Annotated in this window: 390 protein-coding genes and 15 pseudogenes (1 of these 405 only partly in view); 199 read left to right on the top strand and 206 right to left on the bottom strand. The window is 55.2% G+C overall.

Translation table 11 applies throughout. The features are described from left to right. On the bottom strand, window positions 1-805 hold the 5' portion of the coding sequence (locus tag ACN2TU_RS16065) for a hypothetical protein (RefSeq protein WP_435156753.1). It extends 656 nt beyond the left edge of the window; the window shows 805 of its 1461 coding nt (coding positions 1-805); it begins with the start codon at window positions 803-805; its stop codon lies beyond the left edge, outside the window. 124 nt (window positions 806-929) lie between these two features. After that, window positions 930-1634, bottom strand: coding sequence for a glycosyltransferase family 2 protein (locus tag ACN2TU_RS16060; RefSeq protein WP_435156752.1), 705 nt, complete (start codon window positions 1632-1634; stop codon window positions 930-932). 92 nt (window positions 1635-1726) lie between these two features. Between ACN2TU_RS16060 and ACN2TU_RS16055 the strand changes: the two genes are divergently transcribed. Both ACN2TU_RS16055 and ACN2TU_RS16050 read left to right on the top strand, forming a co-directional pair. Next, entirely contained in the window at window positions 1727-3040 is a 1314-nt protein-coding gene (locus ACN2TU_RS16055) for a sulfatase-like hydrolase/transferase (RefSeq protein WP_435156751.1), read from the top strand. Window positions 3041-3043: 3 nt separating this feature from the next. After that, window positions 3044-4561: a flippase gene (locus tag ACN2TU_RS16050; protein ID WP_435156750.1), complete on the top strand. Its 1518-nt coding sequence runs from the start codon at window positions 3044-3046 to the stop codon at window positions 4559-4561. A 221-nt stretch (window positions 4562-4782) separates the two neighbouring features. On the opposite strand, the gene ACN2TU_RS16045 is transcribed toward ACN2TU_RS16050, so the two are convergent. From ACN2TU_RS16045 to ACN2TU_RS16020, 6 genes are all read right to left on the bottom strand, one after another. After that, the gene (locus ACN2TU_RS16045; RefSeq protein WP_435156749.1) at window positions 4783-5166 is read right to left on the bottom strand and encodes a hypothetical protein; all 384 of its coding nucleotides are present in this window, start codon (window positions 5164-5166) and stop codon (window positions 4783-4785) included. A gap of 146 nt (window positions 5167-5312) precedes the next feature. Beyond that, the gene (locus ACN2TU_RS16040; RefSeq protein ID WP_435156748.1) at window positions 5313-5450 is read right to left on the bottom strand and encodes a ribbon-helix-helix protein, CopG family; all 138 of its coding nucleotides are present in this window, start codon (window positions 5448-5450) and stop codon (window positions 5313-5315) included. A 155-nt stretch (window positions 5451-5605) separates the two neighbouring features. Further along, the gene (locus ACN2TU_RS16035; RefSeq protein ID WP_435156746.1) at window positions 5606-6829 is read right to left on the bottom strand and encodes a glycosyltransferase family 2 protein; all 1224 of its coding nucleotides are present in this window, start codon (window positions 6827-6829) and stop codon (window positions 5606-5608) included. Between the two features lie 422 nt (window positions 6830-7251). Continuing rightward, window positions 7252-8904, bottom strand: coding sequence for a sodium/phosphate symporter (locus tag ACN2TU_RS16030; protein ID WP_435156745.1), 1653 nt, complete (start codon window positions 8902-8904; stop codon window positions 7252-7254). Next, a complete protein-coding gene (locus tag ACN2TU_RS16025) occupies window positions 8897-11911 on the bottom strand; it encodes an FtsX-like permease family protein (RefSeq protein ID WP_435156744.1) in 3015 nt (1004 codons plus the stop codon). The genes ACN2TU_RS16030 and ACN2TU_RS16025 overlap by 8 nt, the downstream gene beginning before the upstream one ends. A 4-nt stretch (window positions 11912-11915) precedes the next feature. Next, window positions 11916-12992: a DUF1616 domain-containing protein gene (locus ACN2TU_RS16020; protein WP_435156742.1), complete on the bottom strand. Its 1077-nt coding sequence runs from the start codon at window positions 12990-12992 to the stop codon at window positions 11916-11918. Window positions 12993-13119: 127 nt separating this feature from the next. Here ACN2TU_RS16020 and ACN2TU_RS16015 point away from each other — a divergent pair, with 127 nt between their 5' ends. Together ACN2TU_RS16015 and ACN2TU_RS16010 are read left to right on the top strand one after the other, a co-directional pair. Then, window positions 13120-13656, top strand: a complete 537-nt coding sequence (locus ACN2TU_RS16015) for an OB-like fold-containing membrane protein (protein WP_435156741.1) — start codon at window positions 13120-13122, stop codon at window positions 13654-13656. Further along, window positions 13656-14147, top strand: coding sequence for a metal-dependent hydrolase (locus ACN2TU_RS16010; RefSeq protein WP_435157054.1), 492 nt, complete (start codon window positions 13656-13658; stop codon window positions 14145-14147). The genes ACN2TU_RS16015 and ACN2TU_RS16010 overlap by 1 nt, the downstream gene beginning before the upstream one ends. Before the next feature lie 567 nt (window positions 14148-14714). Here the strand turns inward: ACN2TU_RS16010 and ACN2TU_RS16005 are convergent. The 4 genes from ACN2TU_RS16005 to ACN2TU_RS15990 all read right to left on the bottom strand — a co-directional run bounded on the left by ACN2TU_RS16005 (window position 14715) and on the right by ACN2TU_RS15990 (window position 20107). Continuing rightward, entirely contained in the window at window positions 14715-15590 is an 876-nt protein-coding gene (locus ACN2TU_RS16005) for a DUF502 domain-containing protein (protein WP_435156740.1), read from the bottom strand. A 2279-nt stretch (window positions 15591-17869) separates the two neighbouring features. After that, window positions 17870-18088 carry a hypothetical protein gene (locus tag ACN2TU_RS16000; RefSeq protein WP_435156738.1) on the bottom strand — a complete coding sequence of 73 codons (219 nt, stop codon included), beginning with the start codon at window positions 18086-18088 and terminating at the stop codon, window positions 17870-17872. 193 nt (window positions 18089-18281) lie between these two features. After that, the gene (locus ACN2TU_RS15995; protein ID WP_435156736.1) at window positions 18282-18503 is read right to left on the bottom strand and encodes a hypothetical protein; all 222 of its coding nucleotides are present in this window, start codon (window positions 18501-18503) and stop codon (window positions 18282-18284) included. 83 nt (window positions 18504-18586) lie between these two features. After that, window positions 18587-20107, bottom strand: coding sequence for an aldehyde dehydrogenase family protein (locus ACN2TU_RS15990; RefSeq protein ID WP_435156734.1), 1521 nt, complete (start codon window positions 20105-20107; stop codon window positions 18587-18589). Window positions 20108-21059: 952 nt separating this feature from the next. Between ACN2TU_RS15990 and radA the strand changes: the two genes are divergently transcribed. Continuing rightward, window positions 21060-22088, top strand: coding sequence for a DNA repair and recombination protein RadA (gene radA, locus ACN2TU_RS15985; RefSeq protein ID WP_435156732.1), 1029 nt, complete (start codon window positions 21060-21062; stop codon window positions 22086-22088). Window positions 22089-22168: 80 nt separating this feature from the next. Here radA and ACN2TU_RS15980 read toward each other — a convergent pair whose 3' ends face one another. Continuing rightward, window positions 22169-22396: a hypothetical protein gene (locus ACN2TU_RS15980; protein WP_435156731.1), complete on the bottom strand. Its 228-nt coding sequence runs from the start codon at window positions 22394-22396 to the stop codon at window positions 22169-22171. After that, window positions 22393-23076: a class I SAM-dependent methyltransferase gene (locus ACN2TU_RS15975; protein ID WP_435156729.1), complete on the bottom strand. Its 684-nt coding sequence runs from the start codon at window positions 23074-23076 to the stop codon at window positions 22393-22395. Before ACN2TU_RS15975 ends, ACN2TU_RS15980 begins: the two co-directional genes overlap by 4 nt. 198 nt (window positions 23077-23274) lie before the next feature. Between ACN2TU_RS15975 and ACN2TU_RS15970 the strand changes: the two genes are divergently transcribed. Next, window positions 23275-23916 carry a helix-turn-helix domain-containing protein gene (locus ACN2TU_RS15970; RefSeq protein WP_435156727.1) on the top strand — a complete coding sequence of 214 codons (642 nt, stop codon included), beginning with the start codon at window positions 23275-23277 and terminating at the stop codon, window positions 23914-23916. A gap of 84 nt (window positions 23917-24000) precedes the next feature. Further along, window positions 24001-25266 carry an ArgE/DapE family deacylase gene (locus tag ACN2TU_RS15965; protein WP_435156725.1) on the top strand — a complete coding sequence of 422 codons (1266 nt, stop codon included), beginning with the start codon at window positions 24001-24003 and terminating at the stop codon, window positions 25264-25266. A 155-nt stretch (window positions 25267-25421) separates the two neighbouring features. On the opposite strand, the gene ACN2TU_RS15960 is transcribed toward ACN2TU_RS15965, so the two are convergent. The 5 genes from ACN2TU_RS15960 to ACN2TU_RS15940 all read right to left on the bottom strand — a co-directional run bounded on the left by ACN2TU_RS15960 (window position 25422) and on the right by ACN2TU_RS15940 (window position 30652). Beyond that, the gene (locus tag ACN2TU_RS15960; protein WP_435156724.1) at window positions 25422-26255 is read right to left on the bottom strand and encodes an ABC transporter permease; all 834 of its coding nucleotides are present in this window, start codon (window positions 26253-26255) and stop codon (window positions 25422-25424) included. Further along, the gene (locus tag ACN2TU_RS15955) at window positions 26252-27172 is read right to left on the bottom strand and encodes an ABC transporter permease (protein ID WP_435156722.1); all 921 of its coding nucleotides are present in this window, start codon (window positions 27170-27172) and stop codon (window positions 26252-26254) included. Before ACN2TU_RS15955 ends, ACN2TU_RS15960 begins: the two co-directional genes overlap by 4 nt. Beyond that, complete coding sequence (locus tag ACN2TU_RS15950) at window positions 27172-28263, bottom strand: ABC transporter ATP-binding protein (RefSeq protein WP_435156720.1); 1092 nt, start codon at window positions 28261-28263, stop codon at window positions 27172-27174. The genes ACN2TU_RS15955 and ACN2TU_RS15950 overlap by 1 nt, the downstream gene beginning before the upstream one ends. Window positions 28264-28268: 5 nt before the next feature. After that, entirely contained in the window at window positions 28269-29387 is a 1119-nt protein-coding gene (locus ACN2TU_RS15945; RefSeq protein WP_435156719.1) for an ABC transporter substrate-binding protein, read from the bottom strand. A gap of 125 nt (window positions 29388-29512) precedes the next feature. Continuing rightward, window positions 29513-30652, bottom strand: a complete 1140-nt coding sequence (locus ACN2TU_RS15940; protein WP_435157053.1) for a pyridoxal phosphate-dependent aminotransferase — start codon at window positions 30650-30652, stop codon at window positions 29513-29515. A gap of 218 nt (window positions 30653-30870) precedes the next feature. Here ACN2TU_RS15940 and ACN2TU_RS15935 point away from each other — a divergent pair, with 218 nt between their 5' ends. Both ACN2TU_RS15935 and ACN2TU_RS15930 read left to right on the top strand, forming a co-directional pair. Beyond that, a complete protein-coding gene (locus ACN2TU_RS15935) occupies window positions 30871-31464 on the top strand; it encodes a peroxidase-related enzyme (protein WP_435156717.1) in 594 nt (197 codons plus the stop codon). A 229-nt stretch (window positions 31465-31693) separates the two neighbouring features. Further along, window positions 31694-32539: a DUF3891 family protein gene (locus ACN2TU_RS15930; protein ID WP_435156716.1), complete on the top strand. Its 846-nt coding sequence runs from the start codon at window positions 31694-31696 to the stop codon at window positions 32537-32539. A gap of 24 nt (window positions 32540-32563) precedes the next feature. On the opposite strand, the gene ACN2TU_RS15925 is transcribed toward ACN2TU_RS15930, so the two are convergent. Further along, the gene (locus ACN2TU_RS15925) at window positions 32564-33829 is read right to left on the bottom strand and encodes a C69 family dipeptidase (protein ID WP_435156714.1); all 1266 of its coding nucleotides are present in this window, start codon (window positions 33827-33829) and stop codon (window positions 32564-32566) included. A 458-nt stretch (window positions 33830-34287) separates the two neighbouring features. Further along, window positions 34288-35259, bottom strand: a complete 972-nt coding sequence (locus ACN2TU_RS15920; protein WP_435156713.1) for a sulfurtransferase — start codon at window positions 35257-35259, stop codon at window positions 34288-34290. Between the two features lie 274 nt (window positions 35260-35533). On the opposite strand from ACN2TU_RS15920, the gene ACN2TU_RS15915 reads away from it, so the two are divergent. Then, window positions 35534-35989 carry a pyridoxamine 5'-phosphate oxidase family protein gene (locus ACN2TU_RS15915; protein ID WP_435156711.1) on the top strand — a complete coding sequence of 152 codons (456 nt, stop codon included), beginning with the start codon at window positions 35534-35536 and terminating at the stop codon, window positions 35987-35989. A gap of 73 nt (window positions 35990-36062) precedes the next feature. Here the strand turns inward: ACN2TU_RS15915 and ACN2TU_RS15910 are convergent, their stop codons facing one another. Beyond that, window positions 36063-37001 (bottom strand): DMT family transporter, encoded by a 939-nt coding sequence (locus ACN2TU_RS15910; RefSeq protein WP_435156709.1) that lies wholly within the window; start codon window positions 36999-37001, stop codon window positions 36063-36065. A 332-nt stretch (window positions 37002-37333) separates the two neighbouring features. On the opposite strand from ACN2TU_RS15910, the gene ACN2TU_RS15905 reads away from it, so the two are divergent. Beyond that, the gene (locus tag ACN2TU_RS15905; protein WP_435156708.1) at window positions 37334-38059 is read left to right on the top strand and encodes a fumarylacetoacetate hydrolase family protein; all 726 of its coding nucleotides are present in this window, start codon (window positions 37334-37336) and stop codon (window positions 38057-38059) included. 29 nt (window positions 38060-38088) lie between these two features. Here ACN2TU_RS15905 and ACN2TU_RS15900 read toward each other — a convergent pair whose 3' ends face one another. Continuing rightward, window positions 38089-38511, bottom strand: coding sequence for a GtrA family protein (locus ACN2TU_RS15900; RefSeq protein WP_435156706.1), 423 nt, complete (start codon window positions 38509-38511; stop codon window positions 38089-38091). A 133-nt stretch (window positions 38512-38644) separates the two neighbouring features. Between ACN2TU_RS15900 and ACN2TU_RS15895 the strand changes: the two genes are divergently transcribed. Further along, window positions 38645-38884, top strand: coding sequence for a hypothetical protein (locus tag ACN2TU_RS15895; RefSeq protein ID WP_435157058.1), 240 nt, complete (start codon window positions 38645-38647; stop codon window positions 38882-38884). A gap of 13 nt (window positions 38885-38897) precedes the next feature. Here ACN2TU_RS15895 and ACN2TU_RS15890 read toward each other — a convergent pair whose 3' ends face one another. Beyond that, the gene (locus ACN2TU_RS15890) at window positions 38898-40220 is read right to left on the bottom strand and encodes an aminotransferase family protein (protein ID WP_435156704.1); all 1323 of its coding nucleotides are present in this window, start codon (window positions 40218-40220) and stop codon (window positions 38898-38900) included. 377 nt (window positions 40221-40597) lie between these two features. On the opposite strand from ACN2TU_RS15890, the pseudogene ACN2TU_RS15885 reads away from it, so the two are divergent. Both ACN2TU_RS15885 and ACN2TU_RS15880 read left to right on the top strand, forming a co-directional pair. After that, window positions 40598-40948: pseudogene (locus tag ACN2TU_RS15885) on the top strand (bifunctional metallophosphatase/5'-nucleotidase); the annotation flags it as partial. A gap of 42 nt (window positions 40949-40990) precedes the next feature. Further along, window positions 40991-41719 (top strand): 5'-nucleotidase C-terminal domain-containing protein, encoded by a 729-nt coding sequence (locus tag ACN2TU_RS15880; RefSeq protein ID WP_435157052.1) that lies wholly within the window; start codon window positions 40991-40993, stop codon window positions 41717-41719. A gap of 101 nt (window positions 41720-41820) precedes the next feature. On the opposite strand, the gene ACN2TU_RS15875 is transcribed toward ACN2TU_RS15880, so the two are convergent. The 4 genes from ACN2TU_RS15875 to ACN2TU_RS15860 form a co-directional block, all read right to left on the bottom strand. Next, the gene (locus tag ACN2TU_RS15875; protein WP_435156702.1) at window positions 41821-42954 is read right to left on the bottom strand and encodes an acyltransferase; all 1134 of its coding nucleotides are present in this window, start codon (window positions 42952-42954) and stop codon (window positions 41821-41823) included. A gap of 278 nt (window positions 42955-43232) precedes the next feature. Beyond that, window positions 43233-43985, bottom strand: a complete 753-nt coding sequence (locus ACN2TU_RS15870) for a DUF7260 family protein (RefSeq protein ID WP_435156700.1) — start codon at window positions 43983-43985, stop codon at window positions 43233-43235. Window positions 43986-44198: 213 nt separating this feature from the next. Further along, the gene (locus tag ACN2TU_RS15865; protein WP_435156698.1) at window positions 44199-45917 is read right to left on the bottom strand and encodes a SulP family inorganic anion transporter; all 1719 of its coding nucleotides are present in this window, start codon (window positions 45915-45917) and stop codon (window positions 44199-44201) included. A gap of 160 nt (window positions 45918-46077) precedes the next feature. Then, window positions 46078-46536 carry an ester cyclase gene (locus ACN2TU_RS15860; RefSeq protein WP_435156696.1) on the bottom strand — a complete coding sequence of 153 codons (459 nt, stop codon included), beginning with the start codon at window positions 46534-46536 and terminating at the stop codon, window positions 46078-46080. 943 nt (window positions 46537-47479) lie between these two features. On the opposite strand from ACN2TU_RS15860, the gene ACN2TU_RS15855 reads away from it, so the two are divergent. From ACN2TU_RS15855 to ACN2TU_RS15825, 7 genes are all read left to right on the top strand, one after another. Further along, on the top strand, window positions 47480-48250 hold the full coding sequence (locus ACN2TU_RS15855; RefSeq protein WP_435156694.1) for an IclR family transcriptional regulator: 771 nt from the start codon (window positions 47480-47482) through the stop codon (window positions 48248-48250). A gap of 91 nt (window positions 48251-48341) precedes the next feature. Beyond that, complete coding sequence (locus ACN2TU_RS15850; protein ID WP_435156693.1) at window positions 48342-49343, top strand: Bug family tripartite tricarboxylate transporter substrate binding protein; 1002 nt, start codon at window positions 48342-48344, stop codon at window positions 49341-49343. Between the two features lie 24 nt (window positions 49344-49367). Then, a complete protein-coding gene (tcuA, locus tag ACN2TU_RS15845) occupies window positions 49368-50771 on the top strand; it encodes an FAD-dependent tricarballylate dehydrogenase TcuA (protein ID WP_435156691.1) in 1404 nt (467 codons plus the stop codon). After that, entirely contained in the window at window positions 50768-51295 is a 528-nt protein-coding gene (locus tag ACN2TU_RS15840; RefSeq protein ID WP_435156690.1) for a tripartite tricarboxylate transporter TctB family protein, read from the top strand. Before tcuA ends, ACN2TU_RS15840 begins: the two co-directional genes overlap by 4 nt. After that, window positions 51295-52803, top strand: a complete 1509-nt coding sequence (locus ACN2TU_RS15835; RefSeq protein ID WP_435156688.1) for a tripartite tricarboxylate transporter permease — start codon at window positions 51295-51297, stop codon at window positions 52801-52803. Before ACN2TU_RS15840 ends, ACN2TU_RS15835 begins: the two co-directional genes overlap by 1 nt. Window positions 52804-52838: 35 nt before the next feature. Then, window positions 52839-53963 carry a PrpF domain-containing protein gene (locus ACN2TU_RS15830; protein ID WP_435156687.1) on the top strand — a complete coding sequence of 375 codons (1125 nt, stop codon included), beginning with the start codon at window positions 52839-52841 and terminating at the stop codon, window positions 53961-53963. Between the two features lie 127 nt (window positions 53964-54090). Further along, window positions 54091-55374 carry a TIGR00341 family protein gene (locus ACN2TU_RS15825; protein WP_435156685.1) on the top strand — a complete coding sequence of 428 codons (1284 nt, stop codon included), beginning with the start codon at window positions 54091-54093 and terminating at the stop codon, window positions 55372-55374. A 450-nt stretch (window positions 55375-55824) separates the two neighbouring features. Here the strand turns inward: ACN2TU_RS15825 and ACN2TU_RS15820 are convergent, their stop codons facing one another. Continuing rightward, the gene (locus ACN2TU_RS15820) at window positions 55825-56601 is read right to left on the bottom strand and encodes a hypothetical protein (RefSeq protein WP_435156684.1); all 777 of its coding nucleotides are present in this window, start codon (window positions 56599-56601) and stop codon (window positions 55825-55827) included. Window positions 56602-57219: 618 nt separating this feature from the next. On the opposite strand from ACN2TU_RS15820, the gene ACN2TU_RS15815 reads away from it, so the two are divergent. Together ACN2TU_RS15815 and ACN2TU_RS15810 are read left to right on the top strand one after the other, a co-directional pair. Then, on the top strand, window positions 57220-57336 hold the full coding sequence (locus tag ACN2TU_RS15815) for a zinc ribbon domain-containing protein (protein ID WP_435156682.1): 117 nt from the start codon (window positions 57220-57222) through the stop codon (window positions 57334-57336). A gap of 244 nt (window positions 57337-57580) precedes the next feature. Continuing rightward, entirely contained in the window at window positions 57581-58009 is a 429-nt protein-coding gene (locus tag ACN2TU_RS15810) for an OsmC family protein (protein WP_435156681.1), read from the top strand. A gap of 98 nt (window positions 58010-58107) precedes the next feature. On the opposite strand, the gene ACN2TU_RS15805 is transcribed toward ACN2TU_RS15810, so the two are convergent. Next, the gene (locus ACN2TU_RS15805) at window positions 58108-58875 is read right to left on the bottom strand and encodes a S1 family peptidase (protein ID WP_435156680.1); all 768 of its coding nucleotides are present in this window, start codon (window positions 58873-58875) and stop codon (window positions 58108-58110) included. A 729-nt stretch (window positions 58876-59604) separates the two neighbouring features. Here ACN2TU_RS15805 and tbsP point away from each other — a divergent pair. After that, on the top strand, window positions 59605-60411 hold the full coding sequence (gene tbsP / locus ACN2TU_RS15800) for a transcriptional regulator TbsP (RefSeq protein WP_435156678.1): 807 nt from the start codon (window positions 59605-59607) through the stop codon (window positions 60409-60411). Between the two features lie 56 nt (window positions 60412-60467). On the opposite strand, the gene ACN2TU_RS15795 is transcribed toward tbsP, so the two are convergent. The 7 genes from ACN2TU_RS15795 to ACN2TU_RS15765 form a co-directional block, all read right to left on the bottom strand. Then, entirely contained in the window at window positions 60468-62546 is a 2079-nt protein-coding gene (locus ACN2TU_RS15795) for a dipeptide ABC transporter ATP-binding protein (RefSeq protein ID WP_435156676.1), read from the bottom strand. Next, window positions 62546-63463 carry an ABC transporter permease gene (locus tag ACN2TU_RS15790; protein ID WP_435156675.1) on the bottom strand — a complete coding sequence of 306 codons (918 nt, stop codon included), beginning with the start codon at window positions 63461-63463 and terminating at the stop codon, window positions 62546-62548. Before ACN2TU_RS15790 ends, ACN2TU_RS15795 begins: the two co-directional genes overlap by 1 nt. Beyond that, window positions 63460-64455: an ABC transporter permease gene (locus ACN2TU_RS15785; RefSeq protein ID WP_435156673.1), complete on the bottom strand. Its 996-nt coding sequence runs from the start codon at window positions 64453-64455 to the stop codon at window positions 63460-63462. The genes ACN2TU_RS15790 and ACN2TU_RS15785 overlap by 4 nt, the downstream gene beginning before the upstream one ends. Continuing rightward, window positions 64452-65309 carry an HpcH/HpaI aldolase/citrate lyase family protein gene (locus ACN2TU_RS15780; RefSeq protein ID WP_435156671.1) on the bottom strand — a complete coding sequence of 286 codons (858 nt, stop codon included), beginning with the start codon at window positions 65307-65309 and terminating at the stop codon, window positions 64452-64454. Before ACN2TU_RS15780 ends, ACN2TU_RS15785 begins: the two co-directional genes overlap by 4 nt. Continuing rightward, window positions 65302-66522: a CaiB/BaiF CoA transferase family protein gene (locus ACN2TU_RS15775; RefSeq protein ID WP_435156669.1), complete on the bottom strand. Its 1221-nt coding sequence runs from the start codon at window positions 66520-66522 to the stop codon at window positions 65302-65304. The genes ACN2TU_RS15780 and ACN2TU_RS15775 overlap by 8 nt, the downstream gene beginning before the upstream one ends. A 21-nt stretch (window positions 66523-66543) precedes the next feature. Then, on the bottom strand, window positions 66544-68484 hold the full coding sequence (locus ACN2TU_RS15770; protein ID WP_435156667.1) for an ABC transporter substrate-binding protein: 1941 nt from the start codon (window positions 68482-68484) through the stop codon (window positions 66544-66546). A 159-nt stretch (window positions 68485-68643) separates the two neighbouring features. Next, window positions 68644-69294 carry a helix-turn-helix domain-containing protein gene (locus ACN2TU_RS15765; protein ID WP_435156665.1) on the bottom strand — a complete coding sequence of 217 codons (651 nt, stop codon included), beginning with the start codon at window positions 69292-69294 and terminating at the stop codon, window positions 68644-68646. 320 nt (window positions 69295-69614) lie between these two features. Here ACN2TU_RS15765 and ACN2TU_RS15760 point away from each other — a divergent pair, with 320 nt between their 5' ends. Further along, window positions 69615-71120 carry a right-handed parallel beta-helix repeat-containing protein gene (locus tag ACN2TU_RS15760; protein ID WP_435156664.1) on the top strand — a complete coding sequence of 502 codons (1506 nt, stop codon included), beginning with the start codon at window positions 69615-69617 and terminating at the stop codon, window positions 71118-71120. Between the two features lie 104 nt (window positions 71121-71224). Here ACN2TU_RS15760 and ACN2TU_RS15755 read toward each other — a convergent pair whose 3' ends face one another. From ACN2TU_RS15755 to ACN2TU_RS15745, 3 genes are all read right to left on the bottom strand, one after another. Further along, on the bottom strand, window positions 71225-72763 hold the full coding sequence (locus tag ACN2TU_RS15755) for a SagB family peptide dehydrogenase (RefSeq protein ID WP_435156663.1): 1539 nt from the start codon (window positions 72761-72763) through the stop codon (window positions 71225-71227). Window positions 72764-73503: 740 nt separating this feature from the next. Continuing rightward, the gene (locus ACN2TU_RS15750) at window positions 73504-74274 is read right to left on the bottom strand and encodes an SDR family NAD(P)-dependent oxidoreductase (protein WP_435157051.1); all 771 of its coding nucleotides are present in this window, start codon (window positions 74272-74274) and stop codon (window positions 73504-73506) included. 122 nt (window positions 74275-74396) lie between these two features. Further along, the gene (locus ACN2TU_RS15745) at window positions 74397-74843 is read right to left on the bottom strand and encodes a universal stress protein (RefSeq protein WP_435156661.1); all 447 of its coding nucleotides are present in this window, start codon (window positions 74841-74843) and stop codon (window positions 74397-74399) included. Between the two features lie 169 nt (window positions 74844-75012). Here ACN2TU_RS15745 and ACN2TU_RS15740 point away from each other — a divergent pair, with 169 nt between their 5' ends. Beyond that, window positions 75013-76410 (top strand): GntP family permease, encoded by a 1398-nt coding sequence (locus tag ACN2TU_RS15740; protein ID WP_435156660.1) that lies wholly within the window; start codon window positions 75013-75015, stop codon window positions 76408-76410. A 250-nt stretch (window positions 76411-76660) separates the two neighbouring features. Then, window positions 76661-77272, top strand: coding sequence for a hypothetical protein (locus tag ACN2TU_RS15735; protein ID WP_435156658.1), 612 nt, complete (start codon window positions 76661-76663; stop codon window positions 77270-77272). 230 nt (window positions 77273-77502) lie between these two features. Here the strand turns inward: ACN2TU_RS15735 and ACN2TU_RS15730 are convergent, their stop codons facing one another. Then, on the bottom strand, window positions 77503-77637 hold the full coding sequence (locus ACN2TU_RS15730; protein ID WP_435156656.1) for a hypothetical protein: 135 nt from the start codon (window positions 77635-77637) through the stop codon (window positions 77503-77505). Window positions 77638-77760: 123 nt separating this feature from the next. Further along, window positions 77761-78348, bottom strand: coding sequence for a DUF8170 family protein (locus ACN2TU_RS15725; RefSeq protein WP_435156654.1), 588 nt, complete (start codon window positions 78346-78348; stop codon window positions 77761-77763). Between the two features lie 140 nt (window positions 78349-78488). Here ACN2TU_RS15725 and ACN2TU_RS15720 point away from each other — a divergent pair, with 140 nt between their 5' ends. Then, on the top strand, window positions 78489-78911 hold the full coding sequence (locus tag ACN2TU_RS15720; protein WP_435156652.1) for an ArsR family transcriptional regulator: 423 nt from the start codon (window positions 78489-78491) through the stop codon (window positions 78909-78911). 82 nt (window positions 78912-78993) lie between these two features. On the opposite strand, the gene ACN2TU_RS15715 is transcribed toward ACN2TU_RS15720, so the two are convergent. Together ACN2TU_RS15715 and ACN2TU_RS15710 are read right to left on the bottom strand one after the other, a co-directional pair. Next, complete coding sequence (locus tag ACN2TU_RS15715; RefSeq protein ID WP_435156650.1) at window positions 78994-80493, bottom strand: cobyric acid synthase; 1500 nt, start codon at window positions 80491-80493, stop codon at window positions 78994-78996. Continuing rightward, window positions 80493-81194 carry a cob(I)yrinic acid a,c-diamide adenosyltransferase gene (locus ACN2TU_RS15710; protein ID WP_435156648.1) on the bottom strand — a complete coding sequence of 234 codons (702 nt, stop codon included), beginning with the start codon at window positions 81192-81194 and terminating at the stop codon, window positions 80493-80495. Before ACN2TU_RS15710 ends, ACN2TU_RS15715 begins: the two co-directional genes overlap by 1 nt. Window positions 81195-81557: 363 nt before the next feature. Between ACN2TU_RS15710 and ACN2TU_RS15705 the strand changes: the two genes are divergently transcribed. Continuing rightward, window positions 81558-81704: a hypothetical protein gene (locus ACN2TU_RS15705; protein WP_435156647.1), complete on the top strand. Its 147-nt coding sequence runs from the start codon at window positions 81558-81560 to the stop codon at window positions 81702-81704. On the opposite strand, the gene ACN2TU_RS15700 is transcribed toward ACN2TU_RS15705, so the two are convergent. From ACN2TU_RS15700 to ACN2TU_RS15660, 9 genes are all read right to left on the bottom strand, one after another. Beyond that, window positions 81705-82841, bottom strand: coding sequence for a CobW family GTP-binding protein (locus tag ACN2TU_RS15700; protein ID WP_435156646.1), 1137 nt, complete (start codon window positions 82839-82841; stop codon window positions 81705-81707). It lies immediately after the preceding gene. A 223-nt stretch (window positions 82842-83064) separates the two neighbouring features. Next, window positions 83065-85164: a collagen binding domain-containing protein gene (locus tag ACN2TU_RS15695; RefSeq protein WP_435156645.1), complete on the bottom strand. Its 2100-nt coding sequence runs from the start codon at window positions 85162-85164 to the stop codon at window positions 83065-83067. A 128-nt stretch (window positions 85165-85292) separates the two neighbouring features. After that, window positions 85293-86474: an AGE family epimerase/isomerase gene (locus tag ACN2TU_RS15690; RefSeq protein ID WP_435156643.1), complete on the bottom strand. Its 1182-nt coding sequence runs from the start codon at window positions 86472-86474 to the stop codon at window positions 85293-85295. Between the two features lie 74 nt (window positions 86475-86548). Next, window positions 86549-87859, bottom strand: a complete 1311-nt coding sequence (locus ACN2TU_RS15685; protein ID WP_435156642.1) for a glucoamylase — start codon at window positions 87857-87859, stop codon at window positions 86549-86551. Window positions 87860-87898: 39 nt separating this feature from the next. Then, complete coding sequence (locus ACN2TU_RS15680) at window positions 87899-89050, bottom strand: ABC transporter ATP-binding protein (RefSeq protein WP_435156641.1); 1152 nt, start codon at window positions 89048-89050, stop codon at window positions 87899-87901. Window positions 89051-89161: 111 nt separating this feature from the next. Beyond that, on the bottom strand, window positions 89162-90313 hold the full coding sequence (locus ACN2TU_RS15675; protein ID WP_435156640.1) for an ABC transporter ATP-binding protein: 1152 nt from the start codon (window positions 90311-90313) through the stop codon (window positions 89162-89164). A gap of 3 nt (window positions 90314-90316) precedes the next feature. Continuing rightward, window positions 90317-91216 (bottom strand): carbohydrate ABC transporter permease, encoded by a 900-nt coding sequence (locus ACN2TU_RS15670; protein ID WP_435156639.1) that lies wholly within the window; start codon window positions 91214-91216, stop codon window positions 90317-90319. A gap of 2 nt (window positions 91217-91218) precedes the next feature. After that, on the bottom strand, window positions 91219-92124 hold the full coding sequence (locus ACN2TU_RS15665) for a carbohydrate ABC transporter permease (RefSeq protein WP_435156638.1): 906 nt from the start codon (window positions 92122-92124) through the stop codon (window positions 91219-91221). 42 nt (window positions 92125-92166) lie between these two features. After that, entirely contained in the window at window positions 92167-93504 is a 1338-nt protein-coding gene (locus tag ACN2TU_RS15660) for an ABC transporter substrate-binding protein (RefSeq protein ID WP_435156637.1), read from the bottom strand. Window positions 93505-93664: 160 nt separating this feature from the next. On the opposite strand from ACN2TU_RS15660, the gene ACN2TU_RS15655 reads away from it, so the two are divergent. Together ACN2TU_RS15655 and ACN2TU_RS15650 are read left to right on the top strand one after the other, a co-directional pair. Then, window positions 93665-94765, top strand: coding sequence for a TrmB family transcriptional regulator (locus tag ACN2TU_RS15655; protein WP_435157050.1), 1101 nt, complete (start codon window positions 93665-93667; stop codon window positions 94763-94765). After that, entirely contained in the window at window positions 94765-96639 is a 1875-nt protein-coding gene (locus tag ACN2TU_RS15650) for an MGH1-like glycoside hydrolase domain-containing protein (protein ID WP_435156636.1), read from the top strand. The genes ACN2TU_RS15655 and ACN2TU_RS15650 overlap by 1 nt, the downstream gene beginning before the upstream one ends. Window positions 96640-96835: 196 nt before the next feature. Here the strand turns inward: ACN2TU_RS15650 and ACN2TU_RS15645 are convergent, their stop codons facing one another. Then, window positions 96836-98911, bottom strand: a complete 2076-nt coding sequence (locus ACN2TU_RS15645; RefSeq protein WP_435156635.1) for a prolyl oligopeptidase family serine peptidase — start codon at window positions 98909-98911, stop codon at window positions 96836-96838. A 99-nt stretch (window positions 98912-99010) separates the two neighbouring features. After that, complete coding sequence (locus tag ACN2TU_RS15640; RefSeq protein ID WP_435156634.1) at window positions 99011-100237, bottom strand: CaiB/BaiF CoA transferase family protein; 1227 nt, start codon at window positions 100235-100237, stop codon at window positions 99011-99013. A 193-nt stretch (window positions 100238-100430) separates the two neighbouring features. On the opposite strand from ACN2TU_RS15640, the gene ACN2TU_RS15635 reads away from it, so the two are divergent. The 4 genes from ACN2TU_RS15635 (at window position 100431) to ACN2TU_RS15620 (ending at window position 104897) form a co-directional block, all read left to right on the top strand. Then, entirely contained in the window at window positions 100431-101222 is a 792-nt protein-coding gene (locus ACN2TU_RS15635; RefSeq protein ID WP_435157049.1) for an SDR family oxidoreductase, read from the top strand. A gap of 157 nt (window positions 101223-101379) precedes the next feature. Beyond that, window positions 101380-102396, top strand: a complete 1017-nt coding sequence (locus ACN2TU_RS15630) for a TAXI family TRAP transporter solute-binding subunit (RefSeq protein ID WP_435156632.1) — start codon at window positions 101380-101382, stop codon at window positions 102394-102396. Window positions 102397-102405: 9 nt separating this feature from the next. After that, window positions 102406-102906, top strand: coding sequence for a DUF1850 domain-containing protein (locus tag ACN2TU_RS15625; RefSeq protein ID WP_435156630.1), 501 nt, complete (start codon window positions 102406-102408; stop codon window positions 102904-102906). Next, window positions 102903-104897: a TRAP transporter permease gene (locus tag ACN2TU_RS15620; protein ID WP_435156628.1), complete on the top strand. Its 1995-nt coding sequence runs from the start codon at window positions 102903-102905 to the stop codon at window positions 104895-104897. Before ACN2TU_RS15625 ends, ACN2TU_RS15620 begins: the two co-directional genes overlap by 4 nt. Before the next feature lie 150 nt (window positions 104898-105047). On the opposite strand, the gene ACN2TU_RS15615 is transcribed toward ACN2TU_RS15620, so the two are convergent. From ACN2TU_RS15615 to lhgO, 3 genes are all read right to left on the bottom strand, one after another. After that, on the bottom strand, window positions 105048-105410 hold the full coding sequence (locus tag ACN2TU_RS15615) for a hypothetical protein (protein WP_435156626.1): 363 nt from the start codon (window positions 105408-105410) through the stop codon (window positions 105048-105050). A 263-nt stretch (window positions 105411-105673) separates the two neighbouring features. Beyond that, window positions 105674-106735 (bottom strand): zinc-dependent alcohol dehydrogenase family protein, encoded by a 1062-nt coding sequence (locus ACN2TU_RS15610; RefSeq protein ID WP_435156625.1) that lies wholly within the window; start codon window positions 106733-106735, stop codon window positions 105674-105676. Between the two features lie 136 nt (window positions 106736-106871). Then, a complete protein-coding gene (gene lhgO / locus ACN2TU_RS15605) occupies window positions 106872-108074 on the bottom strand; it encodes an L-2-hydroxyglutarate oxidase (protein WP_435156624.1) in 1203 nt (400 codons plus the stop codon). A 242-nt stretch (window positions 108075-108316) separates the two neighbouring features. On the opposite strand from lhgO, the gene ACN2TU_RS15600 reads away from it, so the two are divergent. Beyond that, on the top strand, window positions 108317-108643 hold the full coding sequence (locus ACN2TU_RS15600; RefSeq protein ID WP_435156622.1) for a hypothetical protein: 327 nt from the start codon (window positions 108317-108319) through the stop codon (window positions 108641-108643). Window positions 108644-108766: 123 nt separating this feature from the next. On the opposite strand, the gene ACN2TU_RS15595 is transcribed toward ACN2TU_RS15600, so the two are convergent. Continuing rightward, window positions 108767-109591: an alpha/beta fold hydrolase gene (locus ACN2TU_RS15595; protein WP_435156620.1), complete on the bottom strand. Its 825-nt coding sequence runs from the start codon at window positions 109589-109591 to the stop codon at window positions 108767-108769. A gap of 103 nt (window positions 109592-109694) precedes the next feature. Next, window positions 109695-110327 carry a MaoC family dehydratase gene (locus ACN2TU_RS15590; protein WP_435156619.1) on the bottom strand — a complete coding sequence of 211 codons (633 nt, stop codon included), beginning with the start codon at window positions 110325-110327 and terminating at the stop codon, window positions 109695-109697. A 209-nt stretch (window positions 110328-110536) separates the two neighbouring features. Between ACN2TU_RS15590 and ACN2TU_RS15585 the strand changes: the two genes are divergently transcribed. From ACN2TU_RS15585 to ACN2TU_RS15570, 4 genes are read left to right on the top strand one after another with little or no spacing between them, the layout of a single operon-like run. Further along, window positions 110537-110857, top strand: a complete 321-nt coding sequence (locus tag ACN2TU_RS15585) for an AbrB/MazE/SpoVT family DNA-binding domain-containing protein (RefSeq protein ID WP_435156618.1) — start codon at window positions 110537-110539, stop codon at window positions 110855-110857. Further along, window positions 110850-111317 (top strand): hypothetical protein, encoded by a 468-nt coding sequence (locus ACN2TU_RS15580; RefSeq protein ID WP_435156616.1) that lies wholly within the window; start codon window positions 110850-110852, stop codon window positions 111315-111317. Before ACN2TU_RS15585 ends, ACN2TU_RS15580 begins: the two co-directional genes overlap by 8 nt. A gap of 44 nt (window positions 111318-111361) precedes the next feature. Further along, window positions 111362-111916: a poly(R)-hydroxyalkanoic acid synthase subunit PhaE gene (locus tag ACN2TU_RS15575; RefSeq protein ID WP_435156614.1), complete on the top strand. Its 555-nt coding sequence runs from the start codon at window positions 111362-111364 to the stop codon at window positions 111914-111916. After that, window positions 111913-113184, top strand: a complete 1272-nt coding sequence (locus tag ACN2TU_RS15570) for a PHA/PHB synthase family protein (RefSeq protein ID WP_435156613.1) — start codon at window positions 111913-111915, stop codon at window positions 113182-113184. Before ACN2TU_RS15575 ends, ACN2TU_RS15570 begins: the two co-directional genes overlap by 4 nt. Window positions 113185-113230: 46 nt before the next feature. Here the strand turns inward: ACN2TU_RS15570 and ACN2TU_RS15565 are convergent, their stop codons facing one another. From ACN2TU_RS15565 to ACN2TU_RS15550, 4 genes are all read right to left on the bottom strand, one after another. After that, the gene (locus tag ACN2TU_RS15565) at window positions 113231-113653 is read right to left on the bottom strand and encodes a universal stress protein (RefSeq protein ID WP_435156612.1); all 423 of its coding nucleotides are present in this window, start codon (window positions 113651-113653) and stop codon (window positions 113231-113233) included. 158 nt (window positions 113654-113811) lie between these two features. Beyond that, on the bottom strand, window positions 113812-114561 hold the full coding sequence (locus ACN2TU_RS15560) for a beta-ketoacyl-ACP reductase (RefSeq protein WP_435156611.1): 750 nt from the start codon (window positions 114559-114561) through the stop codon (window positions 113812-113814). Window positions 114562-115011: 450 nt separating this feature from the next. Next, the gene (locus ACN2TU_RS15555; protein WP_435156610.1) at window positions 115012-115590 is read right to left on the bottom strand and encodes a GNAT family N-acetyltransferase; all 579 of its coding nucleotides are present in this window, start codon (window positions 115588-115590) and stop codon (window positions 115012-115014) included. Window positions 115591-115704: 114 nt separating this feature from the next. After that, window positions 115705-116082 (bottom strand): hypothetical protein, encoded by a 378-nt coding sequence (locus tag ACN2TU_RS15550; RefSeq protein ID WP_435156609.1) that lies wholly within the window; start codon window positions 116080-116082, stop codon window positions 115705-115707. Between the two features lie 126 nt (window positions 116083-116208). Between ACN2TU_RS15550 and ACN2TU_RS15545 the strand changes: the two genes are divergently transcribed. The 5 genes from ACN2TU_RS15545 to ACN2TU_RS15525 all read left to right on the top strand — a co-directional run bounded on the left by ACN2TU_RS15545 (window position 116209) and on the right by ACN2TU_RS15525 (window position 123226). Further along, window positions 116209-117651, top strand: coding sequence for a DUF58 domain-containing protein (locus ACN2TU_RS15545; RefSeq protein ID WP_435156607.1), 1443 nt, complete (start codon window positions 116209-116211; stop codon window positions 117649-117651). Window positions 117652-117654: 3 nt separating this feature from the next. Then, the gene (locus ACN2TU_RS15540; RefSeq protein WP_435156606.1) at window positions 117655-118128 is read left to right on the top strand and encodes a DUF8163 family membrane protein; all 474 of its coding nucleotides are present in this window, start codon (window positions 117655-117657) and stop codon (window positions 118126-118128) included. Beyond that, the gene (locus tag ACN2TU_RS15535; RefSeq protein WP_435156605.1) at window positions 118121-119131 is read left to right on the top strand and encodes a DUF7982 domain-containing protein; all 1011 of its coding nucleotides are present in this window, start codon (window positions 118121-118123) and stop codon (window positions 119129-119131) included. Before ACN2TU_RS15540 ends, ACN2TU_RS15535 begins: the two co-directional genes overlap by 8 nt. 235 nt (window positions 119132-119366) lie before the next feature. Beyond that, entirely contained in the window at window positions 119367-122522 is a 3156-nt protein-coding gene (locus ACN2TU_RS15530) for an ABC transporter permease (protein WP_435156603.1), read from the top strand. A 38-nt stretch (window positions 122523-122560) separates the two neighbouring features. Further along, complete coding sequence (locus tag ACN2TU_RS15525) at window positions 122561-123226, top strand: ABC transporter ATP-binding protein (protein ID WP_435157048.1); 666 nt, start codon at window positions 122561-122563, stop codon at window positions 123224-123226. Between the two features lie 45 nt (window positions 123227-123271). Here ACN2TU_RS15525 and ACN2TU_RS15520 read toward each other — a convergent pair whose 3' ends face one another. After that, window positions 123272-124480 (bottom strand): RNA-guided endonuclease InsQ/TnpB family protein, encoded by a 1209-nt coding sequence (locus ACN2TU_RS15520; protein WP_435156601.1) that lies wholly within the window; start codon window positions 124478-124480, stop codon window positions 123272-123274. Between the two features lie 157 nt (window positions 124481-124637). On the opposite strand from ACN2TU_RS15520, the gene ACN2TU_RS15515 reads away from it, so the two are divergent. Next, window positions 124638-126455, top strand: coding sequence for a cation:proton antiporter (locus tag ACN2TU_RS15515; protein ID WP_435156600.1), 1818 nt, complete (start codon window positions 124638-124640; stop codon window positions 126453-126455). Here ACN2TU_RS15515 and ACN2TU_RS15510 read toward each other — a convergent pair whose 3' ends face one another. From ACN2TU_RS15510 to ACN2TU_RS15485, 6 genes are all read right to left on the bottom strand, one after another. Then, on the bottom strand, window positions 126456-127637 hold the full coding sequence (locus ACN2TU_RS15510) for an AI-2E family transporter (RefSeq protein ID WP_435156598.1): 1182 nt from the start codon (window positions 127635-127637) through the stop codon (window positions 126456-126458). It abuts the gene before it with no gap. A gap of 232 nt (window positions 127638-127869) precedes the next feature. Continuing rightward, window positions 127870-128901: an AAA family ATPase gene (locus ACN2TU_RS15505; protein ID WP_435156597.1), complete on the bottom strand. Its 1032-nt coding sequence runs from the start codon at window positions 128899-128901 to the stop codon at window positions 127870-127872. Between the two features lie 206 nt (window positions 128902-129107). After that, window positions 129108-129497 (bottom strand): DUF7521 family protein, encoded by a 390-nt coding sequence (locus tag ACN2TU_RS15500; RefSeq protein WP_435156595.1) that lies wholly within the window; start codon window positions 129495-129497, stop codon window positions 129108-129110. Continuing rightward, a complete protein-coding gene (locus ACN2TU_RS15495; RefSeq protein ID WP_435156594.1) occupies window positions 129490-130263 on the bottom strand; it encodes a DUF7344 domain-containing protein in 774 nt (257 codons plus the stop codon). Before ACN2TU_RS15495 ends, ACN2TU_RS15500 begins: the two co-directional genes overlap by 8 nt. Before the next feature lie 343 nt (window positions 130264-130606). Next, entirely contained in the window at window positions 130607-131665 is a 1059-nt protein-coding gene (locus ACN2TU_RS15490) for a DUF4350 domain-containing protein (RefSeq protein ID WP_435156593.1), read from the bottom strand. A 1-nt stretch (window position 131666) separates the two neighbouring features. After that, window positions 131667-131942, bottom strand: coding sequence for a DUF8044 family membrane protein (locus tag ACN2TU_RS15485; RefSeq protein ID WP_435156592.1), 276 nt, complete (start codon window positions 131940-131942; stop codon window positions 131667-131669). A 162-nt stretch (window positions 131943-132104) separates the two neighbouring features. On the opposite strand from ACN2TU_RS15485, the gene ACN2TU_RS15480 reads away from it, so the two are divergent. Both ACN2TU_RS15480 and ACN2TU_RS15475 read left to right on the top strand, forming a co-directional pair. Next, a complete protein-coding gene (locus tag ACN2TU_RS15480; RefSeq protein WP_435156591.1) occupies window positions 132105-132968 on the top strand; it encodes an alpha/beta fold hydrolase in 864 nt (287 codons plus the stop codon). Window positions 132969-133093: 125 nt separating this feature from the next. Beyond that, complete coding sequence (locus tag ACN2TU_RS15475) at window positions 133094-133642, top strand: metal-dependent hydrolase (RefSeq protein WP_435156590.1); 549 nt, start codon at window positions 133094-133096, stop codon at window positions 133640-133642. Window positions 133643-134304: 662 nt separating this feature from the next. Here ACN2TU_RS15475 and ACN2TU_RS15470 read toward each other — a convergent pair. After that, window positions 134305-135564 (bottom strand): Cdc6/Cdc18 family protein, encoded by a 1260-nt coding sequence (locus ACN2TU_RS15470; RefSeq protein WP_435156589.1) that lies wholly within the window; start codon window positions 135562-135564, stop codon window positions 134305-134307. 471 nt (window positions 135565-136035) lie between these two features. Here ACN2TU_RS15470 and ACN2TU_RS15465 point away from each other — a divergent pair, with 471 nt between their 5' ends. Both ACN2TU_RS15465 and ACN2TU_RS15460 read left to right on the top strand, forming a co-directional pair. Beyond that, entirely contained in the window at window positions 136036-136158 is a 123-nt protein-coding gene (locus ACN2TU_RS15465; RefSeq protein WP_435156588.1) for a hypothetical protein, read from the top strand. Window positions 136159-136690: 532 nt separating this feature from the next. After that, window positions 136691-137479, top strand: a complete 789-nt coding sequence (locus ACN2TU_RS15460) for an SDR family NAD(P)-dependent oxidoreductase (protein ID WP_435156586.1) — start codon at window positions 136691-136693, stop codon at window positions 137477-137479. A 572-nt stretch (window positions 137480-138051) separates the two neighbouring features. Here the strand turns inward: ACN2TU_RS15460 and ACN2TU_RS15455 are convergent. Continuing rightward, window positions 138052-139098, bottom strand: a complete 1047-nt coding sequence (locus ACN2TU_RS15455; protein WP_435156585.1) for a serine hydrolase domain-containing protein — start codon at window positions 139096-139098, stop codon at window positions 138052-138054. 94 nt (window positions 139099-139192) lie between these two features. Here ACN2TU_RS15455 and ACN2TU_RS15450 point away from each other — a divergent pair, with 94 nt between their 5' ends. Beyond that, window positions 139193-139879, top strand: coding sequence for an HAD family hydrolase (locus ACN2TU_RS15450; protein ID WP_435156583.1), 687 nt, complete (start codon window positions 139193-139195; stop codon window positions 139877-139879). 64 nt (window positions 139880-139943) lie between these two features. Here the strand turns inward: ACN2TU_RS15450 and ACN2TU_RS15445 are convergent, their stop codons facing one another. From ACN2TU_RS15445 to ACN2TU_RS15435, 3 genes are all read right to left on the bottom strand, one after another. Continuing rightward, a complete protein-coding gene (locus ACN2TU_RS15445) occupies window positions 139944-141116 on the bottom strand; it encodes an anhydro-N-acetylmuramic acid kinase (RefSeq protein ID WP_435156582.1) in 1173 nt (390 codons plus the stop codon). A gap of 176 nt (window positions 141117-141292) precedes the next feature. Further along, window positions 141293-141943, bottom strand: a complete 651-nt coding sequence (locus ACN2TU_RS15440; RefSeq protein WP_435156581.1) for an SDR family oxidoreductase — start codon at window positions 141941-141943, stop codon at window positions 141293-141295. Then, window positions 141940-142260, bottom strand: a complete 321-nt coding sequence (locus ACN2TU_RS15435; protein WP_435156580.1) for a hypothetical protein — start codon at window positions 142258-142260, stop codon at window positions 141940-141942. Before ACN2TU_RS15435 ends, ACN2TU_RS15440 begins: the two co-directional genes overlap by 4 nt. A 359-nt stretch (window positions 142261-142619) precedes the next feature. On the opposite strand from ACN2TU_RS15435, the pseudogene ACN2TU_RS15430 reads away from it, so the two are divergent. Continuing rightward, window positions 142620-143348: pseudogene (locus tag ACN2TU_RS15430) on the top strand (RNA-guided endonuclease InsQ/TnpB family protein); the annotation flags it as partial. Between the two features lie 378 nt (window positions 143349-143726). On the opposite strand, the gene ACN2TU_RS15425 reads toward ACN2TU_RS15430, so the two are convergent. From ACN2TU_RS15425 to ACN2TU_RS15415, 3 genes and pseudogenes are all read right to left on the bottom strand, one after another. Beyond that, window positions 143727-144176 carry a MarR family winged helix-turn-helix transcriptional regulator gene (locus ACN2TU_RS15425; RefSeq protein ID WP_435156579.1) on the bottom strand — a complete coding sequence of 150 codons (450 nt, stop codon included), beginning with the start codon at window positions 144174-144176 and terminating at the stop codon, window positions 143727-143729. Window positions 144177-145273: 1097 nt separating this feature from the next. Further along, on the bottom strand, window positions 145274-146194 hold the full coding sequence (locus tag ACN2TU_RS15420) for a bifunctional 5,10-methylenetetrahydrofolate dehydrogenase/5,10-methenyltetrahydrofolate cyclohydrolase (RefSeq protein ID WP_435156578.1): 921 nt from the start codon (window positions 146192-146194) through the stop codon (window positions 145274-145276). A 355-nt stretch (window positions 146195-146549) separates the two neighbouring features. Continuing rightward, window positions 146550-147033: pseudogene (locus ACN2TU_RS15415) on the bottom strand (serine O-acetyltransferase); the annotation flags it as partial. A 319-nt stretch (window positions 147034-147352) separates the two neighbouring features. Between ACN2TU_RS15415 and ACN2TU_RS15410 the strand changes: the two are divergent. Further along, window positions 147353-147553, top strand: coding sequence for a hypothetical protein (locus ACN2TU_RS15410; RefSeq protein ID WP_435156577.1), 201 nt, complete (start codon window positions 147353-147355; stop codon window positions 147551-147553). 264 nt (window positions 147554-147817) lie between these two features. Here the strand turns inward: ACN2TU_RS15410 and ACN2TU_RS15405 are convergent, their stop codons facing one another. Then, window positions 147818-148711, bottom strand: a complete 894-nt coding sequence (locus tag ACN2TU_RS15405; protein WP_435156576.1) for a bifunctional methylenetetrahydrofolate dehydrogenase/methenyltetrahydrofolate cyclohydrolase — start codon at window positions 148709-148711, stop codon at window positions 147818-147820. Window positions 148712-149051: 340 nt separating this feature from the next. Between ACN2TU_RS15405 and ACN2TU_RS15400 the strand changes: the two genes are divergently transcribed. The 3 genes from ACN2TU_RS15400 (at window position 149052) to ACN2TU_RS15390 (ending at window position 151819) form a co-directional block, all read left to right on the top strand. Then, a complete protein-coding gene (locus ACN2TU_RS15400; RefSeq protein ID WP_435156575.1) occupies window positions 149052-150560 on the top strand; it encodes an anthranilate synthase component I family protein in 1509 nt (502 codons plus the stop codon). Next, entirely contained in the window at window positions 150557-151177 is a 621-nt protein-coding gene (locus ACN2TU_RS15395) for an anthranilate synthase component II (protein ID WP_435156574.1), read from the top strand. Before ACN2TU_RS15400 ends, ACN2TU_RS15395 begins: the two co-directional genes overlap by 4 nt. Window positions 151178-151441: 264 nt before the next feature. Next, window positions 151442-151819 carry a Rid family detoxifying hydrolase gene (locus tag ACN2TU_RS15390; protein WP_435156572.1) on the top strand — a complete coding sequence of 126 codons (378 nt, stop codon included), beginning with the start codon at window positions 151442-151444 and terminating at the stop codon, window positions 151817-151819. A gap of 30 nt (window positions 151820-151849) precedes the next feature. Here ACN2TU_RS15390 and ACN2TU_RS15385 read toward each other — a convergent pair whose 3' ends face one another. Continuing rightward, on the bottom strand, window positions 151850-152122 hold the full coding sequence (locus ACN2TU_RS15385) for a DUF8113 family protein (RefSeq protein WP_435156571.1): 273 nt from the start codon (window positions 152120-152122) through the stop codon (window positions 151850-151852). 229 nt (window positions 152123-152351) lie between these two features. Between ACN2TU_RS15385 and ACN2TU_RS15380 the strand changes: the two genes are divergently transcribed. From ACN2TU_RS15380 to ACN2TU_RS15370, 3 genes are all read left to right on the top strand, one after another. Further along, on the top strand, window positions 152352-153875 hold the full coding sequence (locus ACN2TU_RS15380; protein ID WP_435156570.1) for an NADH-ubiquinone oxidoreductase-F iron-sulfur binding region domain-containing protein: 1524 nt from the start codon (window positions 152352-152354) through the stop codon (window positions 153873-153875). Further along, the gene (gene fdhF / locus ACN2TU_RS15375) at window positions 153872-157162 is read left to right on the top strand and encodes a formate dehydrogenase subunit alpha (protein ID WP_435156569.1); all 3291 of its coding nucleotides are present in this window, start codon (window positions 153872-153874) and stop codon (window positions 157160-157162) included. The genes ACN2TU_RS15380 and fdhF overlap by 4 nt, the downstream gene beginning before the upstream one ends. A gap of 858 nt (window positions 157163-158020) precedes the next feature. Then, entirely contained in the window at window positions 158021-158269 is a 249-nt protein-coding gene (locus tag ACN2TU_RS15370; RefSeq protein WP_435157047.1) for a Rieske 2Fe-2S domain-containing protein, read from the top strand. Window positions 158270-158414: 145 nt separating this feature from the next. Here ACN2TU_RS15370 and ACN2TU_RS15365 read toward each other — a convergent pair whose 3' ends face one another. Beyond that, window positions 158415-158828: a GlcG/HbpS family heme-binding protein gene (locus tag ACN2TU_RS15365; protein WP_435156567.1), complete on the bottom strand. Its 414-nt coding sequence runs from the start codon at window positions 158826-158828 to the stop codon at window positions 158415-158417. A 150-nt stretch (window positions 158829-158978) separates the two neighbouring features. On the opposite strand from ACN2TU_RS15365, the gene ACN2TU_RS15360 reads away from it, so the two are divergent. After that, window positions 158979-159257 carry a GTP cyclohydrolase I gene (locus ACN2TU_RS15360; RefSeq protein ID WP_435157046.1) on the top strand — a complete coding sequence of 93 codons (279 nt, stop codon included), beginning with the start codon at window positions 158979-158981 and terminating at the stop codon, window positions 159255-159257. A 103-nt stretch (window positions 159258-159360) separates the two neighbouring features. Here the strand turns inward: ACN2TU_RS15360 and ACN2TU_RS15355 are convergent, their stop codons facing one another. Continuing rightward, complete coding sequence (locus ACN2TU_RS15355) at window positions 159361-160221, bottom strand: DMT family transporter (RefSeq protein WP_435157045.1); 861 nt, start codon at window positions 160219-160221, stop codon at window positions 159361-159363. A 155-nt stretch (window positions 160222-160376) separates the two neighbouring features. Then, entirely contained in the window at window positions 160377-162104 is a 1728-nt protein-coding gene (locus tag ACN2TU_RS15350) for a formate--tetrahydrofolate ligase (protein WP_435156565.1), read from the bottom strand. A 316-nt stretch (window positions 162105-162420) separates the two neighbouring features. Between ACN2TU_RS15350 and folP the strand changes: the two genes are divergently transcribed. Together folP and ACN2TU_RS15340 are read left to right on the top strand one after the other, a co-directional pair. Further along, window positions 162421-164814 carry a dihydropteroate synthase gene (gene folP, locus ACN2TU_RS15345; protein ID WP_435156563.1) on the top strand — a complete coding sequence of 798 codons (2394 nt, stop codon included), beginning with the start codon at window positions 162421-162423 and terminating at the stop codon, window positions 164812-164814. 228 nt (window positions 164815-165042) lie between these two features. Beyond that, window positions 165043-166422 (top strand): aminomethyltransferase family protein, encoded by a 1380-nt coding sequence (locus ACN2TU_RS15340; protein ID WP_435156562.1) that lies wholly within the window; start codon window positions 165043-165045, stop codon window positions 166420-166422. A gap of 240 nt (window positions 166423-166662) precedes the next feature. Here the strand turns inward: ACN2TU_RS15340 and glyA are convergent, their stop codons facing one another. Next, the gene (gene glyA / locus ACN2TU_RS15335) at window positions 166663-167910 is read right to left on the bottom strand and encodes a serine hydroxymethyltransferase (protein WP_435156561.1); all 1248 of its coding nucleotides are present in this window, start codon (window positions 167908-167910) and stop codon (window positions 166663-166665) included. Window positions 167911-168082: 172 nt separating this feature from the next. Continuing rightward, window positions 168083-168943, bottom strand: a complete 861-nt coding sequence (locus ACN2TU_RS15330) for a methylenetetrahydrofolate reductase (protein ID WP_435156560.1) — start codon at window positions 168941-168943, stop codon at window positions 168083-168085. A 295-nt stretch (window positions 168944-169238) separates the two neighbouring features. Here ACN2TU_RS15330 and ACN2TU_RS15325 point away from each other — a divergent pair, with 295 nt between their 5' ends. The 4 genes from ACN2TU_RS15325 to ACN2TU_RS15310 all read left to right on the top strand — a co-directional run bounded on the left by ACN2TU_RS15325 (window position 169239) and on the right by ACN2TU_RS15310 (window position 176454). Further along, the gene (locus tag ACN2TU_RS15325; protein ID WP_435156558.1) at window positions 169239-171812 is read left to right on the top strand and encodes a GcvT family protein; all 2574 of its coding nucleotides are present in this window, start codon (window positions 169239-169241) and stop codon (window positions 171810-171812) included. Window positions 171813-172043: 231 nt separating this feature from the next. Beyond that, the gene (locus ACN2TU_RS15320; RefSeq protein WP_435156557.1) at window positions 172044-174596 is read left to right on the top strand and encodes a GcvT family protein; all 2553 of its coding nucleotides are present in this window, start codon (window positions 172044-172046) and stop codon (window positions 174594-174596) included. A gap of 60 nt (window positions 174597-174656) precedes the next feature. Next, on the top strand, window positions 174657-175904 hold the full coding sequence (ilvA, locus tag ACN2TU_RS15315) for a threonine ammonia-lyase (RefSeq protein ID WP_435156556.1): 1248 nt from the start codon (window positions 174657-174659) through the stop codon (window positions 175902-175904). 106 nt (window positions 175905-176010) lie between these two features. Beyond that, window positions 176011-176454, top strand: coding sequence for a universal stress protein (locus ACN2TU_RS15310; RefSeq protein WP_435156554.1), 444 nt, complete (start codon window positions 176011-176013; stop codon window positions 176452-176454). Window positions 176455-176524: 70 nt separating this feature from the next. On the opposite strand, the gene ACN2TU_RS15305 is transcribed toward ACN2TU_RS15310, so the two are convergent. Continuing rightward, entirely contained in the window at window positions 176525-176686 is a 162-nt protein-coding gene (locus ACN2TU_RS15305; RefSeq protein ID WP_435156552.1) for a hypothetical protein, read from the bottom strand. A gap of 599 nt (window positions 176687-177285) precedes the next feature. On the opposite strand from ACN2TU_RS15305, the gene ACN2TU_RS15300 reads away from it, so the two are divergent. Then, window positions 177286-179034, top strand: coding sequence for a BCCT family transporter (locus tag ACN2TU_RS15300; RefSeq protein ID WP_435156550.1), 1749 nt, complete (start codon window positions 177286-177288; stop codon window positions 179032-179034). Window positions 179035-179127: 93 nt separating this feature from the next. Here ACN2TU_RS15300 and ACN2TU_RS15295 read toward each other — a convergent pair whose 3' ends face one another. Further along, a complete protein-coding gene (locus tag ACN2TU_RS15295; protein ID WP_435156549.1) occupies window positions 179128-179787 on the bottom strand; it encodes a helix-turn-helix domain-containing protein in 660 nt (219 codons plus the stop codon). Between the two features lie 990 nt (window positions 179788-180777). On the opposite strand from ACN2TU_RS15295, the gene ACN2TU_RS15290 reads away from it, so the two are divergent. Beyond that, window positions 180778-181971 (top strand): DUF8073 domain-containing protein, encoded by a 1194-nt coding sequence (locus tag ACN2TU_RS15290; RefSeq protein WP_435156548.1) that lies wholly within the window; start codon window positions 180778-180780, stop codon window positions 181969-181971. Window positions 181972-182028: 57 nt separating this feature from the next. Here the strand turns inward: ACN2TU_RS15290 and ACN2TU_RS15285 are convergent, their stop codons facing one another. From ACN2TU_RS15285 to ACN2TU_RS15260, 6 genes are all read right to left on the bottom strand, one after another. Further along, window positions 182029-182475 carry a methylated-DNA--[protein]-cysteine S-methyltransferase gene (locus ACN2TU_RS15285; protein ID WP_435156546.1) on the bottom strand — a complete coding sequence of 149 codons (447 nt, stop codon included), beginning with the start codon at window positions 182473-182475 and terminating at the stop codon, window positions 182029-182031. 255 nt (window positions 182476-182730) lie between these two features. Next, window positions 182731-185376, bottom strand: a complete 2646-nt coding sequence (leuS, locus tag ACN2TU_RS15280) for a leucine--tRNA ligase (RefSeq protein WP_435157044.1) — start codon at window positions 185374-185376, stop codon at window positions 182731-182733. 131 nt (window positions 185377-185507) lie between these two features. Continuing rightward, window positions 185508-185975 (bottom strand): DUF7970 domain-containing protein, encoded by a 468-nt coding sequence (locus ACN2TU_RS15275; protein WP_435156545.1) that lies wholly within the window; start codon window positions 185973-185975, stop codon window positions 185508-185510. Continuing rightward, complete coding sequence (locus tag ACN2TU_RS15270) at window positions 185972-186841, bottom strand: ParA family protein (protein ID WP_435156543.1); 870 nt, start codon at window positions 186839-186841, stop codon at window positions 185972-185974. Before ACN2TU_RS15270 ends, ACN2TU_RS15275 begins: the two co-directional genes overlap by 4 nt. Window positions 186842-187443: 602 nt before the next feature. Then, window positions 187444-187854, bottom strand: a complete 411-nt coding sequence (locus ACN2TU_RS15265) for a MoaD/ThiS family protein (protein WP_435156541.1) — start codon at window positions 187852-187854, stop codon at window positions 187444-187446. Window positions 187855-187994: 140 nt separating this feature from the next. Beyond that, window positions 187995-189119, bottom strand: a complete 1125-nt coding sequence (locus ACN2TU_RS15260) for an MBL fold metallo-hydrolase (protein WP_435156539.1) — start codon at window positions 189117-189119, stop codon at window positions 187995-187997. 421 nt (window positions 189120-189540) lie between these two features. On the opposite strand from ACN2TU_RS15260, the gene ACN2TU_RS15255 reads away from it, so the two are divergent. The 4 genes from ACN2TU_RS15255 to ACN2TU_RS15240 all read left to right on the top strand — a co-directional run bounded on the left by ACN2TU_RS15255 (window position 189541) and on the right by ACN2TU_RS15240 (window position 195762). Continuing rightward, complete coding sequence (locus ACN2TU_RS15255) at window positions 189541-193251, top strand: glycoside hydrolase family 97 N-terminal domain-containing protein (protein WP_435156538.1); 3711 nt, start codon at window positions 189541-189543, stop codon at window positions 193249-193251. 197 nt (window positions 193252-193448) lie between these two features. Further along, entirely contained in the window at window positions 193449-194468 is a 1020-nt protein-coding gene (locus ACN2TU_RS15250; protein WP_435157042.1) for a thiamine pyrophosphate-dependent dehydrogenase E1 component subunit alpha, read from the top strand. Then, window positions 194468-195502 (top strand): alpha-ketoacid dehydrogenase subunit beta, encoded by a 1035-nt coding sequence (locus ACN2TU_RS15245; protein WP_435156536.1) that lies wholly within the window; start codon window positions 194468-194470, stop codon window positions 195500-195502. Before ACN2TU_RS15250 ends, ACN2TU_RS15245 begins: the two co-directional genes overlap by 1 nt. Next, window positions 195499-195762, top strand: a complete 264-nt coding sequence (locus tag ACN2TU_RS15240; protein WP_435156535.1) for a lipoyl domain-containing protein — start codon at window positions 195499-195501, stop codon at window positions 195760-195762. The genes ACN2TU_RS15245 and ACN2TU_RS15240 overlap by 4 nt, the downstream gene beginning before the upstream one ends. A gap of 4 nt (window positions 195763-195766) precedes the next feature. On the opposite strand, the gene ACN2TU_RS15235 is transcribed toward ACN2TU_RS15240, so the two are convergent. After that, complete coding sequence (locus ACN2TU_RS15235; RefSeq protein ID WP_435156533.1) at window positions 195767-196441, bottom strand: ABC transporter permease; 675 nt, start codon at window positions 196439-196441, stop codon at window positions 195767-195769. Between the two features lies 1 nt (window position 196442). Continuing rightward, window positions 196443-197090: pseudogene (locus tag ACN2TU_RS15230) on the bottom strand (ATP-binding cassette domain-containing protein); the annotation flags it as partial. Window positions 197091-197095: 5 nt separating this feature from the next. Here ACN2TU_RS15230 and ACN2TU_RS15225 point away from each other — a divergent pair. Beyond that, a complete protein-coding gene (locus ACN2TU_RS15225) occupies window positions 197096-197419 on the top strand; it encodes a hypothetical protein (protein ID WP_435156532.1) in 324 nt (107 codons plus the stop codon). Between the two features lie 423 nt (window positions 197420-197842). Then, window positions 197843-199807: a 3-hydroxyacyl-CoA dehydrogenase/enoyl-CoA hydratase family protein gene (locus ACN2TU_RS15220; RefSeq protein WP_435156530.1), complete on the top strand. Its 1965-nt coding sequence runs from the start codon at window positions 197843-197845 to the stop codon at window positions 199805-199807. A 38-nt stretch (window positions 199808-199845) separates the two neighbouring features. Here ACN2TU_RS15220 and ACN2TU_RS15215 read toward each other — a convergent pair. The 5 genes and pseudogenes from ACN2TU_RS15215 to ACN2TU_RS15195 all read right to left on the bottom strand — a co-directional run bounded on the left by ACN2TU_RS15215 (window position 199846) and on the right by ACN2TU_RS15195 (window position 205537). Then, a pseudogene (locus ACN2TU_RS15215) lies at window positions 199846-201038 on the bottom strand (acyl-CoA dehydrogenase family protein). 168 nt (window positions 201039-201206) lie between these two features. Further along, the gene (locus ACN2TU_RS15210) at window positions 201207-201350 is read right to left on the bottom strand and encodes a YHS domain-containing protein (RefSeq protein WP_435156529.1); all 144 of its coding nucleotides are present in this window, start codon (window positions 201348-201350) and stop codon (window positions 201207-201209) included. A 241-nt stretch (window positions 201351-201591) separates the two neighbouring features. After that, window positions 201592-202746: a PrnB family protein gene (locus ACN2TU_RS15205; RefSeq protein ID WP_435156527.1), complete on the bottom strand. Its 1155-nt coding sequence runs from the start codon at window positions 202744-202746 to the stop codon at window positions 201592-201594. A gap of 205 nt (window positions 202747-202951) precedes the next feature. Next, complete coding sequence (locus ACN2TU_RS15200; RefSeq protein ID WP_435156526.1) at window positions 202952-204670, bottom strand: choice-of-anchor I family protein; 1719 nt, start codon at window positions 204668-204670, stop codon at window positions 202952-202954. A 249-nt stretch (window positions 204671-204919) separates the two neighbouring features. Beyond that, on the bottom strand, window positions 204920-205537 hold the full coding sequence (locus ACN2TU_RS15195; protein ID WP_435156524.1) for a class I SAM-dependent methyltransferase: 618 nt from the start codon (window positions 205535-205537) through the stop codon (window positions 204920-204922). A 131-nt stretch (window positions 205538-205668) separates the two neighbouring features. Here ACN2TU_RS15195 and kynU point away from each other — a divergent pair, with 131 nt between their 5' ends. Both kynU and ACN2TU_RS15185 read left to right on the top strand, forming a co-directional pair. After that, a complete protein-coding gene (gene kynU / locus ACN2TU_RS15190) occupies window positions 205669-206955 on the top strand; it encodes a kynureninase (RefSeq protein ID WP_435156523.1) in 1287 nt (428 codons plus the stop codon). 83 nt (window positions 206956-207038) lie between these two features. After that, window positions 207039-208019: a BtrH N-terminal domain-containing protein gene (locus ACN2TU_RS15185; protein ID WP_435156522.1), complete on the top strand. Its 981-nt coding sequence runs from the start codon at window positions 207039-207041 to the stop codon at window positions 208017-208019. A gap of 88 nt (window positions 208020-208107) precedes the next feature. On the opposite strand, the gene trpB is transcribed toward ACN2TU_RS15185, so the two are convergent. The 6 genes from trpB to ACN2TU_RS15155 form a co-directional block, all read right to left on the bottom strand. Beyond that, window positions 208108-209280: a tryptophan synthase subunit beta gene (gene trpB / locus ACN2TU_RS15180; RefSeq protein ID WP_435156521.1), complete on the bottom strand. Its 1173-nt coding sequence runs from the start codon at window positions 209278-209280 to the stop codon at window positions 208108-208110. A 147-nt stretch (window positions 209281-209427) separates the two neighbouring features. After that, on the bottom strand, window positions 209428-210201 hold the full coding sequence (locus ACN2TU_RS15175; protein WP_435156520.1) for an enoyl-CoA hydratase/isomerase family protein: 774 nt from the start codon (window positions 210199-210201) through the stop codon (window positions 209428-209430). A gap of 55 nt (window positions 210202-210256) precedes the next feature. Beyond that, a complete protein-coding gene (locus ACN2TU_RS15170) occupies window positions 210257-211024 on the bottom strand; it encodes an SDR family NAD(P)-dependent oxidoreductase (RefSeq protein WP_435156519.1) in 768 nt (255 codons plus the stop codon). Between the two features lie 68 nt (window positions 211025-211092). Beyond that, window positions 211093-211548, bottom strand: coding sequence for a MaoC/PaaZ C-terminal domain-containing protein (locus ACN2TU_RS15165; RefSeq protein ID WP_435156518.1), 456 nt, complete (start codon window positions 211546-211548; stop codon window positions 211093-211095). Between the two features lie 56 nt (window positions 211549-211604). Next, window positions 211605-212753: an acyl-CoA dehydrogenase family protein gene (locus ACN2TU_RS15160; RefSeq protein WP_435156516.1), complete on the bottom strand. Its 1149-nt coding sequence runs from the start codon at window positions 212751-212753 to the stop codon at window positions 211605-211607. Continuing rightward, complete coding sequence (locus tag ACN2TU_RS15155) at window positions 212743-213162, bottom strand: RidA family protein (protein ID WP_435156514.1); 420 nt, start codon at window positions 213160-213162, stop codon at window positions 212743-212745. The genes ACN2TU_RS15160 and ACN2TU_RS15155 overlap by 11 nt, the downstream gene beginning before the upstream one ends. A gap of 159 nt (window positions 213163-213321) precedes the next feature. Here ACN2TU_RS15155 and ACN2TU_RS15150 point away from each other — a divergent pair, with 159 nt between their 5' ends. Further along, window positions 213322-214728, top strand: a complete 1407-nt coding sequence (locus tag ACN2TU_RS15150) for an FAD-binding oxidoreductase (protein WP_435156512.1) — start codon at window positions 213322-213324, stop codon at window positions 214726-214728. Between the two features lie 19 nt (window positions 214729-214747). Here the strand turns inward: ACN2TU_RS15150 and ACN2TU_RS15145 are convergent, their stop codons facing one another. The 6 genes from ACN2TU_RS15145 to ACN2TU_RS15120 form a co-directional block, all read right to left on the bottom strand. Then, entirely contained in the window at window positions 214748-215740 is a 993-nt protein-coding gene (locus ACN2TU_RS15145; RefSeq protein WP_435156510.1) for a bile acid:sodium symporter family protein, read from the bottom strand. A 248-nt stretch (window positions 215741-215988) separates the two neighbouring features. After that, window positions 215989-218145, bottom strand: a complete 2157-nt coding sequence (locus tag ACN2TU_RS15140; RefSeq protein WP_435156509.1) for an oxidoreductase — start codon at window positions 218143-218145, stop codon at window positions 215989-215991. Then, window positions 218142-219014 carry an LLM class flavin-dependent oxidoreductase gene (locus tag ACN2TU_RS15135; RefSeq protein ID WP_435156507.1) on the bottom strand — a complete coding sequence of 291 codons (873 nt, stop codon included), beginning with the start codon at window positions 219012-219014 and terminating at the stop codon, window positions 218142-218144. The genes ACN2TU_RS15140 and ACN2TU_RS15135 overlap by 4 nt, the downstream gene beginning before the upstream one ends. Before the next feature lie 156 nt (window positions 219015-219170). Further along, window positions 219171-220826, bottom strand: a complete 1656-nt coding sequence (locus ACN2TU_RS15130; protein WP_435156505.1) for an acyl-CoA synthetase — start codon at window positions 220824-220826, stop codon at window positions 219171-219173. Window positions 220827-221214: 388 nt separating this feature from the next. Next, window positions 221215-221586 carry a DUF7344 domain-containing protein gene (locus ACN2TU_RS15125; RefSeq protein ID WP_435156503.1) on the bottom strand — a complete coding sequence of 124 codons (372 nt, stop codon included), beginning with the start codon at window positions 221584-221586 and terminating at the stop codon, window positions 221215-221217. Between the two features lie 256 nt (window positions 221587-221842). Next, window positions 221843-222100, bottom strand: coding sequence for a hypothetical protein (locus ACN2TU_RS15120; protein WP_435156502.1), 258 nt, complete (start codon window positions 222098-222100; stop codon window positions 221843-221845). A gap of 12 nt (window positions 222101-222112) precedes the next feature. Between ACN2TU_RS15120 and ACN2TU_RS15115 the strand changes: the two genes are divergently transcribed. From ACN2TU_RS15115 to ACN2TU_RS15075, 9 genes and pseudogenes are all read left to right on the top strand, one after another. Further along, complete coding sequence (locus tag ACN2TU_RS15115) at window positions 222113-222334, top strand: alpha/beta fold hydrolase (RefSeq protein WP_435156501.1); 222 nt, start codon at window positions 222113-222115, stop codon at window positions 222332-222334. A 151-nt stretch (window positions 222335-222485) separates the two neighbouring features. Next, window positions 222486-223403, top strand: coding sequence for a glycosyltransferase (locus ACN2TU_RS15110; RefSeq protein ID WP_435156499.1), 918 nt, complete (start codon window positions 222486-222488; stop codon window positions 223401-223403). Between the two features lie 355 nt (window positions 223404-223758). Next, the gene (locus ACN2TU_RS15105; RefSeq protein WP_435156498.1) at window positions 223759-224034 is read left to right on the top strand and encodes a GNAT family N-acetyltransferase; all 276 of its coding nucleotides are present in this window, start codon (window positions 223759-223761) and stop codon (window positions 224032-224034) included. Window positions 224035-224176: 142 nt separating this feature from the next. Then, complete coding sequence (locus tag ACN2TU_RS15100; RefSeq protein WP_435156497.1) at window positions 224177-224986, top strand: helix-turn-helix transcriptional regulator; 810 nt, start codon at window positions 224177-224179, stop codon at window positions 224984-224986. A 38-nt stretch (window positions 224987-225024) separates the two neighbouring features. Further along, on the top strand, window positions 225025-225831 hold the full coding sequence (locus ACN2TU_RS15095; RefSeq protein WP_435156495.1) for a helix-turn-helix transcriptional regulator: 807 nt from the start codon (window positions 225025-225027) through the stop codon (window positions 225829-225831). A 230-nt stretch (window positions 225832-226061) separates the two neighbouring features. After that, on the top strand, window positions 226062-226454 hold the full coding sequence (locus tag ACN2TU_RS15090; RefSeq protein ID WP_435156494.1) for a hypothetical protein: 393 nt from the start codon (window positions 226062-226064) through the stop codon (window positions 226452-226454). Next, window positions 226385-227533, top strand: a complete 1149-nt coding sequence (locus ACN2TU_RS15085) for a methyltransferase (protein ID WP_435156493.1) — start codon at window positions 226385-226387, stop codon at window positions 227531-227533. Before ACN2TU_RS15090 ends, ACN2TU_RS15085 begins: the two co-directional genes overlap by 70 nt. A gap of 4 nt (window positions 227534-227537) precedes the next feature. Next, a complete protein-coding gene (locus ACN2TU_RS15080) occupies window positions 227538-228770 on the top strand; it encodes a serine hydrolase domain-containing protein (RefSeq protein ID WP_435156492.1) in 1233 nt (410 codons plus the stop codon). A 155-nt stretch (window positions 228771-228925) separates the two neighbouring features. Then, window positions 228926-229945: pseudogene (locus ACN2TU_RS15075) on the top strand (transposase); the annotation flags it as partial. Between the two features lie 207 nt (window positions 229946-230152). Here the strand turns inward: ACN2TU_RS15075 and ACN2TU_RS15070 are convergent. Then, window positions 230153-230761 (bottom strand): hypothetical protein, encoded by a 609-nt coding sequence (locus tag ACN2TU_RS15070; protein ID WP_435156491.1) that lies wholly within the window; start codon window positions 230759-230761, stop codon window positions 230153-230155. Window positions 230762-230827: 66 nt separating this feature from the next. Between ACN2TU_RS15070 and ACN2TU_RS15065 the strand changes: the two are divergent. From ACN2TU_RS15065 to ACN2TU_RS15025, 9 genes and pseudogenes are all read left to right on the top strand, one after another. Next, window positions 230828-231842, top strand: a pseudogene (locus ACN2TU_RS15065) (transposase); the annotation flags it as partial. A 551-nt stretch (window positions 231843-232393) separates the two neighbouring features. Next, complete coding sequence (locus ACN2TU_RS15060; protein WP_435156490.1) at window positions 232394-233488, top strand: metal ABC transporter substrate-binding protein; 1095 nt, start codon at window positions 232394-232396, stop codon at window positions 233486-233488. Continuing rightward, window positions 233485-234273, top strand: a complete 789-nt coding sequence (locus ACN2TU_RS15055) for a metal ABC transporter ATP-binding protein (protein ID WP_435156489.1) — start codon at window positions 233485-233487, stop codon at window positions 234271-234273. Before ACN2TU_RS15060 ends, ACN2TU_RS15055 begins: the two co-directional genes overlap by 4 nt. After that, entirely contained in the window at window positions 234270-235280 is a 1011-nt protein-coding gene (locus tag ACN2TU_RS15050; RefSeq protein WP_435156487.1) for a metal ABC transporter permease, read from the top strand. The genes ACN2TU_RS15055 and ACN2TU_RS15050 overlap by 4 nt, the downstream gene beginning before the upstream one ends. Before the next feature lie 65 nt (window positions 235281-235345). Continuing rightward, window positions 235346-236065: a metal-dependent transcriptional regulator gene (locus tag ACN2TU_RS15045; RefSeq protein ID WP_435156486.1), complete on the top strand. Its 720-nt coding sequence runs from the start codon at window positions 235346-235348 to the stop codon at window positions 236063-236065. 3 nt (window positions 236066-236068) lie between these two features. Next, window positions 236069-236233 carry a hypothetical protein gene (locus tag ACN2TU_RS15040; RefSeq protein ID WP_435156485.1) on the top strand — a complete coding sequence of 55 codons (165 nt, stop codon included), beginning with the start codon at window positions 236069-236071 and terminating at the stop codon, window positions 236231-236233. Between the two features lie 243 nt (window positions 236234-236476). Next, window positions 236477-236890 (top strand): phosphatidylglycerophosphatase A family protein, encoded by a 414-nt coding sequence (locus ACN2TU_RS15035; RefSeq protein ID WP_435156484.1) that lies wholly within the window; start codon window positions 236477-236479, stop codon window positions 236888-236890. After that, a complete protein-coding gene (locus ACN2TU_RS15030) occupies window positions 236835-237032 on the top strand; it encodes a phosphatidylglycerophosphatase A family protein (RefSeq protein ID WP_435156481.1) in 198 nt (65 codons plus the stop codon). Before ACN2TU_RS15035 ends, ACN2TU_RS15030 begins: the two co-directional genes overlap by 56 nt. A gap of 113 nt (window positions 237033-237145) precedes the next feature. Further along, window positions 237146-238210 (top strand): annotated as a pseudogene (locus tag ACN2TU_RS15025) (transposase); the annotation flags it as partial. Between the two features lie 223 nt (window positions 238211-238433). Here ACN2TU_RS15025 and ACN2TU_RS15020 read toward each other — a convergent pair. Next, a complete protein-coding gene (locus ACN2TU_RS15020) occupies window positions 238434-238805 on the bottom strand; it encodes a DUF6141 family protein (RefSeq protein WP_435156480.1) in 372 nt (123 codons plus the stop codon). 365 nt (window positions 238806-239170) lie between these two features. After that, window positions 239171-239503: a DUF7344 domain-containing protein gene (locus ACN2TU_RS15015; RefSeq protein ID WP_435156479.1), complete on the bottom strand. Its 333-nt coding sequence runs from the start codon at window positions 239501-239503 to the stop codon at window positions 239171-239173. Window positions 239504-239875: 372 nt separating this feature from the next. Here ACN2TU_RS15015 and ACN2TU_RS15010 point away from each other — a divergent pair, with 372 nt between their 5' ends. From ACN2TU_RS15010 to ACN2TU_RS14985, 6 genes and pseudogenes are all read left to right on the top strand, one after another. Beyond that, complete coding sequence (locus ACN2TU_RS15010; protein ID WP_435156478.1) at window positions 239876-240526, top strand: helix-turn-helix domain-containing protein; 651 nt, start codon at window positions 239876-239878, stop codon at window positions 240524-240526. Window positions 240527-240771: 245 nt separating this feature from the next. Next, a complete protein-coding gene (locus ACN2TU_RS15005) occupies window positions 240772-241131 on the top strand; it encodes a DUF7344 domain-containing protein (protein ID WP_435156477.1) in 360 nt (119 codons plus the stop codon). Between the two features lie 229 nt (window positions 241132-241360). Then, on the top strand, window positions 241361-241681 hold the full coding sequence (locus ACN2TU_RS15000; protein ID WP_435156476.1) for a HalOD1 output domain-containing protein: 321 nt from the start codon (window positions 241361-241363) through the stop codon (window positions 241679-241681). Between the two features lie 177 nt (window positions 241682-241858). Continuing rightward, window positions 241859-242524, top strand: a complete 666-nt coding sequence (locus ACN2TU_RS14995; protein WP_435156473.1) for a hypothetical protein — start codon at window positions 241859-241861, stop codon at window positions 242522-242524. A gap of 301 nt (window positions 242525-242825) precedes the next feature. Beyond that, window positions 242826-243026: a hypothetical protein gene (locus tag ACN2TU_RS14990; RefSeq protein WP_435156472.1), complete on the top strand. Its 201-nt coding sequence runs from the start codon at window positions 242826-242828 to the stop codon at window positions 243024-243026. 120 nt (window positions 243027-243146) lie between these two features. After that, window positions 243147-244810, top strand: a pseudogene (locus tag ACN2TU_RS14985) (transposase). Between the two features lie 778 nt (window positions 244811-245588). On the opposite strand, the gene ACN2TU_RS14980 reads toward ACN2TU_RS14985, so the two are convergent. After that, window positions 245589-247118 (bottom strand): 2-isopropylmalate synthase, encoded by a 1530-nt coding sequence (locus ACN2TU_RS14980; RefSeq protein ID WP_435156471.1) that lies wholly within the window; start codon window positions 247116-247118, stop codon window positions 245589-245591. A gap of 301 nt (window positions 247119-247419) precedes the next feature. On the opposite strand from ACN2TU_RS14980, the gene ACN2TU_RS14975 reads away from it, so the two are divergent. Then, complete coding sequence (locus ACN2TU_RS14975) at window positions 247420-248697, top strand: RNA-guided endonuclease InsQ/TnpB family protein (RefSeq protein WP_435156469.1); 1278 nt, start codon at window positions 247420-247422, stop codon at window positions 248695-248697. Between the two features lie 247 nt (window positions 248698-248944). On the opposite strand, the gene ACN2TU_RS14970 is transcribed toward ACN2TU_RS14975, so the two are convergent. After that, complete coding sequence (locus ACN2TU_RS14970) at window positions 248945-249718, bottom strand: TrmB family transcriptional regulator (protein WP_435156468.1); 774 nt, start codon at window positions 249716-249718, stop codon at window positions 248945-248947. Next, window positions 249711-253472, bottom strand: coding sequence for an MMPL family transporter (locus ACN2TU_RS14965; protein ID WP_435156467.1), 3762 nt, complete (start codon window positions 253470-253472; stop codon window positions 249711-249713). Before ACN2TU_RS14965 ends, ACN2TU_RS14970 begins: the two co-directional genes overlap by 8 nt. A 440-nt stretch (window positions 253473-253912) precedes the next feature. Between ACN2TU_RS14965 and ACN2TU_RS14960 the strand changes: the two genes are divergently transcribed. Further along, window positions 253913-254506: a LolA family protein gene (locus tag ACN2TU_RS14960; protein ID WP_435156465.1), complete on the top strand. Its 594-nt coding sequence runs from the start codon at window positions 253913-253915 to the stop codon at window positions 254504-254506. A 413-nt stretch (window positions 254507-254919) separates the two neighbouring features. Next, a complete protein-coding gene (locus ACN2TU_RS14955; RefSeq protein ID WP_435156464.1) occupies window positions 254920-255873 on the top strand; it encodes a hypothetical protein in 954 nt (317 codons plus the stop codon). Between the two features lie 15 nt (window positions 255874-255888). On the opposite strand, the gene mct is transcribed toward ACN2TU_RS14955, so the two are convergent. Then, on the bottom strand, window positions 255889-257049 hold the full coding sequence (mct, locus tag ACN2TU_RS14950; RefSeq protein ID WP_435156463.1) for a succinyl-CoA:mesaconate CoA-transferase: 1161 nt from the start codon (window positions 257047-257049) through the stop codon (window positions 255889-255891). 152 nt (window positions 257050-257201) lie between these two features. On the opposite strand from mct, the gene glmS reads away from it, so the two are divergent. The 9 genes from glmS (at window position 257202) to ACN2TU_RS14905 (ending at window position 265249) form a co-directional block, all read left to right on the top strand. Next, complete coding sequence (gene glmS, locus ACN2TU_RS14945; protein ID WP_435156461.1) at window positions 257202-257642, top strand: methylaspartate mutase subunit S; 441 nt, start codon at window positions 257202-257204, stop codon at window positions 257640-257642. Between the two features lie 16 nt (window positions 257643-257658). Beyond that, entirely contained in the window at window positions 257659-259107 is a 1449-nt protein-coding gene (locus ACN2TU_RS14940; protein WP_435156460.1) for a methylaspartate mutase subunit E, read from the top strand. Window positions 259108-259112: 5 nt separating this feature from the next. Further along, window positions 259113-260372, top strand: a complete 1260-nt coding sequence (locus ACN2TU_RS14935; protein WP_435157041.1) for a methylaspartate ammonia-lyase — start codon at window positions 259113-259115, stop codon at window positions 260370-260372. A gap of 26 nt (window positions 260373-260398) precedes the next feature. Beyond that, window positions 260399-261472, top strand: a complete 1074-nt coding sequence (gene mch, locus ACN2TU_RS14930; RefSeq protein ID WP_435156458.1) for a 2-methylfumaryl-CoA hydratase — start codon at window positions 260399-260401, stop codon at window positions 261470-261472. Between the two features lie 2 nt (window positions 261473-261474). Next, the gene (gene citE / locus ACN2TU_RS14925) at window positions 261475-262494 is read left to right on the top strand and encodes an L-malyl-CoA/beta-methylmalyl-CoA lyase (protein WP_435156457.1); all 1020 of its coding nucleotides are present in this window, start codon (window positions 261475-261477) and stop codon (window positions 262492-262494) included. An 81-nt stretch (window positions 262495-262575) separates the two neighbouring features. Beyond that, the gene (locus ACN2TU_RS14920) at window positions 262576-262725 is read left to right on the top strand and encodes a DUF7837 family putative zinc-binding protein (RefSeq protein ID WP_435156455.1); all 150 of its coding nucleotides are present in this window, start codon (window positions 262576-262578) and stop codon (window positions 262723-262725) included. A gap of 63 nt (window positions 262726-262788) precedes the next feature. Further along, complete coding sequence (locus tag ACN2TU_RS14915; RefSeq protein WP_435156453.1) at window positions 262789-263343, top strand: NAD(P)/FAD-dependent oxidoreductase; 555 nt, start codon at window positions 262789-262791, stop codon at window positions 263341-263343. A gap of 342 nt (window positions 263344-263685) precedes the next feature. After that, window positions 263686-264912, top strand: coding sequence for an RNA-guided endonuclease InsQ/TnpB family protein (locus tag ACN2TU_RS14910; protein WP_435157040.1), 1227 nt, complete (start codon window positions 263686-263688; stop codon window positions 264910-264912). A 142-nt stretch (window positions 264913-265054) separates the two neighbouring features. Continuing rightward, entirely contained in the window at window positions 265055-265249 is a 195-nt protein-coding gene (locus ACN2TU_RS14905) for a hypothetical protein (RefSeq protein WP_435156451.1), read from the top strand. Window positions 265250-265260: 11 nt separating this feature from the next. Here ACN2TU_RS14905 and ACN2TU_RS14900 read toward each other — a convergent pair whose 3' ends face one another. Together ACN2TU_RS14900 and ACN2TU_RS14895 are read right to left on the bottom strand one after the other, a co-directional pair. Continuing rightward, the gene (locus ACN2TU_RS14900; RefSeq protein ID WP_435156449.1) at window positions 265261-266043 is read right to left on the bottom strand and encodes an ATP-grasp domain-containing protein; all 783 of its coding nucleotides are present in this window, start codon (window positions 266041-266043) and stop codon (window positions 265261-265263) included. Window positions 266044-266339: 296 nt separating this feature from the next. Continuing rightward, complete coding sequence (locus ACN2TU_RS14895) at window positions 266340-266846, bottom strand: hypothetical protein (protein ID WP_435156447.1); 507 nt, start codon at window positions 266844-266846, stop codon at window positions 266340-266342. A 190-nt stretch (window positions 266847-267036) separates the two neighbouring features. On the opposite strand from ACN2TU_RS14895, the gene ACN2TU_RS14890 reads away from it, so the two are divergent. Together ACN2TU_RS14890 and ACN2TU_RS14885 are read left to right on the top strand one after the other, a co-directional pair. Beyond that, the gene (locus tag ACN2TU_RS14890; protein WP_435156445.1) at window positions 267037-267168 is read left to right on the top strand and encodes a hypothetical protein; all 132 of its coding nucleotides are present in this window, start codon (window positions 267037-267039) and stop codon (window positions 267166-267168) included. Window positions 267169-267593: 425 nt separating this feature from the next. Continuing rightward, complete coding sequence (locus tag ACN2TU_RS14885) at window positions 267594-268058, top strand: cupredoxin domain-containing protein (RefSeq protein ID WP_435156443.1); 465 nt, start codon at window positions 267594-267596, stop codon at window positions 268056-268058. Window positions 268059-268493: 435 nt separating this feature from the next. Here ACN2TU_RS14885 and ACN2TU_RS14880 read toward each other — a convergent pair whose 3' ends face one another. Then, window positions 268494-269108, bottom strand: coding sequence for a TMEM175 family protein (locus ACN2TU_RS14880; RefSeq protein WP_435156441.1), 615 nt, complete (start codon window positions 269106-269108; stop codon window positions 268494-268496). A gap of 267 nt (window positions 269109-269375) precedes the next feature. On the opposite strand from ACN2TU_RS14880, the gene ACN2TU_RS14875 reads away from it, so the two are divergent. Beyond that, window positions 269376-269549, top strand: coding sequence for a DUF5786 family protein (locus tag ACN2TU_RS14875; RefSeq protein WP_435156440.1), 174 nt, complete (start codon window positions 269376-269378; stop codon window positions 269547-269549). Between the two features lie 591 nt (window positions 269550-270140). On the opposite strand, the gene ACN2TU_RS14870 is transcribed toward ACN2TU_RS14875, so the two are convergent. Beyond that, complete coding sequence (locus ACN2TU_RS14870; RefSeq protein WP_435156438.1) at window positions 270141-271181, bottom strand: DUF7972 family membrane protein; 1041 nt, start codon at window positions 271179-271181, stop codon at window positions 270141-270143. A 214-nt stretch (window positions 271182-271395) separates the two neighbouring features. On the opposite strand from ACN2TU_RS14870, the gene ACN2TU_RS14865 reads away from it, so the two are divergent. After that, a complete protein-coding gene (locus ACN2TU_RS14865; protein ID WP_435156436.1) occupies window positions 271396-271788 on the top strand; it encodes a hypothetical protein in 393 nt (130 codons plus the stop codon). Window positions 271789-272398: 610 nt separating this feature from the next. On the opposite strand, the gene ACN2TU_RS14860 is transcribed toward ACN2TU_RS14865, so the two are convergent. Next, window positions 272399-273445 (bottom strand): hypothetical protein, encoded by a 1047-nt coding sequence (locus tag ACN2TU_RS14860; protein ID WP_435156435.1) that lies wholly within the window; start codon window positions 273443-273445, stop codon window positions 272399-272401. 702 nt (window positions 273446-274147) lie between these two features. Between ACN2TU_RS14860 and ACN2TU_RS14855 the strand changes: the two genes are divergently transcribed. The 6 genes from ACN2TU_RS14855 (at window position 274148) to ACN2TU_RS14830 (ending at window position 281332) form a co-directional block, all read left to right on the top strand. Next, complete coding sequence (locus tag ACN2TU_RS14855; protein WP_435156433.1) at window positions 274148-275119, top strand: mannonate dehydratase; 972 nt, start codon at window positions 274148-274150, stop codon at window positions 275117-275119. Window positions 275120-275471: 352 nt separating this feature from the next. Beyond that, complete coding sequence (locus ACN2TU_RS14850; protein WP_435156431.1) at window positions 275472-276347, top strand: sugar phosphate isomerase/epimerase family protein; 876 nt, start codon at window positions 275472-275474, stop codon at window positions 276345-276347. 420 nt (window positions 276348-276767) lie between these two features. Continuing rightward, window positions 276768-277754: a Gfo/Idh/MocA family protein gene (locus tag ACN2TU_RS14845; protein WP_435156429.1), complete on the top strand. Its 987-nt coding sequence runs from the start codon at window positions 276768-276770 to the stop codon at window positions 277752-277754. 88 nt (window positions 277755-277842) lie between these two features. Further along, window positions 277843-279111 (top strand): CapA family protein, encoded by a 1269-nt coding sequence (locus ACN2TU_RS14840; RefSeq protein ID WP_435156427.1) that lies wholly within the window; start codon window positions 277843-277845, stop codon window positions 279109-279111. Window positions 279112-279154: 43 nt separating this feature from the next. Next, on the top strand, window positions 279155-280045 hold the full coding sequence (locus ACN2TU_RS14835; protein ID WP_435156425.1) for a Gfo/Idh/MocA family protein: 891 nt from the start codon (window positions 279155-279157) through the stop codon (window positions 280043-280045). 552 nt (window positions 280046-280597) lie between these two features. Beyond that, complete coding sequence (locus tag ACN2TU_RS14830; protein WP_435156423.1) at window positions 280598-281332, top strand: fumarylacetoacetate hydrolase family protein; 735 nt, start codon at window positions 280598-280600, stop codon at window positions 281330-281332. Here the strand turns inward: ACN2TU_RS14830 and ACN2TU_RS14825 are convergent. Further along, entirely contained in the window at window positions 281329-282867 is a 1539-nt protein-coding gene (locus ACN2TU_RS14825) for a sulfatase (RefSeq protein WP_435156421.1), read from the bottom strand. The two genes, ACN2TU_RS14830 and ACN2TU_RS14825, sit on opposite strands and share 4 nt — an antisense overlap. 314 nt (window positions 282868-283181) lie before the next feature. Between ACN2TU_RS14825 and ACN2TU_RS14820 the strand changes: the two genes are divergently transcribed. Beyond that, complete coding sequence (locus tag ACN2TU_RS14820) at window positions 283182-283787, top strand: hypothetical protein (RefSeq protein WP_435156419.1); 606 nt, start codon at window positions 283182-283184, stop codon at window positions 283785-283787. 2 nt (window positions 283788-283789) lie between these two features. Next, window positions 283790-284644 (top strand): metallophosphoesterase family protein, encoded by an 855-nt coding sequence (locus ACN2TU_RS14815; protein WP_435156417.1) that lies wholly within the window; start codon window positions 283790-283792, stop codon window positions 284642-284644. A gap of 6 nt (window positions 284645-284650) precedes the next feature. Here the strand turns inward: ACN2TU_RS14815 and ACN2TU_RS14810 are convergent, their stop codons facing one another. Together ACN2TU_RS14810 and ACN2TU_RS14805 are read right to left on the bottom strand one after the other, a co-directional pair. Further along, entirely contained in the window at window positions 284651-285754 is a 1104-nt protein-coding gene (locus tag ACN2TU_RS14810; RefSeq protein WP_435156416.1) for an ABC transporter ATP-binding protein, read from the bottom strand. Further along, window positions 285751-286842 carry an ABC transporter ATP-binding protein gene (locus tag ACN2TU_RS14805; protein WP_435156415.1) on the bottom strand — a complete coding sequence of 364 codons (1092 nt, stop codon included), beginning with the start codon at window positions 286840-286842 and terminating at the stop codon, window positions 285751-285753. The genes ACN2TU_RS14810 and ACN2TU_RS14805 overlap by 4 nt, the downstream gene beginning before the upstream one ends. 565 nt (window positions 286843-287407) lie before the next feature. Between ACN2TU_RS14805 and ACN2TU_RS14800 the strand changes: the two genes are divergently transcribed. Then, window positions 287408-287785 carry a hypothetical protein gene (locus ACN2TU_RS14800; RefSeq protein WP_435156414.1) on the top strand — a complete coding sequence of 126 codons (378 nt, stop codon included), beginning with the start codon at window positions 287408-287410 and terminating at the stop codon, window positions 287783-287785. A gap of 328 nt (window positions 287786-288113) precedes the next feature. Here the strand turns inward: ACN2TU_RS14800 and ACN2TU_RS14795 are convergent, their stop codons facing one another. From ACN2TU_RS14795 to ACN2TU_RS14780, 4 genes are all read right to left on the bottom strand, one after another. Continuing rightward, window positions 288114-289946, bottom strand: coding sequence for an ABC transporter substrate-binding protein (locus ACN2TU_RS14795; protein WP_435156413.1), 1833 nt, complete (start codon window positions 289944-289946; stop codon window positions 288114-288116). 131 nt (window positions 289947-290077) lie between these two features. After that, entirely contained in the window at window positions 290078-291118 is a 1041-nt protein-coding gene (locus ACN2TU_RS14790) for an ABC transporter permease (protein WP_435156412.1), read from the bottom strand. Between the two features lie 2 nt (window positions 291119-291120). Beyond that, window positions 291121-292140 (bottom strand): ABC transporter permease, encoded by a 1020-nt coding sequence (locus ACN2TU_RS14785; RefSeq protein ID WP_435156411.1) that lies wholly within the window; start codon window positions 292138-292140, stop codon window positions 291121-291123. Window positions 292141-292357: 217 nt separating this feature from the next. After that, window positions 292358-293254 (bottom strand): amidohydrolase family protein, encoded by an 897-nt coding sequence (locus tag ACN2TU_RS14780; protein ID WP_435156410.1) that lies wholly within the window; start codon window positions 293252-293254, stop codon window positions 292358-292360. Window positions 293255-293347: 93 nt separating this feature from the next. Between ACN2TU_RS14780 and ACN2TU_RS14775 the strand changes: the two genes are divergently transcribed. Continuing rightward, complete coding sequence (locus ACN2TU_RS14775; RefSeq protein ID WP_435156408.1) at window positions 293348-294400, top strand: Gfo/Idh/MocA family protein; 1053 nt, start codon at window positions 293348-293350, stop codon at window positions 294398-294400. A 2-nt stretch (window positions 294401-294402) separates the two neighbouring features. Here the strand turns inward: ACN2TU_RS14775 and ACN2TU_RS14770 are convergent, their stop codons facing one another. The 6 genes from ACN2TU_RS14770 to ACN2TU_RS14745 form a co-directional block, all read right to left on the bottom strand. Next, a complete protein-coding gene (locus ACN2TU_RS14770) occupies window positions 294403-295362 on the bottom strand; it encodes a Gfo/Idh/MocA family protein (RefSeq protein ID WP_435156406.1) in 960 nt (319 codons plus the stop codon). Window positions 295363-295425: 63 nt separating this feature from the next. Next, window positions 295426-296748, bottom strand: a complete 1323-nt coding sequence (locus ACN2TU_RS14765; protein ID WP_435156404.1) for a right-handed parallel beta-helix repeat-containing protein — start codon at window positions 296746-296748, stop codon at window positions 295426-295428. A gap of 228 nt (window positions 296749-296976) precedes the next feature. Then, window positions 296977-300891 carry a heparinase II/III domain-containing protein gene (locus ACN2TU_RS14760; protein WP_435156403.1) on the bottom strand — a complete coding sequence of 1305 codons (3915 nt, stop codon included), beginning with the start codon at window positions 300889-300891 and terminating at the stop codon, window positions 296977-296979. 79 nt (window positions 300892-300970) lie between these two features. Next, entirely contained in the window at window positions 300971-301723 is a 753-nt protein-coding gene (locus ACN2TU_RS14755; protein WP_435156401.1) for a sugar phosphate isomerase/epimerase family protein, read from the bottom strand. A 43-nt stretch (window positions 301724-301766) separates the two neighbouring features. Next, entirely contained in the window at window positions 301767-303752 is a 1986-nt protein-coding gene (locus ACN2TU_RS14750) for an alpha/beta hydrolase family protein (protein ID WP_435156400.1), read from the bottom strand. Between the two features lie 30 nt (window positions 303753-303782). Beyond that, window positions 303783-304622, bottom strand: coding sequence for a GNAT family N-acetyltransferase (locus tag ACN2TU_RS14745; RefSeq protein ID WP_435156399.1), 840 nt, complete (start codon window positions 304620-304622; stop codon window positions 303783-303785). 263 nt (window positions 304623-304885) lie between these two features. On the opposite strand from ACN2TU_RS14745, the gene ACN2TU_RS14740 reads away from it, so the two are divergent. Next, complete coding sequence (locus tag ACN2TU_RS14740) at window positions 304886-306334, top strand: enolase C-terminal domain-like protein (protein WP_435156398.1); 1449 nt, start codon at window positions 304886-304888, stop codon at window positions 306332-306334. A 115-nt stretch (window positions 306335-306449) separates the two neighbouring features. Next, window positions 306450-307427: a GNAT family N-acetyltransferase gene (locus ACN2TU_RS14735; protein WP_435156397.1), complete on the top strand. Its 978-nt coding sequence runs from the start codon at window positions 306450-306452 to the stop codon at window positions 307425-307427. A gap of 1 nt (window position 307428) precedes the next feature. On the opposite strand, the gene ACN2TU_RS14730 is transcribed toward ACN2TU_RS14735, so the two are convergent. Continuing rightward, entirely contained in the window at window positions 307429-308658 is a 1230-nt protein-coding gene (locus tag ACN2TU_RS14730) for a DegT/DnrJ/EryC1/StrS family aminotransferase (protein WP_435156396.1), read from the bottom strand. 109 nt (window positions 308659-308767) lie between these two features. On the opposite strand from ACN2TU_RS14730, the gene ACN2TU_RS14725 reads away from it, so the two are divergent. Together ACN2TU_RS14725 and ACN2TU_RS14720 are read left to right on the top strand one after the other, a co-directional pair. Then, window positions 308768-309745 (top strand): Gfo/Idh/MocA family protein, encoded by a 978-nt coding sequence (locus ACN2TU_RS14725; RefSeq protein ID WP_435156395.1) that lies wholly within the window; start codon window positions 308768-308770, stop codon window positions 309743-309745. Window positions 309746-309788: 43 nt separating this feature from the next. Further along, window positions 309789-310802, top strand: coding sequence for a Gfo/Idh/MocA family protein (locus tag ACN2TU_RS14720; protein WP_435156393.1), 1014 nt, complete (start codon window positions 309789-309791; stop codon window positions 310800-310802). Here ACN2TU_RS14720 and ACN2TU_RS14715 read toward each other — a convergent pair. Both ACN2TU_RS14715 and ACN2TU_RS14710 read right to left on the bottom strand, forming a co-directional pair. Then, window positions 310799-311860 (bottom strand): Gfo/Idh/MocA family protein, encoded by a 1062-nt coding sequence (locus tag ACN2TU_RS14715; RefSeq protein WP_435156391.1) that lies wholly within the window; start codon window positions 311858-311860, stop codon window positions 310799-310801. The genes ACN2TU_RS14720 and ACN2TU_RS14715 overlap by 4 nt on opposite strands. After that, window positions 311857-312834 (bottom strand): LLM class flavin-dependent oxidoreductase, encoded by a 978-nt coding sequence (locus tag ACN2TU_RS14710; protein WP_435156389.1) that lies wholly within the window; start codon window positions 312832-312834, stop codon window positions 311857-311859. Before ACN2TU_RS14710 ends, ACN2TU_RS14715 begins: the two co-directional genes overlap by 4 nt. Before the next feature lie 218 nt (window positions 312835-313052). Between ACN2TU_RS14710 and ACN2TU_RS14705 the strand changes: the two genes are divergently transcribed. Continuing rightward, window positions 313053-313820: an IclR family transcriptional regulator gene (locus tag ACN2TU_RS14705; RefSeq protein ID WP_435156387.1), complete on the top strand. Its 768-nt coding sequence runs from the start codon at window positions 313053-313055 to the stop codon at window positions 313818-313820. 526 nt (window positions 313821-314346) lie between these two features. On the opposite strand, the gene ACN2TU_RS14700 is transcribed toward ACN2TU_RS14705, so the two are convergent. Continuing rightward, on the bottom strand, window positions 314347-315333 hold the full coding sequence (locus ACN2TU_RS14700; RefSeq protein WP_435156385.1) for a Gfo/Idh/MocA family protein: 987 nt from the start codon (window positions 315331-315333) through the stop codon (window positions 314347-314349). Beyond that, window positions 315330-316325 (bottom strand): Gfo/Idh/MocA family protein, encoded by a 996-nt coding sequence (locus ACN2TU_RS14695; RefSeq protein WP_435156383.1) that lies wholly within the window; start codon window positions 316323-316325, stop codon window positions 315330-315332. The genes ACN2TU_RS14700 and ACN2TU_RS14695 overlap by 4 nt, the downstream gene beginning before the upstream one ends. Before the next feature lie 121 nt (window positions 316326-316446). Between ACN2TU_RS14695 and ACN2TU_RS14690 the strand changes: the two genes are divergently transcribed. The 4 genes from ACN2TU_RS14690 (at window position 316447) to ACN2TU_RS14675 (ending at window position 320678) form a co-directional block, all read left to right on the top strand. Next, window positions 316447-317790: a neutral/alkaline non-lysosomal ceramidase N-terminal domain-containing protein gene (locus ACN2TU_RS14690; protein ID WP_435156381.1), complete on the top strand. Its 1344-nt coding sequence runs from the start codon at window positions 316447-316449 to the stop codon at window positions 317788-317790. Between the two features lie 13 nt (window positions 317791-317803). Further along, window positions 317804-319822: a hypothetical protein gene (locus ACN2TU_RS14685; protein WP_435156380.1), complete on the top strand. Its 2019-nt coding sequence runs from the start codon at window positions 317804-317806 to the stop codon at window positions 319820-319822. Window positions 319823-319883: 61 nt separating this feature from the next. Next, window positions 319884-320111 carry a hypothetical protein gene (locus ACN2TU_RS14680; RefSeq protein ID WP_435156378.1) on the top strand — a complete coding sequence of 76 codons (228 nt, stop codon included), beginning with the start codon at window positions 319884-319886 and terminating at the stop codon, window positions 320109-320111. A gap of 174 nt (window positions 320112-320285) precedes the next feature. After that, window positions 320286-320678 (top strand): DUF6788 family protein, encoded by a 393-nt coding sequence (locus ACN2TU_RS14675; protein WP_435156376.1) that lies wholly within the window; start codon window positions 320286-320288, stop codon window positions 320676-320678. 818 nt (window positions 320679-321496) lie between these two features. On the opposite strand, the gene ACN2TU_RS14670 is transcribed toward ACN2TU_RS14675, so the two are convergent. Then, window positions 321497-322261 carry an IclR family transcriptional regulator gene (locus tag ACN2TU_RS14670; RefSeq protein ID WP_435156375.1) on the bottom strand — a complete coding sequence of 255 codons (765 nt, stop codon included), beginning with the start codon at window positions 322259-322261 and terminating at the stop codon, window positions 321497-321499. Between the two features lie 251 nt (window positions 322262-322512). Here ACN2TU_RS14670 and ACN2TU_RS14665 point away from each other — a divergent pair, with 251 nt between their 5' ends. From ACN2TU_RS14665 to ACN2TU_RS14630, 8 genes are all read left to right on the top strand, one after another. Then, the gene (locus ACN2TU_RS14665) at window positions 322513-323688 is read left to right on the top strand and encodes a mandelate racemase family protein (RefSeq protein WP_435156374.1); all 1176 of its coding nucleotides are present in this window, start codon (window positions 322513-322515) and stop codon (window positions 323686-323688) included. A 212-nt stretch (window positions 323689-323900) separates the two neighbouring features. After that, the gene (locus tag ACN2TU_RS14660; RefSeq protein WP_435156373.1) at window positions 323901-324410 is read left to right on the top strand and encodes an LUD domain-containing protein; all 510 of its coding nucleotides are present in this window, start codon (window positions 323901-323903) and stop codon (window positions 324408-324410) included. Continuing rightward, window positions 324411-326615, top strand: a complete 2205-nt coding sequence (locus tag ACN2TU_RS14655) for an LUD domain-containing protein (protein ID WP_435156372.1) — start codon at window positions 324411-324413, stop codon at window positions 326613-326615. A 176-nt stretch (window positions 326616-326791) separates the two neighbouring features. Continuing rightward, entirely contained in the window at window positions 326792-327973 is a 1182-nt protein-coding gene (locus ACN2TU_RS14650) for a UxaA family hydrolase (RefSeq protein ID WP_435156370.1), read from the top strand. After that, on the top strand, window positions 327970-328275 hold the full coding sequence (locus tag ACN2TU_RS14645; protein ID WP_435156369.1) for a UxaA family hydrolase: 306 nt from the start codon (window positions 327970-327972) through the stop codon (window positions 328273-328275). Before ACN2TU_RS14650 ends, ACN2TU_RS14645 begins: the two co-directional genes overlap by 4 nt. Further along, window positions 328272-329366, top strand: a complete 1095-nt coding sequence (locus ACN2TU_RS14640) for a UxaA family hydrolase (protein ID WP_435156368.1) — start codon at window positions 328272-328274, stop codon at window positions 329364-329366. Before ACN2TU_RS14645 ends, ACN2TU_RS14640 begins: the two co-directional genes overlap by 4 nt. 95 nt (window positions 329367-329461) lie before the next feature. Then, window positions 329462-330697: an MFS transporter gene (locus tag ACN2TU_RS14635; RefSeq protein WP_435156366.1), complete on the top strand. Its 1236-nt coding sequence runs from the start codon at window positions 329462-329464 to the stop codon at window positions 330695-330697. 102 nt (window positions 330698-330799) lie between these two features. Continuing rightward, window positions 330800-332332 (top strand): Nramp family divalent metal transporter, encoded by a 1533-nt coding sequence (locus ACN2TU_RS14630; protein ID WP_435156364.1) that lies wholly within the window; start codon window positions 330800-330802, stop codon window positions 332330-332332. A 27-nt stretch (window positions 332333-332359) separates the two neighbouring features. On the opposite strand, the gene ACN2TU_RS14625 is transcribed toward ACN2TU_RS14630, so the two are convergent. Then, window positions 332360-332842, bottom strand: coding sequence for a hypothetical protein (locus ACN2TU_RS14625; protein ID WP_435156363.1), 483 nt, complete (start codon window positions 332840-332842; stop codon window positions 332360-332362). Between the two features lie 113 nt (window positions 332843-332955). Further along, window positions 332956-333735, bottom strand: a complete 780-nt coding sequence (locus ACN2TU_RS14620; protein ID WP_435156361.1) for an HpcH/HpaI aldolase family protein — start codon at window positions 333733-333735, stop codon at window positions 332956-332958. Window positions 333736-334190: 455 nt separating this feature from the next. Here ACN2TU_RS14620 and ACN2TU_RS14615 point away from each other — a divergent pair, with 455 nt between their 5' ends. Beyond that, window positions 334191-335207 carry an aldo/keto reductase gene (locus ACN2TU_RS14615; RefSeq protein WP_435156360.1) on the top strand — a complete coding sequence of 339 codons (1017 nt, stop codon included), beginning with the start codon at window positions 334191-334193 and terminating at the stop codon, window positions 335205-335207. A 164-nt stretch (window positions 335208-335371) separates the two neighbouring features. Here the strand turns inward: ACN2TU_RS14615 and ACN2TU_RS14610 are convergent, their stop codons facing one another. Together ACN2TU_RS14610 and ACN2TU_RS14605 are read right to left on the bottom strand one after the other, a co-directional pair. Further along, the gene (locus tag ACN2TU_RS14610; RefSeq protein WP_435156358.1) at window positions 335372-336103 is read right to left on the bottom strand and encodes a fumarylacetoacetate hydrolase family protein; all 732 of its coding nucleotides are present in this window, start codon (window positions 336101-336103) and stop codon (window positions 335372-335374) included. Between the two features lie 110 nt (window positions 336104-336213). Then, entirely contained in the window at window positions 336214-337308 is a 1095-nt protein-coding gene (locus tag ACN2TU_RS14605) for a Gfo/Idh/MocA family protein (protein WP_435156357.1), read from the bottom strand. A 249-nt stretch (window positions 337309-337557) separates the two neighbouring features. Here ACN2TU_RS14605 and ACN2TU_RS14600 point away from each other — a divergent pair, with 249 nt between their 5' ends. Together ACN2TU_RS14600 and dgoD are read left to right on the top strand one after the other, a co-directional pair. Further along, window positions 337558-338529, top strand: a complete 972-nt coding sequence (locus ACN2TU_RS14600) for a D-2-hydroxyacid dehydrogenase (protein WP_435156356.1) — start codon at window positions 337558-337560, stop codon at window positions 338527-338529. A 98-nt stretch (window positions 338530-338627) separates the two neighbouring features. Then, window positions 338628-339806, top strand: a complete 1179-nt coding sequence (gene dgoD / locus ACN2TU_RS14595) for a galactonate dehydratase (protein ID WP_435156354.1) — start codon at window positions 338628-338630, stop codon at window positions 339804-339806. Window positions 339807-339919: 113 nt separating this feature from the next. Here dgoD and ACN2TU_RS14590 read toward each other — a convergent pair whose 3' ends face one another. Both ACN2TU_RS14590 and ACN2TU_RS14585 read right to left on the bottom strand, forming a co-directional pair. Further along, window positions 339920-340693, bottom strand: coding sequence for an HpcH/HpaI aldolase family protein (locus ACN2TU_RS14590; RefSeq protein ID WP_435156353.1), 774 nt, complete (start codon window positions 340691-340693; stop codon window positions 339920-339922). Between the two features lie 133 nt (window positions 340694-340826). Further along, window positions 340827-341708, bottom strand: coding sequence for a fumarylacetoacetate hydrolase family protein (locus ACN2TU_RS14585; RefSeq protein WP_435156352.1), 882 nt, complete (start codon window positions 341706-341708; stop codon window positions 340827-340829). 237 nt (window positions 341709-341945) lie between these two features. On the opposite strand from ACN2TU_RS14585, the gene xacF reads away from it, so the two are divergent. Next, window positions 341946-343394: a 2,5-dioxovalerate dehydrogenase gene (xacF, locus tag ACN2TU_RS14580; protein WP_435156351.1), complete on the top strand. Its 1449-nt coding sequence runs from the start codon at window positions 341946-341948 to the stop codon at window positions 343392-343394. Window positions 343395-344189: 795 nt separating this feature from the next. Here xacF and ACN2TU_RS14575 read toward each other — a convergent pair. Together ACN2TU_RS14575 and ACN2TU_RS14570 are read right to left on the bottom strand one after the other, a co-directional pair. Beyond that, the gene (locus tag ACN2TU_RS14575; protein ID WP_435156349.1) at window positions 344190-345005 is read right to left on the bottom strand and encodes an IclR family transcriptional regulator; all 816 of its coding nucleotides are present in this window, start codon (window positions 345003-345005) and stop codon (window positions 344190-344192) included. Window positions 345006-345352: 347 nt separating this feature from the next. Further along, window positions 345353-346603: a Zn-dependent hydrolase gene (locus ACN2TU_RS14570; protein WP_435156348.1), complete on the bottom strand. Its 1251-nt coding sequence runs from the start codon at window positions 346601-346603 to the stop codon at window positions 345353-345355. Between the two features lie 190 nt (window positions 346604-346793). Here ACN2TU_RS14570 and ACN2TU_RS14565 point away from each other — a divergent pair, with 190 nt between their 5' ends. After that, complete coding sequence (locus tag ACN2TU_RS14565) at window positions 346794-348317, top strand: sodium:solute symporter family protein (RefSeq protein ID WP_435156346.1); 1524 nt, start codon at window positions 346794-346796, stop codon at window positions 348315-348317. A 40-nt stretch (window positions 348318-348357) separates the two neighbouring features. Continuing rightward, a complete protein-coding gene (locus ACN2TU_RS14560) occupies window positions 348358-349641 on the top strand; it encodes an amidohydrolase (RefSeq protein WP_435156344.1) in 1284 nt (427 codons plus the stop codon). Between the two features lie 47 nt (window positions 349642-349688). Here the strand turns inward: ACN2TU_RS14560 and ACN2TU_RS14555 are convergent. Then, window positions 349689-350375, bottom strand: a pseudogene (locus tag ACN2TU_RS14555) (RNA-guided endonuclease InsQ/TnpB family protein); the annotation flags it as partial. A 191-nt stretch (window positions 350376-350566) separates the two neighbouring features. Here ACN2TU_RS14555 and ACN2TU_RS14550 point away from each other — a divergent pair. Beyond that, window positions 350567-351772: an RNA-guided endonuclease InsQ/TnpB family protein gene (locus ACN2TU_RS14550; protein ID WP_435156342.1), complete on the top strand. Its 1206-nt coding sequence runs from the start codon at window positions 350567-350569 to the stop codon at window positions 351770-351772. Between the two features lie 72 nt (window positions 351773-351844). Here the strand turns inward: ACN2TU_RS14550 and ACN2TU_RS14545 are convergent, their stop codons facing one another. Then, entirely contained in the window at window positions 351845-352612 is a 768-nt protein-coding gene (locus tag ACN2TU_RS14545) for an IclR family transcriptional regulator (protein WP_435156340.1), read from the bottom strand. Window positions 352613-353450: 838 nt separating this feature from the next. Next, window positions 353451-355088, bottom strand: a complete 1638-nt coding sequence (locus ACN2TU_RS14540; RefSeq protein ID WP_435156339.1) for a BCCT family transporter — start codon at window positions 355086-355088, stop codon at window positions 353451-353453. 427 nt (window positions 355089-355515) lie between these two features. Here ACN2TU_RS14540 and ACN2TU_RS14535 point away from each other — a divergent pair, with 427 nt between their 5' ends. Further along, on the top strand, window positions 355516-356169 hold the full coding sequence (locus tag ACN2TU_RS14535) for a DUF8102 family protein (RefSeq protein ID WP_435156338.1): 654 nt from the start codon (window positions 355516-355518) through the stop codon (window positions 356167-356169). Window positions 356170-356276: 107 nt separating this feature from the next. Here ACN2TU_RS14535 and ACN2TU_RS14530 read toward each other — a convergent pair whose 3' ends face one another. After that, window positions 356277-356660 carry a Rid family detoxifying hydrolase gene (locus tag ACN2TU_RS14530; RefSeq protein ID WP_435156336.1) on the bottom strand — a complete coding sequence of 128 codons (384 nt, stop codon included), beginning with the start codon at window positions 356658-356660 and terminating at the stop codon, window positions 356277-356279. An 18-nt stretch (window positions 356661-356678) separates the two neighbouring features. Then, window positions 356679-358058, bottom strand: a complete 1380-nt coding sequence (locus ACN2TU_RS14525) for an aspartate aminotransferase family protein (RefSeq protein WP_435156334.1) — start codon at window positions 358056-358058, stop codon at window positions 356679-356681. A gap of 155 nt (window positions 358059-358213) precedes the next feature. Between ACN2TU_RS14525 and ACN2TU_RS14520 the strand changes: the two genes are divergently transcribed. The 3 genes from ACN2TU_RS14520 (at window position 358214) to gdhB (ending at window position 362440) form a co-directional block, all read left to right on the top strand. Beyond that, on the top strand, window positions 358214-359875 hold the full coding sequence (locus tag ACN2TU_RS14520; protein ID WP_435156333.1) for an aldehyde ferredoxin oxidoreductase family protein: 1662 nt from the start codon (window positions 358214-358216) through the stop codon (window positions 359873-359875). Between the two features lie 91 nt (window positions 359876-359966). After that, window positions 359967-361145: a M24 family metallopeptidase gene (locus ACN2TU_RS14515; RefSeq protein WP_435156331.1), complete on the top strand. Its 1179-nt coding sequence runs from the start codon at window positions 359967-359969 to the stop codon at window positions 361143-361145. Between the two features lie 2 nt (window positions 361146-361147). Beyond that, a complete protein-coding gene (gene gdhB, locus ACN2TU_RS14510) occupies window positions 361148-362440 on the top strand; it encodes a glutamate dehydrogenase GdhB (protein ID WP_435156329.1) in 1293 nt (430 codons plus the stop codon). A 56-nt stretch (window positions 362441-362496) separates the two neighbouring features. Here gdhB and ACN2TU_RS14505 read toward each other — a convergent pair whose 3' ends face one another. Continuing rightward, window positions 362497-365544 carry an FAD-binding and (Fe-S)-binding domain-containing protein gene (locus ACN2TU_RS14505; protein ID WP_435156327.1) on the bottom strand — a complete coding sequence of 1016 codons (3048 nt, stop codon included), beginning with the start codon at window positions 365542-365544 and terminating at the stop codon, window positions 362497-362499. Window positions 365545-365550: 6 nt separating this feature from the next. Beyond that, a complete protein-coding gene (locus tag ACN2TU_RS14500; protein WP_435156325.1) occupies window positions 365551-366522 on the bottom strand; it encodes a D-2-hydroxyacid dehydrogenase in 972 nt (323 codons plus the stop codon). Between the two features lie 136 nt (window positions 366523-366658). Here ACN2TU_RS14500 and ACN2TU_RS14495 point away from each other — a divergent pair, with 136 nt between their 5' ends. After that, on the top strand, window positions 366659-367936 hold the full coding sequence (locus tag ACN2TU_RS14495; protein WP_435156324.1) for an amidohydrolase: 1278 nt from the start codon (window positions 366659-366661) through the stop codon (window positions 367934-367936). Then, entirely contained in the window at window positions 367933-369177 is a 1245-nt protein-coding gene (gene ilvA / locus ACN2TU_RS14490; protein WP_435156322.1) for a threonine ammonia-lyase, read from the top strand. The genes ACN2TU_RS14495 and ilvA (ACN2TU_RS14490) overlap by 4 nt, the downstream gene beginning before the upstream one ends. A gap of 144 nt (window positions 369178-369321) precedes the next feature. Here the strand turns inward: ilvA (ACN2TU_RS14490) and ACN2TU_RS14485 are convergent, their stop codons facing one another. Then, on the bottom strand, window positions 369322-370665 hold the full coding sequence (locus ACN2TU_RS14485; RefSeq protein WP_435156321.1) for an aminotransferase class III-fold pyridoxal phosphate-dependent enzyme: 1344 nt from the start codon (window positions 370663-370665) through the stop codon (window positions 369322-369324). A 144-nt stretch (window positions 370666-370809) separates the two neighbouring features. Between ACN2TU_RS14485 and ACN2TU_RS14480 the strand changes: the two genes are divergently transcribed. After that, entirely contained in the window at window positions 370810-371007 is a 198-nt protein-coding gene (locus tag ACN2TU_RS14480) for a hypothetical protein (RefSeq protein WP_435156320.1), read from the top strand. 360 nt (window positions 371008-371367) lie between these two features. Here ACN2TU_RS14480 and ACN2TU_RS14475 read toward each other — a convergent pair whose 3' ends face one another. From ACN2TU_RS14475 to ACN2TU_RS14465, 3 genes are all read right to left on the bottom strand, one after another. After that, on the bottom strand, window positions 371368-372867 hold the full coding sequence (locus tag ACN2TU_RS14475; RefSeq protein WP_435156318.1) for a tripartite tricarboxylate transporter permease: 1500 nt from the start codon (window positions 372865-372867) through the stop codon (window positions 371368-371370). After that, window positions 372864-373349, bottom strand: coding sequence for a tripartite tricarboxylate transporter TctB family protein (locus ACN2TU_RS14470; protein WP_435156316.1), 486 nt, complete (start codon window positions 373347-373349; stop codon window positions 372864-372866). Before ACN2TU_RS14470 ends, ACN2TU_RS14475 begins: the two co-directional genes overlap by 4 nt. 325 nt (window positions 373350-373674) lie before the next feature. Beyond that, a complete protein-coding gene (locus ACN2TU_RS14465; RefSeq protein WP_435156314.1) occupies window positions 373675-374712 on the bottom strand; it encodes a tripartite tricarboxylate transporter substrate binding protein in 1038 nt (345 codons plus the stop codon). Window positions 374713-374950: 238 nt separating this feature from the next. Between ACN2TU_RS14465 and ACN2TU_RS14460 the strand changes: the two genes are divergently transcribed. After that, window positions 374951-375391: a universal stress protein gene (locus tag ACN2TU_RS14460; protein ID WP_435156312.1), complete on the top strand. Its 441-nt coding sequence runs from the start codon at window positions 374951-374953 to the stop codon at window positions 375389-375391. Here the strand turns inward: ACN2TU_RS14460 and ACN2TU_RS14455 are convergent. Beyond that, the gene (locus ACN2TU_RS14455) at window positions 375381-376025 is read right to left on the bottom strand and encodes an MBL fold metallo-hydrolase (RefSeq protein WP_435156310.1); all 645 of its coding nucleotides are present in this window, start codon (window positions 376023-376025) and stop codon (window positions 375381-375383) included. The genes ACN2TU_RS14460 and ACN2TU_RS14455 overlap by 11 nt on opposite strands. A 176-nt stretch (window positions 376026-376201) precedes the next feature. Here ACN2TU_RS14455 and ACN2TU_RS14450 point away from each other — a divergent pair, with 176 nt between their 5' ends. Then, entirely contained in the window at window positions 376202-376972 is a 771-nt protein-coding gene (locus ACN2TU_RS14450) for an IclR family transcriptional regulator (protein WP_435156308.1), read from the top strand. A 353-nt stretch (window positions 376973-377325) separates the two neighbouring features. After that, a complete protein-coding gene (locus ACN2TU_RS14445) occupies window positions 377326-378243 on the top strand; it encodes an NAD-dependent epimerase/dehydratase family protein (protein ID WP_435156307.1) in 918 nt (305 codons plus the stop codon). Window positions 378244-378412: 169 nt separating this feature from the next. Here ACN2TU_RS14445 and ACN2TU_RS14440 read toward each other — a convergent pair whose 3' ends face one another. Then, window positions 378413-379450, bottom strand: coding sequence for a zinc-dependent alcohol dehydrogenase (locus tag ACN2TU_RS14440; protein ID WP_435156306.1), 1038 nt, complete (start codon window positions 379448-379450; stop codon window positions 378413-378415). A 215-nt stretch (window positions 379451-379665) separates the two neighbouring features. Here ACN2TU_RS14440 and ACN2TU_RS14435 point away from each other — a divergent pair, with 215 nt between their 5' ends. Next, a complete protein-coding gene (locus ACN2TU_RS14435; RefSeq protein ID WP_435156305.1) occupies window positions 379666-380355 on the top strand; it encodes a 4-carboxy-4-hydroxy-2-oxoadipate aldolase/oxaloacetate decarboxylase in 690 nt (229 codons plus the stop codon). Window positions 380356-380571: 216 nt separating this feature from the next. On the opposite strand, the gene ACN2TU_RS14430 is transcribed toward ACN2TU_RS14435, so the two are convergent. Further along, window positions 380572-381105, bottom strand: coding sequence for an amino acid-binding protein (locus tag ACN2TU_RS14430; RefSeq protein ID WP_435156304.1), 534 nt, complete (start codon window positions 381103-381105; stop codon window positions 380572-380574). Window positions 381106-381359: 254 nt separating this feature from the next. Here ACN2TU_RS14430 and ACN2TU_RS14425 point away from each other — a divergent pair, with 254 nt between their 5' ends. After that, entirely contained in the window at window positions 381360-382094 is a 735-nt protein-coding gene (locus ACN2TU_RS14425) for a type I 3-dehydroquinate dehydratase (RefSeq protein ID WP_435156302.1), read from the top strand. A 75-nt stretch (window positions 382095-382169) separates the two neighbouring features. On the opposite strand, the gene ACN2TU_RS14420 is transcribed toward ACN2TU_RS14425, so the two are convergent. Continuing rightward, entirely contained in the window at window positions 382170-382916 is a 747-nt protein-coding gene (locus ACN2TU_RS14420) for a type I 3-dehydroquinate dehydratase (RefSeq protein WP_435156300.1), read from the bottom strand. Window positions 382917-383766: 850 nt separating this feature from the next. Between ACN2TU_RS14420 and ACN2TU_RS14415 the strand changes: the two genes are divergently transcribed. The 5 genes from ACN2TU_RS14415 to ACN2TU_RS14395 all read left to right on the top strand — a co-directional run bounded on the left by ACN2TU_RS14415 (window position 383767) and on the right by ACN2TU_RS14395 (window position 388275). Further along, window positions 383767-383889, top strand: coding sequence for a hypothetical protein (locus tag ACN2TU_RS14415; protein WP_435156299.1), 123 nt, complete (start codon window positions 383767-383769; stop codon window positions 383887-383889). Window positions 383890-384232: 343 nt separating this feature from the next. Beyond that, window positions 384233-385000: a ParA family protein gene (locus tag ACN2TU_RS14410; RefSeq protein ID WP_435157039.1), complete on the top strand. Its 768-nt coding sequence runs from the start codon at window positions 384233-384235 to the stop codon at window positions 384998-385000. Beyond that, window positions 384987-385460, top strand: a complete 474-nt coding sequence (locus tag ACN2TU_RS14405) for a DUF8160 family protein (protein ID WP_435156297.1) — start codon at window positions 384987-384989, stop codon at window positions 385458-385460. The genes ACN2TU_RS14410 and ACN2TU_RS14405 overlap by 14 nt, the downstream gene beginning before the upstream one ends. Window positions 385461-386009: 549 nt before the next feature. Beyond that, a complete protein-coding gene (gene cysE, locus ACN2TU_RS14400; RefSeq protein ID WP_435157038.1) occupies window positions 386010-386576 on the top strand; it encodes a serine O-acetyltransferase in 567 nt (188 codons plus the stop codon). Window positions 386577-386985: 409 nt separating this feature from the next. Then, the gene (locus ACN2TU_RS14395; protein WP_435156295.1) at window positions 386986-388275 is read left to right on the top strand and encodes a S8 family peptidase; all 1290 of its coding nucleotides are present in this window, start codon (window positions 386986-386988) and stop codon (window positions 388273-388275) included. A 224-nt stretch (window positions 388276-388499) separates the two neighbouring features. On the opposite strand, the gene ACN2TU_RS14390 is transcribed toward ACN2TU_RS14395, so the two are convergent. The 5 genes from ACN2TU_RS14390 to ACN2TU_RS14370 form a co-directional block, all read right to left on the bottom strand. Next, window positions 388500-388859, bottom strand: a complete 360-nt coding sequence (locus tag ACN2TU_RS14390; RefSeq protein WP_435156293.1) for a group I truncated hemoglobin — start codon at window positions 388857-388859, stop codon at window positions 388500-388502. A 233-nt stretch (window positions 388860-389092) separates the two neighbouring features. After that, window positions 389093-389734 carry a helix-turn-helix domain-containing protein gene (locus tag ACN2TU_RS14385; protein WP_435156291.1) on the bottom strand — a complete coding sequence of 214 codons (642 nt, stop codon included), beginning with the start codon at window positions 389732-389734 and terminating at the stop codon, window positions 389093-389095. A gap of 40 nt (window positions 389735-389774) precedes the next feature. Beyond that, window positions 389775-390971 (bottom strand): RNA-guided endonuclease InsQ/TnpB family protein, encoded by a 1197-nt coding sequence (locus ACN2TU_RS14380; protein WP_435156289.1) that lies wholly within the window; start codon window positions 390969-390971, stop codon window positions 389775-389777. A 3-nt stretch (window positions 390972-390974) separates the two neighbouring features. After that, window positions 390975-391127: a DUF2080 family transposase-associated protein gene (locus ACN2TU_RS14375; protein WP_435156288.1), complete on the bottom strand. Its 153-nt coding sequence runs from the start codon at window positions 391125-391127 to the stop codon at window positions 390975-390977. Between the two features lie 188 nt (window positions 391128-391315). Beyond that, a complete protein-coding gene (locus ACN2TU_RS14370) occupies window positions 391316-392701 on the bottom strand; it encodes a phosphohexomutase domain-containing protein (RefSeq protein ID WP_435156287.1) in 1386 nt (461 codons plus the stop codon). A gap of 75 nt (window positions 392702-392776) precedes the next feature. Here ACN2TU_RS14370 and ACN2TU_RS14365 point away from each other — a divergent pair, with 75 nt between their 5' ends. From ACN2TU_RS14365 to glpR, 3 genes are all read left to right on the top strand, one after another. Continuing rightward, window positions 392777-393745, top strand: a complete 969-nt coding sequence (locus ACN2TU_RS14365; RefSeq protein ID WP_435156286.1) for an ROK family protein — start codon at window positions 392777-392779, stop codon at window positions 393743-393745. Window positions 393746-394209: 464 nt separating this feature from the next. Then, window positions 394210-394374 (top strand): hypothetical protein, encoded by a 165-nt coding sequence (locus tag ACN2TU_RS14360; RefSeq protein ID WP_435156285.1) that lies wholly within the window; start codon window positions 394210-394212, stop codon window positions 394372-394374. A 1002-nt stretch (window positions 394375-395376) separates the two neighbouring features. Beyond that, window positions 395377-396144, top strand: a complete 768-nt coding sequence (gene glpR, locus ACN2TU_RS14355; RefSeq protein WP_435156283.1) for an HTH-type transcriptional regulator GlpR — start codon at window positions 395377-395379, stop codon at window positions 396142-396144. Window positions 396145-396326: 182 nt separating this feature from the next. Here the strand turns inward: glpR and ACN2TU_RS14350 are convergent, their stop codons facing one another. From ACN2TU_RS14350 to pfkB, 6 genes are all read right to left on the bottom strand, one after another. After that, window positions 396327-396782, bottom strand: a complete 456-nt coding sequence (locus ACN2TU_RS14350) for a PTS fructose transporter subunit IIB (RefSeq protein ID WP_435156281.1) — start codon at window positions 396780-396782, stop codon at window positions 396327-396329. Next, window positions 396779-398482 carry a phosphoenolpyruvate--protein phosphotransferase gene (gene ptsP, locus ACN2TU_RS14345; RefSeq protein WP_435156279.1) on the bottom strand — a complete coding sequence of 568 codons (1704 nt, stop codon included), beginning with the start codon at window positions 398480-398482 and terminating at the stop codon, window positions 396779-396781. The genes ACN2TU_RS14350 and ptsP overlap by 4 nt, the downstream gene beginning before the upstream one ends. Next, window positions 398479-398760, bottom strand: coding sequence for an HPr family phosphocarrier protein (locus ACN2TU_RS14340; RefSeq protein ID WP_435156278.1), 282 nt, complete (start codon window positions 398758-398760; stop codon window positions 398479-398481). Before ACN2TU_RS14340 ends, ptsP begins: the two co-directional genes overlap by 4 nt. Beyond that, window positions 398757-399233: a PTS sugar transporter subunit IIA gene (locus ACN2TU_RS14335; RefSeq protein ID WP_435156277.1), complete on the bottom strand. Its 477-nt coding sequence runs from the start codon at window positions 399231-399233 to the stop codon at window positions 398757-398759. Before ACN2TU_RS14335 ends, ACN2TU_RS14340 begins: the two co-directional genes overlap by 4 nt. Before the next feature lie 27 nt (window positions 399234-399260). Then, entirely contained in the window at window positions 399261-400418 is a 1158-nt protein-coding gene (locus tag ACN2TU_RS14330; RefSeq protein ID WP_435156275.1) for a PTS fructose transporter subunit IIC, read from the bottom strand. Between the two features lie 155 nt (window positions 400419-400573). Further along, window positions 400574-401482: a 1-phosphofructokinase gene (gene pfkB, locus ACN2TU_RS14325; RefSeq protein ID WP_435157036.1), complete on the bottom strand. Its 909-nt coding sequence runs from the start codon at window positions 401480-401482 to the stop codon at window positions 400574-400576. Window positions 401483-401735: 253 nt separating this feature from the next. On the opposite strand from pfkB, the pseudogene ACN2TU_RS14320 reads away from it, so the two are divergent. The 7 genes and pseudogenes from ACN2TU_RS14320 to ACN2TU_RS14290 form a co-directional block, all read left to right on the top strand. Next, a pseudogene (locus ACN2TU_RS14320) lies at window positions 401736-401906 on the top strand (RNA-guided endonuclease TnpB family protein); the annotation flags it as partial. Window positions 401907-402085: 179 nt separating this feature from the next. Further along, window positions 402086-404563 carry a PAS domain S-box protein gene (locus tag ACN2TU_RS14315; RefSeq protein ID WP_435156274.1) on the top strand — a complete coding sequence of 826 codons (2478 nt, stop codon included), beginning with the start codon at window positions 402086-402088 and terminating at the stop codon, window positions 404561-404563. 46 nt (window positions 404564-404609) lie between these two features. Further along, entirely contained in the window at window positions 404610-404954 is a 345-nt protein-coding gene (locus tag ACN2TU_RS14310) for a DUF7344 domain-containing protein (RefSeq protein ID WP_435156272.1), read from the top strand. 268 nt (window positions 404955-405222) lie between these two features. Beyond that, window positions 405223-405711 (top strand): helix-turn-helix domain-containing protein, encoded by a 489-nt coding sequence (locus ACN2TU_RS14305; RefSeq protein ID WP_435156270.1) that lies wholly within the window; start codon window positions 405223-405225, stop codon window positions 405709-405711. Continuing rightward, on the top strand, window positions 405708-407579 hold the full coding sequence (locus tag ACN2TU_RS14300; protein ID WP_435156269.1) for a PAS domain S-box protein: 1872 nt from the start codon (window positions 405708-405710) through the stop codon (window positions 407577-407579). The genes ACN2TU_RS14305 and ACN2TU_RS14300 overlap by 4 nt, the downstream gene beginning before the upstream one ends. A 3-nt stretch (window positions 407580-407582) precedes the next feature. Next, a complete protein-coding gene (locus ACN2TU_RS14295) occupies window positions 407583-408794 on the top strand; it encodes a bacterio-opsin activator domain-containing protein (protein WP_435156267.1) in 1212 nt (403 codons plus the stop codon). A gap of 236 nt (window positions 408795-409030) precedes the next feature. Next, a pseudogene (locus ACN2TU_RS14290) lies at window positions 409031-409285 on the top strand (HalOD1 output domain-containing protein); the annotation flags it as partial. A gap of 3 nt (window positions 409286-409288) precedes the next feature. Here ACN2TU_RS14290 and ACN2TU_RS14285 read toward each other — a convergent pair. Then, entirely contained in the window at window positions 409289-409657 is a 369-nt protein-coding gene (locus tag ACN2TU_RS14285) for a DUF7344 domain-containing protein (protein WP_435156265.1), read from the bottom strand. Between the two features lie 471 nt (window positions 409658-410128). Between ACN2TU_RS14285 and ACN2TU_RS14280 the strand changes: the two genes are divergently transcribed. The 3 genes and pseudogenes from ACN2TU_RS14280 to ACN2TU_RS14270 form a co-directional block, all read left to right on the top strand. Then, a complete protein-coding gene (locus ACN2TU_RS14280; protein ID WP_435156264.1) occupies window positions 410129-410944 on the top strand; it encodes an NAD(P)-dependent alcohol dehydrogenase in 816 nt (271 codons plus the stop codon). Continuing rightward, window positions 410877-411149, top strand: coding sequence for a zinc-binding dehydrogenase (locus ACN2TU_RS14275; protein ID WP_435156262.1), 273 nt, complete (start codon window positions 410877-410879; stop codon window positions 411147-411149). Before ACN2TU_RS14280 ends, ACN2TU_RS14275 begins: the two co-directional genes overlap by 68 nt. Before the next feature lie 116 nt (window positions 411150-411265). Further along, window positions 411266-411419: pseudogene (locus ACN2TU_RS14270) on the top strand (RNA-guided endonuclease TnpB family protein); the annotation flags it as partial. Window positions 411420-411906: 487 nt separating this feature from the next. On the opposite strand, the gene ACN2TU_RS14265 reads toward ACN2TU_RS14270, so the two are convergent. From ACN2TU_RS14265 to ACN2TU_RS14235, 7 genes are all read right to left on the bottom strand, one after another. Continuing rightward, the gene (locus tag ACN2TU_RS14265; RefSeq protein WP_435156260.1) at window positions 411907-412509 is read right to left on the bottom strand and encodes a hypothetical protein; all 603 of its coding nucleotides are present in this window, start codon (window positions 412507-412509) and stop codon (window positions 411907-411909) included. Between the two features lie 2043 nt (window positions 412510-414552). After that, on the bottom strand, window positions 414553-415857 hold the full coding sequence (locus tag ACN2TU_RS14260; RefSeq protein WP_435156259.1) for an ABC transporter ATP-binding protein: 1305 nt from the start codon (window positions 415855-415857) through the stop codon (window positions 414553-414555). A gap of 1 nt (window position 415858) precedes the next feature. After that, on the bottom strand, window positions 415859-416983 hold the full coding sequence (locus tag ACN2TU_RS14255; protein WP_435156257.1) for an ABC transporter ATP-binding protein: 1125 nt from the start codon (window positions 416981-416983) through the stop codon (window positions 415859-415861). A 16-nt stretch (window positions 416984-416999) separates the two neighbouring features. Continuing rightward, window positions 417000-417989, bottom strand: coding sequence for an ABC transporter permease (locus ACN2TU_RS14250; RefSeq protein ID WP_435156255.1), 990 nt, complete (start codon window positions 417987-417989; stop codon window positions 417000-417002). Window positions 417990-417991: 2 nt separating this feature from the next. Then, window positions 417992-418990 carry an ABC transporter permease gene (locus ACN2TU_RS14245; RefSeq protein WP_435156253.1) on the bottom strand — a complete coding sequence of 333 codons (999 nt, stop codon included), beginning with the start codon at window positions 418988-418990 and terminating at the stop codon, window positions 417992-417994. A gap of 38 nt (window positions 418991-419028) precedes the next feature. Continuing rightward, entirely contained in the window at window positions 419029-420651 is a 1623-nt protein-coding gene (locus tag ACN2TU_RS14240; RefSeq protein ID WP_435156252.1) for an ABC transporter substrate-binding protein, read from the bottom strand. A gap of 547 nt (window positions 420652-421198) precedes the next feature. Further along, window positions 421199-422410, bottom strand: coding sequence for an inorganic phosphate transporter (locus tag ACN2TU_RS14235; RefSeq protein ID WP_435156250.1), 1212 nt, complete (start codon window positions 422408-422410; stop codon window positions 421199-421201). Between the two features lie 675 nt (window positions 422411-423085). Between ACN2TU_RS14235 and ACN2TU_RS14230 the strand changes: the two genes are divergently transcribed. Both ACN2TU_RS14230 and ACN2TU_RS14225 read left to right on the top strand, forming a co-directional pair. Beyond that, entirely contained in the window at window positions 423086-424852 is a 1767-nt protein-coding gene (locus ACN2TU_RS14230) for a hypothetical protein (protein WP_435156249.1), read from the top strand. 256 nt (window positions 424853-425108) lie between these two features. Beyond that, window positions 425109-426083, top strand: a complete 975-nt coding sequence (locus ACN2TU_RS14225; RefSeq protein ID WP_435156247.1) for a CPBP family intramembrane glutamic endopeptidase — start codon at window positions 425109-425111, stop codon at window positions 426081-426083. A gap of 256 nt (window positions 426084-426339) precedes the next feature. Here the strand turns inward: ACN2TU_RS14225 and ACN2TU_RS14220 are convergent, their stop codons facing one another. Next, window positions 426340-427686 (bottom strand): RNA-guided endonuclease TnpB family protein, encoded by a 1347-nt coding sequence (locus ACN2TU_RS14220; protein ID WP_435156245.1) that lies wholly within the window; start codon window positions 427684-427686, stop codon window positions 426340-426342. A gap of 791 nt (window positions 427687-428477) precedes the next feature. On the opposite strand from ACN2TU_RS14220, the gene ACN2TU_RS14215 reads away from it, so the two are divergent. Further along, window positions 428478-428726, top strand: a complete 249-nt coding sequence (locus ACN2TU_RS14215) for a hypothetical protein (protein ID WP_435156244.1) — start codon at window positions 428478-428480, stop codon at window positions 428724-428726. Between the two features lie 66 nt (window positions 428727-428792). Here ACN2TU_RS14215 and ACN2TU_RS14210 read toward each other — a convergent pair whose 3' ends face one another. From ACN2TU_RS14210 to ACN2TU_RS14200, 3 genes are all read right to left on the bottom strand, one after another. Next, window positions 428793-429161 (bottom strand): HalOD1 output domain-containing protein, encoded by a 369-nt coding sequence (locus ACN2TU_RS14210; protein ID WP_435156243.1) that lies wholly within the window; start codon window positions 429159-429161, stop codon window positions 428793-428795. A 474-nt stretch (window positions 429162-429635) separates the two neighbouring features. Continuing rightward, window positions 429636-431054: an amidohydrolase gene (locus tag ACN2TU_RS14205; protein WP_435156242.1), complete on the bottom strand. Its 1419-nt coding sequence runs from the start codon at window positions 431052-431054 to the stop codon at window positions 429636-429638. A gap of 100 nt (window positions 431055-431154) precedes the next feature. Then, on the bottom strand, window positions 431155-432546 hold the full coding sequence (locus ACN2TU_RS14200) for a sodium:solute symporter family protein (protein WP_435156241.1): 1392 nt from the start codon (window positions 432544-432546) through the stop codon (window positions 431155-431157). A gap of 142 nt (window positions 432547-432688) precedes the next feature. On the opposite strand from ACN2TU_RS14200, the gene ACN2TU_RS14195 reads away from it, so the two are divergent. Further along, the gene (locus tag ACN2TU_RS14195; RefSeq protein WP_435156239.1) at window positions 432689-433735 is read left to right on the top strand and encodes an NrpR regulatory domain-containing protein; all 1047 of its coding nucleotides are present in this window, start codon (window positions 432689-432691) and stop codon (window positions 433733-433735) included. Between the two features lie 3 nt (window positions 433736-433738). On the opposite strand, the gene ACN2TU_RS14190 is transcribed toward ACN2TU_RS14195, so the two are convergent. After that, complete coding sequence (locus ACN2TU_RS14190; protein ID WP_435156237.1) at window positions 433739-434749, bottom strand: agmatinase family protein; 1011 nt, start codon at window positions 434747-434749, stop codon at window positions 433739-433741. A gap of 145 nt (window positions 434750-434894) precedes the next feature. After that, the gene (locus ACN2TU_RS14185; RefSeq protein ID WP_435156235.1) at window positions 434895-435425 is read right to left on the bottom strand and encodes a DUF1801 domain-containing protein; all 531 of its coding nucleotides are present in this window, start codon (window positions 435423-435425) and stop codon (window positions 434895-434897) included. 162 nt (window positions 435426-435587) lie between these two features. Between ACN2TU_RS14185 and ACN2TU_RS14180 the strand changes: the two genes are divergently transcribed. Next, window positions 435588-435992 (top strand): FxLYD domain-containing protein, encoded by a 405-nt coding sequence (locus ACN2TU_RS14180; RefSeq protein WP_435156234.1) that lies wholly within the window; start codon window positions 435588-435590, stop codon window positions 435990-435992. Window positions 435993-436101: 109 nt separating this feature from the next. On the opposite strand, the gene ACN2TU_RS14175 is transcribed toward ACN2TU_RS14180, so the two are convergent. Both ACN2TU_RS14175 and ACN2TU_RS14170 read right to left on the bottom strand, forming a co-directional pair. Further along, window positions 436102-436413 carry a DUF5789 family protein gene (locus ACN2TU_RS14175; RefSeq protein WP_435156232.1) on the bottom strand — a complete coding sequence of 104 codons (312 nt, stop codon included), beginning with the start codon at window positions 436411-436413 and terminating at the stop codon, window positions 436102-436104. A 102-nt stretch (window positions 436414-436515) separates the two neighbouring features. Beyond that, window positions 436516-437052 carry a hypothetical protein gene (locus ACN2TU_RS14170; RefSeq protein WP_435156231.1) on the bottom strand — a complete coding sequence of 179 codons (537 nt, stop codon included), beginning with the start codon at window positions 437050-437052 and terminating at the stop codon, window positions 436516-436518. Window positions 437053-437443: 391 nt separating this feature from the next. Here ACN2TU_RS14170 and ACN2TU_RS14165 point away from each other — a divergent pair, with 391 nt between their 5' ends. The 3 genes from ACN2TU_RS14165 to ACN2TU_RS14155 all read left to right on the top strand — a co-directional run bounded on the left by ACN2TU_RS14165 (window position 437444) and on the right by ACN2TU_RS14155 (window position 439413). Continuing rightward, window positions 437444-438865 (top strand): lamin tail domain-containing protein, encoded by a 1422-nt coding sequence (locus ACN2TU_RS14165; RefSeq protein WP_435156230.1) that lies wholly within the window; start codon window positions 437444-437446, stop codon window positions 438863-438865. After that, window positions 438862-439161, top strand: coding sequence for a DUF3006 domain-containing protein (locus tag ACN2TU_RS14160; RefSeq protein ID WP_435156229.1), 300 nt, complete (start codon window positions 438862-438864; stop codon window positions 439159-439161). Before ACN2TU_RS14165 ends, ACN2TU_RS14160 begins: the two co-directional genes overlap by 4 nt. Window positions 439162-439245: 84 nt before the next feature. Further along, window positions 439246-439413, top strand: coding sequence for a DUF1931 domain-containing protein (locus ACN2TU_RS14155; protein ID WP_435156228.1), 168 nt, complete (start codon window positions 439246-439248; stop codon window positions 439411-439413). A gap of 404 nt (window positions 439414-439817) precedes the next feature. Here the strand turns inward: ACN2TU_RS14155 and serS are convergent, their stop codons facing one another. Further along, window positions 439818-441095, bottom strand: a complete 1278-nt coding sequence (gene serS / locus ACN2TU_RS14150; RefSeq protein WP_435156226.1) for a serine--tRNA ligase — start codon at window positions 441093-441095, stop codon at window positions 439818-439820. Window positions 441096-441724: 629 nt separating this feature from the next. After that, window positions 441725-442444 carry a helix-turn-helix domain-containing protein gene (locus tag ACN2TU_RS14145; protein WP_435156224.1) on the bottom strand — a complete coding sequence of 240 codons (720 nt, stop codon included), beginning with the start codon at window positions 442442-442444 and terminating at the stop codon, window positions 441725-441727. Window positions 442445-442539: 95 nt separating this feature from the next. Here ACN2TU_RS14145 and ACN2TU_RS14140 point away from each other — a divergent pair, with 95 nt between their 5' ends. The 6 genes from ACN2TU_RS14140 to ACN2TU_RS14115 all read left to right on the top strand — a co-directional run bounded on the left by ACN2TU_RS14140 (window position 442540) and on the right by ACN2TU_RS14115 (window position 449860). Continuing rightward, window positions 442540-444258, top strand: a complete 1719-nt coding sequence (locus ACN2TU_RS14140) for an ABC transporter substrate-binding protein (RefSeq protein ID WP_435156222.1) — start codon at window positions 442540-442542, stop codon at window positions 444256-444258. A gap of 54 nt (window positions 444259-444312) precedes the next feature. Beyond that, window positions 444313-445266, top strand: coding sequence for an ABC transporter permease (locus ACN2TU_RS14135; protein ID WP_435157034.1), 954 nt, complete (start codon window positions 444313-444315; stop codon window positions 445264-445266). Next, window positions 445266-446177, top strand: coding sequence for an ABC transporter permease (locus ACN2TU_RS14130; protein WP_435156221.1), 912 nt, complete (start codon window positions 445266-445268; stop codon window positions 446175-446177). Before ACN2TU_RS14135 ends, ACN2TU_RS14130 begins: the two co-directional genes overlap by 1 nt. A 1-nt stretch (window position 446178) precedes the next feature. Continuing rightward, entirely contained in the window at window positions 446179-447351 is a 1173-nt protein-coding gene (locus tag ACN2TU_RS14125) for an ABC transporter ATP-binding protein (protein ID WP_435156220.1), read from the top strand. Further along, window positions 447348-448493 carry an ABC transporter ATP-binding protein gene (locus ACN2TU_RS14120; RefSeq protein ID WP_435156218.1) on the top strand — a complete coding sequence of 382 codons (1146 nt, stop codon included), beginning with the start codon at window positions 447348-447350 and terminating at the stop codon, window positions 448491-448493. Before ACN2TU_RS14125 ends, ACN2TU_RS14120 begins: the two co-directional genes overlap by 4 nt. 77 nt (window positions 448494-448570) lie before the next feature. Further along, window positions 448571-449860: an OFA family MFS transporter gene (locus tag ACN2TU_RS14115; protein ID WP_435156217.1), complete on the top strand. Its 1290-nt coding sequence runs from the start codon at window positions 448571-448573 to the stop codon at window positions 449858-449860. Between the two features lie 286 nt (window positions 449861-450146). Here ACN2TU_RS14115 and ACN2TU_RS14110 read toward each other — a convergent pair whose 3' ends face one another. From ACN2TU_RS14110 to ACN2TU_RS14090, 5 genes are all read right to left on the bottom strand, one after another. Next, the gene (locus ACN2TU_RS14110; RefSeq protein WP_435157032.1) at window positions 450147-450401 is read right to left on the bottom strand and encodes an aminotransferase class III-fold pyridoxal phosphate-dependent enzyme; all 255 of its coding nucleotides are present in this window, start codon (window positions 450399-450401) and stop codon (window positions 450147-450149) included. A gap of 420 nt (window positions 450402-450821) precedes the next feature. After that, complete coding sequence (locus tag ACN2TU_RS14105) at window positions 450822-451640, bottom strand: HpcH/HpaI aldolase family protein (protein WP_435156215.1); 819 nt, start codon at window positions 451638-451640, stop codon at window positions 450822-450824. 985 nt (window positions 451641-452625) lie between these two features. Continuing rightward, a complete protein-coding gene (locus ACN2TU_RS14100; protein WP_435156213.1) occupies window positions 452626-452826 on the bottom strand; it encodes a hypothetical protein in 201 nt (66 codons plus the stop codon). 51 nt (window positions 452827-452877) lie between these two features. After that, window positions 452878-453237: a DUF7344 domain-containing protein gene (locus ACN2TU_RS14095; RefSeq protein WP_435156212.1), complete on the bottom strand. Its 360-nt coding sequence runs from the start codon at window positions 453235-453237 to the stop codon at window positions 452878-452880. Window positions 453238-453464: 227 nt separating this feature from the next. Continuing rightward, on the bottom strand, window positions 453465-453683 hold the full coding sequence (locus ACN2TU_RS14090; protein WP_435156210.1) for a hypothetical protein: 219 nt from the start codon (window positions 453681-453683) through the stop codon (window positions 453465-453467). 351 nt (window positions 453684-454034) lie between these two features. On the opposite strand from ACN2TU_RS14090, the gene ACN2TU_RS14085 reads away from it, so the two are divergent. Further along, window positions 454035-455435 carry an APC family permease gene (locus ACN2TU_RS14085; RefSeq protein ID WP_435156209.1) on the top strand — a complete coding sequence of 467 codons (1401 nt, stop codon included), beginning with the start codon at window positions 454035-454037 and terminating at the stop codon, window positions 455433-455435. A gap of 356 nt (window positions 455436-455791) precedes the next feature. On the opposite strand, the gene ACN2TU_RS14080 is transcribed toward ACN2TU_RS14085, so the two are convergent. After that, complete coding sequence (locus ACN2TU_RS14080; protein WP_435156208.1) at window positions 455792-455950, bottom strand: ribbon-helix-helix protein, CopG family; 159 nt, start codon at window positions 455948-455950, stop codon at window positions 455792-455794. Window positions 455951-456144: 194 nt separating this feature from the next. On the opposite strand from ACN2TU_RS14080, the gene ACN2TU_RS14075 reads away from it, so the two are divergent. Both ACN2TU_RS14075 and ACN2TU_RS14070 read left to right on the top strand, forming a co-directional pair. Next, window positions 456145-456426: a hypothetical protein gene (locus tag ACN2TU_RS14075; protein WP_435156206.1), complete on the top strand. Its 282-nt coding sequence runs from the start codon at window positions 456145-456147 to the stop codon at window positions 456424-456426. A gap of 359 nt (window positions 456427-456785) precedes the next feature. Beyond that, window positions 456786-457229, top strand: a complete 444-nt coding sequence (locus ACN2TU_RS14070; RefSeq protein WP_435156204.1) for a hypothetical protein — start codon at window positions 456786-456788, stop codon at window positions 457227-457229. Between the two features lie 29 nt (window positions 457230-457258). Here ACN2TU_RS14070 and ACN2TU_RS14065 read toward each other — a convergent pair whose 3' ends face one another. Further along, window positions 457259-457441, bottom strand: a complete 183-nt coding sequence (locus ACN2TU_RS14065) for a hypothetical protein (protein WP_435157031.1) — start codon at window positions 457439-457441, stop codon at window positions 457259-457261. A gap of 32 nt (window positions 457442-457473) precedes the next feature. Further along, window positions 457474-458610 (bottom strand): annotated as a pseudogene (locus tag ACN2TU_RS14060) (glutamine synthetase family protein); the annotation flags it as partial. Between the two features lie 123 nt (window positions 458611-458733). On the opposite strand from ACN2TU_RS14060, the gene ACN2TU_RS14055 reads away from it, so the two are divergent. Beyond that, window positions 458734-459834 carry an amidohydrolase family protein gene (locus tag ACN2TU_RS14055; protein WP_435156203.1) on the top strand — a complete coding sequence of 367 codons (1101 nt, stop codon included), beginning with the start codon at window positions 458734-458736 and terminating at the stop codon, window positions 459832-459834. Between the two features lie 12 nt (window positions 459835-459846). Here the strand turns inward: ACN2TU_RS14055 and ACN2TU_RS14050 are convergent. Further along, window positions 459847-461045: pseudogene (locus tag ACN2TU_RS14050) on the bottom strand (RNA-guided endonuclease InsQ/TnpB family protein). Between the two features lie 3 nt (window positions 461046-461048). Further along, window positions 461049-461201, bottom strand: a complete 153-nt coding sequence (locus ACN2TU_RS14045) for a DUF2080 family transposase-associated protein (RefSeq protein WP_435156202.1) — start codon at window positions 461199-461201, stop codon at window positions 461049-461051. Window positions 461202-461373 lie beyond the last annotated feature (172 nt).

Raw genomic sequence — 461373 nt, 5'->3', positions numbered from 1 at the left:
TTAAGGCAAGCAGTCCGCCATATCCACCAAGTGGAATCATAAAAACGAGAGGAATAAGACTGTAATAAGAAGGTGAAATTGCGGTTGGCAAAGGAGAACTCTGACCGGATGTGGGTAGAGATAATTTTAGTTCGAGTAATCTAACAGTGCTTGTTCGGATATAGAAGACATAGCTACCGAGCGGAATTTCGAATATTTGCATAGCTATTAATCCGCCTACTACTATCGGAAGGAGAAGAGAAACATACAATCTATTTTTGATCATCAATGAGATAAATAGTAGAACTACAACAAGACCTAAAACAAGACCAAAGTTCGGAGGATACCAAAAAAACAGTATACAGAGAAACAAGCAGAGTACAATAAGTTCGTGTATTGGTCTTGATGATTTTTCACGATTTTCAAATGCTCGGTAGAGAAGAAATGTAGATAGAATTATAATTCCGTTAGCAACAGAAGTGACGTTCATCGTATAATTTACTGGAATATTTGGAGCAATACTCCCCAACCCAGCGAGGAGAAATGCTAGTTTTCCTTGAGTGACTATCTTCCTGAAAAGGATAAAATAAGAGCCCCAAATGAATAAATAACCTGGGAAAAAGATATAAAAGATGTTTGCTTGAAGACCAGAAATAATAGATAACTCTGAGAGAAAAATAGGGAGAATGGGAAGATTCTCGCGTGTCTTTATCTTACCCCAGTTTCTAAGTACAAGATCAACCCGGTTTAATTGGCTAAACTGTGCACTAATCCGACCGTTTTCTATAATTTTTTTTATAATATAATCATCAGCATAAAAGAACACATCGCGATAGTAGTCGGTAGGAGAGAAAATCGATATTGAAATAATCGGAATGACAGCTAATAAAATCGACAGAGATGTGACAAGTCTCCAATCATATAAAACCGACCTATCTAACCGACTCGTCTTATTTATCATGGTAGGTTAATTTCTTATATAATCCAAACAATCCACTTCGCTGTGTAAACCGGAATACTCGGTTACGGATCGATACACCGAGAATTTCTTTATAACGATTTGGATATTCCTCCCGCAATAGTTTTTCATTCTTGTGGATATATTCGGCGCGCGGGCGCGTTGGGTGTTGGACGACAATTCGTTCTGAATAGAGGCAGGAACCGTCTCCATCTCGTTCCATTCTCCATCCAAATTCCGTGTCTTCTCTCCACCGGAAATACTCACTTCTGAATCCACCAACAGCGAGTGCTTCTGAACGGTCAACTGCAAGATTCGAGGTTAGATAGCCTCTCTTGCCAGAATAGTTGAGCGAACCGGTCACCTTCCCTTCAGCACAAATAATACTATCATCTTCCATTATATCGTAAATATTATTAATCCAATCATTTTTAGGAATACAATCATCGTCAGTGAAAGCGACGATGTCTGCGTTAGCAACATTGAGTCCAATATTTCGCGCTTCACACGCATCAATTGTATCATCATTCACGACGATAATTTCAAACTGACCTTCGAACTTCTGTTTTGACAATTCAATAACAACAGAATGATGTTCGCTATCTGGAATCGTAGGAATAACCACAGAGAGATCCGGGTTCTCTGACCTTTGATACATTTCAACCGATAAAATTGTCGAATGGAACGATTCAATCATTGCATGGGAGTATACAATGGACAGTCAAATACGTACTGATTGATGCATTGAACCGACAAATACAAATTAATCTATCGGCAAGATATTAACGGATGAACAGCGTTGCCATTGTCGTATTAGATACTCTTAGGTATGACTTATTTGAAGATAATTTTGAATGGTTAGATGGAAAGTGGTACTCAAACGCATACTCAACATCTCATTGGACTGTCCCTGCTCATGCATCACTTTATACTGGTAAGTACCCCAGTGAGGTTGGTGTTCACGGAACCTCTGTGTGGCTAACCTGTGAAGAAGAAACCATTGCAGAGACGTTCAGATCAGCGGGATATTCGACATCATTGATTTCAGCAAATCCACATATCTATATGTGGCCAGGTTGGGATCGTGGTTTTGATGCATCCTTCGGACCCTCCCAACTACGTCCAGGAAGTGAGAATCTTGTTGATTGGCAGCAATATTTTGCAAAGAATGATACTGAAGGGCCGAGAAGATATCTTGATGCTGTTAAGTATTGTGTTAATTCGGAAAAAAATACATTTAAATCCATAATATCAGGAATTAAAGCCACTTTTAGTGCCAGAAAAAAAGGTGCAAAAAATATACGGGAACGGGTTCGACAAACCAATTATGATGGCGATCAATTTCTGTGCATCAACCTAATGGATGCTCATACCCCCTACAATCCACCTAAATCATATACTGACTGTGATGTTCCTGTTGATGTGGTTGCTGCAGATGCATTTTCAGACAGTGTAAACAACGCGGACGAGATACGACAAGCATATTTTGACTCATGCTCTTATCTTTCAACCATATACAAAGATATCTTCAATGAACTCAGTAAGCAATTTGACTATATAGTAACCCTCTCTGATCACGGCGAAATGCTTGGTGAGTATGGAATGTGGAACCATAGTTACGGACTATATCCTGAGCTCACTCACATTCCACTTGTTATCTCTGGAGATGAAATTGAGAACGAGAAAATAAGTGATGCTGTCAATATACTCGATGTTCACCAAACAGTTTGTGACCTCAGTGGAGCTGAAGTGAAATCAAGGGGCCGAAATATTTTAGAATCCTTTGATAGAAAAGAACTTCTCACTGAATACAAGGGTCTCCTTTCTTGGCATCGGGAGCAGTTCGCGAGAGCAGGTATTTCGGAAGAAACCTTTGAAGAACACAACCCATCACTTGACGGAATTGTAACAGAGAGTGGAGAATACGGCTATGAAACACACAGAGAGGGAATCAAAACGACTGAGAAACTGAGTATAGAAGACGCTAAAGAGAAAATTAAGACTCTTAAAACACAACTTGACCAGAAAGACGTTCAAGATGTCCAAGAATCTGAAGTATCTGACAATGTGAAAAAACAACTGAAAGATCTCGGTTACGCATAAACCATGCCCGACGCTGAAGATATAGAAACACTACTGTCTAGTGCAACTCTCGTTCTCTTTGGTACTATTCTGAGCTCGGTCTCTGGACTAATTGAAAGAGTTATCATCGGACGTGCTCTCGGTCCGTCTGATTACGGCGTAGTGAGCGTGTGTATTGCTATTGTAACACTCGCCTCCACTGGATCGATGTTTGGACTAACACAAGGAATCCCTAGGTATATGTCTCGGTTCGAAATGATTTCAAAAAAAAGAGGCGTCTGGGCTAGCGGCTTGGCATTTGCGGGGGCACTTTCAGTCGCTACTACTGGGAGCCTATTGCTATTTGCAGAAAAGATATCAGCACGTCTTCTTGGGAGTTCAGAGTTCACACCTATTCTCAAAATCTTTGTATTATCCATTCCTCTTCTAACCCTACTCAAGATCACTGTTAGCGCAATACGTGGGGAAGAAAATACTATATTTAGAACGTATTCTCAGGACTTACTCTATCCACTCTCACGAATTGGACTTTTAGGAAGTTTACTTTTTGTTGGTATAGGAATAATATCTCCTGCCTTTGCTTATTTCGGAGGTGCAATGATGGCAAGTATTGCCGCAATCTACTTATTGAATCGACTCATGTCCCTCAAGGGATCAGTTGAATGGCATTTTCGAGAACTCGTTATTTTTTCTGCTCCACTCACTGTTTCGATGATGATGTCAATCTTACTAACACGTACAGATACCATCATGATCGGCTACTTCCGTTCATCCACTGAGGTGGGACTCTATAGTGCAGCGTATCCTATTGCAGCAGGTCTCCAACTAGTACTATCGTCATTTGGTTTTCTCTATCTTCCATTAGCTTCACGTCTCGATGCGAAAGGTAAACGAGACGAGACCGAAGCAATCTATGAACTAACAACAAAATGGATTTTTATAATCACTTTTCCTGCTTTCGCTGTCTTTGTGCTGTTCTCGGACGATATTCTTCAATTATTTTGGGGCTCGGGTTATTCAGGTGCAGCACTATCATTATCAATTCTTTCTATAGGTTTCTTTAGTAGTGCGGCTGCTGGCAGGAATAGGGAGACGATCTCAGCCTTCGGATATACAAAATATATAATGTATGCAAATACGCTAGCATTTGTCGTCAATATGTTATTGAATTTATATCTAATTCCGGAGTTTGGGTATTTAGGAGCATCTATATCATCCGCGCTCTCATTTCTACTGCTAAATTTGTTTGTCTACGTCGTCTTGAGTACCAAGTTTGGAGTATCACCTTTCTCAAAATATTCCATAAGGACGTTTATTTCCCTTCCAGTACTAGTCCTTCCTCCAGTAGCCATTTTATCAAGAATTATCCAATTGCCAAGTTTGTTTGTGATACTGGTTTTACCTATATTGGGGATTGTATCCCTAATAACTGTAGCAATTGTAGGTGGTCTTCAACCTGAAGACAAAATTCCGATTTTGCTCATTGAAGAAAATGTCCCATTCACAATCCCGTATGTGAGGGACTGTATACCCAAAGAATAATTGATTAGTGTCCAGCGCAGTCGCCAACTGAACAAGCCGTGAAATTCGATTGGGATAACATCACTGCACGAGTCGCACCCATCTATCGAAACGCACTCTGAAGCTAGCCCTCTTCATAGAACTTTATTCGCCTCATTGGAGTAGCAAAACAAGTCTTTGCCGTTGAGTCACCCACTATTAGACGGTACACTTCCGAGTCGGTTACTGCATCACCGTTTCGCTCATTCCGACCGACTACCGACCTCCCGAAGTGAGATTAGCACGTACACCAATCCTAGCAAACGCGTCAGCGGAACGACCCACGGCTTCCACTCACACTCGGCAGCGTTCTCGTACGCGATGTTCGTACTAAACGCGAGATACTGTCTCGGCATCAAGAGTGCGGGGAGACCCAACAGACCGAGCCATCGTCTAAACGTCGACGAACGCCCTCGAAGGCCAAGCACGACGAACGTGACGCCCTCCACACGAACAGCCGACAGAGCCCACGACTTCAGCGTGCAGTCCCCCATGTTCTCGAACGCGACCGATTCTGACCGTTCGACGAGCTTGTCCGGGGCGAAAATCTCGATCAACCCGAACGCCACGAGAAGTCGTTCAAGCATAAGTAGTTCTTCGACAGCCAATCGGATAATTATACTCTGCCTCAATGTGACAGCGGAGCAACCGACGTGGAGACTAGAGACGTCTCGCGAATGCACAGCCCGGGATCTATAGATTGGAACTACGTGGTCGAAACCTGCGACGGACTCTAGTCGTCCTTATCTTTCAGCCACTCGTCAAGGAGGGTGCGTATCGCCGCGTCGCGATTGTCACGATGATCAGCAAACGCGATGTCGTCGATCTGTTCGAGTTCCTCGTCGGTAAGTTCGATCGTGACCGTCGGCATATCTAGGCCTGCAGAGTTCATGTAGAAGACAACTGTAGGGAAGACAGAAATATGTACGTCAGACAGTTGACTGACCAGCTCAATTCTTGAAAACGACGGTCATGGCACCACAGAACCGCGAGAAAAATAGAATAAATAACGAACGGACGGTTGTACTACTCCGCAATCGTACTCATAAAGAACGACGAGAACACCGTCTGTATACCGAGGACGATCGCCGTGAACGCTACAATATCGTCCATCAACAACGGCAACTCAACGAAGCCACTACTCACCCACTGTATCACGAGGTACGTAGCGTATGTCGCACCACCAGCGAACACCAGTAACCCAAGCGTCGCTGCGTGCTCAAGCTGCAGTCGCTTCAATAACCATCCCATCACGGGCTGCTGTGACTGCTTGATTGGATTTCCGGCAACGGTTGCGAACACACCGAGACTTCCGATTTGAAAGCCACCGATCGCCAGCAAACTACCGGCAATCATCGAGTGCAGGCCGACACTGACCCCACCAACTGCAATCCCAAAGTAGGCGAGTGTCATCACAATTAATCCAAGACCGGACAATACCATCGCTGGTAAAGAAAACAGATACCCCGGAGCATTGACGAGCATGAACTTCACGTGTCGCCAGCCATCCTCGAAACTGTCGAGGGTTGCCTCACCTTCGCGTTCGTGGTACGTGATGGGCACTTCCTCAATGGTCATATCCTGTGCCCCGGCCTCCATAATCATCTCACTCGCGAACTCCATGCCATTGGTCTTCAAATCCAACTCATCAAGTGCATCACGGTCAATTACACGAAATCCACTGTGGGCGTCACTCACCCCAGCCCCGTAGAAGACGTTCAGGAACTTCGTCAGCATCGGATTGCCGATGTACTGGTGCAGCTTTGGCATCGATCCGGGCCTGATGTCACCCTCTAGTCGACTGCCCATCACCATGTCTGCCTCACCATCGTTAACCTTGTCCAACAACCGAGGCAGGTCTTCGAAGTCGTATGTCGTGTCCGCATCACCGATCGCGATGTAATCGCCTCGAGCGTGTGCAAACGCATAGCGATAGGCGTATCCATACCCCGGTTCGTCGGGTGTGACGACGATCGCACCCATTTCACGAGCAATCTCTGGGGTACGGTCACTCGAACTGTCGCTGATGATGATCTCGGTCGTCACGCCGATTTTGCTGATCCCGCGCTTGACCATCTCGATACACTCGCCGATGCCACCTTCCTCATTGAGCGTCGGCATAATAACGCTCAGCGTGGGAGTGACGTCGCTGTCTGCTCCAAGAAGTAAGCCATCACCATCGCCGCTATCGTGTTCTGTATACTGTTCGTCCGTTTTTATGCCATCGTCGTGAATTTCTCGTGTCTCCATTAGCGTCCCCCTGTAGTCTCAATCATCTGCTAGTGCTGGTTTTTGTTCTCGACGCGTCGTTTCACTCGGTGTGATGGGAGAATCACCACATCCGACGCAGGCGAACGACCCATCGACCGTCTTGGTGACGGGCGCGTTGCACTCGATACACTTGATTGCTGCTGCACGTGCTGGTTTTGGATAACGTGACATTTTTGAAATCACTCTGCATTAGTTTGCAAGTAGCTCATTTGATCTCCCTGAATCGTTTTCCGCTACAAGATCAGCTTGGATATATTTCCGTCCGAATATCCCTAACGCTGATACTAACTCAATTATTGTTATTTGACCGATAAGGTATAAGCTTTCTGTTCGACATAATTAAGATCATTATATTTAATAATAGAATACGTGAATAGATGGTTAGCGAAATGTCGTTTCGGTTATTCTTGGCAGAGTCCCGATACAGGGGCCTCTGGCCGAGAAATCACGATCGGATCGGCGCCACCAGTTGTATAAATAACATGATGTGACGCAATCCAGCCGTTGTATCGTTCATTGTCAATTTGTGCTGGTGCGGCAGGGAACAGTTGCGCCCCGGTTGTCGTCCACGATTCCTGCGAGAGAGTCAAACACTGCGGCGGTCGTTCATTGCCGTAGAGCCACTGATACACCGGACGATATGTTACATTCGTCCGTGTCGGGTAGTAGTACGATGCGAGTCGTGAGATATGGCCATCGCTGATCCAGCGTTCTGAAGCGTGCGTTGTCGCGAATGTAGTCGCCTCAAACTCGTCCGGTGTTGTCAACGGCTGAGCGGGGGTCGCGTGCAATCCAAGGAACGCCAATGGAGTACTCACGATGGCACTGAGAACCAAGAGAGGAACAAGAACGGATTGAAAGTTCCCACTGAACCGAATCCCGCTCACAGATCGATACCCGAGTGATACAGCTGCAAGAGCAGCAAGTACTACGGCAGCCAGATGCACAAATATCTGCCCTCTTACAACAATACCTTGATACTCGAATGTCAGGCCACCAGTGAGAGCAAATCCGATTAGCACGAGGGGGCCGAACAACAATGCCACCACGACCTCACCATCCGTGTCGAGATTCGTGATGAAAGGCGTCCCCCAAGATGCAAATATACCGATAACCGTAACAGGTGCCGTCAATAGCAACACCAATGAGGGAGTTGCGGCTGTCCCGGGAAACACAGGTACAAAAAAATTCGCGGCGAAAATCGTACACCCGACAAATAAGAGTCCAAAGGGGAGACCACGTTGCAGTCTCGGGCTCGCCGTGGGAACCCATACACTGAGCATCACAAGCACGAGCAACCACGCAACGAACAATCCAGGTGCCGACGTCACCCGTCCCATTTCTCCCATCTCCAGAATCGAATAATACCCGCCGAGATAGACCCAAAACACAGCAACGAGAAGCACACCGAAGCGAAGTGCACGTGTCTGGAATCGGCGCATGGAGAGCGCGAGCAACGCCGTAACCACCAATGCACCTTCGATCGTGGCAAGAACGTGCGTCAACGGGAGCAAGAAAACGAACACGAACGACAGAAGCATCCAGGAAGAGCGGCCTGTCCGTAGCGCACGATAAAACACCACCGCCAGAAGTGCCACAAAGACGATGCCGGCCCCTTCACTCGTGACGGCAGCAGACCGACCAAGATAGATTCCCTCCACGGCCAGGACCAGCCCAGCAACAGCAGCAGCGAGTCGTGCTTGTGAAACATGCCAGCCACGCTGGGTTCCGATACGACGCACCAGCGACACAGCCACTAGACACGGCACTGCTCCGATGACCGCGATTAATGGCTGTGCAATTCGAAGTGGTGATACTCCGGTTAGTTGGCTCACAATAGTAAGCAACACCGAGAAACTGTATTTGTCCGGCTGGAAATAAGATGCAAAACTCGGAAGATGACCATGCTGCAATGCGTATCTGGCAGGTGCGGCGAACTGAAACCCATCGAGATTGAACGGGAGGTAGCTCCAATACAGTGGAATCGTTCGCATCGCGACCGCGACAAGGAAGACGGCGAGACCGACCAACGCAAACGAGCGCCGATCACTCATCAGAACCACCGTCAGGCATCATCGTATGACTTCTATTCGAGACGGCATCATTTCTAACTAACGTCGTCGGCTGCCGAACAATCAAAGAGCCAGCGACGAAGACCGCACTCAAGAGTATGATAGTGAGACCACCGACGAGACTGCCGAGCACCACAGTTGGCGACAGAGTCGGCGTGATGCGAACGCCGTACACGACCAGATAATCCAACACGGAGAGCAGTGACATCCCGACGAACCCAAGAATCAACGCACTTCCAACCGCGACGAGACCGACGGTAAGTGCATCTGCAACGATCAACCGAAGTACACGCATCGGTGATGCGCCCGTGGCACGATACACTCCAACCGCCTGTCGTCGGGCGTGCACAGCCTGTGCGAACACCGCCGTCGTACTCCCCACAGTCATCGTTCCCGCGAGCGTGACGAGGACGGCCAACAACACCTGCAAGTTTCCGAACGCGGTGTTCAGTGCTCGTGCGATGCCAGTTTTACCACCACTATTTCCGCTGTTGGCGTACGCAGCGACGAGTCGGTCATTACCACTGACCGAATACGATGTCGTTGCCAATCGACGACCATCCGACATCAGAGTGACGGAGTACGAGCCGGGAGCTTGCCTCCCGATATTATACATCGTAGTCGTCGTCTCTCCAGCGGCGACCGAGACTGTCCGCCCCTCGTTCCCGACGCTACCGGAAAGTCGAACATGCCGGGAGAGCGTTTGATTCCAGGGATTGTATAGTCGAACGTGCGCCGCAGTTTGAGACAAGAGACTCGGATTGGTCGGACGGATTTGAACACCCCCCATCAGCGTTCGCCGCGCCGACTGCGTGACTCGAACCATCTTCGAGAGACTTCGATTTCTTGCTGCAACGTGAACAGTGTGCGAACCCGTCGAGTCGAGTGGAAGTCGCACTGTCCCATTTTGCCCGGTTCGAACAGTGGTATTGGTAACGCGAACGGTCGCATTCGCAATTGGGTCACCATCCATCGTCGAGACGATGATGCGAGGCTCGCTGTTCGGTGGTGCTTCTATCGGAAGCCCTCGAACCTGTATTGCATTCTCCGGCATGACCACGATCTCTTGTGTGTGCTCGCCGACTCGAAGCGTCGCATTCCCTGGCTGTGATACCTGAAGACGGACGGTCTCCGATCGTTGTGCATTCGGATCGAGCGTCATGGAAACAGTCTTCGAAGCGTTTCCGAACTGCACCGAAACGTCTCGAGTTCTTGTCTCAGATCCGAAATTTCGGAGGAATACCTCGACTGAGACATTCGAGTTGGCAGTGACGCGACTCGGTTCGGCAACGTCGATAATCTCGATACCGTTCGCTGATGTGGTTCGGTCGAACTGTTTTGGCGTGCGAATGATGTGTACAGAGTTGTTGGACTTTCCCGTAAGATGTCGACCAACGGGAAGTGAAACGAGAAGCTGGTCATCATACAACCCTGGTGCACTGTACGTGCCAACAACACGGACTCTAGCGATTCTAGATTTCGTGCTCCCACCCAGCGTGATTTGGTCGCTGATCTCGATATCGGTCGTTCGAGCGAGATCCACGCCGACGACAGCTTCACTCGAGTCGTTCGGCCGACGACCACGCTCGATGGTCGCATTTGTAACCGCTGCGAAGGTAGAGTAGTTCGCACCGCGGGCAACGACGGGTCGTCCATCGCGAACCGTAAAGAGGAGGATTTCTGCACTTGCGGGAGTCCCCTGTGCACGAAGCGCGTCGGCGTATTGCGCAGGGACGTTACTCGCGACGGGATGTTTCGCCCCTGGCTCCGTGATGGTCGTTCCCTCTGCAGTCATGAGCGGTGTCATGACGCCCCCGATCGACGTAACGAGGAGAACGACCGTGACGAACACCGTAAGCGTTGCAGTGCTCGGACCGAGCGCACGCCAATCAAGCAATCGCAAGCTGAGAAGGCGACGAAGGACGCCCACTTTTTCAGTCTGTGATGGCCGCTTCCGCGCGAACGACCCACTGAGTCGAGACGGTGGCGCGCTGACGGTCGGCCATGCGGCAACCACACCAGCACCGAGGCCGACAAGAACCGTTCCACCGTAGACGGGAAGGAGCACACGCAATACGAGATGCGAGACATGGACAGTAAGCGACGTCGGGAGGCCAGCAAAGACAGCAACGTTGACTGCGAGATGTGGTAAAATCACACCGATCGTGTACCCGACGCCGATACCGACACTGGTCAAGATACCAGCTCGCAATGCGAACAACTGCAAGACTGTGAGCGGACGACAGCCGGTCGAGCGCAGCACACGAATCGCCTGCAGACGATCGCGGACGGTCATCTTCGTGACGCTATAGACCGTCACACCAACCAAAGTCGCCCCACCGATAGCAGTCACTGCCAAAACCGTCAGCAGTTGTCGTGTCCCCGTGAGGAAAAACGCCAGTGCCGATCGCAGTGTGACACCTCGATCGGGTATCCCGGTTGCTGATTGCTCGCTCGGGGGCGTGATGACGAACGCTCCAGATGTCCCCAATCGCGTCACCAGGTCAGGCTGTGCGACGAACCACTCCGAGGGAACGAGCTGGTGATTCGACGGGCGTGGCGTAACATCGACGGTCAGTTGCGTGTTCTGACCACTGAGGCGGATCGATCCCGATTTCGACCTCGTCCCGCTGGTTACGCCGGATTCAGGCGGGCGTGGAATCGACCCCTCAGGTCGCGTTTTGAACACCTGGCCTCCTTGGTTCGATACGCCTGCGACATATCGCGTGTCGCCATTCGGCAAGGTGACCTCAGCTATCGGGACAACGAGTGATGTTTCGCCCGCATTTTGCCGTGCCGTTGTGACTGACTCGTAATAGACAGCAGTACCATCGGTATTGTATTCTTCTGCAATAGTCGTTGTTTGGGTACTGACAGCAGTCACGACGAGCGTTGTGCCCGTCAAAAACCCGACCGTCACGGCGATGACCACCACGGCCAACTTATCGCGGCGAGACCATCGCGTCAATAGCGCACGACGGTACCCCACTTGGTCACCTCGTCGGCGCCGCAGTCACCTGCGCTGGCGACGATCCATTCGCAGTGACGTTCACCCAGAGATGGAGTTCGCGATACGCGTTGTCCGCCGTCGGATTCCGTGGCACGTCGCCTTTGTACAGGAGATATATGAGACGCAGCCGAGTGCCGGTCATCGTTGCTGTAATGTTGTGCGTCGTCCGCCACGTCTCGTTTTGCCCAAGTGTCGTCTGGAATCGTTGTAATTGCTGTTCGTCGTTGACGACCGTCGAGTTATTCCGCGTTGTAACGTTTTGGAGTAATACGACCGCCGAGTAGTTCGTCCGCTCGTGTTCGTGGTTCTCGATTCCGACGATGACTGGTTTGCGTTCTCCCTGGGTGAAATTCGTCGGATAACCATCTGCTACCAACTCGCCGTCGTCGTTCTCGGTCAGCAGATAGAACTCCGAGAACGATTCGCCCTGGTTGGGAACTAACACAGCATACCCAACGCTCGCCGAAGCGAGCACCACACTCACCACGAGGACGACGTTCAACGCGGCATCCGCCCGCGTGTCGGGTTCGAACAGTTCGGAACGCGCATCGCCACTCCACTGCTTGTACGGAACTGAAAACCGCTCATCTTCGGGGAGGTTCCACCGACGAACGGCTGCAATCACCGTCATGAGCAGCGTAAACCCGCTGATGCTCAGGAGGACGGGAACGAGTCGGATTCCCCATGGCGTGAAGTTCAGAACGAGTCCGATAAGCGGGACGATGGCGATGCTCGTCCCGAACGAGAGTGCAACCCGTTCCAAGCCGTCGATTCCTTCGTTGAATCGCGAGAAGCGACCATCGGTTTCCGATGCGTCTCCTTGCCGGTCACTCTCCTCGAAGCCACCGGCTTCCGGGAACAGCGCTGCAATGAACGCATAGCCCGGTGGAAACAAGACGAACGGAAGGCCGAGAACGGCACGAATCGGCGTGTCGTTGAGTCCCGGCACAAGCACGACAACACACGTCGCGATGACGAAACAGATGATAAAAACGAGATCCGCGGGCAGACGCCGAACTGGGTCGGGGAGGAGTAACCACGGATCGACATCACGAGACATTCACTTCTTTCTGGGAAGTTCCCCAATAAAAGTCTCCCGGAGTATAATTATAACTGATTGACCAAATATTCTATCGCTACAAGCAGAAACTGGCAAGGTGTCTGCCCTTCGATACCAATACTAGGGAATGTCCAGATCGATTTGGCGTCGCGTTGGTGTCCTCTTCGTCCTCGGAGTCCTCCTCTTCGGACTCGCCGTCTGGTACGGAACACTCACTCCAGCCCCCGGACTAGGTGTCTATCCGAGCGAAGAACACCTTGCTACAGACTATGATCGCTATCTTGGGACGAAAGTCACAGTCGGGGGCACGGTCGTCGATACCGAACCGATGACGATCAGCGCTGAATACGGTGCCAACGAGCAGATTCGGTTGATCATCACCGACCTCACAGTCGAAGCAAACAAAGGCGACAATTTGCGTGTGTATGGACGAGCTGCTCCAGGCCACACGATTCAGGCTATCAACGCCTTTGCAGTTCCCCCATTCGGACACGTGTATACGTATTCGATATCATTCCTCGCTGGTCTGTGGATGCTTTGGCGTATCATTCGATACTGGCATTTCGATCTGACCGATTGGACGCTCAGACGCCGCACAACACCCCTCCAGCCGAATGTAGTCGACCGCATCCAATCACATATTCACCAATGGAGGAACGACTAATGCCGGATCTCCTCGCTCATGCCTTCATCGCATACTCGATTGCACTCCTCCTGTCCTGGCGCTACGATTGGATTTCACCCGCCTATGCGACAGTTGCGATGGCAGGCGCATTTATCCCCGATTTGACGAAAATCAAGCTCGTAATCAGCAGTGGAACTGTCGAACAGCTATTAGGGATTCCGTTTGATTGGAACGCACTCCATACCGTTGGTGGTGCTACCATCGCAATTCTCATCGGTGTGACGGTCGTCGCACCGCGCGAACAAAGACGAACCTTTGCCCTCTTGAGCGTCGGTGCGCTCTCACACCTGTTCGCCGATGGCCTCCTCCAAAACCCATCCGGGCACTCGTATGCGATGTTGTGGCCGCTCACACAGTATCACCCCCCGACACCGGGGCTGTACCTGAGCACCCAAGCCGAACCAATGATTGTTGCCGCTATTGCGGCGGTCGTGATTCACAATCTCACGAAAGGTCGATTACAGAGGTGACTTTCGTAGCATATCGAGCAATGGATTCGACTAGCGAACTGGTTTCGTGGTTCTCTGAAGAGAAAACCCACTCATTGCAGAGTTTCACTGCATACTCAGCCTTCAGTTAGAAGATGATAGAAGCGTATTGCTTGTTGGCAGGCAATCGTGTCATTCGCTTTCTTCCTCCGCCGTGAACGAGTGCAAGTGTCGTCAATATTCGAATTAGGTTTCGAAACCGTCGGTGATTACTGGACTCCCTCCCTGCTGGATACCTTGTCCACCTCCATAGAGTGTAACGCCAGTCACAAACGTCACATTTTCATCGGGAGAGACGGTGATATGACGGCACAGGTGCAGTACCAAGAAAGTAGAATCCGAACAGTGCACCACTCATCATAGATACGGAATTTGGATTGTATCCCCCGCAGATAATTGGTTAATTACTACCGCCGCCACAAAGCATTTATCATGAGATACCATGTCGTTCAGTGTAGCGAGGATGCCTCTGACAAGACAATAATTCGGCTATTGGATCTGGCGCCATCACCTAGATCCGTCCTCGCTCAACCCCGTTTCTAAAATCACTTAATCTGTCGAGTGCCCGGTCGGTGACGAGTAATTGTCTCTCGTGCTATCGGAATGCTCGACGAGATCAGTCGGTGTCTCAAGGTGTTCTGGAGACATTGCCGCTTCATAAGACGCCACGCGGTTGGTTTCATCCATTTGCATTGCTGGAGACGGTTTAGTTGCGTCTACCGGGACATTCTGGCTAAGTTGTTGCAGTCGGTCTGCCGAGAGAGCGTGTGTCCGTTTTTCCCCGAATGCGACACCACTGGTGACGATCGATCGAATTCCTTCTTCAACGGTCATATCGACATCGACGACACGGTCTTTTCCGACATGGATAACGAACCCACCCATGACAGGATTCGGAGCCATCGGTAAAAACAACGAAACCATCTCGGTATGGCCCGTTGCCTGTTTGACTGTATTGGCCGTCTCCGCAGTCTTGAATGCGACGGCGTACGATCCATCCGCCGGATATTCTACGAGCTTGACTTCTTTGAAACTCTCTGAATCCGAATCAAGAAGCAGTTCGCTCATCTCATTGAAGCTTGTGTAGACTGAGCCAAGACCAGGAATCGACGACATGAAATGATTGAATTGTGTGCCAAAGCGACCATTTCCGGAGCGGTATTCGGCGACGAAACCCAGCACAAAGAGGGTTCCACCGAGCAGTCCGATCGTGATGACCTTCACGAGCAACTCATTTGTTCCTGGTGAGACTCCGGGAACGCTTTTCACGATAAACACGACTGGGTTCAGAGTATTCGAGATGAAGTTGAGCACAAATCCAATAATCACAAATGTGACAATAAGAGGAATCGCAATAGCGACGCCACTGATGAGTGATCGGCGGATGATCTTCTTAGCACTTTGGTGTGCTACCTTTTCATTCATGGAATATCCCCTCTAGAATCTGGAAGGAATGTCATACTCTTGTAACAACAAGGAGCCTTGAAAGTGTTTAGGCCAAAACAGTTGAATCGAAGAGGCTACAATCAGTCATGCTTTGCCTGAATGTTCAGTAGGAAGTGTTTGACATCCTCCCTGCCCTAAAGGACGGGACTATCTCCAATAATCTCCGTAACCGTCCGTGTGTGTTCGATGAATGCAGTGCCTCTCTCGAGAGGTCGGTTGACTCCTCAGTGTGCCCGATGACGAGTGGACCATTTTCGTTCGAAGGCGATTGATGAATTTAGGGCAATTTATAGCATTGTCATGCACCATACACAGAACCTTGCTCATGCAGCCAGTTTATTTAAATTACCCCCAGCACAAGATAAAATGTCGAAGGTGTTCACGAAGGTCAACCAATCACTGGCGATCACCTTCGACAGACCATTCCCTGCTACAAGCGTTGTGTCGTCTTGCTCAAGGGAATGTACAATCCTTCTGAAAATCAGTCGATATCCATCATGTGGCTGATGAAAGTGCGATTCATACACAAAGCATTTACCAAGGTACGAGCATGGATCAGTTACATGAATGACAACATCGGATATCATGGCCCAATTGAAAAAATCGTTCTAAAGACGGTCACATTCTCGTTAGTGCCAATTGTTGTCGTGCTGATTACCACCCTTCTCATGTTCGAAGGACAGTTTTCTGATGCACGGTCGTGGATTAGCGGGGACTGGCGTGAGCCACTCAAGTAGACTGGACTCGATAATAGCAGAATTGGCACAAGAAGTGAAGTGCTTAATACTATGAGTCGAATCCGTTGACATCCTCCCCTCCCTCAAGGGCGAGGATTTCTCGCCTACAATTCCATAACCGGCGGAAAATTGTGTTTCGAGTTATCACGCCCCAGCTCCGACAAAGCTCGTAATAGTGTGTCCACTATTACAAACATCCCATCCACTCCCCTTCCTAATTCCGAGATCCACCACTTGCCACTACCAAAATTACCATGGTGGTTCGTCCCATGTTGAAAATTGTCGGGTAATGTAGAAAGGAGATCATCGCTCGACAAAAACGTGGTTACGGAAGAACCTACTAACTCTCCACGTTTTGTCACTCATTCATGCGATGAGGCTAATCACAGAGCCCCTCAGCACATGTCACTGGATGTCATAGGCTATTTTGTCGGGGACACTACCACGCATTGGACAATCAAAAATCAAAAACCCGACAACGCAGGTAACTCTCAAGTGTCACAGATACTCATGCTCACTCACCTGCGTTTACTGATGGTGGCAGACACAAGACCGAAGCTATCAGCTACGTCCCAATTAATTCAGGACAGAGGGCGACGCATTCACGGAAAATTTTCAAAACACACCGTGTTTCCAGTGTAAACGTCAGCTGGTATTCCATCAGATTCGAGCAAGCGTACGGAACTTTGCCCGTCTTCCTCGCGGAGATGCAAACGGACAACGGTTCAGATACAGCAGGCCCTCCCCCCTACCAGAATCTGACCGGGTCGAGAGCCCAAGTGAGCATCGAAGATGAACCCAACGACTTTGAAATGCGACACACGGAAGAAGAGATTGACTACATTGTGCTCCGTGGACTTGGCTCGCTCTGTGTCATCTCCCCGCGACTGAAGTGGGCTTGCGCCTCGAATCCGTTTGAACTGCCGGAAAACACACTCCAAGGCACTCGTCTCATACACTGTTGCAGCCATTTTCGATGTGAATTTTGTCTTGTTTTTTCTGAATACTGTTGATAGTCAGTTCGATTTCCAGTGGACAATACCTTTGAATGTCCACATTCAACACCCGGTAATCATTCGGCATCTATTCGCAAACGTTCCACCAGCACCTTCGGGGGACAGAAAGATGTTCACGCATTTTCTAAAAATTTTAATGGACATTCCGCGATTGACAATGTTACTTGCAATAAATAAACATTCCCATTAAATATATTACCGTATTGACTCAAAATCACTTAATATATTAGAATCCAAAGCAGTGGTCAGAATGAATAGTGCGAAGGAATTCTGTCCACGGTGTCAGGAAGAACAAGCGATCATTAAAACAGTGAGTTGGCAACCGAACATGTGCCAGGAATGTAGCACTTCATTAGATCCGACCTAAATCATCCGGTCTTGTTGAGAGTGACTTCATATAACCATCCGTTGAGTTGTGTCATTATAGACTATATTGAAATGATAGAATCCTGTATCCACACTTGCTTCGACGTTGGAATAGATAGCTGCCCCACCAAGTGTTGGATCAAGACATTCTGAGTGCCCCTCCGTTCGCCAAGTGGAATCGAATACGAACCTTTCCGAGTCCAACGAGGATGGCCTCTTGACGCGCCATCGAGAGAGTCGTTCGCGCCGTCGGCAGGATGGTAGTCTGCGTCGAGGCGGCCGTGGAGATGAGTACTGAGAGGATGAGAATCTTATCGAACGGCGAGCCGAGAACCTGCGTACTCAGCGAACTCAGCACGTCTTCCTAATTGGCGACGAGAAACGGCACACCACCATAGGCTTGTGCAGCGATAGCGACGATGACGTAGATGGCGAGTAATATGACTGTGCTGACCAGCGCGGCCACTCCTGGCCTTCGGTCGCTGTTCTCATTCTTCTCATTAACCCCAGTAGATGAAGATGGCGAGGATTAGTCCGGAGTTCAGGGCGCTCTAATCCTGAATGGCGAACGGATTGAGCCACGACAACGACGGCGTGATAGATCCAGTGCTACTGAACCCGGTGTATACCTCCAAGAGCGCGACGGCAGCGAAGACAGCGAGCGTAACGATTTCCATGCCCAGCAAGAGGAACTGCGTCCACGCCGAGAGCTCGATTCCAACCACGCAAATGGTGGTGAGGACTGCAATCCAGATGACTCCGACGAACGTCACCGCGTAGACCGAGTTGCGCCGCGCTCTGCCACCCCAGGAGCAAGAAAGTGTAGAACCCTGTGATTTTCATCCATTCTGTGTAGTCAGAGATCTGTCTCGTCCAACGACAGGCCGACCGCCTTCGTGTGGGTGTATTCGTCGAGCGTCTCTTTCGCACATTCCCGGCCGAATCCGGAGTACTTGTACCCGCCGAAGGGGGCGCCCGCGCCGCCGCCGAAGTACTCGTTTATCCAGACGCTTCCGGCTTGGATGTCGGCGGCCGCTCGATGTGCGAGCGACATGTCACCGGTCGCAACGCCCGAGGCAAGCCCGTAATCAACGTCGTTCGCCAGTTCGATTGCTTCCTCGTAGTCCGAAAACGTGATGATACACTGCACCGGCCCGAAAATTTCGTCCTGTGCGATTCGCATAGTGTTATCCACGCCGTCGAATATCGTCGGCTCGAAGAACCAACCGTCGGCGAGTTCGTTGTCCAACGGTGGTTCACCGCCAGCAATCACTCGCGCGCCTTCTTCCGTGCCGAGGGAGACGTATTTCGAGACCTTTTCGTGTTGCGCTTGGAACGAAAGCGGCCCCATCTCGGTTCCTTCAACGAGCGGGTCGCCGGGTTGGTACGCCGCGGCTGCGTCCTCGAATGCTGCGACGAACTCGTCGTGAACCGATTCGTGGACAAGAATCCGCGAGCACGCGTCACATGTCTGACCAGTGTTGTAGTAGATGCCCATCGCGGTCGTCTCCGCGGCAGCCTCAATGTCGGCATCCGGGAAGACGATGAACGGCGACTTCCCACCCAACTCCAACGTGACCGGCGTGACATTATCTGCTGCGGCTTTCATCACCAACTGTCCGACGGGAACCGACCCGGTGAAGGACAGTTTATCCACATCGGCATGGGTTGTGAGCGGCGCACCGGCTTCCTCTCCATAGCCATTGACGACGTTGAACACGCCGTCAGGCAGAATTCCTGCTGAGAGCTGTGCAATGCGAGTAATCGACAGCGGTGCCTCCTCGGACGGTTTGCATACGACCGTGTTGCCAGCCGCGAGTGCCGCACCGACTTTCCACCCCGTCAACAGGAGCGGAAAGTTCCACGGAAGAATCAGTCCGGCAACCCCGTACGGTTCGATACGTGTGTAGGTGTGCGCATGGTCGCCGGTCGGCAGGTTTGCGCCTTCGTGTGCCTGCGCTACCGAGACGTAGTACTCGAAGAACGAAATCGCGTCTTCGGTTTCTTCTCGCGCGTTCGCGAGCGGTTTTCCGGTATCGAGACTTTCGAGCAAGGCGAGTTCGTCGAGGTGGTCACGCAACGTCGCCATCCACTCGTGAATTATCGCCGCGCGGTCCTGCGGCGTGGTGGTTCGCCATTCCCGTTCGAAGGCTGCACGTGCGGCCGTCACTGCTCTGTCGATGTCGGACTCTTCACATCGAGCGACGGACGTTATCGGTTCTTTGACCGCGGGGTCGAACGTTTCGAAACGTTCGCCGCTCCGTGCCGAAACGGATTGGCCATCTATCCACGCATCGATGGCCAGTCCGTCCATGGCTTGTTCGATTGCCTGCGCGTGATTCTGTTCAAGTGTCCCCGTAAATGTCGTGTCTGCCATTCGTATCCCCCGTTCCGTCGTCGCTCGGTCGCCTCCCTTTTCAGTGAGATGGCATTCGACGAACCGGTCAGCGGGTGTTTCCGACACGATTCGACATATTTCCGATTGTCGAACTGCCATCGCGTGTTTCGTTTGGTTTGTTAATGTGGTGTGTGTACGCTCTGCATGTGGAAGAACTTTCTTTCTAACTCGTTTTCCGACTGTCTCGTTCCGATCGGCCTGTCATCATCACTGTTCATCAGAAATCAGTCTCCCAGCTTCGCCTCTCCAATCGTTAGAATTACGCACGAACTACGTCAGTATCATTGCGTCCGCGATGTCGACTGCGATTCGTCGTTGCGATTCTCTCACCGATAGAAGTCTTATTGCCGGAATCGGTCTAGAAAGTACGATGAGCATTAGTAACAAAGAACATGAAAATCCCCACGAAATGCTGTTCCGCGAGCCAATGAGAACGGTTCTTCACAACCAATTCACACACCAACGAGGAAATCGACTACGCCGTCGAAACCGGTATTACAGGCATTTTGAACGTTTTGCGACACCTCGATATTTTGGAAGGGGTGCCAGTCGATACGGGGCCACAAACGGTTGCTCGCATTCACCTCGGTCGAATCATTGCATCCAAATCCGGTCTCTTTCACTCAGACCCCAACATAACCGGAGAGTCACTTGCGAACATCGCGGTACCGTATGAATCGCACGAATAGCACCGGCTGCTTCGGAAGTAGATTTTGACGCGTTGTGAAACTCCAAATTCGATAGTCCCCAGGTAGAATAACCACGGCGTCGTACCATTCGGCGTAGCGGTCGACCACAATTTCGGTCGACCGAAGAAACATGCATAGTGCAGCCGATTCACAACAGTCGTGTTCGATCCGTTCCGCTCGATAGTTCACTTTCACTGGCCTGTTAACGCGGGTTTATGCGAATGCATGTTCATTGGTCACGTATGGCAGCCGAGCTTGACCAGTTACCGGGAGTTGGGTCGGCAACGGCAGACAAACTCTTCGAAGCCGGATTCACTTCCTATCAAGCGCTCGCCGTTGCGAGTCCCGGCGAGCTCACCAACACCGCTGACATCGGGGAGCGTACCGCCGCTGGCATCATTCAAGCGGCACGCGAGGCCGCCAACATTGGCGACTTTGAAACCGGAATCGCGGTGCGACGACAGCGAGACCGGATCGGAAAGCTTCGCTTGTTGATCGACGACGCTGATGAACTGCTTGGTGGCGGTATCGAAACGCGGTCAGTCACGGAATTCTACGGCGCTTTCGCTTCCGGCAAATCACAGATTACGCATCAACTGTGCGTCAACGTGCAACTTCCGAAGAGTGAGGGTGGATTCCACGCCCGTGCGATCTTCATCGACACCGAAGATACGTTCCGGCCGGATCGTATCGACGACATCGTCCGGGGATTACCAGACGACGTCATCGTGGCCACGATGATCGACCGCGATATCGAGGGAGACGCCGACGACGAAGCAGCGCTTAACGAGCTGGTCGAACACGTTCTCGATCGAATTCACGTTGCGAAAGGGTTTAATTCAGCACACCAGATTCTCCTCGCCGAAAAGGCACGGGAAATCGCCGGCGAATACGCCGACACCGAGTGGCCTGTTCGATTGGTCTGCGTGGACTCGCTGACCGCGCACTTCCGGGCCGAATATATCGGTCGCGGAAAGCTCGCTGAACGACAACAGATGCTGAACAAACATCTCCACGACCTGCTGCGGTTCGCGAACCTACACAATGCGGCAATCGTCGTGACAAATCAGGTCTCGTCCAACCCCGACTCGTTCTTCGGCGATCCGACGCAACCCATCGGCGGGCACATCCTCGGACACTCCAGCACAGTTCGTCTCTACCTCCGCAAATCGAAAGGGAACAAGCGGATCGTCCGACTCGTCGATGCGCCAAACCTGCCGGACGGCGAGACTGTGATTCGTATCGTAGAATCGGGGTTGAAGCCGGAGTGACACAGTTCGAATCGGTGAGACGGGGTCTATCGGTGGAGCACGACGAACGTCTCGGGGTGTGAACCCAGAGCGGTTGACTGTCATCGATTACCGCGCTTCAACCCCGCTCCGGCAATGACGATTCCCACGAACAGGGTAATCACGCCGATAACCGTCCACTGCACCGACCGTCCAGTGATCGGTTCGCAGTCCGCGACGCACAGAATGGGATCGATCTGGACGATTGCGAGGCCTTGAACCAACCATACCATCCCGAGAAGCGCCACGATGGCGCCGAGAATTGTCACCACAGTCGCGTTCGTGTTCATGGTTCAGACATAGTATGGCTCACTGGCGTGGCAGTTCCGCGCACGAAGGGTCTGGACGGGCTAACACCGAGACTCAGTGTTTCGATCTCGTCGAGAGCAAAGGAACCTGCTGCGATCCAGTCGTCCGTTCGACGGTTCAGATGGCAGCCGTTGTCGACCCGTTTCCAGAGTGGGGTCACTGCGTCCTGGACGTAGCCACGCAGACCGTCCGACCGAACGTGTTCGAGAAAGCGGAATTCACCATCCGGTTTCACGACCCGATGGACTTCGGTGAGGGCTCGAAAAGGATCTTGTACCGTACAGAACACCGCGGAGGCGATGACCACGTCAAACGTATCGTCCGCATATGGCAGGGATTCAGCCCGTCCTGATCGCAGGTGGATGTCCAGATCGTACGTGCTGGCTGTTCGCTTCGCCTGTTTTCGTCTGTTGGAATCCGGTTCGATTGCATGCAGATGGAGTGCTGACGCACGCTGCGCTGCTGTTTGGAAGTACGGAACCATCGCACCGCTTCCCGCACCGAGATCCAGTATCACCCCTTCGAGGTCACGTGCGAGATACCGCCGATGGTCAGCAAGGTCAAGGCGCTTTGCGAGCGCGGCGACGATCGGCTGACCGAGGGTTGGTGGTTTCGATTCCGTTCGGCTCGTGTTGCCTCTTTCAGCGATTCTGTTCGGCATGAGTTGACAGTATGGACGGCACACCGATGCATGCGAATAGCGCCTCACATCTGAGGCAGGTTTAAATGTGTACACAGCAAACTCATGCTTTAATAGGCCACCGCCCACGGCAGACGTATCCCAATCAACTCATTTCGAGACGAAACGGCCGAATACAGCCGTCCTGGGCACTATGAGCATAGAGAACGGATTGCTAGTATGAGATATATTACGTTCGTCATTCCGCAGATAGACGATGAACGCTGTTCTAACGGCGAGTGCGCGACCGATTCGGCAGTGAATGGAGAAGCGATTCACTACATCAACCTCTTGGATGACGGAACCGGCGTCGGACTGTATCAACTCCGTGGTGACTTTGAACAGGGCACGAAAGCACTCGAGGCGAACCCGGAGGTGCTATCGATCGAGCGGTCTGCGGCATCGGACGGGCTGGTCTACCTCCATTTTCGAGCAAATGCCCTCATGACCGACCTCCTCAGTATATTCCGACGGTATGAGATCGTCGTGGACTGGCCGATGGAATACACCGATCAGGGTGGGCTTCGAATAACCATGCTTGGAGAGGACAAGAAGATCCGAGAGGCAATCGCGGAAATCCCTGACGGAATTCCGATTACGCTCGAAGGGATCGGCGAGTATCACCCAGATATGCGCCAACTCGCGTCGCTACTGACGGATCGCCAGCAAGAACTGTTGGAACTAGCGATCAATGAGGGCTATTACGAGATGCCGCGGCGTGCGACCCTCAACGACCTTGCAGATCGGGCGAATATCTCCGCGGGGACGGTTGGTGAGCACTTGCGGAAAATCGAAACGAAGGTCATAATGGAACTCGTTTGATATCGACTTTGTTCAACGAGAGGTCAGATAGCCATGTGCGACACACAGTAACAAATATCAAAGTGGATTTCGATGGTTTGTCCGATGTTGGATTTCACCCAAAAATACGGCGACGAGTTCCGAGATTTCACAGAGCAGTTACTGACGTTCGAAACGACGAGTGGGAGGGAAAAAGAAGCACAAGAGTGGCTCTCGGGTCGTCTCCGCGACCTTGGGTTCGAAGTGTACAGTTGGACGGCAGACGCAGACCAGTTAGCCGAGAGTCCGACGTTTCCGAATGCAGAAGCGATCGATGTGGACGAGCGGCCGAGCGTTGCCGGTGTACTCGAATTCGGTGACCCCGCAGCAGGTCCGACGATTATCCTCAATGGCCACATCGACGTCGTCCCCGTCGAGGAATCATCGTGGGAAACTGATCCATTCAAACCCACCTGGGATGGTGATTCGCTGACGGCCCGTGGAGCGGTGGACATGAAAAGCAACCTTGCAGCGTGTATTTTCGCCGCGAAATACGTCCACGACGTCGAAAATGATCTCGATGGACGCGTCGTCGTCGAAAGCGTTGTCGGCGAGGAAGAAGGTGGAATCGGCGCCGTCGCGGCGGCACTTTCAAATCCGTATCGGTTCGAGCGAGACGCCGCAATTATCACAGAACCGACGGAGTTGGACGTCGTGACAGCCGTCGAGGGAAGCGTAATGATGAACCTCGAAATCGAAGGTCGCTCCGCTCACGCGGCCACTCGCTGGGAAGGCGAGTCGGTTCTCCCCCACTTCGAGCGGATTCGAGCGGCGTTCCGCGAACTCGAAGCGAACCGCAACGACCGCGTCACTCACCCATTGTACGAGTCGTTCCCGATCTCGTGGCCGGTGAACTTCGGGGTCGTTGATGCAGGGACGTGGGCATCGAGTGTTCCCGCGCACCTATCGAGCGAGATTCGAATCGGCGTCGCACCCGGTGAGACGAACGAAGAAGTCGAGACGGAATTCCGAGACGAACTCGACACAGTCGTGGCCGAGAGCGATTGGCTCTCGACACATCCGCCGACATTCGAGCGCCGGGCGATTCAGTTCGAACCCGCGGAAATCGACGCGGATGAACCGGTCGTGACCGCATTACAAACGGCGATGCGAAACCGGGGATTGAACGACACGGATCCGCGCGGGGCGACGTACGGGGCCGATTCGCGCCACTACATCGCGGCCGGAATCCCGACCGTTCTTTTCGGAGCGGGCTCTATCAAACAAGCTCACTTCCCGAACGAAACCGTCGAATGGTCGGAGGTCTTGACAGCGACGGAAGTGCTCGCGGACGCTACCGTAGAATTTCTATCCACGAACGCGACCGCGTGAACTGCCTCGCGGTTCGGCCGTGAGACCACGACGTCATGCGGATTCACAGCGACATCGTGTACTTCTCCCGATTTCGTTGTTGCGGAAAGGTCGTCCGAAACGTGTGTTTAGGCATTCAGTACCTGGACAGAAACATCATGTAAGCGGTGAGCCGTTCACCGCCGAGCGAGAAGGTCCACCCGTGTGAGTGAGACGGCAACGAGAACGAGCGAGACGGCGAGCAGGAGGAAGACGACGCTAATGACGTTTACTTCGGGCGTCACGTTGTACCGGATTTGATTCCAGATGTAGATCGGGAGCGTCGTGGTGGCCGAATCCTTGACGAAGTAGGTGTAGACGAACTCGTTGAACGAGAGCGTAAACGCCAGCAAGCCGCCCGCGATGATACCCGGGAGGACGCTCGGCAGGGTTACCTGCCGAAACGTTTGGAGTTCGTTCGCGCCAAGGTCTTTCGACGCTTCCTCGAGCTGTCGGTCGAAGGTCAAAAACGTCGGGAGGATGACAAGCGTCGCGAACGGGATCGTTCGGATGACGTGTGCGATGACGATCGACCAGTATCCCTGTTGGAAGTTGATTGCACCGAAAAAGAGCACCATCGCGATTCCGGTGACGACGAGTGGAACGACGATTGGAAGCGTCGCAAGCAACTGGAGGACATCCTTTCCGGGGAAGGCAAATCGGTCGACAGCATACGCGATCAGCGTCGCGAGGACGACGCTAATGAGCGATGCGACGATACTTATCTTCAGCGTCGTCACGATGGCACTAATCGCGGCTTGGTTGTTCAAGAACGTAGCGTACCATTGAAGTGTGAGTTCCTTCGGCGGGAACGCCAGAACACCACCTTTTGCGAAGGACATGAACACGAGCACGCCAATGGGAAGCCAGAGGAACAAAAAGACGAGAATCATCGCAAGGCGTCCCAGATGCGAGCCGTATCGGTGCACGACTCGTTCGACGGGCCGAAGGACGCGATTCAACTGATTCATTGGGTATCATCCCCCTGTGCGAGGAGATTACCGCCAGCACGTGCACCGAGGATGAGCAGGGCGACGACTAGAATCGTGACGATCAATCCGATCGCTGCACCGAACGGCCAGTTGAACGCGGATTTGAACTGTTCTTCGATCACCATTCCTATCATCACGTTGCTGGTGCCGCCGAGCAGTCGCGGGGTGATGAACGAGCCGAAAGTCGGAATGAAGACGAGGAGAATTCCGGTAATAACCCCGTTTGCAGTCGTCGGAAGCGTCACCGTGAAGAACGCCTTGAGCGGTCCTGCTCCGAGATCTTTCGCTGCATCGATGAGCGCGGGATCCATGTTCGTCAACGATGCGTAAAACGGTAAGACGGCGAGGGGTAGCCAGACGTATGCGAATCCGATCAGCACTGCCTCCTGACTATACAGTAACCCGATTGGTTTATCGACCACGTTCGTCAACAGGAGAACGGAGTCGAGCACGCCACCGCTTTGAAGGATGTTGATCCACGCGTACATTCGAATGATGTAACTCGTCCAGAACGGGAGAATCACGAGCAAGAGTAGAAGCGTCGTATGACGCGTAAAGCGGACGATACTGTACGCGAGAGTGTATCCAATGACGGTCACGATCGCCGTCACTTCCAACGAAATAAGCAGGCTTCGCCACACGACCGTCAAGTAAACGTCCGATGTCAGGAACTGTGTATAGTTCTGAAGGGTGAATGGACCGTCGATCTGGCCCTGCCGAAACGAAATAATGAGCATCGACAGAAGCGGCAGTGCGAAAAACAGAGTGAGGATGGTGAGCGGCGGACCCACGATAAGCGCTTTGTGGAGACGGGGGCGCTCTCGAAGATATTGGAGGAAGCTCTGTATCGAACTCTCTCCCTCTGATGATTCTTCCGAATGGGTCGCATTTGCCATCACGCAACCTCCTGTGATGGTGTTTGCTCGGCCGGGAAGACGTGCATGTCATCGGCATTCCAACCGACGACAACATCGTCACCAACAGCGAATTTTTGCCCACGGACGTTCGCGGTCAGCCGTCCCCAGGGAGTTTCGATGACGTAGATGACGTCGCTCCCTTGGTAACTTCGCTCTCGAACCGTCCCGTTCGTTTCGAGGAGGTGACCCTCGGTACCGCCATCCGATACCGTCACTTTGTGCGGCCGAACACAGACACGTACTTCGTCACCGGACGAAACGAACGACGCGCCGTTGCGAGCGAACGAGATTGGCTCTGACTGGACTTCGACCGTCATTTCGGTTTCCGTCGTCTCCGTCACCGTAGCCGACACCTGGTTGACATCGCCGATAAAATCCGCGACGAACGCCGATTCCGGCGTTTCGTATAGCTCTTCGGCTGAGCCTATCTGTTCGACTTCGCCATCGTTCAGCACGATGAGTCGATCCGAAACGGACAGGGCGACTTCCTGGTCGTGGGTCACGTAGAGGAAGGTCGTTCCCGTCTCGGACTGAATCCGCTGGAGTTCCGTCTGCATGTGTTGACGGAGTTTCCTATCGAGCGACGAGAGAGGCTCATCGAACAGCACCAACTCCGGTTCATTGACGAGTGCACGGGCGAGGGCGACACGCTGTTGTTCGCCACCGCTCAGTTCGTCGGGAGAACGGGAACCGTATCCGTCCAGGTGAACCATCTGGAGCATCTTTTCGGTTCGCTCTGCACGTTCGGATTTCTTCACCCCTGCCTGCTTGAGACCGTAGCCGATGTTTTCCGCGACGGTCAGATGCGGGAACAGGGCGAGATTCTGAAACACCATGTTGATGTCCCGTTCGAACGGTGGCACGCCGACGAGTTCGGTCTCGCTGAGTCGAATCGACCCATCGGTCGGCGTTTCGAATCCGGCAATCATCCGCAGTATCGTCGATTTTCCGGAGCCACTCGGGCCGAGAATCGAGACGAACTCTCCGTCCGAAACGTCGAACGAGACGTCCTGAACCGCGGTGACGTCGCCGAACGTTTTGGTCAGATTTTCGACTGTGAGTAGTGACATTGTAATCAGGCCGATTTCACTGCCGTCCAAATTTCGCTATATTTGTCCCGCACTTTCTGGCTTAACTGCTTCTGGAACACAAGCTTCCAGCTATCCGGCCAGTTCGTGAACTCGCGCTGCTCTTTGGACAGTTGGTTGTCGATGTTCACGGCGGGCATATACCCCATCTCGGTAAACAGCTTCGCCGCGTGCTTTTTCTGGGATGCCCAGTTGATGAACTGGAGGCTTGCCATCGGATCCGGTGCTCCCTTTGGAATCACGAACAAGTCACTGGTGAACAGCGCACCCTCTTTCGGGGCAGTGTAGTTCACCGGCGCGTTTTCGTGGAATTTTGCGGAGTAGGTACGCCCCATCGTCAGTGGACCGGCAACGACCTCTTCGTTGACGAACATGCTCATCCCCTGCTGATAGTCCCCCCAGTAGGTTTTCAAAAGCGGCTTTTGCTGCTTGAGAACCTCCTCTATCTCCTTGAAATCGTCGGGGTTGATCGGGTTTTGACCCGTGTAGAGTGCGGCGATTTGGCAGGAGACGGTGCTGTTGTCCCACATCGTGATTTTGCCCTTGTTCGCATCATCCCACAGGACGTCCCATGACGACGGGGCCTTGTTGAAGTGATTCGTGTTGTAGGTCAGCGGATAGAGAACGATACTTTCGGGAACGCCGTACGTTTTCCCGCCTTTTTGGTACGTCCCGACGTCTTTCACACGCTTGGTGATGTTTTTCCACGACGGCATCTTCTCGACCGGTAGTGGATAGAGGAAATCGTTCTCGATGGAACGTTCGACCCAGTTCGCCGTCGCCGAAATATTGTCTATTTCGGAGTTCCCACCCTGTAATTTCGAGTACCATTGTTCCGGACTCGAGAAACCACTGTTCGTGACGTTGACGTCGAACTCCTTGCTAAAGGCTTTTTTCGCGTAGGTGGCCCAGTCGTCGTACCAGTTCCACATGACGAGTTTGTCCTCCAAATCCTGTGGTGGCCAGGATTCGATATCCATGGGTGCTTTGCCCGAGCCACCGTTGTTCCCACCGAGACACCCCGAAAGCGTCGAGAGACTCCCTGCGGCTCCGACACCGGCCGCTTTTATGAACGTTCGTCTTCCAATCTTGGGATTGTCTATCATATACACACGGTGTGAGAGTACTCACTTATATTGTCCGGTAAGGGTAAAAATTCCGACCGGTTGTTCATCGCACTGGGGAGAAGATTTCACCACGAAACCATACAGTATTTGACTAGTTTCGCCGGTTACCACCAGCGGTGGTCTGCGAGTTGGTTCACCGCTTGCGTCAACGTCTCCTCGTTTCGGGAGAAGGTAAACCGAATCCAATCCGCCGACCCTTCCGTGTAGAAGCTACTTCCCGGGACAGTCGCGACACCTGCGCGTTGGATGAGTTTTTTCGCGAATTCGACATCATCCTCGTCGGTATCGTACCGGGCCATCATATAATACGCGCCGTCGGGTTTTACAGGATTCAATCCGACATCACAGAGGCCGTCGTAAAGGAGTTCTCGTCGCTCACGATACGAGTCACTGAGTTCGGAATAATACTCCTCCGGAAGCGAGTATGCTTCGACACCCGCAACTTGAAGCGGCGTCGGGGCACAGATGCTCGTATAGTCGTGAATCTTTCGGAGTTCTCGGGACAACGGCTCCGGTGCGAGTGCAACCCCAACTCGCCAACCAGTGACGCTGTACGTCTTCGAGAGCCCGGTACAGACGATCGTCCGGTCGGCGAGGTCACCGACTTCGACTGGGCTTACATACTCATCCTCGAAGACGATGTGTTCGTATATTTCGTCGGTGACGACGATCAAGTTCTCGTCCGCCGCAACGTCGGCGATGGTTTCCAACTCTGACCGACTGAATACCTTCCCAGTCGGATTTTGCGGCGTGTTTAAGATCAGGACGGACGCATCCCGTGCAGCGTCCTGTAGTTCGTCCGCATCGAGCGTCAAGTCCTCCGTAATATCGAGCGGAACACCTTCCGCACCCGCGAAATTGATCGCGGGAATGTAACTCTCGTACGTCGGTTCGAAATACAGGACTTTGTCTCCGTCCCCGCAGAAAGCCAACAATGCGGACATTACCGCCTCGCTGGTTCCACACGTAATCGTCACTTCCGTCTCCGAATCATACTCGACGCCCTTCCAGTCGTGATATTTCCTACTGACTTGTTGGCGCAGCTCCGGTAGTCCCCACGTAATCGTGTACTGGCTGTTCGACGTGATCGCCTGCTGTGCTGCTTCTTTTACCGCCTTCGGTGTCTCATCCTCGTCCGGAATCCCCTGCGAGAGATTGATCGCACCCGCTGCGAGTGCTTCCCTCGTCATCTCACGAATCACCGATTCGCTGACGCTCTTTGTGCGACTCCCTTCGAACTGCATATCCTGCCTGCCTATATCTGCCATGGGTGTGTTTTTCGGGGCAGGTATATTAATCTATTATCTGAAATTAATAATTGGGCCAGCATCACGTATTTGTAGCGTTGCAGTGCAGGCACATTCGTGGAAATGCTGCACAGTTACATCTGAGATTGCTCCGGTCAATCGCCCCCAGCCATTCGCATCCCACTGTTAAGTATTATCACAACGAATACGGCGTCATGTCCGACGAGACCCTCAACACGGACGCACAGCGCCGATTCCCGGTTCCTGACTACGATGAGATCCCTGCTGACCTCCGTGGGCGGATTGACGAAGAGACGGAGCGAGCAGGATTCACGCCAAACGTCTTCGCAGCGCTCGCGTACAAACCCTCGCACTTCCGTGCGTTCATGGCATTTCACGATGCGCTCGTTGACGATACGTCGCTCGACCGGGAAGAAGTCGAGATGATCATCGTTGCTGTCTCTGGGGTGAATCACTGTTACTACTGCAACGTCGCCCATGGTGCACTCGTACGAATCTACGCGAAACAACCCACGCTGGCCGACCAGTTGGTGGCGAACTATCGACAGGCCGATGTGAGTGACAAACGGATGGCGATGCTCGATGTCGCGGTGAAACTCACCGAGCACCCGACGGAGGTGTCCGAAGCCGACTTGCAACGACTGCGTGATGCTGGCTACAGCGACGACGAGATCTGGGACATCGGGGCCGTGACCGCCTTCTTCAACTTCTCGAACCGAATGGCACTGTTTGCTGACTGGCGACCCAACGACGAGTTTCATACGATGGGTCGAGAGCCACGAGAATAGCGTTCGCCCACCTGCAGACGCTGAATTGAGCATCGAGAGGGCGTCGATACGATGAGACGAACGTTTTAATCTAGCTAGCAAAGTTAGGGGCTATCGTGCCGGTACTAACGACCACCATCCGATAGCCATCGTTCTTGTACGCCATTCTACCGGCGGCGGTCTTGAAATCGGCGTAGTCGGGACATTGGTTGGCACACGTTTTTACCCATTTCCGACCTACTACTGTGCCATGCTTATCGCCGAAGGTGACGACCAGTACCGGTTCATTACGCAACCCGATCACGCGGCGTTGGCCGGACAGTTCGCCGAACACTGGGGAAACAACACGTTCGAGCGCCCGACGCCGTTTGCGGCGATGACCCTCGTGGCGGCCAATCACGACAACGGATGGTGGGAATACGATCGAACGCCGCACCTCTTGGACGGCGACATCGTGGATTTCGTGAGCGTCCCCGCAGCCGAGTGGATCGCATTCTACGACGACGGCATCAGCACCGTCGCCGAGATGAATCGGTATGCAGGTCTCGTAGCGTCGATGCATGGGTCGGGGCTCCGCCGCCGACGCTACGGCCTCTCCGCGTCGTGGCCCGACACACCGCCTGCATTCGAGGAATTCGTAGACCGCGAGGAGCGGCGACAGAGGCAACTCGCAAGCGAATTGCACGAATCGAACGGTTCCGAGGAGGAACGACTGTCGGACGAAGATATGTCGGTACTTACCGCCCTCCACGAGCAGGGAAAACCGCCAGCGGGCACGGAAAGCCGACTCTGGTGTAATTTCGAACTCCTGCAAGCATGGGACACTCTCTCGCTCATCTTCGGAACCAGCGAAGATCCGGGCGAGACGACCATCGAGTCCGTCCCGGCGAAACCCGGTGAAGAAGTATCGGTGACGGTGCAGCCCGTCGGTGACCGCGAGTTCGAACTGAACCCGTACCCGTTTACCGAGTCGCCGCTGACCGTCTCCGTTCCCGCCAGAATCGTCCCAAAAGGAGACTACGAGACGGAGGACGATCTCTGCCGTGCGTATTACCGTGGTGAGTATGAAGTCGTTGAGTTCACCGTCTCCAAATAGTTCCGGTACTGCACGTCTTCCTTCTCAGAGCATCTGGAGCAGTTGCTCGATCTCATCACGAACTTCTGAGACGCAGGCTTCAGTGAATGATGCTAGTACTTCACTTCCCGCGTCACGTTGCCCATTGTTATAGAATTCACGAGCTTTCTCCTCCCTCTCGATAGCTCGATGGCGGAACTTCGATTCTAACTCGTCAAACCGACTGCGGACGATTTCGCGGTTCGCCTCGAAGTCCCGGCCATACTCGTCACCCTTCATCGCCATCAGTAGCCGTTTGAACTCCCACCAGTACGACCCTTCTTTGGCCGCATCTTCGCTGACCGTGGTTGGATGAACTACCTGGCGGGTTGCCGTTCCAGCGTTCGAAACTACTGACGGGACGGTTCCACTCTTGACGTAAAATGGGACGTACACACCGATGCAGGGAGGCCCAGGTGTCCACCACAGTTTCGCAAATCCATCATCGTTTGGTGGCAACTCGAAAACGGCCGAGGTGACGCTATCACCCCACGTGAATTCTGCCGGGGATGCGTGCATACAGATCGTCAGGAAATCCGGCAGTGTCGCGTTGAATTTCGGCCCATCGAGAAATGTCTCTTCATAATGATCCCTGAGAATTCGTTGCATTGATTCGATATTGAACTCACCGTCGTCGGTAAGAGTATCCAGCAACTGCTGCGAACGTTTATACCGGATACGAGAGACTTGCAGAGCAGTCTCATGGTCGGTGTATGCGTCGGCGAAATCGAACGGTTCACGTCCGTCTGGCCACCAATCCTGTGAGATTGCGTTCGCGATCAGATCGTCCGAGCCTTTCGTCCAAGAATGTCGAATCGACAGTTCGTTCGATATCGAGTCCGCTCCAGTCGAAATCCGTTTTGCTGCCCATCGCTTGCCAGCCGTTTCGAGAATCCATGCCTCATTCGGGTCAGCGATGAGATACGAGTTGTCGTATGCGCCGTCCGCAAGACCCTCACCCGCGACTGCCGAACCGAACTGCCCGTATTCTTCGAGGAGATTGCTGATGACGTCGACTGCTCCCTCGGCCGTCATCGCCCGCTCCAGGCCAAGACGTACATACTCCATCCCCAAAATCCCCTTTTCCGGAGGGTCACCGCGATCCGCAGCGTCGAGTGCCGCCTTCCAGGGCTTCGTAAAGACGGCTTCGTTTCCGATGACGACGCGATGCTCGTTGATCCCCAATTCATAGCCCCAGCACCAGTATGGAGCACTTCCAAGTGTCGCATACGTATCTGCTGGCTGTGAGAGGGTGCAGTTTGCGAGCTGCAACGTCGCATCCGACGGCGGACTCTTCGAATCTCCGTAGACAACCGGCTGACACTCGAACGCAGGCCGATCACTATTTTTTCCAAAAATCAGGTTTCCTGACCGTGTTACGTCGGATAATGCGACTGCGTTATCACAGCTCAGTGGTCTCTTTGCGGATTGAGTCATCGATGCATCGTGAACTACTGGAAACACAGTATAAATCGTTGTGCCATGAGCGCGTTTCACACAGTTTGGTGATTCGGCTAATAATCGATGGAAATTACTGCTAGTGGGATTCGAAAGACAGGAAAGGGGTTTCGATTGTCATCCTCCCCGCCCGCAAGGGCGAGGCGTTCTCGCCTACAATTCCGTAATACTCGACAGGGTGGCAGACGGCGTTATTGAACCAAAGAATTGAGCTGACCGGAACGTTGCAGACGCTACTGGCCGCGGTATGACCGTGGCAAAGTATCGACGTGCTATTTTTTCGTGTTGGCCGACGCCGGCTTTTCGACGTCCACCGCAACGGGTTGGCGGACGAGGTTACCCCACTCCGTCCATGACCCGTCGTAGTTCGTGACATCCCACCCAAGCAGTTCGTGAAGGGCAAACCACGTAATCGAGGAACGCTCGCCGATACGGCAGTACGATATCACCTCGGAAGTACCCTGAATACCCCGCTCAGCATACACCGAGCGCAACTCGTCGCCGTCCTTGAACCGTCCCTCGTCGTCGAGATTTTCTTTCCACGAGACGTTCGTCGCACCGGGAATGTGTCCCGCCCGGCGGGCTGTTTCCTTGCTGCCCTCGGGAGCAATCTTCTCACCGCGGTACTCGGCTTCCGAACGCACGTCGATCAACGGAATCTCGGGGTCGGCGCCGATATCGGCGCGACCCTCGGTAGAGGACTCGCCCTCGATCGCTGCAACCTCCTCAACGCGATCGAGGTATGCGCGAAGTTCCTCGTGGGGGCCTGCCGACTCATACTCTCGTTGGCTGAACGAAGGCTCTTCATCGGTCGTCGGATACTCGTTGTCGAACCAGTAGGGACGACCACCATCGAGCAACCGGACATCGTCGTGGCCGTAGTATTTGAACTGCCAATAGGTGTACGCAGCCCACTGGTTGGCCTCGTCACCGTAGAGGACAACCGTCGTATCTGCCGTGATTCCTGCATTCCCCATGATTTCCTCGAACTCCGCTCGCTTCAGGATATCGCGTTCGATGGAATCCTGAAGGTGAGACCCCCAGCGAAACCCGACGGCACCCGGGATGTGTGCTTCGGCGTAGGACTCCTCGTACTCGATATCTGCCTCGACGAGTCGGTAGTCAGAATCATCCGACTGGAACAGATCGAGATGTTCGTGAAGCCAGTCTGGCGAAACGAGAACGTCGGTGCCGTTCTCGTACTTCTCATCGATTGCGGGGTCGGAGAGCTCGGCGTCGGTCATGGACTGTACGTTTTATCCATCGATGACCTAACGATTGGGGCTGCACATGTCGGGTTTTCGTAACAGTGACGTCCCTCACTCCGTCCGAAGAGCGACCGGATTGCTACAGAAGAATGTACTGAAGACAGCACGGACAAACCCTCACGATACTTCTAGAGCGCTGACTACTGGGACTTCTCATGTCCGAACCTGAGAAAAATCTCTCGCTCACGCAGTGACGGAACACACCGTGTCAGGAGATGACCTCAAGTAAAATCATCCCGTTCTAGGCTCCATGACCACGTACAGTGGAGCATGGACAGAATTGACAGTTTCCAAGTATCTCGACCGGACAACTGTTCCGCTCCGAATTGCCTGTCACACTCCTGCAGACCGGCTCTGGATCGTCTCGCTTTGGTATCTGTTTCGAGACGGAAAATTCCATTGTGCAACAGCGGCACACGCGGATATCGTCCGGTTCTTGGAGCACGATTCGAATGTCGGGTTTGAAGTGTCCACCAACAAACCCCCATACAAGGGGATTCGTGGAAGTGGAGTCGCGTCTATCGAATCAGACCCAGAGAAAACTGTTCTTCGAGAACTCCTCGATCGATACGTCGGAGACACCGGATCGGAGTTCGCCGAGCGGTTACTGTCCGATGAGCGAGACGAGGTAACCCTCCAGATCGACCCAGAGCGTGTGTTCAGTTGGGATTTCACTGAACGAATGCAGGAGGTTGAAGATAAATGACCACGGAGAAACACTCCTAATCCACGACCGCCTAACGAGTGCAAGTGGGTTCATCCCATTTCAACTTCTGTTCTCAGTCACGGAGTTGTCCGCTAGTATTCTCTTCGTACTCTGTTGCGCCGTTCACAATGTTGGCAATTGCTTGACGCTTGAGGAGAATGAAGCCAGCAAACACGATCATGAATCCGGCGATTGTGAGAGTTGTGATAGATTCGCCTAACACGACGACGCCGACTATCGTCGCGACGATTGGAACCAGGTAGGAAACCAGTGATGTTTCGAATGCACCGCGAACATCGAGAAGGGTGAAATAAATCAAGAAGGCGATTGCGGTGGCGAAGATTCCAAGATATGCGACTGCAGCACCGCTTTTGACAGTGGTTGGGAACGAAAACGTCTCGCCTAAACTAAGGCTAACAGCATGCAGAAACAGTCCGCCAGTGAACATCGACCATCCGGAGAGTGCGGCCTTATCGAGCGTCGGCCCCACCCGTTGAATGAGAACGCCTCCAAGTGCGACGCCTGTAATTTGAATAAGAATCAACAATCGACCAGTAACATTACTCCCAAGCAAGTTGGCTGGATCCGGACGGATGATTAGGCTGACACCGACGAATCCTAGGACAATACCGATTGTCCCAACCGCGGAGACCCGCTCCTCCGGCAGTAACCGCAATGCCCATAGCGATGTCATGATCGGAAGAAGACTCTGCAAGATGGCGGCGACTCCGCTTGACACGGTTTGTTGGCCGATAAAGAGGAATGCGTTTGCGCCAACGAGGAATAATCCTCCAGCGAGGATGGCACTGGCGTTCGTTATATCAGTTGGACGCCACGCCGAATCACTGAAGAGTGCGTATCCGAGGAGAAGAACTGCTGCGACGTCATAGCGGTAGGCAGCAAAGAGCACTGGCTCAAGTGATTCGAGACCGAGGGAGATCGCGAGAAATGAGAATCCCCATAAGGTAGCAAGTAGCCCGAACAGCCCAACGATCGTGAAACGGCGGTTCACAAGTAGTAGAATGATCCACGATCAGTCATCAGACTCGATCCTCTCACCGGATCGCTCCACTGGTTTCTTTTTCCGGTCATCGTAGTGCTAATGAGTACTGCAGTTACAACTGTAGGCGTTACGAACCGGGTTCTTGTTGCCACATTGTTTGCAAGGTTCGAAGTGGTCGTCTTGTCCGCCATCGCCACCTACGGACAGTATGAACCCAAATAGAAATTCAGAGATTGCAGGTCAGGGAACAACTGCGGTTTTTGGAATTTCGTGACCACCTCAAGACGGAGTTATCGAACCGTATCATCGGATTTTTGCGCTAGACCGCGACAGTTACGCGTATGCGACTTGCACGACTACTCACCCCAAACGGCCCCGTCGTCGGCAGTTACGACGATGGGACGCTCTACGCTGATGACGGCGTCTATGAAGTCGGTATCGATGGACGACTGCTTCCCCCCTGCGAACCGAGTGCTCTCTACTGCGTCGGTCGCAACTACGCGACGACGCTCGAACAAATGGAATACGAGCAGCCGGAGGAGCCCGACTTCTTCATCAAACCCGCCACGAGCCTCATCGCTGACGGCCAATCGATCCCGTACCCAACGTGGACTGATGATCTCACCTATGCTGGTGAACTGGTTGCTGTCATCGACGAGCGCTGTCGAAATCTCACGCCTGAAGCGGTACCGGACGTGGTTCGTGGATACACCATCATGAACGATGTCGACGCCCTCGACCAGGCTGGCCGTACTGCGCGAAAAGCGTTCGATGGTTCCGCGCCGCTCGGCCCATGGATCGAGACGAACGTTGACCCGACCGAGCTCGACATGGAAACGTACGTTGGCAGCGAGAAACGGCAAGATTCGAATACCGAGCTGATGCTGTTTGACCCGTACGAAATAATCGCACACCTCTCCCGGCGGTTCACCCTCCGACCTGGCGACTGTATTGCGTTCGGTAGTCCTGAGAATCCGGGGGGCATCGAACCGGGTGAGACTGTCGAAATCACGTACGAAGGAATCGGCACATTGACAAACACCGTTACGGATTCGTCGTTTCCTTGACATCCTCCCCGACCGAAAGGGCGAGGATGTCACCCCCACGTCCAGCGCGAGTCGAGGACGTACCGATAGAGTCCACTGATCGCTATCGCAACCGCATTCCCGAGCAGATACAACATATCACCCCAGTTGACGAGGGCGAAAAGGATGCCGAGTTGGATCGGTATTGCAGTTCCACGAACCACGTTTGTTTTGAAGAGCCCGGTGAAAAACTCGCGACGACCATCGTTTCGAGACCCACGAAACGTCCAAGCGTTGTTGAGAACATACTGAAACGAGATCGTGATCTCGATGGCGACGAATGCACCGAACAGATAGTTCAGCCCGGCCTTATCGACAAACGTCCATAGCAGCACTAGTTGTACTCCTGCGGCAATGGTTCCGACGGCGACGAATCGTCGTAACCGTGGTGCGATGGGGCCGTCGCAGAGGCCGCGAAAGTACGCCTGGAACATCTACCCAAAACAAAAGCGGTTCGAATCACGTATTCCTATCGATTTTCGCGTATTTCCGAAGTCGTCGGTGAAAACCCTCAATCATATTGAAGTATTCCGAACAAACGAATTCGTACTGTACCGATGCGAATTCATGGAGATCAGTGGCAATGTTCTGGTGATTGGTTCCTCCACCCGAATCGAGGAAGGAATCGAAGACGGTGCAAATCCCCTTCTCGATGGGCGTGAACTGGACACGCCCGACGCTGGAAACTTTCTTCGACCGACTATCTTCGGGATGTCGATCCAGAAAGATCTTCATGCACAAGGTGAGGACATGATCCACTTTTTCACGGACAAAGCGGTGTATCTCGAGCGCTGGCCGGAGGCGTAAAATCAGTTGGAGGTTAAGAGTTGTCGAAGACGGTCGTTATCGAATCATCGAGAACTGCCAACGCACGCTCGATCGCTTCTTGGTTCGCGATTAACGGTGGTGAGATGATAATCTGGAATCCCGGACGACCACCACCGAAAAGAACACCTCGGTCACTCGATTCTCGAATCACACTCGCTACCGGATTCTCGTCGTCGTCCACTCGTGGGTCGTGGAATGATTCGCCGGTCGTCGGGTCTGCAAACTCGACCCCCCAAAGGAACCCGCGGCCGCGAATATCACTGACAACATCGTGATTCGCTTTCAGCTCCTGTAATCCTGTTCGAAAGGTCGCTTCCTGCTCGGCTACGTTCTCGATTACGCCATCCGAATAGACATCAAGTGCGGCAGAACCAGCAGCACAGCCGATGGGATGGCCGCCAAAGGTTTGTCCGATATCGAAACCGTTCGACTGAACGAACGAGGCTATTTCGGGCGTCACGATGACTCCAGCCAGTGGGGCATATGCACTCGTGATTCCTTTTGCAAACGTGATCATATCGGGGTTGACGTCCTCAGTCTGTATCCCGAACCAGTCCCCACAGCGACCAAATCCAGTAATGACCTCATCTGCAATCAGTAGAATATCGTACTCATCGCAAAGATCTCGAACATGGTCGAAATATCCGGGAGGAGCGGGGAAGGCACCACTCGTTCCGGCAACCGGTTCCATTAGAATCGCCGCGATCGAATCCGGTCCTTCATTCCGAATCACGAACTCGAGATGCTCGCCAGCCCGTCGCGCTAATTCCTCCGGGTCGTCAGTATCGAACGCCTTCGGGATCGGTGGCAGGAATTTTGCCGCCCCGGACGTCGCTGCATGGCGTTCGATCGTCGAACGTGTCTCCGGGTCACCAGTGAGAGCACCGGCCCCATACGTGCCGCCGTGATAGGACCGCCATCGGGTGAGCACCGTTGGAGCATCTTGGCGTTCACGAGCGAGTTGAACTGCGATTTCGTTGGCCTCACTACCGGAGACGGAAAAGAACGTGTGCGAAAGGTTATCCGGTGCGACTTTGGCAAGCTTATTCGCGAGCCTTTCACGAGCTGGCGTGCGCTTTGCGGATGACACATATGGAATCTTGCGCGCCTGCTCGTCCATTGCTTCGATCACTGCTTCGTTACTGTGTCCAAGGTTCGTACAATACAGCTGTGAGCAGAAGTCGAAATATTCGGTTCCATCCACGTCCCAAACCGAGATACCCTCACCCTCGGCGATATTGATCGGATTTGTATCCGGATCGTACCAGTGATGAATCGAAGCGGCTTCCTCTCTAACGGGCTCTTGCCGTGACATACCCAATGATTTTTCTCCAATATAATAAAATCTCGTTTGAATATTTTTCAAAAATCCCGTGAAAATGAGCGAGAATGTGTTCTCTTGGCTGATGTTCATATATTTTCCCAATAGAACTGAGAAGAATATTCGCCCCAGACTATGCAAACCACTGAGAGTAGTCGGTTGCTATATCCGAACCTCGACCAAACTCGAACGTTCAAGACCCTATGGTCACGACAAAGAATTAACATACCGACGCTCCTCCACTACTCCGACGTCGAGAACGATTCGACCGCCCCGAGCGGGTCGCAAGGCTCGCGACCGCTCTCCAGACGCCCACCAACGCCGTCGTCGGATCCGGCGACGTCCTCGCGCCTGGTGCCCTCGCGAACGAACATCAGGGACGCCACGCACTCCCGCTTTTCGAAGCCGCCAAACCAGCCGCAGAGACGTTCGGAAACCACGATTTCGACTTCGGCACCGACGCCCTCCGAGCCATCATCGAGGAGTCGCCTCATCCTTGGGTGTCAGCGAACGTCACGCTCCCCGATGTCAACGTCCCACAGTCGGTCGTCATCGAATGCAACGACGGGTACATCGGTATCACCGGCGTCACTGCACCGGACGCTATCGGGGACTGGCTGGACGGCGTTCGTTCCACTACCCCCGTGGACGCGGCGCGACGGGTGATCGACCACCTTCAACGGGACTGTGAATACGTAATCCTCCTCGCGCATGTCGGCGACGAGACGGCGACCACCCTCGCCCGAGAGACAGCGGCCGATGTAGTGTGTGCCGGACATTCCGAGCGCATCGACCACGTGAACGGCACCTGCATCGTCCGTCCAGGAGCCAACGGCCGGATTGTCAACGCCGTCGACCTCGACAGCCGAGAAGCGACCCCCCGCCACGTCCCCGATTGGGCGCCCGATACGGCGGTCGGCGACCAGGTTCGCAACCTCCGACGAGGCACCGGCCTCGACGACGTCGTTACTCGCGTGGAAACGCCTGTCCCACGGAGTCCGCAGGCCCGCTACAACGGCACCTCCCCGGTCGCCGGATTCGTTGTTGCTGCGACCCGCTGGGCGGTCGATGCCGACGTCGGTGTCGTCGACTCTGGCGGCATCCGTGACGGCCCACCGCTGGCTGGCGACGTCACCGTCGCCGAAATTCGCGGCCTCTACCCCTTCGAGGCCCCTATCACAGCCCTTGAACTCGACGGCACCCAACTCTGGGCGCTGGTGGACTCCGCCATCCGACCCGACGAATACCCCGACAACCCCGTTTGGGCATACTTCGACGGCTTGACTGTCGACTGGGAGACGGACGGTCTGCAAGAAGTCACGACGCAAGACGGCCCGCTCGTCGCCGACGAACAGTACACAGTTGCCACCTCGACCTACGTCCCCGGCAGCGGAACATTCGATGGCGTTGCCGAAGCTTCGCCCGACGACGACGACGGCCCGCTCCACCCGGACGCCCTCATCGCGTATGCTCGCGAGGAAGGCATCGAGTGACGGTTCCACCGGTGTGATCTATCAGAAACCTCGGCTGCCTTAGTCAAAAACGGAGTACAGTCCGATGTCGGATGGCAAGCCCATTCCGCAGCAGTACGGCGTCAATTTTCATCTGGCCTTCTCCTTCGTACCGAAATCCGGCCAAGTGACCGAAGACGGTTCAGCCACGGAGTATGACTTCCGCCGAGTTCTATGACGTGCATTTTCGCCATGAGGAGATAGATCGCCAGCGAAAGAACGTATACGAGTGGTGTCAGGGCCAGTTGCCATAGAAGCGTCGACGTAAGGTCAACCCCGATCTCAGGACGCCAAACCCTGTTCATCGTCCGGAAGAGACGAATCAATGGAACGTGAAGAAGATAAATCCCGAGTGCGTGTCGCCCCACTTTCGGGAGAATCGTATTTTTCCCCCACTGCGGGTTCGAGAGCACGTATGCGAAGAGAGCAAGAACGAAGAATATCGTCGAAACGGTGTACTCCGTCATGTATATTTCTTGGCGGAGAACCTGGTCACGAATGATGTAGCCGATCGCGTATTGTTCTACGAGTTGGACTCCTGCGAGAACACAGACTGCGCCAAAATAGATGTGACGACGGTTCTCCTTTGGTGTCCAGTCGATCGAGCTGATTTGGTAGCCGAGAGCGACGTAGAAGAAGCCAAAGAAGAGGGCATCCCGCATTCGAAACGGTACGTCGACGATCATTTGATAATTCGTTCCGATGAGGCCAACGATGTGAAAAATCGCAGCGACGGGCAACAGATAGCGGGTTTTTTCGAACTTGACGAAGCAAGCGACGAAAACGAGGGAGAAGATCAATGCCGTCAGAAACCATAGTGGAACAGCAAGTGCACTTCCAAAGTATAGGAGATCAATCGCGGAGATGTTACCGAGGCCGCGATTGATGAGAGCATTCACTACAGGAACGCCTTGGAGTAAGGCGAGCGCGATTACTGCCGTCACGGAGAGGAGTCTCCCGAACACATAGATCGAACCTAGTTTTCGGACGGAACCAATCACGGTAGATTTGACGGTATCGACATTCACTGTTTCCGCGAGGAAGTATCCGGACGTAGCAAAAAAGAACGGAACGTCGAACTGACCGATAGTATCTAACGCGAAGTAGACGTAATTCCCGTACGTTCCGAAGCCTCGAAACGGTTGAACGTGTGCAATAACAATGAAAAATATAGCGACTGCTCGCAGGGTATCTATGCTGTGAATTCTATCACTCATCGTATCTCAAAGATCCATTGAAAAGTCAACCCTCCCTATTTAAAACGCCTACGATTATGGCGAGAAATCCGAAATTGTTCTCGTTTGTTCAATGATTCGTTAATATCGCTCTGTTTTTCGACGAGCTACAGAGATGAAATGTATCTTTGAAAATATTTTCCAACACCTATTCGTTTCCTAATATCTTTCCCGATTGTATCTAGATATGAGTCAGATTGCATAGTTCTCTAAGATGGTTTTCTCAGCTTAGACATCTTAGACGATATTGAACACGTGGTTCAAATTTGACCGCTCCAGTGGCGAACTTCGATCGTATCTCGCACCTCCTTCGTTCTTGCAATTGCCGCTAGACCGGGATAATCGGCCTCTAAATCCGCATAGAGGTATGATAGAAACAGGTCACTGTTCGATCGCTGACGCTGGCGTAGATACGACTGCTGATCGTCTGCCAGCTGGTCGAGTTGCTCTTGGATTTCGCTCAGTCGGTCACTTCGGTTTGCGAAAGAGTGGTTGGCTCGCTCGATAGCGGCTAACTCTTCGCCAATATCGGCGAGTGACCCTTCTAACTCCGCAAGTTGTTGCCGTTCAGCCGTAATGAGTTGGTTCGATCGTGTTCGAGTTTCGATTGCGTTCTCGGTCTCACTCAGCAGTTGGTTCCATAACAGTGACGAACAAGTGGATGGCCCACCAGCAATGCCAGCCGCGACATTGTGTCCGAACTCGTCCGCGATACTCTCGAGTGCCGTTTCCTCGCTGTATTCCGCTTCCCAATGTTCGACTGCCAATACCGTCTCCCGGTAGGCAGTTTGAACTGGTTTCTGTGATGCGGAGGGCGATGTTTGAGAGGAGAGCAGCTTCGAACGTGTTCCGCCATCCGCTCGATACGGCTGTGGTGGATTCTCGCCGAGGCGGTCGTGGAAGTCCTCGAAAGCGTTGATCTCGGCCTGAACTTGTGATTCCTCTCTGTCAAGGATTCGCTGAGCGCGAGGCAGTGGCGTGCGATCGATTATCCGATTTCCTTTCTGTGCCATTGTTCCTCACTAACTCACTAGGGTAGGCATATATAGACATTATTGCCCAAAACTGTACGTTAAAAATCCCATTCAGATTCTCGAAATTATGAGTCTGGAATCAGAGACTATCACAGACCCCAACAAATTCTGATAAATAGATCGAAACTGCACTAGCGTTTTCAGGGTGTCCGTCGTGACTATGATGGCTCGAATCCGACGCAACGATGACCCTCAGGCCGTTCCGGCGCCATCGTGATACTCGTCGATGATCGACGCCACCGTCTCCTCTTCGTGAATCCCACCGAGCGTCTCGGCCAAGGACGCGGCCTCAAACATTTCGAGAACCTGCTGGTTTACCCCTGCCAAATGAATGTCGATTCCACGCGGCGTGAGGGTACGATGCAGGTCTTCGAACATCTCTACCGACGCGAGGTCTACCATCGGTGAGGAAGACAGGTCGAAGACGATGAGATCAAGCGGAGTCTCGCGCGTCTCGATCCGATCCAGGAGGTCATCTTGAATACCATTCGTGTTTGCATAAAACATCCCGGCATCCACACGGTAAACGAGCACCTCGGGTTCCTCGACCGCTTCCGGGTGTCGTTCTCGGTTGACGAAGTGGTTGGTTCCGGGAATCCTGGCAAGCACCTCCTTCTTGGGGTTGCTCGCCCGAGAAATAGCTATCGCGAGCGAGAGGAAGACACCGATGAACACGCCCCAGAGCATCCCCAGGGCGAGCACACCGAGTAACGCCGCCAATGCGATGATGAATTCGTTCTGACTGATGGAACGGAGTCGTTGCATCCCATCAACATCGATAATGCCAAGGACAGCGACGGTGACGACCGCTCCTAAGGTCGCATCCGGGAGCGACGTGAACAACCCGGTCAGAAACAGGAGGACGACGACGAGAACGCCGACGATCACCGCACTGACAATCTGCGATTTCCCATCCATCGAGTCGTTGAGCGCCGACCGAGACATGCTCCCACCGACGACGAATCCACCGAACAGACCGGCACCGACGTTCGCAGCCCCATCCGCGAGGAGCTCTTGGTCGGGATCTGCCCGGTAGTTGTTTCGACGTGCGAACGTTTGAACAGCCCCGATTCCTTGCACGTACGAGAGGATAAAGAGGGCCAAGGCCACCGGAACGAGCGATTCGATGACGCCGATCGATGGGAGGAGTGGAACCGTGACCGGGGGGAGACCACTCTGAATTTGGCCGACGATCGTAACACCTCGTGCTTGGAGGTTCAGTATCGACGACACGACGATGGCGAGCAGGACGACAAGGAGCGCGGTCGGTGCGCGCGGTAAGAATCGCTTTCCGAGCAATAACAGGACGATGGAAACGAGTCCGACCGCAACCGTTGTGGACTGTGCCTCGTTCAGGTGAGCGATGATAAACCCGACGCGCTGGAAGAAGGTGCCCGAAGAGCCCGAGATGCCGAAAATTTTCCCGAGCTGCGTGGAAATGATGTAGAGACCGGCACCGGACGCGAAGCCGGTGAGCACGGATCCGGAAATGAAGTTCACAAGGTCGCCGAGTCGGAATATCCAGGCGAACACGCAGATGATTCCAACCATGATCGTCGTAGTGGTGACGAGAGATATGTACCCCATCGCACTCCCGGCTGCGATGGGCCCAACCTCTGTGAGGAGTAAGACAGCAAGCGGTGAGGTTGGGCCGACGATTACCTGCCGAGACGAGGCAAAAAACACGTACGTAAGGGCACCCATCAGGGCGGCGTACAGCCCCGTCTGAGGAGGTAATCCAGCGAGCGAGGCGTACGCCAACCCACCGGGAATAACTGCTGCCGAGACCGTGAGTCCTGACACGATATCGCTTCGGAGCCATGACCGGTCGTACTCCGGCAACCACTCCGTCACCGGGAGATCCGACTGGATACCCTCTGTAATCCGTTGTGAAAGACTGTTGCTAGCCATGAATTCCCCTTCCCCTCCCAAATACTGGAACCGGTCAGAATACGTCGTGTGAGTAGAAAAACATTATCTAATCATATAATTGGCAGACTAGTGTTTGGCAAATCAGAGATAGCTCCGCTAGTGACCGTTCAAAAGGGATAATAAATGCCAGAGAACATTCTTACGGCTGGTCGTCCATTTCCATCTTATCGACGAGCTCATCCGGAAGCGCACCGATCTGCATGAGCATGCCAAGGATATTGACTTCCTGCCACGTCTCGGCGAGTTTTCCGTCCTCGAAACGGTTAATATCGATTCCCGTGACGGTTACCTCTTCATGCGTTGGCTCGATACCCATCATCTCTCCGACGTGTTCGCCCGTCTGTGACCAGCGTCCGATCACATAATCGTCGGTGGAAATGAGTTGCTCGGTGATGAGCGGCCCGTCTATGATACCTGCACCCATTTCAGCCATTTCCCGGTAAACTTCACGGCCACGCATGGGCTCCGGCATGGATGCGTCATGCAAGACATAGTCTTCGGCGACCAGTTCGTCGATCGCATCGAAGTTGTGGTTTTCCCAGACCTCTTCGTTGAGACGCTGGGAGGTTTGTTCGTTTTCTTTGGTCGTCGTGCTCATGATAGTTTTCTCCTCGTGTCCGCACCATCCTGACGCTGTCTCGGCGCTTAGTAATGCAGTCAATGCAACAATACTACCGACTCATACTGCTATCCAAATGTGCGTTATTCCGCCAGAGACGCATTGTCATTACTTCCGGAACGCCGTTGTGATGTCTTCGAGAGAAGTCGGCGCGTACTGCCCACGTGATGTAGACGAGGGGGTGAAAGTAGTGCGACGCTTCTCGTTCCACGCCGAATACGTATTGTGGAACAAGTAGTCGTTGACCCTTCCATACCTTGGCTCGTGTTTCGCAACCGATTTTCGATATTGGGATTTCAATCGTTTTACCAGGGTGATAGCCCAGCAAAGCTCAGCACTAGTTCTCAATCGCTAGCGCGCAACCGACACCTATTCGAGAACAGTTACCCATCGGTGCACACCGCTGTTCTCGCCTCATCTGTAGCCGTGTGGAGGCCAGAACGTCAACGGAGAGAAAGTAAACGTAGACGATAGAGGAGAACGGTTCGAGGCACTGGTCTGTGCTATCTATGCTAATCGACTTCTCTAGATCGAATGAGATCCGCGCGCAATATATTTCTAAATTTCTATTTTTAAATTAACTAATATAGTATCATTATTATCTGCGCGAGTTTTGTTTCTCTATTTTCAGATAGAAATAATCTCGCAATCATCGTTCGAAATTTGTGATCAAGTTCCGGTAGAACCTCCTTCAGCATTAAACAAATTTATCCATATATACATATATTGGCCCACATAGTTATCAAGTGTGGAATGAAACCCCTATTTTCTTCACGAATTAAACCAACCACTCTCACATATCGTGAATCAGATTTAGACCCAAATTGAATCCTAATCCGCGATTTTCCGGTTTATAGACCATCTCGCAACCATATCCACGAATTCACAAAACGTAAATACTGGGCATTGATATCGTTTCTCTATGGTGGCTGGTTCCTCCCCGAGTCGTTCGTTAAAAACAATCGAGACTGCGATAGATATCGTTGACGCGATTCAACAACGTGGCGGTGCGAACGCACAGGAACTCGCTCAGGAATTCGATCTCGCCCAGAGCACGATTCACGGCTACGTAAAGACGCTCGAAAATCGCGGATATCTTACACACGAGAACGGGGAGTACCACGTTGGGCTTGAGTTTCTGAACAAAGGGGGGCACGCCCGCAAACGCAAGCGTGAATACGACTTCATAATTCGCAAACTGGACGATTTAGCCGAACAAACGGGTGAACGCGTTCAATTCATCGTCGAAGAGAACGGTCGTGGCTACTATATTCACACATCTATCGGTGAAAATGCAGTTCAGGTCGACGCACACATCGGTAAGAAAATCCACCTGCACGCTAGTTCAGCAGGGAAAGCAATTCTTGCTTACCTTCCGGAAAAACGCGTCCATCAAATCCTTGATCGGTGGGGATTGCCTGTCTATACCCAACAGACGATCACCAATCGCGGAGAGCTAGAGAACGAACTCCAATCGATTCGGGATGCTGGCTATGCGAAGAGCGAACAGGAGTCGATTACGGGACTTCGGGCAGTCGGTGCGCCTATACGGCCCTCCGAAGACGAACCGATTGGAGCGATCAGTTTCTCCGGTCCCGCGCATCGTCTTACAGGTGAGTGGTTCGAAGAAGAGATACCCAATATCGTTCTCGGAGTCGCAAACGAAATCGAACTCGATCTAAAGTATCAATAGCTCCTTTACGATATTCGAATCGCAATCTCGAAGACATCTCTGTGAGGGGAAATAAGGTTTAAATATTTGTTTCAATTGGCGGTGGGTGTTGATGACTGGTAACAAGACCCGCCTCTCACGGCGAACGTTTCTGGCCGGTGCGGTAGCAAGCAGCACCCTCCTCGCTGGGTGTTCGGGAAGCAGTGGCAATTCGAAGTTCCCGAGTAAGGACATGAACTACATCGTCCCATTCAGTCAAGGGGGTGGCACTGACACGTATGCTCGAAAAATCGTTCCCGAAATCGGCAACGCACTTGATGTCGGTATCGCGATAGAGAACGTTCCGGGAGCGGCCTCGCTGAAGGGGACTGGTGAGATACTGAAATCGAAACCCGACGGCTACACTTTCGGTGGCTTCAATCCACCATCGACGCCGATTTCGTACCTCGTCCACGACCCAAGTTGGGACATTACCAACCTCGTTCCTGTTGCGACGTATGCTCGAACTCCGTACGCCATTTTTGCACGACCGGGTCTCGAGATCGAGGGAGTACAGGACTTAACAGAACGATATAAGAAGGGAGACCTTTCCAAGTTTGCTGGCCTCGCTCGTGGGGGGATTGTTCATACTGCAGCAAACGTGATGAAAAAAGAGTATGATCTGAACTACGAGAAGTATATCGGATATGATGGTGGGGGACCAGCTATCAAAGCCGCCATCTCCGGTGAAGTACCTGTCGTGGCAACGACGGATACTGCTGCGATGAGTGCTGTCGAATCCGGCGATTTAGAACCTGTCGCGATACTTTCTAGCGAAGGGAGCAACGTCTTCAAGGACGCCCCGTCACCGTCGGACGACGGATTGCCAAGTATCGATTATATCGGTCAGCTAACCCGGTGTATGTTCCTGCCGAAGGGGACTGATACCAAAAAGCGAGATACGATAGAAGACGCCGTAAAATCAGCCCTGCAGAGCGATTCGGTACAAAAGTGGTCGAAAAAGACTGGAAATGTCGTCGAGTTTGGCGACCACGAAATGGCGAAAAAAGCACTCACGGAATCTATTGAAACGATTCCTAAGAAAGTAAATCTCGATGAGATTTCTGGCAAATAATATTGGACAATGAAAGGAGAATATATGGATATACAGGAGTACGATGTCGTCGTTGTTGGGAGTGGAACTGCCGGATTGGTTGCTGGACTTCGTGCAGCGGAGCTCGGTCGTTCGGTTGCTGTATTAGAAAAAGCACCGAAGAAGCGACAAGGCGGTCATACTCGGTTTAGTGAATCTTTCCGCGTTCCATCAGTTGGAACCGACCTCGAACAATATGGCTACGAATTCGCCGTCGATGATTACACGGCGGCGGATTTCCGCCGTGACATCATGAACCAAACGAATGGGAAAGCCGACGAGGAGATGACTGACGTCCTCGTTGAGAAGGCCGGTGAAACTGTAGAGTGGATGACCGCCTCCGGTGTTGATTGGCGAATGGAACCACTTGCGGTAGGTTACACCGCTGCTCGAACGTGGTTCGATGGTGAGGAATACGTTGAAACACTTACCGAGGCTGCCGAGAGTGCTGGTGCGGATTTCTGGTTCGAGACGGAAGCAGCAGCGCTTCGTCGCGCACCGACTGGGGAAATCGACGGGATCGATGCACGAACCCCTGATGGACGGGTTACATTCGACAGCAACGCGGTCATTCTGGCGGCGGGTGACTACGGATCGAGCGACGAGAAACGCGTCCGCTATTATGGTCGTGGGTACGATGAAATGAACGTTCGAGGGAGTCGGTATAACACGGGAGAGGCGCTGACGATGGCAGAATCAGCGGGTGCAAATCTCGTCGGCCAGTGGGGTGGAGCCCACATGGCACTGATCGACGCAGAATCCCCAGACGTGGAGGGCGGGGCGAATCGTGTCGACGGCTATCAGTACGGCGTCATCCTGAACGACCACGGCGAACGATTCGTTGACGAAGGTGAAGACGCCAGAGCGCACACGTACGCGAAGTTCGGTCGCCTCATTTTCGAACAGCCGAATCACGTTGCATACATCGTTCTCGATTCAAAAACTCACGACTTAGTGCGGGCGACCGGTCCGTCTGACCCGGTTCGCGCCGATACCTTCGAAGGGGTTCTCGAAACCATCGACTGTGGCGACCCGGTAACTGGCGCCGAAACGATTCGTGAGTTCAACGATTCATGTGATCCCGGTGATTTCGAGCCGACGACGCTCGATGGCAACAGCACGGATGGGCTTGCATTGAACAAATCGAACTGGGCCATTCCGCTCGATGAGCCACCATACTATGCATATGCAGTGACCGGTGGTATCACCTTCAGCTTCGGCGGTGTGAAAATCGAGACCGACGGAGCGGTGATCGATACCCGTGACAAATCCATCCCAGGCCTCTATGCTGCAGGGAATAGCACCGGCGGATTATTCTACGACAACTATCCCGGCGGTACAGCACAGACGAACGCAGCAGTCTACGGAAAGATCGCCGCGGAATCAGCAGATGAGTACCTACAGTCATGAGCAACGAAGAAAACACAGGACTGTTCGAACGGAATCCGGCAACGCCAATCGCGGAGTTCATTCGATCAGTTGATGGCGAACCCGTGTTTTTCTGGTTACTCATCGGTACCGCCGGATACATGTTCGTCACTGCTGGAGAGTTTTCCGCTTCGGCGCGACTCTTTCCCCGTCTAGCGGCAGGGACGATGCTCGTTGCCGGAGCACTGAAACTGGCAGTGACTCATCTCGATATTGGTCTAGAACGGAGTGAACGGGTCGTTCTCTCTGGTGGCCAATCCGAATCGGAATCCGACGACAAGAGATCTGTAGAATCGATGGTCGTCCTCGGCCTCTTGATCCTGGGATACGTTCTCGGAGGATTCCTCGTCGGACTATTCTGGTTGACGCCGCCGTTCGTCTTCCTGTATCTGCTGTATAACAACCAACCCCTCTGGAAGACGATTATCCTGACAGCAATCATGACCGGTGTCGCCTACGGATTCATGACGATCATGAATCTGGATCTCATGACCGGAGGATTCTGATGGCTGATATCGGAATTCTCGCCGATGCAGCGAGGGTGGTCTTTGCGTGGCCGAATATCGTGCTCATACTGCTGGGCGTACTCATCGGCATTATTGGTGGGGCTCTGCCAGGCGTCGGTGGGGCACTTACCGTTGCCATCGCGATGCCGTTTACGCTGCAGATGCGGAGTACGAGTGCCATCATCTTCCTCATGGCGATATACAACGGAGTGATGTATGGAGGAAGCATTTCATCCATTCTGTTCAACGTCCCCGGAGATTCTTCGGCGGCGGCAACAACGCTCGAAGGATATCCGATGACGAAGCAAGGGCGCGCAATCGACGCGTTAACGATTTCAGCTCTTTCGTCGGGACTCGGCGACCTCTTCGGCGCGATCGTGATCATCCTGCTGATGCCGGTAATGGTCACGTTGGTGTTGCTGTTCGGGACACCGGAGTACTTCCTCGTCGCAATATTTGGGCTGTCGCTCATTATCGTGGTCTCGGACGGGTCGTTCCTCAAGGACATGATGGCCGGTGGGTTTGGCGCACTCATCGCCACTATCGGTGTCGCACCGATGTCAGTGACAGAGCGGTACACTTTCGGTCTGCTCGGACTCTACGACGGCGTCGATTTCGTTGCCGCACTCATCGGCATTTTTGCCATCTCCGAAATGCTTCGTCTCAGTCTGCGGGATGGAAGTATTTCTCGTGAGGGTGATGTCGATGTCAGCGGAAGTGTGAAATCGGGCGTGAAAACTGTACTTTCGCGACCGATCACGCTGCTCAAATCGTCCGGTATCGGGCTGTTGGTCGGTGCGATTCCCGGATCCGGTGGTTCAGTGTCGACGTTCATCGCGTACGGTGAGGCAAAGCGCTCGAGCAACGACCCAGACAAGTTCGGAACCGGTGCCGAAGACGGTGTTATCGCGACGGAGTCCGCTAACAACGCGACAGTCAGTGGGGCATTGATTCCAACATTGACGTTCGGAATTCCGGGGAGTACGACGACCGCCGTCCTCATCGGTGCACTCATGCTTCATGGACTACGTCCTGGGCCTGCACTGTTCGACGAACAGATCGGGCTCACCTATTCGATCTTTGCGACGCTCGTCATCTGCAGTCTCGTGATTATCGTCTTCGGACTTCTCGTGGTTCGGTGGGCAGGTTACATCACGACGATAAACACCGACCTTATCATTCCGATTATCGTCTGTCTCTCGCTTTTGGGTACGTACTCCCTTCATTCGAACTACATCGATGTTTTCGTCGTCCTCGTGATGGGCGTTGTCGGCTATCTCATGGATTCCTATGACTACTCGCTGGTGGCGTTTCTCCTGGGGCTCATTCTGGGGCCGATCGCCGAGGAAAATCTGTACCGATCACTCCAATTGAGTGGCGGGGATTTTGACATTTTCCTGGCAACCCCGCTCCGGATCGTGCTCGTTGCGATGATATTGCTTGTGATCGTTGGACCATATGTACGGCCTCTCTTCGATCAATTGCATCAACAGACGACTAACCAGTGAATCCGCAGTAAAACATATTTAGAACGACATAAACAATGGATCAAGAGACAATTCGCTGTGCGTTGGTACGAGGCGGTACGAGCAAAGGCATCCTTATCTCGAGTGGTGAGCTCCCATCGGAACATCACGACGAGGCGATTCTCTCGTTATTCGGGAGTTACGAACCACGACAAGTCGATGGTCTCGGTGGTGCTACTTCGACGACATCGAAACTGATGATCGTCTCCCCGAGCTCGCGGCCTGCCGTGGACATCGACTATACCTTCGGACAGGTTGGCGTCACGGAACCGCTCATCGACTATGGAGGGAACTGTGGCAACATGACGACCGCAATCGGACCGTTTGCGTACGATGAAGATCTCATCGATGTCGTTCCCAATGATGATGACCGTGTGTCGCTTTCACTCTACAACACGAACACAGAGACGGTACTCGAACAATCGTTCCCGGTCGACGATACACGAGCAGTACCGACTGGTTCATTCTCTATCGAGGGAGTTCCCGGGACTGGTGCCCGAGTAGACACTACCTTTCTCGATCCGGGCGGATCGAAAACGGGCTCTCTTTTTCCATTAGGGGCCCCCACAGTGACGGTCGAAACACCAGTCGAACATATCGAAGCAACGGTTCTTGACGTAACGACACCGGTTGTGTTCGTACGAGCGTCCGATCTCGGCTTGAGTGGAACCGAGAACCCGGATCGAGTGGACACAGATCAGCAGCTGCTCGAACGAATCGAACGGATTCGAGCACACGTCTGTGCAGAGCTTGGGTTCGTCGATGACCCTGCTGATGCAGCACGGGAATCCCCTGGATTTCCAAAACTGGCGTTCGTCTCCGAACCACAATCGTACGACACGGAAGGTGGAAGGGTCGCCGAAAATCAGATCGATATCACAGCACGGATCATGAGCATGCAATACCTTCATCCGATCTATGCAGTTACCGGCGCTGCATGTACGGCAGCGGCAACCCTGCTATCGGGGACGATTCCCAATAAAGTCGCTCGGTCAGCAGGAACCGAGGTGGTGCTTGGCCATCCACGAGGAACGATGTCCGTCTCAGCTACTGTCGAAGAGGGGACTGTTCAGTCAGTGACGATTTCGCGAACACAACGTCGACTCATGGAAGGGAAGGCGTTTTACACCCTCGAAAACTGACTTCCTTACCCATAGCAAACTCACAACCATCGACTTGTTTCACTTTTTCGAGAGAAATCCAAACCGAAGGATGGCCCTGGATATAACCAGAGATAATGATATATAACTAACCGCACGTAACATACGTATGCGTCTTGTCCAGGTGCTTATTCCGAGGGGTGACCGGGCAGATGTGCTTGAAACACTCGATGAGGAGGGAATCGATTATGCCGTCTGGGAAGAGACAGGTCGTGGTGATTTCGAAGCGCTGGTCTCCTTTCCAGTCCCCGAATCCGGTGTCGAGCCGGTGCTCGATAACCTCTATGCCGCAGGCATCAAGGAGAACTCCTACACGATCGTCATGCCGACGGAGACGGTGGTCTCCGAGCGTATCCAGTCGCTCAAAGACCGGTATCAAGGACACCGCATTTCGCGTGATGAACTCCGTGCACGTGCCGAGGATCTCGCTCCTGTATCGTCGACGTTTTTCATTTTCCTCGTAGTGAGCACCCTCATCGCGACGACTGGTCTGCTTCTCGATTCGGCGGCAACCATTATTGGGGCAATGGTCATCGCGCCGCTCATGGGACCGGCTATCTCAGCCAGCGTCGGGGCTGTTCTCGCCGATTCCGATATGACATCGCGGGGTGTGCGACTGCAGGTAACTGGCCTACTTGCCGCAGTCGCGACGGCTGCCCTCCTCGGATGGCTCTTGAAAGAGACCGTCTTCTTACCGCCGGTTGACATTCGAACGATTCCGCAAGTTCTCGAACGAACCTCACCGAACTTCCTCTCACTCTTTCTGGCGCTCGGGTCGGGCGTCGCGGGTGCCGTGAGCATCATCCGGGGTGCCGGGTCGTCACTCGTTGGGGTTGCAATCGCAGTGGCACTCATCCCACCTGCCGCCACCGCAGGACTCGGCATCGCGTGGGGACATCCCGGTGTCATTCTCACTGCTGGCGTCCTCGTACTGGTGAACCTGCTCGCGATCAACCTCTCGGCGCTCATCTTATTGTGGCTCGCGGGGTACCGACCCGAGAAAGGGACGCATGCAATGAAAGCACGACGGGCGGTTCGTATCCGAATTGCGACTGTCGTTATCGGCCTCGTCATGCTGTCGGTCGTCCTCGGTGCTGTCACCTGGGCGTCGTTCGAAGTTGGAACCGTGGAGACAGGCGCAAACACGGAGGTCGAGGCGATGTTCACCAACGGACAGTTCGGCGATCTGGAGTTTGTGCAAGCTACCGTCGACTATGATATCGATGACGTCATTCTCGGAAATCCAGCCGACGTGACTGTTGTCGTGACGCACGGTCCGAACGAACAAATTCCACCTGACCTCGCACAGCGTATCGATAGGCGTCTAACGAAAACTACCAGTGAAGACATTGTCGTCCATGTCGAGTTCATACGAGGACAGCATTCGGCTTGACATGGGTTGCTCATTCGAGTACGGCGATTTGGATCAGGGGGTGAGGTTCGCTCAGTGGACGGTCACCTCGACATCTCACATTATGAAGATTGCAGGCGCTAAAACCTCGCCCTTTCGGGCGGGGATACAGCACCGTCTTTTGGTTGCAAACACTGAAATCAGAAGGTTTGCGTTCCCACACTGTGTTTCTGTGATTGTCGATTCGATAGTACCCTATCGGGTTTGACAGTCCGACAACTGGCAGTTGACTGGGTGGTTGCCGCATCAAAAAGTAAGCCCACGGATACCAAACCGACAGAAAATAACCAAGTACCTCCAAGTCCTTTACGGGATAGGAGTAACGGGGGCGTGGCACTTCCATCGGCGGGTCGGGTCGTAAACGTACGTTCCCAAACCAGCGCAATCGGGCGTGGGAAGCCCCGTCGTTTACGACGGGGAGGATGTCACCACTCACTCTCGTCGTCTTGAAACAATCTGACTCAATCGCGACATCGTCTTCATAACTTGACTCCCGCGATGAACTTCATCTCCCTCACCACTCCATTCCGTCGTCTCCTGGAGCTCCGAGACCACTGACTCCCCACCGAAGTTCGGCCGGACGAGCAAAATTACTGTGGCCACGCCAAGCGTGAATCCCAGTATCGCCGCGATGAACGCCAACACCAGCAGTGACCTGCTCACCTGCCATGTATCGAGCTGGATGAGTGTCGCGAACAGTCCTGACACCAGTAATACGATGCCGATCCCTTTCAGCGAGAAATCAAGGTTCGACCCACGCGAAGAGATGTACAGTGAATAGATCAGGATGGCGCCAGCGAAAAACTCGAAGCCGAATAGCGTAAGGAGGATTTCGGATGCTTCCATCACCGGTACAACCGAGGAGAGCAATTCCTGAATACTGTCCCACAACCCGCCCAAAATCAAGAGTACTACTCGCAGCTCGGCGGCGAACACCGCGTCGATAAACTGAAAGAGAAGATCGATCAGCGACATCTCCAACTGGATGAGGAGTTCCGACAGTTCATCGAAGAACGGATTGGCGGTGAACTCCGCGAGAAACGAGAGGGCGAAAACGGGAACGACCATGATGACCGCGACACGTGCTGCAGTGTGGAACACCTTCGTTCGGTTCCGTTTTACCAGTCGGTACACGAACCAGACCGTAAACAACAACGGGAGAATCGTTGCTGGGTGGTCAGCAACGATTTGGAAAGTGGAATTTAACATGGCTCTCGGATATCCTGGAACGGGTGATTGTGATTCAAAGGAGATAGCACTTTTTTCAAAGTTTGAATACGTGTGTCCAGTTGAAACCCTATTCGACATGGCCATCGAGTATGGTAGTGTACGGTCGAGATTGCCCCTGTGACGGTAGTTGATGATTTTATGAAGATTGCAGGCGCTAAAACCTCGCCCTTTCGGGCGGGGATACAGCGCCGTCTTTGGTTGCAAACACTGAAATCGGAAGGTTTGCGTTCCCACACTGTGTTTCTGTGACTGTCGATTCGATAGTACCCTATCGGGTTTGACAGTCCGACAACTGGCAGTTGACTGGGTGTTTGCCGCATCAAAAAGTAAGCCCACGGATACCAAACCGACAGAAAATAACCAAGTACCTCCAAGTCCTTTACGGGATCGGAGTACCGGGGGCGTGGCACTTCCATCGGCGGGTCGGGTTGTAAACGTACGTTCCCAAACCAGCGCAATCGGGCGTGGGAAACCCCGTCGTTTACGACGGGGAGGATGTCACCCCACGCTGAATTGGAGCGTCAGGCCGTCGTTTTTGAAGTACTTGCGTTAGAAACCAACGTCTGTTACCCATCAAGTGGCCAAAGCCTACGATAGATGGCAGACGATACTACGTCACTCGAAAACGACTACGAAACCAACTGCCCGATGTGTAAACAGCCAGTTCACCCCCGTCACAACATCTGTCCGCATTGTGAACATCTCCTTGAATAGCGGCACGAAATAATCCCACCGAGGATCGGTCGGAGGAGGCGACAGCATGAGCGACGAGACGGTGAAGCTGCTCCGCGTTATCTTGAATACAGGCGCTAAAACCCCGCCCTTTAGGGCGGGGAGGAGTCACCACGAATCGGACTGAGTCATTTTCACTTGTCAAAAGGCCTGTGATTTCCCTGCACAATAATAGCGTCCGATGGCCGGTATTTCCATACGGCACGCGTCCGTATCCCAGCACGGAATGACCACACGACAAGCCGAAACGACATGGAACGGTGGAAAGGACGGGAGCGGGGATTTTGAGACCGAGAGCGGGCAAATAGAGGGAGCGTTCCGGTTCCCGACGCGCTTCGAAGACGAACCCGGTACGAATCCCGAAGAGCTCATCGGGGCGGCTCACTCGGGCTGTTTCTCGATGCAACTGACGGCGTTCCTCGAAGAGGAGGGACACACGCCCGAGCGCCTTCACACATCGGCAGACGTGCACCTCGAACGAGCCGACGGTGGCGGGTTCGAGATTCCGCGCATCGACTTGACGTTGGAGGCGTCAGTTCCAGACATCGAACAGGGGACGTTCGACGAACTCGCCCAGCGCGCCAAGGACAATTGTCCGGTCTCGAAAGCGCTTGCCGGGCCGGAAATCACGCTCGACGCGACGCTCGAGAGCTAAGTTCGATCGTCATTATCTTGAATACAGGCGCTAAAACCCCGTCGTTTACGGCGGGGATACAGCGCCTGAATACAGTTAAAATGTGGCCATTTTCCGGGTCACCGCCACTCACGCAACCATTTCGCAATCGTTTCCGCAGGCGTTGCCGTCGCGACCGGTACCTCCTTTGGATAGGCGGTGTACACGGTTTCCGGGCGATCGACGCGCCCCGGAGGGTGGGTTTCCGGCGAGGTTCCGTTGATACAACCGGCCACGTTACCATCCATCGTCAGCAGCGGCGACCCGCTGTTTCCATCCCCGGTCGGAATTTCGGCTCGAATCCAGTTCGAACGCGCATCGTACGTGTTGTACCGACCAAGCGAAATCACCCAGTTGCCGACCGACTTCGGATGTCCGACTGCGAGCACCGGTTCCCCGGTCGCGATGGGGGCATCCGTCCGCATCGAGAGGGACGGTGGCGGGTCGATATCGATTTCGAGCAGCGCGATATCGGGAAAGAGATCCCGATGAAATCCGACCCGGGTCGCGATTCCCGTGCGTTCATCGAACGTCTCTATATCCACTGTCGATGTCTCCCGGACGATATGCGAGTTGGTGAGAATGTAGCCGTCGTCGATACTCCAACCGGTACCACCGCCACTGGCAGTCGTTATTCGGACGACCGACCGCTGAACCGTCTTTCCGAGAGATGTAGCCCGATTTCGTGTTGTTTGGGAGAACTCGGCAGGTTGTCCGACAGCGGTCACGTCAGCGTCAGTCGTGGCCGGTACATCCCGGTGTCCGCATGCAATGGCTGATGCGAGCGACGGGATAACAGCACAGCCCGCCGAGCGAAGAAACTGCCGTCGCGTCGGTCGGTGACTCATTCACACCCACCCAATTCGTCGTGCAATTCGGTGTCTCACAGGTATGTTCGCTCGGACACACGGCGTTTCAGTACGACACGAACAGGTTCTCATCTGCTGTAACTAGCGGTTGTCACCTCAAACTCTTGTGGCCGACAGCAGTCCGAACCGAAGTCGTGGGAGAAGTCAGTGACTACGGTCAAGCGTCTGAGATGATTTGCCACGTCCTACTCACTCACCACATTCGCGGTTCGGTTCGTACCGATGCTACGGCGTCCCTACCTTGTTTCATTGCCCCAGCGTACGAATGCCGACGGTGCCCGTCTTCGAATCACACCGAGTGTGCTGGTCTGTCAGTGGCGACATTTCGAAATTTCCGAGTTTCCCCACTCGAAAGCGTAGAACGTGTGGGTTTTCGGATCGATACTCCGTGCCTATATATGGCGCATACCGTGCGTAGGTTCACCAATAATAATCTGGTTGTCAGTATGGTCGGCCTGTTGTTTTCGTTCATGCCGAGCTGTTCCCGGTTCATCGGCCGAAATGGCTTGGTAACCGGACTATCGGGATGGTAACCACACGAATCCAGTCATGCAAATTACTGTCGTCGAGCGATATCAAAAGATGCCAACACAGTAACTTTCTCAGCTGGTGTTCTCCAAGTTAAGATGTTCCATCTACTATTTTCACACACTCACTACGATTATTAATGCATGTAGAACAAAGGAACCGTTTCTCGTCTACGTTTGTATGTCGGCAAACGCAAACGCTATCGACGAAGAGTTCAGCGAGACTATCAACCCACTATTCGAAGATGCAGATTCTGTACTCTTCGTGAATCCAGCACCGGACGTGTTTCGAACGGTAATGATGTCCGCGGCAGGGTTTGAAGAAGAACTCCCCAGCCTCCGCGTGCTCGCAACACCTGACGTGTTGAAATCGGCCGTCGATGACTTCATCCTCGCGAGTCAAATCGCGGAGTTAGTTGACCAAGGACAATTGGAACTCCGCACGACGACCGAGGTTACACGAAGCTCCCTGCTCATCAGCGATGACCAGATTATTACGGTGATAACTCTGGATGATGAATTGACGGGACTTCGCTCGACGGATGATGATCTAGTCACCAACGCGCGGACGACGTTCGACAGCGACTGGGAGAGTGGCGAGGAGTTCAGCTTGCGGACGCCACCGCTCTCACGGGTACAGGAGACGCTCGTCGATGAACTCGGCGAGGACGTCGAGGACGATTTCATGATGATCTTCGAATCGGTCGATCGGATTCCGGGGGAGGACAACGAACTCGACGAAGTTTCGATTGCCCTGTTGGTCGGCGCACACAACGAAGTGCTCCTCTACGATATCAGCAAGTGGGGTGAGGATACTGGCGTTGCAAGCAAAGCCACCTTTTCGCGAACGAAAACGCGCCTCGAAGACCGCGGGTTGATCGAGACGGAAAAAGTTCCCATCGATGTGGGCCGTCCCCGACTTCGGTTGGTCTTGGTGCCGGACGACCTGGAAGATATCGACAGTCTCGCCGAGCAGGTAACTGCTTAGGCACAAGCGAACGTTCGACACGTCAAATTCGTATTGTTTGGAGAACAGAAGACGAATCAGTCGCTACTTGATTCTCCGTGCTCAGCCGATTGGTACTCGTTTGTGATACCGTCGGTATCCCCCTTCGGGAAGTAGCAGGCCGCTTTGTGTTCATTTTCAGCCGCTTCAGCAAGCCCCGGTTCGGCCCGTCGGCACTCCTCGTTCGCTTTCGGACATCGTGGCGCGAAGGTACAGCCCGACGGAAGGTTCACCGGATCCGGTGGTTCACCTTCGAGATGAATCCTATCGCGGTCGACCGAGGGATCTTTTTCCGGTGTCGCGGACAGAAGCGAATAGGTGTAGGGGTGTTTCGGTTGGCTGGCAATGTCATCGACATCGCCGGTTTCGATGACGCGACCGAGGTACATGATCGCCAGACGGTTCGAGACCTGCAACAGACTCGCGAGGTCGTGTGAGATGTAGATGATGCCGAGATTTTCCGTGTCGGCAAGTCCACGGAGGAGATTGAGCAGATTCACTTTCAACGACACGTCGAGCATCGACGCGGGTTCGTCACAGATGAGGAAGTCCGGATCGAGGACGAGTGCTCGTGCGATGGCGACACGCTGTCGTTGGCCGCCCGACAGTTCGTGCGGATACTGGTCGAGGAATTTCTTGGGGGGAGTGAGTCCCACCTTTTCGAGCGTTTCGATGATGGCGACCTCACGCTCGTCGGTTCGGTAGTCGTGAATCGTCAATGGTTCACCGACGAGTTGCCGGACGGTCTGTCGAGGGTTAAGCGAGTCGAACGGGTCTTGGAAGATGATCTGTACCTTCCGCCGAAATTCCTTCATATTCCCGTCCTGGTAATACTCGTGTGACTCCCCATCGAAGATGATTTCACCGCCCGTCGGTTCTTCGAGCAGCGCTATCGTCTCGCCGAGCGTCGATTTCCCACACCCGCTTTCACCGGCGATGCCGAGCACCTCCGAACGCCGAACCGACAGGGAAACGCCATCGACGGCGCGCACGTAGTTCGGATCCTCACCCCGGAACTTACTCACGAAGGACTGACTCTGTGAGTACCACCGCTCGATGTCGTGTGTCTCGAGAATCGTTTCCCCGACTTCGGTTTCGGTGGCGTCCTCGTCGCTGATTCCCCACGTTTCCGGCACCGTCGCATCTCGCCGCATTTTGGCGGCTTCCTGGACACGATGACACGCCGAGCGATGGTTCCGGTTGGGGAGGTCGACGAACGCTGGATGAGATTCGTCACACTCGTCCGTCGCGAACGGACAGCGATCTTTGAACACACACGCCGACGGTTCTCGGTTGAGGTTCGGTGGTGACCCAGGGATGGAGACTGGGTCATCGGTCTCATCGATTTCCGGAAACGAGTTCTTCAGTCCCATCGTGTAGGGGTTCGTCGGATTGATGAGCACGTTATCGACGCTTCCCTGTTCCATCACCTTGCCACCGTACAGGATCGACAAGTCGTCGCACGTTTCCGCGATAACCCCGATTTCGTGCGTGATAAGTAACAACGAGCTATCGATTCGATCCTGAATCTCGAGGATTTTGTCGATGATCTTGTCCTGAACGATGACGTCGAGACCGGTCGTCGGCTCGTCGGCGATGATGAGATCCGGTTCGAGAGCAAGCGCCATCGCGATGGTTACCCGTTGTCGCATCCCACCAGAGAACTCGTGTGGATAGTCGTCGATGCGATTTGGGTCGAGGCCAACCAGGTCGAAGAGTTCTCTAACCCGGTCACGCGCCTTTGATTTCGAGACGTTCCGGTGTTTCAGTATCGCCTGCTGGATTTGGGCACCGGTCGTCATCACTGGATCGAGGGCGTCCATCGCACTCTGGGGGATGTACGCGATTTCCTCCCACAGGACATCGCGTCGTTCACGCGGTGAGAGCGTCGTCAAGTCGCGTCCTTTGAACCGAATCTCGCCAGCTTCCACCTGACCGTTGTCGGGGAGGAGGCCAAGGATCGCCTCCGCTGCGGTCGATTTCCCTGACCCGGATTCACCGGCGAGGCCGTAGTTAACGCCCTCGTCGATGCTGAACGAAACGTCGTTGACTGCGTGAACGGTGTCGTTTTCCGTGCTGTACGTGACTTTGAGGTCTTGAACGTCGAGTAATGTCATTATTCGATTTCAATTTCGGGATTGATGACTTCCTCATACGCGCGACCGATGAGGAACACCGAGGTCGTTATCGCCGCGATACCCAACGCAGGTGGGAACACCCACCACCACGCGATACGGATGTTACCTGAGTCGAACACCATCCGAAGCATTCGTCCCCAGCTCGTCATCGTGGGGTCGCCGAAGCCAAGGAACGCAAGACTCGCTTGGGCAGCGATCGACCATGCGACACCGTACGCCGTGTAGAGGAATCCGATCGGCAGGACGTTCGGCGCGACGTGGAAGAACATCGTCCGTAGGTTGCTGGCACCGCTTGCCCGCGCCGACTTCACGAAGGTTCGCTGTCGAACGGAGAGCACCTCCGAGCGGACGACGCGAGCGGGCATCTTCCACAGGAAGCCCGCGATGATGAGCGTGATAAGCCAGATGTTCGGCGTGACGAACGTCAAGAGCAGCAGGGCCATCGGCATAAACGGGAGCGAGAACGTCAGGTCAGTCAACCGCATCAACACTTCGTCAACCCCGCCACCGTAGTAGCCACTGACGAGGCCGACAAGAAATCCGATAGCTCCGGTTCCCAAGCCGCCGAACAGGCCGACGATCAACGTCGGGCGAGCGCCAGCGAGGAATTGGCTGAGGATGTCCTTCCCGTACGCTGTCGTTCCAAGCGGTGCCTTCGCGTTCGGCGATGAAAGCCGCATGATGCTCCCGTCCTCCGTTTTCATATCGTGTTCGATGGGGTCATGTGGGGCGAGCATCGGCCCGAAGACACCCAATAAGATGAACGTGGCGACGATGAGAACCCCGGCGAGCGCGAGGTTATCCCGTCGGATGAAGTCGAACTGTTCCTTCAGAACCGTTCGCCATGTGTCGATGCGCTCGAAGATGACGGCACCGTTCGTCGTATCGGTGCTCATGCGGCACCACCTCCACTCGTGGAGACCGTCGGGTCGAAGTACGCGTACAGGACATCCGCGAGCAGATTTGCGATGATGACCGCAAGCGCCATGATGAACACGGCTGCTTGCACGAGCGGGTAATCCTGCTGTTGAATCGCGAGGACGAGCGCACGACCGATACCCGGCCATGCGAAGACGACTTCCAGGAGGATGAGACCCTGGAAGATCATCCCGAGTCGGAGTGCGAAGTACGTCAAGATGGGGAGCATCGAGTTCCGTCCGGCCCGAGCCAGTTGCTCGAACTCGGAGAGACCTTTCGCTCGGTGGAGTTTGAGGAACTCGGAACCCTTCTTTTCGACCACGCCGTTGCGAGCGAGCAACATGAAATCACCGCTGTAGAACAACACGGCGACCGAGAACGGGAGGATATAGTGGTGCAGGAAATCGGCCGACAGATACGTATCGAGATACCCCGACGGTGACGCGGTTACTTCTCGCATCCCGAACGCAGGAACGAGGCCGAGGGTGTACGAGAAGAGTATCACGAAGAGGATAGCCGTAATGAACACCGGCGTCGAGCGGAGGAACGTCGTCACGATGATACTGACCTTCTCCAGTTTCCCGCCGCGATTCCAGCCGACGTACATGCCGAGCAGGGAGCTCAGGATCGCCGTCGTAACGAGTGCCGGAATGAGGAGTATGAGCGTGTTGACCAGCTTTGGCTCGAGCACCTCCCAGACGGGGCGACTCCGCAGGATGGAGTAGCCGAACTGGAACGTCAGGATACTTTTGAGGTAGCTTATGTACTGCTGCCACAGCGGCTTGTTCAATCCATACATCCCCATGATCTCGTCAACCTGTTCCTGGCTGAGATTCCCGGCAGTGATGAGCGCCTCGAAGGGGCTTCCGGGCAGCATGCGCAGGACGATGAAGATGATCGAAACCGCGATGAGCGTGAGCGCTGCGGCGATGGCGAATCGTTTTATCAGGAACTTCCGAAAGTCGCTCATTCTGCCACCTCCTCGTGTCGGCTGAGAACGGTTCTGTACTGGTCGACTATCGCAGTGTCAAGGAAGACGCCGTCGACAACGAGCGAATCACGGTCAGCAGTGTCGAACGTGTCGACGAAGTGTGTCGCTTCCTCGACTTCCGCTGGGGTTGGCGTGTACATTTCGTTGATTATCTCAAGCTGGGACGGATGGATCGCTTTCTGTCCGATATAGCCGATCGCTCGACACTCCTTCGCCTGTTCACGAAGCCCTGTCGTGTCGGTGAAATCCTGATACACGGTCGCAATCGGATCGAGACCGCCGACGGCTGCCGCACTGACGATGAGTTCACTGAGAAAATCGTGTATCCGGGTCGGTTTCCCGGTCGCTCCGATTGCACGTGTATAATCACCGAAACCGTACGATAAGCCGGTAACGTGGGGCAATGAACCGCCATGGGCGGCGATTTCGTCGACCGCGAACAGGCCTTTCGGCGTCTCGATAGTAACGATGAGTTCCGGTATCGCACCGTTGGCAGCCTCGGCGACCTGTGTTGCTCGGTCGAGCTGTGCGGGTTCCTCGACCATCGGCAGGATTACGGTGTCGATGTCAGCGGCGACCGCCGCACGGAGGTCAGACTCCCAGTGTGGTGTCTGTAGCCCGTTGATTCGGACACAGGCTTCCGTCCGACCGAAGGAACGTCCTTGAAGAACGGATTCGATATTCTCCCGGGCGTCAGCGACGGCATCGTCCGGAATCGCGTCTTCGAGGTCGAAGATCACTGCGTCGGCAGTATCGAGTCCTACTGCCTTCTCCATCATTTCGAGGTCATCCGCCGGCGTGTAGAGGAACGACCGTCGAAGATGTTCAGTCATCCTGTTCACCCCCGATACTCGTGACGCCTCGTGTGGCGAGTCGGTGAACCTCTTCAGGCGTTCTGTCGGTGAGTTCCGTGATTACTTCGAGTGCGTGTGAGCCAATCTCCGGGCCGGGATGATCGACCGAACCCGGTGTTGCCGACAGTTTCGGGAAGACACCCCGCATCGCCATATCCTCGTCCCTGTCGTCGTCTTCGACGTAGATGATGGCATCGCGGTCGTCGAAATGCTCGTCGTCGAAGATATCGGCCATGTTGTTGACCGGGCCGATTGCGGCTTCGTGCTCTTCGAAGATGTCGATGACTTCCGCACGTGTGTGGTCGCTCATCCAGTCGCCGATAATCGAATCGAGCTCTTCGACGTGTTCGAGGCGGCCTTCCATCGTTTGGAACCGTTCATCGGTGGCCACCTCTTCACCACCAACGATTCGCAAGATTCGCTCAGCGATGCTCGGCGAACTTCCCGAAATCGCCACCCATCGTCCGTCCTTCGTCTGGTACGTGTTTCGTGGGGCGGTACGGCTGCTCCGGTTGCCTGACCGCTTGTGGTCGACACCCTTCTGTTCGTGCTCGATGACCTGGTCGCCGAGAACCCCGAACATCGTTTCGAGGATGGCGGAGTCGATGTACTGACCGGAACCGCCGTGAACGTCTCGCCAGTAGATGGCCATCAAGACCGCATACGCCGAATGAAGTGCACAGACCGAGTCCGCCATCGCGGTCGGCGGGAGCGTCGGTGGGCCGGTTTCCTGGCCGGTCGAATAAGCATAGCCGCTCATCGCTTCCACTAGCGTGCCGAATCCGGGACGATTTCGATACGGCCCCGTCTGGCCGAATCCAGTGACGCGAACCATCACGAGGTCATCGTTGACATCCGAGAGCGTCTCCCATCCGACGTTCCAGCGTTCGAGCGTCCCTGGACGGAAGTTCTCGATGAGGACGTCTGCATCGCCGATGAGGTCGGTAAAGATGTCCTGTCCGTCGTCGGTGTGGAGGTCGAGTGGGACACTCTTCTTGTTTCGGTTCACCCACTTCCACGACAGTTCTTCGTCGGAGTCGCCGAATTCACGGAGTGCGTCCCCGTATTCCGGGTGTTCGACTTTGATAACCTCGGCACCGAAATCACCGAGTATCATCGCAGTCAGCGGCCCGGCATAGAGACTCGCCGCGTCGACGACCGTTATGCCTTCCAAGGGCTTATCTGGTATCATTTTTGAAAGAATTTATGCAGGTTACGAGAAGTCGGCCTGTCCGAGTTCCTCACGGCGTTTGTGTGTGTTTTCGTTTTGAACACGTTCGACGAACGCCTTCCACGCCTTTCCGTTCGGGAACTGGAGGTTGTCGTTCGAATCCCACGTGTAGCCAGCCTTCTTCAGGATGGTTCGTGCTCCGTCCACGTCGTGCCCGTAGTCCTTCGTATCATCGGTGTTCCACGGCGTGAGCGGTGAAATCGGGTTCTCGCCGGTTGGAATCGTCGCCCGGCCCTGCAAGACGTCCTTGACGAAGCCTTTCTTATCGACTGCCTTCGCGAACGCGACGCGGAACTCCTTGTCACGGATGAGCGGACAGGAGAACATCAGCTTCGCATCGAGCGGTGCGAAGTTCTCACTCACGACCTTCTCGATACCACCCGTGCCAGCGGCGCGGTCCGCTTGGCTGTTCGACAGTGTGCCACCGATGGCGTGGATTTTGCCTTGTTGAAGTGCGCCGAGCATCGAGTCAACGTTACCGACGTTGACCCAGATAACGCCCTCGAGACCCGGTCCAGTCGCGGCTTGGTCACCGAGGTGCTTCTTCCGCCAACCGTCCTTGAACATCCAATGATCATCGTTTTTCTCGACTTCGAAACGAGAGCCTTGGTCCCAGTTCTTGAACGTGAACGGACCCGTTCCGATGGGTTGTTGTGGGTTGTGTTGTGCCGGATTATCGACAGACTCCCACTTGTGTTTCGGGATGATGACACTTCTGACGACACGCTGAGTCATGAAGGCGGCGTCCGGATATTTGAGGTTAAACCGTACTTTGTGCGTGCCGAGAACCTCGGTGCTCTTGATCGGCTCATAGAAGGACACCTGACTCGTCGATGAATGTTTTTTGTACAGATCGACGGTGAACTTGACGTCCTCCGCCGTGAACGGTTTGCCGTCATGCCATTTGACGCCCTTTCGAAGGTCGAGTTCGACCGTCGTGTCGTCGGTGTACTTCGCGTTCGTCGCGAGAGCAGGGACGACGTCGAGGTTCGGGGTCGCATCGAACAATCCATCGTAGATGAATTTGAGGCGTTTTTCTTCAGCGCCCCCGGCCGCCCACGGGAGATTGAGCGAGTTCATCGAGGTAGTGACGCCCTTGACGTACGTCTTCTCACCCGTCTGGGGTTGCAGATTGACCTCGGACCATTGGAAGGAGTCGCCGGTCGGTCCGTTGCCAGGAGTCTTCACGTACCCGTTCCACTTCTTCCGGTTGACGGCGGTGATGACATCGGGGAAGATACCGATGATAGCGCCGACGTCTTCGGCGAAAATACGCTGTGCTTCGGAAACGAGCTGTTGGCGTTTTTTGTTGTCTCCGGTTACCTCCCGCTGTTTACTGAGGAGTTCGTTCAGTTTCGGATGGAAGTAGTTGTCGTAGTTGGACGGGTTGTCCTTGTGCCGACGCATTAGGAGTGGGTTCGGGTCGAGTCCACGCTGAGGGTCCGGCCCATGCGTACTCATTGAAATGACCGCTTGGAGTCCGGGGGTATTCCAGCTCTGTGCGTAGAGTTGGTTTAGCGGCCGGTCGTTGAGTTTGGCCGAGACCCCGATACCCTTAGCGGCCCGCTTGAACATGAGTGCGTGTTCTCGCATCCATGGGTCGTCCTCGCTGGAGTACTCGACGGGAATCGGGTCGAGTGCGGCACCAGCCATTGCAGTGTACTGAAGTGGTGGTTTCTCGGCGTCGATATTCGACCAGTCGTGCCAGTACTTCGTCTCGACCGTTTTCGGCACCCCTTCCGGCACCTTCGCTTTCTTGTCTTTCGCTTTGCTGTCACCGTTGGAGTCCGAACTGCTATTGCTGCAGCCAGCAAGGGCGGTCAACCCGGCGGTGCCAGCGATAGCCGTTGCCAAGTAGTTGCGACGGCTGATTTCTCGTTCATCGATACGCTCTCGTGTGTCCTCATGGTCTTGTGATACCATGCTACACAATATCATTAGAGATCATTATATTCAAGATACTCCCGAAGTGGGTCGATGATTATCGTCATTTAAGTAGGAGGGAGGTGTTAAGGATGATAATATGCTTCAAATGGTATTTTTTGGACTATCGACTGAGAATTTCACAACGCAAATGATACGTCACTCACGAGGTCCGTATATTAGTTCCAAGAGGTTGCGTTCCGCAGTTCGCAATCGTTCGCTGAGTGTCGACTGAGAGATATCCAATCCGTCAGCGAGTTCCTGTGCCGAGATCTCTCGGGGAACCTCGAAATATCCCATATTGTACGCCGTTTCGAGAACGGAGAGTTGCTCGTCGGCGAGTTTCGTGATGAGTACTTCTGTCAGTCGGCCACTGTCAAGTGGTTCGCCTGGATTATCGATTTCGTTCATGCTTTTGAGGTCGAACCCACCGAGTGCATCCTGCAGGTCATCGGCGAGCGAGCGGAAGTGTTCCCACGTCCGGACAGTGACGACCACGTCGAATGTTCCATCTTGGAGGACGATTCGATTCGGAATCGCCTCTCGACGGAGAATCAGCCCGAGGATAAACGGATACGACTCGTTTGCGAGAATCGTGAGCCGCTTGACCGTGTCACCATTCGGTCCAGTTGGGACATCACGCGTGTAATAGAGTGAAACACCGGAGATGTTCTTAATAAGGTCGTCCGAATCAAAGGTCGTAGTCGATGAAACGGTAAGCGACTCGATCCAGGTGCCATCTTCGACGTAGAAAGCGTTATCGAGCTCGATGCTTCGAACGTCACTCAGGTGAGCATCGAGCTTCTCCATCACACCCGTCGGGGTCGTTTTGAATTCGACACGAAGAATGGTTTTTCGCCTCCTGTCGCTTTCTATCGTCCCGGTATAAATGCTTCACGACAGGCACCACCGAGATGTACACAGCACTGCTAACACACGATGGTCGTGCTGCGTCGGCTACGGTGGAGTGCCTCCATCGATGAAGCACCAGCGAGAGGGAGTGTCGTTCTCAGTGCGGGAACGCGATTGGTCAATGATGGAATTTTGTACGACTAACATTTCACTGACTTTAGTTGAAATAGAATAGAAGGCCATAAATACTAAAATCGTCCGCTGAGGAGTTTTTTCTGATGGCTCCAAGTCAACAAATCGAAACCGAAACGAGTCGTCGTTCATATCTCAAGCTTGCCGGCATCGCTGTAGGCTCGACAGCGATGGTCGGCAAGAGCGCCGCCGCCCCGTCCGACCTCGAAGATCAGTACGAGACGGTTATCGACGTTACTGACGAAGGTGCAGATCCCAACGGCAACGAAACGATCACACCGATCATCGAGGAATTAGCGGGAAGCGATACGCTACTGAAGTTCCCGAGCGGCGAGTATTACATCGACAAACGGATTCGCGTCACCGGCTGTAACAACTTCGGAATGGTCGGAGATGACGCGACGCTCGTTCCCGCACCGTTCGACGAGTTCGACGATAGCGGTGATTGGAACTACAAGCTGTTCAGGCTCGGCGTCGGAGACGACCCCGTTACGAACCCCCGCGTAGAGAATTTCACGGTCGATATGAGCCGCGAGAACACCGGAGTGCGGGTTATCGATGCGGCCGCAGACGACGGGTTGATCGTTCGCGACATCGAGATTGTCGGCCGTCACGACACCGGCGCGTGGGGGCCTGGCCGATTCGTGATTACCTCGTCCGATGGCAGCGGGCTCGTCGAGCGGTTCTCGGCACCTGATGGCGCAGTCGCCACGGAGAACGCACCGGGAGATAAACTAAAATGGGGGCCGACCGGGATCCTCTGTAACACGAACGAAGGAACGATGACGTTCCGAGACTGTGTTCTCGGCTCGTTCCCTGACCACGGACTGTACGCCTCGAGCGGCTCAGGGTCGGTGCAGGTCGAAGGCGGTCGTTTCGAAAACAGCCTCGGTGCGAACGTCCGCATCGGTGGTACCGATAGTTATGTCAAGGACGCAACCATCGTCGTTGACCAACAGGACGGGTTCGGCCGTTCGCAGCAGGGGCTCCGGTTCGAAAACGGCGACAACGTCGTCGCATCGAACATCGACATCCAGTCGAACGTGTCCGACAGTCCCCCCGTTTGGGTTGACGACAGTTCAAACCAAAGCCGCCTCACTAACAGCACTGTCACGGTGCGAAACGAGGGCCCGACCCCTGCCGTGAATGTTCGAAGGGGTGCAGGCACGACCGTCATCCAAGGATGTGAGATTACGCACGAAACAGACGGTGGTTCGGCGGTGAAAATCCAAGAAGACGGCGGGCGAGTGGAACTCCGGGACACCACCATCACGGGGCAGGCAGCGACGAATGGCACGTATAGCGCGATTCACAACAGCCGAGATAACAGTCTCTTCGTCGACCTCACCGTCGATCATGGTGGTGACGCTGGACGCCACGCATTGACCAACACCGCCGCGGATTGCACGATTCGGGGCGGGACGTACATCTCCGAGAGCCATGCCGTCGTTGAAAGTGGTACCGGCACGCTAATCGAGGATATCACCGCGCGTTCACGACGTGGAAAACCGGGTCTGCAAATTCTCGAATCCGCGGAGAACCTCACGCTAAGGAACAACGATATCGAGGGCGGCATCGAGGATGAGCGGTAAGTCGGCGACCGATTTCTATCGTTTCGACCGTCTTTTTTCATCTCTTCGGTAGCGAGGAAGCCCCGCCGTTTACCGCGGGGAGGATGTCACTATAGACAGCCGCACTACCGAGCCGATTTGCCGAGCGCGAACAGCGTCATCGGCGTTTGATTCGCCGCTCGCGGCGAGAAGTACTCGGTCACGAGGTCATCGTAGAAAGTAAACCCGCGACCACCGAGCGCACGGTGTGCGTAGGTCGCAAGATACAGCCGCCCCAATCCGATTCCACCCTCCAGTTGAGCCACCCGATACCCACGATTTCCGACCGCCTCGACGATGGCATCGATATCCGCCATCAGATACACGTTCGCTGCGGCGTCGCCAACCACCGGTTGGTCGAGCGCGAGGTGACCCGCGGTTCGACGGTCGGTCTCACCCAGCCGTTCGAGAACGTTCGCGTTCGGATGGTACTGATAGGCCCCACTCGGAATGCCGTCAACAGCGTGGACGAGACAGTAACAATCGACCAGTCCATCGATAGTCTCGGCAGCGAAACAGTCAGTGGGCATTCCACGAAGCGCCCGGTCGAGAATCGTCGCGAACTGCTGCGAACTAATCGAATCGTGGCTGTACTCTCGGAGCGACCCGCGACGTTCGATAGTAGACCACACGGGGCGACCCGACGCCGTCTCTCGATCGACCGGATCGAGCGAGACCATCTCAGCGTCACTCGAATCGTGGCGACCGAAGGCACGTTCGGACGAGACATGAAACCGCTCGCGCCACGCCTTCGCTTCCTCGCCGTCCGCCAGCCTACTCTGTCGCCACGCGTCGGGCACCAGCGAGTACTCGACGGGATTCTGTGACAGCGGTGCCTCCTCAGGGTCGATAGTCTCGACGGGGAGGGGGTCTGGAGTCGGGTCACCGCTTCCGACAGGAACGAGTTCGAGCGGGGCTTCCTCTGCGGGGTCGATGCCGAGCAGTCGAGCGACAGGGTCGTCCGCGAATCCGGTGACAACCATCGCCTGGTGGTCGTTCCCGTGGGCGACTGCCAACAGGTTGGCGAGAACGGTGCCTGAGTCCCAGAACGCGTGCCGGTAGGTTCGCTCACGGTATTTCCACGCGTTGCGCCACCACTCGGAAGTGGCGACGAACGTCACCGGGGCATCCGACACCGCCTGTTGGTTGCCCGTCGCGCGGGCGAGCACACCACGATAATCGCCGTCTCGGAGTACGTCGAACGACCCAGTATCGGGGTCGAAGTGAAAGACGCCGGGGTCGAGTCCGTCGATGTCACCCGTGACGGCGTAGAGGTCGATGTGGTAGAGTTTACCCGTGCATGAGGCCGCGCGAAACCGCATCCGTCGGCCCTGAATCTCCAGTTCCTTCGTGATTCCCGTCGCGTAGTGACACAGGGTATGAATGGCCTGAGCATCGAGCGAGGATGGGTCATTTCCAGCACGCGGGGCGGCGTTCGAAGTAGCGATCGCCGCCAACGCTGGTTCGTCGGGCGAGCGTGTCGCCTCCGGTAGCGAACGCCGCGGAAGGTTCTCGTAGACCTTGTACGGGCGGGGCTTGTTCGCTTGGTTCAGCGAAAAGGAATCGCTGCGGATGCGCTCCGGGGAGTGGTTCGTCCGCTCGTGATATTCGCGTGCATCGACCATTGACAACTCGTACGGGAGTTATGAAGATTGCAGGCGCTAAAACCTCGCCCTTTCGGGCGGGGATACAGCACCGTCTTTTGGTTTCAAACACTGAAATCGGAAGGTTTGAGTGCCCACACTGTGTTTCTGTGATTGTCGATTCGATAGTACCCTATCGGGTTTGACAGTCCGACAACTGGCAGTTGACTGGGTGTTTGCCGCATCAAAAAGTAAGCCCACGGATACCAAACCGACAGAAAATAGCCAAGTAACTCCAAGTCCTTTGCGGGATAGGAGTACCGGGGGCGTGGCACTCCCTTCAACACGTCGGGTTGTAAACGTAAGTTCCCAAACCAGCGTAATCGGGCGTGGGAAGCCCCGTCGTTTACGACGGGGAAGATGTCACTCACAAACAGTTTGTGTCGATTTCGGCCGAACATCCGTCCGAATCGATGATTCGTAGTTGCCCTGTTGTACCGTTCAATGGTATAATTGGCGTATGAGATACTCACCAAAAAGAGTGACAGATCGAGAAAAGGCACCGGAGACGGTTCAATTCCACCTATAAGTTTAGACAACAGTAAATCTGACCTACTTACCTATGAAGAGTGAATTGGCTAGAATCCAGCTGTCTTACTGCTCCATGTACTGCCCACAGGAAGTAAATCAGCTTGACCAAGCGAATTCGAGAAGCTGACTTCGCTGCCGTCGCCCGTTCTACTCCGACTTGGCGAATATTCTAAATCGGGAATCGGGTGCGATTAGGATTTGCTACCCCAACCGAACGAGAGCCAACCCCCGTCCGGATGGAGGATTTCGCCGGTCATGAAATGCTCCCTCTCCGCGAGGAACGCCGCGCAGTTCGCGACTTCCTCAGGGGTTCCGAACCGGCCGAGCGGGGTTCGGTCAATGACATCCTGTTCGTCAAAGCCGATCTGATCCTGTGCATCGTCGACCATGTCAGTCCGAATGTAGCCTGGTGAGATGGCGTTGACCTGGATGTCGTGTTCGGCCCATTCGACGGCCAAACAGCGGGTGAGGTTGTTGACCCCACCCTTCGACGTGTTATAGGGAGTTCGTCCGGTCTGGCCCTGTTCGCCCATCATACTGGAGACATTGATGATGCTCCCGCCGGTGCCCTGTTCGATCATCCGCTGCCCGGCTAATTGTGCGCCGCTGAACGCGCCCGTAAGGTTGACGTCTATGACTTGTTGCCAGTCGGAAAGCGACATGTCCTCCGCCGGGCCACGGATGTTGATACCCGCGTTGTTCACCCATACGTCGAGGGAACCGTACCGTTCGACGGTTTGGTCGACAAGCTCGCCGAGCGAGTCAGGATCCGTAACGTCGGCTTCGATGGGGATGACGGATTCGTTCCCGGTTTCGTCCGTGATTTCGTTCGCGGCCGTCGCCGCTCGATCCTCTGAGCGTGAGTTGATGACGACGTTCGCGCCGCGTGATGCGAACTCCCGTGCGATTGCGAAACCGATACCGCTACTCGAACCCGTTACTACGGCGGTCTGGTCGTGCAATGTACTGGTCACGGTTAGTGGCTACCGCGAGATGGTTTTATTTTTCCGGTTTTAGTTGCTATTTCTACAACAATATAGGAAAAATATGCGAGAATGTTGTAATAATCAGGAAATATAGGGCGTCATTCGGTAAGGACGGTGACGGGGTGATCGAAGTCGAGGATGACTTTCTGCGTGGCATCGCCGAAGAGGGCTTTTCCGGTTGGCGATCGCTGGCGTCCGGTGATGAAGACGTGGTCACAGTCGTACTCTTCAGCGGCATCGAGGATTTTCTCCGCCTTGTTGCCGAGGTATCCAGTCACTTGGTACGCGACGTCAAGTTCCGAGAGCACCTCGTCACCGATGTCGCGGGCGAACTGGGTCGCACCCTCCTCCGCCTCGCCTGCCGTGTAGTTCGCCGAACTACTCATGAGCGATTCCATCGCGTCCCGGCGAGCACCGTACTCCTGTTCGGTGGTGATGTGAGTCAATACCAGGTCAGCGTCCAACCCGTCGGCGATGATACCCGCTTCGTATAACAGTTCCTTTGCCGTTTCGGTCGGCTCGACGACGGCGAGTGCACGTTCCATGTGTAATGTGGGAAAACGTAAAATAATAAAACCAGCGTTCGTTTTTCGAAGCAAGAAGATAATACAATGTTTTCCATATATGGGATTCATTTGTGAATGTTCATTATTAAATTTCGCAATGTAATGGAAAATGTTTTCAATAGGTGTCAATGACATGGAGCCGCAAGCCATGGCAATTGAATTCGCACAGAGTCCGTTGTTGACTTTCGTAATCGGGCTCATCTTGGTCGTCCTCCTGTTAGTCGTCTGGGATCTCCCAGCGTTCGTCGGGCTAGCTATCTCCGCGTTCGGTGTCGGACTGCTCAACGCGATGTTTGTCGCTGACTTCACGTTCGGCGATGCGGCGACGAAAACGGCAGCGGCGTTCGGGGACGGGATGACGGGTATCGGTATCCCGATTCTGATGGCATCGGTTATCGGGAAGTCGATGCTCGAAAGCGGCTCCGCACAGCGTATCGTCCGGGCGTTTCAATCGGTCGTCGGAAAAGGGAACTCCGACATCGCTCTGTGGGGAAGCAGTACCATCCTCGCGATACCGGTGTTCTTCGACAGCGTGTTTTATCTCCTGGCACCGCTTGCACGTTCGATGCGTGCTCGCGTGGGCAAGAACTACGCGCTATACCTCATCGCCGTCGGTGCAGGTGCATCGGTAGCCCACGTGTTCATCCCACCGACACCGGGCCCGTTGGCGGTCTCCGATCAACTCGGAATCGCCAACCTCGGTCTGACCATTCTCATCGGTATCGTCGTCGCCATCCCCTCGGCAATTATGGGTGGGCTCGTGTACGGTCGCTGGATAAACAAGCGAATCACCATTCCACTTCGGGACGCGATGGGAACGACGACGGAAGAACTCGAAGAACGTGCAAACCGGGATAACAAGAACCTTCCCGGCGTTCTCGAATCTTCCATGCCGATTTTCCTCGCTATCGGGCTGGTCGCTTCGTACACGATAGTCGATACGTTCAAGGATCCGTATCCGATCCTCGCGGATTTGCAACCGGTGGTCGCTTTCATCGGGGACAAAAACGTCGCGCTGACAATCGCCGCCATCGCGGCGGCGTACACGTACCTCCGCTGGTCCGACCTCTCGCGGTCGCTCTGGGAAGAGGAACTCACCGAGGCACTGAAGAGTGGTGGAAACATCGCCGCCATCACCGCGATGGGTGGCGCGTTCGGGGCACTCCTGGCCGCGTCCGGAATCGGATCGTACATCGCGGATCATCTCCAGGGAATCGGTATCGGCCTGCTCGTGACTGCGTGGCTCATCGCCGCTATCGTTCGCGTCGCACAGGGTTCGGCGACGGCTGCGATGCTTACCGCTGCGGGGATCATGGCACCGCTGACCGGACAGTTATCGGTCAGCCCGGTATACATGGTGATGGCAATCGGAGCGGGCGGAAACATCTGTTCGTGGTACAATGACTCCGGTTTCTGGCTCGTCAAAGAGATCGGGGGGCTCACGCAAGCGGAGACGTTGAAGACGTGGACGATGCTGACGACGATCATCTCCATTACGGGCCTGGCAACGGTGCTCATACTCTCGTCACTGGTTCCGTTGACGTAGGTGATCCGTCAACTAGTGGAGTCCAATTTTTGTCCTCTCAACCGTCTTAAACACATTATTCTTGAGCGTTTCCCAAAGGCAATGTGAGAGACGTTTGGAAGCGAGCGACTGTCACCGTTGAACTAGATTTTATTTTCTTGGAAGGCAGCGACCCGCATCACCCCACTTCCGCCTATGAGGTTGTGTAGAAGTGTAAAAGAGATATTTCACTGTACACGAAGCTTATTGTCTAATAGATGTATTTCCTCACATGAAACGCCGAACCACACTACTCGGCCTCTTCTCTCTCTTCTCAGTCTCTGCTGGCTGTCTTGGAAACGCATCATCAGGTAACTCACCATTCCCAAAACGAGTTTCCGTACAACAGACCGATTCGGTTCCAGAACGGTATCCGGTTGAGTTAACTATCGACGTCGTTCAGGCGGAACTCACCAAAACACAAACTGCTCATCTGAAAGCGACAGCGAAAAACACAGGTGAAGCGACGAGGGAGTTCGAGCCAGCCTACTACAAAGGTGCAAGCTCACGAGCAGGTGATTCGGGCATCCTCCTGTATTCTCTGCGTGCCCCAGATAGTCCGCCAGCCGATTACGCGCCTGACTGCATCGGGTCAGACGGCAAATCAAAGGGACGGCTACTATGGTCACAGGAATACCCCGGGACAGAAACTCTCGAACTGGGCGAATCATCTAACGAGGAACTGATTGTTGTTGATGATCCCACCGTTCGCGGGTGTATTCCGACCGGGGAGTACAGATTTGAGACCCCGTACAACATCAGCGACGAAAACGGGTATGATGAGACGTTCACGTGGGGATTCACGCTCCGAGTTGATGACGTAAGTACAGAGCAAACGCAATGATGAGAGTAAGAAAAGAGAAAATTGGCGGCGGATACTCCACTACTTTCCAACATAGATCGACTGCTTCGGCGTAGATCGGCTTCAAGTTAAATAGAGAGCTTCTATCGTTCAGTCACGAATTGCGCATAGATTGATTCGGGGATCCCGGGGTAGAGTCACTTCCGCTTATAATTTAGGAGGAAGAAACTGGTTTAATGCTGATGAGAGTGTACATCCAACAGCGCACCGACTTATTCACCACGCAGTTCCCTGACGATGCCGACGACGAGATAGATGGGGACGAGATACGTGAGACCGGCGGCGATGAAGCTAGGAACGAGAAGCATCGGCTCGCCGGTGCCTGTGCTCGTTTGCAGGAAGATCATCGCAACGAATCACAGCGTCATCGCGCGAAAGAACTCCGTTTTGTGCATGGAGGGTGAGTGGACGTGGAGGCGACGCCTTCATATCCGTTTTGATACATCAGCCGTACATAGTGCGCTCCGCTCTCACTGCTCGCTGAGTTCCTCGCAGAGCGCGTCGGTCGCGTCGAGTAAATTGGCAGTAAGTTCGGCGTCGTCCGCGTCTGTCCTCCCGTCCCAAAAACCGACACGACCGAGTCGATTGAGCAGCTGAACGAAATGCGCGAACATGCCATCGAACGGTTCTTCGGTCGGGTCATCCAAATCGACGTACTCGCGCTTGAGTACGTGCATTTTTTCGCGGTATTCCTCGTGGTCGAGATAGCCCGCCTCCCATTCGTGGCCGCCGTCCGCGTGTTCGTAGACGCCGACGATGTAGTCCGCCCGATTGGCCAGCACTTTGAATTTCGTCGTCCAGAACTCCCAGGCTTCGGGCATATCGTCCATGAGGAACGCGTAGCCGTCCCGGTTGAGCCGATTTTTCACGGCAGTCAGTCGCTCCCGTTCGCGATTCCCGTAGCTGCCGAGGACGAAAAAGGTTCGATTACTCAGGAGGAATCGTTCGAGGTCGTTATCGAGTGCGCGAGTGATCCGTCGGTACTGGTCGCGAGAGAGCGTATCTTTTGCCGAGTAGCGTTTCGTCTCGTCGACGATGCTTCCCAGTTCAGGCCACATATCGGGCATTGTATCCACTACGATGGTCGCCTAATTGTATCCTCGGAAGTGTGCATTGTTCGTCTCTCACTCATCAAATCGATGATGTTGGTGGTGACCAACATCGTTATTACGAGAGCCACCGTACTAGCACATGAATCATGTCACACGGTGCTGGCGTCCAACCGAACGACAACTCGAATCATTTCGACGTGTTCGAGGTGTTCGACGTTATCACGCAACAGACGCGCAAAGACCTCATCACGGATATCGTCGGGCACCCAAAGGGAATGCCGAGCATGAAGGAACTCCAGTACATGAGCCCGGATATCGACCGCACGACGATTCTCGGGCATCTCCGAACGCTAGAGGACGCTAACGTCGTCGGCAGTGTAGCGTTTCCGGAAGGCCAGCGACCCGACGAAGGGCCTTACAAATTCTACTACATCACGGAGCAGGCGCGCGAACTGTTCGACAAAAACGGAATTTTCGACCCCGCAGTTCGACAACCGCTCTACGCGCAGGTCGAGAAACCCGAGGACGTACAATACGCCGAAGAACTCGCTCGGCCGCAGATACAGTAACACGTTCGTCTACAGTTACGCCAGAGATACGACAACATATAAGTAAATTATTATAAGATGACTTCGATGTACGGCGAGTTCCCTAGTCACTCAGTTCGTAATATTCGTCGAGTGATGAATGGCTGAGATACTCGTCTACGAGCCTCTTCGCTTTCTCGTATGGTGAGGGCGAATCCGTCGTTGCCGCTGGCGGTTGTTTCCCCGCATGTGAAAAGATGGTGCGACGAAAGGCCTGCCTCGCGATTTCGTTTTCGAACAGTCCGTGAAGATAGGTTCCGAGCACTCGGTCGGTGGCAACGCTTCCCTTACCGAGCGGTTTCTCGACCGGTTCTGTGGGTTGCGTCGAACCCATGTGAATTTCGTAGCCCGTTACGGTTCCAGTCGCCCCAGCGAGCGGGCCGACACCGTCGAGGTTGCGGACGGTTCGTTCGACCCGTTTTTCGGGTGAAAACGCCGTCGTCACCGGGAGAAGGCCAAAGCCATCGACGACATCGACAGCGTGAGTACTCTCGATTCCGGCGTTCTCGATTCGCTCGCCGAGCATCTGGAATCCTCCACAGAGACCAATCACGGGGCCGGTGAACGAATCGAGCGCTGAATCGAACCCTGCCGCCCGGAGTTCGAGGAGATCATCGACGGTATTTTTCGTCCCCGGGAGCACGACCGCGTCGGCTTGTTGAAGATCCGTATCGAGCGGAACATACACGACCCGGATGCTGGGTTCACGGGCCAAGGATTCGAGATCCGTCGCGTTCGAGATTCGTGGAAGTCGGGGGACGGCGACCGTTACCGACTCGTCCTCGGACACACCATCGTTACTGCCGATGACGGCACGGTCGCCCACGGCCGGCAGCGAAACGCTGTCCTCGGCTGGCAGTCCCGGGTCGGCGTGAGGAAGAACCCCAACGACGGGAACACCCGTCCGGGTCTCGATTTCGTCGATGCCTGCCTCGAGTATCGAAGCGTCGCCGCGGAACTTCGTCAGAGCGCTTCCGATCACTCGCTCCCGGATATCGTCGGGGAGCAGTTCGAGGGTGCCATAGAGGGCGGCAAACGCGCCACCGCGCTCGATATCGGCGAGGACGAGCACGTCCGCGTCAGCGAACCGGATGGTTTCGAGGTTGGCGAGGTCACGGTCGTGGAGGTTTATCTCCGCGATGGAGCCTGCCCCTTCCGCGATGATGACGTCGTGTTCGCTGGCGAGACGCTCGTACGCCCTCGCGGCCGCCTTCCGGGCACGTGCCCAGTGCTCGTCGTAGTAATCGCCCGCACTGAAGTGACCGACCGCCTTGCCGTCGATGATCAGCTGGGACTCGCCATCCCCCCGGGGTTTGAGTAAAACGGGGTTCATCGCCGTCGTCGGCGGGAGTCGAGCTGCTCGTGCCTGGATGTATTGCGAGACGCCGATCTCACCCCACTCACCGTCAGGGCGTACCGCGACCTGAGCGTTGTTGGACATGTTCTGTGCCTTGAACGGTGCGACATCGACGCCTCGATCCGCAAGTGCGCGACAGAATCCGGAGACGATAGTGCTCTTCCCGACGTGACTCGCTGTCCCCGCGACGAGCAGCGTTCGGGCCATTAGAACTCGGTTCCTTTTCGACCGCGTTGTCCTGCGTCGATCGGATGTTTCTCCTTTCTAACATTAGTAACGAGGTCGGCATGGTCGAGGAGGTACTCCGGTCTACTGTGGCTTCCGGTCATGACAAGTTCGAGGTGATCGGGTTTCTCCTCGACCAGGGCTACGACCTCCTCGGGGTCGATCAGTTCGTGATCGACCGCGTAGAGAATTTCGTCCAAGATGAGGAGATGCATGCCGTCCTCCGGGGGGCCATCCAACGAGAGCGCCTCGGTCAGGTCGGCATCTGCGGCAGCCTCGATGAGTTCTTCGGCTCGGTCGTATCCGGCCCGAGCCTCGGTTCGGTGTGAGTCTTCCGCGGAGCCGTCCCGCATCCCATGCCAGCCGTAGTGGCCGAGATTTTCGTAGGAAAACCCGGGCATCGCCTCGATGGCGTTGTACTCACCGCGAACCGCCTCGACGCTGTCAGCGCCGCCCTTCATGAACTGGAGCATATGCACCCGATAGCCGTGACCGGCCGCACGGAAACCCATACCCATAGCTGCCGTCGTTTTTCCCTTGCCGTTGCCCCACCACACCTGAACAAGCCCGAACTCCTCGGGGGCGTTCGGCTCAATTGGATGAGCACCCGGCTTCACGCCGCCGCCGGGAGTGTGTTTGCGAACCTGGTCCGGGTCGGTCGGAACGTCATCTGTTTCGTGCATGGTCAGTGATTGCGTGATTCGATGGAGTCTGCCACAGTCTCGGCGGGCGTGGTCAAATAGCCCTCGTCCGATTCACCAGCCAGAAACTCATCGGAACCACACCATGAAGAACAAGTATAGTTGCGTTAGATAAAAATCCATAGTGTTGGTGGAGACCGGCATTTGCAGTCTCACGCAGGGATTGACGGCAGGACGCCTTCTAACGCTCGTTACGCCAACGATGACCGGTTCGGCGTCCGGCTAGTCGTACTCGTTTCCCGTGACCACTTCGACCGGAACCGAAGTGACGTTCGGAGTTTCTGCGGCACAGAGCTGTAACAAGCTCACAAAGGATTATTGCCGTTCACCGCATTTCTGTGAACCATGTGTCAGTATTGTACCGCTCGTGAGGAGGGCTGGACGCAACTCCTCGTGTACGACGACGTGTACCAACGTGCGGTCGGTTCCCGCGGCGACGACGAGTACGGGTTCCACGAATCCTGGGACGACCTCCGCGACCAACTCGCCTAATTACCGTCGTGGAAACGGGCCATGCTCCGGGTTCCACGACGTTTCCTCCTCGTCCGGTTGGACGAGACAGCGGTCGAGTGTGGCCGAGACACGAGATTCGTCGATATCGGTGCCGATGAGAACGAGTCGCGTCCGCCGCTCGTCCGGGTTCCATTCGCCGAGCGACCCGCAACGAACCGACGGTCCGGCCTGATTCAGTCCCATCGCGTGGTCGTCCCAGCCAGCGATCCAACAGACGCCTTTCGTCCGGACGATAGTTCCGTCCCACTCGTCCAGCCACGCGTTCAACCGGTTCGGATGGAACGGGCGTTCTCGCTCGTAGACCATGGTTTCGATGCGGTCGGCGACCGATTCCGTCGAATTGTGTGCGTGTTCACCGTGGCCGTGATCGTCGTGCTTGTCGTGTTTATCTTCAGCACCACCACCGCCAGCCAACGCACGCTTCCATCCCGAAGAACGCCGTGCGTCGTCGAAATCGAAGCGTCCGGTTTCGAGGATCGTGTCCGCCGGAACGTCAGCATACGTCGTCCGAATCAGTTCGGCAGTCGGCTGGAGTTCCCTGACGAGGGCTGCGACCTCGTCGAGCGATTCGTCGGGGATGGCGTCACACTTGTTCAGCAAGAGAAGGTCACAAAACTCGACGGTTTCGACCAGCACGTCGGTCAACGGGCGCTGTTCGGCGGGTCGTCCGTCGCGTAACTGGCCGGTTTCCGTATCGAACGCGTTTGCAAAGCCGACGCTATCGACGACCGAAACCATCGTGTCCAATCGATAGTCGTCGCTCGGGTCGGGACGCTCGTCGTCCATCCCCAGGAGGGTTCGAGCGAGTGGAATCGGTTCGCTCACCCCCGACGCTTCGATCAGAAGACAGTCGAACGAACGACTGTCGTTCAATTGAACGAGCGTCGAACGGAGGTCGTCCTGAAGCTGACAGCAGAGACAGCCGTTCGAAAGGTCGACGATGTCGTCGTCCGCACCGCGTATCAATTCGGTATCGACGTTCACATCGCCCACGTCGTTGACGACGACCGCGACACGTCGGTCTCCGGGGTCGTCGAGAACGCGATTTATCAGCGTCGTTTTCCCGGCTCCGAGACAGCCCGTTACCACCGTAATCGGAATTCGTTCGTCCCCCATAGCTACGCCATCGGCCTGCGTCGTGATAGCAGTTGTCGGAAACGCAGTCCCGTTGCCTATGGAACGAACCGCGACTCGGTCACACGATGGTCGCTCGGCCAAACGCATCGAGCGCGTAGACGCGATACTCCGAGGGTACGAGAAATTCGATTGCGGCGAGTGGCACACCCATGGTACAGATTTCACGCGACACTTTTGAATGGGGCGGATACCCCAGTTCGACCTACTCCGTCGCCTGTTCGTCACCGACCAGCGATGAGACCGCCTCGATAACCGTCGTCGCGGTCTCGCGGGTCGCCCGGTTCGCGGCGAAGGCGGTCTCTTCGTATCGCTCGGTCACGTTTCGAATCGCGGCGAGTGCATCGTCCGAAAGGTTCGCGTCCCGGCACGCGTTATAGAACTCCCAGTGGGTGGCCGTCGGTGTCGCTATGTTCGCATCGAAGCGGTCGCGAGTCGCCGCGTACGCCATCTCGACCGCGGTTTCGAACTCACCAGCTTCGAGCGCCGACCGGGACGTTTCGAGGAGCGTCCGGGTCGCTGACGACGAAGAAACGGGTTCCGACCGGGTTGTCTCCGTTACTGCGTCGTTCGTCTCCGTCACGCCATCGTCGCCGACACGGAGGTTCGCGAGGAATCCCGACCGCCAGAGGAAGAATCCACCGAGCGTAATGAGACCGGCCAGACCGAAACTCGCAAGCCATCCCAGCGTGGTTTTGTCGAGCGGGCCGTCGTCGCCGACCGACAGTGCGAGCGCTGTCGAATCGCGTGCCGAGTCGACGTTCTTTCCCGTCCCATCGAACGCCGCCACGAACGTCGTGTTTCCGTTGTCGCTGAGCGTCGCCGGAAGGACGAGCGAGACGCGATACGTTCCGTTCGCGTCCGTCGTCGTGGATGCAATCTGCGACCCGTTAGCCCGAATCACCACGCGCTGGTTCGGAATCGGCGTTCCGTCCACGGTGCGCAACTGCCCAGAGAGATCAACGCTCCGAGGGCCATCGGACGACCCCGAAAGCGTGAGCGTCGTCGCGGACGACGAGACGGTGATGGGTGCGCTCGCGTTCACCGCGGTGAGTGCCCGATTTTCGAACGGAAACGCGACACGAACGACGCGGCCACCGGCAGGGACGCCCGCGGGGAGCGACGTATTGAACGAGAACGTTCCGTTGGTTGCCGTTCGTGTCGTTCCGACACGTGTCTGTCCGACGAAGATGGCGACCGGTACGTCGGCCGCCGTGACGTTCCCAGCACGAACCGCTCCCGAAACAGAGACCGTGTCGTTATATCGGGTATTGCCGGAGTGATTCGAAATCGTAACAGCGGATGAGACCTGACTCACGTTCGCATAGACGGTCGTGTTCGAACCGAGAAATACCGATTCGTTCACCGATCGGTACTCGACCCGGAACGACTGATTGCCGAGCGCGGCCACGGCAGGTCGGCCAACGAGCGAGAACGTGCCGTTCTCGCTCGTCCGCACCCGTTTCGAGCGATTTCCACCCAAGACGAGGTGGACGCTCCGATTCGCGACGCCGGTGCCGTTTTCGACCGTCAACCGACCGGTGACGCGGACGGGGTCGCGAAACGACACGTTCGTGCTTTGTATCGTCGCCGTTAGGTTCGTCGCAACGAACTCCGCGTCCCGTATCGTCGCCTGCTGTTCCGAGACGTTCCGTGTGACGTTTCGAACCGTCTCGATTTCGTTGTCCGTGCTGACGTTGGTGTTCTCTGAAAGCTGTTCGTAGTTCGACGTGAGGTTCCCGCTCGTCCGATTGATCTCGTTTTCGAGTCGTTCGAGTCGTCGTGCGAGTCGTCGCGCTTTCTTGTCGTTACCGTTCCGTTTCGCTCGCTGGTAGCGGTCGTGGAGGTCACGGTATCGCTGGACGCGCGAGACGAACGTCTCCTGATTTCGCTGTGCATTCTGGAGCGTTTTCGCCGTGCGGTCGTCTTGGGTTCCCGCGGTCTCCCCCGAGACTTCGACGTATTTGCTCAGCAGGTCGTTGTAGTCGTCCCCCAACATCGAGCGCGCTTTTTGATACTCGCCCTGTTCGAGTTGCACCATACTGCCACCGAGTCGTGACGAGAGTCGCCCAGCCAACCATCGTTCGAGTCCGGAGAGATCGCCCTCTGACTCGACGCTGTCCGGATTCTCGTGGTGTATCGTGGAGTTGTTTCGTGCAAACGGTGTCGTTTGCACGTCGTGCGTTCTGGATGAGAGACTCGGCTGTTCGTCAGCAGACGACAGCGCCACGACCTGTGCGGGCAGTATCGTCGCGACGAGGAGGATGGCGAGGAGACCAACGGCGGGCGGTGCGAACCGTGACACACATGTCACGTCTCAGTCGACTGTAAAAATAGCTTCTTTCTTGCATTCCCGGTACTTGTCAGTTATAGAAACGATGAAACAAGGTTCGCGTTTCACGCTCGATGAACGGGACGGAGGCCGTGCCAGCGCTACCGAACGACGCTCAATGCGACGTACGCGTTCGTGAGCGGGTGGTAGCCGGGTTCCACTTCGACGCCTCGATTCGGCCCATCGCGGTCGTGTGTGCGAGTTAGTCGTTCGTACCAGTTCCCGTCGTTCGGGTTGATGAAGTGCCGCGCCGCATACTCCCAGAGTCGGTCGTACCAGTCGAGATACTGCTCGTCCGTTTGCCCGAGTAGGGCCGCGGCCCCGATTGCCTCCGCGACTGCCCAACTGTACTTGTCCGCGACAACCGGGCGTCCATCTTCGTCAACGGTGTAGTAAAAGCCGCCGTGGTCGTCGTCCCACCCGTCTTCGATGGCGACGTCGAAGAGGTCTCGTGCGGTCGATAGCAGCCACGGTTCGGAACGGTATCTCGCCAGAATCGAGAGGAGTTTCGCCCATTCCAGGTGGTGCCCCGGCTGATACCCCCACGGACGGAACTGGTGTCGCGGGTCGTCCTCGTTGTACCCCATGTCGTGGTTCCAGTTCGCGTCGTAATGTTCCCATATTTTCCCCCCGGTCTCGGCTGCGAGCGTCTTGGCGAGTCCCTCGGCGATCGAGTACGCACGATCCAAATATCGCTCCTCGTCGGTGGCTTCGTAGGCCGCAAGGAACGCCTCACAGGTGTGCATGTTCGCGTTCTGGCCGCGATACGGGGTGACAGTGTCCCATCGGCCATCCGCACGGTCGGCGCACAGTCCGTGCTCCGGTTCCCAGAATCGCTGGTCGATAACGTCAGCCGCGCGTTCAAGTTCGTCGCTCGCCCCCGGAATTCCCGCTTCGAGTGCCCGCGCACTGGCGAGAATGACGAACGCATGCCCGTAGCAGAACCGAGTCGCGTCCGCGGTGTCCCGACCTTCGAGTAGCCAATCGTATCCCTCGTTTTCATCGTCCCAGTGGTGATTCGAGAGGAACGAAAGCCCGTGTTCCGCCGCCGTTCGACACCACACTGGCCCGTCGATGAGAGTGCCGACACTGAAGTTGTGAACCGCTCTCGCAGTCGCGACGAGGTGTTTCGACTGCCCGTCGTACACGAACCCGTCTCGCTCATCGAGTTGGGCGATGTAACCGCCGTATCGGATGTCGATACAGTCGGGATAGTAGAAATTCAACACGCGATGCATCTGCTGTCGGAGAACCCATGGGTCGCGATAGTTCGGTGTCGTCATCGTGGTCTGTTTTGTGCTGGTAGTCGGTCAAACGATACGCAGTCCTCGTGAGTGGTCATTCGGTGTCCTCCCGGTTACGCGCCCGCCGAATCACGAACGAGCAGCGCGGTCAGATACTCCGCGTGACACCATGCCAGCGGCATCGCGAACCGAACGACATCGCGGTCTTTCGTCTGTGCTTCCAAATCGCGGTACGCCGCCTTCATGTGGCCGAGTTCCTCGGCGACGAAGTCGAACGAGACGTCCCGCAACACCTCCTCGTCGAACTCCTTCTCGAAATCGACGCCGGTGTTCCACTCCTCCTCCATGAACGCCTCGAACCGTCGTTTGGTCGTCAGATGTTCGGGAATGTGGCCCCGTTCGTTTGCGTACTGAGCAATCGTCGCCAGAATCTCGTTTCCGTGGTCGTATTCGCCGTTTGCGAACCGATATTGCGCGTGCCACGCCGTGTACTGCATCCACGGTCCGTTTCCGCCGTGCTGGTGAACCTCGAAATCGCCGTAGAATCCCAAAAATCGCTGGACACCGCCGATTTCCGGGTCTTCGAGGGCGGTCGCACTCCGTCCGGCAGCCTCGTGAAGGTGGTCGCCGAACAGGTCGCCCAACTCGAAGTAGTACGGCGCGAAAAGCGTCACGTCCGGTCGCGTATCTATGTCGCCGGTCGGCGAGTATCGCCGTGGAACCTGCGCCGGACTCGTGAACGCGCGTCGGACACCACCTTCGAGATGTGTCCGGAACGATTCGACGGACGCTTCGATATCGTCCGTCCCCTCCGGGAGCAACGAGAGTGCCCGTCCAACCTGCCGGAGAGCGGCGACGAACACGCAGTTGACCCAGAGCGTGTAGCCCGACTCGATGCGTCCCTCGTGGATGCTCGTCGTACTCTCCACGAGGTGTGCGTTGGGGTCAAAGAGGTCGTCACGGACGTGCGTCACGGCGCGCTCCGTCGCGTCGATGATATCTTCTCGGAACTCGGCATCAGCGTCGCCGAGCGAATCGGTCTGGTCGAGTGCGAACACCGCGTGGGCGAGTACGCGAAGCCCGTGGCCGACGTTGTCCTCTTGGCGATAGATGCCGCTGTCGGTCCCATCGAGCGCGTATCGCTGTCGCCATCGACCGACCTCGTCCTGTGCGGCGAGGAGGAATCGGGCGGAATCGACGATGTGCTGTCGGCACTCGTTCGGTCGAATGTCCGCTTCGGTCGCGCCGAGCCACGCCTTCGTAATCGACGCGATGTCACGCGGATAGGCGTAGGGATAGCGGTCGTCGGGGTCGCTCGCGAGCGGTACCGCACCGTCACAGTCGGCGGGGTACACGAGGCTGTCGAGGACGTCGAGGTGGAACGTCGGGTCGTCGAGGGCGGTCATCGTCGAATCGTCGTTCATAGCTACGTTGTTTGAACTCATATAATGAGTAAAAAGTGGTCATTCTGAGACTGGTGGTCGTGTCTGTGCGGTCGGGTCGTCGGGACTTCCGTGCGTTTTCAGGGCCGTTCCGGTATCCGAATCGAAGAGGAAGACGTCCCGTGGTGAGACGGTCACGCCGACCGTCTCACCGGGGTTCGGATACGTGTCCGGCGGAACGCGCGCCATGAGGTCGCGGTCCCCCACCGAGAGGTGGACGAAGTTATCGTTGCCTTGGTACTCCGAGACGGTGACCGTCGCCGCGAACGTTCCGTCTTCGGGGTCGTCGGACAGTCGAACGTCCTCCGGGCGAAGACCGAGCGTCACCCGTTCGTCCGATATCAGTTCGGCCGCTTCGCGCGGGACGGACGCCAGTACCGTCCCATCGTACCGGAACTGCAGTTCGGTGGCGGTCACGTCCGTCGTCGTCTCGAACGTGTTCATCGACGGACTGCCGAGGAAGGTCGCGACGAACTCGTTTGCCGGGTGGTCGTACGCCACTTCGGGCGGGGCGACCTGTTGGAGTTCGCCGTCGTTCATCACGGCGATTCGGTCGGCCATGGTCATCGCTTCGGTTTGATCGTGCGTAACGTACACGGCCGTCACGCCGAGGTCCTTCTGGAGTTGCTGCAGTTCGGTCCGCATTCGCGCCCGGAGTTTGGCGTCGAGGTTGCTGAGCGGTTCGTCCAGCAAGAACACGTCGGGGTCGCGAACGATTGCTCGACCGAGCGCGACCCGTTGTTTCTGCCCACCGCTCATCTCGTCGGGCTTGTCGTCCAGCAATTCGGTAATGTCGAGCAGTTCCGCAATGTCGTCCACTTTCGCGTCTCGCTCCTGCTTGGACAAGTCCGTCGAGTGTTTCAGCCCGTAGGCCATGTTCTGGCGCGCGTTCATCTGCGTGTAGAGCGCGTAGCTCTGGAACACCATCGCGATCGACCGCTCGCTCGGTGCGAGCGATTGCACCTCGCGGTCGCCGATGGTGATGGTTCCGTCGGTCACCGTTTCGAGACCGGCCAACATCCGTAACGTCGTGGATTTGCCGCAGCCCGAGGGACCGACGAGGACGAGGAACTCGCCGTCTCGAATGTCGATGTTGAGCGAATCGACTGCGGTTTCGCGGCCCTGTGCGTCGTCGTAGATTTTCGAAAGATCGTTCAGTTCGAGTGTCGCCACGTCAGTCACCTCCAGCGTCGTCGGTCAGACGACCGAGAGACGCGTGTTTTTCGTTCAGAACGCCGTTCGCGGACGTTCGAGCGAACGCCGACGGGTCGTGGACTCGGCGTGTCATCGAATCGCCTCCCCACGGGCGTCGAAGGCGTGCAGTTCCGTTTCGTCGAACGCGACTTCGACCGTCTCCCCAGCGGAGACCGTTTGAGGAAGCGCGCGAACGCGGGCGATGAACGTCTCACCGTCGCGCGTGAGTTCCAGTTCGTATGCGTTACCGAGCGGTTCGATGACCGTCACGTCGCAAGTGATGGGGTCGGTCAATGCCGAGTCGCTCGGTCTCGAGACGTTCGCGACGTCCGCGGTCGTGGTTTCGTGTAAGTGAACGTCCTCGGGGCGAACGCCGAGTGTCGCCGTTTCGGATGGGAGCAGGGAATCGGCGGGCGACGAGCCACCACCCAGCAGTTGCTGAACGTGTTCGTCCGTCGATGCGTCGAAGAAGTTCATCGGCGGGTTGCCGATGAAACCAGCGACGAACTCGTTCGTCGGCTCCTTGTAAATCTCCTCGGGCGTACCGACCTGCTGGAGTTCGCCGTCGTTCATTACGGCGATGCGGTCGGCGACGCTCATCGCCTCCTCCTGGTCGTGCGTGACGTAGACGGTCGTCGTCCCGAGTTCCTGCTGGAGTTCGCGAATCTCGAAGCGCGTCTTCACGCGAAGCTGCGCGTCGAGGTTGGAAAGTGGTTCGTCCATCAGGAACGCCCGCGGTTCGCGGATGATGGTTCGACCAACAGCCACGCGTTGGCGCTGACCGCCGGACAGCTGGCCGGGTTTCTTGTCGAGCAAGTCCTGAATTTCGAGCAGTCGTGCGGTTCGCTCGACTTTCGATTCGACTTCCTCGTCCGAGAGGTCCATCTTCCTGAGCGGGAATTCGAGGTTTTCGCCGACCGTCTTGTGTGGATAGAGCGCGTAGCTCTGGAACACCATCGAGAGGCCGCGCTTCTGGGGTAGCATCCGAGTCACCTCGTCGTCGCCGATACCGATTCGGCCACCCGTCGGCGTCTCCAATCCGGCAATCATCCGCAACGTCGTGGATTTGCCACAGCCGGACGGCCCGAGCAGGACGAGGAACTCGCCCGGTTCGATGTCGAGCGACAGTCCGTCCACGGCCAGCACGTCGCCGTAGGATTTTTGCAGGTTGGTCAGCGAGATACCCGCCTTTTCGGTCTCGATGGCCGTGTCATCCGTCGTATCGAGTGTGTTTGACGACACGGATTATCCCTCCACCGAGCCGAAGGTGAGTCCTTCAACCATGTATTTCTCCAGATAGACGAACATGATGATGATGGGAATGCTCGTCAGCAGGGAGGCGGCCATGATCTGGCCCCATACCTGATGCAGGCCCGACGACAGCGCGTCGAGACCGATGGGGAGCGTGAAGTTCGCCTGACTCTGCAGGAAGATGCTCGCGAAGAGGTACTCGTTCCACGCGATCATGAACGTGTAGATGAACACCGCGACGATGGCGGGTGCGGACAGTGGCAACGTGATGCGGAAGATGACTTCCAGTCGCGAGTAGCCGTCCATCATCGCCGCCTCTTCGATTTCCGGCGGCACGCTCCGGAAGTAGTTGCCGAGCATGTACAGCGACACCGGAAGCGTCTGGACGAGGTACGTGATGACGAGACTGCCCAAGCTATCGACCAATCCCAGCCAGACGACGATTTGGAACAGCGGCACCACGAGCAGAATGCCCGAGAACATGTACACGAGCAACACCCCGCGTGAGAACAGCCCCCGGCCGGGATATTTCAGTCGGGCGAAGCTGTACGCGCCGAACGTGGCGACGATGACGGACAGCCCGCCGGTGACGGTCGCGATAATGAAGCTGTTTTTGAAGTACGTGACGAACGGGAACGTCTCCGGGCTGAAGACGGCCCGATAGTGTTTCAACGTCAGTTCCTGCGGGATGAACGACGGCGGGAGCGAGTAAATCGCGCTCTCCGGCATGAAACTCGTGACGACCATCCAGTAGAACGGGACGAGCGACACGACCAGCGTGAGCCCGACGGCCGCGTAGAACACGACGCGCTCCCACAGGCTGGTTTCGATACGACTCTGCCCGAAGGCACTCTTGAAGCCTTCAGTGACCGTGGTGAGGATTGTGTGTACCATTGTTACCACTCCAGAATCCAGCTCACGTACACGAGAACGAATCCCATGAGCGCGACGAACAGCACCATCGAAATGGCGGCTGCCTGCCCCTGTTTGTAGTTGGCGAACGCCGTCTGGTACGCGTACAGCGACAGCGTGTTCACCTTCCGCGTCAGGAGCCAGATGTCCGCGAACTTATTGAAGTTCCAGATCCACCTGAGCAAGAAGACGGTCGCGAGGACGTACTTCAACTCGGCCAAGGTGATATCCTTGAACTGCGCGATGCGTCCCGCGCCGTCGATTTTCGCGGCCTCGTACATATCGCTCGGAATCGCTTGCAGTCGAGCGATGATCATGAGGAACGCGAAGGGGAAGTACCGCCACGCGTCGAACGCGATGACCGCCCACAAGGCACTCCCCGTATCGTTGAGCAAGTCGAGGTTGCCGCTGTAGAGACCGAGAACGTCACTCAGGAGGAATGGAACCACGCCGTACAGCGGGTCGAGCAGCAACTGCCAGACGTATGCGACCGCGATGAGCGGTGCGACGTACGGCAGGAGCATGAGCCCGCGAACGAGGCGTCTACCCCGGAACTTCCGGTTGAACAGAATCGCGACGCCCAGCCCACCGAGCGTCGCCAGCAGGTCGCTGAAGAGCGTGAAGATGACGGTCGTCTTCAGTGCCGCCCAGAATTCGCCGCTCGACAGCAACGTCTCATAGTGCTGCAGGCCGACCCAGATAGGTGATTCCGTGGGTGACAACGGCACTTCGGTGAAGCTCAGGTAGACGTTGTACAGGACGGGATAGACGATAACGCCCGCGACCAGCAAGAGGGCTGGCGCGATGAGCAGGTAGCCGAGGATGGCTTCCTTCTGCTCGATGGTGTAATCACCGTCCAGCGCCCGCCCCGCTTTATTTGTCAAGCTCATAGACAGGATGTATGTATCACGGTTAGTATGGTGTCGAGTCGGTTACTCCTCGACGGCTTTCCGCATCTTCTCGGCTTGTTCCGTTGCAACCGTTTTCGCGTCTTCGCCGTCGGTCACGCGCGAAATCGCTTCCGCGACGAGGAGTTTGTTCGTGATGTTGCCGAGTTCCGGGAACGCTTTGCCGTCGAAGTAGCCGAACCGTTCGATGTTCTCGAAGGCAGCCGAAACGTCTTCGACGGTCGAATCCCACGCTTTCAGCGTCTCGTTCTGTTTGTACTTGTCACTGCTTGCCGTGTCCTTGAGAACCGGATTCATCCCACCCGGCGCCATGTGGAGCCATTTGACGTACTGCTCGTCTTTCAGCAGGTACTCGCTGAGTTTCTTGCCGGATTTCAGTGCGTCATCGGACGCCGACTGGAAGAGGTTGAGGCCGAGGATCTGTCCGAACGAACTCTTGCGTTTGTTTTCGACGTATGGAGCGAAGTTGGTGTCTTTCACCATGTCGGTGCTCTTCTCCACGATGTCACCCATGATGAACGTCGAATACTGGATGAGGTGGGACTGTTCGTTGAGATACGTGTTGTTCGCCGTCTTCCAGGTATCCTTGCCCGGTGGCGTGTACTGCGCGAGTTTGCCGTAGAAGTCGAGCGCCTCGACCATCGCCTTGCTGTCGAAGACGATCTTTCCGTTCTTGTCGAAGACGCGCGCACCGTTCGAGCGAGCGAACGGCGTGAAACACTGGCGGGCGAACGCCGTCTTTTTCGTGCCGATGACGATACCGTACTGGTTGCTATCGGGTTTGTGGAGGGTCTTCGCCGCGTTCAACAGTGCATCCCACGTCGTCGGCTTCTTCAGGCCGTTTTCCTGCCAGACGCTCTGTCGGTACCACATTCCTTCGACCCATCCGTACATGGGGACCGCGTAGTGGCCACCGTTGGGTGCTTTCATCAAGTTGAGCGCACCGCTGTAGAAGTTCTCCTTGCCGATGCTGTTGATGACCTCATCGGCCGCCTTCGTGGAGAGCAGGTCGTTGCTCCCGAGTTTCTGCATCGGCGAGAGACCGAACTCGGCGACGGTCGGGAGCGTTCCCGATGCGCGTGCCGATGAGATTCGGGTTGGGAGTTCGTCCTCCTTGACCGCGTTCATGGTGACTTTGCTCTCGCTATTGGACTCGAACGATGTGAGGAGGTCTTTGATGACCTTTTTGCGCTCGTTTTCGACGTTGCTCGTCCAGAATCGGAGTTCGGTCGGGCCGTCATCACCGCCGCCACCACTGATGCCGCCGAGACATCCAGCGAGTGACGCTGCGCCTGCCGTACCGCCCAGCGATTTCAGAATCGTCCGCCGCGTTTTGCCGTCGTGAAGGTGATCGCCTGCCATTGGGTAACTGACCTACTAAACCATGCAGAATAACAATATATAAATCTTACCCAGTCATTTGATACAGGTGTGAATATGAATTCCGAGGTGGAAAATGCAGCGAGTAGACAGGACAGCACTGTTATAGAGATACGTTGGTAAGATGGAACAAGAGACAGAGATGGACACTGACGAACTCCGAAACGGCCTTCGAGAGGCGGGTCTGTCATCCTATCAAATCGACGCGTACGTCGCGCTGCTGGACCTCGGGAGCGCGTCCGCGACGAACCTCGCCGAACAGGCGGATGTGCCCCGGTCACGGATTTACGACGTGCTTCGCGATTTGGAAGAAGAAGGGTACGTGGAGACGTACAAACAGGACTCGCTTCGAGTGCGGGCGAGTGAACCGTCAGCAGTGTTTCAGGAACTCCAATCGCGTGCAGAGACCCTCTCAGACACGGCAACTGAAATCAGAAATCGATGGCAGCAACCTGGCGTCGGGAGCCATCGTATCAGCGTCCTCAAACGAGTCGAAACCGTCGTCGAACGCGCGAAGGAAGCGATACGCGACACGACGAATCAGGTTCACATCTCGGTCACCCCCGAGCAGTACTACGAACTCGCGCCAGCCCTCCAAGCAGCCTACGAAAACGACGTGTTCGTGTCCGTTTCGTTCAACACGACGCACGAACACCCGACCGACCTCCCAACGGACGAGGAACTGAGCGGCGTCGTCACCGAAGCACGGCATCGCTATCTACCGGCACCCTTTTTGATCCTCGCCGACCGTGAAATGGCCTGTTTCGCCCCACACAGACAGCCCGTCCAGTACGGGGCGGTGTTCGAAGACGAGACGCTCGCATACGTCTTTCACTGGTATTTCCAGGCAGCATTGTGGGAATCGTGGCCCATCATCTTCACGAGTCACGACGACTCGCTTCCGGCTGAGTATGTGAACATTCGGCAGTGCATCCGCGACATCGCACCACTGCTTTCCGACGGGGCAACCATCCTCGCCACCGCTCGGGGTCGGGAAATCGGCCGAAAACAGACGCGGACGCTCTCCGGCGAAATCATGGACATCCTCTACGCGAACAGCGACCATACAGAACGGAACCAGACACCGTCGTTGTCCTCACTCGCAGGACAAGCAACCGTCGTCTTACGGACGGACGAGGGTGAGTTCGGAATCGGTGGCTGGGGTGCTGTCCTCGAAGATTTGGAAGCGGACCGAATCATCATCGAGTCGATTCGCTATCCGGACGACGGAGGTGCGGAGTAATGCTTCCCGAAGAGTGTGCACTCGCTATCGACGCTGGGCGCCAGATAATTGTCGATTCGCACGGCGACGTCTCACGGTCGGTTCCCGAAACCGGCATCGACGAATCCGACCATCGGTATTTCTCCGAACTCTCGTTCGACGTTGCGGCCGGTCACGACTGGGTCGTCCTCGGCCGCGAACACCGCGATAATGGCATCTCGACGATACTCGCAAGCCCGTCTCTCGGCACTGGACGAGGCGAGCAACGACGATGGACGTTCATCAAACGACTGGCAATTACGGAGACTGGTGTTAGGGCAATCGCTCGACTCACGAACAACACTCGGACCACGCGAAAAGTTCCCGTCTCGGTTACGCTGTCACCCGATTTTAAACACATCTTCGAGGTCGGAGCGTTCTTTTCGCCGCGTGACAGTCTTGACCGGTCACTGAGGGTTGAGGCCCAATCAGCCGGTTGCACGTTCGTCGGCACGCTCGCGGATGGGACGGAACGTCGCGTCACGGTTACGGGGGATTCCGACCTCGAACCGACCATCACCGAGGACACCGTCACCCTCTCCACCGAGGTGACCGTACCTCCCGCGTCTACTCAGGCCGTCGCCGTCGATATCGAACTTCCTGCCGGCCCTCGAACTACTTCGAACATCGATGTCGACATCGAGGAGCCACAGTACGCGACCCTTGTCGAGCGGGCACGACGAACCCTCGACTCGTTGATGCTCCCGTGCGGTGTTCCCGCAGCAGGAGCGCCGCGATTTCTCGCACCGTTTGGCCGCGATTCTTTCATCGTCAGCTATCAACTCCTATCGTTTGATTCGACCGTGGCGGAGCGAACGCTGCGCTTTTTAGCGGCCGAGCAGGGAGAACGGTTCGACAGTTCGACGCTCGAAGCCCCCGGTCGAATCATGCATGAAAAGCGCCATGGCGACCTTCCTGCCATCGGGAAGAGCGTTCGGTCACCCTACTATGGCACGGTCGATGCGACGCCGTTGTTTGCCGCGCTTTTCGCCGACACTGTACAACGGACAGGTAACGAGACGCTCCGGAGAGAGCTCTATCCACACGCAAAAGCGGCCATCGAGTGGACGCTCGATGAACTGGACGACGATGGCTACCTCTTCTATGATTCACACGACCATCCGCTCGGCCTCGCACACCTCGGTTGGAAGGATAGTGCGGAAGCGCTCGCCCACCCAGATGGGACACCGGCACAGGGTTCGATTGCGCTCGCCGAGGTGCAGGGCTATGTCTATCGTGCGGTCCGACGATTCGAACCACTCGCAACCGATGCCGGCGACAAGGCACTTGCTGATGACTGTCGACTTGCCGCCGAAACGCTCGCCGCCTCGTTCGAGGACGACTTCTGGCTTCCCGAGCAAGGATGTTACGCACTCGGACTCGACGACCGCGACGTCATTCGAAGTGTCGCCTCGAATCAGGGACACGCTATCTGGGCCGGCTTGGGGAGCGACGAACGAGTTGCTCGCGTCGCAGACCGACTGACCAACGACGATATGTTGACTTCGGCGGGGCTCCGAACCTTCGCGTCGTCACACGACGCTTACGACCCGCTCTCGTATCATCGCGGCAGTGTCTGGTCGCACGATACGAGTCTCGCCGCGTTGGGATTCGCGGAACGCGGTCATCGAGACACCGCGGAACTGCTCGCTTCGAGAGGGCTGTCGGCACTCGACAATGTCGTTCGGGCGGATTCCCCGGAACGACTCGGTTTTCCCGAACTCATGGTCGGATTCGACGACGAAGACGTCTCCCCCGGTGCCGTCCGCCATCCGGACGCGTGTATTCCGGCGGCGTGGAGTGCTGGCAGTGTGTTCGGATTCGTGCATGCGAGAACTCGCGGTGAGTCCGAATAGGTGGAGATCGCATCACGAACGCAAACACGAATCGAACGAAAGATGTCGGACAAGATTTCCACCACCTGCGATCTGAATCAGTAACCGATTGCCCGCTGGCCTACTGATTGCTGGCTGAACCATTCTGTTGGGAATGCACCAACACGTATCGCTCGTGGTTTTGCAGAGTCGAAAGGTTGCAACAGGGCTGGCCGTATCACTCACCCATTCCGAGATGGTCGTAGAGGAACGTCCATTCGTCGATCTGTTCTCCGAGTAGCATCGAGGTGGTCTTGCCGCTCCCGTGGCCCGTGTCGATCTTCGTTTGCAGGAGGAACGGCCCCCCACCGGCCTCGTGTTGCATGCGGGCGGCCATCTTCCGGGCGTGAGCGGGATGGACGCGCGTGTCCTCGGCGGCGGTCGTAAAGAGAACTGCCGGGTGGTCCACGCCACGTTCGATGTTGTGATACGGCGAGTACTCGCGGATGTACTCGAATGCGTCGGAGTCGTCGGGATGGCCGTACTCGGTCGTCCACGACTCCCCGAGCAGGAATCGGTGGAACCGAAGCATATCGAGCAGCGGCACCGAACACCGCGCCGCAGTCCAGAGGTCGGGACGTTGGGTGACGACGGCACCCACCGACAGGCCGCCGTTGGAACGACCGACGACCGCCAATCGGTCCGGATTGGTATAGTCGGCCGCACAGAGGAATTCCCCGGCCGCGATGAAATCGTCGAAGGTGTGCTGTTTGTCTGCCAGCATGCCGTCTTCGTGCCACGCTTCGCCGTACTCCTGTCCGCCGCGGGCGCACACCTGTGCGTACACCCCGCCATCGGCGAGAAACGGGATTCGAAACCGGTCGAAACTGGGGGGGCGGTTGGAGCGGAATCCGCCGTATCCCGACAACACGGCCGGATTGTCCCCGTCCCGCTCGATATCCGCCCGATGGCAGACGAAGACGGGTACCTCGGCACCGTCGGTGGACTCGACGAATGCCTGTTCGACGACCAGCCCCTCGGGCGTCTCGACATCGACCGTTGCGAGTTCGCGGTGGTCTCCCGTGGCTGGGTCCGCCCGAACCAGCGTCGGCGGGTGGTGGAACGATTCGACCTGATAGAACACCGCTTCGGCATCGCCGTCGCTCCGCAGGTGTGACACCGACGCGTAGTCGGGCAGTGGAAGGTCACGAACGTGGTCGCCGTCGTGGTCGTGGACGGCGAGTCGCGCGTGCGCATCCGTCAGATACTGCGCAACGATGTGGTCGGGCGTCGTGGCGAACGACTGCAGGAGTGCGTCGCGTTCGGGAAGCACCGTTTCACATTCCTCGACCTCCAGGTCACCGCTCCGAAACTGTGACAGTGGACAGGCGAGGAGGCGTTTCCGCGGCGCATCGTGGTCGGTCAGGACGAAGGCAGTTTCGTCGTGGAAGGTCACGAACGTCTCGGCGTCGCTGTCCGTAACAACTGGCTGGAGCGCGTCGTCGATAACGACGTACCAGTCGGTACCGGAAACGTCGTGATAGCCGACTGCGACGGTGCCCGACTCGGGGTCGGTTTCGACCGTCGGCCAGACGTGGTGGTCGTCGTGTTCGAGCACCGTCCGTTCGTCCCCGTCGATCCGCCAGTGGCGCAGTTCCTTTTCCATCTGTGCACCCGAATCTGCGCTGCCAGTGGCGACGTAGTACAATCCCGCGCTGTCGGCGTCCCATGCGACCATTCCCGGACTCACCGCGTCGTAGCTGATGACGCCGAGGTACACTCGTCCGCAGTCCTCCAGCACGGCGACCTCCTCCGCGTCTGGCACGGTCACGACGTGAATATCGACCTGTTCATCACCGCCCTCGGTGACGCCGTACGCGACGTGCTCGCCGTCGTAGGAGGGAAGAAACCAGTTCAGCGACCGAGGTGGCGTGTCCTCGTCAGTGTTTGCATGCCACTCGTTTGGGTCAACGAGAACAGTACCATCAGCGTCAGGAGATTTCCGGACGCTGAGTTTCGAGTGGTCGTCGTCAGATTTTCTGACCATCTGGAAATACCGCCCGTTTTCGGTTTTGATAGGGCCGTAATCCGGAACCCCGGTGAGTTCCCGCATCGTGGGTCGTAGCTTCTCGCGCGTTGGTGTGTCCAAGTGAGCGTCCGCGTACTGATTCTGTGCATCCACCCATTCCCGTACCGCCTCGTCATCGGCCTCCAACCAGCGATACGGGTCCGAAATCTCGGTTCCGTGGACCGTCTCGGAAACGACCTCGCGACGTGTCGTCGGGGGAGCGGGAGCCTCTGCAGGAGGTTCCATGTTGAAACCTTTGCGAAGCATGTCAAAAAGTCATATGGTCAGTACCGTAGTTCGGAACCCAGGATATCGAAAAATGGACGGAGTCGATCCCGATGCCGGTTAGATGATATCGCCGTCTTCCAGTCGGTCGATATCGGCCGCCGTGTATCCGTACTCTGCGAGGACTTCCTCGGTGTGTTCGCCGAGGAGCGGTGGATGGGAGCGGACGCTCGCGGGTGTTTTCGATAGATTCATTGGACTGCCCGCCATCTCGACGTCGCCTGCCGTCGGGTGTGAAACCGATTGGTGCATTCCCCGCGCCGCAACTTGCGGATTGTCGAATACGTCCTCCATGTCCTTGACCGCGGTCGCCGGGACACCATGGTCGTCCATCAGGTCGAGGATTTCCGTCGTCGTGTACTCCGCGAATTCCGCTTCGAGGAGCGCATCGAGTTCCTCGCGGTTCTCGACGCGCGAGGCATTGTCGTGGAAGCGGTCGTCATCGACGAGGTCGTCGCGACCGATTGCGGTACAGAACTTCGGCCAGAGGTTCGGCGAGGGAACCGCGATAACGACGTAGCCGTCTGCAGTCGGAAACGCTTGATACGGGGCAATCGTCGGGTGTTTACTCCCCATCCTGCCGGGTGGGGTACCCGTCGCGAAGTAGTTCGACGCCATGTAGCTCATCCACGCGACCTGTCCGTCGAGCAGTGAGACATCGATTTTCTGTCCCGTACCGTCCCCGAGTTCGCGTTCGAGCAGGGCGGCCAGGATGGCCTGCGTGGCGTACATCCCCGCGCCAATATCGGCGATCGCCACACCCACGCGGACGGGTGCACCGTCCTTCTCGCCGGTAATACTCATCAGACCACCTTCCGCCTGCATGATGAGGTCGTAGGCGGGACGGTCTCTGTCCGGGCCCCATTCGCCGTACCCCGAGAGGGCACAGTACACGAGACCTGGATTCTCCTTTCGGAGCGTTTGGTAGTCGAGTCCCCACTCTTCCATCTTGCCGACGCGGAAGTTCGAAACGACGATATCGGCTTCGCTCGCGAGGTCACGAAAGAGTTCACGTCCGTCTTCGCTCGCGAGATTGAGCGTCATCGAGCGTTTGTTCCGATTCACGCTGAGGTAGTACGCGCTCTCTTCCGACTCGCCGTAGGTCGGTGGATGCCACCCGCGGGTCTGGTCGCCGCCGTCCGGCCGTTCGACCTTGATAACATCCGCACCGAGGTCACCCAACTGCATCGTACAGAATGGGCCGACGAGGACACGGGAGGCATCGAGAACGGTCACGCCGTCGAGCGGACCGGTGTCCGTTTCCGGTTGTCGTGCTTCTCCAACCATGAGTCGTTATTCGAACGTCGCGCTGCCGGTGGGTTCCTGTCCGAGATCCGCTTCCAGTGTGACGAAATCTAGCATGGTCGTAGTAACCGGTTTGGAAAATCCGGGTTAAACTGTTCCGATACGAATTTTCCCGGCAAGTATAACCGCCACTCATTCTCAATCGATAAGTAGGTGGGCTAATGTCTATCACATGATGGACTTAGCAATCGAAGGCAACACCGCGCTCGTGACCGCATCCAGTAGCGGACTCGGCAAGGCATCCGCAAAAGCGCTCGCCCGTGAGGGGGCGAACGTGGTGCTGAACGGCCGAACCCAAGAATCACTCGATGTGGCCGTCGAAGAAGTTCGTGCAGTCGCCACGAACGAGGTAATCGGCGTCCAAGCCGACCTCACGGATGCCGACGACATCGAGCGAGTCGTCCAAACGACCGTTTCCGAGTTCGGTGGACTCGACCACCTCGTCACCTCTGCCGGTGGCCCACCTTCCGGTCCGTTTCTCGAGACGACCGACGAGGAGTGGTATCAGGCGTTCGACCTGCTGGTGATGAGCGTCGTCCGGCTCGTTCGCGAGGCCGCAGACCACCTCGCCGCCGGTGACGGGGGTACCATCGTCACCATCACATCACGAAGTGTCAAGGAAGCGATTCCGTCGCTCGTTCTTTCGAACTCGGTGCGGATGAGCGTCATCGGTCTCGAAAAGACGCTCTCGACCGAACTCGCACCGGACGTGCGCGTCAATGCGGTACTCCCCGGCCCCCACGAGACTAGACGAATTCGTGACCTCATCGAACAGGGCGTTGACCGCGGCGAGTACGACTCCTACGAAGCAGGCCTCAAGGCCCGTGGCGAATCAAATCCACTCACTCGCATCGGGAAGCCGATGGAACTCGGCGACACGGTCGCGTTCCTCTCGTCGCCGCTCTCAGGATACATCAATGGAACGGCACTCCCCATCGATGGTGGCCTCGGCGACTCGAATCTCTGAGGAGAGGGCGAAAATCGCCTTTTCGATTCAGCAAAATACGGAATGAGAGAACTATTGGCAAATTTTACATTTGTCCACTATTCATAATCAATAACTCATATAACTTGATAGATCCCACATTCGGTGCATTTATTGTTATCTATTATTGTTTTTGAGTATGGCTAGTGACAAACCCACCCACGGTATCGACAGACGCAATTTTCTTAAATCGAGCGCAGGCATAACAGCGGCAGCGATGATTGCGGGCTGTTCGGGCGGACCTGCGAAATCCGGCGGTTCCAACGGTTCCAATGGCGGTGGTGGCGGTGGAACGCAGTTCGTAACCATTGGCACCGGTGGAACGGGCGGCGTCTACTATCCCCTTGGTGGCGGAATGGCGGATATCATGAACAAGAACCTGAAAAACGTCGAGGCGACGGCCGAATCGACGGGTGCCTCCGTCGAAAACTGCCGCCTCGTCGCGAACGGGGAGATGACCATGGCGCTCGCGCTCGGGAACGCCGTCCTGCTCGCGGTCAACGGGGAAGGCGACTTCGACAAGGCCCTCGACCTGAAGGCCGCTTTCGGTGCGTATCAGAACAGCACCCAAGTCGTCACGACGAAGGGATCCGGTATCCAGACCATCCCGGACATGAAAGGGAAGAAAATCTCCGTCGGTGCTCCCGGTTCCGGAACCGAAGTTATCGCCAAGGAACTCCTGAACTACTTCGACATCAGCTACAAAGACATCGACGCTCAGCGTCTCTCGTTCAGCGAGACGGCGACGGCGATTCAGGACGGACAGGTGGATGCCGGTTTCTGGTCGGTTGCCTACCCAGCCTCCTCGATTCAGAACCTTGCCAGCCAGAAAAACATCGCGTTCGTCAAGTTCCCCAAGAAGGATCTGAACCAAATCACGTCGAAGTTCGACTACTACTCAAAGGGGACGATTCCCGCAGGCACCTACAAGGGCGTCGACGAGGACGTGCAGGTTCCCGGCGTCACAAACACGATGGTCGTCAAAAGTAGCATGAGCGACGACTTCGCGTACAAACTCACGAAAAGCGTCTTCGAGCACCTCGACAGTCTGGCCGATGTTCATCAGGCCGCAAACCAGTTCGAGGGTACGGCGCGCGCCGCCCCAATCGACCTCCATCCAGGGTCGAAGAAATATTTCGACGAAGCCGGACTCTAAACCGAATTCATGCGAATCCGTCCTGCAATCACTCTCGTCGCCTGCGTGCTAGTCGTGGGTGCCGGTGCAGGTGCAACGACGGATGTGACCGTCCTTCGCATTCACAATCCCGAAACTGGCGAGACCGTCGGGGTCGAACGCGTCGACCCCGGCCAGAAGTTCGCTATTCATTACATCCACTCGTTTGATAAGACACCCATTCACGAAGTGTACGTCATCCGCGACGGCAAAATCGTCCAGATCCGGGAGGAGTTCCAGTATTTCGCAATTGGGTTGGAGTACACTGAACGCGAGCAGGAACGTGTCGGGAACTTCACCGTCCTTCACATGGAACGAAGTTTCGACTCGTTTTCCCTCCGTGTCGCGACGTACACGAACCAATCGCTCGTCATCGGTGACGAACGAACACCGCTGACCGACTACGCAGAGCGATGGGACACCCTCACGTTCTCCGCGGAGCGCATGTCGTATCTCGAATATGCATATTTCAAAGCAACCACACAAGTATGAGCAAAGCAACTGAAACAAGTCCAGACGAATCCGCCGAATCGGAAACGAAGAAATCACGCGAATTAACCGGCATTGCCCGTTATTTCGCACTCGCCGTGGCAGTCATCGCTGGCGTTTATCACGTGTACACCGCCGGGTTCGGGACACCCGGCGCGTTTATCAACCGTCCGCTCCACCTCGCGTTCGTCGCCACCCTCGCGTTCTTGTTGTTCCCCGGGCGCGCGAAGGACACGGAGGGTGTGCCGTGGTACGACTGGTTACTGATGGTCGTTTCCATCCCGAGTATTCTGTACATCTCGTACGCCATTCGGTTCGGGACGCTCGCAGATCGTTCGGGAAGTCCACTGACGCGCGACCTCGTTTTCGGGGCGATTACCATCCTTATCGTCCTCGAGATCACCCGTCGTGCGACGGGCCGAGCGTTGCCGATAATCGCGTCGTCGTTCCTGCTCTATGCCTACTACGGGCGGAGCATGCCACAACCGATCATCCACCGCGGCTACACCATCGAGCGCATCATCTCACACACCTATCTCACGACCGAGGGTATCTTCGGTATCCCGCTCGGCGTGAGCGCGACCTTCGTCGTGGTGTTCATCATCCTCGGGGCGTTTCTCGAAGTGACCGGCATCGGCGACTGGTTCATCGACCTCGCCTACGGCGCGACGGGTCGAACGACCGGCGGTCCCGCGAAAACGTCGGTCATGGCGAGCGGTTTCTTGGCCAGCCTGAACGGCAGTGCCGTCGCCAACACTGCGACCACGGGTGCGTTCACCATTCCGCTGATGAAACGTACCGGGTTCAAATCGAGATACTCGGCCGCAGTCGAATCCGCCGCATCGAGCGGCGGCCAAATCATGCCGCCAGTGATGGGTGCGGGTGCGTTCATCATGTCCTCGTGGACGGGAATCTCCTACGTGACCATCATCGCCGCGGCGACGATTCCGGCGTTGCTCTACTTCCTCTCGATCGGCGCGGCCGTCCATTTCCGCGCGAAAAAAGAAGGGCTCGAAGGCATGGCTTCGGAAGACCTCCCCGACCCATGGCACCTACTCAAAACCGGGTTTCACTTCCTGATTCCCCTCGTCTTCCTCGTGATAATGCTCGTTCAAGGGAACTCCGCGATGAAAGCCGCGTTCTACGCCATCCTGCTGACCATTGTGGTCGCGATTCCACGTGCCCGGGCCGAGGAGTTCGGCCGCGCACTCACGAACGGTGACGGCGCGACGATTCGCCGCCTCGGTCATAACGCCCTCGAAATGGCCGTTGCAGCCTTGGAGCGCGGAATGCGGATGACCATCACCGTCGCTGCGGCTTGTGCGACTGCCGGTCTGGTCGTCGGCATGGTAACCCTCACCGGCCTCGGGCTGAAATTCAGCACGCTCATCACCAGCCTTTCCGGCGGATCGCTCATCATCGCACTGTTTTTGACGATGCTCACGTCGATCATTCTCGGGATGGGACTGCCGACGACGGCGGCCTATGTCGTTCTCGCCGCACTCGGCGCACCTGCACTCGTCGATATGGGTGTCGAACTGATCGCCGCGCACCTGTTCATCTTCTACTTCGGCATCATCTCGGCGATTACACCCCCGATCATGCTGGCCGTGTTTACCGCCAGCGGGATTGCCGAATCCGACCCGTGGAAGACCGGGTTTACCGCGCTTAACCTCGCCGCCGCAGGTTTCCTCGTGCCGTATATGTTCGTCTACGGGCCACAACTCCTGCTCATCGGCTCGACGACGCAAATCGCTATCGGCGCGATAACGGCCATCGTCGGCGTGCTCGCGCTGTCCGCCGGAACACAAGGGTTCCTGTATATGCCCGCGAGTTACCTCGAACGAGCCGCACTCGTCATCGGTGCGGCGGTGTTAATCGCACCCGGTCTGTTGACCGACGTCGTCGGGTTCGCCATTATCGCGGCGGTGTTCCTGAAACAGTACGCGGTCAACGAGCCCCCGGAAACGACGACTCCGGCGGGCGCGGACTGACCGATTCTCTGCTTTTCACGAACTGTGGCAGGTGCTGTTTGGCCGCGTCGAAAAATGGGATACAACTTCCTGTTGACCGACGGGTGAAAATAGAATCGAAGTCGCATGCGGCTTCGGTTCGTCCAGTTTGCGTTTCGGTTCGGAACCGATTCAGACCCCCGGAATACCGAGCGCCCCTGCAGCGACGATGTCCAACAGCGCGAGGAGGTACAGTACGATTGCGGCCGCGAACCATGCGACCAGCCCAATGACGATCGCCGTCCCCCATCCACCGGGATACCGCCAGTTGACGACGCCAACCCACGCGACGAGCGCTAGTATCGCCCCAAGGAGGGGTATCCAGCCGACGAAGAAGCTGATGATTCCCCACACTATCGAACCGATGAGGGCTGTGACGATGGCGTGTGAGTAGCCACTCGGACGGTCGGTTGCCACCCTCGCACCGACGTAGATGCCGAATCCACCGACCAGCAAACTGACGATGAGGATGATGAGCGTGTCCACGAGAGCCATATTACGGGCACCCCCGATTCGGGTCTACTCTGTTCGAGCTGACGCGGGTTTCGTATCGTTGCACTATTTTTCCCCCGACGTACAGAACGTTCTCGGAGATGGTGTGTCTGTCGGCTGTTCTGTTCATATTAATGATAGTAAAAACAATATCCCTTCCGGAAAGCGGTTCGCGTCGGTTGGCGTTCCTCGACGACGGTTTGCGAACATTTCGCCGAACACCACGTGGTGAACAGAAACGCAAATTCCCGCTCACAGACGAGGGATTAGGCGAACTCGTCGATGACGGGGATGCCCATCGTCTCGAAATCGTTCATCGACGCGAGTCGGTCGGAAACGTCGTCGAGCGCCACCGTCTCCGAAACAACGGCGCTCGGGTCGAGTTTTCCGGTATCGACCATCCGGAAGATTTCGTCATACCGGGTCGGAGGCATACCGAGCGAGCCGATAAACTCTATTTCTTGCATTACCATCAAATCCGTCGGGAGTGCCACCATCCCTTCCTCGTCCTGCGTGCTCAAACCGACTTGAACGTGCTGCCCGCGGGTGCCGAGACTCATCACCGAGTTACGACAGGTCGTCTCGATTCCGAGTGCATCGACGGAAACATCGGCACCACCGGCGGCAATCGCTTTGACCGTCCCGGGAACGTCGTTTTCACTCGCGTTGATCGTCTCGACTGCGCCGAGTTCCGTCGCTTTCTGGAGTTTCTCGTCGACGAGATCGACGGCGATGACGTTTGCGCCGAGGGCATCCGCGATATGAATCGCCGAGAGACCGACGCCGCCACAGCCGTGGACGGCGACCCAATCGCCTGCTTCGATGTCCGCACGGTGAGCGAGCGCGTGAAACGAAGTCATGAACCGACATCCTAAGCCAGCCATATCGACCGATGAAACGCCATCAGGCAGTCGAACGGCATTGTGATCGGCAGTTGGGACGTGGAGTTGCTCGGCGAATGCACCCTGAACCGGTTCGGCGAACCCCAGCGGCAACACGTTTTCACAGGTGTTCCCGTGACCGGTTCGACACTGATGACAGATACCATCGCCGATGTTGAACGGAACCGCAACACGATCGCCTTCCTTGATATTCTCGACTTCGTCTCCAACTTCGATGACCTTTCCCGCGGGTTCGTGGCCGAGTATCTGTCCTGTTGGTGGTTTGAGACCAAGCCACTCCCAGTCCCCCTGCCAACCGTGCCAGTCGCTTCGACAGATTCCACATGCTTCTACCTCGATTACCGCCCCTTCAGCCGCAGGGTCGGGTGCATCGACATCTCTGATTGCGAGCGGTTCTTGATACTCTTCTAGGACAGCGGCGCGCATGGACTGTATTGCAACGAGGGATGATATCAAATACCTTAGGGTATAATAAATGATATTTCATTGCATAGTCATTGTGAGGTCAGTTTCAGTCGACTGGGGTCGCTTCGAAAACGGGCACCAACTCCATCTCGTCGGGTTAGTACTTCGTTTCGAGCGTCTCTGCGATGTGCTCCCCGAACGGGAGTGACGACGTCAATCCGGGGGACACCGCATTCAGAATGTGGACTGCGTCGTCGGTGTCGATGAACAGCGGGTCTTTCACGAGTTCGCCGTCGTCGCTCACGAGTTGTGCGCGGATTCCCGCATAGCTACTGTGGAGATCCGACTCGCGCACGTCGGGAACCAGTTTCTGGGAAGCCTCGACGAATTTTTCCTTCCGATAGGATTTATTGAGTTCCTCCCACGCGACCGATAGCATCGTCGACGAGGCAAGCAGTTTCCAGAACCCTTCGTATGTCAGTGTCTCTTGTAAATCGTTCAGGTCGAACTGCGTGTTTTCGTACGCTTCGCGGCCGAAGGCGAGGACGGCATTCGGGCCGACAATGACCTTTCCATCTGCACGACGAGTGTAATGTACGCCAAGAAACGGCAGGTCGGGATCCGGAGTCGGATAGATCATCGACTGACAGAGGTCAGCCTTCTCGGGCGTGAGTTCGTAGTATTCACCGCGAAATGGGACGACCTGATACTCTTCACCGACGCCGAGTTCGTGGGCCAGTGTATCAGCGTGTAGGCCAGCGGCGTTCACGAGATAGTCGGCCTCGAAGGTTCCGTTGCTCGTCGTCAGTCGATAGCCAAAGTCCGTGTGCCGAACGGCGGTGACGGCGTGGCCGAGGTAGAGCGACACACCCGCATTTTGTACGTCGCGTGCCAACGTGTAGACGTACTGCTGTGAATCCACCGAGGCGGCCTCGGGTGCATGGAGGGCGGCCTGTCCTACAGCGTGGGGTTCGTGCTCTCGGATAGCGGCCTGCGAGTCGAGTATTTCCCATTCGACCCCGTTTGCCGTCGCCTGGTCTGCGAGTTCGTAGAGGCGTGCCTCCTCGCGGTCGTTCGTCGCGACGACGAGCACGCCGAGTTCGTCACAGGGAATGTCGTGCTCGACGCAGTACGCCTTCATTCGTCGGGTACCTTCGGTCGCAAATCGGGCCTTTTGTGACCCGGGCGGGTAGTTGAATCCCGGGTGGAGAACACCCGAGTTACGGCCGCTCTGGTGTTCGGCGAGATGATGTTCTTTTTCCAGGACGGCCACGCTGCGGTCGGTTCGGTCGGCGAGATGCTTCGCGACCGACAATCCAACGCAACCACCACCGACGATGACGATGTCGTGGTGTGTCATAGATACGTAGTACCACTCTGTAGCAAGGGTTTGTGCGTGTCGCTTCGGCGGCGGATGAACTGCCCGTTGACAGCGGAAAATTCACTGGCGGGGCAACGACTTCGACCGTGAGTTGCTGCCGAATCGAAAGGACTGCTCGAAATCCATTCCAACTTCTATCCGGACTACACCGGTGGAACGAGAGAAGATAACAACGAGTATACGCCAATAAAGTTTATTTAAGTGAAATAGTTCCACCCAGTATGAAAACGAGGGAGTTGCGAGACCGGATCAGCGGTTGGACTCTTCTATTGGTCGGAGCGGGGCTAACCGTCTTTTCAGTGAGTACGTGGGGAACGGACACACCATTACTGACCGCAATTTTCGTACTCCTCCTCATCTGCGGTGCGTTTTTAATCAGTGGACGACAGAAGGTGTACTTCTATTTTCTTGCGGTTGTGGGAGTTCTGTCTCTTGTTCAAGGGTTCGGATTCTATCTCAATCGTGGCGTTACGGCACTGACTGCCGTGTTCGTACTGCTCGGGGTCCTCGGCGTGGTCTACGGCGTACAGGCGTATCGCGTGCTATAATGCCGAATAGAGGGGTCGGTGCCAAGAACAAATAGACGGGAAGCGACAACAACAACCGATTTGGTCACCTCACGCCCTGTCTCCTCCGAATAGCTGTTCGGGGTCTATCGTAATCGGGCGACTTCACCGGGGTCGGTCGGAAATGAAGGCTTCGACCGCGGCATTGAACGCCTCTGGATTGTCCATGTTTACTAAGTGGCCTGCATCCGGGATTTCGATACGGGAACACTGTCGAATATTTTCCGCGATTTGGTCGTTTTGTCTGCGGACTTCTCGATTCTCGTGGTCGCTCGTAATCACCAGCGCGGGACACGAAATGGAAGCATCGTCCCGCAACCCACAGTTGTACATCGCATCGAATATCTTCACGAACTCGTTGGCACTGATTCGGTCGGCGTCTTCGAGGACGTACTCGCGAGTAGCACGGTCGAGCGATATCCAGTGATTACCCTCGAACAGCCGGAAGAGCGGAAGCGAGAGTTCGAAATACCGCTGTGGCCCCAATCCGGACAACGTGAAGTGGCGCGGTATCCGTGGAAACAACAGTTCCTTTTGCAGGTTCGTGAGCGGAAATGGGGGGAACGACTGTAGCGTATTTGCCAGCACGACCCCCGACACGTCGTCCGGATAGCGGTCTGCATATCTCTGTGCGACCATCCCACCGAGTGACAGGCCACAGAGAACGGGCTGTTCGACGGAGAGGTTCGTCAGCAGTCGCCGGAGGTCGTCAGCAAACAGGCCCATCGAATAGGCCGATTTCGGTGACCCTCCAGTTCGTCCGTGACCCCGAATATCGTACGTGATGACGCGATGGCTGCGTTCGAATCGTTCGACTTGCTCCGCCCACATCCGTTCGCTCAACCACCCACCATGGATGAACACCAGTGGCGGTCCCGACCCGCGTTCGGTATAGTTGATGGTCACATCGCCAGTTTGCAACGTCGTCATCGTTATCCCCTGCTAGCCTTTCGTCGTCCGTTAGAACGACCACAGTCAGTCACGTCACCGACAGCAACACTACCGGAGCGACGCCTGACGAAGAACAGTGCGCTCACTCCGATTCCATCGTATCCGCCGGAGGGCTATCGATGAGGACGGTCGATTCGCCTTCGACCACCGATTGGTCGTCTTCATCGTACACGACCGTCGAGAGCGTGTATCGGTCGTCGCCGAGAACGTCGATTACCTCGACGACTGCGGTCAGTGTCTGCCCGGGTTCGACTGGCTTCTTAAATGAGATATCCTGGGAAAGATAGATCGTGAGCCCCGGAAGTCGCGCCAGTGCCGCGCTGATGAGGCCCGAGACGAGCGTTCCGTGGACGATTCGGCCGCCGAACCGAGTTTGCGTCGCGAACTCGTCGTTCAAATGAAGCGGGTTCGTATCCCCACTCGCTCGCGCGAACGCGCCGACATCCGCGTCAGTGAGGGTTTTGGTAAACTCGACGGTGTCACCGAGACTGATATCATCAGGGCTTTCGACGGATCGTTCGAAAGACCACGTTTCTGTGGGTTGTTGGACTTGCTTGGGGGCCCCCTCGTCACCCTCCGTTCCGGTCGGGAAGCCAAACGCAGCGAGTGAGGCCCGGTTTGCCTCGACGAAACTGTTTAGCACGTGCTCGGAGGCCTCCAGCCATGATTTGGTAATCGTTCGACCGGGATTGGCCGCGGATTCGTTATTGCTCATAATTGAGTGGTATCCGAACTAGAGAATACGTGGGAGACCATATTAATAGTAATTTCGGCGTTTGCGACCTGCTGATTGAGGGATTGGGTGAAACGCATCGACGAATCAGCTGCCGTAAGGGTGTTTCGAACCGCTCAGTGGGAATGAGAACCATTGAATGTATTTCGACGGTAGATATTTACAGTATTACCTCGTACACTTGTTCGACGATGACGAAACAGGACGACCGAACCATGTGGCCACCCGCACTGTTTGCAGACCAAATGCAACAGGCGAGTGAGAACGCGGCGGAGCAACAGTTGGAGATGTGGAAGCAGATGGTCTCCGGAAGTAGTGGTTCGAAAGTCGATGAGTTTTCGAAGGTCGAGTCCATCGGGAGAGAAACCGCGATTTTCAAATCCCGAGTCCAGAGTGGCGGCCGAATCAGCATTCCAGATACCGAGCGGGAGGTGCTCGGCATCGACGAAGGAGATATCGTGCAGACAATCGTCATCCCGATGAAAAATCAATCAGAGAGCAACGATGAATAACAATCCATTCGCGCCGATGTTCGAGATGCAACGTCATTCGATGAAGCAGGGACAGAAGATGGTCGAACAGTCCATCGAAATACAGAGTGAAATGACCGATTCTTTCGTCAAAGCGGTGGAAAGCCAAAAATCGACCCAGACGAAGGGCTTGGACGCATGGAAATCAGCCACCGAGGCGTCCCTCGACGCGGTCGATGAGATGACGCCGTCGGATTCGTCGACGGTGACGAACATGCACGACGCGATAGACGACCAGTTCGATGCACTAACCCACGTTCACGACCAAGTGTGGAAGTCGATCGAACGCAACGTCGAGAACGGCATCGACGTGTCCGAGGACGTGACCGAAAGCTACCGTTCGTTTGTCGATGAATCCGTCGGAATGGCACTCGAAGCGAACGAGCAGTTCGAAGAACAATCCGAAGCCGCGGTCGATGCGACCGAGTTCGAGACCGAGTAGTTTACGACGAACTTTTTTGTCATTCCACCACGACAATACCATCCATGACGGACACAAATCCATCGGAGAACGCCGCACAGAACTGGAACGAGTATATGGGAGAGATGAACGACGCGTTCATCAACTCGCTCGAACGGAACGTCGAAGCACAGACGGCCTTCGTCGATTCGTGGATGTCGGCGTTCGACACCTCCGAAACGGACGAAACGGCTGCGGACGGCATGGAAGGATACGTCGGTGTGTACAACGCCTGGATGGACGCCGCACAAAAACAGTTCGAGCGAATAAACGACGCACTCGAAGGTGAAGACGTCCCCGTCGAAGAGTTTCGAGATATTTGGCTGAAGGCGGCAAACGATGCGTTCAAAGAAGTCACGACCACGTCGGAGTTCGCCTCGATGACCGCCGACTCCGTCGAAAACTCGATGACCTACAAACAAACCGTCGATGAAGCGACCGAACAGACACTCAGCGCCTTCGGTCTCCCGACGGAGAACGACATACAGGAGGTCGGCAAGCGGTTGCTCGAAGTGGAGCGCCGACAGCACGATATCGAACGGAAGCTAGACCAAATCCTCGACACAATTGAGGGCGAATGAATCCGTTTACGCTCATCGCCGACATGCAGCGCCAACAGTGGGAAAACGCAGCGGAGATGATGGAAAAAAGTGCTGCACTTCCCGAACAAACCGACCGGATGGCGAACGTCGAAGTCGGCCAAACCCCGTGTGAAGAGGTGTACTCCGAAAACAAACTCAGCCTCAATCATTACGAACCGACGACGGACGAACAGCACGACGTGCCCATCCTCATCGTCTACGCGCTAATTAACCGGCCGTATATTTTAGATCTACAACCGGATCGCAGCGTGGTCAAAACGCTGCTCGACCAGGGTTTCGACGTCTATATGATCGACTGGGGCGAGCCATCGCGGCTCGACACCCACCTCACGCTCTACGATTACGTCGAGCGATATATCGACAACTGCGTCGATGTCGTCCGCGAGCGTTCCGGCGAGGAATCGATCAACGTTCTCGGCTACTGCATGGGCGGGACGATGAGCGCGATGTACGCGTCCCTCCATCCGAAAAAAGTGAAAAACCTCGGACTGATGGCCGCTGGGCTGTCGTTCGACGGGGACGGCGGTGTCCTCGAACTGTGGGGAGACGATGAGTACTATTCACCCAGCGCGCTGACGGAAACGGTCGGCAACGTCCCATCCGAATTTCTCGATGTCGGGTTCGCACTCATGGATCCCGTCGACAACTTCGTCACGAAGTACGTCCGGTTGTTCGACAACATCGAGGACGACGAAATGGTCGAGAACTTCGCTCGAATGGAAAAATGGATCGGCGACGGAATCGACGTTGCCGGGGAGACGTACCGACAGTTCATCGAGGATCTCTACCAAGATGACAAGTTGATGAACAACGAACTGTATTTGAACGGCGAGCATATCGAATTGAGCGATATCGATATGCCAGTCCTTCAAATCGTCGGGGAGTACGACCATCTGATTCCGCCGGAGGCAAGCAAACCGTTCAACGATGTCATCGGCAGTAACGACACCGACGTATTCGAGTTCCCGACGGGACACATCGGCCTGTCCGTCTCATCTAGCTCGCACGCGAAACTCTGGCCCCGCGTCTGTGATTGGTACGTCGAACGGTCGGAAACCGACGGAAATCTCGAAGACGTTGCAGGGATCGGCTCGGCGTATGCGGCACAACTGCGAGCGGCCGGTATTGATAGCCTGTCCACACTCGCTGCTGCGGATGCAAACCGTCTTGCTGAAGAAACCGAGCGTTCGGAAACGGTCGTTCAGGAATGGATCGACCAGGCGGCGCAGTTGGCATCATCCCACTGAACCGCTTGCGAGTCGGGGGTCGATTGAAATCATCCGCACCGGCGATTTACACCGAGAGAACCGGGATATCCGAGAATCGAAGTACCCGTCCCGTTGTGCTTCCGAAGTGTGGCTTCCCATTGCCGGTGAGACCGTGTTTTCCCATCACGATGAGGTCGATATTGTTCGCTTCAGCGTAGCTGACGATTTCCTTGTGAGGAGTTCCTCTAATGCATTCAGTCGTCGTTTCGATCCCCCGCGTACCGGCTTTCGAAACGACCTGTTCGAGCAACTCCTCACCGTTCGTTTGAATTTGCTCAATAAACAGTTCCTCACTACTCATTGCAGGTGTCTCTCCGTAGATATCTTCATCCACGACGTACATCGTGTGAAACGCCGCTCCGTATTGTTCAGCCAGGTTGAGCGCGTGGTTTACGCCTCGGGTTGCTCCCTTGCTCCCATCTGTCGGCACGAGAATGCGTTCGTACATCGATATCTACAGTATCACCCCACACTCACTTCAAATATTGGTTGAATTTGAAATGGCTAGAGGAGAGGGCAGCCGCTGGAGTGATCGTGGCATATCCAAACAAGTCGTCACCGGCACGCCCACCTCAGCGCCCGAAAATAGCGTATTTTATTTCACACTTACCATTCCATTCCGCCGTTGATGCCGAGGATTTGTCCGGTCATGTACGACGACTCCTCGCTCGCCAGGAACTGAACGACACCGGAGATATCGTCGACTTCGGCGAATCTGTCGAGTGGAATACGACTGCGGATTTTGCCTTGGACTTCTTCATCGACATCCGCAAGCATATCGGTTTGTGTGAATCCCGGTGCCACACAGTTGACCGTCGATCCCGAATTCGCCAGTTCGAGGGCAAGCGTTCGCGTAAAGCCGAACAGCCCACTTTTCGTGGTTGCGTAGTTTGCCTGTCCGTAGTTTCCTTGTTGTCCGACGACGCTGGAGATGTTGATGAGACGTCCTTCCGGTGCATCCTTGAGGTCGTCGTAGAAGGCTTTCGTACAGTTGAACACTCCCCCAAGATTCACGTCCATGACGCGATCCCAGTCCTCACGCGTCATGTTCTTGAACGTGCGGTCGACGGTGACGCCGGCGTTGTTCACGAGAACATCGGCGGGGCCAAATGCCTCGTGAACGGTCTCCGACATTTCATCGACTTCGATCCCGTCGGTTACGTCTGCCTGCACCGTGATTGCACTGTTCCCCTCGGATTCGATCGTTTCGGCAACGTCGAGCGCTTCCCCTTCGGAGGATCGATAGTTAACAACGACGTTCGCGCCGTGGCGGCCGAGATTTTTTGCGATTTCCGCACCGATTCCTCGTGAAGCACCAGTGACGACGCACGTCTTTCCAGTTAGATTTCTTGTCATTTTTCGATAATTTTAATTATGCAACTGTTTTGCACGTCCGACGATGCGTTCACTCCCCCTTCTGTCATCGTGGGTCGTATCGCCGGTTAACTTGGATACCACACAATGATATAAAGAAATACCTCATTAGTGATTCTATATTCGTATATTAAATATCATATGAAATTGCAGAAATATACCTGTGGAAATCTTACAATTTCGGTTCGAATTATTTCCGAGCGCATTCCGATTTCCCCGATCTATCGCCCTCTCCAGCCGTCATTTCCGAGATCACAGTCGACTATCTACTGCTTCAATCCCAATTGATTCTGACATTTGACTCCAGATCTGATTTGGGCTGGGAGCAGTGTCCTGAAATTAAGCACCCTGTCACGAAGGACGATGAGCTGGCAGAAACCGATCGTATGCAAACGCGTCCGGCCATCGGCAGATAGCTGGTGACGTACTGTTTCAATCGAAGGATTCTAGGTCAAGTGATTTCCGGTACCAAATGTGGCCTGCTGTCTCGTCATCGTCCATCGAAACCACGTCGTAGCCCCTCGCGTCGTAGAATCGCTGTGACCGCTCCAATTCGGTCATCGTCGACAGCACAACGTGCGAAAAGCCGTTCTTGACCGCGCGGCGCTCCAACTCGTCCATCAGCGCGGTGCCGACCCCACACGACTGGGCGGCAGGGAGCACCGCGACGCTGCGAATGTGGGCGGTCGATTCGTCCCGTTCGAGTACCTGCCGAATGGCAGCACGGGGGTCGTTTGAAACGGTAACCGGTTGGAAACCGCCGATGGCGACGATATCGTTCGTGCGCGAGAACTCGCTGTCGTTGAGCGATTCCGCGGAGTCCACGGTCACGACGAGAAACTCCCCGTCCCGGTCGAGGAAGGTGGAGTCGAGACGTCGAAGATAGCGATTGTATTCGGGTGAGTACTCCATCGCGGAGTCACGAAGCGAGCGGTCGTGCACCGACCAGACTGCGTTTTTGTCACCCGGTCGATAGCGTCGAATCGTCCACGCCGAAATCGCGTCCGTCATCAGTCGTCGTTCACCGTCGGAACGATGAATCGAGTGAAAATAAAGCTACAGTTTTGAGCGGGGTTTCGTCCGAGTCGCGGTTCAATTCGGGTGTGAACGTTCACGCACCGACGGTCAGTCCTTCCTGAGTTCGTCAAGGGCGAGAAGGACGTAAATGAAGCCAACGGCACGGCAGAGTGGATACACCCACGACTGCCACTCACAGGAATCCTCGTACCCGATCGCGGTCATGGAATCGATAAATCGTCTCGGGTAAAGCACGATGAACAGCCCGATTACGCCGAGCGTTTTCTTGAATGCCGAGTAGGCGCGACCGGCACGCCACGCGAGAACGAGGTAGCCGACACCTTCAAGCCGCGCGAACGGAACAACCCACGATTTCCGCTTGCATTCGTCCGGGTTTTTGAGTGCGACTCGCTCAGCGGATTCGATGAACCGTTCGGGTACGAGAAGATCGACGATGCCGATGGCCCCGAGAACATGCCTGAACATCGTCGTAACTACGCCTGACTGGAAGAAAAAGATTCTCGTCACGTACTGCCGACGCCCCCGACGTAATGAATTACCATTGCATCCAAACAAATACATTAAATTGGGAGGGGGCAGGTTATTTGGTACATGGAGGTGACGCACCGATACTGGGCTGGAGTCGCCCTCGCCAGTTTACTTGCGGGCGGCGCGTGGCTGCTCGACCGGCCACTCCTGCTCGCTGGGGGTGCCGGAATCGGTGCGTTCCTGCTCGTTCAGCAGTATCGATTTTTGCGCGCGGTGTTGGAAACGACCGACGACCTCACCCTCACACAAACGGTCTCACACGACCGCGTGGCCACCGACGAATCGGTGCGCGTCGTCGTCCGGGCCACTCTTTCCGACCCTGCGCCGGTCGAAATGACCATCGAGGCACAACCGCCGGTGTCGGCGACCGTCGGCGACGGCGACCACCGAGTCGAGTGTTCGAGGGGTTCCCGTGCGGCAACTGCAACGTTTTCGCTTCGCTGGTCGGTAGCGGGGCGCTTCGAACTCGGCAATCCACAGGTGACGCTCATCGGCCCTGTCGGATTCTTTCGTTCGACGGTTCCACACGGCCCGAACGCGACCGTCACGGTCGTACCGCGTCGGCCGAGAAAACTCCACGTCGGCGCGGGCGGCGACCGACTCCCAATGGCGTTCGGGGAACACAAAACCGGCTATCGCGGAGTCGGTCTCGACCTTGCCGACATTCGTGAGTACGTTCCGGGAGACACGGCGCGCCAGATTGACTGGAAAGCCACGGCGCGAACCGGAAGCCCGCACGTTCGCGAGTTCGACGCCGAAACCGACCTGTCTACGATTCTCGTTCTCGACCATCGATCGTCGCTCGCCACGGGTCGGCCGGGCGAGCAGAAACTCGATTACATCCGACAGGTTGCGCTGGCGTACACCGACCACGCCCGGTCGAACACGGAACCGCTCGCGCTGTACTGCGTCGGCGACAAAGGGGTAACGACACATCTTCAGTCGGATGCGAACATGCGCCACTACACCCGAGTCGAGACGCGACTTCACGACCTCGCCCCGACCTCGTCGCCGGAAGCCACCCCACGGCCGCGACATCGGCGAACACCCAGCGAGGCCCGTGAATCGATGGCCCGACTTCGCGCGGACGGGTCGTCGTTCGGAACGACGCTCCGTCCTTATTTCAGGGACGCAGCGGGGTACAGACAGCACATCGAAGACGACCAGCTGTACAACACCGTTCGAACGTACCTTTCCGGTGTCCGTGGGTCGGCCGTCACCGCCCTTCTCACCGACGATACGCATCGGACGGAAGTTCGGGAAGCGGTGCGAGTGGCGAAACGGCAGTCCGATCACGTCCTCGTGTTTCTCGCACCGTCCGTGTTGTTCGAACGAGGCGGCTTGCGGAACGTGGAGTCGGCGTACGAGCGTTATGTAGATTTCGAAGAGTTCCGTCGGACGTTGATGCGAATCGACGGCGTCTCCGCGTTCGAGGTCGGGCCAGCAGACCGCATCGAAGCGATTCTAGCCGGGACGCGCCAAACGAAACGAGCGAGGGAGCGATAGACGATGACGGAAACCGAACAAGCATGGCTCGGACAAACGTGGCTCGACGGAGCCGGTGCGCTCCTTGTCGCGTTCATCTGTACCATCGCGACGGGGGGTCCCGGATTCGTCGCTGGGGGCGTCCTCTTCGCCGCGTGGTACGCGCTTCCGACGCTGTACACCGCCGCGTTCGGACAGATACTGGTCGTAGCTCTGTTCGCCGACGGGGTCGGCGCGGTGTATCTCATTCCGTTAGAGCTCGGACTTCTCGCCGTGCTCGTCGGGCCCCTGCTCAGGGCAGACCGACCGCGCTGGCGGGTTCTCGTGACGAGCCTCGTCGCCGTCGGATTCGGCGTCGGCGTGCTCGGCAGTCACCGCTGGAGCGGAGAGTACTGGCTGACGATCGGCGTCGCCCTGACCGCCGTCGCTGTCGTCGCATACGGCATGCATCGCTACGAGCGCGTCGCGCTCGGACTCGTCAAGGATACACATGAGTAACAGCCCCCCTACATCGACCGTGGAAGAGGATTCCGACCAGCAGGCGGAGACGATTTCGGCAGAGGAACTCGCCGCGCAGGTCGAACTGCTCACCGAAGAAAATCAGCGACTGCGGGACGAATATCGCCGCGCCCGGCAAGCAAGTCATCGGCGAACCGCTCTCGGAATGGCTGGACTCGGAACGCTCGCTGGGCTCGGTGGGATACTGTTCCCGTCGTCACAGTCCGTCCTGTTCGCGCTCGCAGGAACGGGCTTGTTCATCGCCGTGCTCACATACTTCCTCACACCCGAGCAATTCGTTTCCGCAGCAGTCGGCGAGCGAACCTATGCCGCGCACGCAAAAACGGGTGCGGAACTCATCGACTCGCTCGGTCTCTCGGAGCACCGACTATACCTCCCGACTGAAAAACGGCCAGAGGAGTCCGATGGTAACGGTGGCATCGATGGCGGCATTCGGTTGTTCGTCCCCCATCACCGCGAGTATGGACTCCCTGATTCGAACCAGTTGAAATCAATGTTCGTCGTGACGGCCGACGAGCGCCAGCGCGGAATCACCCTTCCGCCAACGGGCGCCGGACTGTTCGATGAGTTCGAATCGATGGTCGATGATCCAGCATCGGAACTCCCCGAGCTGGCCGCCCAACTCGCTGACGCCCTCGTCGAGGGGTTCGAACTCGTCGAAAATGCGACCCCAGAAGTTGATATCGATGGAGAGCAGGTCACCATTGGTATCAGTGGAAGTCGATATGGTGGAGTCAAGCGGTTCGACCATCCGGTCGCATCGTTTATCGCAGTCGGACTCGCCAGAGAGATGCAACAACCGGTAACACTCGAAACGACGACGACCGATGATGACCGCACTGATTACGTGATCCGCTGTTCGGTGGGTGACAATCAAGCAGACGGTCAAATGGACAATCAGGCGATCGAACAGGCGGATAACCGGGTTGATGGACGCCGGCGCGGGATGTTCATACCTTGGTCAGACGACGGTCGGTCATGATTTTGCTTTGCTGACGCTATTTTCGGTGATAACCTTCACCTTGATTTCGAGGTAGATTTCCCTTGCTCAAGGAACAATGCAGGCTGAAGACTGATCGAAGTAGTGGAGTGAACATACTTCGGATTGTCATTCAGTAGCACTCGATTACTCATGTTCAACTCGCACTTCTCGATTCGCAGGTGGCCTATAATCTTGTCGATCGCAATTGCACGACCAGTGACCGGTAACGTCTCGAATGGGGTATCAATGGGGGCTCTGTACGCAGTGGTCACGACGTGATCGTCTGACAGTCGTCATTATCGCGGTAGCGACTGCGTTTCTCGTTGGGACGACGCTCCTCTTGGTCGCCGCGAGCACGCAGACGGCCTCGATTTCGGCGGGCTACTCCCACTCGATGGAGGCGACGTACCACGAATCTTACTCGGACGCGAAAGCGGCGGCAGGAAGTGACGACATCGTGTTTCCCGTCGCAACTGCGAGACGGAACGGAACGACCCAGTACGTGGTCGGGGTGCCGAGCGATGCGCCGACAGTTCTCGAAAACCTCTCCGTCTCGTGGCGAACAGCACGGATTCCGCCACCGACAGGGAACGCCACGCTCAAAGGGCCGGTTTCGGGACGCACCCAGCAGAAATTCGTCGGGACGGAATCGACCCGGACGGTAGCAGTCGCGCCGTACCCCGAAAACGATTCCATCTTCCCCCAAACATGGTACGTCGGCGACCCGACCACGGTTCGTTCGTTGGGTGTGTCCGGTGGATACGTCATCGACACGACGCCGGATGAGAGTGCTGACGAGGCAGTAGGAACGGCGAGTCCCGCTCTCTATCGATACTTCGTGGCCGGGATGGAGGAAGTGCTCCATCTTCTCGGGCTTGCCGCTATCGGCGGGAGCGTCCTCGTTCTCGTCGTCGTGTACAACGTCACCCGGATGAGCGTCCGCGACCGGTTGCAGGCCATCGAGGTGATCCGCTCGACCGGGGGAACGCCGCGGCAACTCCTCGCCATCTTCGGCGTTCGCGCCGGACTGCTCACGGCAACGGGTATCGCGCTTGGCTACGCGCTCGGCGTCATCGTCACCAGAGCCGTCGTCAACGCGGCCATCGCCGCTGGACTCCATATCTCGCTCGACCCGACCGTGACACCGCGTGTGCTTCGCATCATCCTTCCCAGTTTCGCCGCCCTGCTCCTCGTCGGCGTCGTCGCCGGCGTCCTCGCCGTCCGACCGGCGACGACCACGCCGCCTTCGCGGATCCGACAGGAGTACAGTCCCGTGTCGAACCAGACTGGAATCACGAACCCACCAGAAACGGCGAATCGGGGATGGATTTCGAATCTGACGACCGCTGTCGCGAACACGCGTGTGCGCGAGTTCGTGGATACGACGCTACTGCGGTGGCGGGCGTTCGTCCCCGCGACGACGATACTCACCATTTTCGTCCTCATCGTCGTTCTCGTGGGGTCGCTCGTCGGGACGCTCGCGCCGCTCGCGACAACCTCGGGGGGAACCGTCACCGAACCAGGTGCATCGTACCCCATGGCGAGCAGAATCGACGCCGGATACGCCGACCTGCTTCGAAATCAGGGAGTCACCGCTAGCCCGGAAATCATCGTAGTGCAGGTTCGTGACGGCCAACCGTATCTCGCCCGTGGGGCCAACTACAGCGCATTTGCGGCGGTGTCAAACGCGAGACTCACCGCGGGACGAGCGCCCCAAACAAAACACGAGGCGGTCATCGGGCGTGACCTCGCTCGAACGCTCGATATCACCGTCGGCGACCGTCTCACGCTCGGCGGTGCGACCTCGCCCGCGATTACACAGGTAACCATCGTCGGGACGTTTGCGGCGGACGGCGTGGGAGACGACCAACTCGTCGTCCCACTCGCCACCGCACACGACCTCTCGACGAGATCGGGCGTTGTCCACTTCATCCGCACCGACGACGCAAGCGCGCAACTCGACCGAGCCGCAGGGTCGAAAGCGAACGGAATCGTCGTCAGCGGCGTCTCCGCATCCGGTTCCGCAGTTCGCGGACAGCCGTTGTCGGTTCGGATTTCGGTGCGGAATCTCGGGAAGGCAGAGCGAACCCGTCGGCTGACAGCCAGCGTCGGGAAGACATCGAAATCGCGGAGCGTTACGCTTGCCCCGGGTGAACGGCGCGACGTGACGGTAAACCTCACGACGACCGAACTCGGAAACCAGACGCTCCGTGTCGGGTCGTATTCCCAGTCGATAACGGTGTACCGTCGCCCGCCGCTTTCGGTTCCGACGCTTCCCTCGACTGCACCGCCGAACGCAACGATGGCGGTTCCGGTTCGGACGACGGACGGTGAAAACGTCTCTGCCGCCACGGTTCGACTCGGCGAGCAGACCGCCAGAACGAACCAAGATGGGATTGCGATGGTTCGACTGCCGAATCGGGAGGGCATCTACAACCTAACCGTACAGAAGGGAGAACGAACGAACACCAGCCAGATACGGGTGTCGTCCGAGGCGGTTCGACGGCCGATTTCGACTGTCGATGTCTCCCCGAACAATGCGAGCGTGTTCACACGGCCGACGGCGACGGTCACTCTGTTCAACCAGTGGAATCGCCGAATTACGCGAGAGGTGTCGTTCGTGACGCCGACGAAAACGGAGACCAGAACGGTAACGCTCGCCCCGTATGAGACGGTGCAAACGACGACCGAACTCGGAACGGAGTCGGCAGGCCAAACCTCGCCGGGAGAGTATTCGGTTCGAATCGTCACAAACGGAAAGACACTGGCGAAAGACACGTACACCGTCCATGGCGACGACCGACTGTTCTCCACACTGGCCCAAAACACGCAGTACGAACGTGGGACGGGACTCGGGCAGGCCGTTCAAGGAGTCTTCGGCAACTTCAACCTCCTCCTGTTGGTGATGGTCGTTCTGGCGGGACTGACGGCAATCGGTGGGACAACGGCGACGTTCGCCCAATCGGTGCACGCTCGTCGTCGCGCACTCGGGGTGTATCGAGCGACCGGAGCGACGCGATGGCAACTGCTTCGTACCCTCGTCGCCGACGCCGTTCGGATTTCGGTTCCCGCAATCGTGGTCGCGCTGGTCGCCGTGCTCGCAACCATCCGTCTGCTGTCGTGGGTCGGACTGTTCACCGTCTTCGGGTTCCGACTTTCGACGCGAGTACCGCCGCGGATACTTTTCATCGCGGTTGGGAGCGCGCTCGTCCTCATGTGTTGCAGCGTGTTCATCGCCGCACTCCCGTATCTCACCGCCAGCCCGACGACGGTACAACGCGGCGGGTCGGAAAGGCCGACGACGACCGACCGCCCCGAAATCGACCACCAAGAGGACACCGTTCGGTGGCGACGCTCGAGAGGGAACCCCTCCAAATCCGGAGACGATTAGGAAGGTAACTTAGTGTGTGGCAGAACAAAGGGCCGACAATGGCTGAGAGCGTGCTGGAAGCGGAGTCGATTCGTGTCGTTCGCGGCGAGCAGGAAATCATCTCGGACGCGTCGCTGTCGGTTCCGGCGAATACCCAACTCCTCGTTCAAGGACCGAGCGGTGCCGGTAAGACGACGCTGTTCAACATGCTCGGCCTCCTCGACGTTCCGACGTCCGGAACGGTTCGCATCAAGGGTGAGGACACGGCAGCGCTTCCCGAGCGGAAACGGGCACGACTCCGCCGTGAGACCATCGGGTTCATATTTCAGGATTTTCAACTCATCGGCGACCTAACGGCGTGGGAGAACGCCGCACTCCCGCAAGACCACACCGGAGAACGTGACGAAGATTGGCTCCGGACGCTGTTCGAGGAACTCGAAATCGCCGACCGGGCCGACCAGTATCCCGCGACACTCAGCGGTGGGGAGAAACAACGCGTCGCCATCGCTCGGGCGCTGGCGAATCGCCCGGCCATTGTCCTCGCCGACGAACCGACTGGGCAACTCGACCCAGAGACAACGACGCAGGTGCTCGATCTCCTCTTCCGATTGCAGGAAACCGCTGACACCGCGCTGGTCGTCATCAGCCACGATATGCAGCTCAGGCCGCGATTCGACTCCGTCGTTCGACTCGAAGGCGGGACGATGCACGAAACAGATTCGTAAACTGCCTCGGGGTCAAGCCCCGAGGCTTTCGCGTGGACTCCCGTTCTATGCCGTCGAGGCAGGGGGGACGTACTCCCCGCTCACGTTCAACGTCCCGCGATTCAAGCGCACGTCTACAGGTGCGCCTCCGTCGGCTGCATTTTGCCGCCGCCGGAGATACCGAAAGCCGATATTCTTCGCCGCGTTGTAATCCGCGTGGTTCTGATACCCGCACTTCAAGCACTCGAAGTTCTCGCCGTCGCGGTTGTCCTCGTGGGTACACCCACACGTCGAACAGCGTTGGGACGTGTGGTTCGGCGGGACTTGCACGACTTCGACACCGTGTTCTGCCGCTTTGTATTCGACGTATTGAAACAACCGTCGGAACGCCCAGACGTGTTGCCACGTCGCCTGCGGGATGTTCTCGCGGATATGCGTTAAGTCCTCAAAGACGATGTGCGAACAGCCGTATTCGACGGCTTCCTCAATGAGTTCGTTCGCTACGCCATGCAGGTATATCTCGAAGCGCCCGTACTCCTTGCGACCGACGCCTTCGATGGCTTCGTGTGCCGCTCTTGTTCCGGTTTGTTGGAGCGAGCCACGGCGCTTCTCATACTCCCGACGCCAGTGGTTGAACTCATCGGCAGACCGGAACGTGCCGGTGGACGTGACTGCAATGTTGTTGACGCCCAAATCGACACCGAGGACTGTTCTGTGCTCGGTTTTGAGTTCGGGGTCGTCGGCTTCGACCTTTCGCATCGAGGCATGAAGGAACCACTCGCCATCCCGACGCTGTAAGTTCGCCATGCGGAACTCGTAGTCCTCGTCATCGAGGTACGTCCGTGGGTGGCACTCAGGGTCATCAGGAAGGATGTAGTCGCACTCAATGCGCCCGTTGACGGTCGAGAGCGACACGTAGTCGCGGTGGAACGTCGCGCTTCGTTTATCGTAAACCGCACTATCGGCGGAGAAGTAGGGTTGTGACGTTCGTTCACCGCGCTTCAGCCTCGATACACCGCTCTTGATGGCTTCGACCGCCCGACGAATCCCCTTCTGAACGAGGTTCGCGGTAAGGTCGGTTTCGTCCCGTAGTTTATCGTACAAGGCACGTTCTGCTTTGGCCTTTGAGGTAACATGGTATCCGTCGTCACCGTGCCAACACCATTCACTCGCGGTGTTCGCGCAGTGTTTGAATTGTTCGACGGTCTCTCGGAGGGGCGAATCGCCCTCTTGAGACACGTCGAGCTTGATTACGGCGGTACGACGGTAGTCCACGACGTTTCACATATGGTGGCTCGGTTACTTATAGTTATGGGAGTGGGCCTGCCCGATGTGTGTGGTTTGTGTCGTGTATTGACGCGCTTCCTCCCCGAGGTCAAGCCTCGGGGCATCCGCGCTGTGTTTTCTGTGAAGCATTCGGAGTCGGAACGAGGTGGAAAACGCCGTTCGCCTGCTTTGGCGAACGAAGCGAACAACGACGGTTGTTAATATCGTTCAGCGCGTACATGTTCCGATGGTTGCTGGAGGGATTCAGCTGGGCGGGGGAACTGAAGCACAGTTGCTCACGCTCCTCGCTGTGTTCGCCATCGCTGGCATCGTCGGCGCGTTCACGACGAAAGCCGTTCGAATCCCCTACACCGTCGGACTCATGCTCGCGGGACTGCTGGTGTCCATTCTCCATCTCCCGCTGACAGCGCCACTGACGGACGAGTTCATCCTACTTATAATTCTTCCGACGTTGATATTTCAAAGTGCGTTGAACATCGACACGGAGCAACTGCGTGGGAACATCGTTCCAATCCTCGTCCTGGCCGTGATCGGGCTCATCCTTTCGGTCGTGGTCGTCGGTATTCTCGGGGCATCGGTATTCGGATTTCCCATCGTCATCTCTCTCCTCCTCGGCGCGATTATGATGCCGACCGACCCGGTATCGGTCGTCGCCCTCTTCGAGGAACTCGGTGCACCGGAACGGCTTTGCACTCTCATCGAAGGGGAGAGCATCCTGAACGATGGTGTCTCCATCGTGCTGTACGCCGTCCTATTATCCGTTCTACAGGAAGCGCAGGCTGAAGGGGTCGCCGCCACTTCGTTCGTCACGACGAATCTCCTCGTCCGAGAGGTTGGCATCGGTATCGTCGTCGCAATCGTCGGTGGGGCACTCATCGGCGGGGTTGCTGGATACATCGCGTATCGTCTTTTCATCCTCATCAACGACCCGATGAGCGGAATCGTGTTCACCGTCGTCCTCGCCTATGGGGTGTACGTTCTCGCGGAACACGTCGAGGTCAGCGGCGTTATCGCAACACTCGGTGCAGGACTCGTCGTCGGAACCCACGGGGGCAACGACAAGATAAGTGCACGTACACGTTTGACACTCGGAACGGTGTGGGCGAGTGCGGCATTCATCGCGAACACCATCATCTTCGTCACAATCGGCGCCGCTATCCCGCTTGACCTCCTTGCGGACAACGTCACGAGGATTCTGGTCGCCGCGATTCTCGTCTTTTTCGCACGGGCCGTCGTCGTCTATCCCCTCGTTCGGTTGATGAACCGATGGCTACGCAATTCGATTTCTCGGTCGTCTCAGCACGTTATGGTCTGGAGCGGTATCCACGCCTCAGTCCCCATCGCACTCGTTCTCGGCCTTCCACGAAATTTTCCGGCAGGACTGCGGGAGGAGTTCGCCGCAATCGTCTTCGGAGTCGCAGCGATTACGCTCATCGTCAATGGACTCACGATGGGTGGCCTCATCGACCGCCTCGGTATCGTCACGAAGTCCGCGGCAGAACAGCGCTACGAACTGCTGATGGGTCGCCTTCACGGCGTCGACGCCGCGCTCGCGGGTGCCGACAATCTTCACGAACGGGACGACATCCCGAACGAGTTCTACGAGGAGAGCGTCGCGTGGTATTCTGCCCAGAAACGCGACCTGAACAGCAGCATTTCGAACCTGCTCGACGCGCATCCACACCTCCGTGAGAAAGAGAAACTCGCCGCAGAGCGCGAAATCATTCGACGCGAGATACTCGGCATCAAGACGGCGATGGAACGGGGAATCGTCAGCACCGACGTCGGCAATCGTCTCCTCGAAGAAGCGGAGCGACGACTCGAACGCGTCGTCGAGGGGCAACGTACATTCGATGCCGATTCCGAGACTGTTTGGAGGCCGACGGACAGTGAGTCCGATGACGACGGACGACGGGGAATCCCATCTGGAGACGAAAAGCCGGGGAGCGACTCGAAATCGTGATTACCGGCCGCCATCCGTTGCTTCGCCGCCCCTCCTCGCGTCATCGAGATCGTCCGTTTCGCGGGTCGTCGTCGATCCGATATCGAGACCGGTCGCCGGTTCCTCACCGCGAAGTTGTGGCAGGACGACCTGCAGGAACTGGACGACGATAACCATCAGCAACGGGCCGAGGAAGATACCGTACCATCCGAACAGTATCGGGCCGAGCAGGTAGGCGAACATGACGAGCGAGAGGTGGAACATCTTTCCCGATAGATACGGTCGGATGTAGGTTCGGACGATGTTATCGAACGCCAGCGTCATGAACAAGAAGAACACGAGAGGATACCAGAGGAACGTCGGATTGAGCTGAATCGCTCCCAACGCGAGAAACGCCGCGATAGCGAGGTAGATGACGGATCGACCGACCAGCGGCACGAGGGTAAAGATACCCGTGATGACCGCCAATAGTATCGTCACTGGAATGAGAAGGTTTCCTGGCGCGAAGAAATTGAACACGTTGTAGATGATGGCGGTCAGTATCATGATGACGAAGATGGTCAGCGTGTAGCCGAAATAGATGGAGTTAAGTCCTTCATCGACTGCCGCAAGGTAGTCGATAGATAGCGCATCATTCCCGAGAATCTGCTCTTTGCCCCACCGAGCGAGGCGCTCGTCGCTAACCAGGAGGAAAAAGCCCAACAACAGCGACAGGAACATCATGAACATGCTGGATGCGATGGCTCCAACAAAGGTTTGTGCACCCGTGAGCGCCGATTGCACCGAGGGTTCTTTGAGCGTCTTGGTTGCCGTGTCGAGCAGCTGATTTGGATCGTTCGGAATCGTCCCGACGTTGATCGGTAATTGCTGCAGGAGTTGTGTTGCTGCGTTCGAGGTCGCAAAAGCGGCAAACTGGCTGATCGCGATCGAGAGGAATACTCCCAGGAAAAGAACAATTGGCACGACAATAAGAAGCAGAGAGATTGCGGCCGAGAGATTTTCTCTCCTAATTCGGGTACTAAGACGTCGGTTTATCGGACGTGCGACGTAGTAGATGAATAGCCCGAGCACGACCCACGGAAGGAACGTGAATGCGACGGTGGCAATAATTCCGAACACTATTAGACCCGCGATCCACCATTTCAGTTCCGGCCGGGCGATACGAATTCGCGTCGTTTCCTGCCTCTCCCCACCCATGGACATATGATACCATAGGTCATCGAGAGGATTAGCTTTGCCGGCGGAGTCGAGGGTGATTTGGGGAAATTAGACGGTTCGCTGGCGACTCAATATCGCGATTGACCGAACGTGTCGGCAACCAAAGTTCGTCTGCGTCCGACGATTGAAAGACGGGGGTTGAGACTGGTGGGACGTGAAATCGTGGCGTGCCGACGATTCGTGAATCGAGGAGATACCGCCGCTTCTGGTGAGCGGACTAATCGGAGTTGCGTGGCGCTGATGGCTCGTCGGACTCGGGGTTCGATGAATCGTCCGACGGGTCGGATCCCTCCGGCTCGGACGACACCTGTCCACTCGGCGGTGTAACGGCGTCGAGAATTTCGTCAATGATTTCGACGGTCGAACGGTCGCTCAACTCGGCATCGGTGTTCAACACAATGCGGTGTCGGAGGATGGATTTTGCCAACGCTTTGCAGTCGTCGGGGATGACATACTCCCGGCCGTGAATCGCCGCTCGCGCCTTCGTCGTGTGCAAGAGCGCGAGCGTCGCGCGTGGCGACCCGCCGTGCGCGAGTTCCGGATGGTCTCGTGTCGCACCGACGAGCGATTGGATGTACTCCTTGACAGGGTCGGCCACGTGAACCGCCGTGACGTGCTCCCGTGCGGCCACGATATCCTCGATACTGAGCACCTGTGAGAGGTCGGATGGGCCGAGTTCGGGGGTCGTATTGAAGCGGTCGATGAGTTGTCGTTCGTCTTCGGCCGTCGGAAGGTCAACCGTAAGCTTGGTCTGGAAACGGTCGCGCTGTGCTTCGGGAAGTTCGTACGTTCCCTCCATCTCGATGGGGTTCTGCGTCGCGATGACCATGAATGGCGAGGGCAGGGAGAGCGTCTGTCCCTCGATGGTGACGGTCGTCTCTTCCATCGCTTCGAGGAGCGCACTCTGGGTTTTCGGCGTGGCACGGTTGATCTCGTCGGCGACGACGAGATTGGCGAAAACCGGCCCGCGTTGCAGTTCGAACTCCCCCGTCCCTTCGCGATACACGTGTGTTCCAGTGATGTCCGCGGGGAGGAGGTCGGGAGTCATCTGGATTCGAGAGACATCGAGGCCGGTGGTGTGGGCGAAAGCGTTCGCAATCGTCGTTTTCGCGACGCCGGGAACGCCCTCCAAGAGGACGTGCCCACGCGTGAGAAGTGAGACGGTGATTCCCTTGATAACGTCGTCGTTGCCGATGAGAAGCGCATTCATTTCATCGGCCAGCGTAGAGTAGAGTTCCTCCGGATCCATCGTTAGCGGGGTTTCTAAGGAGAGTTGATAAATCAACGGGTTCACTGTGGAACCTGACGGCATCGGTATCATGAACGAACCGACTAAATTGTTCTACGATCCTTTTACAAGGAATCGATTGATTATTTTGGTAAACAATAGCCAAAATAGCAGATTCGGAGATGAGTTGTAGCTATATTTTTACTATCCACGTGTACCGGGAACGCTCAACGATTGTACCGCTGTTCATCGAACTCGGAGATGTTCGTTTCGAACGGCGTCGAGTAGCCACCCGTCGGCGACGAGTTAGAATCGTGACGCGTGATGGCATAGAACAGCAATCCAAGGCCTCCCGCCAGCAAGAGCCCTTCCCCGGATTGGAGGAGCAGACGTTCGGTGGTGTTCAAGTGGTAGTTGCTGCGGAGAAAGAGTCGGTATACCGGGGCCACAAGCCCACCGAGGACGATGAATCCGAATCCGATGGTCGAATATCGGTATGACGCACTTCTCGGGTTTTGATAATAGGCGAGGAAACTCAGCGTCATCAGGATACTACTCATGATGAACAACAGCATGTTGGCGAGGATGAACAGCCACAGTTCTGGCGGTCTAGCCATGATACGGAGTTCTCCACGATGTCGGCCAGTCGAACGGCTCGCTCGTACTCGCTTGTCTGTACGAAGTTAGTAGCCCTCCTAAGAAACCATCTACTTTCTTGAGGAGACGGCTATCCGGCCCGTGGAAAATGGCGAGAATCCGTTCAAAAACGGGGTCGCCCGTGTAGGCGACGTGATCCACTTCGGTATCGTATTCAACGATACCAGCGTCGCCGAGTTTTGGGAGATGCGTGTGCAGCAACGAAATCTTAATCTCGTCGAACGTCGATTGCGGCGGTTGCAGGTTTCCGCGCTCCCACTGGATGATTTCCCGTGCGAGGGTCGTTCGCGATACTGGTTCTTGCCTGTCCCTGAGGATAGCGAGAAGGAGCCGACGACGGTTGTTCGCCAACCCAGCAAGTACGGCGTCTACCTCTTCGTTCCCCAGATCGAGTATTCGACGGAATCGCGGATCGGAGAGCGCGACGTGATCCGTCGTGGTTATGAGTTCCTCGTCCGGTTCCCAAGTAATGAAGCCGCAATCTTCTAACACTGGCAAGTGGGTGTGGCGGAGGTCGAGACGGATACGCTGCGTATCGTCGGGCGGGGCGTACACCACCGGGATGTTCCGATCCCTCGTTGTGAGAGTCGTCGCAAGCTCCCGCAAGGACAGCTTCGAGTTCCGGTCAATGAGGATCGCAAGAACCGACCGCCGCCGGCTGTTTTGCAGTGCGGTAAAGATCGGGGACTCAGTCTTCACTTCATCCGGGTGCTCTTGTGTCTCCATCGTACACCCCCTACCCGCTCAACTGGATATGGACTCATGGGCTAAACTATGAGGCGTTTTCCAAACTACAGTGGTCTGTTCGCCGATAGGTTTCCGCCACCAATGCTATGAGAGGGATGAAATCCGATGGAAGCTGGGGAGGGACAGATTTTGGAGATAAATGACGTCAAAATTATAGCACGATTAACTACATACATGATTGAATATGTGATACAGCGAAGGACGAGTGAATACGGACAAGCAAAAATCGTCCCGAAACGGGGAGAAATATACCGTTTCGGGACGATTTCCTCTACGGCCACCCCTACTGACTCGTGCTGCTATCCGAGATCGATCGATATCCCTACTTCCCTCGTTTCTCGTTCAGTGACGAGACGACGCGGTTGATTCGTTCCGGTTCCCAGTCCGGATGGCGTTTTTCCAGATACGACGCCATCGCCTCCCCGGACATCGACGGCGGTTCCGACGGCGAGTGAGAACCGACGGATGCCCGCAGTCGGGTGAGGACATCCGGGCGCTGTGACCAGACGAAGACGAGCGAGATGGCGCCGAGACCAATGAGGAACTGTAAGACGGCGGATTCGCGAAGCACGAGCACCGCGAGTGCGAGCGGCGGCAGTCGGGTCGTGTGCGAGTAATCGAGGAGAACCGTCCTCTTGCCGTCGAATATCCCTCGGACGAATGCCCGATTGCCGGGTCGTTCGAGCATCGTATTGATAACGATACTCGAATCGCCGACGACGACGACACGCCCGTTACCGACCCGCTCGACGGTTGCGACCGCCGACGACCCGATGGACTCGTTCTCGTCCAGTCGCTGATTTCGGTTCGTGTCGAGGTAGGCGTACTCGGACGTAGCGACGAGAACGGTCGCGTTCCCCGGAGTTACGGCAGTTCCGTGATTGAATGTCAGTCCAGAGACGTTCGTCACGAGTGACTGGTTCGAAACGTTGCGGGCGACCGGCATCGCCGGAGACCGATACTGATACCGGGTGTCGCGAAGTGGCCGTCCGTCCAGTCGAGCGTCAATACCGAGTGCGGCAAGCATCGGATCGGTTCGCGATCCGTAGTCGTCGGCGACGAGGAGCGTTCCCCCTCGTTCGACGAACCGCCGGAGTCGGTCGTGCTCCGCCGCCGTGTAGTTGCGTTCTGGAGAGAGAATTACGGCGACGGTTTCGTTCGGCGTCACTCGTGAGTAGGCGCTCGTGTTGTGGCCGATTTCCGGTTCAGCACCGGCCTCTTCCGCGACTGTCCGAAGTTCGCTCGTTCCGTCCCATGCGGCGTTGTACGCGCCGAACGTCGCACTCGATGTCGAGGCGGCGACGAGAACTGCCCCGAGAACGATAGCCGTGAAAACGGCGAAGAGAATGGTCGGGGTCGAATACGAATCGAGCCGTTTCACCTCAGAGCACCCCCGGCGGAAGGATCGCCAGAATCCGGCGAATTACGATGATTCCGAACACGAGCAATCCGAGTCCGATAAGCCATTTCAATCGCCGACGCCACTGCGGCGTGACGTTGAACGGCGCCGTCAGTTCGACGATGACGAGAAAGCCGATGAGCGAAAGGACGAAAAACAGTTCCACTGAGAGCGCATCGAGCACCGTCAGGACGACGAGGGAGATGAGCATCCACGCTGCTTGGCCGTGGATGAACCGTTGACGGCGTTGGGTAGGCATCTAAAAACAACCACTGACGACTGGCTTACCAAAGTATCGGTCTGGTGTTGGATCGCGTACCGATACGCGAAACGAAGGAAGAACCGAACCACTCGATTCCATCGTATTTCCGTCTTATTCCGGAAGATACCTTCAACTCTTTGGGAACCAATATACTACCCCATGCCGACCGTTCAAACGAACGATATCGAGACGTACTACGAACGAAGCGGTGTCGGCCCACCGGTCGTGTTCATCCACGGCGCCATCCTCGACCACAACCAGTGGAAACCGCAAGTAGACAGTCTTAGCGGAGAGTACACCACCATCACATACGACGTTCGAGGGCATGGCCGAACTGGCGGGTCGGCGAGAGAGACGTATTCTATCGACCTATTCGCAGACGACCTCGATGCGCTCATCACGGCGCTCAACCTCGACAATCCCGTTCTCTGTGGCCTCTCCACGGGGGGCTGTATCGCACAGGTGTATGCAGCACATCATTCAGATCGGTTGGCTGGCCTCGTGCTCGCCGATACGTTTTCCCCAGAACTGTTCAATCGGCGCGAATGGCTCCAGCGGTCGGTGCTGTTGAAAGCCACGATTCCACCAACTCGGCTCATCGGTTACCAGCGTGTCGAGAAAGCGATGGTGTGGCTCCAAGAGCGAGTCCAAGGAACAGACGTCAGCGGCGACTACGAAAACATCGAGCGCCTTCGGGCGTCAGGGCCGAAACTGACGACGGACGAGTTCGCTAAGGTTATTCGCGCCGTCGCCGCCTTCGACGAGATGGAACTCAATTTCTCGTCCATCACCGTCCCGACGCTCGTACTGTACGGCGAACACGAACCGGCGTTCATCCGCCGTCACGCCCCGAAATTGGAGGCCGAAATACCGACCGCCTCCGTACGAGACGTTCCGGGTGCCGGGCACGCATCCAACCTCGATAATCCCGAGTTCTTTACGATGGCGGTACGGGAGTTCCTCGCTCAGCACGTCCAGCGCGACGCACCCAGTAGTGTCGACGGAATTGAAGACGGTGATTGACATCCTCCCCGTGTTCAAGGGCGAGGCTTTCTCGCCTACAATTCAGTAAGTACAGCAAGGTTCGTGGCGAATGCGTGATGCCGAAAACGAAGTATCTAACAGAATGGGGGCGAGATACCACATCAATGTGGCCCTGGGGACATCTCGCCGTCGGATATCTGCTGTATTCGCTATCGTGTCGACTGTCCACCCATCGTGCTCCGACGGCACTCGGGACGCTGTTCGTCGCGGTTGGAACCCAGTTTCCCGACCTCATCGATAAGCCGTTCGCGTGGACGTTCGCCATCCTCCCCACCGGTCGGTCGCTGATGCACTCCGTCCTGACGGCAAGCCTGATTCTCGGTGGTGGCTGGCTACTCACACGAAAATATGCGAAGCGGATTCCATGGCAGGCGTTCGCCATCGGCTATGTAAGCCATCTCGCGATGGATTCGGTGAAGTCGCTGTTGAACGGCGAGGTTTCGAAGCTGAGCTTTCTGCTGTGGCCTGTACTCCCATCGCCGTCGTACGAGACCCAACAAAGTTTCCTCGCACACTTCGCGGAACTCGATTTGTCCGCGTTCGTCATCTTTCAGTTCATCCTGACCGGGGTTGCGTTCATCGTCTGGGTAGCCGATGGAGCACCGGGGTTCCGGGCGTTTCGGAAGCGAAAGTGGCTTTCTACAAGCAACTAGCGCCCATTTTTGGTGGGACGAAGCTGTCAAATACAATCTTACGGAATTGTAGGCGAGAAAGCCTCGCCCTTGCGGGCGGGGATGAATCGCCGTCTTTGGTCACTTTCACTGTCCGGTAAAATCTTAGGTTCCCTCCCGTCGTCTCTATGTCTATCCGACGCGGCCTGTCCGCGCCCATACCGGGACAATCGGACAAATTCGGACCTCTCAGCCGAGACTCGAAGTACCCTTTCGGGAGAGGTTGGGTACCGACGCTAAATAACCAAGTACCTCTGAATCCCGTCCGGAATACGGACGAGATAGGAGTAACGGCTACTTGGCATAGCCAGCACCTCGTCGGTGTGTAAACCTTAAACTCCCAACGCAGCCGCCTTTGGTGTGGCTCTGGCGGTGGGAATCCTCACCCTTGAGGGCGGGGAGGATGTCAAATGAATCCCGTTACTAATAAATTTACACTCTTGACAGGGGGTGTCTGCTGTGTGTCCGACGCACATAATCATACAGATACAAATGCCGATTTTACTCGGTACTGGGGGTGGAACATCGTGGATAGTTTCCGGATTTTTGGGAGAAGGATAGTTCCTACAGTTCGTGAAGACTCGTCAGTTTTACTGCAAACTCCAACGAAGCAGATAGTAGAATTCGACGCTCACACTGCTCTTTCACTCTAAATTGTCGAACCGGCTATCTCTGAGGACGGATTTGAGCACGACGCTGGTGTCCTGAACCAACCGGTGTTCGAGATAGCTCCCTTGGCCACGACCGCCGCCCGTCCGGGTCGATTCGACGACGCCGAGAAACGCCTGTTCTTTCAGGAGTTCGTACACGCGATGTTCACTGAGGACATTCGCGTCGAGTTGGTCACAGACCGTTGAATACTGTTTGTAAATTCGACTCGTAGAGAACTCGTTCTCTCGATTCTCCCTGGTGAGCACGGCAAGCGAGTAGAGAATGAACTTCACTTGTGTCGTGGAACCGCGGAGAAGTTCTTCGAAACGATCGACTTCGGCCCACTCTTGGGCGTCCCGAACGTGTCCGTCGGTGATTTCCCCGTCGGCCCGTCGTTCAGCCAGTTCACCGGCGTGGCGAAGGATTTCGATAGCCTTGCGGGCGTCACCATGTTCCTGTGCTGCGAACGCGGCAGTGAGCGGAATCACGTCATCGGTGAGCACGTCGTCTTTGAACGCGTCACGACGATGCTCCATGATTTCGCGGAGTTGGTTCGCATCATATGGCTGAAACACGAACTCCTCCTCGCGAAGGCTGCTTTTGACACGTTCGTTTAAGCTATCTCGATACTCGATTTTGTTGCTGATGGCGACGATACCGAGATGGCACTCGGCTTTTCCGGATTCCCGCGCACGCGAGAGTTGCATGAGGACATCGTCGGTTTCGAGGCGGTCGACTTCGTCGAGGATGACGAGCACCGAATCGTAGCTCACGTCGAGAATTTCCCAGAGGTAATCGTAGTATTCTCCGCTTCCGATACCGGTTCGTGGAATCGAAAGCCCGGTCGACTCTTCGTCGTTCAACGTTCGTGTGATGCTTCGGGCGACACGGGTGTGGGTATCGTGCTGGGCGCAATCGACGTACACGGTGCCGACCGTGACGCCTTGTGCGTCGGCGGCTTGCCGCGCTCGCTCGGTAACGTGACGAGTGACGAGTGATTTGCCCGTTCCCGTTTTCCCGTAAATCATGACGTTGTTCGGCGGCTCGGAACGAACGATCGGTCGGAGTTCGGCGGCGACGGATTCGATTTCCGTATCTCGGCCGACGATACGCGCGCTCTCTGGAACGTGTCCTACCTTGAGGAGTTCCTTCCGTTCGAAAATTTGCGTAGAAGAGTCCTCGTTCTCGACACTAAATAGCGGATCTTCGGAAGGATCCTCGAAATCAGTTATCCGAGTCGGTTCATCTGACATACAACACTCAGTGTTCGCCGCATATAAATAATTACTCCCGGCAGGCCAAGAGTGTAACTCCTCGAAATATCGCATACAGGAGGTCTGAATGACGGGTGCGACGATAACACCAGCGTAACCATGGACAGAGTGTAAGTCGCTACGGACGTCGTATCCCGTTTTGCTCTAGTCATCTTATTTTGTGTCACTTTATCATCTTATCATCTCCAGGGACACACCCCTCGTCCAGAGTGTATAGCGACATGAACGTCGTTGTCTTGGAGAGTTTCGTCGGGGACACCCCTCGTCACGAGTGTAACTCATAGTAGCCTCGTAACGCTTGCTAAAAGAATTTTGGCGGGCACACACCCCTCGTCCAGAGTGAAACAAGGAAAGGGAATTGCTTGTGTGTCGATATCGGTGGGCCGGAAGAATCAGAGGACGCAGTGTGGTGATAGATGAAGCAGGCAATGGAGTGATGGATTCAGTAGAATGACGGATGCAGTGATGAAATCAGACGTGAAAACCGAGGTCAAGATCGAAGCAGTGAAAAATCAAAAACGCGAGAAACGCCACCGTTCGAAATGGGACGAGTCGTTTGTCGAGTTCGACTGAAGATTTGGCGTTGTTTATACAGTGTTGATTATAGCTGTATAGAGTTCAAACACCGCGAAGTTAACAGAGTTACTGCATGCTAAGTGACTGCACCCATACATTTAAATAACTCCATCTCGAATAGTCCATTAAATATAATCCGTCAAAGAATATGACGGATTCACAAATCCGTCATTATTTCCTAACGAAGCGAGGGAAGCCGTTATTCGACCGTTTCCTGGCTCAACTCCCGTTTAAGGTCGCGATAGACATTCACTCCGCGATACCTCTATTCCGACCTCCCTTTCGACTCAACCCCAACCCACCTTTCTCCCAATACACTCTGGACGAGGGGTGTGTCTCCCCACACAACTTCAATCTCCATACCGCGCAACGGATACTGTTTCCGACCGAATAATTTCCACATCTCGCATTCGTTTCACTCTTGATGGGGGGTGTCCCACGCGAGAATTCCTCTTTTGCTGGGCTCCGCCAATTCCGATGGAATACTTGTCACTAGGATAATATTCACGAACGTCGTTTTCTCTGTACAATGGGAACATCCGAGGATCGGCAAGTCGTCGTCATCACCGGCGCGAACGAGGGAATCGGCTATCACATGCTAACCGCGCTACTCACAAACGGCTACCGAGTCGTCGGTTTCGATATCAACGGAGCACACATCCGGTCACTTCAGGAAACGCACCCTGAGCGGGTACAGTTCCATCGATGTGACGTGGCAGTCGATGAGGATATCCGAACGGCAATCGACGACGTTCTCGACCGATGGGGCCAGATAGATATCCTCGTCAATAATGCCGCGATATTCAATTTCGCTCCCTTCGAGGAGCAGACCCTTGCCGATACAAGGCGGGAGTTCGAGGTAAATTACTTCGGCTACGCTCGGACGATTCGAACCGTCTTACCGCATATGAAGGCTCGGAACAAGGGTATTATTCACAACGTGAGTTCCGGCGTTGGACTCGTCGGCCATCCGGGACTCACCGGATATGCCGCCACCAAGGGCGCGGTCGAGGCACTCACCCGCTCGCTACGGCTGGAACTGCAACACGAGAACGTTTCGTGCACGATAATGCATCCCGCGCTATCGAACACCCGGTCGGCTGCCAAACTTGGATATCCCGAGTCCGTACTCAGCGATCCCGCGGACGTTGGCCGTAAACTGGCCGAAAAAATCGAATCGACCGATCCTGTCATCACTGCTGATTGGAAGACAAAGATGGGATTGTATATCGCCCAACGGTTTCCATACATCGTCAGGAAAGGTACCGCCCGGTTCGTGGAGGCAAAGAGGACGACTTCCGGACGATCCAACAGGTGATAACCCCGTCACCCAATCTGCCCCGCTCCACCTATCGTTTCGTTTTTCTTCCCCTGATGATCACGGTCGCTGATACACTCACGATGCTTGTTGAGCGCCCCAACGACTGTTGGCCGTTACAATCCGTTTTTACGTGCTATTCTTCTTCGGTACATTGGTTGGTGGTTCTGCTCGAAATTTTCGACTAGTATATTCATTCAGTATTTTTCACTGTTTTTGCCCAGTATTCTTTCCCAGCATTCTTGCCCAGTATCCTTAACCAGTATCTCTGCCCGGTATTCTCTCTCAACATTTCTGCTCAGTATTCTTTCCCAGTATTTTCGACAATGCCAACTCGTCAGTAATACTGATTAGAAACACTGCTCAATAACACTGCCCAAAAACACTGCGCAGAATTGCTGTCTAAACCCGCTGTCCAATACTTTTTGAAAGTACTACTGGCAGACATGGCTCGCAGGCGTCGCTTGGTGTAATTCTGAGTTGCAGGGGGAGTCGACCCATCGGTTTCGCTTTCCGACCAATAGTGCGACCGCTGCTGCTTTCGTCTCGATTTTTGCGAGTTCTGCGCCACCTCACTTGAAGCGTTCGGCGGCGACCATCGCGTGAAACCGCTCGCGGAACCGGATGAGACCGGTGTCTTTTCCGTCGTAAACCTGGTTCGTGAGCAACACCGCGAACCGGTCTCGGTCGTGGTCAAGCCACAGCGAGGTGCCGGTGTAACCTGTGTGACCCAGTCCGGTACGCGACCAGTTCGGCGCGGGATAGGTCTCATCGGCGAGTCGCCATCCGAGGCTGTGACGACTCTCCAGTTCCGGAAGCCAATCGTCTCGTAAACGATTGGTCGTCGCTTGCGAGAGGAGCGTCCCGTCGGCGGCGAGGTACGCCTGCGCGAACGCCGCGAGGTCATCGATTGTCGTAAAGAGGCCGGCGTTTCCGCTTTCACCATCCATTGCCCATCCCAACGGGTCATGTACCTCGCCCCGGAGGATTCGGTCGCGGTACTGGTGGTCGTAGGTCGCGGCCAGGTTCGACCCGTCCGGATGCGGCCCGAGACAGGAGTTGGCCATTCCGACGGGGCCGAAAACGTGTCGCTTCGCAAGCTCCGCGAGCGAACACCCTGTTGCCTGTCGAAGCGCCTCCGCCAGGTAGACGAAGTTGAGACAGCTGTATTCGTTTCGGCTTCCGGGTTCGGTTTCGAGTATCGACCGGCTCCGGAGTCCGTCCAACACGTCCGTCGGCGACTGCCACGATTCGGAAAACGAATAGGGCTGAAAACCGGAACTATGGGTCAGCAGTTCGAGCAGTCGAATCCCGCCGCGTCGGTGCCCATCGAGTGTCGGAAGGTGTCGCCGAAGGTCGTCCGAGAGCGTGACGATTCCGGATTCGACGAGCGAGAGCGCAGTTGTCGCCGTCACGACCGGTTTCGTCAGCGAAGCGACGTCGAACACGGTTTCGCGGGTCATCCCCTCGCCACGTTCGGGGTCGCGCTCGCCGACGACTGCAACGCGGTCGAGGCCCGATTTGGTGCCGATAGCCGCCACGGCTCCGGGATACACACCTTCGTTCCGCCCGCGTTCGAGCACTGCTTCGAGCGGATTTTCTCCTGTCGAATGTGTCATTCTGCTGGACGAGGGTTGCAAATCGCCTTAACTGCTCTGTCCGGTCGAGGTCGCGGAAAATCTATTTGTGGTCTCCGTCGGAACTGACAATCGAATGAGCTACGATTCCTTATTGTTCGACGTCGATGGCGTTCTTCTCGGATTCCATCCGAACCATCCGACCATCTACCGGCAAGCCGTCGTAGCGACGTTCGACGCGTTCGACGTGTCGCCCTCAACCGCCGACGTGGACGCCTTCATCGCCGGAGCAAAGATCGACGACATGCGACACGTGTGCGACAGACTCGGGGTCGATTTCGACGAATTCTGGCCGAAACGTGAAGCGAACGCCTCCAGGCTCCAGTGCGGAATGATGAATCGCGGCGAACGGGTACCCTACGACGATTGTGCGGTGCTTTCCGATCTCGCCGCACATCACCGGGTGGGCGTTGTCAGCAGCAATCAGCACGAAACCGTCGAGTACATGCTCGAACAGTTCGAGTTCGCCCATCTCTTCGAAACGGTGTACGGCCGCGATCCGACGGTCGAAGGGTTCGGACGAACGAAACCGGACACGTACTACATCGAGCAAGCACTGGCTGACCTCGGCGTAACGGGCGGCTTGTACGTCGGCGATAGTGCGTGCGACGTTCGTGCGGCCCACGACGCAGGCCTCGATTCGGTGTTCGTTCGACGGTCACACCGCGAGGGATACGACCTTCCGGAGGAACCGACCTACGAGGTGACATCGCTCACTGACCTTCCCAACATTCCGGGCGTCGCCTCGGAGTTTTCCGCGTAGTCCGTGCAAAGCAACGTCGCCAGTGCGATGTACCGGGTTCAGTTCGTCGTGGTACAGCGGTCGTTCAGCTCGGCGGACAGCGTTTTCCCATGACGACAGGACGGGTCGCACCGGTCGCGCTGGGGACGTTGTTCGGGACGCCGTCTAGCGCTGCCGCGGCGAGCAAGGCAAACGCGACGGCTTCCTTCGCGTCCGCACCGATGCCGTACTCGTCGATGGTTTTGACCGGGGCATTCAGTTCCGCGTCGAGCATCCCAACGAGAGTCGGATTGAACGCACCGCCGCCGGAGACCACGACTTCGTCCGGTGTTTGCGGCAGAAATCTATGATACGCCTCCGCGATGGAACGGGCCGTCAGCGCAGTTGCCGTTGCGACGATATCCTCGTCCGGAAGGTCTCGTTCGCGGCAGGTAGCGATGAACTCCCGTGCGTACGTGCGACCGAACTGCTCTCTGCCGGTGGATTTCGGCGGTTCGGCACGGAAGTAATCCTCGTCCAGTGCATCGCTGAGAATCGCGTCGCTGACCGTTCCGATGCGGGCGATTTCACCGTCTCTGTCGTACGTTTGATCGCCGTTAGTCAATTGTTCGACGACTCCGTCAATTACCATGTTTCCGGGTCCCGTATCAAAGGCCGTGACGTTTTCCGGGTTCGACCCGGGAGGCAACGCGGTGCAGTTTGCGATACCACCGATGTTCTGCGCGACGCGGAACGACTCGTCGTCGGCGAACAGGACGAGGTCGGCGAACGGGACGAGAGGTGCGCCGTGCCCACCAACCGCGATGTCGGCGGTTCGGAAATCGGCAATCGTCGTGACGCCGGTTCGTTCGGCAATGAGGCTTCCGTCCCCGATTTGGAGCGTCGAACGGAGTCGGTCGTCGCCCACGGGCATCGATTTCGGGTTCGGTTCGTGTCGAACCGTCTGGCCGTGTGACCCGATTGCATCTACGTCCTCGAGGTCGAGGTTCGCGGCCGCAGCGGCCGCTGCGGCCGCATCCGCAAAGACCGTTCCGAGGGCGACATTCAGCGAGCACACCTCGGCGACGGTTCCTTCGTCGGTGCACGCAGTTTCGATTCGATTGCGGAGTGCCGAGTCGTACGAACATGTGACGAACGACTCGACGGATACATCGTAGTCCCGTCCGGTATTCCCGTCGCCTCGAATCCGACAGCAGGCCGCATCGACGCCGTCGAGCGACGTTCCGGACATGAGGCCGATGACGATGCGTTCGCTCACGGCGTCACCCCGTCCACAGTTCTTTCCTCACGGAGTCGTCGGCGAACCTCGGCGGTCATCCCTCCGCTGTTTCTCACAGCGCACCTTAAAATTCCGCTCCAAAAGCTGCCGGTTTATTCTCTTTCGCGGTTGCGCGTCGGTGGGTCGTCGATATCGTACATCATTGTCTCCAACTGCTAGTCGAGACCGGCGGTGAGGCCGCCATCGACGACGAGTTCGGTGCCGGTGACGAACGACGCGTCCGCGGAGGTGAGATAGAACGTGGCGGCGGCAACGTCCTCGGGGCGTCCGAATCGACCGACGGGATACTGGTTCAGCCACACCTCCCGAACCGATCCATCGGTGGTTAAGTTCTCGCTCGACGCGTCGGTGATGATGCTTCCCGGACAGATGGCGTTCGAACGCGATTCCGGAGCGACGCGTACGTTCCGTAGGTGTCGATTCGAACCGGTTGTTCCAAATACTGGAGCAAAATCCCCTCCTCTTCGAGTCGGGTGGCGACGCGGACGGCGTCCTCGAACGTCCATCTCTGATTGAGGTCGAGTCGAAACTCCAGTTTGCCGTACTCCGTCGTGCATGGCACGAATCCGTTCGACATCTTCGTGCCAATTCGCCCCAGCTTTCGTCTTCAACGTCGAGAATCCGTATTCGACCGCCCGTTTGGCGTAGACGCGCGATTCCTCTGGACCGAGGATGCCGAGACAGGTCGCACGGCACCACCTCGCGGGTCTTGCCACCGAGCAGCTAATGGCGGGAACGCCGACTTTCTTGCCAAATGCGTCCCAGAGTGCGGTTTCGACGGCACCGAGAAACGGCCGAACTTTCACGTACGGGAATTAGGACGACTCCACGAAGTCGCGAATTTGACCAACCTCACGGCCGACGAGATCGGGCGCGCGATTACGTCGTCCACGACTGCTTTCGTCACCGCGGCGGATTTCATCCCGACGAGCATCTCGCCCCACCCAGTCACGTCCTCGTCCGTCTTGACTTTGACGAGCATTCGCGTCACTGTTTCGACGCTATCGTGATTGCTCACGTAGGGTGCGAGCCCCAGTTCCGATTCGAGCGGTTTGACGGCCATCTCTACCGGAATGGCCGACACGTCCGTAATCGACAATACGTGACCCTCGAATCCGATCACCAAATAACTCCGTACGGCGGCGATTTCACTTTACTAGGTTTCATCTTCGAGGACGATTCCATGATCCCCGTGTCCCGACCGTGCTCCGGAGAGCGGTGATTACCCCCACGACCACTGTTTATAAATTGTATGATGATATACTGAACTACGTTACCTGAAGTCAGGCAGGTCACGGATAATCGGTTGACTCGCCCAAACTGCCGACCTTGAGAATTCTGCCTGAATGAACCCTAATAAATATAGTCATCGGAGTGTCATCTTCGCGATATGGACGCCCTGAATCGCCTCCATATGATAGGTAAATCCCCTCAAATTGGGTAACGTAGTCTCTCTGCAATCTTGGGAGTTGTAACACTGCTAATGAATGGCGGCTTCAATTCATCTGTCGAACAATGATAGACCCCGAACCACCGGGTGACGAAACAGCCGGAATCGATCTCGGCATCTGTAATTTCGTCGCCCTTTCGTTCGGCGGCGAGTCGATTCTGTTTCCCGGCAACTTCCTGAAGGAATACGAATACTACTTCGGGAAAGAGAAAGCCAAGTGTGACGATTCCCGTTCTCGGAAGCGAATGCGGATTAACCGCAAACGAACCGACCGACGGTCGCACTTCCTTCATACACTCACGAAACACATCGTTGCCGAATGTTTTGAAAGACGTGTCGGAACAATCGTTGTGGGTGACCTCGGAGGAATCCGGGACGACGAAGACGGTGACGCACAAAATTGGGGTAAACACGGCAATCTCGACTTGCACGGATGGGCGTTCGACCGTTTCACCACCCTCCTTGACTACAAGGCTGAAGCCGAAGGTATCGAGGTTGAGTTGGTGTCAGAACGCAATACGTCGAAGTCGTGTTCGGTTTGCAGTACGACAGATGTCGATCAGCGTGTTGAACGCGGGTTGTACGTTTGTGAAGTCTGCGATATAGCGGTGAATGTCGATATGAACGGTGCTGAGAACATTCGACAAAAAGTAACTCCGAGTCTCGTCTGTGATGGCGGAGATAGGAGTACCGGCTGGTTAGCACAGCCAGCGGTTCACTTGTTCGACCGCAGTGCGGGCGTTTTCACCCCACGAGAATAGGTTAGTCACCGCGAACCCTAATATCCCAACCGCGATCGGGATTCCCGTGTCTTCAGGCACGGGAGGATGTCAGGGGGAGCCATCGTCGGTCTTCTGGTTCCCCAAGCGGTACGAAGTTGGAAGCTGTGTTTCGTTATCTTTAGCTGGCTAAAATTTACTCGGCTAACTATTTTCCCAGGATCGAGGCCATCCCTTTTCTCTAGCAGTGTCTGCTATTCTCGTTCCCCCTCTCCAGCAGGTGAGAAAAGCTGTCTCTGTATAGAGAATACGGTCAATTGATCTATTACTCCTTTTGATGCTGTTCTCTATCGACCCCACAACGCTATTATCGGAGTATGAAAAAACCAATCAGTAATAATTATCCGAGAAATATTTTCGTCAATTAATGTTCTCGTATGGCATGTCGATATTCTCTTGGATTTGTATCAGCATTCGCCGTAACAGCAGCCGTTCTTCAGTCGTGAAGCCATCCAGCATCGCATCCTCTGCGCGATTCCAGCACGCTTCAATCGGGTCAATCATATCTTCACCCTCTTGCGTCAGAAAAACTTGTTGAACACGCGCATCGTTCGGATCTTGGCGGCGCTCGATAAGGTTGGCGTCTTCGAGCTTCCGTACAGCTTTGGTGATTGATGGAGGTTTTACAGATAGGGCTTCAGCTAAATAGGACTGGGAACAACCATTGGTTTCTGCCAGTTGAGCAAGAACGAGTTCTTGTCCTCCTTGTAGGCCCAATTTGTCGAGCGCTGCGATGAGATAATTCTGTTGACGTTTCGAGGCATTCGCTAGCTGGTACCCGACCGAGTTCCAAATCGTTGAGCTATCCATGTGGTGTGACAATAACAGTTAGCCGGGTAATAAGATTGGCGCTGTCCGGGCACTTATCCTAATCGTTTTTCGGAAGTCGTTGAGGAATGCTTCATTCCCAATCCGGGAGGAACGAAGGTTGTGAAACGGTACGCTTGCGTGTGCGACGACTGAAAAGTTCACCATTGCTTAGATCACTTCCCGCTGCTTGTTGGTTTCACTAAGTAGTTGGTGTAGTCACGTCATTAGACAAAGCAAATTACTTAGTAACGGATTTTCAACGGCAGTTCACGTGTGTAGTCTCCTGGGAAGGCGCAAGCGTTGATCGCTCAGTACGACCAACATATGGAGATTGAAGGGCAGTACGTGACGATCAAGCAGCACTTCCTCTCGAAAACGAGATCGATGGATTTCCTCATCGATCTCGTGATATATAACGTCTGGCCCTTGGCGAACTGGCGACTGATATGATAATAAAATAATATTTGGGCTTGCCATAGCTGAGATGATAATTTATAATGAAGCACATCATTTGGAAACTTTGCAATCAAAACGGATGTAAGGTGGGGAGCAACTGAATAACATTACATCTCTATGTGTGTAATGGATGGCGATCCATCACTGTAGTATATTTCATATTCTCTAGCTATTATGGAGCATCTACATCGTTTCTACCATAGAATTTTAGAACACAACGTAAAAGCTGGCCAATGAATTGAGTTCTGGCTTTCACTATTCCAGGGAAACTGATGTGCATCTCAAACACCAATGTCTCGCTTATCGCCTAACCGACGGAACCAGACATCAGCCGAATACGTAACGACGAGCAATTCGATTAACGTCTCATCACTGATTTTGGGTGGACAGCTATAATGAATGTCTGAAATCTATTTGGAATACTGGCTGGCTGAACATATGTCAACCGAAGTGGTTATCGGAACGAAAGTGAGTGCAGTAGTCTACACGACCACTAGCATCCCGAGGAGGGCTCCGTTGTGCGATATGGGACATGAGCTACGAGCCCAGGCAGTCACGGAACCCAATCACCGGATGTTGCTGGAACAACTTAATGATATGTGAGAAAATAGCATTGCCTTTAAATTACCTCTGAAACACCTTCACTGACTCCAAGCCCAATCACACCGCTCACTGTCACTTTCTAAGAGCGCCGCCTTGAGGCCTGCCTGTCTCGCCGTAACGTCAACGATGTTGCGCAGAATTAGTGTGAGTGTAAGCGGGCCCACGCCGCCTGGGACAGGCGTAATAGCGCTTGCCTTTACTTTCGCGCTTTCGAAGTCGACGTCGCCGACGAGTTCATATCCCTTCTCCGTGTCGAGATCAATTCGATTAACGCTAATGTCAATTATCGAGACTCCATCCGAGATCATCGCCCCGTCAACCAGTCGCGGTACACCAGCAGCTGTCACGAGGATGTCGGCTCTTTGGGTTTTAGCTGCTAAGTCCGTCGTCGCTGTATGACATATTGTGACTGTCGCATCCCCGCCTGGGCCGTGGGCGAGAAACAGATTTGCCAGCGGCTTGCAGATAGCGGTGTTCCGGCCGATTACGACCACGTCTTTTCCCCTGGTCTCGATATCGTAGCCCGCAAGAAGCTGCAAGACGGCAGCAGGTGTGACAGGCGTCACCCACGGGTCACCGACGACGAGGCGTCCAAGATTCTCAGGGGCGAAACAATCAATATCCTTCGTCGGAGGCACACGGTTCCTGACCGCACTAGCCTCGATGTGGTCGGGGAGTGGTACCTGTACGAACAGCGACGTCACGTCGTCGTCGGCACCCAGCCGTTCGACCGTACGATAGAGTTCCTCTGCCGACTCGTTTGGCGGAATATCGACCCGCTTGGTCGGAATCCCGGCTTTCTCGCAGAGTTCGTGCTTTCGGTTCATGAACGCCTTGTCCGCATCGTCATCGCTCATTAGGACAGTCCCTAGCGTCGGTGTGATGCCATGGTCTCGGAGCGTAGCGAGATCCTCACGGACTCCTGTGCGCAGATCCTCCGCGAGTGGTTGTCCCCTCATTAGTGTTGTGGCTGTCATGAGTCTCAGATACATTCTTGGAAAGGAGTAGAAAAATATCCTTCGCAGAAAGGAGACCTATCCGATGAAGATCGGCAAGTGAACTACCCCGCCCTACTCGGCCGTATGGCCTCGCTGCGGACGGGGCTTCCTGCTTCGAGGACGCGCTTTGCAGACACAACCGTGTCCGTCGGGAGCGCAGTCTCCGCAGGCGTTGACGAGACGCTTCGCGTCTCGTCCGCGCACAAGAGCAAAGCTCTTGTGAACGCTGTATCCCTCCCTACTCGCTCGCGGTGCTCGCTCCTTGAGGAAGGGGCCTTAGCGCCTGCATTCAGGCAAATCGCGTTATCAACCAGAATTAATCGGTGTTCTTTCGCTCTTGGGTCGGGTGATCGCTGATATACACTTTCGTGCTGTCCGGGACGTCTTCGGTAACCCACGAGTTGGCACCGATGCTAACGTGGTTCCCGACAGTAATAGCTCCGAGTACCTTTGTGCCAGCACCGATAACGACGTGGTTACCAATGGCCGGATGCCGTTTGTAGCCCTTCTTCAGTCTGTGTTCCTCACTTTCGTCCTCTTCGAAGTGTAGTGCTCCGAGGGTCACGTCTTGGTAGATACGAACCCACTTTCCGACGGTAGCTGTCTCGCCAATGACAACGCCGGTTCCGTGGTCGATGAAGAAATATTCGCCGATTGTGGCGCCCGGATGTATGTCGATACCAGATACTGTCTTCGCATATTCGGTCAGCTCGCGGGCGTACTCGGCCTCCTCCGCTGCGTAGAGCGACTCGCTGAACCAGTATCGCGAGGAAACCCGGGTACGAGCGGATTATCTCCATATCCTCGTTCCAGCACGTCGGGAAGAACAGCTGCTTCAAGATGTTGACCTCATCACATCTGTACTCACACCGCGGGAACCCGATGGGAGTCTGTGTCGGGAATGGCTTCGTGTCATCCTCGTATGAGGCGAATAGTCGCCGGTGTGCGTCGCCAGTATAACTGTATTGCATAGTGACGGTCTCTATTGGCTCCCATAGTTGTAAATGCTAACTATAGGGTAGCGATGAGGTATTTCTAGCCTGGTTCACACAATCGTCGGAGGCCGTCTCCTGTTTAGCCGGGGATACATATTTCACGATGAATTGCGATACTAAATCTATGACGGGTGAATGCTACTACTGTCGTGGAATAGTGCTAGCAAACGAGGACGACGATATCCTGTTGGACGATCACGCAGATCACCAAGTGTATATGCATAAGCAGTGTGGGGAGAGTTACAACGTCATCAAGGAACAGACGGGGTCGACAGCCACAGTCGAGATAATTTGTCCGGAATGTGGTGCCGTCGAAACACGCTGACAACACAGTCCGTCAGTGGTATTCCAGATTGTCATGCTGGAGGAGTACATCTGCCTTGGAGAAGTGGCCATGGAGTGTCACATTGTCGTTGGTACCGCGAACCATATTTATCGCGGCTACGGCGCGTCATAATGACTACAAGGCGGAAAATGTTGAACGTGAATGGCGAGTATTCGCCTACCCTGATAACGGGTTAGAACGGGAGTCCACGCTGAATGCCACGCCCTGAAGGGCGTGGTAACTTACTGAAGTGTGGCTTTGTTTCTATGGGAGATCGACGGGCACACCCGACTGTAGACTCGCCGCTTTGATGGTATTGTACATGAGCATCGCGATGGTGAGCGGTCCTACGCCACCGGGGACGGGCGTGATGGCACTCGCCTTCTTCTTGGCGCTCTCGAAATCGACGTCGCCGACAAGTTCGTATCCTTTCTCCGTGTCGGCGTCGACGCGAGTGATACCGACGTCGATTACGGTTACGTCTTCCGAGAGCATCTCGCCGTCTATCATCTCGGGGACTCCGGCGGCGGCGACGACGATGTCGGCATTGCGAGTCTTTGCGGCGAGATCGTCCGTCCGGGAATGACAAACTGTCGTCGTCGCATTGCCACCCTCGTCTCGCTGGATGAATAAGTTCGCCATCGGTTTGCCAACAATGTCAGACCGGCCGACGATGACAGCATCCTTCCCCTCAATATCGATATCACAGGCCGCCAGTATCATCTGAATACCGTGGGGGGTACAGGGTTTATAACGGGCATTTCCTGCAACTAGTCGTCCGACGTTTTCTGGATGAAAGCCGTCGACATCCTTCATCGGGTCAATGCGCTCCAGAACCGTTCGCTTATCGACGTGGTCGGGAACGGGCATCTGGACGAGAATGCCGTGGACTGTTGGATCCTCGTTCAATTGGTCGATTCGGTCAAACAGAACTTCCGCTGGCTCGTCTGGATCAATCTCGTGGTGGATTCCCTTGATACCGATTTCCTTGCAGGCTTGCTGTTTCATCGAGACGTACGTCTCGCTCCCTCCGTCGCCACTCATTAGCACTGTCGCTAGACCTGGCGTCACACCCCTGTCGTCCAATTGGTGTGTACATTCTCTCACGTCGGTTCTGATTTGATCTGCGATCTCATCACCATCGATTATCGTAGTCATTGTTGGTGTGGTTGCTGTCGTGAGTGGTGCTGTCCGGGCTCGTCCTCGGCATCGTTCGAGTGAGGCCCGGATACCGATGCGCTGTTCGCGGGCATACTTCTGCCCAGTACACTATCGGTTCCAATCTCGGACTTGGATGATATAGTTAAGCACGAGGAATAGTTAACCCCTTGAAGTGAAGACAAATGTTCATCCTGAAATCGTTGTCTATTCGCGGTTAAATCAACACGATGGCCTCCATATCGAGGACCCGCACAAGGTTTTTGTCGGAACTATTGCAAGGTATAGATAACAGCGTCGAGGACTGCACATCGGCTCTGATAAAGGTAATCATATTCAAATGAATGGAATCAATGTCGTTACGAAAGAAGAATCGTTCGTGGAGGCCGCAGCATCGGCATCATCTGAGGCTCGGGTACCGGTCGAAGTGTGCATCACCGTTTCGGATCCGTTCGAGGCATATCGCCGCGTCCGCGAGCCCGATACCGACGGATTCTATCTCGAAACCACCGGTGGGCAGTCGGGGTGGGGCTACTTTGGCGTCGCGCCCGTCGAGCGCCTGCAAGTGAACGCGAACGCAATTCCTCTCGACGATACTAGTTCCAGCATCCAAGCAATCGACTCGTTGCTCGACCGCGAACAGCTCGTTCGCGGGAATTGCGATGTTCCATACCCCTGTGGTGCGTTCGGGTGGTTGTCCTACGATATCGCGCGGGAACTGGAGGAGTTGCCGGCGACGACGGTTTGCGATGGACTCCCGCGACTCCAGCTCGGGGTGTTCGACTGCGTTGCTGCCTGGGAGGATTCACCCGACGGCGATGTCCAGGTACACGTGACTGCGTGTCCCAACATCGAAGAGTCACCAGTGGCGGCCTACAAAGAAGGCCGGGAGAAGGCGACGGCACTCGCTGAGGCAGCGTTGCATGGGGAGAATCACGTTCAGCCCCACCCGACCACGAACCGGAAGGCGACATTCGAGAGTGAATGTGGTGAGGCGGCATTTGTCGATCGTATTCGGACGATCAAACGGTACATCCGGGACGGCGACACGTTCCAGACGAATGTCTCGCATAGACTGGTGGCACGTGCGGCGATCAATCCGGTCGAAACATTCGATGCGGTACGACGAGTGAATCCCGCGCCGTATTCCGGTCTGCTGGAGTTCCCGGATATCGACCTCGTCAGTGCGAGTCCGGAACTGCTGCTGGACGTCGAGGGGGATCGACTGCTTACCGAACCCATCGCCGGGACGCGACCGCGTGGGGACACGCCCGACGAGGATGCGGAGCTGGAACGTGATCTCAGCACCGACGAGAAAGAACGCGCCGAACACGCGATGCTCGTTGACTTAGAACGCAACGACCTCGGGAAAGTAAGCGAGAGCGGGAGCGTCGATGTCACGGAGTACCGCCGCGTTGACCGCTACTCTGAAGTGATGCACCTCGTCTCGCTCGTCGAAGGGAGGATGCGTGACGACGCGAGCATAGCCGACGCCGTCGCGGCCGTATTCCCGGGGGGCACTATCACAGGTGCTCCAAAACCCCGGACCATGGAAATAATCGACGAGGTGGAAACGACTCGTCGTGGGCCCTACACCGGAAGTATCGGCGTCTTCGGATTCGACGACAGGGCAACGCTGAACATCACCATCCGAACTCTGGTTCACCACGACGGCGAGTACCGACTGCGCGTCGGAGGCGGCGTGGTTTACGACTCGATTCCGGAGAAAGAGTACCAGGAGACACTGGACAAGGCCCGGGCGCTCCTAACGGCAGTCGACGAGGCGTTGGGGGAAGACGGGTCATTCGCTGTCGGGAATACCGCCGACCCGATGGAGGGAACCCGATGATACTCATCGTCGATAACTACGACTCGTTCACCTACAATCTCGTCCAGTACGTTGCCGAGGCGAGTGCCTCGGCAGGCTCTTTGGCGTCGCCGCGGAACGTCGGTAAGTTCGACGATGTCACGGTGCGGCGCAACGACGAAATCGACGTGGCAGGCATTCGTGAATTGGATCCGGATGGCATCGTCGTCTCCCCCGGCCCAGGGACGCCGGACGAAGCTGGTGTCTCGATCGACGTCTTCGCCGAGACTGAGTACCCCGCCCTCGGCGTCTGTCTGGGTCATCAAGCGCTCTGTGCGGCACACGGCGCGCAAGTTACACACGCTCCAGAAGTTATTCACGGGAAGCAATCCGAGGTTCGTCACGACGGAATCGGACTGTACGATGGCGTCGACGATCCCTTCAAAGTCGGTCGATACCACTCGCTGGCCATCCACGACGGAGAGCTGCCGTCCGAACTGACAAAGACGGCCTACACCAACGATGAGCAAGACGTCGTGATGGGTGTTAGACACGTCGAACGCCCCCATGTCGGCGTACAGTTCCATCCCGAAAGTATCCTGACCGACGCCGGGAAGCACATCGTGGAAAATTTCTGTACGTCGATCGCAAACGTCTGAGTCGCTAGACGAACCGCTTTCCACACGCTTCTCTTTCCGGCGGTCGTTTCGACCATCGGCGAACGAGGTTGCATCGATTCTGAACGAAAACAGTGCCATCGGCGTCGCTCCGGACTTGATTATCGTCATCGATCGACTGTCGAGAACAACCGCCGGAGGAAAAGGGAATCAGCGTTCTTCCACAACTAGTAAAATATTTGTTGAGATGAGTTTGTTCCGGCGCTAGAGCCGATATTTAACCGGATCGGGTGAATAGGCTTGGGCATGAAGCGCATCATCAGTACCGACGATGCACCGGCAGCAGTCGGCGCGTACAGTCAGGCGACGACCAACGGCGATGTTCTCGTTACGGCCGGACAACTGCCCTTGACGACCGACGGCGAGCTGCTCGACGGGTCGATCGTCGAACAAACACGGCAGTGTCTCAGAAACGTCGAGGCAATCCTCGAATCGGAGGATCTCGCGTTCGAGAACGTTCTTAAGACGACCATTTTTCTCGACGATATCGACGACTTCGACGAATTCAACGAAGCTTATAGCGAGTTCTTCCAAAACGATCCGCCGGCACGGAGCGCCGTCGGTGTCGATGCAGTGCCGAAGGGCGCGTCGATCGAGATAGAGGCCATCGCGACGAAAGAGTAACACCCGCACGTACGGGGGAGTCGCGCCTGCTCACCGCAGTTCCATCTGCTCGGCACGCTCAACGGCGAGGTCAGTTATCTCCTCGATACTGCTGTTCGAGCGGTCAGCGAGCACACGTAACATCATACCGAGTTGAACCGCGGCGGCCTCACGGAGTTCGGCCTCTGCCCCGGTGTCGTTACCGAAGTAATACTCGTGACGGCCGTCCTCGTGGACGATACCCGCATATACCGAACGCAACTCCTCGTCGGTGATCGCTGTCGATGCATCGGCCTTGACTTCCTCGAATCGTGGGTTTGCCATCACATTCGACACCGGGATAGAGGTTTCTAACCTCTTTGATCGACCGACAGGGTTGGGGGTACCGTGTTCAGCCAATCAAGAGTATCACTCTCCAATCGACATTCCACCCAACTGACTGATTGTGGCGCGAGTATTCGACTGCCGGTACTAAGCCTTACTTCGTAGCTACGTGGTTAACATCGAGCAGAGGCTATGGGATTTTTATCTCCAGAGTGCAACATCTCATGTCATGAATCGAGTTATCGGTGCAATCGGCCGCTCACCGGTCGTTCGTGTCGCGACCGCTGTGGCGACGAACGAGAGTGAGCAGATTATGACCACGGCACAGAATACTGCCGACTCGGTACCAGTAGTTCGAACGGGGCCGACCGGAATCGCGGAGAGCGACCCACTCGTCATGGCGACGAAATCGGGACGAACGGCCTTCTTCGCCGACCCGAAATCGTCGGCTGTTCATACCCTTGTCGAGACGCTAGAAGCCGGGTCGGTTCCGACGAACGGTGCGGATGCAGTCGTCGACCACGACCCGGAAACTACGTCGCTACCGGTTCCGGACGTCGAGCCGTTCTCGGTCGGCCAGCGGTCAGTGCTCGGCGCGTGTGGGTGGGTTGATCCGCTGAATCTGACTAAGCGATCCTTCGTCGCAACCGAGCAGACAGCCAAAGCGGTAACCGACGTTGGACTCCTCGGCCGTGGGCGCGGTGACGCCGCCGCGGACGAGCCAGTCGCCGACGTCTGGGAGACGGCTCGAAGGACAGAGGGAGATCCGGTCGTCGTCGTAAACGCGAACGAGTCCAGTGACACGCCGCGGGCGGACAAGACGTTGCTCGCCGGTGCGCCCATGTCGATCCTCGACGGATTAGTTGCCGTCGCGGAGTACGTCGGCGCCGACGACGCCGTCCTCTACCTGAACGAGACGGACGTCGAGTTGCATCGAACCCTTCGGAAGGTCGTCGACGCGGTCACTGAGGAACTACCGGTCGTTCCGCAGTTGGTGACTGGCCCCGACGAGTACCGTGCTGGCGCGCCGACGGCTGCACTTGAAGCGTTGGAAGGCGCCGACCGCATCGAGCCACGCCTCCAGCCGCCGCCACCCGCTGAATACGGGCTCTACGGCCGCCCGACGGTAGTTCACACGCCCCGGACGTTCGCCCAGGTTCAGCGTGCCATCCGGAAACCGGACGCGTTCGACGAGGGAGAGACCGACCCCGGAACCCGACTGGTCACCGTCGCGGGTGACGTTGCAAACCCCGCGATTATCGAACTGGCGTCGGACGGCAGCCTCGAGGCGACACTGGACGCCGTCGAGATGACGGGCAAGTTCAAGATGGCCTGCGTCGGCGGCATTCTCGGTGGTATCACCCGAAATCTCGACATCGCTCCGACCGCACGCTCCCTGCGTGCTGCCGGCGTCGGCACCGACGGAGTCGTCGAACTGCTAAACGAAAAGCGGTGTGCTGTCGCGACTGCCGGCAAGCGAGCGAACTTCGCCGCAACAGAGAACAGCGGCCGCTGTGTTCCCGGCCGCGAAGGAACAAAGCAACTCGTCGAACTACTGCGTGATGTCTACCAGGGGTCGTTTGAAACCGACAAAATTCTGGAACTGGGTCGAGTGATGAGCCGGTCGAGCAACTGCCAGATTGGGACTCACGCACCTCGACCTGTGACGACTGCCATCGACGAGTTTGAACTGGAATTCCGCGCACACGCCGATGGCCGCTGTCACAACGATACCTGTACGGAGAAACTATGAGCACTGACGATCCACTCCCAAGCGTACCGGACGTCGCCGACCCGCGGCCGGACACGCCGGTTACGGCCGAGTTCGAGACGGGCACTGCGAATGATCCAGACGTCGGCACCGATGATGACACACCGATAACAGTAACAGTCGACGGCGAACCAGTGACCGTTCCGACAGGGTCGACCATCATTGACGCGATGCAATCCGTGAGCGACGAGATTGTAACGGTTGACTCGGGCACGGACGGCGTCGAGGATGACGCCGACGTGCCAGCGCTTTGTTACTACGACCGTGAAGGCGATTGTAGCGACCAGATCGGCCCCCGGAGCGAATGTCGAACGTGTATGGTTGAGACGGAAACACACGGCCTCGTCCCCGCCTGTTCGTTCCCGGCCGAAGACGGACTTACCGTGCAGACGGACTCGCCAGACGCCGAGGAATGCCGTAGTGTCAACCTCGACCTCGTACTCTCGAACCACAATCTCCGCTGTACGACCTGTAACGGTAACGGCCGCTGTGAGCTGCAGGACGCAGCCATCAGCGAGCACGTCGATCACCCGCGGTACGGGGTCTTCGACGACCGCGACCAGTACGAACCGATTGACGACTCCTCGTCGTTCATCCAAATAGACCGCAACAAGTGCATTCTCTGTAATCGGTGCGTCGATGCGTGTAACGACGTCCAAGTCGAGGGTGTCCTTCGAATCGAAGGGCACGGCGAGGATACCCGGATCGGCTTCCAGTCCGACGCTGAGACGATGGACGACTCCGATTGCGTCTCCTGTGGCCACTGCGCAACCGTCTGTCCGACTGGCGCGCTAACCGAGAAGGGCATCGACGGGGTCGGGACGATTCCCCTTCCTGGGTTCACCCAACGGAACTCCGTCGGGGAGGTCATCGAACACGAAGACGTCGAGACGATAGACGACACGACCGCTCCCAACAGGTCGTTCGGTATTAACGAAACCGGGGATCGGGACGAGAAGACCGGTCTCGCCCGATTCATGGATCAGGTAAAGCACCGGGGTGGCGAACTCGGCCGGAAAGCGATGCTGGTCGGGGAACACACCGCCGAAGGCATCGCGGCGAATACGCTCCCAGAGGGGTACCTGTTCGACATCGCCAGCAAAGTCAGCGACTACCGGTTGGACTCGATCGAGAAAGCAGAGACGACGTGTGGATTCTGTGCTGTCGGGTGTCGCTTCGAGATGTGGGGGAAAGATGGCCAAGCTCTCGGTGTCGTCCCGGTCGACAACCCGGACGATGCGCCGGCGAACAACTTCTCGACCTGTGTGAAGGGGAAGTTCGGACACGAATTCGCGAACAGCAAGAAGCGGCTAACGAAACCACTCGTTCGCAACAAGAAGGGCGAACTAGAACCGACCAGTTGGAATGAGGCACTGGACTACGTTGCAGAACAGTTCACCGACATCCAGGAGGAACACGGCGTCGATGCGGTGGGGTGTCTCGCGTCCTCGAAAGGCACGAACGAGGAGGCGTACCTCGTCCAGAAGTTCGCCCGACAGGTGCTCGGAACCAAAAATATCGACAACTGCGCCCGTCTCTGTCACTCCTCGACGGTGGCGGCACTCCAGCAGACGCTTGGGTACGGTGCGATGTCCAACCGCATCAACGAAGACATCGGTCGGGCTGACGCATATCTCATTAGCGGATCGAATACGACAGAGTCCCATCCTGTCTTGGCGACTCGAATCAAACAGAACGTCCGTGACGGTGCTAACCTGATCGTATTTGACCCTCGGAAGATCGGCATCGCCGAGCACGCCGACCAATACACGCGGACGAGGCCAGGCTACGACGTGGTCTGGCTCAACGGACTGATTCGGTACATCATCGAGAACGACCTCCACGACGAGGCGTTCATCGAGCGCAACACCACTGGTTTCGAGAAGGTTCAGCAGAAGGTTCAGGCATTCACCCCCGAGCGAGTCGAAGAGTTGGCGGGCGTCTCACCGGAAGAACTGGCTTCGGCGGCCGAGACACTCGCAGCGGCAGAGAACGTCGTATTCGGGTGGGCGATGGGAATGACCCAGTCTAGCCACGGCACCGAAAACCTTCTCGCGATGGCCAACCTCGCACTGACGCTTGGACAGGTCGGCAAAGAGGGTGCCGGTCTCTCCCCATTCCGTGGCCAGAACAACGTCCAAGGTGGCGGCGGGGACATGGGAACGCTCCCCGGGAGTCTTCCAGGGTATCAGAATCCGGCTGACGACGAAGTCGGTGCGAAGTTCGCCGAAGCGTGGGGTGAGCGGCCGCCGGAAGAGTCCGGCCTCAAAGTGCCGGAGATGTTCACCGAGATACACCAGGGCAACCTCCACGGGATGTACGTCGTCGGCGAGAATCCCACCCTCTCCGAACCAGACGTTCAGCATGCTGAGGAGGGACTCGAGAAGATCGACTTCCTTGTCGTACAGGACATCTTCATGACGGAGACGGCCGTGCACGCCGACGTCGTCCTTCCTGCGGCGACGTCGCCTGAGAAACACGGGACGTTCACCAACACCGAGCGCCGCATCCAGCGGGTTCGGCCGAGCGCGGATCCACCAGGCGAAGCCCGACAGGACTGGGAGATAACGCAGGCACTGGCTAATCGCCTCGGATACGACTGGCACTACGACCACCCGCGAGAAATAATGGACGAGATTAGCACGCTTGTTCCTATCTACGGCGGTGTCGACTACGACCGCTTGGAGGAAGGGAGCGAGCACGGTTTGCAGTGGCCCTGTTGGGACGAAGACCACCCGGGCACACCGTACCTCTACGACTACGAGGAGGGGAACTTCAACTTCGACGATGGACGTGCGCGGTTCGTCCCCGCCGATGGCGGTCACCCTGGTGAACTCCCGGACGAGGAGTACCCGTACACGCTCACGAGCGGTCGTGTGCTCTATCACTGGCATACCGGCCAGATTACTCGGCGTGTCGAAGGATTGATGAGCCACGTCGGCGAGAGCTTCGTCGAGATTAATCCCGAGACGGCGAAACAGATCGGCGTCGAGGACTCCGAGTACATTCGCGTAGAGTCTCGACGTGGATCTATCATCCTCAAGGCCGAGGTCACCGATCGTGTCGGGCTGAACACGCTGTTCATACCGATGCACTTCGCTGCGGGGGCAGTGAACAAACTCACTCAGGAAACGTTCGACCCACAGGCCGGCATTCCCGAGTACAAGGTGTCTAGCGTCCGTATCGAGGCTCTCGGTTCTGAAACAGACGCCAACGTGCTCAAAACGCCCGACGTTGGAAACGGCAACGACGGTCATCAACAGCGATAACGCGAGTAGTACCAGGGTGTCTACCCTTGTTCGAGCATCACCGCCTGACGAACCCATTCTTCTTTTCCATTTAGGGATACGGTTTACAATGTAGGAGCGTAGTTAATAATGCTTCTCGGTTCAAAAAAGGACGGCCGTGGGATCAGGCGAAGTCGTTGAACCGGTTGTTCGTCGGGTACGGCACGTCTCTGTGTTCGATCCGGACGATGCGCCGATGGGATTATTTCGCTGTCGCCTTCCTAGCGGAGGACTACGATAAACCACATCTCGTGGTCGATCTCCTCGTTAGGGATGCGTTGGGCCATGTCATCGGTTCGAGGGTCGCAGTCGAGGGCCAAGGCGAGATCCAATAGGTTTTGCAGTAAGACGGTATGCAGTCCCACGGATATCCTCAGTCTTCGTCGGACAGCCATACTCGTCGTATTGTGTTCTCGCGACAGCCAGGCTCCCTTGATTATTTCGGGAGGGCTAAATTTCTCGTGCTGTTTGGGGTTCGGGTCGTTGGAAGCGACTCACATCGCGTATTCTGTTGTGCTAGTTTCTATCAGATCGTGAAGGGTTGACGTAATTAGAGGGACATAACCAAACCCCGATTAACAAACGGGTCGAAGACAACTACTGTGGCAGCCTCAGTCGTCGTCTGTGTCCGCAATGAACGTCGACGACCGATCACCGCTCACAGTCGAGTGGTGATCCGGATTTGTGTCCAGTACTGGTTTAAGACGCTGAAACTCAAGGCACATACCGACGATTGCGACCGCGCCGATAACGGCGAACGAACCGCCGCTGATGATGGCGGAGGATGGAAAAGAGAAGGTCTTCGAACAGTATCGGGTTTAGGCGGGTCACGCGAACCGTATCACTGAACTGGGAGACGAAATCACCCGAACTGCTGGCGATCGACAGCTGATCATCGTCCGGGATCACGATGGCAGGATCAAGGCGTTTGACAACGTCTATACGCACCGTCGATCGAAGATAGTCGAAGATATGCCGATGACTGACTCCGAAAATGTGATGGGTATCAAGTGTCCGCATCATCTCTGTACGTACGATCTCGACGGTAATCTCCGAAGAACGCCGAAAATTTCGAGGAAGTCACCCTGAATCCTGACCTCGAAGACAAGGAGATTCACGAGTTCGATTCCGAAGAAAATGGACTGAACGACGTTTACGTCGACACTGTCCGCTCATCTTCGTCAACTCGGACGACGATCCGATACCGCTTGCGGAAAAGGCAGGCTCAAGTCTGTTAACTTTCCTCGAACTCCTCGACGCCGGTCTGTGCGACCTCCATATCCTGAGTGACATCACCTCCGCTAACGCCGATCGCGCCGACGACTTCGCCGTCCCTCGTCAACGGATACCCGCCGCCGAAGACGACGATGCGGTCGTCGTCAGTGGTCTGCAGTCCGTACAGTGACCCACCGGGTTGGGACGGCTCTGCTAACTCGTCAGTCGCCATCTCTAGGGCCGCCGAGGTGTAGGCCTTGTTCCGCGAGATGTTGACCGATGCGAGCCAGGCGTCATCCATACGATGCTGTGCGATGAGGTTACCCTCCGAATTGGCGATGGTGATTACCATCGGATTCTCGATCTCTTCTGCTTTTCGTTCGGACGCGTCGATAACATCCTTCGCTGTCTCGAGAGAGATCGTCTGAACCATACATTTTTCTGGATGACGACGATAGCAGAAAACGACTAGGTAAAAATATACAAGGAGTTTAAGACAGACGCCTTCAGGCCTTCGGCGGGACACCTCGGAACCACCGTGCTATCCTGAACTGGCGGCGCGACGGAACCGGAAACCAATGACCTGCTAGAAACTACTGATCTGATTCCTTCTATAATAAAATGCCTAATTTATATTACAAAATTAATCATCGACCTCTCGAAACTCACCCACTATATCCGGTGGCGGTCACGCCGCCTGACCGCACAGGAGGAACTGACCCAAGACATCGCAACCGGATTGGCCGACGAACTGAACGCCTCTGCCGTAATCGTCGAGGTAACCACGACACACTTCTGTGAGGTGATGCGGGTGTCGAGACGTCGACAGCGACGACCACCAGAGAGAGCGTTGGCGAGGTGATGGACGATGACAAACGGCAGTTCCGAAATTCGATACGTCGAGAAAGCGGGCGGTTCGGCGACGCGTTTTAGACGATATTGGCCGGTAAGTACCAACACCCGAATTAATCGAGTTCATTGCGGAGTGCTCGGTACTTCATTAGACTGAACCCGACGACGATGACGAGGAACCCAGCGACCATCCTCCTCGTAATCGGTTCGTCGAACAACGACCATCCCACCACCGCAGCCACGAGAGGCACGAGGTAGGTTATGAGCGTGACCTCGATCGCCGGATAACGATCGAGCAACGAAAAGAACAGGACGTAGGCGAAGGCGGTCGCACCTACACTGAGATAGAGAAGAGACACCAATCCAGTCATCGTCACGCTCAATCCCCACTGTTCACCGGAGAGGACACTCAGACTATGGATGACGACCGCACCAAGCAGTGCCGACCACGCGGTTCGCGTCGTGCTCGGGAGCGACGCCGAGGCCCATCGAATGAGCGAACTACCGACTGCCAGTCCGAGAACGCCGACGAGCAAGAGTGCCTTCCCGACTACCGCGGCTGAGATGGTGGCCGTGTCAGCCGGCCGAAGCAGTAGCAGTGCGCCGCCGAAACTAACGAATAGACCGACCAGTGAAACGAGCGTCAGTCGGTCTTCCGGAAGCAACACCCACGAGACCGACACGGTCGCGATGGGCGTTAGGCTCATCATCAACCCCGAGAGCACGCTAGTCGTGAGCTCCTGCCCGACGAACCAGACGCCGTTCCCGACGGCGATCCAGAAGACGCCGCCGCCACAGACCGCAACGACATCCATACGCGTCTCCGGATACCAGTCGTCGGTCGTCACGGCCACGTAGCCTAGCAGGAGCGCGCCAGCGACGTAGTACCGGAACGCCGAGAGTAACAACGGGGGGAACGTGCGAAGACCCACTTCCACGACCGCCACGCTCAGACCCCACAAGCAAGCGATCATACAGAACGCCAGAGCATCACGGATTCGAGACATGGGGTGAACTGGGTGAGTGTCGAGTGTCGGTCGGGAGGACACACTGGCAGCTCGCAACGCCGGAGAGGGCAGAAACGAGAGCAGGGTGTCCTGGGTGAACTGTGGACAAGTCGTCCGGCTGGTCAGAACAGGCCGGTAATGTTGCCGTCTTCGTCGATGTCCATGTCGGCGGCGGCGGGGTCGGCCGGGAGTCCCGGCATGGTCAGCGCGTCGGCCGTGAGCGCGACCAGGAACCCGGCACCTGCTGAGGGGTAGATCTCGCTGATTTCGAGTTCCCAGTCCTCCGGCGCACCCTTCCGGCTTGAGTTGTCGCTCAGCGAGTGGAACGTCTTTGACATGACGACGGGATAATCGCTGAAGCCGAGTTCTTCCATCCGTTTGATGTCGTCTAACGCACTCCCGGTGTATTTCACGTCTTCTGCACCGTATACCTCCGTTGCAACCGTGTGTATCTTTTCCTCGATCGAGTCGTCGACGTCGTACAGCATCTCGAAGTCGTCCTCGTCGCTGTCTTCGACTGCGTCGACGACGTTCTCAGCGAGATTGACGCCGCCTTCGCTGCCCTCGGCGAAGACGTTCGACTCTGCGGCTCTGACGCCCAGGTCGTTCCGGCAGTGATCCAGGACTGCCTGAACCTCGTCGTCGGTATCATCGGGGAAGCGGTTGACCGAGACTACGACCGGAACGCCGAACTTCTGGAGGTTCCGGGCGTGTTTGTCGAGATTCTCGAAGCCCGCCTTGACGGCGTCCACGTCAGCTTCGCTGATCTCGTCGTAGTCCACCGGCCATTGATCCAGTCCGTGGTACTTGAGCGCGCGGATGGAAGCGACGAGCACGACTGCGTTCGGGGTCATATCACCCATTCGGCAGACGACGTCCATGAACTTCTCCGCGCCAAGGTCGGAACCGAACCCAGCCTCGGTTACAAGGTAGTCGCCCATCCCGAAGGCGGTCTTGTCGGCGATGAGTGAGTTCGTCCCGTGGGCAATGTTCGCGAACGGCCCGCCGTGGACGAACGCGGGAGTACCCTCGATAGTCTGGACAATGTTAGGCTTGATCGCGTCCCGAAGTAGCATCGTGACAGCGCCGGTCGCGTCGATGTCGTCGACTGTGATCGGTTCCCCATCCTCGTCATACGCGACGATGATGCGAGCAACGCGCTCCTTGAGATCGGCGAGATCGGTGGCCAAACAGAGAACGGCCATTAGCTCGGAAGCCGCGGTGAGGAGGAACCCATCTTCGCGCGGTGTCCCACCGGTTTCTCCGCCGAGACCGATTACCGTCTCTCGAAGCACTCGGTCGTTCATGTCGAGCGCACGGTTCCAGGAGACGTCGTTGACGTTGATGTTTAACTCGTTCCCCTGTGATACCTTGGCGTCGAGCATCGCCGAGATGAGATTATGCGCCGACGTGAGTGCGTGTAAGTCGCCGGTGAAATGGAGGTTGATATCCTCCATCGGAAGTACCTGTGAGCGCCCGCCGCCGGCTGCACCGCCCTTGACGCCGAACACCGGTCCGAGCGACGGTTCGCGGATGGCGATCATTGCGTCCTCGCCGATGTGGTTCAGTGTCTGCCCCAGACCGACAGTCGTTACGGTCTTTCCTTCGCCTTTCGGAGTCGGCGTCATCCCCGTCACGAGTACGAGGTTCCGTTCCTTGCTCTCCGATTGCTCTCGAAGGCGGTCGATAGCGTTGTGTTTTACCTTTGCCGTGTATTCGCCGAAGTACTGGAGATCGTCGAGACCGAGTCCCCACGGTTCGACTAACTCCCAGATCGGTTCCATGTCGGTCGATTGCGCGATCTTGTAGTCCGTCGGAATCGGCTGTTCGTTCTGGTCCGATGGTGGCATCTCATCCTAGTGGTTTCGCACATCACGGTAAGAATATTGTCGTATTTGAAAGAATCAGGATATGATGTGTTCGCGATGGCTAAGGGGATGTAATGTCGCTCATTATATAAAAAATCTGCCATAATGTGGTTCGAAGTTCGATTGTATCCGACTGGGTCAAATAGTTCCGATGTCCGGACGCGACCCTCGCGAAGGTGATCGTCGACGGATTCCGGATCGACATCGAGACTGTTCTCTAGGCGAGATGCGGCCGAGCGCCGTCGAGTTCGGTGGCGCTGTCGTTAAGTTAATCAGGTCGCCGCTGTGGATATGTGTCATGGAGTATCATGAAGCAGCTGACTTTCTGACGTCCCTACAACGACGGCGCCCCGAATTCGGGACGGAGACAACGGCCAGAATGCTCTCCCATTTCGGAAATCCCCAGAAAACCGTCGACTTCGTGCAAGTCGCAGGCTCCAACGGCAAAGGGAGCACAACGTGTCTGCTAGAGAGCGTTCTCCGGACTGCAGGTCTGAACGTAGGATTGTTCACTTCTCCGTGTCTGAACGACTTTCGAGAACAGATCCGCGTCAACGGCCGAATTATATCGAAAGAGCGGATTACAGAGTACGTTGAGCGTATCGATCCCTGTCTCGATCGACTTCGAATGGACGACGACGTGCCGACACACTTCGAGGTTCTTACCGCGCTCGCTATCCACCACTTCGGTGTCGAGGACGTCGACATCGGCATCCTCGAGGTCGGTATCGGCGGCCGCTACGATGCGACCAGCGCGGTCGATCCGGTCGCGAGTGCGGTCACGAGCGTTAGCCTGGAACATACCGACCTACTCGGAGACACGGTGGAGGAGATCGCACGTGATAAAGCTCAGGTCGCTCCGACCGGGGCACCGCTCGTCACGGGGGCAGACGAAGCAGCATTGGAAGCCATACAGTCGGAGACGGATACTATCACGGTTGGCGCAACCGACGAGGACGTTATCGCAGTCGAGAATGGGATGCGATCCGACGTTGAGAGCAACGTATCAATCACGGGATCCGATTGGAAACTGGAAACCAACCTTTCACTGCTTGGCCAGTATCAAGCGACGAACGCCGGCGTTGCGGCGACCCTTGCCCGACAGGTTGCCGCGGTCGATGCACCTACGATAGCCAACGGACTTCGTAAGGCAACCTGGCCGGGGCGGTTCGAGATCGTCCTCACCGACCCGATGGTCGTCCTCGACGGCTCCCATAACCCGGGCGCAGCCGCAAAGTTGAGTGACCTGCTCGGACGCTACGACTACGACGACCTACACGTCGTTTTCGCCGCGATGGCGGACAAAGATTACAAACGGATGATCTCGGAACTTCCGGTTGTCGATTCCGCGTTCGTCACCCGTCCTGACGTCGATCGCGCTGCGGACGTTCCTGTACTGGCCGACGCCTTCGATGGAAAGGCAGATCAGGTCTACCGGATTGAATCCGTCCCGGAAGCCACACAGCGGGCTCTCGCCGTCGCAGACAATACGGATTTCGTGCTCGTCACTGGCTCGCTGTACGCCGTCGCAGAGGCAAGAGATCGGTGGACACGGTTAGTGGTTCCGAAGGATCCTGGACGGCGGGCAAACGGACGTACAGTGCTTTCGGGTGCCGAGTTCCCTGGGGCAACTGCTAACGACGTCAATCATCGGGTTCTCAGGACCACTCTACGACGCGACCAAGCCGAGCGGGTAAACGAGCGTCTCGAAGCTGTCGGCGGCACGTGCGTGTACTCCGAGGTAGGTGCTCCCGAAAAACTCGTCGCGACGGTTCTCTTGGGGACGGTTACACAGTTCCGTGAACTGGTTGCCGTCATCGAAACTGATGGACTCGGATTACGTCACCTTGCGCGACAACTCGAGACGACCCTCGATGGGACGACGCCGGACGAGCCGTTCGACACGGATAAGACGGCCGTGATGGGAATCTTGAACGTCACGCCGGACAGTTTCCACGACGGTGGCGAGTACGACCAGCTCGACGTGGCGGTCGAACGCGCCGAACGGATGGTTGCCGCCGGTGCTGACATCGTGGACGTCGGCGGGGAGAGTACGCGACCGGGCGCTGATTCCGTTCCTGTCAGCGAGGAAATCGACCGCGTTGTCCCCGTCATCGAGTCAATCTCGTCGCTCGATGTCCCCATCGCTGTTGACACGCGGAAGGCCGCTGTCGCGGAGGCCGCACTCGACGCCGGGGCCGACATCGTCAACGACGTCTCCGGGCTCGCCGATCCGGAGATGCGGTTCGTCGTCGCCGACCACGACGCGTCGTTAGTCCTCATGCACAGCTTGTCAGCGCCCGTCGACCCCGACCGAACCGGGACGTACGACGACGTGGTCGAGGCCGTCCTCAACGAACTCTCCGAACGGATCTTGCTTGCGGAACGAGCAGGTATCGATCGGGAACAGATCGTCGTCGATCCCGGCTGTGGGTTCGGTAAGGACGCGGCCGAGTCGTTCGACCTGGTCAACCGTCTCTCGGAGTTCCGAGCGCTCGGTTGTCCCGTAATGGTGGGCCACTCACGAAAGTCTATGTTCGAGCGAGTCGGCTGTCGGAGCGGGGAGCGACTCCCCTCGACGCTTGCAGTGACCGCTATGGCGGCCGAGCGGGGGGCCGACGTGGTTCGGGTGCACGATGTCGCGGAGAACGCAGCGGTGGTTCGGACGGTCGCTGCGACGAATGACTCGTAAGCGAGTAATCACGCCCACGCTGAGAAAAATCGATATCATCCTCGAGCGCTATCGCCGACCGATTCTTCTTTGTGCCATCTCTGGAAAGTGGGGTCGCGCTCGTTTGCTATCAGTGTAATCACAGACGAGACCACGCCAACCTCCACGAGTCACATAGACGATGGTATATAAATGGCAGAGGTTATTAACACTGTCTTTTATTACTGTCTGTAAACCTAATCCACAGGTATGCCTGAGAACAACGAGCATCCCAATCATCCGGGTGTCGACCAGTCGGATCGCGTACTACCGAGAAATTTGCGTCAGACTGGTGACCCTGGTATCGAGATGTTGGTCTCCACGCGCGTTCGCAAATCCCCATTCTTCGACAAGTCCTTCAACGAGGAAGAGGCTTGGCGGTGTACGGTGTACAACCGCGTCTATCACCCCCGTGGTCTCGTCGAACCTGAGGACGGTGGCGCGATGGCCGAATACGAAGCACTAACCGAGAAGGTGACACTATGGGACGTCGCCGTCGAGCGCCAGATTCGCGTGAAAGGACCGGACGCCGAGGCTCTCACCAACTACGTCATCACGCGTGACGCGACCGAAATCGAATCGATGCACGGTAAGTACGTCATCCTCTGTAACGAGGACGGTGGCATCCTGAACGACCCAGTGTTACTACGCATATCGGAGGACGAGTTCTGGTTCTCTATCTCCGACTCCACGCTCATGCAGTGGTTGGAGGGTATCAACGTCGGCAAGGATTTCGACGTCGAGATAGACGAAATCGACGTCGCACCGATGCAGATACAGGGCCCACTGTCCGAGGACGTGCTGATCGAAGTCGTCGGCGAGGAGGTCAGCGAAATCCCGTACTACGGACTGATGGAATCCGAAATCAACGGCTGTCCGGTGCTGGTGAGCCAGACCGGCTTCTCCGGCGAGAAGGGTTTCGAGATCTACGTGAAGGATGCGATGAAAAACGCCGAGCGCGTCTGGGATCCGGTCATGGAAACCGTCAAGGATCACGGCGGGATGCAGATCGCGCCCGGTCACCACCGTCGTATCGCGGCGGGCATCCTCTCCTGGGGCCAGGACATGGATCACGAGACGTCCCCGTTCCAGGTTAACCTAGGCTACCAGGTGCCGGACGACAAGGAAGCCGACTACGTCGGCAAAGAAGAGCTCGAACGACAGAAGGAGCTGGTGGAGAACGGCGAATACCCGTTCAACCACAAACTGGTCGGCCTGAAGATGGCCGGCGAACCGATCCGGGACTACGCACCCGACTTCTGGCTTATCTCCGACCCCGAGTCGGGTGAGGAGTGCGGTTACATGACGTCGCCATGGTGGAATCCCCACTTGGAGACAAACATCGGACTTGGCTTCGTACCGGCAGACAAACTCCAGTCAGAGTCTAATGCCCCGCTCAATGACGATATTTACGAGGCCGATCTCGATATCGAATTCGAGGTGCATCTACCTGATGAGTACGCTGAAGAGGAGAACGAACCGGTGTACGCCACCGTGGCTCGGGTGCCGTTCAAGGAGTCGGTCAATCCGAGCGCTCGCGAACAAGCCAAGCTGAACGCCAAGAAGGAAGCGGAAGCCAACGACGACTAATCGAATCGTATCGCTCGGCCTTCCACGAGCACCCTGCAGTTTTTTACGGCCAATCGAGAGGGAACGGTTCAAAGGACATCATAGGAATAATCCTCACACTGTACAGTGAACCGCCTCGAGGCCAAGCCCCGAGTCACTCGGCCTGTTCAGCCTGTAGAAAGCAGTACGAGCGGTTGACGTTCTTATTTTCGAGAAACCGAGAAACCGTACGTGACAACGATATTCCCCCAGGCGGAACCGTCAGTCGTAGAGGGTATGCTCGTCAGTGAGTTCGTCGACGCGACCGCTAACGTCGGCAATGACGGCTTCGTCGTGGGGAGTGTCGACGACCTCGTAGATGAGGTCGGCAACCTCGCGGCAGGATTCCACGCCGAATCCACGGGTCGTGAGCGCGGGCGTACCGGCTCGGATGCCCGATGGATTGAACGGCGATCGCGTCTCACCCGGGACGGTGTTCGCGTTCAGGACGATACCGGCGTTCTCTAGCGCCGTTTCGACCTCCTTCCCCGTCGTTTCTGGATGGGATGATCTGAGATCCACCAGCACGAGATGGTTGTCTGTGCCACCCGAGACGAGGTCGAGGCCGCGTTCTTGCAGCCGGTCACCGAGCGCCTTCGCGTTAGCGACGGTCTGTTCGGCATACTCGTCGAAAGAGGGATCAAGCGCCTCGCCGAAACCGACCGCTTTTCCCGCGATGTTGTGCATCGCCGGCCCGCCCTGAGAACCAGGGAAAACCGCGCTATCGATGTCGTCGGCGTGTTCTTCGTCGCACATGATGATACCGCCGCGTCCGGCACGAATGGTTTTGTGCGTCGAACCGGTGACGAAGTCCGCCACGCCCACGGGCGACTCGTGAACACCCGCGGCGACCAATCCAGTAACGTGTGCGATGTCGGCTACGTGATGGGCATCGACAGCGGCTGCGGTTGCCTGGATGCGCTCGAAGTCGACCTCTCGGGGATACGCGGAGTAGCCGGAGACGATGATATCCGGATCGAATCTCTCGGCAATCTCATACAGACCCTCGTAGTCGATGTATCCCGTTTCGGGGTCTACCTCGTACTGCTCGACATCGTAGACCTGTCCCGCGAAGTTCGCGGGATGGCCGTGTGAGAGGTGGCCACCGTGGGTCAGATCCAAGGACAGGATTTTGTCACCTGGCTCCAACATCGCCAGATACACTCCCATGTTCGCTTGCGAACCCGAGTGAGGCTGGACGTTAACGTGGTCTGCGCCCCACAATTCTTTTGCGCGGTCGATGGCCAACTGTTCGATTTCGTCGGCATATTCACAGCCGCCGTAGTATCGCTCGCCCGGATATCCTTCAGCGTAGTTGTTGGTAAGTTCCGAACTCTGGGCCTCCATGACAGCTTCCGAAACGTGGTTCTCGCTCGCGATCATCGCCAGAGTGTCGTTTTGTCGAGCGCGTTCAGCTTCGAGGAACTCAGCGACGGTCGAGTCTGTCCCGCGGACGATGTCGTACGTCATGTTTAGCCTACCGGACTGGATACAAAATAATCTAGCCTTCGACAGAGTATGATGGAAAGTCGACAATCTGTGTTTCGTGCTGCTACAGTATGACAGGCCACCCACTGTTCGAAACCACAGTCGGAAGGACGGCAGAGCGCAACTACTACTCAATAACTTCGTACGTTCACAACTAGTTCTGAATCCGAACGCGACGCCACGATTCGGTGTCGGCCGTCTGGTTGAACGTGTAGATGTGGATACCGCGGATTCTGTACGTCCCGTCATCGACGTGCGGTGTGAGGTCGTCGACGAGTTCGTTCGGTTTGTATTTCCCCCGCGAGCTAACGAGTTGGCGGATGAATCCGATGATGCCGGTCGTTTTATTGAGGAACTTTATTGAGTCGCCGACGCCGACCTTCTGAGAGATATTGATCAACCGCTGATATTTCATTACACCCGGGATGCCGATTTCGACGGGGAGATCGATGCCTCGGTTACGAATATTTTCGATCCACTCGAGAACGGTATCCGAATCATAACAGAGCTGGGTGACGATGTAGGTCGCGTATGGCTCTTTCTTGGCCATCGAATCGGTCAGCGTCTTTTCGTCGAGGAAGGCATGACCTTCCGGATAGCCGGTGATACCGACCTCGTCGAAAGTGTATTCCGTATCGTCGAGCGTCGAGAGCAGATCGTAGGCGGACTCGAACTCCCCGGCTGGCTCCTCGCGGTCGCCACCCGGTACGAAAATGTCCGTGATACCGGCGTCGATTAACCGTTGTGCGATGTCTTCGAGATGTTCCCGGTCGGTGACGTAGCGCGCAGCGACGTGGGGAACGACGTCGTACCCCTGTTCAGCAGCCTGCTCGGCGCGTTCGACAGTCCGCTCGATGCCGAGTTGCGGCGATGTGGTAATGGCAATGGTCGCGTCGTCTGGCAGGTGAGTTATTTCGTCATCGAAGCTGTCGAACGGCATCAACTCGTACCGTGCGCCGGTGAGGAGATCCTCGACATCTTTCCGTTGCGTACCGGCACGCAATCCTGAGGACATATCTGACGCAGAAATGATGGTGAGGGTACTTTTGTCTGTGGGTGCCCATGAAAACACATTTAAGTAGAGATCTGCAGAAGTCGTGTCAGCGACCCATCCCCAACGGGATGACTGCGATCCTCTTTCGTCCCTTAAAGGCTGTCGTCGCCACCATCTGATTCGTTAGAACTTTGTCTTCGTACCGATATCGACATTTTCGCAAACTCAAGGTATTATTTATCTTATGAATCGGGGAACGTGACTATTGCAGGCGATAACTATATTTGCGCACCACAGTCACTTTTGAACCAGATTTATGGATACGACCGACAGCCTGCCGACCCAGGCCGACACCGTCATCGTCGGTGCTGGCATCGTCGGCTGCAACATCGCGTATCAACTAACAGAGCTTGGCCGAGACGACGTGGTCGTCATCGACCAAGGACCGATGCCGACGACCGGTGGCTCCTCGTCCCACGCACCCGGTATCATGTTCCAGACTGCCGACTCGAAGATACTCACCAAATTCGCGAACTACAGCCGGAAGCTGTACTCCTCGCTCGAAGGGGAAGACGGCGAGCAGGCTTACAACGAGGTCGGTGGTATCGAGGTGGCCCGGAGCGAGGAGCGTATGGATTTCCTCCGGCGACGCGTCGAGTGGGGAAGTTCGTGGGGTATCGAAGACCCGCAACTCCTCTCGCCCGAGGAGGTCTCCGACCATCTCCCGCAGGTTGACGAGGACGTGATTCTCGGGGGCTACTACTCGCCCACCGACGGTCAAGTCTCCGGAGTCGTCGCCTGCGACGCGCTTGCTCGGGAAGCGATGGAACAGGGCGCCGAGTTCGTCCCGCACACCCGAACCGAGGATGTGGAAATCGAGAACGATTCGATACAAGCAGTTGTCACGGAGAACGGTACTATCGAATGCGACGAGGTCGTCATCGCCACGAACATCTGGGCCCGTCAACTCGGCGAGAAACTCGGCGTTCACCTGCCGGTCGCGCCCGTCGAGCACCAGTACACGATAACCGAACCGCTGGACGAGATGTCGGACAGCGCGGTCGATATCACCGACCATCCGCTGTTCGAGAACTACCAGAACGTCTCGGGCGAGAAGGCGAAACGCCTCCTCATCGGTCCCGACCGCCCCATTCTGCGAGACCAAGACAACGCGATGTACTATCGGACGCATGGGAACGCCTACGGTATCGGTTCGTACAACCACGAGCCAATCGTTCCGAATCCCCAAGAACTGGGCGGCAACGACCCGGATGGCGAGCAGGGGTCGGTTCACGAGTTCACCGACTACCACATGAACAACGCGACCCACCCTGACCGTCCGGACAAACCGCCGCGGCAGGCCAGCGACGAATTCCTTCCCGCCACGGCGGGCAAGGACCTTGAATTCAAATACAACGGGATGTTCGCCGAGTCTCCGAACGGGCTTCCCGTGATGGGGCCGGTTCAGGAGTACGACGGACTCTGGACCGCGGCGGCCATCTGGGTCACGCACGCCGGCGGTGCCGGGAAAGCTCTCGCCGAGTGGATGGAAAACGGCGTCCCGCGCCTGCCCGACGGTTCCATCGACCTCGCGCACGCCGACGTCAACCGGTTCGACGCCCACGAAGGCAGCTGGGACTTCACCCACGACATCGGCGGCGAGGAGTACCGCATCGTCTACAACATCATGCATCCCAAGTGGGTGTGGACTGATAAACAGCGAGACATCCGCCGGACGCCGATGTACCACAGTCACAAGGAACTCAACGCCGAGCTGTGGGCCGAGGCTGGGTGGGAGGCGCCCCAGTGGTTCGAATCGAACGCCGATCTGTTGGCTGAATACGGTGACCAGATCCCCGAGCGCGACGGCTGGGAAGCCAAGTACTGGTCGCCCATCGAGGGCGCGGAGACGCTACACGTCCGTAACGAGGTCGGTCTCCACGACATGACCTCGTTCAACAAAATCGAGGTCATCGGGAACGAGGCTGGCGATTTTATCCAGTACCTCTGTACGAACGACATGGACATCGATGTCGGCGATGTCAAGTACACGCTGATGTGCAACGAGGGCGGTGGCGTGCGCGCAGATATCACCGTCACGCGTATCGACGAGGAACGCTATCTTCTGCTCACAACTGGCCGCGAAGTCGGAAACAACCACGTCGCGTGGGTTCGGGAACAGTCTCCGGAGGAAGTCGTCGTCAATGACGTTACGTCCAGTCTGGCCGCAATGGTCTGCACTGGGCCGAACGCCCGCAAGGTGCTCTCGAAGGTTACCGACGTCGACCTCTCGGACGAAGCCTTCCCGTTCTTCACGAGTCAGCAGTTCTTCGTGAAGAACGTACCAGTCACCGCACTGCGTGTCTCGTACGCCGGCGAACTCGGGTGGGAGCTGTATACGCCATCTGAGTACGGCGAGACGCTCTGGAATCACATCATGGACGCAGGCGAGGAGTACGACATCAGACCGTACGGAAACGGTGCGCTGAACGCTCTGCGCATCGAGAAGGGATTCCGGCTGTGGGGGAGAGACCTCCACACCGAGCACAACCCCTCGGAGGCTGGCCTCGACTGGGCGGTCGACCTCGATACTGATTTCATCGGCAAGGAGGCCGTCGCCGCGGCTGCCGAAGGCGACAATATCGACCACGAAGTCGCCTGCTTGACCTTGGCCGACGAGGACGCGGTGATACTGACCGACCGGCCGGTACTCGACGGAGACAGAACCATCGGCTACGTCCACAGTGCGGAGTACGGGTACACCGTCGGGGCCTGTGTGGCGTACACGTACCTCCCCCCCGAGTACGCCAAACCTGGCACCGAGGTGGAGGTACTCTACGAGGGTGAGCGGTACCCTGCGACCGTCCGAGAAGAACCGCTGGTGTCCTGACGGTCGCGACCGGCACTCACCGACGGTCAGAGATATACCAACTCACCTCTCCTTTTTGTCATGCTGTGGTTCACGTCAGCGAGTCGTTGAGGACGCGTCGCTCAAACCGTGGGTTCCTCAAAATGAACGATAAACAGGGAGAGAGACCTTCTGACGCCGGATAACCGCACATCTTACGAACCGTCACCGGTGTATTTAAGATAGTGACAGTTACACTGCAGCACGAAAGATATGAGTACAACGGATTTCCCATCACGATCGACCACCGTCATCATCGGAGCTGGTGCTGTCGGGTGTAGCGTCGCGTACCACCTGACGGAACTCGGCGCCGACGACGTCACCGTCATTGATCAAGGCCCGCTGCCGGTTACTGGCGGTTCGTCGGTTCACGCACCGGGTATCATGTTTCAGACGTCGCCGTCGAAGATTCAGACGAAGGCGGCGCACTATACGAGTCGGTTGTTCTCCGACGCCGGGGTATACGACGAAGTGGGTGGCATTGAGGTAGCCCGGAGCGAAGAACGGATGGACTTCCTTCAACGTCGCGTTGAGTGGGCGACTTCCTACGGATTACCGGATCCGCAGTTACTCTCACCCGAGGAAGTGACCGAGCACCTCCCGCTGGTAGACGAGGACGAAATCCTCGGGGGCTACTACTCGCCGACCGACGGTCGCGTAGACGGCATCGCGGCCCTCCGGTGGTACGTCGAGAACACCGAGGCGAACTTCTTCGGCGATACCGAGGTGACGGACTTAGAAGTGATGGGTGGCGAGATACGAGCAGTCGTCACCGACCGAGGTCGCATCGAGTGCGACCGCTGTGTCATCGCGACGAACAATTGGGGATACCAGACTGGACAGTTGGCCGGAATCGATCTCCCGATCGCGCCTGTCGAACATCAGTATGTCGTCACTGAACCGATGGACGAGTTAGCCGACGCTGGAACCTCTGTTGGCGACAATACGACCGGCCTTGAGGTGCCGGGTAACCGTGACATCCAGGAGTACATGAGCGAGGAACCACATCGCCCGGTCGGCCGCGACCAGGATCACTCGCTGTACTTTCGAACCCACGGAGACGCCCTCGGCATGGGATCGTACAACCACGAATCGCTATCTGTCGATCCCGAGGCGATGGGGAAGAATAGCGAGAACCGCCAAGCGTCGGTCAGGGGTTTTTCAAGGAAACACTGGGAGCGCCCGACCCATCCAAACCGAGACAAATCTGCAAAGCAGGCGTTCGACGAGCTCCTCCCGGGAACCCAGAATCAAGAGTACGCCGTCACCGAAAACGGCATCTTCGTCTTCACGCCGGACGGGATGCCAGCCGTCGGCGAGACGGCTGAGGTCGACGGGCTCTGGACCGCACTCGCTATCTGGTGGACTCACTCCGGCGGCTACGGTCGCATCCTCGCTGAGTGGATGGAGAACGGCGTCCCGCGACTTCCGTCGGAAACGGTCGACACCGGTGGCATCCACGTCCGTCGGTTCGCGCCTCACGCCGGCGAGAAAGAGTATTTCGTCGACCGTGGATCGAAGCGGTACGAGCAGGTCTACAGTATCGTCGAGCCACGCTGGCAGCCGGACGAGCACCGCGGCCTGCGCACCAGTCCCTTCTACCACCAGCAGAAGGAACTAGGTGCGGAGTTCTACCAATCCGGTGGTTGGGAGACGCCGCAGTGGTACGAATACAACGCGGATCTGATAGAGCGATACGAGGATCGGATTCCCGCACAAGATGGTTGGCAGTCGATAAACCGATCGCCGATTGAGGGTGTCGAACACCTGCACACCCGCGAGAAAGTGTCGATGTTCGACATGACTACGTTCAGTTCCATCATGGTCGAAGGCGAGGGCAGCGGCGAGTTCCTCCAGCGGGTCTGCAGCAACGACGTTGATATCGATATCGACCAGGTTCGCTACTCTCTGCTGTTGAACGAGGGTGGAGGCATTCTCGCGGACGTCACCGTCGTCCGTCTTGACCAGAATCGGTACATGGTTACTACCGGCGGCGGTAATTCGCCGGGTATCCACGGCAACTGGCTCAAGGATCACGCCCCAGCGACGGTTTCGGTTACCATCGAAGAGGGTGCGAAATCCACCATCGGGTTGTGGGGGCCGGACTCCCGACTTCTGCTTCAACGGTGTACCGACGCCGACGTCACCGACGACGACTTCCCATACTTCAACGCCAAGCAGATCTACGTCGGCGAGGTGCCCGTCATCGCACTCCGTGTCTCCTACGTCGGCGAACTCGGCTGGGAGCTGTGGGCCAAGAGCGAGTACGGCCAGCGGCTCTGGGAAACACTGTGGACGGCTGGGCAGGATCTCGACGTGCGGCCGATGGGCGGCGGCACCCTCGAGTCGATGCGCTTAGAGAAAGGCTTCAGACTCTGGGGTACCGATATCGACACCGACGCGAATCCGTTCGAGGCAGGCCTACCATTCGCCGTCGACATGGACACCGATTTCATCGGGAAAGAGGCGCTGGAAGAGGCTAAAGAGGACGGAATCGACACACGCATCACCCCCCTTACGCTCGACGACTCGACGGATATCGTGCTGAGCGGTCGGCCAATCGTTAAAGACGGCGAATGTATCGGCTACGTGCAAGCCGCCGACTACGGGTACTCCATCGGTGAGTCAATCGCCTACACGTACGTCCCGAGCGAATACGCCGAGGCCGGGACGTCGGTTCAGATACGGTGTGAGGACGAACTGTACGACGCAACAGTTCGCGACGAACCGTTGTTCGATCCCGGCCGAGAGAAGATACTTCGATAACCTGGTGTTAGTATCTCACGTTGACCGTCTCGGAGATGTCCCCCAATCTACCACGAATCAATGACAACGACTGAACCCGACAAACTACCCGTACAGTATGCGGACATTGAACGCGCCCGCGAACGTCTCGACGACGACACCGTCGTCAAGGAGACTCCGATAGAACAAAGCTCGTCCCTGGGCGAGTTCGTCGGCGGAGAGGTGTATCTGAAGATGGAGCATCTTCAGTGGACCGGGTCGTTCAAGACCAGAGGCGCGTACAACAAGATACGGCAGGACGTCGAACTTGGCGTCGACGAATTCGTCGCCGCTAGCGCGGGAAACCATGCTCAGGGAGTCGCACTCGCCGCCGCGAAGTGTGGCGCAAATTCGACCATCTACATGCCGGAGAACGCCCCACAGGCGAAAATCGACGCGACACGGGAATACGGCTCGATCGTCGAACTCGTCGGCAAGGATTTTCAGGAGACCATGGCCCATGCCAAATCGATGGTCGAGGAGACCGACGCCGAGTTCGTTCACGCCTACGACGATACGGATATCATCGCCGGCCAAGGGACGCTCGGTATCGAGATGTACCACGACAATCCCGACGTCGATACGGTCGTAGTGCCGATTGGTGGCGGTGGACTCATCAGCGGGGTCTCGACAGCAATCAAGCACCTCTCTCCGGAGACCCGCGTGGTCGGCGTCCAAGCGACCGGAGCCGAGACGGTTCACGAGAGCTTGGACAAGGGAATGCCGGTGACGCTTGACGAGGTGGACACCATCGCGGATGGTATCGCGACCGGGGGCATTTCCGAGACGACGTTGCGTATCATCGAGCAAAACGTCGACGACGTGGTGACCGTCACTGATACTGAAATCGCGCGAGCGATTCTCCTGTTGCTGGAGCGAGCGAAGCAGGTCGTCGAGGGCGCCGGGGCAGCGTCCGTGGCCGCAATCTTGAGCGATGATCTTGACGTCACGGACGAAACCGTGATGCCGCTACTCTGTGGCGGTAATCTCGACATGACCGGTCTCCAGACGGTGGTGGTTCACGCGCTGACCGAACGCCAGCAACTCCTTCGACTCCGCGTCCGCATCAACGACCGACCTGGGAAGATGGAGGAGATATCCGGAATCATCGCGGACAAGGGTGCGAATATCCGTGATGTTAGACACGACCGCTCCGTCGACGACTTAGAAATCGGTGAAGCGTACTTAGTGTTCAGAGTCGAGGCCAGCGGTGCGGAACACGCGGGCTCGATAATCGACGCTGTCGAAGCGGCCGGCTATTCTGTCGAAAACATCACGAAAACTATATAGTTGTGTTCACGGTCCGCAGAAGACCAGTCGGTTTTCCGACTCGAGAGATGATCAAGGTGAAAACTTATTTGATAACCGATTACAGTGACTAGACTGTCTGGTGGTTATGTACGAAACACTCTTAATTCCCTACGACGGGAGCGAAGAAGCAAAGGTAGGCGCCAACCACGGAATAGAGCTAGCCGGTGCGCTGGGCTCGTCTGTCCATGCGCTCTACGTCATCGACCTTCCAGGGGCACCTCGTGCACCCGCGTTGCGGGATGACGAAGAACAGCTCCGCCAGGAGTACGAAGATTATGGTGAGGAGATAATGGCCGAATTAAGTAACAACGCTGCGGAACACGGTGTCGAATGTGTGACCGCGATTCAGAGTGGGTCGGTGAGCGACCGAATCGTGCAGTATGCGAACGAAGAAGGGATGGATGCCATCGTGATGGCATCCGCCTACCGAGGAAAACTCGGCAACCTCCTAGGAGGAACGACGGACAAGGTGGTTCGCAGTGCAACGGTACCCGTCATCACTCGACGGATGGATGCCAACGGACTGTAGTGACTGTTCGACTGACACCGTCCACGGATCGTACATCAGTATCGCGTGACGATCCGAGTGTCTGCCCTTATCACGGGTTGACGAGTCGCGTTTCTCTGATGTATATCACGATCGCCGCGCTCAGAAAACACAGTCCCGCTACTTGGAACTCTCCGGACGACATCGCTAGCAGTGCGATTCCGAACAGGAGCAGAATGAGACCGGAAACGGCGGTCGCCAGGATATTAATCATATCGGTGGTATCTCGACCTGGAAAGAAAATACTGCCGCCGGGTCTCACCACAATTGCCTCGGTAACGACGTTCGAATTCTCGGTGGTATCGGCAGTCGTGCTGTCACCCGGATCGGCACCTGATCTACTGCCTTCGAACTCGTCCGGAGTGGATCGATCAAATCCGGGAAGATTCGTATGAGACGGGCAAACACGACACTAAAATTATTAATCATGATATGTTTCGACGGGCAATTGACGGCCATTACGCACACGAACCGACCGAGGTTGCTTGTTTTCGCGCCGGAACGATAGGTATGTAGCCGCTGACGTTTCGGTCGTACCGAAGATTTATTAGATTACAATCAGATGAAGGGGTTGAGGTTGTGTAGCACTCCACAATCCAGAACGGTATGTAACACACCACGATCCAGTACGGTAGAGGATCGATAGTGGGGCAGTATCCCATCCCTCACTATTTGAACGCCAAGACAGCGATGAACGGATGTAATCCACGTCAGAACGCCGCGAGGTACCAAAAATGTCAATCTGTCCACAACACAGGTCAAAAATCATGATGTCGAGTGAGCAACAGCTACTCCACGTTTCGGAGGCAACGTATGGCAGAAAGTGAAGATACCACCGAAGAAATGACTGGGGGATTACAGGTAGAGCTGTTCCACCCCGAGACCGACCGGGAGCCGGGCGACAACAACATTCAGAAGTTCGGATTCGACATTCACCCAGTCATATTCCCGGTTGCGCTGGGGTTGATCGGGTTGTTCATCGTATTGACCCTGCTCCTCGGTGATCAGGCAGCCGACATCTACATGTCGATTCGTAGCTTCTTCGAAGGGAACTTCGGATGGTTCTTCCTTCTGGCAGTGAACGTCTACATGGTGACAATCCTGTACTTCGCATTCGGGAAGTACGGGTCGATTCGAATCGGTGGCGTCGAAGCCGAGAAGGAGTTCAGCGACTTCTCGTGGATGGCCATGCTGTTCAGCGCCGGAATGGGGATCGGCCTCATGTTCTTTAGTGTCTCGGAACCGTTGTACTACTACGGGAACGTGCCGGGGTTCTTCGGTTTCGAGGCTCAGACCGGCGAAGCGGCGTCAGCCGCGATGGCACAGACCTTCTTCCACTGGGGTTTCCATCCGTGGGCCATCTACGGACTGGTCGGACTCGGCCTCGCCTTCTTCTCGTTCAATCGCGGTCTGCCGCTGACGTTCCGGTCGATATTCTGGCCCTTACTCGGCGAGCGGATTTACGGGTGGCAGGGACACGTCATCGACCTAGTGACAGTGTTTGCGACGCTGTTCGGCCTTTCAACCTCACTCGGTCTCGGGGTTGCTCAAATCAACACCGGACTCTCGTACGTCGGTGGTGACATACTCGGCATCGTGAACATCCCGACGGGGACGGTTCCACAAATGATCCTTATCGTCGGTATCACGGCCATCGCGACGGCCTCTGTTGCAGCGGGTCTCGACGCAGGTATCAAACGTCTGAGCACGATAAATCTCTACCTGATGATTATTCTGCTGACGTTCCTGATTCTCATCGGCCCCACGGTCTACATCTTCGGCACGTGGGTGCAGGGTCTGGGTACCTACTTCGGAAATCTCCTATCCCTATCGTTCTTCACCGGCACGCAAGGTGAGGGTGCAGCGACCGTTTCTGGCTGGACAGTGTTCTACTGGGCCTGGTGGATCGCATGGTCGCCGTTCGTCGGGATGTTCATCGCGCGTATTTCGAAGGGTCGAACAGTCCGGGAGTTCGTCATCGGCGTGCTGTTCCTTCCGTCGCTGTTTTCGACCATCTGGCTGTCGACGTTCGGCGGGAGCGCGCTATACAACTCGTTGAATAGTAACGGTCAAGTCCTTTCCATCTACAACGAGGCTGGACAAACCGTCGCGATGTTCGCTCTACTGGAACAGTTCCCGTTGGGTGCCATCTCCGGCGGGTTGGCCACACTACTCGTCATTACGTTCTTCGTAACGTCGTCTGACTCGGGATCGCTGGTCGTTGACCACCTGACCTCTGGCGGGAAGCACGACGTGCCCAAGGTACAGCGTATCTTCTGGGCGGTCACCGAAGGCGCTGTCGCCGCCCTACTGTTGTGGGGTGGCGGTCTCGACGCGCTCCAAACCGCGGCGATCGCGACCGGCTTCCCGTTAGCGCTCGTCCTCATCCTGATGTGCTTCACAGTCTATCAGGGCCTCAATAACGAGTACGAAATCTTGGAATCCCAACAGTTCGCTGAGCGTGTCCAGGACATGTCCGCGGAGGATGACGTCGATATTATCACCGATGGTGATATAGTAACAGATGTCAAGGGAGGTGCTGACCCCGAGACCACGGACTGAGTTTTCTCTCGACAGAGCCCTCATTTTTAGGTGCACATTGATGGCTGGAGACAGTAACGTGGGCGTTCTCGCCTCGACCGCTGCCGCCGACGATCACTTCTCGCTGTCGTACTCCGAGATCGTCGCGGCAATGAGGTTCCGAACTCCGCGGCGCAGTCGGCCACTCATAGCCGTCGATGACACGTCAATCTCGTCTGCGACCTGACTGAGCGAGATGTCGCGTGGTTCCTGGAAATACCCCTTATCGTACGCGGTTTTTAACGCGATCAGCTGTTCGTCGGTCAACCCGTAAGACGTCTCGGTTCCGGCATCGTCGCTACTATACATCTCGATGATGTCGAGCCTGATGTCGTTCTCGTTTGCGTACTTCCAGATACTGTTGAGAGCCTCTCTATCGGGCAGGAGCAGTCTGATGAGCCAACCATTCCCTTCCGTCTCCGTCTGTACTAAGAGACCGTTCACATTCGTTACCACGGTGCTGATGAGTTTCGTCTCGGGCGTATGCTCGATGTAGTAGATTCCCGTCCCGTGGGTCCAATCTACGAGCTCATATTCGTTGACTGTCGGGTCGTCGTCGAGCGTCTTCTGGAGCTCTTTACGATCGTCGTACTCGATAAGAAATGGAAAGACAGTCGTACCTGGATTAGTGTTTACCTGTGTGACAACTCGGATCTTGATCTCATCGAGATTTCGCAACGTGGGGGAGAGAGCGAGTCGCTCGTGCTTGATGTGCGATCTAACTATAATTGACATATTGGTGTCGTGTGTTTGGTCGAGAACGTGCAGGTGCGTTCGAATGCGGTTGCTTCGCAATTTTTGGTCGGTTGGTCATGTCGTCTTTTTCGGCATATACCTCACAAGAGTACTATAATGTTAACATATACAGGTTAACCAACCTTTTTAAGTAGACTTTCTGAGGGAAATCCATTCACGAGCGAATCATTTTCGAAAATCTGTCAACTTCTGATTAAATTAGATGAAGTAGTATTTGTAGATCGAGAACTAATTTCACGGCGGTTGGGCAACGAAGAGCGTGGACTTATTTGTTAATAAAAATAATTTGAAAAATACTTATATATTGACTGCTCAGCCTTCTCTTCACGACCGAGTTCACAAGCCAATCTCTCGAACTGGTGGAGGTCGCCGGAACCCGATATGGTCGAAAACAGCGTGGTTCGATGCGAACAGTGTTCTCTGTGCACCGTTATCGGTCTAAAACGAACAGATCGCCATATATAGAATCAAATTGGTAAGATTGGGCGTAATCGGTCATACATCATTACCGAACGTCGCGTGAAACGCAGTGTCGAGGTTGCGTTCTTCGTCGAGTAAAACCTGTCATGCTTGCGGGCATATTGGATACCGTGATGAGCAAGGGAATTTTTGTGTACTAACGATGTTTGCCATCCCTCAACGTTCCAAGGAGACACCAATGGTGCGACGAATATGGCGAACCGGGTAGACCCGTGGTGAGAGAGCATCGTTGGGAAACCGGATGCGATGACTCGCCTCGGGATAGGACCCCTCGTGACGGGGCCACGACTCACCGTGAGCAGAGCGAGACGCCCTCGCAGATGACACTCACGGCATTCGTAGAGTCGAAATCCACTGTCAGCGATTTGGCTGGTAATCCTTTTAGAGAGGAAGCCTCGGCGTTTACGACGAGTAGGACGCCACTTAAACATGTGGATAGTTAATGAGGTACCTATATCCCCTCTGTCAAAGTTAGATATAATCATACCCATGGGAGCGAGTAACATATTTCGGAAGCTCTCCCAGATACTCGAACAATACGAGTCGGGGCGGGCAGAAATACGGCGCGTGGAGGTGACTAGACCCGACCAGGACAAGTCGAGTAGCGAGTTACGCGCTACCGTCGATATTGCCGTTCCACTGTGTGCGACGCTGTCTGAACATGCAGAGGATGATCTCTCACCGACGTCCGCCGCGATTCGGGAAGACGGTGGCTTGCAGATTAACTTTCCGTCGTCTTCTCTCCCCACGGCGAACCGAATCGAAAACGGTCGAGTGTCGGTCGAAGAAGCGGATAGCGTGCGCATCGAAGATGGAACAGTTCTGGTGACGTCCATCGTGACCATCGCCGACGGCGATGAGACGGAACAACTCGAGATTGCGGCACGAAAGAACTCGGCACAGCATACCTGCCAGAGCACTTCAGAGGGAACCGTCGATTCGGGTCGGAGTACAGACGAAATCAAAGAACAGACGGACGAACGAAAAATCGAAACCCGACCGGATTCCACACACACTTCTGTCGTTGAGGGGGAATCACCCCATAAAAGCGAGTTTGATGCGGTGCGAACCGAGGGCCTCCCACCATTTGAAGATACGGAGTACCTTCAACGAATCTATGAATCGTGTGATACGTTCAACGAGATGGCCGACGTGATCGAGATGGATGTCTCTGCGGAGACTGCCCGCCGCTACATGAGTGAAGCAGGCGTCCACGAACCGGACTCCTACAACACTGTGTCGAGTTCAAACGCTGAGAACGGAGCGTCACCGGAACGGAACAATAGCAGCACGTCGTCGACGCGAGGTGAAAATACCACTGGGAGCCCGGAGAACGATCCCGAGGTGACTGCCGCCGTCCGACAACCGGATGGAATGGACTCGGAGGGAGACGACTCGATGAAAAGTATCAGAGATAAGCAACTTGTTGCTGACGGAATAGGACTCCCGAACGGGGTGACAATCGACCGACTTGCCGACGCAGTCGAGTCTTCGATAACGATACACGAGGTCACGCGCGAACTGAACATCGACCGGGACGAGGCTCGTCAACTACTGGAACGACTGAATCTATTAGATCTCGTCCTCACCCGAGTGTGGAAAGAGGATTCTCCCAGAGTGTCCAGAGCCGAAATCGCCGGTCGGCTTCGCCAGAGCGTCACGAGTGACTCCTCCCCGCCCTAAAGGGCGGGGCTTCCTGTTTCGACGACGCGCTGTGCAGACACAACCGTGTCCATAACATCAGCTTGTCCGCTCACCTGTCTGCGTCGGTAACTGCGACTGAATCGGTGTCGTCCCCTGCACTCGTGCTTCGAGGTCGAGTAATTGGCGTTTGGTGGCGACGCCGTCGGCCGCCGAGTAGCCCTTGAGACCGCCATCGCTGCCAACGACACGGTGACAGGGGAGAACCAGCGGCACGGGATTTCGCGCACACGCTTGGCCGACGACGATGGCTGTCGTCTCGAGTTCGGCGGCGATTTCGCCGTAGGTTCGTGTTTCCCCGTATGGGATGTTGGTCAGCGCGGTCATCACCTTGCCACTAACTCCGTTCGGAACGGTGACCGTTAGGTCGAACGTTTGACGGTCGCCTCGTTCGTACTGACGCACCTGTTCGCGGATAACAGCGGGTGATTCGGCGATAGCGGTCTCGTCGATTTCGATAGTCGTCTCGAGAATGTTCACGTTCATGCTGGTGGATCTCCCTGTACTCTCCACATTTCTGTACGGCATTGGTTCGTATATCGCTCCACCACGGACTGAAACTGTTCCTCGGTGGCTGAACACCGAATGATGAACAGTACGACGAATTCGACCGCGAAACTAGCGTCCAATCATTTTCTCGCCTTTACCCGGTGACTCCATCGAACTCTCGGACGCGTGAGAGCGCCCCGTCACAGTTAATCGGCGAACTGAATCTCCCAATTCAGTATCGTTGCGGGTTCGTTACTCCTGAATGTCGATGGCGGGCCGTCCCGGCTCGGCCTTTCGAACGACATCGTCGGCCGCTTCCTCGGCACGGAGGATCCGCACTGGGGCGTCGAACTCCTGTTCGACCAGCCACGTCGCCTGCTCCAGAACTTCGTACTCCGTTTCGGGCGTCAGCGTATGGGTCAGCGCCTCGCGCTCGGCCTGTAAATCTTGGCCGTAGGAGGCAGCCACGTCGCCGTTCTCCCGAATCTCGCCATCCTGCATCAGTTCGGAGATGAGGTTGTCCGCGTCACTCTCGATGGCGATTTCACGGGCACGGTACTTCCATTCGGGCGTGACGACCACGTCGATACGTTTCGGTTCCTCGATTCCGGCGACATCGACGATGTTGCGTACGTCCTCGCGGGTGTTCTCGATCAGGTTCCGACGCTCGGAAGCTTCGTCCGTATCGATATCGGCCGATGGCCACTCGGCGTCGACGACGAGGCCGTCGTTGCCGAGTTCGTCGTACAACTCCTCGGCGATGTGCGGCGTGACCGGAGCCAGCAGTTTGATCGCAACCGTCAATCCGCGCTCGAACGTCGGAGCGTGAACGTCGGTGAACTCCCGATAGGTGCGTAGCGTGCCGACGAGGTCTTGTGCTTCCCGGAGCGCGACATTGAACGTCAACTCGTCGTACTCGTCGCTTGCAACGGCGACAGCCGTGTCTATCTCGCTCCGAACGTAGCTCGCGACGGGGTCGTCATCGCCGTCGGCTGCCGCGGAGTCGAATCCGTCCACCGTTTCCTTCAATCGGGTCAGGAAACGGTACGTCGAACGAACGCCTTCCTCCGACCAATCGAAGTCGCGTTCCGGCTGCGCTGCCTGCATCATGAAAAGTCGGGCCGTGTCGGCACCGTACTCCTCGACGATTCGCTGCGGGGAAACGGTGTTCCCCTTCGATTTCGACATCTTCTCGCCCTCCAACTGAACCATCCCTTGCGCCAGCAGGTTCGTGAACGGTTCGCGCTGCTCCAACATCCCGAGGTCAGAGATGGCCTTCGTGACGAATCGGGCGTACAGCAGGTGCATCACGGCGTGTTCGATGCCGCCGACGTACTGGTCGACCGGCATCCAATCGTTCGCTCGTTCCGTCTCGAACGGCGCGTCCTCGAAGTCCGGTGAGATGTAGCGCAGATAGTACCACGAGGAGTCGATGAAGGTGTCCATCGTGTCCGTTTCGCGGGTCGCATCCGCACCGCAGTCCGGACAATCGACGTGCTTCCACTCCTCGGCGGCATCCAGCGGGTTGCCTGTCGTGTTGATGAACGCCGGCAGTTCGACCGGCAGCTCCTCCTCGGGAACCATGACCGGGCCACAGTCGTCACAGTGAATTACCGGAATGGGCGTTCCCCAGTATCGCTGGCGGGAGATGAGCCAGTCGCGCAGGCGGTACTGCGTATGGAACTCGGCCGAGTCGATGTCGGTCGTCAGGCGTTCACGAGCCTCGGCGCTCGCCAGTCCCGAGTAGTCGTTGCTGTTTACCAGCACGCCGTCTTCGGTGTACGCCGATTCGCTCACGTCCGGTGCGTCTGGCTCATCCGATTCAGGTTCGGGTGCGACGACGGGGGTGATATCGACGCCCATCTTCGATGCGAACGCATGGTCGCGGTCGTCGTGACCCGGTACGCCCATCAGTGCGCCTGTTCCGACATCGGAGAGCACGAAGTCGGCCACGAACACCGGTACTTCCTCGCCCGTCGCAGGATTGGTGGCGGTCAGTCCGGTCTCGACGCCGTTCGGTTCGTCGCCATCCGGGTCGGCTTCCTCATCGATGAACCGACGTATGTCGTCGTCTTCGCCGGCCAATTCCTCCGCGATGTGGTGATCCGGGGCGAGTGCGAAGAACGTCGCGCCGAAGACGGTGTCTATGCGAGTGGTAAACGCCTCGACGGGGCCGTAGCCGTCGACGCTGAACTCCAGCGTAGTGCCTTCCTGTCTGCCGATCCAGTTGCGTTGCATCTGGCGAACGCTGTCCGGCCAGCCCTCCAAGTCGTCGATTCCGTCGAGCAACTCGTCGGCATACTCGGTGATGGCAAGCGTCCACTGGTCGAGGTCTCGTTGTTCGACGACCGTCTCACAGCGCCAGCAGTGGTCGTCCTCGCCCTCAACTTGCTCGTCGGCGAGCACTGTTTGACAGGAGGGACACCAGTTTACTTCCGCGGCCTTCCGTTCCACGAGTCCTTCCTCGTGGAAGCGTTGGAAGAGCCACTGGTTCCACTGGTAGTACTCCGGTTCGCAAGTGGTTACTTCGCGCTCCCAATCGTAGCCGAATCCCATCGACTTCATCTGCCCCCGCATCGTATCGATACAGTCGAGCGTCCATTCGCGTGGGTCAGTGTCGCGCTCTTTCGCCGCGTTTTCCGCGGGGAGGCCGAACGAGTCCCACCCCATCGGGTGTAGCACGTCGTCACCGCACATCCGGCGGTAGCGGCCATACGCGTCCGTGATCGTGTAGTTACGGACGTGTCCCATGTGGAGCTTCCCCGACGGATACGGAAACATCCCCAATACATACGTCGGGTCTGTAGCGTCGTCCGGTGTCCGATAGACTCCGTCCTCGTTCCACACATCCTGCCACCGTCGTTCAACTGCCGCGTGGTTGTACTCCTCCTCAGACATTCTCGTGGTCGTCATTTGACGACTGCTACCCCTATAGCTTTCCATTAGGCAGGACTCTCGATGCGGTTTCGACGGAACTGTCGATATTCCGTTCACAGACGGAGTCCTCGGGGAGGGTTAGGAAACGGCTGTCAGAGATCGTATCCCCAGTTGCGGAGGATTTCCGCTGCTTCCGTCAGGTTCTGCATTCCGGCGAGGTAGATCGCTTCGCGCGCGTCGAGTCGATACACGTCTTCACCGACGAGCGATTCCAGTTCGCGCTCCGCGTCTTTCGCGCGTTCGTCCGTACCGGTCTGGACAAACAGTTGGTGGACGTTTTCGCGTTCGTCCTTTACGTTGTCGCGACGAAGCGTGAGTGGTAAGTCTTCTCGGCTAATCTGATGAGTATTACTTCCTGGTGTTACTGCTTCGTCAGACTGCCCAATTTGACTTCCCTGGTTTGTCCGGTCGGCTTGACCCGACTGACGTGCTCGGCCGGTCTCGTTCACTTGTTCTTCCTCCGCCTCTGATTCGGCGCTTTCCGTTTCGTCGTTTTCCGATTGTTCGACGGCGTCGTCGGACGTATCGTCCGCGAACGGATCGGAGGCACCGGATTTCATGCTGTCGCCTCCGGGGTGTCGAACTGCTCGCTGATGAACGCGGCGAGTCGGTCGAATTTTTCGAGCGTTTCCCGCTCGTAGTCCCGAAGGTCTCGATACTCGTCGTTCGTCGCAAGTTCGAAGATGCTCACCTGCCCGTCCCACGCGTCGCCGAGCATCGATCCGCGTTCACGAATCGAGACCGGTGTAATCGGGAGGTCTTGCTCGCCGAGCAGAGCACGGTATTCGCGCTGAACGTTCGTGTTCGCGACCTTGTTCGGAACGACTCCGAGTACGCCGACTTCGATATCGCCGAGCGTCTCTTCGATGTTGGTCACGACATCTCGAAGCCCCTCAACACTCTGTGCACCTTTCGCCGAGAGTTCGGCCGGAATCAGGAGGTTGGATGTCGCGTAAATCGAGTTGTAGATGTGTTGTCCGACCGTCGCGGGTGGGTCGATGATGAGCACGTCGTACGTCGATGGAACGTCGGCGTCGGCGAGCACCCGCCGAAGTTGTTTTTCTTTCGGCCAGCGATAGTTCGCGTCGTGCATGTCCTCTTCTAGTTGTGCCGCACGTGTGAGGTTCCGTTCGAGCGACTCTAACATATTGTGACCCGGAACCAGGTCGATGTTCTCTTCGACATCGACAACCAGGTCAGCGAAATCACCTTTTGGCCGTTCGACCATGTGCCGGACGAGGTTGTCCACTTCGGGGTCTTCTCGGTACACTTCCCCGCCGAAATGGTGAGTCAGCCCACCGTTTTGCGGATCCATGTCGATAACGAGCACTTGTTCGCCACGCCGGGCGTGCGCCGCCGCCAGGTTGACCGAGAGCGTCGTCTTCCCGACGCCTCCAGCCTCCGACCAAACGGTGTACGAAATCATGTATCGGTCGCAACGTACAGCACCTATAAAAATACTTGTCAGACGCACTGCTCAGTAGTGCTGACCAGCAACTCTCGTCAGTAATACTGAATAGTAATACTAATCTGTCAGCTTCGTAGCTGACGGGCGACATCCTTCGGCGTAGTGAGTAATCGATGCCCATCGGTTCCGACGATACGTGGATGTTCGGAGCGTTACGATTTAATTTCGACTGTCTCCAAACGGTTTTGTCCGAAACCGGGTCAATGTAGGATTCCTCAGCTGAGAATGCCGTTCAGAAAGTGTTTCTGGGCAGTATTATTCTGGAGTATGATTTTATAGTGTTACTCCATACTGGAGTTCTGGTACCATCCGACTCGCGTAGCAAGTATCATGATCAGTGTTACTGTTCAGTAATTCTGGTCAGTGTTGCTGATTGGTGTTGTTGGTCAATATGATTTCACGGGGTATTTCTCGCGTACTGGGTGAATTCCTCGGTTCGGATGGTCATGGAACTCGATAATACTATTCAGTAGTACTGGCCAATTTGTCTGGTCAGTGTTTCTGGTGTGCATCCCGGAATCGTCCGTCGCACCACACAGAATGCATCGCTGTCGATAGACCTAACAGCAGAAAATGAACGGATACATCAACGAGACGCGGTCGCCGTCTTCCAAGCGGCTATCCAACCCGTCGAGATGTTCGTTGAAGGTTCCGTTGATGGCCACTCGGACGTAGGGACGTGCCTGTTCGCCTTCAGGGTTTTTTCGCCACGTACCTGGGGGTTCGGCGGCCATCTTCGCCCATCCGTTCGTCGTCGCGTCCGCTTCCGTCTCGGCAATTAGCATGTCTTCCACGTCGTACTTCTCGAAAAACGCCGTCAGAAACGCTCGGAGCGACGACCCCTCAAAAGTAAACGTGAGGCGCGGTGTCCCGACCGCGCCTCGAACGTGGCCGGTACACCGAACCTCGACGGTCGTCACGTCGGTCGACTCCTCGGTCGGAATGGTCGGTTCAGTTGGTCGAGTACCCATATGAAGAAGAACGGTGGCGACGGGCGAAAGCATTTCTTCGACACGTTCGAACCTTCGCGCCCGTATCCATCTTGGAGCACTCGTCCTTCCAGCGATGGGAGACGACGGCCGGTTTCCTCACCGACCTCGTTACTACGGTGTCAGTTTGCGGCGCAGTTGTTGGGGCCGAGTTCGAGCGATTCGACATCCCCGCCGGGTTGTTCTTTTCCCCAGTTGATCTGTTTTATCCGATTGTAGTTGGCGGGTTCGTCCGAGAGGCTTTCGACGATGGTTTCGACGAATTCCCCTTCGTCGTCGCTTTCGACGTAGCTCAGCAGTTCGTTGTTCGCCTCCATTCGAAGCGACCCGAGGTTGGTCGCGAGCGGGCGAATCCGTTCGTCGTCGAAGTGCCCCGGCAGCACGACCGTTTCGTCACCGAGGCCAGTCATCCGTTCGAGACTGTCGAACAGTTCGCTCGCGGCCTCCCTGATTGCATCCTCCGACCCGTCTTCGAGATCCGGACGGCCGACACTACGGAGGAACAGGGTGTCGCCGCTGAGGAGGGTGTCGCCGAAGACGAACGAGACGCTACCGGGCGTGTGACCCGGGGTATGGAGGACAGCGAGTTCCCGCGTGCCGACCGTGAGAGTCTCGCCATCCTCGATTTCGGTGAAGCGGTTGAGCTCACCGGCATCTTTCGCGTGGAGATAGTATGGAACATCGAGTTCGCCAGCCAATCGGCGTGCACCGGAGACGTGATCCGCGTGGGCGTGGGTGTCGGCGACGCCGATGATATCGAGTTCTCGTTCCTCGGCCGCATCGAGGTACACGTCGATGTATTGACTCGGATCCACGACGATTGCCTCATCGTCGTCGTGAACGAGATACGAGACACAACCCGTTCCGGGACGGACGATTTGCACGACGCCATCCACCTCGCCGACCTCGTATTCGCGGTGGGCGCGGCCCCAACCGTTCATGCCGTTTTCGATGGATTTCGCGTCGTAGCCCCGGTCGCGGAGGTAGTTCGCGGCCCTCGCGGACGTAACTCCGCCGACGCAGACGACGGCGATTTCCTCGCTATCGGGGATATCGTCGAGCGACGCCCGCAGTCCGATGAAGCTTTTGTCGAGAAGTTGGTCGTAGATTGGGAGATTGTGACTCTCGTCTATTTGCCACTCCTCGTAATCGTCCTCGTTCCGAACGTCGAGGACGAAGATATCTTCTGCTTGTTCGTCGTATACGCGCCGCGCGACTTCAGCCGGATCGCAGTTAGTATTGCACACTATGACCAATACTACGGGGCGGTAACTGATAAAACTGATGGGTGTGAGACATCCAATGCCGAACCAAACATCTGTATCTGTGCCTCAAAATGGTTCGCATCTAATTGTTCCGACCGGGTCAAACGTACCTGTCGGGAACATATTTGCAGAAATAGGGCAATACTAACTATCATGATCCAGCCTGTTCAGTACGAATTTCGTATCGGTGACGAACGAAACAATACGCCACGATTTTGTCCTCGTCATTGGCCAACGGTGACCGTACGGGCGGATTTTAACCGGAGACTCCCCGAGTACGAAAGGTGGTGGGGAAGTGTCCCGCGTAAATTGCGAACAGTCGAGTGAAACCGCTTGTTCTCACGATAATATTTTCTATGTTTGTAGTTACATTTATTGCCGTGATGCACATTTTTCTGAAAGCATGTCTGATGAAGAATTTCAGCATTCGTTTCCGAGAGTTAACCGTCGTACGTTCGTCGGCGGTCTCACATCGTTGCTCGCGACCTCGTCGTTTTCGCTCGCGATCGCGGATGAAACGGCCGCACGGGTGACCGAAGGCGACGATTCGGCGACGCAAACGGTCTCCTCACCGGACGAAACCGTCCAGATGACGGTGGATATTTCGGATGGCGTCCCACGCTACAGCGTCATCAATGACGGAACCACCGTTATCGACCAGTCATCACTCGGTTTCGAGTTCCAGAACCAGGACGCGTTTCACGACGGGGTCACCGTCACGGGAAGCGAGCGGTCGACGACCGACACGAGTTGGACGCCAGTCTGGGATCAGTACGACGAAATCGACGAACGCTATCGAGAGCTTCGAGTCGGATTGCAGGAAACCGATGACGAGGGCCGCGCGCTAACGCTTGAAATTCGTGCGTTCGACGACGGTGTCGGGTTCCGATACGTCTTCCCCGAGGACGGCGGTTTCGGTGATTTCGTCATCACCGCCGAACGAACGCAGTTCGCCTTTGCCGGGGATTACACCGCGTGGTGGATTCAGAACGATTTCAACAGCTACGAGTACTCTCATACGGAGTCACCACTGAGCGAGATCGGCGCGAAAAGCTCCTTCGGCGGCGCACATACGCCAATCACGATGAAGGCCGACGACGACTCGTATTTGAGCATCCACGAGGCGAATCTCGTGGATTACGCCTCGATGGCCGTAGAACCCGCGTCCGAGGGTTCGACGACATTCGAATCCACGCTGGCACCGCTGCCCGACGGAACAAAAGTGACGACTTCGGCCCCGCATCAAACCCCGTGGCGGACGATTCAGGTGGGTGCGCGGCCGGGTGACCTCGTCGAATCCAGTCTCGTTCTCAATCTCAACGAACCTGCCGACCCTGCCGAGTTCCCACAGGGAACCGACTGGATCGAACCACAGAAGTTCATCGGCGTCTGGTGGATGATGATTACTGGGCGAGCAGACTGGGAGTACAAAGGCCCACAGACCGGCAACCACGGCGCACAGACCGGCCGGATGAAACGGTACATGGACTTCGCCAGCGAACACGGCATTCCGAGTGTGCTCGTCGAAGGGTGGAACGAAGGCTGGAGCACGTATCCCGGCGACGGGAGCGCCATGGATTTCGACCAGTCGTATCCCGACTTCGACATTCAGGCAGTTACGGAATACGGCCAGCAACTCGATCCGCCAGTCAGGATGACGGCACACAACGAAACGGCGGGCAACATCTCCAACTACGAAGCCCAGTTGCTCGATGAAACCCCCAATCCGTTCGCCGATTATGACGACTTGGGAATTCATTCCATCAAAACCGGATACGTCGCCGACAGCGGGGTCTCAATCGACGGAACGACGTACAACCACCACTGTCAACCCCTCGTCAATCATCACCGACTGGTGTATCAAGAGGCGGCCAAGCATCGCCAGATGCTGGAGATTCACGAACCCATCAAGCCGACCGGCGAGCGCCGAACCTATCCGAACGTGATGACCCGCGAGGGCGTCTTGGGACAGGAGTACGACTCGTTCGGGTACGTCAGCCCGTCTCATCACGTCACGTTCCCGTTCACGCGAATGCTCGGGGGTCCCGTCGAGTACACCCCGGGTATCTTCGATATGGACTCGGGGTCGGGCGGTATCGAGACAACGCGGGCGAAGCAACTCGCGATGTATCCGAGTTACTTCAGCGGTCTCCAGATGGTCGCGGATCTTCCGAGTTCCTACCTCGCCGAGCAGGAGGCGACTCTCTATGTTGGCGATGTCGCACAGGCCGAGTTCGGTGAACGCGATGGTTTCTCGACGGCCGCGAAATGGGCCAACGCGCAGGGCGGGCAGTACGTTCCGGTCGACCCCAACCGTATCGACAGCGGCGCGACGGTCTCGTGGACCGTCGAAGATATCGAGGATGTGGGGGAGTACGATGTCCACCTCCGCTACGCCAGCGATGAAGAGAACAACGCCGTTCCGGCTGATACACCTCGGACGGCGACCGTGGCGGTCAACGGTTCGAACGAAACGCAAGTGTCCGTCCCCTCGACCGACTACTGGGACGTTTGGGAGACGGTCTCCGTGACCGTCTCGTTGGAGTCGGGCGAGAACACTCTCTCACTGACGTTGACCGACGAGGATACCGGCGGGTTCAATCTCGACGCGGTCGCCCTCACCGCGGTCGGCGAATCGATGCCCGACCCGGAGACGGATCCGATTCGCGGCCCGACGGTCGATGCCTTCCAATTCATCGAGGACGTTCCGGCCGCTGGCTGGGACGACACACGCGTCGTGGACGCCGAAATCGGCGAGTATATGATTACCGCGCGTCGGAAAGGCGAGGAGTGGTTCGTCGGCGCGATGACCGACGAGAACGGCCGTGCCCTCGATATTCACCTCGATTTCCTCGACGCCGCGCCCGGAAAGCGGAAGGGGCACAAAAAAGACAAGGGGAAAGGACACGACAAGGGCCGAGGGAACGGTCACACCAAGGGCAAATACGTCGCGGAACTCTACGCCGATGGCATCGACGCCGCGTACGACGAGAATCTCACGGCTGTCCGCATCGACGAAGCTATCGTCGATGCATCCACGACGGTGCTGGCCTCGATGATAGAATCCGGAGGTACTGCGATTCGACTCCGTCCGGCAACCAGGACGGAGGTTCGTAATCTCCCGACGTACGAACGGCCGACGCAGGACATCGACGTTACCATCGACAACGAGACGTTCGTCCAGGAGCCGTTCATTACGGCGACAGGATCGAACGACGGCGACTACATCGGCGGGACGACCGTCGAACTGCTGGTCGATGTCGAAGTCGTGGCCAGCGCGAACGTCCGTTTCCCGCCGAACGCTTCGAACGAGACGTACGCATTCTCCTACAGCATCGACACGCCGGGAACGTACGAGGTGACCGTCCAAACGACGGATGGAACCACGCTGGAATCGGAAACGGTGGCCGTCAAGCCACCTGCGACTGTCGCATCCTTCGCGGATTCGACGGGCGACGACCACGGTTCGGGAAGCTACACTTACCCGACGGCCGGTGCGTTCCAGGACGGCGCGTTCGACTTGCGCTCGGTGACGGTCGAACAGACGCCGAGTATCTACCGGTTCACGTTCGAAGTGGAGAACCTGTACAACGCCTTCGGGAGCAGTCGCGGCTTTTCCCCGCAAATGTTCGTCGTGTGGGTGCGCGACCCGAGCAAGGACGGTGGCACGACGGCGGGACTCGGTGACCTCGGCGCCACCGCTTCCTTCGAACAACCGTGGCAGTATCGCCTCGAAATCAGCGGTTTCACCAAGAGTGTCGTCGATGCGTCGGGTGCACCCGTAACCGACGCCGACGGCAACACCGTTCAACTACGGGAGTCCGTCGATACGTCGGCCAACACAGTCACCGTGAGTCTCGACCGAACCGCCTTCGACGGAGTCGATGCTGCCAACCTCTCCGTCGTTCCGATGATTCAGTCCGAAGACCGTGGCACCCTCCGACCGGTCGCGGAGCAGAACGCCGACTACGTCTTCGGCGGCGCGAAGGCGGGCGCGGCGGACATGGCCCCACGGATTATGGATCTGATTACTCCTGACGGTGTGAATCAAGCAGAAGCGCTGGAATACTCGGCTGATAGTCTGGCGACGATTCCGTTCGTGTCCCTCGAATAGGCCCTCACCACGAGCACTGCCGTCCGAGTGCGACACTGACCGACTTTTTCCCCGTTCCTCGCGTGGATGATTCGTCGCAATCGCGATTTTCCCGTTCCTCCCGTGAACCGCCCCGCGCACCCATCCCTAGCTATTTCTCGATTCGCGGTGTTACCCTTACGGGAAATAACATGGTAGCTGTTAACGAATTACACGAAATGCTGGAGGATATGGTGACGGCGCGCTACTACGAGGAGCGCCTGCAGGAGGAGTACTTGGAAGGGAAACAACCCGCGTTCGACATCTCGGCGGGGCCGATTCCGGGTGAACTTCATCTCGCGGCGGGGCACGAAGCGTCGGGCGCTGGCGTGTGTCAACATCTTCGCGACGACGATACGGTCACGGCTCCGCATCGGCCCCACCACGTCGCCATCGCGAAGGGCGTCGACCTGAAACGGATGACGGCCGAGATTTTCGGTCGACAAACCGGCCTCTGCAAGGGAAAGGGCGGTCACATGCACCTGTTCGACCCGGACGTGAAGTTCGCGTGTAGCGGCATTATCGCGGAAGGATGTCCCCCAGCAGTCGGCGCGGGACTGGCCGCCAAAAAGCGAAACACCGACAGCGTCGCCGTCGCGTTCCTCGGGGAAGGTGCCATTGACCAGGGTGCGTTTTTGGAGTCGCTCAACTTGGCGAGCGTCCAGAACTTGCCGGTCTTGTTCGTCATCGAGGACAACGACTGGGCCATCAGTATGCCGAAAGAACGGGTCACGGACGTGGAAAACGGTGCCCAGCGGGCGGACGGCTTCGACCTTCCCGGCGTCCGCGTCGATTCCGACGACGCCGTTGCGATTTACGAGACTGCAAAAGAGGCAGTCGGTCGTGCCCGCGATGGAAACGGGCCGACGCTCCTGGAAGTGCAGGTGCACCGGCGCATGGGTCATTTCATGGGCGACCCCGAGAGCTATCGCCCGGAGACGGACGCTGAAGCAGCACAGCAACGGGATTCCATCGAACGCCTCGCCGACGATCTCCGCGCCCATGATGTCGATGACGAGACTATCGAGGAGATTCACACCCGTGCCCACGACCGCGTCGAGGAAGCCATCGAGTGGGCGAAAGACCAACCCGAACCGGATCCGGAGGAGGCCTACGAGGACGTCTTTTCGAACCCGCCGTCCGGAGTGACGGACACCGAACCAGCCACCGAACTGCGGACGACGGGAGGTGACGACTGATGGCTCAGCAAGAACGCGAGCAGGAATCCGAGCGGATGTTGACGATGAGCCGGGCGATGGTCGAGGCCATCGCCTACGAGATGCGCGAAAACGACGAGGTCTTCTATATGGGCGAGGACGTCGCGGACTACGGGGGCATCTTCGACAGTACTGACGGCCTGCTCGACGAGTTCGGCCACGATCGAATCATGGACGTTCCCATCAGCGAGACGGCCTACATCGGGGCCGCCGTCGGTGCGGCACAGGAGGGAATGCGGCCGATTGCCGAACTCATGTTCGTCGATTTCTTCGGCGTCTGCATGGACCAGATCTACAACCAGATGGCGAAAAACACCTACATGAGCGGCGGGTCGGTGAGCGTTCCGATGGTGCTCACGACGGCGGTTGGCGGAACCTACAACGACGCCGCACAGCACTCTCAGACGCTCTACGGAATGTTCGCGCATCTCCCCGGAATGAAAGTCGTCGTGCCGTCGACGGCGTACGACGCGAAGGGCCTCATGCACAACGCTATCCGAGACGACGACCCGGTCGTCTATCTGTTCCACAAGCGATTGATGGGAATCGGCTGGATGCCCGCTCCGGACGGGCCGAAGACGGCTGTTCCCGAGGACGACTACACGATTCCGTTCGGCAGCGCCGATGTCAAACGCGAGGGTGACGATGTCACCGTTGTCACCCTCGGCCTGCACGTCCACCGGGCACTGGACGCGGCCGACACGCTTGCCGACGACGGTATCGACGCCGAGGTCATCGACCTCCGAACGCTCGTTCCGCTCGACACTGACACCGTTCGGGAGTCGGTCGAGAAAACCGGCCGCCTGGTCGTCGTCGATGAAGATTACCGGTCGTTCGGTGTTACCGGCGAAATCATCGCGGGCGTCGCGGAATCGTCCCTCGCCGACCTCGACGCCGTCGAACGAATCGCGGTTCCGGACGTGCCACTGCCGTACGCCAGACCGCTGGAGAACGAAGTGATTCCGGGAACCGACGATATCATCGACGCCGTTCGCACCATCCATTCGGACACATGAACTCGAACTCCGACCGCGTCGCGGTCTCGACGACCGACGTGTGGCCCGCGGATGCCGAGGAGGACGAGGCGGTCGTCGTCAACTGGTTCGTGACCGAAGGGAGTCACGTCGATGCCGGTGACGACATCTGCGAGTTCCAAATCGAAAAGGTGAGCATCGACGTTACAGCGCCGGTGACGGGGACGCTCGACGAAATCGTCCTCGCCGAAAACGACGAGTTCGGAGCGGGTGCGACGCTCGCGTGGATTCGCCCGGACTGACGGCTCACCCGGCGACGACCGTCTGGTCTTGCAGCGAATCGTTGCCGAGTCGTTCTTCGATGAGCGCGAACAGCGAATCCAGGCCGATAGCCAACAGCGCACCGGGAATCGCGCCCGCGAGCAGTTGCGGGGTGTCGAACAGGGATATACCCGTTATCACCCACACGCCGAGGCCGCCCCCGCCGATGAAAAAGGCAAGGTAGGCGGTGCCGACGTTGAGAACGGCGCTGGTTCTGATTCCGGCGAAGATGACGGGCAGCGCGAGCGGCAGCTTGATTTTCCGCAGGATTTGGTTTTCGGTCATTCCCATGCCGCGTGCCGCGGCGACCGTGCTTTCATCGACGTTTTCGAGGCCGGTGACCGTGTTCGTGAGAATCGGCAACAGCGCGTAGGTGAACAGGCCGACCATCGACGGCAGGAATCCGAGACCGAGGAGCGGGAAGACGAGGGCGATAATCGCGAGCGTCGACACCGTCTGTGCGACGTTCCCGATGCCCAACACGACCCGTTTCGCGTGGTCGTTTCTCGTCGCCGCGATGCCGAGCGGAACCGCGACGATGATTGCGAGCGCGACCGACACGAGGACGAGCGTTAGATGCTCTCGCAACAGCGTGAGGAAGGTGTCGAAGTGCGAGAGGAGATACGAGAGTGCCGCATTCAGCGTCCCGATGGCACCCATACTACGCACCCACCTCGGTTGCGGTTCGATAGTCGCGGATATCCCGTTCCGTGACCACGCCCACGACGTCACCGTCATCGACCACCCGGAGCGCCTCGGTGTCGGTTTCGATCATTCGCGACAGCGCGATGTCCGCGCTGTCGCCCGGCGAGACGTGAACGTTGGATGTGGTCGTGATTTTCGAGGCTTCCGTACCGCCATCGACTGCGGCCGTGGTCGGTTCCCGTTCGGAATCCTCCGAGCGCATGATGTCTTTGACGGGCGTGATTTGGAGTTCTTTGAGCGTCCGGTCGGAGCCGATGAACTGCTCCACGAAGTCGTTCGCGGGGTTCGCGAGGATTTCCTGTGGCGTCCCGTACTGAACGAGTTCGCCGACGTCGAAGATGGCGATTTTGTCGCCCATCTTCAACGCCTCGTTGATATCGTGCGTGACGAACAGAATCGTCGTGTCGATGCGCTCCTGAATTTCGAGGAACTCGTCCTGTAGTTCCGACCGCGTGATGGGGTCGAGCGCGCCGAACGGTTCGTCCATCAGAATCACGTCGGGGTCGGCGGCGAGGGCGCGTGCGACGCCGACGCGTTGCTGCTGGCCGCCGGAGAGCGCCGTCGGATACTGGTCACGGTACGTTTCGGGGGGCAAGTTCATCAGCGCTCGTGCCGACGCCCGACTACCCTGTTATCGAGTGGCCCGCTGGCCGACGAGCACGGTTTTCGATAACTGACTCGAATTCGAAAGACGCGACGCTCAAAACGTACCGCTACACGGCCGACCAGGTCGCACCGACCATCGAAACGTACGGGCGGCAACTTCGTGACCGATACTCGTTCACGATTTCCGGACTCGTCGATGCGGAGCGGAAACTCGTGGAACGAGCCACCGAGGGTCATGGCTACAACGTCGAGCGAGGAAACGCTCCGTCCGATGCGTTCCGGTCACTGGTCGAACTGTTTCGGCAACAGGAGGCTGTCGATGATTGAGAAGACGGGGTGACGGGCGAGTATCTCGCCGTGTACGACGGGCAGGTCTACTGGACGGAGTTGATACACGAACCCGACAAACGGAACGAAAAGAATGCGACGACGGCCGCACAGTAGCGTCCCTGGATTACTAGTTTTTTGACCATTTCTCTGTCCCGTCAGATCGTCGCACAGTGCGGGAGTTCGGTCGAATGCCAGGAGGGACACAATCAGCGTGAGAATCTCTCCTCCCGGAAAATTCACCTTACGGTCGGTGTCCAAAAACGCAGTCCACGTTTCGTTTGGTTCGGAAACTGTTTTGGCGGCGTATCGTGATGTAATAAACGAACTAAATGGTGTCTGCTACCACACGACAATCAGCGAGACGGAACCAGCACCGGAGACGAAACGTGCACGGGACTGCGACGGACGGGGGCGTCAACAGTGAACGTTGACGTCATCCAGCACGTTACGGTCGTCGGAGCGGGCACCATGGGTCACGGTATCGCACAAACGTTCGCGATACATGGCTACGATGTGTCGCTTGTGGACGTGGATGACGACGTTCTTGACAGCGCCATGCGGAAAATCGAGGCGAGCGTCGAACAACTCGGTGGCGACCCCGATGCCGTCCGGTCACACGTTCACCTGACGACCGACCGCCAGGCGGCACTGGACGGGACGGATGTCATGGTCGAAGCGGTTCCCGAGCGAATCGACCTCAAACGGGAGGTGTTTCGGGATGCCGACGAACACGCCCCTGCGCGTGCGGTGTTGGCGTCGAATACGAGCACCCTCCCCATAACAGAAATCGCCACCGCGACGAGCCGTCCCGAACGGGTCGTCGGGATGCATTTTTCGAACCCGGTGCAGTTAATGGAGGTCGTCGAGGTTATTCGTGGCGACCGAACCGGCGACCGGCCGTTCGAACTCACACGAGAACTCGGAGAAGCTATCGGAAAGACGCCCGTTCTCGTCGAAAAAGATGTTCCCGGATTTCTCCTCAATCGCATCAATCTCCGGTTCTGGACCGAGGCGCTCCGCCAGTACGACACCAGTTCGTACGACACGAAGACCATCGACGCGGCGGTTCGCCGTCTCGGATTCCGGATGGGGCCGTTCGAACTCCTCGATTTCAGTGGCATCGACGTGTTTCGACTGGCTGCCCGCTCGATGCAAGAACGCGACGTAAGCCTCCACGTTCCCGACGTCATCGAAGCGAAGTACGACGCCGAGGAGTTCGGGATGAAATCCGGTGTGGGGTTTTACGAGTATCCCGAGCCAGGGGAGTACGCACGAATCGACATTCCGCGAGAACGCCGGTACGAGTTCAACCCGCTCCGGATGGTCGCTCCCGCCGTCAACGAGGCGGCGTGGCTGCTGGCCAACGACGTGACCACGAAAACCGAGATCGACCGCGCCGTCGAAGTCGGAATGAACTGGCCTCGTGGCCTTCTCGAATTCGCGGACGAGTACGGCATCGACCGTATCGTGGCGACGCTGGAAGAACTCCACGCCGAAACGGGGTGGGAAGAGTACCGCCCGCATCGGTTGCTCGAAACGATGGTCGAGGAGGGAACGCTGGGACTATCGACGGGTGACGGCTTCTACGAGTGGTCACACGAGCAGACAAGTTTTGGCCCTATCGACTACGAGCGTCGCGAATTCATCGCGTACATCACGCTGAATCGCCCGGAAAAGCTGAACGCGATGACGACGGCGAGTTGGAACGGGCTTCGGCGTGCACTCGAACGCGCCACCGAGGACGACGATGTTCGAGCAACCATCGTTCGAGGCGCTGGACGCGCCTTTTGCGCTGGTGACGATATCGGCGAAATGCACGAGCTGTCGTCCGTCGAGGAAGCGGAGGTACTCTTTCACGAAACCCTCCTTCCGGCGGCTGAGGCACTTCGTACCCATCCCAAACCGACGATTGCCGCGGTCGATGGCGTCGCGACCGGTGGCGGGTGTGAAATCGTGCTGCTCTGTGACCTCGCGGTTGCGGCCGCCGGAAGCGAGTTCGGGATTCCGGAAGCGCTCATCGGTGCCATCCCCCCAATCGGACTAACGTACGGTGCGCTGAGCCTTTCGCGGAAGGATATTCTCGAACTCTCGCTCACGGGGAACCGGGTCGGCGCAACCGAGGCCGAAGCACGGAGCATCGTGAACTACGCCGTGAATGACCACCAAGTCCACGATGTTGCACGTGAACTCGCCCGCGAAACGACCGCCGCCGCCCCCGGGTCGGTCGCGGCGATGAAAGACCTGTGGACCGGCGTCGAGGACTCGCTCTTTGAGGCATGGGTCAGGAACGCGGGCGATAAACTCGTCCAGCGAACCCAGACGGATGAAGGACAGCGAGGCCTCGGTGCCTTCATGAATCGCGAGGAACCACCCTGGAAACGATAGGTAGCGGATACGACCGACGAATCGAACCGACGCCGTCCCTACAGGCCGTTTTGCCGTGCGATGGTGTTCAATTGTATTTCGTCTGTTCCTTCCACGACACGAAGAACCCGCGCACGCTCCATGAGTCGTGCGAAATCGGCATCTTCGGCGACGCCGGTCGCACCGTGAACCTGGACGACATCGTCGGCGATTTCCCAGAGCGCGTTGGTCGCGAACCATTTGAACATCGACGTATCCTCGACTACGTCTTCGTCGTTCGCCATGCGCCACGCACAGCGGAGACCAGCGGCGTCCGCCGCATACGCGTTGGCGCGACCTCTCGCCAGTTTTGACGACACCTGTTGGAACGAACCGATGGAACGACCGAACGCTTCGCGAGCCTTCGCCTGCTCGAATCCGGCCGCGAGAAGTTTTTCGGCGTGTCCGACGGCCTCCGCGCCGAGTTCGAGACGCCCGAGCGATAGGAACTCCATCGCGTCGTAGAACGCGCTGCCGACGTCACCGAGGACGCGGTCGGCAGGGAGACGAACATTATCGAGACGAATCTCCGCCTCCAACCGCCGACGCCGATGGCGTTATTGATGGCTCCGAGTTCGAACTCGTCGCGTTCGACGATGAAACAAGTGATACCGCCATATCGACCGGCGTCCTCGGCGGGCGTGGTTCGCGCGAACACCTGTGCGAAATCGCAGAACGGAGCGTTCGTAATCCACTGCTTCGTTCCGTCGATAACCCACTCATCTCCGTCGCGTCTTGCAGTGGTCGTCATGTTCGGGGAATCCGACCCCGCTCCGGGTTCGGTCTGGGCAAACGCCGTGGATTTCTCCCCGCGCACGACCGGTTCGACGTACCGCTCGCGTTGGTCGGCGTCGGCGTTGAGTAGCAGGGGTTTCGGGCCTTCCGGGCCGGAGAGCGCCCGACCAGCCAGTTCGCTTTCGTGTGCCGCGGCGGCTTTCTTCGCCTCGTACCACGTGACGAGTGACATCCCCTCACCACCCACCTCCGTCGGCATGGTCATCGCGTAGAAGCCAGCGTCCGCGCTCAACTGGCGTATCTCTCGCACGGCCTCGACGACTTCCTCGACCGGACGGCCGTCGACCTGTCGTCGTTTCCGCGGGTTTGCAAACGTCTCTCCCAGGGCCTCCTCGATAGGACCGACCTCGGTGTCGAGAAACGTCTCGAAACTGTCGAGGACGAGGCGAGTCTCCTCGTCAAGCGTAAAATCGACCATTAGGAATCCGACTCCGTCTGCGAAGTATGGTCGCTATGCGTCAGTGGAACGTCCTTCATGTTCATCGGTATCTGTGCTCACTGCTGACATAAATCCACCTCCCCACCGACGGGTGTGAAGTGAACACACCTACCCGTTCAGTCGTGTCGGTGGCGATGGGAGGCGGTTTTAGGTGTACCGTTCGGGATGGTCTTCGAACTTCTCCTTACATCCCATCCCCTCACAGAAGACGTACATTTCACCCTCGTATTCGGTTTGGGCGGGCGGGTCGTTCGCATCGACTTCCATTCCACAGACCGGGCATTCAGCCATTGCAGGTCACGCGTCCGAAAGCGACGGATATCCCAAAGAGCGTTTCGGCCACGCGGAATCTACATCGGCAGTCGTGTATCCCTGCCTCCTCGCTCGTGTCGTCCTCCCGTTGCAGGGTAGCGATATCCGCGAGTTCAATAGCCGCCTTTCGCGTGAATCGATATTTCAATAGTCGAACGGAGTCGTCTTGGGGTTCTCTGGATACTTGTCTATCGCGGCGACTCGGTCATTGGCGAGTCGGTCAGCTGGTCGAAAGTCGACAGTCCTCCGTATCGTCGGTGAACGACCCAAGGTAGTGGCTGAACGGAGTTCCGCCGGTGCCTTTGCTCTCGTCGAGCGGCCCGACGATGTACTTCGCGACGACGTTGACGTGGTGCTCGCGGAAGGTTACCATGCTGTCGATGCAGTCGTTGTAGGCTTCGCGGAGTTCGGCATCGCCGTTCGAAACGTATTCCCGAATGCTCGGCCCTGCTTCGACGGCCTCGACGAACTGCCGGTGTGGGGTCGGCATATCTTTCCGGAGTTCGCGGAGGTGTCCGACGAGCGCATTGGAACCGTGGTCGATACCTAACGCGGCGTCCAACGCTGGCAGTATGCTCGATTGTGCGCCCGATGCGCCTCGGAACGACTGGCGACCCTCGAGGTTCGGGACGCCCTCGTATTCGACGCCGGTGAGCGGCTTTAGATAGGGTCGAAACCCTTTCCCGTACATCTCCGGGTCGTTTCGCTCGGGCATTCGATTCAGGATGTCCGTGATATCCGCTACTGAGCGTTCCATCGTTCGAATGGCCTTCTCAACCCGGTCGGTGTCGTCTTCGAGAACACCTTGTTGTGCGTCTCCGATAGCCGCTATCGCTGGCCCCGCCCGGTGTTCGATAGCGACGTGAATCGCGATGAACCACCGTTCGTCTCCCGGAGCGAAGAAATTCGTGACAGACCGAACGTTCTGCGGCACCATGTCGCCGTCCGGGTCGTCACGGGTCCAGTTGTAGAGGACGTAGCCGTCGTAGGAGAGAACCGGCGTCGCTCCCAGTCGTTTCGTCGATTCGTATAGGGGAACCGCTACACCAGCAGGAATGGTCTTGGCCGTGGTGGCGTCGGTCTTGTTGACGTACGCGTTTGCAACGAATCCGGAAACGGTGTAGACGCGGGCGAGTTCGCGGTCGGTCAGTTCGTCGAATACGTCGCTTGGTGGTACCGAAAGACTGCGAACCTTCGGCCTGAGTCGGTCGGCTTCGAGGAGTTCGGGGAGGTTGTGGCCCACTTCGTCAAGAGTCTGTAAGAACGGCTGGGCGTCCGTTCCGAACGAGGTGAGAGGGGTGGCATCCGGAAGGAACCCGTGTTGTGGGCTGATATCGAATCGCTCGTGGTCGAGCGTAGCAACGCGTTCGGCCATATCTGGACTCTCTACGGGAGTCCGGTTCTTAAATCATAAAGTTCTACCTCGCTGTCAATTTTGGCGGATAGAACCCGAATCAGTACACCACCACGCACAACTACGCAGTAGGTACCGCGAACCGACGGCACTTCCTCTCTAACGACCGAACACATCCATTTTCTGTCATCCGATACGAGTTCGAACCAGCGATTGAAAGCTTGTGTCACATTTTCGTGGCCTCGTAAACGGTCGTCGTCCCGCTCAGCTCATTCGCGACGATGAGAAGCGAGTTATCAATGGGGCTATCTTCGGCGGGAACGAAGGTCAGTCCTTCCGGTGCGAGGTCACCGGCTGCACCGGCTTCCAGTTCACCACTTTCGAGCGCGTCGGCGAGATCCGGGTCGGAACCGGTTAATCCCAGTTCGGCGAAATCGAATATCCGGTTGTTCGCGTACTCGATGAACACGGGTTCTTGAGGGGTAGAAATATCGAACACCATGATACCGCCGATTTCCTCCAAACCGATGAACGCGTAGTCGATTCCATCGACGTTGCCAACTGCCACTCCCTCCGGTTCGGGGCCGGCTGCTGGACTCTCCTCGTCCAGCTCGATCGAATCCGAACCGGTATTGAAGGCTGCTTCAGGGAACGTTCCATCCGAGATGAGGTCGGCGATGACGCTCTCGATCATGTCGCCGCTTTCGAAGACGAGTTCGATACCGTCGTCGGTCGGTCTCCAAATCGCGAACGAACGCCCGCCGTAGATATACAACTCCTCGAGTTTTCCATCATCGTTTACATCACCGAGGTCGGTCGATACTTCCAGCCCTTCCAATGACGAGAGCGTGCTCCGGTCGAATCGTGATTCGTCGATTGAAACGTCGATACCTCCGTCATCGTCCGTGTCGAGTCCGAAGGTTCCATTTTCCTCGACGAGAACGCCGAACTCGGTGAACCCGTCGTAGCCACGAGGGTCGCCCTCGTTGGCGGTGACCAGATACGTCTCTCCGTCGACCGTGTACGCGTCTATCGAGTCGGGTTGGTAGATGCCGAAGAGCGGTTGCGTTTCGATATCGATTCTCCCATCGTCTATAGCGTCGAGCGCGTTCCCCGGGAGCGAGAAATTCTTACATCCGAGCGGCACGATGTCGCGGACGCTCGCCGCGTCGATATCGACGACGGCGATGGCGTTGTTTTCTTGAAGGACGACGTATGCCGTCTTGGAGTCGTCGGAGACCGCGATATACTCCGGTTCGAGATCCTGTGCAACCGTCGCGTCTGGCCCGTAGATGCGGACGCCTTTCTTGCGGAGGGCCGCCGCTTCCGAATCGAATTTTTGGAATCCAGCGGTCGAGACGGCCACGTTTTGAACACCACTGGAAACGTCAAGGATGTTGACCGAACCACGTGGGTCGCGGTCGTACGAGTCGTTGGGTTCGCCCTCGCAGGCTACGAGCAACGACTTGCCATCGGGGGTGAACGTCACCATATCGGGGAGGATATCGACGGTTATCGAATTCAGAAGGTCGAGGCTCTCAGTATCGTAAAAGAAGATTCGACCCGGCAAGGTCTCCGGGTCGGCAGCGACGGCGACCGCAACGACGCCATCGCGAGCAGCAGCGCTGTTGGCAGGGCCGGGGTTGCTCCAAACATCGGTGATTCGAATCGAATCGACCAGCGTCGGGGCCGACGGGTCAGAGAGGTTGAGGACGTCGACGGCCGTTTCGTTTGCATCCACGACGAACGCACGCTCCGTGTTCGCGTCGTAGGTGGGAATTTCCGCGGCATCTTCGTTGTACACTCCGCTCTCGTACCGCCCGATCTGCGTCAGTACCCCCGCGGATTTTTCATCGATATTCCTGGACTCAGCCCCTCCAACCGTCGATAACGTCGGTGTCAGAAAGAGGGCTCCACCAAGTTTGAGAACATTTCGTCGCCTCATAGTCTGTCTTTTCGTCATCTGTCTTCCTGTCGACTACTGGCAATCGTATAATAATTCGCTGTTGATTACACATTTGCTCACATTTATTTCCCCGTTCAAAGTTCGCGTTGACGAGTTCGTAGTCGGAATTAGCACCTACATGGATGGCACGACAAACTACGTTCAGTGGCTGCGAGTTGGAATCACCTGTCTCATTCACCAACACATGAAGGTTCTCCGGTCGGCGACAGGAATCCGTCTCATCCCCCGTCAGAGGGCCCGAAACACACGAACCGTATCACGATTCCCCGGTTCGCACACCAACTGTGCGAGGCCGAGGTCGGAAAACACCTGTTTCCAATTGCGGTGATAGAGCGGGAAGTCGTCGTGGACGTAGCTCACTTCGGCACCCGATCGACCGCGTTGGGGGCTGTTCCCCTCGTTCTCGGCGGTGATGAGGATATCACTCGTGACGCGAATCAGCTCCTCGAACACCCACGTGTTTTCGGGGTGAATGTGTTGGAGGGTTTCGACCGAGTAGATGACATCGAACGCGTTGTCGGGGCAATCGGGGAGTACGTCCTCGATTGCGCCGGTGTGAAATGTTCCTGTCGCGGCGAGTTCGGGATACTTCTCTGCCATCACGTCGAACGATTCGTCGTTGATATCGATGCCGGTGAGGTTCTCGTAGCCGTCATCGAGAAGATGGGCGAGGTGACGGCCGGAGCTACAGCCAACTTCGAGGATTGCGGCGTCATCGTCCACGTAGTACTCGAACACGCTGGCGAGGGTGTCGCTTACTTCGTTCGACCCGATTTGGGCGTAGTACTCGGGTGAAAATTCTCCCGAGCGTTCGGCCCAACTGCGATGATTGTCCTCCGGTTCCATACTGACCCTCTCGTAGCTAGAGGGTTAAGTCGGTCATGGAACGTCGTGGTGACCCACTTTCGTCCCTCACCTCGGTCGTTCCGTTGGTCATTCTCCGAAAAATACACCTCGATGGACGTGCCACACGGAGCATGGACGACGAGTTCGAACTCGGGCGCGAACACGCCCAACAACGCGACGACGCAACCGACGTGATGGTTCGCGACCGGTTCTATCTTCCCGACGACCTCTACCTCGATGGCAACTCACTCGGCCCGCTTTCGACCGACGCCGAAGAGAGCCTCGAACACGTTCTCGACGAATGGCGCGAACTCGGTATTCGCGGGTGGACAGACGGCGACCCCTCGTGGTTTCACTACGGCGAACGCCTCGGCGAACGCCTCGCGCCGATGGTCGGAGCCCGCGAGGACGAAGTCGTGGTGGCCAACTCCACGACCATTAATATTCACACCCTCATCGGCACGTTTCTCGACCGCTGTGCCCGGGAGGGACGTGGGCAAAAAGTCGTCGTGAACGACTTGGATTTTCCGACCGACCACTACGCCATCCGTTCGCAGTTGCGGACTCGAAATCTCGACCCCGACGAGCACCTCGTTGTCGTCGAGTCTCGCGACGGACGTACCATCCGCAAGGACGATATCGCGGCGGCACTCGACGCACACGACGACGTCGGCATCGTCTTTATGCCGTCCGTGCTCTACCGTTCGGGCCAGCTCTTCGACCTCAAATCGATAACCGACCTCGCACACGAACACGACGCGTACGCGGGGTTCGACCTTGCTCACTCTGCCGGCGTGATTCCCCATTCGCTGGCTGACGACGGCGTCGATTTTGCCGTCTGGTGTCACTACAAATATCTGAACGCCGGACCGGGTGCTATCGCGGGACTGTACGTCCACCGCGATTATCACGGCGAGACGCCCGCGCTCGCAGGCTGGTGGGGTCACGACAAGGAGACACAGTTCGAGATGCGAACGACCTACACGCCCGCCACCTCCGCGGGTGCATGGCAGACGGGGACGATTCCCGTTCTCAGTGCCGCGCCGCTTCTCGGCGTGCTGGACATCGTTGACGACGTCGGTATCGAACGCCTGCGCGAGCAGTCTCTCGCGCTGACCGACTATTTCATGTATCTCGTGGACGAGCGCCTGCCGGAGTGTTCGATTGGAACACCACGCGAGCAGTCTCGTCGCGGCGGCCACGTCGCCGTCGAACACGAGGAGGCGTATCGCATCACCGAGGCACTCAAGGAACGCGGCGTCGTCGGCGATTTCCGCCCGCCGAACGTCGTTCGGCTGTGTCCCTCCCCCCTCTACGTCGGGTTCGAGGACGTGTGGAACGCCGTAGAACTGCTTCGTGAAATCATCGACGGCCGCGAATACGAGCAGTTCGCCGAACGAGACGGCGGGGTGACGTAACTACGCGTCACTGAAGAGTCGCCACCTTCGACGGGTTTGCTGTAGTCGATATTACTTTACGGCGAGCCCTCGGTCGAACGTGTATGAAACTCTCCGCATATTCACATTCGCCGGGTGCCCACTGCGGGTCGGCGTCGCTTCGAAACCTCGCTGACTTCTACGGATGGGGCTTCTCCGAGTCGGTCTGTTTCGGATTGGGTTCCGGCCTCGGATTCGGCTACTACGAGCGCGGTCCCGCCAGTCGCATCATCATGGGTCGGAACGGCGGGTTGGAAACCGGCTATTTCGAAACCCTCGGCATCGACTACGACGAACGGAGTGGGCAGAAATGGGAGTCGGCGTGGAACGACGTTCGGGAGTCTCTAGCCGACGGTGTTCCGGTGATGCTGTTCGTCGACCTCTACTATCTCGACTACTTCAAATCGGACACGCATTTCGGCCCGCACATCCTCCTTTGTGTCGGTATCGACGGCGACGAGGTGCTTCTGTCGGACAGCGAGTTCGATTCGATAAAACGACTGCCGGTTTCGCACCTGCGGGACGCATGGAACTCCGACTACGGGTTCGGGCCGCTCGACAATCGATGGCTCGTCGTCCGTGACCCAACCGTCGAAACGCCTTTCGAGACGGCCGCCGAGACGGCAATCGAACGCACGGCGACGATGCTCCTCTCCCCGGATGACGGCGACTGGAAGACGCAGGGTATCGACGGGATTCGACAGTTCGCGGACGACCTTCCGGCGTGGACCGAACTGGAGGATACCAGTTGGTGTGCTCGTTTCGCCTATCAGAACATCGAACGACGCGGCACCGGCGGCGGCGCGTTTCGTCGGCTGTACGCCGATTTCCTCGACGAGGCCGCGTCGGAAGTCGGTCTGCAGGAGGACGTTCCGACCCAACTATACGACATCGCGGACGATTGGACCCACTTGAGCACGACCCTCAAAAATGCGAGTGAGGCGGAGGGCGAGGAACAGGCGCAACTTCTCGAAAACGCCAGTGACCAAGCGAACGCGATAGCCGACCGTGAGGAGGCGTTTTTCGACGGACTTCGAAAGCTGTAGGCTGACTCGTGTAGATCGAAATCGATGTTGTGGTGATCGAACAGCTATTGTGTCTTGCCAGTGGAAATTTCGTGGTAGCGCAGGTGAGTCACTCCCCACTGAGATACTCGTTCGCGATTTTGTCCACGTCTTTGTCACCCCGCCCGCTGAGGTTCACGATGATGACGTCGTCTTCGTGTCGGTTGGCGGCGAGTTTCTTCGCGAGCGCGACACCGTGGCTCGACTCCAGCGCCGGGACGATGCCTTCGAGTCGGCACAGGTCTTGGAACGCTTCGAGCGCCTCCTCGTCCACGATTCCTCGGTACTCACAGCGCCCGACTTCGCGGAACATCGCGTGCTCCGGGCCGACGCCGGGATAGTCGAGTCCTGCGGCGATGGAATGAACCTCCACGTCGTCGTCGATGGTTCGGGTGCGCATCCCGTGAAGAACGTCCTCTTTTCCGGCGGCGAGCGGGGCCGCGTGGCGTTTCGAATCCTCGCCTTCGCCACCCCCTTCCGCGCCGTAGAATTCCACGTCATCGTCGCGGAACGGGTGGAACAGTCCCATCGCGTTGGAACCGCCGCCGACGCACGCGATCGCGGCGTCGGGCAGTTTCCCTTCCTTTTCCAGTATCTGTTCCCGAGCCTCCGTGCCGATGACCGACTGGAAATCTCGCACCATCCGCGGGAACGGGTCCGGCCCAACGACCGACCCGACCAGATAATGCGTGTCGTCGATGTTTTCGATGAGGTCTTCCATCGCCACATCGACCGCATCCGCGAGCCCTTGGCCGCCCTGTGTGACTTCGTTCACTTTCGCGCCCATCAACTCCATGCGGAAGGCGTTCATCTCCTGTCGTTCGAGGTCTTTTTTCCCCTGATAAATCTCCGTCTCGAGTCCCAACAGCGCGCCGACGATCGACGTTGCCGTCCCGTGCTGGCCAGCCCCGGTTTCGGCGATGAGCCGCTCCTTCCCGGCGTGTTTGGCCATGAGTCCCTGTCCGAGGCAGTTGTTGAGCTTGTGAGCGCCGCCGTGAAGGAGGTCTTCACGTTTGAGATAAATTTTCGCGCCGTACTCCGCTGACAGTCGCTCGGCGTGATACAGCGGCGTGGGCCGCCCGGCGAAATCCCGTTGTAGTCGTCCTAACTCGGCTTGGAACTCGTCATCGTCTTTGACGCTATCGTACGCGTCGGCTAACTGCTGTAGTACGTCGTCCAGTTCCTCCGGAACGTATCGTCCACCGTACGACCCGAACTCGTGCTGTTGGCCATCATCAGGCATGTCCTACTATACTACAATCATTATTATAAACATAATGTACGATGGACACACACTCACAGCCCATCCCCCGGACAAGACATCGAAGCCGCTGACGCCGGGCGATTCGACGTCGTTGATTCCACCCGACGAAACCCCCAGCCGAGTTGCTTACGACGACCACTCCGGGTCACGTCGTTCGAGTTGCGCATCGACGCCCTCCCGGTAGTCCGGGTCGGTTCGGGCCGCTTCTAACGACACCGCTTCCACCTGTGATTTCGCCGCAGTCGGCGACATCTCCGCACTCGCGTAGATGCTTCGTTTGAGCTTTTTCAGCACCCGTGGACTTTTCGCGGCGAGTGCGTCGAGTATCGACTCGACCGCCGCGTCCAACTCATCTGCCGGAACGCTCCTGGAAACGAGGCCAATTTCGTCCGCACGCTCGCCGGAAATCGGCTCGGCCGTCATGAGCAGATCCATCGTTGTCGGGAGGCCGACGCGATGAACCAACTCCGGCGGCGAGAAGTGGTTGACGATGCCGAGTGCGGACTCCGGCTGCCCGATTTGCGCGTCGTCCGCGGCGACCGGAATGTCCGTGTGCAAGAGGAAGTCGAACCCACCGCCGTAGGTGTGGCCGTCGATTTTCGCCACCGTGGGCTGGGGCATCGTTCGCATTTCGGTAAACAGGTCATCCCACGTCTCGGTGAACGGTTCGAGCGCGTAATCGCGCTCTTTCACTTCCTGCAAGTCGCCGCCAGCACAGAAGGCGTCTCCCGCGCTTTCGAAAAGCACGACCCGCACGTCGTCTCGGTCGCGATAGTCGCGAAGTCGGTCGGTCATGGCCAGTTTCGTCTCCATATCGATCGCGTTCAGTTTCGCCTCCCGTCGAATCTCGATTCGGGCGACCCCGTCCGCGACGCTGAATTCGGCGTTTACATCCGTCATGCTCGTCCGATTGTATCTCCACTCGAAAATAACTATACCCCGGTTGGGAAACGGTTCACTCGGCGATCCAGCCGCCATCGACGACTAGACACTCCCCGGTTACGTAACTCGCCATCCCGCTGGCGAGGAATAACACGGGGGCGGCCACTTCGGTAGGGTCGGCAAATCGCTCCATCGGCGTTCGGTCGACCAGGCGCTGGTAGAGGTCGTCGTTCTCGCGAATTCCTGCCGTCAAATCGGTGCTCACGTAGCCGGGGGCGACGGCGTTGACGCGCACATCGGGTGCCCAGTCGAGCGCGAGACTCTTCGTCAACCCGACGAGACCGTGTTTCGATGCGACGTACGGGTGTTGCCGTGGAATGCCGACGACGCCGCCGACGCTGGCGACGTTGATGAGCGAACCGCCGGATTCACGCAGCGACTCCCCCGCCTCCTTTGCGCAGGCGAACGCGCCGCGAAGGTTAACGTCGAGCATGCGGTCGAACTCGTCGAGTTCGACCGTCTCGGGACGGCCGAGGCCACCACGGGGATTGATTCCCGCGTTGTTGACGACGACGTCGATGCGGCCGAACTCGGACTCGACGTTCGTGAACAGGTCGGCGACTGCTTCCCGGTCGCCGACGTCCGTCGGAACGACCATCGATTCGCCGCCGTGTTCTCGCACGGCTGCGGCGGCATCGGCAACGTCCGATTCGGTTCGGGATGTCGGAACGACATCGGCACCCGTTTCCGCGAACGCCTCCGTTATCGCGCGCCCGATTCCACGACTTCCGCCGGTTACCACGACCACTTTTCCGTCGAAATCCGGTGTCAAATCGACCATCTCTCAGAACTGTGACGCCGCTGATAATCAAGGTGGCGTCGGCCTCAACCCGCCGTGGTTCGTCCCCGTTACCTGCGTTCGACAAGCACCCGTTTCGTCAACTGCAACACGGGGTCACCCTCGTCGGTTCGCATCCAGAGGTCGAACCGAACGATGCCCTGGTCGTCGTTCCACGCTTCGAGACCGACGATTTCTGCGTCGGCGGAGAGAACGTCGCCGGGTCTGACTGGACGCCGCCATTGGAGATTCTCGACTTCCATCCCGGCAATGACGGCGAGTTTCTCCCGCTCGATAACGCCGTCTACGAATCGGCGCATGCTGATGGCCGCCGTATGCCACCCGCTGGCGACCAAGCCGCCGAACATGGAGTCTGCCGCCCCCGCCGAATCGGTATGAATCGGCTGGGGATCGAATCGCTTCCCGAACGAGATGATTTCGTCTTCTGAGACCGTCTCGGTACCGAGATAGAACGTTTCGCCGACGGCGAGGTCTTCGTAATATCGGGGCGTCGAACCGTCTGTCATCGGGTCTACAACGGAACCTCTCCGGAAATGAGTTGCCCTCGGTCGGGGATGGCTCCTTAGTCGTACATCTGTTTGCTTACGACCAACCGATTGATTTCGTTCGTGCCGTCGTAGATCTGTGTTCCCTTCGCCTCGCGCATGTATCGCTCGACGGGGTAGTCGTGCGAGTACCCCCGTGAACCCAGTACCTGTACCGCCTCCGTCGAAATCTCCATCGCGGCGTCCGTGGCGAAGGTTTTCGCCATCGCCGCGTCCTGCGTGACACGATTTCCCCGGTCGCGCCGTCCGGCTGCGTACATCGTCAGCAGACGCGCCGCCTGCGTTCGCGTGGCCATGTCCGCGAGTTTGAACCCGATTCCCTGGAACTCGCGGATGGGTTTCCCGAACTGCTCGCGCTCATCCGCGAACGTTTTCGCCGCGTCGAGCGACCCCTGTGCGAGGCCGACGCCCTGGGCGGCGGTTCCGATTCGCCCGATATCGAGTCCTTCCATCACGTACCGGAACCCACGCCCCGGTTCGCCGACGACGTTCTCGGCAGGTACCCGGACGCCGTCGAGCCGTATCTCGCTCTCGATGGCCGCCTCGCCCTCCATACAGGGGATGTCCCTGACGAACTCCAGATCCTCGTGGTCTGCGGGGTCGGGGATGCCGACGAGGCTCACCCCATCGTGTCCTTCTCCGCCGGTTCGTGCGACGACGAGCAGGAAATCGGCGACTTCGCCGTTCGTCGTCCAGACCTTGTGGCCGTCGAGCACCCATTCGTCGCCCTCGCGTCGTGCGGTGGTTTCCATTCCGGCGGCGTCGCTTCCCGCCTCGGGTTCGGTCATCGAGAGGGCGGGAATAGCCTCCCCGCGACAGACGGGTGCCAACCACTCCTCGCGTTGCCAGTCGTCGCCGAATTCGGCGATGGGGTAGCCCACTAGTCCACACGCGATGTTGACCGCTCCGGCGATGAGCTTCCACGCTCTCGATAGCTCCTCGACCGTCACCACGAACGAGCGATAATCGAGGCCTGCACCGTCCACGTCGGTCGAAAACGGAACGCCGGTCAACCCGGCCTCGCCGACGCGACGGACGATATCGACCGGAAACTCGCCGCGGGATTCGTAGTCGTCTACGTGCGGGAGAATTTCCGCTTCGCAGAACTCCCGAACCGTCTCGCGGTGGTTTTCGTGTGCTTCCGTAACTTCGAATTCACCGAGCATCGGCCGCCTCCTCATCGATAACGGCAAATCCTTCCAGCTCGACCAGTGCAGCCTCTTTAAAGAAGCCGCTCACCTCGAAGAGCGCGAGCGCCGGGTACTCCTCGAAGTAGCGACCGAACACCTCGCCCAGCGGTTCGAGGTTCGCCCGGTACGCGTCCCGGTCGGCGACGAAAATGTTGAGTTTCACGATATCTTCGCTCACGCCGCCAGCTTCCTCGACCACCGTCGCGAGGTTGTCGAGCACCTGTTCGAACTGGCCGACGAGGTCGTCGGGGGCGACGATATCGCCGTCCGATCCCGTCGCGTCCTGTCCGGCGAGATAGAGCGTCTTTCCGCCGTCTACCAGCACGCCGTGATTGAACCCACGAGGCTCGGCCAACTCCGGCGGCGTGACGATTTCCCGTTCCATGTGTGGAAATAACTGGCGCAGCTATCTTAATTGCTATCTTCTTTCAGCTATTTCGAGGGGTTCATCGCGGTCGACAATGGACTCGATTGCCATTCCGACTCTTCCCCACAAATTACCAGTGACCGGAGGTTTATGTCTAAACGCCGGTATCAATGTCGTATGGAAAACGACTGTTCGTTCCTTGCGAATCTCGAATTGGACGGCGAGGTTTCGCAAGGTCGATCTGATGTGGGAAACCACGCCGGTGACTTCGGCACCCGCGATGAGGACAAATCCGAACCCGACGTCGTCGTCTTCGCCGAATCGACTGCGGATGTCGCCGCAGTCGTGGAAGCGGCGAACGATCACGGCGTTCCGGTCACTCCGTATGCCGCGGGTACGGGTCTCGAAGGGAACGCTACGCCGGTCAATGGCGGTATCAGTCTCGACACGACGCGGATGGATGCCGTCCGCGACATTCGGCCTGACGACCTCCAAATCGACGTGGAGGCAGGTATCATCGGCGACGAGGTGAACGAGGCGCTCGAACGGTACGGATTGTTCTTCCCGCCGTTGCCGTCTTCGGGTGCGATTTCTACTATCGGAGGGATGATCGCTACCGACGCATCCGGTCAACGAACGGTCAAGTACGGCGAGGTCGCCGATTGGATCCTTGAACTGGAGGTGGTGTTGGCCGACGGATCGGTCATTGAGGCCGGGAGCAAAGCGGCGAAGACGTCGAGCGGCTACAATTTGAAGGAACTCCTCATCGGAAGTGAAGGGACGCTGGGCGTCATCACGCGGGCGACCCTCGAACTCGCCGGTCGTCCCGAACAAGTCAAAGGCGGCCGTGCCGTCTTTCCGACGCTGAACGACGCTACCGAGGCGATTTCGGATGCAGTCACGTCGGGGGTGGACGTGGCCAAAATCGAACTCATCGACGACCAGACCGCCATGTTGGCAAACGACTACTCCGATACCGACCTGCCGGAACGACCGATGGTGTTCGTGGAGTTCCACGCCAATCACGGCATCGAGGAGGAGATCGACTTCTGCCGAAGTATCTTCGAGGCACACGACCTCGAACGATTGGAAATCGCATCCGGTGAGGAGATGGAGCGACTCTGGCAGGCCCGAAAGGACATCACCTATGCCGCCGAGGAGTACGACCCCGCCCTCGACATCGGACCGCCCGGCGACGTGACCGTTCCGATCAGCCGCTACCCCGAGATGATCGCCGAGGTCGTTGCGACCGCAGAAAAGTACGATTTGTTCATTCCATGCTTTGGACACGCCGGGGATGGCAATCTTCATTATTTCGCGCTTGCCGACTACGACGACCCAGCGGTGTCTGCTCGCGCTCACGAGGCGTACGCCGAACTCGTCGAACGCGCCCTAGAACTCGACGGCACCGCGACCGGCGAACACGGTGTCGGCGTCGGAAAACGCAAATTCATGGAACAAGAACACGGCACGGCCGCCGTCGATGCGATGCGGGCTATCAAGCGCGCACTCGACCCGAAGGGGACGTTGAATCCCGGAAAAATCGTCCCGTCCGAAAATAGCGTCGAGGTCGACGATAGCTGAACCGAACCCGTCGAAACTGTTAGTCGGTCATCACGGATTCTGTCCCTGTTCGTGACGCTTCTTCCTCGTCGGTCTTGCGAGCGAAGTAGGTCGCAAGCGTCGGACCGACGATGAGCATCCAAACGCTGAACAGTGCAGGAAGCAGGGCAGTCAACGGACTGAAGAACGTGACCGCGAGTGCGGTCGCCAGTCCGGAGTTCTGGAGTCCCACCTCGAAGGTACAGGCGCGAATACGATCCTCCGGCATATTTGCAGCGTGGCCGATGGCATATCCGGATCCGAAACCGACCGTGTTGTGGATGATCATCGCAGCGATTGCAACCGCGCTCACGGTGAAAATGTTCTCGGCGTTGAGACCGACCACGGCCGCGAGGATAACGACGATAGCAATCACGCTAATCGACGGAAAGACGACCAAGCTAGTCTCCGCAGCGGTCGGTGCCTTTCGCTCCATCAACTGACGGAATACGATGCCAGCGACAACGGGGATGAACACGATGAAGAGGATTTCTCTGAACATTTCAGCGAACGTAACCTGCACCTCCGCACCGGCGAGGAAGAGAACCCACGCTGGCATGACGACCGGGGCGACGATCGTGGTCAGCGACGTGATGGCAATCGAGAGTGCGACGTCTCCCTTTCCTAAATACGTCATGACGTTTGACGACGTTCCTCCCGGAGCAGCCCCGAGGAGGATAATACCGATTCCGAGTTCTGTGGGGAGGCTGAACACCTGTACCAAGAGATACGCCGTTATCGGCATGATCGTCCACTGTGCGAGCGACCCGATGACGACATCTCTCGGCCGTTCGACGATGCGTTTGAGATCCTCGGGCGTAAGTGTGAGGCCCATTCCAAGCATGACGACTCCCAACAGCGGGGAGATATACTCCCCGATCCACGTGAACGCGTCCGGCTGGTAGAGCGCCAATACCGAAGCGGCGATCACCCAGACGACGAAGTATTTGTTAATAAAGTCTGACACTTGCTCGATCTTCGATAATGCTGTCATTTATGAAATCCTCTCGAACCAGTCACACGATATCCGTAGCCGCTGGTTTCCGACCGTCGCCATTGCACTGGTCGCCTCTTGTCCGCGAACCCTCGCCGAGTTCTGGTGAGACTCGTTGCGACTGCAACTGCATGTTCATTGATAGCGAACCTGTAGAGGTGATTCGCCGGTTCGTTTTTATAATTAACTACAGAGGCAGTATGTTCTATGAGGTATTCCACTGTCAAAATCAGCTGACTGTAGTCCCCTCACCGACCGGGTGCGGGATTCTCGGGCGAGAACAACACCAAGTCAGCACGTCCGCTGCCGACCATCGTATTCACCTCGTCGTACGTCGTTCGGTAGTTCGTCGAGAGCGTCGGTATCTCGACTTCGTTGCGGAACCGTTCGCTGAACCGGCCCAGCGTCTCGGTGTCGAACTTTGGTCGTTCGCGGACGGACGCCTGCCCCGCGACGATTGCGAGGAGGTCGCATTCGCGTTCTTTGAGCGTCCGCGCCACCTCGTACGACTCTCGGGTTTTGAATCCGTTCAGATTCCAGTCGGTCGCTTGGAGGGTCACCCCCGCGGACTTCTCGTCCGGCCAGACGGCGCGAACCGCGTCAAACACGTCGAGCGGGTAGCGCATTCGGTTTTCAAGCGACCCGCCGTACTCGTCGTCGCGGTCGTTCGAAAGTGGCGAGAGGAAACTCGACAGGAGATAGCCGTGACCGGCGTTCAGTTGGAGGTGGTCGATTCCGGCTGCGTCCGCTCGCTCCGCCGCAGCGACGAACGCGTCACGTATCCGATTGAAGTCGTCTTCGTCCATGGCGGACGGCGTGGGACTCGCCGGGCCGTAGGATTTCTCGGAAGGCGCGAATAGTTCCCATCGCTCCCGCTCCGGCAGGGGCCGATCGAGTCCGTGTTCGCGGGATTTCGTCGCGCCGCGCCGACCAGCGTGGAACAGGGACGCGCCGACGACGGTGTCGGTAGGCGACGATTCTCGGATGCGTCCTATCGCATCACCGAGCGCCTCGCCGTGCTCATCGGCGTACAGTCCCGGCGTGCCGGGCGTTATCCGGCCGTTTGCAGTGACCGCGAGCGGGTCGGTCAGGAGCAGTCCCGGCCCCTGTTCACCCCGCGACACTAATCGGTCGAGATACGAGTCGGATGGCCGGCCATCAGTTGCAGTCTCAGTCGGCGGGAGCGTCATGACCGTCCGGTTCGGCACCGTCACCTCCCGCAACGAGAACTGTTTGAACAGCGGGGGCGTCGCCACTGCGGTGGATTCCTCGCCTTCGGCTTCGGTGAACCATCGGTCGAACTGATCGACGAACGACGGGTCACGGACGCGGAGATTATCGTACGTGATTCGCCCGCTCCGAGTGAGGAGGTTGAACGCGAATCGTCGCGGCTTGAGATTCTGGTAGCGTTCGACGTTCTCGAAGTAGTTCTCGCTTCGCTCCGCGGCCTCTTGGAGCCCCGAAACGCGCGGACGACGCTCCTTTTCGTACCAATTGAACGCGGCCCGGATATCGCGGCCCTGCTCTTCGAAGGCTTCCTGAAGCGCAATCGAATCTTCCATCGCCATCTTCGTCCCCGACCCGATGGAGAAGTGGGCGGTGTGTGCGGCGTCTCCAATGAGGACGACGTTCTCGTGCGACCACGTAGCGTTTCGCACGGTCGGGAAGTTTCGCCACGCATAGAGCTTCGATTGTAGGTCGTGCTCCCCGAGATGGTCGGCGAACAGGTCTTCGAAGTACTCGAGTGCCTCCACCTCGCTCGCTTCGTCCATCCCGGCAGCGCGCCAGGTTTCTTCGGTACACTCGACGATGAACGTGCTCTTGCGCCCCGGGTAGGCGTGAACCCGCCAGAGGCCGTGTTCGTTCTCCCTGAAGACGAACGTGAATACGTCGAAGGGCTTGTCGGTTCCGAACCACGCGAATTTGGCGTTGCCCGCGCTTTCGTTCGGGCGGAACGCTTCCCCGTATCGCTCCCTGACGGTGCTGTTCAGACCGTCCGCGCCGATGAGAACGTCCGTGTTCTCCCGAAGGCGCTCCGGGTCGTCGATCGCCTCGCCGTGACGGAGTTCGACACCGAGTTCGGCGGCCCGTTCTTGCAAAATCGACAGGAGGTCGGCACGCATGATTCCCGCGAATGAGTGGCCACCGCAGCGGAAGTACTCGCCGTCGTAGTGGATATCGATGGGATCCCACCTGACGAACGCGTCGGTGATTCGTTCGTGGCTCAGTCGGTCTGCCTCCCGGAGCGAGGAGAGGGTGGCATCCGAGAAAACGACACCCCATCCGTAGGTGTTGTCCGCCGGGTCGCGCTCGTGGACGACGAGATCCCACTCGGGGAACGATTTTTTCAACAACAGAGAGGCGTACAGTCCCCCGGGGCCGCCACCGAGCACGTCCACTTTCACGCGTGCTCACTCCCGTCCCATCCGTCACCGAGGGTGTTGGCCAGCAGGTCGAACTGCTCGGAATCGGGAACCGTCGGGAAAAGAACCAGTTCGTCACAGCCCTCGTCCTCGTAGCCCCGGACGAACTGCGTTACCTCCTGTGGCGTCGTGAGCAGTCCGTCGGCGATTCGCTCGGCGAACGGTCCGGTAAACTCGTAGTAGTCCAGCAGATATTCGCGTCCCGTTTCGGCCGCCTCCTCGCCTCCGAGCGCATAGTAGCCGTGTCCCCAGAGTTGCGGCGTTCCGGGCCGTTCGCACTCGGCCCACGCCGCTTGCGCCCGTTCCGCTTGTCGGGCGTACGCCCGCGGCGGGCCACCGCCGTGAATGTAACCGTCGGCGAACCGACCGACTCGACGGTACGTGTTGTCGCTATCTCCGCCGACGAGGATGGTCGGGCCACCCTCCTGAACCGGGTTCGGGCCAACGTCATCGCCTTCCCAGTAGTCCCGCAGTTCCGCCAACTGTTGGTCGAACAGTCGTCCCCGCTTCCCGAACTCGACACCGGCCGCGTCGTAATCGTCCTTTCGAGCACCGAGTGCCATTCCGAGCGTAAGCCGTCCGTCCGAGAGGACGTCGAGCGTCGCCGCTTTTTTCGCCAGCGACGCGTTGTTCCGGAGCGGTCCCGCGATGATGGTCGTCGCCAACTCGATTTCCTCGGTGACCGACGCACAGGCCGCGAGCGTGGCGACCGGGTCGAGTCCATCGTAGCACAAGCGGTCGAACACGCCGAGGCTGGTGAAAGGGCCGTCGTCCGCCCACTCCGCCCACGACAGTATCAGTTCCCGGTCGGCTCCATCCAACGTATTCGGTAGACCAATCCCGACTTGCATAGTTATATGTACTTCGACTGCCACCTACATCATCCTATAACTATCGATGAGTGTTAGCAATCGGCACATACTATTTTAAATGATCCGACCGGAGTCGAATGCGGGCATCCGGTGGATGTGACGAGTGTTTGAAACCGGCGTCTCTCTCGCGCTCGACTACAGTTGCTCGCGCTCACGGAGTAGGTTGCGTCGTATCTTCCCTGTCTCGGTTTTCGGGAGTTCGGCGACGTATTCGATGCGTCGGGGATATTTGTACGGCGCAATCCGGCTTTTCACGTGGTCTTGGAGCGCCGTCGTCAGTTCGTCACTCGGTTCGTACCCTTCCCCGAGAACGACGAACGCTTTGACGACCTTGCCACGCTCCTCGTCGGGGCTTCCGACGACCGCCGTTTCGTATATTTCCTCACGTTCCTGAAGGGTCGCTTCGACCTCCGGTCCGGGAACGTTGTATCCGCTGGAGATGATGAGGTCGTCGCGCCGGGATTTGTACTCGAATCGGTTGTCCGCCGTGCGGACGAACACGTCACCGGGGAGGCTCCAGCCGTCTCGGACCGCCATCTCCTGCTTTTCGGGTCGTCCCCAGTACGTGACGCCCGTCGGCCCTTTGACAGCGAGCAGTCCGGCTTCGCCGTGGTCGAGGTCTTCGCCCGTGTCCGGGTCGATGACCTTACATTCGTAGCCGGGGACGGGAAAGCCCGTCACCGAGGGGTCGATGTCGTCTTCGAGTCGATGGCTGACGAAAATGTGGAGCATCTCGGTCGAACCGAGTCCGTCGAGGAGTTCGATACCGAGCGACGACTTTACTCGTTCGAACGTCGAGGGTGATAGCGGTTCGCCTGCGCTGATGCCGATTCGAAGCGACGAGAGGTCGGCGGTCGCAACGCGGTCTTCGTGTTCGTTGAGCAGTTGATTGTAGGCGGTCGGAATCGACCCGAGAACCGTCACGCCGTACCGCTCGACGGCTTCGACGAGGTCTATCGGCTCCGCGTTTTCGATGATAACGGTGCTTGCGCCGAACCGGAGGGGAAACGCGACCAGTACGCCGTATCCAAAGGTGAACGCGATCGGCGGATTTCCGGAGAAAACGTCGTCTTCCGTCGGTTCCAGACAGTATCGCGCGTAGCCGTCTACGATAGCGAGCATCTGTCGATGGGTGTGAATCGTTCCTTTCGGCCGCCCAGTCGTTCCGCTCGTGTAGGCGAGCATCGAGAGGTCGTCTCGATGCGTCGGCGCCGCGTCGAGGTTTGGCGAGGCCACTGCCAGGAGGTCGTCGTAATCGTGGTAATCGTGAGAGACTCCCTCGCGGTCGGCAACAACGACCGATTGGAGCGAATCACACGATTCCATTGCGGCCTCGACCGGTTCCAACAGTCCATCGTGGACGAGGGCGGTCGTCGCACCCGAGTCATCAACGACGTAGGTGCACTCTTTCGCCTGTAGCAGTTTCATCGACGGGACTGGAATGGCCCCGATTTTTTGCAGTGCGAGACAGGATACGGCGTACTCCGGTCGATTCGGAAATCGGACGAAGACACGCTCGCCAGCTTCGATACCGAGTTCCAACAGCGCGTTTCCGAGCCGATTGACTCGCTCTGCGAGGTCGGCGTAGGTTATCTCTTCGTCTTCGAAATAGATGGCGACGTTGTCGCCTCGTCCTGCCTCGATGTGCTTGTCGACGAGTTCGACGGTCGCATTGAGCGACTTCGGATAGTGGAGTTCGGGAAGCGCGTGAATTATGTCCGCCCGCATGTCCAAGGGTGGGAATTTTTCTCCAGGGACGTTCCCCGATTGGATGCTGTTATCACGAAGCATACTTTCCCTTCAGTGTCATTCGTGATATATCCTGAGATAAATTCTTCTCGGGAGTTTATTTCGTGTGTGTAAGCTGTGTCGGTCAACCTGCTGGCCACAATATTGGCGCAACATTTCAGCTTTTATTCCGAGAGGAATCGATTACGATTGTAGGGAAAGATGACACACTCCAGTCGGTACGGGGTTGTCTCTATCATCGATGGACGATTGCCAGCACTGAGACGGTAAAGTTGGGAGACGTAGCCGAGGATTTCGAGAAAGAGCAGTTGATGGTTGGTGTATAGTAAGTTCTAACTCGTTTGCGCGAACCGATGCTCCGTTGAAGCTCGTTAGAAATATTGTGTCTCTCTGCCACCGACGGAGTTCACCGAAAAGGTGACGACACTCCTCAGTCGAAATAGTCCGCAGCGACATCGAGCACATGAACGATGTCCGGCGTGGCTTCGGTCGAAGCGACGAACCCTCGTGATGTGCGTTCGACGAGCCGGACATCCGCGAGGAGTGGGAGATGGTGATGCGTGAGCGCAACGGAAAGATGCTGTCGGTCGGTGGGTGACCCCTGAACCGTTTCAGCGAACACAGCGGCAGCAATGTCATCGATTGCTTGTGGTTCATCAGCCCGTTTGAGATACCTGAGTGCTCGTCGACGTTCGGGGTGACTCACTGCTCGGAAAACTTTATCGAGACCGGGTCGTACTGGGGGTATGGTTTGCGTGTGATCCGGGTCGTTATCGTTTGGTGGGTTGTGGCGTTTGGCCATTGTTCTCGGCCTCCGTGGTAACTACTCACATCGCAATGCATCTGAATGGTGTTGCTACAGTGGCAAAAGTTTTTCTGGAAATATTAAAATACTATCCATTTAAGTGTATAATAACCTACTTCAAACATATATCGGAAGTCGATTGGGACATCTATTTGCTCACGAGAACGCTTCAGGATAACAGTTACTGTCGTTTTTTCATCCTCTCAATGATCGTTTGGGTCGTTTGCCAGCTGTCGCGCAAAACCTTGGAACACTATGGTAGCATGCTGACGCTGCGCGCCGCAGCACGCGATGCTTGCTCCTCGGTTTCGATCTGAAGTAATACTCTCCGTTTTTCATCGTACAGTACATCATAGGATTGTATCTCCGGGGCTCCGTCAAGAGTCTGGACGAGTACATCCGAATCAAGTGCCGTCGTTTCACTTGATGAGTCGTCCGGTCGATCCTCGCGTTCTACCGGAGCGGCGAGGGCGACTACCCGTCCATCGCGGTTCCGACCCTGGTCATGCATGGCGAAAACACGATGGGATTCAGCCGGCGACACTGTGAGAAGCTGGCCAGGGAGATTCCTGGTGCCTCACTCCGAGTGGTTCCCGGTGGCGGTCACGCCAGCAATTTAGATGACCCGGAGTTCTACAGCGACGCGATAACGGAGCTTCTCCAGCGGGTTGACTTCGGCCCAGCTGACGCGACCGATAGTTCGACCCCGAAGCAGGCCACAGCCGACGGTGGCGACGAGAGCTGACCGCCCTTGGTGGCCGTCGAGCAAACACGGTGAGTTCTCCCCGTTGGATATACATAATGCCCGCCATGAGGAACCGGGGTATCATACATCCTGAAATACTGAACCGTCAGAGGCAGGTTGATATTCTTCACCGTCGTATTGAGATGCTGTTATGTGTGGCCGACCACCCCTGAGCATTCTTTTGCCGACGACGAGGTGGACCGATACGTGTGGGGAAGTGGCCGCCCAACTGGGGGACAGTGACGAGCTGCTGGTCATTCACGACGACGAGGCCGACCCAGTGACTGATCGGCAAGAGTATCCTGAGGGCGTTCGACTCATCGTAGCGGGCGAACCGGAGCGCTGTTCGGGCAAGGCAAACGCCATCGTCGCCGGAATGGAGGCTGCGCGCCACGACCGTGTCGTCTGGACGGACGACGACTTCCACCACCCGCCGGACTGGCTGTCTGCCCTCTGTGCAGATTATGAAGAACACGGCCCGGTGTCAGAGGTGCCGTACTTCGTCGGACGAGACCTCCTTTCGACCGTTCTCGAACCGCTGTACGCCTCCGCAGGCTCGCTTGGTCTCTATCTCGGAAACCAAATCTGGGGTGGTTCGGTCATATTCGACCGAAACGACATAGATGAGGCCGCGTTTCTCAGTGAGCTTCGGCGGACGATAAGTGACGATGGGCTCCTTATGGAGTACCTGGAAGTAACGACGGTTGGTCGGACACGCATCGTCCCCATCGGAGGGAGCATCTACGAATCGATAGAGCGCCCGGTTCGGTGGACGAAGATCCTTTGGTGGCATTTCCCTGGAACTACAGCCGGGATCTTCCTCATCTCGCTGCTCGTACTCGCTGTTGCAGTCCTGGCTCCGTTTCCTGTGGCGGTGGCCCTGACGGTCTTGCACCTCGCCGTCAACGAGGTTCTGGGCGTTCGTCGGTGGACAGCTGTACTCGCATACCCCGCGCTGTTCGTGTTTGTTCCACTCGTAGCGTATGGACTCGTCCGCCGGACGTTTGTCTGGAGCGGGAGGCGATACCGCTGGCGGAGCAAGTTCGACGTGGCGGTCGTCGAGCAGTGATTTCGGCGGTTCCAGGGTTAATCTCAAGTTATCGATATGACTATTCTCTGTTGCCTCGTAGCGTATAGAATGTCTACATCAGTCTTTCTGATCGGCGACCACGTGTCACTAACTACAATTGAAAAGGAAGACCTTCCCTTCCTTCGCGACCTGTTGAACGAGCCTCGCGTCCGCCGGACAATATACGAACACCGTCCGCAAACTCTCCATCAGCAACGCGAGTGGTGGGAGTCGCTCGACCCGACACACGACGTTCACCTGTTGATCTACCCGACGAATGGTGACGAACCAGTCGGGACAGTGAGCCTTTCGGGAATCGATCCCAAATCGGGGGGTAGGCTGTCTGGGGTACGTCGTGTCACCCGACGAATGGGGCAATGGATACGCGACGGCAGCGGTCGAACTCCTCACCGAGTACGGGTTCAACGACCGCCGTCTCGAGAAGGTGTGGGCCTCCGTCTACGCGCACAACGAGGCGTCCGCTCGCGTACTTGAGAAGGCCGGGTTCGAACACGAAGCAGTCCACCGAAAGGAGGCGTTTGTCAACGGGGATCGCGTCGACATTCACTACTACGGCCTGCTTCGCGACGAATGGCAGGAACACGCACACGAATCGGCACCTGAACGGTAACCTTCCGCACTGGGAACGGGTTGAACACCCGGAACCGCCGGAATGAGGTGTGTGGAGGTGACAGGAGGCGACTCCAGCACTAATCGAGACCAGGATAGTCTATAAGACTGTCGACATAGAACCATGAAAGAATTGAGTACCGATGGCGACTCCCGATCCTCTGGAAGACATCGCGTTTTTGGCCCGGTCAGCCCATCGCGTCCAAGTGCTTCAAACTCTCGCTGACGGCCCCATGACTCGCCCCGCTCTTCACGAGGAGACAGGCATCTCCCAACCGACGCTCGGGCGCATTCTTGAACCCTTTCAGAACCGCAACTGGGTCGAACGTCGCGGCCAGGAGTACGCCGTCACGCCATGGGGTGAACTACTCGTAGACGAGTTCGACGGACTGTTGGATACGGTCGAGACCATCCAACGCGTCGGTCACGTAGTCAAACTGCTCCCGACCGATCAGATGACTTTCGACATCCGGCGGTTCGGATACGCGACAGTCACGACGCCACAGACTGGAGACGTTCTTCGCCACGTGCGGCGAGCCGAGGAACGACTGAGTGGGGCAGACCACGTCCGCATCGTGGCGGACACGATCGTGCCCCAATCCCTCGAAGATCAACGCGACCGCGTGGTGAACGCGTCCGGGAATTACCCGCTGATCGAATCAGTCATTACCAAAGACGCACTCGAGCAGGCGCTCGCGGAGCCGCAACTAGTCAACTTCATACGGGATCTCCTTGGGTCTGGGCAGGCACCCGTCTACTGCTACGACGGGACCATCCTGATGATGGGCGCCAGCGCGGACGATATCGCAATACTGGCGCCCACTGACGAGCAGGGTATGCCCGGAGCGATCATCGAAACTGAGGACGAAGTCATCCGGGCGTGGGTCGACGAACAGTTCGACGCATACAAAGATAAGTCAATGGAACTGACGGTGGACGACCTACCACTCTAATGTTCCGATAGTCCGTAGTAACGGAAAACTGAGCCACTATGTCAACACCTGATCCGTTGGACGATGTCGCGTTTCTCGCCCGGTCGCCCCACCGTGTTGGAGTGCTCAAGATCCTCGCCGACGGCCCCATGACTCGCCGCGACCTTCACGACGATACCGGTATCTCCCAGCCCACGCTCGGGCGTATCCTCGAACCCTTCCGGGATCGCAATTGGGTCGAACGCCGCGGGCAGGAGTACGCCCTCACCCCGTGGGGCCACCTTCTCGCGGAAGATTTCGGTGAACTGCTAAACACGGTCGAGAGCATCCAGCGTCTCAGCGACGTGGTCCAGCAACTCCCGACCGACGAGATGAACTTCGACATTCGGGAGTTCCGCGACGCCACTATCACCACACCGGAATCCGGTGACGCGTTCGGTCACCTTCGCCGGTTAGAGGAACTGTTCTTCGGTGCCGACCGCGCTCGGCTCCTGAGCCCCACCGTCGCCATGGGCTCGCTGGAGGACTACCAAGAGACCTACCAAGAATTCCTCGACAGCGATAAGCAGGCGGAATCCATCGTCTCCGTGGACACACTGGCCCAGGTGCAGGCGGATGAGATGTCGGCACAGATGTTTCGACCCGCCTTCGAGACGGGCCGTGTGAAGATGTTCCTGTACGACGGCACGATCCCGTTCCTGCTCGCAGTCACCGACGGTACCGCGCTACTGGCCCCGACCGACGAGCACGATATTCCCGTTGCTCTCGTAGAAACCCGGAACGAGGCGATCCGGTCGTGGGTCGAGACCAGAATCGAGGAATACCGCGAGGAGTCGACGGCGCTGACGGTTGAGGATCTCCCGTAGTAACCCGGAGTTGCGGGGTGTGAAATGGTTGCGATAAGCATCATTATCCTCACAGGTAGCCATTCACCGCATGCAATGGCAACTTCCGTATCGACTCCGACGGCTGCTGACGAACGAGCGGGCTCATCGGGCCCCTCTCTCGACTCCGATTACACCTCGATTCCCGGCACCACGGTGCCGGTCCACGGGCCGTGGACGAATGCTCGCTCCAGCAGGGGAGGTGACTGACGATGGCGTTCGAGAGCCTTCGGGAACGGAGCAAGCTGGGACTCGCCCGGATGGCGGGGTTCTACCTGTCGGTCCTCGTCTTCGTGTTCTTCTGGTTCCTGGCGTTCAACTTCCAGCTGGTCGCCGTGTTCACGGGGTGGTTCGACCCCGCGCTCACGGACACGATCCACTTCGTCCACAACATCGCGGGGGCGACGTGGCTGTGGGTCTGGGGACTGGCGATGCTCGCCATCGCGTCGGTGTTCCAGCCGACGATGTCGGGCCTCGATATCACCTGGGCTGCGCTGGCGATCCTCTGGGCGCTCGCCCTCGTCGGGGCCTACGAGTGGTCGGTCCGGAGGAATACGCTGCGTTCGACCGCGGCACCGCCGAAGCAACCGAACGTATCGCCCTGAAACCGATACTCACCCACAAGACGATGCCCACGAATCCCAACCTCCTCGAACGGCTACTGCTGTTCAGACTGAACAGGGGTTCGGGCCCGATGCTCGACCTATTCGGTGCCGCGAGTTTCGAGGCCCTCACGCTGGCACTCGACATGGAACTCCTCGAAGCGCTCGATCGCGAGGAACTCGCGCTAGACGAGATCGCAGCCCGATTTGCTGCCGACGAGAACGGCATCCGAATCCTGCTCGACTTCCTCGCGGCACAGGGCTACGTCGTCGAGCGGGCAGGTCGCTACCGAAACACCGCGATGACGACCAAGTGGTTGACCGCCAGTTCGGAGACGAACCTGGCGCCGTGGCTCTCGTTCTGGAACGAACTCGTCCTCCCGTTCTGGGAACGGCACCTCGAACGCGCGGTTCTCAACGGGAAGCCACCGATGACCATCTACGAGTGGTTCGACGAGGAACCGACACGGTGGGAGACTGCCCAGGACGGATTCCGAGCGGTAGCAGCCGTCGTGGTGGACGACATCACCGAGCGGGTCGAGGTCCCCGACGACGCATCGACACTGCTGGATATCGGAGGCGGGCACGGTCTGTACGCAATCGAACTGTGTCGGGCGCATCCTGACCTCAGCGCCACTGTCTTCGACAATTCGGACGCGCTCGAAGCGGCCCGGCGGGAGATCACGGCCGCGGAGGTCGAGGATCGAGTGACGACGTCCGCCGGGGATTACTGGACTGACGACCTCGGGAGCGGGTACGATATCGCGCTCGTCTTCAACGTCATCCACGCACATGACGACTCGGAAAACCGCCGGTTGCTGGGTCGCGTCGGAGAGGCCTTGCGACCAGGGGGTCGAATCGCCATCCTCGACCAGTTGGAGGGCTCTGCCCAGATGCCGGTCGGCAAATCGTTCCTCAGGTTCGAGGCGTTGACCTATCTGTCTACGTTAGGGGCCAAAACACACCCATACGAGGACGTCGCCGAGTGGCTTCGATCGACCGGATTTGAGAACGTGACGCGGTTCACGATCCGTCTTGGAGGGCCGGGAAGTACACTCGTTCAGGCGACGAGGGCGAGGTGAGTGGATGACAATCCGAGTTGACGAGGAGTCAGTTATCGATGGGACTGTTGCCGATGGCTTCGAACCCGTACGAGAGACGTTTGCGGAGAACTTCCGGACCCGAAACGAACTCGGGGCGGCCTGCGCCGTCTACTATCGTGGCGAGCCCGTCGTCGACCTCTGGGGCGGCTCCCGGGACACCGCCTGCAAGTACCAGTGGGAGGCCGACACGATGGTTCTCGTGGCCTCAGGGACGAAGGGGATGGCAGCGGCAGCCATCGTCGTCGCGCTCTCGCGGGGGCTGTTCGCGCTTGACGACCGCATCGCCGACCACTGGCCGGCTTTCGCACAGCATGGGAAGGACGAGGTCACGGTCAGACAGTTGCTGAGTCACCAAGCAGGGCTCGCGACGCTCGACGGACGTCTGTCGCCCGAACAGATCGCCAACACGGAGTTCCTCTCGGATCTGCTCGCAACCAAGGAACTCGACTGGGAGCCAGGCACCCGGCAGGGGTACCATGCGTTTACACTGGGCTGGTACGCGAGTGAACTGCTCCGGCACACAGATGGGCGGACGCTGGGCCAGTTCTTCGCCGAGGAGGTGGCCGAGCCGCTCGGCCTCGCGTTCTACATCGGGCTCCCCGAGGAGATTCCGGACGACCGTGTGGCCGACCTTGATGCATTCGGGATGCTGGATATGCTCCGGAACTTCCTCACGATGTCGCCCCGGTTTGTCCTGTCGTTTTTCAATCCGTGGTCGGTGACGAGTCGGGCACTGAACGTTCTTGCCACCAGCCAGCCGAGCGACCTCAACAGTCCGGCGTTCCGTGGGGTCGAGATTCCGTCGGCCAACGGCATCGGAACCGCCCGCTCGATGGCCCGGCTGTACGGCGATCTCGCTACAGGCGGCGAAGCACTGAGTCTCGACGAGGCCGTGTTCGCGGAGCTGATCGCACCCCCGGTGCCGCCGTCAGGTGACCGGAAGGATGTCGTCATCGGCATCGAGACGGCGTATGCGATGGGGTACTCGAAACCGTCACCCGACTTCCGATTCGGGACGTCCGACGCCGCGTTCGGCACCCCCGGCGCCGGCGGATCATTCGGATTCGCGGACCCCGACGCTGAACTGGGCTTCGCCTACACCCCGAACCGGATGGGGCTCCACCTGAAGGACGACCCTCGGGAAGTGGCACTCAGGGACGCCGTTTACGAGTGCATCGGATACCGGAGCTCGGAGACGGCTCCAGTTCGCACCTGACGCTAACTTTCTAAACCACAGACGGGGAGAGCACGACTTCGGGTCCCGGTCAGAGGCTTGCCAGCACCGTTGCGGTGGACGACCCCCGGGCGACCGTCGGCGGAATCTCCGCCATCTCCGACCCGCTCGTCATCGGTTGGCTTGGCCGGGTTGCTGTCGCCGACCATGTCAGTCGGGTCGTGTTCCCTGCGTTCTCGCTCACTCGTGGTGAGAGTTGTGAGATTCACGAGAATGCGTACTGGGATTTGCAGACATTTCTGGGTCTTCGAGAGAATTTGGCTGCCAACGAAGGTGCTCGTAGCTTCATCCACGAATCGACGCGTGATCGAACACCACTGGGACACGCCCATCGCGAGCAGATTCGCGACCTCTCAATCGAGCAGATTCGTGAGATGTACCGCCACGCAGTGGGCCGTCTGTTGAACGAGGTGGCAGCGACAGCGGAGTTCTATCGTGCGGGAATCGTAGCGATTGATACCACCGAAGCAGACCCGTTCACGGGGGATCGAACTGGCCACGAAGACGAGATTATCGGGACGAAAGAGAACACCGACGAGTACGCCTATCAGTGGGCCTCAGTCCAGCTGGTCGGCAACGCTGTCCCACTCGTGCTCGATGCGCGGCCGGTTCGACGAGGTGAGACACGCAAGGAGATTGTTGAGGATCTGCTTGACTCCGCCGAAGACCTCGTTCACGTCGATAACGTGCTGATGGATCGGGAGTTCGATAGTCAGCACGTTCTGGAGATGATCAGCCAGCGCGGGCTCTCCTACGTCGTTCCGAAGCGGATGCAGACGAGTGAAAAAGCCCAGGCCAAGCGATTACTCTGACGGGGTCAGGACCGGTACGAAACCGACCGGAAACTCTATCTCGGGAAGAACGAGTGGCACGAGACGACGCTAGTGTGCCGACGGAGGAACAACTCCAATTGTACGGATTATCGTCAGTATTCAGTGTTCATGACGAATGGTGATCCCAGTCTGTTGCGAGAGTATGAGTATCGCTGGGAGATCGAAAGTGGCTACAAGAGCCTCAAACGATTCATGGCTGCAACGACGTCGAAAAACTTCGTCTTGCGATTTTTCTACTTCGCATTCGCATTCGCATGTCTGCTGTACTCAATCTGGCGTGCAGTCGATCTTCTTGTGCAGGTCGGAGTGATGGGTGAGTACGACTGATCACCGATTGTGACAGCAAACACCTGAAGTCAGGCAAGTGGATTTCTCATGCGCGACGGGTGGTGAAACCAATCTCAGCAGTTTGAATTTCGCGGGTGGCTGTGCATGACGAATCTACCTAGCCGACATCAGTTGATGTGAAGCAGTGATGGGGGATCGGCGACGCCTTCCGTGGGGATATCTCGGGGGGATGCTGCTGGGATGCTACCGTAGGTGTTCCGAATGACCGTCGAACAGTGAGGTGAACCGTATCAACAGTACAAGCACGATGGCCAGTCCAAGCATGGGATACTCAACCCTGACGAGCGTCCATTTCACCGTTTCAGAGGCGTTCATAAGGCTGATCAGGACGGTCGCGTAGTCTTCGGGATTTGTGTAGATCAGGATAACCCAGAGGTTCTCCAGGGAATCGAAGAGTCGAGAGAAGATCGTCAGGGCCATTCCGATCTTCGGTATCAGTACCAGCCTGTCGTGGCTGTCCAGCGTGTTCAGGATGATCGAATGGAGTGAGAAAAACAGGAAGAACCCAGCCAGAATAAAGATATAATCGAGGACCGACAGGAGCATAACGTGATCCATGACTGGCCCCAGAGCCTGCAGTATCGTGTCCACTTCCGCCCGGCTCGTCGCGTCTTGCAAATCCGAGGTGGAATAGCCGGACATCTCGATCTGGCGTGTCACCGGGACGAACCCCAGAACAATCACCCCTATAAAGGTACACAACGACACAACGGCTACTATACCGTGGGTTTTGGGAGAGACAGCATCCGCATATCGCTCGACAGGCCGAAAGAGTGCATTCAGTCGTTGCATGCAGGAAACAGTTGATACGCGGCTATTATTATGATGGTCACAGAACTCCTCTCAATTGCGCCGGGGATACACGAGAACGCGTACTGGGACTTACAAACGTATCTTGGCTTGCGGGAGAACTTAGCTGCCAACGAAGGCGCTCGCAGCTTCATCTACGAGTCAACCCGGGAGCGGACACCGTTAGGTCACGCCCATCGCGAACACGTTCGAGACCTCTCTATCGAACAGATTCGAGAAATGTATCGACAGGCTATCCGTCGACTGCTAAGCGAGGTAGCGGAGCCTGATGAGTTTTTCCGAGCCGGTATCGTCGCCATCGACATTACCGACGCTGACCCGTTCACTGGCGACCGTTCGGTTCGCGAGGACGAGATTATCGGGACGAAAGAGCAGAGCGATGAGTACGCGTATCAGTGGGCGACTGTCCATCTGGTCGGCAATGCGGTTCCGATTGTCTTGGACACTCGTCCCGTACGTCGAGGGGAGAGTCGTCTGGAGATCGTCGAGGATCTGCTCGACTCGGCTGAGGACCTCGTTCACGTCGACAACGTGCTGATGAACCGTGAGTTCGATAGCCAGCATGTGCTGGAGATAGTCAGTCAACGCGGGCTCACGTACGTTGTCCCAACAGCGGATGCACACGACCGAGAGAGCCCAGGCGAAGAGACTCCTGAAGAGCGATACGGATTGGTACGTGAACGACCGCAAGCTCCACTTAGGCAAGAACGAGTGGCACAAGACGACACTAATCTATCGCCGGAAGGAGGATACTGAGTACACCGATCACCGCCAGTATTCGGTGTTCATGTCGAATGGAGGTGAGAGATGTCTCAGCGTGTACGGCTCCCGCTGGGAGATTGAAAGTGGTTACAGGAGTATCAAGCGGTTCATGGCTGCAACGACGTCGAAGGATTTCGTGCTACGGTTTTTCTACTTTGCGTTCGCCTGCCTATTGTATTCGATCTGGCGAACGGTTGATCTGCTCGTGCAGGTTGAACTGATCGGTGAATATGAACGGTCTCCGATAGTGACTGCGGACAATACGCTTACACTGTTGAAAAAGCAAACCGGAATCGGATGACGCCGTTCCTGTTGGGTCGAAAGCAGCAGTGATTAGCTGTAGTACTATTCTGACGTCCGATTGAATATCGCTGAGGTGGGATTTCATACCCGAATTCTCAATTCGAGACGTCTTTGGAGACTCCGGGATCGACTAAGACTTCGAGAACACGCATCTTAACTCCTCTATAGCTGGTGTAGTCTCATCTTCTAGCGACGCCAAAAGTTGAGACTGCTGTGCTCAATGCATATGGTCTCGAATCTCTTTGTAGCCCAGAGTGATTATCACCCAACATTGGCTTCGTCATTTTCGTAGCTTTCCCTCCGAAAACTCGTCACGGTGAATGACGTACCTCCATTTAACGATGCCCATTGATCGAGATTTCTTCGAGAACTCGAGCGAGAACAAACCCGAGACCGTAGTTGCGGGCGCTGTTGGTCTCACGATACTAGCAATGGTGAAGGCAGCGGGATTTCGACGAGAGATATAACAGATCCAGGAATTAGACTAGTCTAAACTTCGATTTTGATAGAAACTACTATATATTTTGCCCCCTCACCGAATAGCCGACGATGGACGACACGAAGCAGTCGCAATCGCAGCATAGCTTCTCACGCAGAAGAGCCATTACTGCCGGTGGGGGACTTCTCGCCACTGGTCTCGCTGGATGTACGAGCAGCGGCGGTAGCAACGATACCGCTTCTACGACCGACTCGATCAACGAGGGTGCATCTGGAGACGGCCCTGCGGTCGCAGTTGCGTCGTTCTTCAGCTTCTACGACTTTGCACGGAAGATCGTTGACGGGACGCCCATCCAAGTGAACAACCTTGTTCCAACCGGATTGCACGGTCACGGGTGGGAGCCGAATGCGAGCGTCACGAAAGACATCATCGAAGCGGACGCGTTTCTCCATGTCGGTCCAGGGTTCCAACCGTGGGCCGACCGCGCGATTCAGACGCTCAAAGACGACAACGTCGACACGCAGTTGATAAACGTCCGCAAGGGCGTCGAACTGGTCGATCTCGCGGCGACTCTGGATCCCGATGAGGAAGGCGTCGGGGAGCAGCAAGGTAAGGACCCGCACTTCTGGCTCGATCCCGGTCGGGCGAAGGCATCGGTCGACAACATCGCCGACGGGTTGGTCAAACTCGTTCCCGATCAGGAAAGTGCGCTCCGGGACAACGCTGAGACGTACAAATCCGACGTTCTTGAACGGATCGATCAGGACTACCAGGCCATCTTTGACGCGGCTGACCGGGATGTGGTGCAACTGGCGGCGCACAATGCCTTCCAGTACATTGGGGTCAAGTACGACGCAGAGATGGTTCCGCTCGTTACGAATCTCGCAGCCAGTGGTGACGTCAAGCCCTCGGACATCGCCGAGGCAAAAGAAGTCATCAAGGAAAACAACATCAAGTACATAGCCAACGGTGTCTTCGAGTCGCGGAAACCGGCGAAGCAACTGCTCAATGAGACACAGGTCGAGGGCTACTTTCCTGTAACCCCGTACGCAGGCGTCCGAAAAGATTGGGTTCAGAACAACTGGGGCTACGAAGAGATCGCCTACAACATCAACATGCCCACCTTCGAGGTCGTGCTCGGCAACAAACAGCCCGAAAAGGCCGGCCCCAACGGCTGGGCCGACGAGTGGATGAACTTCCAATGAGAACACAGAAGACTGCAAGTTCGACGAGTACGGGGACGGCGAGCAGCACCGAGTCTATCATCGAACTATCCGGCATTGACTTCCGGTATACGTCTACCTCGGTTGTCGAGGACATCTCGTTTCGGATCGACCCCGGTGAGTACGCTGCGGTCGTGGGTCCGAATGGGTCGGGGAAGTCGACGTTGATGAAGTTGATGTTAGGGTTGCTCCGACCGGACGATGGGGTCGCCAAGCTGTTCGGCGAACCTTCGTATCAGTTCGACGACGGCTCCCGCATCGGCTACGTCGCCCAGCACGCCAGCGCTTCGAAAGAGATGCCGATCACCGTCCGCGAAGTCGTGAAGATGGGTCGATTCCCACACGTCGGCTTCGGACGCCTCTCCAGCGAAGATTGGGACATCGTAGACCAGGCGCTCGACACGGTCGGCATGACGGCGTTCGCCAATCGTCGTGTGACACAGTTGTCTGGCGGCCAGCGCCAGCGAGCGTTCATCGCCCGTGCGCTCGCCAGCGAGGCTGACCTGCTTGTGCTTGACGAACCGACTGTTGGCGTCGACATGGAATCGGTTGAGGCGTTCTACGACCTCTTGGATTCGCTGAATGACAACGGTATAACGGTTCTGCTCATCGAACACGACTTGGGCGCGGTCACCGAACACGCCGAGCGCGTCATCTGTCTCAACCGCGAGATATACTTCGACGGGCCAGCTAGTGAGTTCGTCGAGAGTGACGCCTTGGCTCGCGCCTTTGGCACCACAGCGAACCTGTTGGGTGGTTCTCGATGATCCACCCACTCATTACCCCACTTCAAGTGGGGCCGTTTGACTCCGTTTTTGGACCGCTGTACTGGTTCCTGGAGCTCTGGTCGGGATTCATGTCTTGGCTCGCTGGCGTGACCGGGTTGGAACTGCTCCAGTACGGCTTCATGCACCGGGCGATCCTGGTGGGCCTCTGTATCGGGGTGATGGCTCCTCTGATCGGAACGTTCCTCGTTCACCGTCAACTGGCGTTGATCGGTGACGCACTTGCACACACCGGATTCGCTGGCGTTGCCGTGGGACTCTTCCTCAACGCTGTCATCGACCTCGGGGTCTCCCCGTATCTGACGGCTGTCGTCGTGGCGATGATCGCGGCTCTGTTCATCGAACTCATTTCGGAGGCGACCGACGCCTACAACGACGTCTCGATGGCCATCGTACTCTCGACCGGATTCGCGCTGGGGACGACATTGATTAGCATCAACGCCGGTGGACTTGCTGTCGGCGTGAACCAGTTCCTCTTCGGCAACCTGTCGACGGTCTCGAACGAGAGCGCAGCGATACTGCTGGCGCTGTTCGTCATCATCATCGGTGTGGTCGGGCTTACACGTAACCAGTTACTGTATGTCACCTTCGACGAAACTGCTGCGGCGGTTTCGGGCCTCTCGGTGAGCTGGTACAATCGCATCATGGTGATGCTGACAGCGATGGTGGTGGTCGGCGCGATGCAGATCATGGGTGTCATCCTCGTCGCCGCTATGCTTGTCGTCCCCGTGGCGGGCGCGAGTCAGGTCGCCCGGAGTTTCAACGAATCCCTACTCGTGTCGGTCGTGCTTGCCGAACTGGCCGTCATTCTCGGAATTGGCGTGTCGTACTACGGCGAGGCGACTGCTGGGGGCGTTATCGTCCTCGTCGCAGTTGCGATTTACGTTATCGCTGTCGTGTTCGGAAAACTCCAGACTGCCTTCGGTGAGGATGCAACCCCCGAGATGGGGAGCATCGACATCGGCGAAACCGAATCGAGTGGGGATTGACGACTGCTCCCCGACCAGAAAGTGAGATAGTGCGAAAATTGACCATTCGACGATAACTAGACTAAATGAGTTCCGCCGATTCTGACCCCCCGGACACGCCCGAGTCGTCGCCAGCAGCCACGCCAAAGATGGAGGATTATCTCCGTCGTATCTACCGGCTTGAAAAGGAAGCCGACGACCGAGTCTCCAACTCGGAGATTGCCGAGCGGCTTGACGTCACTCAAGCATCAGTGACGAGTATGCTCAGTACGCTCTCGAATCGGGGACTGATCGACCGAGAGCGGTACCGCCCGATTCGTCTCACGACCGAGGGCAAAGAACTCGCCCTACGAGTGGTTCGCAGACACCGACTCGCCGAGACGATGCTCGCGGAGTTGTTCGAGTACTCGATCAGTGAAGTAGATTCTGAGGCTGATATCTTGGAGCATCACCTCAGTGATCGATTCTGTCGCGAAATCGAACGGAAACTCGAGATGCCAGAAACCGATCCGCACGGCGATCCAATCCCTGACAGCAGTCTTGACCTCCCTCAATCAAAGGAAGTTACCTCGCTGGTCGAAATCGAAGAGTCAGCGAGCGCAGAGGTTACGCGGATCTTGACACAGGACGACGAGGTGCTGGAGTATCTCGTTTCGATCGGGCTGGAACCGACTGAACGCATTCACCTCGTTGAAACCACGCCAATTGGAATGGTGGTCGTTACTATCGGGGACGCCAATGAACAGACGAGTCTCCCACAAAGACTGGCCTCCCAAATACTGGTTACACCGCTGGATGGCCTATAATTCATGGGAAAGGACGACATGGGAACGCTTTTTCGCGGATTGGGTATCCTGTGTTTCGAACTGGGGCTGATGGGACTCGGGGCCACAGTAATCGTCCCGGAACCACGGGCGTTTCTCCCGGCTCTTGGGCTCGGTGCCCTCGGGTATCTGTTTCTGAAACGTGCCTGAATCGACTCCGACGTAGAACGTGGCCAAAATGAATTAGACTAGTCTAAATTATAATATGGGTGCGTAAAAATTATACTGTCTCGGCGACTACTATCAATCGCGTTCCGACGACCTCGGAGCGGACCGTCGCACCGTTCGCCAAATGAGTTCCTGCAACGCGGGGTGGTCAATTCTGGCATGGATACCTCCTCGCGCGTTTCATACCAAACCTGAACCTACCGGTACTCCCGCCGCACCCAACAGATGATTCAGCTGAATATCCGCGAAGTGCTGTTAACCGTTGGTGGACTTGGCCACCTGCCTGTTATCCCCAGTACATTCGGCTCTCTTCCACCGGTATTGCTAGGGATGGTGTTTATGGTGCTCGCAGTACCGGTGTGGATATTATACCTCCTCCTGGTATCTGCCGCACTCATGCTCTCGATTGCGTGTCTTTCTTTCGGGGACTGGGACCAAGACCGATGGGAGTCCAACGATCCACAAGCGGTAGTCGCAGACGAAACTATCGGACAGACGCTTCCGCTTCTCTGGCTCCCGTGGCACAGTTCGGGAATCGAAGAGAGAGAGTCTGCTGTGGATCGGATTTCTCCTTGTGATTGCCGTGAGTACATTCAGAGCGTTCGACGTTTCGAAACCCCCACCATTGCAGGCACTTGAACGGATGCCGGCTGGATGGGGAATCATCTCCGACGACATCGGCGCAGGTGTCTATGCTGCTCTCACCACGGGGCTCGTTATCCACGTAGTACAGCCCACAGACGTGGATGCCGTCGTAGCTCATCTTCTCAGAGTACTGTAATCTGATTCACCAGCTGGAGGTGTAGTCGTGGAAACTCTCACTGGACTCACTTCACGAGAACCAAGACACCCGATCGAGCCAGACACGATATTAAAAATATCAAATAGTTGATGGTGGCGCCTACACGAGCATCGCGACGCACCGTGTTTCGAGAAATTGCTCGGCAGTCATACACCGAGGGGTCAGTGCATGATTCGACACCGTTGTACGATCGAAGCTCGCTTGCCGGGCTGGAATCAGACGTTCGGGTCGTCTCACAAACGTGGTTCGGACACGATGATCACACCTCAGTCGAGCAGTTCGTCTGTTTACTCCCGCTCGCGTATTTCAAATTCGATACACACGATCACTACGCAAGGCCGACCAGCTACGGGATGGAGACGCTCTTTCGCGTGTTCGTGCTGAAAGAGATACACGGATGGGACCACGAAACCGCACTCGTCGAATACCTCAGTCAGCGTCCTGCCCTCTGTGAGCAACTGGGGCTGGAGACAGTTCCCGACCAGTCGACGCTGTGGCGCAGTTGGCACAGGCGTTTCACAGCGGACCTTCAAGAGACGGTCGAGACAGCTGCGCGGACGATCTTGATCAAGGCCCAGAATGCGGGTGTCGCAGTCCCGCGTGGACCGAACCGCACGCTTCGCTACCACGACGATGGGTCCGGCGAATCTGATCCCGATACTCAGGCTATTCTGGAACAGGCGGAGGAACTTACTGATCACGTCAGTCGCGTCGTCTTCCCAGCGTTCTCACTGAACCGTGGTGAGGGGTGTGAAATTCACGGGAACGCTTACTGGGACTTACAGACGTATCTGGGACTGCGTGAGAACCTCGCTGCCAATGAGGGTGCTCGGAGCTTCATCCACGAATCGACCCGAGACCGGACGCCGCTAGGGCACGCTCATCGCGAACACATTCGGAATCTATCCATCGAGAAGACCCGAGAGATGTACCGACAGGCGATCGACCGGTTACTGAATGAGGTAGGTGGGACAAAGCAGTTCTTTCGAGCGGGTATCGTCGCAATCGACATCACCGAAGCTGACCCGTTTACGGGCGATCGAACGGGCCACGAAGACGAGATCATCGGGACGAAAGAGAACACCGGCGAGTACGCCTATCAGTGGGCGACAGTCCAGTTGGTCGGCAACACCGTCCCACTCGTGCTCGATGCGCGACAGCATTGGCTCAAGCAGCGCGCAAATCGTGGGAATGTTATATTATTAACTAGAATTGGCTATTAGATTTCGGTTTGAAATGGTTGTAGATCGATGGACCCGTCGAAATCGTGCATTCTCGCGTCACTATACCTACCGTAGTCTCATCTTCCAAGCCTTGAGCAGAAGTTGGGACTACTGTTCTCAATGCATGAGTGCAAGTCAAGGACTATCGACCGTCCACTCAGCGCTCGTAGACCTCGTCGATCGCGGTGACGAACTCCTCGACGCGTTGTGACCCGACGAGAATGGAACGCTCGTTCGCTCGCTGGATCCAGACACCTTGATTCCCGCTGACATTATATACAACCTTCTTTCGCGCCAAGCGAATCCCCCATCCACCGAATTCACGAAGCGGTCTGTACGTTCTCGGCTCATACTGATCGATCTCCGACCACGAGATTCGACGGAACGACCGGTGAATGGGCCACATCTTGAGGTAAATCCCGTCGGCTCTGACCTCGGTCTCCAGACGTAGACTGTAGAGGAACGCAGCGACGACGCCGACGCCGACGCCGACGAGTCCAATCCACGAGATCGGCCCGAGTACGAGCATGGGCAGCGTGACTCCACCGAGCAGATCACTCCAGAAGTTGAGACTGGTGCTCTCAATGCATACGGTCCTCGAATCTCTGTGTGGCTCAGAGTAGTCGTCACCCATCATTGGCTTCGTCATTATCGTCGCTTTCACTCCGAAAACTCGTCACAGTGAACGACGAACCCCCATTCAAGGGTGTCCATCGGTCGAGATACCTTCGAGAACACGAACGAGGACAATCTCGAGACCGTAGTTGCGGGCGCTGTTGCTCTCACTACGCGACATTCCACATAAGTTGAGACCAGTGTTTTCAATGCATTGAGTACACTGGCGGAGAAGCTATGCTCCTTCAGAAGTTACAAGATGATTTGTTTGTGGCCCTTTCAGAGCCACCCGTCAGGCAATTCGTCGCGATGATTGTGTATCAATTGAACGAGTGGCCGAATTTCCTCGAATCGAGGACCTTTTCGGATCTGATTTGTCTCTCGATCCCATTCGATAAAGCCCGCGTCCGCCAGTTTCGGGAGATGCGTATGGGTCATCTGGATTTTGAGCTTCTCCACATCCTCGTCTTCTATCGTGACGTCTGCTGGGATTTGCGTGTCCCCGTCGTCTTGTGGATTATGTTCGAGCAGGGCACTGAGTAGCCTTCGGCGATATTTGTTCGAAAGTGCATCGAGACTGACGTCTAAGCTTGGGCGTGGTAGTTCTCTCATAAGTTGATACCCTCCTCTCGTTTTACTGCACGATAGCGCGGTGCTGCATGGCCCGCAATCATAAACAACACTTCGAGCGGTGGAGGGAGTGGTTCCTCGGCAGGCGATTTCGTTCGTGAAGTATGTGGGTTGTCACCAAGAATCTCTCTTCTCATATTCAGTTGATAGAAACGTTATACCTGCAAAAGGACTGCCTTCGCAAGCGATGGCTCTTATACCGGTGACTCTATTTTGGGTGTTTCTCGATTACTCACTTCGGTAGTGAAGCCATGGGGGAGTAAAACCTACATTTACTCCACTCCTAGACCGAGTAGACTGCTCACTATGGTTCGCACAGACTATGGGTGAGAAACGAAATAGGAGATACAGACTATGATTGTGATCGCTGATGTGAGTATTCCGGCCGATGCGTTCCCGTTAGGCCGTATCCTTGAGGAATACCCCGAGATGGAGATCGAACTCGAACGCATCGTCCCGCTGCGCGATGCTGTCATTCCCCTTTTTTGGGTGAGTGATGGCGATACGGAGGCGATCGAAGCAACCCTCAAAGAAGATCCATTGACCAAGAGTGTGAGACCACTCACACAGACTGATTCACGCGTCCTCTACGAGGTCGAATGGAGCCCCGAAGTCAATGGCGTCGTGCAGTCGCTGTTCGATTCCGACGCCCGATTGCTTGAAGCGGAGGGGACCGTCGACGTGTGGGATTTCCGCCTGCAATTTCGCACCCGCAGTGATCTCTCGCGATTTCGCGCCGCGTGCGAGGAGAATGGCATCCCGGTGACGCTGCGACGGTTGTATAATCCGGCGCTCCCGGAGGAAAATGGCCAACTTTCGGCCCGTCAGTATGAGGCGCTTGTCTCGGCCTACAAAGGCGGCTATTTCGAGGTTCCACGCGGAACCTCAATGAGCACGCTCGCTGCCGAATTCGAGATCAGTGACAGTGCTGTCTCTCAACGGCTTCGCCGAGGGACCGCTGCACTCATCGCCGAGACGCTGCTCCCGGAGTATTCTCAGTCTTAGGTCCCCTTCGTTGCTAAAGCCCCTCGTGAGAGATTCTTGTGTCTGGTTATATCGTGAGAGACTCCACGTCCTTTTGGTAACCAGTAGTAGCGGATAACTGCCTGCACAGCTGAAGGTGGTGTGGGTGGTGTGATACTGTTGCCTTCAGTTGTGCAGGTTTGAACTCCAGCAATGAAGATTTTAAGTCATTGATTCCTTCAGTACCGAAGGAAAACACTCTAAGTGCCGGATGCCTACTGACGACCATGGAGCGTGACGACCACCCGTCGGTCGACGAGATCTTTGAGGTGCTCACTCATCCTCGCCGGAGACTCCTCCTTCAGTACTTCAAACACAATTCGAATCCAATCGATCTCGATGATCTTGCGACTCGCGTCGCCCGGTGGGAGCAAGACCCCGCTGCGGTGCCATCCGAAATCGAAATTGACCACGTGCGGACCGCTCTTCACAAAACCCATCTTCCGCAAATTGATGCGGTTGGACTGATCGACTATGATCTCGACAGCCACGCGATTCACTATGATCAATCGCGAATTCGGGCTGCGATGGAAAATGTCGTTAATGTCATCGAATTCCTCTATACGCAGCAGCCCGATTCCAAGTAATCAATAGGTAGTCCAGATGAGTCCAGCCGATTCTCGGTGGGTGAATGTGGCCTTACATATCCGTTACATCACGCTTCTTTGGATACTGTCTGAACGCTTCGTGTGAGGAGCGAATGTTCATCTATCCGACCGATCATCTTCTTCCACACATACATTAGGATGCAAATTTACATACAGAGTGTCTATTTACGACGTTCTCGAATCAATCTGGTGAGAGAGACGCACATTCATGACCAGCCAAGACGATGTCTCTGAGAGCAATATTGGATCACAGAATGCATCGACTATACGAGCACCAAACGACACGGAGTCGGTTACAACCACGATCATCGAGCGTATTCATGCCCATGAAGACATCTCTCCTAACGACCTTCCTCCGCTCTATGAGGTGATTGATCCTGAAGCACTTGATTTGTTGTTCGCGACGAAGCGGGATGGGTCACCCCGATCTACACCGGGGTCTGTCTCGTTTCAGTACCAGGATTATCTGGTAACGGTCACGAGCGAGAACGACGTCACTATCGACCCGCATGGTATCGAGGACTCGTGAAATCGCCAGCGGAAGGGAGGTCACAGAAGTTGAGATCAGCGCACTCAATGCATAGAAATCGGATGAACGAGACCTTTATTACAATATTATACTCATAGCTAAAATGGAATTTCACGACAGGATATTCTTGCTTGTGTCATCGGCATGTACGTGCTCACAATACTCTTTATACCGGAGATGAACCAGACCGAGCAGTCAAGTGTTAATATGGAAAAATGGATAGTCGCATTGCTGAGCGTTACGATGGTCGATAAGAAAACAGCGGCGTGTTTATCTACTGGCTGTGCTACTACTACTTTTAAAGAAAACTATATTATGGCTAAAGAGACCACCGACAAAGAAGGAGAGGCTGCCGAATTTACAACGCTCACGGGAACGATGATTCTTCGAGATGAGGACATCAAGTTCACAGATAGTTTTAGTGTGGGAATGTGGCGAATAGGCATCTACAATCCACTTTGGGGAATTGGTATGCTTCTCCCTGTTATCCTTACTTTTACGCTTACTAGCGCTCCTTTAAGCCGACGGATATTATTTTTAGGAATATTTTACGGAGGCGTTATTTCTATAGGAATTGTCATTGGTGTTCTATCTCGGATATTGACCAATATTCTATCAGATCAACCCAAACAACTCACTAATGGAGAAATCAAAATAGATTCGATAAAGAAAATACAGACAAAACGATCGAAGGTGTTCCCAGAGATAGAAATTAGCCATCGATCTACTGGAGGTGAAGTGAGGATTGTCCGGAAATTTGCGAACAAATCACAATATGATGATCAAATATCTGATATTATATCGGCATTTGAGAAACGAGGAATTCCTTTAGAAGAGGTATAGACATATTCGAGTCACTCTTGAGTAGGTATCACAGCCTCTATTTGAATAAGTAAAGTTCCCTGACTCCGCTGAAATCGTGCATGCTGGCGGTTCTATAGGTCGTGTGGTTTTATCTTCCCCGGCGAACAGAAGTTAAGACTGATGTTTTCAGTGTATAGACTCCCATAGCTTGGGATTGATGACTCAATAGAGAATCAAACCAATTTATACGATGCCGCTTATTTGAAGCTGAATTATTATAATTTAATCAATTGACTAGATTGGCTGAAGACTTATGCCTGATTTTGTTGTATCTTATATTATGGCAAACAACGTAGCCAAATCATACTGGCGTCTCTTTGGGATGACCCTCGTTGCCGCACTGCTTGGGTTTACTATTTGGGCCGTCGCGTTCCCCTCGGTAGACACCATCGTCGCGATCATCATTGCAGCAATTATCCTTGCAATCATGCGCTTTGTCGAAGGGTGTCTCACGTCCAATTCGTCAAAGCCGCCAAACTGATTGACAAATATCAGAACCCGAGTTGATTCTGTTCTAGTCTATACCTATCGTCATGTAGTCCAAGCATCTTTCCAGTGTGTTAGCAGCATTTTTGCTTTTGTAGTGTTTGGCTGGCGGCTGGTGGCATCCACATTCCTCTCTCGGCGTACTGTTTTCAGGACTATCGCAGCAAAATCGTACTACAAGTGGCCTACCTACGATACAACACAGTGGTACGACCGCGGCTCTCTCGGAGCACTTGAAGAGGACATTCGAACTGTCGCAACAGCGTATTTCTCGCACGACGCTTACGATTCAGTCGACAATTTCATCTGCGAATTGCCACTGCAATACGTCAATTTCGATACTCACGACCGATATAGTGGGTCAACAAAATTCGGAATGCGTCTACTCTTCCGCGTGTTTCTGCTCAAGGAAGTCCATGGATGGGAACACGAGACAGCACTTCTCGAGTACCTCGCACAACAGCCTTCAACCCAGCACCAACTCGGATTCGAGACTCTTCCCAATCAGTCGACGCTGTGGCGAACGTGGCACTACCGCTTCCCGACCGATTTGAGAGAGACGATCACCGAGAGCGCACGAACGATTCTCAGACAGGCGGATCGAAGAAACGTCGAAACTCCACGTACACCACCCCGATCCTCTAGTTATCATGTCGTAGATGACGAGAACGATTTCGGTAAACAAACGCTACTCGATAGTGCTGACAAACTCACAGACCACCTTGTACGAGTCGTCTATCCTGCATTCTCGCTCGGCCGTGACTCACACTGTGAAATTCACGCAAATGCGTTCTGGGACTTGCAGACGTATCTCGGGCTGCGCGAGAATTTGGCAGCCAATGAAGGCGCACGGAGTTTCACACTCGACTCCCGACGAGACCGAACGCCGCTCGGACACACTCACCGAACACACCTTCGTGACCTCTCTATCGGCGGAATTCGTAAGATGTATCCTGAGGCAATTGGCCGGTTGTTCGATCGTATTGCGGAGACTGATGCCTTCCATCGGGCTGGAATCGTCGCGATCGATACAACCGAAGATGATCCGTTTACCGGCGACCGTACAGGACATGAGGACGAGATTATCGGAACGAAAGATGGTGAGTATGCCTACCAATGGGCAACGATCCAGCTCGTCGGCAATGCAGTACCGATTGTTTTGGACGCTCGACCGGTTCGAAAGGGTGATTCACGGTTAGAGATTGTACGAGATCTCTTAGATTCGGCCCAAGAGCATGTTCTCGTCGATAATGTCTTGATGGATCGGGAGTTCGATAGTCAGCATATCTGGAGGAGATTGACCAGCGCGGGCTCCGATACGTTGTGCCAAAACGAATGCAGACAAGTGAGCAAGCCCAAGCGAAGCGGTTGATGCAGTGGGATCAGGATCGGTACGTGACCGATCGGAACCTTCTGTTGAACGACGATGAAAGGCACGAAACAACGCTGATCTACCGACGCAGGGACAACTCCGGGGGTACGGATTATCGTCAGTATTCGGTGTTTATGACGAATGGAGAGCCTGAGTTGTTGCGAGAGTATGGGTATCGCTGGGAGATCGAGAGTGGGTATAAGAGCGTCAAACGGTTCATGGCCTCCACGACGTCGAAGAATTTCGTCCTTCGATTCTTCTACTTCGCATTCGCGTGCTTGCTGTCTTCGATTTGGCGTGCTGTTGACCTGCTGGTGCAGTTCGAAGTGACTGGAGAGTACAACCGATCACCGATTGTGACAGCAAACACTGTTCTCACGCTGCTAAAGCGGACTGGAATTAGCTAGGGATCCTGTTTCAAGGCAATGAAGGTTGGGTGAGCAGCGGCAGCTCTGGTTCGAATCATCGTTAATTCGTCCAATAGTTAGTAGCTTGACTAGAAGCGACGTCTATGGTTTAGTTTGAGACGCTTGCAAAGGAGTGGATTGCCCAAAATCGTGCATTCTGAGGTTCCTATAACCTGTGTAGTCTCATCTTCCCATCACTCAATTTCATATAGCAATATGTCATTTATGAATTTGGATTCTCTCGGTACCATCCTTCTATCCTCAAAATTCGGGGAATTCGGCTGTACGCCATTTACTTCCGCCTAATTTAATAATCGGAAGTGAAATCGGGCGGGTCGGTGCCCTCGGCGAAGCGGATTTCGTCACTTGAACCGATTCGCCGTTTGTATCATTGGATTTTCCCGATCTCGATTGAGACAGTGCTAAATAAGCGCGACAGTTCGCCTGATTTCGTTTTGTTTCGTACGATTTGAATCGTCGCGTCGGACAGATCGGTGCAGCATAGTCCGAAGTCGCCTTACAATGCGAATACTACACTTTGACAATTCAATGACTGAAACGCTGGCGGCGTAGACGAGTGCGGCCTCGAGATGTGTCGCCTGATCGCTGGGGTGAGAACCGTATCGATCAGTGCGATCAGGTGGTTCGTAGATGTTTCGCCCCAAGCTGTGTCGATGCGGAGAAGAATCTCACCAATCAGACATTCTCCGAACCACCGTTTGACTCACACTTGGCAAAAATACTGGGTTTCGTCCGAAACGGAGGGTTTTGGCAATCGTTACTCGGTAACTGTGGCGGCTCTCCGATCGGTAGTAAGGAGTTGGTTGAAGGCGTCAAGTATGGCTGTGACGCTAGCACGAGTGATATCCGAATCGCTCGCGTTCACCGACACCGAATGGTCGTTGTTTGACACCTCGACTTCAACGGTGACGAGTGCGTTCGTCCCTCCGGTAATCGCATCGACGTGGTACGATTCGAGCGTTGCATCGATGTCGAGCGCTTTTCGGGTGGCGGTAACGGCAGCGTCGACGGGACCACTTCCGACGCCACTGGCAACGTATTCCTCGCCATTGACGGCCAATCGAATACTCGCTGTTGGTGTCGCACCACCGCTAGTGGCGGTTAGATCCAACAATTCGATAGGTCGGTCACGGTTACGTCCTTGTACCTCGTCGGCGATTGCAAGAAGATCGGTATCGGTGATGCGTCGTCCTCGTTCGCCGATCGTCTTCACTCGCTCCACAACCGTGTTTAGTTCTTCATCAGTCACCTTCACGTCATGTTCTTCGAGTGCCGAACGGACACCCGCTCTGCCGGCGTGTTTTCCGAGCACGAGTCGACGCTCACGACCGACAGCATTCGGAGGATACGGCTCATACATCGCCTCATCTTTGAGCGTCCCGTCAGTGTGGATGCCCGACTCGTGTGCGAAGGCGTTCTCACCGACGACGGCTTTGTTCGGGGCGAGCGGAACGTCGGTCGCCGTCGCGACTGTCTGTGCGAGGTCGTATAGTCGCTCGGTCTCGACCGTCTCGACGTCGTACCCATGATCGAGTGCGACGGCGACTTCCTCTAGTGCGACGTTTCCAGCGCGCTCGCCAACTCCGTTGACGGTTGCATGGACGAGATCCGCTCCGGCCTCGATGCTCACGAGTGCATTTGCCAGGGCTAACCCGAGATCGTCGTGCGTATGGGTACTCGTTGAACCGAGCGGAGCGAGTCGGGAGACGGCGGCCGCTGTGTGTTCCGGGGTCGCGTGTCCGACCGTATCGCAGTAGCAGATGCGGTCAGCACCGGCATCGATGGCAGCGCCCATTAATCGTTCGAGGAAATCAAGGTCAGCGCGCGAACCATCCTCACCGAGCACTTCCAGCCAGAGACCGTGATCTTTGGCGTATTCAGTGAGCGCAACTGTCGTTTCGATCACTTCGTTGCGTGTCGTTCCGACCTTCCCCTCGATGTGGCGATCACTCGCCGGAACCACGAGATTTATGCCGTCGACCCCGCAGTCGAGTGCGAGATCGATATCGTTCTTGATCCCGCGGGCGAAGCTCGTTACCCTCGCGTCGAGACCGAGGTCTGCCACCCTCGAAATCGTTTCTCTTTCGTTGGCTCCCGTGCAAGCGCTACCGGCCTCGATGACATTGACACCGGTAACATCGAGCTTTTGTGCGATCTCAGCTTTTTCGGTAGGCGTAAGTGAGATACCCGGCGCTTGTTCACCGTCACGGAGTGTGGTGTCGAGGAACTGTACGTCCGAATCAGAAAGTGTGTTTGGTTCGGGGAGTACCCCGAATAAATCGACCACTGGTCATGATATCCACTCGTGTGTGGTATCCGGATGCTAATAACTCACACGAGTCTGGCAGATATTGCAATTTGAAGAATGAGAATGTAGTCTTCAGTACGGCACAACATGATGCTCGACGGCGACGAAGCGGGATAACTTACGGAAGATTCGAGGAGAAAGCCTCGCCCTTCAGGGCGGGGATGAATCCAACACAGTACCCAGCAACCGCCGCCGATAGCAGGGCCGGATATTCCACGGATTGTTCCACTTTCACTCCGCACTACGCAGGTATAAGTATTTGTGGTGACATAGGTTACGTATGGCGAAACAGGTCGTTACGCGAACCTACCGCGCCCGTATCTGCAACTACTCGCAGGTGCAAAACGACCTCGATTCGCTCGGATTCGCCGCCAGCAAGCTCTGGAACGTTGGCCGATGGACGGCCCAACGTGTCTGGGATGCGTGCGGCCACATCCCCGGTGCTAACGCGCTTATGACGTACCTCAAGAATCACGAACGCTACGCCGACCTCCACTCTCAGTCGAGTCAACGAGTTCTCCAAGAACTCGGTGAGGCGTTCACCAGCTGGTACGGCAAGCGCCGAAACGGGGACACGAACGCGAATCCGCCCGGCTACCGCAAACATAACGACAACCACCCACGGTCAACGATCACGTTCAAAGCGGCTGGTTTCAAGCACGACACACACAACAACCGAGTTCGTCTCTCGAAAGGCAAGAACCTCAAAGAGGAGTGGTCGGACTTCGTTCTGTGCGAGTACGACTGCATCGGCCCGTCCGACAGAACTATCGAGAACGTTCAGCAGATCCGAGCAGTATACGAACACGGCATCTGGCGGTTGCACATCGTCTGTCGCGTCTCGATTGACGAAGCCGAATCGCCCGGTGATGGCGTGGCAGGCATCGACCTTGGTATCTGCAACCTTGCCACCGTCTCGTACGGCGACGAATCAGTGTTGTACCCCGGTGGTGCGCTCAAAGAAGACGAATACTACTTCGCCAAAAAGCGCGCCGAGACGGACGATTCGGCATCACGCGAAGCCCGCCGCCTCGACACAAAGCGCACCGACCGCCGGACACACTTCTTGCACACACTCTCGAAAGACATCGTATCCGAGTGTTCCAAAAGGGGTGTTGGAACTATCGTTGTCGGTGACCTCAGTGGTATCCGCGACGACGAGAACGGCGACTCTCGAAATTGGGGCAAACACGGCAATCTCGACTTGCATGGATGGGCGTTCGACCGCTTCACGTCGATGCTCGACTACAAGGCCGAAGAACGCGGTATTGCGGTCGTCACGAAGTCTGAACGCAATACGTCGAAAACGTGTTCAGCGTGCGGGCGCTCAGACGACCGCCAGCGTGTTCAGCGAGGCTTGTACGTATGTAAATGTGGGCTGGTTGCGAACGCCGATAGTAATGGTGCGGAGAACATTCGCCAAAAGGTACTCCCGAATCTCGCCACGGATGGCGGCGATAGGGATAACGGCTGGTTGGCACAGCCAGCGGTGCGCTTGTTCGATTGTAGCGAGGGTCGGTTCGCCCCGCGAGAACAGGTTGGTAACCGCGAACCCTAATATCCCAACTCGGGGGAATCCTCGCGCTTGAGCGCGGGGGGATGTCAAGGGAAAGAGCCGACATGACGTTTTTCGAGAGATTAGTGGGTGGAGTCTTCAATCGAGACCGCTCGCTGGATGGTGGATACGCTCGGCATTGAACGGCCAACTACCCACCGACAGTTCTGGGTTTCACGAAGAGATTGAGCGGAGCAGAATTGGAATAATCGTCACCACAACGATTCTCGCCTTCGGCTTATGGATAAATCTACGCGTCGATGAATTTGGAAAACCAGGTTTCCAAAAGCCCGGTCAGGATACTGGCAAACCCAGTTCCGTCGCTCCAGAAGGCAACTTCATTCTGATTCTCATTGTGGATCGGAACAAGAACACTCATAAGAATGACATCAGAATCGATCGCGAGAACTCGACCACTCCGGTCATTGTCATCTGGCTTCATTGGGAATTGACACGCTTCGAGACCTCGATCTTCAAAGAGATCACAAACGGACGGGTTTCCACTCGTGATGAAAACATTGATTCCGTTGGCTTTTGCCTCCAATAGTGCGTCAATTACATTTTCGTCCAACATCTCCGGATCGCGGGCGCCGAAGATAATCCGCCTATTTGCGTTGCTAATGAGTTGGGAGACTCGATCGTTGATCGTTTCCTGCCCTCTGATCGTCCAAATGTCTTCTTGGGTCTCGGTTTCGTCGATCGGCTGTTGTTGCAGGGAATCAAGTGCCTCGAAGGCGCGATCTTGCTCACGTTCGATCTTAGCCTGCAGGTGAGCCCGCGCTTCGTCGAGTCCCACTGCACGGAACTGTTGTGGATTGGATTGCTGAACGTCTACCAGTCCCAGTTCTTCCAACCCTTCGGCGGCTCCATATACTTGTGACCGTGGCACATCGCTGTTTTTGCTGATCTCACTCGCAGCCGCTTTTTCGATCGGCTGCAGGGCGCAAAAGACCTGGGCCTCGTACTTGGAGAGCCCAAGCCGCTGTAGTGCAGCTATCGCGTCGGCTTCCGTCGATTCAGTCATCTGTTGTTCCCATATCGTCCATCGTAGATTTGCTTGCCGATTCAGCCGTCATCACTCCACCTGGACCCAAGTACCGAGTCCACAGGGCGAGAAGGCTGGGAAGCACGAAGACACTCGCAAGGAACGAGTAGATGATTGTGAGACCCGTAATGATCCCGAACTGCTGGAGCGGAGGTAAGATGGCAAACACGAGGACACCAAATCCGCCCACGGTAGTCGCAGCACTGCCGAGGAGTGCCCCTCCAGTACCAGTAACACTCTTTCGCATCGCAACCCACACCGACGCTTGCTCGTCGAGTTCGTGGATGTATCGCTCGCTGAGGTGGATACTGTAGGCGATTCCCAAACCGACGGTCAGGCTGGTGATCAGTCCGGTAATCACGTTGAACGAGATTCCGAGGACATACATCGTCCCGAGAATCCATGAGACGCTGAACGCCACTGGAAGCATGGTGACGAACCCGAGCGTCGCACTTCCATGCAGGAAGTAATATGTGATCATCAGGAAGATGAACGTCGCTCCGAGGGTAATAAGGAGACTTTCGATTACGGAGTTGAGCAGTTGGTCTTGAACGATTTTGAAGATGATCGGCTGCCCCGTTGCGACGGCGTTGAGAGTGCTTTCTTGTTCGACCGTGTCGGCGACCGCTCTCATTTGGTTGCTAACTGCACCACCGCTTGCACTCCCCTTGATCGAGACCGTCATGTGGATTGCCTTATATTGTCCGTCGTCGGTGCGGTAGATGACACCTTTTGCTTGGTCAGGGGCGACCGTATACAGTTTATCGTAGACCGCCTTCAGATTGCGATCCGGAACACCATCTCCATTCGTGTCTGAATTTTGGAAAGTAGTGCTGAACGAATCGTTCTCGCTCGCAACCGACTGCATAACGGAAAGCGGACTGTTGATATCGGGCTCTCCACTGGAGAGAACGACCGTCGAATCTTTTTTCGCCGCTTCGGTTTCAGCTTCGTTGATCGTTTCGAGTGTGGTTGGTTGGGTTATATCACCACGTATCAGTATCTCTGCGTTGGAATCCTGACGCAGGAAATTGTTGTTCACGTAATCCAACGAGGATTTCACCGTATACTCACCGGGAGCGAATGGCTCAGGCAATTCGGTCAGAATCCCCGAGGGATTGCTCGCCAGGAAATCTTCCTGTGAGAAACTCGTGTCTACCTGCGACGCACCAGCACCGCCGAGGACAGTGAGAATCACGGCAATGGCGAGCACAATACGTGGTGCTTTTCGAGCTGCCGTTGCACCGCCAGCGAGCATCGTGCCTAGCCGCCCCCCACCGGTTCCGAACGCCCGTTTCTCTCTGTTCCAGCCACGAGCTTCCAAGGACGCATCGAGTTCGGTTTTGAGAGCGGGAATCAGCACTCCGAAGATGATCAGTGCGGCCGAAATCCCGACCGAACTCACGATACCGAACTGACGAATCGGAGGCACATCACTGACGAGATTGGAGAGGAATCCGATCACCGCAGTAACAGTCACGAGAATCAACGCTATCCCGAGACTCGACAATGTGACCTTCATCGATCGGTTGACACCCTCAATTCGACCACGCTCTTCGCGGTGGCGCATGAAGACGTGAATGGCGTAGTCGATCGAGAGCCCAATGAGTAACACTGGAACCGCGATGAAGATCTGATTGAAGTTAATATTCGCCCAGCCCATAAAGCCGAACGTCCACACGAGAACGAGACCGATACCGAAAAGTCCCAAGACGATGTCGAGAAGATCCCGATAGGCAAATACCAAGACGCCGAGAACGAAGATGATCGCCAGGGGACCAACGATAAGGATACTATCACTCATCGATCGCTGGGTCTCGTCCGAGATAATACCACTCCCGAAGACGAGGACACTCGACTGCTTTGTGTCGAACTGTTCGTGTGCAATCGTCTGCATGGCGAGCTGCGAATTCATGATTCGCTCGCTCGATGTCTGACTACTACTCGTTTCACCTTTCGTCTGTTGAGAGACGACGATCATCGTCGCGTTCGCATCTGTACTCCCAGCTTCGTAGCTGGTTGGCATGAATGCGAACGCGCCACTACCACCGACACTTGAACCGCTTTGACTGGCGTTCTCTGCGAGAATTGTCGTGGTTGCGTTGTCGATTTCCGATTGGTTGTGTGAGTTGAGAATCGCCAGCTGTTCGGAAAGTGTGTAATTAGACCTGTTTTGGAGCTCTTGCTGGTCGTTCTTGAGCCCTTGTCCGTCCTTTTTGAGCGCTTCTTGGGCGTCTTTGAATTCCTTGAACTGCTCTTGGAGCTGTTGGCCTTCTTCCTTGAGCTGCTCGGAATCGTTCTCCAGTTCCTTTTGTGCCGCTTTCAGCTCTTGAGATTCTTTTTCGAGTTGCTGTGAATCCTTCTTGAGTTGTTCCCCGCGCTCTTTGAGTTGCTGTGAATCCTCTTCGAGCTCGGCCTGTCTTTGCTTCAGTTCCAATTTGTCCTGCTGGAGCTCACTGAAAGCTTGCTGTAATTCCGTTCCTTCTTGCTGTAGTTCAGCCGACCGCTCTTCGAGTTCGGCACGTTCTGCCTGAAGCCGTTTTGCTTTTTCTTGGAGTTGTTCGAACTGTTGTTCGAGTTCAGCTTGATCCGACTTGAGTTCAGCCGCCTGCTGTTCGAGCTGTTGGGCATCCGATTCGAGCTCTTGGCGGTCTTGCTGGAGTGCAGCCGATTCGTTTGCAAGCTCGGCTTGGTCAGCTTCCAATTCGGCCTGCTCCTCGCGAAGCGCATCGAGACGTTGTTCATACTCGGTATCGTTGATCGAGCCATTCTGGTGTGCCTCCTCGATGGTGGCTCGCCGTTCCTGCAAACTTTCATTGCGGGCCGCGAGCTCCTGTCGGGTCTGATTAAGTTCTTGGGCACGCGATTCTAAGCTTGCCTGGCGTTGCTCGAGTTCTGCCTGGCTTTGATTGAGCTCCTGAGCACGCTGCGTTAATTCTTGACTCCGGTTGTGAAGTTGTGCCTCGCTCTCGTTCAACTGTTGGGCTTGTTGTTTTAACTCCTGGCCGTCCGCTTGGAGCTGTGCTTTGCTCCGGTTGAGTTCGTTGGAACGTTGCTGGAGTTGTTGCCCACGCTGCTGTAATTCCTTTCCTGCCTCTTTGAGATTCTCGGCGCGCTGTTGAAGCTCCTGTTTGCTCCGGTTAAGTTGGTCGGAACGTTGCTGAAGTTCCTTCCCACGGGTTTGCAGTTCCTCACCTTGTTCTTTGAGTCGGTCACCGCGTTGTTTGAGTTGTTTTTTACTTTCGTTGAGTTGTTCCGAGCGGGTTTGAAGTTGCGTCCCCCATTCGGAGAGATTTTCCTTTCGTTGTTGAAGATCTTCGGCGCGGGATTTGAGGTTCTTCGCTTTGTCTAATTGAGAAATTGTTGTTGCAACGACATTTGCTATCCCGACAGTTGGAGAATCATCGATAAGTGTTTCATTTATCGTGCTATTATTCCTCAATGCTTGCTGTAATTTGATCTGGTTTTTTAGCGATTTCTTTGAGAGTGTATCGTTATTACGGACGATTATTTGAGCACTAGTTGTATTGTTTGACCCTGTCGAGAAGTTCTCATTAATGTAACTCTGAGCTTTTGCTGCCGAGCTACTATCACTTTGAAACGAATCGAGTGAAGACGATTGTCCAACCATCGATGCTCCCGATCCGAGAATCAGAGAAAAGACCAGCAGGACTACAATGAGGAGACGACTGTTCTCGACGATTCCATTACCGAGTTTCTCAGGTAGTGACATTGTAATCACATATCCTTGGGGAACTCAGTTTTGTTTGTAGCGATCTACTCACAACCATTGTTGGTATTCACCTACTCACAAGTTGCTCATATTCTTTCCGAATTTTGAGGAGTATTACTTGAATATGATACAAAAAATCTGGTTTGGCTTCTACATGGATGAAGAATACCAGAGAATGGGGAATGATTCAGACACTCTGACTACCTCTCCATATTATTTTATCAATATTTTTCTCCTAGAGGGGAGGCATAGACTCGGCACTCATTCCGCGCGACTCTGTGAGTACTGGCACTAATGTTATCACTATGATGATGATGATTTGAATACGTTTCCACGAGGTGGTTGCAGTGGTCACAATGTACTGCACCCGTGGTATCTATTCTCAATTTTCATTTTTGGATAAGATACTTCATTAGATATAAATGAATTTTTTGAACTGTATGGTTGCACGAAAATCCCTGCTGGCACTCGGCCTCCTCACCCTCGTTGTCGCCGTCTCGATAAGCGGCTATGCAAACGTTGGGAACACGGCGCTTGCTCAGCACACTTCGACGCCATCGGAATCGACAATTGAACAACGCGCTCTCGGAAACAACACGACCATCAACAGTGTCACCGGAACCGTGACGATAGAGATGGAACAACCCAACAGCACCCAGACAATGACAGCGGACGTCTGGCAGCGCCCACCAAATCACGTTCGTTACGAATACACGGATGGACCGATGGCAGGCGACGTCATGGTCTCAAACGGCTCTAGTGTCTGGATGTACAATGAGACGACAAACACGGCTCGCCATCTGAGCCTCACGGGCGAGAATGCGGGAATGATGCAGAACCTGACCAAGGCATTCCAGCAACTCTCCAATGAATTTACTGTAGTTAGTAGTGGGCGTTGCGGTGGACGTGATGCGGACACGTACAGCGACCAGAATACAATTGAAGTCGCTGCTGACGATATGCCACTATATCAGGATCGGCACAAAACGGACGATACTGGAACCCAACGATTCCAAATCGGGGGTTTTGAGTAGAGAATATATTATCGGTGATGAGATTCCCTCCGAAATGTGTATCCCTGCCGACTACAGTTAGACGTTCGTCATACATATCTCAATAATATTCGAAAATTAATATATCGCCCCTAACGGTACAAATGGGACATGGATTACAGAAACCCTCCCCTGAACTCGCTCGGACAGCCCGTTTGCGGACGTATCGATGGTAACTCCGACGACCCGTGTCAGTGTGTCGTTCCGTTTCCGGGGAGACCGTGTCCGCATCATCGGGCGTGAACTACCCCGCCCTGCTCGGCTTAACAGCCTCGCTGAGGACGGCCCACTGACTGCGTTGAAGCCCCGCTCGGCCGATTGACGTCGCTGAATAGGAACTTTCTCGGGCCAGCATCACGACAAGGCTTATACAACAGTTATCAGTAACCTCGAATATGCGCCGCCGTACCCTCCTCGCGTCCGGAACCAGCATACTCACCGCGGCGATGGCTGGCTGTTCCACGCTCAATTCATCCGGTTCGTTGAAACTCTCGGTGGGAAAAGCCTCGGCTGCTCGGTTTTCGATGACCGCCGTGACCGACGCCGAACTGCCCGCAAAACTGCTCTACACGATCGATTCGAGTGACGAGAACGTCCGACTTTTCGACCGGATTCTCGACGGTGGGACGACCGTCGAAGCGACCCACCCACCGCTTCCATCGATTCAATATCTCTGCTACGACGACGCGGTTTACGAACTGTCCCAGACCATTACCGACCGGACGCCAGCAACGCGCTATTCCGTGAGAGTCGACATCGTCGAGGGGTCGGTAGACGACTCCGAAACGATACGATTTGCCGACCTGCCAGCGGTTGACCGACAGGCATTCGCCGAAAAGGGACTCGCGAGCGGCGAGACCATCGGCATCGGAACTGGATTCGTCTACACGGATGCCGAACGGAAGCAATCGGCGCTCGTTCCCGAATCTGACTATTCGGTTATTACGTGGGAGGACGGTTCGAAAGCGAAGTGGGCCGTCGATGATGCGTCCGAGACGACGATAAACTCCCATCGGTACACCGCCGAGCGAGTCGCCGCTACCGGGGAGTACGGCCAAAGGATACGGGAAGAGTTCGCGTTTGAACTCTCGGAACTATCGGAGGCCCAGCGTGAAATCGTTGATACAGCCATCGAAAAGTCCACCTACCGTGTCGCTCCGGAGAAAACCCCACCAGCCGAATTCATCTCGCTCGCACGTCGATTTCGGGAACACGACCATCCGACGCCGTTCGGTCAGTACAGGGAACAGGATTTGAACGGGACGTATCTCGTGGGGTTCGACGGTAGCATTTATTGGACGGTTCTCATGGTTCGGGATGTGTCGTTGCTTTCCGAAACGCAACAGTAAGCGGCGGACACTGTATCAGCTGTCGGCTTCGGACGGTTCGCCGAGCAGTTCCTCGCGGTGTTCGTCCAGTAGCGGCGCGCGAGTGCCGGGTTCCGGTGGTGTTTCGCTCATCTTGATGGGTGACCCCGCGATGGTCACGTGTTCGTCTGCCCCCGGTTGTTCGACGCCCACGAGCATGTTGCGGGCCTCAACGTGGTCGTCTTCGAATACGTCCGCTACGTCTTGCACCGGTGCACAGGGAACAGACCCTTCGAGCACCGCACAGACGTCATCGGCGGTTCGGTCGGCCGTCCATGCGCCGAGTTCCTCACGGAGCAACTCGCGGTTTCGCAGTCGGTCGGCCGTGGTGGGGTAGTCGGCAGCGAGGTCGGGACGCTCCATCTCCTCGCAGAGTGCAGTCCAGTGATTGTCGCCGAACGCGGCGATGACGACGTAGCCGTCACTGGTTTCGAACGCGTTGTAGGGAAATAACGTCGGATGGGAGTTTCCGCGGCGGTTCGGCACCTCGCCGGTGTACGAATACTGATAGACCGTGCGCTCGCACAGCGAAATCATCGAATCGTACATTGCGGTATCGACGTACTGCCCCTCGCCAGTTCGGTCGCGGTGGTGGAGCGCGGCGAGGATACCGATGGCATTCAGCGTGGCCGTGAACACGTCGCCGATGCCCGGGCCGACTTTCGTCGGCGGGCCGTCTTCGTCGCCGGTAATCTGCATCACGCCGCCGAGGGCTTGGGCGATGAGGTCGAACGAGGGCTGGCCTTGGCGACCCGTTTCGCCCGTGCGCGGGTCGCCGAAACCGCGGATGGAGGCATACACCAGTTCTGGATTCCGCTCGCGGAGGGTTTCGTATTCGAGGCCGAACTTCTCCATCGTCCCGGCGCGGAAGTTTTCGACGACGACGTCGGCATCGTCGGCCAATCGGAGGAAATCCGCGCGGTCATCCTCGTCGGACAGGTTGAGTTCGAGACTTCGCTTGCCCCGGTTGATGCTCTGGAAGTACCCGCCGTAGGCATCGTCGTCCCCGACGAACGGTGGATTCGGTCTGATGAGGTCACCGCCGGGACGTTCGATTTTCACCACGTCGGCCCCCAAATCCGCGAGCAACATCGTGCAGTACGGTCCCGCGAGCACCTGTGTGAGATCGAGAACGCGCAGGTCATCGAGCGCTGGCATCGCTCCATCCGTCGACAACTCGAAACAAAAATCTTCCCAATTAATAATGTGATTTGTGAATTAGGCACACACTAGCTCCCTAAATGGCCTTAAGGGCATTAATCATGAAAGAACATTATCTTTAAGTTCTGTCCATTGTAGATACCGATGCGATGTCTGCCACAATAATCCTCGGTGTGATCGGGTCCGACGCACACGCCGTCGGCATCACGATACTCGACCAGGCGCTTTCGACGGCTGGCTTCGATGTCGTCAACATCGGCGTCCAGTCCAGCCAGCGGGACTTCATCAGCGCAGCGAAAGCACACGAGGGTGATGCAGTACTCGTCTCCTCGCTCTACGGCCACGCCGAACAGGACTGTCGTGGCTTTCACGAGGCTATCGAGGCCGCCGGACTCGACCTCATCACCTACATCGGCGGCAACCTCTCGGTCGGGCAGGACGACTTCGAGCAGACGAAAGATCGCTTCCGGGCGATGGGATTCGACCGCGTCTTCGACTCCGAAACGAAACCTATGGAAGCGATTGCCGCCCTCAAAGCGGATATGAACATCGCGGAATCCGAAGCCGAACGAACGAGGCTCATATCCTGAGTCTCCTGTTTTCCTCATGTTACGTGATACACGACTCCCCACAGAGACCCTCACACGAATCGACGACCGAATACGGGAAGACTGGACGGTCGAAGCCCTAGACTTCGAGGAAGCGGTCGCCTACCACGACTCGCTGCCGGACAGCAAGCGGTTCGCGCGCGTGCTCCAGAGCGCCGACCGACCGCTTCTCCAACCCCGTGCTGGCGTCCCGCGACTGGACGACCAGATTGCCCTCCTTCGGCATCTCGAAGATGCAGGGCGAGCGGATTTGCTCCCGACGACCATAGACTCCTACACGCGGGACAACGAGTACGAAAAAGCCCAGAAGGGCCTCGAAGACGCCCGCGAGAGCGGCAACGACACGCTCAACGGATTTCCTGCCGTCAACCACGGTGTCGAAGGCTGTCGCAAGCTTATCGAAGGGGTTGACGCTCCCATCGAGGTGCGTCACGGCACTCCCGACGCTCGCCTCCTCGCGGCCGTCACTTTCGCTGGCGGCTTTCAGAGCTTCGAGGGCGGCCCCATCTCGTACAACATCCCGTACACGAAAGAACGCGACCTCGAACAGACCATTGAACACTGGCAATACGTTGACCGCCTCGCCGGTGCCTACACGGAACGCGGCGTCGTCATCAACCGCGAACCGTTCGGGCCGTTGACCGGCACGCTCGTCCCGCCGTGCATCGCCATCGCCATCGGCGTGGTCGAAGGATTGCTCGCCGCCACGCAGGGTGTTCGAAGCATCACGCTCGGCTACGGGCAGGTCGGCAACCTCGTGCAGGACATCGCGGCCTTGCAAGCTCTCCGCGAACTCGGCGAGGAGTACCTCCCTGACACGGTGACCGTCACCACCGTCTTCCACGAATGGATGGGCGGGTTCCCACCCGACGAAGCCCGCGCCAACGGCGTTATCGCGCTCGGTGCGGCCACCGCCGCAATCGCGAAACCGGACAAGGTCATCACCAAATCGCCGCAGGAGTTCGGCGGCGTCCCCACGAAAGAGGCCAACGCGGCAGGATTGCGAACCACTGGACAGATAATCGAGATGGTGCGCGGGCAGGACATCAATCTGGACGGCGTCGAGGAGGAACGGGAGTTCATCGAAGCCTCCGTGCGGTCGCTAATGGACACAGTTCTCGTGCTTGGCGACGAGGACGTTGCACGAGGCATCGTCGAAGCGTTCGAAACGGGCAAGATGGACGTGCCGTTCGCCCCGAGTGAGAGCGCGAAGAGTGCGGTGTTACCGGCTCGTGACGACGATGGTCGGGTTCGAATCCTCGAATTCGGCGACCTCGCCCTCGATTCGGAGCTCAAGACGATTCACACCAACCGCCTCGACCAACGGGCGCGCGCTGAGAACCGAGACCGCTCATTCCAGATGGTCGCGGACGACGTGGACGCCATCAGCGACGGCCGACTCATCGGCCGTCGCGGCGGCGACCAGCGCGGAGGTGACCGAGCGTGACAACCATCGCATCGGTTCGTGCGATGCCCACCGTCTCCGGGTTCTTCTTCGACGACCAGCGCGCTATCAAAGCGGGCGCAAAACAGGACGGCTTCACGTACCGAGGTGACCCGGTGACGCCCGGATTCGACCGCATTCGGCAAGCCGGAGAATCGGTCAGCGTCATCCTCGAATTGGACGATGGCACGGTCGCCCGTGGCGACTGTGCCGCGGTTCAGTACTCGGGTGCGGGTGGTCGCGACCCACTTTTTCGAGCGGCGGAGTTCGCGCCGGTAGTCGAGGGAACCGTCGCCGATGCACTGGTCGGTCGCTCCGCGCGCGAGTTCCGCGAGAATGCGGAAATCCTTGACAGTCTCACGACCGACGGAGAACGACTTCACACCGCGATTCGATACGGCGTCTCGCAAGCGCTGCTCGACGCCGCGGCGATTGCTCGCCGCGATACCAAGACGGACGTGCTTGCCGACGCATACGGAACCGTTCCCGCAACCGACCCGGTTCCCGTCTTCGGGCAGTCGGGCGACGACCGCCGCCACAACGCCGAGAAAATGCTGTTGAAGGGCGTGCCAGTCCTCCCGCACGGCTTGTTCAACAGCGTCGAAAAGGTCGGTTCGGAGGGCGAGCGATTGATTACCTATCTGGACTGGCTCTCACATCGCGCGGTCGAACTCGGTTCTGACGGCTACGAACCGCGATTCCATGTGGACGTGTATGGCGTCCTCGGCGAGGTCTTTGAGTGTCCGTACGACCGCGACGAAATCACGGACTACTTCGCCGACCTTCGGGACGCCGCGGCCCCGTTCCCGCTACAAGTCGAAGGGCCGATGGACGAGGGAGGCAGAGGGGAACAGATTTACGCCATGGCCGAACTCCGCGACGGACTCGCCGACGCGGGTGTCGGCGTGGACATCGTGGCCGACGAGTGGTGCAACACCTTCGCGGACGTTCAGGCATTCGTAGACGCCGCTGCCGCGGATGTGGTGCAGATCAAGACGCCCGACCTCGGTGGCATCGGGCGGAGCGCTGAGGCGGTGCTGTATTGCGACGGCACCGACACCCGCGCGTATCTCGGTGGGACGTGCAACGAAACGGTCACGTCCGCGAGAGCGTGTGCGCACGTCGCACTCGCCACCGACGCCGCCCAGACGCTCGCCAAACCGGGCATGGGCTTCGATGAGGGATACATGGTGATGGAAAACGAGATGCGGCGTGCGCTTGCGCGCCGTGACGCACGGACGACGGTGACGACGGATGGACGATATTGAAACCAGATACCCAACGGTGACAGAAGATGACTGATTGGACGAACCAACAGACGTTTGCGAACGCGCTGGAGCGAGCGGAGACCCAGGAGAAGGGGAACTGCTTCGAGGACTTCAGCGAGGGACAAACTATCGAACACGCGCCGGGACTCGTGCTTTCCCAGCACGCCAACGAGCTATGGATGAGCCAAACGCTCAACCACGACCCGATATACTGGCGGTCTGACGCCGCGCGAGCGGTCGGCTACGAGAACCCTCCCGTCCACCCTGACTACCTGATAGCCAGTGTGATGGGGCCGAGCGTCGAGGATTTGAGCGAGAAAGGCGGCTACTTCCTCGGCCGCGACGACGTGTCGCTCCACGACCCGACGGTCACGCCAGGTATCGAAATTCGAGTCGAATCGACGGTCGAAGCCACGCGCGAATCGAGTTCCCGCCCCGACTACGGCATCGTAACCTGGCAGACGGGCGGATTCGACGCCGAGACGGGTGACCTCCTTCTTTCGTACACCCGGACGAACATGATTCCTCGCCGGGAACCGATGGCTACCGACGGCGGGAGCGAGACTCCGGGGGAATCCCGACCTGCCACGGAAACCGACGGTTCCGGCCTACCGAGCGAATTCGTCCCGCCTTCCGGCCCCTATTTCGAGGATTTCCGTGACGCACTCGAACGTACCGCAGACCGCGACGCGACGGTCGCCTACCGTCACGAACGTGGGCGGACAATGGACGACATGATGGTGGCGACGTTGCCACTCCTGACGCTCAACACCGCGAAGCAACACCACAACGACCACTACATGGCCGACACACCGTCTGGCGAAATCGTCGCCTACGGTGACGTAACTCGGTCGGTCGCACTCGGTCACGCACGCTCGGATGAGCGAACCTACCGTGAAATCGGATACGGCGACGAACGATTCCACGATTTCGTGACCGTCGGCGATACGATCTATGGGTTTACTCGCGTTCTCGATACCGAGGAGACGGGTGACCCGGAAGCGGGCAAAGTCACGTTCAAGCATTACGCGTTCAACCAGCACGACGAACCGGTGTACTCTGGTACCCGAACCGCAGCCGTTCAGAAACGAAATCGATAATCATGACGACGAGACTCTGCCGAACGTTCCAGACCGCACCCGCTGCCGTCCCCCGGGACGACAGCGCGAAATACCTCCGCTCGGGCATCACCGCCGAGGGGTTTTCAGCACCCGACTGGTTGGTGCCCGACCTCGAAGACGGCACCGCCCCGGAGATGAAATCCGAAGCACTCGAAAACATTCAGGAGTTGCTTCCGGAGCGCGCACCCGATTTCCCGGGCGAAATCTGGCCGCGCGTCGAGTGGTCGTACGACAGCGAAGCCATCCGCGAACGCGGTATCGACCAAATCGAGACGCTCGCCGAGACTGTCGGCGACCACATCAATGGCGTCGTCGTTCCGAAGGTCGGGCGTCTCGAAGACGTGCAGGCCGCCGAATCAGCGGTTGCCGCCGCGGCACGTGCGGCCGACGCCGATATCGAATTTGCAGTCATCATCGAATCGGCGCGTGCCCGGTCTGACCTCCGTGAAATCGCCCTCTCCGGACGTGAATCGCTCCTGACCGCACTCGTGTTCGGGCCGGTCGATTACACCGCCGAACTCGGCGGGCGGGAAATCGGCCAGCGACCAACATGGTCGGGTCTTCACGAGGCGTTGTCGAACGAAGCGAGCGCGAACGACTTGCTTGCAATCGGCGGGCCGTTCGACCGCCTGTTCCGCGAACGCGCCGGCGTTACGTTCTACAACGGCGACGGCTATGCCGACCACGTCGAACGCGAAGCACAGGTCGGACTCGACGGCAGTTGGTCGCTCCACCCCAATCAGACGGCGCAAGCCAATCGCATCCACCTGCCGACCGCCGACGAACTTCGGACGGCGGTCAAAAAGATAGAGGCGTTCGTCGAAGCGAAAGACACCGGGACAGGTGCGGTTGCCATCGACGGACAGATGGTGGACGAGGCGACGCTGAAGAACTTCGAGAACACGGTCGAAACGGTTCGCACCGTTCACGATGCGCATGAGGAGCAGACGAAAGAACGGTACGAAGGGGTGTTGCTCGACCGAACACTCGCACTCGAATAGTTTCGAACCCGAAGCGAGTGGAGACCGAATCCGTCTCCAACTTAATTATCGTGCGAACCGTAGATGAACCGGTGAGAAACGGTGGCCGAGAACAGCGCGCCGTTGGGGACGTGTCCGTTCTGCCGGGCGACGATTCCGGCGGATAGCCTGCTCATCGAATACGATACCGATGACGGCACAATGATGTACGCGGAGTGTCCAGGTTGCCGGGAAGTCGTCCATCCCGAATGAGATGCCGTCGAGTCATTTCGTTGGGGAGTACACTTATGCGAAATCCGAGTGTTAGAAGATAGCATGGCAGACGTTGCAATCGTCGGTGGCGGCCCCGCCGGGTTGAGTGCTGCATTGTTCACCGCAAAGAACGGATTGGACACCGTCGTGTTCGATACGGACGACACGTGGCTGCACAAAGCACACCTGTTCAACTATCTCGGCATCGAAAGCATCGATGGAAGCGAGTTCCTCGAAAAAGCCCGTGAGCAAGCCGACGATTACGGGGTGGAACGGCATATGGGGGCTCCGGTAACCGATATCGAGCGGGACAAGGATGACTTCCGAATCGTGACCGACGACGGGGATCACGTCGTTCACTACGTCGTGTTGGCAACCGGCGCGGATCGCGACCTTGCGGAGCATTTGGGCTGTGATTTCACCGATTCGAACACCGTTTCCGTCGATTTGAGCATGGAGACGAGCATCGAGAACGCCTACGCCACCGGTGCGATGATTCGTGACCAGGAGTGGCAGGCGGTCATCTCCGCCGGCGACGGCGGTGCAGCAGCGCTCGATATCCTGAGCAAGGAGAAAGGCGAACACTTCCACGACTTCGATACCCCCGAGGACGCGTAGAGTTGAGTCGGTACTGAACGACCGGACAAACCTGCCTCGTTTTTAGAGTCTCGATTCCGCGGTGCAGCACGACGTGACGAGACATCTCACGACTGAAGGGTGGTCTCGGAAACTGGGGATTCCAGTATCCGTGAAATCAGTTAAGTCCGCCTAGACCGTACTATCCGACCATGTCCAGGCTTATTTTCGGCATGCTGGGATTCGTCTTGGCACTGTTTCCCGAGCAGGTTCGCGAAATTTACAGCGGTGTAGGAGAATGCCCCGAGCCTTGACCCCGGGGTTGAATCCGATAGACAGGGGTACAAACGATTAAGTGAATTCATTGCTAATCGATAGACAGCGATAGAGTACAGTCATCGCTTCCCTGCGTATCCGACACAGCAAGTAGCGGCTGAACTGGAACAGCACATCGACGTTCACCGCCAAGCATACAACTACACCCGATACGAGTACACCCACGTGGACGCCGATACCATCGGGTCGGCGTACAAACATCACGACCGTCTCACCGATTGGAAAACCGAGTTCCCGGTGTTCAAAGAGATTCACTCGAAAGCACTGCAACGAACCGTCACACGATTCTACCAGAACCTCTCGAATCTCAAATCCCAGAAGGACAACGGGCGAACGGTCGGGATGCTCACGTGGAAGTCTCCACGCGAGTTCCAGAGTATGACCTACTCGCAATCCGGCTTCGAACTCAAAAACACGAGTGGCCGCACAGCGACCCTCTGGTTCTCCAAAATCGGCGACATCAAAATCCGCTACCACCGCGAAATCCCCGAAAAAGCGTCCATCAAAGAGGTCACCATCAAGAAGGAGACAACCGGCGACTGGTTTGTCTCATTCGGCCTCGAAACCGACGACGCCGACCTCCCCGAGAAACCCGACGTAGAGGAGTTGGATGCGAGCAATAGCGTGGGGATTGACCTCGGTATCCTCAACTACATCCACACCTCGGACGGCAAAACCGTAGACTGGCTTGACCTCGAAGACGAGTACGAGCGACTCCGCCATGAGCAACGCAAGTTGTCGCGGAAGGAGAAAGGGTCGAACAACTACGAAAAACAACGCCGGAGGGTCGCCACGACCAAGCGGCACATCCGGCGGAAGGTGCTGGACTACCAGCACAAGATAACAACGTGGCTCGTCCGCGAATACGACGCTATGTTCGTCGAAGACTTGGACGTGAAAGGGATGCTTGAACAGTCGTACAACGCTCGCACCAAGCAGGACGCGGCGTGGCGACAGTTCATCATACTCCTCGAATACAAGGCTGAGTTGTACGGGACGCACGTCGTGCAAGTGGAAGCGGCAGGAACGACGAAGGAGTGTGCGTCGTGTGGTATGGAGACGGCGAAACCTATCTGGGTCAGAGAACACGCCTGCCCAACGTGTGGATTTGAGTGCAGCCGTGACGCGAACGCGTCGTTGAACATCCTTCAGCGCGGCTTTTCTGAACTAGGGCTGGGATGGCCCGAATCAACGCCTGTGGAGACTGCGCTCCCTACGGACCCCCAACCAGTGTCTGCAAAGCGCGTCATCGAAGCAGGAAGCCTCGGGGCTTGACCCCGAGGCGATTCACGAGCAGATTGCTATCGAGAATCCTGACGCGTGTACCCCTCGGGTATCGACCGACCCTGCGATTCGAACAGAAGGGCTCATATTCGCGGTGGCCAGTTTCATCGATGGAAGAGTCTACGCCTGGTTGATGAACCTTCTCGGCGTAGCGGGCGGTGTTGCGCTTTTCTTTCCAAAGCAGTCACTCCGGTTCAGCACGGCCCTCACCTACGAGCAACCGGATACCGTCACGTGGAACGACGGTTTTATCGCCGCCGTCCGAGGCTTCGGTGTGTTGTATCTCGTTCTAGCCTACAGTGCGTTCAAAAAGCGTCGCAGTCGGTAGCTCGTGCCGGATTATGGGCGCTCCCCAATGGTGGGAAACTCGCCACCGACTTTCCTTCGAATGAGTTCTTCGTACAGGGCTGGCCCATCGGAGATACCGTCGAGGTTCACGGCGGGATTGACATCGATGACGTAGATGGATTTGTGGACGAGAACATCCAATTCGAACAGGACGAGGTCGAACAATACCTCGACGTGTTTGACGTAGCGAGCGAGGCTCGGCGTCATCTGCTGTTCGACGGGGGTGGAGCCGTCGCGGGGCAACTTGACTGCGCGAACTTCATCACCGATGCCGAACAGTTTGTAGCTTCGATGGGGAACGACGTACTTCTGGACGATTTGCTCGTCGGGAAAGTCGTATGCACCGGCGAGGTGGACGGCAAAGTCGTGTCCGCGGGCGTCGAACTCGTTTCTGGGTTTGATGATCGCGGGCGGAAAAATCGTGATATCTCTCGCTCGTCCGTACTGATACTCTGGAACCAGAACCTTTCCGTGTCGAAGCGTCCGATAGCAGTTGAGTCGGTCGGCCGTTGCACGCGCTCCTTCGTCGCTGTTTACCGTCGGTATTCCGGCGTCCCGTGCGCGTTTGAGGTCGGCGAGCGCTCTCGGATGCCAGCTTGCCATATGATAGAAGTCAAGTCCGAGTTCGTGGAGGTCGTGGTGTTCGACACTTGGATCGAACACCACGAGCGTCGCCCACGACCGAAGCCGGTCGAGCAGTTCGCGCTTGGCTGCGTTCCCGGAATCGGGCCAGTACGCGAGGCCAATCGTCGGCCGGTTAGTCGAGGGCGTCATCAGTGGAATCCGGAGGTGGTCTGGACGAATGGACGACTGACCACTGGACGGCACGAAGCGGGTTCATTTGCAACGGTAGGTGTTGAAGCGGCTTGTAGTGTGCCCTCCTCTGGCCGGGACTGGAAGCGTGGCCCGTAGGGAAATATCGAGGCGAACGCCTCGCCATTTAGGGCGAAGAGGATGAGAAGGAAAACTCACTTCCCATTGAACGTCGCTGGACGACGTGGATTATTTGAGGAGTCCAATACGAAAGATAGTGGACAGTGGTGCGCAAGTTCGAACCGTTTGCTCCTGAATCAGCTATCTTCTTCGCATGGGCCAAAGGTATCGCCATGGGCGCGATGTGGATCCACAGCTGACGGAGGTACTTCGATCGTCCTCCCTTTGTGACAGATTTCGACCTTATTCTGGCCTGGAGCATCACCGCTTCGGCCTGGTGCGTCCGTGACCGTTACTGTATCAATAATGAATCCGAGAGCGGTATTATTGCTAAACGTAGCACCACCATTTACAGAATACGAACCAGGTGCACTGTAAGAATGGGTAAATGTTGCACTATTTCCGGATGCCCTGTCTACAGTTCCGTCACCCCATATAATTGCAACACTGATTGTACCCGATTGAGTACTGTTGACAGTTGCGGTAACCGTCTCGCCAACTCGGACTTCAGTTGGGGTGACGGAACCGGTTAATTCTTGTGCTGAATTGATCCCCGTTCCTGCGGTCAGCCCAAACACACCTGCACTTGCTCCACCAACCGTTTTGAGTACTGCTCGTCGTGAAAGCTGTTTTTGTTGGCTCATTCTCCCCCCCCCCGAGAGTGGGTAGTTCGAGTAAACGAATAAATATTATTGAAACATACTGTTCAAATCAATAAGTTGAGCTACACTCAGCAGTTACTGTGTCTGTGACTGTTCCGTTGACATCGATGTCCCCGGACTCATCGAAGTCACCAATGAGTGCCACTCGATGCATTTCCTTCGGACGACGAGAGTGAAACGACAGAATGCGATTGTCACGACCTCGCTGGAGTCCGTCCTGACCGAGCGTGCAAACGGGACGAAGGGACTATCGAACTATCCACCGGTTTACCCCGATGCGATTTCTGCGACCCCCGACTCGTGATCGCCTCATTATCAGGATTCACATCCGTCGAGACTCCCTTTTTCCCTCTGTATCTCGTTCTCAAAGCATATGAGCGAAGCCTGTACATACTGTGGGAGTGACGTCGTTGTGCATGATCCCGTCTTTGTCGCCGAAGAACGAAGGGGAGAACGAACTACTGTCGGACAGTTCTGTAATTATGCTTGTCTGGCTCGATACATCGAGGAGAACGAACTCGAAACTGGCGCATGCTGTCAACGTGATTTCTCCTAACCACTGTTGCTGTGTCTCCTCCAAGTAACCGACAATCCTCCTTGGCACCGGTGAACCTGCTCGTCCGAACGCGAATACGGCCCACAGCAAAGCAGGCTCGTTAATTTTATTCCACAATTTCATATTGTGGCCAAAATATATCTAACAACACCGCTGGTAGGTTCCGTCCCACCATGGCTGACCAACCCCGCACCAGCCGACGCACCGCACTGAAACTGACCGGTAGTGCAGTTACATCAACGGTTTTCGCTGGCTGCACTGGCAGCTTACCAGGCAGCGGCGAGAGCAAGGAAGATAGCGGTTCAAAGAAGAAAGGGAAAGGAAAAGAGATACGTCTTGGAGCGAAACAAAACGGTTGGCAAGGCCGTGCGCCCAAGTCGATTAAAGGCAAGAAGAACCCGACACTCATACTCCAACCCGGCCAGAAGTACACGCTCATATGGGAGAACCTCGACGGCAAAGAACACGAACTCTACATTGTCAACAAAAAGGACAAGCCGGTCGTCAAAAGCGAGGATGCCGAAGAGAAAGGAAAGACCGTGAGTACGACCTTCACCGCCTCGAAAAAGATGGTTCAGTACTACTGTGAATACCATCCGCAATCGATGCGGGGCGATATCAAACTCCAGCAAAAATAGAACGCGTTTCGTCCAGTATTACTCCCGATACTACCATTTTTGATGCCTTCGAAGACTGCTTTCTGCGACCCTGAAACGGACGAGACCGCAATCTCACTCATGTGGGCGGCCGACGAGAAACACGAGTGGAAGCAATTCAGTGCGACCATGCGCTACCTACCTATTCACGCTTGGCAGTACTACGAGTTTGGTAAAGCCGATCACGTGGCGACGTTCACCCGATAGACGGTCACTCTCGACACCACAGAGCACTGCGAGCGATTCACCGCCCCAGAGGGTGGCTTGTGTACGAGGACTGCAGCGGTCGGATTCCCCGGTTCACACGCTCGAAAGCGGTTCGCAACCCGGAGCAGTACGGGTGTGGGGCCTATGATAGAACCCATTACTGAGAAATGTGGAGTGATGACAGATCTGGTCATGCGATTCGCTGAACTGCTATTTCATTAACCATTTTTGAATTGGATCCGCCAAAAAGAGGAACAACCACGAATACATTGCCAACCGTGCGCTTATGAGAGCCACTAGAACAGACCCTGTGAAAATAGCAGAGGGAATCAGAATAGACAGTGTGATTTCTCGTACTTGATCAGTATCAACTGTTTCATCAAGCAGGCCGTTCGCCCATGCATATCGCCAAAGACCGGCAAAGACGATCCCCGTTAGCGCAAGGGTTCCGGCGTAGACAATTACAGGAAAGCTTCCTGGAAAATCACCGAGCAGTGCAGTCGAAAAGGGAATAAACGCGATGAACATGAGATAGATAATATTCAACCACAGGAGTCTGCGGTCATAGTACTCGATATCCTCAAAAACACTGTGATGGCCGATCCAGTAATTCCCTATCACGAGAAAGCTGATGACGTACGCTAAAATATCCGGCCATTCAGTAATAACCCTGTATACTCCTACTGCCGCTGATCCAGTCCGTTCAGGCAGTTCAATGTTCAGTATTAGCAACGTAATCGCGATGGCGAAAACACCATCGCTAAATCCGGTAAGTCGGGATAATCCCTCCGATTCCTTTTGAGTATCTTCTTCCACCTCACTCATGAGACTCGTTGACTATCTCTGGTTTGATAGTGTTTGTGTAGCGGTGAGACTCGCATTCCACTCGACAGTGATCTGGCAATCTATAGTACTAAAATAAAATCGACGGCGGTCGTTTCCGAAATCGGATCGATCCATCAGGAGATACAGAAACGATGGTCTGCATCCTTGATGGGTTTCCAATTTCTGGTCATTGGGTGGGTTAACTGCAGATTTTGTCCGATAGCCATTTATCCATTTAGAATCAATATCTACCACGGAGGTAATTCTATGTCAATGGGCACGTTCGATGGAGAGGAGCACGAACGTCGCGAGAAGAAAATCGGATCAGTTGGCACTGATTCGGACGACCGACGGACGATCTTCGAAGGTCACGTAGAGTACATCGGCGACGACTCGATCGAAGAGCTTCTCGCTCGACTGAAAGAAGTGAAGGAAGGGTAGCCCATAGGCTAACTGAGCACTATTCCACTTGTCGTGATTACTCTACCCAGTCGTGAGTGCTATATCAGACAGGTGACCAACGTTCATTGGGATAGTAATCAGAACACGCTCGTGAATTCCGTTTACCGGCACGAAGTGGTAGGTAGTGAGCGAGGACTTCAGTCGTCGCATTGCCCACTATCGGTGCTTGAAGACAGGTCGCAATCCCGAGCAATACGGATTTAACAGGTGCGGTGGATCGCTTCGAGTTGTGAGAAGCGCCACTCACTACCTCAATCTAGATTGAGTAGTATTCTCGAAAGGGGGATACTAAGAAGATTTTCGCGTACTGCAGCGTCTTTCGTGAGTTTCAATTACCATTTTCACTCCGAATGATTCAGATGGCATATCTATCTAAGATAGATTTCCCAGCTTAGACAGCTTAGAAAAAATAAACACATAGTACAAATTTGACCCCTCTAGTGGCGAACTTCGAAACACATACCGATTGCGTGGGGCTGTGAGCCTGTAACAGGACAGTGTGTACAAGATGATGACGGCACTGTAACCCCTGCCTACTCGCTCACGTTGCTCACTCCTTGAGAAAGGGGCTTAGCGCCTGTATTCAGCTAAATCGATATCATCACCACGGTCCGATTCGTGCAGAATGAACGGTCCAATTGCACTCGTCCGCTTCGCAATGGTTGCGATTCGCAGGACGATAGAGGTAAGCACAAAAAACGGGACGATAGTGATCGCTGCGGATGCGCTAACGACCCAGATGATATTCGCGACGCCGAAGGTCACACCAGGAAACGAGCTCGGAGCCAGAAAGAGTAATGTCGCAATGGCAACCGCCAATGCAGGAAATGCAGTGATCAAGATCGACCGAATGAGACGCACGAGTTCCCACTGGAAGTAGAGTGATTTGAAGTGCTCTCGCAGCGGGCCGAAAATCATGAGTACGTCGATTAATTCATCGAACGCACGTTGCTCCTCATCGTCGAGACTATCTTCGTATTCGGTTTTGAGCCAAAGGGCACCATACAGTTTCCACGAATGGTTATAGTTCATGGCAGTACGTAGCAGATTGAACTCACCGAATTCAGCATCCGCTAATTGATCTTCTACCTCGTTGGCGTTCTCGACGAGAGCGGTAACGAATTCATCGACTTGTTCACATAACTCGTTGTTACTGTTCTCTGTAAGATCTTCTGCGAGAGTTTGAGCACGTTCGTTGCTCTCTTGGACAAGATTGCGGAGAAATGTCTCGGGATCTGGTGGCCCAATTGTATCGAAGATACTGTCAACATCACGGCGGAAATCAACAGCGTCCTCCATTCGCTCTCGTTTGGTTTTTAGCGATCCGAGTTCTTGTGAGAGAACTAATTGACCGATTGTGACGACAAGTGTCACACCAGTAATGAGCGACGCGATAAACGCTTGAAAGGCGATCCCAACTTGATTTGTGCTGCTCATGACCGAGCGGAACGATGTGGGACCGACCGTTCCAGAAATGACAAGAATAATGAATAGACCGACAGTAAACATGCTGGTGATCACCCACCGATCTCCATTGAGTAGAAACCAAAATCTGACTCGGGGCTCGTCCATTCGTCCTACCATGGACTCGTCCTCTTCTCCCTCGCTCATGACCGCTAATAGGCTGTCTGTAGTGAAAAGGACATCTGCTGAACAACTCTATTGGCGAGCGAGTAGCATTTGTGAGCTTTCAATCACGAATTGACTCTTCTCGACGAGTTGCAAAAGGTTATTCATACTAGACAGGTTCTATGAATAATGAGTGGATAACCAACAGAATTATGCACGTTCACGTTATATTGTTGGTTAAGGATGTACAGCACTGATGTCGGAACCAACCAAACCCCAACCCTCCGATTTATTGCCGAAATACGTCGTCGAAGGGCTCCAAAAACAAGACAGCGAGACGCTACGAGCCGTCGCACACTATGCACAAGAACTCCGCGTCTACTATGCAGCACAGGCGGAGGTCGATCGCACAGCTGCCGCCGACACTCATCACATCGAACGGGCGACCGCGGATGAACTCGCCGCTAAGGCACAAAAGAAGGGAATCCCCGAAGACGTCGCAGATTGGAATACGATCTTAGAAAAGGGCGTTCCTGCGAAAGCATCGATCGTGACGAAGGCGATCAACGACAATCAGTATTATTATTTCCAGTGGCGAGAGGGTAACAGCATTAAGTCGGAGTATCTCGCTCCAGTGGGTTCGAAATGACATTTCTCGGCAGCAATGGTACCCTACTATGAGTATGCAAGTGACTCCCACGCAATAACCAACATTACTGTGTTGAACAATACTGTAGGTTAAAGATAGTGGGAAACATACCAACACACCGAGATTAGATAATCTTCGTCTCGTGAAGAAAGGAATCAAATTGTAATGACTGAACCCGATCCCCCACTTTAGTGTAGCACGTGCGATGCCGCGCTCGTCCTTGATCATGAACAGCAGACACTGACCTGCTCTGATTGCCTGCGGGCTCTCCGCGACGCAGTCTATGATTACAAACGCACGTTGGAGTCTCCTCGAAAGTACGAATGAACGATCGTCCAACTGCACACCCCCGTCACCGGAGTATTTGTGATTGACCCGCTGCTCGTCGGTAGAAAAATCCAGATTTACTTATGGAATTTATTTGTGGGAGATAGAAAACTCAACGGTGTCAGGGAGAAACCACTGTATCATATAATTAACAAACTTGACTTAGCAGTATCATTCGCCATCGACAGCGGTTAGTATTTTGACTACTATTCTTCATTCGATGTTGACCGCTACACGGCATCTTCTACGCTCGGTTCTGCGAGCTTACATCATCGTTCGGTCTCTATGCATTCAGCTTCCGGTCGATCCAGAGATATTTCACCGGCGCATTCGTAGCTGGTAGCGTCGCCAGTATCGTATCTGGTCGAGATCCCGTCCCACGATCTATCCACTCATATCCGTCACCGTAAGACAGCTCCATTCGTTCTCCTGTCTGATAGTCGACAGTCACAACATCTCGGACGGTTCCAATATCAATATCTTTGATGAGCACCTCAACAGATTCATCGGCTTCCTCTTTAGGATCTGCCCACGAGGCGACAAATATGCTATAGTTGACAAGGAAAGCATACTGGGATTCGAACGAACTCGCATCTTCATCTGTAATGTCGTATCCAACGGTCACTCGATCAGTAATCAGGGTGACGCTGTCTGCTCCCGTGAGCAAATCCGTTAGCGCTGTCAACGTTTCACCCATCGAGCTCTTTCGTAGTGTATTGTCGGCAGTGTTGTCCCTATCGAGTAGCATTGTCGGCTCCAGTGGCCGATTCTTGTCATTTCTATCATAGTTCATGTTGTACCAGAATAACTTGAACTGGTCAGTGGTCGTCCAGTCGTGTCTTATCGACCAATCGAGGACTGGAATAATATACTGTGGGAGCCACTGGGTCGGGTCATTCTGTTCCCAAGGCTCGAGGGCGGTTTTGTCGTCGTTCTCGGTTAACCCCTCTTCGGTGAGATAGATACCCTCCAAACGCCCAGGCTCGATGTACTTCTCGTACACGTGGTCGAGCAGGGGTATCATCGAATCACCACCTTTGTGTTTCTTGGCGACGTTTACGTCGCCCTTCAGGTAGTGTAGTGAGAGTACGTCGATGTGTTTCCAGGCATCCTGATATTCTAACCAATTGTCCAGCCCAAACTTTGCCCCCCACGCCTCTCCATCATAAGTGGTCGGATCCCCATTGATCGCAACGTCCATGTCCCAGCCCCACCATTCTACCGTCGCAGACGGTCCGACAACCTTTTTGTCGTGTTCGTGGAGTACTTCCGCTGCTGGAGTGAGTATTTCGTTGACGTATGTTTTCAAATTCCGTTTCTCTTCCCTCATGACTCGTAGGAACCAATAGAGATTCGGCTCGTTCCAGACCTCCCAATATTTCCAGTGATCAGGGCTTCTCCGGACGATATCGTCGATGAATTGCTTCCACTCGCTTACCTCTGGCGGGTAGTGTTTCGATTTGTAGGACGGGCCATCATCCGGACCCGTTGATGCGTGACGAGGAGTCCACGTAAGTACGGGAAGGACGTCGATATCGTTTCGTTCGGCGTCTTCGATGACTTTGTCCCAGAAGCTCCAGTCGTATTCATCTTCGGTGCTTTCGGTTTGATGCCACTTCGTCCCTTGGCGCTGCCACGAGAGGTTCATTCTAGGGAACCATTCGGAGAGGTCTTTCCCGTGCGCCGCTCCGAAAAAGTTGTCGACAAGCTCTCCAGATACTGTAGGGGATTTTTCCGAGTTATCTCGAGTGGCGGCCGCACCCGTCGTGCCGAGAATTAAACTGGCATTTGCTGCTCCGACGTATCGCAAGAAATCGCGTTTTGTTCCCCAGAGGGACAAATCTTCTCGGCTCCCATCTCGATCGAGTTTTACGTTTTTCCCTTTCATCTCTTCATCTATCTCAGCCACCATATAATAATTCATTTTAATAATAATTTATCTTCCAAAATTATCAGATGTACAATTGGCGTCCTGCTAAAAATAAAATTGCTGACAAAAACCTGAAGAGGTGGCTCGACATCGATGAAACCGATGAAAACAGCACTGGCTTTGCCAGCCAAACGCGACGATCGCTGGGAGCAAGCCGCACAAATCGGTGCCGAACAGGCGGTAGTTCACCCACACATGAGCGACTTAGACAACGGACGTCGAGGAGACACCCCTTGGGAATTCGATGAATTACTTCGCATGAAAGAAGGATTCGACCAGGCCGGTCTGGAGGTCGGCGTCATCGAAGGAGGAACGCCGTTGACCGACACGACCCGCCTTGGACTTCCAGGACGGGACGAGGAGATCGATCGCTTTTGTGAGTTCGTCCAAATGCTGGGCCGGCTCGATATTCCAGTGCTTTGTTATTCGTGGATGACTCACTTCTGGTGGCTCCGAACGACAGACACCTATCCGACGCGGGGAGGTGCGTGGACGACAGCGTACGAGCACGAGACAATGCAGCGTGGCCCACGTCCCGATATCCCGAACATCACCGAAGAAGACCTTTGGGAAACGCTCGAATACTTCCTTAAGCGCGTCGTGCCCGTTGCGGAGGAGGCGGACGTACGTCTCTCGATGCATCCCGACGACCCACCTCTCAGCCCGATTCGGGGAGTTCCGCGTATCATGACGAGCGTTGAGGCGTACGATCGTCTACTTGACCTCGTCCAGAGTCCGGCAAACAGTGTTAACTTCTGTCAGGGTAACTTCGTCGCGATGGGTGCAGACATACCCGAAACCATCCGGAATTTCGGTAATGAAATCTCCTTCGTTCATTTCCGTGACATCGATGGCGATGCCGAAAATCTCGTCGAGACGTGGCAGGACGACGGGCAAACCGACATGGTCGAAGCAGTCGAAGCCTACCACGACATCGGTTTCGAGGGCCCGGCCCGTCCAGACCATGTTCCGACGATGACTGGCGAGAAACAGGAGACGGCCGGCTACGAAATGAGAGGTCGGCTGTTTGCAGTGGGATATATGCGTGGTCTCATCGACTCAGTGTACCGGTAGTGGATTTAAAGAGTTCGTACTCCGAGGTAGCAAAATCGAGATCCAGATAAGCGACTTCGATCCGACTGAACAACACGAAATCACCCCAGATGAATCGTCGTTTACTCGGAAACAAATAGACGTCTCGTAGCTCGATGATCGCGTCTCGTAGGTCGTACCACACCTGCCAGTGAGCGCAATAAGCAACGAGAGCTATCCTCGTACCGGACTCAAGGATGATCCTCATCGTCTATTCAGCCGTGACCATCATGGGTAGTCCACTTAACCCAGCACTTGTCATCCGGGTAGTGATGGATATAGTGATCGATAAATCCGGAGAAGATTCAAGAGGGATTGCCCGAAAGAGCGTTGCATGCAGACGTCACTATTGACCAAAGTCTTCAACGGCTGTAACCTAGAAACCGCCTGCAAGCTGACCGCCGAAGCGGGATACGATGCCGTCGAACTGATGGGTCGGGAACCGCACCTCGGCCCCGAGACAAGTATTGAAGAAGCCGAAGGACTACGCGAGTATCTGGACGAGTTAGAACTCGAAGTTTCCTGTTTGGCATCATACACCGGTAATTACGCGAACCGAGAAAAGAGCGAGGCGGACCGTGAGGCTGAACTCACCGCTCTTGACCACTACTGTGACCTTGCTGTGGCGCTTGACTGCGACCTCATCCGACACAACCCCGGGGGACCAGCTGAACACCATGCCACGACAGCCGACTATGAGCGAGCCGCATCGTGGCTCCAACGCGCAGCCGACCGAGCGGCCGAGGATGACCTCCGCCTCGGCGTTGAGATTCACTCCTCGACCATCGTCGAATCATCGACAACAGCCGTTGACCTCTTCGAGCGCATTGAACGTGACAATATCTGTGCGATCCATGACGCGGGCAATATGTATATCTCCGATGTCCCCTACGGGCCGACATCAGTAGCGACGCTTGGTGAGTGGCTTGGTCACGTTCACGTCAAAGACGAAGTTCGAATCAGCGATCCCGACGCCTACGGTGCCTTCGAGATCGAAACGACAAACGGCGAAGAGACGTTTCGCCCATGCTTGCTCGGTACCGGTGGTGCAGACCATGGGCCATTGTTCACAGCGCTTCAAGAACAGGAGTACGACGGTGCACTTACTGCAGAGTGCCATCTCCCACCACATGCCACCCTTGACCCATTGGCCATCGCCACTCACGAGCGAGCGACCGTCGAAGACCTTTGGATCGCGGACAACGAATGACTAGTTGACTTGGGTGATATCATACATGCGGTCTGTGATGCTATTGCGAATGTTCTGGGCGTGATCGGCTCCACTCGTCTCTACCTCGAAGGTGATGAACGACTCTCCCACATCGAGGTTAGCATTCGCGCGATAGTGGTGTGTATATTCGCTTCTCCCCGCGTTCTGACCGATCGAGTTCGCTGGAGATGTTCCATTTTCAACCGCACCTCTGTTTCCGTTGTTTCGTCGAGTGACCGAGTTCGACTTACCGGCGTGTGCCGGACAATATCTGGATCGAATCAGTCGGCTGCGATTCGGACGTCTTCACGAATCACCTGTGCCATCCTGCTCATCGAGTGGGGAATGATTCCTCTTAGATATTGCACTGCACCCAAGCCAACACAATGCTTAAGAAGATTGGGAGGGGGCTAGACGACAATGCAACGTATCGGACTAGTCGGTCGTGGATTTATGGCGCGAGTACATGCTCGGCGATATGCAGCGGCAGCCGATGCACGAGTTGTCGGCGTTGCCTCCCCATCTGGCCCAGAGGAGTTTGTGGAGTCGTTTGTTCCGGAAGCAACGGCATACAAGGACGTTTCGGTAATGTTCGACGAGGTCGATCTCGATGCCGTGGACATCTGTACACCAACAGACACTCATCACAACCTTGTTATCGAGGCTGCCCGGCGTGGCTTCGATGTGCGTTGTGAAAAACCGTTGGCACGGACGCTAACTGACGCCTGTGCGGTGCGTGAGGCGGTGGAAGATGCTGATGTTGCCTGCCTTATCGGGCACGTCACCCGATTTTTCCCGGCGTACGCTCGCGCCAAAGAGCGCATCGATGCGGGCGAAATCGGTGACGTGGGAAACGTTCGGACAGTTCGCCGGTCACCCGTCACAGATCTCAGTGACTGGTTCGGCGACCGTGAACGTAGCGGCGGGACCCTCCTCGACCTCGCCATCCATGACTTTGACTTCTTACGATGGGTTTGTGGAGACATCGAACGTGTCTTTGCCAGGCGGTCCGCGTGGGACGAGGCCGAGACAACACTGACGACACTACGGTTTGTGAACGGCACCGTCGGACACGTTGACGCCCGCTGGACGGATACTCCGGGTGCAACGTTCAGCGCCGGCTTCGAACTGTCAGGCGATGCCGGCCTCATTGAGCATGACACCGCTGACTCAACGCCACTTGAACTCCACACGACGACCGATTATCTCGATGAAAGTGAACTTGGCATCCCGTTGGAACGAGATCCATATCAGCGACAAATCGACCATTTTCTCGACTGTGTTCGCGGTGACGACGATCCGCGGGTGACTATCAACGACGCCATCGCCACGCTCCGAGTGTCACTGGCGGCACTCGAATCGGCTGACCGAAGGGTTCCCGTCACTATCGCCGACGTAACTTCGTAGTCGGCCGAAGCTATTTGTGGGTGAATGACCGTGGAAAGGGTATGCACCGACAGTTGCGAACCCGACGCGTTCTCATGGAGTTAGATCGATGAGCGACGGTGGCTATATCCCACTCGCATCCGACAGAGAAATGAACTGGTCGCTGTTCGCTGTTGGTGACACGTGTCTCGCTCCCGACCGAGCAGACCGTGAGTTGCTCGCTCCCAAACTACGTGAGCGGGTCATGGCGGCAGATGTGGCCACAGTAAACATTGAAGCTCCAGTCGAAGTGCCCGAACCAACGCCAATTCCGAAGAGCGGACCGGCACTCGCTACGCACCCCGAGACCCCCGCATTGCTTGCCAAAGCTGGTTTCGACGTTGCGACGCTAGCGAACAACCATCTCTTCGATTACGGTACCGAGGGAATGAGAGCGACCGTCAGAGCCTGCCAAGAGGTCGGTATCGACACGGCAGGAGTCGGTGAGGATCGAACAGCGGCACTCAATCCTTCGATTGTTGACGTGGACGGCGTTTCACTCGCCATACTCAGCGCCTGCGAGCGGGAGTTTGGTATCGCCGAACGCGACGCCTCGGGCACCGCCTGGAGCGCCCATCCCGACACCATCGACGCTGTGCAAGCAGCCGCGGAAACGTACGATGTCGTCGTCATAGTCGAGCATGGTGGAATCGAATACGTACCATTCTCGCCACCGCAACGCCGCGAGCGTCTGCGACGGTTTGTGGACGCGGGCGCTGATCTCGTCGTTGGCCACCATCCACACGTTGTGCAGGGGTGGGAGCGCTACGACGGTGCACTCATTTGCTACAGTCTCGGTAATTTCTGTTTCGACCGGCAATCCGAAGATGAGAACACTGGGTGGGGACTGGCGATCGAGGTGGAGTTTGACGGTGCGACGCCGGTCGGGGCAGATCTCGTCCCGGTTGAAACCGTCGACGGCATTGTTCATCCGTTGGGTGTCGAACGATCCCGCGCTGACCATCTCGCCCACCTGCGTCACCTTGCCGATTTGACCTCCGACGACGAGCGTTATCGTGGACACTGGCAAGCCGTAGCGGTTCGTGCGTTCCACCAGCGCTACTCGAACTGGCTACTGACCGGTGTCGGCGAGAATCTCGTCCAAGCTCGAACAAACCCGACCGACCCCACCGCCCAGCGAGCATTGTGGAACCCCGAGCGCCGGCGGGCGGAGCTGCTCACTTTACTCAACGTCTTACGGAACGAGTCTCATCGAGCAACGATGACAAGCGCTCTCGCAGTACTTTCTGGCGAACGAGAGGACGAGCGAACCCCTGTGATTGAGGAAACGGTCGAAAGCCTGCTCACGTGGACACAGCGCCGAAGACAAGCGTTTTAGGGGATGGTTTTATATTCTATCTCTGCTATTCAAGCGTACGCACATGATAGATGTAGGTCTCGTTGGACTCGATACTAGCCACGCAGAGGCTTTCGCTAGCACGCTTTCTGACTTCGGAGATATGGAACTAAATGGTATTTGGGACGGTGGATCGGTTCGCGAGCAAGCCTACGTGGAAGACTTTTGTGACACGTATAATACATGTCGCTACGAGGATCTCGACCAGATGGTCGATCGAGTTGACGCCGCAATGGTGCTGACGGTCAACTGGGAGACACACCGCCCAATTGCGATTCGATTTCTTGAGGAGGGAGTCCCAACACTCGTTGATAAACCGCTCGCGGGGAACCGCAAGGATGTCGACGCCATCGCCGAGGCTACCGAACATGCACCCCTATTCGGTGGGTCGGCAGTACCCTTCCATCCGGATTTCGACGATATCCCTCGTGGTGAGGATGATCGGACAATGTTTGCCGCCGGCTACAACGATTTCTTCTATTATCGGGTTCATCTCACCGATACACTTAGACTACTCGCAGATGCCGATTGGGCAGACGTAACGCCAACGGCGAAACCAGGAACGACAGTAGATATTCGTTTCACGAATGAGACGCATGCGACACTCAGATTCGATGGCAATTCGGTGGGTGGATCGTTCAGCATCCTCGACGTCGGCGACAGAACACGAACCATCGAGATTCCAGCAAAGAAGGAAGCGCTCAGGGAGATGTACGGCCCATACCTCGAGACGTTTCGGAACGTCGTCTACGGAGAACGAGACACCACTGATCGCATTCTCGATTCGGCAGGACTGCTGTTGGCCATCGAAACCGCACTCGCAAAGGGCCAAACAGTGCGGCCGAATGATGATGCCATCGATGATCTTCATGTCGACGGTGTGGCGTTCCTCGACCAGTACGATCCGTATTACTAACACGAAGAGACGACCAACAATAGAATTCTCCTTGCTTCACGGGGACAGAGATTCAAAACGATACTATCTCAAGGTTCGACAGCAACAGTATTGTCGGGCCAAATGGCTAGACCAGCCATCATCCCGTTTTGAATTGCAAAACGACTTTCGAAATGGAATAACATCCATTACATACATAGAATTGTAATGTTTGAAGGGATATCCGTAATTGTCTAGCACACAATGCCGCAGGAGGAGAGAACCCCAGCCAGATTAGTCGATAAAACGGCCCTGAAGGGATGTTCCAAGAGGGTTTGGGAGGACGAAACGGTCCGGCGATGATATCCCGACAAAGATCCATCGTACTGGTCGATACAACGGCATTTCATCCGTGGGCGGTTCTGAGCGGCCCATGACTACTCCGTGTTTACCACCAGCCAACCACGCACGCTCTTTCGACTGTAGCGTTTTGTTATCCCAAAAGCTGTTTTTTTTAGAAACACGGTGAGTGACTGATAAATACGATTCTTGCCTGAACCAAAAGGTCGTTATGATGGCGGCCGAAGAAAGGGTATGCGACGTGTTCGCTTCAGAGACGAGACAGGCATTGCTCGCACTGGTAACTGGACTGGCGATGGTATCCAAACCGCAGATCGATCCTACAACCCTGCAGGTGTAGATATCCTCCCGCCCTGCGAGCCAACGAAGATAATATGTCAGGCAGGGGGATATATGGATCATCGTGAAGAATCTGGATTCGACGACCGGCCAGAGCGCCCTGAACTGTTTATTAAGACCCCCAACACCGTCATTGGGCACGGAGACGCTATCGAACTGCCACCGAATCGGGACGAAGTGGATTTTGAGGGGGAGTTTGCCGTCGTCATCGGAAAGGAGTGTCGCGCCGTCGATGTGGACGACGCGATGGCGTACGTGGAGGGATACACCTGTGTTAACGATATCTCGAATCGCGACGACCAGCAGTCAGAGCGCAACTGGGTACGTGGGAAGTCCTTCGACGGCTCGCTTCCGATGGGTCCCGTTCTTGCCACTCCTGACGAGGTGCCGAAAAACGCCACGCTCACCCTCCGACACAATGGTGAGGTGAAACAAGAGACGACCACCGAGCACATGATCTTTTCTGTGCCGGAACTCGTCGCGGACGTATCTGAACTGATTACACTCAATCCGGGAGACGTAATCGCGACCGGAACACCCTACGGCCCGGACTCACTGAACGAGGGGGACGAGGTTGAAGTGGAGTTCGAGGGCGTCGGTACCCTCACGAACCACGTGACGACGCGCTAACTCGGCGGATTAAGTCCCAGCCGCATATACTGGTTTTTACTGACCGTGTAATCATCGAGCGCCGCAACCATCGACGCACGGAGCCGATCTTCGACACCGTCATCCGATCCAGCGATATTTTCCTCCTGAACCGAATCGTTCTCGGTGTCGAACAGCATCGGGTCGCTGTGACGAGCGACCGAGGGTGCGGAGAAACGCCACACAGGGCAATCCGTGAAAGGGAGAAAACGCCCGGACTTGGAGTCCATCTTTGGCTCAAGGGGATCGAAGTTACCTCGAGGATTCATCATCGAAGTGGAATAACAGTACGCGTCGACATCTGGGTCACACGGGTGAAAGTAGGTGTGGCGGCCATCAGTCACGTTCATTGAGGACCCCCAGTAGCCGTACAACACCCGCTCGCGGTGATCTACGGTCTCGCCCGTGACGACCGGAAGAACGCTCTCACTATGGACGTGGTCAGGGATGGGAGCTTCCAACACATCGAGGATGGTCGCATAGAGGTCGACGGCCGTGGTGAGTGCGTCGACGTGCTCGCCATTGTAGGCGCCGTTAGGGTGCCAGATGAGTAGCGGAGTTCGAGCGAGCACGTCGTACAGGGGTGCACGGGGCTTGCCGATCCATCCGTGTTCACCAAGATAGTGGCCGTGGTCCGCGGTAAGGATGACCATCGTCTCGTCCCACGCGTCGGTGGCATCCAGTGCGTCGAGGACACGGCCGAACCATCGATCGACCATCGTCACCTTTCCAGCGAACTGTGCGCGGACGAAGTTGAGTTCGCGGTCGGAGAGTTCGCCCCGTCCCGAGTCCACGCGCCCGTAGTGGGGCCAGAACGTTAAATCAGGGTCGCGCGGATTTTCGTCGGTGTACATCGACGCGTACGGTTCGGGACAATGAAATGGTTCGTGGACGTCGAAACTATCGACGTAGCAGAACCAGTCGTTCCAGTCGCGATTCGCGCGTAGCCAGTTGGCGGTGAAGCCGAACACCTTCGGTGCGAAGAACTCGGTCTCGTCGGTCTGGTCGAAGCGAGAAACATTGCGGGCGTATTGCGCGCGGTTGATGTACTGGAGATCCTCAGCCGGCCAACGATCGGGATCAGTCGTTTGGTGCAGTAACGCATCGTCGTCGGGAATGCGTGGTGTGGTCTGCCACGCGTCGCACTCGTGACCGCGGATGAACTCGAAACCATGGAAGTCCTCGTAGTACCCCTGTGCACCATGCTGGAAGTAGTGGTAGTGGTCGGTGACCAGTTGCGTAAGCACCCCCGCCTCACGGGCCGCCTGGGGAAGTGTAACATCGTAGGCTTCAACCGGCCCCCAGGGCCGCCAGAGAAAGTCCTTCACACCAGTGATCCACTCCCGCCGAGCGGGCATACAAGCAAGACTGCCAGCGTAATGACTGTCGAACACCGCCGCTTGCTCGGCGAAGCGATCGAAGTTGTCTGTTTCTACGTCGAACTCCAATCTGCGATCCTCGTAGCACCCGAGGAAGTGACGGGCGAGGCTGTCGATGGAGATGAAGAGAACGTTCATTTCATCCCCCCCCCGATACCACGTAGTGACTCCTCATGGTTGTTGACTGTGATGTGGGTGCCAGAAACGTCGTACAGCAACCTGCGTAACAGTGGCTAGAGCCACAGAGACGATGACCAGATTCACAGTTCTCCCGCAATTGGGCACGAATACTTGGAAGAACAGTATCGAGATAGCACTCCACTGATCTTTGCATGTGGTTCATTATTGCAGCATCCATCTTGGGTATTTGGGTGAGCTGGCATCCTCAAATATAGCAATCTGATGGTTGCTGTCGTGGAAACACTTTACTCAATAGGTTGCGAAACACCAGCATGGTCGACCAACCAAGCGACTGTGATGTGCGTCCAGACGGTGGCGCACCTGATCCCGTCGTTCCGGACGTCGCCGATAACAGTATCGTTAGCCGCCGTGATCCAGTGGAACACAGCAAGTCAGGTCTCGTCTCACGAGACCACCAACCCCGTCGTGGGGGGCCAGAACTTATCACTTCCTGGCCGCTCGGAATCCCTCCCGGACAAACTGAACCCGGTGATGGAGACTGGGAACTCACCAATACCGAGTACGTTACTCTCCAGCGTAACCTGACAGTAAATCATTTCATCGGTCCGATCGAGTACACCCGCATTTATGCCGGGGTGCGGGGCCGTGGTCGAGTGACTTCAGGTGGGACTCTTAAACTTCGTCTCCGACCGCTTCATTTGGAGGGCGAACAGTACGAGACAGAGATTGAGTTGGTGAACGACGAGGACGAACCGTTCATGACTCCGATGATCGAATTTACACCCGATGCGCGGGACTACCGGGAGCACAGTTTCATCGGCCGAGAAATGTACGGTGGCTACGTACTCGAAGCAAGCACAGAGTCGGGAACCGGCTATCTTGATCAGGGTACCGCGGTGCATCTCTGGAGTGAGTAAACATGCGTAGTATTGGACTTCTCTACGACCTTCATGTTGGAATCGGACGCTACGAGCACGAAGATGAATCCGTCCAGCAGGCAGCGATTGATAAACTGAATGAAGTGGGCGTCGATTGGACACTCGCTGGTGGTGACCTTCGCTTGCTCTCCCCGTGGGAGGAACAGACCGAGTGGGGCGAGTGGCACGGCGACCCCGATGACGCGTTCTACCACAGCGAGTTCGGTCGTGCGAAGGAGCTACTCGAAGACCGTCTCGAATCGCATTACTATGTCATTCGTGGAAACAATGAGCGTCCCATGAGCGCCTATCGTGAGCACTTCCCCGCCGATGAACATCCACCGTGGTTCTACTTCGAGGATGATGGCGTTCGCTATGTATTCCTCGATACGAACCCCCACGATGGGTATCATCCACTCTGCGAGATCCAGAACTTCGTTACAGCTCCCCAGCTGTCGATGCTTGAACGGTTGATGGACGAAGACGATGAGATACCGACGTTTGTCTTCGCTCATGCGCCGCTTTGTAAGCATACGGAACTCGACGACAACTGGGAAGTCAATTCGAAGCCGTACTTCTTCGCACTTAACGCGCCAACTGTACGGGCAATCCTCGAACGCGGGAACACAGTGATGGTCAATAGTGGACACTACTACTACGACCATGGGAGAGGGAGTCGAATCATCAACGGGGTCGAGTACGTACTCGCGCGTCATCTCAGCCATATGTCCGAAGAGTCGGATTATGGTGGTGATGTGCGATGGCTCACAGTCGATTCAGATGCTCACAAGGCGACGGTCTACTACTACGATGTCGGACGCGATGAAGAAGGTGTGTTGACTGAAACGACTTGGTAAGCGAGATCAGGACATCGGCTGTTCTTGATCCGGTGTATCTCCGTCGTCGGGGAGTTCCTGACTCCTCCAATATTCGTGGTTGTTCTGTAATCGGAAGCAGGCAGCATGCGTGTCCTGCTCCGTCCACACGAGTTCCGGTGACTCGCGGGTACAAGCGGCCCGCGCCTCAGGGCAGCGGTTGTGGAATCGGCAGCCCGATGGTGGGTCTGTCGGATCCGGAATGTCGATCTCTCGGACCGGCGGTTCCTCGATACGCCCCTGCCGGGCCAACTCGGGGTCGAGTACCGGTGTCGCCCACGATAGCACCTTGGTGTACGGATGTTGAGGATTCTTGAGTACCTTGTCGGCCGGGCCGATTTCAACCAGTCGACCGAGGTACATGATACCGATGCGGCCGTTGGCTTTCTCCGCTAGATAGCGGGCGTTCGAGAAGTCGTGTGAAATGAACAGAAATGAGGTGTTCACCGTCTCTCGTAATTCGAGCATGAGATCCATCATCTCGACGCGGAGCGAGACATCAAGGGCGCTCACTGCTTCATCCGCGAGAACCAAGTCAGGTTCCATCAACAGCGCACGGATGAGAACCACACGCTGTTGTTCACCACCTGATAGCTGGTGTGGGAACCTGGTAGAGTAATCTGTCGCTGGTTTCATGCCGACGCGCTCTAATAGTCGGTGAATTAGCGTTTCACGTTCTTGTGCACTTAATTCGGGTCGCCAGCGCTTCAGTGGATCCGAAAGACAAGAAAGCACCGTCCGGTTGGAGTTGAGGGAACTACCGGGATCCTGGTGGATGATTTGTAACGCACGACGAATTTCTTCTTGTGTGTATTCACCATTGCTTTGGTTCGCCCAGATGTTCTGACCACGGTATTTCACCGTCCCGTCGGTCGGTCGTTGGAGGCCGATGGCGGTCTTTCCAAGCGTTGTCTTCCCACATCCGGACTCGCCGACGAGCGCAATAATCTCGTTTTCCTTGATATTGAGGGTGATATCGTCGACGGCTTTCACCACTTGGCCGTCATGGGAGAAGACGCGATCGAGCATGCTCGTGTTCTCGAAGTGGACTTTGACGTTTTCGAGAGAGACCAATGATGTGTCCGAACTCATTCGCCCATCACCTCCTCGGCATCGGAGTGGAGATGGTAAGTAATCTGTTCTCGAGATTCCTCGACATGATAGCATGCAGCCTCGTGATCGTCGCCAACAATTTCGAACGACGGGTTCGCTTGCCGGCATTCCTCGGTCGCCAGCGGACAGCGTGGATGGTAGGAGCAACCGACAGGAGTGTTCACTGGATCCGGTGCCTCACCCTCGATGGGTTTCATTTCATCCAGCACTGAATCGACGCTTGGTACAGACCGGAGGAGAGCACGGGTGTAGGGGTGGGCGGCGTTCTCAACGACATCCGCACTTGGCCCGTATTCGAGGAAGTCGAAAGCGTACATTACAGCGAGGCGGTCGGCGAGCCCAGCGACTAACGGAAGGTCGTGAGTGATAAAGATGACCGTCAGATCGTAGTTCTCCTGAAGTTTCGCCAGCAAGCTCAGAATCGAACGCTGCATGAGCAAGTCGAGCGCAGCGGTTGGTTCGTCCATTACCAACACTTCGGGTTCGAGCACGAGCGAAAGCGCGATAAGCGTGCGTTGGCGCATCCCACCGGATAGTTCATGCGGATACGAGTTGAGGACACGATCAGGATCCATGTAGAGGTCTGCAAGCAGTTGACGGGTATGCGCCATTCGATCGTTGTAATTCGCGTTGTGTGCTCGAATCGTCTCCTCGAAGTGTCCCCGTATCTTCATCGTCGGATTGAACGAACTCATCGCACCCTGGAACACCATCGAAATTTCGTTCCAGCGAATACGTCTGAGTTCGTCTTCATCGAGGTCAAGTAGATTCACTGTGTCGCCATCCGAAGGGTAGTACGTGATTTCACCGGAGAGCGTCCCGGGGTTGACCACTGCGTCGAGGAGTGCAGAAGCAAACATTGACTTGCCCGACCCTGATTCTCCGACGACACCAAGGAGTTCCTGACGGTGGATATCCATATTCACACTGTCCAACACGCGCGACTCGCCGCGTTTCATCGGGAAACGGACTGTCACGTCGCGCATTTGTACGATGTTATCTGTCTCTGATGTATTCGTGTCACGATGCGCTGTTTCGACGACGTCTGAAGAGGATGGGTCAGTCATCACGATGCTACCTCCGAGAGGCTGGGGCTGTTTACGTAATCGAGTGTGTGAAAAATCATGAATTCCTGTGTGATATTCGTACGGTTTCTATGCTGAATGCAGGGTAATAGTCTTTTTGCCAAGGGAACCATCTCAACTCGGTTGTACAGTGCAAATACACCTTGGTGAAACAAATAATTATCTCCTGAATCGAGGAGTTAGTACGCCCGTAAATATCGAAGCGTAGCGTATGTCCCACAACCAATAAGAAGCGCAGTTGCGCCCCAGATGCCAAACATGCCCGCGATAGTGCCTGCAAGCCCAAGGTATCCGAACATCGGGAATACAACGTCAAATACGAAGCCAAGTATAAGTAGAATGACACCGAATACTGCGAGAGAGAGGAAAAACGACCGACGTAATGCGACTAACGAGCGATACAGTCCAGAGGTATTTTTTGTCGTAGGATGTGATGCCATGATAGATAACAATTACCATCCAACCACCTAAAGCTTGCGACGAGGCAATACACATCGTGCCCGTTCAGCACCATTATTTATGGTGCTACCTCATCGATTACTGATCGATGGAGAGATACGAGACGCGAATCGATGACGGAGTCCTGTTCGTCGATTCACCCGACGGTTGGCTCAAAGTGGGTACCCTGGACGACATAGTCGCATTGATGGGCGGAGAAACATACACGATCTCCTATGAAACGGAGCACGCACAACACGCCGAGTGGTTGAATCTCGACGAAACCGGAGAGTTTTCCATACCGATACGCAAAACGGTAGTAACGATGGATCACCCGAGGGCAGTAGTCTCGTCACTGGCTTGCAAAGATCTTTCACTCACAGATAGAGGATATCCAGAACGAACGACATTCTTCGCCGACTTCCTCATGGGCGCATGGAACGTCTCCGACCCATCAGAGGGTATCGGGCGAGACGGTAGTCTGTGACGTCTCACCGACGAAAGCACTTAAATTGTCGCCGGGAGAGATGCAGATAATGGCACGAACGTTTCGGGAAGTACTACTCGACCACCTGTGTGAGTTCGAAGCCCAATTTCGAGCGCTCTTCGGTCTCTGTGGGATCATATTTCTGCTGCTACTCGTTTCACTGAGCGTAGTCGAACCAGGATCTCACACATATGTAATCGTCATTATTGACCTCATCAGTATCGCAATGATCGGTGCCGCTTCGATTGTGATACTTATCATCTGCGAACGTCGAGAACAAGACGAAGTCTACCAGAAAGAGGGATTGAACTAAAAACTCGTCGTGTGATTACTTGTTATTCATCTTCACCTGTCCGGTCTTGATCGTGTAGCCGGGGCCACCACCGTTGATCACTGTTAGCGACGTTTTGTCCTCCGGCCACGCGAAATTCTTTGTATCGCCCCAGCAACCTTGTTGTGCCGTCATCAGGTCAATGTCTGGGAGATGGTAGTTCCACGCCCAGCTGAGCTTGCTAATGATCTCTTTCGTCCGCTTCTCGGGGATTGGTGAGTTTGCCTCGTTGTAAAGCCCTTGTATATTGATCTTTTCAGTGTTTCCGGAGAGATTCTGTGCACCGATTTTGGTCGGCACTTCAGGCGTGAGCGGTTTCCCGTTGTATGGTGAGAATTCTTTGCCCTCCTCTATCCACTGACTAACTTGCTGTTGCATTCCTTCGACAGCGCTGTACTGGCCTTCGCCGAGCCGCCATCCCCAGAAGGTTCGATAGTCGAAATAAGAGATGGGGTGGTAGGTGCCACCGGCGTAATGCGATTCTGTAGAGAGATCCCAACCACCCATCTCCTCAGGTGGGACGATGCGATCCATCTTCGTCGACCGCTCGACAGTATTGAATTTGACCGGGAATCCATACTGTTTCAATTGCTGTGAGGCTGTCTGAGCCGGGTTCAACCATGTTTCACTGTTGCCAGCGAGGAACCGAAGTGGTTTGAGTTTATTACCATTCGGATCACGGATAGTGCCGTTTTTCCGTGAGTACCCGGACCTCTGAAGGAACTTGTCCGCGAGTTCGTAATCTTGCTTAACTCCGTAATCGATGAAATTGTCGGAGTCGGAGCCGACATAGACGTCCGTGTAGTCGCTATCCATTCCCGAGTGAACCTTAATCGGGAGTCCGCGTCCGTAATTGGTGGCGACATTCTTTGTGTCGATTGCGGCGGCCATTGCTCGGCGCACGTTCACATCTTGTAGATACTCCCGGTTACGCCAGTTGATGAGCATCTTGATCATCCATTTCCCTTCCCAGGTGACGAGATTCTCAATATGGTTGGGGGCGACGCCTTGCAACTGACTCGAGAGTGGTGCAGGCGCGTGATCGATCTTGTCGTTTTTGACGAGCTCGTTTTCGCGCGACGAGCTAGCTGCGTGTCGTAGCCGTAGCGTCTCGATTTCGATTTTGTCGGCGTCTCGATGGCCATCCCACTTTTTGAAGATGATCTGCTGTTGGGTTACCTTATCGAGCTTATACGGACTGGTACCCAGTCCTTTGTCCATGAGTTCCTCATGAGGGATCTTGAACTGCGTCAGCTCCTTATTTATTTTGTCACTTTCGCTTTGGGAGGAGGCATTTTTGAGGCGCTTCATCCAGTCTCCCCAAATATCCTTGCCGACGTCGAAGAAGTCATACGGGAGTCGAGACTTCACCAATAGATCCGGGTTCTGCGGTTCTTTGAAGTAGTAGTCGAGTGTGAGATCGTCGACTTTCTCGATTTTGTCGATGGGGCTCGATTCCGGAGCGAGAAGTCGATTCACTTCGTCAAGCGCGTGGAGATCCTCCGAGGTGTATTGGTTTCCATTCCAAAATTTGATATCATCACGGAGGACGACACGGAAGACGTTGTTTTTCTTGCTGTAGTCCCACTTCTCGTAGCCGTACTTCTTTGTCTCGCCGGTTTTAGCGATGAGTTTCGCACCGAAGTCGAATGCGTTCTGTGCGAGATTCCCTGACCAGCCGTCGCTGGCAAATTGGTTCCAGTGAAGTTCCGGCGGGATGGTGCTTGTCCCGATTATTTCGTCGAGAACCTTTTCTTGTTCACCGTTCGAATTGTTTTTTTTGTTTTTACCTCCACCTGAACAACCAGCGAGGAGACCAATCCCTGCCACACTGGTTGTCTGGAGTAACCTACGTCGTGAGAGACGCGAAGCTGGTTCGGAGGTCGACGGATTGTTACCGTTAGGCATACGAACATTGGTGTGTTCTATAATAACAAATATCTATCGGTGCTGATAGTGACTTATGGATCCATAACGTCAACGTCCTCGGACTCTCCACCAACCGTTTTCGCATGACGAGCGCGGAGCTGCGGATTGAACACTCGATCCATCCCCTGAGAGAAGAGGATGAGTCCGAGCGAGAAAAAGATAAGCAGAATCATCGGGGCGTAGAGCCAGTGGCCCGCCCGCCCAAGATTTGACATCGCACCAGCATTGTAGGCGTTGTTCATCATCACACCCCAATTGTAGTTCGAGAAGGGGAGGATGGACAGGAAGTACAGTGCAACCGATTCAAAGATAACGGCACGAGCGGACGTTGCACCGTTGATCATGATGTAGGGCATCAACTGTGGAACGACATCCCGGCGGAGTACTGTTGAGGAGCCGACACCCATCACCCGGGCTGCTTCGACGAAGGACTCACTCCGGATGGTGAGCACCTGTGATCGAAGCGAGCGAGCCAGACCTGGCCAGTTGTCGATTGCGAGAATCATACCCACGATGAACGGGTCCTCCGGACGGATGATGGCCGCGAGCACGATGATTAGCGGGAGTGCCGGGATGGTCATCACGATGTCCGTGACCGTCATCAGGATATCATCGACTCGTCCGCCTTTGTAGCCGGCCGTCGTGCCGATAACGACGGCGATGCCAGTCGAAACGACGGCACCGGCAAACGCCATCTGCAATACCGGTGGTGTCGCGTGTACCAGTCGCTTCGATATCGACCGGCCGAATCGGTCGGTTCCAAGGGGAACATAGGAATTGACGAACGCAGGCGTGAACGGTGGCGCTTGGTTGAGCGTCGCCACAGGGACGATGACGATATCCTCGAAGATCCACCAGTCGGAGGTCGACACCCATGAAATGGCACCGAGAACGATGAAGAACGTGATGATCGCCGTCCCAGCCCACATTCGCCAATCGGTAGCAGCGATACGAGCAGGCGCCAACAGATAGGCGTCGAGAAAGCGGAAGAAACGATCCGAACTCGACGCCGAAGTGTCGTGGTCATCACTCGAAACACTGAACAGGTTGTGAGAGGGGGAATCTTGGCTCATCGTTAGTATGCCTCCTGATCGTCGGCACTCGCGCGCGGGTCAATGATTCCGTACGTGAAGTCGGCGATAAGGATCCCGATGAGTGTGATGGCCGTAAAGAAAATGAAGATACCCATCAGCAGCGGGTAATCCCGAGCCTCGAGGGCGCCGAATGTGTACCAGCCAACGCCGGGATAATTGAAGATCTGTTCCATGATTACGGAGCTGCTGAAGATACTGGCAATGCCGACCATGAGGGTGGTGTACATTGGGAGGATTGCGTTACGTGTTACGTAGCGGGTAGCAATTCGCGTTTCGCTGAGCCCGCGAAGCTGAGCGACACGAATGTAATCTTTCCCCATCACACGGATGCTGTTACCACGCATTCCGAGGGCACCGCCACCGAACCCGACGATGAACCCAGTGAGGATGGGGAGCGCAGCGTGGTGGAGTATACCCAGCATGTATGGGACGTTGAAACCGGGGATTGTGTTCGGATCCCAACGACCACCGGTGGGAAACCAGCCAAGTTGGAAGGCGAAGTACGAGAGCATGAAAATAGCGCCGACGTAGTATGGCACCGAGGACATGAATGTCGCGACCATCGACATCGCACTATCGAAGCGGCTTCCCTCTTTATACGCCATCAACGCACCGAGGAGGATGTTCGATGTGAACCCGAGCAAGAGCCCGTAAACACTGACGAATACCGACCACGGCATGGCTCGGAACAGGATTTCGAACACCGGCTCGCCTTTCCAGATGGAATCGCCGAAATCTTGGTAGATGATTACATCCACGAGGTAGTTGTAGTACTGGACATAGAGCGGCTCATCGGGTTGGATGCCAGTGTACACTTCGACCAGCCGGTTGATTCGTTCCATGTTCACAGCACCGCCGTCGGCTAACGCCTCCCTGACGAGCCGTTGGCGTATCGCTTCCACCGGTCCACCGGGCATGACCCGGTACATGAAGAAGGTAATCGTGACAACCACGATCAATGTTAGAATCGCTTGACAGATCCTTCTTATATAGTAGTTCATGTAGTACGATTGAGGTGGGATTCAAATTTATGTCTTTTGGTAATATAGATTAGAATTCATGGTTTTGGTTCACTACCGGTGGAAGGGTTGTCGTTTGTCGATCAATACATCCGACTCAGACTTCTTGCCAATCGTATGTAGATCGATGAGACCGCAGGTCTGAGGAAAGAAAGCAAAAAATACTCTCTTTCGATATTTATAATATTACAAATTTATATTACATTAAAAGAGACTCAATGTTTCGATAGCAGATATTCTCCCACGCTTCGTCGTGAAGGTCGAACTCAGAGAAAAATCCGAACTGTGGAAGTGACTGGCCGGGGTAGAGGTAGTCAGTGCCAAACAGCAGGCTCTCATGATGCCGTTCGAGGAACTGTTGTCCGTATGCTTCGTCTCGCGTGAGCGCGTTGAACCCCGAGCCCATCGAGAAATCAGCGTAGCAGTTATCATACGTATCGAGTAGTTCATCACAACGTCCACCTCTAACGACGGGGTCGCTCGGATACTTTCCGAGGTCGTCCGCTCCGACGTCCGCGGAAATGTGGACCCACCAGCCGGGGGCGTGGAGGATGAAGCTCAGATCCGGGTACGCCCCGAGCATCCGTTCGAGTCCGGGTAGCCCGGGTTTGTCGGTACAACAGACGTCGTCGATGTGGATGAGCACAGGAAGACCTTCCTCCTCGCAGATACCGTACAACGTCTGCATTCGCTCGTCGTCAATCGAAAGCCCACACTTCAGCTCACCGAACCCGCGAGCACCGAGGCGGACATATTCCCTAATTTGGTCGGTGAATCGCTGCTCGTCGTAGTAAGGGTGTGCCCGTGGATCAACGGACGCAAACGGAATGAAACGGTCCGGATATCGGTTCGCTGCCTCTAGCACCTCACGGGTCTTAATCAGGTATGCGGTCGCCTCCGGCGATTCTAACGGGAACAACACTGCTTTGTCGACCCCGTATTCGTCCATGTATTCGATCATGCGTTCGGGTGTGACCGACAGGTCATATTGCCGGACTTGCCCGATATGAGTGTGTGCATCGATGAGCGTGTCTACTGGCTGTTCACTTTTCGTGGTGACGGCACTGTCTAGGTAGCGTTGACGCGTCTCGGACATATCGATTCAGGAATCGTAGCGCAAGGGCATAAAAACATTCTTCGTCCACCAAACGTTGATAATCTCTCCCGCAAATTTCAAAATAGGTTTCATATGACCAAACCACTCACCGTCGGTATCATTGGCTGTGGCGAAATCACAAGCAAGCGAAGAGCCGACCAATTAGAGGCAGCGGCAGGGGTCCAGCTCGGCGCGGCGATGGACATCAACGAAGCAGTCGCAGCGGATATCGGGGAGCGCTACGACATTCCCTACACCACCGAACAACACGAACTGCTTGCTCGCGAAAAGATCGACGTCGTATACATCGCCACTCCTCATCACCTCCACGCAGAACAGGCAATGGCCGCTGCAGACGCAGACAAGCACGTCTTCGTCGAAAAACCGATCGCCGTCGACATCGAGTCTGCTAAGGAAACGATCGCGGCGTGCGAGAACGCAGGTGTCACACTTTGCGTCTGCGAACCGTATCGCTACAAAGCACCCTATCACACTGCCGCCGAGATTATAGAGGCAGGTCATCTCGGAGACGTCGTCGGGACGAAAATCAGCATTATGGCTCGCAAACCAGAGAGCTACTGGGAAGGAGGATACACTGGCCGCGTCCAAACCGACTGGCGACAGTCCCATGAGAAGAGTGGCGGTGGCATCCTCTCAATCAACGGGATCCACAACGTGGATGCGATGAGAGCACTTACCGGCCTCGAGCCGAAGCGCGTTTTCGCGGAATACGATACCTTGGCAACGCCTGTCGAGGTCGAAGATTTCGGGATCGTAACCATTCGCTACGAAGGCGGCGAAATCGGTTACATTGAAGCGAGTTCCTTCGTACAAGATGGGCCTTACGGAGAGGTCGTTCGTGGCGACCGTGTCTATGGGACGGAGGGGGAACTCGTTCTCTCAGACCCGCTCCTCGTGCGGACGAACGAAACGACTGAACTCGGCGAGGGAGAAGTTTGGCACGAGGTTCCAACCAATGATATACGGCCTGCTGGCGTCCGACTTATCGAGGCATTCGCAGACGCAATCCGGGAAGGACGAGAGCCACCGGTCCCTGGCGAAGACGGCCTGCGTGCGCTGGAAGTCATCGAAGCAGCCTACGAGGCTGGACGGTGTGACAATCCAATTGAGCTGCCGCTTTATTGAGTTCAGTCGTTCAATACGACGCGGTCACCGCTGTTGGCGGCGTCAATGACGGCCCAGTTCAAATCGAGCGTGCGAACAGCGTCGGCGTACGAGGAACGGAACGAGTCCTGATTTTCGGCCTTACAGGCATCGAGGAAAGCGTGGATTTCGCGAGCGTACCGATCACAGGTGCCGTCGAAATCAATCTTTTCGCCATCGACAGAGCCTGAGAGCGTCTGCGTCGCGTAATCAAGGTGAAGTTGGAAACAGTCTCCAACGATGTCGAAGTCGACGGCCCATTGTGTGCCGACGACTGTCGAGGAGACAGTACCGACGACGCCCGTTTTATGTTCGAGCGTCGCTGCAACGGCGTCGGGGTAATCCACTTCTGGGGTGTCGACGGTGTGTGATCCGGCCGCCGAGACGCGCTCGACGTCACCACATATGTAGCGCATCGTGTCGAGAACGTGGGTCGTTCGAATGTTAACGTCGCCGCCGGAGGACTCCATCCGGTAGCCCCACTCGCTGCCGGGTAGACCGCCCCAGTACTTGGCATCGACGAGCGCGATGTCACGGTCACCGATGAGTTCGCGGGCACGCTCGGTAATCAGGTCGTAGCGGAAGACGTACCCGGATCCGGTGACGATGTTCGCCGTTTCGAGGGCATCCTGCACCTCGGGGGCGTCGTCGGGATGGAGTGCAACGGGTTTCTCAACGAACGTGTGAATGCCCCGATCAGCGGCCAGTGTCGCCTGATTCGTGTAGGCGAACGGGGGAATCGCAAGAAAGACGACGTCGAAATCGTGGTTCTCGAATAGAGTCTCGTGGTCAGTGAAGACCACGGCATCGCGTGGCTTTGCGGCAGCCTCAGACGACTCTCGGTCTACATCACAGACTGCCGTGATAGTCGCGCCGTCGTATTCGTCCACACAAGCCATCAGATCGCTGGCCATTTTTCCGGCTCCAATGAAAGCTACTCGCATGCTCGTTTCGAGGATGCATCACGAATGGCTTCAAACTTATGTCACCGGAAATATGGCTTAGCGTTACCGTGAGGTCCGAGGTTCCCAACGAGAGTCCACCCCGATGTCGTCGATCGGATGTGCTCCCTCGCAGATGTTGTTCCACGCTTCGATGTTTTTGTACACGTCCGTTCGCCATTGGACGATCGCGTCACCGTCGCGTCCGGCCTGTTCGAGCGTTTGCCCTTCGTCTTTGCTGTCGGTGGTGGTATCGCTGAATGGCGGGGGCGGCTGGAAGAACCAGTTGTTCGCAATGACCGCTTTGTCCTGCGGGATGGAACGAATGGTGACGGCGTCCTGTGGATAGCCACCGACATGGGCTTTCGTCGCCAGCACGACATTGTTCTTAACGATCATCGTCTCTCCGGCTTTCATCACGTTTTCCTGTCCGTTGAACGAAAAGCCGCCGTGCATGTCGATGACGTGAAGACGAGTTCGCGGGCCACAGAGGTTGTTTCGGAACGTGTAGCTCGTATTGACGACGCCGCCGTGACCTGCGATTGCGTGGCGGTTATTATCAAAGTAGCAGTACTCGATGAGTGGGTTCGCACTCCAGACGGTAACGCCATAGCCGAGTGACGGTGACGGGGTATCTACGAACTCGCAGTGATGGACGTACGTCCCCTCAGCCGTGTCGGGGTAGTCGCCGATGCGGATGCCTGCATAGCAGAAGCCCCGGAACGAACAGTTGTCGATCTCGGTATCAGCATGACCGAAGATTCGGATAGCGTAATTTTGTCCGTACTCATAGATGTCGCTGATACCACGATCCTCAAGCTCCCAGTACTCTGTATCGGGTGCGCGAAAGCGAATGCCTGTGAACCGTGTGCCGTCGCCTTGTGGAACGAACGTCGGAGCGAAACTGCCCTCAGTTTGATAGAGTTTTGCACCATCTTGCTCCCCCTGTCCTCGATTGGAGGCGACGGTTACGCCGCCAGGAACATCCATCGACTCGTGTGTGACGTCGATTTCCGCGTCGCTATCGATCCAAACCACATCGCCAGCCTTCGCCCGGCTAAGCGCTTCTTTCAATGCCGAGAGCGTCGAGACACGGTAGTCAGCATCGGTTTTGCGAACCGTTCCACCGTGAACACGTGCTCCCTCGAAGCTATCGGCGTCATACCATCGCCCGCCACCGATTTGGGGGTTGAACGGGTTCCGTATCTCTTCGTTCGAGAGTTCTTGCAGTTCGTCGGCAGAGAGTGCCACCAGGTCGTCGGCGGTTCGGATCTGGTACGTGTCGTCGCCATCCGCGGAGCGGTCATTCGTTGCGCTCGCGCCGCCCGCACCTCCAGCCAGCACGGCCGTTGCGATACCCAGTTCTTTCAGATAGTCTCTTCGAATCATCTGTGTACCTCACTTATCACATTCTTCTAACCAATATAAATCTTATTTACTAAATGTGGCATTTAGAGAATTTTCAGCAACAGGATACGTGATCGTAAACAGTCCTGCGACAGAAGCCACACGGATGGAACGGTACGAGGCGGTCAGGCAACCGCTCTGGCGATCGCCGAAGGGACATTGTCGAACACAGTTCCTGCAGCAGAGAGTAGTCAGAGCTACTCGTAGCGTTCAGTTCGACCGTGCGCTCCACGTCTCGCTGAACGGCACGACACAGCGACCACTCTCCGAAAGGATGTACTCGTATCCGGCATCCGGGTTCTCCGGGTCATTGAACTGCTTGACTGTCGTACGCTCACCGATATCGAGCGTGAGACGGTCGTCACCCGAGCGCTCCGCATCGAGAATTTCATAGGCGCCATTGCGCTTGTCGACGGCGTCGGCGTACACCCACGACCCGACTAGTTCATCGGTGGTCCAGCCATCGCCATCGGTTACCGTCATCTCGATCCGATTGTCGAGGGAAAGATCTCGTGTGAAGTCCTCGATCGTACCCTCAATACGACCGCTGGGTCGCTTGATAAGGGGAGAGCTTTTGTAAGGGATGAGCAGTTTACCGTCGTTGAGATATGCGTGTTCACTGTCTCCCGTCTCATCGGTAGAGAAGACAGCGAACGCGCCTTTGAACTCGAACACGTCGCCGACGTGGTGCATCACGTCCGGGTCGGTCGCACTGGCGATGTAATCCGTTCGTCCGTTTTTGAGTTTCACACGCACCGCTTGCGCGGTTGGATCATCGCTCTCGACCGGCACGGCGCTAATAGAGCTGATGAACCGTTCACTCTTGTACGGCTCGATGACAGAGGTGAACACCGATTGCAATGCACTCCCCTGGCGGTGGGCAACGACGTATTTGAAGGTGTCCGGGTTCTCCCAGCGTTGCGGTGGGTCTCCGTTTGCGATAGCGACGTCGTCACATTGGGTGAGCAGTGTCAGTCTGAGGTGGACGTCTGCTGGTTCGTCTAGCGCGTCCCAGTAGTCTTCTATATCCCAATCCACGCTAAAACGCTCACCGGGCGCATCGTCGCGCTCGACATTGTAGAGATAATTAAACCCGTTTCCGACTTCGTTATTGTACTGCGTGTCCTCGCCGTGACCGGGTTTTGGAACGTCCGAACCCGCGTAGGAACCACCCTGTTGGGCGGTCAGATCGAGACCCGTCGTTTCGATTCCCGACCGTTCGACATAGGAGGTGGTGAACAACTCCACGACCGTTCCGTCTATCGTGAGTTCGTCGAAATAGAGTGCACCAGTCTGTCCCTTACCGATACCGCCGAAGATCCCGACCGTCGAATCAGTATCGCTATCGAGGGCGAACGTGCCGCTGGTGAGGACTCCACCATCGACATCAACGACCTCGATTTCGACGCTCGTCCCGGATTTCGACACGTTGAGTCCGTACCAGACGTTCTTTTCCCACCCATCGATAGCAGCGTAGTCGCCCCACTCGTTCGACTCTGGGTAGTAAATGCCGACGCGGGGATCGTCGTCAGCAGCCTGATTGCCGAGACCCGCACAGACGCGACGACCATTCGCGTCCCGTCCGAGGTAGACCGAGTGATTGTGGTGCCAGTACTCGTGGTATCCGGTGACTGCTGTGTTGATCGCGACGGAAATGGTGGGGTCAGCCGATCCCTCGGTCTCGAGCCCCCGCCAATCGTGAGTGTCACCAGAGGGGTCCGAGAGGCGGACGGACGTTTCACCCGTATACGCCTTCGCGCGTGTCGCCTCAACTGTCCCAGCGCCGTCACGGACGGCAAACGCAGTGACACCCTCGTTCAGGCTGTAGTCGAAGCGATCGCCGGGTACCTTTGCGCCGTGGAAACTGAAATGGTGATCGTCGCCTCCGTCGACTCGGAAGAAATCCACGGCATAGGAGTTTTCGTCATCTACGGCGATCTGCGCGGTTGTGCGCTCGTACTGTTCGGCCTCTTCGTAGACGTTTGCTGCGTCGATTTCGAACATTTGCACACGATCGGTATGATCGAAGTGCTTCGGTGTCGAAACCCACTGTTTTTCCTGTCGATGCTCGTTCACCAAAACCGTGTTGTGGCTGATTGTGTTTGCCGTCCAGTTGTTTCGTTTCGGCCAACTGCCCGTCTCCTCGGGATAGCCGAGGTCGGGCGAAAGATCCAGCCCGTGGGCAAAGACGCCGATGTTCAGCGTATCACGGTGGCAGTGACCCGCACCGTAGCCGCTGTCGGGGCCGAAGGCATTCCGTCCATAGTACGTCCAGATACCTCGTCCGTTCTCGGGAGTGCCAGCACGCAGCGCGGTGAGGCCGAGGCCGGCTAGTTGTGTGCTATCGAGGTCGAGTGGTCCGTTGGCGTCCAATACGTGCTGAATATCACCTTTGACTGAATTGGGGTCGGGATCGAAGATATCACCCCGAAGACCGTCCATTGACTCGCCGTTGCGAAGGTATATCCACCGTGCGAGGTCGTCGCCACCATGGATTTCATAAGCTCTGACGAGATTATCAACGTCTATCATAACATCGAAACCGGGGTCACCTGCGCTCGCCGTGTCACCGTACTTCGGAACATACTCGTTTAGATAGGTGAGCGGGTGTTGTGTTTCGAATGTTTGCTTGAAGATCGGATTTTGGTAGAGATCGGCACCTTCGTAGGCGTCGTAGCCGTTGAGCGCATCCGCAGTGCCCTGAAGTGCGCTGGACACCAAGCTATTGTAGTGGATTGTTCCCTCGAAGGGGTGTCCGTCGCGGTCAAACTTCTCGAGCAGCGAGGCGAGCACGTCACCGCCAGTAATGGTCCAATCACCCCACGGTGTGCCATCGTCCTCGTATTCGAGACCACCTGCTTTGAAGAGGTAGTCGAGTGCGTCGGAAGTGTAGCCGCCGGGCGTATCCTGTACGACTGCCGAAAGCGCGAGCGTAGTCTGGTGACTCCCGAAGTTGCCACGGATCTGCGCATCTTTGAACGCCGGCAGAATCTGTCGCAACAGCCCGTCTTCGATGTTCGATCGGATAGTAGCGACGGAGCTTTTCGCGCCGATACCGGGATACGATTCAGACTTTGCGGAGAGGAACGAGGTGAGGTCGGAATCACCGTCCACCGCCGGGAATACGGCGTCGTATCCTCTGATTGGTGCTTTCACCCAATAGGACTCCCAGATGGACCCAACCTGCTTACCGCGCCCGGTCCCACCGTGGGAGTTGTTTGGAAAGCCGTTGAGGTAGGTATATCCGTTCTCCTCGAAGTAGACGGTGTCCTGTAGATTGAACTCGGGATACACGTCAGCAAGTCGATCGAGAAGTACCGCTGCCGCCGTCGCGTAGCGTTGTTTCTGGGTGTAAAGGTAGGATTCAAACAGTGCTGACAGCATTTCGCGGTAGCCGTAAATCACGTTCCAATGATGGGCCCACGCGACGGGAACCCACCGCGTTCCTGCGGGACCGAGGTCGCCGTTCTCGTCGACCCATCCCGTGCCGTCGTCAACGCCCCACTGTTCGCCCATCTCGGGGTGCTCTTCGTTGACCAACAACGAATCATCCGCGAGGTTCGGATCGAAAGTGCCAGCGTCATCGAGGCCACTCTCGCGATATGCTGCGTAATCGTTCGTCGGTAGGGTGTACTCACCGTTCGTCACCTTCCACTGCTTGCCGGGTGCGCCGCCGTATCCGAATCCGGAAAGAGTAGACTCGAAGTCCCAGTCACCGGACCCCGGGTAATAGCCTGCATTACCGTTTGCTAGCCACGATGCACGTGGGATGTCCTGTGAACCGACGTAGTGCCATAGGTCGTCCAGCGAAAACTCGGATAGGACGGTCTCGGCCTTGTTTACGGCCGCGTCTCGTACCTCCTTCGCCCAGTCGTACTGCTCGATATTCGCCAATGCAGCCCGCCGTTTTTCATCCGTGTAATAGGTTGTTCGCATTTTTCTGTCGGAACCGGTCGTCGACGCGGATGCACCACTGGACGCGAAGGTCCCAAGCACCGCGAGACTCGACGCCTTCATGAAATCGCGTCGTCCACTACCCGTGTCGGTGGAGCGCAGCCAATCACCGTCGGCCACGGTCGAAAGCCAGTCGGAACTACTGGAACCGGATGTGCCATCTTTTGACATAGTCGCAGTAGTTCATTAGTCTCATCATACATAAAATATGGCCCAAAAGTATAACAATTTTTTAAATTTCCGCGACAGTTCACAATGAGGATAAATATGTCAGGTCGTCAAACACGGCATCCTCGTAGGGGGCATCATCACGTACGAACTCGACGTTGACGAACCCACTGAAGCCAGCTGCCTCGAACGCAGCGAGACACTCACCGACGTCGAAGAATGCACCCGCAAGACTACAACGTGTCGCACCGCCACGTTCGGGAACGGCCTGCACGTGGATATTGTTCGAAAGGGGTGCGAGTTCCCGAGCTTCGCGACGAATCGACTCGGGAGACATGCCGAACAGCGGTTGCCAGTTCAGACCGCAACGGGCGTCGTCAATGGTCTCGATGAGGCGGCGCGCACCTTCAGTTCGGTTTGTTAACGAGCCTTCGTGTTTCTCAACAGTGACGCCGATGTCGTAATCGTTCGCGGCAGCAGTGAGCGTCCGAAGATCGGAAACCACCCGCTCCCAATGAGCATCGTCGTGGTTCCCATACTCCTGCTCACCAGCCCAGATACGAATCAGGTCTGCACCGAGAGCATCGGCGGTGTCGAGAGCAATAGGGAGGTTCTCTTCAAAGCCGTCCGTTCCGGGACGGAGATAGGATCCGTAAACCGGTATTGCAAGACCGAGACTGGCGGCAGTCTTCCGAACCGAATCCGGGTCGGTTTCGCCCGGTTCGACGTGGCCGCCCCACACCTCAACGCCGTCGTAGCCAGCGTCCGCTGCCTGCGAAAGTACCGTTTCGACGCCCGATTCCTTAGCAGAGATCGTACACAGTCCGAAGCGCATGCTGTGTACTCTCACAGTTGAGACAAAAAACTTCGGTTCACGATCACGGGAGACCGGAGTCGGGGAACGCAACGTGCCGTACGTCGGTTCCCCGTGCATCGAGAGCCGCGACGAGTCGCGGGAGGTCCATCCCGAGCACGTCGTGAACTAGAAGACCGGGTTCAATATCGATACTATCGGTGGTCGCCCGTTCCCGGAACGAGGGGACGGATTCGGCGAGCACTGAGGATACGGATTTATCGGCAACAGCCGCAAACAACGCATAGACCGCACCGGCCCCTGCGCCGACGACGCCCACTGTCTCGGTGTCGAACCGTTCCCGGAGATAGCCGATCGCTCGCGTCACATCGAACGTTCGCAAGGCAAGCAACGACGTGCCGAGCATCAGGGCATCAGCAGCGAGCTTATACTCGGTTCCGTGGGTGTCATAGTACTCACCACCATTGGCAAGCGGCGTGTTTACGTCACGAGCGCGCACTCCCCCGACCCCACGCGGGTCGAAAACGAGCGCCGCTTTGTGATTCCGGGCGAGTGCGGCCACGTCACGCTCATAGTCGGCAAGGTCGTCGGTACCTCTCGGAAGCAGGATGACCGCGGGTTCGCAAGGATCCTCTTGTGGATCGCGGACGAGAATACCCGTAACTATGATATCCTCTTCGCTCCGGAAGAACACCTTTTCCCAGAGAAGATCTGTCTCACGCTCCTCGGAGATAACACGCGGGAAACGGCGGGGTGCATCGCGATCGAGATCGAATCGCGACCGGACAGTCTCTCGGAGCTCTGACGGATTTACTGATGTACTACCGGGCGCAGAGAGTGGTGCGTGAGTAGCCACGTACTCTCGAGTGAAATCTACGACGTGGCGTTCTTCGGGGAACGCGGCGTTCACTTCGCCATCGGGGAGACAGCGCAGACTCTCGACCGTCTCGATGTCCGGATCACCCGTCTCGAAATTTGGCTGCGCGTTCAGCAAGTGGACGCGAAGCCAGTTGACGACCGCTTCGCGGAGTTGTGGAGCGAATCCATGTGTGGTCGGCGATACTGTGAGTTCGATGGCGTCAGTGGCGTCGAACTGCTCGTACGCAGACAACGCTCGCTCATAGGTTCGAGTTGCGCCCTCCACGCAGATGAAGTCCGACTGAGCCTCACCGATGAGTAGAGGCTTTGGTGCGAACGTGGCGACGAAGTCGTCGTAGCGAGGACCGCGCTCGATAGCACCCGCGAGAATTTGTTCGCCATCCTGGGCTTGTCCCGTTTTCATGTAGTCTTCTTTCGATGTGACAAAACAGCAGGGAGCGGCAGCGGCGAGCCGGTCGTCAGCGAGCATCAAGTAGCCCGTCTGCATGCCTCCTCCGGAGTTACCGGTCGCGGCGATACGCTCCTCGTCGACCTCAGGGCGCCCCGCAAGGTAATCGAAAGCGCGTATGCAGTCCCAGACGAAGTACCGTGCGACGTTCGTTCCAACGAACTGACACTGGTGGCCGTGGTAGGTATGTTCCCCCGTGTTCCGACGGGGAATCTCCCCTGTTTTCGGGTCGTAGAACTGGTGACGTTCGGCTTGCCCCAACGGATCCATTGCGAGTACTGCGAAGCCGTTTCGTACGAGATCGAGACACACCTGCTGGTAGACCCCTGCAGCCTTCCCGACATCGGAGTGTCCACAAAACATGAGAACGCCGGGAACCTTTCCGTCACGTTCGGATGGAAGGTAGAGGTTCGAAGTCACATGAAAGTCCGGGAGACTCTGGAAGACGACGTGTTCGATAACGTATCCGTCACGATCGAGGCGACCTGTTGTGGTCGAATTGAGTGGGGTTCGTTCTCCGCCGTTCGGAAGGCCGCCGAGCGCTGCGATGAACAAATCGCGCGCTATATCACGCCGACGTTCGACTGCCGCCTGGGAGTTGCGGGCCGCACGTTCGCGCTCGGCCGCTGAGAACTGTTGATTGGCGATGTTGCGGAGGTAGCGTGGAAGTTGCGCCGACGCGTCGTAGTAGCCATCGACGTTCCGGTTAAATGAATCCATCATCCGAGACTCACACTCACATTGAAGTTAAAATTACCCCCATGCGAATCCAGCAATAGCGCGAGCGCCATCGTCAGCAAGTAAATCAGTGCGAGGGCCGCGAACCATCCGGGTGAGTTCCCGTTGGCGCGTGAGCCCATGTCTACGAAGGACCTCGATGGTCTCGTTATCCGGAAGGACATCGAGGATGATGGTTGGATCCGAGAGCAGGCTGCGGGTCTCCTCGAGGAGCGCCGCGAAGTGTGAGATGTCGGGTGCGACCGCTGGGCCAAACTGAGGATGGTTGCGACCGGGGCGGACGATTGCATAGGCAATGACCTCGTCACCGTCGCAGATGCCAAGTGCGATAACACCGATCTCGGACAGCAACCGGTCGAGAAAGTTGCTTCGATCGATACCGATCGTCTCGATGTCGAGCGAGGGGAGTGTTTCGATCTGCGATGGTTGGAGCACGACCGTTTCGTATTCGGTTTGAACAGGCTCGAGCGTCCCAGACCAGCGTTCAACTGCCATCGTATTGTGAAAACCGTGTTTCCGGTATAGCGGGGCACCGTACTCCGTTGCGTCGAGACCAACCGGTCCACCAATACCGTCGGTGTAGTCGAGGGCGCGTTCGAAGAGAGCGGTTCCATATCCTTGTCCCCGGTGGTTTTCGTCGACGAGTACCATTCCGATCCAGTTCGAGCCGTCTTCATAGGTGACGACACAGCTCGTAGCGATGAGCTCGCCATCGATATAGCCACCAAAGCAACCCTCGGGATTGAGTGCAAGAAGTCGTTCCCAATCGGTGGCGATCTGATTCCAGCCTGCTTGCGTCGAAAGGTCGAGAGCATCGTCGACATCTGTCGGATTTAAGGAATTAATTTCCAACATACAGTAGCTCTGCGCACGCATTACAACTAAATCTATTGTTGTTTATCAGACCTGTTCACGCTGCTACGAAGATACCACACTCGGCACCACCGTGAGGTTAGTAGAGGGCAGCAGATTTCTGGTCGAACACGATGGGGACGTCCTCGCCGGCACCCATTACCTACTGGCAAACCGCGCGCGTAAGCGGCAGCTACGCTGGACTGGGTTCTGTGCATGGGGCCACCGAAGCAGACATTTATTACTCCTCCCACAGAGAACGTAATATGGCAATCACCATCACTGAAACGGAGTTATCCGTCTACAACCTCCGCCGTCGGATGTCCTTTCACTTCGGGAATGTTCACGTCACGAAGGGACCACAGATACTACTGACTCTTGACGCCGAGGTAGACGGCAAAACGGAGACTGGACAAAGCATGGGCGCACTCGCACCGATGTGGTTCTACAAGGATCCCGACATGGGACTGGAAGCGGGTATCGAAGCGATGGTCGACGTATTCGAGGCAGCGTGCGACCTCGCAAAGTCCCTGGACGACCGTCCATCGCCGTTCGCTCTTTGGTCTGATCTTTACGACGCTGTTGGCACCTGGGCCACCGACACTCCCCATCCGAACCTGCTGTGGAATTACGGTGTGAGCCTCGTCGAGCAGGCAGTTATTGACGCGTACTGTTGCGCCACACAGACGCCGTTCCCAGTTGCCGTTCGAAAGAACGACCTCGGCATCGATCTCGGTACCGTTCACCCGGAACTGGCGGACGCAAGCCCAGGCGACCTGCTTCCCGATGCTCCCGTCAGCGAGGTCGCCATCCGCCACACCGTTGGTCTGAGTGACCCGCTTACGTCCGAAGAGGTACCAGACGGCGATCGATTGGATGACGGTCTTCCACAGACCCTTGCAGAATACGTCGATCAGCAAGGTATCAATCATTTCAAAATCAAGCTTGCCGCCAATGACACGGACGCTGAACGTCTCCGTAACATTCACGCGGTTGTCGCGGACAGCGACATAGACGAATACGCTCTCTCGCTCGACGCAAACGAGCAGTACAGCGACGTAGCAGACTTTCGTGAGCAGTGGGAAACACTGCGCAAAGATCCTGACATCGCGGCGTTGCTCGACAACCTGCTCTACGTCGAGCAACCGCTTCCGCGCGATGAGGCGTTCAGCGAGGCGACCGCCGACACGTTTGCAGCGTGGTCGGACCGGCCGCCGGTCATCATCGACGAGTCCGACGATCGCCTTGACAGCCTTCGGCAAGCACTCGATTGTGGCTATGCAGGCACCAGTCACAAAAATTGTAAAGGTGTGTTCAAGGGGTTGATGAATCGGTGTCTCATCGAACACCGACGGCAAGCGGTTGGTGACCGAGCATATCTGATGACCGGAGAGGACCTGACCACTCTCGGTCCGGTCGAACTCCCCGAAGATTTCGTTGTCGCCGCCACCATCGGGATGGACAACGTCGAGCGGAATGGCCATCATTACTATCGCGGGTTGAGTATGTTCTCCGACGACGTACAGGAGGAGACGCTTACCGCACATCCAGACCTCTTCACCCGTCACGAAGATGGGTTCGTCACACTCGACGTGCGTAACGGTACGGTCTCTCTCGACTCGGTGCTCGAAGCACCGTTCGGACATCACGTCGATCTCAACCCAGTCGATGCGACGCCGATCGACGAATGGTCAATCGAATCGATCTCCGAATAGACCGAGCGCACACGATACAGCGCTTGACGGGTGAGGCAGAATAACCTGTGGACAAGCCGGTGTGGAGACGAAAACTCGGGGCAAGCTATTAGCGGTGTCGCGAGAACGGAAATACATGAAGATCGAGCGGTTGACCGACCGGTTCGCGATACTGGAGAGCGTCGCTCTCTGGAACGACCTGCACCCCGATTTCGCACTCGCCGAACGCCTCGCCATACAGAACCTCTACGCTCCAGTTCCGGGCGTCCGGGTCACTGCACACGGCGCGTTCGACAACGGCAATCTCGTCGGCGCGATCCTCACCAAACACCTTACCGACCCCGTCCCGGGATACCCAACCCCCGACGTGGGATGGGTGAGCCTCTTCGCAGTCGATTCACGAGTTGTCGACTTGCCCCGAGTGGGCACAGATCTTCTATCGGAAGCGCTCTCCGACCTCCGCGACCGGGGTGTTAGTACGGTGAGTTTCGGGAATGATATACAGAAGTTCATGCCCGGCCTTCCGGCTGATCTTACTCCGAACTACCTCCCGATGCTAACGGATATCGGCTTTCGGAAGACGAATGATACCTCAGATCTCTCTGTCGATATCACCACGCCGCGGAGTCGCGAGAAAGTCGCCAAGCGCCTCGATGATCTCGGTGACGTCGAGTTTGGCCGTGCACGCTCAGACGAGGCGACGGCATTACAGGAGTTCGTTGCCAGCGAGTTTTCCGGGCGATGGGCCTACCAAGTCGAGTGTACCTCTCGGGTTCCCGGTGGCGTGGACGACTACTGGGTTGCCCGTCGCGAAGACGATATCGTCGCATTTGCCCGTACGGGCACTACCGACTCCGCGGTCTTCTCATCCTGTGTCAACTGGGTGGAACGCTATGGTCCCGCCTATTGCGGTCTCGGTCCCATCGGTGTTGCCGAAGACGCCCGTGGTGATGGGATCGGTCTCGATCTCATCGCAACCGTGATGGCTGAGTTCCGAGATCAGGGGTATCAGCACATGACTATCGACGGCGTCACACAGCGACTCGAAGGATACTATCTGCGGCTCGGTTTCGAGCCACGCCTGCGGTTTCAGATGCTCACAAACGAATTTTAGATTAATGCAGGATGTCGACGTTTTCGGCCACCTTCCGGATAGCGTGACCAATCGCTTCCATCCCTCCTTCCTCAGCGAGGAGAACCTGATGGGACATGCTGATGTTCGTCGAGGTCACCTCTTCTACGCCCGGCAAGAACATGTTACGGTAAGTAGGGACGGAGGCATTTGCGGGTACTCGGGCTTGCACGACGTTGCGGGCGAACGCAGGCTGCTTGTACATCGGCATCACGTAGCCCTTACTCGCTGGAACACCCTCGGCACTCAGCGCTTCGAGGAAGTCATCACGCGAGAGACCGTCGAACGCTTCAGGGTCGTATTTCAAATCGTAGAGGCAGTAACCTCGCGCCGTGATGCGGTCGTCTTGCGGTTTTGGTGAGATGCCGTCGATGTCTGCCAACTCCGCTCGGAGACGCTCATCGTTGCGACGCCGAGTCGCCAGTTGGTCGTCGAGATCGTCGAGCTGTGCACAAAGCAAGGCCCCTTGGAACTCGGACAAACGCATGTTCGAGGCGAGTTCGTAGTGACGGTACACCTTTCCATCCATCCGACCGATGTTGTGGACGAGTCGTCCCTGCTCGGCGAGTACATCGTCATTGGTAACGACCATTCCGCCTTCACCCCCGGAGAGTGCCTTCGAAGCCTGAAACGAGAAGGTACCTACGTCACCGATGGCACCGACTCGCTCTCCGCGCCACTCTGCACCCTGGGCGTGGGCGGCGTCTTCGACGAGGAACAGGTCATGCTCCTCGACAACGGGAAGTAATTCATCGAAGTCCATCGGATACCCCGCAATGTGAACACCGACAACACCGACGGTGTTCTCGGTGACTTGCTCAGCGACGGCGTCGGCGTCGAGGTTGTAGGTGTCTGGATCAATGTCTGCGAAAATGGGGACTGCACCGAGTTCTGTCACCGCACTCGCGGTGGCGATGAACGTGTACGGGGGGACGATAACCTCATCTCCGGGATGGACGTCGAGCATTCTCAGAGCGACCTCGATAGCTGCAGTACCGTTTGAGACGGCGATACCGTACTCGGCGTCCTGGTAATCGGAGAACCGTTCTTCGAAGGTGTCTACCCACTCGGCGTCCGAGTAGTTACGACACCACGCTTCGGTTTCGAGTGCATCGAGAATGTTCTCTTTGCTTTGTTCGGTACACTGTGGCCAGCTGGGAAATGATAGTCCCTCGGCTGCTGCGGGTCCGCCGTGCAAGGCTAACTCGACCATACACTCTAACGCGGGGCCATGATAATAAGTGTGCGTGGTGTGTTACTCTGGTATTAACTGAACGTTGGTTGGAGAAACAGTTTTGACAACGGCACTGTTGGATGAGGATATGTCTGCTCGCATCGGAGTTGTCGGACTCGGAACGATGGGAACGAACCACGCGACTCGTCTCGTGGACGCTGGCGCAGAGATCGTCTCCGGCGTGGACGTGAACGAGGCGGCCCGCAAAGCATTCGAAGAGCAATTTGATGCCGTGACCTACACGAACCACTCGGCAATGTATGAGTCCGATCTCGATGGCATCGTAATTACCGTTCCGAACGCCCTTCACGAGGAGGTCGCGGTGACGGCACTGGACGAGAACGTCCACACACTGGTCGAGAAACCGCTCGCCCACTCCGTCGAGAGTGCCCAACGGATCGCGACTGCCGCCTACGAAAGCGAGGCGTTCTGCGTAGTCGGCTTCGTGATGCGTTATTACAAGACCGTACAAAAGCTGCTTGCGCTTCGTGATGAAGGTGAATTCGGAGACATTGTACATATCGATGCACACTACGTCCGACGGCACAATCGCCCCACGAGTGGCTGGTTTATCGATCCCGAATTAGCAGGGGGCGGCGCGCTCGTCGACATCGGTGTCCACGTCCTCGACCTCGCGCTGACGCTGCTCGACTTTCCCGCCATCAACGGCATCTACGGTCGCACGCGTACGCCTTCGGGGCACGATGTCGAAGACTCTGCGTCGGCGTTTATTCGATGTGCGAACGATGCAACCATTGGTCTCGAGGCGGCGTGGGTGTCGAACGGCCCCGCGACTCGAGAAATCGTCGTCCGTGGGACGGAGGGCGGCGCTGCTCTCGATATCGAGAAGGATGAATTGCGTATCTACTCCGGTTCGGACGGCGACCCAGAGATAATCGAGACGGAGAGCCAAGATTGGCTAGCACCCGAAGACGAGGCGTTCGCGAGAGCAGTCGAGAACGGAATGCCGCCGACGGTTGGAAGCCTCGAGGAAGCAGTAACGGTACAGCGGGTGCTGGATGGCGTATACCGTTCTGAAAGTTGTGAAGAAGGTGTTCATATCTGATAATTACCTACGTTTAAGATAGCTCGTGTGAACCATTCACGCAATGACTACTGATAGAAAGACGGTTTCAGTTGGGCTGCTCTCGACCGCACACGTACACACGGACGGGTTCGCCACGCAATTACGTGACCGCGAGGACGTAACGTTCGTGGGTGTTGCCGACGACGACGAGGAGCGTGGACGAGAGACCGCCGAACGATACGGCGTCGAGTTGCTCTCGACAGAAGTATTACTCGATAAAGTGGAAGCCGTCTGTGTCCTTTCAACGAACACGACCCACGGAAAGTGGGTGCGTGCGGCCGCCGCTGCAGGCGTAGACATACTTTGTGAAAAGCCATTGGCGACGGACCTTGCAACGGCCCGGGAGCTCGTAGATGTCTGTGAGGACGCTGACGTTCGACTGGGAATGATGATGCCGCTCCCGTTCAGTGCGCCCGCGCGCCGAGCCAAACGAGCCTACCAGGCGGGTGCGCTCGGTGAGCTGCAAGTCGCCACCGGCATGAACCGTGCGAAACTTCGTAACCGCCACGAAACCGGTTGGTCGGCAGACCCCGAACACGCGGGCGGGGGAGCAGTGATGGATCATACGGTTCACATTGTCGGGTTAGTGCGCTGGATAACCGGCCAGGAGGTCGTCTCGGTTTATGCCGAACTTGCGACGATGCACGATGGGCCCGAGACGGAAGACGTGAATGTCTTATCGATGGAACTGGACGACGGCACACCGTTCACCTTGGATGGCTCGTGGGATCGTCCAGACAACTGGGATTACTGGGGCGATGCGACGCTGAATCTCGTCGGTACGTCGGGCGAAATCAACGTCGACTGCTTCGACTACACCTTCCGCGAGACCCGCGACGAAGGGACGACACCCGGCATCAACAGCGTCTACTACGGCGACGAGCCGAACATTAGCCTGTTGGATGACTTTTTGAATGCAGTCCGCGAAAATCGACCTCCGGAGATCGATGGACGGGACGGACTCCGTGAGGCGGCGGTCTGTGTTGCAGCATACAAATCTGCAGAACGTGGCGAACCGGTCGAAATAGAGTTCTAATCGCTACGATCGATCTCGACCCACTCGTCATCGTCGGCGGATTGGTAGATCGCATCAAGGACGCGTAGGACGTCCAAGGCGTCATCGAGGGTTGCGGGATTCGGCGCATCACCCGCGCACGCGTCGAGGAACTGGTCGAAGAACTTGAGTCCCCAATGACCACCGTAACCGGGTGCGGATTGATACTCATGGGTGATGCGGCGGTGAGAGGTACTGGCCCACGATGCGTCCGATGAGTCGAGGTCGAGTGTGGTCTCGTCGTCGAACCCGAACGTCGCACCTATCGGATCCCACCGACTTCGGCCACTCTCCCCATAGACGTTAACGCGGGTGTCGTACCGTCCCTCACGAAGGAAATAGCCACAGGTATGGGTGCCGACCGCACCCGAGGCCGTCTCCAACTGCAGAGTCGCACCGTCCTCCACATCGACTTCGTTCGTTCCGTGGTCGATCTGGGCGTTCACACGGACGATAGGATCGTCAAGAATCCAGGGGAGGAGGTCGAGCCAGTGGACGCCAAGCCATTGGACAATACCGCCGCGACTTGCTACTCGATCGAAGAGGTAGTGATCGGTGTCCCGAGTGTCGAGGTTGGAGGCAATAAATCGAAGGACGAACCCGCGGATGCTGCCGAAGAACCCCTCTCGCTGGCGCTCCCGAAGCTCACGAGCGATCGGATGGCCGCGCCACGTATAGGAAACACCGACGGTGGCTGGCGATTCACGCGCTCGTCTCGCAATCGGTTCGAGTTCAGCGGCGTTGCGTGCGACCGGTTTCTCGGTAAATACGTCAATGCCGTAGTCGAGTGCCGTGTTGATTACCGCCGGTGTCTCTCGGTTCGGAAGGGTGAGCCAGAGCAAGTCAACGTCGGTAGCCTCGAGTAGTTCCGCGGCGTTGTCGTACACTGGACATCCCGAAAGTGAGTCGACACCGAGCGTAGCGGGTGTGTGGGTAGCATCGGCGACCGCCGTCACCTCGGCGTCAAGTTGGTCGATACTTGCCAGATACGGATCCCTGTGGTGATGGTTAAGTCCAACGTAGCCGATTCGAGTGGTCATGAAAATGCAGGTATGACCTCCTCACCGAAGCGCTCCAAACAGGTAAGCGTCGAGGACTGCGGTTGACCAGGGAACTGACATCGAATGAGCACGTGATCCACGCCGAGGTTCTCGTACACTTGCAATTGCTCAATACACTCCTCAGGAGAGCCGATGACGAACTTTTCGTCAAGCTCCTCGTAATCGACTTCGATTTCGTGTTCGTCCATGTAGGTTTGACCCCAACGAGCGTACAGTTCATAGAGGTTGAGCAAGTACGGTTCGATCGTGTCTCGAGCCTCTTGTGTCGAGTCTGCGACGAAGCAGTCTCTCATTAGGATGACGTCGTTGTCCGCGCGATCCATCCCGAATTCGTCAAGGGCATCCTCGTAGACACCGATTTGTTTGGTGAGGTCGTCGGTCGTGGAGGACGCGCTAGCGATCCACGCGTCGCCTCGATATGCTGCCCGCTTGATGGCGATATCAGCGTGACCACCGATCCAGACCGGTATGTCGGCAGGGCGTGGACTGACGAAAGCGTCCTCGAACGACCAAAAGTCGCCGTCGTGGTCTACCGAGTCCTCCGTCCAGAGTTTCTTGAGTACTGTCGTCGACTCAAGGAAGCGCCCGACGCGTTCGTCCATCTCGACACCGAACGGTTCGAGTTCACGCTCGCGATAACCGAGTGCCGCCCCGAAAGACATCCGACCTCCGGAGAGCTGGTCAATATTGGCGACGTACTCCGCGAGATGCAGAGGGTTGTACAGTGCAGGGAGCATGGCGGCCGTCCCGAGCTCTAACGTGTCGGTTCGTGCGGCGATTGCAGCGAGAGCGGTCAGTGGCTCGACGAACCCTTCCTCGTGAACGTGCCGTTCGCCGAGCGTTGCCGAGTCGAAACCAACCGCTTCCATCAGCTCGGCTTGTTCATAGAGGTCCGTTGCTTCGAAATCGGTGTCTTTCGTATGATACTGGTTTAGAAATACACCGAACTTCATGTCGAGTCCTCCTGCGCATCTGAACGCCAGATCAGTTCATCTCCGGATTTCGATGAAAGCATGTGTCAAGCATTGCACTACGGGTATATTATATTTTGCCCTGGTCGAATAGTTTACAATCTGAACACGGTATTTTTAACACCTATGTTAGTGTTCACGACTATTATGTGTGTTTGGTATTCCCAAACATTTATAGCTCAATAACTGTATCTGACTGAATGATGATGGAGAACGCCCGAAACCCGGTCAAGGCGGTGCAAACAGCACTGCGGATCGTTGATACCCTCCAACGTTACGAGACGATCGGCGTGACGGAGCTTGCCGACGAAATAGACGTATCGAAGGGAACCGCCCACTGCCACTTAGCAACGCTACGTGAACATGGTTACGTCGTCAAGGTGGATAAAGAAAAGTACAAGCTCGGACTCCGATTCATGGAAGTGGCCCACAACGTTCAGACACGGTTTGACATATACGATAACGTCAAGGACGAAGTCGAACGGTTAGCGTCCGAGAGCGGCGAACTCGCGCTGTTTACCGTTGAAGAACAGAACCAAGGCGTTTGTCTGTATAAAGCGGCCGCCGAGCAGGCTGTTCAGACCAAACTGCACGTCGGTTATCGAAACGACTTGCATCATACGGCGGTCGGGAAAGCAATTCTCGCATTCCAACCGGAAGCCGAACGTGAACGCTTCCTTGACGAAACCGAACTCGAAGCGAAGACTGAACGAACTGTCACCGACAAAACTGCGCTCAGGGAAGAGCTGGAAGAGATACGCGAGACTGGATTCGCATACAACCGGGGCGAGACGATTTCCGGACTCGTCGGCGTCGGTGCTCCCGTCCGCGGGCAAAATGGGGAGGTATACGGTGCTATTAGCGTCATTGGCCCCACGAGTCGAATGGACGACGACCGCCTCGAGGAAGTGGCAGCGATGATTCACCACGCCGTCAACGTCATCGAAATAAACGCCACAGCACTCTGAATATCGTTTCGAGTTAGAAAACGGGGATCTCACACTGTGTTCGCAGGTGTAACGGCCACCACTATCATTTTGGTTTCATTATCGCGCAATCGCGTTAGAATCCGATCGATAATCGACGATGGTATTACAGATCTAGAAATGTAATTCATATTTCTCGCATCAATTCTGTACGTGTAAATTGCACAAACCCGTTCGGCATTACGAAACACAACAAAACCGTTCGCTTGGTAGGCAGTCACCCGACGCATTGCTGTGGTCGAACAGAATGGAGGAGAACGAACGACTCGTGGAACTCGATGAGACGGGAAATGGTAGAGTTTCCGTGCCTGCGCACGGAGCTGCAGGAATCTCGACTACCCTGGGTGTCGTATACTACTCGTCCAACCCAAGAGTGGTCGATAACCGGGCGACCTCGCCGTCGTCAGCTGCGCCGAGACCCACCCTTAGGACGAGATTGGATACAGATAGATGGGGAGTGACGACGAGCATAGCTTCGCAACTGAACCCACGCCGGAAACCAGCTCACTCAATACTCGACAGCAACCGGTTCGCCACACTTGGACGATTCGTAAGCTGCCGAGACAACTGCGACGGCTTCGACGCCCTCCTCGCCGGTAATCTTGGGCGGACGATCCTTACGTACTGCATCAATGAAATCGGTGATAAGACCTTCATCGGGATTCGTCCCCCAAAACACTGACTTTGTGCCGGCATTTTCTCCAGCGTTTACCGTGTGGGTAAGCCGCTGGCCGAAGCAATTGACGCAGATGCTTCCCTTGTTTCCATGAAGTTCGAGACCGGCCTCACCCCACGTGCGCCATGAGTCGGGCCGACTCCATGACCCGTCGAGAATAAACTGGGTTCCGTCCTCAAGTTCCATCGACAGGACGTTCACATCTTCAACGGCGATATCATGGAAGCGGGTGCCGAGTTCGGCGTAGACCTCGGCAACGCGACTCCCCGTGAGATAGTGAACCAAATCGACGATGTGGACGGTATGATCGGTCGCCGCGCCACCGCCAGCGCGTTCGGGATCGGTAAACCAGCCTCCAGGCATCCGCCCACGGTTGGTCCCGGAGATGGTGTGGAGGGTACCGACGGAGTCGGCTGCGAGCGCAGCTTCGGCCCGCCGGACCGGTTCGCTGAAACGGAGTGGCATCGCCACGCCGAGTTTGACATCTGCCTCCTTGCAGGCTGTAATCATCGCTCGGGCGTCCTCGGGTGATGTCGACAGCGGTTTCTCACAGAGCACGTCCACGCCTGCATTTGCCGCCGTTTGCACCCACTCTCCGTGGGCAGCGTTCGTCGAACAGACGACAGCGGCGTCAACACTGTCGAGAAGGTTCGTCGTGTCCAGATACTCCACGCCGTAGCGGTTGGCTGCCTCCTGCCCACGCTCCGAATCCTCGTCCGCAACGCCAACGAGTTCGGTATCGTCCATCCCCGCAAGGAACGTCGCATAGGTGTCCGTATGAACGTGCGCCGCCGAGAGGACACCAACACGGATGCTCATACGTCCACCCCCTCGACCGAGACCTCGGCTGGTGTTACGGGTCGACCGCTTTCGGCCGACTCCTTTGCGGCCAACGAGAGTCGCAACGAGTCGACAGCGTCCCCAACGGACACCGCAGGCGTCGAGCCAGTCTCGACACAGTCGAGAAAATGTTCGAGTTCGCTGCGATAGCCGTCAATGGCAACCGGACTTTCGACGCACGCTTCGTCGCCCGAGTACGTTGCAAAGGGAGCTTCGTCGGGCGTGGAGAATTCGATCAATCCGTCATCTCCCGCGAGTTCGAGATCGGTCGTCAAGGCACCACGGGCCGGTTCCTGTGCCCACGACGCCTCAACGTATCCGACTGCGCCGTTGGCGAAGCGGAGGGTAGCGATACCATGTTCCTCGGGCCCATTCCGGCGAGTACGCGCATACACGCGCTCGACATCGCCCCAAAGCCAGCGAAGATAGTCGAAGTCGTGGATCGCGAGGTCGACGAAGACGCCACCACTGCGTTCGCGGTCGGCGTACCAGTTGTCGGATCCCCACGTCGGGAACGGTGCGAGACGCCGCGCCCGTGCAACACCGGGGGAACCAATACCGCCGTTTTCAGCGAGTGCTTTTGCGCGTTTATATTCCGGAAAGTATCGAAGGACGTGGCCCACCAAACAGGTGATACCGGTGTTCGCAACGACATCGCGAAGACGTTCAGCGGCCGAGAGCGTCGGAGCGATCGGTTTCTCCACGAATGTGTCGAGGTTCCGTTCGGCGGCTGCGGCGACGAGGTCGGCATGCGTATCCGTTGGCGTACAGATGTCAACGGCGTCTATTTCGGCTGTTTCGTAGAACGTGGCGGTGTCTTCGTATGCCTCGGCGTCAAGGTCGTGTTCCTTGATGAAGGAACTAGAGCCGGTCGGCGCGACGACGGCACTCACCGTGACGTCCATCTCTCGATACCGTTCAACGTGGGTGCGAGCCATGAATCCCGTACCAACAAGTCCAACTCGTGTCACATCTGCCTATCGTCGCCATTCGTTATAAATTCTATCTCCTCGGAAACGGAAACTTGCACCAACATCGAAGAGCGACCGTGGAGTAGAGTTAAGACATCGCCGCACGCTTAGTGACAAACGTATGAGAACCAAAGATCAACAAGGACAGAAGAGGGAATCGTCCGCAGACGAACCGTGGTTGATCGGGACGGCCAGAGCAGACATAACCCCAACAGAGTCGCAGTGGATGGCTGGCTACGCCGCTCGTGACGCACCAGCCAACGGAACAAAAACGCCGCTCTGTGCAACCGCTGTGGCGATAGCCGACGCCAATGGAAGGGAAGTCGTCTTTCTCAACGTTGAACTCATCTCGATTCCGCGGGCGTTGCGCGAGACCGTTGTCGCAGGTGTCGAATCAGAATACGACCTCGACGCTGATGCGATCGTTTGTACAGCAACGCATACCCACTCCGGCCCAATCCTCAGCGAAGTACGCGCCCGAATTTACGGCATCGGTGACGAGGGTATCGAAGACGCCCTGACCTACCAAAACCAAGTCGGTGAGACACTTATCACACTCGTGGGTGAGGCGAGAGCAGACCGCACTACAGCAAGTCTTTCGTACTCACATGCCCGGTGTGGGTTTGCGATTAACCGCCGTCTTCCTGTCGAGGATGGTATTGCCCACGTTCCTAATCCCGACGGTCCGGTCGATCACGACGTACCGTTGCTCGTTGCCGAGAGCGATGGTACCCCTGTTTGTATGCTCTTTGGCTACGCTTGCCACGCAACGACGCTGAAGATGGACGAGTACTGCGGTGACTGGCCTGGTTACGCGGTTGACGAAATCGAGCGCCGCTTTCCCGAAGCCATCGCCACGTTTCTCCCAGGATGTGCTGGCGATCAGAACCCCTACCCACGCCGAACACTTGACCGGGCAAAAGAGCAAGGGACAGCGATGGCAAACGCTGTCGAAACGGCTGTCAAAACCGCTCGACAGCCCGTTCGTGGTCCGCTCCGAACTGTGTACGAAGAGCCGACACTCAAGTTCGAAGGACCGCCGACGGAGGCCGAAGTCGCAGCGATGCAAGGAGACAACGACCCGTACTGGTCACGCTACGGCGACCTGCTCGCCGCTGAACGAAAGCGAGCGGATGAAATCCGGACGGAATACCCATATTCGATGCATGCGATCGGATTTGGAACCGACCTCACAATGCTTGCGCTCGCTGGTGAAGTGGTCGTCGAGTACGCCCACCAATTGAAATCTATGATCCCCGAACCACTCTGGGTGGCAGCTTACGCCAACGACAGCTTCACCTATATCCCGACGGCACAAATGCTCATCGAGGGTGGGTACGAGGGCGGTGACGTGACGCGGTTCCGCCGATATCCGGGGCGGCTCAAACCAGATGTCGAAAAGCGGGTACTGCGTCACGGTCGGATGCTAGCCGAAAGGGTGGGTAGCCCCGTACAGGAACGGTAGCGAGTGGATTTAAATGTTGGTCAGTCGTACTTCGACCCAACAGATGGCCGATGCCACGACACGCATTTCGATAGATAACCGCCGTCAGCAACTCCTCGATCTCTACGCCAAGAACGCTCCGGACGGGTTCGCAACACCGGTAGAGTCCCATTCACGTGCATATCTCGAACTCCCGACGCTCGAGCTCCGACAAAAGGGAAACGCTGTGCCGCCAATCGAGAAAGACAACTTCGAAATGACTATCGAACACGTACAGGAGCGACGAGACTGCGCCGACTTTGGACTGGCTGCACTCCTGCGTGCACTCTACCGATACGGGAACACGCCAAGTAAGGTTGTGAATGGGAGCACGTGTCGTGGAGTCGATGAAATGCTTGACTCTGATATTTTCTCCAAAATCGAGGAGGCAGTGACTGGCTTCGCGTACTGGTTCGACGAACCAGGGGAACACGAGATGTGGTTCAGTACGGAAAACCACCAGATACTGTTCCACACTGCCGAGCTACTCGCGGGACAGCGATTCCCCGACGCGACGTTCGCAGATGGACAAACCGGCGCGGAACATCGGAACCGAGCGACCAAACGCGTGAACCGCTGGTTGGGGTGGCGGCTTCGGTTTGGGTACAGTGAGTGGACCTCGAACGTCTACTATGACGAAGACCTCGCGGCGCTCGTCAACCTCGCGGACTACGCGGCTGACCCGTCGATTCGCAACCGGAGTCGAGCGTTGCTCGACCTCACCCTTTTCGAAATCGCCTGTAATTCCTACGATGGTATCTTTGGGTCAAGCCATGGACGGACCTACCCACAGCAAGTCGTCGCACCCGAAACGGAACCGACCAGTGCGGTCGGATTTCTCTGTTGGGGTCGCGGCGAACCGGCGGATGGCCTTAGTCGCTCGGGCGTCCTCCTCGCAACGAGTGAGTACCGTGTTCCGGCAGTTATCCAAACGGTCGCGCGGAACGATGGCCCATTCGAACATTACCAGCGTCAAGGATTGGACGTGGCGGACGCACCCGCGTACGGACTAAAGCCCGATAGCTACGAAGACCAACTGTTCTTCTGGGGATCACTGGTCATGGGTCATCGCGATGTCGCGCCGACTGCGCTCGAACACATCTCGTCCAACTACCGGCTCCGCTACCCCGAAGTCGAACAGCCAGTGCGCTACCACACCGAATCTTCCACCGACTCCGGTTACGAACCGGGTCCAAATAACACGGCGCTCACCCAGTCAGTGGTCGCAACCTACCGTACCAGCGACTACATGCTGAGTGCCGTTCAAGATTTCCGGAAAGGCAAGTATGGGTTCCAACATCATGTTTGGCAAGCGACCCTCGGTGGACGGGCGCTCGTATTCACCAACCACCCGAAAACAGATGGCGAGGAGGCCGCAACAGGACAGTATTGGGGTGGAACAGGCTTGCTCCCGCGTGCGTTCAGCCACCGCAATGTCGCTGTCTGTTGCTATCGCGTTGGTGAGCGGCCCTATGTACCTCCCGAAATTCCCGGTTTCGACCCGGAGTTGGCCGATGTACCGTACACACACGCCTACCTTCCTCAAACCGCTTTCGACGATATCGTCGAACGAAACGGGTGGGTGTTCGGTCGGAAAGACGAAGGCTACCTCGCGTTGACTGCGACTGCACCAACGACGTGGCGCGAGCCGCGAGATGCAGACCGAGGGACGTTCCCAACAGTCGATGCACCCTACGAATTGGTCGCCGATGCTCCACGGGTGGCGTGGGTCTGCGAACTCGGACGACGGGTGAATTATGGCGAGTTCGAAGCGTTCGTGGATCAAATCGCGACTGCTCGTGTCGGGGGCGAGAATGCGAACATCCGCTACGAATCACCATCGGTTGGGCGCGTTGAGTTCGGTTGGAAGTGTTCACCTCATATCGACGGCGAGCCCATAGCATTCCCCGACCAACATCGTTTCAAAAACCGATATTGCACTACGACATTCGACGCAGATCGATACGAGATACAGAGTGAGAAAGACCGACTCGTCGTCGACGTCGACGAATGAGCGTCGGAGTATCGTATAGAGAACTGCTGGCGATGGTGTCGGTTTGTCGGGTGGAATTAGGGTGACCTCGTCATCCCGACAGTTCGACGAGCAACTGGTCGCAGTCGTCGACGACCACGACCTTCGGCGCCAGCTGTGGATTCAAGGTTTCGAACTCAAAGGCAAGTCGGCGACCGGCGATGTCTGGTTTGCGACCCGAACCGTACTTGACCTCGCTGCCAGTGTCTTCATGTGGGGTACGACGGCTGTCGGACCGCCTCGGAGATCGCTCGCGTATTCGCTGAAGTAGTCAACGGGCGTCGCAATGGCTGTTGGAATAGTTAAAATAATATAATATAAACTACACGAACCCGATCATTTCTTTTCTCAACTACCTTGATTGGAGGCGCGGCTATCTGACTATTGTAACCAACAAAGTTATGCACGTTCACGTTATATTGTTGGTTAAGGATGTACAGCACTGATGTCGGAACCAACCAAACCCCAACCCTCCGATTTATTGCCGAAATACGTCGTCGAAGGGCTCCAAAAACAAGACAGCGAGACGCTACGAGCCGTCGCACACTATGCACAAGAACTCCGCGTCTACTATGCAGCACAGGCGGAGGTCGATCGCACAGCTGCCGCCGACACTCATCACATCGAACGGGCGACCGCGGATGAACTCGCCGCTAAGGCACAAAAGAAGGGAATCCCCGAAGACGTCGCAGATTGGAATACGATCTTAGAAAAGGGCGTTCCTGCGAAAGCATCGATCGTGACGAAAACCATCAACGACAATCAGTACTACTATTTTCAATGGCGCGAAGGCGACCGTATTAAATCGGAATATCTCGCCCCAGTGGGTTCAAAATAGCATTTTTCGGCGGCAATGGTATCCTACTATGAGTGTGTGAAAGGCTACCTCATTCTAACCAACATTACTAAATCGAACAATACTGTAGGTTAAAGATGGAAGGGGACATACCAACACACCGAGGCTAGATCCTCTTCGTCTCGTGTAGAAAGGAATCAAATTGTAATGACGGAATCCGATCCCCCACTCTGGTGTATCACGTGCGATGCTGCGCTCGTCCACCATCATGAACAGCAGACACTGACCTGCTCTGCTTGCCTGCGGGCTCTCCGCGACGCAGTCCATGACTACAAACGCACGTTGGAGTCTACTCGAAAGTATGAATGAACGACCGACCAACTACACACCCCCGTCACCGGAGTATTTGTGATTGACCCGCTGCTCGTCGGTAAAGGAATCCAGATGCACAAAAGTGAGCGATCAACGAGTTTATTGATATTAAGCTTCCCGTATTGTCAGTCTTTCGTTCAAGCCGGCCTCTCATTTGTCCGTTTCCATTACAACTATAGAACTGTAATTGGCAAAGGGTGATTCTCCTTGAATCGGATCGAACTACCGTAGCCATTATTGGCCAGCAATAATCTTCGTAAGGCAGATTCGTTTGAAGCTAATTGAGATATAAATCAAAAATAAAAGAAATGATAAAATATCATTAATATCATATTAAATATAATTAAATTATAAAAATTTTACATAACATGGTAAATAGAGAACCAATGTTCATTTCGAGTAGGTTGTAAATCGCCTGAAAACGAAATTTCTTTCAATTTCTTTCAATTTATATCGATTTTGATCTACGTGAAATAGAGAACGTCTGTCTAAGAGTAGTTGAGATTAAGCTCAATCATATTCACTGCACCGCTCAATAATTCGGGGATCGTCTCCATAAACCGGGCTCCTTTCATGCGGCTGGAAGGTGCAGAGATACTAATGGCCCCTAGTGGGTCTCCCTCCGTTGAGGTTATCGGCATCGCAATACAGCGGAGACCCTCCATCCGTTCTTCATCGTCGATAGCAAAGCCTTCGTCACGAACCGTTTCCAATTCGTCAAACAATTCGTCACGATTGGTTACACACCCCGGAGTCGTTGCCGGAAGCCCGTGCTGGTCAAGGATAGTTTCGACGCGTTCTTCAGGCATAGATGCGAGAATGGCCTTTCCGAGCGCACTGGCATGAAGGTAGGTACGAATACCGGTGTACGTATCCAAATCGACCGCCTGGTCTCCGTTTGCACGATATAGGTAGATACCCAGTCCGTGTTCCTCGGTCAACAAGTTTGCCCGCTCGCCCGTCTCCATTGCCAACTGTTTTACTTGCGATTCTGCAGTTTTGTACAGATCCATCTGACTGCGGGTGTAACCACCGATATCCAGGAACTTCAGACCTAATCGATACGTCCCAGCCTCGCTGACAACGTAGCCGTGTTGTTCGAGCGTAGCCAAGTGATTGTGAACTGCACTTTTCCCCATATTCAATCGGTCTGCAAGTTCGGTGATCCCACAACGATCGCTCTTTTTTAGCTCTTCAACGAGCCGAAGCGTTTTTTCGGTCGTTTGCACCGGATGTTTCGCAGTATTTTCCATGATATGCTCTCTCATCCCCAATACTAAAGTCTTATTCTGATATGGAGAACAAGTTAGTTAACAATACGATAAAGTTTATTTAAGAGTCTAGAGTATTGCCGCTTTATTTATTACTTTTACCTCATTGTTCTCGTGATCAGAACGAAATAACGGCGTTGTTGACCAATCCATTCGCTCCAATCATACTATAGTCATAACCTAAAGTAATCACGTCCGGAAAAATTTATACTGTACCATCGGAATTCGTTAATGTGGCACCAGAAATAACGAAAATAGAGAGCACTGAATTCAAGTATCCGTTAGAGGACGTTGGCACAGATAAACACGGCTTCAATCTCGTTTACGAACCTGGAGCAACCACTGATCGAAAATTGTTCGCGATCAAGGTTCACACCGATACCGGTATCACTGGGGAGTATGTGGGTGGTAACTCTCCAGGGGCAGCCCAATACAACACCGTTGCGGATTATCTTATCGGGAAGAACCCGCTAAAACGCGAAAAGCATTGGAGCGAGGTCAAGCGTGCCCTCAGAAAATACGATCGGATGGGAATCGGCCCGATCGATATCGCACTGTGGGATTTCGCAGGGAAATATCACGACGCACCGATTCACGAACTGCTTGGAACGTACCGAGAGCGCATACCATCCTACGCGTCCACCTATCACGGTGATGAGAATGGTGGACTCGATTCGCCGGCAGCATTCGCTGATTTCGCCGAAGAGTGCCGTGAGCGCGGATTCCCCGGATACAAGATTCATGGATGGGGAGGAGGCGATACCGCCCGGGATCTCGACCGCGAAATCGCGGCCGTGCACGCAGTTGGAGAACGCGTCGGGGATGAAATGGACCTGATGCACGATCCGGCTTGTGAGCTAGAAACCTTCGGCGATGCGCTCAAATTAGGACGTGCGCTTGATGAGGAGAGCTTTTTCTGGTACGAAGACCCGTTCCGCGACGGCGGGATTTCCCAGCATGCACATAGAAAGCTTCGGCAGTCGCTTGACACCCCGATCCTGCAAACTGAACACGTCCGTGGTCTCGAGATGGCCACTGACTTCGTCGCGAACGAAGCAACCGATTTCGTACGTGCAGACCCCGAGTACGACGGCGGTATCACGGGCGCGATGAAACGTGCCAGGGTGGCGGAAGGGTTCGGACTCGACGTCGAATTTCACGCACCCGGCCCCGCCCAACGGCACTGTATCGCGGCGACACGGAATTCGAACTACTACGAACTCGCACTTGTTCATCCGAAGTGTCAAAACACGCAACCACCCGTCTATGAAGGAGGTTATTCAGATATGATCGACGCAATCGATAGCGACGGGACGGTTCCGGTTCCAGAAGAACCCGGTTTGGGTGTGGATTACGATTGGGACTACATCGAATCGAATACCACCGGAAGTGTCCACATCTACGATTGATCATCCCGTAGGGTTTTTATCTGACACACAGAGGTACAGTGCGGTGGTTTCGCACCGCTTGTAGAAGCCGCTCGTACTCGCGACGACTTGCGTGTGATTCACGATCCAGTTCCCATTTCCATTACTGACGGTGGATTCGATGATATAAACAGTGTGAACATCTCGCAATTCGACAAGAAATAATTATCACGTCCCGTTCACTGTGTGAACGTATGGCAACAAACGCGGTCACGAGATTCGAGTCGTCGTTACAAACCCTCGATATTCCGTCTGTAAGCACAACCCCGCATGGGTTTACCGAAGTACTCACTGAGTATATCGAACTGCCTGCCGTGGGCGTTCCGTTAGACATCGAAGGCATCTCGCTCGAAGAAACGGATGCGACGCTTTCTCCGTCATCGCAGCAACTCGTAGATGCGAAAACCGGCATCACTCCCGCCGCGCTTGGTGTTGCAGCACATGGGAGTCTGCTGTTACAGTCCTCCCCCAAAGGTACCGAACCGGTCAGCCTCTATCCACCGCGTCACGTCGCCGTGGTTCGTGAAGAGGACATTGTTCCGGATGTTCGCGACGCGCTCGAATGGTTGGATGGCGAATTCACCGACGGTCGACGCTCCGCCGTCTTTGCGACTGGCGTCAGCGCAACCGGTGATATGGGCGCGCTCGTCGAAGGGGTTCACGGGCCAGCTGATGTGCGTGTTATCATCGTGGAGGATCGATAGATGAGCAGCGATACCCGTCGTCGGAAGGCTGCAAAAATCCGCCATCTGCTGGAGACTGAAGGCGAGAGCGTTCACGAGAACACGACTCACTTCAACGAAGAGCGATACGATGCCGTCGAAGAGTTCGACGACTACGAGGCGGTTCGTGCCGAAGCACGTGCCATCAAGGAGGATGCCATCGAGCGGCTTCCCGAACTCGTAGAAAGGCTCCGTGATTCCATCGAAGAAAACGGTGGCACTCTCTATATCGCTGATGACGCCGCAGATGCCAACGCCTATATCCGAGACGTTGTCGGTGAAGCCGGTGGAGACACCGTCGTGAAGAGTAAGTCGATGACGACGGAGGAAATCGAGGTGAACGAGGCGTTGGAAGCGGACGATGTCGATGTCTGGGAAACGGATCTCGGCGAGTTCGTTCTGCAGGTTGCAGACGAAGCCCCCTCCCACCTCGTCGGGCCATCGCTACATCGGACGACCGACGATGTCGCCGACCTCTTCAACCGATATTTCGACCCCGACGAACCATTCGAGACGGCGGAACAGCTTACCGAGTTCGCGCGCGATTATCTCGGTGACCGGATTCGAGCTGCCGATGTCGGGATGACTGGCGCAAACTTCGTGCTCGCGGACTCGGGAACGATTACGCTCGTTACCAACGAAGGGAATGCACGAAAATGTGCGGTGACCCCTGACACCCATATCGCGGTCACCGGTGTCGAGAAGATACTCCCGTCGCTTTCCGACCTTGGACCGTTTATCGAACTCATCGCACGGTCGGCCACTGGGCAGGATATTTCACAGTACGTATCGCTGTTCAGCCCGCCAACCGATTCCCCCACGTTGAATTTCGAGGATCCCGAAGCACCGGCGTTTGGAACGGATGGGGACCGCTCGTTTCACCTCGTCCTAATCGATAACGGCCGGTTGGCGATGCGGGAGGACGAGCAGCTGCGGGAGACGTTGTACTGCATCCGGTGTGGTGCCTGCGCAAACTCCTGCGCGAACTTCCAGCACGTTGGCGGCCATGCCTTCGGCGGGGAAACCTACACCGGCGGTATCGCTACCGGTTGGGAGACGGGGGTTCACGGCATCGAGAGTGCGGGCGAGTTCAACGATCTCTGTACGGGATGTTCGCGCTGTGTGACCGCCTGTCCGGTGAAAATCGATATCCCGTGGATCAACACGGTCGTTCGCGACCGACTCAATCACGACCATGACCACTCCGAGTTCGATTTTCTGGTCGAAGGATTGACTCCCGATGAGGAACCAGCGAGGCTGGACCTCCAGAAACGAGCGTTTGGCAACTTCGAAACGATGGCAAAGGTGGGGAGCAAAACGGCGCCCGTTTCGAACTGGGTACTCGATTCGTCCCCGGTCAGGAATGTTATGGACCGATTTGTGGGAATCGACCAGCGTCGCGAACTCCCATCGTTCAGGCGGGAGTCACTCGTCGACTGGTTCGCGGCTCGGGGTGGGAGCAAGGTTCGTAGTGCCGACCGAACTGCCGTACTCTACCCAGATGTTTACACGAACTACGTCCTCGTAGAGCGCGGGAAAGCTGCCGTCAACGTTCTCGAATCGCTGGGAGTCGAGGTTATCATTCCGGATGTCCCCGGAAGTGGACGAGCACCACTCTCGCAGGGGATGATCGACACCGCCGAAACGAAGGCCAAACAGGTCTCAGACCGGCTTCGAAGTTATATCGGCGCGGGTGCTGACATCGTCGTCATCGAACCGAGCGACCTGGCCATGTTCCGCCGTGATTACGAAAAACTACTCCCCGCTCGCGTGTTCGATATGCTCTCGGAAAACAGCTACGAGGTTCTCGAGTACGTCTTTGGTCTATTGGAAAACGGTGCTGAGGCAGACTCACTCTCGAATGCCGACTCGAGACTCGCCTACCACAGTCATTGCCAGCAACGGACGTTAGGACTCGATGCGTACACCGAGGCGGTATTCGAGCAGCTCGGGTACGATGTCATCACCTCCGATGTCGAATGTTGTGGCATGGCCGGCAGCTTTGGCTACAAATCGGAATATTACGAACTGAGTATGGACGTGGGTTCGACCCTCGGCGACCAGTTCGCCGATGCAACCGACCGGACGATTGTCGCCTCCGGAACCTCGTGCAGCGAGCAACTCACTGATCTCCTGAGTAGCGATGTGAAACACCCTGTCGAAATACTTGCACCCGACGGGCGCTGACGCCTGCCTTTTCGCAGTATTTCCAGATTTGACGTGGGGTAAAAGCGTTACAGAACGTCGAAATATCGTATCGAAAACTGTCGCGGCGATACTGCTCGAACAATGGGGGTGTTATCGGTACTTTCTCCTCTCACGGAGTAAAACCTATAGCACGTCCCTGAGAATCAAGAAGGCGTATGTGTGGAACATTTCGCGGGTATCGCCGAAACGATGGCCAGATCGGCGTCCGTAATTACGTCGCCATCATCCCGACGTCAGTGGCGGCCAGTCCGGTTGCCCGTCATATCGCGACCGAATCCGGCGCGTGGGCACGTGCCACGCCCCACCAAATGGGGACGACACAACCCGACCCGGCACGGAGGCAAACCGAGCGCGTCTTGGCTGGCGTCGGTCGAAATCCGAACGTCGGTGCCGCCGTCGTCCTCGAACTCGGTACCGAAGACATCGATGCCGATTCGCTCGCGGATCGAATTGCGACGAGTGGCAAGCCGGTCGAGACGCTCTCGATTCGTGATTGTGGAGGGACGAAACGGACACTCGAAGCCGGACGGAATCTCATAGAGAACTTGTACGAGGGGATATCGCAGGCACGACGCGAGGATGCGGATATGTCGGAGCTGATTTTTGGCGCGGAATGTGGAGGAAGTGACGCAACGAGCGGTATCGCGGCGAATCCAGCGGTGGGAAACGCCGCAGACCGACTCATTGCTGCGGGTGGGACGGCTTGTTTCAGCGAGACGCCGGAATTCATCGGTGCAGAACATATCCTCGCCGAAAGATGTGCTGATGAAAAAACTCGCGAACGGCTTCTCGAACGCGTCGAAGCGCGTGAGGGACAAGCGAAACTGATGGGTGTCGACCTCCGTGGAGCACAACCCACACCCGGCAATCAGGAAGGAGGGTTGACGACGATCGAAGAAAAGAGCCTCGGAGCGATTGCGAAGGGTGGAACGACCCCGATACGGGGCATCGTCGATTACGGCGAAAAATTACCGGCTGGCAGTGGACTCATCCTAATGGATACGCCCGGGTACGATGTCGAGAGCGTCGTCGCAAAGGTCGCTGGCGGAGCGCAGATAATCGCCTTTACGACTGGTCGAGGGTCGACGACAGGGAACCCGATAGCGCCGGTCATCAAGGTCACGGGTAATCCGGGTACATGGAAAAATATGCAGAGTAATATGGACGTAAACGCGTCGACTATCGTCCACGGAGAGGAAATCGAGGCAGTCGGTGAACGGGTTTACAAGACCATCAAAGCGGTCGCAAATGGACAACGAACCGAAGCTGAACGCCGACAGCTTCAGGAGTTTGCAATCAACGAGATTCAGCCAAAGGAGTTGGAGGGTACAGTATGAAAGGCGAAGTGATCGAAGATGCGGCGCTGCTCATGGACCGCCGGGACTCAGTTGCGACCGCACTCGAAGATCTCGAGTCCGGACGCGTGCTGAAGTTTGACGGTCAGAAAATCGCACTCACCGACCGGGTTCCGTTCGGGCATAAATTTGCACTCGATCCGATGGAGAGTGGAGAGGAGATTTACAAATATGGTGCCGTTATCGGCCGTACAACGGCAGACGTTCCCGCTGGTACCTGGGTACATACACACAATTGTGAAAGTACTCGTGGTCGGGGTGACCAGGAGGGTACCGAACGATGAAAAAGTCGCTCCAAGGATACGAACGTTCGAACGGGGAAGGCGGGATTCGTAACCACGTTCTCGTCGTTCCATCGGTGATCTGTTCCCATCACGTTGCCGACCGAATCGCAGCACGACTTCCATACGCTCGAGCGACCCCACACGATCACGGATGCGCTCAGCTCGGGGCGGATAACGAGCAAACGTCGCGAACGCTCGTCGGCATCGGAACCAACCCGAATGTCGCAGGCGTTGTTGTGGTCGGACTCGGCTGTGAAGAGGTGCAGAGTACGGAAGTAGCTGCCTCGCTCTCCGAACGAGGTGTACCCGTCAGAGAGATTTCGATTCAGGACATCGGAAGCACTGAAGCGTGCGTCGAACAGGGTGTCGAACGAGTTCGAGAGCTATGGGCGCAAGCGGACAGCCGCGAGAAATCCGTCCCACTTCGGAAGTTGACCGTCGGTGTAATCGCAAGTGACCTCCGCGAGAGCACATGCGAGGTCGCAGCACCCCTCGTCGGCGATGTGATCGATGAATTAGCTGAGATGGGTATCCGAATCGTCGCTGCAGGAAACGAACGTCTCGTCGTCCATCCGGCGGCCGCACTCGAACGAACCGCTCCAGACGCTCATTCCGACCTCGAGGCGTTGCTTTCCCGGCACCGAGACAAGCCACCACGAGCGACGCATGTCGGGATGCGTGCTGCAGCGGGGGATTTCGACGAGATAACTCGTGAATGGGGTTCGGGTGACATCAACGAGGTGCTGGAGTATGGGTTCGCTGCATCTCACGATTCCGGCGTTGGAATCGTCGATTCACCGTCACGGTTCGAAGAAGCAGCGACCGGACTGGTCGCAGCCGGCGCGAATCTACTCATCCATCTCACGGCGGATGGGATTCCCGCCGGCCATCCGATCGCCCCTGTTATCAAGGTCTCCGGAGAGCACTCCACAGTCACGGCGCTTGCCGAAGACATCGATATCGACGCAACAGCGGATACGAAAAACGACCTGCTGACGCGGATTCGAACTGTCGGGAACGGCGGTTCCTGTGCGGCGGACAAGCATGGCCTGACGGAATTTGCGATTACGCGTGTCGGACCCTCGATGTGATCAACAGATGGTATCTGTACACTTTCACCCATCGACGACGGCCCCGAGTCGAGGCTCGATGCATCGTACCGGTGTCTTCATAAGCGGTGGTTACAGTGAATAGTAACGACCGACGAACCGTCGCTGTCGCATCGTTCGCACATGGACTAGTACACACGTACGAACTCACCATTCCGCTCCTCATTCCGATTTGGATGACGACGTTCGCCGTCGATACGGCGATGATCGGATTCGTCGTCACTGTCGGCTACGTCCTGTTCGGCCTCGGAGCGCTTCCGAGCGGAATTCTCGCCGATAGCTACGATACACGCAAACTCATCGCGATCAGTGTGCTGGGAATGGGTGTCGGATTCGTCACCATAAGTCTCGCACCGAGTATTTTCATCCTCACGGTCGGTCTGATAGTCTGGGGTGCGTCCGCGAGTATGTATCATCCAACCGGGCTCTCACTGATCAGCCGCACCGTCTCGGAACGTGGGCGCGGGCTAGCGTTTCACGGCGTGGCTGGTAACGTGGGAACTGCAGTTGGCCCACTTCTCGTTTCAGTGCTTCTCTTGGAATTATCTTGGCGATACGCGGCTTCGTTCCTCGTCGTTCCGGCGCTCCTCGTCGGTATAGGTACGCTTTTTGTTCCCATCGAGAAACCTGCTCGCGTGAGCAACGGAGGAGTGTCTGTCGATTCACAGGGTGGGTTTTCGATCGCCGAGTTCGGTGCATCATCGAAACGGCTCTTCGCTCGTGGGTTCGCCGTGATATTCCTGTTGGTAGTTTTAGAAGGGTTGTTCTACCGAGGTATTTTGACTTTCCTCCCTGACGTCTTCGACACGGTAATCACGTCGAAGTCCGCCATCACACCTGACTTGTTTCGTGGGACGTCCCAGTACCTATACAGTGGATTGCTGCTCGTCGGAGTCTTCGGTCAGTACGTTGGTGGGTGGCTCGTCGATCGAGTGAGTCCCGTCCGCGGACTCGTTTTCGTTTTTCTCGGGTTGGCGGGTGTATCCGCCATGTTTGCAGCGATCACGGAACCCAGTGTGTGGAATCTTGTTCCTCTGAGTATTCTTCTTGGCGTGTTTCTCTTCGGTGAGCAGCCGCTTATGCAGGCCACCGTCGCGGATTTCTCGTCATCCGATGCACGTGGACTGAGTTACGGATACACGTACGTCGGCGTCTTTGGCGTTGGTGCGTTGGGTGCCTCTATCGCCGGATACGTCCTCACGCGCGCGAGCTTTTCGTGGCTCTTCGTCATACTTGCGATGCTTGCCATTATCGCCGCAATCGTTTCGGAGCGGCTTCGACGGGGGGACAACAGAAGTGTAGAAGTTAAATAATGCGCGCGGTATAAATTTGCAGAAATATTTTCATCATGTACACAACAGAAATGTTTATTAACCATGTATGATTTTATCTGACAAGGTAGTAGAGGTTACAGTATGTGTGCGAAGGTAGAACAAGAACCACCACAAACAGAGCATAGCACGGTCGAAGAAACAGTCTTACCGAGCAAGGAAGGAATTTCATTTCCGGAGCCGCCGGCGGAACTCAAATCCGGGTCTCGGAACTGGAAGAAGTTACTCGCATATTTCGGCCCTGGTGCGATCGTCGCATCCGTCACGCTGGGATCTGGTGAAACGCTGTTCGCTCCCCGTGGAGGTGCTATCTTCGGCTTATCGATCATCTGGGCATTAGTCTGGGCAGGCCTCGTGAAAGGAATAATGACGTATTCAGGTGTTCGGTATTATACCCTCACGGGTGAGCACGTAATGTCCCGCTGGACGAAGTTACCGGGACCACGAGGATGGTTCACCCTCCTGATGGGTGGGATCGCCATCGTCGCTTTCCCATCGTGGGTCGGTGGGCTAGCCAAGATGCTCGGCCAAATCACGGCATGGGTTCTTGGACTCCCGATGAACGATACCATGTTTGCGACGATCGGAACCATCTTGATGGTCGCAACCGCCGGTTTGGTCTTCGTGGGTGGGTACGATTACGTTGAGCGCGCTCAGATCGTCATCGTTGCCTTCCTCTCGGCGACCATCGCCGTTCTCGCCATTGCCGCTCAACCATCTCTGTTCGGTGTCCTCGGTGGCTTGGTTCCATCCATGCCTTCCGATTATGCTCCGTTCGTTTACGATAAATACCCGACTGTCGCGAGTCGATCCGTCTGGATCGAAGTCGTCACGTATATGGGTGCGGTCGGCGGTGGTATTTACGACTACATCGGCTACGTCGGCTATTCGAAAAAACGTCGCTGGGGCATCCTTCGACGTTCCGATTCCGAAGACGTCTCCGACGTTGTCCGCGAGCTTGCACCCGGAAAGGAGGTGCCACTTGACGTGAGCGAGAGCAACCTGCAACGAGCAAAATCGTGGTTGAAAGCTCCACAGATCGACGTCCTGATTTCGTTCACAGCGATCACCTTCTTTACGGCCGCCGCGATGGTGCTGGGCGCTCAGAGTCTTCACGAGGCACAGTTGATCCCCTCCGATCTCGACCTCTACACGTTTCAAGCGCAGTGGTTCGCCGCCATTCACCCAGGCCTGACGATCCTTTGGAAGATCGGCGTGTTCTTTGCGCTATTCGGAACGCTCTACGCGACGTGGGAAGGATACACATGGACGTGGCTGGAAACGGTCAAGCCCTTCTCGAAAGCTGCGCGTAGCCTAGAGCGCAAACGAATGGGAACGGCGCGCTTACTAACGGTTGCATATGCTGGTGGATTCGGACTCGTTCTGATGTGGTCAGATCTATCTGCTGTCGCGATCGTCACTCCGGCATCCATACTGGGCGGTGTGTTTGGATGCGGGCTCTGGTGTTGGGCGATGCTTTGGGCCGAGCGAACGGCACTCCCAGAAGAACTTCGTGGTGGGTGGAAGCTCACCGTCGGACTCATCACTGCAGGAGCGTTCCTGACCGGTGCAGGAATTATCTCCATCGTCGAATATCTCGGCCTCGCGTCGTTCTAAGCGACCTGCGTCCGTTTTTGTGGGCTGTTATGTGGACAGCTCGGAAATCGCTCGATCGAGATACCGAAGTGTTTCGTGTGCCTGGTAGAACCTGGAGAAACAGTACAACCCGACGAGCATACTTGTAAGCGTCACGAGCACCGTAATCGGTATGAACACACACGCGAGGACAACCGAAACGATACCGAGCACTCCCCAGAGTGCTCGTTTTTTCCGAAACGAAGAGTGAATTTCGTTAAGGATCTCAATTCGTTCTTTCTTCGTGATTGCTCGATCTTGTGGTATGCCGTATTTTTCCCCCAATCGGTCCCTTGGCTGCTGGTTTTTCCCTCCACCGGCTACGCGCTCGGCCATGGAACGCCGCATGAAGAAGATACCGACGAGTAGTGGCAGGAAACTCTCGATGAAGCCAAGCCGAAGATACACGAGAATGGTGATCGAAAATGAGCCGACAGCGAGCGATCCCCAGAGCAGTTCAAAATTACGTCCATCCGATTTTGCGTGAGACATACACACATACACACACCGAACACCAAATTAGTGTTTTGATCGGACAAATGAAATATTCGAACCAATGCCATCGGGACGGTGTCAATAATGGGATCACGGGCTGAACGAACCGATCATTCCACGGACTTCGATACTCGACGGCAATGTCGTAACGCATCTTTCGAACCGCTCAATAGGTGAACCGAATCGACCCCCGCAACCAAGAAATCGATATCCCAATTTAGACGGGTTTCCCGCTCTGATTCGCTGATTGCGAGCGTTCCGACGGAGATGTCGGCGTTTCTCGCTGACTGAACGATTCGATCGACCGCATCCGTAAACGTCGAATCGTTCACGGTACCGAACGCACCGAGCGAGGCCGAAAGATCTGCAGGGCCGATAAACAGACCGTCGATTCCATCGACTGCGGCGATAGCATCGACATTTCGGAGACCGCGCTCCGTTTCTATCTGAACATATCGGCTAACGTCCTCTCCCGCCGTTTCGACGTACGCATCCAGGTCTAAACTGTAGTTTGCTGCTCGATGGATTCCGATCCCTCGCCGACCGTTCGGTGGGAAGCGAGTCGCCTCGACGATCGATTCGGCTTCCGAAGCAGTTTCGACCATCGGAACCATGATTCCCGCCGGATCGAGATCGAGAGTTCGTTTCAGTTCAGTGGGATCGCTGCTCGGTACCCGAACCAACGATTCGGTCGACGATGTCGTGTTCTCTACCGCACGCAGAACGTTTTCGAGTGTTTCGAGCGAAATCGGGGTATGCTCGCGGTCGATCACGATGAATTCGTAGTCGAGTAGCGCCATCATTTCGGCGACTTCGGGATGGCCAATAGCCAACCAACTCCCGATAATCGGTTCGTCATTGCTCTGTGCGTTTTTTAATACGTTCTCCATGAATCAAACTAGACGCGGTAGTAAATATCGATGCCGATTATATTCTGTTCGAGTACTGTGAGTAAAAGCGTCTTCGTCGTAATTCACGCCCTACCCTTTGCCATTCATGGACGGAGCATCGGTGCGAGAAGTCAAAATACGGACAGAAGCAAAATCACGACGGTGAACGGACTAACGATGAAGAGAAAGCGAACCACCGGAGATGGCAAGCGCTCGACTGGTGTCACCTTTCTTCGCGGGGGGCCCGTTGAACACTGTTGTCCCGCTGTCTCTGCCCTGAAGATACCCAGTCCATTCATTTTCAGGGATCTTCGTGTATTGGTGTAGCTATGTCTTTCTCCCTTCATATCGATCTAATATCGACAATTAATATTTAATTATTGCTATATCTGGACTACATACTGAATCCGCCGTGCCGAGGTATTTTACCATTTCACACCCTACCAGTCGATGGAATGGAATACCGAAAGTTAGGCTCGACAGGAACGAAGGTTTCCGAACTGTGTTTCGGTACGTGGCGATTCGGGAAGCAAACCGGCGGCGTCCTCGAAACGGATCGTGAGGAAGCACACGACCTGCTCGATGCGGCATGGGAACATGGAATAAATTTCATCGACAGCGCCAACGTCTATGGAAATCCGAACGGAACGAGCGAAGAATACATCGGCGAGTGGCTTTCGGATCATGACCGTGAGGACTTCGTCCTGACCTCGAAAGTTTACTTCCCGTTCGACGAAGGGAATCCAAACGGGTCTGGACTTTCACGGACTCACATTCGAAACCAGATTCGAGGAACCTTAGACAGACTGGGAACCGATTACCTCGATCTCTACTACATTCACCGCTGGGACGAGGAGACGCCGATCGAGGAGACGCTCGATACACTGAACGGGCTCGTCGAGGAAGGCAAAGTGAACTACCTCGGCGCATCGTCGATGGCCGCATGGCAACTCACGAAAGCGCTCTGGAAGTCGGACACACATCAGTGGGAACGATTCGACGTTACACAACCCCTTCACCACGCTGGCTACTACGAGGACGTGAAGGACTACCTCGACGTGTGTGCCGATCAAAACCTCGCTGTCTGCCCATATTCGCCGCTTGCAGGTGGATTCCTGACCGGAAAATACGAGCGAGCGGATCCCGACGACCCGCAGGCTGTGAAAGGTCCCGACGGTGCCCGTGGGAACTTCGACGACGTCTTCGGCGATTACTATGCATCGGAGCGAGGATGGAAGGTTCTCGATGCGATACGCGACGTAGCCGACGAGATGGATGCGACACCCGCTCAAGTGTCGCTTCGATGGCTGATGGATCACGACGATTTCACGTGCGTTCCGATCATCGGCGCGCGAACTACTGAGCAATTGGACGAGAACGTCGGTGCGTGCGACGTCGATTTGTCCGAAGAACAGTGGAATCGAATCATGGACGCTCGATATCGTGAGGACGATACCCTCTGGGGACACTGACTCTCCGCCCGAGCGGACCGGTCGACCGCTTTTCGACGGATCATACTGAAACCTCCGAATAGGACTCGAGAACACTGATAGCGTCCGGTAACAGTGTACTTCGCAAAATCAGGGGACCGGTTGAATCGGGTGCGTATATCGAACGCACTCCGATGTCTAGGGGTCTATTCCGTACTGACGTCGTGTTCGAGGGTTCCGATACCTTCGATCTCGACTTCGACCCGATCTCCGTCGGAGAGTGGACCGACACCTGCGGGCGTTCCCGTGATGATAACGTCACCCGGTTCGAGTGTGAGGTACGCCGTGATTTCCTCGATGATCTCCGGAACCGAGAATATGAACTCCGAGCGGGAAGACCGTTGCTTGATTTCTCCATTTAGTCGGAGTTCGACCGTCGCATCGTCCGGTACCGCCTCCGGTGGGGCAACGACCGGTCCGATGGGTGCGGATCCATCGAACGCTTTCCCTCGAATCCAGTTCTGTTCGACCATCTGGTCGTCGCGGTTCGAGATATCGTTGACACACGTGTACCCTTCGATGACTGCTTCGGCGTTCTCAGCAGCCACGTTTCGACACTGCTGTCCGATAACAACGCCGAGTTCGGCCTCATACTCGACTCGTTCTTTGCTAGCAGGGAGCGTAATCGTATCACCGTGTCCGGCCACTGAGTTTGGCGGTTTCAAAAACAACAATGGACGGTTTGGGATTTCCATTCCCGACTCTTCCGCGTGGTCTGCATAGTTGAGTCCGACACAGACGATCTTCGTTGGATCAGTCGGTGGGAGGATGTCTATCTCAGTAGAATCGTAAGTGTCATCGGCAAAGGTGATGCCATCGTCTGTCCACAGACCGTCACGAATATAGCCTGCAGGGTCACGAAATCGTACGTGCGACATGTATTTAGTATTCTAACCAGCGCTAAAAACTGTTACCGTTGCGGCAGGGTCGCGCACCACTCTGCCTTGCGAACACCGGCGGTCAAGGGGAAGCGCGGGACGTTTTGTCGTCACCACGAGGTTATTCTGACGTCCTTGAGTGGCGTTTCGAGTGGCAGATCGACGTGGCTACCGGTATAATGAGAGAGATAGAAGCTGACGATGATTTCGAGGGATCGAGTCGCCTCGACCCCTGGAGAACGGTTTTCCGCGACACCGTTCAACAGGTCGACGATGTGGCTGGCGGCGTTCGGAAACGCCTGTTGATAATCGACATCCCATGACCAGGCACCCGACACCCCTGGAACTGGTTCTTCGATGTGGACACCGTCTTCGAGCGTCCAGTATCGCCATTCACCGTCGTCGTTGTTGAGATACAGTTTTCCATCGGTGCCGATGAATTGGAGACACATCGAAGAGATATCACGGGCGACGGTACAATCGATAGTAGCAAACGTGCCATCATTGAGGAGAACGTGCCCACCACCGCCGGAGTCAGTTACTTCCTGTGTTCCGCCGAGTGCATCGACGGCGTCGTTCTCCTCGTTGATATAACCACTAACCCGCGTGGCTTTGGCGTCGAGCAGGTACACCAACAGGTCGAGCAGATGTGTCGAGTTACGCATCAACTCCCGCCGGAAATCGGCAGATATCGACTTCGGCTCACCGATGATACCGTCGGCAACTGCACGTCGAAGCTGTCGTACTTTCTCAGTGAACCGAAACGAGTGATTGACGACAAGTTCAGTATCCGTATCGGCACAAACATTACTCATCTCTTCTGCCTCGCCGACGCTTGCTGCGATCGGTTTTTCACACCAAATGACAGCGGGATTGGACGCCGAACGCGCAGTCGATACCACGTGCTCACGATGGAGGTACGACGGAGTACAAACGGAAACGACGTCCAATTTTTCTGATTCGAGCATTGTTTCGTGACCCACGTAACGACGCTCCTCCGGAATCTCCCACGCGTCGCCGAATCGCTCGAGTTTCGATTCGTCTACATCCGCAATGGCAACGAGTTCGATTCCCTCAGTCTCCTCATAGCCACCCGCGTGACTTGCTTTGAACTTCTTTCGCCCGATATCCGCTTCGTCGTGCATTCCGAGGATTCCCAGCCCAGCAATTCCACCGGTTCCGATAATTCCGGCCCTGTAAACCATATGCTTAGACGTCTCTCCATGTACTTGATTAATTCGGTGGTTTGATCATCTGAATTCAGAGATTCGGGAGCAAGTATCATCACCGGATGCTATCCCACCGATGGATATAGTGTGTACTTCGGTTGTCCGTTTCATCCCCATGGTAAAATTTTCAAAAATCTAATAGATTAGAAAAAACTAATATGATTTCGACGAATTCATACACGTAGTCACGGGATGAGTACACCCTCATCCAGTGATGGGATAAAAATGAACGACGATAGAACTGACGTCCTCGTCCTACGCAGCGATACACACGGATTGCCGGCGGCCGAGTACGCCGCCATTCTCGATGACCAGCTCCCGAACCGATGTGTTCGATTCGCCAAAACACCATCACAAGAGCGTGAATTCATACGGGATGCAAAAGTCGTATCCAGCGTGCGTATCGACGAGACCTTGTTAGGAAATGCAGAAAACCTTCAACTATTCGCGGGTGTCGCGGCAGGGTATAATCACCTTCCCCTCGAAACCCTTGCCGATATGGACGTCGTCGTGACGAACGCGTCCGGAATCCATGCGCCAAATATCGCGGAGCAAGTTCTTGGGTATATGCTGACCTTTTCGCGCAGACTCAAGACCGGATGGGAGCGTCAACAACGCCACGAGTGGCGCCATTTTCAGGCGGAGGAGCTGAAGGGGAGCACCGTAACCATCGTTGGTCTCGGTGCCATTGGCACTGCCGTCGTCGAGCGGCTCTCCGGATTCGAAGTCGATACGATCGGCGTCCGATATACGCCTGAAAAAGGAGGGATAACGGACGAAGTCATCGGATACGAACCCGAAGCATTTCACGATGCCCTCTCACAAACCGACTATCTGGTTATCGCGGCACCCCTCTCCGAGACGACTACTGGATTGATTGCCGAGAACGAATTCCGGACACTTCCCCCGAATGCGAAGGTGATCAATGTCGGCCGAGGAAAGATAATCGACACCGACGCACTCGTCTCTGCTATTCAACGAAACCGAATCGATGGGGCTGCGCTCGATGTCACGGATCCGGAACCGCTTCCACAGGATCACCCACTTTGGCGATTCGAAAACGTAGTTATCACCCCTCATAATGCTGGTCATAGCCCGAACCATTGGAATCGATTAGCCGATATCGTCACACAGAACGTTACCCGACTTATGGACGATGGTGATATCGACCAGCTAAAGAACGTCGTTCAGTCGTAAACGGCACCAATGTAGCGTCTGCGATACGCTGAACGGAGTTCGAGACACCATTTGACCCAACACGAAGTATTATTACATCCGTTACGAAATGCATAATTATGTCGGACTTGCGTATTACCGACGTAGAGACGTATATAGTCGCTAATCCATGGAAACCCTGGGTGTTCGTCCACGTGGACACGAATATGGGGGTGCAGGGTCTCGCCGAGGCGACGACGCATAGCAAACCGGAGACAGTTGCGGCCGCCATCGAGGAGATGAGTGATTTCTTCATCGGAGAAGATCCATTCGAAACCGAGCGTCTGTGGTTGGAAATGTACCGCGACGAGTGGTTCTCGAAGAACGTCGTCAACACGACGGTCATCTCAGCCATCGACATGGCGTGTTGGGACATCAAGGGCAAAATGCTCGACCGACCAGTGTATGAACTGATCGGAGGAAACGTCCATGGTGACAATATTCGCGCGTATGCCAACGGATGGTATACCGAAACGACCGACGATCCCGCAACGTGGCAAAAAGCGGCAAAGCAGGTCGTTGACGATGGATACGACGCGATGAAGTTCGATCCGTTCGGGAAATCGTGGCAACGAATGGATCGCGAGAAATTCAATCACTCGGTCGATATCGTTCGTGCGGTGCGAGAAGCCGTGGGTCCCGATGTCGATCTTCTCATCGAGGGGCACGGTCGATTTACCGCCGGACAAGCGCTCGAAGTCGCGAATGCGCTCTCCGAGTTTCATCCAACGTGGTTCGAGGAGCCTTGCCCACCGGACTCGATCAACAGTCTCGGAAAAGTCGCGGACAAATCGCCGATCCCCATCGCAACCGGTGAGCGACTGGTATCGAAGTACGAGTTCCGCGATCTTCTGGCGAACACCGATGTCGATATCATCCAACCCGACATCATGAACACCGGTGGAATAACCGAAGCGAAGAAGATCGCCGCACAAGCAGAGGCCGAACACGTCAGCTTCGCTCCGCACAACCCACAGGGTCCGGTCGCGACAGCGATCTCAGCGCACGTGGACGCTGCTGTGCCGAACTTCATGATTCAGGAAATCTTCCAAACGTACGACGTAGAGTGGGTCAATGACCTCCTCGTTGATCCGATCGTCGTTGAGGATGGGTATATTGAGATTCCACAGCGTCCCGGTCTCGGGGTCGAACTTGACATGGATGTCGTTGAAGAACACGCATACTCCGATGGGAAAGACGAGGTACACACGATCAACCTCTTCGAGAAAGACTGGGAAACCCGTTCGTTGGTCGACTGAGCGACTGTCACCGACTCAATCGTTTTTGAAACACGGTCTGTGTAATCATTCGACTCGGAATGGTCACCACTAGGTCTGGCTCCAACCCTGCTCGATAGGCCATTGTCGATTGCTCAGCTGGTTGTTGGGGAGATATCGATATCATCGACGAGGCTTTCGAGGTGTTCGGTGAACAGAGCAGCTTCGACACCGATCGTGAGATACTGGACGCCAGCATCGATCCACTTGTTCGCGATTTGGGTATTGTCCGCAAACGCACCTACGACTGTATCCGTTTCAGCAGCACTTTCACAGACGCGCTGCATGAGTTCTTCGACACGTTCGTGGGTCACCTCTCCGGGGATACCAAGGGACTGGGAAAGGTCATACGGACCAAGAAATACGACGTCGATGCCTTCGACGTCAAGAATCTCTTGGATGTTTTCGACTCCACGTTCCCCTTCGACCTGTATGACTAGAAGCCGCCCTTCGTTTTGCTCCTCCGTGTAGGCCTCGCTTCCGGTATACTCCCCGGCACGAACGTACTGCGAGAGTCCCCGACTTCCGAGCGGATCGAAACGGGCAGCTTCGACAGCCGCTTCAGCGTCCGATTGAGTTTCGATCTGTGGAACCTGTACGCCTGCCGCGCCTAAGTCGAGCGCCCGTTGGATTTCAGCTTCCCGGTTCTCACGAACGCGAACGATCGGCGCGAGATCTTTATTTTGTGCGGACGAAGTCAGGTTGAGCGTGGTTTCAGCGGTCAATGGGCCGTGTTCTTGATCATAGATTACGAAATCCATGCCCGCAACGCCGATCATCTCCGAAACCATTGCCGAGTCTAGTAACTGAAACGTACCGACGGCCGTTTCGCCATCGAGCAGTCTATTTCGAAACGATTTTTCAGACATACACACACATATTTGTCCATATGCTATAAATATTTTCTTAATGTCGTATTTTTGCAAAGAATGTGGACAAAGATGGCCACGTGTGTCGGGGCTGGACTACGCGTCGGTTCGCTGTTCATCACGAACAGTCGGTTTATACGGTAACAGTACCGTTGACGAGCCGACCGATATCGTCGATGTCGATCGTTACTCGGTCGCCCTCAGTGAGGGTGAACGACTCCGGGGGTACGAGTGCCGTTCCGGTGAGGAGGACAAGCGTTTCGGGAAGGACGTTGTGTCGATCCAGATAGGATACGAGTTCATCACACGTGGTCGCCATTTGGTTCGTCGAAGTCGATTCCTCGTACACGATCTCGTCGTCACGTTCGATGGTCAACGACATTTCGAGATCGTGTGGATCCTCGATCGACTCCTCCGAAACGACACAGGGACCGATCGAACAACAGCGGTCGTACACTTTTGCCTGTGGGAGATACAGTGGATTTTCACCTTCGATGTCCCGGCTGGATACATCGTTGCCGATGGTGTACCCGACGGGTTTGCCTCGATGGAGGACGATTCCGAGTTCCGGTTCTGGAACGTCCCAATCTGAATCACCACGCACACCAATATCCTCCGATGGACCGACCGTCCGCGACGGTGTCGCCTTGAGGAATATTTCGGGGCGTTCGTTTTCATAAACGTCGATATACACTTCGGGCTTTCCACTCTCCGCCTTGCGTGCTTCTTCGCTGATTTGATACGTAACACCGGCTGCCCAGACTTCGTCGGCGATGACCGGTCGAAGGAGGTCTTCAGTAGCCGTATCGAGATCGAACCGATCAGCGTCGTCGAGACGTTTGCGTGCGACGGTATCGATCGACTCGTCGCTCGCGTTTGCCGCTCGCGCGAGCGCTTTGAACGAGCCCAAGTCAGGAGATGCAGACGTCAGATTGAATGCTGTTCCGTCCTCATCTTCGACGATCAGGGTTTCCGTCGCTGAACGCTCTCCACCGGGGAGTCGGAAATAACGCATGACACAATAGTTTGTGGATGTCGTTAAAAATGTATCGCCCCCATTAAATTAGTAAAATTTCGATAAAACATACAATAATTAACTAATCAAGGAAGGTCTCACCTTCGATCATGTGTTGCTCGACAGCGTCAAGATCGAGAGTCCGGCCGAGACCAAATTTTTCACGTTTGGTGGAGTGGTGTCCATCTTTCTATGTACCGTAAGAGTCGTATGGGTGTACTGAGAATCACACGTACGATGTCGGAAACAAACCAAAACTACGTGAATGGTGAGTGGGTCGATTCGGAGACCGGCGAGGTTCTCGAAGTCGAAAACCCCGCAAATCCTGATGATGTAGTTGCTACCTATCAGGGTTCCAGTACGGAGGATGCAACCGCTGCCGTCGAAGCCGCCGCTGCTGCGGCAGATGACTGGGCAACGACGCCTGGCCCAGAGCGTGGTCGAATTCTCCGCGAAGCCGGAAGTCTACTCGCCGATCGCAAAGAAGAACTGACCGATCGCCTCATTGCCGAGGAGGGCAAGGTATATGCCGAAGCGAACGGCGAGGTACAGCGTGCAATCGATATCTTCCATTACTTCTCCGGGAAGGCTGCCGACCTGGGCGGAACGGTGAAAGGGCCAAGCGCCACCAATCAAAACCTCTACACCATCGAAGAACCCGTCGGCGTCGCTTCCCTCATTACGCCGTGGAATTACCCGATCGCCATTCCGGCGTGGAAACTCGCGCCGGCTCTCGCCGCTGGTAATGCGGTCGTTCTCAAACCGGCGTCGGCTGCACCCGGTGTCGCTATCGAAATCGCACGGGCACTCGACGAAGCCGGGCTCCCAGACGGAGTGCTGAATGTCGTTACGGGTTCGGGGAGCACCGTCGGCAGCGAGTTCATCGGTCACGATGCGGTAGACGCGATTTCGTTCACCGGCAGTAGCGAAGTTGGTCAGATGGTATACGAACAAGCGACCGATGCCGGGAAACGTGTCCAGACAGAACTCGGTGGGAAGAACCCGACAGTGGTCACGGATTCGGCTAACGCGGCGGAAGCAGCCGATATCGTTGCAAATGGTGGGTTCGGAACGACCGGCCAGTCGTGTACGGCTTGCTCCCGCGCGATCGTTCACGAGGATATTTACGATGAGTTTGTCGCCGAGCTCGTCGATCGGGCAGAATCGATTGACGTTGGCCCTGGCTCAGATCACGAGATGGGTCCTCAGATCAGTGCTGACGAACTCGATTCAACGCTCGACTACATCAATATCGCTGAAAACGAGGGTGCAACACTCGCGACAGGTGGTGGCGTTCCCGAAGGTTCGGAAGTCGAGTCGGGATACTTCGTCGAACCGACCGTGTTTATCGATGTGGACTCTGACATGCGCATCGCACAGGAGGAGGTCTTCGGACCCGTCATCGCGGTCATCAAAGTCAGCGACTTCGATGAGGGTGTCACGGTGGCAAACGACGTTCCATACGGGCTTTCAGCGAGCGTCGTTACGAATGATCACACAGAAGCTAATCGCTTCATCGACGAGGTGGAAGCCGGTGTCGTGAAGGTCAACGACAAGACGACTGGTTTGGAACTTCACGTCCCGTTCGGTGGGTTCAAGCGCTCTTCCAGTGAGACATGGCGCGAACAGGGTGACGCAGGACTGAACTTCTACACGATCGAGAAAACCGTGTACGACAGTTACTGACCCAAAGCGAGCGACTCTAAAACCGTATCTTGACGGCTTTTGCTTTCCGATACCCACGGCTAGTAATCCGTTTTTGACGTTCTACAATATCACCATCTAATGTATTGGTGGCAATTGTTCCATTACCGGTGCGATTCCGAATCCATGTACTCTGTTCTGTATTACAGAACCTTTTCATCACGAATCTCGATTTATTTACAATAATCACAATGTCGCAGATCTACCTTCGATTCCGTATCAGTACTTCACCGGTCGTTTCGAACCGGTACGGCCGTGAATTTCAGGGAGTAGTAGTAATGGTGTCCGTACAGAAGGCAAATTTGATGACGTTACGAACAACTTACTACCGCGGTGAGATTGAAAGACGGGTACGATACAGAACATCTGAATTGCGGATAGTACACTGGGTTAAATATAGTTGATGTCCCTTCCAATCGATTCTGGGGTGGCTGAATGTTCATACTACATGTGACCTTACAAAGCCATATTAATTCTTAGCACTTTGCGTTCTCTGTTTCAGAACAATCTGTCTATCATTATTGAAAGCTTACTGTACATTCTTGTGTGTGTTAGCTATTGGAAAGTTGCTCCGACGTAGCAGTGAACCTCCTTTGTCTGTATCGCGAGAGAAGTGACCGTCCTTCGAGACGCTGGGCAGTCACTTCCGAAGGAATAGCTACAGTAAATCTATAGATTAGTATCAATGTCGGGGAATCCTAACCGCTGATTCGATACGATGGGTTCATCTATATTCGTTCAGCAATCGAATTACAAAACTAGTGTCGTAATGGTAGCTTATAGTGATCCGGTATCCGAGGAGCGTTCGACCATATTTAGATTCACCTCGATGACGTTCGCAGTCCGTGTCACCAACTCCGGAATATGCTCGTGGAATTGGTCACCGCTTAGACGTGTTTCCGGAGCTGATACGCTCAACGCACCGAGAACGGATCCGTTCCGGTCATGAATCGGAGCCCCGACGGCACGAAGCCCCTCGACTTCCTCCCCATCGTTAACAGCATATCCTTGTTCCCGGATCTTCGCAAGGGATTCGAATAACGATTCACGATCGGTGAGCGTCGAATCGGTCATCTCAGGAAGTCCATATCGGTCGATGATCCACTCTACTCTCTCTTCCGGGAGAAACGCGAGAATAGCTTTTCCCGTTGCCATCGAGTGAAGATAGTTCGCACGTTGCTTTTTTGCAATCTGATAGTCGGTTCCGACGGCATGTTCACCGCGGATTTTGCAGAGGTTGATTCCGAGGCCATGTTGTTCTGTCGTCAGATGTGCGTACTCCCCCGTCTCGTCTGCCAATTTCTCGATCTCTGGCTTACCGATGCGGAAGAGAGAACTCTGGTTTCGAACGTGTTCTCCTAAAAGGAGGAATTGAAGACTGAGCCGATAGTCGTTGCCGTCCTTTACAACGTATTTTCGCTCCTTCAGCGTGTAGAGATGTTTATACACTGTACTCTTGGAGATGTCGAGATGATTCGCCAACTCTGTCACACCTGCACCGCCGATTGCCTCGAGCGCATCGATTACATCGAAGGTCGTCGTTACGGTTTGAAGGCTTTGGGTCGACCCCTCATTCTCGTGAGAATTGGTCATACTCATAACCGATACACGCTAGAAACATAGTGGTTTCCATATCGTGGAATTCGTTGAATTTGGAATACACTACGTTGAGGCGTCTACCGAACGATTACATTCGAACTGAATCGTCGAATTGTAAGGATTGCGTTGAATATCGGCTCAAGTCACTGTTTTATTCACATACCGATCGTTTCCCAAACATGGAATTTCTAAACCGTGGTGGAATGGAGATTTCAAGCCGAGAGACACAGATATACGGGGAAATTCGTACTACAGACGTTTCCGAGATGGATAACCAGGAAGAGCCCCTACCAACGGTGTTACTGATGACTCAGTTGCAAAAGAAGTCCCAACGTGCGGAGCTATTCGTCTGCGAGGGTGTACAGCGAGCCAGCGAGCACTTCGGTACACTCAGCACATTCCTCCCAATCGGTCCACTCGAGTGGATTGTGGGAGATACCGTCTTCAGAGGGTGAAAACAGTAGTCCGACGTCGGTAAACGGCGCTAATCGCATCGTATCGTGCGCTGCTCCCGAATGAAGGTCGGTAGCGGAAATCCCGGCCTCCGTTGCGGTTTCATGAACTGCCTGACGACACCGTTCGCTCATGTCTCTCGGTTTTCGATGTCGAGGGAGGGAAAACGACGTTTCGACGTCTCGTTCCTCTTCGACTTTATCCAAACTTCTCTGGACGTGGTCAACGAGTTCCATCATCGATTCGTGGGAAATATCCCTGATATCGACGGTGAAGTCAACTCGTCCGGGAACGACATTCGGTGCATTCGGCGACACGTCGAGCGACCCAACCGTCGCGACGGCCGTTGGTGCGTCTTTCTTGTTGAGTTGAATTGCCGCGGTTTCTATCTCGTTAACAACCGAACTCGCTGCGGCAAGTGCGTCGGTTCGTTCGGACATCAACGTCGTGCCCGCGTGATTCGCCTCGCCGGTGATACTAACGGCACAACGCGCGATACCTGTAATCGCAGTTACAACGCCGACCGAGGTGTCCTCGGCTTCAAGCCGTGTGTCCTGCTCAATATGAAGTTCGAGCCACGAGTCCCACTCTTCCGGCCGAATTCGACCCTCGCCGAGAAATCCGATTGAGTCGAGCGCGGTTTTGAGCGTCGTTCCCTGTTCGTCAGTCAGTGCGTGTGCATCTCCGATGGAAAGTGATTCCGCCGCGATGGCCGATCCCAATGCACCGATGCCAAAGCGTTGCCCTTCTTCTTCGGTGAAACAGACCACTTCGATCGGACGGCGGACGGGGAGATTTGCATCCTGCATCGCCCGAACCGCTTCGAGACCCGCATAAACGCCGAGAGGGCCATCGAAAATACCCCCTTCCGGAACGGAATCAAGATGGCTTCCCGTGGCGACGGCTTTGGAATCGGGGTCGGCGGTTTCTGGAACCCACCGCCCAACGATATTTCCGACTGCATCGATTCGGATATCCATTTCCGCCTCACGAAGACGTCGGACGAAATATTCGCGAGCACGTTTGTCCGCATCAGTTCCCGTCACGACTGTTCGTGCGTATCCATCATCGACATCGACTGAACCGAACCGTGCGTTCGTCTCCAAATCACACTGGAGGCGTTCTGCATCGATCTGCATAGTCCGAGCGACAAAGGGTGTGTATTTGTGTCTTTCCCATATCGACTCTATAAGTCAGATTCTAGAATTGAACAAACAGGCGTAATATCACCATGGATTGAACAAATGTTTGCTATTGTTGGGTGGGTTACTTATTATCGTAGGGAAAGAAAAGTATAAATAGTGGTGGTAGAAACTTTGATTCTACGCAATGCTACGGTCATACATAGCAGGTATTGTCGCTGCATACATCATCGGGATGTTAGGCATCGGCTTATACTTCCACAAGAAAGGGATGAAAGACCTCGAAGACTTCTTCCTCGCGGGGAAGGGCGCACCATGGTATCTCGTCGCGCTGTCGTTCTTCGCAACCGCGATCGGGGCGGGCGGTACTATCGGACTGTCGGCCTCAACGTATGATGGACAAAGTATCACGGCGTTCTGGAGCTTTGGAATCTCGCTCGCGAGTTTCTTCGTCGTGGCGGCGCTCCTCGGGCATAAACTCCCGAAGACATCGAATATTACAATTCCGGCGATGCTGGAGGATCGTTACGACGGAAAGACGCGGTTCATCGCGTTACCGTTCTATATTCTCCGATTCGTGAGTACACTCGGAGCCCAGTGGTTGGCGGCAGGAACCATCATTAGCTTCCTCCTCGGTGACATCATCACCATTGAGCAGGCAGCAATCCTCGGTGCGCTCGTTATCACCGCCTATACCATCCTCGGTGGGATGGCCGCTGTCATGTGGACCGATTTCGTCCAAGGAGTCATTCTCTTCATCGGGCTGTGGCTGCTGGCGATACTCGGCATGTTCGAGTTCGGCGGGGTTTCGGCGATGACCTCCGAAGTGACCCAGCGCGCACCACAGGCATTCGACCTGTTCGCGATGAAGTGGACGCTCATCGCAGGGTACGTCGTGACGCTCGTTCCGAGCATGCTCGTCCGACAGGGATATCTCCAGCGTGTGATGTCAGCACGCAGCCCTCGAGATGGCTTCATTGGGACGACGCTCAACGGCATTATCGGCTTCGCCTACATTCCGGTTCCACTGATCGTCGGTGCGATGGGAATCGTGATGTACCCCTCGATCGCTGACTCTCAGCTTTTGATGCCGACGATGGCTGTCGATATCCTGCCAACGTGGCTCGCGGGAGTTCTCCTTGCGGCACTCGCGGCTGCAGTCATGAGCAGTGGCGACAGCTTCCTCCTCTCGGGTGCATCGAATTTCGTTGAGGACATCTATCTTCGGTATATGAACCCGGACGCCGATAACGAAAAGCAGCAACAAGCGTCGCGGGTTGCCGTCCTCGGGCTGATGGTGCTCTCGCTCGCGCTTGCACTTGTCGTCCCCGGAATCATCGACCTCATCGTCTTCGGTGCGGTTGCACTGACTGGTGGCGTTCTCGTGCCGTGGCTCGCCGCATTCTACTGGCCGCGTGGGACGTCCGACGCCGCCTTCTGGAGCATTGCCCTCGGTGCTGGTCTCACGGTCGCGTGGTGGTGGGCGGGATGGTTTTCGGACACCGCCGAGTTCATGGGATTGCACCCAATCTTCGTCGGGCTCCCGCTTTCGATCTTCCTGTTCTTCGGGATTTCTCTCGTCCAGGAACCAGAGTACGACAAAGTGCTGGCAGCCGCGGAGAAACACAATCTCGATGGTCTCAAACAGAAAACTCGACAGGCGATGAACGAACGACCGTCGAACGACGGTCTTATCTCTGATTCGGACTAATGACCGACTACGACGAACACATTCACTCACGAGGAAACGAATGGTAGAACACGACGACTCGGTGTGGAACGGGACGGCATCGCTCATAGAGATTCGGCGAGATTTACACGCGCATCCGGAAGCTGGATGGAAAGAGTTCCGAACGACCGCACTCGTCGCAACGGAACTCGGTCGACTGGGTTTCACCCTCCACCTCGGCGACGAGGCGGTCGCAGTGGACGAACGACTCGGCGTTCCGGACGAGCATGAGATCGTTGCAGCACGCGACCGTGCGTGCGATGAGGGTGCCCCCGAAGAGCTGTTGGAGCGAATGGGAGACGTCACCGGACTCGTCGCAGAGCGTGTCTACGGCGACGGAACCGGGCCAGTGGTCGGCGTCCGCGTCGATATGGACGCGCTCGAACGAGTGGAAGCGCGTGACGAGTCGCATGCTCCAATGCGTGATGGATACGTCAGCAGCCATCCGGAGGAGATGCACGCCTGCGGGCACGATGGTCACACAGCCATCGGTATCGGCCTTGCACGCGAACTAGATGAGTCTGATTTCAATGGGACGCTAAAGCTGTTCTTCCAGCCTGCGGAGGAAGGTGGCCGTGGCGCGATTCCCATGAGCAAGAGTGGTCACGTGGATGACATCGACTATTTCGCCGCATTACATCTTGGTCTCGGCAACGAAACCGGGAAGCTCATTGCAGGTTACGACCGTCCTCTGTGCAACTGCAAATTCCTCGTTCAGTTTACCGGCCAGTCCGCACACGCTGGCAATGCACCACAAGCAGGCGCAAATGCGCTGCAAGCAGCAACAACAGCAATACAAAATCTCTATGCCATCCCTCGACACAGTGACGGTGCGTCACGAGTGAACGTCGGGAGGGTTTCGTCTCCAAACGGACAGAACGTCATTTCCGACCATGCCGAGATGATGATCGAAGTTCGCGGTGAGACGGCCGCGATTAACGAGTACATGATGCAGAAATCCAAACGAATCGTAACTCACTCCGCAGAAATGCACGAAGTGAGCTTCGATATCGAGACATACGGAAAGACGACGACGTTCGAATCCGACGAAGAGATGATGACCGCGGTATTCGATTCTGCGGGTACGGTCGACACTGTGACGAACGTCTCGAAACGTGAGCGATTCGGAGCAAGCGAAGATGCATCATATCTCATCCAACGAGTGCAAAAACAGGGTGGGAAAGCGACGTACATTGGAATCGGTAGCGATCACCCCGATGGACACCACACTCCACATTTCGATATCGACGAAACGTCAATTCGAATCGCCGTCGATGTCCTGCTAGAGACGATTACCGCTCTTTGACATCCTCCCCGCGCTTTAGCGCGAGGATTCCTCCGTTGGGGGTTCAGCTACCGACCCACAGAGGCAACTTGCGGGTTCGTGCGCACTTCTTTGGGACTTTCGTGAGGGTGTGGTTTCCCCGACCACTCGTGGTCGTCCCACTCGAATCGCACGGGCCGTGCCATCGGCCTAAGTTCGCAATCGCTGTTTTCCCGAAGGAACGTCTCTGACGCCGTGAGGTCGGCGTGCCCCTCGAACCCACACGGACACGTCAGCGTATCCTCGTGGCGAACCGTCGCGTCGTGGTCGCCACACTCGGGACACGTCTGACTCGTCCACGCTTCGGACTCGGCTTCGAGGGAGATACCGTACACCTCACAGACGCACGCGAGACGGTGGATGAGCTTTTTGAACGCCCAGAAGTTGTGTATCTTCTCGTTCACCCTGACCGACCAATGTGACTCAATCACGTCGGTCAAATCGCCCACGTACACCGTCGCCATACCCTCGTTATACAGCCGTTCAACGAGGTCGCGTACAAGCGCGTTCTGTGCGTGGTCATGGCGTTTCGTCCGCTGTCGGTACAGCCGTCGAATCCGATTGGAACTGTAGCGCCCCTCTCGGAGTTTCGACTGTAGGCGGGCGATTTCGTCGGTCGTTTCGCGTAATCGTCCGAACAACTCCCGACCGTCGTAGAGGCACTGGGAACCAGTGGTCGTGGAACACGCGACGAGATTGTTCGCGCCAACGTCTACGAACCTTCTTGTTTACTAGGGTTCGAACGTTCGGATACAGGTCAGGCCGGTAAATCTGAACCCATCTTTAAACAGCGAGGGAATCCCGGCCTTTAGGCCGGGCGGGAATCGCGTAAACTCCACTACACAACCGCCTCAACCAGCTGGCCAACTCCCCTACTTTTATAATAGTTAGGGCTGTATATGGAATCGTGATTCGACGTACCGTCGTTGTCAAGTTAGCCGTTCCCGACGAGCGGCGCGACGACCTCCGCAAAACCACCGAGCGGTTCCGTCAAGCCGCTCAAATGGTCGCGGACCGCGCTTTCGAGCGCAACGACGACGGATATGTCATTACGTCGAAAACGAAACTCCACCAACTCACGTATCAGCAGGTCCGCGAAGCCACCGACGGGTTGAACGCCGACCTCGTCTGTGCCGCCCGGAACTACGCGGCGGACTCGGTGAAGGGCGTCACATCGGCATGGCAGAACGGGAAATACGCCACGCAACCCACGTTCACGGCGAACACCGTGGTCTACAACAAGAACGCGGTGACGTACCGCGACGACCACTGTACGCTTGCGGCGGTCAACGGGCGCGTGAAAGCCGAATACGTCCTTCCCTCGAAAGGCGAGAACCCACAAACGACATACCTGCGAAACGACGAGTGGGAGCTTCGGGAATCGACACTTCACTACCGCGATGGCGACTACTACCTTCACGTCGGCGTAGCCAAAGACGACGAGCCGCAGGAAGCTGGGGGCGGGACGGTCCTCGGCGTAGACCTCGGCGTGAAAACGGTAGCCGCAACATCGACGGGCAGTATGTGGTCCGGCGGATACCTCAACCACCGACGCCGCGAATACGAGAAGGTTCGTGGCTCACTGCAACAGGCTGGGACAGAATCGGCTCACCGAACTATCGATGGGATAGGCGACCGGGAAAGTCGATGGGCGGAAGATTACCTACACCGCCTATCGAAAACCCTCGTCCAAGAGGCGATAACGCACGACTGTTCTACAATCGCCTTCGAGGACCTAACCGATATTCGGAACCGTATGCCGGGCGCGAAAGCGTTCCACACATGGGCATTCAGACGGCTCTGCGAGTATGTCGAGTACAAAGCCAAAGAGTTCGGTATCTCGACCAAACAGGTAGACCCGGCGTATTCGTCCCGACGTTGTTCGAAGTGCGGTCACACCCAACGCGGGAACCGCCCGAAACAGGAGCGGTTCTGTTGTCGAAAGTGTGGATACGAGGTTCACGCAGACTACAACGCGGCGAAGAATATCGGAATCAAGCATGTCCACGCAGGGCAAAAGTCTCCGCGTGGACGGGCCAACCGTCAACTGGCCCTAAAGTCGGGAACGTTGAACGTGAGTGACGAGTATACGTCCGCCGAAGTTTCGGCTTGAACGGGAGTTCACCGACAAGCCCCGGCGTTAACGCCGGGGTAGTTGACATCTTGCACGGGGAGAACGTCGGTCTCATAATTGTTCGGTAATGCTTTGCTCGAACGCTCTGATTTTCTCATCAAGCTGAGAAACGATGACTTTCTCACGCTTGGCGGTTCGAATATACGTTGGCCCGCAAACATTTAACGAGCCACGGACACGGCCGAGTTGATCTTTCACGACTTTACTGACTGCCCAGAGTCCTTCGATTGCTTCCTCGTCATTAATCGCGTACCCCCGTTCTCGTACACGTTCCAGATCCGCGAAAAGTTCATCTCGTGTTGTAACGGTCTGCTCGGTTTCATCGGGAAGTCCCCATTGGTCGAGAATCTCTTCAACTCGCGTCTCAGGGTATTCCGCGAGGATTGCTTTCCCGGATGCCGTGTTGTGCATATGGAAGAGACGGCCGTCAACGAGAAACGATGGTGTATCGGAGTAGCTCGTAGCATCGTAGAGTGCAACGGTTCGTCCGTTTTCCTCAACGGTAAAGTCGACCTCTAACTCCGTTTCATCGGCTAAATCAGTAACGATCCGCTTAGCAATATCGTACACCTCGTTTTGCTTCCGAGCGTAATCGCCCAGATGATGTAGCTTCAACCCGACACGATAGATGTTGTTTTCTCGGACGACGTACCCGTAGTGTGCGAGCGTTTGAAGATGAGTGTGAATTGTACTCCGTGCGAGGTCAGTTTTGTCTGCGAGCTCACCTAACGTTGCCCCATCGTACTCGACGAGTAACTCTACAAGTTGAAGAGATATTTCGGTCGTCTGGAGTCCATTTTCCGTCCGCCGTGGCATCATATGAAGTTAGCTTTCTCCTATGACTACTTATGTTTACGTCAATATCACTCACGATTCAACCCACGGAAAAAAGAGAAGTTGGTAACGAAATTTGAATATATATCCGAAATCAAAATAGCAGAATAAAAAATAACAAACTAGTAGTGCCTATAAAAGTAATATACAATAGAAAATGGCGGATTAAGGTTAAATAACCCTCTCTAATTAATGGCTGTAAACGAATTCTGTGAAATATATTCATTTGGACGGTTCTTTTGAGTAACCCAATAAACGACCCCACTAATACATTCGCGAGAGCAAAATAGATTCTATATTTCATCACCCAGTAAAGTGAGCGATTTCACGGAAACGTAGTATAGATAAGTGGATATAATATTCTACAGACCATTACCATCGCTACCTCGTCGCTGAATGGCTGAAACTGCGGTTATATATGGGGCCCATACGTAGTATTATATGATATAGATATATTATGCTATCTAAGCTACTGGAACAGTATCGAGAAGCCACCTCATCTGATCCTTAACATTACAATACTATTATTGTAATGAAAATTCGCTAATAGAGTCTCTGACTTATCAAAAATACACCAACCTAAAACAAATACATTCGGCTCTCCGGAACGTTTATGAACACGTCGCTGTGATGATCATTATGTGATCCCCATGTTAGGAGGTATATCCGAAGCGGTTCACGTCAGTCGCGGAGGACTGGTTGTCGTGGAGTCGCGTGTTTGATGAATAATCGAGTTGAGAACTTGTCCATCCAACTATTATAACAAAACCGGAATAGAATCGGGTGATGGCAACGACGAAATGACGGATAACGGTATCTCCTATCAGTCGTCTTCAGTTCCGACAGCGGCCTTGGTAGAGCCGGTTTGTTTTTCGGAGCGTGGCTTTCCGAAGAGGGTCGATTCCTCTCCGAGAAGCACATTTCCGCCATCCTCACGGAAGGCCTTTGTGAGTCCAATGACGGCAATAAGACAGACTATCGCGAACGGACCACCAGTGATGATCGCGGCGGATTGGAGTGCATCCACGCCACCGATGACCATCAGAATCGACGCAACAGCACCCTGCAAGACACCCCAGAAAATCCGATTGATCGACGAGGGTTCTTCCGTCCCGCCAGTCGTCATGATGGAGACTGCAAGTGTCGACGAATCGGCTGACGTCACGAAGAAGGTGGTCACCAGCACCAGGAAACCGAACAGGAGGACGGTTCCGATTGGAAGACCCATGAACTCGATCGCACCGAAGAGGACATACCCTGAGACTGCTTCACCGTAGTTGTTGACTGGGCCGAGAATGTTGGCAGCGCCGTTGTGTTGGAAAATCGTTGCCGTCCCACCCACGATAGCGAACCAGGGAATCGTCGCAAGCGACGTTGCCACGATACCAGTGAACGCGACTTCACGGACACTCCGACCGCGGGAAATGCGTGCGATAAACAGACCCGCGAACGGTGACCACGCGAGTGGCCACAACCAGTAGAAGACAGTCCAGGCGTTCGACCATGACCCACCATTGGTGTAGTCCATGTAGAGGCTCATCTCGAAGAAGTCGCCGAAGAGGCCACCTATCGCCTGCGTACTGAGTTCGAGCACGCGGAACGTCGGTCCGAACACGAGAGTCGCCACCATGAGTCCGCCGAACAGAAGCATGTTGAAGTTCGAGAGACGACGAATCCCCTTATCGACTCCGAGCACGAGTGAGATGGTAAACAACGCCGTCATCCCGGTGATAACTGTAATCGTACCAGCGTCACCGAGCTGGATTCCCCACTGAAATTCGAGTCCGGTAAGGAACTGGCTCCCGATGAATCCCAACGATGTCGCAACCCCGCCTAACGTTGCGAATACAGCGAGGATATCGATGATCTTTCCGGCCAGATTGTCGACGTTGTTCGCCCCTACAAACGGTGTCAGCACGGCTGACACACGGAGCGGTGCACCGTGAGCATGGACGAAGTATCCGATGCCGAGACCCATGACGGTGAAACAAGACCATTGGATAATTGCCCAGTGGAAGATCGAATACTGCACCGCGATCGGAATTGCCGCTTGGGACTTGGATGCAACGTCATACAGCGGTGGCACGCTCGAATAATGGAGCAGTGCCTCCGAAGGGCCCCAGAAAACGATGCCCGCGGCGAGTCCCGCCGAATAGATCATCGTGAAGTACGAGAAGTAACTGAACTCGGGCACCTCATCACCGAGTTTGATCCGTCCCCATGGACCGAGAATGAGGAAAGCTAGGAAGCCAACGAATCCCAGCATTACCAGCAGGAACGCCCAGTTGAAATGTCCAAGAACGAAATCTGTCGCAGTCGAGACGAGGCTCCCCGCCGTCTTTGGGTTCAACGCGAAGACGACGACGAAAAGCAAGGTAATACCCGCACCGAATGCGAACACGATTGGTTCAATCTCGTCGATGAACTCTTCGACCGGGCTTTGTTGGTTTGATCGACTCATGTGTTTGCTCCATCATACGTGTAGTTACGCTCAATGCGACTCCGTTCACTGTGATGTCCTGACGACTTGATGTGACTACCGTGTGCACCGCAACAGCTCCCAGACACACATCGAGCCCGACTACAGTCGCCGGTGTATTGCGATCTCATGTTTCGTACGTCCACCATGCATGGCACTGTGTAACCAGGGCCATGACACAATCAATCCATCACGAATCATCTGGATAAATGTTACGGTTACTGAAGTCAGTGTATACAATTCTTGTTTATTTTATATCGTTTGGTCGTGAATGACTACGCCTTCGGTGGCGTAATTATCCGAGATGGTTCTTCGCGGTGAGTATTAACGGAGATTGTGAAATGATCCAAACGGTCAATCTGTACCGACGGTCATAACGCTTAATTGATTTAGTACACAAAAACTGTGTATGGGAGATGAGAAAGATGGTGAAGGAAACGATGAACGAATGGCCTTCTCAGCCGACCGAGGACGGGGAATTCTAACGCCGAGTGACCGTGAGTTCCTCCTCGGGCGAAAGACCGACTACACGGAACACTCCAAAAAACAAAAGCGGAATCGGATCCGTCGACGCCTTTGCAATGCGATTCTCGACTTCAGTATCTTCTTCGAGTATCTCGAAGATCGTGACCGCAAGAACGTGTTCAACCCCGAATCCGAAGCCAGCGACGATTACACCCAAGGAATCATCGATATGCTCGGCTTTCTCCACCTTGGAACGATGGGCTACCATGTCCCGTTCAAAGATATGCTCGCACAGGGGGTCAATCGATCCGAACAAAAACTCGCTGGTTCGGATTATCGGATGGTAACGGTCGACTTCAACGTTGACCCCGTCGGTCAGATCAACATCGACGAGGTCACCGAAAATCTAGAAGATGGGAACTTCGACGAGATTACTGACGAAGATCTTCGCGCATTTGTCCGACTTCTGACCGAATCGGAGGACTTTTCCGCGACGTCGATGCGCACGGAGATGAAAGAACAGATGTCCGAGTTCCTTACGAATGTAAATGAAGCGGCCGAACAGCGAAACCGACGAGCCGAAGAACTGGACGACTAGTTCACGATTTTTCTCGACTCCATTTTCAAAAAAGACCATGCAAGCGATGGTGAACCGATTCTTTGATCAGTGCCACTGCTGCATGGGCGATTCCAACAGCGGGTGCGTCAACCGAGATAGGCGATCGCGTCCATTTCAACACGGACATCGTCGGGCAGACGTGAAACCTCCACACAGACACGGGCAGGCGGCGCTTCAGCAAATTGCTCGCCGTAGGCCTCGTTAACACGGTCGTAGTCATCTAAATCCGTCAGATAGACGGTTATCTTGACGACGTCGTCGAGGGACCCGCCCGCTTCTTCTACCGTGGCTGCGATGTTGGTGAGCACCTGTTTGGTCTCAGCTTGCACGTCGCCCTCGACGTCCTCTCCCGTTTCGGGATCGACTGGACCGTAGCCAGAAATATAGAGCGTATCGCCGGCGCGGACGCCCTGCGAATACGGATTGTCATTTCGCGGTGCTTCGTCCGTAACGATTGGTTGTGAGGTCATTGTGAGAATGAATCGTCGTTAGACGTTCTGTTTTGCGGCGGTGGTTGTTTCGATTGCTTCGGTAATGATGTCGAGCGCCGTCTCGGCAAGGTCTTTAGTGAGCACGAGCGGCGGAAGCAGTCGGAGGATGTTACCGTACCGTCCCGCCTTCCACACGAGGACACCATGCTCGAAGCAGTAGTCTTGGATCGCATCGGCCATCTCTCCGTCGGGGTTCCCATCGGCATCGACGAACTCTGCACCGATGAACAGTCCCTTACCGCGAACCTGTCCTAGATGCGGATTCCCTTCGGCGGCTTCTTTCAGCCGGGTTTGGATGTATTCGCCGAGTTCACGAGCGTGTGCGAGCAAGTCGTGTTCCTGAATATACTCGATGGCACGGGTTCCTGCACGCATTCCGACGACGTGACCGCGATAGGTTCCGGCGTGGTCACCGGAGCCCCACGTATCGAGGGATTCGTCGTATATCGTCGCCGAGAGCGGGAAGCCGACGCCGCCGAGAGCTTTCGCGGAGGTCATGATGTCGGGCGTGACATCGTACCACTCGCTCGCCCACCACTGGCCAGACCGGCCGAGTCCGCTTTGAATCTCGTCGAAGATGAGCGGTATGTCGTTGTCGGTGGCGAGATCGCGCACACCCTTCAGGAATCCTTCCGGTGGTGTAATGACGCCGCCTTCTCCCTGAATGGGTTCGACGATGATGCCTGCTGGGTTTGCGAGTCCACCGTAGGGGTCTTCGAGAGTCGCTTGCAGTTCTTCGAGAGCGTGGTCGACCGCCTCTTGTGGGTCTTTGTCCTGTCCGAACGGATACGGATACGGTGAGTGAACAACGTCCGGGAGGAGCGGCGTGTAGCTCTCCTTGAACTTCTTGTTTGACGTGACGCTCATTGCACCACTCGTCGCACCGTGGTATGCGCCACGGAAGGCAATGAGACCGTCGCCGCCGGTGTTGTACTTCCCGAGCTTGATCGATGCCTCAACGGCGTCGCTGCCGGTGGGGCCGCCGAAGACGACTTTGTTGTTCCCCTGCAGTGAGCCCGGTGCGATCTCGTCGAGTTTCTCGATGAGTTCTAATCGAGCTTCCGTCGGGAAATCCACTGTGTGGACGAGTTTGTCCGTCTGCTCGTGAACGGCATCAAGTACGTAGGGGTTTCCGTGGCCGACGTTGAACACGCCGATCCCGGCGAACATATCGATGAAGGTGTTGCCGTCTACGTCACGAACCGTCGCTCCTTTTCCCTCATCGAATGCTATCGGGATGTCCTCGGGGTAGGCGACGGCACTGCTGTCGATGGCTTGTTGCTTTTCAATAAGTGCGCGCGACTTTGGGCCAGGGACTGAGTCAACTGACGGTGCGTCATCGAAATGAATCTCATCGATTGATGGTTCTGCTGCCATATGTGTGCCATTGTACAACAGTCATAAATAACTTGTCCACAGAAATCATCCAGGCCATACACAGATACTGATTTTTCGGCGGATTTAAAAACGAGAAAGAGAAACGACATTGCGTCCGTGAACAATTAAGTACCACGGGACTCCTTGTCTTGATAATGCTACACACAAAGGGGTCACATCTCACAATCGACGTAGGGACACAAACGACGGAGACTGAATCCATCGACGATGTTCTCGAATCGTTCATCGGCGGACGGGGCGTCGCAACCAAACTCGCTCACGACCGTATCCCATTCGACGTCGATCCGTTCGGTGTCGAAAATCGGTTGTTCTTCGCAACCGGCCCGATGCAAGCGTCGACGATGAGCTTTACCGGCCGAATGAATGCAACGGCAGTCTCGCCGCTCACCGACGGACTTGTCTCGTCGAACGCTGGCGGATTCATGTCGCGAAACTTCATTGATACCGGCCACGCAGCCGTTGAAATCACCGGTAAAAGCGACGAACTCGTGATTATCCATATTACCGACAGTGGCGTCGAGTTCGAATCGGTTCCGGACCTTTCCGGTGCGACCGTTCCTGAGACTGTCGCGTATCTCGACGACGAACATGATCTCGGTGCCGATCAAACTGCCGTTATCGGGCCGGCCGGCGAGAATTTGGTTCGCTTTGCCTCCATCATGACCTCCGAAGAGCGGGCCTTCGGTCGCGGTGGCCTCGGAGCAGTGCTCGGGTCGAAGAACGTGAAAGCACTCACCTTTGACGGCGATTCAGCACCAGACATCGAGATACCCGCCTCACAGATGGAAATTCACCGCGAGGCTGCGACGGACGACCACATAATGAAACAACAGGGAACGGTCGCGGTGATGGACCTCGCTAACGAACTGAACGGCCTTCCATCATACTATTTCTCCGAACAACAATTCGAAGGCGTCGAGGGAATCAATGGCGCTGCTGTCGAGGAGAAAAAATACAAGAAGGGTACCTGTTCTGCGTGTGCGTTCGCCTGTAAACTTCCGACGAAGGACGAGGAGCGTGGTGTCGAGACTGAAGGCCCTGAGTTCGAGGTTGCGATGGCGTTTGGGTCGAACTCCGGCGTCGACGATATCGTTGACGTAATGAAGTCGAACGAGTTGTGTGACAAATACGGGTTGGATGCGATCTCGGCGGGGAACACCGTTGCTGCCTATCTCGCTGCCCAAGAAGAATTCGGAAACGTCGACCTCATCCACGAGATGGTCGAGAAAATCGCCCACCGAGAGGGTGTCGGTGACGACCTTGCCGAAGGGATCGCTCGCGTTCACGACGACCTCGGTGTACCGAACTGGACTGTCAAGGGTATGGACTTTGCAGCTCACGAGGGACGCGTTCTCCACGGTCAAGGACTCTCGTACGCCGTCGCGAACCGTGGCGCAGACCACATGTATGCCGTGTTCTACTCACAGGAATACCCACTCGTCGACAAGGACGACGCGTACGACCCAACTGGATACGAAGGAAAACCACAACGACTCATCGAGAAGGAGAATCAGATGGCCGTCAACGATAGTGGTGTCGTCTGCAAATTTTCACGGGACTATATGACTCCTGAACGGTACGAGATGCTGTTCAGTGCTGACTTCGAGGACTTGCTCGCCGTTGGCGACCGCATTGTAACGCTCGAACGCCACTTTAACAACCAGCGCGGCTTCGACCGGTCGGATGATACACTCCCCTACGAGATTCCAGGCTTTGAGGACGCTTTGGAGGAGTACTACGAGCTTCGCGAATGGGACGATGGGGTTGTTCCTGACGAGCAGATCCCTGCGGAGTGACGGTCATCAGTCCGTTACACACGAATCGTAATCGCTGTACACAAAAAATTAAAATAGGTCTTCGACAAATACCCTTTCGAGAACAGGTAGCATGCCACAGACAGTGTTCACCGCCAGCGAGTACGAGAGACGAATCGAGCAGACAAAAGAGCGGATGCGTGAACGGGAACTCGACGCGCTCGTGATCGCCGACCCAGCGAACATGAACTATCTATCTGGCTACGATGGCTGGTCGTTTTACGTCCATCAAGCCGTCATCATCACGCAGGATCGCGACGAACCGGTCTGGGTTGGCCGCGGACAGGACGCCAATGGAGCGCGAGCGACGACGTGGCTGGCTGAGGAGAGCATTCGATCATACAGCGACGATCACGTCCAATCGCCATACGACCTGCACCCGATGGACTTCTTTGCGGAAGTGCTAGAAGACCTCGACGTCGACGAGGGCCGAATCGGATTGGAGATGGACGCGTACTACTTCACGGCGAAGTCCTACCTGCGCCTGCAAAAGAATCTCTCGAAGGCCGAGTTCGAGGACACGACCCTGCTCGTCAACTGGGTTCGCGTAACAAAATCCGAACAGGAACTCGACTACATGCGAGAGGCCGCACGCATCTCCGAAAACGCGATGGTCGCCGGGCTCGACGCCATCGAGGAGGGTGTCCCCGAGTCGGAAGCGGCGCGCGCAATCTACAACGCGCTCATCGATGGCACCGAGGACTACGGCGGCGATTACCCCTCTATCGTTCCACTCATGCCTTCCGGCGATCACACCGGAACCCCGCACCTGACGTGGACCGACCGTCCGTTTGAGCGAGGTGACCCGGTCATCATCGAACTCTCGGGTTGTCGCCACCGGTATCACTCGCCGCTTGCACGGACGACGTACGTGGGTGACCCCCCGCAGGAAATGCAAGACCGGATGGAAATCGTCGTCGAAGGCGTAAACGCCGCGCTTGACGTCGCTGAGCCGGGTGTCACCTGCGAGCGCGTCGAGAAGGCGTGGCGCAACGTCATTCAGAAGTACGACTTGGAGAAGGAGGAACGCATCGGCTACTCGATGGGGCTCGGCTACCCGCCGGACTGGGGTGAACACACCGCGAGCCTTCGACCGGGCGACGAGACGGTTCTCGAGGAGAACATGACGTTCCACATGATTCCCGGCCTCTGGTTCGACGACTTCGGGGTCGAACTCAGCGAGACGTTCCGCGTCACCTCGAACGGTGCCGAGGTTTTGGCTGACTTCCCTCAGAAGCTGTTCTCTACGTAACCATGACGAAAACAACGTCCGAAAATATCGACGCAACGGAGAGTGAAACGACGACGGAGTCAGCGCTTACGACCGCTCGTCGCCAACTAAAGCGCGCCGCGACACACGTAGATGTCGACGACGGCGTCGTTGAACGGTTGAAGCATCCCACGAAAGTCCAACGCGTCTCGGTGCCGCTCAAGCGTGATAACGGCGAGTTGGAGGTACTAACGGGATTCCGTGCACAACACGATGACGTTCGCGGCCCGTACAAAGGCGGTCTCCGGTACCATCCGGAGGTCACCGCCGATGAATGTATTGGCCTCTCGATGTGGATGACGTGGAAGTGCGCCGTCATGGATATCCCGTTCGGTGGCGGCAAGGGCGGTATCGCCGTCGATCCGAAGGAACTGAGCGACGAGGAAAAAGAACGACTGACACGTCGATTCGCCGAAGAGCTCCGAGACGTCGTTGGCCCGAAGCAGGACGTTCCGGCACCTGATATGGGAACCGACCCCCAGACGATGGCGTGGTTTATGGACGCCTACTCGATGCAGCATGGCGAGACGACGCCGGGCGTCGTCACAGGAAAGCCATCAGTCATCGGCGGTTCGTATGGTCGCGAAGAGGCACCAGGACGGAGCGTCGCGATCATCACGCGCGAAGCCATCGACTATTACGGCTGGAATCTCGACGAAACCACCGTCGCCGTGCAAGGATACGGGAGCGTGGGTGCGAACGCAGCTCGTTCGCTCGACAAGTGGGGTGCTGACGTCGTCGCCGTCTCCGACGTCAACGGTGCTATCCTCGATTCCGAAGGATTAGATACAAAAAGCGTCATGGGCCATGACGAGCGACCTGGCATGGTATCCGGCTACGACGCCCCTCAGCGGCTCTCGAACGAAGAACTGCTCGAACTCGACGTGGACGTACTCATTCCTGCGGCAGTTGGGAACGCGCTGACGGCCGATAACGCCGACGACGTGCAAGCCGACCTCATCGTCGAGGGAGCAAACGGTCCAACCACGTTCGCAGCGGACTCCATCTTCGAACAGCGTGACATTCCGGTTCTCCCGGATATCCTCGCCAACGCTGGCGGCGTGACTGTCTCGTATTTCGAGTGGCTGCAGGACATCAACCGCAGACAGTGGACACTTGACCGTGTGAACAACGAACTCGAATCAGAGATGCTGAAGGCATGGGATGCGGTGCGCGACGAAGTCGAAGCTCACGACGTGTCGTGGCGTGATGCCGCATACATGGTCGCACTCAGTCGCGTCGCAACGGCCAAAGAGGAACGCGGACTCTGGCCATAGCGGGTCATTCTGGCTCCCGTATTCTCTTTTTTGCAGTCGAGAAAGAAAGATGTCGGCTAGCTGCGGAGCGCTGCCGCGACCTTCTCGATCGGGTGGGTCGGCGTTTCACCGCCGTCTCTGTCTCCGAGTTGGGTTCGACAGGATGCACCAGGGGCGACGACTTCCTCACCGTCGCTCTCGTCGACCTGTTCGAAGAGGATGTTCGCGATCGCTTTGCTCATCGAGTAGTGTTCGGCCTCGTAACCGAACGACCCGGCCATCCCACAACACCCTGAGTCGAGCGCGTCAACCTCGTAGCCGGCGTCCTGAAGCACCGCAGTGGCGTGGTGATCTTTCTTCGTTGCCTTCTGGTGGCAGTGGCCGTGGTAGGTGAGCGACTTGGCGGGTGCGTCGAACGTGAGTTCGAACTCGAATCGGTCGAGATACTCGAGGATGCCGTAGGTGTTGGCCGCGACGCGTTCGACGTCACGACCCGACAGCAGGTCGAGATAGTCCGACTGCAGCATCACGGCGTCGGAGGGCTCAACGAGGACGACGTCCCAGCCGTTTTCGACTCGCGGGGCAAGAACGTCGACGTTCGTCGCTGCACGTTCCCGCGACAGGTCGAGAAACCCCTTCGAGTGCGCCGGTCGTCCGGTCGATGCGACGCCTTGGGCTATCCGAACGTGGATACCAGCCGATTCGAGTACGTGAACCGCTGCCTTCCCTGCCTCGGGGTGGTTGTAGTTCGTGTAGGTGTCTGGGAACAATAACACCTTGCGAGTCGCCTGTGATGCGGGAACCCGCGGGCCACCGCGAGCCTCGAACCACTCCTCGAAGCTCTGTCGGTGGAACCTCGGGAGCGACCGCTCCGGGGCGATACCGACGACCTTCTCAAGGACGACTCGTGCTCCGGGAATCTTCGCAGCCCAGTTGGAGATGGGGGCGACCCTCGACCCGAGTTGGTTGAGCGTGTCGATGTTCGCGAAGAGCCGGTCACGAAGATCCGCGCCGTGCTCCTCGTGGTGGGCGTGTTCGACTTCGGTCTTCAGTTTCGCCATGTCCACCTCGCTCGGGCAGTCGCGGGCACACCCCTTACAGCCAATACAAAGATCCATGATCTCGCGCATGAACTCGGTGTCGAGCGCGTCGTCGTCGAGATCGCCGCTCATCGCCTGTCGGAGCATGTTCGCTCGTCCGCGAGTCGCGACGCTCTCCTCTTCGGAGGCACGGTAGGTCGGGCACATCACCCCGCCGGTGGTCTCCTGCCCGCCGCGACAGCCACCACAGCCGTGACAGAGTTCAACCATCCCCTGAAAGCCGTTCTCGTTGTCCCAGTTCAACGCCGGATCGAACCCGGCGTCGAAGTCGTAGTTCTCACCGAATCGGAGGTTCTCTGTCATATCGACGTCGCCACAGACTTGACCCGGATTGAGAAGCCAGTCGGGGTCGAACGCCGACTTCAATTCACGAAACAGTTCCCAGACTTCCTCGCCGTACAGTTTCCGATTCCACTGGGTGCGTGCCCGACCGTCACCGTGTTCACCTGAGACTGAACCGTTGTACTCGACGACGAGGTCGGTCACAGCGTCGGAGATCGACTCCATCTGTGCGACGCCCGCCGGACTCTTGGTGTCGACGAGCGGTCGCATGTGCATGCATCCGGGACCGGCGTGCGCGTAGAACGAGGCGAACGTGTCGTTGTCTTCGAGTACCGCTTGGAAGTCGGCAACGTACTCCGCAAGGTTCTCGGTGGGGACGGCCGTGTCCTCGATGAACGAGATGTGCTTTGCGTCGGTCGTCCGCGAGAGGAGGATAGGCATCCCGCTCTTTCTGAGTTTCCAGAGCGTTGCCCGCTCCTCGGCGTCGTACGCTTCCAGCACGTCGAAGGCACGAACCGGGTCGTCGCTCGGTGCATCCGCATCGGTGTCCGCTTCGCCTTCGACGCTCGGGGTCGCAGTCGGCACACGGTCAGCCACCATATCCGCAATCTGCTGTCGACCGTGTGCCTCATCCTCCGCGTAGAATTCGACGAGTAGCGCCGTCTCGGTTTCCTCCGGGAGCATCGCTGCAACTGCTTCGAATTCCTCGGTATCGCGGGCGAGTTCGAGGAGGACGTCGTCGATGGCTTCGACGGCCGCAGGGTCGTGATTGCGGACGATGGTGTCGACGTCAGCCATCGCGTCCAGCAGATTGTGGTAGGTGAGTAATGCGACCGACTTCGTTTCGGGAACCGGTTCGAGCGAAATCGTTGCCGCCGTGATCACACCGAGTGTTCCCTCACTCCCAGCGAAGACACGAGCGAGGTTGACCGTTTCCGACGCTGCCTCCTGGACGAGTTGGTCGAGATTGTACCCCGAAACGTTGCGCTTCAGCTGTGGATACACCTCGCGAATCGTCTCGCTCTCCTCGTCGACGACACGACGGAGCGCATCGTAGATTCGGTTCTCGATGTCACCGTCGGCATCCGCGCGATTTCGGAGTTCGTCGAGCGTCACCTCACCGAATGTGGTGACCGTTCCGTCAGCGAGGACGACCTCAACCTCCTCGATATAGGCATCCGTCTTTCCGTACTTCAGCGAGTGCGCACCCGTGGAGTTGTTGCCGATAGCGCCGCCAACCGTGCTCCGGTTACCGGCCGCGGGATCCGGTGCGAACTTGAGGTCGTGAGGTTCCAGCGTCGCGTTGAGGTCTGCAAGCACTGTACCGGCTTGCACGTCGGCGACGCGAGTACTGGGGTCGACATCCACGAGGTCAGTCATGTAGACGGTCATGTCGAGCACCACGGCCTCGTTTGTCGCCTGACCAGCTAAACTCGTGCCGCCTCCGCGTGGGAGGATCGGAATCCCACGGTCGGCACAGTAGTCGACGACGGCGGCGACGTCGTCAGTCGACCGTGGAAAGACGACGCCAACAGGTGTGACCTCATAGGCAGAGGCGTCGGTCGCATACAGCTGTCGGGAGTACTCGTCGAACCGGACGTCGCCATCGACGAGCGTTTCGAGGTTCTCGGCGAGTTCGTGTTGATCCACAGACCCACCAGTATAGTCATACGCCGCTCGGGAATCACTGGCGGGGTCATCGGAGCCTGCGTCGTCTCGTAGATGGGAGTTCTGCGTCGCCATTGGTGGTCAGTTCGACTCCGGTGCGAGTACCTGGTTCACCAAGTCGTCACCGGAGTCGAGTCGAGCAACGTTCTCGGTAACGATGTCGGCGAGACGGTTCCAATGTTTCGGTGTATGGCCACCGGTATGCGGGGTAATGAGACAGTTCTCGAGGCCCCACAGCGGATGGTCGCTGGGCAACGGTTCAGGGTCGGTCACGTCGAGTGCTGCGCCGCGAATTTTGTTCGAGCGAAGCGCAGAGACTAACGCAGTCGTATCGACGATACCGCCACGAGCAGTGTTGACGAGGACGCTGTCTGTCGGCATCGTCGCTAACTCTTCACTGCCGATGAGGTTGCGCGTGAGGTCGTTGAGTGGGCAAGCGATGACGACATAGTCACTTTGGGAGAGCGCTCGGTGGATATCGTCCTCGTCGAAACCGAGGACTTCGTCGGTCGGGCCACCCTTCGAGGGCGTATAACGAATACCGATGGTCTCGACCTCGAATCCCTGCAGTCGCTGAACGACTGCCTGACCGATCGAACCGAGTCCGATAACCGTCACCGTGCTGTCGGTGAATTCGTTCGATTGGAAGTGCCGCCATTGGCCTTGCTGTTTGCGCCGCCATCCCTCGTGAAGCCGGCGGGTAAAAACGAGCATATTTCCGATGGCCTGTTCGGCGATACCCGGAGCGTGAATTCCGCCAGCGTTCGTGACAGCGACGCCCTGTGCCTCGAGTTCATCCATTGGAACGTGATCCGTACCGGCGAACGTACAGGCGAACAATTCGAGGTTGGTTGTCCGTTCGAGGAGATCTTCGTCGAGAGAGATTCCTGTGACGATACGGGCGTCTTCGACGAGTTCCCGTTCTTGTTTCGGCGTGCGAGCAAGCGCGACCGTCTCTTCCGGCAGGCGGTCGCGAAGCTGTTTGGCGTACGATTCCATCGATAATCCTTCCGTCCCCTCTCGGAGGACGACAACATCGGCGTTCTCACTCATGTTAGGTCACAATTGCGTCTAGGGAGACGCGTGTCGGTAGTGTGGTGATTGTCACTACTTCACTTAGTCTTTTTGTGTATTCGGCATCAACGAATGTTGTGTACCGTTAAGTGTGTGGAGTGTGAATGTGGCCCATATGTCGGCCCCGATCGCAGACCGATTGGTATCGTTACGACGCGACCTGCATCAGCATCCTGAACCGGCGTGGCGAGAGTTCTACACCACATGTCGTCTGGTCGAAGAGATACGTCAAATCGGCGCGGACGATATCGCTGTCGGACCCGATGCCTACGACCCAGCTGACCGAATGGCCGAACCCGAAGCGGACGACCTAAACCGGTGGATAGAGCGAGCACGCGAACGAGGAGCTGACGACGAGCTTCTGGAGAAAATGGCAGGTGGAAACACAGGCGTCGTCGCCGTCCTCGACAAAGGCGATGGCCCATCGGTCGGACTCCGCGTCGATATCGATGCGTTGTTTATCGAGGAGTCAACCGACGAGGAACACCACCCTGCGGCAGAAGGGTTCCGCTCGGCATACGACGAATCGATGCACGCCTGTGGACACGATGTCCATATGACGTGGGGCCTCGCCGTGCTGGACTCCATCAAGGACAGCGAGTTCGAGGGAACGTTCACGGTGTTCTTCCAGCCTGCGGAAGAAGTCTCCGGTGGCGGCCATCCGATGGCAGAGAGCGAGTACTGCGCCAACCTCGATTACCTCTTTGCAGTGCATGTCGGTCTCGACCACCCGACAGGCGAGGTTGTTGCAGGCATCGAACGTCCTCTTGCAATGTGCCACGTGGACGCGACGTTTGAAGGAACAGCAGCACATGCGGGTAAGCATCCGAACGAGGGGGACAACGCGATGCAGGCGCTCGGAACCGCTATTCAGAACACGTACGCAATTCCGCGCCATAGCGATGGGATGACGCGAGTCAACATTGGACGAGCAGAGGGAGGCACTGCAAGTAACGTCATCGCCGACGAGGTTACTGTACTCGGGGAAGCACGCGGTGAGACGACAGCACTCATGGAGTACATGAAAGAGGAACTCGTCGAAACGCTTCGCACCTCCGCAACGATGCATGGCTGTGACGCCGATATCGAAATCGTCAGTGAGTCGCCCCGTGCTGACAGCGACCCGGAACTCGTTGACGTCGTCGCCGATGTCGCTGCAGACGTCGATGGCGTCGACACGGTGCTTCCGACCGCCGACTTCGGGGCAAGTGAAGACGCCACGTTCCTGATGGAGCGAGTCCAAGAGAACGGTGGCTCCGCGACCTATCTAATCGTTGGTACGGACCACCCGACGAGTCACCACACGTCGACGTTCGACGTAGACGAAACAAGTCTCCCGATTGGCGTCGAAGTGCTGACGAAGTCCGCCCTATCCGTGAGTGAGAGTATATGAGCGACCAGAGTGCACGCGATATCGTCACCGACGATGACATCGCGTTAGCCCACGATAGAATCGACGATATCGTCAACCGGACGCCGGTAGATATCTCGACGACCTTTGCCGAGATGAGTGGTGCGACCTCAGTCGGTCTCAAGCTCGAGAACATGCAACGGACGGGGTCGTTCAAGATTCGCGGAGCGTATAATACAATGGCCCAGCTCTCGGATGAAGTGAAAGAACGCGGCGTCATCGCATCTAGTGCTGGAAACCACGCACAAGGTGTTGCACTCGCAGGAGACCGTCTCGGTATCGAGACGACAATCGTCGTTCCAGAAGTGACACCAGCAGCAAAGATCGAGGCGACGCGCGGGTACGGAGCCGAGGTCATCGTCGAAGGTGAGATATACGAAGATTCCTACGAATACGCATTGGAACGTGCCGACGAGGATAATCTGGAGTTCGTCCATCCGTTCAACGACGAAGGCGTCATCGCTGGACAAGGGACTATCGGTCGGGAACTACTCGAGCAATATCCAGACCTCGATACAGTCCTCGTCTCTATCGGCGGTGGTGGTCTCATCTCCGGAATTGCGACCGTTCTCAAGCACCACGACCGGTCGATTCGAGTCATCGGTGTACAACCAGTAGGCGCGTATCACGCGAAACCCTCACTGGAACACGACGAGATACGCGAGCTTTCCGAGATCGACACGGTTGCCGAGGGTATCGCTGACACCCGTCTACTCGAAAAGACGTTCGCCGTCATTCGTGAGTATGTCGACGACGTGGTATCGGTGAGCGATTTGCAGATGAGTGTTGCACTGACGCTGCTCGCAGAACGGGCGAAAACGGTCGTCGAGACGGCCGGTGCAGCGCCTGTCGCAGCACTTCTTTCGGATGCGGTCGATGTCGAAGGTGAACACGTTGCCGCCATCGTCTCAGGCGGCAACGTGAACCTCACCGAGCACAGCGAACTCACAAAAACTGGCCTAATGCAACTCGGCCGGTATGCCAAAGTCGAAATCGCCGTCGCCACCTGGCCGACCGGCGTGAGTGCAGTAACGAACGTGATAGAGTCGCAGGGGGCGGAATTGGATGTGCTCGAACGAACGCGTCGAACCGCTCAGGACGATCCCAATCGGACGCCCATTAGAGTAGGCATCGAAGGGAGTAGCACGGAACATCTCCAGTCGGTCATCGACGCACTCGATTCACTTGGTCAAATATCCGTCACTTCACACACGCTCAACTAAGTCGATATTCATTCGGCTTGCATTGGCAGCGTCTATCCGCTTCGGGATGCAGACGTTTCAGTCAAACACGACCTGTTGCAAGAAAATGACGGGACGATACTCACCATCCGAATACAACGGAAAAACAGCCAGGCAAAACCAGGCCTATCGTGCCGCGTCGATCGCCTCGGTGAAGATACAGACGCCGAGTTCGATTTCTCGTTCAGTGGAGTCCAACGGTGGGAGAAGTCGAATCGTCTTCGCCCCACAACCGAGCGTGAGGAGTCCGCGTTTGAGTGCCTCCTGGACGACAGTATCCCGACGCTCCGACGTGTCGAATTCGATGGCGAGCATGAGACCTTTCCCACGCACGTCTTCGACGTAATCGGGCGCATCGTCACGCAGTAGTTCTTTCGTCTGTTCACCGCGAACCGTCGCGTTGGCGAGCAGGTCGTGTTCTTCGATGGCCTCCAGTGTGAACACGCCCTGCATCGAAGAGAGGATGTCGCCACCGCCGAACGTCGATCCGAGGCGGTTCTTTTCGCTCGGGAAGACGTCCGATCGGGAGATGGTTGCACCGACACGGAGTGCCTTTGCACTGGCGATGATGTCCGGTTCGATCGGATAGTGGTCCGAGGCCCAGATTTCGCCGGTTCGGCCGATACCGGATTGTATTTCGTCCACGACGAGTGGGATGTCGTACTTCTCTTTGACGTCTTGGACTTCCTGCATAAACTCGGTGCTGGGGAATCGATAGCCACCGACGCCTTGAATCGGTTCAAGGATGATAAATGCGACCTCATCAGGGTTGATATGGCCGCGCTTTGGATGTAGCATGGTTCGGAGTTGAGAACCTTCACCAGCGAAGAACCCACAATCGCAGGTCTCGGAACCACTTCCCTTGTCATCACAGAATGGTACCATCCGCATTCCGGAGAGTTCGGGATAGTGCCGGGTATAAACTTCCTTCGAGCGAGTCACCGAGAGCGTCCCGAACGTCCGACCATGGAAGCTATTCTGAAAGGCAAATCCATGCTTTGCCTCTGGAGTATTATCGTAAGAGATCTTCATACTGTTTTCAACGGCCTCTGCCCCGGAATTCGAGAGAAACACCGTGTCCATCCCGTACTGGCTGGAGACGTCACATAGTTTCTCCATGAGATGACTCGACCCAGGGATATCCGACGACCGAGGTGTCTCACCCGCCCCGAAGTACATATCTTGTCCCGCAATCTTCATTGGTTCGACGAGGTCGAATTTTTGGAGTTTGTCGAGAATCTTCTCGTTGTTGTAGCCGAGTGGAGCGGCACCGATATGACAGGTGAAGTCGAGCAAGACGTTCCCATCGACATCGGTTACGAACGGTCCGTCAGCTTCTCGAGTGATATCCCAGACGAATTCATGTGAGTATTCGCTCGGTGCAGCGTGTTTCGTGTGAAAGTCGATCCACTCTTTCGCGTTCGGTCCAGGTAGAGCATCTGCTGTAGGCTCCGCGGTATGCCTATCCATACACAACAAGTGTGAACACCATACATTAAATCTGATGGTGATCATTTGTTCCGAACCATCCGTATCCTTTGACGCTGGGAGACGGCACAATAACGCCTACAGACCGAACAGTTTTGTTCCAACGAGCACCCCAGACTGCTCGACGTGACCGACGAGAGTCACGACAACGCCGCTGAATACCACTACGTCGTCACGGTGGACGACGTGACAGACGATACGATAGTTTACATCTGCACGTACCACATTCACCGGATCGCCATCTGCAAGAACATGGTTGCCGTTGAAAAACCAATTGACGACTGGACACTCAACATCTTCCCTTCGGAAAACGATTCGTGGTGACAAATGTATAAAAATATAGTAGAAAATAGAGGGGATATATTGTATAAATAGAACAATATATGTTGGAACGATCTACTTCTATCGATTGTGGCTTCATTTTTAGAGTAATTCTTTTCCAAGGTATGAAACCAGATACAGTTCACTTCATCTGATTATACCGCAAATAAGGCCGGATACCTAATTTTAAAATAAAAATTAAATCATTGGTATTCGATTTTAATTGGTCACCAAACTGTTCTGCCACGTCAATATTGCAGGATAAACCAAATATCATAACTTTAGTATTTATTTTCTTATATATTCTATTCATATTCGTTTAATGGAAGAATGCCATAATACGAGTGAAACAATACAATTCAACTAGTTTACTATTTCAGACAACCCTGGAGAGATCTTTCTAAACAGTGGTAGGGTTAGTGTCCCAACACTTAGAAGCAAGATAATGAGCGCAATTGGACTCTGATAGAAAATGTCGAATGATCCCCCAGACAGGGAAAGAGACCGCCGAAGGTTCTCTTCTGCGATCGGCGCAAGGATCAATCCAAGAACCATTGGTGCAAGAGGGTATCCACGCAGTCGTAGAACATATCCTATGGCACCTGCACCTAACATTATCCACGCGTCGAAGACGTTTCCTCGAAGTGCAATTGCACCAATCATACAGAGCACGAATATCGCTGGCCAGAGCAGGGATTCGCGAATATTGATCAAACGAACCCAGTAATGGGCCCCAAGCAACCCGAATATTAGTATAAACACATAGATGAGAAGGAATCCCATGAATATCTCATACAACAACCCAGTTTGGTCTTGATAGAGAGCTGGACCTGGTTGGATATCATGCACTGCAAGAGCACCGATTAAAATCGCTGAAACAGAGTCACCGGGAATTCCAAGCGTGAGTGTCGGAATGAGGGCTCCACCAGTGCTTGCGTTGTTTCCGGACTCAGCTGCGGCAATACCTCGTACGTTTCCTTCCCCAAACGATGGCGTAGCGTCCTTGATCCATCTCGTTGCCTCGTTGTAAGTGATAAAGGACGCAATGTCACCGCCTGCACCTGGAATAGCACCGATAATGACTCCGCCGATTCCAGACATTACAGACACAGGCGCAATGGACTTTAGGTCGGAAACCGATGGAATGATTCCCTCTATTTCTTGATCAACTTTTTTTCGGTCTCCGTCAATCCCTTCAGAGTATGACTTTAGCCCCTCTGCAATCCCGAATAGCCCAATCATCACAGCGATGAATTGGACTCCCGTGAGTAGCTCTGGAACCCCAAATGTAAATCGTTGGAATCCTGTGATTGGATCGATACCAACCGTTGCAACAAGCATGCCCAACAATCCGGACATCATTCCTTTTGTTAGCGAATCACTGCTTACACTGGCGATAATTGTCAACCCAAAGAATGCCAATGCGAAGAACTCTGGTGACCGAAATCGCAGGGCAGCGTTTGCAATAACGGGAGAAAAGAACATCAGGCCAAGCACGCTAATTATGCCCCCTACAAACGAGGCAACCGTGCTAATTCTGATCGCCCTTCCCGCTTCGCCTTTTTGAGAAAGCGGATAGCCATCAAAGATCGTCGCTGCAGCCGAGGGAGTTCCCGGTGTACGAATCAGAACTGCGGGAATAGATCCCGAATATACTGCACCTCCGTAAATTCCCAATAACAGCATCATTCCATTCGTAGGGTCCATGGTAAATGTGAACGATAGTAGAACTGCAACAGTCATTGTTGCCGTCATTCCTGGAATCGAACCCATGAATATTCCGAGGAGTATTCCTGAAACCATCAAGAGTAGTGTGAATGGGTTCAGAATTGTTGTGAAGCCATGGATGATGTTATCTATCATAAGATCACCCCAAGGGGAAGCGTCGGGAGTAATCTTGAGAATGGTATTATTCCCTCAGGAAGTCGTACGAGGAAAAACCGGCTGAAGATATAAAACAACGCCACTGGAAGGCAGATCGATATCGATATAATCGTGATTTTTGAACGGATTCCAGAATAGTAGAGTATGATGGGCAAAAACGCTATCGTTCCTACTAAAAAGCCCAGTATCGGCATTAAGCCTAGATAGAGTAATAGGAGTATGAAGACTAAAACAGCAGCTTTGAAATCAAAATTACTCATCTCAAGTTCAGTATCATCGTCAACCATCAGATCCACAACTGCAAATACAATTATCCCAGCCGAAATGATAATTGGGAAAAATCCCGGTCCTACTTGACCGTTACTTGGAAATTGACTAGCAAACAGTATCACTGCTGTCGATACAGCTATGAACACCAACGCGAGCGGATTTGACCTGATTTTTTCTTTATTAATAACCATGTGGTATTTTCACCCTTAACTACGATTTACGCTTCTCAGTGTACACTGAGGTCTTGGACATCAACTCAGTGGCATCGAATACAGGATAATCTCCTGTGACTGAGGATGATTGGTTCCAATGATTGTTCCACCGAGTATTTATTCTCACCATACTTCAGGCACTTTCTTGGTAAATTTTCTCAAGGCACTATATAAACATACTGGTATGGAATAACTTGCAGTAGTTAGGTGTTCGACAAGTTTGGATTGCTTCATCGAATTCTATACATTTTCGACACTACGATGAAACTATCTCTCACTACTTCATTTATTCAGATTTTCGATGCTATTTGTTAATATCGAGATCTTTGACAAGCTGACCATAATACTTGTACTTCTGATCGAGGAATTTCTTTAGCTCGTCAGGCCCACGTTTGACTCTCATAAAGTTATTATTCCCCATGAATTTTTTGAACTTTTTATCTTCATATACTGAATTATATGTTTCAACGATTGAATCACGGACATCATTCGGTAGGTCTTTCGGTCCGAAGTGAGCCAGCCATGAGCCGATTACGATGTCTACACCCTGTTGTTTCATCGTTGGAGTTTGAGGGAGTGAGTCAAGCTTTTCATCATACATCACACCAAGCGATTTGAGCGATCCATCTCGAACCTGTGGTGCTACCTCGACGGCCCCAACCGTTGCACAATCGACCTCTCCGTTTAATGTGGCTGTTATCGCAGGTTTCGCGCCATCGTATGGGACGTGTTTGACATCGATTCCTGCCTCATGCACAAATGCAGCACCCGCCATATGCCATGAAGAACCTGTACCAGAGTTCGCCATTTTTATTTTCCCGGGATTTGATTTCGCGAAGGAGAGGAATTTATCTAGGGATTTATATTTCGAGTTCTCATGTACGACGATGGTTGCCGGCATCTGAGTGTACTGCATGATCGGCGTAATGTCATCAGGAGATAAATCTGCGATCCCAAGATGTTCGAATAAACAAATTTCTGGTGCAGTACATCCGAGGGTGAGTCCATTGGGTTTTGCATTAGCCACCGCATTCATCCCAACCGAACCGGATCCACCCGTTTGATTTTTAACATTCCACGACACCTCTGTGTGATTTTCAGCTGCGTCAGCCACAGCTCGGCTTGTTCGATCCGACCCTCCTCCGGCTGCCCATGGAGCGATGATCTCCATTTGTCCGGATGGCCAACTTTGGCTGCTACTTCTCGATAGCTTATCTAGACAGCCAGCGGTACTGATGACTCCAACTCCGCTAACTGCTTTGACGAAATTACGCCGTCTGACGCTCGTTTGGTTGCGAGACTCTTCATTTTCTACACGGCCGGGTGACTGGTTACCAACCATCTCACTCCCATGGTGTAGAGACTATTATTTAGCTTTTTCTTTGTGAATATTACACTTTTTCTGAATTTTTAAATCGGTCATTAAATTATGGACTATTGTGCCGTAATACATTCGGATGGTTGAATGGAACTCTTTCTCCCCCCCCAAAACCTCCTGAATTTTCTTCGTACGAGCCTTCAGTTTGAGTTGTGAGATACACTAGCGAAACAGTAATATGGTATAGTGGACATGACTGCATATGGTAATCGTTGCAGCAGTGGATAGTTCCGCTAGAGCAGCCTATACAGTAGATGAAGCAGAGCAACTAGCACGAGCATTTGATGACTCGCTCCATGTTGTTCACGCACTAACCCGGTCGGAATTTGTGGACTTAGGCAAAACCAACGCTCAAGCAGGTGAGCCACTGGATATGGATCAAATACGCGGTGCGGCGGCAGAGATGGCAGAGGAAGCGATATCAGATAAAGAGATCCAGTATGAAGCTGTTGGCTTAGTTGGCGATCCAGCGGATACAATCGTTGAGTATGCTAGCGATCAAGATGCCCGGTATATCGTTGTGAGTCCTCGAAAAAGATCTCCCACCGGAAAGGTACTGTTTGGGAGTTTTGCTCAGTCGGTATTATTGGAAGCTAGCTGTCCAGTCGTTACCTGCATAAAGGAAAATACTACTAAGGTCTAGGATCCCATTCACGTTCGACGAGGAAATCATCGAGTTTCTGTTTCGGGTTGTCGAAGACGTTTGCCCCATGAAACACTAACACCGTGTTAAAGTCGTATTGGAGCAGATCGTAAAGGTTGAGCTCCGCTGCTTTATGATCATCGTTGAACAACGCCGGCGGTGGGAGAAGATACCCCTCCGGTAGCCCTGCTCGATCTGAACCATCAAGCGAATCTCCAGAGATGAGAATATCTCGATTCGTCAATAATAGCGCAGACGTAGCTTCAGTATGACCCGGAACTTGGATTACCTGAATATCCCCATCAAGGGTATCACCGTCTTCGAAGCGTACATCCGGTTCATAGTCGATTGCCTCGTAGAGCTTTGATTCATTATCGGCTGCGACCAATTCCGGGTCAAATTCCTCCATCACGTACGGAAGTCCGCCGTGGTGACCGTGATCGCCGTGAGTAAGAATTACTCTATCTATTGTCTCAAACTCGTCTCTCAGTGTTTCGACTAGTTCTTCACCGTTTTCATCGAATGCTGTATCGATAAGTGTCGTCTTGCCTTTCGGAATGTCTTCCAACACGTATACACGAACGTGTTCGAACTGGATTTTGTAAATCCCATCAATTACTGATTCTGCGCTCATTGCGGATAATCATGCCTTTCCGTATCGCATAAAACTAACGGTAAAATTAGCAACTTACAGTTATAAGAGGCTGTCCGGCCGTCTGAGACAATTAAGAATCTAACTTTTCCGTGCCACACTTCAATATGATTGAAACAACCGGTGTTCTTAATAGGGGCTATATACGAGTACAGTGTATGAATAATGAAGAAGAAACGGCCGGACAACGGCTCAAAAGTGTAGATCAGTCTTTCCGAATTATTGAATACCTTCGCGAGAATGGACCGGTAACCCTCTCAAAGATCACTGACGATTTAGAACTCCCCATGAGCACGGCTCACGTTCATCTATCTACTCTTGTGGAAAACGAATATGTGATCAAGTCAGATAGGGAGTACCGATGTAGTCTTCGATTTCTCCATATCGGTGGTGAGCTACGTGATAAGTTTTCACTTTTCCAAGCTGCAAAAGACGAGGTCGACGAACTGTCTGATACTCTTGGAGAGTACGCTAATGTTGGTACCATCGAGAATGGTTATATGGTTCAGCTGTATAAATCACGAAACTCGTCGTCTATTGATGATAATGCCCCGCTTGGCTCTCATTTGTATTTGCATTCCACAGGCTTGGGCAAGGCAATGCTCTCTCAGCTTTCCCAGGAGAGACTTAACATGATACTTGATCTTCGTGGGTTGCCTCAACTAACCCCAACTACGATTACGGATCGCCAAGCACTGGAGGAAGAATTAGCAGATATTCGAGATCGTGGATACGCTGTCAACCGTAGTGAACACTTCACAGGTGTCTGTGCAGTAGCTGTTCCAATATTATCGGAGAATAATGAGGTGATCGGTGCAATAAGCGCTAGCGGACCAATTAGCCGAATGGGTAACGAACGCATTGAGGACGAAATTGCACCAGCACTCTTCGATAAGCAGAATTTCATCGAACTAAAAATCAAACAATAAAGAGCCAGTGTGTCTTCTCCGTCATATTTCATAACAAAACTAAGGATGTAATCGAAGGGTTCGTATCCATTACAATACTATTTTTGTAAAGGACTGGTGACGACCACCACTCTCGGTTGATTTCTTCAATAATAATGAAGTCCCAACAACTCGGGATGGTTTCTACTTTCCCCGACGCCGAAATAGTACTCATCTCTAGCGTCATAACTGGTTTCAAGGTGTATTATTGGTTATCAACGTCTATATTGCCTGGTTTGTATCCAATTCGTACATGCTCTCCGATAGCAGATGTACGAAGATATCTCAAGTCGACCGAAAATATATATAACAGAAGTACGTCGTTGAGCACGTCGATGAGCAAGCAAAAAGTCCTAGTGACGGGACCGTTTGGAGAAGCTGGGGAAGCGATTCTCAACTATCTCCTGGAAGAGGACCAATATGAGTTCACGTTCCTCAATCGTAGTGATCATCCAGAATATGAGACTCATGTTGCTGATATCGCAAACTACGACGCAATTCGTCCGGCCTTCGACGGTCAGGATGCGGTAATTCATTTAGCTGCACAGTCAGATGCTGGTGCGGACTTCGAAGGTATCGTTGATCCAAATATCATCGGTACTTACAACGTCCTCAAAGCGATGAAAGATGCGAATGTTCAGAAACTCATTTTTGCCTCGTCACAACGGGTGATGGGGCTCTACGAGGAAGATCATGCTCCAGAACTCTTCGAAGAGGATTATCCGACTCGGTTTGACCCTCTGAGACTCACTCATGAGACGCTTCCGAAACCGGATGGGTATTATGGGGCTTCCAAAGTATTCGGTGAGAACATTTGTCGAGTACATGCACGACGTGAGGGAGCACCAGAGCAGGTGTATTCGCTTCGTATTTCAAGTGTACGAACGGAGGAATATGATCACCCATACGGAGATGCTGAGCGTGGCGTCGATCGCTCTGATGACGATAAACTGACCGATGAAGACGAAGTCTGGGATCAGTCACAAACAGGATCATGGGAACGTGGCAGTGACGAGTATGAAGCGATGGTAAGACGTCTGAAAGCTTCCTGGACTTCCCAGCGAGACTTTGCACATCTGCTTGAGTGCTGCCTTGAAGATGAGACAGTGATCTACGATACATTCTACGCTGTCAGTGGAAATGCTGCTCGCTGGTTTGGTATTGAACATGCACAGGCGGTTCTCGGCTATGAACCGAAGGATGATGCTTCCGAGTGGGATCATCCACCTGCAGTCGAACACACATCCGAGTAGCCTCCATTGTCGATCAAAACGAAGCCCGATCGGCGGTCTTGCATCCATAACAGTTTGAAATTTTCGCAGATTCACTGATACTGAGGTCGTCGGTTTTGAAAAATAGTAAAGCTCCCAAGAACCGCAACCAATCATTGATTTCACCTATTACACTGATTTGGGCCCCGCTTTAGAGTTCAGAGATGTCGAAAACGGGCTTCGCGGTTTCGCTGGAAAGAAATGCCTCGAATGCTTCTTCAGCATCGAGAAGTGAAAATCGGTTATCGATGAAAGTCTCGGCATCGACATCACCGGATTGTATCATGCGGAATGCACGCTCGAAATCATCGTACAGAGCTCCGTAAGTACATTGAATATCGATTTCAGAACGCACAAGCGGTGTGTAGGCCATAGTGACTTCACCGGTTTGACCAACTAGAACGATTTGTCCCCCTTTTCTCACCTCTTCGACAGCCGTAGTTAATCCAGAAGGATGTCCTGTAGTGTCAAATATGACATCGTAGCCAGCACCGTCTGTTTTGTCCCTCCGAACAGATTCTAAATCATCATCTCCAGCGTTGATGATTTCAAACCCGAGTTTCCGGGCAAGAGGTAAGCGATAGTTTGCATCTCGACCAACTCCCGAAACTACAACATCCCCACCCTGAGCGTCAGCGATTTGGGCGGTTAGCAGTCCAATTGGGCCAGGACCTTCGACAAGAACCCGGTCACCGGGCTCAACTCTTGAATTTTTTGCGACAGCACGTACAGCAATAGCCGCTGGTTCTGCTATTGCCGCATGGTTCAGGTGAACGTCATTTGGTACAGGATGAAGGACGTCCTCGGGGACAGCAATATATTTCTCATAGGCACCATCGTGGTCGATACCAGTGAGTGCCGTATTTTGGCAGATGTTTTCCTCGCCAATTTGACATTGGTAGCAGTCTCCACACGGTCGAATTGGTCGCTCAACCACGTGGTCACCGATACTGTAGCCAGAGACATTTGCACCTCTCTCTACAACGCGTCCTGCATATTCATGACCAATGACGGTTGGAAGGTTCATCCGTTCGAAAGCAGACTTGAATTTGTAGATACCGGCATCACTTCCGCAGAGACCTGCGTGCTTGACTTCAACGAGCACTTCGTTCTCTGCTGGTGTCGGGTGGGGGCGATCTATGAGTTGCATAGCGCCTTCGTTACGCGCAACTTTGGCTAATCCACGCATGGTCGTTTCTCACGTCCCGATGACTATAGTTTTATTGATTAGGTCAGTTATTCTCCTCAAATTACGGTACTATTGATGATAGACCTCGGCGTTTGACCTCTCGTTGTTATTGGTCTGGAGTGAATAGCATTCCCATCGTTTAAAGTATTCAAATTTACAATTGTATTTTGAAATAAATCGACAGTTTAAAATGACCTGAGGACACGAACTCTATTATGCATACGGTAGAGACGAATGTAAATAGACCAGAGTATGAGATTGTTTCCGGATTTGAGGGTGTCCCGAGTTCGATTGTGTCCGACGTGACTGGGAATGTTGGGCTAGCTATGGACTCTGGTATGAAGCCTATCTACAGTGGCGCTGAATTGGCTGGAACTGCGATAACTGTAAAAGCCTCACCAGGTGATAATCTAATCATTCACAAAGCAATCACGCTGGCGGAACCAGGGGATGTCCTCGTAATCGATGCAAATGGATATGTGGAAACTGGCCACTTAGGGGAACTTATGTGTACATCCTGTAAGGCAAATGATCTTGCGGGTATCGTAATCGATGGTGCCATTCGAGATCGCAAGGAGATAGAAGAGATGGAATTTCCCGTTTATGCTCGGGGTATTCATCCACAAGGGCCACTCAAGCAGGATCCTGGTTCGATCAATGTCACGATTTCCTGTGGGGGTGTGACTGTCGAACCAGGTGATATCGTAGTGGGAGACGACGAGGGTTTAGCAATCGTCCCGTCGGAGAACGCCGAGTCGGTTCTCCAACGGTCTCATGAGAAAATTGATGCCGAAAATAATATCCGAGAACGTATTCAGAACGGTGATTATCTCTTTGAGATCAGCGGTTACGACGAACTGTACGAGAATCTTGACGTGATCGGGCCTGAGGATTCAGCTCAGTAATGATACAGCTCAATGATCATCCGTAGTATTCATTCCCATTAGGAATAGAACGGGGAATATTATAGATGTGACACTTTGGCTTAAAGACATCGAAAGCGTTCTAACTGTCACACATCTCTACGTATAGTATTTGCTACAGCATACTTGGATGAACTATTCACGGAAATACTAGTTTGCTCAGCGTATCTGGTTTCCATTAAGCTACTGTTTCAAAATTCACATCTCTCTGTCTGGAAGCAGTGGTTCAATTACGCGCAGCTCTTTTTCGGCAGCAACTGCTCGAACTACTTGCATCGTTTCTTCGATTTCGCCAGACGCGGTCGCAAGTTGCAGTCGAGCGCTAGAGGTGTCCTTCGTTCCTTTAGGTGCGGACAACGAGAGTTCTGTCACGGATGTATTGCTCTCATTGCGAATTTGAGTAAGCGTATCTGAGAGGTCTGTATCAACTAAATGTCCGGACAAAATAATTGTAACCGATGTACTATATCGTTCTGTACCTGCTTGCACAACTTTGATTCCTGCGTTGCGTAGCGCGTCTATAATCGCATTATACCGCTCAGATGTTGCCTCAAGATCCACTTCAACCGGAATATGGCCTCGTGGTGTAATATTCCCTCGTTCATGGTATATCGAGAGTAAATTCCCACCATTCTCAGCGATCGGTTCAAGAGCTCGAAGTAGCTCACCCGGTTCATCAACTAACTCAAGTCGAATTGTATGAGCCTGTATCTCGCTTTGAATATCAGTCATTCCTTCCAATCTCCTTTTTGTGCGGTCTATTCATGGGTCAAATCACGAACTCCCGGATATATAAATGCCACCGATGCCATCTCTTTTGTAACAACCCTCACAGCTTCCCTGCTCGAACGAGTATTTATTCCAAATATTCTTCTTCAGTATATTTGGCCACCATTGCTCAAAGCAAGGCTTTAAACCCGTATTTTCTGCAGACCTATTATTTTGAGACAGAATGTTTTATACCCTATAACGTGGTGTTCTATTTCATGGATTACGATGATCTCGTCCTCATCGCTGAAGTAGACGAGTTACTTTCCGAACCAACGGTTCAATCTTATGCCGATGCGGTTGCGCTCCAATTTTCGGATACTGAAAGTATCGTTGGTCAATTAGAAAGTTACTCTGGTGAACTACCGATCGTCATCACAACCCATGCAGATGGGGATAACACTCCATTCTCGGACTCTGAAATTGACTCTCTTCAAACAGTAGTAGAGTATGATCCTGTTGAAGCGATTGTCATCGAGTTGGATGATGCTCAGAAAGAGAATCGATTAATAAAAAATCTCAATTCTGCCAACGTAGATGTAATAATTTCAAATATCAACCATTCGCAGACACCAAGTAAATCTGATCTTATGTCTATAATCATGGAAGCAGCAAAGTATGGAGATGCCGTTTACATACAGACGACGGCAAAGACCACAAATGACACCTCAACACTCCTCTCAGTGATTAATGACGCAACAGAGAAGGATGTAATCGTCGGTGGTATTGCAACTGGCGAGATAGGCCGACATACACGTGCTATCGCGCCGTTTTACGGTTCAAAGTTAGCCTTTGCACCTGCAGCCCAGAGCCAAAGTGACAATAATAGATATACAATTACTATTAAGGAGTTATTCGAACTCATAGAGGATATTGAGTATTCAGACACCGCAACTTCGCTCCATGATTCGATCACCAATCCTCTTGTTTCTGAATATGATAACCAAAACTGAATGTTGGGGGTTTGCTCTCAAGACATCAATTAATGAATAATAATAGATGCCGAGCAGATATGGGTTTTTCATCGGTTACTTACCAGTCTTTATTACCCTTTTCCTCGCATCTGAGTCTCCATCGTATTCTATGTTAGAAAATAAACTATCGTCAGATGATCCCAACGTATCAATCATAGATCTGAGTTTATGAATTGGGATTTGACCTGGTGCGTACTCGCTTTCATCAGATTCCAGCGGAGCGTATCCAATCTTAGCTCCATAAAGCGGTGCAACAGCACGGGTGTGGCTACCTATCGCCCCCATCGAAATCCCTGTAGCACGCAACCCTTTTTCAGATACTGAACTGACAGCCCTAAGCATATTCAATGAATCTGTATTGCTATTTGCGTATGCTGCGACTTTTGCTACATCTCCATATTGGCCACATGCTTCAAAAATAGCCTTGAGAACATCTAAATCAGGGGTTTCCTCAAACTCATGGAACGAGATTATTATCTCTACATTCCCTTTTTCAAACTCTTCAAGAACCCAACTTGAACCGCGAGCTGTTTCTAATTCTATATCGACCATCTTTACAGCTTCAAATTCCGATGCAGTAAAAAGATGGTCAAGTCGTCCTGAATCATCCGCTTTTCCACCGAACCATTGAGCTCTGTTTGTCGCAATTATCGGTAGTTCTCCATCGTAATCAGCTAGCTGAGAAAGGGGATTTTTTGCTTTATCCATTCTAAACTCAACAACGTCCGCAACTTTTCTTACCTGTGTTTCTCGCTGGAGATCGTTTGTAGTAGCAGCGAGAGCGAACTGATCTGGTTCCATGTTGGCACGCTACGTGGTTAGCATCATAAAAAGATTCGATTCTTACTGTATTAGCATAACTAGAGTATATTAACATTGCGAGCTATATCACCGGCATTCAGAACGATGGGAATCAGATAGCCAGCAGGGATATCGTGGCCACGTATTGTCGGTCGATAGGTGGGTTCGATATACACCTGAATTTCTGCGAAGCGAGCTCGTTGAGGGGGAACCGAACCTGCGTTTCGGGGACGGTTGTACCACCAATCATGAGTGCATCGGTACCCGTTTTGGGGGATTTCGGCGTAGGTGTCCGGAAGGATTTGTCGGGATCAATCTTCGTGACGCGATTTCACTGAGTTCCCGGAGTCGGCATTCGTCTGGTAATACAATTGTAGTCAAACCGTTGCCCTCATGGTCGGACTAAACGAGTCGCGAGTATGCGAGTAACGCTCCTTCTGTGTTAGTGTGTTCTCCTAACTCGAGCAATGAATTTTCGTTCTTTTCGACGCGTGACCAAGGGTACACCAGTGAAATTGCGCCATGGAAACTGCCCGTCGGGTGACAGCGAAATCTGCTTCGCCGAGAGTGCTGACCTGCCTGACCCCCGCTTTTGCTTATTAATTCAGGCAGAAGTGGATGTCACATTTGCAGATTCACTGATTTCACCAGACCGCAACCCACTACCCTATAATTTTGATTACCTAAATCATATGCTGCTATACAAAAGTCGAGGGTCAGGAGACAAGAAGAGATGCCATGCATTGAGAACACTAGTCCCACACTGAGTAACTAAGAAGATCCACGACCTTGGAAGATTAGTTCGATGCGTGACTCTCTTCCACTGAGACCCGTGTAATCGGTTAGTGCGATGAACCGCAAGCCTGCACGGTTGACCGGCGTCCGTTCCTCCCACCCGCTCGAAGAGGGCGGTGTTCTCGTCGGGACTGTGCGCGTGGACGATGCAGAGGAGGGCCAGGTCGATCCCTCTTAAGCTCGTCAGTCCACTAGTCGCCTGTCCGGGTATCCAGACGCCCGACTAGCTCGTCGGGATGTCGTCCTGCATTGCGTCGAGAACACCCGGAAAATCGAAGATTGTGGCGGAAAGATCCGGATGTCGTCGACACAATTCATGGCATACAATCCGTGCCTACCGCCGACGTCCAACAAGCCGCCCCGTCCCGACGGAATGGGTATCGCGTCGCACGTCGACAAGGAGCGACGCCGTGGTTCGATATCCTTCCTGTGCAGTCGCGAGCAAATTCCTACAATCACATTCTGTCTGACATAGTTTTATGCCGTCTTAGATGGCATAACTAGACAAGAGACGTATGACAATTAAGATCGCAGTGAGCAATCAAAAGGGTGGTGCTGGAAAGACAACGACGTCGATCAACGTTGCAGGAGCACTCAACCAACTGGGCCACGATGTTCTACTGGTTGATCTCGACCCGCAGGGTCATGCTACCGAAGGCGTTAGTTTTGAAGACAAATACGAGACGGATGACATAAGCCTCTATGATGTCTTACCCAATTTAGACATCTTAGACGAAACAGATAATCTCGTCTACGAACACCACGAGATGGACGTCATTCCGAGCCATCAAAACATGATCAATATCGAGGATGCACTCGCGGGTGTTCCAAACCGCGAAAACCGCCTCAAAATGGCACTCGACAATCTCGATGATTATGAGTACATCATCATTGACTGTCCACCGAACCTCGGGGTGCTTACCGACAACGCGCTTCTCGCGTGTGAGAACGTCCTCATCCCTGCACAGACGAAAACGACGAGCATTCGCGCACTCGAACTGCTGTTCAAACAGGTCAACGCACTCGAAGCGGCCTTTGGAACAGACATCCAAGAAGTGGGGCTCGTCGCGAACGAGGTCGGGACGGACAACGAAGCCGACGAAATGATGGAGTGGTTCGAAGAAGTGTTCGACGACCGTGCTCCGGTGTGGGAAGTGCGGAAACGTGTCGCGCTTCAGCGGGCATGGAATGCTGGTGTCTCGATTTTCGAACACGAGGAAGACTGTGACATGGAGGAGGTCTACCTCGAGATTGCGGAAACCCTGGAGGATATCGATGGCGAAAGATAAGACAAAAAACCGCGACCCGTTCGGTAGTCGGTACTCGCAGAGTGATACGGCGGACAAACCATCTAAGACAGAAGAAACAGACAGCCAGTCTAAGACGGAACAGACGGATAAACGATCTAAAACGGACGAGAATACGCAGACAAATAGTTCATCTAAGACAGGAAAGAGCGCTAAACCAGAGAAGACCGAAAAGCTGGAAAAGACCGAAAAGCTGGATGAAACCGCAAAGAAGGAGAAGACATCCGTGAAAGACCGTCCGTCGGTATTGATGTATCTCCCTCAGGAACAATACACTGAGCTCGATATCCGGTTCGACGAACTGAATGCGAAGTACAAGCGAAAGCACGGAGAGTCGCTCCAGAAGAATCGAGACTACTACCCGATTCTCATCGAGCTCGCAATGGAAAAGACACAAGAGATGGACGAACAGGAACTGCTTGACCGCCTCAGCCAAGGGTAGGCATTTTTAGGGATCGAATGTTCTCGGAAGCGTGGTTAGCCACGGCGATGAAGAGCCTCGATGGACGGCGGCCAGCCAGTTTTTGAAATAGAATAGAAGGTTAAGACCGATAAACCATCTTAGAGGGATTTGATGGGAAAACCAGCTTAGAGCCATATCAGCATGGAACAGTTTTTGCAACGGATTTTTGGAACCCGTTTTCGCAATCAAAGATTCTCAAGCCCGCAAAGGTGAGGAAGACGACGAAATCGGATACATACCTGCGGGCTGCAACAGGACAGTGTATGAAAGACGATGCCGGCGCTGTCTCTATTATCGAACGGTTGTGAATATAACTAGCTACAACTGGTCCTGTTCACGAGATCAAATTTAGATTTCGAACTCACCCGTATCCATCGACAGCTCACCGCTCTGCACTTGACTTGGGGTCGCCTCTTTTGGAATCGCCACCATCCGTTTTCGAAGTGTCTAACCGCTCCAATCGCCCGTGGAGTCAACGGCGGATACGAAACAGAACTATACCTGCTCATCCTCTACTCACGGGACGAAATGATCGACTATCTCAAAGAGGACATCGAAACGGCGTTGGAGAAGGATCCTGCAGCACGTCATCCGATCGAGGTCGTCCTTTGTTATTCTGGTCTCCATGCGATCTGGATGCATCGGATCGCACACGCGGTCTGGTCGAGCGATCACTATATTCTCGCTCGCGTACTCTCACAGCTTTCTCGGTTCCTCACCGGGATTGAAATCCACCCTGGTGCCTCGATCGGTCGTCGATTCTTCATCGACCATGGGGCTGGCGTCGTCATCGGTGAAACGACTGAGATCGGTGATGACGTCATGTTGTATCACGGCGTAACCCTTGGTGGTGATTCGCTCGAACGAAAAAAACGCCACCCAACGGTCAGAGATGGCGTTACGATCGGAACAGGAGCGACCCTCCTCGGGCCGATCACTATCGGCGAAGACGCGAATATCGGAGCTGGATCCGTCGTTCTCGATTCGATCCCGCCCCATTGCACTGCGATTGGGAATCCCGCTGAGCTTGTTGGTGACTGTACACAGACGCTGCAGGAGTGGGAGTCACAGGTTGGCGACGTAGACGACCCATGACTCATATCTCACGTGTCGAACGCGGCGCCTGACCAGATAACCTGTCCACTTCCCCGCCGCCGTCAGCTGGCACCTGCTCAGGTAGAAAGTTAGGATAGAATCCACAGCACAAAGCATTCTTGGAGATCTTAATCAGCTATGATGACACTTCGAATCAACGAGATACTGGTGGAAATTTATTGCTTTCTGAAACGATGAGGAACATCGGTTCGTCGGTGTGAACGACGAGACTCACCGATTATTGAACCGGAGAATACCATGCAGACGGAAGATGGATTGCCGATCTGAATTGCATCGTGCCAAATTTATATCATTCATATGTTTTCTGCCTTGTCTATATGGATAGACATTTATTCTGTCATTTACACACAATATTTATTATTAATTGCGTGTTTTATAGTTTGCAGTAATGAATATACAATCAGAACGACGCACGTTTCTCAAAGGAATCGCAGCAACGACGGTCGGCCTCGCAGCGACTGTACCAGGAACCGCAGTCGAAGAGGAGACGTATCTCGTCACAACAGGCAGTGACAACGTCGCTCAAAAAATCGAACAAGCAGGCTATACAGTTCAGAACGAAATTCCCGCTGCAAACCTTCTTATTGTCCGCGGACCAGCGAATGCTACGTCTGGTGTTCAAGACGTCCCAGGCGTTCACGAGGTCGCACCAGATCTCGCATACGAAATCGGGACGCCACCCGTCGATTCGGCAGAGCCGGCAATCGACGCGACATACACCGACCTCCAGTGGGATAAGCAGATTACAGACGCGTTCGCCGCACACGACATCGCAACAGGGGAAGGAACACGTATCGCTATCATCGATACGGGTGTCGATCATACACACCCCGACCTTGCTGCCAACGTAAACACGAATCTGGGACGGTCGGTCATCAATGGTGAGTTCGGTTCCGATGGTAGTCCAGTCCATCCACATGGCACACACGTTGCTGGCATTACTGCAGCAACCGGTGCACAAGGTGTGGTTGGAATGGCTCCCGATGCCGAACTCGTTCCACTTCGTGTCTTCCCACAGGAAGGGCCACTTATCGAACGCATCAGTGACTGTTTATTGGCTATCGATTATGCTGCGGAAATTGGCGCTGACGCCGTCAACATGAGTCTTGGCTGGGAACCACGCCCACCACGAGAAAACCAAACATCACGGGGTGTCCGACGCGTTATCTGCGACCGAGTCGTTAAAAGTGCTCGTCGTCGCGGAACAACAGTTGTCGTCTCTGCCGGAAACGAAGAGACCGATCTTCAACATGGCGGCTACCGTGATATGTGGACGAGTCTCGAAAGTACGATCGGTGTGAGTGCAACAGCTCCGAATGACGAACTCGCGTTTTATTCAAACTACGGTCTTGGCGATATTGATGTCGGGGCACCCGGTGGAGGCTATGAAACTCTCGAGAAGACGCTCGCGAACGATACAGAGTGGCCGAACCCAACGAACCGTATCCTGTCGACGGTTCCGAATGATTCGTACGACTACTATGTCGGCACTTCGATGGCGTCGCCACAGGTCGCGGGGTTAGTGGGTCTCGTCCGCGAATTGTCGCCTTCGTTGCAGCCGAACCGAGTTGAGGGCGTCATCAAACGGAACGCCGAGGTAAGTAACGGCCGAAGTGATCCCGAACTCGGTGCTGGTCGAATCAACGCGTTGCATACCGTTGAATCCCTTCTGAGGTAGGACACGATTCTGTGGACGGAGCAGGCTGCGTGCCTCGGGGCCTGCTCTCGGAGCGGTTGACCGTGATATTCTCCCCGCTCTGGTTCGCGGTTCGCCTTGTGGGTTCTATGATTACTCAAAATGATCGTTCAATTCGACAGGCACTTCCGAAGAGAACGAGGTGGCTTGCACCCTCGAATCCGTGACCATCTGCACCTGCAACAATCGTGGCCGCGATTCCAATGCTATCGGTCGAGAATCGGGTCTTTGAGCGCGACGACTTGGGCCATGATCGCTTCAACGTTCTGATCGTCGACGCCGTTCGTCTGGAGCGCGGACTGGAGATAGCGACCAACGGCGTCGAAATCTTTCTCGTCGATATCGAGATGGGAGTGTGCCTCGCGCATGTCGTCGCCAGTGTACTCGACCGGGCCGCCAGCGACCGCACTGATAAATTGAACTTGATGGGCTCGTAGTTCACTCATTTCCATGCCCTCGAAGTACGGAACGAGTTGTTCGTCTGCGAGCACTCGATCGTAGAAATCGTCGACCACCGCCCGGACTGCCTCTTCTCCACCGATGTCTTGATACACTGTTTGTGCCATCGTGTTAGTTACGATTGGGACGGGATCGGGATACGGGTTCTCGCTACTATACTCGGCCTTATTTAACTGTATTCAGGCGCTAAGGCCCCTTCCTCAAGGAGCGAGCACCGCGAGCGAGTAGAGAGGGATACAGCGCCGTCGTCGTCTTTCACGCCGTATGTACGATGGTAACAAGGTGCTTCTAGGAGGCGCAACGCCGTCGACTCGTTACGCTGAGGGGGTACGGCAACCGCTCACTGAGAGACGATCTGTTCCAGCAACTTCGACTGTGCCACCGAGAGGTGTTCGACGAAGGTAGGAGTCGAGATTCCCAGTTCGTCGGCAACCGTCTCGGAGTTCGCTTCCTTCGGCGATGCGAAGTACCCCATCCGGTGTGCCGTTTCGAGCACTTCGTACTGGCGGTCCGTGAACGCGTTTCGGTCGACGACGAGTAGTGACCGTCCATCGACACGTCCCCCCGACCGCGTCAGGCGTCGTACCGTGACGTCGGTGTACGACTGGAGGTCGGCGATGACTGCCTGTAGCGTCTCCACGTTTGGAGTGATGAACGAGAGGAGGATTCGTCCGGATTCGGCCTGGATATCTCGGATAGGACACCCGTGGTTGGGAACTCGCATGCAGGGACATGCACTGTTGCTGTGCGTGTACCGATACACCGACGTCGAATCGTCCGAAAAAACCTCCTCCGCAAACTGGATGTCCGTCTCGGCGTCATCGGAGTGGTCGACGGTGACTTCCCCGATGACGTTCGTTGTCTCCGAAGCAGTGCGCTTGCTGATCTTCACGGACTCGACCTCTACATCATCGCTCACGGTGGAGACAGGACAGCTATCCACCTCGCTTACTTCGATTTCTGCGTGAATTCCGGAGGCCATATGTACAGTACGTATTGCGGGTGTGTGACTCCTCCCCGCCCTAAAGGGCGGGGCTTCCTGTTTCGACGACGCGCTGTGCAGACACAACGGTGTCCGTAGAGAGCGCAGTCTCCGCAGGCGTTGATTCGGGACAGCCCGTCCCTATCTGGTCGAAACCACGAGCAAGGATGTTCCATGCCGCGTTTGCGTCTCGATCCGCTTCGAACCCACACGACGGACACGAGTGTTCGCGCACCCAAAGCGGTTTGTCCGTCTTCACACCGCAGGATGCACATTCCTTTGTCGTGTTCTTCGGATCAACATCAACGAAATACGCCCCCTCGCGTTTACACTTGTATTCGAGCATTCGCAGAAACGTCCCCCACGCGGCAGATGCTCGGTTGCGTGAATTCGACTCGAACTGTATCATTCCGGCGACGTTGAGGTCTTCAACCGCCACGAGGTCGTATTCCCGGGCGTAGTAGCTCGACAACTTGTGAAGAAAGTCTTGGCGCTTCTGTTTCAATTCCGCGTGACGACGCGCGACAATACGCTGTTGTCTGCGGTAGTTCGCAGACCCGTGTTGTTTGCGCGAAAGGGCACGTTGGGCGCGTTCCAATCGCTCACGTTCGTCCGAGAGGTTGAGTGATTCCACCGCGGTTCCGTCGGTGTCGTGTGCGTACTTGAGAATCCCTACGTCGATACCCACAACGTCCGTAAGTTCGTCGGGTTTCTCGGGCGGGTCGTCAGGCGTCTCAATACCGAAGACGGCGAACCACTCGCCGGTCGGCTCTTTCTTCACTGTGACTTGCTTGAGTTTCGCGCCATCCGGGATATCGCGGTGCATTCGAACGGGTATCTCTCCGATTTTTGAGAGTCGGAGAACAGGCTGACCACTCGTGTTCTTGAGTTCGAAGCCAGACTGTCGATAGGTGAACGACCGGTAGTCGGCTGGTGCTTTCCACTTGAGCAGGCCGACCTTCCGACCCGCGTCTTTCGCGTCTTTCAGTCGTGAGAGGTTGGTGTACAGTCTCTCAACGACGTTCTGAAGGGTGCGAGAATACAGGTTGGTGAGGTCGTCCCACCACTGCTTCATCGACGGGAGTTGATTGATTTCGCCGTACTTCGTCGTCCCGTCTACTTGGTTGAGTCGGTGGAGGAAATGGTTATACACTTGCCGATACAGGTCACGGTGGCGGTCTAACGTCTCTCGGTGAGCATCGGACGGGTCGAGTCTGTATCGGTAGTTGTAGCGCACGGTCTACTCGTTGGAATCGGAAGCTGGTTCAGAAACACGAACGATTTTCACGTCCGCACCGAGCCACCGTCGCGGGACGTAGACATGTGCGCCGTTACCGGTTGGGCGTACATCGCCGTCCACGACTTCGTGGCCGTTGATTTCGAACCGTTCCATACACATTGTCTAGACATTATGGATACTAAAGTGTATTGATTCCGTGGGCCTTCGGGATAGTAGTCTCACGTGTAAGCAAGACGATGACGGCGTTGACGAGACGCTTCGCGTCTCGTTCGCACACAAGAGCTTTGCTCTTGTGAACGCTGTATTCCCGCCGTAAACGACGGGGTTTGAGCGCCTGCAATTCAGATAAGCTCGCGGCCCGCGGTGAGAAGACGTTCCAGTTGTTCGGCGTCGGTAGTTTCAGCGTACGCCCGAAGTTTCGGTTCGGTTCCGCTCGGTCGAACGAGAATCCATGAACCATCCTCTAGCAGGAGTTTAAACCCGTCGAGGGTAACCGTCTCGGCAACCGGTTGCCCAATGATTGTCTCGGGAATCGAATCTCCGATCGCCGATACGACTCTCGCCTTCTCCTCCTTGGGACAGTCGACGCTGGTTTTGTCGGCGTAGATTCGGCCATGGGTCTCGAAGAGACGGTCGATTCGGTCGTCCAACGGTTCGACTACTGTCGCTGCGGCGACGAGGAGCGCCAAGAGAACCCCGTCTTTTTCCCCAATGTGGTTCTTGACAGTGAAACCGCCGGATTCCTCGCCACCGAGAAGCGCATCGTGTCCGTTGAGCCCCTGAGCGACCCACTTGAACCCCACGGGAACCTCGTACACGTTTTCGTTGTGCTCTTCGGCAATTCTATCGATAAGAAAAGTCGTCGAAACGGTTCGTACCACCGGTCCGCTCGCTTCGCCGTCCGTAAGCAAAGCCTCGTATAACCCCGCGAACAGAAGATGACCGTTGAGGACGCCCCTCTGGGGAGTACAAATCGTGATTCGGTCACCGTCCCCGTCGTTCGCAATTCCTAGATCGGCATCGTTCGTTTCGACCGCTTCGAGGAGGCCCTGGAGGGTTTCCAGACTGGGTTCGGGGGCCACCCCGCCAAATGACGGGTCGCGTTCACAGCGGCGGCGGACGACCTCCGCACCTGCTGACTCGAGCAGGTCATCCGTAATTCCACGACCGCTTCCGTGCATTGCATCGTAAACGATCGTCAGTCCGGAGAGGTCGGCCTCGAAATATGTCTCGGTGAGGTCGATGGCTCGGTTCGCGTGCGCCGTCACTGGATCGAACTGTTCGATCGAACCGCGTTCGACCTCTGGGTCGGAAATGAGGGGTTCGAGGTTGGACTCGATGGCTTCGGTGACATCGGGCAGCGGCGACGTGGTGTCTTCCGGTACGAACTTCACGCCGTTGTACTTGGGCGGGTTGTGCGACGCTGTGACGATGAGGGCGCCCGCGAGATTCCGGTCAGCGATCGCGTACGCTACCGTGGGGGTCGGCACATCCTTGGCAGTGAGAAGGACGTCGAAACCGTTAGTAGAGAGTACGTTTGCGAGGGTCTTTGCGGCCGCGTTAGATTCCTCACGAGCGTCGTAACCGACCGCAACCGGTCTGTCCGCTCCACCCTGAGTTTTGCGGAGGTACGTCGAGACTGCCTGTCCAATCATCTGAACCCGATCGTCGGTGAACTCGTCCATCGTTGCCCGCCAACCCCCTGTACCGAAAGAAATCTGATCCATAGGTGCTGATTATAGAATACATTACAATAAAATTCTTATAATATCGTTAAGTAGTATGGAAACGGTATTTTAATAATGTACTACGTGGGCGTCGATCTCGGCGCGACCAACGTCCGTGCAGTCGTCGGTGACGAGACAGCCACAATCGTCGGCAGAGCACGAGACAAGACCCCGAGCGGGCCGACAGGGAGAGCGGTCACGGATGTGGTTCTCCGCGTTGTCCGGCAGGCGTGCGATCATGCAGGAGTGACACCGACGGATGTCGGTGGTGCTGGAATCGGATCCATGGGAACGATGGACTCGACCGCCCGTGTCATCACGGTACCAGCGAACGTGTCCACCGAAATCGGTTCGATTCCCCTCGTCGATCCGCTCTCGGAGCTGTTAGCCACTGACAACGTTCATCTCCGAAACGATACCATCGCAGCTGTTATCGGCGAACGATTTCTCACCCATCCTGACACCGAGAATCTCGCCTACATTACCATTTCCTCCGGTATCGGTGTGGGGATAATCGCCAACGGAGAGGTGGTTTGGGGTCGGGATGGGAACGCCGGCGAAATCGGCCACACGACTATCGACATCCACGGTTTCATGGAGTGTAGTTGTGGCCGAGACGGACACTGGGAAGCGTACTGTTCTGGGAGTAACATACCCCGGTTCGTTCGTGCCCTTCATCAGGAGAATACGGTCGAAACCGACCTTCCCATCGAGAATTCGGAGTTCACCGCGGAACACCTGTTCGAATATGGCGGAACGGACACATTTGCGGATCACGTCATCGATCGACTCGCGCACTTGAACACTGCAGGCGTAGCAAACATCGTCCACGCATACGACCCATCGATCATCAGTATCGGTGGAGCTGTCGCGCTCAACAACCCAGAACACGTAGTCGAACCCATCAAATCTCGGCTCGACGAGGCCGTTCTCGTCGAGCCGCCGGAAATCAGTCTAAGTGAACTGGGATCACAGGCCGTGTTAAAAGGCGCTCTCACCCTTCCGATAACCGAAAGTACGGAAGTCAGAACGACAGTGCAATAGAGCGGAGAAACGACCAAACGAGAGTGAACCGTGAAACGACTCGTCCCTCCGCGCTGGTCTCGTCGCAACGAACGACAACGGATCTTATCGACCGAACAAGATTACAGTACCGTCGATCTCGATGGGTGTCGCTTCCCCTTTTAGTATTGATTACTAAGACAACTGAATTCTATTTCTTAACAGTCAATTTCTCGTGGCAGACAAGTAGTTTTTCTGAAAATATGTTCATTTGTTATCAAGTGCAGCGTAACGACTCGAATAGCGTCCTATGGCGTGAAGATAGTCTCATCAGCACCGATGGGAACTGGATTAAGGAACCCACGTAATTGCTCCGACTTCTCGCGTACTGTTCGTCAGTTGTTCTCCCTCGTTCACTTCCACTCTGGATAAGAATAACTTTAATTTGTAAATAGAGTACATGTAAAAATACAGTTGAAGAGGGCCACACCCTCGGAAGGAGCACAATGACATCGAAATCACGCCCAGCAGTCCCCGACCGTGTTCGAAGTGCCGGTGTCCCGGCTGCACTCATCGCCGGCGGCTTCAGCCTCTGGCAGACGAATCGCACGCTCGCCACCATGTTCATCGCTTTCGGCATCCTCACCTGGCTTGTCGTCCAGTACATCTAACGATGCGTGTCGCTCTCCGGCTTGCCACTAGGGTGGGGATATGTTCATCTGCTTGACCTTGATGACGCGAAGTACTCACGTGAGCGGGTGATGTTGGCAAGCGAGGAGCCGACTGAATACGATAGGCAATTTTTCCAGGAGTTGGTAATTCATACAGCAACGAGTATGTTATCGCGGCTTTGGCCTGAATCACACAGCGTTGACTAGACACGCGGTGAGCGTTGCCTTTGCTGTTGTACCCAGGCGATGAAGAGTAATGGTGGGTGGACTTCTCCCGCGCCATGGTTAGGCTGTCGACCTATCGTAATGTTTCCAATGAGTAAGCGGTATCCGACATAATCCATGCTGTTTCACTTTCTGGTTCTTCGATACAGATTGCAAAAAACGACTCGCGTCCCTCGTCGACGGTAATTCGGTACCCACTGCATGCTAGTTGTAGATCCTCGTCAAAAGACGATGCAAACGTAGTCACACTCGACCTCAGAGTCACGAATAAATAACACCAGTGGTTTGAAACAGAGCTAATTAAAACTCTCGTTTACCAAGAATGACTATCGGTCTACCGTCGATAACCGCTTCTGGTAGGCAGTTGATTTCTTATCGACGGAGATCACATGCTGTAGTAGTGTCCTCGCATCTGCTACTGACACCGTCGTCAGAATCCACTAACTGGGGTACTTTCACACCACTATGCGATCTTAGATATCATAGATGGCTATGATGAGGATTCAATCCAACGAGGGTATTTTCGGAACTCTCGACGCCACAAACTAACGAAGAAAAAGGCACGGTTCGAGGTGCGAACGGTGACTACGAGGTCCTTGCCCGAGGTGACGACCCAATCAACGGTGGTACCGAACGACCTCCTGTCCGTCCCTCCATTGGTCAAAGCGAGATCGCCATCGTGAAAATTCCTCTATTAGTTTTCGGAAATAAACATCGTTGAGTACAAGCAATTATATGCTACGGGTAAAGCAATCATAAATACGAGCTCTGAGGAGAATGCTACCAGCACAACGGAAACGCGACATCGTAGAGTACGTCTTGGAGCAAAATGGTTGCTCTGTAGACGAACTGGCAGAAGAAATGGGCTGTTCGAAGGCAACGATCCGACGTGATCTAAACGACCTCGAAGAGCGGCAACTAATCGAACGTTCGCATGGGGGTGCAGTCCCGATTGCATCTGTCGGCGGCGAGAAGAACTTTCGAGAAAAAAAGGTACAGAACCTCAAAGGTAAAACCGCCATCGCAGAACGCGCTGTCGAAGAGATTCATCACGGTACCGTTGTTTTCTTCGATTCGGGGACAACGACCATGGAAGTCGCAAAGAAGGCGTCATCAGAAGATCCGTTTATTGGCGTTACTAACTCCCCACTGATTGCACTCGAGCTTCGAGAACAAGGAGACGAGGTTGGACTCACCGGCGGCTCACTTCGTCAACGGACACTAGCACTCGTCGGTCCGACAGCCGAACAGTTCATGGAATCGTCCAACTTTGATATCGCATTTCTCGGGACAAATGGTATCGACGAAGAGGGCTTTCTCATGACCCCGAACGCCGAGGAAGCGCGGATGAAGGAACTCATGATCGAGAATTCGAAACGAATCGTCCTCGTATCCGATGTCGGGAAGCTAGGTGAACAGAGCTTCAAGCGGTTCGGGAACCTCGACCAGGTAAACGTCTTTATTACCGATGAAAAATTATCAGATGAGCATCGAAAATGGTTCCAGGATACCGATGTACACATTGTTGACGGAGTAGCAGTGTAAGCTCAGCACGAGAGTGAGCCAAATTCAGATCGACCGTGGCTGAAGCCGGTTCGGAGAATTTCTCCGAATCACCTCATCATCGGTCAAAATAAACGCCACCCGAGTGAACATGGTCACAGATCTTGGTCTTTAGGTCATGAACGGAGAATATGAAGACATCAGTGTATCCAATACTATTGGCCTTAGTTCAAAAGACGCTTGAGTCGAGCAAACAACCCCTTTGAAGGATCGCCACCAAGCTGTTTTTGTTCTTGACTAGACTCGCTGTCCGTGGGCGTGTCGTCATTTTCTTCATTGTTATCCGACTGCAATTCAGTCACATCGATTGTGTCCGATTCGGCGAGTTCGACAGCTTCACGAATCAGACTCTCGGCGTCGTTGACAGCGTCCTTGACGGTTGCCTTCACGAGTGGTATCTTCTGAAATCGGTCGCGGTTCACTGCTGTATCGGCTGCAATGATAATTGCATTCGCCTCCTCAATCTCTTGGGCGGAGAGTTCGTTTTGGGCACCCATCGCTCCCTGAACTTCGACGGAGATGTCGTGGCCCATCGTATCTCCAGTCGTTTCTAGATTCTCGGCGGCCATTTGACTGTGTGCGATTCCGGTCGGACAGGATGTAATTGCGATTAGCTTCATTGGTCTTCGATGATGGTTTCGACGTCGCTTCTTGTATCTGCGGTTAGTGTACGCGCTGCGACGTCACGTGCACGCATTTGATTGATTGTCGCTACCTTCGCTTTCACCCTCGGCAGAGTGACGGCGCTCAAGCTCAATTCGTCGAGTCCAAGACCCACGAGCAGTTCGGTCAGGTCAGGGTCACCCGCCATTTCACCACACATCCCAATCCACGCGTCATTATCGTGCGCAGCATCGACGCTCCGGTCGATTGCCTGAAGGACTGATGGGTGCAACGGGTCATGTAGGTGTGCGACCTGTTCGTTCTCCCGGTCGGCAGCCATGACGTATTGGGCGAGGTCGTTCGTCCCGATGCTGAGGAAGTCGACGCGTGCAGCGAATTGCTCGGCCCTGAAAACGGCTCCCGGTGTCTCGATCATCACACCGAGTTCCGGCAACGCGTAATCGGTACCCGCGGCATCCAGTGACTCCGCGACAGTGTCGATGCGGTTGAGTGCGGCGTCGAGTTCGTCGACAGTCGAAACGAGCGGAAACATTACGCTCAAAGTTCCACCATCAGCGTTCGCTGCCGCTCGCAAGAGGGCTCGCAGTTGCGTTTCGAAGAGGTCCGAATCGGAACCGAGCGACCGTCGAATCCCACGTTCGCCGAGGAACGGATTCTCTTCCGCTGGGAGATCGAGATACGGTATCTGTTTGTCTCCGCCGATATCGAGCGTCCGAACGACGACACGGCTGTCCGGAAACGTCTCGAGCGCGTCAACGTACGTCGTATACTGCTCTTGTTCGGTCGGGGGTTTTTCCCGATCCAGGAACAGGAACTCTGTGCGAAAGAGGCCAACACCGTCAGCACCCTGTTCGACGGTTCCTTCCAGTTCAGCTGGACTGCCGACGTTCGCGGCGACTTCGATTTCAGTGCCATCGGTCGTCGCAACGCGGTCATGTGTCACGGAAACATCCGTCTCGGTATCGATGGCAGCGATTCGGTCTTCGCTGGGGTCTACGCAGATTTCGTCCATTTCTCCATCTATGATGACGTTCGTACCGTCTTCGATAGTTTCGAGGGTTGCTCCCACACCGACAACTGCAGGGAGCGAAAGGGATCGGGCAACGATGGCCGCATGTGAGGTGCGGCCGCCAGTGATGGTTGCAAAGCCAGCGATTCGATCGGGATCCAGCTGAGCGGTATCACTCGGCGTCAATCGTTCAGCAAGGACAACCGATCCTCGTGGCAGTGCTGCTAAGTTCACGCGTTCACTGCCAGTAAGGAGACGAACAAGTCGATCACGGACGTCTCGAAGGTCGTCCGCTCGCTCGGCCATCCGGCCATCCATCTTCTCGAAATCTGCGATGGGATCCTCGAACGCGTGTTGGACGGCGGATTCGGCAGGAAATCCTTCATCGATTGCGGCACTCACGCCGTCGTCGATCTGAGGGTCATCGAGGAACTGCATATGCGCATCGAAGACAGCAGCCTCCTTTTCGCCAACGCGCTTGGCCGCCCGGTCTCGTTCGGCTTCCAATTCGATATGCGCCTGTTCACGAGCGGTCTCGAAGCGGTCATGCTCGATCGGTCGGTTGGTGGTGGCGACTTTCTCGACGTCATCCTTGCTCGGGAGTGCTGAATCCGGTCGATACCAGACGACGGTACCTACTCCTTTACAGGGTGTGACACCCGTCCCGACGAGTGTTTCGTTGGTCATGAGTCGTTCCGCTCGCCCTCCGGAGTGGTCAACACCTGTTCGAGTGCATCGAGTGTCGATTCAGCATCGTCACCCTCAGCGACGAGACGAACTTCCTCGCCGCATTTGGCTCCAAGACTGGTGATCGAGATCATACTCCCAGCAGGCACGAGGTCGTCGGAATCAGCACGACCGAGTTTCACAGTCACGTCGTACTCGTTGACCGTCTCAACGAACTTCGAGGCAGGTCGAGCGTGTAAGCCAGCGTCCGGTACGATTTCGACGATCCGTTCGTTCATGCAAGCGCCTCCTTGAGAACCCCTTGGACGTCTGCAGACGTTTTCGCGGTAGAGAGGGAGTTACGTACCTCTTCGTGCATGAGTGCCCGCGAAAGTGAACTGAGAATCTCGAGATGGTCTTCGGCGCCTGTCTCGGGAACGAGTATCATGAACAGCAGCTGCGCGGGCTCGTCGTCCATCGCTCCGAAGTCAACACCATCGGTTGAGCGAGCGAACGCGACCGACGGGCACGTCACGGCGCCCGTTTTCGCATGCGGGATTCCGATTCCCATGCCAACGCCGGTGGTTGTCTCCCTTTCACGAGCGAATAGCGCTTTGAGTGCCGTGTCGCGGTCAGTTACTCGTCCGGAGCTCACGATGAGATCCAACAGATATTCGATACAGTCGTCTTTCTCGCTGGGCGGCTCGTCGAGCGAGATGTGTGATTCCGGAATCAGGTCGTCGATGTCGTCTTGTTCGATGGTCGTGGTCATGTGTTGCGTGTAATATCGAATTTGATTTTAGTCGTCTGTCTGTGCTGAGGATGCTGGGTCGGTTGACCCAACCGTTTCTTCGAAATCACTCTTGAGGAGTGTGGCAATCGTAGCGGTCGTGATAGTCCCGATCGCAATGCAGACAAGGAACGAAAGGGGTTGATTCGACAGCAGGAAGACGAAGATACCACCGTGCGGTGCAGGCATCGTAATACCGAGAGCCATCGATGCGGCCCCCCCGACGGCACTTCCGGCTACGATGCTCGGAATGACTCGAAGCGGGTCAGATGCACCGTAAGGGATCGCTCCTTCGGTAATGAACGCGAGTCCGAGCGGAATGGCGCTCTTTGCGTTCTCGTACATCTCGGCGGTATATTTTTGAGGGGCAATAAAATTCGACAATGCCATCCCCAATGGTGGAATCATTCCGGCGATCATTACTGCAGCCATCGGCTGGTAGATCTGCTCGGTAAGCAATCCCACTGCAAACACGTATGCAACTTTGTTGATTGGCCCACCCATGTCGAAAGCCATCATCGCACCGAGGATGGCACCGACGAGCAACGCTTCACTCCCTTGCATTCCTCTGAGGAACGAGGTCAAACTCGCGTTCGCAATGGCAACCGGAACCCCGAGCAAGAATATAATGATCGGCGAGAGAACCGCCATCGTCAATACTGGAATGATGAGGACGGGCATCATCGGCTCGATCATGGTCGGGACGTTCCGTCTCTTGAACCAGCGGGCAACGTAGCCTGCAGCAAGTCCAGCAACGAGTGCACCCAGGTAGCCTGCACCGGCGGATCCTCCCTGAAGACCAATGACGTTACCGGCAGCTTTCAGGACGTTCCCCTGTTGGATAATGTATGATAATAGAAAACCAGGGGCCAACCCCGGGCGATCGGCGATTGCATAGGCGATATAGGCACCTAAAATCGGAACCATAAAAGTCAATCCGGCAACGCCGATCTGTGCGAGGAACCAATCGGGGCGACCAGTCGCCTCGAAAATCGACTTCGTTGCTTGTGTTCCTCCGAGGAACGTCGAGAGCGCGTACCCCAGTGCGAGGAAGATCCCGCCGATCGTCACGAACGGGATCATAAACGATACCCCCGTCATCAGATGTTCTTTAACCGAGATGATGTGTGAGTGTACGTATCTCTCGATCGTGTTGCCGTCTGTCATGGTCTAATTCCACCATGATCGTTCATAATACCATTCAAAAATGCTTCCGAACCCGTTTATTTCGGACTGGACAGCTTGAATTATTTCGGGAATTGAAAATCGACCACCCGCCAACCGTCTAGAGTCAGGATTGCAGTTCTGGATCATTTTACTCACTAGTATGCTATTGCCGACATTTCTTCGATGTTCACGGACACATCGTCAAGCAGTGGAACGCTCGTACCGGAGACGGAGACGACACGCGATGCGACAGCCACACCTGCACAGAGTGCTGTCTCATCCGTTCCACCGCGATGTCGTTCGGCAAGCACGCCCGAAAGAAGGGCATCCCCTGCTCCAACGGTATCAACGACATCGACATCGAGAGCTGGCGTATGAAGGACGGCGTCCGATGTGGCCATAATTGCGCCATCCTCTCCAAGAGATGCAACGACACGCTCGAATCCCTGTTCTCTGAGGCTTCGAACTGCTGAGAACGCACCTTCGAGCGAACCGACATCCTCGCCGGTTGCGGCAGCCAATTCCTCACGATTGGGCTTACAGAGTGCGTACTCCGCTTCAAGGGTGCGAAGGGCTTCGCCGCGAACATCCACGACGACCTCCCACGAACCTGCCTCAGCGACGCGATCGATTATTTCGGGGCCGACGCCGGGAGGGAGACTTCCCGCAATGACGACCGTTCGCGGACTGTGACGCTTAATTGTCTCGATGATCGACTCTACGGCGGTATCATCGATAATCGGGCCGTCCTGATTGATTTTGAATTCTGCGTTAGGTGTCAGAATCGTTGTGTTCAGACGGGTACACCCTGAAATCTCAACGAAATCGGTCAAAATATCGCTTCCTGTCAGCTCTTCTTGTAAAAATTGCCCTAAAAAATCACCGACGAATCCTGTCGCTATCGTTTGGATATCCTGCTCGACCAGATATTTTGAGACGTTGATTCCTTTGCCACCCGGGTCGAACTGTGAACCGTCAGTTCGTGCGACGGTGCCATCTGTGAGCTCACGATCAAGTTCAACCGTGTGATCGACTGCCGGATTGAGTGTGACCGTGAGAATCATTGACCACATTCAGTGAGTACCGCCCTTGGTCGAGGCAAACGCGACCTTCCGGACGATCCATTTATCGATTCAAGACACGAGATCGAATGTTTAGCCCATCTTCTCATTGTGTCGCACCCTTCATCTTCGATATCGATCGTGATTTGTGGAATTAATGCCAAAACCATACCGTTTATATTTGTTTCTGCCCGCTTTATATAGAAATATATTTTCCTCGAAAATGATTTTCCCATCCACAGTACCAGCATCGACTGGTCACGCGGCGAACATCGCCGGTCGCGTAGACCCGTGGGGTGAGAGCGTTCCTTGGAAATCGGAACGCGATGACACGCCACAGGATGGGAGCGGTTGTGACACCGCCACAGTCCACCGAGAAATGAGTGCGAAACCCGCACAGATGACGATTTCGGCGTATTCGGGCTGAAACCTACGGCATCGCCGGAATCCCACTGTTGTGGGAAGCCCCGTCATCTACGACGGGGAGGATGTCACTTAGCAATCATTCATGATTTGAATCACAGTGGATGAAATCATCCGAAGTGTTATATCGGTTCTCGCTCTTTATTCCTTCCATCAAATGGTGTTACACCACCGCATACCACCATGACTCACCAACCTGATAACGACCCAGATGCTGAGGAGTTCGCAGCACATCTCGGTACTGAAACCACCTTCTTTCGTGACCTCGTCGAACATGCACTCGATGGTTTTCTCACCCTCGACTCTAGTGGAACCATTGTATACTCAAACCACGCGGCTGAACGCCTTTTCGGATGGTCTGCCGATGATCTCATCGGCCAGTCAATACTGAAATTGTTTCCGGATCGACACCGGGAAGGTTATTATAAATCATTCTATCGACGCATACATGATGATACTCGGGAGACAAATCACGAGTACGTCGAACGAGTCGGATTACATGCGGATGGATCTGAGCTCTCCTTAGCGTTCTCGTTTTTTGAACACGAATATGATGGACAGCAACTTTTCACGGCTACTATTCGTGATATCTCGGAGCGAAAACAACGAGAAAAAGAACTCCGGAACACCAAAGAAAAGTACGCAAAACTCGTTGAAACCGCCCCCGACGCAGTTTTCATTGCGGATGCTGAAACAGGGACGGTCGAGGACGTCAATCAGGCTGCCGTCTCGCTCATGGGAAAACCACCACATGAACTCTGTGGGATGCATCAGTCGGAACTCCACCCTCCTGAACAGGCCGACCAATATACGGCAAACTTCCAAGAGCACGTCAAGCGTGGTGGTGTCCACGGTGATTCGACAGGTATGATTCGCCGCGATATGAACCAGCACATTGTCCGCGACGACGGCTCTCGTGTCCCTGTCGAAGTTAGCTCCGGTGTCACTGAATTAGACAGAAAAACAGTCATACAGGGGATCTTCCGGGACATTTCTGAACGACAAGAGCGGGAAGAAGAACTCCGACAGGAACGAGACCTTACCGAACGTATTCTCGAAACAAGTCCGATTGCAATCGGTGTCTTCACACCAGACAGGCAACTCGTTCGGGCGAATGAACAAGTCGAAGAGATTCTTGGGTTTTCCGTCGATCAGTTGACGAGTCTTTCTACCTTGGATGAGGTGTTTTCCCTGTATGATGCCGAGAATCAACCCATTGATCCAGACAACGGTTTAATGGCAGAAGTCATCGAAACTGGGAATCCTGTCTATGATTATGAAGCACTTCTTGAGCGGCCAGACGAGGAACGGTGTTGGATTTCGTTAAATGCTGCTCCGCTCTGGTCGCTAGATGGTGAACTCGAATATATCGTTCTCATTGGCGAGGATATCTCCGAACGAAAAGAACGCGAAAACGCTATCGAAGAGCACCGTGACCGCCTCGAAACGCTCAATCGAATCAACCGACTCATTCGTGAAGTCAACCAAACACTCGTTCGAACAACGACGCGGGACGAAATCGAGGCCAGCGTCTGTGAACGACTCGCTGCGTCCAATCTCTATCAGGATGCGCTCATCGGTGAACAGTCGTTACCGGGTGGCGGAATTGAACCCCGCACCAGTGCAAACGTTGATTCGAACTACTTTGACCTACTTGGCAAAACGGATTCGACCGAAACAAGCACCGGCGGTGCTGCCGAAGCAATGCGAACTCAAGAACTCCAACTAATCACCTCGATCCAATCCGATCCCCGATTTCCCGACTCATTGCGGGAAGAAGCACTTGCACGTGGCTATTGCTCTGTGCTGTGTATTCCACTCGTCTATGGTGAGACAACGTATGGTGTGTTGGTCGTCCATGCGTCTCGGTCTGATGCATTTAGCGAGCGAGAACAAGCAGTCTTCAAAGAACTAGGTGAGACGATTGGATACGCGATCCATGCTGCGGAGAGTAAGAAGCTACTCCATACGGATAGTCACTATGAGCTTACATTCGATCTCACCGAGACGACAGCGTTCTTTATCACTGCATCCGCTGATTTACAGTGCTCGATCACGCTCGAAGACCTCGTTCCATCTACAAACAAAGAACTGCTCTACTATATCACGCTAAAGAATGCCCCAGTTGACTCATTTCTCGAGCTGACACGCCAACAATCGATTGTTAAAAAGGCCCGCTGTATCAGTACAGAGTCGGAGGCCAGTTTGCTTGAAATCGTGTTTGTGGGAGCATCGACTTCCCCACAAGTTCTCATCGAACGGGGTGCCCGCATCAAACACGCGGAGGTGGTTGAAGGGAGAGGAGCGTTCGTCGCTGAAGCCCCGGCTGATGCTGATATCCGAACACTCACCGATGCTGTGCAGTCGGTTCATCCAAATGCTCGCCTGACGACGAAACAGGAAGTAAAGCGTTCTCTCCAGCCACTCCGAAGGCAGCACGCGCGCCTCAGGAATCAGTTAACTGACCGCCAGCAAGCGTCCTTGACCGCAGCCTATAACGCCGGATTTTTCGAGTGGCCGCGTGAGAGCACTGGTGAAGAGGTCGCAGATTCGCTCGGGGTTTCGGCACCCACGTTCCACCAGCATCTGAGAGCCAGCGAACGCAAACTTTTAGCTGTGTTCTTCGGGGAAGCAGAAACGGTGGAATCACATTGTTCCTAACTGTTTAGGGCAACTGCTTTTTGAGAGTGGTTTACAATTTGGATCCATGAATTTCGGGAAATCGACGAGTTGGGGACACCTTTCCGAAGAGCAGGTAGTAGGCCTGTTGCGACATGAACACCGTCGTGCAATCGTAACGTATCTCGACCAGGAAACGACCGATTGCGCCAGCTTTGACGACCTCGTTGAATATCTCGTCTCTTCGGGGCCGAAGAGAGAAGCAACGTTAGCTGAGCGCCGTGAACAGGTTGCAATTGGCTTACTCCATAATCATTTGCCGAGGCTAGCGGACGCTGGTGTGCTTGAATACGATCAGCGAAGTGAGACGGTTCGCTATTGGGCTGATTCTCGACTTGAATCGATGCTTGAGACGATCAACAATGCCAAATAGAAAATCGAACCCAGATGTGATGATATAGTTCGATACTGCTATGTTTCGTTGCCACATGAGTAGCGTGGATCAGGTATCGTGCACGAAGTGAGGCAACCGAGTCCAGTTTGACGTCGTTCGACTGAAACTGCATGCGATTACCGTGATCTTCACCATCTCGATGTCCATAGTCATGCTTCGGTCTTCTCGTCTCTCTACGGGGTTAAAATCAGCGCTGCTTACTTTCTGTTGACAGAATATTTTTACATATTCATCGCTACGTAGTGGTATGGGTTCGTCCGCACCATCGCCTGCGACCGTGCTCGACGTATTCGACACTCTCGGCCCGCCTGGAACTCCATTGACCACTACCGAGGTTGCTAGGGAATTCGACTGCACCGACCAGACCATCTACAACAAATTAGATGCGCTCGTCAACGAAGGCGTACTCGAAACCAAAAAGGTAGGCGCTCGTGGGCGAATGTGGTGGCGCCCTTTATCTGATCACGGTCGACCAACGAATGTCGAATACAATCTCCATCAGAGAACTGAAAATCCGACATACTCGGACGGATCACCAATAACTCACCAGTCGGGTGGCGAAATGGCCAAGCGAATCCACGAGTTCGAGTGGGCCAAAACACCTCTTGGCGGGATGGAGAACTGGCCCCAGCAGTTGCGAATAGCAGTGGCCACCATGCTGAATGCGACTGAAGCCATCGAAATCTACTGGGAAGTGATCTTACGCTCCTCTACAACGACGCCGCCCGGGAATTGATTGGCAATAAGCATCCAGACGCACTAGGACAGCCGGCTCGGACGGTGTTTCCGGAGGCTTGGGAAACACTCGAACCACTAATCGGGCACGTCATGTCGGGGAACGGTGCCACTGCACTTCACGAACAGTTGATTCCTCTTGAACGGACTGACGAAATAGAAGACGTTTGGTTCGATTCTAGTTACAACCCAATACCGATCGAGGATGGCTCGATTGGTGGTGTATTCAACATCGCAGTTGACGTCACTGACAGAATTCAAGCCGAAGAAGCACTATCCGAAAGTGAGGAGCTATTGCGGCTTGCACTTGATGTTGGAGAAATTGGTGTTTGGGAGCTCGACCTTCGAACCTATGAGTCTCCCCATCACTCACCACGACACGACGAAACTTTCGGCTATGAGGAACCAGTTGAGGAGTGGAACCTCGAATGTGCCTTTGACCACTTCCATCCTGACGACCGCGAACAGGCAGAAGCGTGCTTCGAAGAAGCGTTACAAACGGGTGAATGTGAATTCGAGACTCGAATCATTCGAGCCGATGGAGAGCAACGGTGGATCATGGTTCAAGGTAGCTTCTATTATGACGATGCCGAGCCGGTTCGTGCCATCGGAACTGTTCAGGACATTACTGAACGCAAACAGACTCAAGCTGAGCGCGAAGCAGAGCGAAAACAGTTAGAATCAGAGCTGAGCGAGATCCTTGGGCGCGTCTCTGACGCTTTCTACGCCGTCGACGATGAGTGGCGATTCACGCATATCAACGGTCGAACCGAGGAACTACTCGAACAATCAAGAAAAGAGATGATCGGTGAACGCCTTTGGGATATCTTTCCGGAGGCATCCGAAACCGTCGCTTGGGATGATTTCCATGAGGCAATGGAGACGAACAAACCCCGGAGCCACACTCTCTACTACAACTCGCTCGAGATGTGGATCGAGGAGACTGCCTATCCCTCCGAAACAGGACTCTCGGTGTACTTCCGGGACGTGACCGAGCGCAAGGAAGCCAAGGAGGCACTGCAGGAGGCCAAGGAGCAACTGGAGATTGCGACCACCGCGGGATCTGTTGGGGTCTGGACATGGAACATTGCGACCGACATCGTGACCGCAGACAGGGTACTCGCAAAGAAGTTTGGTATCGCCCCTGAAACGGCTGCTACGGGTGCACCGCTTGATGATTTCCTAGCGTCTATCCATGAGGACGACCGGGCCCGGGTTAGGCAGGCAATCGAGGGAGCGACTGACGAGTTCGAATCCGAGTACCGAGTACGGGATGCAAACGGTGACGAGCGATGGGTCATAGCACGTGGCGAAGTCGAGTACGACCGGAATACTGATCCGTACGACCGGAATACTGATCCAGTTCAGATAAATGGTGTTCTTGTTGACATCACTGAGCGCAAACGCGCACAACTTGCCCTCGAACGACTCAATGACGTGAGCCGTGAGCTGATAGACAGCGATACGGAGACGATTAGTGACCACGTGGCTGAACTCACGCAGGACATCCTCGACGTTGAGTTTGCCGCACTCTGGCGCTATGACGAGATGGCTGGCGAGCTTCGAGAGGATGTTAGCCACACGGCTTTAGAGACGGATCTCGATGTACGTTTTCCCGACGACTTCTCGAACCACGTCTGGCAAACATTTATCGGCGACAATCTCGACATCGAAAATCATCTCGACGTCCCCGAGAGTACAGCATCGACGTTGCCACTGCAAAGTCGTGTGCTCGTTCCTTTGGGAAGCCACGGTGTTATCTGTGCTGGCTCGACGCGGACCGGAACGTTCGACGAGCAAACGGTCGAACTCGTGGAAACGGTCGCCGCGACTGTCAAAACGGCATGGGATCGTGCCGAAGGCGAATAGGAGTTGAAACGGCAAAACCAAGAATTAGCACGTCTTGATCAGCTCAACTCCCTCATCCGGCAGATTGATCAAGTACTCGTACAGGCCAATACAGTCACTGGGATTGATCAGTCAGTCTGTGAGCAACTAGCGGATTCTGATCTCTTCGAGTTTGCATGGATTGGCGAATTTGATGCGATTGGAGAAACAATTGAACCACGACAGTGGGCTGGTATCAATAGTACCATTATCGAGGATCGTACGATTACCATCGACGACAGCACTACTAATCAAAATCCCGTGGCTGCCACAGTCGCCACTCGAGATACGCAGGTCGTTGCGGATATTGCCACTGATAGACGAACTGGTTCGTGTCGAGAGGCAATCCTTGAGGAAGGTGCCCGTTCATGCATCAGTATTCCACTGCTCTATGAAGAAACGCTGTATGGCGTTCTAACTGTCTATATTGGGCAGCCAAAGCCGAATGAACGCAATCAGCAGGTAATGGATGAACTTGGCCGAACGATTTCCCATGCGATTCATGCCGCCCAGAAACAAGAGACTACACAGACGGACAGCGTCGTCGAACTCACGCTCCAGTTTCAGAAGCCGGGAACCGTGCTCGCACGACTCGCTCAGGATGCTGCTGTCCAACTCCAATTCAAGGGCATTGTTCCCACTGGGAACGGTTCTTCACACGTATTTTTCACCGGAGATCGGACGTCGGTCAATGAGATTCAGGATGCAGGAACCAATCTCTCTGGGGTTTCAGCGCTCACGTGTGTCGCCGAGCACGATGAGAGATGTATGTACAAAGCAACCGTGTCTACTTCGCCGATTGTATCACAACTTGCCACGCAGAAGGGGACGGTACGCACGCTCACCTTCGATAGAAATACTACGGTTGCGGTCGTGGATCTCCCGTCCGCCGTTGACGTTCGAGGCTACATTGATGATCTCCAGCGTACCTATTCCTCGGTACAGCTCACGTCTCGTCGCTCGTGTGATCGATCACCTGAATCGGTTCAAGATGTACAGATGGCGATCAAAGAACCACTCACGGATCGTCAAGCGGGTGTGCTCAAACTTGCGTACCTGAGCGGATTTTTCAAATCACCGCGAGAGAATAATGGTCAAGAGATTGCGGATATGTTGGACGTTTCCCCACCGACATTCACACAGCATCTCCGAGCAGCTCAGCAGAAGGTCTTCGCGCTCGCATTCGAGGAAGAGTAACGCGGTTTCCTCCTCAGTTTCATTATCTAGGTATTCTATTGGATGTGATCTCACTATCGTGGTAGAACGCCCTTGTGATATCACGCTCCTAAAAAGAGCTAATGACTGAGGACGTTCGTAGCGGGAGTTGGAAAACCGATCTTCGAAAGACGATCCGGGAAGACCGAATCGGATTTGACCCAGAGACGGAGACCTATTATGCTCAATAAGATACAGAGAATGTCGAGGATTTAACGACCACGGTCATTCGATCGGTATCGGCAGTCACGGGGAATTCGCCTCGGGAGTTTGTCCCACTATACGATGTGATTGATCCGGATGCGCTCGAGGATTTGTTTGACAAACCCAGACGCAACGCATCCGAACATGATGGAGTGTACGTCACCTTCAAAATCGCATCGTGTGAAATCGCAATCAGCTGGGACGGCGAGATTCAAGTTACCCCACCCCAAGACGCGGTATCGGCGGCATCAGACCGCGATCAAATCTAATCCCTATTCTGACCCGTACTCATCGAGATACTCTATCAGTGATTCTATCCGCGAGTCATCACGATAACGAATCGTCTTTGTTCGTTTGTCGAACTCTATGAGTCCGAAATCTACAAGTTTCGGGAGATGATGATGGAAGAGAGTGATTTCGATATCGTCGTGAGAATCCGTCTTTTCATCATGCTCTCTGGCAGCAATATCCTCAACTAGTTCCTGTATCGTCGCGCTGTTAGACGTTTCGTTGGAGAGATAAGCGAGGATGTAGCGTCGACGCTGGTTGGTAAGGGCTGTGAAGAACTGGTCAGGGATATCACGAATGATGTCTTGGTGGGTCGGTGGGTTCGTTTCGTGATCTCGAGATGAATCAGGCATTATCGCTAGCTTTGTCTGAATCTACAAAATTACTTTGGCGGCTCACGAGTCGTACTTGACCTTCTTTTCCATCATACGGTGGCCATCGTTCTTGTACGCACAGCCGTAGTGGGTCGCTACCTCCTGATAGCCAGGTTCGAGCCACCATCACGCCGTTCGTCTGTGCGACGTTTTGGTGTATTCGAGGACACCAAGGTATTTGTCCTCGACTTACTGGCTCTCTGCCCGCTTTCTACGGAAGTTACCAAGCTCGATGTTTTGTTCTGAGTGCTGGATTGTCTCGAAGAGGTGGTGGTCTGCACTCACTGCTTCAAGTGATGTTGATAGCCAAATGAAGAATCGAGTGGTGGGAGCTAACTCCATATGCATCAAAAATAGCAGCCTTATCTATTGCATATGCTTCAAGAGACTCTGTACGTGTCGTGATGCTACTGCTAGTTTAGGATGTTCGCTGCCGTATAGTGTATCAATATGACCACTAGTACCACCGAACGATCGAATCGAACCGCTGCTCAAATGAAAGCCGTCGTAGCCACCAAATACGGATCCCCAGATGTCCTCCGAGTTACAGAGGTCGCAAAACCTACACCCGAAGAAGGCGAGATACTGATCCGGATCACCGCAACGACGGTTGAACCGTCGGATTCTGCCTTTCGGCAAGGCAAGCCGTTGCTAGTGCGGTTCTTCAGCGGCCCCAGAAGACCTGATTCCATCCTGGGTGACGTGCTAGCCGGGGAGATTGAGGCAGTGGGTAGCAACGCCACACGATTCGCCGAAGGCGATCGGGTGTTTGGAACAGCTGCTCCCGATAGTGGTGCGCATGCTGAGTACATCTGTCTCCCCGAGGACGGTGCGCTGGCCGTAATGCCGTCGAATATAAGGGATGGCGAGGCTGCCGCAATTTGCGATGGAGCACTCACGGCGATGGGATTTCTTCGAGATACGGCTGATATTCAAGATGGTCAATCGATCCTCATCAACGGAGCATCCGGATCGGTTGGAACCTTTGCAGTTCAGCTCGCCAAGCACTTCGGGGCAGACGTCACGGGCGTCTGTAGTACGAGAAACGTCGATCTTGTAAAATCGCTCGGTGCCGATACGGTCATCGACTATACGCAAACGGATTTCACCACACTCGGTCAGAAGTATGACATCATATTCGGCGCAGTGGGCAAGAGTTCATACTCGCGGTACAAAGACTCGCTCACGCGAGACGGAAATGTACCTGACGACGGTTCCGTCACCGACAATCCTGCTCCAGATGGGATGGACAAAGCTATTCGGTAGCAAAAGGGCAGTCTTCACCGCTACCGGGTTGAAATCACCGGAAGAAAAGGCCGCTCATCTTCGGTACCTGAGAAAACTCATCGAGGCAGGGGAACTCCACTCGGTGATCGACAGACGTTATCCACTGAACGAGATCGCCGAGGCCCACAGGTATGTCGATACAGGGCACAAAAGAGGGAACGTAGTCATTACTGTCGGTGAGTAGGACATCGCATCTGGCTTCCGGCGTCTCGGGAGCGGACTTCAGTACTCAATACACCAATCCGCGTCTGATTTCCTCCAGACCGTCGTGTATCGACGCGAAAATTCCGATTACTGATTATTGCAGACCGCTACCTCTGTGGAGAGAGCCATCCCAGAAAACACACGGATGGCGATGACTTGGCAGAGGATGGGGGGACGGTTGACCGTCCCGCAAGACACCCATGCCGATGCTGACACCCAGCAAGTGACGCGTGGGGAGTATGCGTCTTGAAACCTTAGGGTCGCGCTTGGCCTGAAATCCCATGGTGGGATTCCCACGACTTTAGGTGCGGGAGGAGGCCAATATCATTTAGTAGGGTGTGTATAACAACTTATGATGATATCGTATGTATACTATGGATCACTGGGAAATGCAAGCTGAGCAGCAGAGTATTCTCGATTGCCACTGGTCGAAGCAGAATGCGGATATGACTGGGGCCTCACACTATCAACATCGTACTTTTTGGAAGGGACTGGTCGCTGCAGGTGTGTTCGTATTTCTGCTTTGGATCGTTTTACTTTTCTTGTTTATCTGAATTGCAGGCGCTAAAACCCCGTCGTTTACGGCGGGGAGGAGTTACAGGTGAGAATACCACGCCCTTGATGTAGAAGCGATTGATAAGGAGTATTGAAACAGGCGCAGCGATAGAGTGGCGTTACGAAGCTTAACCCAGCAACGGAGAATTTGCTGGATTCCGCGTGACGATCCTACTCAACGTTCAGCGACGAGTGATGGCTACTAACCCGCCAATCACACAGAGCACTCCAACCAGCGCGATCATCGGTGAATTGAGGTCTGGAAGCGCCCCGGACTTGGGTACAGTCGTTTCTGACTCTGATTCGTGCGGTGTTTCGGTGCTGGTTTTTGTTGTCGTAGAGTGAGTGGTTCCAGTCGTCGATTGATCGCTGGTTTTCGTCGTCGTTGAAGTAGTGGTCGAGGTGCCATTCCCATTGGAGCCCGAACCGCTACCCGAGGTACATTCGTTGTCTGAAACCCTGCCAAGTGCATCGATGGGATTACTACGCAAAAATTCGTTACCTGACAGTTCCGATTTTTGGTTTTCCGTATTCCAAGTAGCTGCAACAGGCGAGATAAATACTGTAGAGAGAACGAGAAGACTGATAAATAGGGAGAACATCTGTCGGAGAATTGGTGTACTTTGGTTTCCACCACCAGATACTGATGCTCTAGATACAGATGAAACAACTCTAATTGCTTTTGCGAATCTCTTACGTACTTTCCCACGTTCATTCAAATCGTTCAGGATGTTATAGACCAACTGGCGTTGGCGCTCAATCCTTTCTGTACTTTTTCTCGTCATGCAAGGTTCACGCATTTCCATGGCCGCGAGTATATCTGTTGGCGTGCATTCTTGAGAGCCTCACCTTGTACTTTTTCATCGTTAGGTATTGGTCTCCTTGACGCCCTCCATTCATTGCCCCCTATTCAGTATTATGGCCAGTGTTAGTATCATTTACTAATGTTGTCGGTATAATTCTCTCAATACTCATAAAATGTCTCTGAAAGTACTTCAGTGAACGATGTGACTGATAACCGAATAAACGTAGCGACCGATGATACTCTCGAATTTCTGGAAAGGGCTCACACCGCTATTCTGTCAAATTGGTCATGATCCAATGCTTGGCTGACCAGCGCACCTGTTGTAGATAGTATATAGCGAGAGCACAGATCCCTTGCCCGAGAAACAGCAAGAGAAGTAGGTCGGGGGGTACCCCGAATTCTGTCATCATGTAGATGACTGCCATACTCGCGAATATACTTCCGATCAAAAACCATGCGATTATCTTTATACCTTGATTGGAGAATATGAAATCAATGATGCGAACTTTGTTTGAACGGGCGGGTGAGTCCCTCCACTCTTCCTGATTGGATTGTTGTATCGGCATCCCCATGTTGACACATGGTAACACTCCATATAAGCTCCTGTGATTGATTCGTAATCCAGGCTTAGCTTAGGGGGATTCGAAAATCCCCGTAGTCTGCGTAGACCACGACAAATAGTTCTCTACTGCAGCCTCAAATCGGTGCTGTGTACCGGCAGAGCGAGCTTAACGTATAGCTCACAATTAGCTGGGAATATGCCCCCTTCGCTCTATTCAAGCGCGCCACCGTCTTCAGCATGGGGTTCAACTGCTGTACGTTCGCCTTAATCCTTGTCTTTCGCACTACCTCGAACAAATCACCCAATTAAAGCCGGTCTGTTTTAGCTGAAAGTAGGCGCTAAGCCCCCTTCCTCAAGGAGCGAACGGCGTCAGCCGTGAGCGAGTAGGGTAGTTCACCACTCAACTCTACCAGTTGACATCCTCCCCGCCCTTTCGGGCGGGGATACAGCACCGTCTTTGGTTGCAAACACTGAAATCAGAAGGTTTGAGTTCCCACACTGTGTTTCTGTGATTGTCGATTCGATAGTACCCTATCGGGTTTGACAGTCCGACAACTGGCAGTTGACTGGGTGGTTGCCGCATCAAAAAGTAAGCCCACGGATACCAAACCGACAGAAAATAACCAAGTACCTCCAAGTCCTTTACGGGATAGGAGTAACGGGGGCGTGGCACTCCCTTCAGCACGTCGGGTTGTAAACGTACGTTCCCAAACCAGCGCAATCGGGCGTGGGAAACCCCGTCGTTTACGACGGGGAGGATGTCACCCCAACTGTATCTGCGTCCGAGCGGTCAACGTCGATGACGACCTCAAGCAGCGAATGGAAAACCATCCAGAGATCACCTCGAGCAAGGTCACTCGCCAGGCAATCGAAGACAAGGTCAAAAAGCGCGACCGAATGGACGAACTCACAGCTGGCAGCGAACTCATTAATCGGATGTCGAGGAAATTTCCGCAGAAATCAACCAGAGTGCACACAAATCCCTTGAAGAAGTCGTGTCTCGTCCGCGCACAAGAGCGAAGCTCTTGTGAACGCTGTATCCCCTCCCTACTCACTCGCGTTGCTCGTTTGTTGAGGAAGGGGCCTTAGCGCCTGTATTCAGGTACACTGAATTGAATGGATGACAGGAAGTTGGGGGCGGATGCAACAACCGCGGTAACCCCTTCGACAACTTCCCTGACAGAATGTTAATTGTTAGCATGAAACTTAACCGTTACTGCCACTAGTTATATATTGCACAGTTCGTCCTCATCTGTGATATCCGTGTGATTTCAGAGGATCAGCGTTGATATCTCGATACTACACAGTGTATGAAAGGCGCTGACGGCGTTGACGAGACCCGTTGCGTCTCGCCCGCGCACAAGAGCGGAGCTCTTGTGAACGCTGTATCCCTCCCTACTCACTCGCGTTGCTCGTTCGTTGAGGAAGGGGCCTTAGCCTGTATTCTGGTAAATCCCTGTATCACGACTTCTGTTGGCGACTATCGACGACGTCATCACGGTGACGATGACATGCTGCATGATGAGGTGATGTTCCATGTTCTGCCTCCACTTCGTATGCCGGTATTTCCTGCGCACAAATGCTCTGTTCAGCGAACGATGTGACGAGTAGTTCCGAGGCCTGTTCCCAATCGTCGTTCACGACATACCCGAGCGCCTCGTCGACGATACGGCCTGCCTCACCGCTTGGCTTTGCAGTGTCGAAGAATTGGGCTTCGAGGGCAGACTTGCTCGTTGGTTCGATCGACCGACGCTCAACAGTGCGGAGGAATTGACGCGTATTGGCCCACTCTTCCCCTGAAAATTCATACTCAGCAGGTGCGATGAGCTTGGGGCACCGCGTTCGGAACCGACAGCCGCTTGGTGGATCAATTGGGCTCGGGACGTCACCTTTGAGGGCGCCACGGGTTCCTGCTGTGCGTGGATCTGGAACTGGAATAGAGTCCAACAGTGCCTTCGTATAGGGATGTTGAGGATTCTCGAATAGTTCTTCTTTGTCCGCTAGCTCCACCAATTGGCCGAGGTACATTACCGCGACACGGTCGCTTATATGGCGTATTACTGAAAGATCGTGTGCGATAAACAGATACGTGAGCCCAAACTCTTCCTGTAGATTATTCATCGTATTCAGTACCTGAGCCTGGATAGAGACGTCCAATGCAGTCACAGGTTCGTCACAGACGATGAAATCTGGATTGACGCTCAGCGCACGAGCAAGGTTCACCCGCTGGCGCTGCCCACCTGAGAACGCGTGTGGGTGCCGGTTGTAGTGTTGCGGGTCGAGCCCCACCTTTTCAAGCAAGTCGCGCGCCCGTTCTTCTCGTTCGTCGGCATCATACATACCGTGGGCCTTCATCGGTTCTTCGACGATGGGGCCGACCTTCATTCGTGGATCAAGGGACGACTGTGGATCCTGGAAGATCATCTGCATGTTTTTCCGTTCTGCACGCAGCTTTTCGCCCTCCAACGCGGTCACGTCCTTTCCTTTGAAATACACTGTACCGTCGGTCGGCTCGATGAGACGGAGAATTGACCGGGCAAGTGTACTTTTCCCACATCCTGATTCACCAACCAGGCCCAGAGTTTCCCCTTTACGAATCGAGAATGAAACGTCTTCAACGGCGCGCACTCTTTGCTCTTCGCCAAACAGTCCCGACAGGAAACCGCCGCCATCCGAGAAGTGTTTCGTGAGCCCCTCGACCTTAAGCAGTGGCTTACCGGTCGTTGATTCGTTCTTCGTCCGATCTTCGGTCAATGAATTACTCATATCAGTCGTCTCCTCTTGTTGATTCGGTCACAAGATCACTGGTAATTCCTGTCTTTGCGCGGATTTCGATGGGGTCGCTGATTTCGTATCCAACATCGAATTCATCATGTTTCACGCAGGCGGCCTTATGCGAGAGTTCTCCCGGTTCCGTAAGCTCACGGCAATCGGGATGCACCTCCATACACACCTTTCGTGCATCGGGACATCGCGTATGGAACCGACAGCCACGCGGCGGATTGATTGCTTCCGGCATTACTCCGCGGATTGGGGTAAGCTCCTCAACGGTCTGATCAGGTCGCGGCATTGAATCCAAGAGTGCCTGTGTGTAGGGATGTTTCGTGTCGTAAAACAGGTCGTCCACCGTCGCCTGTTCGACGATTTCGCCTAGATACATCACGTTGACGCGGTCGCACACCTCGGCGACGACGCCCATGTCGTGGGTGACCCAGATGAAACTCGTGTCGTATTTGTCCTGCAACTCGTTCACCAGTTCGAGGATTTGACCCTCGACGGTCACGTCGAGGGCCGTCGTCGGTTCGTCCGCGATGATGAGACTTGGCTCGCAGGCCAACGCCATGGCGATGAGAACCCGCTGGCGCATCCCACCCGAAAACTGGTGGGGGTAGTTATCGTAGCGCGCTTCTGGTTCCGGAATCCCGACTTCGCGGAGCATGTGGATCGCCTCCTCTTTTGCTTCTGCTTTTGAGAGGTTACGATTGATTTCGATGAATTCCCGAAGTTGGTTGCCCACCGTGAACACCGGATTCAGACTCTCCATCGGATCTTGGAAGATGATGGCGATTTCCTTGCCGCGAATCTGGCGTCGCATCGCCTCGTTCGAGAGCATCTCGTCGCGCGGTCTGAGATTACCGTCCGGCCCCTCTTCGAGGCCGAAAAGCACGTCGTCTTTGAACCGAACTTCGCCGCCGACGATTTCGCCGGGATGATCGATAAGCCGGAGGATGCTCTGGGCGGCGACACTCTTCCCAGCCCCGCTTTCACCGACAAGACCGACGATTTCTCCTTTATGCACATCGAAGGAGATGCCGTCAACCGCGCGGACAACACCTTCTTCGGTGAAGAACTGTGTCTTGAGATTCTCGACTTCCAACAGTTTTTCTGACATTTGTATATGTGTTATTTCAGTTGTTTATCCGTGGGTCGAGCGCGTCGCGCAGGCCGTCACCGAGCAGGTTGAACCCTATCACGGTGACGAGGATGGCGATGCCAGGCCATAGGCTGAACCACGGATCCGGGAGCATGTAGCCACGTGACTGGCTCAACATCTGTCCCCACGATGGCGTCGGCGGTTGGGCACCGAAGCCGAGGAACGAGAGTCCGGCCACGATGAGGATGCTGATACCGACTTGCAGGGTCGCCTGCACGAGGACGGGCGCGAAACTGTTCGGGATAACGTGCCGAAGGATGATGTTACGGTCACGAACCCCGGCAGCCCGCGCCGCCTCGATGTATTCTTCCTCGCGCACGCTCACCACCCGCGACCGAATCAAGCGGGCAAACACCGGAATCGTGGTGATACCAACGCCGATCATGGCGAAGGTCAAATCCCGCCCGAACGCGGCCATGAACGCGATGACCAGCACAAGGAACGGAATCGCGTACAGCGTCTCGACGAGGCGCATCAGCGCATCGTCTATCCATCCGCCGTGGTAGCCCGCGACGGCACCGACGAGCGTTCCGCAGATGAGGCCGAACCCAGTCGAAACGATACCGACCTGCATGGCGATACGCGATCCATACACGAGTCGGACGAGGACGTCCCGTCCGCGGTGGTCGGTTCCGAGCGGATATTTCAGCATCCCGCTTCCGAACGTGTTTTCTATTCCGACCGGCGGGAGGAGGATTTTCGCGTTCGAAGGGTCGTTCACTGGGTTGTACCAGAACCGACTGGCGATTGCGTAATCGAGCAGTTTCGCGTCGATCCACGCGAAAACGGCGACCGCTGTAATGAAGCCAATAATGTAGAGGCCGATTCTTGCGGTCGTGTCGCGGCGGATCTGTTCTAGAGTGTATCGCCACCCGACGCGTGCTTCTACTTTCTCTTCGGTCTCTCGGTGATCACTCTGATTTTGTTTTCGGACTGATTCTGTGGTGGCTTCACTTGTTCCCATTGTTAGTTCACCTCATCGTAGGTTACGCGCGGATCGATGTACGCGTACGAAAGATCAGTAATGACGACACCAATAACGAACGTTAAACCAAAGAAGATCGTCGTCCCCATGACCAACGGATAGTCCTGATTGTTGATCGCTGTAATGATGAGCCGTCCCATCCCGTTGATATTAAACACTGTCTCGGTCAGCACTGCCCCTCCGAGTGCGGAGGTAAGTTGGAGACCGACAACAGTGATGACGGGTAGTTGTGCGTTGCGGAAAGCGTGTTTTCGGACGATCTTTTGTTCGGCGACACCGTAGGCTCGTGCCAACTTTACATACTCTTGTTGGAGAACTTCCAGCATTGACGACCGTTCGATGCGTGTTATTGCTGCCATCTGGAGCGTTCCGAGCGAGAGTGTCGGTAAGAGCAGATGAGTAAATGACTCCCAAATCACATCAATTTGTGACGATGCCCCTTTGACCGAACTTGGATTCGCCCATGGAAGGACGATTCCTGTTGCTGGAAGGACGTTCAGGTGGTAGGCGAAGATAATGATGAGCATCAACCCAATCCAGAACGACGGCGTACTGACGCCTAAGAGCGCGACGATACGCGAGATATGGTCTGTCGGCTGATTCCGTCGTTTGGCGGATATAATTCCCAGCGGGATCGCCGTCACCAGCGCGAACGTGAAACTGGAGAGCATGAGCAGAAGCGTCACTGGCAATCGCTCCATGATCTTTGTCAACACGGGCGTGCCGTAGTAGATACTCTGTCCGAAATCGCCCTGTGCGACTGCAGTGAGATAATTCACATATCGTATGGGTAACGGTTGGTCTAACCCGTATTGAGCCCGTATTTGCTCTACCATCTCGGCGCTTGGCGAGGGTCCGAGCATGATCTGGACGGGGTCGCCCGGAATCGCGTTGGTCAGCAGGAACGTTATCGTTATAACACCGATCAATACCGGAACTGCCTGTAATAAGCGGCTAAGTGTGTATCGGAGGATTCCCATGACTGTCTTTTGTATTATATTGAAACGAAAGGATGGGTTTACTGCGATCCGACGGATGCGTTCGCGTAGCTCGTCGCAAGAGCAAAGCTTGACACTGGGTGTGCCTTGAACCCTTGAACGTTGTTTTTCATCCCGAAGCTGTTTTTCAGGTTATACGCTGGAAGGTGTGCACGATCTTCGAGGAGCTTGGTGATCGCTTCGGAGTACAGCTTCTTCCGTTGTTGCTCGCTTGCCGTCTCTCGAGCCTTCTTAATCTGCTTGTTGACACCGTTGTAGAACGTGCCGTCCGTCGTGCCGTGTGCTTCCTTCGTGAAGAAGTAATACGTAAAGGCGTCGGGATCTGGTGTTCCCGACCAACCCAATGTGTACATATTATAGTCCTTCGGGTCGCCAGAGACGTACTTGTCAAGGAATGCACCCCAGTCGAGTCGCTGGACGTTCGCGTTATATCCGGCCTCCTTCAGGCCATTCGCGACCGTGACGCCCAACTGTTCACGCTTGTCGTCTGGCGGAACGATGATATTCGCATTCCAATTGTCCGGAACTTCATCGGACTCCTCGAGCATCGTCTTTGCTTTGTTAATGTTTTTACCGTGGGCGATGCTTTTCCACTTGTCCAACGGGAAGTCCCACTTCTCGGCGATTTGCTTCGGCAGCGGACTGTATTGCCGAATGCCAGTTGGTTCGACGAAGTTCGACACCGCTTGATCCATGTCGAAGCAGTAGTCAATAGCTTCCCGCACCTTGGGGTCGGTCGTTGGACCGTTCTTACAGTTGAATGCAAGGTAGAAGTACCCCATCCCGACGGTGGACTCAATATTCGCGTCACCCATATTCTGCACCTGTTTCCAGAGCTTTGGCGGGATTTCTTCGATAACGTCACTCTCACCAGTCTGCAAACTCGTCAATCGCGTCGTCGGTTCTTCGATGGGCTTGTACTCCACCTCGGAGAGATTTGGCTTAGGTTCTCCCCAGTAGTCGTCCCAACGTGAGATTTTGGCCATCTTCCCTTCTTGCCAACTATCGAATTTAAAGGGCCCCGATCCGACCGGCTTCTTCTTATTGAATTTCTTTTTGTCTTTTTCGCGAACTTTCTTGGGAACGATCGACCAGGTCAGCGTGTTCAAGAACGGACCGTACGGGTATTTGAGGTCGAATTGAACCGTTCGGTCATCTTTCGCTGTAATGGAGTCAATCATGTTCAACTCCGCAGCGTTCTCGGTTTCTTCTTTGACCGGCGCTTCGAACGAATATTTCACGTCCTCGGCCGTTACGGAATCACCGTTCTGGAATGTGACGCCTTTTTTCATCTTGACGACGTAGGTCTTTCCGTTGTTCTTGACCTCCGGTTCGCCGGTTGCTATTTGTGGGACGACGTTAATGCCGCTGTCGTACGTGTAGAGTCCTTCAAATACACGGCCTGCTACCTGTGTTGATGGGACGTCGTTGAGAACGATTGGGTCAAACTCCAGCGGGCTTTTTACTTGACCGAGGACCAGCGTGCCACCGGTGTTCGAATTTTGGCCACCTGAGCCAGAATTCGAGTTGTTTTCGTTCGAATTGCCGCTGCAGCCAGCGAGTGAGGCAATTCCGAGTGCTCCGACTCCTTGAAGGAGACGGCGTCGTTTCAGTTTGTCTGGGGTATTATTCTTCCTTGTCATGCCATGATTCTCCAAAGGGAATGAGTGACATACACATAGCATGAGTGGAACTATTTAAGAGTTAATAATTCAGGATCTGACAATTGTATTTTTAGTAGATCATTCAAATTACTCTTCAATACCTAAATTTTTTACTAAATGACGACGATCATACTGGTTCCTAAACCACAAAATCCTCGATATAGCGTTGGTCAAATGCAATGTTAGAAGAAGATATTATACGGAAATGGGGAATTTTTGGACATACATTAATAATTATGGAATTTTAATATTCTTGTATTTTTCATATATGGTTGAATACTTTATAGAAGTGTATTTAAGGCGTGCTATAGAGGGTGGCTTGAAATGGATGATTTGCACCCACCACACCCGGATGTGAATGATGGACTTCCTCTCTGAATCTGACGGCGCTTCTTGCTAGCATTTTCGACTATCTCTTATGGGCGAACGTTCGCCCGCTGGACGGACGCCCTCGACACAACGCAGTACTGCGATTGATTACGAAAGTAAGTTAATAATAACCCTTCATACACATCTGAGAGTCGGACTAACTGAAAAGAGGAACGAATTCGAACAACAGGTACGCAGAGACCGTTGCAATCCCTGGAACAATGTTCTGCATGGCAATAACACGGGCAGTAGTCCATGGTTCATACAGCGAATCGATGTCGGGGTATGGATTGCTACCGGTTTCATTAGTAGATGTGTCGTGCATCTCTTCAGCTTTGGTTTGATCGATTGTTGGAGTGTCTGCTGCATCTACCGCAAGTGCGCCACCAGATATCCCTGGTGGCCCTTCCTCAATCATTTTCGAACGTTGGGTATACTCTTTGACGCGTGTAGCACGACCCCATCCAAGACCGACAATACTCATTGTTGAAACGATGACGATGCTAGCAGGGATTCCAAGTTCTGAAAGGATAGTGATGAGGGTAGAACTAACGAGTGCGACGATCAATGCTGCAAGCAAGGGCATATCAGTGAGTTCGTCCCCCATCGTATCCAGGGTTCGTCGAGCAATTGTAAACGCGCCGACTGCAATAGCACCCCCTGCAATCAAAATACCGTAGTTCATTTCAATAGCACCGCTGCCGACGAGGGGGGCAATTGCGTTCGCCATATTTGATGCACCTGCCGAGAATGCGGTATAACAGCCGACGATGATAACCAGCAAGGTACCAATAAATTCTCGTACAGTTGTATTCGGACCAAGTGTTGGCCGGACAATCCAGCCCGAGCGATCAATCTGAAGCAGTGTCCCTTTGCTTTGCGTGATTGCAAACCAGTCGAGAAGGGTTGGGTACCAGTATCGGCCGATAATAGCACTCACCCAAAAGGCAATTACCGGAGAGACGAGCCACCACGAAACGATTCGTCCCATTACTCCCACGTTCAGTGCATCAGTTGCTAGGCCGAGGCCAGCAATCGTGCCAACACCGGTCATCGAGGTTGAGGCGGGGACACCCACGATATTCGAGAGGAACAATGCCAATCCAATAAAAAAGAGAATTGCAATACTCGCCTCCAGAGTAAAAAATCGACTCGGAACGATTTCACCGCCCATTGTATTGATAACGTTGCGACCAACCGTCCATCCGCCAACAAGCGCACAGATACTCATGAGCGATGCAGCACCGAACTTTGAGATCGTTTGACTTCCAACTGCGGGACCGAAAGCAACTCCCGTGTTCGAACCACCGACGTTGAAACCTACGAAAATTGCGACAGTAAGTCCAATGAGAAAGAGTATCCCTACCATAGTTGAACCATGCGGTATCGTTTGTTAAGTCCTTTGTCAATGTGTAGTTGGTATTCCGATGTATCGGTGCCGATAGAATAGATAGAGACATGTAATGGGAATATTGAGCAGCGGAATAACCATGCAATAATAAACGATAGTTGGTTTCCATGCAGAGTGATTTCGGGCATACCGTCGGTCATAATACATTGCAGGCAGTGACAGAAGTGCAGCTGCATAGCTGACGAGGATGATTCCTCCCCCAAGATACGTAGTCAAATACCCTGAAACGGTAAGTGGAACAAATTTAGCTGAAAGTAGGCGCTAAGCCCCCTTCCTCAAGGAGCGAACGGCGTCACTGCCGTACCAACGTTGGGTAGAGCGGGAGTCCATGGTAGCTTACGCAGTGCGCATCGATGCTATTTGACTCTCTATTAATTGTGATTTTCTCATATCCTATTTAAATAACACTGGGCGATTTTTTACACTTCGAAAAATAAATGACGAAATACCGTTTACACTGTTCATAACGTTTCCAACGGAGAAAAAGCGAGAGAGACAGAACTATGCACCAGATAATTAATATGGGGTAGTGATACTGCATTTTTGATGGTGCCAGACAGGCAAAATCGAAGTATGGCAAGTCGTAGAACCTATCTTAAACTAACCGGAGCAATCATAGCATCGTCTGCGGTCATGGGAACAGCCTCTTCATCCCTATCAGATTACAAAGACCAGTACGACAAAGTCATTGACGTGACTGAGGCCGGAGCGGACAACGATGGAAACGAATCCATCACACCGGTACTCGAAGACAATGCGGACGACGATACGCTCCTTTACTTCCCTGAAGGAGAGTATTATATGGATTCGCAGTTCCGCTTTACTGGCTTCAAAAACTTCGCGATGGTTGGCAACAACGCGACACTCGTCCCGGCGAACTACGACAATTTCGGCGGTGGCGGTGATAATAACTACCGTCTCTTCCGGCTCGGCGTCGAGGACCAACCCGGAGAAGACCTGCGAATCGAGAATTTCACTGTCGATCAGACCCAAGAAAGCACTGGTATCCGTGTCGTCGAGGCCGAGGTAACCGACGGGTTGACCATCCGCGATATCGAGGTCAAGGGCAAACACGACAGTGGAACGTGGGGGCCGCTCCGAGCCGTCGTGCAGAACCCGGACGGTAGCGGTCTCGTCGAACGGTTCAAGGCACCTGACGGAGCCGTATTGGAAGGTAACGCGCCGAGCGATTCCCTGTGGCGTGGACCGACCGGTATCCTCTGCAACAAAGCAAACAAGGGAACGATGACATTCCGCGACTGTGAACTCGGAAGCTTCCCGGACAACGGGCTGTACGCCTCCGACGGAACCGGTGCCATCCAGGTCGAAGGTGGTCACTTCCAGAACAGTCTGGGTTCGAACGTCCGTCTCGGTGGCAGCGGCAGTTACATCGAAGACGCTACTATCATCGTCGACAACGACAGCAACAGCGGTATCGCTCAGCGTGGTCTTCGCATGGAGAGAGGTGCCAGCATCGTCGCACGGAACGTCGACATACGGACGAACATCGATAACAGTCCCGCAATTTGGGTTACGAGCAATGCGGACGACGTAACGGTTATCGACTCCACCATCACGGCTCGAACCGATGGCACAACGAATGCAATTTATATTCAGGAATCTTCGGGCCGGACGCGTATCAATCGAACGACCGTCGATCACGAGACGGGCGGTTCGGAGGCTATCAAAATCAAGGATGGTGAACAGCCAGTTACCCTCAAAAATGTCACCGTCACCGGGAACGCAGCAACCAACGGCACCCGGAGCGCCATCCAGAACAACCGCGACGAAAGCGAGTTCCGCAATCTGAAAGTCCACCACGGCGGTGAAGAGGGTCGACGGGCACTGACGAACACGGGGAACAACGTCGTGATCTACGAAGGCGATTACGTCTCCGAAGAAAACGCGCTTGTGGAGAGCGGTACCGGAACGATGATAGAAAGCGTCTCGGCACTCGCACGCAGCGGGAACGAGGCGCTTCGCATCACGAGCGACGCCGAAGAAGTCACCGTCACGGATTCCCACATCGGGAACGGCATCGACGACAACAGCCCGGACGGATACGAAGGCGGCAACAACAGCGGGGAGTACGACGACGGCGACGAGAACGACGGGGACTCCGGTGGTGATTCCGGTGGAGACTCCGGTGGCGATTCCGGTGGAGACTCCGGTGGCGATTCCGGTGGTGACTCCGGTGGCGATTCCGGCGGGGACTCCGGTGGTGACTCCGGTGGCGATTCCGGCGGGGACTCCGGTGGCGATTCCGGTGGAGACTCTGGTGGCGATTCTGGCGGAGACTCCGGTGGAGACTCTGGTGGCGATTCTGGCGGAGACTCCGGTGGAGACTCTGGTGGCGATTCTGGCGGAGACTCCGGCGGAGACGACCAGGACGACTGCTGATCCTCGCAACCCCGGTCTGACGCTTCAAACCTCCGCTCTTCACTGTTGTTCCAGCCGTTAACTCCGTGACTGGATAGCCCGGATATGAGGGTCACCTATCCTAGGGTCGCTTCTTCGCGCTCTCCAACCGTCACTGGAATATCGTCGTGAACGCTTTTTCAGCAAACACGACCGTCACTGTTAGATGATTCGGTAACTCTTCGTCGGACGAATATCACTCGGGGTTTGACAAGCCGCCTCGTTGTAGACCCTCGTAGTGCGCACTTCGATAAAGAACGTCTTTTGGAACGCGGCGGATCGACGCCTGCGTCTCCCGTGGCGGTTCGTCGTCGCCGCGATTGTGTTCGGAATCGTCTCGCTCGCGGCGGCGTTTTCGCTTCGTCCGGTATTAGTGTCCGTCTTCGTCGGACTCCAGTTCGCGTCGTTCGGACGTCTCGGCACGCTGCTGTTTCAAACGTCGATCCAACTCGTCGTCGTGGTACTGTTCACGTACCTCGCCGGGCGGTTCATCGACAGGCGTCGATTTGCCGACTTCGGCCTTCACCTGTCGCGGTCGTGGTGGCTCGATTTCGGGTTCGGACTGGCCCTCGGCGCGGCGCTCATGACCACGATTTTTCTGGTCGAACTCGCGCTCGGATGGATTCGCGTCACCGGAACCTTCCGGACAGTGTCGGGCCTGTCGTTCGTCCTCGTCTTCTGCACGTCCGTCCTGCTCTTCGTCTTCGTCGGCATCAGCGAGGAGTTGTTGGTACGCGGCTATCTCCTCACGAACCTCGCCGAGGGGTTCCGCTGGTTTCGATGGCTATCTGGCGACGCCGCGGTTGCGATTGCGACGCTCTGTTCGTCGGTTCTCTTCGGTGTCGGGCACGTGTTCAACCCGAACGCGACGTTCACGAGCACGTTCATCATCGTCCTCGCCGGAATCATGCTCGCCTCCGGCTACCTGCTGACCGGCGAACTGGGACTTTCCATCGGGTTGCACGTCTCGTGGAACCTCTTTCAGACGAGCGTATACGGCTTTTCGGTCAGCGGACTTCGTCTTCCTGTGACCGTCATCGCGACCGAACAGGTCGGTCCGCGCATGTTTACCGGTGGACCGTTTGGCCCCGAGGCCGGTCTCCTCGGCGTCGGCGCTATCGTCGCTGGGACGGTCACCATCGCGTGGTGGGTCCGCTCCCGCGAAGCGCGGCTTGCGCTGTGTTCGTCCGTGTGGATCCCGGAACTCCGCTAATTACCATCGAGTATCGGTGCTATAACGTCGACTTTCCTCGGCAGGTTCGATATTGTCTCGAAAAGGAGATCGACCTACTGCCAACCGTCAATACGCTTCTCACACGGAGAATCTTTGTTTTGGTTGGCGGTACTTTCGGTCAGTCGCTACACAGACAATTCGTAGTTCGGGTGAGGTTGACGACTTCCTCGTGGAAATTCGTCGCAAGTTGGTAAACGACCACGGGTCGGGTGACCCGTGGCCTTTTGTAATTCCCTCAAATCGCTGTAAGCGCTCCCTGCGAGGCGATCTCGCGGGATGAGGCTGGACGGTTTACATCCACACAGCCAGAAGCGGCAGTGTGGCGTCCCGACCCGACCCGGCGCACCCGCACTTGTGGCGGGGTTTTGCGAGGCCGGTAGTTATCCGCAACCGAATGACTATCATTTCCTTCCTCCAACAACGCAATACATCGGATAGCCGCGTTCACACTCGCATTCCGATCCGAATGATCCTGCTCAAGATCACATTCTGTGTTCCGGCAGGTGAACCGGCCACGGTTCCGTGAACCTAGTTCTCCGCAACACGCACACCGTTGTGAATTGTACAGTGACTGAACCTGTTTAACGGGTGTTCCGTGCCTATGGGCTTTGTATGTGACTTGCCGTTCGATCTCGTAAAACGGGAGTTTGTGCAATCGCCGGTTCATGTAACTCCCGTAGTCCATGTCGTTCCGTATCCCTTCAAGAGATTCGAACACTACTACGGAGTTCGGATACCATTCAATGTAGTGTTCGATCACGCTTGAGAGGCGGTGAAGCGTCCACTCGGTGTAATTTTCGACATGGTTGCCGATGGTGTTGACGACATGGTGTTTGTCGTGTTCTTGGCACCGGCGCTTAATATCGTAGTAGCGTTGCCGTTTCTGTTTCACTTGCCCGTAATCGATGGTGAGTTGGGCAAGTGTTTCACGGCTTGTTCGGTCGAGAACAGTGGTGGTGATGTTGCGTTCGTTGATATCGATAGCGATGATGGAGTCAGCGTCTTCTGCGGGGTCTAGTTCGACGGTTTTCTTGATCGGGACGTGTAGGTAGTACACGCCCTCTCGATACACTACTTCACCCCTGCCAACAGACAACTCCTCACTAGTCAATGCGGTTTGTACTCGGTTAAGATCGTGTTCACGACCACGGAGGAAACCTGTGACTTTCTTGTACGGTTGCGGACTCACGCGAAACCCTATTCGGCCATCGTTACGGATGGTTAGGTTGTAGCCTTCTTTGTAGTTCATGACGAGCGGGAATGCTCCCCATGAGTCGGTTGATGGTGGTTGTGGTTTCGGGAGGTCGTCGCGGTTGTCGCTGTTGCGCCATTTTTCGAGCGCGGCTTCGTAGCCGTCGTAAGCGTCACAGGCTTTCCAGACGACCGCTTGCGCGTTGTTTTTCACGAACTCGTTTTCGGTGGGTTTGATTCGTTTCGTGATTTCAGTCTTTGAGTAACCGAGTTTCCGCATTGCCCACGTATGGTTGGCGATGGGGCGAGCGTCGAATCGTGCTTGTTTGAGACGCCATCGCTCTCCCTGCTCGATGTGGAGGCGGAACCGAAGCGTCTCAACTAATTCCATCAAATAAAACCAGGGTTCAGCAGCAGGAATCCCGTGTTTGCGGGGCATTCACCCACGGGTCAGGTGACCCGTGGTACTCTGCCCTCTGTGCGTATAGAAAATTGGAGTACGCTCATACTCCAAGAGACCCCCTATCCGAGCTTCACCCCTGTCAAATGCGGAGAAAATTCGATGATGAATGTTGATTCACCCTGAATTGGCAGGCTTCGACCTTATACAGATACAGATCCAATATATTGTGGGGTGGTGGCATACAACAGACAGAATCGATACTCAACCTACGATATTACGCATGGTAGTGATCGTTAGACAGGAATTTCTCCATTAGATGTGGGAGAAGCATCGTCACTGCTGAAGTGCTCATTCATCTCCCATCTTATTTATGTCATATAATCATTGTTTGTTTTTTTGCATGCCCGCGAGTGACGTGTGCCAGCGATTGCAATTGAATACCGATACTGACCATGCTCAAATGGCGAATATTTGCCAAAATTCGCGTATTCTTCCTGGCTCTGATTGATATTTACTCCTCTAGTATCAAAAATATGTGATATAACTATTCATCATCGAAATCGACGAGTAGTTCGACATTTGCAGTACTTGGGTCATCCTCTAATGCTATTTGAATTTTCTCACTATCCATTCCATCCGCACTCACCCAAATAAATGGCATAACTCGATCGGGATCATGTGCAACAATCCGATCGACCTCGAATTCCAGATCATCAAGTGCGACAATCGTCTCTTCGAGTGCGAATTCGTCCGAGGGTTTAGTTGTCGGACACGCCTATATGGTCGTACGAATGGTCTCGAATGGGACGTCACCACTCACCCCACTCGCCCAAGAATCGCTTGATGTACTCGCGACAGCACTCCAAAGTGAAGGAGAGCTCACCTACGAGCAAGCGTATGGGTTTCTCAAGGAGGAAGCAGACCTTGAGCGACCTGCTGCCAAGGATATTGTCGAACGGCTCTACAATAAGGGTCATCTCTATGAGGTCGAGAGAAAACTCCGGCTCACTGATTACGCATCTGAATAGCAGGGCTGGCCTCATTCGAAAGGCAAGTGTGGTCAATACGCCGCGTAGTTTGGATCGCTTTCTTGATCAACTATCCGAGGAGGGGTTTTTCTCAGTATTGCACTGTGCAATTGGTTCGTAGATGAGAATGGTATTGTTACTGCGGACAGCGACGAGATAGCCTTCAACTGTAAATCGGACTTCGACGTCACTCCTTTTCGACGCGCTTGCTTCGAGGATATCTTCGAGTGCATCTGGGTTCACGTATTCGTACAACGAGAGCGTGGTTTGGCCATCTGCTGACTCAATCATATTAATAACTGCATCAACGACACTCGTAACAAGCTCCGAACTCGATGATTCGAGGTCAATCGTCTCGGATGCGACCAGCGTATATTGTGGTGGACTCGATCCAGTGTGTTTTGTGGTGGATCCGAACCAGCTGGTCGTTTTCATTCTCATTGTGTCGCTGTTCATACTTTCTAATAGCACCCCAAATAGATGAGTAACGGCCGCTTACCCCAGAATCCACCGGATTGAAAGAAAGCGGCACCAGAAATCGAGTGTGATGAACGCGGCCCGGTTATTTAATAAAATTACATAATGAAACCAATCTATGTCTGACGAGGTTATTTGATTCTTCGTGCCATTGATGGAGATACGCTCTCACCGGAGTCTAGCACGGCGACACTGTCTGGCGCCATCACCTGGTCGTGTCGTCGTGGCTAGTCGTGAGAGCTGACTTTCCCTCCCTAGCCTTCTTCTGGTTGATGAGCATGTGTCGTATTGTGTTGAGAACCGAGATTTTGGAAATTCGAATCGGAAGCGAATGGGAGTGTCGAATCCCGCCGCCATTGTTAGACATTTCGGATCATGATGATGAGCGCATGCTCTCAACCGCGACTGAACGGCTCGAAGCGTTTGCCTCCCTCACTGTGAGGTAATATCGAATGGAGGTTCAGCTTCCGGCGGAAGCGGCGTTTCGTAACTCTGTTTACCTGTTGTGTCGTCGAACTCCTCGTTCGCACGCTCCACGATATCTGGGTTCTTGAGCAGCGTGTAAGCCGTCCCACCGAGAACTTTCGCAGCGTAGACGGCTCCTTTCTGTCCGAAATCACCGTTAGCCGCAGTTGCCTGCCACGTGTGAGCCGGTGTTCCTACCGCCCACGTAGCGGCTCGGAACTGGCCGGTCGGTGTAATCCAACTCACGTCGCCCACCTCAGTCGACCCCCCGCCAACGTCACCCTCTGCGTGGGGCGGCACTGGTTCGTCGTAGAGCCCAGCAGCTTGAATTTCATCTACATATTCTTCGGGGACGTCTTCGAGACTTGCGTCGATTTGCTCGCTAGAAACTGTTTCCTTGAGGTCGGCTGCAAACGCGCGGTCGTCATCCGAGTAGCCGATCGTTCCGAGGTCTTGCATGGTCTCCCAGATGACATCAGTCACCGTGTGATTGGGAAGATAGTCCCAGCATCCTGTGATGTATCGGTGATCTACTTCCGTCTGAGTCATCGTCGCCGCACCGCCAGCGATATCGGACAACCAGTCGCTAATGCGCTCGACTTCTGCACGCGTGGGAGCGCGGACATAGTACCAGACAGTCGCTTCCGCGGGTACCACGTTCGGAGCGTCGCCACCGTCCGTGATAACGTAGTGGACGCGGGCCTTCTCGGAGATGTGTTCGCGCATGTATTCCACTCCGGTGTTGAGCAGCTCGACAGCGTCGAGCGCACTCCGACCGGATTCCGGTGACGCAGCGGCGTGCGCAGATACACCCTTGAAAGTGAACTGGATCGAGTCTAGTGCGAGCGACCGGTCGAACGTGGGCGTACTGAGATTTCCTGGATGCCACGTTATCGCCGCATCGAGATGATCGAATGCACCGTCGCGAGCCATGAAGACCTTGCCAACAAGCGTCTCCTCCGCTGGACAGCCGTAGAACTCGATGGTTCCATCGATATCACCGCCTTCGATGGCACGCTTTACACCGATTGCTCCGCCGACACCTGCGACTCCAAAGAGATTGTGACCGCAGCCGTGTCCCGGCGCACCCTGCTCAACGGGGTCGTGCTCCGATTTTACCTTTTGAGAAAGATCCGGGAGTGCGTCGTATTCGCCGAGAATGCCGACCGTCGGATCACCGCTTCCGTAGGAAGCAACAAATGCTGTTGGCATCTCACCGAGTCCGATTTCAATGTCGAACCCTTCCTCATTCAACCGGTCTATGAGTACCTGCACCGATTTCTCTTCGTGCAGACCCAATTCTGGTGTCTCCCAGATGCGTTGGGTCATCGATATCAGGCGCTCTCGGTCACTTTCGATGTCTTCGAATACGTTCGCCTTCGACATGCCTTTTCGCTCGCATGCCGCGATTATCAACGTTCGGCTTCCTACCGGCCTTCACCGGTTTTCACGCTAAAAGGAATTTTCACAGAATCTTCGACTCTATTCACTCTATCGAGGTCGAAGAGTCAAGGGTTCCCACCCACTGTTGAATTTTTTCTTGTGCAGGTGGCCCAGTCAACAGACTGACAATGGTGAATACAGTTGAACTCACAATCAGGCCGTAAATGATGGGAAGATTCGAGGAGAAGCCGAATAACCAAATCGATGTGAGAACGACAAGGGAACTAGTACCGATCGAACCGAGTGCCCCCTGCCATGTGGCTCGCTTCCAGAAGAACGCCCCAAAGATCGGAACGAAGATACAGCCGGTAAGTAAATCGTATGCGAGAGTAAGGGCAAGAACGACACTCCCGATTTCGATTGCTGCATACGTCATGACTCCACCCAGTACAACAATGACTAAGCGAGAGACGGCCGAGTATCTTTTATCAGATGCGTTGGGGTCGATAAACCGTTTGTAGACGTCGCTCGTGAACAGCGTACTCGATGCGAGGAGCGCGGAGTCTGCCGTGGACATCATCGCTGAAACGAACCCGGCGAGGATAAGTCCAGAGAAACCAACTGGGACGATCTCGAGGATGAGTCGTGGGAGAGCAAGCTCCGAATCGGAAAGCGATGGGAGGATAACGAGGGCGATCATTCCGAGAAAAGCTGTCGTAATTCCATAGACGATGGCATACACGCCAGCAGCAATACTCCCTCTTCGGGCTGTTTTTGCACTATTCGCTGTAAAGACGCGCTGCCAGATATCTTGCCCGATCATGATCCCAAGCGTATACAATAGGAAGTAACTAACCATCGTATTCCATCCTATCGTCGTGACATCGAAATAGGAGGGGTCGAGTTCAGCCATCAGTCCCGAAACGCCGCCGACGGAGTTGAGGCCGAGAGGAAGTGCGATAACAAAGATGCCTATCGTCATGATACACCACTGGACGAAGTCAGTAACCGTCACCGTGAGCATCCCTCCGAGTGCTGTATAGGCGATAATGATCGCCCCAGCAAGCAAGATCATCGTATTCTGTTCAATACCGAAGAGAACACTCAGCACCTTTCCCACGGCGATAGTCTGCGTAATCGCGATGGTAAGCGCGTAGATACCGGCGATTATGGCACCAATCGTCCCTGAGTACTTGTCGAAACGGCGTTCCAGCACTTCGCCGAGTGAGTATGCCTTGAGGTTAGCGAGGTTCGTCGAAATAAGAAATCCAAGTGCGATCGTTCCAATGCCCAGCGAGATGACCAACCAGGCACCCGAAATCCCACTTTCATATCCGAGGCTACCACCACCGACGGTAGCTGCTCCACCGAGGATGACAGCAGACATGACGGGGATGTACATCCAGAGCGGAATATTACGGCCGGCAACGAGGTAATCGTCTAGTGTTTCTGACTTTTGATACCCCCAGTAGCCGATTCCGATCATACCCACCATGTATAGAACGAGTAATCCAGTGTCAATAGGTGACACAACCATGGCATACCTTTGCCACCTACAGCACTAATAGATTACCATTAGTGTCTAATTGCGTTAAGAAAACGCGTACGTTTATCGGTTGGTACTCCACTTTGAGAGTATGTCCGATTCTCTCGAAAATCGAGAGTACGATTTGCTCCGTCTGATAGAGGCTCACGAGCCCATCGGGAGTATTCGTCTCGTCGATCAACTCCAACTTCGTGGCTATTCCATCAAGGGACGAACCGTTCGGCTCCTTCTCTCGGAGTTGGACGAGGACGGATTCACGGAAAAGATACCCGGAAAAGGTCGCCGTTTGACTGAGAAAGGCCGGTCCGAATTACGTCTCGGTCACGTTAGCGGTCGGCTCGAACAGGTTCGAGAGCATATTTCCGTCCTTACTGGGCAAGTCACGTATGACCCATTCGAGGATACCGGTGACCTTGTTACCTCTGCTATCGATATTCCTTCTTCAGTGCTTGACGATGCCGTGAATTTCCTTTGCTCCTTGGAGGAATTACCGATTGAACCTGTCCCTATTGCGGTTGAGGACGAGCTAATCGAACACGACGATGAGGATTTCATTCGACTCTTCTTCCCATCAAGCATCACCATCGATGGGGTTTTGCTTTCACGAGGTATCAACGCACAGTTGCAGGTCGCTGGGATTGTGGAGTACCATCCGGAGCCAGAGCCTGGGAAATTCGCTCACGAGGGAACCATCTCGAGCGACCACGGCGGTGCAATTCTCCGATACACGGATGCTGTCAGCGGAGAAGGATCGACCGTAGATATAGCTGACTTGCTTATCGAGGCTGGGAGAACGTCGATGCGTCCACTTTTCGATCAAACTGGCCCAGGTTTGTTGGTCGTCGATAACCGGGAATTTCCGCTTATTCGATACGAAGAGGCATTTGACCTTGCTGCTGAAACCCGAACACGGCTTGGTGGGGTTATCGACATCCGGAAGCCACGTGAGAGTGGTCCATTTCCATGTGGGCAACCAGGATGGGATTTCGCTTCGTTGACCTATGGGGCGGTCGGCGAACTCGCAATCTCACTGCTTGCTGAAGAGGGATTCGGTGAATCCTGGGCCACACTATATGGACTGAAAGAACGATCCGCGTTTCAACCCATCTCGTCGGTGCTAGACCACGGAGAATTTTGACGCTTATTCGGCAAATTGCCGTTCGAGAAGTGTGACGGCAAGGAATGCCCCGAGCGTTTGAGTCGATTCTGTCGGATCATAGTTTGGCGATATCTCCATCAAATCAGCAGCTCCAATAGCGTCATGCGTCCCTAGAATTTCCATCACTCGCAACGCTTGATGTGCACTCAATCCATCCGGTTCGGGTGTACCAGTCCCTGGTGCAATACTTGGATCCACGGCATCAATATCGAAGGTGACGTAGACTGTGTCCGTGTTGGCTGCTGCGGCTTCCACTGCGTCTACGACTACCTCATCGATACCGCGGTCGTGAACATCGCGCATCGTGTAGAGATTGAGACCTGAATCCTCGGCGAACTCGAAGAAGTTCGGGCTCTCATAGCCGCGAATACCGATTTGGCTGATATGGGTAAAATCGCTAAATTGGGACTCGGCAATGAGTCGAGTGCTCGATCCGTGATAATGCTTTCCGAAGGTGGCACTCTCAGCAGACGTGTCCGTATGAGCATCGATTTGAACCAATCCAACCGAGTCTGCGTCCGATCCCTCTGCAAAGCCACAGAAAGCCGGATACGTACAGTAGTGGTCGCCGCCCAACATCAGTGGGAACGCGTGTTCGGCGATCGTTGCAACGTGAGATCGGATGCTCTCTGCAGTCTGTTCATAGTCCATTGGGAATACTGGGACGTCTCCACAATCGGCGACTTGAAAATCGGAAAAGTCGACCTGAGCTCCCGTATTCATATTTGTGAGCCCGCCTTTGTAATTCGATAGGTAAGCCCACCATGCACTCGCACGACGTATCGATTCAGGCCCATAGCGGGCTCCTGGTCGATTCGTGAGTGCGCCATCGTATGGTACTCCAATTACACCAACATCGATGTCATCGAGATCATCCACATCACGTGCTTTCCCTTTCAGAAACGTGTTTCTGCCAGCATACCCCATTTCCACGTCTGTGCCACTGTGGCTAGCATGAAACTCCGCAGCGGGAGTCGGATCAGAATCATTCATTGGAGGTCACCTGCTACTTTCTTCCTGATGTTATCGGCCAGGGACAACTTTTGGGGTCGACACATGTGTGGCAATGTATTGCCACCTCCACAGTATACATATTTCGGTTAGAAAACGATCATCTCGTCGGAGGCTGCCGCGGGGTCTAAGACTCGTTCAGTGCCGCCGCGGAGCGGACGAGGGACTTGAAGGCCTCCTCATCAATCTCATCTCCCTCGTGGATGTCAACGGCGCGCCTGACGTTGCCGTCGAGGCTGGCGTTGAAAAGGCCCGCTGGGTTCTCGAGAGAAGCACCCTTGGGAAAGGTCAATTTCACCTTGTTCTTGTAGGTCTCGCCGGTGCAAATCACCCCGTCGTGAGACCACGCCGGACCGCTCCACTTCCACTCCTCGACCACATCGGGGTCGGCTTCTTTGATGAGACCACGCATCCGGGAAAGCGTCTCGCCCCGCCAGTCGGACAGCTCCTCGATTCTCGCATCGATGCGCTTGGCGGGAGACTCGTCTTTCTGTGAATCACTCTTTTTCATGTCGTGGCCGACGCCAACGCCGAATATATGTCTTGCCACGCCAAGAATCTCAATTATCGGCCGGCAATCGCCATGGACGTGATCGGTCTGAATTACAAATATCTCTCCAAAATAGAAACCGACAGAGTCCGTTGGTCGAAAAGCCATCTTGAAATGTGTTCCCGACTTTTGTCCGAGTACGATGACTAACGACGATCGCGGTTGTGAGGTGGGTCAGGGATGAGTGTTCATTCTCAGTGGGTTTCTCGCCGTCGTTATCTGCGTTCAGTAGGCCTCGGAGCATCGGTCTTACTCGGTGGCTGTGCAAACGTGAGCGATAATCCTGAGTATGAGGGTCGTCCCGTCAATAATACATCTGGCAAACCCCGAACGGCGAAGGAGATGGTCGCAGCAGAAGCAGTCGCTCAACAAGACCCTAATGAGGGTGCAAGCTCCGTGGACTCGCTTTCGCTCGACAGTCACGAGTTCGTCGTTAAAGAGGGATACAAGGGACCAACAGTGCAGGGCACTGTTAGCAATTCAAGCGAGGATCTCCTCTCGTATGCCGAGGTTCGTGTGCGTGTCTATGACGAAACGGGTGCTCAGCTTGGACTATATCTCGATAGTACGAACGATCTCGGTGCGAAGACAACATGGCGGTTCGAGGCCATTCTCCTCACCTCGGCTAGTAAGGTCGCAAGATATGATCTCGCATTGTTCGGTATTCCGGAGTGATCTCTCGATCCGGGATACATCGTCTCACTTCGTCTCCGATCACAACTGCAAAAGTCGGAACACCCTCTTTCTCGCTAGTTTCACCTTTGAATCAGTGAGGAGTACAGTCCTATACTGATTTCTGATCGTTGTCCACTTGTTCAGATCCACGGTCGCTATATCCTTCGCGTCCCACTGCATCGGAGCTGATCATATTGAGGATCATTTGACGAACTTGATCGGCAGATTCGAACGTCTGCCCGTCCGACTCAGTTAGTGGCTCAAACACTTCCTGGAGTGTCTCCGCTCCGTTCTGATGGTCGATTTCATGCTCGCCGTATTCGTCGATGAGCGTCTCAGCTGATGTTGGATAGTCGTGCTGTTCGAGTTTCTCGTTGAGAGGACCGTAGTCGATTCCTTGCTCTCGGTCGTCGCTGCTCATGGTAGTACAAGGAGATGACTGTGAAAAGATGTTCTGGCCGGTGAAACACCACACCGGAAACGGAGTGAGTATCTCGTCCTCGCAGACGGGATAGGGCGTCACTCACGCCTCATCTGCATCCTCTGCCGTGTCTGATTCGACGTCATCGTTATCTGTCGGTCCGGCAGCCTCGGCCGGTTCCGCTGCTGCTGATGAATCAGTGGTTTCATCGGTGAGTGACCCAGTTGATGCGCTTGCATCTGTAGACGCTGCCGCAGCATCCTCGCTGTCCCCGTTTTGATCGGGGATATCTTCATCTAATTCCTCCGTTTCCTCTACTGCTTCGGATCGAACATCCTCGATATCGACGTTCATATCCAATTTGTCTTCGTTGATCGCCGCTTTGAGCGTCTCCCGATTCGTAATGGCACTCACCCCATTCTCTTTTATCTCTGTCCGCAGTACTCCGATGTCGATCGCCGATTCGACGTTCCTCCGGCCAGTTTTCGATTTGAGTGCGCGCCTGACTACGACATATCCGAGTGCGGTTGCACTTCCTGTGAGAATTGCCCCGGGAATGCCGTAGCGCTTGTACCCCGCTTTCAATGCTTTCTTGCCAACAGTATAGCCGACTTGTTTTTCCAGCGAAGATCCGATCATAACACTCTGATTTACTCGGCTGTACGGCAAAGTAGCAGGGCTGTATGTGCAAGTTCCCTATACCCTAGGGGATAGCCGTGACCGAAGAATAGCCTACGACTGCTACAGCCCCGTGTCGTATGCGAAATCCTTCAAAACAATCTTGAAGGGCGGCATACGAGCTATATTGCAGTTTCGACCATGTCCATTTGGTTCTATTGTTAATGTAAATATAATAATTTAATAAAATAATTCTGGATATAGTTAGGACATGTCGGTCTAAATCACATACCAACTATCCCTGTTTAATTGATAATATTTTAGAAACAATTTCCGACTCCGAAAACCATCCCGAGAATATTACCGTCTGTGATGGAACAACCTATTTGATTCCTCCTAGCGTGAACGCTGTATGCAAAATCAGCGGGTGTCTCTTGTACTTTTCATCGCAATCCTCGTCATTCTTGCAGGATGTGTTGGAAGCGGACTATCCAATCCGACACACACCTCTTCACCACCAGCATCTTCAACCACATCTACTCCATCTCCTGGTTCACTAAACGTCCATTTTATCAATGTTGGGCAGTCTGCAAGCACACTTGTTGTCTCACCGACAGGCGAAACGATGCTCATCGATTCCGGTGACTGGCGGGACGACGGACGGATCGTTCTCCAGTATCTCGAACAGCACAATATTACACGAATTGACCATCTCGTTACTTCCCACGCGGATGCCGATCATATCGGCGGCAACGCAGCTGTCATCAATTACTACGAAACCCAAGCAAACGGTATCGGCGCCGTCTATGACCCGGGAATCGCATCCAGCTCCAGTACGTACCAACGCTATCTGGATGCTGTCGAACGACACGACGTCACGCTCTACAAAACTCAAGCGGGAGACAACATCCAGTTTGATGGTGCCACGGTGTCAGTTCTTGCCCCGCCAAGCCCCTACATTGCCAACAAAGAACGCAACGAAAACAGCATCGTCCTCAAAGTCACACACGGCAAAACAAGCTTTCTCTTACCGGGAGATGCCGCCCAGCAAGAAGAGCAGTATATGCTTGAACAGCAAACCCCAGCACTCAACTCGACAGTTCTCTACGCGGGCCATCACGGCAGTCGATCCAGTACGGGCGATGCATTCCTCGATACCGTCACGCCACAGGTCGCCGTGATTTCAAGCGCTTACGATTCTCAGTATGGCCATCCTCACGAAGAGACATTGAGCCGGCTCGCAGCACGCAATATTCCAACGTACTGGACTGCTGTCCATGGCACCATCGTACTCGAAAGTACTGGGAAGCAAATCACGGTGAAAACACAAGCAGCGGTACCCACCAACCCACAATCTCTTCGGTCAGCATCACCGATCGAACCAGGCGATACTGCGCCACTAACGGCGCGGACAACGATCACCGTAAACACGACCGGTGGTTCTGCCACAGCCTCGCCAACCACTACAGCAACTCCGACACCGACAGTGTCGCACTCAACTGGTTCGCTAGAGATCACCGAGGCACATGCCGATGCTGCTGGCGATGATGCTGACAATCTCAACGATGAGTATATCGTGTTCAAAAACACAGGGAATGCGCCACTCGACCTCTCTGACTGGCAACTCCGTGATGCGGCTGGTCACAGCTATACCGTCCCAAGGGGAACCACTCTTCGACCTGGTGAGCAAGTTACTGTCCATTCTGGGAGTGGTGAGAATACAACCTCCGACCTCTACTGGAACTCTGGCCAGCCGATTTGGAACAACGGAGGCGATACCGTCATTGTCGTGGATACCGAGGGGACGACTGTACTTCGGGAGACGTACGAATGACTGACGAAAATACAGATCCCCCCCAGACACTCACTGCCGTCCTTGATCGATTTGAAGAGGAGCAGGCGGTCTTACTGCTCGAATCTGAGGGAGAGGTTGTCGACGAAGTTGTTATGTATTGCGATGACCTCCCCGAATCTGGTCGCCATCAAGATGCAATCTTCACTATCACTGTTGATGGAGAATCAATAGTGGAAATCCAGTACGAGTCAACGGAAACCGAAGAGCGAGCGGAGGCTGCCCAACAGCAGTTTGATCGTCTTGCCCGTCGGCCACCTGAGGACGACACCGAGTGAACTCTTCGTGTATCATTCGTTTTGTAATCATTTTCAATTATTTTACACTGTACTTTTATAGTATTATACCGTTAGGACGCTTGTATGGCCGATTTGATTGTCAAAGCGGCAGTGAAAGAACAGCTCGAAGGACAAAATGTGGCGAGTGACTTCTACGACGCACTCGACGAGGAAGTTGCGACGGTTCTCGAAAATGCCGCCCGACGGGCCGATGAAAACGATCGCAAAACCGTCCAGCCCCGCGATCTGTAGCGGTTCACCGCCTCACTTTTGCGTCAAACCGTTCGTGGTCGTCACTACAAACAATCTCTTTTGTTAATCGCTGCTCGGATTGCAAGATACTCGTGCGATAAGGACGTGACAGGGCACAGTTGCTACCTGTGAGCAGTATAAGCGGTAGTGGATGACCTCGAATATTTCCCCATCCAGCAAGCTAGTGACCTAAGCCGCCACCCATTTTCTTCAATATCTGCAAGAATGATATTCTCGGAAAGTAATTCCAGGAAAATGAATACTCATGCTCTCGCTCGGGCAACGATCCTCTATACAGGTATTGCAGGAGCGCTCACGGTTGGCAGTCTCTATTGAATCTCCTCGACACAATCTGCTATCTTACGATTGGTAAAAAATAGTTCAGTTGCGAACGTTGGAGTGACTCAATCGCTCGATTGGATCTCGATAACCTCCTTCCCGAAATACTCGTGAAGTGGCACAGGAAGGATGATACCATCGATCGTTTGATTGTTTTCGATAATCGCAGTGATAATTCGCTGGGGGACAAGCGCTGTCGCGTTGAGCGTGTGCACCGTCTCATTCTCTTCACCCGGCCGTCGAATGCGCGCATTCAGCTTTCGTCCTTGATACGAGGTGCAATTCGAACACGAGACGACCTCACCATACTCTTGAAGTGGTGGTCGCCACACTTCGATATCGAACTTCTTCGCCGCCGTGTCGCCAAGGTCGCCAGTACAGACGTTGACCACCCGATACGGCAGTTCAAGTGCTTGCATCACATCCTCCGCGTTCTCCAACAGTTCAGCATGGATCTCCCACGAATCAGCTGGGTCGGCGAAAATGAACTGTTCGATTTTCTCGAACTGATGTACCCGCCATAGGCCACGGGTTTGGGTACCGTGCTTACCCGCTTCACGTCGGAAGTTCGTCGAGAATCCCGCGTATTTCAGTGGCAAGTCATCTGCCTCGATGATTTCATCATACTGGAGGGCCGCAAGCGGTTGCTCGGCGGTCGCAATCAAATATCGATCGTTACGTTCTAGTTTGTACAGCTGCTCCCGAAAATCGTCGAGTTCCGCTGCAGCCTCCATTGGTGTGTCGTTCAGATAGTACGGCGGTTGAACCGGCATATAGCCACGCTCGACGAGTAGATCCATCGCAAACTGTTGGAGTGCCCAGGCTAGGCGGACGATATCCCCTTTGAGATAGTAGGCGCGCTCACCGGCGACTTCGACTGCTTTTTCGGATTCTATGAGGTTGTTCCGCTCGAGTATCTCGGCACCAAGCACTGCTTCGTCTTTCTTTCCGTCCTTGGGTTCCCAGTGTTTCACTGGGATGTTATCATTCTCATCCGTGCCTTCCGGAACCGATTCATGTACGAGATTGCCAATCTCATACCGGAGGTCGTTTCGTTCCGACCGGAGTGTTGCTTCTTTTTCCTCGAGATTTTCAATTGTCGAGTTCAACTCCGCTACTTGCGCGATCGCTTCGGTTGCATCCTCTCCGGCCTGCTTCTTCGCTCTAATCGTATCTGTTATCGTGTTTTTCTCGTGACGAAGACCGTCCAGTTGGTGGCGTGTCTCTCGCCACTGTTGATCGAGTTCGCGAACGGTGTCGACACGACTGGGATCCTTTCCACGTCGTCTTTCACTCGCTTTGATCGTGTCTGGTTCGTCCCGAAAGAGTGCAATATCAAGCATAGGGTGTCACTGGAACACTCCAAGCTGATAATTGTCGTCTATGGGGTGGTTCGTATTGCGTTCTGTATACTGCATACTTCGTAGTTGGTGGTGGATTGTGTGATGATAACTCTCGACCAATACAAGCGAGGAAGCGAGGGAGCACCGAGCGCCGACGTGTTGAGTTAAGCCCAACCGACTGCAGCAGTAGCACTGTCTACTTCCCAAAACGAGGACTGAGACCGAGACCGGGAAGTAGATTCCATATCATATGGCGACACTCGTGGATACTTATACTTTTGTGAGACATGCAGTGGGAGACAGTCAATCATCGATCACATTCGTCTTGGTATGGTTTTGTTCTCGATATTCATCGGTTCCACCCTTCGCCAAAATCATCAAACTGTGATTTAACTCGTTTTGTCACAGACCCAATGCGTTCCACTGCAAGGACGTCCTGCCTCACGAGATTGAGTGTTAGCACCGACGAGGATAATCCAACCTTATCATCATGAAAAACGGCACCCATATTCGATAACTCGACCGTGACTCAACTCGAGGACGGTGATCGACTCGTCTCAGCCGATACGATCGACGAGTGAAACAGAACCGAGCGGATACCCGGGTCTTCAGCAGCAAGAGGAGGTCAATCAGGGAATTAACTGCTCTACCGGCTCGTTACCACCGAAATACCGTTGACCGGATTCACTTAATATCATGTTCTCTGCCTTCTTGAGATGTTCCCATGCCGTTGTTGGGTGAATGTCCATAGCTTCACCGAGGTCATCCATGGTGATGTCTGAACCGGACTCATAGTACCCCAGTGAATACGCGGTTTCAAACGCCTCCTGTTGACGGGATGTAAGTCGGGTTAGTATTGCCGTTGAATCCATGGGTGGGTTGTCTGAAATAGTTCCCATGTTTATGCACTTGCGCAAATCAAGGTCATTATCGAGCGTTTCGATTTTCTCGATTAGTTTATAGAGTGATTCTTTTTGTTCAATATACACTCCCCAATGTTCGATACCCCGCTGGACACTAACAGTGCTATCTCGGTAACAGCCATGCGACCCGAGGAGGTTGAGGATACTTGGATTGTCGCTGTTGTACTCGATCTCACTCGTGAAATACGCTTGTCGAGACTCTCCGTCTGAGATACGTCGAAATGATTTGACGAATTCATGGTCTCGAAAGGCGCTCTCGAACTGATCGATTTGAATTTTATCTCCTCGGAGGCAAATGAGTCGCTTTGCGCGATGACCATTGATTTCCGCCTTTGACAGGTTCTGCACATGAACCCCTGGAACGTCTGCACTCGTATCGGAAATCGGGCAACCAAAGTGACGAATTGCTAGCAGTGCTTCCCACATATACATATATGTGTGTTCAACTAATCATAATCTTTGTCCACATATCCCAATATATTGGGGTCAAAAGCTTTTCAATAATAACTGTAGTTATATCCATGTCAAACGTTGACAACCGGGATTTGGAAGGTCCCGAAATCGACAGACGAACAACACTGAAACTACTCGGCGCAGCCGGGATGACTGGACTTGCTGGATGTACTGGTGGCGGCGGTGACGAGTCCGGTGGCAGCTCGAAAAACGATGATGATAGCTCTTCAGCGACAAAGGGTGGTTCCATCGAGGTTGGCTTCCAGACGGACAATCTAGAATTTCTCGATCCCCATTATGTTGATAAAGGCGCGCAGATGCAAATTGTTTCCAACGTCTTTAGTGGATTACTGAAACTCAATCGAGATAGTAAAATTGTCGGCGATCTTGCGAAGGACTGGGAAATCCCCGATAAGAAAACCTACGTGTTCCACCTGCACGAAGGAGTCACGTTCCATAATGGAGATCCATTGAAAGCAGAGCAGGTGAAGTGGTCGCTTGATCGTCTCATGGCGGATGAGAAGTCTGAGCACCACGGGAAGGTTTCAACCGTAGAGAGTATCGAAGCGACGGGTAGTCATGAGATCACGATCAAGATGTCGGAGCCGACTGCACCATTCTTGGCGTTTATGACCAACGTACCGGGAAGAGCAGGCTCGATCGTACACAAAAGTGCGGAAGACGACCCGAAATCGTACAACAAGCAACCGATCGGAAGCGGCCCGTTCAAAGTGGAGTCTCGCAGCATGGGTGAATCCATCACGCTCTCCAAATTTGACGACTATTGGGAGACTGACGACAAAGGAGACCAGCTTCCGTATTTGGATGAAGTAAAGATCAGACTTATTCCCGAACCATCGACGATGTGGTCAGCGATCACATCCGAAAGCATCCAACATTGTGCCCAAATCACCGGTCAATTTGCGAAACAGGGGGAGAATATGAGCTCTCTCAATGTCCGAAAGACCAGTTCGGGTGACTGGTCATGTATCGCACCGCTTGGTGCGGATCCTGCAAAATACCCTGAGAAGGCGAAGGTCGCAAGCGGTTATGATAAAGTCACAACCAAATGGAAGGGAAAGGATATCCCAACGGCAAACAAGAAGGTTCGTCAAGCGATTGCGATGGCCATCGACCGGGATGAAATCGTAAAAAAAGCATACTTCGGGTATGCGACTCCGGCACATTCGGTGTTCAATCCGACGATGTCAATCGCCTACGAAGAAGAACCGAAGACTGGCCAGTATTACGACCCAGAGAAGGCGAAAAAACTACTGGACGAGGCTGGCTATACCGGTAATCCTCGGTTCTCATTCAAACTGCTTGGCATGCCAGAGTACAAACGCTGGATGACTATTATCCAACAGCAGCTTTCGGACGTTGGAATCAAGGTCGAACTCGATATCCAGCAGCCGTCGTCGTACTGGGATTCTATCTACCGCTATGATCATATGATGACGACCTACGGTGGATCGACAGATATCGACCCCTATATGACCTGGTGGAAGCAGCTTGGGACTCCGGATCCCGAAACAAGTCTCGGGGTCTGGCAAAAAAGTATGATGTTCAACAAGAAGTTCGATGACGCGCTTTTGAAATCGTTCAAGACGCCGAAACCAGAGAAGCGTAAACAACACATCCGCAAGGCCGAGGAAGTGTTCCTCGATCAAGCGATGTATACGATGACTGTGTTCATGCTCAAAGCGAAGATTGACGTTTCGAGTCTCAAAAACGTCGGTATTCAGGCCGGGATGAGCAACTTCCATCAGGCATATTTGGAGAAATAATGGTATCGATCATTCCACTCGTCGTACCCCTCCCAGGAGGTGTCTAGCGTGGGAATGCAGCGATATCTCGCAAAACGGATACTCCACGCCTTCGTCGTCATTTACGTCGTAGCGACGGTTGTGTTCGTCGCCGTCCGCTCGATTCCTGGTGACCCAGCCCGTCTGATGCTTGGTGGTGACGCCGATCCACAGGCACTCGCAGCAGTCAGACAGGAACTCGGGCTCAATCAGCCCATATATGTCCAATATATACGGTGGCTTGGTGAACTCGTACAGGGCGACTTTGGTGATTCGATTCATACCCAACAGAGTGTTATCACGATGCTGATTGACGTCGCAGAGCCGACGCTGTCGATTGCTCTGCTCGGAATGGTGATTGCGATCTGTATAGCAGTACCCGCCGGTATCATCAGTGCCATCCATCGCTACTCCCCGGAAGACTATATTGCGACGCTCATTTCCTTTTTCGGCATTAGCATGCCGGGATTTTGGATCGGTATCCTACTGATTCTGGGTGTCGGCACCCGGTTTGAAGCCATTCCGTCATTTGGGTATGTCCCACTCTCAGATGGAATCGTTCCGTGGTTCAAACACATCCTCCTCCCAGCAATTGCAGTCGGACTGCCATATGGCGGCATTCTCATGCGCATGACCCGGTCTTCGATGTTAGAAGTGTTAAACGAGGATTATATGCGAACGGCCCGAGCGAAAGGACTCTCTCCACGACTCGTGCTGTTCAAGCACGGATTCCAAAACGCGCTCATGCCTGTTGTCACAATCGCTGGTATTCTGTTGGCTGTTGTCCTCGGCGGTGTCGTCGCTGTCGAGATCGTCTTCGGCATTCAGGGACTTGGCCGACTGCTAATTAGTTCGATCAACCGGCGTGACTTCCCTGTGGTGCAGGGTACCGTCATCATCATCTCGTTCGTGTTCGTGTTCATGAATCTCGTTGTCGACATGCTATACACTGTCATCAATCCCAAAATCAAGTACGGAGGTAGTGAATAATGATGTCGATACTCTCCATTGTCGGACATGACTCCGATGGGGCAACGGTGTTCGGCATTCGAACCGACCTCATCGAACGTCTCGTAGACACGATCAAGCGGGACTTCAAAGCAAAAATAGGGCTTACGATTGTCCTCACGTTCCTTGCTGCAGCGATTCTCGCGCCCGAACTCGCACCGTTCGATCCGATGGCACAGGAATTCGGGATGCTTCAAGCACCCACTCTCACTGGCGACCATCCGCTCGGGACTGATTCGTACGGCAGAGATCTCTTATCACGGATCATGTACGGCGCACGGATCAGCTTACTTGTTGGCATCGGTGCTGTCTCCGTTGGTGCAATTGTCGGTGTCACAATCGGCCTTGTTGCTGGCTACTACGGAAGTTGGATCGACGATGTATTGATGCGCATTATTGACGTTATGTGGGCTTTCCCGTGGTTGCTCATCGCAATCATGCTCGTCGCAATCTTTGGCCAGAGCCTCTGGAATGTCATCTTTGCAGTCGGGTTCGCATACATTGACGACTTCGCTCGAATCACACGTGGTGAGGTACTATCGATTCGCGAAGAAGAGTATGCACTCGCTGCAAAAAGCGTCGGATTAGGTGACCTCCAGATTATCGCCGAGGAGGTGCTCCCAAACACCGTTGCACCACTTATCGTCCAATTCACCGTTCTGGTTGCTCGTGCGATGCTTGCGGAGGCGACACTCTCCTTCCTCGGATTAGGTGTCAAGCCAACCACGCCGACTTGGGGAGCACTTCTCGGACAAGGTCGAAATTTCCTCACCCAGGCGTGGTGGATCTCCGTGATTCCCGGGCTGATGATCATGATCACAGTTCTTGGTATCAACCTCTTTGGCGACGCACTCAGGGACGCCTTTGACGTGAAAGATGAGGGGGGTGCCTGATATGAGCGGTGAACCATTACTTGAAGTTCGCAACCTTCGCACGAGTTTCGAAACCGAGCGGGGGACTGTTGACGCCGTTGACGGGATTTCGTTCGAAATCTATCCTGGTGAAGTGTTCGGCGTAGTTGGCGAGAGTGGGTCGGGCAAATCCGTCACAGCACTCTCATTACTTCAGCTACTTGACTCGAATAGCACCGTCGAAGCTGATGCTGTCCGATTCAAAGGTGAAAATCTCCTCGCTAAATCCGATGCAGAAATGCAAGACGTTCGTGGCGGCGAGATCAGTATGATCTTCCAGGATCCGTCGACGTCCCTCAATCCGGTGATGACGATTGGCGAACAAATTGCCGAGGTCTACCGACAACACGCCAGTTCAGCTGAATCCGGTGGTTTCTGGCCGGAGATGAAACGCAAGTACGTGACTGGTACCAGCAAACAGAGTGACTCGTGGCAGCGTGCCATCGAATTGCTTGATACCGTCGGCATTCCCGACCCGGAAGCGCGTGCAACTGAGTACCCCCATCAGCTTTCAGGCGGAATGCGTCAGCGCGTCGTTATCGCACAGGCACTCGCTGGCGACCCCGAACTCATCATCGCGGACGAACCGACCACTGCACTTGACGTGAGCATCGAAGCGCAAATCCTGAACGAACTCGTCGATCTCAAGAACGACTACGATGTCTCGGTTATGCTCATCACCCACGATATGGGTGTCGTCAGGGAAACCTGCGATCGTGTCGCGGTAATGTACGCAGGTGAACTAATGGAGCAGGCAACGGATGATGACCTCTTCGCAGAGCCTCACCACCCCTATACGCAGGGACTGTTGGGCTCTATCCCCCGAATTACGGACGACCGTGAATGGTTGGACGTTATCGAAGGGACCGTTCCGGATCTCATCGACAAGCCGGCGGGCTGTCCGTTCCGAGACCGATGTGATCGAGCGTTCGAAATGTGCGACCAGCTACTCGTTGGGTACGATGTAAATTCGGATCACAACTCCGAATCTAGCGGACACAAAGCATATTGTCATCTCCACAACGATCACGTTGAAACCAATGCGGATGGTCACGCAGTCCACATCACTGAGGGTGCACGTGCGGAAGTTGAATCCAAGCGAGTCGATGTAAAGAGCGATGAAATGGCGCGAGCAGATGGCGGTGATACCCAATGAGTTCAGAGACAGCTTCGATAGCCGAGGAAAAACGCGGACGACCGAAGAGAAAACCGTTGTTTCACGCAACAGGCGTGAAAAAACACTTTTCGACCGATACAGGGCTCATTGACCGCCTCGTTGGTGATGACGAATCGGTGAAAGCGGTTGATGGCGTCGATATCATGGTTGGACACGAAGAAACACTCGGCCTTGTTGGTGAGTCTGGCTGCGGTAAAACAACACTAGGGCGGGTCCTGTCCCGACTTTATGAGCCAACGGATGGCACGCTTACGTTCGAGGGGAAGGATATCACCACTCTCGAAGGCAAAGCACTGAAAAATCTCCGGAAAAATATACAGGTAATATTCCAGGATCCGCTGTCCTCACTCAATCCGCGAAAGACTGTCGGTGAAATCGTCGAAAAGCCCCTCAAAGTTCACGATATCGAAACAGAACGGGGAACACGTGCGCGTGTCGTTGAACTGTTCGAGGAAGTCGGGCTTCGAAAATCTCACTTGGATCGCTATCCACACGAATTCTCCGGGGGCCAGCGCCAACGAGTCGGTATTGCACGTGCCCTTGCTGTCGAACCCAAATTGATCATTGCAGACGAACCGGTTTCGGCATTGGACGTTTCGGTGCAAGCCCAAATCATAAATCTATTGAAACGTCTCCAAAATGAGTATGGGCTCTCCTACCTTTTCATTGCTCATGACCTCTCCGTTGTCAAGCACATCTCCGACCGTGTCGCTGTGATGTATCTGGGCAACATCGTCGAGACGGGACTAACAGCAGACATCTACGGCAATCCCCAGCATCCCTACACGCGAGCACTGTTGAACTCGATTCCGGATCTCGAGGGTGATGGGTCAATGCGCAAAAATCCGCTCTCGGGCACACCCCCAAGCCCCATAGATCCTCCCGAGGGCTGTCCGTTTCACACGCGCTGTCCAGAGTATATTGGCGGCGAATGCGATGGTTCGAAGCCTGAACTTCAGTCGGTAGCCCACGCAACTGGTACCATTGGGCAGACCACGGCACCTGAGGAAGAAATAGAGAGGGCCAATGAAAGACGAGCCCATCTCGCTTCCTGTCACTGGTTAGACCATCCTGCAGACGAACGGCGGGCACAGGACCCATATGATGGGGATTGGAAATGAGTAGTGTTGAGCATTCTTCGATATGGTTGATGAATATTTCGATGCTGAATATTGAAACGTTAATGGTGGGCTGCTGAATGGCTTCTAGTAGCAGTGACAACTACGCACAGCGTGCTCGCGAACAGCTCGGCTTTTCGCGCTGGTGGCTCATTGTTGCCGCAGCGATAGCGATGGCTGTCGTCAGTCCATATCAATACGTTTGGTCTTCGATCGAGGGCCCGTTAGCGAGGGATCTCGATATCCCTCTTACCCAACTTGGGCTCGTTTTCACGCTCTTTGTCATCTTCCAGTCTGGATCGCAGTTCCCGGTCGGGTGGTGGCGTGATCGACACGGACCGCGAGGAATAACACTGGTTGCAGCCACGCTGGCCGGTGGCAGCTATTTGGGGCTTGCCTATGCGACAGCAGTCTGGCAACTGTATGTCCTGTACTCACTCGGTGCGATTGGCGTGGGTATCGTTTATACGGTCTCAGTGAATACGGCATTGAAATGGTTTCCCGACCGACGCGGTCTCACCACGGGGGCCGGGACGATGGCATTTGCAGGTGGTGCCGCACTCTTTGTTCCCTACGTTCGCGCGAATGCCTCCCTTGGCGGCTATAGTGTGGTTCTCCGGAACATGGGATTTGTCATCGGAATCGCCATTGTAATCGCTGCGGTGATTTTGCGTGACCCACCAGCAAACTGGAGTGTCGATAATATGACAGATGAGGCGCAGTACTCTCGGCACGATCATACGTGGCGTGAAGTTCTCAGTACATGGCAATTCTGGGTAATGTACGGTATCTTCGTCACCGTGAGCGGGGCAGGATTAATGCTTACTGCGAAGATCGTTCTGTTTGCCCAACGAATGGAGTTGAATGCAGTGACGGCTACGATGTCGGCGACTCTGTTGCCGATCGCTGGGGGTGTCGGCCGTCTCTTGATGGGTGATCTCTCCGATCGAGTCGATCGACAAAAGGCGATGGCAGCATCGTTTATTCTCTGTGGTCTCGGTCTGTTTGCAGTTGTCTGGTTCGGGCAAACAAACTCGAGTTTCGGCTTTATCGTCTCGGTTGTCGTCGCTACGTTTTTCTGGAGTCCTCAGTATACGCTCTTCCCAACCATCGTTGCTGATTACTATGGTGAGACCCATTCGTCAGCGAATTATGCACTCCTCTACTCGGGAAAAATGTGGGGGGGCATTTTCGGTGGGGCAGTTACTGCATGGCTTGCGACTGCGACAAGCTGGGTTACTGTGTTCAACATCGGTGGTGTGTTCGCTATCTGTGGTGGTCTGGCAGCACTCGTTTTGCGCCCTCCGACGGATAATTCACACTCTGCAGGCGATGCCGTCCGCTCGCGCTCGCTAAGTAGCGACGAGTGATCGCCTGATACCGTTTCTGTTTACGGGAGTACGGGAGAAGACGTTCACGATGCACTGTCGAAAAATCACCTTCGTACTGGAACGACGGAAATTCACGGAGAGGTTCGTGGCGATGCTCTGTTAATCGGCGCCTCCATCTCTCATTGGATAAAGATCGAATGGCTGCATGTTCGGCGTTGTCGACGGTGAATCAGCGAAGAAGTCAGGCGTGGTGTTCGATCCCTTTTACCACAATATCTATGCCGAGTTCAGTCTACTCATGCGTCAGCACGAGTGACGGGATGAGTCATAACACATTACCAAGAAGGCCAGCCCTCCAAACGAGGACACCGTGATTGTAACAGTAATTTTGAACACGTTTGACCGGTTCTTTTCCGGACTCTCCTTCAGTGTCAGTGAACTCTGCGCCGGTGAACATCCCACGGCCGCGTACGTCAACGAGCTTGTCCGTTGTCTTGGTTACTTCACGGAGTTGATCACGCATATACTCACCCACACTCTGTGCATGGGTCAACAGATCAGTATCTTGAATATACTCGATTGTACGAGAACGGGACTAGCGTGGGGCACCGATCTATCGCTATACTCAGCAACTTTTCGAGGAGTAAGCAGCAATGTGGGTGTGGGAGAGCTACGATTCCAATGCCCACATCACTAATGACATTTCGAACGGCGACACAGTCCCTTTCGGGACAAGTTAGAATGTCCCCGAATAATTCTTAATCTATCGATCTGACAGCCGAACCTGTCTCTTTCACTTCGCCGATTGAGATTCATGCATCTGTCGTTCGAGGTGCAAAATACCGTCCCTGACGTCTCTGCTGTCGACTGTGATGTGTTTCTCTGATCGGATTGTGCTATTGAGGCGAATGAAACTCTGTACGCCTGATTCTGAAACAGTGTGATGAAAGTGGGCTCGAACGATGAGGGAAATCAGTATACCGGCTGAGGAACCTCGGCGTCAGCCGTCACCAAATTGCGTGGGCCAGGATTCGAGCGTCTGTGCCGCAGCACCGGTGGTGGATCCGACGTGGAGAATTTGGTATCCGGTATCGATTTTCTCGGCGACGTCATCCTCACCAAATCCGAGTCCACCGATAACGACATCCGATTCGCGAGCCGCTGAAACGACGGTTGAAACCGCCTCTTGTACGTCCGGATGATCGAACTTTCCTGGGTGACCGATGGCTACCGAGAGGTCAAGTGGACCAAGGAAGACGAATCCCAACTCCGGGACACGCAGTATTTCATCGATTTGGTCGACCGTTTGTGGCTCTTCGATCGTAATGCCGATGAAAGTCTCCCGGTCTTCGGTCGCAATGTAGTCATCAGCACGCCCCCACCGACTCGCACGTGGGTTGGCGAGACCGCGTTTCCCAGGCTCCCCGTCGTAGTTGAAGCGGGCTGCTTCGACGACCTGTCGCACCTGCTCAGCCGTCTCGATATGTGAGACGAAAAGGTTGCGCACGCCAGTATCGAGTGTCTTACGAACAGTCGCCGGATCTGGTGTGGGGATGCGAATGAGGAGTTCAGTCCCACCCGCGTCGGCGGCACGAAGCAGGTTTCCGATAGCGTCAGCGTCACGTGGAGATGGCCCAGCGTGTTCTAGATCGTGCCAGACGAAGTCGAAGCCAAGATCACCGTATATCTCGACCATTTCTGGGCTATAGAGATCATCGAGTACGCCAAGTCCAACGCCACCATCTTCGACGACTTTTCGCAAACCGTTGTGCTGGGTGGCGTGTATACCGTTGGTGTCAGTGTTTTGCTCAGCTGGCATGAGTAATCCATTCACAGCTAGCCATGAATTCCAATAAGGACATGGGCCGGTTCGTTCGCCGCAACTACGCAGCAGCGACGGTCACAGTATCTCGAGGCGTCAACTCCCCGAACAGGTCTTCACCGACGCATCATCAGATGATATCGATATTGAAACTATATCGAACAGTGAACTCGATGTGCTTTTCGTATCTGTGAGTCACTACTCCAAGTAGACATCTGTCTGGCCTACTGCTTTTTGAAGACTGCCCTCCACGATCAGCCCGAAATTACTTCGATCACGTCGCTCAACTCCGTGTCTCTCTGTAAGATATCAATTGTCTTCCCGATTGCTTGGCATCGTCGCCACGACCACCTTTGTTATGGTATTTTCGTGGAAGAAATACCGCTTCGAACTCTTGATGATGAACGACAACAACCTCTACACTTCCGATCGATATTGCCAATTACATCAACATTGTACCGACCAAAGGGAACCCATCCACAGTGATGCGATGATATCGAGTCACCCACCGATGTTCCTCATCTTTTACCGTAATAATCACTTCGTAGAAGGCGTTTAATAACAGTTTGTTGTAATCCATGGGAATGCGAATTACCAATTGACCGGGCGTCAAAATTCACAGATGTTATAAAAACAATTATTGTGGTTGATGGTGTACTAACTAATCGGCCGAAAACCATGCCTGTCCCACACTACCCATCCGACGAACCTAAGGAGATGCCTGCCCCCGATATCGATGGCATAATCCAAAACATCCTTCATCCGAAGGATCGATCATCGCTACAATCGGAACGACCGTGACGGCGTCCGAGCTACCGACTCATTATTCTCAAGAGTAAGTTCGAGTGGTTTCATAAGTACCTCTTCGGAATTTTATAACTAATTTTCTTTCTTCCACTTTTGCGTCACTTCAGGCACCACATAACAATACCAGATCCGTCCGTTGAATACATTGCAAGCGTTGCGGGGGAATTGCCTGTCGCTATGCATCCCGGAACGCTTGAACTGATGCCGTGGCCAGCGTCATACACACGAAAATGGTCGTGCCTCTTCCCGGCACGGCCATGAGCTTTCCGGGGTTTCCGGGGACGAGAACGGGTTGCTTGTTGGTAGAAGCACCATCGACGCTCCGACTCGTGTCGTCGATGGCGGCCACGAAGTGGCCCCGGTGGTTCGATTCCACCCCCGTTCGTTTTCTCAGTTTTCGCTCATAATGGCTCACACGGGATAGGTGTCATCGAATATCAATGGGCGCGACAAGTTCGAGATGGGCGAGTAAGTGGTCAGCAGTCTCCAAAATTTCTACTGACTCGGAGTCCATATCGTAGTGGATAATCCCAGCATCAACCAACTTTGGAAGATGTTGATGATGAAGCCCCGTGAGGATACGCTCATATTCTTCATATGTGGGGGTGTCCTCCCAAATGGCAATCTGTTCTGCGAGATCACCGAGTGAAATTGCCCCGACCTTTTGCGAGAGATAGTGGAGTGTATACCGTCGGTGGTCATTTGCAAGAAGGTCAAACATCGTCGTGGGTGGAAGATTTGTTGAATCAGTACTATCTACCTGTATGTTTGGCGTTTCGGTCTTCATATTGTCTCTAATCCGTACTCGGCTTACACCACAGCAAGCGACGTTTCAGCGCACTCCCAACTTCAGCGGAGTAAATGTTGGTTTGTAGTACTCAAGTATAAATTTTCTCAGTTTACTATCTCCTAACATGAAATTATAGCCAACAGATAACGCATGGAATAGAAGAAAATGTTAGTAATCTATACGGTTCGAGGCAGAGTACCACGAGTCAGGTGACCCGTGAAACTTCACTCTCCGATAAAATCTGGATCGTACGAGGTCTCATCAGTACGAACTTTGGTGACTTCGACCGTCCAGTTCGGCGCATCAGTGAGTGGGAGAATGATTTCCCAGGTACCTTCGATTGCTGCTCCGTCTGCGAATGACTCTAAGATGAGCGCTTTAAGCTTACTCTCAAAGGCTGCTGTTGCTGCACTTGCTTCTTCAAGGTTATCAGTAGTATCCATTGGTATCATGGGGACGCAGTGTCAGCGACCTCGCGACCTCCAGTGCAATAAGACGAACTATGAGAATATACGTTCATCGGCCTTAATATTATTTGGAGAATTTTTCCTCAATCACCCCGCTACGGGGGTTTCATTGACGGCGATGTGTCGGCCCGGCCTATCGTTCGACCCGCGCCTGACGACGCGGGTATGCACTAAAAACTCCTATCAATTTAGGATAGATCTCGCTCACTCGTGGTCTGTTTCACGAGGATCCTGGAGAAACTGGTCAGTATCATTTGCACAATTTCTTAAGATATAAATTTTAATCAGAATTAATATTATATCGTTCGGTGATTGAATAGGAATCGTATGAGCGATCAGTCAACACACGACAAGTTCGAACGGGTACTATCGAGACGGGATATTTTCGTTCTCGCAGTCGGGGCGATGGTGGGCTGGGGTTGGATTATCCAATCTGGCTATTGGATCAACGAGGGTGGAGTCGATGGGTCGATACTCGCATTCGTTCTCGGTGGGCTGATGGTATCTGTTGTTGGCTTAATCTACGGCGAACTCGCCTCAGCGATGCCGTACGTGGGTGGTGAACACATCTATAGTCTTCGGGCACTCGGATCGTTCGGCTCGTTTGTCTGTACTTGGGCGCTCGTTCTGGGGTATGTTGGCGTCGTCGTCTTTGAGGTGGTCGCATTTCCGTCAGCACTCGCATATATTGTTCCTGGCTTCAACGCGATCCAACTCTGGACGGTCGCCGGCGAACCGGTCTACGCCACGTGGGTACTCGTCGGCGGTGTTGGCGCGATTGTGATGACGTTTCTGAACTACCGCGGCGTTCGCCCGGCAGCGCAGTTCCAGACACTCCTCACGGTAGTAATCGGACTAGCTGGTATCACACTGATAATCGGAGCAGTCACAAACGGCACGTCACCGTCTTCGCCGCCACTCGGTGGTGTTGGAGTAGCCGGTGTGTTCACCGTCGCTATCATGACTCCATTCATGTTTGTTGGGTTCGACGTGATTCCACAGGCCGCTGGTGAGGCAGACGTCTCACCGCGTACACTCGGGATACTGATCCCGATAGCAGTTGGCGTTGCAGCATTGTTTTATATCGCAGTCATCTGGGCGTCCGGTCAGTCGATGGCCGCCTCACAGCTCGTTGAGAGTTCACTTCCTGCTGCCGCTGCGATGGAAAGTTTGTTTGATAGCTTGTTAATCGGTCGCATTATGGCCTTAGCGGGCATTGCAGGGATTCTTACAAGTTGGAACTCGTTTCTACTCGGTGCCAGCAGAGCTGTCTATGCGCTTGCGGAGTCGGGAATGCTACCCGAATCACTGAGCGAAATTCACCCTGAGCACAACACTCCCAAGAATGCCCTTCTCCTCATCGGAGGGTTGTCGGTGTTCTCGCCATTGTTCGGAGAACAGATGCTGATCTGGATTGTCAATGCCAGCGGGCTCGGACTTGTTCTTGCTTGGTTTCTCGTCGTCATTTCGTTCTTCGTTTTGCGTCGGCGCGAACCCAATATGAACCGGCCGCTCAAGCTACCGTACGGCCGTGCCTTTGGTGCACTCGCACTCATATTGACGATGTTTTTTGTCGGGCTCTACTTACCAGGGGCACCGTCGGCACTCACGTGGCCTTTCGAGTGGGGAATCATCGTCTTCTGGACGCTCTTTGGCGCATGTATGTACGTGTTCTCGGGAGATTCGGCTTCCCAGACAAAATCCAGTGCAAAGGAACCCAATAGATAGCTTCTTTTTGACTCACCCTGCCAAGAGGTGGCAATAAATTGAATATTTATAGATTGAACAGGCGCAATACCACGGTCTTTAGGCCGTGGATACGCGCCGTAAGCTTGTTTACACACCCGCCATCGATGGCTGGGCCGGATATTCTTAGCAAAAACACTCCACAAACTGCATGAGGTAGTAGAATGCACCTTTGCTATCAGTATCGAACACAGTATCTCCTTGCTGTCCCACTCGGCTTCCGATAGCTGTCAGGCCAAAATGGGAAATTCTTGGACGTGATGCTTTTCAAGCGCTGTCGGTCCCGGTGGTGTTCGTCCGCAACCCTAGTGGACGAACGGCGCTAGTGTGAAAGACGGCTATTCGTCGCGCGTTTTTACCCATTGGTCGAGCAGTTCTCGTATCGCCGCATCGCGATTTTCACGGTGGTCGGAGAATGCAATCTCATCGATCTGCTCGAGTTCCTCGGATGTGAATTCGAGTTCGACCGATTCCATATCGAGAAAACCTTGATTCATTGATAGATAGTTCGTGAGCTAAGCACAAATAGATTCGTCAGACGCCTGTCTAGCTTACGTGTGACTGTAGGTGACCATACACGTCGGAGGGTACGGCGTGGGGCTACGACCACCCTACTGTAACCGAAACGAGAATCGTTCCACGATACAAAGAAACCAAAACTTACACGACCACTCCAATCACCAGTGTCTCCATGCCACAAACCGTCAACGAACTTCGCAACGAAATCCGACAGGCTGTCGGGAGATATGAACGCGTTGAATCAACAGCCTTCACCAAAGAAGCCCTTGCTGCACTCTGTACAACCGTGAACTACGATATCGACACGAATAATCTGCCATCCAAACCACAAATGCGGGCCGGTGTCCTCTGGAAAATCGGCGAACTGGACGATGATAGTCCGGAACAGACGCCACAGCCCTTCCGGAAGGCAGAACTTGAAGCGATTGCAGCTGCACTGAAAGACGAGGAGTGACCATTAACTTACAGGGAGGAATTGCGCTGTAAGCGTGAACTCCCAAGGCATCCCTCCTATCTGGATGCTCCCGACAAAATCACCGTGGGTAGCAAACATTCATAATTGTTGTACGCGTACATGTACCTGAGAGAGATGGAATTCGTTCTTCTACAGATACACTCTCACAGTTGGAAATGACTGTCTCGTAGGAATCACACTGCCTTCCACTCACTGGCGATGAGAAGTGGGCGGTAATCATTCCCGATGAGAGGTAGGTACGGCGCGTGCTTTCTGTGTAAATTCTTGCCGACTTTCACGCTCCGTCCATCGATTTCTGCCGACTTTCACTCTCTACCTTCTCAATAGAGGTGATATCAATGACTAACAGACAATACGAAACAGAATCGGAATACGACCGTGGCTACGACGAAGGATACGATCAAGCCCGACGCCGTGCTCGGCGATCGAACCGTCGAGGGATTATTGGCACGATCGTCGGGATCGTCCTTGTCTTAGCCGTGGTGATCGGTCTCCTCTTTGCAGTGTTCCTCGGTGGGATCTGGCTCGGGTCGCTTGTTACTGATCAGCCCACCGACGAACCAGTATCGCCAGTCGTTCCGGCTGGTGCGGGGGTCAACGGCGATGTGACAGTCGTCGAGGGCGATACGACGGTGACGATCGCTGGGACCGGAGCAGCGACTCTCCCAACCCCCATCGGTGATGTTACCGTGATCGTCAAACCAACGACGATAATCCTCCCGACGGACGGTGATCTCTCGAAGCTTTCAGCGCACGTCGGTGGAGTCACAATTACTCACTAATTGGGTAAAAGTTCGAGCGCGTCCTCGATCTAGTACAATCGAGTGTAGGTATCGACGTCCCAGTCAGTTACTGTGCTCATCGCGTCTTGCCATGTTGCTCGTTTCACCGCAAGGTACGTTTGATGGAGTTCGCTCCCCATTGCCTGCTTGAGAACGTCATCGTTTTCGAGGTCGTCGAGCGCCTCACCAAGCGACCGTGGGAGGCGTTCGATATCACGGCGACACGGCGATTCCGCTCCGATCGTGAGAGCTCCCCAGGGTTTACGTCGACTGGCTGGCCTGGGTCGAGCTCACGCTCGATGCCGTTACGACCGGCAGCTAGCACCCCGAGGAGCGCGAGATATGGATTCGCCGTGTTGTCGGCAGCTTTGACTTCGATCCGTGTCGTCTCGGCTGATTCCGTCCATTGTGATGACGGTATTCGAACCATTGCCTCGCGATTGTCGTAACCCCACGCCGTGTACGCCGATGCCCACGCATCCGGCTGGAGTCGCTTGTACGAAACGACAGACGGTGCTGTCAGTGCCACAAGCGCTTTCGCATGGTCGAGGACACCGCCGATGAACTGTCGGCACGTCTCAGAGATGCTATAGTTGGATGTGCTTTCCGGATCGTAGAACCTGTTTTTCTCTCCATTCCAGAGTGAAAGGTGGAGATGACAGCCACTGCCCGCGTGCTCCGGAAATGGCTTCGGAGAGAATGTCGCTCGAAGATCGTGATTTTTGGCGACTGCTTTCACTGTCTGTTTGTAGAATGTCTGGTTGTCACCTGGCGTGAGGCCATCACTGTGCTTGATCGCGATCTCCTGTTGTCCAGGACTGTATTCGGGATAATAGACCGACATCTCAATGTCTTGAGCAGCGAGACTTTCGACTATTTCGAGGATGATATCATGCGCATTCTGTATGCCATCGGCCGTATAACAACCGCTCTGATCGAATGGCTCGAATCCATCTTCTGTCCCCCGGACAAGATACCACTCAGGCTCGAAGGCAGCACGCATCTGATATTCGAACGTGTCGAGAAACGTGTGAAGTCGCGATCGTGGATCGATTGCCCACGGCGTTTTGTCGAGTTGATAGAGGTCACACATCATCGCAGCCCCACGGTCTGCATATGGAAGTAGCCGAAACGTTTCAGGGTCGGGGATGAGTCTGACCTCTCCGACACGACTGAGCGGTGCTTTCTCCGTTGGATAGTCGGTGTCGGTAAATGCCTGCTGTGCCTGTGCGATGTTCGCACCGTTCGCGAACACACTCTCGATATTGTCTGCGTTAACGACTCGTCCGCGTTCGACGCCCGCGTTGTCGACCCAGAAGAGTCGGACTAGTTCAACATCATTGCTCTCACATGTTTCGACGACTTCTGATTCGGTGGGCATTGTACCACCATAAGAGGACGCCAGCGAACGTTATCATTACGCCTTCCGCGAAAGTCAATTCTACCGACTCTTCGAATTGTTGCTGTACGAACGGTTATTGGAGTCGTCGTCGATGCTATCTGCATGTCAATCCGTGACGTGGTCGATTCGATTTCGCTAATCGATAACCACGCGCATCCAGTCGAACCCCTCGCCGAATCGGTCATCAGCGATTCGTTTGCGACGTATTTCACCGAGGGGGAACTCTCGACGGAGCATGCCCGAAATACGCTTAATTATCGCGCTGCGTTGGCGGTGCTTTCAGAACAGTTCGATGGAGAGACCGAAGCTGAACTGCTAAATCATCGAGCAGGGGTCGACCCTGAATCGTACTCCCGTGAGTTGATTGCACAGACCAACACCGAGATGATTCTCGTCGACGACGGCTATCCCGATATCACCCCGGACGAGTTCCGGGCGTACACTGACGCATCCATCCATCCCATTCTCCGACTCGAAACACTTATCGAGAACCTCCTCCCGCGGCATGAGTCGTTTGATGATTTCGTTGCTGCGTTTCGGATGGCTGTCGAGGACGCGCTTTCTGGCGACTATGTCGCCCTCAAGTCCGTCATTGCTTATCGCACAGGGTTGGATATCACACACCCCGACCGGAAATCAGCCGAACGAGCGTTTGAGCGACTTCGAACGAACTGGAACGGGCGTATCGCCGACCCAACAGTGCTCGATTACCTGATTCACGACGCAACGAACCTTGCAGGGGAGTATGACGCGCCGATCCAATTTCATACGGGATTCGGTGATTCCGATGCTCATCCTCGATTCGTGAACCCGACATATGCCTATGATTTCCTCCAATCACACGCCGATGTGCCGATCGTGTTGCTTCATGCCGGGTATCCGTACGTTCGCAATGCGGGGTATGTGACTTCGACGCTGGACAACGTCTACCTCGATCTCTCGCTTGCGATTCCGTTCATCCAACACGGTTGTCAACCGCTTTTAGAACACGTTCTCGAACTCACCCCAACGACGAAACTTCTGTATGCAAGCGACGCATCCAGCGTTCCGGAACGGTATGTGCTCGCAGCACACCGTATTCGAATCGATCTTGCCGCCGTCCTCGAACGTCTGGTGACCGATGGGTTTCTCACGGAGTCGTATGCGATTACGACCGCTGAGAATATTCTACGCGAGAACGCACTTCGACTGTACGATCTCTAAGTGACTCCCGGCCTAAAGGGCGGGGCTTCCTGTTTCGATGACGCGCTGTGCAGACACAACGGTGTCCGTAGAGAGCGCAGTCTCCGCAGGCGTTGATTCGGGACAGCCCGTCCCTATCTGGTCGAAACCACGAGCAAGGATGTTCCATGCCGCGTTCGCGTCTCGATCCGCTTCGAACCCACACGCCGGACATGAGTGTTCACGCACCCACAGCGGTTTATCTGTCTTCACACCGCAGGACGCACACTCTTTTGTCGTGTTTTTCGGATCAACAGCAACGAAATACGCCCCCCCTCGCGTTCACACTTGTATTCGAGCATCCGCAGAAACGTCCCCCACGCGGCAGATGCTCGGTTGCGTGAATTCGACTCGAACTGCATCATTCCAGCGACGTTCAAGTCTTCTACTGCCACGAGATCGTACTCGTAGGCGTAGTAGTTCGACAGCTTATGCAAGAAGTCCCGGCGTTTCTGTTTCAACTCCGCGTGCCGACGCGTGACAATACGCTGTTGTTTGCGGTAGTTTTCCGACCCGTGTTGTTTGCGCGAAAGGGCACGTTGGGCGCGTTTCAACCGCTTGCGTTCGGCGGAAAGGTCAAGCGATTCAACCGCTATTCCGTCCGTGTCGTGGGCGTATTTGAGAATCCCAACGTCAATACCCACTACGTCGGTGAGTGTATCGGGCTTCTCGGGCGAGTCGTCGGGCGTTTCGATACCGAAGACAGCGAACCATTCGCCAGTCGGTTCTTTCTTCACCGTGACTTGCTTGAGTTTCGCGCCATCCGGGATATCGCGGTGCATTCGAACGGGTATCTCTCCGACTTTCGAAAATCGGAGAACAGGCTGACCACTCGTGTTCTTGAGTTCGAAGCCAGACTGTCGATACGTGAACGACCGGTAGTCGGTTGGTGCCTTCCACTTGAGCAGACCGACCTTTCGACCCGCGTCTTTCGCGTCCTTCAGTCGTGAGAGGTTGGTGTACAATCGCTCAACGACGTTCTGAAGGGTGCGAGAATACAGGTTGGTGAGGTCGTCCCACCACTGCTTCATCGACGGGAGTTGATTGATTTCGCCGTACTTCGTCGTCCCGTCTACTTGGTTGAGTCGGTGGAGAAAGTGGTTGTACACTTGCCGATACAGGTCACGGTGGCGGTCTAACGTCTCTCGGTGAGCATCGGACGGGTCGAGTCTGTATCGGTAGTTGTATCGCATAGGCTACTCGTCGGAATCGGAAGCTGGTTCAGAAACACGAACGATTTTCACGTCCGCGCCGAGCCACCGTCGCGGGACGTAGACGTGCGCACCGTTTCCGGTTGGGCGCACATCGCCGTCCACGACTTCGTGGCCGTTGATTTCGAATCGTCCCATAGACATTGTCTAGACATTGTGGGGACTAAAGTGTCTCGATTCCATGGCCCTGTGAGACGGCAGTCTCACGTGTAAGCACAACGATGCCGGCGTTGACGAGACGCTTCGCGTCTCGTTCGCACACAAGAGCGAAGCTCTTGTGAACGCTGTATCCCCGCCGTAAACGACGGGG

This window comes from Haladaptatus marinus, assembly GCF_051194195.1.
Note: the sequence above shows the minus strand (reverse complement) of the source record. Positions and strands in the feature narration are given on the sequence as shown.

Coding starts and splice junctions, on each gene's coding strand:
- ACN2TU_RS14155 (WP_435156228.1), top strand. CDS start 439,246: ATGGCCGATTTGATTGTCAAAGCGGCAGTGAAAGAACAGCTCGAAGGA.
- ACN2TU_RS15840 (WP_435156690.1), top strand. CDS start 50,768: ATGAGCAACGAAGAAAACACAGGACTGTTCGAACGGAATCCGGCAACG.
- ACN2TU_RS15115 (WP_435156501.1), top strand. CDS start 222,113: ATGGGATTCAGCCGGCGACACTGTGAGAAGCTGGCCAGGGAGATTCCT.
- ACN2TU_RS14870 (WP_435156438.1), bottom strand. CDS start 271,181: ATGAGCGAGGGAGAAGAGGACGAGTCCATGGTAGGACGAATGGACGAG.
- ACN2TU_RS15890 (WP_435156704.1), bottom strand. CDS start 40,220: ATGTCACGGCAAGAGCCCGTTAGAGAGGAAGCCGCTTCGATTCATCAC.
- ACN2TU_RS15645 (WP_435156635.1), bottom strand. CDS start 98,911: ATGGAACCTCCTGCAGAGGCTCCCGCTCCCCCGACGACACGTCGCGAG.
- ACN2TU_RS15470 (WP_435156589.1), bottom strand. CDS start 135,564: ATGTCAGATGAACCGACTCGGATAACTGATTTCGAGGATCCTTCCGAA.
- ACN2TU_RS15740 (WP_435156660.1), top strand. CDS start 75,013: ATGGCAATTGAATTCGCACAGAGTCCGTTGTTGACTTTCGTAATCGGG.
- ACN2TU_RS16030 (WP_435156745.1), bottom strand. CDS start 8,904: ATGAGTGATCGGCGCTCGTTTGCGTTGGTCGGTCTCGCCGTCTTCCTT.
- ACN2TU_RS14675 (WP_435156376.1), top strand. CDS start 320,286: ATGTCGGAACCAACCAAACCCCAACCCTCCGATTTATTGCCGAAATAC.
- ACN2TU_RS14445 (WP_435156307.1), top strand. CDS start 377,326: ATGAGCAAGCAAAAAGTCCTAGTGACGGGACCGTTTGGAGAAGCTGGG.
- ACN2TU_RS15060 (WP_435156490.1), top strand. CDS start 232,394: ATGGACGACACGAAGCAGTCGCAATCGCAGCATAGCTTCTCACGCAGA.
- ACN2TU_RS14685 (WP_435156380.1), top strand. CDS start 317,804: ATGTTGGTCAGTCGTACTTCGACCCAACAGATGGCCGATGCCACGACA.
- ACN2TU_RS14115 (WP_435156217.1), top strand. CDS start 448,571: ATGGCTTCTAGTAGCAGTGACAACTACGCACAGCGTGCTCGCGAACAG.
- ACN2TU_RS15265 (WP_435156541.1), bottom strand. CDS start 187,854: ATGGGTACTCGACCAACTGAACCGACCATTCCGACCGAGGAGTCGACC.
- ACN2TU_RS15275 (WP_435156545.1), bottom strand. CDS start 185,975: ATGAAATCCGGTGCCTCCGATCCGTTCGCGGACGATACGTCCGACGAC.
- ACN2TU_RS14765 (WP_435156404.1), bottom strand. CDS start 296,748: ATGATTCGAAGAGACTATCTGAAAGAACTGGGTATCGCAACGGCCGTG.
- fdhF (WP_435156569.1), top strand. CDS start 153,872: ATGAGCACTGACGATCCACTCCCAAGCGTACCGGACGTCGCCGACCCG.
- ACN2TU_RS15155 (WP_435156514.1), bottom strand. CDS start 213,162: ATGGAACGGGAAATCGTCACGCCGCCGGAGTTGGCCGAGCCTCGTGGG.
- ACN2TU_RS14690 (WP_435156381.1), top strand. CDS start 316,447: ATGAGAACCAAAGATCAACAAGGACAGAAGAGGGAATCGTCCGCAGAC.
- ACN2TU_RS14285 (WP_435156265.1), bottom strand. CDS start 409,657: ATGCCTGATTCATCTCGAGATCACGAAACGAACCCACCGACCCACCAA.
- mct (WP_435156463.1), bottom strand. CDS start 257,049: ATGCCAGCGCTCGATGACCTGCGCGTTCTCGATCTCACACAGGTGCTC.
- ACN2TU_RS16055 (WP_435156751.1), top strand. CDS start 1,727: ATGAACAGCGTTGCCATTGTCGTATTAGATACTCTTAGGTATGACTTA.
- ACN2TU_RS15095 (WP_435156495.1), top strand. CDS start 225,025: ATGTCAACACCTGATCCGTTGGACGATGTCGCGTTTCTCGCCCGGTCG.
- ACN2TU_RS15530 (WP_435156603.1), top strand. CDS start 119,367: ATGGGGTATCAATGGGGGCTCTGTACGCAGTGGTCACGACGTGATCGT.
- ACN2TU_RS15585 (WP_435156618.1), top strand. CDS start 110,537: ATGACGAAACAGGACGACCGAACCATGTGGCCACCCGCACTGTTTGCA.
- ACN2TU_RS15365 (WP_435156567.1), bottom strand. CDS start 158,828: ATGGTTCAGACGATCTCTCTCGAGACAGCGAAGGATGTTATCGACGCG.
- ACN2TU_RS15710 (WP_435156648.1), bottom strand. CDS start 81,194: ATGCACGAAACAGATGACGTTCCGACCGACCCGGACCAGGTTCGCAAA.
- ACN2TU_RS14875 (WP_435156440.1), top strand. CDS start 269,376: ATGTCAATGGGCACGTTCGATGGAGAGGAGCACGAACGTCGCGAGAAG.
- ACN2TU_RS14515 (WP_435156331.1), top strand. CDS start 359,967: ATGCCACAGACAGTGTTCACCGCCAGCGAGTACGAGAGACGAATCGAG.
- dgoD (WP_435156354.1), top strand. CDS start 338,628: ATGTCGGACTTGCGTATTACCGACGTAGAGACGTATATAGTCGCTAAT.
- ACN2TU_RS14275 (WP_435156262.1), top strand. CDS start 410,877: ATGTACCTGACGACGGTTCCGTCACCGACAATCCTGCTCCAGATGGGA.
- ACN2TU_RS14670 (WP_435156375.1), bottom strand. CDS start 322,261: ATGGAAAATACTGCGAAACATCCGGTGCAAACGACCGAAAAAACGCTT.
- ACN2TU_RS15160 (WP_435156516.1), bottom strand. CDS start 212,753: ATGCTCGGTGAATTCGAAGTTACGGAAGCACACGAAAACCACCGCGAG.
- ACN2TU_RS15175 (WP_435156520.1), bottom strand. CDS start 210,201: ATGACGGATGTAAACGCCGAATTCAGCGTCGCGGACGGGGTCGCCCGA.
- ACN2TU_RS15630 (WP_435156632.1), top strand. CDS start 101,380: ATGGCTAGTGACAAACCCACCCACGGTATCGACAGACGCAATTTTCTT.
- ACN2TU_RS15200 (WP_435156526.1), bottom strand. CDS start 204,670: ATGAGGCGACGAAATGTTCTCAAACTTGGTGGAGCCCTCTTTCTGACA.
- ACN2TU_RS14655 (WP_435156372.1), top strand. CDS start 324,411: ATGAGCAGCGATACCCGTCGTCGGAAGGCTGCAAAAATCCGCCATCTG.
- ACN2TU_RS14485 (WP_435156321.1), bottom strand. CDS start 370,665: ATGGATAGGCATACCGCGGAGCCTACAGCAGATGCTCTACCTGGACCG.
- ACN2TU_RS15580 (WP_435156616.1), top strand. CDS start 110,850: ATGAATAACAATCCATTCGCGCCGATGTTCGAGATGCAACGTCATTCG.
- ACN2TU_RS14185 (WP_435156235.1), bottom strand. CDS start 435,425: ATGGCTTTTCGACCAACGGACTCTGTCGGTTTCTATTTTGGAGAGATA.
- ACN2TU_RS14395 (WP_435156295.1), top strand. CDS start 386,986: ATGAATATACAATCAGAACGACGCACGTTTCTCAAAGGAATCGCAGCA.
- ACN2TU_RS14460 (WP_435156312.1), top strand. CDS start 374,951: ATGGTAATCGTTGCAGCAGTGGATAGTTCCGCTAGAGCAGCCTATACA.
- ACN2TU_RS15270 (WP_435156543.1), bottom strand. CDS start 186,841: ATGATTTCGTACACCGTTTGGTCGGAGGCTGGAGGCGTCGGGAAGACG.
- ACN2TU_RS15255 (WP_435156538.1), top strand. CDS start 189,541: ATGTCTGATGAAGAATTTCAGCATTCGTTTCCGAGAGTTAACCGTCGT.
- ACN2TU_RS14755 (WP_435156401.1), bottom strand. CDS start 301,723: ATGCGCTTCGGACTGTGTACGATCTCTGCTAAGGAATCGGGCGTCGAA.
- ACN2TU_RS15815 (WP_435156682.1), top strand. CDS start 57,220: ATGGCAGACGATACTACGTCACTCGAAAACGACTACGAAACCAACTGC.
- ACN2TU_RS15395 (WP_435156574.1), top strand. CDS start 150,557: ATGATACTCATCGTCGATAACTACGACTCGTTCACCTACAATCTCGTC.
- ACN2TU_RS14440 (WP_435156306.1), bottom strand. CDS start 379,450: ATGCGTGGATTAGCCAAAGTTGCGCGTAACGAAGGCGCTATGCAACTC.
- ACN2TU_RS15685 (WP_435156642.1), bottom strand. CDS start 87,859: ATGAACGACGATTCGACGATGACCGCCCTCGACGACCCGACGTTCCAC.
- ACN2TU_RS14855 (WP_435156433.1), top strand. CDS start 274,148: ATGAAAACAGCACTGGCTTTGCCAGCCAAACGCGACGATCGCTGGGAG.
- ACN2TU_RS14455 (WP_435156310.1), bottom strand. CDS start 376,025: ATGAGCGCAGAATCAGTAATTGATGGGATTTACAAAATCCAGTTCGAA.
- ACN2TU_RS14365 (WP_435156286.1), top strand. CDS start 392,777: ATGTACTACGTGGGCGTCGATCTCGGCGCGACCAACGTCCGTGCAGTC.
- ACN2TU_RS14165 (WP_435156230.1), top strand. CDS start 437,444: ATGCAAAATCAGCGGGTGTCTCTTGTACTTTTCATCGCAATCCTCGTC.
- ACN2TU_RS15595 (WP_435156620.1), bottom strand. CDS start 109,591: ATGACGACGTTGCAAACTGGCGATGTGACCATCAACTATACCGAACGC.
- ACN2TU_RS15915 (WP_435156711.1), top strand. CDS start 35,534: ATGACCACGTACAGTGGAGCATGGACAGAATTGACAGTTTCCAAGTAT.
- ACN2TU_RS15670 (WP_435156639.1), bottom strand. CDS start 91,216: ATGGTACACACAATCCTCACCACGGTCACTGAAGGCTTCAAGAGTGCC.
- ACN2TU_RS14105 (WP_435156215.1), bottom strand. CDS start 451,640: ATGCCAGCTGAGCAAAACACTGACACCAACGGTATACACGCCACCCAG.
- ACN2TU_RS15650 (WP_435156636.1), top strand. CDS start 94,765: ATGCTTCCCGAAGAGTGTGCACTCGCTATCGACGCTGGGCGCCAGATA.
- ACN2TU_RS15475 (WP_435156590.1), top strand. CDS start 133,094: ATGTGGCCCTGGGGACATCTCGCCGTCGGATATCTGCTGTATTCGCTA.
- ACN2TU_RS14885 (WP_435156443.1), top strand. CDS start 267,594: ATGGCTGACCAACCCCGCACCAGCCGACGCACCGCACTGAAACTGACC.
- ACN2TU_RS14780 (WP_435156410.1), bottom strand. CDS start 293,254: ATGTCCGAGACGCGTCAACGCTACCTAGACAGTGCCGTCACCACGAAA.
- ACN2TU_RS14230 (WP_435156249.1), top strand. CDS start 423,086: ATGGGAACAGCCTCTTCATCCCTATCAGATTACAAAGACCAGTACGAC.
- ACN2TU_RS14340 (WP_435156278.1), bottom strand. CDS start 398,760: ATGAACGAACGGATCGTCGAAATCGTACCGGACGCTGGCTTACACGCT.
- ACN2TU_RS14520 (WP_435156333.1), top strand. CDS start 358,214: ATGCTACACACAAAGGGGTCACATCTCACAATCGACGTAGGGACACAA.
- trpB (WP_435156521.1), bottom strand. CDS start 209,280: ATGCCTGATGATGGCCAACAGCACGAGTTCGGGTCGTACGGTGGACGA.
- ACN2TU_RS15495 (WP_435156594.1), bottom strand. CDS start 130,263: ATGGAGACACAAGAGCACCCGGATGAAGTGAAGACTGAGTCCCCGATC.
- ACN2TU_RS15525 (WP_435157048.1), top strand. CDS start 122,561: ATGGCTGAGAGCGTGCTGGAAGCGGAGTCGATTCGTGTCGTTCGCGGC.
- ACN2TU_RS14430 (WP_435156304.1), bottom strand. CDS start 381,105: ATGACTGATATTCAAAGCGAGATACAGGCTCATACAATTCGACTTGAG.
- ACN2TU_RS15250 (WP_435157042.1), top strand. CDS start 193,449: ATGCTGGAGGATATGGTGACGGCGCGCTACTACGAGGAGCGCCTGCAG.
- ACN2TU_RS14435 (WP_435156305.1), top strand. CDS start 379,666: ATGCATACGGTAGAGACGAATGTAAATAGACCAGAGTATGAGATTGTT.
- ACN2TU_RS14085 (WP_435156209.1), top strand. CDS start 454,035: ATGAGCGATCAGTCAACACACGACAAGTTCGAACGGGTACTATCGAGA.
- cysE (WP_435157038.1), top strand. CDS start 386,010: ATGATCGACTATCTCAAAGAGGACATCGAAACGGCGTTGGAGAAGGAT.
- ACN2TU_RS14495 (WP_435156324.1), top strand. CDS start 366,659: ATGTCGGCCCCGATCGCAGACCGATTGGTATCGTTACGACGCGACCTG.
- ACN2TU_RS15730 (WP_435156656.1), bottom strand. CDS start 77,637: ATGATCTTCCTGCAAACGAGCACAGGCACCGGCGAGCCGATGCTTCTC.
- ACN2TU_RS15465 (WP_435156588.1), top strand. CDS start 136,036: ATGACGGATGCAGTGATGAAATCAGACGTGAAAACCGAGGTCAAGATC.
- ACN2TU_RS14425 (WP_435156302.1), top strand. CDS start 381,360: ATGGATTACGATGATCTCGTCCTCATCGCTGAAGTAGACGAGTTACTT.
- ACN2TU_RS14975 (WP_435156469.1), top strand. CDS start 247,420: ATGGCGAAACAGGTCGTTACGCGAACCTACCGCGCCCGTATCTGCAAC.
- ACN2TU_RS15830 (WP_435156687.1), top strand. CDS start 52,839: ATGGATCAAGAGACAATTCGCTGTGCGTTGGTACGAGGCGGTACGAGC.
- ACN2TU_RS15405 (WP_435156576.1), bottom strand. CDS start 148,711: ATGACTACGATAATCGATGGTGATGAGATCGCAGATCAAATCAGAACC.
- ACN2TU_RS14370 (WP_435156287.1), bottom strand. CDS start 392,701: ATGGATCAGATTTCTTTCGGTACAGGGGGTTGGCGGGCAACGATGGAC.
- ACN2TU_RS16020 (WP_435156742.1), bottom strand. CDS start 12,992: ATGTCTCGTGATGTCGATCCGTGGTTACTCCTCCCCGACCCAGTTCGG.
- ACN2TU_RS15560 (WP_435156611.1), bottom strand. CDS start 114,561: ATGACAAGAAATCTAACTGGAAAGACGTGCGTCGTCACTGGTGCTTCA.
- ACN2TU_RS14660 (WP_435156373.1), top strand. CDS start 323,901: ATGGCAACAAACGCGGTCACGAGATTCGAGTCGTCGTTACAAACCCTC.
- pfkB (WP_435157036.1), bottom strand. CDS start 401,482: ATGATTCTCACGGTCACACTCAATCCGGCAGTCGATCACACGGTTGAA.
- ACN2TU_RS14710 (WP_435156389.1), bottom strand. CDS start 312,834: ATGAAGTTCGGTGTATTTCTAAACCAGTATCATACGAAAGACACCGAT.
- ACN2TU_RS14720 (WP_435156393.1), top strand. CDS start 309,789: ATGACTACTGATAGAAAGACGGTTTCAGTTGGGCTGCTCTCGACCGCA.
- ACN2TU_RS15125 (WP_435156503.1), bottom strand. CDS start 221,586: ATGGCCAAACGCCACAACCCACCAAACGATAACGACCCGGATCACACG.
- ACN2TU_RS15145 (WP_435156510.1), bottom strand. CDS start 215,740: ATGACAGCATTATCGAAGATCGAGCAAGTGTCAGACTTTATTAACAAA.
- ACN2TU_RS16045 (WP_435156749.1), bottom strand. CDS start 5,166: ATGCTTGAACGACTTCTCGTGGCGTTCGGGTTGATCGAGATTTTCGCC.
- ACN2TU_RS14730 (WP_435156396.1), bottom strand. CDS start 308,658: ATGGTCGAGTTAGCCTTGCACGGCGGACCCGCAGCAGCCGAGGGACTA.
- ACN2TU_RS15565 (WP_435156612.1), bottom strand. CDS start 113,653: ATGTACGAACGCATTCTCGTGCCGACAGATGGGAGCAAGGGAGCAACC.
- ACN2TU_RS14600 (WP_435156356.1), top strand. CDS start 337,558: ATGAACGACGATAGAACTGACGTCCTCGTCCTACGCAGCGATACACAC.
- ACN2TU_RS14415 (WP_435156299.1), top strand. CDS start 383,767: ATGAACCGCAAGCCTGCACGGTTGACCGGCGTCCGTTCCTCCCACCCG.
- ACN2TU_RS14160 (WP_435156229.1), top strand. CDS start 438,862: ATGACTGACGAAAATACAGATCCCCCCCAGACACTCACTGCCGTCCTT.
- ACN2TU_RS14830 (WP_435156423.1), top strand. CDS start 280,598: ATGCGACGTGTTCGCTTCAGAGACGAGACAGGCATTGCTCGCACTGGT.
- ACN2TU_RS14250 (WP_435156255.1), bottom strand. CDS start 417,989: ATGGGAACAAGTGAAGCCACCACAGAATCAGTCCGAAAACAAAATCAG.
- ACN2TU_RS14625 (WP_435156363.1), bottom strand. CDS start 332,842: ATGTCTCACGCAAAATCGGATGGACGTAATTTTGAACTGCTCTGGGGA.
- ACN2TU_RS15610 (WP_435156625.1), bottom strand. CDS start 106,735: ATGCGCGCCGCTGTCCTAGAAGAGTATCAAGAACCGCTCGCAATCAGA.
- ACN2TU_RS14955 (WP_435156464.1), top strand. CDS start 254,920: ATGCGCCGCCGTACCCTCCTCGCGTCCGGAACCAGCATACTCACCGCG.
- ACN2TU_RS14735 (WP_435156397.1), top strand. CDS start 306,450: ATGAAGATCGAGCGGTTGACCGACCGGTTCGCGATACTGGAGAGCGTC.
- lhgO (WP_435156624.1), bottom strand. CDS start 108,074: ATGACACACCACGACATCGTCATCGTCGGTGGTGGTTGCGTTGGATTG.
- ACN2TU_RS14215 (WP_435156244.1), top strand. CDS start 428,478: ATGGTCGTACGAATGGTCTCGAATGGGACGTCACCACTCACCCCACTC.
- ACN2TU_RS15390 (WP_435156572.1), top strand. CDS start 151,442: ATGAAGCGCATCATCAGTACCGACGATGCACCGGCAGCAGTCGGCGCG.
- ACN2TU_RS14045 (WP_435156202.1), bottom strand. CDS start 461,201: ATGGGACGATTCGAAATCAACGGCCACGAAGTCGTGGACGGCGATGTG.
- ACN2TU_RS15410 (WP_435156577.1), top strand. CDS start 147,353: ATGACGGGTGAATGCTACTACTGTCGTGGAATAGTGCTAGCAAACGAG.
- ACN2TU_RS14255 (WP_435156257.1), bottom strand. CDS start 416,983: ATGTCAGAAAAACTGTTGGAAGTCGAGAATCTCAAGACACAGTTCTTC.
- ACN2TU_RS15940 (WP_435157053.1), bottom strand. CDS start 30,652: ATGCAGTTCGAAGGGAGTCGCACAAAGAGCGTCAGCGAATCGGTGATT.
- tbsP (WP_435156678.1), top strand. CDS start 59,605: ATGTCGGCAAACGCAAACGCTATCGACGAAGAGTTCAGCGAGACTATC.
- ACN2TU_RS15090 (WP_435156494.1), top strand. CDS start 226,062: ATGGCGTTCGAGAGCCTTCGGGAACGGAGCAAGCTGGGACTCGCCCGG.
- ACN2TU_RS14605 (WP_435156357.1), bottom strand. CDS start 337,308: ATGGTTTACAGGGCCGGAATTATCGGAACCGGTGGAATTGCTGGGCTG.
- ACN2TU_RS15820 (WP_435156684.1), bottom strand. CDS start 56,601: ATGTTAAATTCCACTTTCCAAATCGTTGCTGACCACCCAGCAACGATT.
- ACN2TU_RS14535 (WP_435156338.1), top strand. CDS start 355,516: ATGGGAGATGAGAAAGATGGTGAAGGAAACGATGAACGAATGGCCTTC.
- ACN2TU_RS15920 (WP_435156713.1), bottom strand. CDS start 35,259: ATGACCGACGCCGAGCTCTCCGACCCCGCAATCGATGAGAAGTACGAG.
- ilvA (WP_435156556.1), top strand. CDS start 174,657: ATGACAACGACTGAACCCGACAAACTACCCGTACAGTATGCGGACATT.
- ACN2TU_RS14585 (WP_435156352.1), bottom strand. CDS start 341,708: ATGCGTTATTTCCGACTCCCCGGTGGAGAGCGTTCAGCGACGGAAACC.
- ACN2TU_RS15930 (WP_435156716.1), top strand. CDS start 31,694: ATGCTTATCGCCGAAGGTGACGACCAGTACCGGTTCATTACGCAACCC.
- ACN2TU_RS14205 (WP_435156242.1), bottom strand. CDS start 431,054: ATGTCGAAGGCGAACGTATTCGAAGACATCGAAAGTGACCGAGAGCGC.
- ACN2TU_RS14760 (WP_435156403.1), bottom strand. CDS start 300,891: ATGTCAAAAGATGGCACATCCGGTTCCAGTAGTTCCGACTGGCTTTCG.
- ACN2TU_RS14315 (WP_435156274.1), top strand. CDS start 402,086: ATGACTCACCAACCTGATAACGACCCAGATGCTGAGGAGTTCGCAGCA.
- ACN2TU_RS15720 (WP_435156652.1), top strand. CDS start 78,489: ATGTCACACGGTGCTGGCGTCCAACCGAACGACAACTCGAATCATTTC.
- ACN2TU_RS15790 (WP_435156675.1), bottom strand. CDS start 63,463: ATGAGCACCGATACGACGAACGGTGCCGTCATCTTCGAGCGCATCGAC.
- ACN2TU_RS14815 (WP_435156417.1), top strand. CDS start 283,790: ATGCGTAGTATTGGACTTCTCTACGACCTTCATGTTGGAATCGGACGC.
- ACN2TU_RS14705 (WP_435156387.1), top strand. CDS start 313,053: ATGATGATGGAGAACGCCCGAAACCCGGTCAAGGCGGTGCAAACAGCA.
- ACN2TU_RS15000 (WP_435156476.1), top strand. CDS start 241,361: ATGACCAGCCAAGACGATGTCTCTGAGAGCAATATTGGATCACAGAAT.
- ACN2TU_RS14845 (WP_435156429.1), top strand. CDS start 276,768: ATGCAACGTATCGGACTAGTCGGTCGTGGATTTATGGCGCGAGTACAT.
- ACN2TU_RS14265 (WP_435156260.1), bottom strand. CDS start 412,509: ATGACGAGAAAAAGTACAGAAAGGATTGAGCGCCAACGCCAGTTGGTC.
- ACN2TU_RS14090 (WP_435156210.1), bottom strand. CDS start 453,683: ATGGATACTACTGATAACCTTGAAGAAGCAAGTGCAGCAACAGCAGCC.
- ACN2TU_RS15700 (WP_435156646.1), bottom strand. CDS start 82,841: ATGGGGGACGAACGAATTCCGATTACGGTGGTAACGGGCTGTCTCGGA.
- ACN2TU_RS15290 (WP_435156548.1), top strand. CDS start 180,778: ATGGGAGCGAGTAACATATTTCGGAAGCTCTCCCAGATACTCGAACAA.
- ACN2TU_RS14545 (WP_435156340.1), bottom strand. CDS start 352,612: ATGATGCCACGGCGGACGGAAAATGGACTCCAGACGACCGAAATATCT.
- ACN2TU_RS14860 (WP_435156435.1), bottom strand. CDS start 273,445: ATGAGGGAAGAGAAACGGAATTTGAAAACATACGTCAACGAAATACTC.
- ACN2TU_RS14140 (WP_435156222.1), top strand. CDS start 442,540: ATGTCAAACGTTGACAACCGGGATTTGGAAGGTCCCGAAATCGACAGA.
- ACN2TU_RS14360 (WP_435156285.1), top strand. CDS start 394,210: ATGACATCGAAATCACGCCCAGCAGTCCCCGACCGTGTTCGAAGTGCC.
- ACN2TU_RS14820 (WP_435156419.1), top strand. CDS start 283,182: ATGGTCGACCAACCAAGCGACTGTGATGTGCGTCCAGACGGTGGCGCA.
- ACN2TU_RS14645 (WP_435156369.1), top strand. CDS start 327,970: ATGAAAGGCGAAGTGATCGAAGATGCGGCGCTGCTCATGGACCGCCGG.
- ACN2TU_RS15235 (WP_435156533.1), bottom strand. CDS start 196,441: ATGGGTGCCATCGGGACGCTGAATGCGGCACTCTCGTATCTCCTCTCG.
- ACN2TU_RS15835 (WP_435156688.1), top strand. CDS start 51,295: ATGGCTGATATCGGAATTCTCGCCGATGCAGCGAGGGTGGTCTTTGCG.
- ACN2TU_RS14120 (WP_435156218.1), top strand. CDS start 447,348: ATGAGTTCAGAGACAGCTTCGATAGCCGAGGAAAAACGCGGACGACCG.
- ACN2TU_RS15245 (WP_435156536.1), top strand. CDS start 194,468: ATGGCTCAGCAAGAACGCGAGCAGGAATCCGAGCGGATGTTGACGATG.
- ACN2TU_RS15045 (WP_435156486.1), top strand. CDS start 235,346: ATGAGTTCCGCCGATTCTGACCCCCCGGACACGCCCGAGTCGTCGCCA.
- serS (WP_435156226.1), bottom strand. CDS start 441,095: ATGCTTGATATTGCACTCTTTCGGGACGAACCAGACACGATCAAAGCG.
- ACN2TU_RS14630 (WP_435156364.1), top strand. CDS start 330,800: ATGTGTGCGAAGGTAGAACAAGAACCACCACAAACAGAGCATAGCACG.
- ACN2TU_RS15070 (WP_435156491.1), bottom strand. CDS start 230,761: ATGCAACGACTGAATGCACTCTTTCGGCCTGTCGAGCGATATGCGGAT.
- ACN2TU_RS15080 (WP_435156492.1), top strand. CDS start 227,538: ATGACAATCCGAGTTGACGAGGAGTCAGTTATCGATGGGACTGTTGCC.
- ACN2TU_RS15120 (WP_435156502.1), bottom strand. CDS start 222,100: ATGCATGACCAGGGTCGGAACCGCGATGGACGGGTAGTCGCCCTCGCC.
- ACN2TU_RS14560 (WP_435156344.1), top strand. CDS start 348,358: ATGGTAGAACACGACGACTCGGTGTGGAACGGGACGGCATCGCTCATA.
- ACN2TU_RS14235 (WP_435156250.1), bottom strand. CDS start 422,410: ATGGTAGGGATACTCTTTCTCATTGGACTTACTGTCGCAATTTTCGTA.
- ACN2TU_RS15975 (WP_435156729.1), bottom strand. CDS start 23,076: ATGCCGAACAGAATCGCTGAAAGAGGCAACACGAGCCGAACGGAATCG.
- ACN2TU_RS15295 (WP_435156549.1), bottom strand. CDS start 179,787: ATGTCAATTATAGTTAGATCGCACATCAAGCACGAGCGACTCGCTCTC.
- tcuA (WP_435156691.1), top strand. CDS start 49,368: ATGGATATACAGGAGTACGATGTCGTCGTTGTTGGGAGTGGAACTGCC.
- ACN2TU_RS14525 (WP_435156334.1), bottom strand. CDS start 358,058: ATGGCAGCAGAACCATCAATCGATGAGATTCATTTCGATGACGCACCG.
- ACN2TU_RS14405 (WP_435156297.1), top strand. CDS start 384,987: ATGGCGAAAGATAAGACAAAAAACCGCGACCCGTTCGGTAGTCGGTAC.
- ACN2TU_RS14075 (WP_435156206.1), top strand. CDS start 456,145: ATGCCACAAACCGTCAACGAACTTCGCAACGAAATCCGACAGGCTGTC.
- ACN2TU_RS15015 (WP_435156479.1), bottom strand. CDS start 239,503: ATGAGAGAACTACCACGCCCAAGCTTAGACGTCAGTCTCGATGCACTT.
- ACN2TU_RS14740 (WP_435156398.1), top strand. CDS start 304,886: ATGGCAATCACCATCACTGAAACGGAGTTATCCGTCTACAACCTCCGC.
- ACN2TU_RS15635 (WP_435157049.1), top strand. CDS start 100,431: ATGGACTTAGCAATCGAAGGCAACACCGCGCTCGTGACCGCATCCAGT.
- ACN2TU_RS14470 (WP_435156316.1), bottom strand. CDS start 373,349: ATGGTTATTAATAAAGAAAAAATCAGGTCAAATCCGCTCGCGTTGGTG.
- ACN2TU_RS15865 (WP_435156698.1), bottom strand. CDS start 45,917: ATGGCTAGCAACAGTCTTTCACAACGGATTACAGAGGGTATCCAGTCG.
- ACN2TU_RS15380 (WP_435156570.1), top strand. CDS start 152,352: ATGAATCGAGTTATCGGTGCAATCGGCCGCTCACCGGTCGTTCGTGTC.
- ACN2TU_RS15615 (WP_435156626.1), bottom strand. CDS start 105,410: ATGGCTCTCGTGGACACGCTCATCATCCTCATCGTCAGTTTGCTGGTC.
- ACN2TU_RS15965 (WP_435156725.1), top strand. CDS start 24,001: ATGTTGGATTTCACCCAAAAATACGGCGACGAGTTCCGAGATTTCACA.
- ACN2TU_RS14960 (WP_435156465.1), top strand. CDS start 253,913: ATGGTTGCACGAAAATCCCTGCTGGCACTCGGCCTCCTCACCCTCGTT.
- ACN2TU_RS15795 (WP_435156676.1), bottom strand. CDS start 62,546: ATGACATTACTCGACGTTCAAGACCTCAAAGTCACGTACAGCACGGAA.
- ACN2TU_RS15775 (WP_435156669.1), bottom strand. CDS start 66,522: ATGATACCAGATAAGCCCTTGGAAGGCATAACGGTCGTCGACGCGGCG.
- ACN2TU_RS14335 (WP_435156277.1), bottom strand. CDS start 399,233: ATGACCACGACCATCGAACAAGACGACATCGACGACCTGATTCCGGAA.
- ACN2TU_RS15535 (WP_435156605.1), top strand. CDS start 118,121: ATGAGTAACAGCCCCCCTACATCGACCGTGGAAGAGGATTCCGACCAG.
- ACN2TU_RS15480 (WP_435156591.1), top strand. CDS start 132,105: ATGCCGACCGTTCAAACGAACGATATCGAGACGTACTACGAACGAAGC.
- ACN2TU_RS14850 (WP_435156431.1), top strand. CDS start 275,472: ATGCAGACGTCACTATTGACCAAAGTCTTCAACGGCTGTAACCTAGAA.
- ACN2TU_RS15570 (WP_435156613.1), top strand. CDS start 111,913: ATGAATCCGTTTACGCTCATCGCCGACATGCAGCGCCAACAGTGGGAA.
- ACN2TU_RS15665 (WP_435156638.1), bottom strand. CDS start 92,124: ATGAGCTTGACAAATAAAGCGGGGCGGGCGCTGGACGGTGATTACACC.
- ACN2TU_RS14800 (WP_435156414.1), top strand. CDS start 287,408: ATGGAGAGATACGAGACGCGAATCGATGACGGAGTCCTGTTCGTCGAT.
- ACN2TU_RS14700 (WP_435156385.1), bottom strand. CDS start 315,333: ATGAGCATCCGTGTTGGTGTCCTCTCGGCGGCGCACGTTCATACGGAC.
- ACN2TU_RS14880 (WP_435156441.1), bottom strand. CDS start 269,108: ATGAGTGAGGTGGAAGAAGATACTCAAAAGGAATCGGAGGGATTATCC.
- ACN2TU_RS14840 (WP_435156427.1), top strand. CDS start 277,843: ATGAGCGACGGTGGCTATATCCCACTCGCATCCGACAGAGAAATGAAC.
- ACN2TU_RS14715 (WP_435156391.1), bottom strand. CDS start 311,860: ATGACCACTCGAATCGGCTACGTTGGACTTAACCATCACCACAGGGAT.
- ACN2TU_RS15655 (WP_435157050.1), top strand. CDS start 93,665: ATGGACACTGACGAACTCCGAAACGGCCTTCGAGAGGCGGGTCTGTCA.
- ACN2TU_RS15305 (WP_435156552.1), bottom strand. CDS start 176,686: ATGATTAATATCCTGGCGACCGCCGTTTCCGGTCTCATTCTGCTCCTG.
- ACN2TU_RS15870 (WP_435156700.1), bottom strand. CDS start 43,985: ATGGCACAGAAAGGAAATCGGATAATCGATCGCACGCCACTGCCTCGC.
- ACN2TU_RS14835 (WP_435156425.1), top strand. CDS start 279,155: ATGATAGATGTAGGTCTCGTTGGACTCGATACTAGCCACGCAGAGGCT.
- ACN2TU_RS14070 (WP_435156204.1), top strand. CDS start 456,786: ATGACTAACAGACAATACGAAACAGAATCGGAATACGACCGTGGCTAC.
- ACN2TU_RS15765 (WP_435156665.1), bottom strand. CDS start 69,294: ATGGAGAAGCTCGATGCTCACCTGAGTGACGTTCGAAGCATCGAGCTC.
- glyA (WP_435156561.1), bottom strand. CDS start 167,910: ATGACGTACGACATCGTCCGCGGGACAGACTCGACCGTCGCTGAGTTC.
- ACN2TU_RS15620 (WP_435156628.1), top strand. CDS start 102,903: ATGAGCAAAGCAACTGAAACAAGTCCAGACGAATCCGCCGAATCGGAA.
- ACN2TU_RS14725 (WP_435156395.1), top strand. CDS start 308,768: ATGTCTGCTCGCATCGGAGTTGTCGGACTCGGAACGATGGGAACGAAC.
- ACN2TU_RS16050 (WP_435156750.1), top strand. CDS start 3,044: ATGCCCGACGCTGAAGATATAGAAACACTACTGTCTAGTGCAACTCTC.
- ACN2TU_RS14990 (WP_435156472.1), top strand. CDS start 242,826: ATGGCAAACAACGTAGCCAAATCATACTGGCGTCTCTTTGGGATGACC.
- ACN2TU_RS14420 (WP_435156300.1), bottom strand. CDS start 382,916: ATGGAACCAGATCAGTTCGCTCTCGCTGCTACTACAAACGATCTCCAG.
- ACN2TU_RS15950 (WP_435156720.1), bottom strand. CDS start 28,263: ATGTCACTACTCACAGTCGAAAATCTGACCAAAACGTTCGGCGACGTC.
- ACN2TU_RS15745 (WP_435156661.1), bottom strand. CDS start 74,843: ATGGAACGTGCACTCGCCGTCGTCGAGCCGACCGAAACGGCAAAGGAA.
- ACN2TU_RS15690 (WP_435156643.1), bottom strand. CDS start 86,474: ATGACGACACCGAACTATCGCGACCCATGGGTTCTCCGACAGCAGATG.
- ACN2TU_RS15550 (WP_435156609.1), bottom strand. CDS start 116,082: ATGTTCAGGCATGTTCTCGGGGCCATCGGCATCGTCGATCTTCTCGTA.
- ACN2TU_RS15875 (WP_435156702.1), bottom strand. CDS start 42,954: ATGAGTGATAGAATTCACAGCATAGATACCCTGCGAGCAGTCGCTATA.
- ACN2TU_RS14565 (WP_435156346.1), top strand. CDS start 346,794: ATGCTACGGTCATACATAGCAGGTATTGTCGCTGCATACATCATCGGG.
- ACN2TU_RS14965 (WP_435156467.1), bottom strand. CDS start 253,472: ATGTCACTACCTGAGAAACTCGGTAATGGAATCGTCGAGAACAGTCGT.
- ACN2TU_RS15780 (WP_435156671.1), bottom strand. CDS start 65,309: ATGACTGAACATCTTCGACGGTCGTTCCTCTACACGCCGGCGGATGAC.
- ACN2TU_RS15810 (WP_435156681.1), top strand. CDS start 57,581: ATGACCACACGACAAGCCGAAACGACATGGAACGGTGGAAAGGACGGG.
- ACN2TU_RS15540 (WP_435156606.1), top strand. CDS start 117,655: ATGACGGAAACCGAACAAGCATGGCTCGGACAAACGTGGCTCGACGGA.
- ACN2TU_RS14785 (WP_435156411.1), bottom strand. CDS start 292,140: ATGAACTACTATATAAGAAGGATCTGTCAAGCGATTCTAACATTGATC.
- ACN2TU_RS16060 (WP_435156752.1), bottom strand. CDS start 1,634: ATGATTGAATCGTTCCATTCGACAATTTTATCGGTTGAAATGTATCAA.
- ACN2TU_RS15035 (WP_435156484.1), top strand. CDS start 236,477: ATGATTCAGCTGAATATCCGCGAAGTGCTGTTAACCGTTGGTGGACTT.
- ACN2TU_RS15855 (WP_435156694.1), top strand. CDS start 47,480: ATGGTGGCTGGTTCCTCCCCGAGTCGTTCGTTAAAAACAATCGAGACT.
- ACN2TU_RS15935 (WP_435156717.1), top strand. CDS start 30,871: ATGTCCGACGAGACCCTCAACACGGACGCACAGCGCCGATTCCCGGTT.
- ACN2TU_RS14095 (WP_435156212.1), bottom strand. CDS start 453,237: ATGAAGACCGAAACGCCAAACATACAGGTAGATAGTACTGATTCAACA.
- ACN2TU_RS14570 (WP_435156348.1), bottom strand. CDS start 346,603: ATGCAGATCGATGCAGAACGCCTCCAGTGTGATTTGGAGACGAACGCA.
- ACN2TU_RS14575 (WP_435156349.1), bottom strand. CDS start 345,005: ATGACCAATTCTCACGAGAATGAGGGGTCGACCCAAAGCCTTCAAACC.
- ACN2TU_RS16015 (WP_435156741.1), top strand. CDS start 13,120: ATGTCCAGATCGATTTGGCGTCGCGTTGGTGTCCTCTTCGTCCTCGGA.
- ACN2TU_RS14450 (WP_435156308.1), top strand. CDS start 376,202: ATGAATAATGAAGAAGAAACGGCCGGACAACGGCTCAAAAGTGTAGAT.
- ACN2TU_RS14825 (WP_435156421.1), bottom strand. CDS start 282,867: ATGAACGTTCTCTTCATCTCCATCGACAGCCTCGCCCGTCACTTCCTC.
- ACN2TU_RS15010 (WP_435156478.1), top strand. CDS start 239,876: ATGATTGTGATCGCTGATGTGAGTATTCCGGCCGATGCGTTCCCGTTA.
- ACN2TU_RS15625 (WP_435156630.1), top strand. CDS start 102,406: ATGCGAATCCGTCCTGCAATCACTCTCGTCGCCTGCGTGCTAGTCGTG.
- ACN2TU_RS14475 (WP_435156318.1), bottom strand. CDS start 372,867: ATGATAGATAACATCATCCATGGCTTCACAACAATTCTGAACCCATTC.
- ACN2TU_RS15240 (WP_435156535.1), top strand. CDS start 195,499: ATGAACTCGAACTCCGACCGCGTCGCGGTCTCGACGACCGACGTGTGG.
- ACN2TU_RS15895 (WP_435157058.1), top strand. CDS start 38,645: ATGGAGATCAGTGGCAATGTTCTGGTGATTGGTTCCTCCACCCGAATC.
- ACN2TU_RS15990 (WP_435156734.1), bottom strand. CDS start 20,107: ATGGCAGACACGACATTTACGGGGACACTTGAACAGAATCACGCGCAG.
- ACN2TU_RS15285 (WP_435156546.1), bottom strand. CDS start 182,475: ATGAACGTGAACATTCTCGAGACGACTATCGAAATCGACGAGACCGCT.
- ACN2TU_RS15185 (WP_435156522.1), top strand. CDS start 207,039: ATGAAACTCTCCGCATATTCACATTCGCCGGGTGCCCACTGCGGGTCG.
- ACN2TU_RS15050 (WP_435156487.1), top strand. CDS start 234,270: ATGATCCACCCACTCATTACCCCACTTCAAGTGGGGCCGTTTGACTCC.
- ACN2TU_RS14375 (WP_435156288.1), bottom strand. CDS start 391,127: ATGGAACGGTTCGAAATCAACGGCCACGAAGTCGTGGACGGCGATGTA.
- ACN2TU_RS14145 (WP_435156224.1), bottom strand. CDS start 442,444: ATGTGGGAAGCACTGCTAGCAATTCGTCACTTTGGTTGCCCGATTTCC.
- ACN2TU_RS14240 (WP_435156252.1), bottom strand. CDS start 420,651: ATGACAAGGAAGAATAATACCCCAGACAAACTGAAACGACGCCGTCTC.
- folP (WP_435156563.1), top strand. CDS start 162,421: ATGGAGTATCATGAAGCAGCTGACTTTCTGACGTCCCTACAACGACGG.
- ACN2TU_RS15195 (WP_435156524.1), bottom strand. CDS start 205,537: ATGGAACCGGAGGACAATCATCGCAGTTGGGCCGAACGCTCGGGAGAA.
- ACN2TU_RS15760 (WP_435156664.1), top strand. CDS start 69,615: ATGGCTCCAAGTCAACAAATCGAAACCGAAACGAGTCGTCGTTCATAT.
- ACN2TU_RS15460 (WP_435156586.1), top strand. CDS start 136,691: ATGGGAACATCCGAGGATCGGCAAGTCGTCGTCATCACCGGCGCGAAC.
- ACN2TU_RS14915 (WP_435156453.1), top strand. CDS start 262,789: ATGGCAGACGTTGCAATCGTCGGTGGCGGCCCCGCCGGGTTGAGTGCT.
- ACN2TU_RS14200 (WP_435156241.1), bottom strand. CDS start 432,546: ATGGTGGGTATGATCGGAATCGGCTACTGGGGGTATCAAAAGTCAGAA.
- ACN2TU_RS14170 (WP_435156231.1), bottom strand. CDS start 437,052: ATGATCGGATCTTCGCTGGAAAAACAAGTCGGCTATACTGTTGGCAAG.
- ACN2TU_RS14245 (WP_435156253.1), bottom strand. CDS start 418,990: ATGGGAATCCTCCGATACACACTTAGCCGCTTATTACAGGCAGTTCCG.
- ACN2TU_RS14210 (WP_435156243.1), bottom strand. CDS start 429,161: ATGAAAACGACCAGCTGGTTCGGATCCACCACAAAACACACTGGATCG.
- mch (WP_435156458.1), top strand. CDS start 260,399: ATGACTGATTGGACGAACCAACAGACGTTTGCGAACGCGCTGGAGCGA.
- ACN2TU_RS15805 (WP_435156680.1), bottom strand. CDS start 58,875: ATGAGTCACCGACCGACGCGACGGCAGTTTCTTCGCTCGGCGGGCTGT.
- ACN2TU_RS15900 (WP_435156706.1), bottom strand. CDS start 38,511: ATGTTCCAGGCGTACTTTCGCGGCCTCTGCGACGGCCCCATCGCACCA.
- ACN2TU_RS15100 (WP_435156497.1), top strand. CDS start 224,177: ATGGCGACTCCCGATCCTCTGGAAGACATCGCGTTTTTGGCCCGGTCA.
- ACN2TU_RS15350 (WP_435156565.1), bottom strand. CDS start 162,104: ATGCCACCATCGGACCAGAACGAACAGCCGATTCCGACGGACTACAAG.
- ACN2TU_RS15485 (WP_435156592.1), bottom strand. CDS start 131,942: ATGCCTACCCAACGCCGTCAACGGTTCATCCACGGCCAAGCAGCGTGG.
- glpR (WP_435156283.1), top strand. CDS start 395,377: ATGCTACCAGCACAACGGAAACGCGACATCGTAGAGTACGTCTTGGAG.
- ACN2TU_RS16035 (WP_435156746.1), bottom strand. CDS start 6,829: ATGGAGACACGAGAAATTCACGACGATGGCATAAAAACGGACGAACAG.
- ACN2TU_RS14790 (WP_435156412.1), bottom strand. CDS start 291,118: ATGAGCCAAGATTCCCCCTCTCACAACCTGTTCAGTGTTTCGAGTGAT.
- ACN2TU_RS15715 (WP_435156650.1), bottom strand. CDS start 80,493: ATGGCCCGAACGCTGCTCGTCGCGGGGACAGCGAGTCACGTCGGGAAG.
- ACN2TU_RS16005 (WP_435156740.1), bottom strand. CDS start 15,590: ATGAATGAAAAGGTAGCACACCAAAGTGCTAAGAAGATCATCCGCCGA.
- ACN2TU_RS14135 (WP_435157034.1), top strand. CDS start 444,313: ATGCAGCGATATCTCGCAAAACGGATACTCCACGCCTTCGTCGTCATT.
- ACN2TU_RS14995 (WP_435156473.1), top strand. CDS start 241,859: ATGAACCAGACCGAGCAGTCAAGTGTTAATATGGAAAAATGGATAGTC.
- ACN2TU_RS14080 (WP_435156208.1), bottom strand. CDS start 455,950: ATGAATCAAGGTTTTCTCGATATGGAATCGGTCGAACTCGAATTCACA.
- ACN2TU_RS15420 (WP_435156578.1), bottom strand. CDS start 146,194: ATGAGGGGACAACCACTCGCGGAGGATCTGCGCACAGGAGTCCGTGAG.
- ACN2TU_RS14220 (WP_435156245.1), bottom strand. CDS start 427,686: ATGGAATTAGTTGAGACGCTTCGGTTCCGCCTCCACATCGAGCAGGGA.
- ACN2TU_RS14310 (WP_435156272.1), top strand. CDS start 404,610: ATGAATTTCGGGAAATCGACGAGTTGGGGACACCTTTCCGAAGAGCAG.
- ACN2TU_RS16040 (WP_435156748.1), bottom strand. CDS start 5,450: ATGCCGACGGTCACGATCGAACTTACCGACGAGGAACTCGAACAGATC.
- ACN2TU_RS14350 (WP_435156281.1), bottom strand. CDS start 396,782: ATGAAGCTAATCGCAATTACATCCTGTCCGACCGGAATCGCACACAGT.
- ACN2TU_RS15320 (WP_435156557.1), top strand. CDS start 172,044: ATGAGTACAACGGATTTCCCATCACGATCGACCACCGTCATCATCGGA.
- ACN2TU_RS16010 (WP_435157054.1), top strand. CDS start 13,656: ATGCCGGATCTCCTCGCTCATGCCTTCATCGCATACTCGATTGCACTC.
- ACN2TU_RS15325 (WP_435156558.1), top strand. CDS start 169,239: ATGGATACGACCGACAGCCTGCCGACCCAGGCCGACACCGTCATCGTC.
- ACN2TU_RS15905 (WP_435156708.1), top strand. CDS start 37,334: ATGCGACTTGCACGACTACTCACCCCAAACGGCCCCGTCGTCGGCAGT.
- ACN2TU_RS15640 (WP_435156634.1), bottom strand. CDS start 100,237: ATGGTTGGAGAAGCACGACAACCGGAAACGGACACCGGTCCGCTCGAC.
- citE (WP_435156457.1), top strand. CDS start 261,475: ATGACGACGAGACTCTGCCGAACGTTCCAGACCGCACCCGCTGCCGTC.
- ACN2TU_RS14590 (WP_435156353.1), bottom strand. CDS start 340,693: ATGTCTGAAAAATCGTTTCGAAATAGACTGCTCGATGGCGAAACGGCC.
- leuS (WP_435157044.1), bottom strand. CDS start 185,376: ATGTCTGAGGAGGAGTACAACCACGCGGCAGTTGAACGACGGTGGCAG.
- ACN2TU_RS15005 (WP_435156477.1), top strand. CDS start 240,772: ATGGAGCGTGACGACCACCCGTCGGTCGACGAGATCTTTGAGGTGCTC.
- ACN2TU_RS15545 (WP_435156607.1), top strand. CDS start 116,209: ATGGAGGTGACGCACCGATACTGGGCTGGAGTCGCCCTCGCCAGTTTA.
- ACN2TU_RS14330 (WP_435156275.1), bottom strand. CDS start 400,418: ATGACAGACGGCAACACGATCGAGAGATACGTACACTCACACATCATC.
- ACN2TU_RS14530 (WP_435156336.1), bottom strand. CDS start 356,660: ATGACCTCACAACCAATCGTTACGGACGAAGCACCGCGAAATGACAAT.
- ACN2TU_RS14640 (WP_435156368.1), top strand. CDS start 328,272: ATGAAAAAGTCGCTCCAAGGATACGAACGTTCGAACGGGGAAGGCGGG.
- ACN2TU_RS15980 (WP_435156731.1), bottom strand. CDS start 22,396: ATGAACACGAACGCGACTGTGGTGACAATTCTCGGCGCCATCGTGGCG.
- ACN2TU_RS15135 (WP_435156507.1), bottom strand. CDS start 219,014: ATGCAAGTCGGGATTGGTCTACCGAATACGTTGGATGGAGCCGACCGG.
- ACN2TU_RS14540 (WP_435156339.1), bottom strand. CDS start 355,088: ATGAGTCGATCAAACCAACAAAGCCCGGTCGAAGAGTTCATCGACGAG.
- ACN2TU_RS14125 (WP_435156220.1), top strand. CDS start 446,179: ATGAGCGGTGAACCATTACTTGAAGTTCGCAACCTTCGCACGAGTTTC.
- ACN2TU_RS14940 (WP_435156460.1), top strand. CDS start 257,659: ATGTTACGTGATACACGACTCCCCACAGAGACCCTCACACGAATCGAC.
- ACN2TU_RS15040 (WP_435156485.1), top strand. CDS start 236,069: ATGGGAAAGGACGACATGGGAACGCTTTTTCGCGGATTGGGTATCCTG.
- ACN2TU_RS15970 (WP_435156727.1), top strand. CDS start 23,275: ATGAGATATATTACGTTCGTCATTCCGCAGATAGACGATGAACGCTGT.
- ACN2TU_RS15600 (WP_435156622.1), top strand. CDS start 108,317: ATGAAAACGAGGGAGTTGCGAGACCGGATCAGCGGTTGGACTCTTCTA.
- ACN2TU_RS15725 (WP_435156654.1), bottom strand. CDS start 78,348: ATGTGGCCTGAACTGGGAAGCATCGTCGACGAGACGAAACGCTACTCG.
- ACN2TU_RS15400 (WP_435156575.1), top strand. CDS start 149,052: ATGAATGGAATCAATGTCGTTACGAAAGAAGAATCGTTCGTGGAGGCC.
- ACN2TU_RS15705 (WP_435156647.1), top strand. CDS start 81,558: ATGTGTCAGTATTGTACCGCTCGTGAGGAGGGCTGGACGCAACTCCTC.
- ACN2TU_RS15850 (WP_435156693.1), top strand. CDS start 48,342: ATGACTGGTAACAAGACCCGCCTCTCACGGCGAACGTTTCTGGCCGGT.
- ACN2TU_RS14390 (WP_435156293.1), bottom strand. CDS start 388,859: ATGGCACAAACAGTGTATCAAGACATCGGTGGAGAAGAGGCAGTCCGG.
- xacF (WP_435156351.1), top strand. CDS start 341,946: ATGTCGGAAACAAACCAAAACTACGTGAATGGTGAGTGGGTCGATTCG.
- ACN2TU_RS14500 (WP_435156325.1), bottom strand. CDS start 366,522: ATGAGTGAGAACGCCGATGTTGTCGTCCTCCGAGAGGGGACGGAAGGA.
- ACN2TU_RS14260 (WP_435156259.1), bottom strand. CDS start 415,857: ATGAGTAATTCATTGACCGAAGATCGGACGAAGAACGAATCAACGACC.
- ACN2TU_RS15170 (WP_435156519.1), bottom strand. CDS start 211,024: ATGGTCGATTTGACACCGGATTTCGACGGAAAAGTGGTCGTGGTAACC.
- ACN2TU_RS15330 (WP_435156560.1), bottom strand. CDS start 168,943: ATGTCCTCAGGATTGCGTGCCGGTACGCAACGGAAAGATGTCGAGGAT.
- ptsP (WP_435156279.1), bottom strand. CDS start 398,482: ATGACCAACGAAACACTCGTCGGGACGGGTGTCACACCCTGTAAAGGA.
- ACN2TU_RS15825 (WP_435156685.1), top strand. CDS start 54,091: ATGCGTCTTGTCCAGGTGCTTATTCCGAGGGGTGACCGGGCAGATGTG.
- ACN2TU_RS15355 (WP_435157045.1), bottom strand. CDS start 160,221: ATGATCGCTTGCTTGTGGGGTCTGAGCGTGGCGGTCGTGGAAGTGGGT.
- ACN2TU_RS15505 (WP_435156597.1), bottom strand. CDS start 128,901: ATGGATCCGGAGGAACTCTACTCTACGCTGGCCGATGAAATGAATGCG.
- ACN2TU_RS14970 (WP_435156468.1), bottom strand. CDS start 249,718: ATGACTGAATCGACGGAAGCCGACGCGATAGCTGCACTACAGCGGCTT.
- ACN2TU_RS14650 (WP_435156370.1), top strand. CDS start 326,792: ATGTGTGGAACATTTCGCGGGTATCGCCGAAACGATGGCCAGATCGGC.
- ACN2TU_RS15755 (WP_435156663.1), bottom strand. CDS start 72,763: ATGGTCGATGCACGCGAATATCACGAGCGGACGAACCACTCCCCGGAG.
- ACN2TU_RS15960 (WP_435156724.1), bottom strand. CDS start 26,255: ATGAATCAGTTGAATCGCGTCCTTCGGCCCGTCGAACGAGTCGTGCAC.
- ACN2TU_RS15055 (WP_435156489.1), top strand. CDS start 233,485: ATGAGAACACAGAAGACTGCAAGTTCGACGAGTACGGGGACGGCGAGC.
- ACN2TU_RS14805 (WP_435156415.1), bottom strand. CDS start 286,842: ATGACTGACCCATCCTCTTCAGACGTCGTCGAAACAGCGCATCGTGAC.
- glmS (WP_435156461.1), top strand. CDS start 257,202: ATGTCTGCCACAATAATCCTCGGTGTGATCGGGTCCGACGCACACGCC.
- ACN2TU_RS15310 (WP_435156554.1), top strand. CDS start 176,011: ATGTACGAAACACTCTTAATTCCCTACGACGGGAGCGAAGAAGCAAAG.
- ACN2TU_RS14505 (WP_435156327.1), bottom strand. CDS start 365,544: ATGGCGACGCAGAACTCCCATCTACGAGACGACGCAGGCTCCGATGAC.
- ACN2TU_RS14810 (WP_435156416.1), bottom strand. CDS start 285,754: ATGAGTTCGGACACATCATTGGTCTCTCTCGAAAACGTCAAAGTCCAC.
- ACN2TU_RS14620 (WP_435156361.1), bottom strand. CDS start 333,735: ATGGAGAACGTATTAAAAAACGCACAGAGCAATGACGAACCGATTATC.
- ACN2TU_RS15555 (WP_435156610.1), bottom strand. CDS start 115,590: ATGACGGACGCGATTTCGGCGTGGACGATTCGACGCTATCGACCGGGT.
- ACN2TU_RS14615 (WP_435156360.1), top strand. CDS start 334,191: ATGGAATACCGAAAGTTAGGCTCGACAGGAACGAAGGTTTCCGAACTG.
- ACN2TU_RS15735 (WP_435156658.1), top strand. CDS start 76,661: ATGAAACGCCGAACCACACTACTCGGCCTCTTCTCTCTCTTCTCAGTC.
- ACN2TU_RS14905 (WP_435156451.1), top strand. CDS start 265,055: ATGAACCTTCTCGGCGTAGCGGGCGGTGTTGCGCTTTTCTTTCCAAAG.
- ACN2TU_RS15860 (WP_435156696.1), bottom strand. CDS start 46,536: ATGAGCACGACGACCAAAGAAAACGAACAAACCTCCCAGCGTCTCAAC.
- ACN2TU_RS14385 (WP_435156291.1), bottom strand. CDS start 389,734: ATGGCCTCCGGAATTCACGCAGAAATCGAAGTAAGCGAGGTGGATAGC.
- ACN2TU_RS14900 (WP_435156449.1), bottom strand. CDS start 266,043: ATGACGCCCTCGACTAACCGGCCGACGATTGGCCTCGCGTACTGGCCC.
- ilvA (WP_435156322.1), top strand. CDS start 367,933: ATGAGCGACCAGAGTGCACGCGATATCGTCACCGACGATGACATCGCG.
- ACN2TU_RS15110 (WP_435156499.1), top strand. CDS start 222,486: ATGTGTGGCCGACCACCCCTGAGCATTCTTTTGCCGACGACGAGGTGG.
- ACN2TU_RS15150 (WP_435156512.1), top strand. CDS start 213,322: ATGGAAAACGACTGTTCGTTCCTTGCGAATCTCGAATTGGACGGCGAG.
- ACN2TU_RS14195 (WP_435156239.1), top strand. CDS start 432,689: ATGTCCGATTCTCTCGAAAATCGAGAGTACGATTTGCTCCGTCTGATA.
- ACN2TU_RS15130 (WP_435156505.1), bottom strand. CDS start 220,826: ATGCTTCGTGATAACAGCATCCAATCGGGGAACGTCCCTGGAGAAAAA.
- ACN2TU_RS15590 (WP_435156619.1), bottom strand. CDS start 110,327: ATGAGCAATAACGAATCCGCGGCCAATCCCGGTCGAACGATTACCAAA.
- ACN2TU_RS15455 (WP_435156585.1), bottom strand. CDS start 139,098: ATGACACATTCGACAGGAGAAAATCCGCTCGAAGCAGTGCTCGAACGC.
- gdhB (WP_435156329.1), top strand. CDS start 361,148: ATGACGAAAACAACGTCCGAAAATATCGACGCAACGGAGAGTGAAACG.
- ACN2TU_RS15300 (WP_435156550.1), top strand. CDS start 177,286: ATGGCAGAAAGTGAAGATACCACCGAAGAAATGACTGGGGGATTACAG.
- ACN2TU_RS15660 (WP_435156637.1), bottom strand. CDS start 93,504: ATGGCAGGCGATCACCTTCACGACGGCAAAACGCGGCGGACGATTCTG.
- ACN2TU_RS14305 (WP_435156270.1), top strand. CDS start 405,223: ATGGGTTCGTCCGCACCATCGCCTGCGACCGTGCTCGACGTATTCGAC.
- ACN2TU_RS14190 (WP_435156237.1), bottom strand. CDS start 434,749: ATGAATGATTCTGATCCGACTCCCGCTGCGGAGTTTCATGCTAGCCAC.
- ACN2TU_RS14775 (WP_435156408.1), top strand. CDS start 293,348: ATGACCAAACCACTCACCGTCGGTATCATTGGCTGTGGCGAAATCACA.
- radA (WP_435156732.1), top strand. CDS start 21,060: ATGGCAGCCGAGCTTGACCAGTTACCGGGAGTTGGGTCGGCAACGGCA.
- kynU (WP_435156523.1), top strand. CDS start 205,669: ATGGACGACGAGTTCGAACTCGGGCGCGAACACGCCCAACAACGCGAC.
- ACN2TU_RS15425 (WP_435156579.1), bottom strand. CDS start 144,176: ATGGATAGCTCAACGATTTGGAACTCGGTCGGGTACCAGCTAGCGAAT.
- ACN2TU_RS15340 (WP_435156562.1), top strand. CDS start 165,043: ATGCCTGAGAACAACGAGCATCCCAATCATCCGGGTGTCGACCAGTCG.
- ACN2TU_RS15945 (WP_435156719.1), bottom strand. CDS start 29,387: ATGATAGACAATCCCAAGATTGGAAGACGAACGTTCATAAAAGCGGCC.
- ACN2TU_RS14770 (WP_435156406.1), bottom strand. CDS start 295,362: ATGCGAGTAGCTTTCATTGGAGCCGGAAAAATGGCCAGCGATCTGATG.
- ACN2TU_RS14610 (WP_435156358.1), bottom strand. CDS start 336,103: ATGTCGCACGTACGATTTCGTGACCCTGCAGGCTATATTCGTGACGGT.
- ACN2TU_RS15770 (WP_435156667.1), bottom strand. CDS start 68,484: ATGGTATCACAAGACCATGAGGACACACGAGAGCGTATCGATGAACGA.
- ACN2TU_RS14865 (WP_435156436.1), top strand. CDS start 271,396: ATGTCGGAACCAACCAAACCCCAACCCTCCGATTTATTGCCGAAATAC.
- ACN2TU_RS15210 (WP_435156529.1), bottom strand. CDS start 201,350: ATGGCTGAATGCCCGGTCTGTGGAATGGAAGTCGATGCGAACGACCCG.
- ACN2TU_RS14465 (WP_435156314.1), bottom strand. CDS start 374,712: ATGGTTGGTAACCAGTCACCCGGCCGTGTAGAAAATGAAGAGTCTCGC.
- ACN2TU_RS14895 (WP_435156447.1), bottom strand. CDS start 266,846: ATGAGCCAACAAAAACAGCTTTCACGACGAGCAGTACTCAAAACGGTT.
- ACN2TU_RS15450 (WP_435156583.1), top strand. CDS start 139,193: ATGAGCTACGATTCCTTATTGTTCGACGTCGATGGCGTTCTTCTCGGA.
- ACN2TU_RS15500 (WP_435156595.1), bottom strand. CDS start 129,497: ATGGCTAGACCGCCAGAACTGTGGCTGTTCATCCTCGCCAACATGCTG.
- ACN2TU_RS15165 (WP_435156518.1), bottom strand. CDS start 211,548: ATGACAGACGGTTCGACGCCCCGATATTACGAAGACCTCGCCGTCGGC.
- ACN2TU_RS15510 (WP_435156598.1), bottom strand. CDS start 127,637: ATGTCCATGGGTGGGGAGAGGCAGGAAACGACGCGAATTCGTATCGCC.
- ACN2TU_RS14750 (WP_435156400.1), bottom strand. CDS start 303,752: ATGATGGATTCATTTAACCGGAACGTCGATGGCTACTACGACGCGTCG.
- ACN2TU_RS14130 (WP_435156221.1), top strand. CDS start 445,266: ATGATGTCGATACTCTCCATTGTCGGACATGACTCCGATGGGGCAACG.
- ACN2TU_RS15785 (WP_435156673.1), bottom strand. CDS start 64,455: ATGAGCGACTTTCGGAAGTTCCTGATAAAACGATTCGCCATCGCCGCA.
- ACN2TU_RS14745 (WP_435156399.1), bottom strand. CDS start 304,622: ATGTTGGAAATTAATTCCTTAAATCCGACAGATGTCGACGATGCTCTC.
- ACN2TU_RS14175 (WP_435156232.1), bottom strand. CDS start 436,413: ATGAGCAGCGACGACCGAGAGCAAGGAATCGACTACGGTCCTCTCAAC.
- ACN2TU_RS15575 (WP_435156614.1), top strand. CDS start 111,362: ATGACGGACACAAATCCATCGGAGAACGCCGCACAGAACTGGAACGAG.
- ACN2TU_RS15205 (WP_435156527.1), bottom strand. CDS start 202,746: ATGGCCGAACGCGTTGCTACGCTCGACCACGAGCGATTCGATATCAGC.
- ACN2TU_RS15955 (WP_435156722.1), bottom strand. CDS start 27,172: ATGGCAAATGCGACCCATTCGGAAGAATCATCAGAGGGAGAGAGTTCG.
- ACN2TU_RS15385 (WP_435156571.1), bottom strand. CDS start 152,122: ATGGCAAACCCACGATTCGAGGAAGTCAAGGCCGATGCATCGACAGCG.
- ACN2TU_RS14055 (WP_435156203.1), top strand. CDS start 458,734: ATGTCAATCCGTGACGTGGTCGATTCGATTTCGCTAATCGATAACCAC.
- ACN2TU_RS15020 (WP_435156480.1), bottom strand. CDS start 238,805: ATGCTCGTACTCGGGCCGATCTCGTGGATTGGACTCGTCGGCGTCGGC.
- ACN2TU_RS14280 (WP_435156264.1), top strand. CDS start 410,129: ATGACCACTAGTACCACCGAACGATCGAATCGAACCGCTGCTCAAATG.